Raw genomic sequence first — 461,373 nt, 5'->3', positions numbered from 1 at the left:
AATATCCGAACGCGAGCCTGACGCTTATGGACTTGAGCGACAAAATGCTGGAAGGCGCCCGCGAACGTTTTCGCGGCGCGGGCAACGTGAAATACGTCGTCGGAGATTATTCCGATTTTGCATTTTCCGAGACTTACGACATCGTGATCTCCTCTCTGTCGATCCATCATTTGACGCACCCGGCCAAAAGGCAGCTGTTTGCGACCATTTATAAGTTTCTGCGCGAAGGCGGCATTTTCGTTAATGCCGACCAGTGTCAGGGGAACAGCGCTTATACCGACCAAGTTTACCGGCGCCGCTGGCTTGCCGCCATCCATGAAAGCGGACTGTCTCAGCAGGCGATCGACGCGTCGATCGAAAGAAGAAAGGTCGACATCAACGCCAAGGTAAGCGATCAAATCGCATGGATGGAGGAAGCCGGCTTTTCGGATGTGGACTGCATGTACAAAAACCTCGATTTCGCCGTATTTTTCGGGAGAAAGCTGCCGCTCGCATAATAATCCGGGTAAAAAAAAGCCGCTCCCGGCCTTGGCCGGAAACCCGCGTTTCCCGGCCAAGCGCCGCAAAGCGGCTTTTTTCCGCGGGCAGTATCCCTTCTGCTCCCCGCTATAATTGAATCAAGCTGATGATATTGCCGGTGTTGTCCCAAAAATCGAACCGCACCGGCTCGCCCGGACGCCAATCCGACAGGCGCACCTTCTTCTCCTTCAGCTTTGCGCGCGCGGCTTCCGCATCACGTGTGGCAAAGTTCAGCGGCGTATACTGCTCGCTCGGCTCCCAATCGCGCACCTTCACGAGATGAAAGCCGCAATTGGGGCCTACGGCAAGCCCGGCCATCCGCTTGTTTTGCCAGCGCAGCTTGAAACCGAACACATCCCGATACCACGCGACCGACTCCTCCAAGTCCCGTACCGGCAAAAACACGGCATCGATCCGCTCCACCAGCGCTTCTCCCGGATTCGGCTTGATCGGGATTAAAATCTCGACCCGTTCTTCACTTTGCGCTGCCCCCTCTCCCTCCGATTCATCGATGTAAAACTTCTCGATGGAACACGCCCGATCGGCTTTCGAGTAACCCATCCTTTTCATCCAATCGTGCAGCTCGCGATAACCTTCGCCGATCGTCCGGTTCGTGCAAACGACCATCGCGTAAGTCCTCGCAGGCAGCGTAATGGTGTGCATTCCTTCGGGCAGCGGATGCGGATAACCGTTCCCGGTCTCCCCTTCGTCTTCGGGTGCGCTTTCCACCTCGCAGCACGCCCAATAGGTGACAAAGCTTTCATTCTGATCGTAATACGGGCTGATCAACACATCGGACCACACCGCTGGATAACGCTTCCAATTCATATATATTCGCTGGGAATATCGCGATTCCTTCAAAACCGCCTCCGCGAATATGCCGAAACGGACAGCCCGCACAGGAATTTCGCGGCGGCCAGGCATATATTATTCAGAATTATTTATTAAGACAAGGACGTGATTCCATGCCTGGTAAGGCCAAACGTATGATGGAAAAAGAAGCAGCCAAATGGACGGGGCATCCCGTTCTGGTGGTGCATCAGGACGGAACCTGCTATGCGGGGTATTTAAACGAGGTGAAAAACGGGGAAATTGTGCTGAGCAGCGCCTACCGGTCGGACCGAAAGCTGCCGGCTTCGTCGAACAAACGCCAAAAAGCCCGGGGCATGCAGGCGCAAGTATCCGGACTGCTCGGAGGTCTTTTGGGAGGATTAGGCGGCTTGGGCGGGGGTTTGGGCGGAGCTTTTGGAGGAGGCGGCGCCGCCCGCGGCGTTGGCGCTCCCGCAGCCGGAGCCGCTGCGGGAGGCGGGGGCGGCTTCTGGCAAAAATTATGGCCCGGCATCAAACTCGGCATCGGAGCTCTTCAATTCATCATGCCTTTGATCGGCAAATTCGCCTTTTAACGGTCAGCTGTCCGTAAACGGCTTGGTCAGCCCGGCCTGATTAAAGATGGTGGGCTGGCCGCAAAACCGGCAAAATGCCGCCTCCGGTGGATTTTCCTTAAAGCAGCCCTTGCTGAGCAGCCCTTTTTCATCCGAACAGCGGTTGATGAGCGGCGATCCGCACCGGATGCAAAACTGGTCCGTCTGCTCGTTCATCTGTTGGCAGCGTATGCATTGCCGGTATTCCTTTTTTTGAGGCTGGTTCATCCGGATCATAAACCTCCTTTACCAAGGATAATAAAGGCCCATTTTTATAAATATAAAGTACAACGGACAAGATCTCCTGAATAAATTAGGCATATGTCTGTATAAAACAGGAGGAATACGTATGGCTCTTGCGATCAATTTCGTAGCCATCAATGTGAATTCGATAAACCGGGACGCCACCCTTGCGGTGGGAGAAAACAACCAGCCCGGTTGGAGCACGCATGGCAAAACGATGTTCGGCAATATGCAGTCTTTCGGATTAAGCTTTGTGACCAACATCGTTAACAACATGATCGATTCGGATGTAGTCGATTCGCCGATCGTTGACAACGACAGCATTCCGTCCGCACAAAATCAGATAGCTTAACGGAAAAAGCCACTGCAGCCGCCTGATCTTGAGGAGGGATTTCCATGAGCTTGACGGACGGACAGATGAACGTTGTGTTTAACAAAATCTCCGTCATTTCGGTAGATACGGGAGCAGGCATCTTCATCGGCAACAATACGGCATACGGCTGGACGACGACCCGTAAGGATAACTACGGCTTCGGCAGCTCCCGCGGAGGAAATATTCATCACAATTGCAACCTGGTGTTTGACAACGATCACATCGATTTCCCGATCGACGACCACGATGTATACATTCACCACCAAACAGCCCCGGCCGCGCAACATATTCATTTTCAATCGGTCGAAGTCAATTCCGTATCCGCCAATTCCACGATTGCAGTCGGTGACAACAATCAACCCGGCTGGAACTCGACAGGGAAAAGCAACGCAGGTGCGGGAAGCTTTAAAGGACTGAACGTATCGAAAAACAATGTGAATACGATCCTCGACGACGACCTGATCGATTCGCCGGTTTTGCAAAACACCGCTTCTATCAGCCGCATGCAAAACATTTGAAGCCGGCTTACGATGCCGTGACGGAGGCGGAGGCCAACAAAGACGATTTGACCGTCTCCGCCACGCGGGCGTCGGACTGCTCCAGCACATCCAGCACATCGTTATCCTCGAGCACCGACCTGATCTCGCGCAAGCTGTTCCCGTCCCCGTGAACGGTGCCGAAGCCTTGATTTTGCTTTTTATGGCTTTGGAAGCCGCTCGGGTAATTGTTGCCAAGGTTGATGCAGGAAGCCCCCTCGACGGATCCGATTTGAATGTAGCCGATCACAAATGTCGGAGACAACAAAGAGTTCCCCATACGTTTGCCTCCTTTAGCCGCCGGCCTGCTTCGAGCGAATTTCGTACTTGAAGCCTGCCGGCGTTTTTTTGATTTCGTTTGGCACAGCCGGTTCTTTCCCGGCGCTCGGACGTTCCTCCGACTTTGTTCCGCTATCCTTCTTCCCCACCCGCGTGCCGAAATTATTGCCGAGATTCAAGGCACCGCTCAGCTCGTCGATATCCAGCCGGTCCAGCCGAAACATCAGCTGCTCCAGCGACGGATTATGGACGTGCAAGTTTTGGATCGTAATGGAGTGGCCGCCCGTTTTTTCGCTCAGCTTCTCCACCGCTTTTTCCAATCCGTGCAAACGTTCGTACAGCATCTTTTCCGCATTCCCGCGAGCCGCATGACGGCGGTCCAACCATCCCAGGAACCCCATCGTTACCCATCCTTCTTTTGAACGAATTCGAACAAGTCGTTGTCCAGCACCAAATGATAGTTAGACTCCAGCATATTGTCATTGCCGGCCACTTTCCCGAACCCTTCGTTTGTTTTGCTGAAATGCTTCCAGCCGGCCGTCTCGTTTTCACCCGAAAATACGCCGGACGATTGTGAGATCGATTGTATGCGCAAATCGCCAAAAATAATTTTCACCATGCGTCTTCCCTCCCGAAGCTTTATGTTTCCCAGGTTTCGCTGTTCAGCGGAATTTGCCGTGCGCCGGTCATCGGTTTTTTGCGGAAACGAACGGTCAGCAGCCCTTGCCGATAGCCGGTGGAAACCCCCTCGAGCTCGACATCGCTGGGAAGCAGCACTTTCCGCTGGAACTTCCCGTGGAAACGCTCATGCAGGATAAGCTCCTCCTCATCCACCGGATAATCGAAAGCAAGTTCTCCTTTCAGCAGCAGATGCCGCTCGCTCAAGCTCATTTTGATCGACTCGGGCGATCTCAGCCCAGGCAGCTCTATGACAACAACAACTTCCTCGGCCGTTTGGTAAACGTCCACGCGGGGTCCGGGGTTCGGAATAAGACGGGAGATCTCTTGCCAAAACTCTTCGCCGAGCGCCTTGCCCGCCTGATTTTGGATGGCGTTCCATAGCGCCTTGGGATGATCCATCGGTTGAACACCAACCTTTGTCTACAAGGTAGTATGCCCGCGGGCTTGAGGCGCTGACTTTTCGTTAAGCCATGCCTGTCTATTTATATGTATGCAGGCTGACCTTTTTTCAAGAACAGACAATGCTGAGAGGGGACGTTCTGTCCAAAACTTTATCCAGCCGCTCCACCATGTCGTCAATTTCCCCTTTTGCCACAATGAGCGGCGGCATCAAACGGATAGTTCCCGCATTAGGCGAATTGATCAGCAAACCTTCCTTCAGGCACTCCGAAACCAGATTAGGCCCTTGCCCCGCCGGAAGGTCGAATGCCAGCAGCAAGCCCATGCCGCGAATGTTCGCTATCGGGTGCTTTTTCGCCAGCCGCTGCAACTCCGCGACGATATATTTTCCCTGCGTATCCGCGTTTCGAGGAAGCTCTCTGCGAACAACCTCACGAATGACCGCACTGCCGACGGCCATGGCCAGAGGCTGCCCGGAATACGTCCCTCCCTGATCTCCGGGTTCGAAAATATTAAATTTCTCTTTAACGAGCAGCGCCGATAAAGGAAACCCTCCGCCGATGCCTTTTCCGAGCGTCATCACATCCGCCTGCACCCCGTAATGCTCGTACGCGAACATGTTCCCCGTTCTTCCGATCCCGGTCTGGATTTCGTCAAAAATGAGCATGATTCCGCGTTCGTCGCAAATTTGGCGAAGCCGGTGCAAAAACGCGGCGTCGGCCGGATGCACGCCGCCCTCCCCCTGAACCGGCTCCAGCATAACGGCGCAAGTTCGGTCGGTAATGGCCGCCGCGCATGCTTCGAAATCGTTTAACGGCACATGCCGAAATCCGGAAACTTTCGGGGCAAAAAGCGGCTCCCACTGTTTTTTCCCTGTCGCGGACATCGTGGCCAGCGTGCGTCCGTGGAAGCCGTTTTCAATGCATACGATTTCGTAGGCGCCGCCGAGGTTTTTAACCCCGTGCTTTCTCGCCAGCTTGATTGCGCCCTCATTCGCTTCCGCCCCACTGGAGGCGAAAAATACTTTATCGAAGCAGGAAATGTCCGTCAGCAGCCCTGCGAGCTCAATCATCGGCTTGTTGTAAAACGACGGGCTCGCATTCACCAAAACCGCCGCCTGGCGCTGCAGCGCTTCCCGAATTGCGGCAGGAGAGTGCCCGAGGCAGTTTACCGCCCAGCCGCCTATAAAATCGAGGTATCGATTGCCCTCCGTATCCCAAAGGTACATGCCTTCGCCGCGCTCCATCACAATATCCGGCCGCACCGCGACATCCATCACCGATTTCCTCGCTTGCCTTAGCAGTTCCGAAGCGGCAGCGCCGGTTTTTCCGTCAAAAAGCATACGCTCACCTCATTGGTTTTATATTTATACTTAAAAATGAATATATATACAATAACCGAAGTGAGCGCCCGATTCAATACGAAAAATTAACGCCTCTTTTTTAATCCGATTCGTCGTCGAATAATTCCTTTAACACGGCTTGCCTTTTTTCCAGAAACCGTCGGGTAACCAAATAATGCAGCGTATCTTCGTACCTGATTTCGCTGATCGGCGGACTATCGAAATTCAATATTTGCGCATCCGGGTATCCGAGCAAAATCGGCGAATGCGTAGCAATAATAAATTGTGCCTCAGCTTCAAGATTCTTGATAATTCGCAGCAGGGCCAACTGCCTTGCGGGCGACAGCGCAGCCTCCGGCTCGTCCAGCAAATAGATCGCTTTTTTACCGAAGCGGTTTTTAAAAAGGGAGAGGAACGCTTCTCCGTGCGATTGTTCGTGCAGCGATTTTCCGCCATAATATTGTAAGCTTGCCGGCATGCTGTCGATATGGGTTGCGAAATGATAGAAGGTTTCCGCCCTTAAGAAAAAGCCGTTCGTAATCTTGGGAAACCAGGAAAGGCGGATAGCATTCCCCAGTGCGGATTGCGAAGCTTCCACGTCAAAGTAGTTGTTTCTCCCGCCGCCCGCCGTGTTGAAGCCGCACTGGTAGGCGATAGCTTCCAGCAGCGTCGATTTCCCCGAGCCGTTTTCCCCAACAAAAAACGTAACGTTGCTTCGAAAAGTAATGGATTCCAGAGAACGCAAAGCCGGTATCGAAAAAGGATAACGGTTCGGGTCGCCGACAGCGGTTCGTAAAAGTTCGAGGGATCTTAAAAACATCGTCTTCATCCTCGCACAAATTGATTTTTCATGATCAGGATCTGTTCCCACATTGTGGATGCTCCTCTCAGGTTATTATAGAACTTATGTTCCTGTATGACAAATGTACAAATCCCCAAAAGTGACGCAAACCTTAGCGGCCTATTCCTGGTACATTTGGGGGAGTCCCCGGTTATCAACAAAATTAGCCATACATAATTTCCTGGCAATTAAAAACCAGCCCGGGAGAGGGCTGGCCCACACTGCTTTCGTTAGATTTTTCGGTAATGCTCCCTCTATCCGGCAACGCTGGAGTATCTTCTTAGCCCGAACCTCCAAAACGTATAAGACAGCAGCATGACGGCCGCGGCGCATAGGGGAACCGCCCACCCCGCCCAGGCGTACTGCTCCGGACGCAGCAAATATGCGGCAGGAAAGAAGCTCCCGACGGCATAAGGAACGACATAGGTCAGCAATCCGCGGATCAGCGGATGGAAAATCTCGAGCGGATATCGCGTAAAATCATAAAGCCAGTTGACCGGGTAGATGATCGACCTGACCTCAAGCACCCAAAACGACGTTACGCTGATCGCCAGCAGCACCGCGAATTGGATAACCGCGCTGCTGATCAGCGCAATGACGGCGTAGCTCACCGCCCAAGGCGTCCACTCCGTTTCAAGATGCCAAGCCGCATACAGCATGATAAAGATGCCGGTCACGAGCTGCCCGACCCCGTTCAGCTCCTGCGATTGACCTATCGTTTGAAAAAGCTCGCCGGCAGGCCGCACCATCATGACATCCATCTGGCCTCTGCGTATATAACCCGTAAGCGAAAACGGCGCATTAAAAAACGTCTGATTAAGCGCCTTGCCGGTCGCGGCAAGCCCAAAAATAAATACAAGCTCGTAAAAGTCCCAATCGGCCAGCTTCGGAATGCGCGCAAACAGCACTGACAAGAAGACAAGCGTGCTGCCCTGCGTCATGATTCCCGCAAAGACCGCGATCAGCGTATCCGCCCTGTATTCAACCAGCGTTTTGAAATATATTTTCAAATACTGGCCGTAAAGTCCGGCCAAAAAAAGCAGCTGCTGAAGCGCATTGCGTTTCGGTGCGAGCATACCGTTACCCCCCATTGATGGTCAGCCGTTTGGCCGCCTTCATCCACAGCAGCCGGCTGATCAGCAGCATGATGAGCGCCCAGACGCACTGCTCCAAAAGCGCCTCGATCATCGCCGTCCCGGTCAATTTTCCCGTATAAATCGACAAAGGAATGTACGCCATTGCCTGGAACGGCAAATATTCCACAATCCCTTTCAGCCATATCGGGAAAAAATCAAACGGAATAAGCGTTCCCGCAAAAATATCGACAATCGCTCTTTTGGCGAGTTGTACCCCGAACGTGTTCGTCGTCAAAAATGAAATCATCATCACGATCGAGTTCAGGCTGAAAGCGACCAAAAACGCGATGACAAGACTAGCGGCAAATCCGAGCAGCGCGGATAATCCGGCAGGCGGCGAAATGCCCAGAAAGAGAATCAGCAGCAGCATCGCCGGAACGTTGACCCACAGCAGCTCTACTACAAAAAAGCCGACCGCCTCCAGAAATCGCTGCGTCTGAAAATCGATCGGACGGATCAAGTCGAGCGCGATATCGCCGGAACGCACCCGCGATGCGGTCTCATAGGTCGGAGCGCGCTCGGCGGGAGACCAGCGGGCGAAGTTGACCGCCTGCCCCACCATCACATAAGTGATCAGCTGCTCCCAAGGCAGCGCCATATTCGCCGAATAATGGTAGATCGCTTTCCAAAGCATGTAGTACATGAGACTGAACATCAGCGTTGAAATAAGAGTCATTATAAAATCAAACCGGAAGTGCATCCGCTGGCGGACGGCAATGCGCGACATCCCGGCCATGCGAAGTATCGTCCGCCTCATCGGACCGCCTCCTCTGCCGCAGCCGCCGATTGCTTCCGCGCCAAACCTTCCCTGTAAATCCGGCTGATCAGCGTGTCAACGCTTTCATCCTGCATCGTCAAATCGCGCGGATTCGCTTTCTCCAAGAGGCGCCGCAGCAGCTCGGCGGTATCGACGGCATGCTGGTCGTACGAGATCCGAACGACCTGCTCCTCCGTACGGACGGTCACGTTTCCGAGTCCGGAGAAAACGGCGGCCGCCGCCTGCGCGGCCTGCACGTCCGCGAAAACTGCGCGAATTTGCCGTTCCGTCGCAAAATTTTCCTTGATGTACTGGAGGCTGCCGTCATAGATCAGATTGCCTTTGTCGATGATCATCGTCCTGTGGCAGAGCCGTTCGATATCGTTCATGTCGTGCGTCGTCAGAAGCAAAGTGACTCCTTTTTCACGGTTAATTTTTTCGATAAACGCCCGGATCCGTTCTTTGGCGACCACGTCGAGACCGATCGTAGGCTCGTCCAGAAAAAGTATTTCCGGCTCGTGAAGCAGCGCGGCCAGTATTTCGCAGCGCATTCGCTGCCCGAGAGAAAGCGTTCTCACAGGGCGCGTCAGCAAGTGCCCAACCTCCAGCACCTCGGCGAACTCCTCTAGATTGTGCCTGTAGCGTTCCGGAGGAATGCTGTACATATACCGCAGCAGTTCGTAGGAATCTTTGACCGGCAGGTCAAACAGCAGCTGCGAGCGCTGCCCGAATACGACGCCGACCTGGTAGCTGCTTAACTTGCGATTTTTGTGCGGAACGAGTCCTCCGATCCGGATCGACCCTCCGCTCGGTTCGAGTATGCCTGTCAGCATTTTGATCGTCGTGGATTTACCGGCGCCGTTCGGGCCGAGATAGGCAACGCTTTCACCTTTTTCAATCGAAAAGCTGATGTCCTCCACCGCCGTCACCTCTTTTTTCTCAGGACGAATCAGACTGACCAGCGTTCCGAACCGCCCCTCCCTGCGTACGGACGTTTGAAACACCTTGCGAACGTGCTGTACATCGATAAGCGGCAACTTCCACTCCCCCTTTTGCACTTTTCCGGCTCGAGTATTAAAATTAAATTATATGGAAAACGGAGGAAAATTTCTATAAGTATAAATATTTTTTTGAAACGATGCCCTACTAACAGCATAGCGCCAATTTCGGCAAAAAGTGATAAAATATTACCGTAATCGATAGAAAGGCGGAAACCATATGACACATTCGTTCGTCATCGAACCTGTTACGTATAACGCTTTCGAGAATGAGGCGGAACAGATCGAAAAATGCAGGGAATGGGGCCTGCTGTCGGAGAAAGCGTCCAAAACCAAAACGTTTTTCTACAAAGGAAGCGGCGTGAATCTGGCCTGCAGCATTGTCGGGTATGCCGATAAAATGACCGCAGTCATCGAGTTCGATAACGGGCAGAAGCACTGCATTCATCCTTCCTATTTGAAGGAAATGCAGGCGGCGAACTACGGTCAGAGGACTGCCGTGGCAGCAGAAGACGGAGCGTCGGAAGGTGAAGAAGCGGAAAACGCGCAGGAAGCGGCGCCGCCTGCCAAGGAAGCCGCCAAAAAGGACGAGCCCAAGTCGGAAACTCCTCCCAAGGAGAAGGCCAAGAAGGAAAAGACGCCGAAAATCGAGCTTCCCGAGGAAAAAGTGAAAATGACGGCGACCGTCAAGGAATTTACTACGGTGCCCAACCATTTCACCGAAACGGACGACGAAGTGATCATCTACGAAGCGGTTTCGATCACCGACCCGGAAACCGATATCGGCTCCGCCTGGTCCAGCCACAGCACCACGCTGAAAAAATTCGGGTTGGAAATCGGCGATACGATCACGTTCGAAGGCAAAATCGTCGCGAAGAAGCTCACCAAGCACCCTGTTCCTTACAAAATCAACAATCCGGCGAAGCTGCAAAAGGTGTGAGGCGTAGGAATGTTGGTGAATACACGCTGCGTGTCCCGGATCGTGCTTCCGATCGCTCTTGTCCCCTGATTTCTTAAATTAACCGCTTAGGCGGTTGGAATCAGGGGACAAAGGCGACCGCTTCGCTTCTCCAGCACGATTCCGTCCACTCCGCTTTTTCACCACATGAGAAGGAAGTAAGAAGGAGTATGCTGCGGCGTACTCCTTCTCGCTGCATTAAGGCTACTCGATCACATAATCATTCACGTGCTGATCTCGGACGAACACTTTTTTATCGTACGCAGCGGCGTCTTATAAAAAATAAAGCCCGGTCAGCGACATGTCCGTCACTTCAATTCCGATTTCCTCCCGGCATTCCCTTACCGCCGCTTCCCAAGCGGATTCGCCTCCCTCCGTTGCGCCGCCGGGCAGCGCCCATTTTTTGCGGCCGCACGTTTGATGCACAAGCAGAATCCTTCCCGACTCATCAAAAATCGTACATCCCGCGGCATCCGGCGTTCTGTCCATGGCATTCCCTCCGTGAATCGATTTCATCCATATAACTGGATGAAACCAGTGTAGCATCTCGCCATGCTACTTATAGCCGATGTTTTGCTGATATTCACCTTATCGTGTTATTATTAAAAGGCGTCCCGTCGGGGACGTGCCCGAAAACATTGTCCTCAGGAGTGAACATCCCCAATGATTATCCAATTCATTCGTTTAAGGTAATGTAAGGTACAGATCATCTGGGCCGGTCTCTTTTTTTTAAAACGAAGAGGCCAGGTTTATTTGACTGTGCCTTTTTTCATTCACCGAATACGAATGAATGGGGTGCTTTTTTGTGTTTGATTTTTTCGCTGAGAATGCAGACTTGTTTCGCTGTCCGATTTGCTGCGGTCTGATGAAGGTCCATGAACGGAAAAGCTTACGTTGTGCTCGGGGCCACTGCTTCGATATTTCCAAACATGGCTACGTAAATTTGCTGCCGCGCCCGGTAAAAACGAAATACGATAAAACGATGTTCGATTCGCGTAAAATCATAAGCCAAGCCGGCTTCTTCCAGCCGCTGGATGCACTTATCACCGAGCAAATTGTCCGTTACCTGGGGCGGGGGCGCGACAATATAAATATTCTGGACGCGGGCTGCGGGGAAGGATCTCATCTCGCCTTTCTGCAGGATGCGATACGTCGTGAAACCGGAGCGAGCGTCCTCGGGATGGGAATCGATATTTCCAAAGAAGCCGTCTCCCTCGCTGCCAGGCAATATCCGGGATCGCTGTGGAGCGTAGCCGATCTCGCGAAGTGCCCGCTGCAGGACCGCCGGTTTCCATGCATCGTCAATATCCTCTCGCCTTCAAATTATTCCGAATTCCTGAGAATGCTTGCGCGCGGCGGAATCGTCGTCAAGGTCGTGCCGGAAAGCGGCTATCTTAAGGAGCTGCGCGAGCTTTTTTACGAGCCGGACAAACAAACGTATTCGAGCAGCGGAACGCAGGAGCGGTTCGCTCACTTTTTTAAGATGATCGAGGCCCGCCGTTTAAATTACACATTTCGCTTGGAACGTTCGCTTATTCCTCACTTGTTTCGCATGACGCCGCTATCGTGGGGAGCCGGTGAAAATGCATTCCGAAAAGCGCCGGACGTGGACGATATGGAGGTTACGGTTGATCTGACCGTATTGATCGGTACGATGCCTGGATGATTCCATCCTTGCCTGATCACGGTGCCCGAAGACCTGCTCTTTCGGGCACTGCCCGTTTTCACGAATCTTCTTGTCATGGTATAATACTGCTAATGATAAGGAGATGATTCCAAAATGGGTGACCATCTGCTTGATCCGCACAACGATTTTGTATTTAAACGTATTTTCGGCAGTGAAGAGAACAAAGATATTTTGCTGGCCTTTTTGAACAGGACCTTTATGGAATCCAATGAGCCACCATTAACGGATATTATCCTGATGAACCCGTACACGGAAAAGGACTCTCCGCAAGACAAGCAGTCCATTCTGGACATCAAGGCCCGAACGATCGACGGGAAGCTCATCAACATCGAAATCCAGCTGTTTAATCGTTACGATATAGAGAAACGCACCTTGTATTACTGGAGCAAAATGTATTCGGATCAGCTTGTGGAAGGCCAGCCTTACCGTGAATTGAAAAAATGCGTTGCGATCAACATTCTCAATTTTCCATATTTGCCGAATGATCAGTATCATAATATCTTTCACTTACGAGAGCAACGTTCTTCCATTCCTCTTTCAGACGATTTGGAGATCCATTTCATGGAGCTGCCGAAGCTTGACGATTCGACGGTTCCGGTTGATGGGGGTTTGGCCAACTGGCTGTTATTCCTAAAGGGTGTAAATAAATCGGCTTGGGAGGTGCTGACCATGAATGAACCGATGTTAAAAAAAGCAATGACCGTGCTGGAGTTTCTCAGCTATGATGCAGAGACTCGCAGGCTCTATGAAGCGCGGCAAAAATATCTTCATGACGAAGCGTCGTTGATTGAAGGAGCTAAAACGGAAGGTCGGGCGGAAGGTCGGGCGGAAGGTCGAGCGGAAGGTCTTGCAGAAGGCATTGCTGAAGGCAGAGCCGAAGGAAAGGAAGAAATGGCCCGAAGGCTTCTAGCCCTGGGAGTCGATATTTCCGTCATTGCCGAGGCATCCGGTCTTACCGAGCCAGAAATCAAGAAACTCAAACCTCTTCAGTGATAGAAATAGGAATGACATGAAAACGCAAGCGGATGTTAAAGAACGAAGCAGATTTAGTTGCTTTATTCTCCAACATCCGCTTTACTGCGTTTATTACCGCTCAAATCTCCACGGGTAAACCGCTGTTATTTGCCCCTCCCTCCTCTTTACGATCCCGTAGAGCGGTAATGCCGAACCCCGAAATGCCAGACCAGCAAACACGGAAGCAGAAACAACGCACCCGCAAGCGGCATCAGTATGTACAGAATGTCGTTTCCGTGGGTTTTGCCCAAAATGTAAAGCAGAGGCAAGTAGCTGACGCATCCGAACGGGATGATGAAGGTGAAAAAGACCGTGACCCATTTTTGATATATATTCAGCGGGTATTTCGCCATCTCCCTGCCTCCGTCCGTGAAAATATTGGCGATCTCCAGCCCTTGCACCGTCCAGAAGCAGAGCGTCGCTGTCAGCATGAAGATGCCCGTAAAAATAAACGTGCCGCATACGATCATCAGCAGGAGTGTTACCGCCTTCGCGAAGCTCCATGCGATTGGCAAGTTCATCAAAGCCCACACGAGGACCATGACGCTTTGCAGCAATCGTCCGGCCCGGGTGAACTCAAACCGGGAGCCGAGCACCTGCAGGACCGTGCTCCGCGGACGAACGAGAAGGCGGTCGAAGCCGCCATCCGCCACCAGGCTGGAGAACAGGTCGAACCCGCGTGAAAAGCATTCGCTCAGCGAGTAAGCCATGCCGATCACCGCAAATAGCAGCACGGCTTCAAAAAAGCTCCAGCCGCGAAGCTGTCCGAACCTCTCGAACATAAAATAAAGCCCGGCAAAAGCCGTAAACGGGATAAAAAACTGGCCGAACGTCAGCAGCCAGAACGAGGCGCGGTATTGCATTTGCGACCTGAACAATATCGATAAGTATTTGAAATATAAGCTCATGGCCCGTCAACCTCCTTGTACCACAACTTGGCGCAGTGCTCTGCGCAGGCTCCACGCTCCGATGCCGGCCATGACGGCCAGCCAGAGCAGCTGTGCGAGGATACCCCACATCGCCTCCGCCTGCGGAATTTGTCCGGAGTAAACACGGAACGGAAAATCCGCCGTCCAGCGGAACGGCAGCGCGTAAGCGATATTTTGCAGCCATGTCGGCATAAGCGGGATCGGCAAAATCATTCCGGAAAAAAATTCGCCGGTCACCGCGATCATCAGCGTCGAGCCGGTGGGCGACATCGTCCAAAATACGGATATGTAGATCAGCATGGAGATCGCGACATTGACAAGCAGTCCGAGCAGCAGCGCGGATATAAATAATCCGAACGCAGCCGGAGAAGGCGGCGGGCTGAGACGGTACGGTTCCGGCAAAATGAGGACGACAAGCAAAATCGGGAAGCAGCGAAGAATGGCGCTCGAGAATCGCTGGGCCAGCAGCTTGGCGAACCAGAACCGGTAAATGCCGCAGGGGCGGCATAACTCATAAGCGATGTTGCCGCTTGTAATCAGCGAAAAAATTTCACCGTCCCGGTACCATAACGCGATAAAAGCGAGAAAGATCTGCTGCAGCCAAATGTACGCGACCAGCTCTTTTAACGTGATCGGCGGCTGCGCGGCGCTTTGGCTGTAAAACGCGACAAAAATCATAATGAAAATGAAGCCGAAAAACAGCTGCGTCAGAACGCCGGCCAAAGCGGCTGAACGGTACTGCAGTCCGTTGATGAAGCGCAGCTTCAAAACCGATATATAGGCGCTCATATTTGATGCTCCTTATACAATTGTACGATGATTTCTTCGACGGGCTTCGTTTCGACGGCAACATCGACAAGTTCGACCCGCTCCGATAATCTGGAGATGACGCTGGCGATCGGCACCCGTTCGGTATCGACACTGTAGACCGCCCGCTCCGGCGACCAAGACAGCCGGTTCGTACCGGGGATATCGACCGGCTCGGCATGTTCCCGGTAGTCAGCCGTAATGATCCGCTCCGTGCCGAACCTGCCGCGAAGTGACCCGATAGTGCCATCGTAGAGCAGTGTTCCTTTGCCGATCATCAGGATACGGTCGGCCAGCGCTTCGATATCTTGCATATCGTGAGTGGTCAGGATAACCGTCACGCCCTTCTCCTGGTTGATCGCCTTGATGAACTGGCGAACGGCGATTTTGCTCACCGCATCCAGCCCGATCGTCGGCTCATCCAAAAATAAAATCTTCGGGCCATGAAGGAGCGAAGCGGCAATTTCGCAGCGCATCCGCTGCCCCAGGCTCAGCTGCCTGACAGGGGTTTGCAGGATCCCGCCAAGTCCCAACCTCTCCGTAAGCAGATGCAGATTCGCACGATAAACCGCAGCCGGTATTTTGTAAATGTCGCGCAGCAGTTCGAACGAGTCGATTACGGGTACGTCCCACCACAGCTGCGAGCGCTGCCCGAACACGACGCCGATATTTCCGACGTAGGCCGTCCTATCCTCCCATGGCGTATAACCCATGATCGAACAGGCGCCCCGATCCGGCACCAAAATGCCGCTCATCACCTTGATCGTCGTCGATTTTCCTGCGCCGTTAGGTCCGATATAGCCGACGATTTCCCCTTCGCCAATCGTGAACGAAATGTTGTGAAGCGCTTCCACGACGGTGTGTTCACGGACAAACAGAGCCTTTACGGCCTGGCGAAGACCGGCCGAACGCTTCGCGACCTTAAACGATTTGCTGATGCCTTGCAGTGCGATCATTCATTTTTCCCTCCCTCAAGTTGTTCCTGAAAAAATATATCCAAAATCCCCAAAAAAATATAGACTTATAATTTTCTGTCGGTTATAATAATATTATAAGGGTCGAGGACACTTACGTTTAGTTAAAATCTGTCAAAAATAGCCAAACGACATCGCGTATGTCGTTTTTTTTATTTGCCGGATCGCGGTCAGCGATAAAAAAGCAATCGACCGGGACTCCATGTCATGAAGAAATCCTGGTCGGATTAGCCCCTTCCGTTACTATTACGTTATTACGGTCCTTACAGTTAATTCGCTATTAAGCACACGATGGCTCGGGTTCAGGTTACCGTCAGCGAGTTTGCCTATGACAAAAAACTGAACTTCGGAAAACGGCCCGTTTGTTTGCAGCACCAACTCGATTTCATAAACAATTATCGCTGCGGCAAGGGTAGTTACGAAGTTTCCTTCAGAAATGGGGGGAACAAAGAGCGGAAAGCTGGTGAGCAGCTTTTTTGCGGCAAGTCCCGCACTGGCATCGTAAACGTTAACGGCAACAAAAGCAGTTTCGGTGGTGTCGTTATTAAGCATTCTAAGCTGTACAGCAGCAGTTTTGGTAGCTGCAGGTGCAAGATTGTCCAGCGGTCCTGTTGTATAAAAAACTGTTGGCATGTTTAATGCCCTCCTCCTGATACACATGATGAACTACGCTATATAAAATGCGAGTCTCGTGAATCCGGGATGGACAAATTTTCCGGTCAAACTGTCTATTTTTGGCTTGCCTTTTCGGGTTTTCCGGATAGGATGACACTATAAGGAAGACATCGTCTATTTGCTGTAAACAAGCCTCCTGTCCGAACATCGGAACAGGAGGCTTTTTATGTGGAATAAATGGGAAAGGGATGGGACGGAATCGAAACGGACGGCTGATCTGTTGCGAGCGGTACGCCCTACCTTCCAATTAATAAGTACATTGGGTTATAATACATTTAGTAAGCTGATTTCAAAAAGGAGGATACTTTAATGAATCGTGCAACAATCAAAGCATCCGATTTCCGTCAACCCGCATTCGAAATAACTCCTCAATTTATCGATCGGTGGTCGCCAAGGTCTTTTCTGGAAAAAGAAGTTCCCGAGCAGGTGCTGTACAGTGTATTCGAAGCGGCGCGATGGGCACCGTCCGCCTCGAATCTGCAGCCTTGGAAATTTATTATCGCCCGTACCGAAGAAGACCGTGAACGATTTTATTCCTTTATCATGCCGGGAAATCTCATTTGGTGCAAAAAAGCACCCGTACTCGCTGTCATCGCTTCGCATACGACATCCGAAAGGGGATTCAACGCCGCACATGCTTTCGATACGGGAGCAGCCTGGGGTTATCTTGCCCTGGAAGCGACGCGTCAAGGTTTGATTACCCATGCGATGGGAGGATTTGAAAAAGATAAAGCCCGCGAAGTCCTGAATGTACCCGCGGATTATGAACTCCATGCTGTCGTCGCCATCGGATATCAAGGCGATAAAGAAGCTTTGCCGGAAAATCTTCAGGAGCGCGAACAGCCGAACCAGCGCCGTCCTTTAAAAGAATCTTTGTTTGAAGGTACTTTCGGAAAAGAAACGCTCTCCCGGGTTCGACAGTAACCCTCGAAAAGTAGGCACCCTTTTGGGTGCTGTGGACAACTGAAATCCAGATTTGACGCGGCTTTTCGGACTTTTCCACAGGCACTACGACGCGAAAAAATCCAAAAAACTGTAGGCACTAAATTTTTGTGGATAATTAGATATTTTTGTTGCATTTCTTGTAGTATATATTATATCCTGTAGATATGTATATACGAACAATCTCTCGTAAAAATAAAAACGGTTCGATCACCCGTTACGTACAGCTCGCCCATAATGAGCGAAATCCTGTGACCGGAACTCCACAAGCGAAAGTCCTGTACCATTTCGGCCGCGCTGACGAACTGGACATGGAGGGCTTGAAACGTCTTGCCGCCAGCATCCACCGTTTTATTGGCGAGCCGCAAGCGCCCTCTCCATCTTCAGCGCAACCCGCTTCGGTTACGCTCCTTAGCAGTCGTTCGCTGGGCGGCGTATGGCTGCTCGATCAACTTTGGAAGAAGCTTGGTATCGGCGAAGCGATTACACGACGACTTGCCGACCGGGAATACCGCATGCCGGTTGAACGCGCCATCTTTGCCATGGTGGCCAATCGGGCGCTGGCACCAAGCAGCAAGCTGGCGATTGAAGATTGGGTGGATCGTGAAGTGGTCATCCCGGACCTTCCGGCGTTTGACGTGCAGCATGGCTACCGGGCAATGGATTTTCTGCTCACGTCGGAAGAAAGCATCCAGCGTGAAGTGTTCCATACGGTAGCGGATTTGCTGAATCTGGAAGTCGATCTGCTGTTCTTCGACACGACCTCCACGTATTTTGAGACGGAAGAGGACGACGAAGACGATTTTCGCAAAACCGGTTATTCGAAAGACCATCGCCCCGACCTTCCGCAGGTGGTCATCGGTTTTGCTGTCACGCGTGAGGGCATCCCGATTCGTTGTTGGGTGTGGCCGGGCAATACGTCGGATATGAACGTTGTGCCGCAGGTGAAAAAGGATCTGATCGGGTGGAAACTCGGGCGTGTGATTACCGTCGTCGACCGCGGTTTCTCCTCCGAAGACAATCTGCGCGTACTGCAACAGAGCGGCGGCCACTACATTGCCGGGGAGAAGATGACGTCGGGCAAGCCGACCGTCGAAGCGGCACTCGCGCATCCGGGACGTTTCAAAACGATCCGAGACAACCTGGAGGTCAAGGAGATCGTCGTGGGGGATGGCGAAGCGCGCAAGCGATACGTGCTCGTTCGCAATCCGGAAGAAGCAAAGCGGGATGCCGCCCGGCGCGAAGCGCATCTGGAGCAGCTGCGCACGGAGCTTGCCCGGTTGAAGGAACTGGACGGCGAAGCGCATACCGGGGCACACTGCCGTCTACACAGCCATCCGACGTACAAACGGTATCTCAAGACCGACAAGCGCGGCAATCTGCGTATCGATCTGGCCGCCGTCAAAGCGATGGAGCATCTGGACGGCAAATACTTGCTGCGCACCTCTGACGACACCTTGTCCACGGAAGACGTGGCACTCGGGTACAAGCAATTGCTTCAGGTGGAAGCAGCGTTTCGGACACTCAAGCAATCGCTGGAACTGCGGCCGGTCTACCACCGGAAAGAAGAACGGATTCGCGCACATGTCCTGCTTTGCTGGCTGGCCTTGATGCTCATCCGGATTGCAGAAAACCAAACCGGTCAAACGTGGCGCGAGATTCGTTCGCTCATGCAGACGCTGCATCTGGTTGAGTACCGTTTGGATGGTGGAAAGCTGCGGCAACGGACGGAATTAACGGACGAACATCGGGCAATTGTTTCGGCCTTGCAAATCGCAGAACCCCAGCAAATATGGGATATTTCGCTCTCTTGACCCCCAAAAGATGTAGGCACCACACGTAGTTATCCACAACTGCCGCATCCCTTGTCCCGCTTGGGTTTGAGACGGATTGTGCATCTACCGACTGTCGAACCCGGGGCTCTAACAAGACGGGAAAGAAAAGCAGCCGATTCCGACAGCCTGATCTTATAGTAAAAAAAAGCCGGACAGATGCCCAGGCATCTGTCCGGCTTTATTCGCTTAGGCGATGGCGCCTTCGGAGAACTGGCTGTTGTACAGCTCGGCGTAGAAACCGCCGCGCGCAAGCAGCTCCTCGTGCGTCCCCTGCTCGACGACGCTGCCGTGGTTCATGACGAGGATCAGATCGGCATCCCGGATCGTCGACAGCCTGTGAGCAATAACGAAGCTTGTGCGTCCCCGCATCAGCGTGTGCATCGCTTTCTGGATCTGCATCTCGGTCCGCGTATCGACGCTGCTTGTCGCCTCATCGAGGATGAGAATGGCGGGATTCGCGAGGATCGCGCGGGCTATGGTGAGCAGCTGCTTTTGCCCTTGCGAGATGTTGGATGCTTCCTCATTCAGCACCGTGTCGTATCCGTCCGGCAACGTGCGGATGAAATGGTCGGCATGCGCTGCCTGCGCGGCTGCGACGATTTCCGCCTCGCTGGCGCCGGCCCGGCCGTAGCCGATGTTGTCGCGAATCGTGCCGTTAAACAGCCACGTATCCTGCAGCACCATACCGAAGAGCCGGCGCAGCTGCCCGCGTTCCATCGCGGTAATATTGACGCCGTCGACCGTAATCGCGCCGCTGTTTAATTCGTAGAAGCGCATGAGAAGATTGACGAGTGTCGTTTTGCCGGCTCCGGTCGGACCGACGATCGCAATTGTTTGTCCTTGCTTTACGTCGATGTTCATGTTTTCGATGAGCGAGGCGCCTTCCTTGTAACCGAAGCTGACGTTTTCAAAGCGTACATCGCCCTTCGGCTCGCGCAATACGATGCCGTTCTCCGTCTCCGCAACTTCTTCCGGCTCGTCGAGAATTTCGAATACCCGCTCCGAGGAAGCCAGCGTGGATTGGATGATGTTTGCGATGTTGGCGGTCTGTATAATCGGCATCGAGAACTGGCGCGCATATTGAATGAAAGCTTGAATATCGCCGATCTCAATCAGTTTTCGCGTCGCCAGAATGCCGCCGACGACGCAAATCAGCACGTAACCGATGTTATTGATAACCGTCATAAGCGGCATCATGATGCCGCTGACGAACTGCGCCCGCCAACCGGATTCGTACAAGCGGTCGTTAATCGCATCGAACTTCGCCACGGATTTTTTCTCGTACCCGAACGCCTTGACGATTTTATGGCCGGTATACATCTCCTCCACATGCCCGTTCAGCTCGCCGAGCGCCTTCTGCTGACCGATAAAATGAGCCTGCGACCGCGACGAGATCGCTTTGATCACAAGAAAGCTCAAAGGTAATGTCAGCACGAGAATCAAGGTTAAAAGCGGGCTGATCGTCAGCATCATCACGACGATACCAAGCAGCGTGATGGCGGATGTCATAACCTGGGTCAAGCTTTGCTGGAGCGTTCCGCTGATATTGTCCATATCGTTTACGGCCCGGCTCATGATTTCGCCGTGGGTTTGCGAATCGAAATATTTGAGCGGCAGGCGAGTCAGCTTTTCGTTTACGTCCCTGCGCAGCCGGTACACCATCTTCTGTGCGACCCCGGCCATCAAATATTGCTGGATATAGGCAAATAAAGAGCTGAATGCATACAAAACGATCAAAATCAGGATAATATTCATGATGTACGGAAAATCGATAGCGGCTCCGGGAACGTTTTGCATTTTGGCCATCAGGCCTTCGAACAGCCGGGTCGTCGCTTTCCCCATTATTTTCGGGCTTACGATGCCGAAAATGGTGCTGAGCACTGCGGTAATAATGACGGCGACGAGCTGCAAGCGAAAAGGCTTCAAATAACCGAGCAGCCGGCGGAATGTCCGTTTGGCGTCTTTGGCCTTTTGCCCGGGCATCGCCATCGGCATTCCGAAGCCGCCGCCCATCGGCCCCCGCCCGGGTCCGCCCATACCGGGGCCACGGCCCATTCCCGCCGCTCCGCCGGGAGGTTTTCCCGGACCGCCGCCGTATCCATTGTTTTGATTTTGCCCGCTCATGCAATCTCCTCCTCAGCCAGCTGCGAGGCCACGATTTCCCGGTACACTTCGCATGTTTCCATCAATTCACGGTGACTGCCGATTCCGGCGATCTCCCCGTCGTCGAGCACGATGATGCGGTCCGCATCGATGACCGTACTGACCCTTTGCGCTACGATGATGACGGAAGCTTCCGTCGTCTCCCGTTTCAGCGCAGCCCGCAGTTTGGCGTCGGTCTTGAAATCAAGCGCCGAAAAGCTGTCGTCGAACACATAGATGTCCGGCCTGCGCACGATCGCCCGCGCTATGGACAGCCGTTGTTTTTGCCCACCGGACAGATTGGATCCTCCCTGCGAGATAACCGCGTCATAACCTTCCTGCTTTTCGGAAATAAACGAGGCGGCCTGTGCGATTTCCGCGGCATGCCGAATCTCCTCGTCCGTTGCGTCCTCTTTGCCGTAGGCGATATTGTCGCGGATCGTCCCCGAGAAAAGCACCGCTTTTTGCGGAACGAAGCCGATTTTGGAGCGCAGGCTTTCCTGGGTCATATCCCGCACATCGACGCCGTCCACCGTTACGCTGCCGCTGTCCGCATCGTAGAAGCGCGCCAGCAAGCTGACGAGCGTCGATTTGCCCGACCCGGTGCCGCCGATAATCGCCGTCGTTTCCCCAGGCCTCGCTTCGAACGAAATGTTCGAGAGCGCCGGTTTTTCCGCGCCGGGGTAGCTGAACGTGACATGATCGAAAACGACATGACCGCCTTTGCCGGCCGCTGTTTTCGCCTCCGGATGGTCGACGATTTCCGGCTCGGTATCCAGCACCTGATTGATTCGAACCGCTGAAGCGGAAGCACGCGGCACCATGATGAACATCATCGATACCATGATCAGCGAAAACATAATCTGCATGGCATACTGCAGGAACGCCATCAGGTCGCCCACCTCCATGTGTCCGGCGCTGATGCGCAGGCCCCCGAACCAAATGATCGCGATGGAGGTTAGGTTCATGATCAGCATCATCATCGGCATCATCGCCGCCATGATTTTATTTGCCTTTACGGCGGTGTCGGTCAAGTCGAGATTCGCTTCATCGAAACGCTTCTTCTCGTCCTCGTTTCGGTTAAACGCGCGGATCACGCGAATTCCGGTCAAACTTTCCCGCAAGACGAGGTTCAGTTTGTCGATTTTCGGCTGCATGACCTTAAACAGCGGTATCCCTCTGCCCGCGATCAAATAAATCGTCAAAGCGAGCACCGGAATGACGCAAACGATGACCAGCGAAAGCCCGGGATCCTTGGAAATCGCCATGATCGTGCCGCCGATGCACATCATAGGAGCGGCGACCATCATCCGCATCATCATCAGCAGCACCTGCTGCACCTGCGTAATGTCGTTCGTCGTACGTGTAATGAGCGAAGCCGTGCCGAGCTTGTCGAACTCCTGCAGTGAAAAGCTCTCGACGCGGGCGAACGTGCGTCCGCGCACGATCCGTCCGAACCCGGCGGATATTTTGGACGAATAGAAGCTGGAGATCACCGAAAAAAGCCCGCTTACCACGGACACCAATAACATGATGCCGCCGATGCGCCATATATAACCGATGTCCCCCGGAACGATGCCGTGGTCGACAATGTCGGCCATCAAAGTCGGCAGGATCAGCTCGGACAGCGACTGTAGAAATATAAGAAGCAGTACGAAAGCAATCGTCCAGCGATATGGCTGTAAAAATTTAAATAACTTGATCATGATTTCACCCTTTCCTCTTCCATGTCAGCTTTCGTTCGAAGGCGAGGCGACAAGGGCTAAACAGCCGACAACCGCATCCCGGATATCTTGATCGACCGATTGCTCGATGTCCGCCTTGATCCTGTTTTTTTCCAGAAGCTCCTTATTCCGGTGCCGGAAAAACATCGTACTGTGCATCAGCGCTCCCCAAAATTGCAAAGCGAGCAGCTCCGGCGACATGTTCCGGATTTCCCCAAGCTGCATGCCTCTCTCAAGCGTTTGGCGGATGATCGCCATGTTCTCGTGGTGCCAATTCCAATTGGCCAGCTCCTCCGTTGAAAACAGCTCATGCAGATCGTGCCGCATTCTCATGAAAAACAGCACATGATCGGATTCTTCCAGCATATTGCTGCACATGGTGATGATAAACTTCTCGAGCATCGGCAGCACCGGACCGTCCCCTGCAAAATGCGATTGAACGTGCCTTTTCGACATCTCGAACATATGGGTGAACAATTCCCGGAACAACTCGCGTTTATCCTTGAAATAGTAATAAACGAGCCCTCTGGCTACCCCCGCCCGCTCCGCCACATCGCCGATCTCGGCGGCGGCGTAGCCTTTTTCCACATATACTTTCAAGGCACCCCGAATTATCGCTTCTTTGCGTTGTCTGCGGATTTCCTCATTTTGTTCCTTGTTGCGCGGCACCTGTTCATCACCTCTTTTTGATTGACTTTCATGTCAACCAAAATATAGCGTAAGACCGGGTTTGTTGTCAAGCAGCGTTTGCCCCCCACTAGGGCCCGTGCTTCCGTAGCCGACTAGCCCTTGAGGGCGCTCAGGCGTGTTGTTGTCAGGTTAGCGATCCGGTGATTACGTCCCACAAGCTTTATGGACTTCAAATCCGCTATTTTGACTAAATGGTTTTGTTTCCAATTTTGCCGGACAGCAGAGCCTTTATTTATCGAAAGAACGCCTCAAACGAGTCTCTTTTGCAGAAATAACGTACTCTGTGTCCCCGAACCTGCTAAAAGGCTTTATTTCTGTAAAATAACGGACGTTTAGTCCGGATGCAGTCACAGATGTGCCGGCTTTATCCGTTATCACCATCGCATCCATCGTTTCTTTTTGCTGAATGAAGGAGTACTTGCCCCAGGCTCGCGTTTTATACGTCCTTGCTTGCGTCGCAACGCTTCGGACGGACGTCCGAACTTTAAGCGCAAGCGCTGCACCCACGAAAAAAAGGCCAAGGAGATAGCCCTCTCCTTGACCTTTTCAGCATACGAAAACTTTTTATTCTCTGGAATCTTCGACCGGGAACCAGCCGGGAATGCTCAGCATCAGCTTCCACATCGGGTCGGGGATGGTCAGTGCCTGCCGGTCGTTTAATGAGAGGGTCGTCCGGATTTCGTCCTCGCGTCCTTGCCGGATCAGCTCACCCCATTCCGGCTCCATGATCAGCTCCCGCCCGACGGCGATCAGCGGGATGCCGGCTTGCAGAGCTTCCAGCGCATCCTCGGGAGTGTGAACGCTCCCCACGCCGATAACCGGCAGTTCGTGGCCGGCACGCTCCTGAATAATCTCCAGCCGGGAGCGGGTATCGGTAACCCCCCGTCTCGGAACGGAGCGAAAATCTTTTAACGAAATATGAAGATAATCGAGCCCGACAGTCGATAAGGCATCCACAAAAGCCAGCGTATCGCTCATCGTAATACCCGGAGTTTCCGGCTCCTCGGGGGAAAGCCGGTACCCGACGATAAACGGCTTTTTCGCACGGTCGCGAACCGTTTGCAGCACTTTCCTCGCAACCGCCAATGGGAAAGTCATTCGTTTTTCCAGGCTGCCACCGAACGAGTCGGAGCGTCTGTTGGTGTAAGGGGAATAGAACTGATGAAGAAGATTTCCATTGCCGCCATGAATCTCAACGCCGTCGAAGCCGGCTTCGACGGCCCGTCCGGCAGCATCCGCATAAGCTTGGACAAGACCGTGTATTTCCGGTTCGGTCAGCTCGCGCGGTATTGGAGCGCCTTCTCTTTCTTCCGGAATAGTCCCGCTGCTTACGACATCTCCCGTTTTGGAGCCTTGCCTGCCGGCATGGAAAATTTGCAGCACCGCCTTGGCCCCTTCGGCCTGAATGGCCGCAGCAAGCCTGCTTAATCCGGGGATAAGTTCATCCCGGTCCGCACCGGGGGCGCCGTTAATTCCGCCTTGTGCCGATACGTAAGTCGCTGCCGTTATAACCATGCCAACGCCCTTGGCACGGCGAGTGTAGTAGCGAATTTCTTCGTCGGAAATCGAGCCGTCCTCATTGGAGCTCAGATGTGTCATGGGCGCCATAACGATCCTGCTTTTTAGGTGTACGCCGCCAGGCTGAAAAGTAAACGGTTGGAAAATCGGTTGGTAAGCCGGTTTCATTAGTTACAGCTCCTTCGGTACTGGTTTTCCCTCCTGAACGAATCGCAGCTTTACCTATTTCGGATCAAGCTGCAGCGTAGGGGGAGTTGCTGTTACCGATTATAGCGAATAATGAAAAATGGCGTAAGAACGCAATTTACCAGGACCAAATCAGGATGAATGGACACACTTACTTTTGTATAGTTCAAAAGAGCTTAGCTTCTATACGCTCTCCAATCATGCATTTATCATTTTGATATCAGGAGGAATATGGAAAAGATCGGAGAATAGTAGGTTTAACTCCGCATAGGGTTGATGACGCGGCAAAAATTAAAAGGGGGCGGTTTGCATGTTTTTCGTGCAAATGGCCGGTTTTCCCGGCTCGGGAAAATCGACGGTAGCGAGAGAAATTGCCAAGCGGACAAGGGCGGTTATCATTGACCATGACATCGTAAAAACCGCATTGATGCAATTTTCCGAAGGAACGGCGAACGATAAGGCGACAGGTTCGATTGCCTACGGAATCGAGTGGTCGCTGATCGATGTTATTTTGTCTCAAGGGCACTCGGTTATCCATGACAGTCCCTGCTTTTACGTCGAAACCGTAGACAAGCGACTGGAGCTTTGCAACAAATACGATGCGATCTATAAATATGTCGAATGTTATCTTGACGATATGATTGAAATCAATCGCCGGCTCGGAGAGCGCGACCGAATGATCAGCCAAATCGGACAAATCGGCTCCGAGGAAAGGTTCAAGCGGTTAATCGCAGACAGCAAAAAACCGGCCGACCGCAAATGCCTTGTCGTCGATTCATCGCAGCCGCCGGAACGTTATATGGAACGGGTTTTGGAATATATACGCGAATAGCCTCACGTTCCATCGGACGCTATCGCATGAATGAATCAAGGAGCTGCCGCGGCAGCTCCTCACCCCTTTACCGCCCCGGCGGTAATGCCTTTGATAAACGTCTTGGACCCGAGCAAAAAGACGATCAGCACCGGCACGGTCGCCATCGCCAGAGCCGCCATGCGCGCCGCGTAATCGGTGCGGTGCACGATGCCGAGATTTGAGACGAATACCGGGATCGTGTACCATTTCGCATTGTTGATCGTAACGAGCGGCAGCAGGTAGTTGTTCCACGACCACAGAAACACGAGCGTGGCCAAAGTTGCGAGCCCCGGTACGATAAGCGGAAAAACGATGCGGAATAAAATGCCCGGCTCCGAGCAGCCGTCGATGCGCGCGCATTCGATAATTTCGCTCGGCACGGAATCTTTGATAAACTGCGTCATGAAAAAAGCCCCGAACGGAAATGCGGTCCAGATCAGAATGATCGGAAACAGCGTATTGCCGAGCCCCATGTGCTTCATTTGAATGATGTAGCCGATCAGACCGACCTGGGAAGGCACCATCAAGGTGATAATGATGAAATAATTCATCGCCCGCTTCAGCCGGAACCGGTATTTGGCGACCGCATAGCCGGCCAGCGCACTGATCAGCACCGAAAGCGCAACGGCGCATACCGAGACGATCAGACTGTTCGCATACACCCGGAAAAAGTTGGTGGCGAATACCGTTTTGAGATTTTCCGCCAAGTAGTCGCTCGGCCAAAGCGGCAGTCCTTTGAAAATATCTTCGTTGTAATACGTCGACATCGTCAGCATGACGTAAAACGGCAGCAGCGAGACGGCGGTTATCAGCAGCAGGAACGCCCATTTCAGCGCCTTCATGACGTCTCCTCCTTGCCCGACGTTAATTTATAGCTCAAAATCGAGAAAACGACGATAATGACGAACAGCGTGTAAGCGATCGAAGCGCCGTACCCGAACCTCGTATTCGAAATGAACGAATCGTCCACGAATTTCCAAATGACTGTCAGCGCCGCATTGTCCGGTCCGCCGACCGAGCTCGCTCCCGACCATCCGCCGTACAGCAGCTTGGGCTCGTCGAACAGCTGCAGCCCGCCGATGACGGACGTGACGACGAGAAATACCGTAATATTGCGGAGCAGCGGCAGCGTGATGCGGGTGAACGTGTGAAACCCGGTCGAGCCGTCCACCTTGGCCGCCTCGTAAATGTCCTGCGGAACCGCCGTCATCCCCGCCAAATAGATCGCCATAAAATAGCCCAAATAACGCCAAATGATCATAACTGCGATGATCGTACGCGACGACCACGGATTTTGCAGCCAGTAATACCCTTCCTCCATCACGCCGAGCCGAACGAGCACCTGATTGACCGTGCCTGTCTGCCAGTCGAATAAAAAAGAGAAAATAAAACCGATCGCCACCGGCGTCGTGATGTAAGGAAGCATGTTGACCGTTTGGAAAAAACGGCGGCCGCGCGTCAAATGAAAGGTCAAATAAGCAAGCAGCATGCCCAAAATCAGCGTCGCCGGCACGGACATCAGCATAATGACAAACGTATTGAACAGCGATTTGTAAAAAAGCGGGTCGTCCGTCAGCAGCTTGACGTAATTGTCGAGACCGATAAACGTCTTCGGTCCGACGCCGTTCCATTCGGTCAAGCTCAAATACAGAGAATAGGCGACCGGGTAAAAATGAAACAGCACATACAGCGCCACGAAAGGCAGTATGAACAAATACGGCCAAATGCGTATGCTGAGGCCGATCTTCCAGGCGGCGGACGCATTCCTGCGCGCGACAACCGCTTCCGTTTTCATATCCACTCCCATTCCTCCGTCCGCTTGCAAAATTCGGATGAAAAACGGCATACGCGCATACCGCGAGAGCGTCCGCTGCGCAGCGCCAAAGCGGGCCACCGGGCGGCCGCGATGCTGACCACCTGCCTGCGAACCGCCGCTTTTTGCGGAGCCGAATGCCGTTTTTCACCCGCCGGGTTTTAGTTTCGCATCATTTCACGGTGGCATCGGAAGCTTTGTTTTTCACTTCGGCCTTAAACTTCTCCAGCGCCTTATCCGCATCGATGCCCGTATCCTGCGTCCAGAGCGGGTACAGCGTTTTGAACGCGCTGTCCACGATCGACTCGTATTTCGTTTGCGCCTGGCCTTTCAAATCCGGCACAATTTTTTCCACGAAATATTTGGTCAAATTTTGACCGCCGAAGAAGGCGTCGAACTCCGACCCTTTATTGATCAAATCAGCGTTTTTCGCATAAAACGATTTGACGCCGGGAGTAAATCCGAATTTCTCCAAAGCGATTTTCGTGCCTTCGTCCGATACGTAGCAGAAGTTGATAAACGCCCATGCCGCCTGCTTCTGCTTGCTGTCCTTGTACACGCTGACGGCCGTGCCGCCGAGCGTAAATCCGCCGCCGGGCGCTTTGACGAGTCCCCAGCGTCCCTTGCCTTCCTTGTCGTTGGCGGAAATATTCCACTTCGGCCCCCACGGAGCCATGCCGTAGAAAATATTTTCGCCTTTCGCCAGCGAGCTCGACCATGCCGGAGAATTCATCTCCAGCTTGCCCAAAATTCCGGCATTCCGCATCTGGAACAGCGTTTCGAGCGGGCTTTTCATCCGTTTGGTCAAATCGATTTCCTTGCCTTTGATGTATTCCATCGCGTTTTGGCCGCGCAGCACGCCAAAGGCGTCGCCGAGTCCGGCAAACATCGTCACCTTGCCGCCGCTTTTTTCTTTCACCTCAACCCCTTTGGCGATAAACGCGTTCCAGTCCGGAAACATTTTCTCCAGCTGGGCGGGATCGTCGGTGCCCAAATACTGCTTCGCCAAATCGCGCCGGTACGCAAGGCCGGCCGGGGTAATTTGCTGGTCGACGCCGACAAGCTCGCCCTTGGAATTCGTAAGCAGCGGAATCAGATAGTCGAACAGCTCCGCTCTTTTGAAGTTGTACGGCGCTTTCTCGATGTTGTCGAGCACGTCCAGATCGAACAGCTTGCCGCGGTAAGCCATCTCGCTCAGGATGACGTCGGGCACGTCCGAACCGGAAGCGATGCCGCTTTGCAGCTTTTGCAAATAATCGTTCGGGTTCACGACGGTATACTCGACCTTGATGTTCGGGTACTTTTTGTTAAATTCGGGGATCATCGTTTTTTGAAACGTTTCGTCCCAGTCCCATACTTTGATCGTCGCCTTCATATTTTCCGGCGAGCCGGCCTCCTGCCCCTTGCTGTCGCCGGAAGCCGCTGCGCCGGACGGCTTCGTGTCCCCGCCGCTGCAGCCGGCCAGCACCGAGGCGGTCAGCATGAACGCGGCCAGCAATGTGATCCATACCCTGCTGTTTTGTTTTCGCATTCGTTCCCCTCCATTTCAATTCGGAAGCGTTTACATAAATAATAATACCGGGCCCGGCTGCGCAAGCCAATGCAACAATCCGGTCATTTTGTTTAAAATCCGGAAGCGTTTTCATCTTGTTCCCGGCTTGCTGCTGCCGAAGGGCTGCTTTCATGGAACGGCACCCGAATCGTCACTTTCGTGCCGGATTGCGGCTCGCTGCGGATGTCGGCCCGGAATGCCGGACCGTAATAATAGTGCAGCCTTTCCTTGATATTGGCCAGGCCGATGCCTCTCGTTTGGTTGGTGGGCCGCCCGTTTGAGGACGTCTGAAAAATTCCGTTCAGCGTACGCTCATCCATGCCGACGCCGTTATCCTCGACTTCGATGACAAGCTGGCCGTCTTCCTTGGCTGTCCGTATGCGGATGAGACCCGGCTTCTCGGACGGCTGCAATCCGTGAAAAAGCGCATTTTCCACGATCGGCTGAATGATCATGCGGGGTACGACGGCCGTCTCCGTTCCCTCTTCGAACCGCCATTCGACAGAGAAGCGGTCGGGGTAGCGGTAACGCTGGATGTCGATATATTTTTCGATGACGGCGACCTCCTCCCTTAACATGGAAAAATCGGCGCCGTCGCCGGTTTTGATCGTGTCCTGCAAAATTGCGATCAGCGCCTCGGTTATTTTCGCCACATCCCCGCCTCGCGCATCGTGGGACAAATAGATGACGGTATTCAGCGTATTGTATATAAAATGCGGATTGATCTGGGAGATGAGCAAATTCATCTGCATCCGCCGCTTTGTCTCCTCATCCTTCACCGATGTGGCGATCAGCTCCTTCAGCTCGCCGACCATCCGGTTGAAGCCGTTTCCGAGAATTTCCATTTCGTCGCCGCTGCGGATCGTAATGCTCGTGCCGAGATCGCCGACGGACACCCGCTTCATCGCCTGCGTCAGCCGCGAAATCGGATTCGTGATGCTCCAGATGATCGGCAGCATCATCGCCAGCGTAACGATAAGACCCGCTGCGATGATTATCAAATAAACGTACAAAATATTGTTGATTTTGGCGAAAAGCCGCTCTTTGGATATAACCGCCACCTGCACCCAATCTTTCATCGAATTGTCGGTCAACATGATCGTATTGCGGTCCTCCGCATACCCGCCTTTGCCCGGCGGCATTTTATCCGCGATGCCGAAGCTGCCGCTGCCGGTAAGCGGCTTGCCAGCGAACAGCAGATCCCCGTATTCGTTAAGCAGCAGCACCTGCTCGAAATCGGCCATTCCTTTTCCGAAAGCGCCGGCGATCTCCGAATACGCAATATCCAGCACGAGATCGTATTCCGCCGAAGACTTGTCCAGCATGTTTTTATAATGCGCGATATAGCTGATGACTTTCTGGTAGCCCGTTCCCATATTGGCCCGATTGAAATCGTGCGGCACGGAAAACCCGGTTCGCGCCGGCCGCCGCTTAAAATCGGTAAACCATGCTTCCTGCAAATAATCCGCAAAATACGAATCGAACCCGCTGTTGTTGGAAAACACCTGCCCGTCGCTGCGTACGATCATGATGTTATAGATGTTCGCGTTCAGCGACGTAAACCGCTTCAGCTTCTCGCCGATATCGTGTTTGATGAAATGCGCCTCCTCCAATGTCGGATTTTCCCTCGGAATAAGCAGCGCATTGATTTCTTCGTCGGAGATAACGTATTCCGCCGTCTTGATCGCCGTCTCCTGAAACCTGCGGATTTGCGCGGCGGTCTGCGACAGCTTCGTCTTCGTGTCGTTTACCGACTGCTCGCGTATAATGCCCGTCGCGTAGTGGTACGTGAAAAAACCGCTGAACAGCAGCGATACGCAAACGACGACGCCCGTGCTGGCGATAATTTTCGTCCTAATTTTCATGATCACCTGCGGCGGCTCCTTTCCCTTCGGCATATTCGAGCGGACCTACGCCGGTCGCTTTGCGGAATACTTGGCTGAAATATTGGCTGCTTTTATAGCCGGTTTTCTCCGCGATCTCATATATTTTATATTTGCCCGTCGCGAGCAGCCTTTTGGCCTGCTCGATCCGCAGCTGCGTCATATATTCCAGGACGGTTTGTCCCGTCTCTTCCTTGAACAAATGGCGAAGCCTGTCGCCGGTCACTCCCACCCTCTCCGCCAAATCTTCGGCGGTCAGGTCCTCGGCGAAATGGGCATGCATGTGCTCCAGCGTTTGCCGGATTTTGCGAGAAAACCGCGCTGGCGCAGGGCCGCTCGCTTCGCCGAGAGCGCCTTGAAAAACCGCGGCAAACCAATCGCGAATCGAGTCGGCGTGATGCCACTGCGACGGGTCGATCATCGCTGCGGCGGCGCCTTCGCCGAGCTGCGGAAGCCGATTGTCCGTCCTGAAGCGGTTCAACGCGTCCAGCAGCTCGCTGCAGACGGCGCGGAACAGCTCCGGCTGCCGCTGTTTTACCGCGCCGGCGAAGACGGCGTATATCGCCGCACGCAGCGCCTCCGCGTTACGCGAAGCGAGCGCTTCGCGCACCGGGGCGAGCGAAAGCGGGTGCCCGGGAGGATGCGAGCTTGCGGGCGGGTCCGGCTGTGCGAGCGAACGCCTCGGCGGCTCAGGGGCGGCTTCGCCGACTTCGTGCGGCAGTATCGGCTTGTTTTTCGCGAAAAAAACGGAAGCTTCCAGCAGCCGCAGCGTCTCCCGGTACGCTTTGCACAACCCGCCGGCGATATCGTCGAACGGACGCGATGCCGCCAAAACAATCGTCGTTCCGGTCTTCTCGTGGCAGTAGCGGTGGATCGTCTCCGAAATGCTTCGCACCTCCTCGATCCACTGCCGCTCGCTGTTCAGCCGCGTACCGGCCGCGAAAAGGAAGCCCTGTCGGCCTTCTTCGAGCGGAAGCGTTTCCAGTAATGTGAAAATGCCGTTTTCCATATGCATCGGCGGCACCGGGTCTTGTGCGGCGTTCACCGGCCTCTCCGAGAGATGCGGCATTACCGGATAAGGTCTTTTCGGCTGAACCGTCAGCCACACATATCCGTAGGCGGGAACCGTTCCGTTAAGCAGAGCGATTTGCTCGCCCGGAAGCTCCCGTCCGGCCAGCAAATCGCGGTACAGCTGGCGCCTGATGAGCAGCTCCTTCCGCTGCTCGCGCTCCAGCTCGTTTTTGATTTTGATCAGCTCTTTCGCCAATTGGTCGGCCTTCAGCTCATGCTTGACCCAGTAATCGTATACGCCGATTTTGACCGCTTCTTTCGCGTATTCGAATTCCTTGTACGAAGTGAGCAGTACGATTTTCAGATCGCGCGCAGCTTCCAGCGCCTTCCGGCTGAAAGCGAGCCCGTCCAGCGCCGGCATGCGGATATCGACGAAGATAACCTGCGGCTGAAGCTGCCGCACCATGGCCAGCGCTTTTTCGGGAAAGGTCGATTCCCCCGCCATTTCGAAACCGAGCGATTCCCAATCGATCAGCTGCTTGATATGGCGAATAGCCAGCACTTCGTCGTCAACGATCATCACCTTGATTCGTTTCACCCATATCCCTCCCGGCTGCGCATCGGCAAAATTCATTTTCGCATACATAGCGGAGCTCCAATATGAAAATATTATAGCAGTATTCCATAAAACGGAGGTCACGAACATGAATAAACAGCGGGCGCTTGAAATTGCGGCTTCACCCGTTATGGCCAATGTAACCTACGACGGTACGCCGGTCTACATCCAACACGTCGACGAGAAAGAAGAAATGGCGAGAATTTATCCGCTGAACGAGCCGGAAAACGAGCAGAGCGTTCCTTTGGACAGTCTGGTGGAGCACTAGTCATGTTGCCCCCCTGAATCCCCCGCCAACCCGGTCTGTGCAGATTTGGACCACGATCCGTGCGAAAGCATTAACCTGACGGCATTGGGTGCCCCAAGCGAACCGGACCCGTCCGAAGGAGGGAATGCTCGCTGCCAGGCCGCGGCTGTCAGGCATGGATTTAAGGCTGCGCCTCACAAATCCTATGCCCGGCACGCTTTACGATTGGCGCGACGCGCAGGAGGACTGTACGTGGGTACGTGCCTCGGATCCGCATTTGTCTGCGTGGATTTTGCTGGAGCAACATCGTATGCCGCCACACTTTCCCTTATCCATGGGAGACGACTTATCCGATTGCACGACTATCCACTGAAAATAAAACGAGGCAGGCCGCTTGTGCACCTGCCCCGTTTTATTTAGTTATGCTGCGGCTCACGCCACGGTTAAATGGGACCGGAAACCGCGCAGAAACTTCCGACTTCCACAATGTGGATATCCGGAGTCTCTTATGTTCGGAAGTCACTAATCGAATGATATCGCTTCGCGCACGCCAACCTATTCCCTGGGAAATTTGGCGAGCGTGATCCGCTCGTAAGGTCTCGCCTCGCCGCATTCGTACAAGATGAGCACCGCGCCGTCCCGTGTCACGGCAAGATCGGAGTAAGCCGCCGGCCCTTCGTGCAGAACGCGCTGCACCGTCCAGGTCCGGCAGCCGTCGACGCTCCGACGTACCGTCATCTTCTCCCGCAACGTGCTGGCCGGGTTCGAGAACAAAATGCCGCCCTGGCCGTCCTCGACCACGCTGCCCTGGCAGACCGGCTCGACCAGCTCGTCGTCGAACCGGATATCCGACCACGTCAGCCCACCGTCGCGGCTGAATGCATAAGCCCGGCGGTTCCTGCCGTGATAGCTGCGCATATTGATGTATACCGTGCCGTCCGGCAGCTCCGCAACGGCATCTTCATTCGTATAGTCGCCGACGATGCCGCCGATATGCCAGCTTGCTCCGTGATCGTCGCTGTAAATGACGTGCGCCCGGTACGGCCCCGACTCCCCTTTCTCGGCGTCCAGCACCGCATGATTGCACGCGACAAGCAGCCGCCCGCTGCGCAGCTGGATGGCGTGGCACGGCCCCGCCGCATACCACGTCCATTCCGGCCGCTTCACGTCCGCCGTAATATCGGTCAGCTCCGACCACGTTTCGCCGTCGTCGTCGCTGCGCATCACCAACACCTCCCGCGCCGCCCTGCCGGCAAGTATGTCCTTCTCATGTCCGTCCTCCGCATTGCGGCACAGGATCAGCCAAATCGTCCCGGTCTCCCGGTCCTGCACCGGGCATGGATTGCCGATCGTGTTCGTGCCGTCATCGGCAATGACGCGAAACGGTTCCCACGTCTCGCCGTTATCAAAGCTGCGGCGGAGCACGACGTCGATGTCGCCGGCGTCGCCTCCCCCGTTTTTGCGCGCTTCGCAAAACGCCAGCACCGTCCCTTTCATCGTGACGAGCAGTGCCGGAATGCGAAACGTATGATAACCGTCCCGGCCGGAAACAAACAGGTTTTGCTGCTGCAGCATGTCCATCTCTCCTTGTATGTTCTGTTTTTGCAGAGGTTACCCTTTGATCGAACCGACCATCATGCCTTTGACGAAAAACCGCTGAATGAACGGATACACGAATAAAATCGGCACCGTGCTGATGATGATAATCGCCGATTTCAGCGTCTGCGCGGGCGGCGGGTCGTTCACGTATTCGATCATCGTTTCGTTCTGCGCGACGCCGGCCAGCACGATGTTTCGCATCACGACCTGCACCGGCAGCAGGCTGCGGTCGTTGATATAAATCGACGCACCGAACCAATCGTTCCAATGATGCACCGCATAAAACAACCCGATCGTGGCGATCGCCGGCATCGAGAGCGGGATGACGATTTTCCACAGGATGACCGGAGGGGAAGCGCCGTCCATGATGGCCGACTCCTCCAGCTCCTCCGGCAGGCTCATGAAAAAGTTGCGCAAAATAAACAGGTTCCACGCGCTGACGAGACCCGGAAGGATCAGAGCAAGCAGCGTGTCCTTCACGCCCAGGTTATCCATCAGCATATACGTCGGGATAAGGCCGCCGTGAAAAATCATCGTCAGGAAGATGAAAAACACAAGCGCATTTCTTCCCGGCAGCTTTCTCCTGGATAAACCGTAAGCCAGCGTGGACGTGAATACCAGATTGAGAAACGTGCCGACCACCACTTTGAACAGCGTGATTTTATAAGCGGTCCAAATCAGCGTTCCTTTGTTCAGCAGCAAATCGTATGCGGCGAAATCGAGCTTCTCCGGAATAAGCACGAATGCCCCTCTGCGCATCGATTCCGCATTGCTGATAAACGAAGTGGACAGCACGGACAGGAACGGAATGAGAAACATGAGCGACAACGCGACAAGCAGTACGATGTTAATTACATCGAAGGCGCGTTCCCCCACCGTTGGTTTGATTGTTTTTGCCACCGTCACGCCCTCCTACCATATGCCCGTCTGGTTCATTTTTTTCGCCAAATAATTGGCTCCGAGAATAAGGAACATCGCCAGCACGTTTTTGAACAGGCCGACGGCCGTCGCAAACGAATAATTCAGCCGGAGCAGACCTTCCCTGTACACGTACGTGTCGATAATGTCGGCCACCTCGTATACGGAAGGGGAATAAAGCAGGAGCACCTTCTCAAAGCCCGCATTCAGCAATCCGCCGATTTGAAAAATGAGCAGGATGACGACCACGTGCGTGATGCCCGGAAGCGTAATGTGCCACATTTGTCGAAAACGTCCGGCGCCGTCCATGCGGGCCGCCTCATACAGCCCGGGATCTATCCCCGACATCGCCGCCAGGTACAAGATGCTGCCCCAGCCGATCGTCTGCCAGACGTGGGAGATGACGAGAATGGAACGAAAATACTCCGGGCTCCCGAGAAAATGTACCGGCTCCTTGCCGAAAAACACCAGGATCGCGTTCACCAATCCGCCGTCCGTCGACAATATCATCATCGCCAGACCGGCAACGACGACCGTCGAGATAAAATGCGGCAAATAGGAGATCGTCTGCACGATCCGTTTGAATACGACAAACCGCAGCTCGTTCAGCAGCAGCGCCAGCACGATCGAAGCCGGGAATCCGAACAGCAGCTTATACAGGCTGATGATCAGCGTGTTGGACATCACGTTCCAGAAATAATAGGAGTTCCAGAAGCGGACGAAATGCTTGAAGCCGACCCACTCGCCGGAAAAAATAGCCTGCACCCCTTCGAACGGGGAAATGTCCTTGAAGGCGATAATGACGCCGAACATCGGAATGTAATCGAAAATGAGAAAATAGAGCATGCCCGGTATGATCAAGTAATAGTAGAAACGGTTTATTTTTACAGCTGCCCAGTTCATACGCGTACATCCTCCTCTTCGCCGCCGAACCTACTTCTTCTTGAGCGCGTTATACTGTCTGGTGTACTCGGCAATCCACTTGTCCAGCCCCGCTTTATACAGCTGGTCGATAAATTTGTCGAATTCGCCTAGCGGTCTTGCACCGGTAACAAACTTCACGAGCTCCTCGCTGCGCAGCCGGTCCAGATCGCCGAGCGTCGGAATATTTTCCTGGAGCGCTTTCTTGTCATACAGCACCGTCGCGTCGACCGGCATTTTCGCTTCGTCCAGCTTGGTAATTTCTTTGTTCAGGTAGTCGGCGTGCAGTTTTTTGACCGGGTCTTTGAACGCATATTTGGTTTCCGTGGCGAGCCCCAGAGATAACATATATTCGCCGGCGTATTGGATTTCTTTGTTTTGCAGCTCGATTTCAAATTTCTTGTCGTCGAGGTATTTCCAGTTCGTTCCAAAAGCGGCATTCAGTGTGTTCGTCGGAAGATCCTGATATTGATAGTTGATGAACTTCATGACCGCCTCGGGATTTTTCGCTTTTTTCGTGATCACGATCGAGGTGGAGCTCGCCGGCGTGGCCGTCATGATTTTGCCTTTCGGCCCTTGAATGCCGCGCACCAGCTCATAATTCGCATCCGCCGGCAAGTTCGGTTTGATTTGCGGGAACAGGAGCGTAATCCGCGAATACCACATCGACGACGTGCCGACGCGGTTCGTTTTCAGCAGTTCGAGCGGGTCGAACTTGGCGAACGCTTCTTTGTAAATGTAGCCCTTCTGGTACCAATCGGCCATTTTCGCGACAAAATCCTTAAACCCGGGGGCCAGCTCCGCCGGCTTCACCTTTTGATCGGCCGGGTCGATCCAGTTGCTGTTGCCGTACTCCGTGAATCCGCCGAGAAACGCATTTCGTATTCCTGCGAGGTCGGTCATCATCGGAATCGTATCCGCCTTGCCGTTGCCGTCCGGATCCTGCTCCTTGAACGCTTTGAGCACCGCCTCCAGCTCGTCGATCGTTTGCGGCGTCTTCAGGTTCAGCTTCTTCATCCAGTCCGAACGTACCCAGACCGGATAATGGGTGGACGGAATGCCGCGCGGTATGCCCCAAATTTTCCCGTCCTTGTCCTTCATATAGTCCCAAGCTTCCTGCGGCCATGCCTTTTTGATGTCCTGACCGTATTTGTCGAGCAGATCGTTCAGCGGAATGATCGCGCCTTTGGACGCATATTCGTCCCAGTTGCCCTGGAACGTATCGATTTCGTCCTTGGAGCCGAGCAGCAGGTTCAGCTTTTCCGCCTCCGAGCCTTTGGGCGGGACAATGGCGATCGGCTCGATGCCGAGCTTTTCCATGTACATCTTTTTCATTTCTTCGAGTTTTTCCGGAATACTTCCCTCCGGCTTCTGATTGAGCGCCCCTGTGTTTTGGTAAATGTAGATTTTCGGCATGCTTTTCGGTTCGCCCGCTTTGGCGGTTTCCCCCGCCCCTTTGGTTTGCCCGCTGCCGGAAGAGCCGGAGCAGGCGGCAAGCGTGGTTGCGGCGAGCAGGGCGATCGCGGAAGTGCTGACCATTTTTTTCATTGCGCAAATTCCTCCTTGGTATCGCTTTCGGCACCGTTGAAAGGTCCCGTTCCACGCCTAACTTAGCACCAAAAGAAAGCGCTTTATATAATAACTTTTGCACATTCGCATTACGATTTTGACATATCAAAAAAGTAATATGCGCCAAACGCAGCGTGCACTCGATAAAAAATCAAAAAAATTTTAGTGCCCGAAGTCTAACATTCCGGCTTCTTCTTGTCGATATAAAGAGACGAATCAATCTTCCTAGAAGATGGTAAAAAAACAACAATCGAGGTGAAATTGCAATGGAATGGTATTTGAAGGTGATTAAAAATTATACGGGATTTCAAGGCAGAGCCCGGCGCAAGGAATATTGGATGTTTGCTCTGGTGAACGCCATTATCGGCATCGTGCTTTCGATCATCGATGCGATTTTCGGGATTACGCTGCTCGCCACGCTGTATTATCTGGCAGTCCTGCTGCCGTCTTTAGCGGTCGGAGCGCGCCGGCTGCACGATACCGGAAGAAGCGGCTGGTGGCTCCTCATATGCTTGATCCCTCTCATCGGCGCCATTATCCTGATTGTTTTTACGTGTCAGGACAGCCAAGAGAACGAAAACAGCTATGGGCCGAATCCTAAAGCTGCAGCATTCTGATTCGCCTTACGGCACACATAACGGCACCCCGGACGCGGTTTCAAATGGCCGCAGCCGGGGTGCATTTTTTTAAGAACCGACCAGCTTCTTATATTCCCCTGGGGTAAGCCCCATCGTTTCCTTGAATACCTTGATGAAATAATACGAATTGACGTACCCGACCCGCTTGCCGATTTCGCCGATTTTCAGATCGCTCCGCGCGAGCAGTTCCTTGCTTTTTTCGATGCGCACCCGCTTTAAATAATCGACGAACGGCTCCCCGGTCATCTGCTTGAACAGCCGGCTGATGTAGGCCGGGTTCAGACCCAGCCGCTCCGCCACCCAGCTGAGCGAAATGTCTTGGCCGTACTCCCGCTCGACGATATCGATGACCTTGGCGATGTGGTGGTTCCCCTTCGCATTCATCTCCCGCTCGATATAGCGGACGGTGGCGCCGATAAGACGGCGGAACCAACGGCTGATCTTATCGATCGAATCCTGCTCGAGCAGCTCGCGGTACGGGTTCGTTTCCTTTTCGAAAATCGCCTCCACATCGGCCCCGAGCTGCCGGTACATGCCCATAAAACCGGTCAGCAGCTGCATGAACATCGGCTGAATCTGATTGTAGTGCAGCTTGCTTTTATGCGCGTTCACCTCGGCGACGATATCGTCAAACGCCTCCAGCGCCTCCGCTTCGCGGGCCGTCTTGATAAGACCGAGCAGCTGCTCCTCTTTCAGCTTCGGATAGGTATATTCGCTCTCGCCGCCCACCTTCATGTCGTCGATCGAGATGACGTCGCCATTGCCGTAGATGATCCTGTACTTGAGCGCCTCCAGCGCCTCCTCGTAAGCCTGCGGCAGCTCCAGGACACTTGCGCATATGCGCCCGACGCCCATCGTAAAGCGGCTTTGCAGCTCGCGGTTCACGTCGTCCAGCAGCGTCTGGGCAAGCCGGAACAGCTGCTGCCGGTCCAGTCCGCCGCAGTTCATCACGATCGCGATTTCGTCTTTCCCGGAATCGACGAGAAAATGCGCCGCCGGAACGGCGAAGCGGCTTTTAATCAGTTCCATCACGCGAATTTTATACAGGTCGCTGGCAATCATATCGGGCTTGCCGTGCCCCTCTTCGTCCAAAGACAGCAGCAGCACGGCAAGATCGTGCAGCTCGAAATCAAGCCCCAAATAGCTCTTTTTCTCCTCAATCTCTTCCAAGGTCAAGGAATGGCGGTGCAGCAGCGAATATTTGAACCGTTCCCGGTAAAAAGGCAAACTCTCCTCCAGCTTCATCTTGTAAAAATCTCTTTCGATGATCGTCGACTGCACAAAGTGGCCGATGACGCGAATTTCATCTCCGTGCTCCGCCTTCCGTTCCGATCTCCCGGCCATAAGCGCGCTGAGACGGGAAATCGGCTTATACAGGTTTCGCGAGGACAAATAGGCGAGCGTCAGCGACAGCAAAACGAGGGCAACCGCGGATAACACAATCGTCCTGCGAATGACGGCCGTCCCCTTGGTAAGCGCTTGCATATCGGACGCGTTCACAAACGTCCAGCCGAGCAGCGGAGAAGTCGCGCAGCTGATCAGCATTTGCCGATCGCGCAGCTTGGCGACAAAAGTGCCGGTTTTGCCGATATACGCCTCGTCATCCGGCATTACCCGGCTGGCCGGCTGATGAATTTTGTCCGGATCGCTGTGGAACAAAATCCCGCCTGCCCGGGATACGACGAAAATATCGTCCTGCCGGTTTAATTTGTTGATGATTTCACTGTATACCTTGGAAGCGTCCAGGTTGATGATGACTGCATTTTTTCCGCTGTACGATTTGTAGATGATCGTCTGCACGTTTTTTTCCGTCTGATTGTACTGCTTTGCCGTACGCGTCTCCATGAACACCGTATTTTCTCTCGCTTCGGCAAGCGCGTCGCGCCAATCCGTATCGTAAAATGCTTGGAGCGGAAATTGCCGGTTGGAGCCGTCGCTTTCCGAAGTGATGACGAAATTTTCCCTGCTGTTGTAAAAGTAGACGGAGTCCACGAATTGGTTGGACATGCGGAACGAGTTGATCGTTTGCAGAGCGTTTTTTTCGTCGTCAAATATTCATACAGAAACGGCAGATCCTCCTTGGCGAACTCGCCCTGCATCCCTTCGTAATAGCTGCCGTTCGGAAACTGCTCGAAATCCTGCACCGACTGGTTCATGACAAGCAGGTTGGCATTTTCCTTGATCCGGCCGACGACAATTTCCATCGCGTTGATCGTTTGGTTCAAGTATTGCAGCTTCGTCTCGCCCGTCTCCTGCTCGAACGTTTTGGATACGTTGTAATAAGAAACGACGCCGGTCAGCAAATTCGGTATGATCGAGATGAACGCGGTTGCAAGCATCATTTTGATAAAAAAGGTTCTTTTCTTCAGTCTTGCCAGCCATGCCGGACCTCTTCCGAAGAACGCCATTTGTTGCCCCCCTTTCATAAAACCGATGTCGCCTTTCATGCGGTCACGACCTTTGCCGGCTCGGACGACGGCTATTATTACCCGTTCAGGTTGCGCGTGCTTTCCCTGACGATCAGCTCCGGTTGAAGCACCAGCGTCTGGCTGATCTGGGCGGCTCCGGCAAGCAGAATGCGCGCAGCTTCCGCTCCGGTCTCATAGGTTTGAAATTTGACCGACGTCAGCTTGGGAGACATCGTTTCGCAAATGTTCGTATTGTCGCAGCCGACGACGCCGATATCGGTACCTACCGCAAGCCCCAGCTCTGCGGCCGCATCGCCTGCTCCTTTGGCTATGCCGTCGTTAAAGCAGAAAACGCCGTCCGGACGGTCTTCTCCGCGCAGCATCCGCAAAGCGCTGAAATAGCCTTCCCCATCGGTTTCGAACGACGATTCGAAGACGACCCACTCCGGCCTCAGAGGGATGCCGGCTTCCGTCAGCGCGCATACGTACCCTTGGTATCTCTCCGATGAGGCCGAATAGACGGGCCGCGAAATGAAGCCGATCTTCGTGAACCCGGCCGCGAGCAGATGTTTGGTCGCGATATAACCTGCGTAAAAATTGTTGGAGATGACCCGGGGGGCCTGAATTCCTTCGATCATCCGGTGGCAAAAAACAAGCGGAATCCCCGACTCCTTCAGCCGGTAAAACGGCTGAAGATCAACGGTGCCGTAGATCGCCGGCACGACGATCAGACCATGGACGCCGCTGTCTATCAGTTTGTTGATGTGCCTTGTCTGCTTTTCATAGCTGTTGTCTGTATTGCAGATCATCAAATTGACATCATGATCGCTCGCCACGTCGCCGACTCCGCGAACGATGCCGGGATAGATGTAGTGCAAAATATCGGGGACGAGCAGCCCCCAATTGCATGTGCCGACGCGTTCCTGCCGGACGGTTCCGCGGACTCCCTCCGCGACGTAGGTGCCGCTTCCGTCCCGCGCATACAGCAGCCCTTCGCCGATCAGCTCGGAAATCGCTCTCTCGATCGTCGTCCGGGCGGCGTTATACGACTCGGACAGCGCCGTTCTGGACGGAAGCCGCTCGTGCGGCTTAAGTGCGGCGATATGCTCGATCAGCCGCTCCTTCACTTGCATGTATCGCAATGAGCTCGCGTTCATCTGTATGCCTCCCGATATAACCTGTCTTACTGATAAAATAATCTGTCATACTGCTTTTTCCATTATACCGCGAACAACCGCCCGATACCATTCATTTTTTACACAAGGCTCCGGGAAAATGGTAGGATAAGGGTGTTGCCCGCGAAAAAAAGGCAGTTTTTCACATCAGAAATCCGGAGGGGTTCAAAATGATTCAATCCATCGTCCATATTGCTCTGGTGGTAAGGGATTATGACGAGGCCATCGAGTTTTATACGAAGAAGCTGAATTTTACTTTGGTGGAGGATACGTATCAGCCCGAGCAGGATAAACGCTGGGTCGTCGTGTCGCCGCCCGGATCGGCCGGCACTACGCTGCTCCTTGCAAAGGCCTCGAAACCCGAACAAGAGCCGTTTATCGGCAATCAGGCAGGCGGCAGAGTGTTTTTGTTTTTAAACACCGACGATTTTTGGAGAGATTACAACGAAATGGTTTCAAGGGGAATCGAATTTGTCAGGGAGCCGAAGCGGCAGTCCTACGGGACGGTTGCGGTATTTAAGGATCTGTACGGGAATTTGTGGGACTTGCTGCAGTTGAACGAGGATCATCCGATTGCGAGGCGAATGAAGTAGACGGCGCTTAGGGCCCGATAGTTCGATATGACGGCGGCGGCTCATAGGCATAGAGGAACTGAGATTCGCTATGATCGAGTAAAAGGGCACATTCGGAGAAATAGAGGAACTGACGTTCGCTAAACCATTGAAAAATGGTGTCTTGTCCAGCAAAACATGCTAATAGCTAACCACAGTTCCTTTATTTTTGGCGCACCACTCGAAATGGCCGTTTTAGCGCATTACAGTTCCTCTATTGATCCGGAGTTTTAGAATTAACTTGACAGCATCGGTTGGCAGCGCCCATCTCCCTGTCCCGGGCTGCCTCCTCCGCAGTACGTTACGCTTCCGCACCGCCGGCTTCCTGCACCGCCGTGCAGTATTTGCAGCGGGTCGCCAGCTTCGGGATTTCCGACAAGCATTCCGGGCACTCCTTGACTTTCGCCTCGGGCTCCGCAGGCTTGTCCTCTTTTTTGCGCAGCCGGTTCAACTGCTTGAAAGTGATAAAAATGACGAAGGATACGATCAGAAAGTCCAGCATCGTATTGATAAACACGCCGTAGTTCAGCGTCGGCGCTCCAGCTGCCTTGGCGGCGGACAGCGATTCGTACGATTTTCCGTCCAGGGGCAGGAACAAATCGGTAAAGTTGACCTTGCCGAGCAGCAGCCCGATCGGCGGCATAACGACGTCGTTGACGACCGAGGTGACGACCTTGCCGAAAGCCCCGCCTACGATAACTCCGATCGCAAGTTCGATGATGTTTCCTTTCATGGCGAATTCCTTAAATTCTTTGAACAATTGGGAGGGCATGGCCATCTTCCTTTCCGCAGCAAATACATGCAGTCTCGTATTTGATTAAGTAATCCATTCGGATCGCTTTTTCTTTATCCTATTACTATATCAGCTTCGGCCCCGTTCCGGTAGATTTCTTTCGTGCTAGGATTCGGGATTCGGCGGCGTAGGAACGGCAGGATCGTTCATCCCGCCCATTCTGCGCCGCGATGTTTCATATTGGCCGACGGCGGGAACATGCTCCGTGACCTTTGCCAGACCGAACCTCGGCATATTGCCGTAAACGCATTCGTATTCGCCGGCGCGAATCTTGTACGTTTCATGATAAATCCCGACGCTCCCATCCGTTCCGACAGCCCGGTTGAATTGGCGCCAAGCCTTCAGATGCTGTCCGCCTCTCGCATAAGCCTCGAGCTGTTCGTAGGAGTCCCAATATTGCAGCAAATGCACGCTCCGCCACCCCACCATGAATTCGGTCCCGCGAAATCCCAAACTTCCGTTCGCGTATAACTCGCGGATCATCGGACCCATCGCCCGAAAAACCGGAAACCATTTATGAACAGCCCAAATGCGGTTCACCCTCATTCCGATCAAAAATACGACGAAATCCCCTTCCGTTTTGGCCGTGTACCTGCCTTTCACTACTGCCCCCAAGCCAATCCCTCCCCTTCTTGCCTATTACAAAATAGTTCTTCCCCGAAGCGGGAAATCCTTTTAAACAGTGCAGTGAAATAAAGCGAAGTGGGTGGAATCGTACTGGAGAAGCGCTAGCGGTCACCTTTGTGACCGGATTTCCACCGCTGAAAAACATTGCAATTAAAATCCCGGGGTCCCCGCAAAGTAATCGGAATTAGCTTCGAAGGATTTTCTTCACTTTATGGGGTAGAGGAGCAATCGGAAGTACGATCCAAGACACGCAGCGAACCGTTTTTTATCGCACTTATTAAAATTTTCCCGAAGCTGCGCGGGAATCAAACGCCCGAATCCACCTGAACCGGTTCACTTTGACAATAGCAACGAAGCATTTCAAAATTTGATCCGACTTGAGGCAAATAAACGTGATGAAAGGCGACAGGTCGAATACAAAGGCGCACAAAGTCGAAGCGGGCAGGACAATGAGCCACATGAAGATGGTATCGTTATACAAAACAAAACGCGTATCCCCGCCGCTTCGCACGATTCCCGTCAAACACGGCATTTGGTAGGCGGTTCCGCACACCGTCACGGACAGCACCGTCATAAATTGCAAAGCCAAATCTCTTGCTTCCGCAGAGATGGAATAAAAGTCCAGGACATGGTCTTTTGTAATAAAAAGAAGAGCTCCCGTGCATATTCCGATGAGAAGGTACAGCATCTGCAGCGTTTTGGCGTATGATTTGATTTTGTCCGCGCGCCCCTCGCCGATCGTTTTGCCGATGACGACGGTGGTCGCGCTGGCCGAGGCGAAAACGACGACCGATACGATCTGAAAGATCGTTGTCGCTATGCTGTTCGCGGCAATTGCGGCCGCTCCCATGTGTCCCAGTATCGATGTCTGCGTCCCCATGGCGATGCCCCAGATGAAGTTGGACATCAGTATGGGCGATCCGACGTTCACATAATGCTTGAACAGCCCCCGCTCGATGCTGAAAAAATCGCGCAGCTTAAGTCCGATTTTTTGATCGAAACGCTTTACGTACAGGCAAACGATGATCAGCTCGATGATTCTGGCCGACAGGGTGGCGACGGCGGCTCCCTGCACCCCCAGGCTCGGAAAGCCGAAATGTCCGTAGATGAGCAAATAATTCAGGCATATGTTGATAATCAGCGTGCTTGAAGATAACATAAAGCCGATTTTCACCGTCTCCACGCTTCGCAGAACGGCAAGCAGAATGCTGGTAATGGAAAAAAAGATATACGAGAAACAGATGGTCCGTATAAATTTTGTCCCCTCGGCAATCACATTCACGTCGCCGGTAAAAAGCGACAGGCAGCTTTGCGTGAAGAAAAAAACGACGGCCCACATGACGAGCCCTACCAAAATCGCCAGCCGCATCCCGATGCTGGAAATCTTCTTGATCGAGCCGATGTCCTTGGCCCCCCAGTATCTGGACGCCATGATGACCAAACCTTCGCCGACGCCCATCACAAGCATCTGCAGCACAAACTGGATCTGATTGGCTATCGCGACACCGGAAAGCGCCGCTTCGCTGTAACCGCCGATCAGCAAATTATCCGACAAGTTGACTCCGAACGAAATGATGTTTTGCAAGCCGATGATGACCGTCAGCGTAAAAAATGTTTTGTAAAATGACTTCTCTCGCACAAATAAACTCATGACCGGAACCTTTCTTTATGTTGGAGTGGGGAATAATAATAAGGCCGTCTTAAAACTTCTACATATGAGGGGTATTTCCTTTAAATTGAGGGCCCACCTCCCTCCTTAAATCGAGGGCCCACCCCCTAAATCCCCCTTCAAGGGGGACCCCAGGCGCCCCAAGCGCCCTGGACCCGCCCGCCGGGAGATGCTGCGTGCCTCTGGTTCACATTTGCCGGGCATGGATTTGGGGCTGCTCGCCCAAATCCTATGCCCGCCACGCTTTACTTTAGGCGCGATGCCGGGGGGAGGAGGTGTGTGCCTCGTACTCGCGTATGTCCGATATGGTTTTTGCCGAGGCAAAAACCTATATCGGACACGCTCTACAGTTGGGGTACAGCTACTACAAACAACGGGCAGCATGAGTCCTTTTGCACCCAAGCAACAAAAAGGACGCCCCCGCGGCTTGGCTTGGGCTGCGTCCTTTTGGGAAATTCGCCAGCTTTTCTATTGCTGCACGATCACGTGAGTAAAACCGTACGTTTAATCTTTAACCGCTCCTGCTGCGATATCGGAAATAAACTGGCGGCTGACGAACAGGAACAGGACGATGAGCGGCAGGACGACGAGGAACGTGCCCGCCATCACCATCGAATAATCGGTGTTGTAAATGCCGTTGAGCTGCGAGAGTGCGACCTGCAAAGTATACTTCGATTTGTCGTTCAAAATGACCAGAGGCCATAAGTAGTCGTTCCACACGTGAATAAACGTGAAGGCGCCGAGAAACGCCAGCGCCGGGCGCAGGATCGGCAGCGCCACGTTCCAGTACAGCCGGAAGAAGCTGCAGCCGTCGATCCGCCCCGCGCTGAGCAGCTCATCCGCGATGGCCCCCTGCGCGTACTGGCGTATCCAAAAGATGCCGAAGGCGTTGGCCATTCCGGGGACGATCAGCGCTTTGTACGAGCCCACCCATCCGAAATTCGCCATGATGACAAACGAAGGGACGAGCGACAGCTGGCCCGGCACCATCATCGTGGCGAGCAATGCGAGGAACAGCCACTTTTTCCCCGGAAATTCGTATTTGGCGAAAGCAAATCCCGCAAGTGAGTCGAAAAACAAGACGAGCACCGAGGTGACGACGGCGACGAACAACGTATTGGTCAGCGCCTGGAAAAAGTCGATGTTTTGCATGAGCCGCTGGATGTTGTCGATCAGATGGGTGCCGAACCAGATTTTCGGCGGAAATTTATACAGATCGCTGGTTGTGCTGGTGGACATGACGGCCAGCCAATAAAACGGGAACACGGACAAAATGACTCCGGCCACAAGCAGAAGGTGCAGTACAAATTTGTTCCATATCGAACGGCTTGTCATCGGCTATGTTCACCTCCCCGTTGAAACGTTTTCTTTTTCTTTGGTCAGCATCCAGTTGACGGCCGAGAACAGCACGATGATGACGAACATCCCCCACCCGACCGCCGACGCATACCCGAAATAGTTGCGCACGAACGCTTCCCGGTACAAATAAAGCACGATGGTCATCCCGTTGTTGCCGACGCCTCCGTCGTTGCCGACGAGCACCTGCGGCTCCGTAAACAGCTGCATGCCGCCGATCGTCGACGTGATCACCGTAAACAAAATGACCGGCCGCAGCAGCGGAATCGTGATCCGGAAAAAAATTTGCGCCGTGCTCGCCCCGTCGATCCGCGCGGCCTCGTACAGATGGGTCGGGATGCTTTGCAGCCCGGCCAAATAAATAATCGCGTTGTATCCGGTCCAACGCCAGATGACCATCGACGCGATCGCCAGATGAATGCCGAAGGCGTTGTTGAGCCATTGTACGGGCGAGAGGCCGAACGAAGTGAGCACGAAGTTGAGCAAGCCGTATTTGTTTGCAAACAGCGTGCTGAAAATAATCGCCACCGCCACTATCGATGTGACATTCGGCAGAAAATAGGCGATCCGGTAGGCTCCGCGGAAGCGGACGAAGGCCGAATTGAGCAGAAAGGCGATCACAAGCGCGAAGATCAGCATCGGGATCGTCGAATAAATCCAGATCAAAAACGTATTGCCCACCGATTTCCAGAACAAACGCTCCGTCAGCATGTAATGAAAGTTATTAAGCCCATTAAACTTCATCTCGCCGATGCCGTCCCACTTCTGGAAGGAGAGGTACAAGGAAAACAGGATCGGGAAAACGCCGAATACGGCAAAAAGCAAGTAAAACGGCGATATGGCAGCGTACACTGCGCGGTGCTTCCATATCTCCCGCCATTTCCCGGCATGGGGTCGTCCGGCGGCCGTGCGGGAATCCGGGGCTGCTGCTGATGGTTGCATCTTGGCGCACCTCCTCGTTTATCGTTTGAGTTCCCTTTGAATCTGCTTCATCGCATCCTGCCAGGCGGCGTCAGGCGATTTGTTCTGTTTGGCTACTTTGTCCATCTCCTGCTTCATGATGCCGTCGACCAGCGTAAACTTTTCTCCGAAATAGGCGACCTGCACGTTTTTGGCGGATTCGGCGAAAATCGCACCTGTTTTTTGTCCGCCGAAAAACGGTTCCTCGCTGTTCATTTTCGGATCGCTGAAAGCGCCCGGCGCCGACGGGAACAAATCGAGATCCTGGAAAGCGCGGAGCTGGTTCGATTCGCTTTGCAGCCATTTGATGACCTCGAACGCCTCCTTGGGGTGCTGACTCGTTTTCATGATCGCGAGAAACGAGCCGCCGTTGTTTCCGTCCCCTCCCGGCGCCCTGGCCACCCGCCACTTGCCGGACGTATCCGGAGCCGCATCCTTCAGCACCTTCTTCATCCACACCGCGCCGACGAACGATGCGATATCCCCTTTGTTCATGGCGGCATTCCATTCCGGCGTCCAGCGATCGACATTCGCGACGACCCCGTCTTTATACGCCTTGGCGGCCGCTGCCCACGCCTTCTGGACCTGTTCCGAACGCTCCCCGATAAACTGGCCGTCGGGAGTGAAGTACAAATCCTTGCCCTGGGCAAGCACCTGCCCGTATAGATCTTTCACATTGTCGGTCATCGATACTTTGCCGCCGAGCGCTTGCTTCAGCTTTTTTCCCGCCTCGAAATAGGCATCCCACGTGCGCAGCTGCTTGTTCACCTCGGCCGGATCCGTAGGGAGCCCGGCTTGACGGAACAAATCCTCGCGGTAAAACAGCGCCGTCGGGCCGGTATCCATCGGAAAAGCGATCATCGTGCCGTCCGGAGTGACGCCCTGCTTCCATTTCCATTCCAGGTATTTGCTTTGAACCTCCTTCGCTCCCAGGTCGTACAAATTCACGAAACGGGTCTTGTCCGGAAACAGAGCCGATACCCAATCGTTCAAGCCGACGATGTCGGGACCCCCGGAACGGGCGGCCAAGGTCGTCATTAACTTCGCCTTGAAATCGCCTCCAATTTTCTGGTAGTTCAAATGAATGTTCGGGAACTGCTGATCCACCTGCTTCAAAAGCTCATCGTCGATCGAACGGTTCCAATACCACAATGTAAGCGTTATCTTTTTGTCGCCGGATGATGGCGGACGCTGCCATAACCCGCAGCCGGACAAGACGACAATGAGCGCGAGCGCGGTAATCAAAGCCGATCGCTTCAAGCGGAATCCCTCCTCGGAAAAATTATTTATAGATGTATATTCCCTCCTTGGCAAAAACTTGCCTGCATATGGAAGCTCCGTCAGGGCGTGGCGGACCGGGCACGTCTGCCGAAAATCCTTTTTGTCCAAAGAACAAATCCCCCAAAACAATTAGCTGCCGCTTAATTTCCCAAACGGCAAAAAAACCTCAAGTCGCAGTGACTTGAGGCGGTTCGCCGGTCGGCTTCCATCGGGTTTGCCGGCGCATTTTTATCGTTTTCACGTTACGAGAGCAGCGCTTCGTCCCATTTTTTCAAAATGTCGTTTACGGTTTCGTCGGGGGTTTGTTCGGAGGAATCGAGCCATACGCCTACGCGCGGCGTTTCGCTTCGCAGCACATTGTCCAACTGCTCCACGGTCCAGGCGCCGTATCCTTTTTTCGAACGCCCGGCTTCCCTCCGTGTGACGGCATCCGTGTTCGGGCAAAGAACTACAACCCGGAATGGGCGGCTTTGCACGAAAGAGACGAATTCGCCCAGCATCGGACCGATGACCACATCCTGAACGATTACGGTAAATCCCGCGCGAAAGTAAGCGTCCGCGCAATGCGCTGCGAGCCGGTACCGCAGCCTTAGCTGCTCCAGCTCCTCGTCCCCGGCGGTTGGCTCCACCTCCTTGCGGTGATTTACGATCATTTTTCGGAAAATATCTCCCCGCACATGCACGGATTTCGCAAACCGCTGGGCAAGCAGCTGCGCCACGGTCGATTTTCCGCTGGCCATAATTCCGGTGACCAATATAATTCCGGCACTTTTCTCCGTCATAGAACCCGCTCCTTATTTCGTTTTCCTTATATTATAGAACGGGATTTAAGCGGACGCCCGGCCGAGTTTTGTTTTACGGAAACTATCCTTGACGCTGCGAGTCCGACGTTTATAAATATAACTGCCGCACCGATTCCGCTTTTTCCTTCATGTACGCAATCGCTTCCTCAGGCCCGCGTATTTTGACTTCCTTCCCCATCTGCCATACCAGGTCTGCGTAAAATTTCACATCTTCCGCTGTAATCCGAACGGCCGCCGTTCCGCTGCCATCCTCATTTCGCCTGATAAAAGGTGCAAACCGGGGATTGGATTCGAGCTGCCAAACTCCTTTTTTCGTCATCTCGAGCTCCAATGTCGTCTGTTCCAGATGGCCTTTCGCAGGCTTATCCGTTAAGTTCATCCGGTTTATATCTTCCCGGCAAGGGATCGACTCGTTCAGTTCCGCGGAGAGAATCCGGTCAGCCCTGAACTGCCTGATGTCTTCCCGAAGGAAGCAATACGCCGGGCAGTACCAGTAGCCTGAGCTTGCATACAGACCGATCGGCTGAATGTTCCGTTCCGATACTCCGCTCCCGGATTTATATTTTATGGCGACTGCACGGCGGGTCATGACAGCTTGAAGCAGGGTTTGCAAAACCCCGGGCGACATCCAGCGGTATGGACTCCAAAACATGACCTTGTTTTTTAAGCGGTCTATTTGACTTTTCACATCTTCGGGCAAGTAATGATAAAACTTGTGGAGCGCCGAATCGGCCCCCTCGGCAAACGGCAATGAACTGAAATACTCCAGGGATTGGCACGCAAAAAACATCGCAATAGCTTCGCCTTCGGTGAAGCTGATCGGCGGAAGCAGCCGTTCCTGCAGCAGCTTGTAACCGCCCCCTCTTCCCTGAATCGAGTAAACGGGGATACCGAGCTCGCTTAGTTCTTGTAAATCTCTTAAAATCGTTCGGCTGGATAACCCGAATTCGTCCGCCAACTCTTTGACGGTAAACGATTTTTTGGCATTGATCTTCATGATCATCTGGATTAGTCGCTGTGACTTCTGCAATCTGCGGCCCCATTTCGCTAGCATTTTTTTTAATTTTACCATTAAAATGTGACGAAAACTGTCACATTTTAATGATATGATCATTTTGCAAGCAAATGAACAGGTATGGAGGAAACGGATGAGTATGAAAGAACATACGCCTGAACAAACAGGTTTCTTATTTATTAACGGAGCGGGACTGGACAGCCGGATTTGGGGCAAAGTAACGGACCGGCTGAACTCCCCCTGCAAGGTGGTCGAATTTCCTTACAGGGAGGGCAGCGCAGATGCAAGAAAAGAGCTTTCATTGGCGGATTACGCGGCACACCTGAAAAAGCAGGCGGACGAATGGGAAATTCCGAGGTTTATTCTCGTAGCTCACTCTCTCGGGGGACTGTTTGCACTACGGCTTGCTCCCGAGCTGCGCGGACGACTTGCAGGAATTGCCGCTGTCGGGGCGATCATTCCGAAGGACGGCGGTTCTTTTCTATCCGCTATGCCTTTTCCCAAAAGACTCCTTCTGTCCGCTGTCCTGAGGAAAGTCGGGACAAGACCTCCCGATTCCGCGATCCGTTCCGGGTTATGCAGCGGCCTCACGCCGGAGGAAGCGGAAGAGATCGTACGGGGATTCGTTCCCGAAGCCGTCCGTGTGTATACGGACCCTGTAGAATCGCATGTTCCGGATATCCCGAAGTTGTATGTCAGGCTGACCGGGGATAAAGAGCTTCATCCGCCCATGCAAAATAAAATGATTGCGAACTTTTCCCCACATGTCATACGGGACCTGAATACCGGGCACTTGCCGATGATCAGCAATCCCGCCGGACTCAGCACCATATTGGCGGAGTTTGTCACCATCGCCGAAGGAACTTACCGGGAAAGCCTCGCAGGAAAATAATTTATAAAGAAAGGAAATTCGGGAACGATGTCGAAATTAAGCCAGTATGAATATACAAAAATATACAACCATTATCAAATATACTGCCGCTATCATCGTTTTTCTCACCATACTTTTCGGAGTAAGATGGATCTGGTCTCAGACTTTTGCGACCCCGGAGCATCGCGACGCCGTTCAGGGCGTGCTCGACATGCGCGGCTGGGATTTTGCGAATTCCCGCGCCATCAGCCTTAACGGCGAATGGGAATTTTACCCATCGACGTTTATCACGCATGAGGATAACGCCAGTCATTCCGCAGGCACTCCGCGTTACGTCAAAGTTCCGGGAGACTGGCGCAGCGCGTTTCCGGAAGGCGCCACTTCGTCGTACGGTTATGGGACATACCGGCTGCGCATTCTGGTCGATACTGCTGCCCGGGACCGGACTTACGCCTTCTGGATCCGGGACATTCAGGCTTCCTCCGCGCTGGAAATCAACGGCCAGAAAGAGCCCGAAATCGGCCATCCTGCGGAGACGGCGTCATCGTATTTACCGAGAAACGTCTCTTACACAGCGTCCTATACGGCCGAAGAAAATACGGAGCAAATCGAGCTGCTCATTCGCGTTGCCAATTTCGAGCATCCGTTTTACGGCGGCATCGCCAAACCGATCCGTTTCGGTTCGCAGGCGGCCGTCGATTTCGAGCGCTGGTATTCCATCGGCTTCGAGCTCGCCACATTTCTCATCCTGCTGCTGCACGGCATATATGCATGCATCTTGTACCTGTTCAACCCGCGGCAAAAAACGTTCCTTGCTTTCTTCATGTTCCTGTTGGCCGCAGGCCTCACGGTCGTATCCGATAACAACCATATTTTGCAAAACTGGTTTCCGCTCAGCTATATGTGGCTGCAAAAAATCAGGCTGCTTTCGTACATGTGGGTTTCCTTTTTCGTTTTGTACTTTACCAGATCTTTTTCCGGCAAAATGGAAGGACGCAGCTTGTTCCGGGCGTATACCGTGCTGCTCGTGCTTTATTCCGCATTCGCGCTGATCGTACCGCCGCCGTTCATTTATTATTCCAGGAAAGCGATGGTTTTCGGATTCCTGTATTTGTTCCCGCTCGCCTGGTTTGTTTATTTGGCCGTCAAAATGGTCATTCGCAAACATCATGACGCCATTTATTTGCTGCTGGCGATTATGAGCGTCGCTTCAAGCGTGCTTTGGGGAGCCTATAATTTCAGCGAAAAGATCAGCCCCGTTTTCTATCCGGTCGATATGATCGCGGCAATTGTGGCCTTCTCGGCTTATTGGTTCAAACGATACTTCCGCAATTCCGAGGAGAACGCGAAGCTGAACGAGCAGCTTAAGGAAGCCGACAGGCTGAAGGATCAGTTTCTCGCCAATACGTCGCATGAGCTGAGAACGCCGCTGCACGGCATTATGAATATCGCCCAAAATATCGTAGCCAAAGAGCGGCCTAAAATGGATAGCGCAAGTCTAGAAGATATGCAGCTGCTTATTACGATCAGCCGCAGAATGTCGCACATGGTTGACGATTTGCTCGACGTCGTCCGGCTGCGGGAGAAGCGGATCGTGCTGAAGAAGGAGCCGCTGGCCATCGGGCCGGTCGTTTCCGGTATTTTCGGGATGCTCGGTTTTATGACGGAAGGCAAGCCCGTGCGGTTGGAAATGAACGTCCCCGACTCGATGCCTCCGGTTCTCGCGGACGAGAAAAGGTTCGTGCAAATCGTCTTCAACCTCGTGCATAACGCGCTTAAATATACCGCCGAAGGGAAAGTCACCGTTTCCGCCAAAACCGATAACGGATTGGCCGTCATCGAGGTAGCGGACACCGGGGCAGGCATGGATGCGGAAACGCAATCGCGCATATTTTTGCGGTACGAGCAGGGCCTGCATGGAAAAAAAGACGGGCGGGGCTTGGGGCTTGGCTTAAGCATTTGCAAGGAGCTGGTGGAGCTGCACGGCGGTGAAATGACGCTCCGCTCCAAACTTGGCGAAGGATCCGTGTTCTGCATCTCGCTGCCGCTGACGGATTCTACGGATTTGACACACACGAAAAATCCGGCGTTTCCTCCATTGGTCGGCATCGCGGAAGCTGCGCCCACCCGGATCATAGAAGCTGCACCGGCGCAGGCTGCGACCTTCCTCCAGCTTGACACACCGTCTTTCGAAGACGGAAAAGCGAACATTTTGGCCGTCGACGATGACCCCGTCAACCTGAGAGTGCTCACCGGCATCCTGAGCTCCGAGCCGTACAACGTCAAGGCGGTCACGTCCGCGGAAGAAGCGTTGGAACTGCTTGGTTCGCAGCAGTGGGAACTGGTTGTCGCCGACGTTATGATGCCGGGTATGTCCGGCTATGAGCTGACGCGCAAAATCAGGGAGCACTTCTCCGTTTCGGAGCTTCCGGTTCTGCTGTTGACCGCGCGCAGCGAGCCCTCGGACATTTACGCGGGATTCATGTCCGGTGCGAACGATTACGTCGCCAAACCCGTCGATGCCCTCGAGCTGAAATACCGCATCCGTTCGCTCACCGCATTGAAGCAATCGGTAAGCGAACGGCTGAGCATGGAAGCCGCCTATTTACAGGCGCAAATCCAGCCTCATTTTCTGTTTAACACGCTGAACTCGATTATGGCGCTCAGCGAGCTGGATACGGAACGCATGCGCAAGCTCGGCGACGCCTTTACATCCTACTTGCGGATCAGCTTCGATTTTCTCAATTCGGGGAAGCTGGTCGCTTTGTCCCACGAGCTTGAGCTTGTCCAAGCCTATCTTTATATCGAGAAAGAGCGCTTCGAAGACAGGCTGCACATCGAATGGGAAGTGGATCGGAGCATGGGGCTGCTTCTTCCGCCGCTGACGATTCAGCCGCTCGTTGAAAATGCGGTCAAACACGGCATCCTCAGCCGTTCCAGGGGCGGCACGGTGCAGATCCGGATCGTCCGCAAGGAACGCTTCGCACTGGTTGAAATAAAAGACGACGGAAAAGGCATGAAACCGGAGCGCATCCGGCAGGTGCTGGATACGGCGAAGCAAAGAAGGGGCGGTATCGGGCTATCCAATACGAACCGAAGGCTGACTCAGCTGTATGGCAGGGGCCTCTCCATCCGCAGCGCCGAGGGTGAAGGTACGACGGTGTCGTTTGAAATCCCTTTGAGGGATGCCCCTTAAGTTGCCAGATTGCGATGCCTGCACGGCAAAATGGGAGATGGAAATGGCCTCCTCCGATTTTTCTCCCGGCAAATCCCCCTCTCAAAGAGGGGGACCCGGGCTTCGTACTGCTGGGGCAGAGCCTATGCCCTATTCTTCAACTTCTTCGAACCGAAATCCCGAAAGAACTCGCTTTTTTCTTCTTTTATTTTGCAGCTGTAACCGGCGTGCAATCGTATAACCGATAAGGAAGGCGGGAGCTGAAGTATTGCCGTCTACGGTAAACGGAATAACGGAGGCATCCGCCACAATTAAATTTTTTACGCCATGGACGTTCCCCCGCCGGTCGACGACCCCGCCTTTTTGTAACGGCGCCATCCGCAAAAAGCTTTGCTGATGATGATTATGGTCAAAGTTCTCCTTAATGTACTGCTCCAGTTTCGAGTCGTTATCGATAACGTCGATTCCGGGAGAAACCAGCTTATAGGACGGATCTATCACTTCCAATTCGGCAGCGATATTTTTCACGTAGATTTTAAAAATATTTTTGATCGCTTCCATATCCGCCGGATCCGAAAGAAATCCTTCGTCTGCCAGAACGATTTTAAGCGGATCGTTATTTTGTATGCGGATGCTCCCGCGGCTTTTCGGGCGAAGGTACAGAATAGCCAGCGTTAACATGCCCTCCGAACCGATGCCTACCAGCTGTACGGCGCGTCTGCCCGGCTCGGCTCCGGTGGGGTCGGGTAAGAAAGCCCCTCCTGTATATAGGGCGTTCGGGTCGTTCGCAGGAAGTGCCCGGTCATCGGGGTTGGCAGTAAATACGGCAAAGTTAAGCGAATGATTTCTTATCCTTTTACCGACGTTGGGATTATTAAAAACAACGGGGATGCCTGCCTTCTTAAGCAATACACCCGGACCGATACCGGATAACATTAATAACTGTGCGCTGTTGATTCCTGCGGAGATAATGACCTTCTTCGTAGCGTAAGCCGTTATGCATCTGCCTTCCCGCAAAAACTGCACGCCAACCGCCCTTTTATTGGAAAAAATAACACGCAGAACCGTCGATTTAAAAAGCACTTTAAGCCTGCGGCCCTTCACCCCTTGTCCGCCAGGGGTCATAATATCGGAGGAAAGGAACGCCGTGGACGAACTTTCCCTCCGGCCGTCCGGATTTTGATACAGCTGCCACCGGGTAAAGGGACCTAACGGTGTCTTCGGATCGTTGTAATCGAGAATCTCGGGCAGGCCTGTAGCTTGCTCGATGGCCGCAATCAATTTTCTCGCCATCCGCGTTGGCTCTTGAGGAGCCTGCCTGATGTCCAACCTTCCTTTAAATCCCCTTGCCATCTTGTCGGTTGTTTTGCCGTTATACTTCTCCAAGCGCTTAAACCGGCGAATTGCCCGTTTCGGCGACCATAGCGGTCCCAGGAGTTTTTCCCACTCCCTGAATACAGCGGAAGTAGGCCGAACATACTGTTCGCCGTTAATTGATGACCCGCCGCCCGATAACCTGCCTGTTGTCCATTCGAACGCACGATCGTCGAGACCTTTTTGGGGAACACCTTCCCCTTGCCAAAAATAGTTCGGAAAAAAACGCTCTTCAAGCTCCAGGGCGGCAGACGAATCCCTGATAGCTTTGTCGCGGTCGTTTTTTCCGCCAGCTTCCAACACAAGGACCGACGTTTTCTTATTATCGGTCAATGTTTTCGCTATAACCGCCCCGGCCGGCCCCGTACCTACGATAATGTAATCGAATTTTAGTTTCCTGTTCATTTCGATACCCCTTTAACATCGGCTAATGCAGGGTATTATCGTTGGGCTTCTCGCGTGACTGTGTTTTTCAAATATTGCAATTTGTAAAACGTTAAAGAAATAACCGATCGGCTAGCCGGGTAAAAAAGTCCTCATCCCCTGAAACGGGTTTGAGGAATTTCCTTTTGCGGCATGTATCCGCGCGTATAAAACCATAATCTTATGACAAAATAGACAGGAAGATACTTACAGCCCGAAGCAGGTGACCCGATGTATAAATTTTTTAGCAAGTTGATGAGAAATGCAATGAACGAAGCCGTCGATCAGGCGATTAAACGTATAGCGAAGGATCCGTATACGGAAAATTTGTTCGAATGGATACCGGTAACCAAAAAAGAAGGGCTCATCAATATGATCGAAAACGTGATGAGAGCAACCCACGGCAAACCTCCGGAACGCCCATGGGGAAGTCACTTGCATTTGTCCCCATGGGAAAAGCTGTTGTTTAACCCGGTGCATCTTCACCATTTTCCGACTCCGGAAGATGTGAAAATAGCTACAGCGGTCAACCGATCTGTGTGCGCTTGATCCGTTCCTGTCAAGGGCAGTTGGAGTTGAGCTCGGCTTTATTTCGTCCGAAGAGCTGCGTCAATATTTTGCAGGGTTTTCGCAGCTTCCCGCTTTTGGCGAGTTAACCGAACGGCTTGAACCGGATCAAGATCGGTATGAATATCACTAAAAAACTCAAAAAGCTTATGTCTTGCGCGACATAAGCTTTTCAAATTATTGATTCATTTCAAATTGAATTTTATGGCTGTTTTCAAGAACCTGAACTACTTGCTCTTGTTATAGCGGTCGTACGCCTGCTTGTATATCTTCATGTATTGATCGAGCCCCATCTTCTTGACGGTGGCGACATATTTGTCCCACTCGGTCATCGGCTCGGCGCCGGTGATGAACTTCGCTTCCATCTCCGTGATGTACGTATGGATGTCGGAGCCGACGGTCGACATGAATTCGGTCTCCTCCTCCGTGAAGTTAAAGCTGTTCCAAATCTCCTTGATCGCATGCGGCTGAGCTTTTTTGCCTGCGGCGAGCGATTCCGGCAGCGTTTCCGAGCCTTTGAAATATTTCTCCTGCACGTACCCCGGATAGCTGCCGCCGAGCCAGGTGATATATTTCGCGAGAGCCTGGTCCATCGTCAGACCGTTCGGATTTTTCGTAATTTCTTCGACGTATTCCAGCTTGCCGTCTGCGGCTTCCTTGTACGTCTGTCCCTTGAGGCCCATAAAATAAAACGTAGCCCCTTCGTCGCCGAAGAAATAATCCATCCAGCGGACCGTCGCTTCCGGATATTTGTTTTTGTCCGTAATCACGAACGCCCCCGGCCATACCATCGGCACTTTCAGATGCGCATACATCTGGTCGCCGTACGGCCCTTTCAGCGCGCCAAGCCCTATGTATCCCGGCTGGTTCATCTGCGTGAGCGGGTTCGGATTAATCGTTGCGCCGAAAATTCCCTTCTGCCCGTTGGCGTACAAAGCGCTCGTCTTGATCGTGAAAATCTCCTTGTCGATTAGCCCTTCCGCATACAGCTTGCGGACATATTCGATGACTTCCTTGTAGCGCGGGTCGGTGCGGAAGAAGCGCAGCTCGCCCGGCTTGCCGGGATCCATGTCGACGAATTTATGGCCGAGCCCGCGATTGCCGAAGCCCCATGCTCCTCTAAGCTGTTCGATCAGCGGCCCAATGCCGGTGCCGGCATAAGGGATTTCGTCCGCCTGGCCGTTGCCGTTCGGGTCCTTCTCTTTGACCGCCTTCAAATATTGGTAAAACTCTTCCGTCGTCGTCGGCTCCTTCATGCCCAGCTTGTCGAGAAACTCCTGCTTGACCCACAGCGGGGTGCCGATCAGCATCGGCAAAAAGTTCGGATCGTAGAAGGACGGGAACGAATAAATGCCGCCGTCCGGCATCGTCAGCCCTTTTCGCAAATCGGGATACTTGTCCAGCAGCTTCTTGAAATTGGGCGCGTATTTGTCGATCAAGTCGTTCAGCCTGACAAAAGTTCCCTGCGAGCCGTATTTCATCAGATCGGCGGCGCTCACCCTCGCGGAATAGAACGCGTCCGGATAATCGCCGCTGGCCAGCGCCAAATTGCGCTTCTCGGTCAAATTTTCGAAAGGCACAAGCTGGAAGTTGACCTTGATGTTCGTCATCTTCGCGTACTCTTTCCAGACGAGCGTTTCCTCGAAGTTATTGCCGTTCGTCGCCGCTTTCCCGGTAAAAAAAGTCAGCGTGATCGGTTCCTTGACGATCGGCATGCCGCTTGCGCCCGTATTCGCTTCGGCCGCGGAGCTGCCTTTCCCCTGCGGGCTGCTTCCGCCCCCTCCGGAGCATGCGGAAAGCATCCCCGCCGTTACCGCAACGGACAGCCCCAAGGCGGTCCAGCTTCGTTTGTTCATGCAAAAGTCCTCCCCCAATATATCGGTTTATGTGTAAACAGCAGCAGTTTCACGTAATTATCCTTTAACGGCGCCGATCATGACGCCTTTCACGAAATATTTTTGCAAAAACGGATACAGCATCAGCACCGGCAAATTGGCGACGATGACGGCCGCGTATTTGATCGCCTCGGCGTCGAGCATGTTTTTGGCGTTCGTATCGTCGCCGACCCCGAGCATTTCCGTCATTTCCCCCTGCACCAAAATTTCCCGCAAAAACAGCTGCAGCGGGTACTTGTCGCGGTCGGACAGATAGATCATCGCGCTGAAATATGCGTTCCAGTGGCCGACGCTGTAGAAGAGCAGCATCACCGCGATGATCGGCATCGAAAGCGGCAGCACGATGCGCAGCAAAATCGTCATGTTGGAGCAGCCGTCCATCGCCGCGGCCTCTTGCATTTCATAAGGAATGCCGTTTTGAAAAAACGTGCGCATGATCATTATATACCATACCGAGACGGCCCCGGGGATAATCATCGCCCAGGCGCTATTCAGCATGCCGAGCTGCTTGATGAGCAGATAGGTCGGAATCATTCCTCCGCTGAAGAACATCGTGAACACCATCATGGCGGTAATCGCGCCGCGGCCGACGAAATCTTTGCGCGACAGCGGATAAGCGGCGGCTATCGTCATGGCCAGATTGACGGCGGTGCCCGCCGCCGTATACAGCAGCGTGTTCCCGTAGCCGGTTAAAATTTCCCGGTTTTGCAGCAGCTTCGCGTAGCCGACCCCGGTCAGGTTTTTCGGCCACAGCCAAACCTCTCCTCTGAGCACCGCCTCGGGGCTGCTGATCGATGCGACAAGCACATACACAAGCGGATACAGCACGATAATCGAAAGAATCAGCAGCGAAATATGGACGATCGCATCGAATGTCTTATCCGCAGCAGTTACATTGTTCATCGGGGCCTCCCTCCTACCATAGGCTCGTTTCGCTTACCTTGCGGGCGATGCGGTTGACGGTGACGAGCAGGATGAAATTGATGACCGAGTTAAACAGGCCGACGGCGGCGGAGTAGCTGTACTGCGCCCCTAAAATGCCGCTGCGGTACACGTTCGTGGAAATGACGTCCGAAGCCGGCATATTCAGCGAGTTTTGCATCAAATACACCTTTTCGAAGCCGACGCCGACGATCGAACCGATTTGCAAAATGAGCAGCACGATGATGGTCGGCATAATGCCGGGCAAATTGATGTGCCAAATCCGCTGCAGCCGGCTCGCCCCGTCCACGCGGGCCGCCTCGTGCAGCTGCTGGTCGATCCCGGTCAGAGCCGCCAAGTAAATGATCGAGCTCCACCCCATCTGCTGCCATATGCCGGAGAATACATAGACCGTCTTGAACCAGGCCGGCTCCGTCAAAAAAGGAATCGGCTCGCCTCCGAAAAGAACGATCGCTTTGTTCAGCAGTCCGGTTTGCGGAGACAGGAAAATCATCAGCAAGCCGACCATCACGACGGTGGACAAAAAGTGCGGCGCATACGTTACCGTTTGCACAAAACGGCTGAACTTTTTCGAACGCACCTCGTTCACCGCGAGCGCCAGCAGAATCGGCACGGGAAACCCGACCAAGAGCTGGTACACGCCGATGCCGAGCGTATTTTTCATCAGCCGCCAAAAGTAATAACTTGCGAAAAACCGCTCGAAATGCTTGAATCCGGCCCATGGACTCCCCCATATTCCTTTTACCGCCACGAAATTTTTAAAAGCGATCTGCACCCCGTACATCGGCACGTATTCGAACAGGATAAAAAACGCGATGACCGGGGAGATCAGCACATAAAGCCCCCAGTTTTTTCTCACTCTCTTCGCGAGAAGGGCCATGCGGGAGCTTGCGGGTTTGGCCCTGACGCCCGCGCCGCCTGCGCTGTGAAGCTGCGCTTCGTTCAAATTAGGTTCACCTGCCTCGATTATGGTCTTCCCCGATCATACAAGCGCGCCCCCCTGCTGCATATTGACACTTCTTTCGATCCCTTACCGCAGCTCACTTTTTTAAAAAAAGATAAGGATATGAGAAACTGTCAATTCCTTTCGCGACGGGCTTTGTGTACAATTAGGACGATCGGAAGCGGAAGCTTTCTAATTTACGTTCAGGCAAGGAGTTAGTCCAACCAGATGTGGAACCCGTCGAAAAGCCAAACGTTGTTTGTGAAAATGTTTATCAGCTTTATGGCGATTATCGTGCTGTTCGCCGTCTTTCATATATTCACGTTCCGCTTTTTCAACGAAGGCATGCAGAACGAAATCGTGCAATATAACCGGCTTATTTTGAAAAATACGGCGGAGCGGTACCAGAACCATTTCACCCGGCTCAAAACGCTGCTGTTCACGATATACAACGACGAGAACGTCGTCGCCTTCAACCGCCAGCTCTCCCTTAAACCCGCGGACGAAATCAATTATTGGCAGGCGAACGACGCATTAAAAATGGTGCGCACCGAAGCGTTTAATCCGATGTTTTTCCTGGAAAATATCCTGATCTACTTCGAGAAGCCGTCCCTGGTCCTCGAGAAGGAAGGAACAAGCGAAGCGTCGATGATGTTTTCCCGCTTTTATGCGAGCAGCCGCTACCCGGCCGATTTCTGGAAGCGGCAAATAAGCCGCAACAGGAACTACACGCTGCATCCTACGGATGTTTTTACGTTATCGACGGTGAACGAAACGAAGAAGCTCGGGCTGATTCCGTTTTCGTTCCGCATGCCCGGAAGCCATTACATCGTCATCGCGATGCTGGACAGCGGCAAGCTGCTGGAGGCTTTTAACAGCTTGAGCCCGGGCAGCCGGTTCATGATTTTGCAGGAGGACGGCTCGCTTTTGTACCGTTCGGATGACGGCATCTCGCCGGATCGGCTCCCTTCTTTTGACGATGGAAAGGATTATAAGCTGTCCGGAGGGTTTTATTATTTCAGCGAAAAAGACAGCTCCGGCCTCACTTATGTTACGGCGGTTCCGTACGGCAACATTGCGTCCAAGGTGTCCAGGCTGAATGCAACGTCGTACATCATTTTGGCCGTTTCCATCGTCATCGGGGTGGCGGCGTCGCTGCTCTTCAGCAGACGCATCAACCGTCCGTTTAAGGAAATCGTAGCTTCGATCCTGCAGCGCAATCCGACAAACCTGCAAAGCACGATCAAGGAATTCGACCTGATCAACCGGGAAATGCGCGAGCTGATGAGGGAGAAGGAAGAGGTGCACAGCGAGCTCTTGACCAAGAAGTCGCTGCTGACGAGCTTCAGCTATATCAACAAGCTGAAGTCGATCAACTCCGACCTCAGCGACTGGAAGGACGTGCTGATCAGCGACCAACCGTTCGTGCTCGTCCTGTACCAGCTCCATTTTCGTGCCGCTCTGCTTGCGGACACTCTGATTAAACCGGAGAAGGCCGCTTATTACATCAGGGAATATATCAGCGTACTGATGACGGAGAGATTCCCTTCATCGCATACGTTTCAAATCGAAAACAATCAGATATTGACATTCGTGACGACCGGGGAAACGGAAGGAAGCATTGAGGAAGTGCTCGGCAAATTAAAAAAGATTCTCGACAGGGACAGCCGTTACGTGCTGGTCACGATCGCCGTCAGCCCGGTATTCGGCCGCTCATCGGAAATTAACGAGGCTTACCGGCTCGTACAGGATATGGCGCGCCAGGGGAAGCTTTGCGAGGAAACCCAATTCATTACCGAATACAAACCGGCGCGGGCTTATTTTTTCTTTACGCCGATGCAGGAGCAGGAGCTTTACGCCCACGTGCAGGCCGGCAATGAAGCCGCATGCGTGCAAATGATCGACAGGATGCTTGATCACATGTTCAAACATGAAGCCGGATTGCTGCAGTACAGGCATTTGGCGGAAAGCATCATCGCCAGGACCGGCAAAATTGCCGAAAGCGCGGGAATGGACGGAGAGATGTACGCCAGGATGACGATGGAGATGCAAAGCTGTTTGTCGCTGGAGGAGTTCAAACGTTTTTACCGCGGGCTGTTCGCTTATTCGACGGCCCTCATCCGGGCCAAAAAAGAAGAGACGGACCCGGCGATCGATTTTATTATGAATTACATTGAAACCCGCTACGCCGAAGACTTCTCCCTCGACATGCTCGCGGAGAAGCTGGGCATGTCCGCGACCTACTTGTCGATGTACATCAAGGAAAAAACCGGCGCGAACTTCAGCGACCACATCAACCGGGTGCGCATCCGCGAAGCGAAGCGGATGCTGGCCAGCGTGGAGCTCAGCATCCAGCATATCGGCGAGCGCATCGGCTACCGTAACGTCACGTCGTTCAACCGGATGTTCAAAAAGTTCACCGGCATGGCGCCGGGCGAATACCGCAAGTCGCTGCTGGAGCCCGCGCAGAGCGACTTCTGACAGCTTTGCTCCGCGGATTGCCGCGGCGAATGCTTCGCCGGAGCCCGGCGGGCGGCCTCGCCACTGCACCTGAATGCCCTCCGGCGGGGCATAAGCTACACGGTGATGACGTTTACGCCGCCGTCCTTGAACTGCTTGGCGTCGTACTCCGAGATGCCGCTGCCGGTGATCAGCGTGTGCACGGCGCTGTTCGGAGCGACGGAGTGCAGCGAAAGCTTGCCGATCTTGCTGTCGTCCGCGACGACGATGACCTGCTGGGCCGCATGGATCATATGCTGCTTGGCTACCACAAGCTGCGCCTCCGGATGCATCAGTCCGTGCTTCGGATGAAGCGCCGGGATGCCGATGAACGCTTTGTCCACATGGATCGACTTCAGCATATGATCCGTAAACATGCCGTTAAGCATATAGCTGGAGGGGTACAGCTCGCCGCCGGTGACCATCACTTTAATGCCCGGGGAATCGCGAAGTTCGGCGGCCACGTTCATGTCGTTGGTTACGACGGTAATGTTCGTGCGGTGCGTCAAATTGCGGGCGATATGCAGCGTCGTCGTGCCGGAATCGATAATGATGTGCTCGCCGTCTTCCACGAGGCCGGCCGCCATTTTGCCGATGCGCATTTTTTGCTCCAATTGATACGAGGACCGTTCGTTAAACGACGGCTCATCCCGCGTCCATTCCTCCACAATGACTCCGCCGTGCGTCCGCTTGATCAAACCTTCCCGCTCGATCTCCGCCAAATCGCGGCGAATCGTCGCTTCGTGCACGTTAAATTGTTTGGCCAGATCGGCTACGGACGCGGCCCGGTGCTGCCGGACATATTCGACAAGGCGTAATTTTCTTTCGGCTGCCAGCAAGGTCATTCCTCCATTCGCGCAAAAAAGTGCTCAAAAACGCTTATAACCGTTCATATACGCTCATTAGATTACATGCCTTGCCGAATTCGTGTCAATACAATTTCTCACTGATGTTGATACTTGCCGCGCCGCCGGTTTTTCCAAAGCATTGCCGCGAGCAGAATAGCCGGCAGCACCACCTGAAACAGCGGAAAAATTTTAACGCTGTATTCCAGACCGAGCCATATATGATACGTATAGTTCGGTTCGAGAAAAGACGTGATGTATACGACCGCTCCGGTGAACACGATGGCTTTGCCCGCGCTGCAGCGGACCGCCTGCTTGATACACAATGCTCCGCCGAGCAGAAAACAGGTGATTTTAAAGAAAAGTCCGAGAAACAGGATGATGGTAACGAGCAAATCGAGCCGCTCCAGCACCTCCTTGATCTGGATGAGCTGGACGCTGGCGAGCAGAGGAATTGTGCTGACTTTGGCAAGCTCGGGACCGAGCACAGCCATGTTGAGCGCGTTGAAGGAGACAAGCAGCACCGCCACGCCGGCGTAAGCCGCAAGCACGTGCTTATGGAGCTTCTCCCGATGACGGACGGCGCTCCAAAACATTAAAAACACCACCGTTTGTCCGAAAGGAAACGAAAGTATATCGGGAAAAGCCGCCCTCAGCACCGGCATGATGCCGCCGTGCAAAACCGGCTTGAGCCTGTCCGGCTCCGGCAATCCCCCCGAAAGCAGCAGGACGAACATGACCGCGTAGCTGCCTGCAAACAGCAGGAAAAACGTTTCCCCGACACGGAATAACACCTCGATCCCCGATACGGCGGCGTAGACGGACAAGATGACGACTATCCCCATAATGAGCGATTTCGGCGTGAGCGTCAGCATCGTCAGCGTGGTCAGCTCGCCGAAGTCCCTGACGTTCCGCATCGCTTCGTAAGCAAAATACAGCGCATAGCCGACCGTCAGCATCTTCCCCAAAAAACGGCCGCAGACGGATTCCAGCATTTCCGCGAGATTGCGGACGGGATCCTGCTTTTGAATGAAAAGAAACACCCAGGTCAGCAAAAATCCGGCTATCGCCGCTGCCAGCATCGCAAGCCAGGCGTCCTGCTCCGCTTTGATCCCGAGCTCGAACAAAGGCGTGCTGCCGATTTCGAACAAAACGACCATCGCGGCGATCTGGTATTTGCTAATCGTTTCCATATACGCAGCACCCCTTCAAGGAATTGTCAGCCCGGGCAAGCGATCCCGCATTTTTCTTCAAGCGGGAGGACCGCCCAACCACTCCACCAATTTTTCGCCCGGAGGAGTGAAGAGACGGTGAAATAAATCCAGGAGAGAAAGCCTCGGGAGTCCCCACGGTTCGCTCATTACCATATAAGCCGAATATCCGAGCAATGCCGCAAACACGGCGCAGTCCCGAAACTGCCGTTTGCGCAGCAAACCCGGCATAAACCATGCCGCAAACACGGCGTGAATCGCCAGAAGCACCGAACCGCCGTTCAAGCAAAAGCACCTCCTTATTTGTCGAGCAGCTTTTTGAACGAATCGTTGCTCATTCCGGTCCTCTCCACCTTCACCTCGACTTGCGGCGTGAGCTGCGCTTCTTTCCACGGGTCCTCCTTATCGGCCCACATCTTCCAAAGCTCCGGCTGATGCCGGTAAACCTCGTCCGAGATGCCGAAAATATCCGACCTAAGGTCAAGAGAAGCCTTCCATGCCGCACGGATAAGTCCGGACAGATGTTCCTTCAACGCTTGCTTGACCGGTTCGAGCGATTCCGGCTTGGAGAAATCGGTTTTGCAGCTGGACTCCGCAAGGACGCCGTAAGCTGTCACCTTGGCTGCAATGTTCGCCCGCCCATCCTCCGCCATCGTTTCAAGCTTCGCTTTGACTTTGTTCAGCTGGAAGCTGATCTTGCCTTTGCTTTCCTCCTTCGGGCAGCCGACCGTGATCATTCCCCCATTGGCTTCTCCCGTTGCCAGACGAAGACCCAGGCTTTCATCCTCAGACAACCAACCGGCAAGCCGGTCCTTGCGGAAAACTCCGTTCCGCTGAAACTTTAAAATGACGTCATGGCTGACCTCATTCATCGCATCGACGGATTGCTTCGGTTGTCCCCGCCCCGAAAAGGAAATTTCCGGAACGACCGCACTGGAGGAACGGCTCGTTATTTTGTATGCGATCTCGTAGATCCGCGTTCTCTTGACGGTCGAAGACTGTTTTTCCGCGACATTGGTCATTTTAAAAATGCCCGCTCCCTGGATTTTTTCGATCGGCATCAGCGTTTTCAAAATTTGCTTGGGGTCGTCCTGCGTCACGTAAAGGGACACCGTTTCGCGGCTTTCCTGGTTCCGGAAGTACAGGTCCAGCAGGCCGGAAATACCTTGTTTGGCGGCATTTTCCCCGATGACGATGACGCGGTTATGGGCGAAAAAAAGCGTACGCGGAAATTCCAGATTCGCTTTTTCCGCGGCTTCTTTCAGGGTGGCTCCCTGCGTGCTGAATACGGCGATCGGCGCCATCGACGGGCTCGCCTGGCCGGTCGCGCTGGATACCGCCTGGGGCACGACGATTTGGTAGCTGACGTTGTACATCCCTTTTTTGTAATCGATCGCGGTAGCCGATACGATACCAAGTTCATTCAACTCGACGCTGTTCCAGCATCCCGCCAAAAAGCTGCAAAGGAGCAAAACAGCACCCGCCGCAAAAGCTTTCACCCGAATTCACCCTCTCCGAACACGGCGCGCCACAGCTGCCGCGAGCATGATAAGACCGGGAAATGCCACATTAAAGAACTGCGAATACAGATTGTACAAGCTGAACACCTTATAGACGGCAATCGGCGTTTGCACGGAAATTTGGCAGGCGATGCAGGACAGCGGAAAATACAAAGTTCTCGGCCGCACAAGCCGCAAAGCTTCCTTCAGGCAGTACAGGCATCCGAAATAATGCATCGCCGTTTTCAAAAACATCGTTCCCGTCCAAAAGGAAATAAACAGCAGATCGACCCGCTGCATGAATTCTCCGATCTCGACAATGCCGACGATCGAGAAGCTGGGATAGTTCAGCAGCGGCGGAATGTCCGGGCCCATTATCATAACGGCTACGACCGTGATTGCGATCACGGTGAGCCCGCAAACGGCGGCGGCGATATACGCCACTTTTTTCGCTTTTTCCGGCTGCCGCAGCTCCGGCGCAATCAATAGAAGCAAAGCGATCTCCGACAGCCAGCCAAGCGGAGCGATGCCGCCCTGGACGATCCGGCTCGCGGGAGCCGCGACCAGGGGCAGCGACCAGGAGGGATGCATCAGGTTGGACAGCAGCAGCCAGCTAACGAACATGGCGATGAAGCTGGAGCAGATGAAAATCGTCGATACGTGGGAAATGACCGCAAGCCCGCGGTCCACCGCATATACGACAACCGCCATGATGATCAGGCAAACGACGGCATGCGGCGTCCGGTTTATCAGTTTATCGCCGACAAAGTCGATAAACTGGTGCAGGATGTCAACCAGGCTGACCATGTAATAAACGGCCAGCAGCACGCCGATCAGGCCGGTCACAACCGAACCCAGACGCTTCCTCAGCAGCTCGAACAACGTTAAGCCTTCATAGCCGTCGATCAGCCTGCCGATCAGCCATGCCGCCAGCATCGTGCACCCGGTGGAGAGCAGCAGCGACATCCAGGCAGACTCGCGGCTGTAGTGGATCACCCCGGACGGAATCGTCAAAATCGCGGTGGGCAAAATGCCTACGATCACCAGCATGCCCGCTTGAAATAACGACAGTTTAGGGGACGCCGGCTTCATCATGCGCTTACGCCCCCCTTGCCATGATCGGCGTCCGGGGGTTGTCTTTCCCGGTTTTGATGGGAAATGACATCCGGACGTTTCTTCATGCCCGGCCATGGAAAGCGGAAAAACAGATCTTTCCAATTGGAGGCGATAAAAGGGGCTATCGGCGTCAAATAAGGAACGCCAAACGACTTGAGTCCCGCCAAGTGAATGACGAGGACCACGATGCCCGCCATGATTCCGAACATCCCCAGCGTAGCGGCAAGCAGCATAAATCCGAAACGAATGATCCGCGAGGCGATCGCCATATTGATGGCCGGCGTAACAAAGTTGGATATCGCGGTGAACGAAACGACGATGACCATGGCCGCGGATACGAGGCCTGCCTCCACCGCCGCCTGCCCGAGCACCAGGGCGCCGACGATGGAAATGGCCGGGCCGATCACCTTGGGCATGCGGGTGCCGGCTTCCCGCAGCACCTCAAACGTCACTTCCATGATCAGCGCCTCGACAAACGCCGGAAACGGGATGCCTTCGCGCTGCGCGGCGAGGCTGATGAGCAGGGTGCTGGGCAGCATCTCCTGGTGAAACGTCGTGATCGCGATGTACAGCGAAGGCAGCAGCATGGAAACCCAAAACGAAACGTGCCGGATCACGCGCAGGAAAGAGGCCATCACATATTTCTGGTAATAATCCTCGGAGGATTGAAGAAACTTCGTGAACGTGACGGGAACGATCAGCGCAAACGGCGTGCCGTCCGTAAGGATCGCCACCTGGCCTTCCAGAAGAGCGCCGGCCACGGAATCCGGACGCTCCGTATTGAGGATCGTAGGGAAAGGCGTCCATGATTTGTCCTGAATAAACTCCTCGATATATCCGCTTTCCAAGATGCTGTCCATCTCGATGCGGTCCAGCCGCTCGCCCACTTCGCGAACGACGGAATCGTCCGCGATTCCGTTGATGTGCAAAACGGCAACCTGCGTATGCGTATACGTCCCGAACGTTCGCACCCGGATCCGGAGCTGCGGAGTGCGCAGCCTTTTGCGGACCAGGGAAAGATTCGTATGCAGATTTTCCGTCATGCTGTCCTTCGGTCCCCGAATGACAGGCTGCGTCTGGGACTCTTCCACCGCCCGCTCCGGACCGCCGGAGGTATGGATGGAAATCGCTTCGCTTTCGCCGTTCACCAGCAAAATCGTTGAGCCGCCCATCATATCCGCCAGCAGCTGCTGCAGCGAGCCGACATTCCGGACCGCGCCCGCCGCGGGCAGCATAAGCCTGATGGCCTCCAGCTTATGCCCGTACCCGGGCAAAGCTTTTTCCGCTGCAGACAAGAGGCCGCCGAGTAAAGGGCGCAGCACCGTATTTTCCAGCGAATGCTTGTCGACGAGTCCCTCCACATATACGGCTGACACCTGCTCCGCATCCAGCTGAAGCGGGCGAACGACGATATCCGCGCTGTCTCCGGTTTGGCGGCGTATTTGCCTCAGCGCCTCCCCCAGATCGGCGGGAATCGGGTAATCTTCGTGCTGCTGCGAGTCGTATGAGGCCTGCATAGGTTCACCAACATTACTATGATTTGGATATAGTATGGATGGAACTGGCAGACCGTATGCAGCAGGACCATGTTTAGACGCAAAAAGCCGGCACCGTTATAAAGACCGGTGCCGGCTTGCTGGAGCATATTCTGGATTAAACGGGATAAATGTACTTGGACCGACGTCAGCCTTCGACGAGCGATCGGTACTGCTCTGCGGTGAGAAGTCCATCCAGTTCGTCCTTGACGTTCTCGCCCGGCTTGATCTCGACGATCCATCCTCCGTCATACGGCTGCTCGTTGACGAGCTGCGGCGCGTCCAGCAGCGCTTCGTTCACCTTCACGACAGTGCCGGAGACGGGAGAATACAGATCGGATACCGTTTTGACGGATTCGATCGTCCCCATCGTATCGCCGCTCGCGATCGCCGACCCGACCTCGGGCAGCTCGACAAACACGATATCGCCCAGCTCGCTCTGCGCAAAATCGCTGATCCCTACGCGAATCGTGCCGGAGTCCAGCACCTCCGCCCACTCGTGTTCCTTGCTGTACTTTACGTTTTCTTTAACATCGCTCATCGTATGTATCCCTCGCTTATCGACTAAGGCGTGATTTTCCAATTTATAGCTGTAGGATAATGCATAGTGAATCACGATGTCAAGGATCTTGACGTAAAATACATGAAACGGGTAAAAATTCATTGACAACGGAAAACGATTCAGGAATAATTTAACTGTCAAGCAAGCATAATATCGGTGGATGAAGGCAATGGGAGAGATTACTTGCAGCTCAGGTAACGCCGAAGGAGTAAGCCGTCAGGTGAATCTCTCAGGCAAAAGGACCATTGCCGGACACGTCTCTGGAGAGAATCCGCCCGCGCGGATCACCCAAGGGGAAATTTGTGCCGTCGCACATGGCATAAGGTAACTCTCAGGTACAAAGGACAGAGGGAGAGATGAGGCAGGTTGTCGCAGGACAACCGTGCATCTTTCCATCTGTCTATTTTTTTGCGTATTTTTCCATTTTTGGAGCGAGGTGAACATGATGTCCGGTTTGAAAAAAACGCCGCTGTTCGATTGCTACGCCGCGCATGGCGCCCGCTGCATCGATTTCGGCGGCTGGGAGCTGCCCGTCCAGTTCAGCGGCATTACGAAGGAGCACGAAGCCGTGCGGACGCAGGCAGGTCTGTTCGATGTGTCTCATATGGGCGAAGTGAAGGTGACCGGCGCAAGCGCCGAAGCTTATGTGCAGCGTCTGACGACGAACGATGTGGCGAAGCTTGCTGACGGTCAGGCTCAATACAGCCTCATGTGCTACGAAAACGGCGGTGTCGTTGACGATTTGCTCGTGTACCGGCTCGGGGCCGGGCGCTACATGCTGGTTATCAATGCGGCCAACATCGACAAGGACCTCGAGTGGATGAGGCGGCACGCGCCCGAAGACGTTGCGATCGAGGATATTTCGCAGCAAACGGCGCTGCTGGCGCTGCAAGGCCCCAAGGCGGAAGCGATCCTTGCGAAGGTGACGGACGCGCCGCTAGCCGGGCTGCCCGCCTTCTCCTTTGTGGACGGCGCCTCGGTATGCGGAGTCAAGGCGCTTGTTTCCCGCACCGGCTACACGGGGGAAGACGGCTTCGAGATTTATCTGGACGCGATGGATGCGCCGAAGGTGTGGCGTGAGCTGCTTGCGGCGGGCGAAGAAGAAGGTCTCGTTCCGGCCGGGCTCGGCGCCCGGGACACCTTGCGGTTCGAGGCGAAACTGCCGCTTTACGGGCAGGAATTGTCGGCATCGATCAGCCCGCTCGAGGCGGGGCTCGGCTTTTTCGTCAAGCTGAACAAAGGTCCGTTTATCGGCCGGGAGGCGCTGCTGAAGCAAAAAGAAGAAGGCCCTGCGCGGAAGCTGGTCGGCATTGAAATGATCGACCGCGGCATCCCCCGCTCTCATTACGGGGTATATGCCGACGATACGCTCATCGGCGAGGTGACGACCGGTACCCAATCCCCGACGCTGAAGCGAAACCTCGGCCTCGCCTTGATCGATGCCAAGTACGGCGCGCCGGGCACGGAGGTTTGGGTGGATATTCGCGGCAAGCGGCTGAAAGCGCAGGTCGTTCCCGCCCCGTTTTACAAAAGGCAGAAAACAGATTGAAATAAGCTTAAAGAGGAGTTGAACGCTGTGAAGCACCGATATTTACCTATGACCGAGCAGGACCGCAGCGAAATGCTGCAGGCGGTCGGAGCGAGCTCAATCGATGAGTTGTTCGCCGACATTCCCGAGGCGGTGCGCTTTCGCGGAACTTTGAACGTGTCGCCTGCGCTGGACGAGCACGCGCTTTTGCGGCATACACGGCAGCTTGCGGAAAAAAACGCCGACACCGACCATCATGTCAGCTTCCTCGGCGCCGGCATTTACGATCATCATATTCCGGTCGTCATCGGCCACGTTATTTCCCGCTCCGAGTTTTATACGGCGTATACTCCCTATCAGCCGGAGATCAGCCAAGGCGAGCTGCAGGCGATCTTCGAGTTCCAGTCGTACATCTGCGAGCTGACCGGCATGGCGGCGGCCAACGCCAGCATGTACGACGGCGCGACCGCACTTGCGGAAGCGGGCGCTCTGGCGAGCGGCGCGGCGAAACGGAGGCAGCTCGTCGTCTCGCGGGCGGTGCATCCGGAGGCGAGGGACATTTTGCGCACGACGGCCAAAGGCTTGGGCCTCGAGATCGTCGAGATCGACGCCGCGAACGGGGTGACGGATCTGGACAAACTCGCGTCCGCCGTCTCCGAGCAAACCGCCGCCGTCATCGTGCAGTCGCCGAACTTCTTCGGCTGCATCGAGGATTTGCGAGCAATCGAGCCGATCATCCATAACGTAAAGGGGCTGCTTGTCGTCGGCGTGAACCCGCTTTCGCTCGGCCTGCTGGAGCCGCCGGGCGCGCTCGGGGCCGACATCGTCGTCGGCGACGCGCAGCCTTTCGGCATCCCCGCTTCGCTCGGCGGCCCGACGTGCGGTTTCTTCGCGGTCGCTGCGCCGTGGATTCGCCGCATGCCGGGTCGCATCGTCGGCCAAACGGTCGACCGGGACGGCAAGCGCGGCTTCGTGCTGACGCTGCAGGCGCGCGAGCAGCACATCCGCCGCGAGAAGGCGACGAGCAACATCTGCTCGAACCAGGCGCTGCTCGCTTTGTGCACGTCCGTTTATTTGTCCGTCATGGGCAAGGCCGGACTGCAGGAAGCGGCGCGGCACAACGTGCAGAAGGCGCATTACGCCGCCAAGGCGCTGACGGGCATTCCGGGAGCGTCGCTTGCGTTCAAATCGCCGTTCTTTAACGAGTTTGCCTTGAAGCTGCCGGACGGCGCCGATATCGGGCGCATCAACGAAACGCTGCTCTCCTCCGGCATCATCGGCGGCTACGACCTCGGCCGGGATTACCCGGAGCTGGCCGGGCATATGCTGATTGCCGTGACGGAGAAGCGGACGAAGGAAGAAATCGACGAATTCGCAAGCAGATTGGAGGCAGCGCTATGAGCACACCAAACACCCCGACGCCGGCTTCAAACGGCGGCGGCAAAGTCCAACACGACCAGCCGCTCATCTTCGAGATCAGCAAACCCGGACGGGTCGGCTATTCGCTGCCCGAATGCGATGTGCCGGAGCAGGACATCGCAGAGCTGATCCCTTCTCAGCTGCTTCGCACGACGCCGGCCCAGCTGCCCGAAGTGTACGAGGTGGACGTCATTCGCCATTATACGGCGCTGTCGCGGCGGAACTTCGGCATCGACAACGGCTTTTATCCGCTTGGCTCATGCACGATGAAATACAACCCGAAAATCAACGAAGACGTGGCCCGTTTCCCCGGCTTCGCGAAAATCCATCCATACCAGCCGGAATCGTCGATCCAGGGAGCGCTGGAGCTGATGTACACGCTGCAGAACGACCTTGCCGAAATTACCGGCATGGATAAAGTGACCCTGCAGCCGGCTGCAGGCGCTCATGGCGAATGGACCGGCCTGATGATGATCCGCGCCTATCACGAAAGCCGCGGCGAACGCCGGACGAAGGTGATCGTCCCGGACTCGTCGCACGGAACAAATCCGGCCAGCGCCACGGTCGCCGGGTTCGAGTCGATCACGATCAAGTCGAACGATAAAGGGCTTGTCGATCTCGATGCGCTGCGCGCCGCCGTCGGTCCTGACACGGCCGCGCTGATGCTGACCAACCCGAACACGCTCGGACTGTTCGAGGAGCAGATCGTCGAAATCGCGTCCATCGTTCATGAAGCAGGCGGCCTGCTGTATTATGACGGAGCCAACTCCAACGCGATTATGGGCATCACCCGCCCCGGCGACATGGGCTTCGACGTCGTGCACCTCAACCTGCACAAAACGATGAGCACACCGCACGGCGGCGGCGGTCCCGGAGCCGGTCCGGTCGGCGTGAAAAGCCGGCTTGTGCCTTTTCTCCCGAAACCTTCAGTAGAGAGGCGCGAGGACGGCACCTATTATTTCGACTACGACAGCCCGCAATCGATCGGCAGGGTCAAGGCGTTTTACGGCAACTTCGGCATTTTGGTACGGGCGTACACCTATATCCGCTCCTACGGGCCGGAGGGACTTCGCCAGGTTTCCGAAAACGCCGTGCTGAACGCGAATTACATGCTGAAGCGGCTCGCGCCGTATTTCGACGTTCCGTTCGAAAGAATATGCAAGCATGAATTCGTCATGTCCGGCAAAGGGCTGAAAAAATACGGCGTGCACACGCTTGATGTCGCGAAGCGGCTGCTCGACTTCGGCTACCACCCGCCGACGATATATTTTCCGCTTAACGTGGAGGAATGCATCATGATCGAGCCGACCGAAACGGAGAGCAAGGAGACGCTCGACGCCTTTATCGATACGATGATCCGCATTGCACAGGAAGCCGAGAGCGATCCCGAGCTGGTGAAAAATGCGCCGTATACAACTGTCGTCAAGCGGCTCGACGAAACGCTGGCCGCCCGCAAACCCGTGCTGAACTGCTCCTGCGGCTGAGCCGCGGGAGTCAATTCCGCCAAGCAAATCCCCCAAAAGATGACTTTTGGGGGAACCTTCGTATCATTCTATTGAGGTGATATAATGACTTATTCCGAAAAAGAATTTTTCTCTGATTTTGACAATTTTTTAGAGAAATACAAAAGTATTCTTTCAGTCTTTGAAGTCAATCAACACTTTGTCAATCAATTTTATGAAAATTTATCTTCATCAAAGAACCCGCATCCAAATAGACAAAAAATTAGTGCATTGGTGAAAGAAGAACTACTCGAAATTCAATCAATTCATAAAAATTTACAAGAAAAATACAAATTATTAGCAAATCTGCACTTAACTTTAAATTATAAGCCGAACTTCAAAGAAATTCAGGACAATTATAATTCAAATGAATTCCCCAAAAAAATTTAAGGGCGCGCACCGCTGCTTTCCTTCACAGCCCTTGAGAGGCTTGAGCGAGCAGAGCCGAGAGCTGGTTATAATCCGGAGCGTCCCCTTCTTTGAGTTTAACCCACTTCCGTTCCGGCGGACCTTCGAAGCCCTTCGGGACTTCCAGTCCCGTTGCGTTCATTATCATAAAGGAGATCGCATCCTTTGACGGTGAAATCACCGCAGCATAGTGGCCGTTTTTCAGAAAATGGGGCTTTTTATATTGAATACGTTCTTCAACGTCCGGAATGGTTTGATGTACCATCTCGCGCAGCCGGTTAGAGAGCTCAACCTGCCACGGCGCTCCCAGGTTCCCGATAAAATTCGTAACTTCCTCGTTCCTCATTATCCTTCGTCACCCTTTCAAAAAATTGCCTCAGGCACTGCCTGCCTCAATATTAGCATAACAATGAAACCTCTATTTCTTTTTAATTGCTGTTTTTCGCAGAGCGTTTCAAAGTCGCTCGTTTATAATGCTGGAACGAGCTTCCTTATTTTGTAATTTACTTGGCGCCGCTCTTGGCCCAGCCGTAAAATATGCTACAATATCCCATATTACATCTGCAGCAGACGGTGATTTCATGTGGAAACCTGATCGCAATGACAACACGCCGCTTTACCGGCAAATTTCCGAATATATCGGCCAAAGAATACGATACGGCGAATATCCGCCGGGCCATAAGCTGCCTTCCGAGCGCAAGCTCGCCGCCGAGCTTCAGGTCAACCGCAGCACGGTGGTGCAGGCCTACGAGGAGCTGCGGGCGGCAGGGCTGATCGAAAGCGCCGTCGGGTTCGGGACAAGGGTGGCCGCAGGCAAGTGGGGCATCGCACCGAAGCCGGCGCTTAACTGGCATGCTTATGAAAAAAGCGGCTCGTTCCTGCCGAACGTGCCATTGATCCGGCGCATCCGCGAGCAAATCCGCGCTAACCCCGGCCTCATCGATTTCGCCAGCGGCGAGCTGTCTCCGGATCTCTTTCCGAACGAATCGTTTCAAAGATTATGGCGCGGCAATCCGTACACGGGGCATCTCGGGTACGACGATCCGCAGGGCTATGAACCTTTAAGGGAAACGCTTGCTAATTTTTTGCGTGAATATCACGGCATACGCGCTACCGCATCTTCCATTCTGATTACGTCGGGATCGCAGCAATCGCTGTTTCTGATCACACAGTGCCTGCTCAGTCCGGGCGACGCGGTTGCGATCGAAGATCCTTCCTACTGCTATTCGCTGCCGATGTTCCAATCGGCGGGATTGCGGATTTTTCCGCTGCCTGTCGCGGACGAACACGGAATCGATCCCGGACATCTGATCAGCCTGCACCGCCAGCACCGCATCCGGATGATCTTCGTCAACCCGAACTTTCAAAACCCGACCGGCACCGTGCTCAGTCCGCCAAGGCGGGTCAAGCTGCTCGAGACCGCGGCGGAGCTCGGCATTCCGGTCGTCGAGGACGATCCGTTCAGCCTGACCGCGTTTAACGGCCATCCGCCGGCGCCATTGAAGGCGCTGGACACCGCCGGCAACGTCATTTATATCGGCTCCTTGTCCAAAATTGCCGCCTCGGGATTTCGCATCGGCTGGATGGCCGCGCCGCATTCGGTCGTTCGCCGTCTCGCCGACGCCCGGCAGCAGATGGATTTTGGCCTCAGCGCCATTCCTCAATGGATTGCGGCCAAACTGCTCGATTCGACGGCCGATTTTGAGGCGCATCTGGCCAGCCTCCGGCAGGCGCTGCTTCACAAGCGCAACCTGCTTGTCTCTGCGCTGAACGAGCAGTTCGAAGGCAGCGTGGAATTCGACATCCCGCAAGGGGGCTTAACGTTATGGTGCAAAATGACCGCTCCGGCCGGCGATGAGCAGCTGCTGGAAAAAGCGGTCCGGCGGGGCGTCGTTTATATGCCGGGCAGCGTTTACGGATCGGGCCGCGGGTATGTCCGCCTTTCGTTTGCTCGCCCATCTTCGGACAAGATTGCCGATGGCGTTTCGCGGCTTGCCGACGCGGTGCGCTCTCCGCATTGAACGATTCCCGGAATGTCGCGGTCGGATAAGGACCAAGTGGACGGCCAAAATGTTTCGCGATTGGCTGGTTACAATATTCGAAAATGCTGATACTATCAGGTAGAAGCTTGCACCGAGTTTGGCAGCGCGATGCGAGAATCGTTATGCTAAGGCAATTTCAGCAGGAAGGTGAACCACATGCCGCTATACACGTACTATTTGATATTTTTCCTCATCATGCTGTTCGGCGCCGTCGCTACGCTGATGATCGGCCACTCCAAGAAAAACAAGGAGGGCAACCCGAATTACGACAAGCAGACGAAAAGCATTTTCCGCGGTTTGTCGCTTTACTATATTATCGCCATCGGCCTAGGGTTTCTCGCCCTCGTGGTTTATATCATAGCAATCAGTTGATATGAACTGTCGTTTCAAGCTTCGATATTTCCCCAAATTTAGCCGGCCGGCTGCGGCCGGTTTTTCACATTTCGAGGAAATGATCCCAGAGTAGACGAAAAGCCGCTTTGCGGAGGAAAGGGAAAGACTGGATAAAAAGATACGATCTTTTAGAGTTGCCCGGTCCAGGCGTGATCCGCTTTAACGGTACCCGTCGGCATTGGCCGGTTTGCCGGCCTCCTGCACTTCGACGAGATACCTCCAGCAATCCGGCTGCGAGCCGTCCAGATCGCGGAACCCATACTCCTGCGCAAGTCGGCCGCTTGACAGCGACTGGCCGTTCCATCTGGACACCCTCTCATCCGCAGCAAGCGCAGCGACGGCCCGGCCTACGAAACGCGGCGTTTCCGAAATGACGAAGTGAGGCTCCTTTTGCGCCGCATCAAGCCAATTTTCTTCCTTGACGCCATAATGTTCCAGCATGATTTCCGAACGCATCCAGCCGGGAGTGACGGCTACCGCCGTACACCCGTAGGGCGAAAGCTCATGCGCCAAGGAGCGAGCCATGCGGATAACGGATGTTTTGGCCAAATCGTAAAACAGCGAAAGACGATAATGATTGCGGTTGTATTCCTCCGTGCCGTCGGTAATTTCCACAACCAACCCGTTCCCGCTGCGGATCAACAAGGGAAGCGCATAGTGGCTCGTAATGATATGCGTTTCCGTTGCCAGCCGCAGCATGCGCAGTCCTTGCTCAAGCGAGTGTTCCCAGACCGGAACGTTCCACTGTACTAAGTATTCGGCACCCCATATGTCGTTCACCAGGATGTCCATCCGCCCCTGTTCCCGCTCTATGCGCGCGATCAGCGCTTGTACCTGGGCCGGATCGAGGTGATCCGTCGGAACCGGAATGCCTGTCCCTCCCGCCAGGTTTACAAGCTCGGACGTTTCTTCGATCGTCTCGGGGCGGTTGTATTCGGAACGCTGCGCACGTGTCGTACGGCCCGTTGCATAAACGGTCGCCCCCGCCGCTCCCAATTCGACCGCAATTCCTCTCCCGGCGCCGCGCGTAGCCCCGGCCACCAACGCCACCTTTCCATGCAAAGGCTTCATTCGCATTTCCTCCTTGTTTGGCAATGTTCTTTATCATTTTATACGGTAAATATGCCACCCTTTGTCATATATAAAACGAACAACGGGGAATTGCGGAACGGCATTGATTCTCGTTTTTGCGGCGGCGTTTCGGAATGATATAATAGAGATATCGTTATCCATAAACTGTCACTGAGGTGATCCTTGTGTTAAAAATTGAATACCACGGACATTCCTGCGTGCAAATTTCCGACGGGGAGCATTCGCTGATCATCGATCCGTTCCTTGCCGGCAATCCGCTCGCCGCCGTAAAACCGGAAGAAGTGAAGGTGCAGCACGTGCTGCTCACCCACGCGCATGCCGATCACATCTCCAGCGCGGCCGATATCGCCAAATCGAACGACGCTACGCTTGTCGCCATCCACGAGCTCGCGACATACCTCGGCTGGCAGGGCGTCAAGACGAAGGATATGAACATCGGCGGCCGGCTTTCGCTCGGGTATTGCGAGCTTCAGATGGTGCCGGCGTTCCACAGCTCCGGCGTCGTTTTGCATGACAAGCAGCAGATCGTTTACGCAGGCATGCCGGCCGGCTTCCTGATCCGTTGGAACGGCAAAACGATTTTGCATGCCGGCGATACGAACCTGTTCTCGGACATGAAGCTGATCGGCGAGCGCAACCGGATCGATCTGGCTTTTTTGCCGATCGGCGATCTGTACACGATGGGTCCGGAGGATGCCGCCGACGCCGCGGAGTGGCTGCAGGCGAAGCTCGTCGTTCCGGTTCACTACAACACGTTCGAGCTGATCAAGCAGGACGGAGCGGCATTTGTCGATCTGCTGTCGCAGCGCGGCATTCAGGGCAAATCGCTGCGGCCGGGAGAGCACTTGACGCTGTAACCGGAATCGCATGACAGTCATTGCCAATCCTACAGCGAAAAATAACGCCCGGCCGGGCTTGCCGTCACCTTAAGCGGTCAAGCTTCCGGACGGGAGAGCCATTTATACGGCCGACTCTCCAGGGAGTCGGCATTTTCTTTATCCCTGCGGCGCACACCGTCGCCGGCACTCGGGAATAACCGGCGATGCGCTGCCGGCAGCGCGGGAATCCGTCGGCACGTCCTTGCTGCTTGCGATGGAACATCGGCAGGTGGTCCGTGTGCAGACGTCGAGCTTCACAAATTTGCCGAATTATCCGGTTTCGCCGAAATAACGGAAGAAACGCTTCCTCCCGGCCCCATTTTCCCCGCACTTCCGGCACTCCGCGTCGTTTTTGCAAATTCACGCCGGGCTCCCTCCCGGGTATATCGCCGCTTTAACTTCAGCAGCGTCCTCCGTAACCGTCTCCTGCAGCCTGTTACTCCCAATACCCGTATAACCGCTTACTGGCTGCTTCTGCTTTCATTTTGCATAATGAACAGGAACATAAGATTGCGTATAAAAGGAGGCGCTCATGATGCGCGCAATCGTTATTCCACAATTCGGAGGTTCCGAAGTATTATCCTTAACCGATATCGCGGTTCCCACTCCGGGTCCGCATGACGTCACCATCGATGTCGCTTATGCCGGCGTCAATTACGCCGAAATTTTGTTTCGCAAAGGCGTCGTGCCGGATCTGCCTCTTCCTTTCGTTCCGGGCATCGAAGTGTCCGGCACGATCCGCGAGATAGGGGAGCAGGTCACCGGACTGCGCGTCGGCCAGCCTGTGGCGGCACTGTCCATTGCCGGCGGAGGCGGTTATGCGGAGGTCGTTACAGTTCCCGGCCAGCTCGTTTTTCCGCTGGAAGGAGAAGATGCCCGGGACATCGGTCTCGACGTCGCCGCGGCATTCCCGTCCAACGTCACGACGGCATACATGCTCGTTTCGAACGTATCCCGCATGCAGCAGGGGGAAACCGTGCTCGTCCATGCGGCAGCCGGAGGCGTAGGCAGCGCGATCGGCCAAACGGCCAAAGCGCTTGGAGCCGGGCTCGTTATCGGCACCGTCGGCAGCGCGGACAAAATCGAATATGCGAAGTGCCTTGGGTATGACGAGGTTTTGCTCAGGGAAGGTTTCGAAAATGCGGTCATGGAGCTCACCGGAGGACGGGGCGTCGAAATTGCGATCGATCCGGTCGGCGGCGGGATGCGCGCCTCATCGCTTCGGCTGCTGAAGCCATTGGGGCGGCTTATTGCGATGGGCAACGCCAGCGATGCCGAAGACGTGAGTCAGTCCGTCAACGAGCTGTGGTTTACAAGCAAAGCGGTGCTGGGCTTCAATTTGCAGCAAATGAGCATGTACGCTCCCCATCTTGTGGCCGATGCCGCCCGCAAGGCGCTGGCGCTTGTCGCTGCAGGAAAAATAAAGGTGGACGTCACGGATGTGCTGCCGTTGGAGGAAGCCGCAGAAGCACATCGCCGTATAGAGGAAAGAAGATCGACGGGCAAAATGGTGCTGAAAGTGCGTCAGTAACGGACGACCGCCATGCCGAAGTTGGCTAGCGGGCGAGCAGCCTCTGCAAGTTGTCGCCGGTATTCGTTCCGTCGGCCGGAATATACACGCAGCAGTGCGCGTTCGTGCTGCCATTTATTTGCGAAAAGGAATTGACGTTGAACGTTAATAGCCCTGCTTCCGGATGGTTAAACCGTATCGTTTTCATCGTCTTTTCCATAATATCGTGGGTTGACCAAAACTCGCGAAATTCGCGGCTTGCGCCGCTCAAACGGTCGATCAGCTTGCGGAACGCAAGATCGTTCAAATTTTTCTCATACCGTCCGCGGAGCACTCCCGCCGTATACTGGGCATAGTCCTCCCAATCCGGCATAATCTTACGTAATTTGTCGCACGTAAAAGTAAGCCACGCCATGGACCGGTCCTCCGCGGCAAGCGACGAAAAATCGTAAATAACGCGGCACGCCGCCGCATTCCAGCTTAAAACCTCCGTGCGGTCCGTCGCGATAAACGCCGGATACGGAAGCTGATGCACGACTTTTTCGATATCCGGCGACAGCTGCTGCACCGAAGATCCCGCATTCGGCATATCCATATTGGCCAAATGAAGCACGTGCAGATGCTCGTTTTCGCTGAGCTTCAGCGCCTTGGCGATGCTGTCCAGCACCTGCCGCGAAGGCGTCGTCGCCCTGCCCTGTTCGAGCCACGTATACCAAGTGGTGCTGACATGGGCAAGCTGGGCCACTTCTTCCCTGCGCAGACCGGGTGTCCTTCTTTTGCCGTAACCCGGAGGAAGACCGGCCTCCGAAGGATTCAATTTCTCCCGGCGCGACTTCAGGAATTCTCCGAGCAGCCGGGCTTTTTGCCTGTCCATAGACATCGGAACGTCCCCTCTTACAACAAGATTTACTTATTATACTCCCTCCCCGGAGGTTGTTCCAATGGTTTATGCCGCCATGCCCCGACCGCTGCGATTCCCGTTACTGCTCGAAAACAAACCGGATATCGTATGAACCGGCATCCGCGGCGGCAAAGCGCAGCAGTTGCTCCCCTTCATCGGTCAAGGCGATTTGATCCTCATGCGAAATCGGCTCGAACGCTTCAATGACAAGAGTGGCCGGTTCCCGCTTCTTCCGTTCGATCGACCAGATCCCGCGGACAAACCCGTCGACGAGAACGGTTGACCGGACGATGCCGTTTTTCGTGAGAACGCGCGTCCGGTACTTGTCCGCAATAATTCGCGTCCTGTCCGCATGGGACAGCAGCAGGTTATCGTACTCGGCTATAAACCGCACCGGAGCCAGCATATCCGCGTCGGGGCGCGGAGCGTCCTCCAGATCGAACAGCTCATTGCCGTTCTCGTCATGAAAAACGAGGAGCTGCGGCCTAAGCCGCTCCACCGCCTCGCGCAAGCCGGTATGGCCGGACCAAATCTGCATATCCTTGACACCGGCCGGACCGAAAGCGGCCAAATACCGCAGCAGAAATTTCCCGCTATCGATATCCGAAGCAAGGGGGCGGCCCAACCACGTCTCTATCGGCGTATGCATCGCCTGGCCGCCGGCACCCCAAATGCCGCGCGGCGGCACCTGAACAAGCGGCACGTAGGTCCGCACCGTATATTCCAGGGCAGCGGGCTCGCGCTCCGGCCAACGTTCGCCGAGCCGCTTGCCGAGCTCGTCAAACGTCAGCGGCTGCTCCTCTGTGAGCGCCCGGCCGGCCGCGGCAACCGCGTCAAGATCAAGACCGGCCGTACGTTTGCCGTAGGCGCCGCTCAGGCCGCGCTCCAAAGCCGGCTGCAGCCACGGCCGCAGGGATAAGCCGTCGGATGCGGATACAAGATGAAGCGTTGAGCGCATCAGCGCGAGACGAACCGCACGTTTGCTCAGGATGAGTTCCGACAGTTCTTCGTGGCGGAAGCAGTCAAGACGTGTCCATAAACCGAAGTACGGAGCATACGGCGATTGGGCCTGCAGGCCGAGCAGATGTTCTATCGCCTCGAGAGCGGACAGCTTTGCACGGCTCAGAAGCAGCTGCCGTGCAAGCAAGGCCCGGTTCAAGGCGCGTGATTCAAGCACCGGCGCCGCGTTGCTGCCGCTTTGCACAGACTTGGCTGATTTCATCATATGAACCTCCTTTTGTTAAGGGGATATAACTCTTATTTTGAACGATAACGCTGACAACTGGTTGTCAGCGTTATCGTTATCGTTGTTGCCTTCTAAGGGCATTGTAATTTGTCAGGCGGCTCTACAATGAAAACGGTGCCAAATGATCAAGCAGGTTCGGCTTTTGATACGCTTTACGCCGTCGCCGTACTGCCAAATATGAATCCCCGTATCTCCGGTCGGAATCAACACCTGACCGTCATACGGCAGTCCCGAGCTGCAACCTCACATAATCAATCGTTGCTCCATCGGCGGCATACATAAATCTGTGATCGAACGGACTTTGCGAGTCATCCAGCATAAAGGGCAGAAACGTGTGGATTTTTTCCGCAATGCCTCGATTATCCGCATCAAGCACCCAAGTCGCTTCCTTCCCAAACAGGAATATACGTTCGTTAAAAAGAGAGGACTTTGGAGTTACTATTGCCCGCAATCCCCGCTTTCCAAAAACGGCTGATACATCATAAGCGCGTGGTTCTCCGTCACGTAGTGGTCACCGATCAGATCTTTGTCATGGTTGAAAATGCGCCGGTGTATCACATTGTGGCGGACATAGCCGCCCCAAATCTCCTGCGTAATCCTATGTTCCTTTTCATAGATTTCATAGCTGACCCGCGGTTCGCTTACTGTTCTCCATTCGCCGGCCAGATGGCCGTTTTCCAAAAAAACGCGAAGCTGATACGTCTGCTCCGTCGGGTTAAATATTCTTAAATCGAGGTAGTTATAGGCGCAGGTTGCTCCGCTTCCGAACGGCTGGCTTCGTCCGGCGTCCGGGAACACATCGTAGCTGTGGCGATGGCGCTCGGTCACGGTGAGCGGCGTGTGCAGCGTCAACCAATAAATGAGATTGGACAGCTGGCAAAGTCCCCCGCCCACACCCGGCTTGAATTTGCCGTAAAATAACACCATCCCGTCCACGTATCCTTTTTTATATGTAGGGCGGCCGATCAATCTCCAGTACGAGAACGTTTCTCCCGGACGAATCAAAATGCCGTCTATTTGACGTACGGCGATCTGCAGGTTGATAATTTTGTTATACTGCAGCCACATGTCTACATCTTTTAATTGTCTGAACAAAGGCGTCCGGTGCCTGATTACGACATAAGGCAGCGCTGCGGTTTGGATTTCCCGGGCGAACTTCGTTTTCCCGAAATACCACTCCATGTACCGCTTAAATTGGAAATAGGCGGTTCCGAGGAATAACCTCAGCCGGGATCTTTTCACGGGCTTCATTTGCATTTCCTCTCTATCGTCAACTGCATGTTCAAGCAGTGTCAACAGCTATTTTTTTGCGGCCGCCTCTTTTTCCTTCTGCGCATCCTCAGCCTGCTTCGCCTTCGTCAGTTCCTCCTGGCCCTTGTCCTGGATGACGGAAATCGCCTCGTCGAGCGATTTTTTCCCGTCCTTGACCGCCTGCAGCTCCTGCTCGGCGAGGGTGCTGAACGGCTGGTAAAATGCGCTCGGAATTTTGTCGAGGCCCAGGTTGTAAACCGTCGTATCGGCCTTCAGCTTGAAAAACGCCTCCAGCGAGCGGCCGTCTTTCGTTTTCATGTAAGCGGTCCGCGCCAGCAGCCCCTAAGTGCCTCCGGTCGCCTTGGCCTGAATTTTCGCATATTCGTCGCTGTTCATATATTTCAGCAGCTCCCAAGCCGCGCGCAAGTTGGGCGACTGCGCGTTGATCGCGAAAATTTGCTGCACGCTGAAAGCGCCGCTGACTTCGCGGTTTTGCGGATTGACGGGCACTGTGACAAGCTCCCAATTGACCGGCTTCATATCCTTGAGCACGCTTTGGGCCTGCGCGATGTTGTCGAGCAGGTAAGGACCGTCAATCGTCATCGCGGCAGTGCCGGCGACAAACAGGTTTTCTTTTAAATAGTCCTCATACGTTCTGTAGCTGGTCATCGGCGAACCGTTCGGATCCGGGGTGTAGACGGTTCCGGATTTGACCGCGTCGATTGCGGTTTGAAACACCTTCTTCCATGCGTCCGATTTCACCGTCACCTTTATGCTGCCGGAGTCGACGACGGATAAATTTTGCGTGCGCCCGATCATCGACGCCAAGCTGTACAAGCTGGACGAGCCGCGGTTTTGATACAGCCCGTAGACGCGTTTTTGCGGGTCGCCCGTTGCCGGGAACCTTTTGGAAAGTTCAAGCAGCTCCTCCCAGGACATCTGGTCTTTCGGATAAGGCACCCCGTATTGATCGAACAAATCTTTATTGAAAAATACGGCCGAGCTGTAGAACAGAGGAGCGAGCCCGTACAGCTTGCCGCCGCTTTTGGATTTGACCGTCTCCAGAATGGCGGGTTGGATGCCGGCGATGTCGTATTTGTCTTTCGCGATGAGCGGCTCCAGATCGTACAGCTTTCCTTCGCCGGCAAGCTGCTCGTATTGGTCCGGCTGGAGCATAAGCAGGTCGGGCTGCTGCTCCTCTACCAGCTTTTTGAACTCCTCCTTCGGATCGGCCCCTTGGCGGTACATACCCTGCGTAGAGATCACATTGATGTCCACGTTCGGAAATTTCGTCCAAAACAACGTGCCGTATTGCTGCAAAAACTGGCGATCGTTGTAGTACATCACCTTGATCGTCGCCTGCTCGTCTTTGCCGAATTCCTTCGGCTCCGCTTTCCCCGCTCCGAGGTTCAAATTGCAGCCGGCCAGCAAGCTGCCGGCCAGCACCAACGTCGCCGCACCCGCCGTATAACGGGCGCTCCATAAACCGCTTCGCATAATTTTCTCCACTCTCCACTCTCATATCGTTTCATAAAGGAACTGCAGTGCGCTAAAACGGGAATTTCGGGCGGTCAACGATGATTAGAGGAGCTGTGGTGCGTTATTTCCATGGTTTTCAGGCTCTTGAGCCATTTTTCACCGATTTAGCGCATATCAGTTCCGTTATTTTTTTCGATGTACCCATTTGGCCGATCACAGCGAACCTGAGTTCCGCTATGCTACGGAATTGCTTGTTTAGCGGGATAACAGTTCGTCTGACGTTCGCTCGTTCGTTCGGTCTTTCAGGTACAGCCCGCGACACGTATGTGCCCGTTAACCCCACAAGACTGATGGGGCTCCGCGAACCGCCGCGGCAGCGGGCTTACCGCTTGCGGCGGTTTTTCGCGGCGAGCAGGCGATCCATTCGCGCCTGCTCACCGGTCTCCGCCGGCTGGCCCGGCGCCGGTGCGGCCTGCGGCTGCGGCGCCTGCGGCTTCGCGGCGGTGCCGGCTCTGTCGCCGCCGTCGCCCGCTGCCGCAGGCGTGCCGCCGCCCGCGCGCGGCGCGGATGCCGCGGCGTCCGTGCGCGGCAGCTCGCGCCCGGCGGCGTCTTGGCCGCGCGCGAGCAAGGACGCGCTGCCCGCCTGTACGCCGCGGCGAGACGCGCCGGCTTCGCGCGTGCGGCGGCGAAGCCGCTCCATGGCCGCTGCCGCGGCCTGGTTGTCCGCCGCCGGGGCAGCCGGCCCGCGCCGGCCGCGGACATAAGCCGCCGCTGCGGCGGACAGGCGCGCCCACGGCACGGACAGCCGGCGCACGGCGATGTCCGCGAGCCAGACCAGCACGGCCAGCATCAGCAGCGGGAGCGTCAGATCGCGCACCGTCCGCTTCGGCTGGATCTTGCCCTGGAACACCGCCTCCGGATGCTCCAGGCTGAGCAGCCGGCCGCCGGTCAGCTCGGCGAGCTGCTTCAGCTTCGCCGCCCCGTCCCCGGGAGTCAGCCGGTACTCCGGCGAGTAAGGAAGCACAAAGCCCGCGGTGACGCTGCCGCCCGCCTGGTCTTTGTTTCCGGGCACGTCGATTTTAGCCAAATAGACGCCCGGCTTCGCCACACTCATCTTCGCCTCGTACTCGCCCGGAGCCGTCGGCGTTACCTGCACGTTTTCCGTCTGCAGCGCCTCGTCCGTGACCGATACCCGGATCTCCCCGGTCGGATCGGGGCTGCCGCTTTTTAACCCCAAAGTCACTTCGCTGCCGCCGAGCCGCGACGTCAGCTCGAAAGGCGCCGCCTGAAACTGCGGAAACGTCCATTTCAAAATATGGCTGAACACAGAGGAAAAGGCGTTCCATTCGACCCAATCCTTCGACCATTTCCCGGTCACGTCGCTCGTCCATGCCACCGCGCGGCCGGAACCGTACTGCCAGCGGGCAAGCAGCGGATCGGGCTCGGGGCTCGTGAGCGCAACCTCCGCCGCCTGCTTCGGGGTCGTCGCCACGTAAGCGTTGATTTTCGGCACGCCTTGGCGGAAAAGCTCGCCCCAGTCGCCGGGCTGCCCTAGCGCCGGCACAAACGGTTTGTCCACGATATACGTGCGGGCCATCATCACCGCCTCCCGGCTGAAAATCGCCGGAAGCGTGGTTTGGTCGTTCGTGTAATAAAACCGGCCCTTCGCCAGCTTCGCCAGCTTTTCGAGAAGCTGAACGTCCGCTCCTTCGCCGACGGCGACCGAAGAGAGCGTCATTTTGTTTTGCACCATGCTGCCGGCGAGCTGCTCGTAGCTTTGGTTCGTCGCCGACTGCCCGTCGGTTAGCAAAATGATATGCTTTCGCTGCGCATCGACCTTCAGCAGCCGCTGGTAAGCCTCCTCCACCGCCGTATAGATTTCCGTGCCTCCGTCCGGCTGAATGCCTTGAATCAGGCCGGTCACCTTTTTCTTGTCCGTCAGCTTTTGCGGCTCCACAACCCACCAGGGCGAAGAATCGAATGCGACGACGCCGACCGTATCCTTCTCGCGCATCAGCTCGACCGTCCGCATGGCGGCTTCTTTCGCGAGCTCGATTTTGTCCCCGGACATGCTGCCCGAGCGGTCGATCACCAAAATCAGCCCAAGCGACGGAATTTCCCGTTTCCCCTCCAGCTCCATCGACACCGGCAGCGCCCGTTCGATCGGCGTTTTAAAATAACCGCCCATGCCGAAGCTGTCTTCGCCGCCGGTCATGATCAGCCCGACCCCGTGGTCCTTGACCGCCTTTTCGATCATGTCCATCTGCGGGCCGGATATGCGGGTGGCCGGCACGTTGTTCAAAACGATGCTGTCATACCCGGTATAATCGGCCATTTCGCGCGGCAGCATCTCCGGAGGGATCGTATCGCAGCCGATCAGGCCCGATTTCAAAACCGCCTCGACATTCGTCGAGGACCCTGGGGTTCCTTCGACAACCAGCACTTTCGGCGGGCCGCTCACCCGGCTGAACGCGTAATCGGCATTGTTCGCCGCCTGCTCGTCGTTCGGAAAATAAATCTCCGCGCGGTAGCGGTGAAAGCCGGGTTCCCTGGCCAGACTTTGCAGCGCAAACCGATTGTCCCCGCGTTCCACCGTCACCGTTTGGCTGGAAATTTCCCGGTTATCTTCGTATACTCTTAGCTCGCCGGTGCCGGCATACGTGCTTTTGAGCTGCACCTCCAGCGTATATTTCTCCGCCTGATACAGCTTCTGGGGCAGCTTCAGGCTTTCGATCGCGACATCCCGGCGAACCGCCGCGGGAATCGGCAGCACGTCGACGGGGATGCCTTTATCCTTGAGCAGGCGCGCCTCCCTCAGCAAATCCCCGGTATTTTCCTGGCCGTCGGACATCAAAACGAGCCGCGGAGACGCATCCTGAGGCAGCAGCCCTGCGGCGAGCCCCAGCCCTTGCGCCAGATTCGTAAATTCCCGGTTCACCTGCCCGTTAAAAGCAAGCTTTCCGAGCCCGTCAGCCGTCAGGCTGCGTTCCACGATCGCGTTCCCGCCGGCGGTGACGACGCCGACGCGGTCGTCCTTCGCTTTGGCCGCCGCCGAAGCCTGAAGCCACGCGTCGTATGTTTTGCTGTCGGCCGGCATGCTGTAAGAGCGGTCGGCGACGTAGACGACCGCCCGCTGCTGCAGCGATTCAAACCACTGCATGCCGGCCAAGGCGGCGATGAGCAGCAAAAGCAGAAGCGCCCGGAGACCGACGGCCCACCGCCTGCGCAGGCTCGACCAGCTCAGCCTGGAGCGCCATGCCCATACGACAAATCCCGCCCACGGGATCAGCAGCAGAAGCAGATAAGGCTCACGAAACTGAATGCCCACGCCGGTACACCTCCCATTCCGCCAGCACGATGATGATGATCAGCGCGACGATCCACGGCAGGAGCGGATACCGCGTTCGATCCGCCGCTTCTTTGCCGGCATCCGCTCCGGAAGCCGGCGGCGAGCCGGCGGAAGACGGAGCGGAAGACGCTTTCCCGGCAGTATCGACGGAGGCGGCACCGGTCGGTGCCGAAGCAGGTACGCCGGAACCGGCTGCATCCGATTGGGCCCCTTGCCTGGCAAAAACAAGCTCCTTCCGCTCGTTGATCCGAGTTTCCTGCGGATCGACCGTCACCTCGAGCAGCGTTTTTTTCTCGCTGCCGTCCGCCTCGCGTTCCACGAATTGATACAGACCGGGCCGATTCGGCACGGTTTGTCCGCTCAGCACCGCTCCGGCCGCCTGCTCCGCCGTCAGCGCCGAGCCTCCCGGAACGTCGAGCGGCACCCATTCGGCGGATACCGCCTTCGGCGAAACCGGAATTTCCTTTTTCTCGCCGGCTACGGCGCGGCCCAAGCTTTTCGCCTGCGCACTGCCGAGCCAGTCCGCCGCGTTCTGCACCAGAACGGGAAACTCGGCGCGCAGCGGCAAATCGGATTGATGCAGGTCGAACGCGAACAGCAGCCTCGGCTGGCCTTTTTCCGAACCGGCATAAATGAAAGGCTGCGCTCCGAGACTGACGATCGGCTGCCCCCAGGGGACCGATTCCGGCTGCCACAGCTTGGCAAGATGCGTGTCCTGGAACGAAATATATTTCGTTACCGGATGGTCGGCGATGCGGAAATCGCCGGCCGGAGGGTTCGTTTCGTTTCCCGCAAATCCGCTCCGTATGTACCATACCGGCTTTTGCCCGAGCAGCCGCTGCCACGGCTCCCCGGCTACGGACGCGGCTTCCGTGCCGTCGAGCACGACCATATCGAACTCTCCTTGCGGAGGAGCGGCCATGCTGGCCGCGCGAACTTTCACGACCTCGACCCCGGCGAGCTGCAGCGCTTTTTCGAGAAACAGATTTCCTTCCGTCAAGAGCAGCGCCTTTTTCGCCCGGTTTTCGCTCAAAAAAGCGAACGCCCGATTATCCGCCGCAAATTCGTCTGCATTCCCTAGCTCAATTTTGTAAAAGTCCGCTATCGGCAAATCATCGAAGCTGATCGTCCGCTGCTCGCCCGGCTCCAAGGGCACCCGCCGCGAATCCGCGAGCGTGCCGCCCGCCTGCAGCGTAACCTCCGCTTCCTGGCCGATGTCCGCGTCGTTTTTCAGCACCGCGATGCCGCTTGCGGCGGTGCCCGACACCCCGGCTCCCTGCTTGACGCCAAACTGAACGATGCCGATGTTTCGTGCGGCGCCTCCGACAGGCTCGACGTGGACAGGTGCCGAAAAGGCAAGTCCCGCCGCGTTTTCCGTCCATTCCGCATCGGTGAACAGGCGAATTTCCGCATCGGTCTCGTTTTGCGTCAGCGCGGAAGCGAGCGACATCGTCTCCTTGTACGCCGTTTTCCCGTAAAAAGGCTCGATCCCCCGGATCGCCGCCAGCACCGCATCCGCCTTCGTTTCTCGCGATACGAGCACCTCCGGCTGCGCCCCCATGGCAAGCACGGTGACCGGGCTGCCTCCGGCCCCGTCCCGCACGTATTCGGCCGCCTGCCGCTTGGCCAGCTCCAGTCGGGTGAGCGGCGTATCGTCGCCCGCTGCGCTGCTTTTAACGGCGCCGGCTGCCTGCTTGCCGCCTCCTGCCGCTCCGGTGCTGCCTGCCGGCCCGGTTTCCGTGACGCCGCTTCCTCCGGTACCGCCTGCACGATTCTCCTTACCGTCCCCTGTCGCCCCGGGGTCCCCCGGTACGATCGCCGCCATGCTCGCGGAACGGTCGACGACAAGCACGACGTGGCTTTTCGCCCCGTGCGCAGTCCATACGAACGGCTGCATCAGCGCGAGAACGAGCAGGGACGCCGCAAGCAGCTGAAGAATGAGCAGCCAGTGGCGGCGCAGCTTTTGCCAGGGACGGTTCGCTTCGAGATTGTGCAGCACCCGGTTCCACAGCAGCGAGCTCGGCACCTCGGTATCGATATATTTTCGTTTCAAAATGTACATCAGCACGATGGCCGGCAGCGCAAGCCCGAACCATAAGCCGACGAGCGATTGAAATTGCATGCTTCGCGTTCACCTCGCTTTCTTCCGGACGCATCCTCTCCCGGCGATCGTAACGGCACTGCAAGGCGGGTGGTCATACACCCTCTCCTACAGCAGCAGGCCGTTTTCCCGCAGCGAACGCTGCACGGCATCCTCCACAGGCGTCCCGGTCGTCAGCAGCATATATGCCATGTTCCGTTCGTGGCAAAACCGTTTGAGCCCCTGCGAGTACTGATGAACCGCCGCACGGTAGTCGCGCAGTACCCGTCCGGTTACCGCCACTTCCTTTCCCGCACCCGACTCGCTGTCGATAAGCCGCAAATCGCCGGAGAGCTTCGGATTCATCTCCTCCTCGGACAATATGTGCACGACGACAACCTCCTGACCGGCGGCATGGAGAAATCCAAGCGACTCCTCCACCCCGGATTCGTACAAAAAATCGGAAAAAACCCACGACATGCCCGGCTGTCTCGGCACAGCTCCCGGCCGCATTACCGCTTGCGCCAGGTCGCCCCTCGGTACGGTTTCCGCTTCCGCCAAAAAGCCAAGCAGCCGCGGCATCGAGCCTTTCCCCCGCAGCAGCGGCAGCTCCCGTTCGATCCGCTCGCCGAACAGGCGCACGCCGACGCGGTCGTAGCCGGACAGCGCAATGTAGCCGATGCATGCCGCCAGTTGCCGGGCGTACAAAAACTTGCTCGCCCGAGCCTGTTCAGACCCGGCTCCTCCGCCGCCGAAATCCATCGACCGCGAGCAATCGACATACAAATGGACGCGAAGCTCCTGCTCGTCCATGAACTGCTTGATGAACGGTTTTCCCGTGCGGGCGTAGGCTCCCCAGTCAAACCGGCGTATATCGTCCCCGGGCGAGTACAGCCGGTAATCGGCAAATTCCAGCGAAGCGCCGAGCTGCTTCGAGCTGCGCTTTCCCTGCATGTTGCCGCGAATGCGCCGCTTCGCGGCGAGCGACATCCGCTCCAGCCGCAGCAGCAGTCCTGGATTCAATTCGAGCTGCCCCGCACTCATGCCCTTTTCTCCAGCCCGGCGATAATTTCCTCGACAATCGCGTCCGTCGCAACGCCCATCGCCTGACCCTCGAAGTTCAAAAAGATCCGGTGCCGCAGCGCCGGCAGCGCCACCTTGGCGATATCGCTTTTCGCCACGTGAACCCGCCCCTCCGTCAGCGCCCGAACCTTCGCCACCGAGACGATCGTTTGAAGTCCGCGCGGTCCGGAGCCGAAGCGGACGTACTTTTTGACCGAGTCCGGCACACCCGCCTCTGCCGGATGCGTCATCATGACCAGCTGTACGGCATAGTCGAGAACATCGTCGGCTACGAGCAGGTGCCTCGCCCCCTCCTGAATCGTTGACAACGTGTCCGCATCGGCGGTTTTATCCGCCGTCGCCGTATGTGCGGAGGTGGTGCGCCGGACGATTTCCTTCAATTCGTCCCGCGTCGGATAGGCGACGTTGATTTTGAGCAAAAAGCGGTCAAGCTGGGCTTCCGGCAGCGGGTACGTGCCTTCGTTTTCCAGCGGGTTTTGCGTCGCCAAAACGAAAAACGGCTTCGGCAGACGGTGCGTCTCGCTGCCGATCGTCACGGTTTTTTCCTGCATCGCCTCCAGCAAGGCGCTTTGCGTTTTCGGCGTCGCGCGGTTGATCTCGTCGGCCAGCACAAGGTTGCCGAAAATCGGTCCGGGCTGAAACCGGTAAGACGTGTCTCCTTTTACGCCGAACTGAATGACATTCGTCCCCGTAATGTCGGCCGGCATCAAATCGGGGGTAAACTGGATGCGCGAGAAGCTCATGTCGAGCGCATCGGCCACCGTGCGCACGAGCATCGTTTTGCCGAGACCGGGGATCCCTTCCAACAGCGCGTGGCCGCCGGCAAAAATGCACCACAGCATCTGCTCTACGACCTCCTGCTGCCCTACGATCACGCGGCCGATTTGCTCCTTCACCGCCGCGATCGTCTCGCGCCAACCCTGCACCTGCTCCTTCGTTTGTATCATGAAAGGTCCTCCTCCATAGTCGTTCGAAAAAAGCGCCGCTTCGACGAAGCACCTCGAAATTTTCCAACGCGTGCGAATCCGAGACGCGCGTTTCGGCGCTGCGCGGCGGCCGGTCGAACCTTACGCGGGCTCGCACCTCAAAATTTTCCAACGCTCGCGAATTCTAGACGCGCGTTTCGGCGCTGCGCGGCGGCCGGTCACCCCCCGTCCGCCTCATCGGATTCTCTCCCAGCCGCTGCCCAAGCTTTTTAGGCACTGTGCATAACAGCCCGTCTCTCTTGTCCCCCGGATTCATAAAGGAACTACAGTGCGCTAAAACGGCCATTTTGGGTGGTTCGCCGAGATTAAAGGAACTGCAGTTCGTTATTTGCAAGTTTTTGCCGTTCCATAAGCGATTTCTACCGATTTAGCGCATCACACTTCCTCTATTTTTTCGATGTGCCCATTCACCAGAGGATAACGAACGTCAGTTCCGCTATACCAACACAAGAACCAACGAAAAAACGAGAAACTCCTGTTATTCCGACTGGTTTATCTTCACCGAGTCCATCGGTGCTGCAGAGCGAGCGGTCGCCCCCTCAAGCAAGCGGGACAATCGCGGACCAACGGAAGTAAGAGTTTTACAAACCTTTCCAACCGGTTCGCCGGTTCTAGCGGTTCGGCTGAATTTCCGTAAAATAGTCGCGCACGAGATTTTGCATGCTTTGCGGCAACGGATGGCGATCCAGTGCGCTTTTCGCCTCGGTGGCATACTCGGAGTATACTTCCTCGTAAGGCCGCGTCGCTCCGTCGATCGTAGGCGACGGTCCGCCCTTCTGCACGTCTCCGCCGCCTTTGGTCGGACCGCCGTCTTTCTGCACGTTGCCGAAGCCTTCCATGCCGCGGGGCGTCGTCACCAGATTGCGCGCCCCGTTGCCGAAGCCGCCCTGCAGTCCGCCGGTGCCGCCGCCCTGCCCGGTACCGGAACCGGAGCCGGCTCCGGCGCCCGCTCCAGCGCCTTGCCCGACCCCGCCCGCACCTGCACCGGCTCCTTGGCCTGCGGCGCCGGTTGCACCGGCTCCCGCCGCGGAGCCGGCTGAGCTCGCACTCGCGAGCCCGTCGCTTGCGCCGTCAGCGCCGTCCGCCGCCGACAGCGAGTCGGCGAGGCCTCCCGGCGTCCACGCCGCGGACAGCGCCGCACCCTGCGACGCCAGGCGGCCGGCCATCGGCATGCCGAGCTGCGCGACCTGCGCCGCCTGCAGCGCCGCAGCCGCCAGCTGCGCGGCGTTTTGCTGCAGCTGCTTGACCGCCTCGGCGAGCTGCTTATCGAGCTCCTTCAGCTGCTCCTCGAGCGCTTTCGGATCGGCCTCGGCGCCGCCGTTTTCCGCTTTCGCCTGCGCCTTCAGCTCGGCTGCCGCCTTTTCCATCGCTTCGCGCAGCTTCCGCTCCGTCGCCGCATCCGGGTTCGCGGCGCCCGCCGCCAGCTTCTCAAGCGCCTTCGCCAGCGCCTCCTTCTGCTCCGGGGTCAGCTTCAGCACCTGCCGGCGCAAATCTTCGAACGATTGCCGCATCGCTTCGGCGTCCAGCTGCCGCAGGCTTTCGCCGAGCTGCTTCAGCATCGGCTGCTGTTTCATCTGCTCGGCGAACCGTTCGGCTCTGGCCTGCTGCTTTTCCAAAGTTTGCTCCTGCCCGGCCAGCTCCTTCATCGCTTTCTCCATTTCGTCCAGCGCTTTGGCTGCGTCCTTGCTTTTGTTCAGACCTTCCTCCAGCTCCTGAAGTGTTTGCTCCATCGGCTTTTTCGCTTCGGGAGGCAGCTTCTCCGCGGCGAGCTTTGCCTGCAGCTGCTCAACCTGCTGCTTCTGCTCTTCCACCCATTTCGCTTCCTCCTGGCGTTTTGCCACAACCGCATCCATCGGGCTCGGCAGCGCAAGCACGAGAGCAAGCGCAAGTACGCCTGTTCCGAGCAGCCACGAATTTCGCCGCAGCGCCGGGCTCCATTCCGCCTTCGGCATGCGGGCTACGTATTCCTCGGCCCGCCGAACCGCGTCCTCCCGCTGGATGACGGCGATCGGCGCATCCTCCCGCACATACTGCAGCGCCGTGCGGATCGCATCGTCCTCCCCGGACGCATCCATCCGCCTTGCGGCCTCCTCCGGCGTAACCCGGCGAATCAGCAGCGCGTAGGCGGCGCCCAGCATGCCCCCGGCAGCTACAAGCGCTGCCGCCGTCGGCCGGTAAGCCGCTACCGGCAGCAGCCGCGCCGCGAGCGCAAGCAGCAGACCGGCGCCTGCGCCGCAGACTCCGCCAAGCAGCGCGGTCTCTCCGACGCGCAGCCACTGCATGCGCCGGCGCACAGGCGCAAGCAGCTCCAGCAATCGCCGTCCTTCCATCGGGTTCGCCTCCTCACGGTTTTTAGTAGACCAGCTTTCTTTCTCAACGTATGTTTCAGCGATGTCCCGGCCTCTTCCGAGACAGAATAGTGCGATTGCGATATCTGGCAGCTCGCGTGTTTGCGCAGCATCCGGACCGTGCATCCGCTATTTGGCCATAATGAATCGTTCGGGACAGGTCCGTGGACACAAGTGTCGTTATCTCGGAAAACGAGCGCACGCGCGGCGTTCATTCGATAAATAGCGGCTCCTGTGTCCGCCCAAAATACAAACAACGTCTTTTCGCCCACATTACGGATTTGAGGTCCACAAAATGCATAGAGAGGAGCGTCAGCCACTCCCCGCTACATTATGCCGCCGCTCATAGCCCCCGCTAGCGCCGCTTCTTCAGCACCGGCCGGATATACCGAATGCTCACAAGCAGCGCCGCCACGGTCAGCACCGCATATACCGGAATAAACTCCTGCCACAGTTCGAGCGGCGGAGCCGGGTTACCACTGCTCGGCGACCATGTGCGGAACGCCGTACGGGATATGTCCGGCTCGAAGATACTCAGCAGCGCCGCCACCGGATTAAGACCGAGCACATAACCGACCCACGAGTACGTATTCGCCGCGCCAGCGCCCGCATAGTAACGGTTCACGACTCCTTGCAGAAAAATAAACAGCAGCCCGGTTGCCGCAAAGACGGACAACGTGAAGCCGTATGTGACGATAACCGACACCATCGTTCGTTTAAACAACGTGGAAAACATCACTCCGAACGCGCCGAGCACGATCATCACAAAAATATAAAACAAAAACACAAGCACAAGCTGCCCGGGCGAAATGCCCCCGAACAAAAACACGATGCTGTACACCGGCAGCGTCGCCAAAATAACCAGCAGCATAAAGCCGAGCGAGGAAACAAGCTTGCTGACGATGATCGTCGTCGAGCTCATCTGCGTCGTCAGCAGCATGCTCAGCGTCTGCTTCTCCCGCTCCCCGCTGACGATCGCCGCCGTAAGGCCCGGCGTCATGAAGGCGATCAGCACGAGCTGTGCGACGCTCAGGAAGTAAAACAATTCGCGGCTTTGGTTCGGATTGAACCCGCCGCCGCCGCCGCGAAACTCGCCGACGTACAAATAAATGAAGCCGAGCGCAAGCAGTCCGATCGTCAGCAAATAAAACATTAGCGCCCACGCCGAACGTACCGTTCTCATCCGCAGCCGGATTTCCTTGTCCAGCACCGGATTGATCAACTTTTGCCGCCATGTCATTTTGCCCGTCACGGCTGCTCGCCTCCCTTCGTGATTTCGAGGAATACGTCCTCGAGATTCGTCTGCGCTTCGCTGAACGAAACGATCCGGAAACCGCGCGCGATCAGCGCCTGGAGCAGCTCCGCCTGGGCTTCGTCCTGCCCGCTGAAATGCACGTGTACGCCCTGCTCGTCCTCAAGCACCATCGTCACGTCGGGCTGTCCCTGCAAAAAGGCGGCCGCTTCCTTTTCCCCGTCCAAGAGACGAATGTGCAGCACCCGGTTCACCCGCATCCGGTTTTGAATATCCTGCACCTTGCCTTTGGCGATCAGCTCGCCGTGCTCGATGACGCCGATTTCATCGACCATTTCCGCCAGCTCGGGCAAAATATGCGAGGAGATCAAAATCGTTTTGCCCATTGATTTGAGCTCCTTCAAAATCTCCCGCATCTCGATGCGCGCCCGCGGATCGAGCCCGGATGCCGGCTCATCCAGGATGAGCAGCTCCGGATCGTGCACGAGACAGCGAGCGAGACAAAGCCGCTGCTTCATACCCCGTGACAACGAGTCTACGTAAAAATCCGCCTTGTCCGTCAAGTTGACGAGCTCGAGCAGCTGAGGGATCATTTTTTCCCGCTCCGCCCGCGGAATACCGTAGCTGGCTCCATAAAAGTGCAGGTACTCCGTCGCCTTGAACTGGTCGTACACGCCGAAGAAATCCGGCATATAGCCGATCAGCCTGCGCACTTCCTTCGGATGCTCCGTAACCTCATAGCCTCCTACCTTGGCGCTGCCCGAAGTTGGAGCAAGCAGTGTGGCGAGGATCGACATCGTCGTCGACTTGCCGGCGCCGTTCGGCCCGACGAAGCCGAACACGGTGCCTTTGGCGATCGTCATGCTCATCGATTTGAGCGCGACGAATCTGCCGTACGTTTTGCGCAGGTCGGTTATTTCCACCATCGGAACCGAAGCGGCGGCTTGCTGCTCCGGGCCGTTTTCTGCAAGTGTCGTCGTCATTGTTTCACCTTTCCTTCCAAAGCGATATCCGGGTAGCGGAATCCGAAATCCTGCGTCGTCGTCGCTTTCACCCGGATCGCCGTGCCGTCAGCGAGGTATTGGTTCACATTGTCTTTAAATTCGGCGGTTTGCCGCAGATCGAGCGTTTCCCAGCCGTTTTTGCCCACGTTCCAAATTTCCAGCTTCAAAAACGCCGGCAAACCTCCGGTGCTTTGCATGCGCAGCGTGTGATACGATGCCCCCTCGATATCCGGAAGCCGGTATTCGAACGTAAAATCTCCTTGACCGACGTATACTTGACCCATCGGATCGGTTCCCATGTGCTGCACGTTGCTTTGCACGACGGCCGGGGCGATATAACCGTACGGGATCAAGATGTTATCCCCCTGCACGACATCGAGCTGCACTTCCTGCACCCACATGTTGAGCTGGTCCGATTTTGCCTCTTTTCCGTTCACCTTGTAGGCGAACTGTTCGTCCTTGCTCCAGCCGATCAGCCATGTTTTGCCGCTTAAATTGACTCCGTTAAAATTATTCCGATTGGCGTACATGTTGATCATCTGCCGTTCCCGGTTGCGGTCGTCCCCGTTTCTGCCTCCCTGATATGGATACAGCAGCTGGCCAATATCCGAGTATCCGATCCCCGCACCTGTCGAGGGCGCTCCGAGCGGCTTCGTTTCGCCTGCTTTTAGATCGCCGATCCTGTACAGCTGCCGGTTCGCAAAAAGCACGACATCCGTCAAATCGGATTTCGTCGCATTTTTCAACTCGCCCTTGACCGTTCCCGCATCGACTCCGGCCTTCACCTCGAACTTGCCGAGCGGCTCGCTGGAATCCTCTTGCAGCAGCGCCTTGCGCACCGACCAATACGGCACATCGGTCCACTGCAGCCTTGTTTTGCCTTCGTCCATGTATACGTATTGGTCGGTGGCTCCCGCCAGATTGCCGTTCCCGCCCGGACCGCGGCTGTTGTTGAAAGCGAGCGCATGCGCCGATTTCGGCAGCTCGATCTCATATTTCCCCCCGCTCGGCACAAACACCGCCGTCGCCGTCGTCCGCTTGCCTTGGCCGCTGCCGCTCAGCTCCATCGTGTTCAGCGTATGCGTCAGCACGGAACTTCTGTCCGACGCCCCGATCATAAAGATGCCGAAACTCGAAACAAGCGAGAGGGCCGGTATGATGACCCACGCCCACTCCCGTTTGTCGAGTTTTTTCAGAATCAAGTACAGCACCGGGGCCACCACCACCACGTACGCGATAAACAGCGAAAGCAGCATGTAAAAGGACGGCGGATTCAGCGACGGGAACAGGTCCAGCGCATTTTGCACTTCCCAAAATTGCTGCATAAGCGGGTATACTTGCCGGGCCATTTTCGTGTTGCTCATCGCCAAATGGTTTTGCAGCACCTTCTCCCACAGCATCGGATTGCCGGGCCAGGAAGCCAGAGGCTGAAGCGACAAATCGTAGGCGACGTACCAGACGGCGCCTTTTTCCTGCGGTTTCTTGACGAATAGTGGAATTTGCCCTTCCTGCGCAACTACGCTTCCCGCTTTGACATCGGCCCGGGATACCGTAAAAGGCGAAGCCAGCGGAAGCTCCTTGCCAGCTAATTTTTCCAGGGACGACAGCCCGTTTACCTGCACCGTATCTTTATAGGCGGCGGGAGCTATCGCTTCGAATGCCTTCGCCGTTTTCGCATACCCCGCTCCCCCTGCCAAAATGAGGGTGCCGCCGCGGTCGATCCAGCCGGATATCGCTTTGACCTGCTCTTCCTTGAGCTGATCGGACGCCACATCGTTCAAAGCGATCGCGTCGAGGCCGTCCAGCATCATCGATTCCGCCGGCATATCCGCCATATTCAGATATACGACGCTCACGTCATAATTGCGCGAATTTAACAATGTCAAAAAATTAAGCGTATCCGGGTCGCGGGCCAAAACCCCAACGGTCGTCGACTGCGTCAGGTACGTCTCGATATAAGCTTTGCCTTTGACGATCGGCACCTCGGCCCCTTTGTCGACCGAACCTTTGTACAGCTTGACCACGTTGTTGTTGCTGCCCAGCTGCATGCCGGTCCCCGGCAGCGTCATCCATACCGTTTTGGCGGTCATCTTCGGCAAATCGACGTGCTTTACGTAAGTCACATCTTTGCCGCCGGTCGGATTGACCATCTGCAGGACGAGATCGCCGCTCATATCCTCCATCGGGCTGGTGATCGTAAATTTCACCGGAAACCAGCGATTGTCTCTAATTTTGCCGTCAAACCCCGCCTGGATTTGCAGCTCCACCCCGGCCGGGTCCGCAGCGAACGCCTCCCGCGCCGCAAATCCTCCCCACAAGCTGCCGATCAGGGCCAGAAGCAGCGGCAGCGCGGCGATTTTTCTGATGATTGCCTTCATTTCCGGAATATCCCTCCACCATCCATATCGTCTGTCGTAATCTTTAAAATAGACGTCCCGGAATGGTTAAAAGTTTCATAGTTTGCTAAATTACACCAAGAAAGTCTTGATGTCGCTTTAAAATATTTCAAGCTGACCTGAAAAAATGGTTACAGCCTGGAAGAGACAGGTTTCATGTTATATGATGAAATTATAAAAAAACGGGGAGGGGATCGGATTCATGAGCAATCCCGGCGTCAACATAGAGCCCAAGGTTCGCGCGTATTTGGAGCGAATCGGGTACGACGGACCGCTCGAAGCGAATGCGGAAACACTGGCTGAACTGCAGGAACGGCATCTGCATGCCGTTCCTTACGAAAACCTCGATATTGTGCGGCGCATCCCGCTGTCGCTGGAAATTCCCGCTTTGCTGGATAAGATTGTCGTCCGCCGGAGAGGAGGCTACTGCTTTGAGCTGAATGCGCTGTTCGGCTGGCTGCTGCGGCAGCTTGGCTTCGAGGTGACGGATTGGTTCGCCCGGTTTTGGCGTGATGAGCCGAATCCGCCGCCGAAGCGGCGTCATCACGTGCTCAAGGTCCGCGTTCAGGACCGCTCCTATTTGTGCGACGTGGGGGTGGGCGGGATCGTGCCGCGCCGGCCGCTGGAGCTCATCGAAGGTCTGGAGCAGCCGCAGGGAGACGAAATGTACCGGCTCGATCGGGACGCCGATTTCGGCTGGATGCTGATGGAGCGCAGGCACGGCGAATGGAGCAGGCTGATCTCCTTTTCGGAGGAGCCGCAGCTGCCCAAAGATTATGTGATGGCGAGTTTTTGGTGCGAAAACGCTCCGGAGTCGATTTTTTTGAACCAAACGATGGCGGCTATACGGACAAAGGACGGGCGCAACACGATCGCCGGCAAGGAATTCCGGATTTTCACCGCGGACGGCGTAAATGCATTCGTGCCGGAGACGGAAGAGGATTATCGCGAGGCGCTGCGCAAATATTTCGGAATTGAACTCTAACTCCTTTGTAATAGGGTGTTCTCCTTTGGGCAAGGATTGGAATGTCGCCCACTGGGCGCATAATGATACTTGCTGTTTATGAGGAGGATTACCGGGTTGGTTGATGTTTTGACGGAAATTACAATAAAATGTCCCCGGGAAACGGTCGCGACTTATGCAGCTAACCCGGACAACGCTCCGGAATGGTACGAAAATATCGAATCGGCCGAATGGCTGACCCCCAAACCTTTGGCCGTCGGCTCCGAAATTGCGTTTAAAGCGCGGTTTCTCGGAAAGCAACTCTCGTACGTTTACCGGATTGAGGAATACGTGCCGGGAAAACTCCTGGTGATGAGCACGGCGCACGGACCTTTTCCGATGGAAACGACTTATACGTGGCAGTCCGTCAGCGGAGACTCCACGCGGATGACGCTGCGGAATTGCGGTACCCCGGCCGGGTTTTCCATCATCTTTAAGCCGCTCATGTCGTTTATGATGAAAAAGGCGAACAACAAGGATTTGCACAAAATCAAGCAAATCCTCGAACGGCGCAAGTGATTGGCACATGACATTGGTCATGTCGAAGGCGGTACGGCAGGAACGGCATATTGGACACAGCGAGTTTTGCAAAACAGCCTCCGCCACCTTTTGTACGCCGTCGATAACGCCCCGTAAGCCGGTTTTTCCGCCTCTCGGCTCTCTCTTCTCCCCGGCACGCCGCCCGACCCGGGCTGAGAGCCGGTTTTTCAGGCTCTCGGCACTTGGCGAGGCCCTCCGGCGGCGCTGTTAGCCGCTTTTTCCTCCTCTCGGCACTCTCTTCTCCCCGGCACGCCGCTCGACCCGGGCTGAGAGCCGCTTTTTCCGGCTCTCAGCACTCGGCGAGGCCCTCCGGCGGCGCTGAGAGCCGGTTTTTCCCCCTCTCGGCTCTCTCTTCTCCCCCGGCACGCCGCTCGACCCGGGCTGAGACCCGGTTTTTCAGGCTCTCAGCACTTGGCGAGGCCCTCCGGCGGGGCCGTAAGCTGGTTTTTCCGCCTCTCGGCTCTCCCTTCTCCCCGGCACGCCGCCTGACCCGGGCTGAGAGCCGGTTTTTCAGGCTCTCGTCACTCGTTGGGGTCCGCCGGCGACGCTGAGAGCCGCTTTTTCCGCCTCTCGGCTCTCCCTTCTCCCCGGCACGCCGCTCGACCCGGGCTGAGAGCCGGTTTTTCCGGCTCTCAACACTTGGCGAGGCCCTCCGGCGGCGCTGAGAGCCGGTTTTTCCGGCTCTCGGCACTCTCTTCACCCTGGCACGCCGCACGACCCGGGCTGAGAGCCGGTTTTTCAGGCTCTCAGCACTTGGCGAGGCCCTCCGGCGGCGCTGTTAGCCGCTTTTTCCGCCTCTCGGCTCTCCCTTCTCCCTGGCACGCCGCTCGACCCGAGCTGAGAGCCGGTTTTTCCGGCTCTCAGCACTCGGTGAGGCCCTCCGGCGGCGCTGTTAGCCGCTTTTTCCTCCTCTCGGCTCTCCCTTCTCCCTGGCACGCCGCTCGACCCGAGCTGAGAGCCGGTTTTTCCGGCTCTCAGCACTCGGCGGGGGCCTCCGGCGGCGCTGAGAGCCGCTTTTTCCTCCTCTCGGCTCTCTCTTCTCCCCGGCACGCCGCACGACCCGGGCTGAGAGCCGGTTTTTCAGGCTCTCGGCACTTGGCGAGGCCCTCCGGCGGCGCTGAGAGCCGCTTTTTCCTCCTCTCGGCTCTCTCTTCACCCCGGCACGCCGCTCGACCCGGGCTGAGAGCCGGTTTTTCAGGCTCTCGGCTCTCCCTTCACCCTGGCACGCCACCCGCCCCGGGCTGTTAGCCGCTTTTCCGCCTCTCGGCTCTCCCTCCCGCCCTGCTGCGGCAGAAAAAAAGCTCAACCCGGGCCGATACGGCCGGGCTGAGCTTTTTTAACATGCCGCTTACCGCAAGTATGTCCTGCGGGCGCTGCTTGCAAAATCCGGCGTTCCGTCCGGATGCCACTGCAGCTTGCTGACGAACGTATGCCGGTTCGGGTCGTAAAGCGGGTCGCCGACGATTTCCTTGTACGTCCGGGCGTGGAACACCAGCAGGTCGCAGGAGCCGTCCTCGGATACGGTAAAGCTGTTGTGCCCCGGTCCGTATAGGCCGGCTTCCTCATCGGTCGCCAGCACCGGCAGCTCCGACTTTTTCCACGAGGCCGGATTCAGCAGGTCCGCGTTTTCGTCCGCTTCCAGCAGCCCCATGCAGTAGTTGAAATCGGTCGCGCTCGCGGAGAAGGTGATAAAGATCCGACCGTTCCGCTTCAGCACGGCCGGACCTTCGTTGACCTTGAAGCCAATGATTTCCCAGCCGTATTCCGGCGTCGTGATCATCGCCTGCTCGCCGCGCAGCGTCCATGGGTTGCTCATTTCGGAAATGTACAGGTTCGAGTTGCCGGGAATCTCCGGATCTTTTTGCGCCCAAACCAGGTATCGGACGCCGCGGTGTTCGAAGGACGTGGCATCCAAGGAGAAGCTTTCCCATTTCGTGCGGATTTGGCCTTTCTCCGTCCATCCGCCTTCGAGAGGGTTGGCCGCATCCGTTTCCAGCACATACATGCGATGGTCGAACAAGCCGTCGTTCGTTTCCGTCGTACGGGCTGCGGCGAAATAAATGTACCATTTGCCGTCGACATGGTGAATCTCCGGCGCCCATATATTAGCGCTCAGCGGCCCGGTTTCGTGCTTTCGCCAAACGACGGCCGGCGTCGCTTCTTTCAAGCCTGCGATCGTGGGAGACCGGCGAATTTCGATACGATCGTATTCCGGCACCGAAGCGGTAAAGTAGTAATAACCGTCCGAGTGTTTATATATCCACGGATCGGCGCGCTGTTCGATCAGCGGAACGTTCACGTCCGTTTGTCCCTCTCTCATATCTCTCGTCTCTTTCATTGCTCTTCTCTCCTTCTCCTCCAATTGGTTGTTATATGAGCCTTACCCCTTCACTCCGCCGACGGTCAATCCCGAGACGAAATACCGCTGGAAAAAGACGAACACGAGCAATATCGGCAAAATGGCGAGCACCGAACCGGCGATCAAAATGTCGTAATTGTTGCCGTACGGCGTCACGAGGCTGGCAAGCCCGATCGGCAGCGTCATCTTGCTGCCCGTCTTGATGACGATCAGCGGCCAAACGAAGCTGTTCCAGCTGGCGAGCGCCTGCAGGATCGCCATCGCGCCGAACGCGGGGGCCATGAGCGGCACCATGATCCGGAAAAAGATGCCGTATTCCGAGCAGCCGTCGATCCTTCCCGCATCCAGAAAATCCTTCGGCAGCCCCGCCGCATATTGCCGGAAGAAAAAAATCGGCAGCGGGGATACGACAAAGGGCAAAATGACGCCGCTGAACGTATCGATCAGCCTGAAGGCGATCATCTGCTTGTATAAGGGCAGAATGATGATCTCCACCGGCACCATCATGACGAGCAGCACAAGCACGAATATAACGTTTCTGCCGAAAAACCGGTACATCGCGAGCCCGTAGCCGACCATCGACGACAGCAGAAGGCAGCAGACGGTGTATACGGCGGAAATCAGCAGGCTGTTTTGGTACCAGTCCAAATATTTTTTGGCCGAGGCGGAAAACAAAAACGCGTAATTGCGGAAAGACAGAAGCTCAGGCTGAAGTTTGACGTTAAGTCCGTACCGCAGCAGCTCCTTCGAAGGCTTCAGCGAAGCGAGCGCCAGACAGTAGAACGGAAACAGCGCCAGCGCGGCCAGGACGGCGAATAAAACGACAAGAAGAACGGTCGGAAGAAGCGGCTTTCGCTTGGCTATAATCACCCTCTACTCCTCCTTTTTAAACAAACCGAACGATTTCAGCTGGATCACATTGATGATCATAGTGATGACGAGCAGCGTAATGCCGACCGCCGAGCCGAAGCCGAGGTTGTTCTTCTCGATGCCTTCGCGGTACAGCAGCCCGACCACCGTCAGTCCGATATCGTTTGGCGAACGGTTGCCGTTCCACAAAATGAAGCTTTCGGTAAACATCGAATAACCGCCGTAAATGCTGATCGTGATAACGTAGATCGAAACCGGCTTCAGGAGCGGAAGCGTCACCTTCCAAAACTTGTGCCATACGCCGGCCCCGTCGATTTCCGCCGCTTCGTACAGCTCCTGCGGGATGCTTTGCAGCGCCGACAGGAAATAGATGATGTTGACGCCGATGTAACGCCAGCTCGCCAAAACGACAAGCACAAACATCGCGGTGCCCGAGCCGGCCAGCCAGTTGATCGTCGGCAAGCCGAACAGATGGCGGAATCCGTTCATCACCGATTCGTCGAGCGAGCCGAAAACGAGCCGGAAAACCGTTCCCGCCACGACGACCGACGTCAGCGAAGGAATAAACAAAGCCGAGCGGAAAAACGAGCTCCATTTCATCAGCGCCGAGTTCAGGAAAACGGCCAGCACGAGCGGCAGCGGAATGAGCACGACGAGTGTCCAGAACGTATATCTGCTGCTGTTCAGCAAAGCCGTATAAAACGATGCGCTCAGCAAATTTTTATAATTGTCCAGCCCGATAAAGCGGGTTTGCCCCGGAAGCACCTCCTGAAAGCTCATTTGGATCGTGCTGAATACCGGATAAGCGAAAAAAATAAGAAACGATAGAACGAACGGCAAAACGAATACATAAGGCGCAATCCGCGGAGAATACAGCAGCTTTTTCACCGCGCCGCCCTTCTCCAGCTTGCCCGCCGCCACAGCCGCCGTATCAGCTTTCACCTGGATACACGCTCCTTTCCGTTAAGCTGTTTCGCGCCGGCCTTGCGCAAATTTTTCCACGCTGCACAAAGCCGGTTGGCCTCAAGAAGCCATTGCTCTTACGCCCTTGCTTTATTTGATGCTTTTCGCAGCTTCGTCAAGCACCTGCTTCGGATCCTTCAGATCGTTGAGCACCTGGAACATCACTTTCGTCTTGACGGCGTCGGATACGGCGGGCGTCTTCTCCTTGATGTTGGTCGCCGCGATTTCGCTTTTCACCCCGGTTAAAATATCGAAAATATTTTTGCCGAAATAAGCCGTAAATTTGTTGTCTTCCTTCAGCGCCGGATCGTTCCATACGTCCGAACGGATCGGATCGAAGCCGAGCTGCTTCCAGATTTGAATGTTGCCTTCCTTGGAAATTTTCGCGTAGGCCAAAAACTTTTTGGCCAGAGCTTCGTTTTTCGATTGTTTCGTGATCACCGTACCCGTGCCGCCCATACCGGAAGAGCGCTTCTCCCCTTGCTTGAACACCGGCATCGGCTTGATGACGATTTTGTTTTTCAGGTCAGGCATGTAGTCGGTAAAGCGGCCCATGTACCACATCGGCATCCAGAGCGACGCGGCGCCGCCTTTGTTCATGAAACCGTAATATTCCTCGGCATGATGAAATCCTCCGGGCGCCACGACGGCGATTTTGTCCTTCACGAGCTTTTGCAGGAACGTCAGCACCTCCGAGTTGACCCCGTCGTTCATAATCACCTTGCCGTCCTTGTCGAGCAAATCGGAGCCGTGCTGCACGACGAGCGGCCAATACGACCATTGATCCGTTGTTTCAAGAGTCGTCATCGGCTTGCCGGTTTTCTCCACAACCTGCTTGCCGGCCTGCACATAATCGTCCCACGTCTTGATATTGTCGGGATTCACCCCGGCTTTGTCGAGAATTTCCTTGTTATAGTAAATCACTTCCGCGCCTACGTGATAATCGATGCCGTAATATTTGCCGTCCTTCGCGTAATTGTCGAGCCTCGACATGACAAGGTTCCCTTTTTCCGGGTCGACGATATCGTTCAGCGCCACAAGCTGCGGCTCGCCCTTCAGGAAATTGCCGATCTTGCTGATCTCGATGTCGGCCAAATCCGGGGCTCCCGTTCCCGACTGCAGCGCGACTAGCAGCTTGTTGTGGTTGTCGTCGTAGGGGAACGTCGTCGCTTCGAGCGAGATCTGTTCGTTCGGATTCGCTTTGTTCCACGACTCCGCCATGCTTTCGAAAAATTTCTGATGCAGCTCGTTAAACGTCCAGAACGTCAGCTTCGTGCCTGCGCCGTTTCCCGGTTTGGAGGCGCTGTCATTTGTACACGCAGACAATAAAAGCGAAGAAGCCAGAGCCAGGGATGTCGATAATTGAAGTGCTTTCTTCATCGTCAAATCCTCCCGTAACTTTTTTGGACAAGGTCTTGTAACCGCTTCCTAAACTGAATTATAATGTATATATAATATGTTTTATATAACCAATTGATTATAAAATTTATATTTTTAATTCAAATTTCGGTGAAAAATGCGAAGTGGACGGAATCGTGCTGGAGAAGCGTTAGCGGTCGCCTTTGTGAACGGATTTCAACCGCCGAATGGCTAAGCTATGAAATCCGTTCATAGGGGTCCCCGCAAAGTATTCGGACTAAACTGCGAAGGATTATCTTCACTTTGTGGGGTAGAGGAGCGATCGGAAGCACGAGCCGGGACACGAAGCGGGCTTTTTCACCGAACAACTTCCAGCGAGGTGCAGACCATGAACAAAACCGCTTTGTATAAGCAGATCCAGGAGGACATTAAAGCGAAGATCAAGAGCGGAGAGCTTCGCCCCAAAGACCGGGTGCCTTCGGAGCAGGAAATTATGGACGAGTATAAGGTGAGCAAAATCACGGTCAAAAACGCGCTCACCGCCTTGGCCGACGACGGACTCGTCGTACGGATTCAAGGAAAAGGCACGTTTGTCGCGGAGCAGGCCGGCTTGTCCGATACGCTGAAGATGACGGTTCGCAGAGGCGGCGCCGGCAACCTCGTCGGGTTTATCATTCCTACCTTGAAAACCAAAGTGATCCAGCGTCTGGTGGACCATGTCGAATATTACTTGAAGGAAGCCGGATTTCAAATGATTTTGTGGATTACGAGGGAGTCTTCGGCGGAGGAATCGCGGGCCATCAAGGAGTTGACCGAATCGGGAGTGAAGGGGCTTATCGTGTTTCCGACCGAGGATGAAAAATATAACGAATCGCTGCTGCGCTTGTCCCTGGACAAGTTTCCGTTCGTGTTCATCGACCGTTATTTAAGAAATATCGATACGTATACGATCACCTCCGACAATTTGGGCGGAGCGTACGAAACCGTATCTTATTTGCTGAACAAAGGGCACCGGCAGATCGCTTTGATCTCGCCCGAAAACGTAAACACCGCCATCGAGGATCGGACTGCCGGCTTCGAGAAAGCTTATATCGACCATGGCATTTCCATCGACAAAAACTTATGGTGCCACGTACCGCTGGACATATTGCGCAGCGACGATGCGCTCGGTTATATTACCGGCTTTTTGCAGAGCCGGCCGCAAATTACCGCTGCTTTTACGCTGACGGCCGAGATGGCCAACTTGACCGCCGGCTCCTTCAGGGTCGCCCTTCGGGACGAAACGCCGGTAGAGTTGATTTCCTTCGACGATCCCGGTATCCCGGGCGTTCCTTATGTAGCCCAGGACGAGAAGCAAATGGCCCACGACGCCGTAGAGCTGCTCCATATGCGGATGGGAAGCGAGCATGTGCCCCAGCATGTCGTCGTTCCGGTGAAGCTGGTGATGCCACCCACCGAAAGCGACGAAAATTTTCATGGGATAGGACATAAAGAAGCCCGCATATAGTCGGGGTAAAGAAGCTTTAATCCGCCTCCGGTTTGACAGGGCCGATGACGTACACCGTATAGCCGCGTTTCAAACCGAACCGTTTGGCGTACGAGTCGCTTTCGAAATACACATCGATCTTGTTCCCTTTGATCGCGCCGCCTGTGTCCTCGGCCCGGCGGAAGCCGATTCCGTCGATATACACCCACCAGCCCATCGGAATGATTCGGGGATCGACGGCAATGGTGCGCCCTTCCGCAGGACGGGTGCCCGAGGCGGTTTTCCCCGAGGAGCCGCCCGAGGAATAAGCGGACAACGTGACGCCCTCCAATATTTTTTTGGCCGGAATATCGGCTCTGCTCTTGACCGAAAATTCCACCGCCGGGGATAAATCCGCTGCCGCTGCGACCGGCTGCTTGGTGCCCACCGCAACGATCTGCTCGACGCTTTCTTTTTCCACGCGCTCTTCGATGATATTTTCCGCAACGAGCACGTTATCTTCGTATACCTTCTCCTTCCTCTTGACCAATGTGCCTTCCTTCCCTTTTTGAACGAGCTGCTGCTTGCCGGCGGGAAGCGTCGGATCGTTTCGTTTGACCACCTTGTAGTCGATCGTTTCGCTGGTTTCCTCGATGTTCTTGTTTACTCTGACGATCGTGATTTCCGTATTTTCCGCCACTTCCCGATCCAAGGCGGGAGAAATTTTATCATGTTCGCCAAGCGGGATATTCAGGTCCTTTAAGACGTTTTCCACCGTTTTTCCTATCGAATAATTCGTTTTTGTCGTCCCGCCCTCCGTGACCTGGACCGGGATTTCGCGGTTAATGATGATGCGGTGACCGTTCACGAGCCTCGCGTCCGGCGATACCGACAGGCGGTCGTGCTCTCCCGCAAAGATGCCTTGAGCCGCCAAAAACCGCGTCACGTCCGACTCGAACGTGCGGAACTTCTTTTCTTCCCCGTACAAAACGACGGTGACCTCTTTCATTGTCGTGCCGTAGAGCAGCACCAAAAAAATGATCGTGACAATGGAACATACAATACCTGAAGCGAAAATGACTCGTACATTATCTCGCTGCGAGCGTAACGCCAAGGACATGCCGGATGATCGCTTTACATGGGTTTTCGGAATGACGCCCATTTCATCGGTCCTCCTTCAAAGCCCCGCCATTTTTCCCGTGTACCGTATGACACACGACGCGACTTGTCAAAGTTTTGGTTAAAAAGTAAAAAGTCACGGGAAAGAGAACTTCCCGTGACTTTATTAGAACCAAAAAGACACGACAATTTGCTCTCATTGACGCTTGCGAGGTTAGCTGACGGATTCGGGCGGAGAGTCGCCCTACCCGGACATTCGACGAACGAATGCCGAGGATTCACCCCAAAACCGGCCGGACCGGCCGCCGCCCGGACGGTAAGTCCGGACGATGGTTCCCCCGCTTTCCTTAACGGAAATTCAGCGATTGATTACCACCGTATGTTGTTTTTTTATGAAGTATACGCGGACATCCGGAAAATAGAACTATTTTCCCCGGCTGACCCAGAACTTGACCCGGGTGCCCTTATCCACCTTCGTATGCGCGGCCGGGTCCTGCCTGAACACGGTGCCCTCGGCGGCCGCCGGGTTCGTTTCCAAAACATATTCGTAGCGCAGCCCTGCAGCCAGCGCCGCCTTCTCCGCTTCCGCCCGGGGAAGTCCGTTCAAATCCGGCGTTTCGACAATGGCGGTCTGCCCGGTGGTTTCGTTCCGGGGAGGCGGCGATTCCTTCGGTGCCGGCGTCGGGGAAGGTTTCTGCTGCTCCTGAGCGGCGACGGAAGCGGGCGGCTTCGAGCCGGCCTCCTTGTTTCCGCGCCAAGGCGAGAAGGACAACATCAGCATAAGACCGACGACGGCAATGATGCACGCAAGCGGAATGCCGAACCATAACATGCCTTTCGGGATTTCAATCCTCCCCCTTTCCCTTTCCGGTTGTTCGGCCTCCATCTCCTCTGCCGGCGCTTCCTCCCAGCGAGGTTCCATATGTTCTCTTGGCAAAACGATACGCGGAAGCTCTTTATTCTCTTCCTGACCTCCGTACAGGCGTCTGTGCACAACGTCCAGCTCCCGCACGAACGCGGCGAGAGCGGCTTTCCCATCCTCCCACGGCCTAAGCAGCCAGGCGATTTCCCGAGATTCGCGCGGAGTGAGGCCCGCGGCCCCGGATAATGCGGACGCCGTCCGCTCCTCTCCGGTCCATGCGGGGAGCGGCTCCGACCTGGTAAGGAGCTGGTGCAGCAGCATGCATAAGCCGCCGGCCCCCCGCCGGCTTACTTCCCCCTCCGACCAATGGTTCATCACCTTCAAGCCGTCGATATGACTGCACCATATATTTTCAGCGGTCACCGCAAAATGTATGTTGTGTTCCTCCGCTGCGCTCAGCATGCTTTGGCCTAATTGAAGCAGCATGGCGAGCAGCTCCTTCGGCGAAAAAGGGTGGCTGTGCAGCATATGAAGCAGCGGTTTACCGCCGGCGTTTTCCAAAACGACGAACAGATGCGGCGCCTGCACGCCCGCATCGAGAATGTGCAGGAAGTGGCGTCCGGACAAGTGCGCGCGGCTGCCGATATAAGCCAGTCCTCCTGCCCCCGACTTCAGCGGAGAAACGTACAGGACGGCTTCCCGCCGAAGCGAAAGGTCGGTTCCTCGCCAAACCGTCACATCGCCCGGAAGCTGAACGAGCTGCTCGTTCAACACATAACGATTGTTTATGACAGGCTCCATTTTTCAACCTCCCGATGAAACATCCTATGCTCATTCGAGACGATTCCATACGCCTACAAATTAAACTTTTCTCGAAAATGGCGTGTTTTCTGGGGGTGTCGGCAAAAAAAACTCTTCCCAAGGCCAACCCGGGAAGAGGCACTGTTCATTTATCGCTGCAGCGGTAACATGATATATATTGAAAGCCGAAAGCTGCGGAACAAATCCTCCAAGAGCGAAGTGAACCTTTGCAGCCTATACCTCGTACTTTTGTGAAAGCCCCCGGTGACCCACAAAAATTAGCCATGCATCATTTCCATAGCAACAAAAAAGCGGTCCCCCGCTGACAAGCAAGGGACCGCCGGCTTATACCCGCCGGGTTACTTCGATCTTGGCCAATTTCTCGTAATAGCGGATCAGGCTGCCATGGTCGCACTCGCCCATCCCGTCCGTTTTGAGCGCCTGCATCATTTCCATGACCGCAGCCGTCAGCGGCAGCGGCACGCCGACCTCATGCGACGTTTCCAGCACGTTGCCGAGGTCCTTGATATGCAAATTGATGCGGAAGCCCGGGTCGAATTTGCGGTCCAGCACAAGCGGCGCTTTCGCATCCAGCACCGTGCTGCCGGCAAGCCCGCCGCGAATCGCCTGGTACACCAGCTCCGGCTCGACGCCGGCTTTGCTGGCCAGCACAAGCGCCTCGGACATCGCGGCGATGTTGATCGCGACGATGATCTGGTTCGCCAGCTTCGTCACGTTGCCTGCGCCGATATCGCCGGTGCGCACGACGGAGGCCGCCATCGTCTTCATCACTGGATAACATCTGTCGAAGACATCCTGTCTTCCGCCGACCATGACGGATAACGTACCCTCGATGGCCTTAGGCTCGCCGCCGCTGACCGGGGCATCCAGCATGTCGATGCCTTTTTCCGCCAGCTCCCGGGCGATTTCCTGGCTTGTGAGCGGAGCGATCGAGCTCATATCGATGACGACGGTGCCCGGCTTCGCTCCTTCGATGATGCCGCCCGCTCCGAGGATGACCTCGCGCACCTGCGGCGAGTTGGGCAGCATCGTAATGATGACGTCGGTTTGCTCCGCCAATGCTTTCGGGTTTGCCGCCGTTTTGGCTCCTGCGGCGACCAGCTCCGCCGCCTGCTTGCTCGTTTCGAGCACGGTGACCTCGTAGCCCGCTTTGAGCACGTTTTTGCTCATCGGTTTTCCCATAATGCCAAGACCGATAAATCCGACTTTCATTGTAAAAATCCTCCTTCGTTTTACAATGTCCCAAGGGGAGTGAAATGGCCCTCCGAATCCTTTTTCGTTAGAGCGGTAAGAGCCGCTGTTAGCGAACCAGGCAAGGACGTTTGTTGTCGAACTTCCAACCGGGAATTAAATACTGCATCGCGATCGCATCGTCGCGGGCCCCGAGCCCGTGCTGCTTATAGAGCCGGTGCGCCTTTTCCAGCTGCTCCATATCGAGTTCCACGCCGAGCCCCGGCTTGTCCGGAACGGCCACCTTGCCGTTTACGATCTTGAGCGGCTCCTTGGTGATGCGCTGCCCGTCCTGCCAAATCCAATGCGTGTCGATCGCGGTGATTTTGCCCGGTGCCGCCGCAGCCACATGCGTAAACATCGCAAGCGAAATGTCCAGATGATTGTTCGAATGCGAGCCCCACGTCAGCCCCCATTCATGGCACATCTGGGCGACGCGGACCGATCCCTGCATCGTCCAGAAATGCGGGTCCGCGAGCGGAATGTCGACCGACTGCAGCTGGATCGCATGCCCCATCTGCCGCCAGTCGGTGGCGATCATGTTCGTCGCCGTCGGCAGACCGGTGGCCCGGCGGAATTCGGCCATCACCTCGCGGCCGGAGTAGCCGTTTTCGGCTCCGCACGGATCTTCGGCGTAAGCGAGCACATGATGCCGATCGCGGCAAAGACGTATCGCTTCGGCAAGCGACCATGCGCCGTTCGGATCGAGCGTAATGCGCGCCTCGGGGAACCGCTCGGCCAAAGCCGTAACCGCCTCGATCTCCTCGTCGCCGCGCAGCACGCCGCCCTTCAGCTTAAAGTCGCCAAAGCCGTATCGCTTGTAAGCCGCTTCGGCGAGCCGGACGATCGCTTCCGGAGTCATCGCCTCCTCGTGGCGCAGGCGCAGCCAATCGTCCTCCGCGCCCGGATCGCTGTGATACGGAAGATCGGTTTTGGTGCGGTCGCCGACATAGAACAAATAGCCGAGCATCTCGACCTCGTCCCGCTGCTGGCCTTCCCCGAGCAGCGCCGCCACCGGCACGTTCAAATATTGCCCGACCAGATCGAGCAGAGCCGCTTCCAAAGCGGTCACCGCATGAATCGTGATGCGCAGATCGAACGTTTGCAGGCCTCGGCCGCCGGCGTCCCGGTCGGCAAACCGGCCGCGCACGGCATTCAAAATGTTGTTGTAGCGGCCGATAGGCTGGCCGACAACAAGCTCGCGGGCATCCTCCAGCGTCTGCCGGATGTTCTCGCCGCCCGGCACTTCGCCGACACCGGTGTTCCCCGCGCTGTCGCGCAGGATGACGATATTGCGGGTAAAAAACGGAGCATGCGCGCCGCTTAAGTTCAGCAGCATGCTGTCGTGACCGGCGACAGGTACGACCGTCATCTCCGTGACGGCCGGGGTGCCGGTAAAGGTTTGAGCTTGCGGGTTTTGCGGCATCGTTTTTCACTCTCCCAGTTATGATGTCAAAACGTCAGGATTCGCTCAGCCGCTTCATCACCTTGTCCCTGACATGGCTGAGATGGCGGTACATGGCGGTATAAGCGGCTACCGGATCCCGGCTGCGCAGCGCCTCGAAGATCGCCCGGTGCTCTTCCAGCGTCGCCGCAAAACTGCGGTCGATCGGCGGAATCTGGCCCAAGGTGTCGTCGAACATGTCGAGCAGCGGGTCGACGCATCCTTCCAAAATGCGGTTGTTGGCGCTGAGCGCAATGATCCGGTGGAACTCCTTGTCGATCGGCGTGTAATCATCCTCGTTTTCCTCCATCGCCTTCAGCAGACCGCCAAGCTGCCCCAGCTGCGCATCGGTGATCTTCTCCGCAGCCATCGTAACCAAACCCAGCTCGAGCGCGATGCGCGCTTCCATGATGGAAGGAATATCCCCGGCCGACAAGGCGAGCATGATGGAAAAAGGCTTGCTGCCGATTTTGTCGGCGAAAAAAGTGCCTTCCCGCGTCTTCCGCCGCACGATTCCCATCGTCTCGAGCGAACTTAACGCCTCGCGGATAACCGGACGGCTCACCGCCAGCATGTCGCACAGTTCGTTTTCCGTCGGCAGCTTGTCTCCCGGATTGTAGCGGCGGCTCATCAGCAAATCGATCAGCCGGTCGACAACCTGCTTCGCCATCGGCTCGCGCGTAATCGTTTTCAACTGAAGACGCTTCGAATCGGATTCCACATCCGCCACCCCCTTTTTGTCTAATTGTAAGACAAATTGACCAATGCGTCAATACAGAGAGTTCGGGATCCTCCATTGATGCGCAAAAATTAGCCGTGCATTATTTTCTAAATAAAAACAAAGCGGCACGGAATCGATTGACGATTCCTGTGCCGCTTTCCGCTTCGCAAAATAAAGAACTTTGGTTCCGCTGCGGGTAAAACTTCCGACGAAGCCTTTTCGATGCAGATACATTCGTGTTTTATATGAGCTGAACAAAATATTGACATCCTTCTTCATATTACAGCAACATTATGCTAAGATTTATGAAAAACAGGTTCGTTTCTTGATTCTTTTTGATCATTCGTGCGTTCCGGCAAAGGAGTGTCTTCAGATGAACGAGCTGATCGGAAAAAAATATCATATCGGGGACTCCGCATTTTCCATTCAGCAAATGCGACGTTTCGGCTTTTCCGCCATGCCCCGGCCGCACTCGCATTCGTTTTACGAGCTGTATTACCTGCTGCGGGGGGAGCGGGTCTATTTTATGAACGGCAAAGTGTACACCGCGCAAAAAGGCGACATGGTGATCGTGATCCCTAACGATCTTCATTCCACCGCAAGCTCGCAGGTCGAAGAGTTCGAGCGCGTGCTCGTCCACGTGACTCCGGAATTTTTGCCTGCGGAGGACCGCTCCATTTTGCAGCTTCCGCCGTTTCGGGAATCGACCCTGCTGCGGGCCCCGCTCAAGGAGCAAGCCGAAATCGAGCACCTGCTGCTGCAAATGCTGGCCGAATGCAGGGAGGAGCAGCCGTTTTATCCGTCCTATGTCCGGCAGCTCGTGCTGAAGCTGCTCATCCGGCTTCACCGCATGAACGCGCACATCCCGAAGTCGGCGCATTCCGACCATCCGATGCACCAGAAGGTGTCCGACATCACCGCATATATTCATGAGCATTACAGGGAGCCTTTAACTTTGGAGCAGCTGGCGAAAATATTTTTCATCAGCCCCGCTTACTTAAGCCGCGTGTTCCTGAAGCTGACAGGCTTTCACCTCGGCGAATATATCAGAGTCGTGCGCATCCGGGAGGCGCAGAAGATGCTGAGATCGTCGCGGGAAAAAGTTCACCTTATCGCCGAGCAGGTCGGCTTCGAGCATATTTCGCATTTCAACAAAACGTTCAAAAAGCTGACCGGCTTCTCGCCGCTCCACTACCGGAAGCAGCATAAGGACAGGGGCTAGGCGCGCCGGTTCGCGTCCCGGTTTTGCGCGCCTGATCCGGCTCCTTTCCCGTTTACCTAACGCTCACCGCACCCGGCTTGCCGGCGACCTCCGGAGCGACGCTCACCTTCCGCTGCGTTGCTTCAATAAGCGCGTCCCTGCATACAATGCGATCGGACCGCTCGCCGCTGACCGCGAGCATAACTTCGTCCGCCGCCGCGGCGCCCGCCAGGCGCACGATGTCCACGTCGCTGCAATGGTGCAGCTTGACAAGCGGGCCCCGCTCCGTGTACAGACGCACGTCCTCGAGCGAAAGCCCTTTGGCGTTGCGGCAAATCGCCCCTTGCTTGGCGGTGGCCGTGAAGCCACGGACAGTCACGTCCTCCAGCGGCATTTCCTCCAGGCCGTTCACCAGCAGCGCCGTCTCCGCCCCGTCGCAGATGAGGTCGCGCATATCGATGCGCCGGAATACCGGCGTCTTCTCGGAAACCGGATGTTTCTCCTCGTTTGTTTCCTCCGAGCCTTCCTTTCCCTCGTAAAAAAGATGGAACGAGATCGCTTCCCCGGCAATGTCCGTCATGCGGATCCGTTCGATGGCAATATCCTCGACCGTGCCGCCGCGTCCGCGGGCGCTTTTGAAGCGCAGCCCGATATCCGTCCCCATAAACGTGCAGTCGCTGACCTCGATATGCCGGACGCCGCCGGACATCTCGCTGCCGATGACGAACCCGCCGTGGCCGTGGTACACCGTGCAGCCGCGGATGGCGACGTATTCAGTCGGCAGGCCGAGCGCCCGCCCAGCTTCGTCTTTGCCCGATTTCATGCAGATCGCATCATCGCCAACGTCGAACGAGCATTTTTCCACGACGGCATAACGGCACGAGTCAAGGTCAAGGCCGTCGCCGTTTTGCGCGAACCACGGGTTGCGAACGGTGACGCCGCGGATCGTCAAATGCTCGCACGCCCACGGATGCAGGTTCCAGGCAGCCGAGTTTTGGAACGTCGGCCCTTCAAGCAGGATGCGTCTGCATTTGCGGAAGCTGAGCAAATTCGGCCGCAAATAATCGCGGTACGGCGCATAGTCGTCCGGATTGAGGTTCCCTTCCCGCAGCAGCCGGGCAACCTGCACGGAGCCTTCCTTCGCGGCCTCTGTCGGCCACCACATCTCGCCGTCCACGACTCCGCCGGAGCCAATCAGGCGATTCCACTGCTTTTCGGTCATCTTCCAGTTTTTGACCGGCCTCCACGCTTCGCCTCCGCCGTCGAATACACCTCTGCCCGTTATCGCCAGATGCTCGGCATTTTCGGCGTCCAGCGGCGATTGGCAGCGTACCGCGGGCCTTCCCTCGAAATGGGACAACACAAGCGGATAATCCTCGCTGCGCCGGCTGAACCGAACGACCGCGCCCGCTTCCGCATGCAGCTCAAGCCGGCTCGTCAGCTTGAGCGGGCCTGTCAGCCACACTCCGGGAGGGATGATCACCCTGCCTCCTCCCGCCACGGAGCATGCCTCAATCGCCCGACGGAACGCTTCCGTATTATCCGTTCTGCCGTCCCCTGCCGTTCCGTAGTCGGTAAGCCGCACCGTGTAGTCCGGAATGTCCGGCAGCAGCACCTCGGGCATCGTTGCTCGCGGAAATGTCCGCATTCTATTCTCTTGTTTGCTCATCGCTACAGTTCCTTTCCAACTCCTTAAGGTCTGAGCAAATTATAAAGCAATCTTGATCTCATTTTCTCGATATATCGTTGTCATATTCCTTCAAACTTGAATATCGTTGATATCGGCAGTTGGATGCCGCGCCAGCCGCTTACCTCGCATTGGCCATATTCGTTATCACCCGCAGCAACCACCGTGCCGTCCGATTTAAGGCCGAGAGTATGGGCGCAACCCGCCGCAACCGCCACGATATCGCGCCAGCCGCTTACATTGCATTGGCCGTGCTCATTCCAACCCGCAGCCGCCACCGTGCCGTCCGATTTAAGCCCGACGGTATGATGACTGCCCGCCGCTATCGCCACAACACTGCGCCAGCCGTTTACCTCGCATTGATTGTGCTTATTCAAACCTACAGCCGCCACCGTGCCGTCCGATTTAAGACCGACAGTATGCCAGTCACCCGCCGCGACCGCCGCCATATCGCGCCAGCCGCCTACATTGCATTCGCCTTCATTATTTCGGCCCACAGCTACCACCGTGCCATCCTTTTTAAGCCCAACGGTGCGACACCAACCTGCCGCAACCGCTGCAATATCGCGCCAGCCGCTTACATTGCATTGGCCATGCTTATTCCAACCCGCAGCCGCCACAGTACCGTCCGATTTAAGACCGATTGTATGAGCGTTACCCGTGTTCGTCGCCATATGAACATTGCCGGCCGCAACCGCCACCATATCGCCCCAGCCGCTTACATCACATTGGCCATATTTATTATCGCCCACAGCTATCACCGTGCCGTCCGATTTAAGCCCTACGGTATGGCGACGACCCGCCGCTATGATATCCTTAGGCCACCGTTTCACCTTTAACGCCGCTTCTTTCGGTGAAATGTAATCCATGTTTTCCTCCTTGAAAACAAAACCTTTTTTATTTATAAAACGGCCCCTCTCCGAGCGGGTGCCGCAAAATTCGCTTCCGGACGATCCGCACCTCCACGCGGGTCCTTTTCCCGATCATAGCGATTCGGACACGGGATTTCAACACGGAGCAGCGCCCGACAGCGTGCCGCTTTCGGTACACAGCAAAAGGAGCCTGCCATCTTCCCGATGGCCGGCCCCCTTCCGCTATTTCCCCGTCTGTTCCTTCGCATCCGTAATCACGATTTCCCCATCATCGAAAAACACCTTCATCTTCATGCTTTCGCTGACGAAACGAACGGGCACCAGCGTGATGCCTTCGCGGATGACGGCCGGCGAATCCAATACGTGAAGCGCACCGTTCACGTAGGCATCCTTTTGATCGATGACCAGCTCAATTTTGATATCGTCCTTCGTCAGTGTTACGCGCCGGGCCTCCGCATTCCAGTCGACCTTAGCCCCAAGCGCTTCCCCGATAAACCGGATCGGCACCATGGTGCGGCCTTCCAGCGTAAAGGGAGCGACTTCGAGCGTATAAGCCTGCTCATCTACCGCGGCCGACGTCGAATCCAGCTTCAAGGCGATCGTTTTGAAAGATTATGCCTTATCGTTGACATAGTTCGAAGCCGGATCGCCGAATTGGATCGGTTTGGACATGACGGTGCCAAAGGACGTTTCGACTTCCACGACGTAATACTCCCCGTTTTTGATCGAACCGTTATTGTTCGCATACAAATCGAAGGTGACGTTTCCTCGGAAGCTGCCCACCGACTCCTTCACGTCCTTCTTAAATCCGGTGTTCACGGCCGTTTCTCCTTGCATGATGCCGAGGAGCCAACCGGTGCCCGCACGGTTCGTTCTCCATATGCCGTGGTAGCCGTCTTTGCCGTCCTTATCGGTGGAGCGCAAAATCACCGCAAGCACTTCCGTTTTTTGCGCAAAGCTGAGTTTAAGCCGGAAATGTCCGTCCTTCCGCTGATCGGGAACAAGCTCGGAGATGCCGGTAAGGTCGGAGTCAAGGTCCAGCCAGCTGAACTCGCGGATCGCTACGGGCGCATAAGACGTTTCATTTTCGGCAAAAGGTGTGGTGAATGATCTTAACGTGCCGCCCCCCGTCGCGATTTCCAAATAGTAATATTCGCCCGGCTTCATGCTGTTGTTATCCGAAGCATATAGCTCCAGCTGCACGACTCCTTTGAATGTGCCAAGCGTTTCCTGAAAGCCCGTGTTTATGATTTTGCCGTCCTGCACCACCGCGAGCAGATTGCCGATATCGCCGGTTCCGGCTTTCCATGTTTTCCAGATGCCGTGGTTCGTGTCTTTGCCGTTTGCATCGGCGGTTTTCATCGTAATGGTCTTGATCTCAAATCCATCTCCCGCATCGAGCAGCAAACTGAAATGACCATCCCGGGTGCCGTCCGGCGCCGAAGTTTTATCAAGAGATATGCGGTCCAATTCTTTGTCCAAAAAACGGAACTGTTCAATTTGTAAAACAGGTCCGGTTTGAACCGAAGCTGATGCAGGACTCCCGGCGACAAAAGAGGCACTGAGCAGCGCCGAGCATACTGCGGCTGACAAAATTCCCTTGCTAAGCATATTTTTTTTCATGGTAGCCTCCCAAAATAATATGAATTGGATGGAGTTCCCCCTCTGTGCAGCTTTCCCGCCCAGATGCAGTACCCCATTCCCACGTAGGCCAGTCCCCAAAAGGTGGCGAACCATTCCCCGGGAAGCAGAAAGCCGGAAAACGGCATAACCGCGTAAAGGGCCGCCACCCAGCGCGGAAATACGCCGGCCCGAAACGTAAGAAACGCGAAGACGAGTGTCCCCGCCATCCCTCCGACCAAGGAAATCATCCGCGTTACAGTCAGCACTGCACCCCCGGTTTCGGGGACGCTCCCCAGGACAAAAATCGTCCAAAGCATGCAGGTCGTCACGATATTGCTTAAAATAACGGTTACCGTAACGATAAAGCCAAGCACGCCCGTTTCCTTCGACTGCACCAAATAAGACGCGATCGTCCCTACACACATCAATAGACAAGCGATAAAACCGAACGTCAGCTCCTGAGCGCTGTCCGATCCCCAGATAAGCGCCATCGGCGTCATCCCTATCCGGGCGATCCCGCCCAGCAGACAAATCAAGCCGAGCCACCTCACAACCTGATCCATATTCATGAATAATCCCTCCATCCCCAATACACCCCGGCCAGGGGGCCGCCGAGGTTTAATTGTAATGCATGGGAATCTCCTTTCCATAGAGGAGCCGATTCCTTTAATCCGGGAAAAAATTCCGCAATTCACGGGAAATCGGTCGATGGGGGGGAACCCTTGGCTCCGGTCATACTCCGTATTTACTCGCGATGGTATAATGAAACTTAATCTGCCGGCAGGGCGGGAGGAGGTAAAACCGATCATGAACATAGTCATCGCCGACGACCATCCGCTGTTCCGGGGCGGAGTACGCAATCTGCTCATGACGACGGACGATTTGCAGGTGGTAGGGGAAGCATCGAGCGGTGAGGAAGCGCTTATCCTTGCGGAAAGTCTGCAGCCGGATTTGATGCTGATGGATATCCGCATGCCGGGGCTAAACGGTATCGAAGCGACTCGCCGAATCAAGGAACAGTTCCCGCGCATCGAGATATTGATTCTCACCATGTTCCGCGACGACCAGTCGGTATTTACGGCCATGCAGGCCGGTGCCAAGGGATACGTGCTCAAGGATGCGGAGGAAGACGAGCTGCTGCAGTCGATACGCATGGTCGGCAGCGGGGCCGCCGTGTTCAGCTCCGATATTGCGGCCCGCATGATGCATTATTTTTCCGAGACCAAGGAGCAGAAACCGGTCGATCCGGTTTTCTCGGAGCTGACCAAACGGGAGATGGAAGTGCTGGAGCGAATCGCCGAAGGCGACAGCAATGCGGAAATTGCCGTCCGCCTGAACTTGAGCGTCAAGACGGTCGCCAATAACGTAACGAACATCTTGAACAAGCTGCAGGTCGCGGACCGGACGGAGGCCAAGCGGCTTCTGAGGGAGCGGAGCAGGGACCCGGAAACGTTTAACGGCGAACAGTGGTAACCGAGGGCTTAAGGGGAAAGTCCTACTCCAATCTCCCCGCCTGCTGCCGGAATTTATTCGGAGACAGCTTGACGATATTGCGAAACGCCCGGTAAAAGGTGGGCAGGTTCTCGTACCCGACTTCGAAGCAGACGGTCACGATGTCTTTCTCCGTTTCGGCGAGCAGCTTGCGGGCTGCGCCGATTCTGACTTCCGTCATGTACTGGATCGGCGTCACGCCGTAGCACTCTTTGAAAATGTTGTTCAAATGCCTCGCGCTGATGTTCATCCTCGCGGACAAATCGGCAGCCGTGATCGGCTCGAAGTAATGATCCTCGATATATTTGCGGATCCGTTCCGCGCGAAGTCCGTTCGAGTCGACGGCTGCATTCGGCTGCCCGGACCGGGATAACAGCAGCAGCATCTCCTGCAAATAGATGCGCAGTGCCCACAAGCCGAGCTGATCGCGGTTGCCCTGCTCGAACATCAGCTTGCGCAGCAGCTGCCGAATGTCCGTCGCCAGAAACGGATTCATCCCGGTCGCGAACGACTCCTTCAGCCTCTTGCCCAAAATCTCCTGCTGAATGACCGCATCGAGCGCCTCGGCTTCGAAGGCCAGCACAAGCAGCGTGAGCTTTTTCTCGGAGACGATCGAATGGTCGGAATGCGGCACGATCATCGCCAAGGTGTCCGGTCCCAGCTCAAATCTGCGGCCGTTCATGATCATGTGGCCATGCCCGTCGATTGCGTATAAAATTTGATGGATCGCATGCCGGTGCTCGCCGACAACGTCCCCATCCTTATGTTTGCTCTCGTACAGCAGTATTCCGCTCGGCGGCAAATCAATCATTTTGATCCCCATGGACGAACTCCCGATAAGCAAAATGAACGTAATTCCATTGTACATCTTATCGGAATCCGCGCAACCTTTCATTGATTTTAGAAAAAAGACCCGGCGCGCTGCGATTCGGTCCGGCGGCCGGGTTAAGACGGGGTCAGCCCCGCTGATTTGTTACACGTGCTTCAGGAACCGTTCCTTCGTCAAAGCGAGCGCTTCATCTCCCTGCATATCCCAAATCGCTTGGTTAAAAATTTCCACCTCGATCGGCCCGCGGTAACCCGCGGCTTCCACCGCGCTGCGGATTTTGCGGATTTCGATTACTCCGTCGCCCATCATGCCGCGTCCGAGCAGCATGTCCGGCGTCGGCACGATCCAGTCCGACACGTGGAAGCCGAGAATGCGGCTGCCGGCCCGCTTGATTTCACCGTACAGCTCCGGGTCCCACCAGACGTGGAACACGTCGACGACAACGCCGACCTCGTCGGGCGAAAACCGCTCGGCCAGCGAGTTCGCCTGCGCCAGCGTGACGATGACCGAGCGCTCCGCCGCGTACATCGGGTGCAGCGGCTCGATCGCCAGCTTCACGCCGTGCTGCTTCGCGAACGGCGCCAGCTTCTCGATCCCTTCGCGCACCCACTCTCTCGCCTGCGCGATGTCGGGCGTCGGCGAAGGCCCGCAGACGAGCACGAGCACATCCGCGCCGAGCTCGGCGGCTTCCTCCACCGCGCGGCGGTTGTCGTCAAGCCGCGCCTCGCGCTCGCCAGCCGTCGCCGCCGGGAACATGCCGCCGCGGCATAAGCTGGATACGCGAAGTCCGTTGTCGCGAATGTATCGCTTGCTCTCGGCGAGGCCCGCCTCCTGCACCTTATGCCGCCACGGCGCGATCCAGCCGATGCCGGCCCGCGCGCAGCCCTCCGCGGCTTCCTTGAGACTCCACCGCTCCGTCGTAATCTGATTGAGGCTAAGCCGGCTCAGCAATTCCTGTTCAGACATGTGGACATCCCCTTCCTCAGTTCATCCCCGACAACGTCAGGATCAGATTCATCCGCTTCGCGGCGAGCTCCGGATCGGACAGCAGCCCGGCCTCGTCGGCCAGCACGAACAGCTCGGCCAAATGGATCGCGCTGCGTGCGCCCTCCGCGCCGCCGATCATCCGGAAATGCGGCTGGTAGCCGTTCAGGTATGCCATAAACACAACGCCGGTTTTGTACGCATACGTCGGCTTTTGGAAAATATGCCGCGATAACGGCAGCGTTTTGTTCATCAGCCCGAAATATTCGTCCGTCCGGCCTTCGTCAAGTGCTGTCAGCGCTTTCGAAGCAACCGGCGCGATCGCGTCGAAAATGCCGAGCAGCGCATGGCTGTAGCCCGCCTCGTCGCCTTTGATCAGCTCGGGATAGTTGAAATCGTCGCCGGTGTACATCCGCACGTTCGGCGGCAGCTGGCGTCGCATGACGATTTCCTTGTCCGCATCGAGCAGCGAAATTTTGATGCCGTCGATTTTATCCGCATTGCTGCGAATGATGTTCAGGCACACCTGCATTGCCGCATCGACGTCCTTGTGGCCCCAGTAGCCAGCGAGCGCCGGATCGAACATATCGCCGAGCCAGTGCAGGATAACCGGCCGCGACACCTGGCTTAAAATGCGGCCGTACACCCGCTCGTAATCGTCCGGCCCTTTGGCGACGGCGGCAAGCGCGCGGCTGGCCATCAGGATGATGTGCCCGCCTAGCCCCTCGATGTAAGACACCTGCTCCTCGTAAGCGGCTTCGACCTGCTCCAGGGTAAGACCCGGCCTTACCGCGAGATGATCGGTGCCTGCGCCGCTGGCGACATGGCCGCCCACGGCTTTCGCTTCCGCGATCGAATGGCGGATCAGCTCCTTGGCGCCGTCCCAGCCGAGCCCCATGCCGCGCTGTGCGGTATCCATCGCTTCGGCCACCGCGAAGCCAAGCGACCAAAGCCGGCGGCGGTAAGCGAGCGTCGCCTCCATGTCGATCTTCGCCTGGTTCAGCGGATCGCTGTCCGCCCACGGGTCACACACGACATGCGCCGCAGAAAAAGCGGTCCGGCTTTGGAACGAGCCTTGCGCAAGCCGCACCGGTTCATGACGGCCAAGCTCATAATCGTAAAGAGAACGGTCCGATCGGGGTAATTTGATGATCATATCAGCGCTCCTCCTTCTTACAAAGACAGCTCCGGAATGTCGATCCAGCGGCGTTCCTTCCACGACCGGATAGCCAGCTCCGCCAGCTGCGTCCCTTTCGCGCCCTCAAGCAGATCCCATTGGAACGGAGCATCCGCCGCGACATGCTTCAGGAACAGCTCCCACTGAACTTTAAACCCGTTGTCGAAAACCTGGTTGTCCGGCACCGGCTCCCACTGCTCGCGGAACTGGAACGGATTCGGGATGTCCGGATTCCATACCGGCTTCGGCGTGTTGACTCTGTGCTGGGTCTTGCACTCGCGCAGTCCGGCCACGGCGCTGCCGAGCGTACCGTCGACCTGAATATTGACCAGCTCGTCGCGGTCGACGCGAACCGCCCAGGACGAGTTGGCCTGCACCACGATATCGCCTTCGAGCAAAAACGTCGCGTATGCCGCATCGTCGGCCGTACAGGCATACGGCTTGCCCTGCTCGTCAATGCGCTCTGGAATGTGCGTCACGCCGAGGCAAGATACCGACTTGACATCGCCGAACAAATTGTCCAGCACGTAACGCCAGTGAGCGAACATATCGACGATGATGCCGCCGCCGTCCTCCTTGCGGTAGTTCCACGAAGGCCGCTGCCCCGGCTGCCAGTCTCCCTCGAACACCCAGTAGCCGAATTCCAGCCGCACCGACAAAATACGCCCGAAAAACCCGGAATCGATAAGCCGTTTCAGCTTGATCAGGCCCGGCAAAAACAGCTTATCCTGCACGACGCCGTTTTTCACCCCCGCTTCCTTCGCCAGTTTGGCCAGCTCGACCGACTCCTCGAAGCTCTCGGCGATCGGCTTTTCGGTATAAATATGCTTGCCCTTGGCAATAGCTTTTTTAAGGCTTTCCGCGCGCAGCTGCGTCGTTTGGGAGTCGAAGTAAATTTGGTTGTAATCATCGTTCAGGCATTCATCCAAATTGGTGCTCCAGCGGGAAATGCCGTGCGCTTCCGCCAATGCGCGAAGCTTGCTTTCCGACCGCCCGACAAGAATAGGGTCCGGCATAACAACATCTCCGTTCGGCAATGCGACGCCGCCCTGCTTGCGAATCGCCACGATGGAGCGGATCAAATGCTGGTTCGTCCCCATCCGCCCCGTCACGCCGTTCATAATGATTCCTAATTGTACCGTAGCCATATCTGCATCTCCCATCGTCATAATGTAACCTTCAACCGTATTATAAAGCGCTTGCAGCTTGGTCGTCTTATTACAAAAAGAACGGCTTTAACAATTTCGGAACCTTTCTTTTGCAAAATCTGTTATGATTAGGGTTAAATGTTTCGCATGAAAGGATCGTCCCCAATGAGCTTTACTCTGACCCACAAGGTCATCAAATCGTTGTGCGGGCAAACATCGTTTGAGAGAGGAAGAGATTACGTCAGCGCCAAAAAGGTCGTGTTCTCGCGGCAGGACGACGAAACCTCGCAATACGATGCCGCGGTTGAAGGAAAAGAAACTTACCGCGTCGCGGTGCGCATCGACGATCTCGGCGGCGTGCATGCGGCATGCAGCTGTCCCGCGCTTCCAACCTATGCCAAATTTTGCGGTCATATCGCCGCCGTGCTGCTGAGCATCCACGACAGCCGCCGCGGGGGTCAGCCGCCGCTCCGTTCGTACGCCTCTTCACTGCGATCGCCGGAAGAGGCCGGCCAACCTCTGCTTAGCCCGGCTCGTCCGGCGGATGACGCTTCGGGGATTTCGCCGGAAGACCGAAGGCTGGCCAGCGGCATGCTGGGATTGTTCGGCGCATTGCGGCAGCATCCGGCGGGAGCCCGCTCTTTTGCGGAAACGAGATCGGTTCTCGATGTCGAGTTTACTTTAAAGCCGTATGCCTGCGGACCCGGATACGGCAGGATGATGTTTGCCGTGGAGCTGAAGGTCGGACCCAAGCGGCTGTATATCGTACCGGGCGTGAAACAGTTTCTGGAACGGATCGACCGGCGGGAGCCTTTCTTTTTTTCCAGCCATTTCACTTACAATCCGGAACTTCACTGCTTTCGGCAGCAGGATGAGGCGATTCTTCAAGAGCTGATTCGCATCCACCGGAATGAAAAATTGTACCGCGAAACGCCGAATGCCGTTCCCGCTTACAGCGGCGGTGTGCGCAACGATCGCATACTGCTGATTCCTCCGTTTGCGTGGGAAAACATCTCATCGCTGCTCGCTGAAACGCCGGCGGCGAAATTGGAGCATAACGGCCGCATCTTCGAAGGCATCCGCTGGTCGGACGAGCCGCTGCCGCTGCATTTTGCATTAGACGCGTCGGATTCCGGCGGGTACCTGCTGGGCGTGCACGGTTTGGACAGCATAGCCGTATTGGAAGAATACGGGGTGGCGCTTGCCGAAGGAACGCTTAAGAAGCTGCATCCGGAGGAAGGCCGGCGCCTGGCGGAGCTGAAGCGGATGCTCGAAGCTTCCCGCAGGGACGAAGTCCGGATCCCGCCTGAGCAAATCGGGCCATTTGTGGAAAAGGTCGTTCCCGGGCTGATGAAGCTCGGCCAAGTGCGCATGGCCGACGCCGTTTCCGGCCGGCTCGTGCAAATCCCGCTGAAAGCGAGGCTGTATCTGGATCGGGTCAAGGACCGGCTGCTGGCCGGGCTTGAGTTTCAATACGGCGATATCGTCATCAATCCGCTGGAGGAAGCCGGGCAAAGGCGCGGCGAGGATCGCATTCTGGTGCGGGACGGGGAGCGGGAACGCGCCATTCTCGAGCTGATGGAGATGAGCCCTTTTGCGAAGACGGAAGCCGGATACTTTTTGGATGACGAGGACGGCGAATACGAGTTTTTGTACCACGTCGTCCCTCAGCTGGAGAAGCTCGTCCAAATTTACGCCACGTCCGCCGTCAAGGAGCGGATTTACATCGGGCGCACACCTGCCCAAGTCTCGGTCAATGTGGACGAACGCACCGATTGGCTGGAGTTCAAATTTGACATTGACGGTATTCCCGAATCGCAAATCCGGAATTTGCTTAAATCTCTCGAAGAGAAACGCAGATATTACAAACTGCCCGGCGGTGCGCTGATGCCGCTCGAAAGCGCCGAGTTTCAGGAAATTGTCCGTTTCCTGAATGAAGTGGGGATTCGGCACGGGGACGTGAAGGACGCGGAACTCCGTATTCCTGTTGTGCGCGGAATGGCTTTGCTCGACTCCGAAAAGCCGGGAGATGCAGTGAAGCTCGGAAAATCGTTCCGACGGCTGCTGGAGAATATGCGCAATCCCGATAATCTCGATTTCCCCGTGCCGGAAAGCCTCGCCTCCACCCTGCGGGATTACCAGAAATACGGCTTCGAATGGCTGAAAACGCTGGCCCACTACCGGTTCGGCGGCATTTTGGCGGACGACATGGGGCTCGGCAAAACGGTGCAAAGCATCGCCTACCTTGTCTCCGTCCTGCCGGAAATCCGCGAGCGCGGTATGCCGGTGCTGGTTGTCGCTCCCGCATCGCTTGTCTACAACTGGCGAAATGAGCTGAGCAGGTTCGCGCCGGAGATCGTCCCGGTCATTCCGGACGGGAGCAAAGCGGAACGCAGCCGCATGTTGAAGGACTTATCCGACTCCGGGGCCGACGTCGTCATCACCTCTTACCCGCTTTTGCGCAGAGATATCGAGCTGTATGCGGGGCGATCGTTCCATACGCTGATCCTGGATGAAGCGCAGATGTTCAAGAACTACGCGACCCAGACCGCGCAGGCGGTGAAATCCGTGCAGGCGCGGCATCGCTTCGCTCTTACCGGAACGCCGGTGGAAAACCGCCTGGAGGAGCTGTGGTCGATATTCGATGCCGTTTTCCCCGGCTTGTTCCCGGGCCGCAAGGCGTTCGGCGAATTGTCGCGGGAAGCGGTGGCGCGGCGGGCACGACCATTTTTGCTGCGCCGGGTCAAAAGCGACGTGCTGAAGGAGCTGCCGGAAAAAATCGAGACGCTGCAGGCGTCCGAGCTGCTGCCGGAGCAGAAAAAGCTGTACGTCGCCTATCTCGCCAAGCTGCGGCAGGAAACCGTGAAGCATCTGGACGCGGACACCTTCGACAAAAACCGCATCAAAATTTTGGCCGGCTTGACCCGGCTTCGTCAGCTATGCTGCCACCCCGCCTTGTTCGTGGAAGGTTATGCCGGCAGCTCGGCCAAATTCGAGCAGTTGCTGCAAATTGTGGACGATTGCCGGAGCGCGGGAAAACGAATGCTCGTCTTTTCGCAGTTTACGGAAATGCTCGGTTTGATCGGCAAGGAGCTCGGCTACCGGGGCGTGCCGTTTTTTTACCTGGACGGCCAAACTCCCGCCGAGGAGCGCGTCGGGCTGTGCAGCCGCTTTAATGCCGGGGAACGCGACCTGTTCCTCATCTCGCTCAGGGCCGGCGGCACCGGGCTTAACCTCACGGGCGCGGACACGGTCATTTTGTACGACCTGTGGTGGAATCCCGCCGTTGAGGAGCAGGCCGCCGACCGCGCGCACCGCATCGGCCAGAAAAGCGTCGTGCAGGTCATCCGCCTCGTCGCCAAAGGGACCGTGGAAGACAAGATGTATGAGCTTCAGCAGAGAAAGAAAAGCTTGATCGAGGAAGTTATCCGGCCCGGCCAAGAATCGTTGTCCGGACTCACCGAGCAGGAGATTCGGGAAATTTTGATGGTTTGAAGCGGGTGGGGGGGGGGACCTGGTCGGAAACACTGCTGCACACGGTCCGGACGGTGAAAGGGATCGCCGCTTTCCTGATCCGGGCCTTGGCGAGGCAGTGCGGGGAGATCGGCTTTTTCCCGATCCCGAGCCTTGGCGAAGCAGTGCAGGGAGATCGCCGCTTTCCCGATCACGGGCCTCGGCGAGGCAGTGCGGGGAGATCGGTTTTTTCCCGATCCCGAGCCTTGGCGAGGCAGTGCGGGGAGATCGCCGCTTTCCCGATCACGGGCGTCGACGTCGAGCTGCCTCGCTGCTTAGCGGAACTGTAGTGCCCTATTTGGCATTTTTATGACGACTGCGGAAAAATTGCGGAACTGAGGTGCTCTATTGTCACGAAATCATGGCTTTCGGCCTAATAAAAGCCGAAATAACGCACCTCAGTTCCGCTACTACGCAGAACGACCGGATAAAGGCCCGATTAACGAACGTCAGTTCCTCTATTTTCGACTCATCGACTCATGAATCATGCTTTTGGCGTCCAGTAATTTACAAATGCCCTACTGAAAGTACCGGTGAATATGTAAAAAAGAAAGGAATAAAAGTAGTTCCAGCCATAATACGCGATAGCTTCGATCCAAACGGAAAACGGTTCGCCGATAAATGCAAAGGTAATTGCCTGGAGAACCAAGGCAAGGAAAAAAGTTTTCCATGTTGAGAAATATTGAAAAATCAACATTTGTGCAACGGGAATAATGGAGAAATCAAAAGGAAAAGCAATGAGAGAGTAAGGAAGCAACTTAACAGGATAAACCCAAATACCAATTTCGGCACCGAGGTCGTCTATAAAAGAAGTGATAATCAGTACCACTAGACCGAAAAACCAAATAGAATGGGCTCTCTTACGATCAATAAGTATTACGGCGATGCACCATGGAATAACGAGAATACCAAGTACGAACCACCAAGTCCAAGTAAATATGCTATTATTTAGCCATCTTTGAACTTCAAAAAATGCATTATTTTGCTGCATTTCATGAAGTTGTTCATTACTCATTAATAAGTACCGTTCCAAAGAGCATTACCGCCTAATATGGAAAATTTAGCAGTATTATTTGAAGCACTTTCCGATTTTATCCATGAATACGCAATACTAGAGGGCCCTGAAACAATATGATTCTCCTTAGCAATACACCGGCACGCGTTTTCCCCCATTACAAGATCTGCCAATTGTGATATGATGAAAGCGTTCACGAAACTTGTAAAATATGGAACCAGTTCGCCCGACTGGACGGACTGCTTTCACGATTCAAGGAGGAATCGTATGTCTTATTTATCCGTAAGCACCTGGAGTCTGCACCGGCTGCTCGGACCGCTTCGCTGGACGGAGTGGGATGCCGCCGCCGGGACGCACAAGACAAACGAACAGGAGCAGCCGCAAATATTGACGCTGCTCGAGCTGCCCGCTGAGGCGGCGAAACGAGGCTACCGGGCGGTAGAGGTATGCCACTTCCATTTTCCGTCGACCGAGCCGGCTTATCTGGGGCAGCTTCGCGAGGCTTTTTCCGCTGCGGGGATTTCGTTTGACACGCTGCTGCTCGACTACGGCGACTTGACCGCCGCTGACGAAGCGCGGCGCGAAGCCGATCTGGAGCTTATCCGCCGCTGGATCGGCGTTGCCTCCGAAGCCGGCGCCAAGCAGATCCGCGTTATCGCCGGCGACGCGCCGCCATCGGATGAACAGGCCATCCGCCAATCGGCTGCGGCGCTGTGCGGGCTGGCCGATTACGCCTCGGAGCATGGCGTCCGCGTCGTTACGGAAAATTTCCGCCCCCTGACCTCCACGGGGGAAAGCTGCGCCCGCCTGTTGCAGGAAACCGCAGGCAAAGTCGGCATGATTACCGATTTCGGCAATTTCATGCCGCCATCCAAGTATGACGAGTTTGCCGCGACGCTGCCGGCCAGCGTGTCCGTCCACGCCAAAGCCCAGTACGATTCGGACGGCATGCCGGACGAGGCGGAATATCGCCGCTGCCTGGATGCGGTGAAGGCGTCCGGGTATGACGGCGCAGTCGTGCTCATTTACGACGGGCCGGGCGATATGTGGGAAGGGCTGGAGCGAATCCGCCGGATCGTTGAGCCGTATTTGTAAAATGCACCGCCAGCCTGAACGATGCTGAAAAAAAGCAGCGACAGACCGGGATTCCAAAAAAACTCCGGCGTCGCTGCTTTATTTTTTCACTGAATATCCGTCTTGTCGCCCGCCGCTCCTCCGCTATCCACGCTCTCAGCCGTACAGTATTCGTGAATGAGATGTTCCTTGATCTTCTCGACCGGAAAGCCTTCATGGTACATGGTCATCATCAGCATCGCGCCTTGCAGCGCGGAGGAGAAATACAGCGATCTCATTCTTGGCTCCTTCGCCCCGAGCTGTTCGAAAATCCGGCACTGCACTTCGAACTGCTTGCGCGATTCCTCGTTCAACTGCTCGCTGTAGGCGGCGAGCACGCGATCATCCTGCGGCTGCGTTTGCAAATTCAGGAAAAACCGGTATACGTCCGGCCGCCGGTATACATTTTCTATCGCACCCTCGACGATACGGCGAATCCGGTCGGCCGGCGTTTTCTGCGCGGCGGCGCTGTCCATCACTTCCGCCACTTCTTCGATCCGTACCCGGACTATGGCGGCCAGAAGCTCCTCTTTGCCTTTGTAATAATTGTAAAGCAGGCCTTTCGAGATTTGGGCCTGCTTTGCTACGTCGTCGATGGAGGTGGCATGGTAGCCTTTTTGAATGAAAAGCGTCATCGCCGCCGCTTGGATTTTCTCTTTGGCGGCTTGTCGTATACGTTCATTTTCTTCAGGAGTACGCGGCACGTCTTAAGTCAATCCTCCAAAAATTCGGTAATGTGGCGGCAGATCTCTTCCGGATGGGTAAGCGTCGGTTTATGATCGGCTCCTTCAATTTCGACAAAACGGATATCGGGAACCGCTCGAAAGCATTCGGCTATTCGATGCAGATCGGGCACATCTTCCTTGCCAAGAATAAAGCAAGTCGGAACGCTCAGTTCGCCGAGCCGCTCGAACGCCGGAGGTTTCGGCCATACCGACTCCCATGTCGCCCACTCGAACATTTTTCCGGTATTGTATTTCCACATCTCCGTCATAAGTTCTCTCTGCGGGCTGGCCATCACGACGCGGTACGATGCGGACGCCAGGGAAATCTCCATCATTCGCTCGATATCCGGGGCTGCCGATCGTATTGACTCCATCCATTCCATAAATTCCTTGCTGTAGGGAAAACCCGATAAGTCGGGAGCTATAAGCACAAGCTTAGATACCCGCTGCGGATAAGTCAAGGCAAATTCCGTAGCAATTTGCCCGCCTATCGAATGTCCGACGAGGACTGCTTCCTCCAGCTGCAGATGATCCATGAATGCACGCAAATCACCGATATAATCGGCCGTCTCCGTGGGGGACGGAGATTTCCCGCAGCCCCGGCCGTCCCATGCGATCGCCCGGTACCGCTCCGCCAAAACCGGAGCGACAAACGTCCAGTCGCGCCTATCTGCCCCTCCGCTATGCATCAGAATGACCGGTTTACCTTCGCCGGATATCTCATAATATAAATCCATCGAACAATCCCTCCATGAACGAAGAATTGGAATACACTCTCAGTTTATTGTTGAATGAACGTTTAGTCAATGAAAAAATAAAAATTTGCCGCTCGCAAATTTCTAATCAGCAAAAAAACGCCCCCGATCTCGAGGGCGCTGCCGTTACTTCTAACTTATTGTATCAAGCTCCGGAGAACTGCTTTTCCACGATCCACTCCAGCTTCTCCCTCAGGCGGACGACTTCTCCCACCACGATGATGGCCGGATTGGGCACCTTCTCTTCGGCCACCTTCCGCGCGATGTTCTCCAGCGTCCCGATCACGGTTCGCTGCAGGCTTGTCGTCCCCCACGAGACGACGGCCACCGGGGTCTGCGGCGCTCTTCCGTGCCTCACAAGCTGCCCGCACAAAAATTCGATGTTGCTCATGCCCATGTAAAAGGCGACGGTATCGATGCCGGTGGCGAGCGCGTTCCATTTTTCCTCGGGAATCGTATCGTCCTGGCATAAATGCCCGGTCACCATCGCGAACGTCGTCGCCACCTTGCGGTGCGTAACCGGAATGCCCGCATAGGCGGGAACCGCGATGCCCGCCGTTACGCCGGGCACGATCTCATAGGAGATGCCGTGCTCCACAAGCTCCAGCGCTTCTTCGCCGACGCGCCCGAATACGCACGGATCTCCTCCCTTCAGCCGGGTGACCGTTTTGCCTTCCAGCGCTTTGGCGACGATAATCTCGTTGATCTGTTCCTGCGGAATCGTATGATGGCTCGGGTGCTTGCCGACGTATATGATCTCCGCGTCCTTGCGCGCATGCTCCAGCAATGCCGGGTTGGCCAGCCGGTCGTATACGATCACGTCCGCGATCTGTATGCATTCCAATCCTTTCAAGGTGATAAGCTTGGGATCGCCCGGCCCGGCTCCTACAAAAAATACTGTTCCCTTCTCGATCCCCATGTTTGGTCACCCCTCCGGAATTATGATGTTCAACTTGACGGAAGCAAGCTTTTTACGCCGCTTTGGACTGCTTCTTTCCGGCGTCCGCTCCTTTTTTCAAATGAGTGAGGTATAGAAAAATACCTGTAAAAAGCACTCCGCCTACGAAGTTGCCGAGCAGCACCGGGATTTGGTTCCACAGCCACCAGCCGCTCAATGTCACGTTGGCTCCGTACATCATTCCAGCCGGAATGACGAACATGTTTACCACGGCATGCTCGAACCCTTGTGCGAAAAAGGTCAAGATCGGCAGCCACATGGCGGCGATTTTGCCGAGCGTCGATTGCGAGGTCATCGCCATAACGGCGCCCAGAGTCACCATCCAGTTGCACAGAATCGCCTTGGAAAACACGGCCACCATGCCGTCGAAGCCGATGCCGGAGTAACCGTTTGTTTTCGTCTCGGCCGCCTTGATGATCGTCTGTACGACCGCATTATCGCTCACATGGCCGAAATTGGTCGCCGCTGCGTAAAACAGCGCGGCATAAGCGATCGAACCGGCCACATGCCCGACGATGACCCACCAAAAATTGTTCAGCATCTGGCGGACCGTTACCCGTTTTTCCAATACCGCAAGAGGGATGAGGGCGAAGCTGCCGGTGACAAGCTCAAGCCCCAGCAGCACGATCATGACAAATCCTACTGGAAAAACGACGGCACCCACTAACCCAAGCTTCGTCTGAGCTGTAGCGGTGAACGCAAACGTGGTGGCAAAGGCGAGAATCGCTCCGCCCAAAAAACCGCGGATCAGCAAATCTTTGATCGACAGGTTCGCCTTGTTGGCACCGGCCTGCACCATCTGCTCCAACACTTGTTCCGGTTTTACAAAATCCATCCCGTTCTCATCCCTTCCTTGATTGGCAATCTTAGGAAGCCAAAATATCCGTGTCGCTCAGCACCAAAATCACATTGCCCGTTTGTTCGTCCATTTCCACCTGGAACGATTTGACGCAGCCTTCGTCCGGCGCTTGAACGAGCCCGTCGTTCAGGTCGATTTTCCAGTCGTGCAGCGGACAGAATACGTGATGATCGCACACGATGCCTTCGGACAGCTTTCCGTTCTTGTGCGGGCAGAGGTTTTCGATCGCCCGATAACCGCCGTCCGACAGCTTGAATATGGCAATTTCCGTGTTGCCGATATGCACTAGCCGGGCTCTTCTTTCCCGAAACTCCGATTGATGTCCGATAATTAGTCGCTTCATACGGTTCTCCCCCTCGTTTTTATAAAAAATCAGTTCTCAATCGCGCTAAGCTCAGGAGTAATGATCGATTCGTACGATTTCCGCAATTCCTCGTTGTTTACAATCTCAGCCCAAGGATCCTTCGTGAGGCTTGCCGCTTTCTCGAAACGTTCTTTTAACGCCAGCCGGTCTTCTTGTTTTTCCAGCGCTTTTTTGATGGATTCAAATCCGACGCGCTCCACCCATTTCGAGGTACGCTCGTTATAATTCGCATTTTCCCGATAGTATTGGAAGTAAGCGAGCGTCCACTCGATCACTTCATCCTCTTCTTTCACTTTCACAAGCAGCTCGGCAGGCCGCACGTCCGTTCCGCCGTTACCGCCGATATAAATTTCCCAGCCTCCGTCGATCGCGACGACGCCCAAATCTTTGATCGTCGCTTCGGCGCAGTTCCGCGGACAGCCGGATACCGCCACTTTCGTTTTTGCCGGGGTGTACAGACGCTCGAGGCGTTTTTCCAGCTCGATGCCCATCTTCATGGAGTCCTGAGTACCGAAACGGCACCATGTTTGACCTACGCATGTTTTGACTGCGCGCAGCGATTTGCCATATGCAAAACCGGAAGTCATATCGAGTTCTTCCCAAACGGAAGGGAGATCTTCCTTCTTGATTCCGTAAAGACCGATCCGCTGTGCTCCGGTAATTTTCACCGTTTCCACGTTGTATTTGACGGCAACATTGGCGATTTTCAGCAAATCCTTCGCCGTCGTAACTCCGCCGTGAATTCTCGGGATGACGGAGTACGTGCTGTCCTTCTGAATATTGCCGTGGTTCCGTTCGTTAACGAAGCGGGATTCCTTCTCGTCCTCATGCTCTTCCGGCCAAACCATGCCCAGATAGTAGTTCAGCGCCGGGCGGCATTTCGAGCAGCCCTCCGGATTTTTCCACTCCAGAACGTTCATGACTTCCTTGGATGTCGTCAGCTTCATCTTTCTGATCGCTTCGACAACTTCATCGCGCCCGAGTGTCGTACAGCCGCAAATGCCTTCTTTGACCGATTTCACCCCATCGGCACCGAGCACATGTGTCAGCAAATCTGCCACAAGAGGCTTACAGCCGCCGCAGCTTCCCGACGCCTTCGTGCAATATTTGACGTCGTTCACGCTTGTGCAGCCTTTTTCGTTGATCGCATTCACGATCGTTCCTTTGCTCACGCCGTTACAGCCGCAAATGATCTCGTCATTCGCCATCGAAGCGACATAGTCGACGCCGGACTTCGCCCCGCCGCCTGCGGAATCTCCGAGCAGCACCTGCTTCTCCTTGCCGGTTACGTCCTCGCCGCTGCGGATCATCGCAAACAGTCTCGAGCCGTCGCTCGTATCGCCGAACAGCACGGACCCGATCACTTTGCCGTCCTTGATGACCACCTTTTTATAGACACCGTCAAAATCGTCCTGGACCTTCACCGAACGCGTGCCCGGTTCATCCGTAAACTGACCAGCCGAGAACACGTTGACGCCGGACACCTTCAGCTTGGTCGATACGACCGATCCTTGGTAGCCTGCCGATTCCACTCCGGCAAGACGTTTCGCGAGCTCGCTGCCTTGCTCGTAGAGCGGCGCAACGAGACCGTACGCGATGCCGCGGTGCTCCGCACATTCGCCGACCGAGTACACATGTGGGATGTTCGTTTCCATATAATCGTTAACGACGATGCCGCGATTGATTTCAACGCCGCTTTCCTTCGCCAGGGCGATGTTCGGACGAATCCCGACCGCCATGACGACCAGATCCGCTTCGACCTCGGTGCCGTCTTTGAAGCGGACGCCGGTAACGCGTTTTTTGCCGAGGATCGAATCGGTGTTCTTCTCAAGCAGAAAGTTCATGCCTTGCGATTCCAATTCTTTTTGCAGGAGCCTCGATGCGGTCTCGTCGAGCTGCCGCTCCATCAAATATTTGAAAATGTGCACGACCGATACTTCCATGTTCAGGTTCAGCAGCCCGCGTGCCGCTTCCAATCCGAGCAAGCCGCCGCCGATGACGACCGCTTTCTTGTATTTCTTCGACGCTTCGATCATCGTCTCGCAATCTTTGATATCGCGGAAGGCGATGACGCCTTCTTTGTCCGCGCCCGGCAGCGGCAGCATAAACGGCAGTGAGCCGGTGGCGATGATTACGTCGTCGTAGGGAACGGTCAGCCCGGTATCGGTTTTGACGAGCTTCGCAGCCGTGTCAATTTTATTGACCGTATGTCCGGCATGAAGTGTGATTCCGTTTTCCTTATAGTAGTCCCAATCGTTAATGACGATATCTTTAATATCCGCATCGCCGGCAAGCACCGACGAGAGAAGGATCCGGTTGTAGTTCGGATGTGGCTCGCTGCCGAATACGGTAATTTCGTATTGGTTCGGCGCCAGCTTGAGCAGCTGCTCGATGGTGTTCATGCCCGCCATCCCGTTTCCGATTAACACTAATTTCTTTTTCATGCCACCCACTCCTCTAATGTCATGTAATGTTACATTTTTAACAATAAACGTTGGACAATCGGTTTGTGAATTTGCGACCACCAAGTTTATGTCATGTTTAATAACAATTCTTGTTTATTACATTAACTCAGAAATGCGAATATTTCAATAGATTTTTTTGAAATTTATTTTTATTCGACTTTATAAACCTCACTTATTTCGAACATTTCTCGGAAATTCCAATGTAAATGTTCGTTTTTGACTAAAATCAATCAAATGCATTTGGTTGCATTCAAACCTTCCACACGACGCTCCTCCGAAAAAATCTGTCACGTAATATGACATATAAAAAAACGAGTCAAATCGCTAACGTTCGTCAGAAACGTTATACTGTTCGTTCGTTTTTGATTGTTTTTTCAAATTGGACATTTTACCGCATAATTATTCAACGAAAATTATTTGCATTTTGCAAATTTATGGAGTATGATCGGGATATGAGGTGAACCTAGTGATGGAAAACAATTTGCGCGGCATGTTTCAGCTTATGGCCCGGCGGTTCGGACTGCTCAGCGAACGCTGCTGCGAGACCTGCTGCGGCGATCGTTTAACCGTAATGCAAAGCCATGTTTTGTTTGAAATCAAACGTCGGCACAATCCGTCGATTCAGGATGTCGCAAACGCGCTCGGAATGGATGTCACCACGTTCAGCAGGCAGGCCAAAACGCTTGCGGAAAAAGGGCTGATCAAGAAAACGCCGGCGCCAAGCGACAACCGGATCCAAATATTGTCCCTCACTCCCGAGGGCGCCGCTCTGGAACAAAGCGTCGACGAGCAGGTGAACGAGACGCTTCGGCAACTGCTTTCCCATCTGAGCGACTTTGAACGCGAATCCGTCATCCGCTCCATCGGCCTGCTCAACGATGCGATGCAAAAATCGAATTTGTGCTGCATTCCTCCGAAATAATGGAGGAATTGCTTTCGATTTTATTTGCATTTTGCAAATATATGCAATAACATTTGCGGTCATATTCTGTGAAGGAGGTGATTCCGATGATCCGATACAGCTGCTGCGACTGCGAATGTGATCAAGACCCGGTCCGGACAGAAGAGTGCTGCGCTTGCGCCTGCTGCAAGTAAAATGACATGCTAATTTCGATCACCGTCTGATCCGGCAATCGGCGCTTTCGCTGCTTCGGTGGTCGAGACGACGAGTGGTACTTTTCCAGCTTTGTCTGGGACCGGGCAGTAGCGACACCTCTGCAGCTTGACGGACTGTAAGGCCGTTATTCGATGAAATCGTAACGTTTGTACATGCAAAAGGACACAGAAGACGTTATTTGCCGTAAAAAAGCTAAACCTGGGCGTTTTTTCGACGAATAGCGCTTCTGGGGTCCGCCAGAATTCAAAACGAAGTCGTTTTCCCTAAATAGCGGCTCTGGGGTCCGGAAGATGCGAACCATTACGGAATGCGGGATAGAGCAGTGCGGGACAGGACGAGACTAGTTACGTGCCATCGAGCTGCTGTCTTTTACAAGCTACGCTGCCCCCTTCCCGGTTTCAGGGGACGGCTCCGCCTAGCAGCCCGCTACTCCGCAACGGCCGGCCGGCGCCTTAACCGGTCGTTTCCGACCGGGATTTTTTCCGGTATTGCGACGGGGTCACGCCTATTTGCCGCTTGAACACGCTCGTAAAATAACTGATGTTCTCGAACCCGGTGTCCATCGCGATTTCGGCCAGTTTCCGGTCCGTCCGCTCGATCAGCCTCGCCGCCTGCCGGGTGCGGTAATCGTTAATATATTCGACTGCGCTTCGCTTCATCATTTTTTTGAAAAACCGGCAAAAGTGCCCTTCGCTCATATTGGCCAGCTGAGACAGCTCATGCAGACGGATCGGCTCCCGGTAGCGCTCGTGAATATATTGAAGCACCGCTTTCATCTGCTCCGTTTTCCACTGCACCGCTTGAAATTGCGAACTCTCGAGATCGCGGGCCTGCCCGAACAGTTGAGCCAGGATCAAATACAAGTTCCCTTTCGTCGTTAGTTCGCAGGTTGGTGTAAGGTCTGTGTTAGATTGCACGATATGATGCAGAAGCGCCAGCACCTCCTTTTCCCACCACGCCTCTCCTCGAATGTGCACCGGCAGGCTGCATTTCCGCCGAATCAGCGGCTCCAGATACTTATCTTGAATCAAGTCGTACATCGGTCCCGCCAAAAAATCGCGACCGAATACAAGCGCGGAATAGCTGCATGCGGCATTTCCGAGCGGGTACCCTGCGTGAATGTCCCCGGAATTGACAAAGAGCGCCTGATTTTCAACCACTTCGTAGCTCACGGTCCCAACCTGGAATACCGCTTGGCCTTTTTTCACCAAAATGAATTCCATTTCGTCGTGCCAGTGGCAATCGAGCACATTCGCTCCCGCCGCGCAATCTATATGATAAACGCTGACCGGGTACATGGGATGCCCATGGATCCGGTTTTCTCTGAGCATGTCGAGATTCACGTAGCCCCTCCTCGCCCGAATATTATCAAAATCGTGTTAATTATCATCATAATATCAAAAGATTTTCCTTTGTAACATCAATATTATTAAAATTAAAGTCTACTTTAAAAGGAATGGTGACGCATGAAATTTACCGACGGTTACTGGCACTTCAGGGAAGGGCTTAACGTGCAATACGCCGTGGACATTCGAGACATCCAAACAGACCGGGACTCCGTCGCCGTTTTTGCGGCTTGCCGGAAAATCGCGCGAAAAGGCGATACGCTGAACGGCACGATGCTGACGGTAAAATACTCCTCCCCGCTTCCCGACGTCATTCGCGTACAAATCGTCCATCATAAAGGGAAAACGCCGAAAGGACCGGCCTTCCCGTTAAACGTGCAGCCGCCCGACGTGCAGATTGAAAACGACGAACAAGGAGCGAGGCTGGTCAGCGGCAAGCTGGAGCTGAGGGTAGATCGCGCCCAAGGCTGGAACGTCGACTTCTCTTATGCCGGTAAACGTCTGACGGGATGCGGCGTCAAAACGACCGCGTATATTCAGACGCAGGATAAAAAATCGTACGTAAGGGAACAGCTTGATCTCGGTGTCGGGGAATACATCTACGGCCTCGGCGAGCGGTTCACCCCGTTTGTCAAAAACGGCCAGGTCGTCGATATTTGGAACGAAGACGGCGGCACCTGCAGCGAGCAGGCGTACAAAAACGTTCCGTTTTACATATCGAACCGGGGTTACGGCGTTTTTGTCAATCATCCCGAAAATGTCTCCTATGAAATCGCTTCCGAGCACGTATCGAAAGTGCAGTTCAGTGTCGAAGGCGAATCGCTTGACTATTTCATCATCGGCGGCGACACGCTGAAGGATGTGCTCGACCGTTACACGACGCTGACCGGCAAACCGGCGCTGCCTCCCGCGTGGAGCTTCGGCCTGTGGCTGACCACGTCGTTTACGACGAGCTACGACGAGGAGACGGTGAACCATTTTGTCGGCGGCATGGCCGAACGCGACATTCCGCTGCACGTGTTCCATTTTGACTGCTTCTGGATGAAGGAATATCAATGGTGTGACTTCGAATGGGACAAGGACGTGTTCCCCGATCCGGAGGCGATGCTTCGCAGGCTGAAGGACAGGGGCCTGAAAATATGCGTATGGATCAATCCGTACATCGCGCAAAAATCGGGTTTGTTCGACGAAGGCATGGAGCGCGGGTACCTTGTCAAAACGAAGGACGGCGACGTTTGGCAGTGGGACCGCTGGCAGGCGGGCATGGGGCTCGTCGATTTTACGAATCCGGATGCGGTGAAATGGTATCAAAGCAAGCTGAAGCGGCTGATCGATATGGGCGTGGACAGCTTCAAGACGGACTTTGGCGAGCGTATCCCGACGGACGTCGTCTATTTCGACGGCTCCGATCCGTACAAAATGCACAATTATTACACGTTCCTGTACAATAAGGCCGTGTTCGAACTGCTGGAGCAGACGCTCGGCAAAGGCGAGGCTGCCGTATTCGCCCGCTCCGCCACGGCGGGCGGCCAGCAATTCCCGGTGCACTGGGGCGGCGACTGCTCAGCCAATTATTATTCGATGGCGGAAACGCTGCGCGGCGGATTGTCGCTCGGGCTGTGCGGCTTCGGCTTCTGGAGCCACGACATCAGCGGCTTCGAGCGAACCGCCCCGCCCGATGTGTACAAACGCTGGACGGCGTTCGGCCTGCTTTCGTCGCACAGCCGGCTGCACGGCAACGAGTCGTACCGGGTGCCGTGGCTTTTTGACGAGGAAGCGGTCGACGTGCTGCGCCATTTCACGAAGCTCAAATGCCGCCTGATGCCGTATTTGTTCGCCGCCTCGGTCGAGGCTTCGCAGAAAGGCATCCCCGTCATGCGCGCGATGGTGCTCGAGTTCGCGGACGATCCGGCCTGCCACACGCTCGATCTGCAGTACATGCTGGGCGAATCGCTGCTTGTCGCGCCGATCTTCAACGACCGCGGCGAAGCGAGCTACTACGTGCCGGAAGGCCGGTGGACGAATTTCCTGACCGGCGAAACCGTCGAAGGCGGCCGCTGGCGTCGGGACACGCACGATTATTTTCATCTGCCGCTGCTCGTTCGGCCGGGCAGCCTGATTGCTGTCGGGCAAGAGGACAGCCGGCCGGACTACGATTTCGCCGACCGTGTGACCTTGCACGCATTCGAGCTGCAGGACGGACGGGACGCGAGCGCCAGCGTGTACCGGACCTCCGGCGAACCGGACCTTGCCGTTCGCATTCAGCGCGGAGGGCAGAACATCCGGGTGCAGGTAGAGCAGGCCTCCAAGGCGTGGAGTTTGCTGCTGCGCGGCATTTTCGAGCTTGGCGCCGTGCCGAATTCGGCGGAAGCCGAATCGACTCCACAGGGGGTTAAGCTGCATTTTGCCGCGAATGTGAAAGAAGTGGAGATCGCTTTGAAAAATTAAGCGTCAACCGCCATAATCCCCCGGCGCGATGAAAGCCTTCCTGCCGCTCCCCTTGGGAGCCGGCCGGAAGGCTTGTTTACGTGCTGGTCCAATGATGCGCACTATATCGATCTGCTTGGACAAGACGGGAACGGATGGATGTCCCGAATATCGTTAAGCGGATAATGAAAGGTGGCAAACTGGGAGGCGTACAAATATTGCATCACAAACAGCTGACCGGATTGCACGCCGCAAAGCACTCCGGAGACGCCCTGACCGTTTTTCAACGATATGCCTGCCGGATGACCTATGAGCGCCAGCGCTTTTTGCTCTACCGACATTGCCGCTAAAGTGAGTGGACCGGGATACTGAGCCCTGTACATGCGAATGAATCGTCCCTTCCCAAGCTGAAATCAATTACGGTACAGCATATGCGGACATAACCGGGCCGGGTGAGACGCACTTGGCGGTTTGGGCGTTTCCGACGTTGAAAACTGTGTATTGCCCATGGTAATATTGGTAAAACGGTTGTGAAGCACACACCGCTATTTCGGAACTTTCTTACTTCCGAAATGGCGGTGTTTTTATTTGCCAAAGGAGAGTGAGAAGTATGGCATTTCAGTCCGCATACAACTTGTGGATGGAAGGGCACCTCCACAAAAGTAAAGGAGAGCGAAGGAGGAGGTTGATCGAAGGGCATGGACACGCGGAGAAGCTTTTTCTGGAGCAAGTGTGGTATCCTGCATACAGGCACTTTGAAAACCTGCATCCGGAATATGAAGTAGCTGATTTTCGGGATGGGACAAGATATCTCGATTTTGCTTTCCTGCAGTTCCCCGTGCGGTTAGCTGTCGAAATTGACGGATATGGACCGCATTCAGCCAAACAAAGCCGATGGCAGTTTGCCGATTCGTTAATGCGGCAAAACCATCTTGTCATCGACGGATGGCGCATATTGCGTTTTTCCTACGATGATGTAAATGAAAAACCGCGTACATGCCAGCAAGTGCTCCAGCAATTTATGGGCTCCCGGTTGGGGGCTGATCGCTTCGCTACTGAGTCCAATATTATCGAAGCCGAAGTGCTTCGCCTGGCACTGCGTTTAGACCGATTTTTGCGGCCCCGTGACGTTTGCGAGCTTTTGCAGATCAAAAAAGACAAAGCGCATCGCATTTTGCACAGCATGCTGAGGAAAAAAAGCTTACTCCCCGCAGGAGAAGGCGAGTTAAAAATTCGCTGCTATAAGGTAAATCGGGACCGGATAGACGAGAGGAGCTGGCAGCTGTAAGCGCAGGCAGCGCAAGCTGGCCCGAGAGCGCCCTTTTCCCGCTCTCGGGCCGACTCCCCGCGGGCGCGCCCGGCGGAGAGGCGGTTTTTCCGCCTCTCAGACTCTCCGCTCGCCCTCATTCCTCATAACCGTCAAACACTGCGCCGCCGTAAAGCTCCAGCTGAGCCTGCGCGAACGAAGCGAGCGGCTCCCGCCGGCCATCTTTGTAATAAACCTCCACCGCCTGCACCAGCTCATCCCGCACGTTCGCATCAAACTCGGCCAGGCAGCGGCTCATCCACTTCGCTTCACCCAGCCACCGCCGATTGGCGCGCAGGATGAATTCGGACAAAAGCAGCATCAGCCGCGACACGGCAAACGTATTTTCCTCCTCCTTGACGCTGCCGATAAAATCGGCCAACGTCTCGGTGATCTGGTACCGCAGCCGCACGGATTCTGCCGGGTCCAGGGGCGAAGGGCCCCTCGCCAAATCTTCCCTGGCCTCGCGAATAATGTCCGATGCCCCACCGTCGTCCAGCAGCACGATCCCTTCCGCACACATATTCAGCAGCGACGGGATTCCGCCGTAAATCGCCTCGTCGAAATAGAAACGGTAGCTGCTCCGCTGAAGGATAACCGCTTCCACCGGCCAGCCGTAGGCCGTGAACGATTTTCGAAAGAAGGTGTCAATCGATTCGTCAAATATGACGAGATCCAGATCGGAGGTGGAAGTCGGATGTTTAACGATACTTCCCGAAAGGATCGCGATGGTGCACGCCGGAAAATGATCGCGAACGATGAGACGGGCCGCCTGGATCGGGTCGGGTCTGCTCATGGTTTATGCGCCACCATAACCCCGAAGCCGAGCGATTCCTTATTGCTGACGATGATATCGTCGTGCTCATGCATAAACTGCCACACGCGGGCATCCAACAGCGTCCCGGCGTCGGGCGCTTCGAAACCGTCCGGAACATCGTCCGCCAAATGCTCCGGAAACGTGCTCGGCTTCCAAACCGAAGATTCCTTAAAGCCCACACTTGCCAAAAGATCAATCCAACCGTCCGGAGAATACGCCGATTCCATACCGAAAAATTGGTAAATTCGTGTCAACTGATCGTCCGGAAGCGGTTTAAGAATCATCATTTCTCTATCGTACAAAACGCCTCCGGACTTCAGTACCCGGTAATACTCGGAGAGCGCCTTGCCGGCGTCGGCAAAATTGGTGACTGATTCGCACATCACAACATCGAAGGTTTCCCCGTCAAAGGGCAGCGCGCACGCATCCCCCTGCACAAAAGCGACGTCAAGCTCCAACTTGCCGGCGCGATCCCTTGCTTTTTTCAACATATCTTCTCGAAGATCAAGCCCGATAATATCATATCCGAGACCGGCCAAATGACAAGTCGTCCTGCCGGTTCCGCACCCGACCTCCAAAATACGCGCCCCCTCCGGAATGGGGAAATGCCTCAGCTGATCCAGCGTTGCGGCGAATCCCCCGGGGTGCGCACTGCCTATCCCCAGCTTTGACAGCACATCCAAATAGTTCATGTCCCGATCCCCCTTTATTTAATGAACAACATACCTAAAGGTGTCCGTTTTTCATTAAATAAAGAAAGTGAACGGGAAGATGCCTCCCAAAGCGCCGAAAGGAAAGGCAAACGGTCTGAAGCCGGGAAAGAAGCCGAACCCGGGTCCAAAAGGACCTATGAATGCGCGGTGAGCCGGTGCCTCCTTGCCTTCCGGAATGGCCAAAATCACTTTGTCATGATCGACGTGCGCGATAATGCCTTCAAATACTTTACCGTCTGTCGTCTGCACCTTGACATACCGGTGCAAATATTGCATGCATACATGATAAGGGTATTGTTGAATCATGTGTAAACCTCCACGCGGTGTTTTGATTACGTCACCAGTCTATGGAGATTCGCCCAGTATGAACACGGCATTCGCCTATTTTTTTGTGCGATGGCCCGGATTTATTTTGGGCCCCGGTCATTCCAATTCGCGGGAAATATCATGCTGATGTTCGCGGTACGCCACTTCTTGGAATAAATTCGTTCGACTGTCTTCCTCAGGGGGGACGACATGAAGCCGCAACCCGGATAAAATGCGGTTTAACTCGCCCACCGTTACCGGTTTGGCTTCCGGCATCAGCTCGTACCCCAATCCGCCGTTCATTTCAATGGTAGCCATTTTCACATCGGAGAAAGAGACGATGCCTTTTTCTCTCAGCTTGGTTTCAAGCTGGTCCACGGACATCCGCAGCTTTCGCAGATTGCTCTCCAGCAGCTTTCCATCCTGAATGACGATGGTCGCCCGGCCCATAAACAGCTTTTCCACGAAATTGTATTTGATGGCCAAAAACTGCACGGTGACCAACAACGCGACGAAAATAATGAGCGTGACGGCCGTTTCCCAAATCCCTTCCATCGACACGGCATGTCCTATAACGGACGCGATGGATAGCAAAGTGATGATTTCAAGTCCGGTCATTTCCGCGACCGTTTTTTTGCCCGCCAGCCGAAGTAAGCAAAAGCCGATAAACAAGATCGTCAGCGCTTCCCAGATGTAACTCATGCGGATGTTTTCCTCCAAAAACAGCGATAAGATCCCTATTTTGTTCCCAATTGAGATGCACTTTATTTTTGCTTATATTTTCCTGAATTATTCGCGCAGCGCGAGCGTTATTTCCCTAAATGCTTCACAACCTTGCCGCATAAGGCGCCCGCCGGAAGCAGTCCGAAGTCCGGATCAGCATCAATTCGGATCGATTTTTGCCATTTTGTACCACTAGCTCTTCTGTCGTCCGCAAAACACCAAGCATACGTTCCCGTGCAAAGAACTGTTTGTTTGTTTTTACGATATGATGTATCATCTTCAAATAGGGAAAAGTGAGCGGAGACGGTTCCGAGGGTAGGGTCGAGGTTTTGGAGGGGACAATATTGAACGGCGATACGAAGCAATTGGAAACATTCGTCCGGCTCGTGAATGAAGATTTGCTGCCGCAGCTTGTCGTTGAAAGCGACGACCCGCACGAGCCTGTCGTGGTGAAGCGCAAGCCGAGGCCATGGAAGACGCTCGGTGCCGGCAATTATGCAGCCGTATTTTTACATCCGGATTATGACGAATGGGTTGTGAAGGTGTACGCCCCGGGGCGTCCGGGGCTTGAAGATGAAGTGGAGGTATACCGCAGGCTGGGCTCTCATCCGGCATATTCCCAGTGCCTGCACAGCGGAGAACGCTATTTGATCCTGAAGAGATTGACCGGCATCACGTTGTACAACTGCATTTTGCGCGGGATTCATATTCCGAAGCAGGTAATCCGGGATATCGACGAAGCGCTCGCTTATGCGGTATCCAAAGGTCTTAACCCGCACGATGTGCATGGGAAAAATATCATGGTCAAAGACGGACGGGGCGTCGTTGTCGACGTGTCCGATTTTTTGAAAAACGAACCGTGTTACATGTGGGACGATTTGAAAAAAGCTTACAACCGCTTCTACATTCGTCCGTTTCACAAGCTCCCCGTTCCCGAATTTGTGCTGAATTTCGTACGCAAAGCGTATCGCAGGCTGAAGAAAAGATAGAACCTACGAGGACTGATCCGATCTTATCCATACCCGCAGAGGCCCGATCGATTCCCAGCCTCGCAAAAGCGCCGATTTCAAATTATGGCCGGACTCGTATCCAACCAAGGTCAGCCCGGGAAATTCGCTCGAAACGATTGCGGCTATATCCGACCACATCTCACCTAAGGTGCCTTCTGCCGTAAAAACGTTGGAAATCCCGATGACCCCTGCACCCAAATTGGCTATAAACCCCGAAATATCTCCGTTTGAAATTTGTGCAATTCCATGGGTACCGCACACCGCTGCACACCAGCTTATATGATTTAAAACCGCTGCATCCGCCTGCATGCTCAATGCCTTACTTTCCTTCGATTTCAGACTTTGCTATGCTCCCCCGTTCGCATCAGCTCCTCCAGCCTTTCCCTGCAGTCCGTTCCCGCCTTCGGAATAAAGACGCTAAGAGCCGTCCCTTCATCCTCGCAGCGGTAAAATTCATGTACCTCCAGCTGCAGCAATCCGGCAAGCGGATGTTCGATTCGGACCGTCTTCAGGCTGGCGCACCGAACCTCATGACCCTCCCACCATTGCCGAAAAAGCGAACTTCGTTCGCTCAGCGCTGCCGCGAATCGTTCATACCAAGAATCATCCAAATTGCGTGCATAATAGCTGCGAAGCTGCGCCAGCAAAGTTTTGGCCACATGCTCCCAATCGACGAATAGACGCCTGTAATTTTTCTCGGCAAACATTCTCCAAACCATATTGCCGGCATACTCGCCGCCGCTTCCCAAATCCCCGAAAACGAGAGCAGCCATCCGGTTCCATATCCGTACGTTCCATCTTTGGTCCGAAAAAAAGGCCGGGCAGTCTGCAAACCGATCCGCGATATATTGAAGCGACGGCAATTCGGCGCTGTCGGTCCCAGTTACCTCAAGAAGTGGGGTTTGCTGATTCGCCAGTGCATACAAGTAAAGCCGTTCGTCCCTGCCGAGTTTAAACGTGCGTACTAGACTTTCAAGCACCTGCTCGGACACCCGTATATCGCGCCCCTGTTCGAGCGCCGTGTACCACGGCAATGAAATGCCGGACAAAACAGCCACCTCTTCCCGGCGCAGTCCGGACAACCGGCGGCCGGAGCCTCCGGCATATTTCAACCCGGCCTCCTCCGGAGAGACGCGAAGCCGGCGCGATTTGAGAAATTCGGCCAGCTCCTTTCGCCGCTGATCTTCGTTCATTCGGATCGAACCCCTTAACGAATAGAAATTATACTACTTTTCCAAATACCGCCATTTCTAACGATACTATAAATACGCGGCTATTTCATCGGGTTGGCTCGATTTATACTGAGCTCGTGAACGTTAATCATTATCGCTGAAAGGAATGAAGCGGCATATGACCACCGTACTTTATATTACCGCCCACCCGCTGAACGAGGAGCAATCCTGTTCCATGGCGGCCGGAAGAGCCTTTATCGAAACTTATCGCAGCATGAATCCCGGCCATGAGATCGTCCATCTCGATTTGTATAAGGCCGGTGTACCCGCAATAGATGCGGATATTTTGAACGGGTGGAACCAATTGCAGGAAGGAGCGGAGGAAGAGCAGCTGCACGAAACCAAGCGAAGCAAAATCGCGAAGCTGAGCGAGCTGGCCGACCAATTTGTACAAGCCGACAAATATGTATTCGCGAACCCGATGTGGAATTTCTCGTATCCCCCGGTAATGAAGGCGTACATCGATGCGATAACGGTCGCGGGAAAAACGTTTTCGTATACGAGGAACGGCCCCGTGGGGCTGCTGCAAAACAAAAAAGCGCTGCATATTCAGGCGAGCGGCTGGGTTTATTCGACCGGACCGGACGCCGAGGATGAAGCTGCCCACCGTCATCTGAAATCGATTTTGCGTTTTATCGGCGTCACGGATCTGCGGGCATTATTTATCGAAGGACATGATCAGTATCGCGACAGAGCTAATGCCATTAAGGAAGAAGGCCTGAAGCGGGCGCGCGAGCTTGCAGCCTCATTCTGATCCGGCCCGGTCTGCAAAAGCCCCCGAGGTATCGATCCCTCAGGGGCTTTCGTTATTTCCCGACATATTCCGCCAAAACGCCTTGCAGCTCATATACGTTAATGCTTTTGTTGAAATTTTTTTGAATGGGAGCGTGGGCGCCGGATATGTAAATTTTGAGTTCGGCCTCCAGATCAAAATGGCCGGCGGTCTCTACGCTGAAATGCGTTATCGATTTATACGGAATCGAATGATACTCGACTTTTTTGCCGGTCAACCCTTGTTTATCGATAAGAATCAACCGCCTGTTCGTAAAAATAAACATATCGCGTATGACTTTGTACGCTTTTTCGATTTTCTCCGAACCGGCGAGTAAATGCTCGAATTCCTTCTGCGCATCCGCGATACTAACCTCCGAAGAATTTCCCATCAGACCGTCCAAAAATCCCATGCCGATTCCTCCCGTTTGTCTTTTCTCCCATTGTAAAGCGACTCATTGGCAAATACAACCGAATCCCCCAAAAAGTGAAGTATACCTTGCAGCTTATTCCTGGTACTTTTTGGGGGAAGCCCGGTTATCGCTCTTCTACTTAGGAATGTTACTTATTCCCCGGCGCCGGCATATCGACGCCCGTGATCCGGTGGCGATGTCCATCGTCCTCCGTCGTATAAAAATCGTAATAGTGCACGTGCATTCCGTTTCCCACCGGGATGGCCGGTCCGGACTGTGCCCTGTAGTAATGCGTATGGCCGTTTTCAAAAACGACGTACCCTTCGGTGTAATGAATATGACTTCCGTCGGGGGTCGGCACGGCCGGCGAGGTGACGTCAAGGCATTGATGAACGTGTCCCTGATCCACGGATGTATAATCGACGGAACCGTGGGTATGATGCGGGACAAATCCTTGAACAAAGCTTTCTTTGGTGATTTTAGGCATAGGAAGGAACCATCCTTTCGCTTTCGCATGTGATGTTTCCAGCATATGCATCCGCCCATCATAATGTCAGCGATCTCTTTGAGCCTCTCCGCCGGATAGTCCATATCGCTTCGCCCCTGTGCTTTATCGGGATAAAACGGCCGCAAGCCAGTCGAGCGACCGCTCGCCGCTAATCTCGTGTTTGCCTTCGTACAAATGGCTGTCAAACTGCTCCGGGCATCCGAGTTCCCCGTAAAGTGCGGTCAAACGCCGGATCGCCTCCCGTGTCGTCTCCACCGGATAAATCGGGTCGTGAATGCCGGCTTCGACAAAGAGCGCCCGCGGGGCGATCAAGCCGAGCAGATCCGGCATTTCCGCGTGGCGCAAAATGCCCGGAATATAATTGCACAGACAGTGGCGCATCGCCAAAATGCTCCCCCTGTACGTGTTCGGGTACAGGCCGACGACCGACGCCTTGATGCGTTCGTCCAGCGCAGCCGATAAAGATGCGACCGTACCGCCCCCCGAATGCCCCATGTTGCCCATCCTTGCGGGGTCCGCCTCTTCCCTTCCGGCCAAATAGTCGGCGGCCCGGATCGCCTCGTAGGCACGAAGGCCTGCCGTCGTTTTGCCGGTCATAAACAAGGATACCGAAAGGTTGTAGCAGGAGTTTTTCAGCTCCGGATCCTGCACCATATCCCGCTCAAGCTTGCGGTCGCCCATCCCCGCCTCATCCGGAGCGAGCACGACGCATCCCCGCCGAACCAGCTCCAGCGCAAGGTTGTCGGACGGTTTGCCGGAAGCGAGTTTCGGCGTCCCGTCCTCTTGAAGGCCGACCATCGATTTGCTGCCGTAGCCGTGCCCATGCCAAAGCAGCACGGCCGGGCGCTTCTCGCCGGGCTGCAAATGCTTCGGCTTCATGAAATAAGCCGGCATTCTGAGGCCACCCAGCGTCGTGAATTCGACGCGCTCGCGGATGGCCTCGTCCAGCTCCACCCGCTCCAGCAGCACGTCTTCAAACGGCGTTTCCCGGGCAGGCAGCTCAAAGTCCCCGAGCGACGCCTTAAGGTCCTTCAGAAGCTTTACCCTTTTTTGCTCCCATGGTTCATTGACATTCTCCCGTTTCTCCTGCAGCTCGTCGTAAAGCCGGTTCAAATAACCGTCCGGCTGTCTCATCGCTATCCCTCCCGACATATTACCAATCTCCATACCGCTCGCCCAGCTCCCGCCAACAATCCGTCAGCCACCACGACGCGCGCTTGCGTCGAATGAGTCACCGGGATCACCTTTTTAACCGCTTACATGATGTGAAGAGGCTGTGCCGCTGTTTTTCATATAGATCAGCATGAGCAGACAGCTCAGCAAAAACGCGGCGACGACAAGCAGAAACGGCAGCCGCGGGTCAAGCGAATAAGCCCATCCTCCGACGATTCCGGCCGGCGAGACGAAAACAAGGATGATTACGGACAGGATGGAAAAAACACCGGCGCGGTTTTCGTCGTCGATCGCATTTTGCACTGCCGCTTCCAGGTTCGGGTACACGATAATGCCGCCGGCCGCCGCCAGCAAGGTGCTGAGCAGGATGGGCGCGACCTGTCCGGGCGGGGTCAAAACCTGGATGACAAACGAAGCCGTGCAGATGAGCAGCCCCGCCATCATCGACCGGTTTACGCGGTCTCTTTTCATTTTCGGAATATAAATGAGCATTAACAAAAGGGTCGCGACGGAAGTGACGGCCGGAAACCAGGCGATGAAATCGTCCTCAAAATGCAGCCACTGCACGAGATAAATCGACAAGTATGTATTTTTCATCGTCAATTGGAACTGATACAGCACATAAATGCCGAAAACGAGCTGCAAAGGCCGGTTAGCCGCAATCGCTTTGCACACGGCCGCATATTCCCGCAGCAGCTTCCTCCAGTCGAGGCTGTCGTTCTCCTTCATCTTGCGCAGGCCGATCTCCGTCTCGTAAGTCGCGAAATGGCGCAAAATAAACATCGACGTCATGCTGACAAAAGCGAGCCCGTACATGATTCTCTCCGCCGGAACGAGCGTGTAATGGCTGACCAGCAGCCCGCCGAGCGGCGCAAACAAGCCGCTGGCTATGCTCGTGAACTGCAGCGCCGAAAAGATGTACGACCGCTCCCGCGGATCGCTGTCCTCGACCAAAAGGCAGTACCATGCCGTGTTCGGCACCTTCTGAAAGCTGTTGACGATCGCCGCGGCGAAGAAAAACCAAAAGTTTTGCGCCGTCATCCACAGCAGCGTCGCCGCGCTCCAGCTGACGAAATCGAAGACGATCAGCGCCCATCTTCGCCCCATGCGGTCCGTCAAATATCCGCTGATCAGCGATGTGAAAATTTGCAGCACAAGACCAAGCGACGTCACAAGGCCGATCTGCGTTTCGGTGAGGCCGAGCTCCAGCATATAAACCGGCGCATACGTCAGATAAAGGCTGTAAGGCAAAATAAACATCGGCTCGTAAATCAAACAGCCCCGCGCATTTCCTCTCAGCTTCTGAAACAAGGCGGCTACCTCTTTTCACGTTGTTGTGGTTCGCAAACGATGCCCGTCGGTTTAATGTTATCACATGGGTCTGGAAATTTATAGTATAGTGATGAAAATACATTCCGGGCTTTGCTCCAAAAAATATTCCATCTCACAACGCAACGGGGCCGGTCTGAAGCCGGTATTTTCCGTACCTTAGCGGCTTTTATCGCGATTCCTCCCGTAACACGCCGAAATAACTGCGGATTTTCCTCAAACGCAGGCCGGGTGCGTTCGCGCGGCCGCTACCGTCACGACTGTGCGCCGAGGATCCGCTCCAGGCGCTCGTACAGCAGCTCGCGTTCGGCCTCCAGCAGCAGCTTCTCGCCGTGCAACGCCGCCAGCTTTTTCGCGTCTTCCTCACGCATCATGTCATCGTCAAGCACGGCGATTTTCCGCTCGACGGCGGCGATGTCCGCCTCCAGCTTCACCAGCTGCTTGGCCGTATCATCGCCCGCCGCCGGCCTCCGTCGCCCGCGATCCGCTTCCCGCCGGCCGCTGTCCCCCCGCGACGGTGCGACCGCATCGCCACCTCGCTGCGTGCCTGCAGCCGCCGAAACACCGGCTCCCCGAACGCCGCTCTCCTCCGCTTCGCGCTTTCGTTTCGCCTCGTCGTAACGACCTTCGTAGCGGGTCAGCGTGCCGCCTGCAAGCCAGTACGTCACGGGAAACAGCTTGTTCAGCAAATACCGGTCATGCGATACGCAGATGACGGTGCCGGGAAAAGCCGCCAGCGTATCCTCCAGCGCTTCGCGCGCATCGATATCCAGATGGTTCGTCGGCTCGTCAAGCACGAGCACGTTCAAATCCTGGTGCATCAGCTGCGCGAGCCGGAGCCGCATCCGCTCGCCGCCGCTCAAACTTTTTACTTTGCGGAACACGGACGCGCCGTAAAACAGAAATTTGGCAAGCAGGTGGCGCGCTTCCCCTTCCTCCACCATCACCGTGCCGCGGAACGCATCGATGACGGTTTTCTCCTCATCCGGGAACAAGTCATGCTGCGCCAAATAGCCGATGTTCACGCCGCTGCCGATCTTCACCGTTCCGGCATCCGGCGGCAGCCCCTCGGCGATCATACGCAAGAGCGTCGATTTCCCGCTCCCGTTCCCGCCGACGATCGCTACCGCCTCGGCATAACGCACGAGCAGGTTGACTCCGGCGAACAGCGTCCGAACGCCTTCGGCATCGCCGGAACCCCCGACGGGCTGTTCGCCGCCGCCGAACGATATGCTCACCCCTTCCATCACAACGACGTCTTTCCCGCTGCGCTCTCCCAGCTCAAACCGCAGCCCGATCTTTTTGCGCTCCAGCACGGGACGGTCCAGCTTCTCCATGCGGTCCAGCGCCTTCTGCATCGACGCCGCGCGCTTGAACATACTCGGATTGTCGGCCTGCGCCGCCCACATCCGCATCCGCTTGATCGCTTCCTCCATCTTCCGGATCTTTTTCTGCTGCTCCTGGTAAGCCGCAAACTCCGCCAGCAGCCGGCGCTCCTTCTCCTGAACGAAATACGAATAGTTGCCGTGATAAACGTCGGCCGCTCCGCCTTCCATATCGAAAATTTTATTCGCGACGCGGTCCAGAAAATAACGGTCGTGCGACACGACCAGAACGCTGCCGCGGTAATCCTGCAAATACGACTCCAGCCATTCCACCGCGCCCAGATCCAAATGATTCGTCGGTTCGTCGAGCAGCAGCAAATCCGGGCCCTGCAGCAAAATCCGCCCCAGACACACCTTCGTCCGCTCCCCGCCGCTCAGGCTGCCGAATGGCCGTTGGAGAAGCGGCGCAACGCCGAGCCCTTCCACGACCCGGGACAAGTTCGCCTCCATCTCGTAGCCGCCTCTCGCCGCAAAAGCATCCTGCAGCGTCCCGTATTCCTGAAGTGCCTTATCCATAACCTCCGGGTCCGCCATGCCCGCCTCCAGCTCCGCCATCCGCTCCCGCATCCGAAGCAGTTCGGCGTATGCCTCCTGCAGCACCTCAAGCGCCGTGACCTTCGGACCGAACTCGGGGATTTGCGCAAGCAGCGCGACGCGGCAGCCTTTTTTGAACCGGATCTCTCCCGCATCCGGGGGTTCCATGCCCGACAGCAGCTTCAGCACCGTCGTTTTCCCGCAGCCGTTAGGCCCGACCAGGCCGATCCGCTCCCCTTCGTGAATCTCCAGCGACAATTGTTCAAAAACGGGCGATGCGCCCCACATTTTTCCGATTTTCTCCACTGCACAAAGCAACATATCGATCAACTCGCATTCGGTAAATTTTTTTAAGCACGCAAAAAAGCCACAGGCAAAAGGCAACCTTTTACCCGTGGCTCATCAGCCGCATAAAATCAAACCCGGTCCGGCATCGGAGCCGTCCGTCGGTCATGATTTTTAAAGGGTCAAAACGTTGCAGTCGCCGTAAAAGGACAGACCTCTCCCGTTTGCGGAAAAACGGAATGTGATCGCAGTTTGATTGACCCACGTTTGGGCCCACTTGCTGCGTGCGGCGACTTGCAACATTTTGACACCTCCTTTACCGAATCGATTGGTTAAACAATTTTTACTATACCATACGGAAAATGTTAGCGCAATCCGGCATCATTCGGCAGCGTTTCATGCGGCTGCATTATCGGCACCTCCACTTGCACCGTATCCGGATATTTAATGCCTGAGCCCGTATTCAAAACGACGACCGTCTCCCCTTCTTTGATCCATCCGGTTCGTCTTAAATCCCGGGCCGCTGCAAAGGCAATCGCCCCTTCCGGGCAAACAAATGCCCCCTCCAGCTCGGCGATGGCTCTCAATTCCTCAAGCAGGGCACCGTCCTCAATTGCAACGGCACAGCCGTCCGTCTCATAGATGGCTTTCAGTACCAGAAAATCCCCCAATGCCTTCGGTACGTTAATGCCGAAAGCGATCGTCGAGGAATCCGTCCAAAATTCGGATTCCGCCCTCCTCTCTTTCCACGCCTTAACAATCGGGGCACACCCGGCAGATTGAACCGCCACGAGCCGCGGTAGCCTATTCTCGATCCATCCGAGCTGAATCAGTTCGCGCAGCGCTTTGTAAATGCCGATAAGCCCTACTCCGCCTCCCGTCGGATAAAGAATAACGTCGGGAACCTTCCAGCCGAACTGTTCCGCAATTTCAAGGCCCATCGTTTTTTTGCCTTCTATCCGGTATGGCTCCTTTAATGTCGATGCGTCGTACCATCCATGCCGCTTAACGGCTTCAGCTATGATTTTACCGGCATCGCTGATCAGACCTTCCACCAGATGAAGATTCGCTCCTGAAATCGCACACTCGTTTCTTGTAATGGAAGGTGCGAGGGCAGGCATCACGATCGTCGATGTCAAGCCGGCCCTTGCTGCATAAAGCGCCCATGCGGCACCGGCGTTCCCGTTCGTCGGCATAGCCAACCCCGTAACCCCAAGTTCCTTAGCCTTGGATACGCCGACTGCCGCACCTCGCGCCTTAAAGGAGCCGGTTGGAATAACGCCTTCATCTTTCATGTACAAACGTTCGATATCCATATTCGTCCCAATCCGCGGCATGGCAAGCAGCGGTGTCATCCCCTCGCCCAGCGATACGATATGGCCTGGCTCAGCGACCGGCAGAAGCTCGTGATAACGCCACAAATCGGGCTTCCTGCTTACAAGCGTCTCCGGACGAGTCTCTTTTTTTAATGTTTCAAGATCGTAGCCGGCCAGCAGCGGAGATCCGCACACACATAGCTGATGGATGTCGGCGGGATTATATTCAGCCTGACATTTTGGACAATACAAGTGGGTTAAATAACTGAATTTCATTGCAATCTGCTCCTTCTTGGACGCTGGGTTACTTCGCTGCCTTAAACTCCTGCAGCGCTTTCTCGATGTATCGGTTATCCACAACCTTGGAGGTATCCAGTTTTCCTTTCAGACCGCCGACAGATTCAAGCAAAGCGGCGGTTTCCTGTTGAGCTTTGATCACATCCGCCGTTATCGGGACGTTGGACGGCTCGGAGTTCTCCAGCACCCGGCGCATCGTTTCCTTGTCCTGCTTCCGTAAATTCGCGTACAATTCGATCGCTTCCTCGAGATGCTCCTTCTGCCACCTGGTCGCCTTTTCCGTCACCTTGAGGTACAAGACGACAAGCTCCGGATGCTCCTCCGCAAACTTGGTGCGCACGATTTGGAAGCCCGGGCTAAAAGAATTTACCGCAGCTCCGTTAGCAAGAGTCCTTGCACCGTTCTTCAAAACTTGAATCGATTGGAACGGCTCCCAAATTGCCCACGCGTCAACCTTGCCGGTTTCAAAGGCCGGCTGTGCTTCGTCCGGCTGCAGCTGAATGATTTTGACATCGCTCGGTTTCAACCCGCCGAACTCCAATGCTTTATACAATAATCCGTAAGCGCTGCTCGCTTTGGATACCGCAATTTGTTTCCCTTTCAGATCCTGAATCGTTTTAATCGGACTGTCCTTGGGCACGAGGATGACGTCGCCTTTCTCGCCCATACTCGCCGTAGCAATTTCCTTGAACGAAACGTCCGCCGCCTGTCCGGCCAATACGGGAATATTGCCTACCCTGCCGAAGTCGAGCCGATCCGACGCTATCGCTTCAAAATATGAGGGCCCGCTCTGAAACTCCACCCAGTTGACCTTCGCGCCGACTTTGCCGAATTCTTCCTCAAACCAGCCCTTTTCTTTGGCTGCGAGTATCGGCCAAATGCTCTGCTGAATGCCGATATTCACGACGATTTGATTTTTGCCGCCGTTAGCGGAACCTGTATCGCCCGAATTTGAAGTCGATGAGGTTTTGTTTGTTTGCCCTGCAGGTTGTGCCGCTCCGCAACCCGAAATAATGCTCAAAGCTGCTGCGAATATTGCTGCGAAAATAAAAGCCTTCAGATTTCTCATTGTCATGCTCTCTCCCTTTACTTTTCTATGGATCGAAAAACGGAAAAGCTCCTTACCCCCATACAAAAGTATAGGAGTAAGGAGCCTTCAGTTCGTCCGATCGGCTCATATTTTACTGCACTAAGTTTATTCCTATAATTCCGATGTGTCAATAATGATTTATGCAAAAAAACTATCCGAAGCACTCCCCTATGTTTTCGCGGAGAAAAAAAACAAGCCCAAATCTGGGCATTCGCCTCACCCACTGGGCATCAGGCCATATGATATAGTACATCACTTTAAGAAAAGGCGAGGGATTAAAGAATGTCTCAAAATTCGTATCAAGCTGCACGAGGGCAGCAGCAAGATCAGAAGCAAGATCCGGCTCAAGAGCAGGAGCTGCAGCAAGCAAGACCCGTTGGCCATGGACTGTCCGGTGCCGGCCACGGTTTTGGCCCCGGATTTACCGGCGCCGGTCACGGTTTTGGCCTTACCGGCGCCGGCCACGGGTACGGCCCCGGATTCGGCCATGCCTTCGGGCACGGTTTCGGCCATGTCGGTCCCGGTTTTCATGGATTCGGATATGGCTCGTATTTCCCTTTTGTCACCACGACCGCACTCACTTATCCATATTACGGCTACCCCTATTACAGCTATCCGTACTACGGCTATCCTTACAGCTATTCGTACAGCTATCCTTACTACGGTTTTCCTTATTTCTTGTGATGTCAAAAAAGCCTTCCTGCGCCGGTTCGCGGGAAGGCTTTTAACTATTCGGCTGCGCCAAGCCGTCCGGACGCCCAGCGCGCGCCGTTAAGCACCAGCCGACGGTACGCTTCAGGCCCAAAAGACGAAGCGCGGTGCCCCGGCTGCAAATAGACGACTCTGCCGAGGCCGTATGTATGCTCCCAGCCCGCGGGATAACGGTTCCCTTCAAATTCATACTCCAGGAACACTTTTTTTCGGGTAAAGGGGTCAAAATCGAACACGTACGGCTCTTCATCCACCGTAAACGGTGCAACGCCTTCAAGCAGCGGATGGCCTTCCGCCGCGGGATAGTAGCTCAGCCGCTGGAAAGGCGGATGCGTGACGAACTTGGCGCCGATCATCTGCAGCAGCTCGTGGCTGCGCTGCAGCGAAATGCCGTTGTGGATGACGAGAAGCCCCCCGCCGCCCGCCACATAACGGAGCAAACCGGCGGTTTGCTCCGGTTTTATATCACGATTCCAGCAGTCCGTATAGGAAATGCACAGCGGGTACGCAGCCTGATTCCGCCACAGCTCCGTCAACCGGTCGTAATCTTCCGTGGCTTCAAGCTCAAACTCGCCGCCGAGAATGCCGTTCAGTTCCTTATAGGCCGGCTCCAGCGGATGATATGGGGCATCGGTGCTGTCGCCGATGATTAAAACGTTCGTTCTGCCGCTCATAGAGCGTTCTCCTCCGTTTCTCTCTGTAACTTTTCTCCCGCTTTCCAGCTCCCGTTAATTATAGCGGAACTCACGTTCGCTATTCTCGGGTAAGAGGACATTTCGAAAAAATTAGAGGAACTGAGATGCGCTAAATTGGCGGAAAATGGTTTGGTGAAGGAAAAACATGCAAATAACGCATCGGAGTTCCTTTATTTTTGGCGAACCACCCGAAATAGCCGTTTTAGCGCACGATAGTTCCTTTATGTACCCGGGGTGGTGCTGGACGGCGAACATGTGCTGTGGGCCAGTTGATCTAAACCTGACAATGTCCCGGCAAACACCCCGTCCCGCGGACACAAGCTTAACGGCGATCAGTTCGCCGTACGCAGCAGCTTTTGCAGCTCCTCGGGGCGCATCGCCTTCAGCTGCTTCTCGTAGAGGTCGCGGTACAGGCCGCCCAGCTTCAGCAGCTCCTCATGGCTGCCGCGTTCGGCGATCCTTCCTCGATCCATCACGAGAATCTGATCCGCACGGGTGATCGTGGCGAGTCTGTGGGCGATGATGATCGTCGTTCGCCCCTTCATCAGCTTCTCCAGAGCTTCGGTGACGAGCGCTTCGGATTCGGCGTCGAGAGCAGATGTCGCCTCGTCGAGGATGAGAAAACGCGGATTTTTCAGCAGCGCCCTCGCGATGGCGATCCGCTGCTTCTGTCCGCCGGACAGCCGTATGCCTCGCTCGCCAAGCACCGTATCGTACTGCTGCTCCCAGCCCATCACGAAATCGTGGGCGTTTGCAGCCTTCGCCGCCGCGTATACCTGCTCGGGGGTCGCATCCGGATTGCCGTAGACGATGTTTTCGTACACCGTACCGGAAAACAAAACGTTATCCTGCAGCACAAGCGCGATATGCTTCCGCAGGTCGCGGACGTCGTAGTCGCGGATGTCGATGCCGTCGATCAGCACCGCACCTTCGTCGGGATCGTAAAACCGCGGCACTAAGTTGATCAGCGTCGATTTGCCGGCCCCGCTCGGCCCCACCAGCGCAATCACCTCGCCGGGCTTCGCGTGGAAGCTGATGTCGAGCAGCGCTTCGCGTTCTTCCACGACAATTTGCGGCGGATCCGTCGCCGTTTTCGGCGGGAGCAGATAAAACTTTTTCGCCGGACGAATGCGCTCGACGAGATCGGGGTCGCCGTTTTTGCTCACGATATTGGAAAGAGGCCGCTCCGACACGTAAGTAAACGAGACGCCCCGGAACTCGACGTCGCCTTTGCATTGTTTCAGCGGCAATGCGTTCTCCTTGTTTTTCACGTCCGGTTCGATATCGAACACTTCGAAAATCCGCTCGATGTTCGTCAGCGAGTTCTGGATCGTCACATTGACCTCGGAAAACCGCTGAATCGGATTATACATCTGCGACAAATACGCCTGGAAGGCGACGAGCTCGCCGGTCGACATGTGCCCCTCCATCACGAGCCGGCCGCCGACAAACCAGATGATCAGGCTGCCCGCATTGTTGAACGACTGGCTGATGCGGCCGAGCAGGTTGGACAATATTTGCGCGGACATCACGTAATCGTAGTGGTTTTTCGCCTGCTTTTCGAGTCGGGCCAGCTCGGTGTCCTCGCGGTTGAACGATTGAACGATTTTCATGCCGGCGACGCGTTCGACCAGCACCCCGGAGATGCGCTCCATCTGCCGGTGAACCGCCCTCCAGGCGAAGCGGATGCGCACGTTCATGTTGGTGAAGGTCAAATAATAAAGCGGCAGCAGCACGATGCCCCACAGCGCCAGCTCGCCATGCAAGTAAAACAGCATGTAACCTGCGAAAAAGACCGAAAACAGGTCGACGGCAAAGTTGATCACGCCGCCGTTCACGAGGTTTTGCGCGCCGTTCACGTCATTGATGACGCGGGAGACGATACTGCCGATTTGGCGGCTGTCGTAATACCGCTGCGACAGCGATTGCAGGTGGCGGTACAGCTCCGTACGCGTATCGTGCACCATCCGGTTGCCCATGACCGACGTCACCAGATTGCGGGTGAAATTGGCCGCCATGCCGAACAGCTGGATGCCCGCCAGCACGGCGATCACCTTGCCGAGCGTCCAGTAGCTTTCCTTGCGGGGAAGCACCTCGTCGATCATAATTTTGGTCATCCACGGTCCGGCGAGCGGAACAATAAACTGCAAAATGCCGAGCGAAATAATCGCGAGCAAATAATAGCGGTAAGGCTTTACAAAAACGAAATATCGTTTTAACAGCTTTCTTTTGTCTCTAGGCTCGGGCGCTGGTGCTGTAGCTGATGCTGAAGACATCAGGTTCCCTCCTTGAGAAATGCGGCGAAAACGTCCCGCTCGCGCCGCGGGTCATCTTCGCCGCTTAATGTTGGATAAAATGTGTGCATGCCCGTGGGCCGCATTCGGTCAGATTCAAGCGAACGGGCGGGTTACACCGCTCTTACCGCCGCTTTTCCTTGAGAGTGCCGGTACAGCTGCTCGTAGTAGCCTTTTCTCGCGAGAAGCTCCTGGTGGGTGCCTTCCTCGACGATCCGTCCCATCTTCATGACGAGAATCCGGTCCGCCTGCATGATCGTCGAAAGCCGGTGAGCGATGACGATCGTCGTTCTGCCTGCGGAAACGATCTGCAGCGCCGATTGAATCAGCTGCTCCGTGTGGGAGTCCAGGTTGGCCGTCGCCTCGTCGAGAATGAGAATTTTCGGTTGGAATACGACGATGCGGGCGAACGAGATGAGCTGCCGCTCCCCGGCCGAAAGACCGCTTCCCCTCTCGGACAGCATCGTGTCGTACCCGTCCGCGAGCCGGCTGATCAGTGCATCGGCCCCGACGAAGCGGCACGCTTCGATCACCTGCTCGCGGCCGATCTGCGGATCGAAAAGCCGGACGTTGTCGACGATGCTGCCGGAATACAAATACGGCTCCTGCTGGACGAGGCCGACCATTCGGTGCAGGGTCGCCTGCGGAATGTCGCGGATGTCCGTGCCGTCGATCTCGATGCTGCCCTTGCGCACATCGTAAAACCGGCAGAGCAGGCTCATCAGCGAGCTTTTGCCGGCGCCGGTCGCGCCGACGACGCCGATCATTTCGCCCGGGCGGATATGCAGATCCAAATCGGGAATGACCGTCGTGTCCTCCGAGTAGCCGAACTGGATATGGTTGTAATCGATCCGCCCCCTGACGGCATCCGGATCAACCTGCTTGCAAACGGGCGAGTCGGTTATTTCCGGTTTCGTCGTAAACAGCCGGTACAGCCGGTCCATCGAAACCGTCGCCGATTGCAGCGTGTTCCACTGCTGGGTGATGTTGTTGATCGGCTGGAAAAACTGCCGGATATAGGTGATGAATGCATACAACACGCCGAATTCGATCGACTTGTGGAACACGGCCATCCCGCCGACCCAAACCAGGAAAGCGACGGCGACGTTGCCGAGAATATCGAAGGAGCGGTTGAACAGCACGTTCGTCCGGATTTCCCGCAGGTTGGCGCGCAAATACCGGTTGTTTTGCTCCGCGAACAGCTTCTCCTGGTTTTTTTCCTGGTGAAACGCCTGAATCAGGTTCATGCCCGCCAAGTTTTCCGCGACAAAAGCGATCAGCCGCGACAATTGCGTCCGCGAAATTTGGTACGTCTTGCGCATATAGGAGCGAAAGGCGATGGCGATCGCAAAAATGATCGGGATCAAAATCAGGCTGTAGCACGCAAGCGTCCAGTCCAGCTGGAACATCATGACGACGATGAACAGCAGCGTCATCCCGTCCCGAATAAGGCTGAGAAATACCTGCGTGAAAAACTGGTTCAGCGATTCGGTGTCGCTCGACACGTGCGTCACGAGGCTGCCGCTCGGAAACCGGTCGAAAAACGCCATATGCAGCTTGCTGATATGCTCGAACAGGTCCTTGCGGATGCGCGAGACGATGCTTTGTCCCGCGTACTGCAGCAGGTTGTTTTGCAAATACGTAAATCCGAAGCTGAGCACCGTCAGCCCCAAATACGTGCCGCAGATGATCAGCAGCATGCGAAAATCGTTTTTTCCGATCAGCAGGTTGTCGTCGATCGCGATTTTCACGAGATACGGCTGCAGCAGATCGGCGGTGATGGCGATCAGCGTGCAGAAAAACACCGAAACAAAAGTCATGCGATGAGGTTTGGCGAAGGCGACGATCGCCCTGAATGCCGCCTTGCGTTCCTCCGGACTGACGTGATAGGAGCCGCTGATTTCTTCACCCGGCTTCGTGTTGTTATTCTCCTTCGGCATAACGCGTTCCCTCCTCTTGAATGGCATGAAGGGACGCATAAAGTCCGCCTTCGGCGAGCAGCTGCTCGTGGGTTCCCCGCTGCACGATGCGCCCTTCGTCCAGGACGATGATCTCGTCCGCATGCTTTAAAGCGCTGATCCGGTGCGCGATGATGATCGTCGTTTTGTTTTTGCGCGCCTGGCGCAGCTGGTGGATGATGTTCGTCTCGGTGACGGCATCCACCGCGCTGACGCTGTCGTCCAGGATGAGGATCGGAGCGTCCTTGATGAAACCGCGCGCCAGGCTGGTCCGCTGCCTCTGCCCGCCGGACAGCGTAATTCCGCGCTCGCCGAGCTTCGTCTCGAACCGGTCCGGGAACTCGATAATATTGTCATAGAGCTGCGCCTGCCGGGAAGCGTTCTCGACATCGGCGGCCGAGAGCTTCTCCCGGTCGGAAAAGGCGATGTTGTCGCGGATCGTCGTGCTGAACAAAAAGCCGTCCTGCGGCACGTAAGCGATATGATTCCGCAAGCTTTCGAGGGTGACGCGGCGTATATCCTGCCTGCCGATGCGCACCGTTCCTTCCGGCGGGTCGTAAATCCGCAGCAGCAGCTTGACGAGCGTCGTTTTGCCGCTGCCGGTTTTGCCGATGATGCCGAGCGTTTGGCCCGCCTTGACCGACAGGCTGATATCGTGCAAAGCTTCGCCGCCGGCGCCCGGGTAAGTGAAGGAGAGGCGGCTTATCGCAATGTCCGACGCTTCCTTGTTCAGCACCTCGGCGTGCTCGATCTCGCGGATATCCGGCTGCACGGCCAGCAGCTTGTTGATTCTTTCGAGCGAAGCCTTCGACCGCTGCATCGTGTTGATCACGTTCCCGATATTTTGCAGCGGGTTCACCATCATCCGCATATACAGCGTAAGTTCGACGAAATTCCCGAGCGATATGCGGTTCTGGATGGTCAAATAACCCCCGAAGATGATCGTAATGACCAGTGAAAGCGATCCCAAGAACGGCAATGCCGCCTGAAAAAGGGAAGACACCCGGACAAGCCGCAGCTGGTTATCGCGGATGGCGTCGACGGTTTTGCCGAAACGGCCGCGCATGATAGGTTCCACAGCGAACTTTTTCGTCACGCGGATCCCTCCGAACTGCTCCTCGGCCGATTCGGTCATTTTGGCCAGCGATTCCTGCACCTTAAGCGATCTTTTGCGGATGATCGGCCCCATGTAGACCACGATAAACGGGCTGATCAAGAGCGGCAGCGCACAGGCCAAAATCAGGTACAGCGGAATCGAGCTGAGCACCATCATCGCCATAGCGGATAAAATAAGGATGACCGCGTTCGTCGTCTGGTTGAATCCGATCGAAATCGACTCGCGGACCGCCGTAACGTCGTTCATCACATAGCTGAGCAGCTCCCCGACACCGTGCCTCGAATGATAGCTCTCGCTGAGTCCGGTAAAATGCGTGAACAGCCTTTTTCTCGTGAAAAACTCGAAATATCGTCCGAGCCGCATTACGGTATACTGTCCGCCCGCGAACAAAGTGCCGTAAATGACGCCGATCCCGAGCAGCAGCAGGCTGTAATGCGCAACGATGTCAGCCGTGACGCCCCCTGTTTGCACCTGGTCGGCAAAGCTGCCGAGCACTTTCGGGTAATACGACTGGGTGATGTTTGCAGTGCCGAGACAAACGACTCCCGCCGCATAGAAGTACCAGTATTTTTTCAAATAGTTCAGAAGCAGACGTTCGTTGTTCAAAGCTACCACACCCTGTTGTTTTTTCGTCCCGTTTCATTATACTTTGCTAAGCTAAATATTTCATCAGCACTATGCGAGCGGTACGCCTGAAATTTCTAAATTTTTCTTTGTTAACGTAAACAATTCGGCTTTTTGCTTCCTTGATCTCTTTATTATGAAAATAAGTTGCAGCCCTGCAAAACCGGGAGGCCTTCTCCGTTTGGAGAAGGCCTCCTGATTTCGCAGCATGGTTACTTGCTTTTCGACTTGCCGTTCGAACCGGGCACCTCGGAGTCCTGATTGTTGCCGGGCTGTACCTTCTTGCCGTTGTTGTTGGTCGTATCGCGGGACATTGGCCGTAGCCTCCTTTCACACTGGGCATTTGGCAATCCCTCAAAGTATACCCGGCCATGTTTTTTCATATTCGGGTGCTCAGCCGTCGTCATTTGATAAAAGGAGCTCCGCGGAATGCGTTCACATCCTCCACCACTTCCTTGTGATGGTCCGCCCAGTAGCCCGGCAACCCGCCAGGCAGACGGTCAAAAGGAAAAAATGAGGCACCCGCCGTTTCGTCCGTTTCCTTTTCAAGGTTCCCTGACCATTCTTCGACCCGGAACAAGAACTCGAATCCCTGATACTCGTCACCGAAGCTGTTTTTAATGGAATATTGCGGCCCCGTATAAATCGTTATCAAGGTGGACCGGTGCACGTCCAGCCCCGTCTCTTCCTTAACCTCCCGCTGCAGGCATTGGAAAATCGATTCGCCGAGCTCCATCGCCCCGGCCGGCAGCGCCCAGCTTCCGTCCCCTCTTCTCCGGATAAAAAGCGCCTCGCCCCGCTCGTTGAATATGACGGCGCGAACGGACGGTACGATCAGCTTCCGGTGACCGACCCATTGCCGAAGCTGCCCTACATAAGATTCGGACCATTTTCCCGACATCGGGCATTCCCCCGTTAAATTGGTTTAACTGCTTGCATCCATAATATGACAACGATTGCATATCAAAAAGTATCTATTTGATATGAAAATGTTCTCGTATCGAGATATGTTTCTGGGGATCGAATAATTTCGAAATTCGCCACAATCGGAGCTCGAAGCCGGAGGGAAATGCCGCGATCACTATAGAATATTCAAGAGAAATATCTCACAGATGGGGTGGTTTTGATGAAAAAGACTTCTGTCAACGTTTTGCGAGTCGTCGGTATAATTGAAGGAATTTCCTATTTGCTGCTGCTCTTTGTCGCCATGCCGCTCAAATATGCGGCAAACATGCCCGAACCGGTCCGGTTCGTCGGTATGGCCCACGGCATATTGTTCGTCCTGTTTGTACTTGCTCTGCTGTTCGTCTGGATCCGCCACGGTTGGTCGCTCCTGCGCGTGATCGGCGCGTTCGTCGCTTCGCTTCTGCCTTTCGGCACGTTCGTGCTCGATGCGAGGCTCCGAAAGGAAAGGTAAAGCCCCCTTCGCAAACATAAGCTGCGCTATACTTCCCTTAGACATAATAAAAGCCGCTTTCGCGGCTTCAATACTTTCTATTCGCCAGCTCTGCGGCAGGGGTGGCTTCGGTAAATACCGTTTCCGGGGTGAGGATCCGCTTGGGCAGGGTTCTCCCCCTCATCAATTCCTTCACTGCCTGCATCAAGTTGGGCCCGAGCAGCGGGTTGCACTCCACCACGTAGTTCAGCTTGCCTTTCTCCAGGTTGACAAGCGCCCTGCGCGTACCGTCCACCGATACGATGACGATGTCCTTGCCGGGACTCAAACCGTATTCCTCTATGGCTTCGATCGCTCCGAGAGCCATATCGTCGTTATGGCTGAAGAGAACGCGGACCTCGGCCCCGCGTGCTTTAAGGATGGAACGCATCGCTTCCTTGCCCTCTTCAAAAGTAAAGTTTCCGACCGCGCTTTCCAAAATCGCCAGGTCGCTGTGATTCCGAACGATTTCGCGGAAGCCGTCTCCCCGGCCGATGGAAGGCGCCGACCCCGCCGTTCCTTTTAATTCCGCAATGCCGACGGGACCCGGAACATTTTTCACTTTATCGACCACGAATTTTCCGGCTTTGCGGCCTTCCTCGTAAAAATCCGAACCGATCAGAGCCGTGTACAGGGAGGTGTCCGATACTTCCGCAAGCCGGTCCACCAAAATAACGGGGATACCCGCCTGCCTCGCTTCCCGCAGGATGGGCTCCCAGCCCTTCTCGACAACGGGCGCGATGGCAATCACATCGACCTTTTGCCGGATAAACGACCTTACCGCCTGAAACTGCTGCTCCTGCGATTGCTCGGCATTTTCGAATATCAGCCGGATCTCCGCCTCTTTCGCCGCGTCCTTGATCGAAGCGGTGTTCGCGTTGCGCCAATCGCTCTCCGTGCCGAGTTGGGAGAAGCCTAAAGTGATGGTCCGGTCCGCCGTCCGTGACGGTTCGGCTGCAAGGGACTCCCTCGTCCCGGCGCTTCCCTTGAATTCGTAATTGTTGCCGGCATCCTGGGTTACAGCCGCACATCCCGACAGCAGCACGGCAAATCCGATGAAGACGTTCAAGATGAAACGCTGCAGCAAGCCCATGCGATCACCAGCCTTGTCAACCTGTTTGTGTTCAACCAATCTTATTATACGGACAGTAAACGGTCTCCGGCAATCACTTTCGTGAGCCGCTACCCCTTCTGCTGGGCCCAGCGGCGTTCGCTCAGCAGTCTTTGCAGCAGGATGAACAGAAAGAGCAGCAGCCCGATGACGATTTTCGTCCACCAGGAGCTTAACGTTCCTTCAAAAGAGATGATCGTCTGAATGACGCCTTGAATCATAACGCCGAAGAATGAACCTATGATATACCCGACCCCGCCGGTGAGCAGCGTACCGCCGATCACAACGGCCGCAATCACGTCGAGCTCCATGCCGAGCGCGTGCAGCCCGTACCCCGACAGCATGTAGAACGTAAACACCACTCCGGCCAGCGAGGAACAAATACCGCTGATCGCATAGACCAAAATCTTGGTCCTTCCGATCGGCAGACCCATTAAATGGGCCGACTGCTCGCTGCCTCCCAGCGCATAAATATTCCTTCCCGTTCTCGTATAATGAGCGAGATAATACCCGGCCCCGACGACGGCAAGTGCGATCAGCACGCTGACGGAAATAAAGCTGCCTCCAGGCAAAGCAATTTTGGTTTGGGCCATGTTTTTGTAAAACACGTTATCGATTGTGATCGTATTGATATCGATGACGTAACACAACCCCCGGGCCATAAACATCCCCGCCAAGGTAACGATAAACGGCTGGATCCGAAAATAGTGAATGATCGCCCCCATCATGCTGCCGAAGCAAGCTCCCACGGCCAATACGAGCGGAATGACCAGGTAAGGAGGCCAGCCCAGCTTGAGCAGACTCGCCGATATCATGGTCGTCAAAGCAACCATGGACCCAACGGATAAGTCGATTCCGCCCGAAACGATCACAAACGTCATTCCCACCGCGGCTACCAAAAGAAAAGCATTGTCGATCAGCAGATTGAAGATAACCTGAAGCGAAAAGAACCCCGTATACCGGAAGGAGCCGACGCCGAACATCGCGATGAACAGCAAGGCGGTAACTGCGATCGGAATATACTGCCGCTTAAGCATGCGGATTCAGCTCCTTTCCCTTGATCCATTGGCGTTTGCTTCGGCGAAGCCGGACCGCTTGACGGAACGATTCCGATTGAATCAGGCAGACGGCCGTCACGACGAACGCTTTCACGACAAGCGTCGTCTCCGGGGGGACGCCTATCATATAAATGGTCGTCGTCAGCGTCTGGATAATAAGCGCGCCGACCAGCGTCCCGCCCAAATAAAATCTGCCGCCATTTAACGAAGTGCCCCCGATCACGACGGCCAAAATCGCATCCAGCTCGTACCATAACCCGGCATTGTTCCCGTCTGCGCTGGATACGTTGGAGCAAAGAATGAGCCCGGCAATGCCGGCGCACAAGCCGCAAAACATATATACCGCGAGGATGACCAGGCTCGAGCGCACTCCAGCGAGCCGACTGGCCGTCGGCTTGCAGCCGACCGCCTCGATGAAGAGTCCGAGCGCCGTTTTTCGCGTCAGCAGATAAGCCAGTATAAAGATGGCCGCAACGATAAAAATGCAAAACGGCAGCGTGAAGAGCGATCCCGCGCCGATATATTTATACGGCGTGCTGGACACGGTAATGATTTGCCCGTCCGTGATTAATTGCGCCACCCCGCGACCGGCCACCATCAGGATGAGTGTGGCGACAATCGGCTGAATGCCGGCTCCGGCTACGAGAAACCCGTTCCATACACCGGCGAAAAGAGAGAGCAGCACGGAGACGGCGACCGCCGTCAACACGAGTGCCAGCTCATTCTGATCGCTGCCCTTGCTGACGATAAGACAGGAGATCGCTCCGGCAATCGCCACAACCGAGCCGACGGACAAATCGATTCCTCCGGTGGCGATGACCAAGGTCATTCCCAGCGCGATCAAAATTAACGGGGAGCCGAAATTCAATATATCGATCAGGCTGCCGTACAAATGACCGTCCCGCATGTTGACGGTAAAAAAGTCCGGAGAATAGATCAAGTTAAAGAGCAGCAGCGCCCCCAGCATGGAGAGCGGCCAAAACAAGTGATGCTTCATCATTGCGCTTACCCTCCCGCGATCGCCTGCATAACGCTTTTTTGGCTCATTTCGTTTCTTGACATTTCCTTGACCTTCCGGCGGTCCCTCATCACGGCGATGCGGTCGCTGACGCGCAGCACCTCATCCAGCTCGGAAGAAATAAACAGCACCGACACCCCTTTTTTCGCCAGCGACAATACGAGCTTTTGAATTTCCGCCTTCGCGCCGATATCGATCCCCCGGGTAGGTTCGTCCAGGATCAGCAGCTTCGGCTCGGTGAGCAGCCACCGTGCGAGGAGCACCTTCTGCTGATTGCCTCCGCTTAAATGCTTAATGAGCTGCTCCGGATTCGGCGGATTGATGTTCAACGTGCGAATATATTCGTCAGCGATTTCCTCCTGCCGCTTGCGGGAAATCGTACGGGTCCAGCCACGGGACGCCTGAAGGGCAAGAATGATATTTTCGCGGACGGTCAGATCGTCGATAATTCCTTCCAGCTTGCGGTTTTCCGAGCAGAAGGCGATGCCGCGGTCAATTGCTTGGCGGGGGGAATTCAAGACGGTATTGCTGCCCGGGATGCGAACGGCCCCTGTATCCCTTCGGTCGGCGGCAAACAGCAAGCGGGCCAGCTCCGTTCTTCCCGAGCCGAGAAGACCGGCCAAGCCGACAATTTCCCCTTTGCGGATTTCCAAATCCACCGGCTCGATGGTCCCCTTTTTACCCAAGGAGACCGCTTCGAGCAGTATCTCGTCTTCACGCGAATGCTGCCCTGCCGTTTTAGGCAGCTCCTCGAGGAGGCGAAGATCTTTGCCGATCATTTTCGAGACCAGCTCTAGTTGGGGAAGATCCTTCGTGAGATGCTCCCCGACAAATTCCCCGCCCCGAAGAATCGTTATTCGATCCGACACCTCATACACCTGGTCCAGAAAATGCGTCACGAACAAAATCGCAAGCCCCTCGCTCCTCAGTTTCCGCATCACGGCGAAAAGCTTAACCACTTCGCCGTGGTCGAGGCTTGAGGTCGGCTCATCCAAAATCAATATTTTGGCCGATACGCTGACGGCCCGGGCAATGGCGACCAATTGCTGAACAGCTACGGAGTATGAATGCAAGGGAAGAGTAACGTCGATGTCCAGGTTCATCCTGGTTAGAAGCAATTCCCTGGCGCTTCGGTACATCTCCTTCCATATAATCCGCCCGAAGCTGCGCGGCTCGCGGCCGATAAATATATTTTCCGCAACGGATAAATTCGGGCAAAGGTTGACTTCCTGATACACCGTGCTGATCCCGGCCTTCTGCGCATCCTGCGGGCTGCCAATGGCGATGCGCTGCCCGTCCAATTCGACGGTTCCTCCGTCGATCGGGTACACTCCCGTCAAAACTTTAATGAGCGTCGATTTTCCTGCGCCGTTCTCCCCCATGAGTGCGTGGATCTCGCCGGGAAACATCCGGAAATTGACGCCGGAGAGCGCTTTAACCCCCGGAAACAGCTTATGGATTCCGGTCATCTGCAAAATAGGAGGCCGCTCGTTCATAGTCCGTTAATCTCCTTTCAAGGCCAAAGGCCGTTCCCGCCGAACAGCGGTATGGAACGGCCTTCTCCTACGGATTGCAATCCGTATGCCTTATTTATTCCGCCAATCTTTAATACTGGCGGTTAGGAAGCTCTTTCTTCGCTTCTTCGGAGGTGAATACGCCCTCCTTGGTGACGATTCGCTGGGCAAGCTGCTTGCCGTCGATGACATCGCGCACCGCCTGCATCAGCTGCGGCCCGAGCAGCGGATTGCACTCGACGATAAAGTTGATCTTGCCTTCGCTGGCTGCGACGAAGCCGTCCTTGACTCCGTCGATGGAGATGATCTTGATATCCTTGCCCGGCACAAGGCCTGCGGCTTCGATCGCCTGGATCGCTCCCAGCGCCATATCGTCGTTATGTGCGTACAAAACCTGAATGTTCTTGTTCGCCTTCAGAAACGCCTGCATGACTTCTTTTCCTTTGGCCCGCGTGAAATCGCCCGTTTGCGAGGCGATCACCTTCAGATTCGGATTCGATTTGATCACTTCCTCAAATCCGGATTTGCGGTCGTTGGCCGGAGCCGAGCCTGTCGTGCCTTCCAGCTGAACGATATTCACCGTTTCCTTGGCGTCTTTATATTGGTCGACCAGCCATTTGCCGGCGCGGCGGCCTTCCTCGACGAAGTCCGATCCGATGAACGTCCGGTAGAGCGAAGTGTCCTTGGAGTCGACCGCGCGGTCGGTCAGGATGACCGGAATCTTCGCGTCTTTCGCTTCTTTCAGCACGGTATCCCAACCGGATTCGACGACGGGCGAGAATGCAATCACATCCACCTTTTGCTGAATAAAGGTACGAATGGCTTTAATTTGGTTTTCCTGCTTTTGCTGGGCATCGGAGAATTTCAAGTCAATGCCGGCCTCCTTGGCCGAATCCTGAATCGACTTCGTATTCGCTGTCCGCCATCCGCTCTCCGCACCGACCTGCGAGAAACCGAGCGTGATCTTTTTGCCGCCTGCGGGTTTGTTATCAGCACCCGCCTTATTGTCCGCAGCCGCCGGTGCCGGCGCCGGTGTCGCAGATGCGTTCGTCGGCTTCTGGCCGCTGCTTCCGCAGGCCGCCGTGAACAGCAATATCAGCGAAGCCGCGACCGCCATGCCCGATTTTTTTAATTTCATGTTTCATTCCTCCCTTTGGATCACCATTTCGTTTGGTGTGACCTCATTATAGAGGGGGAGCAGCGCGGGATTATACGGAGTATGATCGGTTAAATTTATAATTTTTTAGGCGTTTGCAAACGCTTCCTCGGAAAAACTGGAATATTTTTTCGCGAAACTGTAATTTCTTTGCCGATGATTGCGTTTTCAAAAACGATGCTTCATAATTTAACTACTGAAATGCATGAAAAAAAGCGAAGTGGACGGAATCGTACTGGAGAAGCGTTAGCGGTCGCCTTTGTTCTCGGATTTCTACCGCCAACGGGCGGTTCTAATCAAGAAATCCGAGGACAAGAGCGATCGGAAGTACGATCCGGGACACGCAGCGGAAATTTCTCATATTCTCAGTAATTGAAGGATGAAGAAAGGTTTTGCATACGCATGAAGCTGATCCGAAGGATTTCCTCGAGTCTGCGTTCCAAGCTGCTCCTCATGTTTGTTTTCTTCACTTGCGTTCCTTTAATATCCGTCGGTTTAATTTCATATCAGAAATCGTTCAATATCGTGTTCAAAAACAGCAAAGCGTCCACGAAGCTGGTGGCCGACACGCAGGCCCGCGATATCGACCAGCTGTTCATCGATACGGGCAAGCTGCTGGAGCTGAGGAAAAACCCGCAGGTGCTGCAATTTCTGTTCTCCCAGAATGCGGCTACGTACGAAAATGCGAAAGATATTTTGAAAACGATCTCCTCCTATCGCCAAACCTACCGGTACGACAAGGTTCTCAATATTACGATGATCAATCTGTACGGCCGAGGCATCAGCGAAAGGAAAGGCGTTTTCCAAATCGACCGGAATCCGCTGAGGAACCCGCAGCTCGCGTATTTGGTCGACCATCCGGACGAGGTGCTGAACGTGCCTTTCGGAAATTCTTCCATGGAGCGCCTGGACGGGTTTCAGTACAACAACACGAACGTCATCTCGATGATTTCCACCGTGCAGCAGCGCATTACCCACGAGGTGATCGGCTTCATCATCATCGATATGGACGACAGCATCGTCAAGAAATTTTGCGATGAGGTGACCATCGGCCGCAACGGCTTCTTTTTTGTGGTCGATAAGGACGGCAATCCTATTTTCAGCCCGTCACAAACCGGCGGCCGCAGCGGACTGCCGAAGAAGGAAGATTTGAAGGAGCTGTTAAACGGCTCCGCCACAGAGCTTATCGACTCGTCGGAAGGAAAGCCGAAATTCATTTTCGCCTCGGCATCCTTAAGCACGGGGTGGAAAATTATCGGCTATGTCCCGCTGCAGGAAATCGTGGAGGAAGCCAATTCGATCCGGCAGCTGATCATCATCAGTGTCGGACTTTGCATCGCGTTCGCCTTGATCCTGCATTTCTTCGTGTCCTCCCGGCTGATCCGCCCCGTCCATGTGTTAAAAAACAAGATGCAGCTGGCGGCATCCGGTTTTCTCGAAGCGAAGGTCACCCCTGCCGGGACCGACGAGATCGCCGAGCTCGGCAACAGCTTCAATATCATGCTCGGGAAAATAAGAACGCTGCTCGACCAGATTATCAAGGAGCAGCAGGAAATCAAGAAAGCCGAGCAGCGCGCGCTCCAGGCCCAGATCAATCCGCACTTTCTGTACAACACCCTGGATTCGATTTTATGGATGGCCGAAGCGGGAAAGAAGGATCAGGTCGTCCAGCTGGTCATGTCGTTATCCCGGCTTTTCCGAATCAGCCTCAGCAAAGGAAAAGATTGGATCACGGTGGCCAAAGAGCTCGAGCATCTGCAAAGCTACTTAACCATACAACGCATGCGGTACCGGGACATCCTCGAATATGAAATCGACGTCGACGAGAGCTTGCACAGTTACCCGATCCTGAAAATGACGCTGCAGCCGATCGTGGAGAATGCCATATATCACGGCATCAAGAACAAAAGGGGAAAAGGGCTGATCCGCATCCGCGCCTTCGCCGAGGATGACAAGCATATCGTATTTGTGGTCGAAGACAACGGCATCGGGATGCCGCCGGAACGGCTCGAGAAGGTGCGAAGCGACCTATCCGAAGCGCAGCCTCCGGAGGAGACGGGCAATGAGGTATCCGGGGGATTCGGCCTTCATAACGTACAGCAGCGCATCCGGTTATATTACGGAGAAGCCTGCAAGGTACAGCTGGACAGCGAGCCGAACGAAGGTACGGTCGTAACGATTCGCCTGCCTGCGGCGTGGAGAGAAAGCGAGGTGAGCGCATGAAAAAGGTGATGCTCGTCGATGACGAAATTCTCATCAGGGAAACGATGCGGGACAGCATCGATTGGGAAAAAGAAGGATTTGTATATTGCGACGAAGCGCCGGACGGCGAAGTGGCGTTAACGTTAATCGAGCAGCTTCGTCCCGATATCCTCATAACCGATATCAAGATGCCGTTTATGAACGGTCTGGAATTGAGCGCCATCGTATGCCAGCGATACCCCGAGATCAAAATCGTGATTCTCAGCGGTTATGAAGATTTCGAATTTGCCAGAAGCGCTTTGCGGATGGGCGTCGTGGACTATTGTCTGAAGCCGATCAGCGCCAGCGAGCTGCTCCGGCTGCTTCACCGTGTGAGCGAGTCCATCGACAAGGAACGAGGCGAAAAGGCGAACGCCATGAGGCTGCAGGAGGTCACGCAGGAAAAGCTGCTTAACGACTTGTGCAGCGGTTTCATGACGACAACGGATGCCGTTCACCTCAGCTCCGCCTTGAGTTTAAGCCTGCTGGCCCGATTTTACATTGTCGCCATGGCGCACGTTCGTGACGCGGAGCTTGTCATGGCGGATGCCGCGGACGACGCTTCGGATGCCGCGGGGCCGGTACCGGCTCTGCGGAAGCTGACCGCCCGTACCGATGTGCTGCAATTTAAACGAAGCCGAAGCGAAACCGTCTGGCTCTTGAAAGCGAGCACCCTCGAGGAGCTTCACCGGGAGCTGCTGCCGTTCAAAGAGCTTCAAAGCCTTGCCGCGGATACGGATCGGCTGTCCGAACCGGCATGCCCGGTATCCGTCGGTATCGGCAGCATGCAGGATCGGCTGCAGGGCGTCCACCTGTCCTTCCTGGATGCGGCCCAGGACATGCATTGGCGCCGGCTTTCCGGCCAAAACAGGCTGACCATGCGGCAGCAAAGCGCAGAGGTGATGGAGCAATTCGTTCTACTGGACCGCAAAAAATTCGTCGATTTCATGAAAATCGGTTCTCCGCCGATGCTTTCGCCGTTTGTGAACGAATATGCCGCAGACTTGAAGCATATCGAGTGGACGTCGACACCGGTAGGATACTACATTATTAACGATTTGACGCTCGAAGTATTCCGTTCCGCCAAGGACATGTACCGTCACGTGGAGGATCCGGAGCGCTATCTCAGGCAGTTTCAAATGCGGATCGGGCAAATCCGTTCGCACGGGGAGCTGAAGGACTATTTGATCAAACTGATCGAGCAGTTTTGGAATTGGCGTTCCCGTTCCAACGACAAGTACGGTCCTATCATCCGGAAGGCGAAGGACTATATCCAGGCCCATTTTGGCAACGACGCGCTTTCGCTTCAAGAGGTCGCCGATCATGTCAACATGAATGCAAGCCATCTCAGCAAAGTATTCAGCCAGGAGACCGGGCAGACCTTCATCGAATTTTTAACGCAAACCCGCATACAATTCGCCATGGAGCTGCTGAAGAACAGTGCCGCGAAAACGTACGAGATCGCGTTTCAGGCAGGTTACAGCGACCCCCATTACTTTTCGAATTTGTTCAAAAGAATGACCGGCATGACGACCAAGGAGTTCCGAAAATCGGGAAGCGCCGATTGCATAGGGGCCGGCTCGGAGGAGGACCGCTAAATGCGCAGCAAATCAACGGTCCGTATTGCCGGAGGCATCGTCATCTTCATTTGTATCGCGGTATTGCTGCTTCGCACTCCCGTTTTATTTGTGCCGAAGACGGAGCTTCCATCCTCGGCGGATAAACCGAAGGCAACCGCAGAACCGGATTCGAACCGGTTGACCTTCGGCGTTTTGTATCCGACGGCGCATCCCTTTTACGAATCGATTACCGAATCGATCGAGGAAGCCGCCAAACCCCAGTCCATCCGCTTGGTCGTTAAAGCGCCGGACGAATACAACGTGGAGCGGCAGATTCAGATGATGGAGACGATGATCAAGCAAAAGGTGAACGGCATTGCGATCGACCCGATCGATCCGAACGCCCTGACTCCGCTCATCAACAAAGCCGTTCAGGAAGGCATTCCGGTCATCTGCTTCGAGTCCGACGCGCCCCAAAGCCGCCGCTTAGCATATCTAGGCAACGACCCCTTCGCGGAAGGAAATTTGATGGGCAAGCTGATTGACCGCGAACTGAAGGGCAAAGGAATGATTTTGGTCGAAGCCGGCCACAGAGATTCCGCCGGCCAAAGCCGCCGGCTGGAAGGCATGCTCGATTATTTATCCGGGCGGACCGACATCCAGGTGCTCGATACGCGTTACCATACCGGCCTCAGCGAACGCGCGATCAACAATCTGGAAGCGATGATAGACGACCATCCCCATTTCGATGCGCTCGTGGATGTCGACTGGATTTCCAGCTCTTCGTCGATTATCGTTTGGAAAGCGCAAGGTTTGCGCAGAAGGGCATTCGCCTTCGGCCTTACCCCCGAGGTGAAGGAAGCCGTCATCAATGGCCAAATCACCTCCGTCGTCTCTCAGAACGAGGACGGCTGGGGCACAAGGATCATCGAGCTCTTGAGAACCGCATCCGAAGGAAAGTCGCTCCCCCAGCAGGCAGAATTCGGCATGCAGGAAGTGACCGGCGAATCGCTGTCCAAGCTTAAGCCGTAACGTTTCGTCAGCCCGTCAAGCCTGTCAGGGCTCACCTGCCGTCGGCCGGCACCACCCGGTAATCCGTCTTTCGCGCCCGATTCCATTTTACGACGGTGGGGATGCGGCTGACACCGGTTACATCCGTCACTCCGTCTTTATTCCGGGTCAGCGTCAGACTTAATATCGTTCCCCGTACCGTTTTCGGGTTCCTGACCAGCTTCGTCGATACGAAGTTTCCAAGCGACGAAGCCGCCACCCGGGTCCTGACCCGGCCGTAAATGTCTTTCATCTTCGTGACCGCGACCGGGTGCAAAACGTGGGGATGTGCGCCCAGCACGACGTTTGCGCCTCGCTTGAACAGCCGGTGCATCAGCCGTTTTTCCTTTGAATTCGGGTAAGTCCGGTACTCCTGTCCGAAATGCAGGTAGACGATAATAAAATCGGCTTTGTTCTTCAATGCGCGGATATCCGCCGCGATCTTCCTTTCGCTCATGCGTCCCACGATCCACGAATTTGGAATCGGTATCGAATTCGTCCCTTTCGTGTAGGCCAAAAATCCGATGCGAATCCCTTTAACCGGCACGACCAGATGCCGCCTCGCCTCCCCCGCGGAGCGGTACGTTCCCGCATGCCTGAGACCGTGACGGTCGAGGACGCTCAGGGTGCGTTTTAACCCGGCTGTGCCTCCGTCCAGACAATGGTTATTGGCCGTCGCCAGCACGTGAAAGCCGGTTTTTCTCAGCGTCGCCGCGAGCTCGTCCGGGCAGTTGAACAGCGGAAAGCCTGTTCGCGGATGTCTTCGTTCTTCCGGACAGTTGCATTTTTTGCGCTTGCCGGGAACTCCCAAAACCTTTTTCCCGGAAAAGGTCGTCTCCAGATTGCCGATCGCCAGATCGTGTCTCTTCAAACAAGGCTTCACCTTCGCAAAAACGGGATCAAACCGGTACCCGCCGGCAGGCTGTTTGGCCGAAGCGATAATTCGGCTTTTTAATCAGCAGGTCTCCTACAGCGGCGATTTTGATTCGGGTCAACCGCCCCACTCCTCTCCCTTTCAAGTTCACCCTTTAACCTTATTCACGCGGGAGGGGCATTGCCTGCAAAATGGGCTAACCCCTGCAACCCAACCGCTGCGGGCCGAATAAGATATGGAAACACCGATGTGAGGAGACTATCCATGAAACCTGCAAAAGGAATCAAGTGGGAGCATTACCGGGAGTTATGGAAAAACCGTCATATCCGGGGGTACCTCCCTGAAACGATGAAGCTGAGCAAAGCCGCTTTCGTATCGATGCTATCCCGGCATAAAACGGTATACGCCAAGCCGAATCAAGGCGCTTTCGGCATTGGAGTGATGCAAATCAGCAGGCTCGGGCCGGAAAATCAGCCGTCCTACCGCGTTCGCTTCGGCACGCGGCAAAAAACGTTTCGCACTGTGGAAGAAACGTATGACTTCGTATTGTCCCGCAGGGTAAAAAGCGATTATGTGGTGCAACAGGGCATCGAGCTGCTCACCTGGAACCATCGGCCGTTCGATCTTCGCCTGATGATGACGAAGCAAAGCCGTTCCCCGTGGCAAAACGAAGGATTCGTCGGCCGGGCCGCCCATCCGCGGAAGATCGTCACGAACATCCGCAGCGGCGGCACCGCGATATCTATCGAAGACCTGCTCGCTCCATACGCCGATTCGGCGGGCAAACAGAAGATCATCGCCAGACTGAACGCGCTGGGAAGGCGCATATGCGAGCAGCTCGAAGGCGGCTATCCCGGCATTCGGCTTTTTGGCATCGACATGGGGCTCGATCGCCGCTTAAAGCCGTGGGTGATCGAGGTGAACACCCGCCCGGAGAAAATATGCTGGAAATGCATGAGAAAGCTGTACCGCAAAAACCGGCGCTCCGGCGAACGGGTGTCGATCAGCAGATAAGCCCGGAATAAGTTGATAAACGATGGAGCGGACCTTCTAAGAAGTCCGCTCTTTTCTCGTTTATCGGCTCATATAGCTGCACTATCCTCGTCGAATGAAGAACTTGCCCCGGTCCGTTTCCATGACCGGCGCCAACCCCGCGGCCACAACCGCCAGCACGTCCCGCGCCATGGCTTCCGCCTTGCGCCTTTGAGGACTTCGACTCCACTGCACGGCGGTCCCTAATATCCCCCAGCTTATGACGTGGGCCGTCGCGTCCACTATCTCTTGCGTGACGGAAGCACGCGCCTCTCCGCTTAACCATTTGAAAATAATCAGCTCCATAAAGGCTGTCATTAACAACTGCCACGTGCGTTTCACGCGGGGATCGTTGGCGTTAACCGGCATACTCCACCTCACCATAAATGAATTCTCATGAACTTAAAAAAACAACAATCGTTCACGAATGTTGTCTACACAACGACAACGGCCGTTTGCTGGTTGCCCGGAACTCTAAACGCGCTTATCATTCATTATACAGTGTAACATACACGACATTGACGCATAAACAACACTGTTGAATTTCTGCGTTGGCCATAAGGTCGAATCCTATTAGGCCAGGCGACAAAAAAGAAAGGATGTTGTTTGTGAAAGGAATGGAGAAAACACGTTTTGGAGGATCCGGTGTCATTTTATCCGCTTCTTGGAGGTGGTCTTTGTGATTGTCATCACCACTCCCACCGGACAAATCGGCCGCCAGGTTCTCGACCATATCCTCGACAGCACGGAGGCGATCCGCGTAATTGCGCGCGATCCTTCCCGCCTCTCTCCCCGCGTTCGCGAGCGTGTAGAGGTCGTGCAGGGTCAACACGACGACGTCGAGGTCGTCTCCAAAGCGCTGGAGGGAGCTGACTCCGTGCTTTGGGTTGTGCCCCCGAACCCCCAAGCCGAGAGCATCCAGGACCACGTCCTGAGCTTCGTCCGGCCGTTGTACACGGCGATCAACCGCCAAGGCGTAAGGCGCGTGATCGGGGTCTCGAGCCTGGGACGCGGAATAGCCAAAAATGCCGGACAGATCTCGGCGATATTCGCCATGGACGATTTGATCGAGAGCACGGGCGTAAGTTACCGCTCGCTCTGCATGCCGGGGTTTATGGATAATATGCTTTGGCAGATCGAGCCTATCAAAAATCAAGGAATGTTTTTCTATCCGATGTCCGGGGATCGTAAGACTCCGACCTGCAGCACCCGCGACATCGCCGCCACCGCCGCCAAACTGCTGCTCGACCGCAGCTGGGACGGGCAGGAAAACGTCCCGGTTCTCGGCCCTGAAAACCTATCCTTCAATGAAATGGCACGGATCATGTCCGAGGTGCTCGAGAGACCGGTTCGCTTTCAGCAGGTCTCCGGCGAGGACTACAAGTCCGCGCTGGTTCAGCACGGGATGAGCAAGGCGTGGGCGCAGGGGATCATCGACATGGCGGCCGCTGCCGAACGGGGCATTTACGATGCCGAACCGCGGACTCCGCAGTCCTCTAGTCCCACCAGTTTTCGCCAGTGGTGCGAGGAAGTGCTCAAGCCGGCGGTCCTGGCTTAAAGATGTTAAGAAAGCGGTCCCCCGCATATGCAAGGGGGACCGCTTTATACATGATTGAAGCCGGTTGTCCGCTGCTGCCACTCTATTCGCGGATAACCCGTATGGCGTCCGTCACAAATCGGTGCAGCCGCGCCACTCCTTCCGCAATCTGCTCCTCGCTCAGTCTGCCGTAGCCGAGCACGACTTTATGGCGGTTCCTTCCTTTAACGATCGCATAATCCTCAAGCGAACTGAGCCGTACGCCGAAGCGTTCGGCGTCGGCCCAATGGATGCGGCTGTGCGTTTCCTCGGGAAACGCGACTTGTGCGTGCATGCCGGCTTCATCCCCGCGCAGCTCCGCCTCGCTTCCGAAATGCCGCTTCAGTTCCGCCTCCAACTTCATGCGCCGTTTCATATATACGGCTTTCATCCGGTGAACGTGGCGGTCGAAATGCCCGTTTTCAATGAATCGGGCGAGCGCGGCCTGGGGAATCGAAGAGGTGTGCAGGTTCAGCTCCGTTTTCGCGCGCACCGCCTCGCCGATCAGCTGCGGCGGCACGACGAGAAAGCCGAGGCGCAGACCCGGCGACAGCGTTTTGCTGAATGTGCCCGCATAAATGACGCGGTTAGGCGACAACGCCTGCAGCGGCGGCACCGGGACGCCTTTATGGCGGAATTCGCTGTCGTAATCGTCTTCCAAAATATAGAAGCCGTTCGCTTCGGCCAGGCGAACGGCCATCTGCCGGCGCTGGATCGAAAGAATGCTGCCGGTCGGATACTGATGCGAAGGGGTGAGCACGATCAAACCTTCCCCCTCCGGGTCGATCCGGCCGATATCCATGCCGTGTCCGTCAACCTCTACCGGGCGGATGGCATACCCGAAGCGGCGAAACACATCGGGCACGAAATCAACCGTGGGATCCTCGATGAAAGCAGTTTGAAACCGGTCAGCGAGCGCAGAGGCGATGAGCAGAAAGCCTTCCGACGATCCGGAAACGACAATCACTTGGCCCGGATGGCAGCGGATGCCCTTGATCCGGAACAAGTAACGAACGAGAGCTTTTCTCAGCTCGAGCTCCCCGACAGGATCGCCGTAGCCGAGCAAATCGTCCGGCGCGTAGTCCGCGGCTTCGCGCAAATATTTCGCCCAAAGCTTGCGCGGAAACAGCTGCAAATCGGGAATGCCGCCATTGAAATCGATAATGTCGCCGCGCTCCTTGGCGGCGGGCGGCATAGCAGCAGGCTGGATAGGGGATGACGGCTCGTTTTTGCGCGGACGGACTTGTATGCCTTCGGCTATATAGGTTCCAGAGCCAATCCGGCTCTCGAGGTAGCCTTCGGCCGTCAATTGCTCGTACACGTCGATGGCGACGTTCCGCGCCACGCGCAGCTCCCGCGCCAACGTCCGCGTCGGAGGCAGGCGCGTCCCCGCCGGCAGCTCGCCGCCTTCGATCATGGAACGCAGGTGGGCGCACAGCTGCCGCGTGATAGGACCGGCGGAGACGTCAGGCTGAAATCCGAACATACGGCACCTCCAAATTGGTTCTTGGAAATCGACGAAAATCGGATCTGATCGCGACCTATTTTCCTTATTATACTAAATTTGAACCAAACGACGAAGAAGGAGATGGAATCCGGATGAAAAGAAAATTGGGAAGATCCGGCATCGAGGTCAGCGCGCTCGGCGTCGGATGCTGGGCGATCGGCGGGCCTTGGCACGATGCGGTGAGCGGTCAGCCGTACGGATGGGGAAAAGTCGACGACAACGAATCCGTTCGCGCTCTTCAATGCGCAATCGATAACGGCATCACATTGATCGACACCGCGGACAACTATGGCGCCGGGCACAGCGAGACCGTTGTCGGCAAGGCGATTTCCGGCAAGCGCAGCAAGCTCGTCGTTGCGACAAAATTCGGTTATGTCACGCGGGCGGAGACCAAGGAGGCATTCGGTTCGAACGCGTCCAAAGCCTATATCAAGCAAGCCTGCGAAGCCTCGTTAAGGCGGCTGAACACGGACTATATCGACTTGTACCAGCTTCATCTGAACGATTATCCGGCGGATTTGGCGGAGGATGTGATCCAGACGCTCGAAGAACTCGTCGCCGAGGGCAAAATCCGCCGTTACGGCTGGTCCACCGACTTCCCGAACCGCGCCGAGTTGTTCGCCCAGGCCGAGCATTGCGCAGCGATCCAACATGAGCTTAACGTGTTTCACGACAGTCCGGCGATTTTGGAAATATGCGAAGCCTACGGGCTGGCGAGCCTGAACCGCTGCCCGCTGGCGATGGGGCTGCTGACGGGCAAATATACAGCAGCAACGCCGATTACGGATCCCTGCGACATCCGAGGTCGACAAAACCCGGATTGGCTGACCTATTTTCACGAAGGATACCCGTCGCAAATGCTCACAGCCAAACTGAACGATCTGCGGGACGTGCTGACGTCCGGCGGCAGAACGCTTGCCCAAGGTGCACTAGCTTGGCTGTGGGCGAGAAGCAGAGCGGCGATCCCTATCCCGGGCTTCCGCACGGTGAAGCAGGTTATGGAAAACGTGAAAGCGATGGAGTACGGCCCTTTAACGGCCGAGCAGATGCTGCAGATCACGCGGATTTTATACGAGGAGCAGCAGGTCTAGCTCGGCAGGCCACACAGATGGGGATTACCCGTTCGTTAGCGTGCGGAGGCTGGGTTGTGTGGCTGAGACACCTCGTTCAGCCAGCAACCCATAGCTCATCAGACCCCGGCACGCTCGTACCCGGGAGCGCGGTATTCCCCCGGAAGCCGCGAGTTCCACCGATCCGTGGTCTCGCCGGAACTCGCCGGGTCTGAAGGGCAACCGCAATCCGGGCTAAAGACCTGCGATCACCGATCACCCGCGTAGAATAAGCTACCTCAATTGAATCCGCACAAACTTCCGCTTGCCAACCTGCAGCACGTCGCCATCCTGAACGGCAATCCGCTCCTGGGGATCCGCCATCTTGCGCTCATTCAGCCTCACGGCGCCTTGCGCGACGCTGCGTCTCGCCTCTCCGTTCGACGCTTGCAGTCCGGATACAACCAGAAGCTTGACAAGCGGGATGCCGCCTTCCTCCAGCTCGGATTTGTCGAGCCCGAATACTTCGATTTCGTCCGGAAGCGCGCGTTTTTGAAAGACGTCGATAAAATACTTTTCCGCCTCTTCCGCCGCCTCATCGCCGTGATACATGCTTACATAAAGCTTGGCCAGGCGGATTTTGGCGTCGCGCGGATGCACCGTACCGTCCTCCAAGCCCGTCTTTAGCCCGAGCAGCTCCTCGCCCGAAAGAGGTGTCGTCAGCTCGTAATATTTCAGCATCAGCTCATCGGGAATGGACATCGTTTTCCCGAACATTTCGTTCGGCGCCTCATCGATGCCGATGTAGTTGCCCAAGCTTTTGCTCATTTTTTGCTTGCCGTCCAGCCCCTCCAATAGCGGCATCAAAATGGCGACTTGGCTCTCCTTCTTGTCGTAGGCGCTCTGCAGCGTCCTGCCCATCAAGATGTTAAAGGTTTGGTCCGTACCTCCAAGCTCGATGTCGCTTTCCAGCTCGACCGAATCGAAGCCCTGCATCAGCGGGTAAAAGAACTCGTGAATATGGATGGGCCGGCCTCCGGCATATCTTTTGGCAAAATCGTCCCGTTCCAGCATCCTCGCCACCGTGAGTTTCCCTGCGAGCTGCAGCACATCCGCAAACTTCATCTCACCCAGCCAGGCGGAGTTAAAGAAAAACTTCGTCTTTTGCGGATCGAGTATTTTGTAGAGCTGCTTCCGGTACGTCTCCGCGTTGCGGTTCACGTCCTCCTCGGACAACTGCTTGCGCGTTTCCGATTTTCCCGTCGGATCGCCGATCCGACCGGTGAAATCGCCGATAATGAGCTGCACCTCGTGCCCCAGCTCCTGAAACTGTCTCAGCTTGTGCAAAACGACCGTATGCCCGATGTGAATGTCCGGCGCCGACGGATCGAGCCCCAGCTTGACCCGCAAAGGACGGCCGGAGACGGCGGAAGCGGCCAGCTTTTCCTTGAGCGCTTCGTCGGGAACAACTTCTACAGCGCCGCGGCGGATCGCCTCCAGCTGCCGTTCGATCTCCTGTTTCTGCTGCTCGGTGAGCTTTGCAAATTCGCTCATGCGTATCCCTCCATTTTTGTCGGTAAAAAAAAGAGACAACTTCCGCCCCCTAAGGGACGAGAAAGTTGTCTCGCGGTACCACCCTAATTAAAGAAGACCATCCGAACCGGCCTACCGGCGTTCAAATGCCTTCCTTCACTTATTTTCAAATAACGGCAGCGGATTGCCGGGAACAAGCTACTTGCGCCTGGCGCGCTTTCCCTTATTCCATCTCGGGGCTGTATTTCGGAAATAGGCCTGCACCGGTTCGCACCGAACCACCGGCTCTCTGCAGCTATGGACATGTTTCCTACTCAGGTCGATCGCAAATCTCGAACCATACCCGTCATCGCATTCATCGATATGAAGTTTAACCAAGATTAAATCATAATCCGAAGCCGCTGTCAAATCGCCGGCACAAACCGGATAAACCGCTCCAAAGTCCCGTCGAACGGATAAAGCCCCGCATTCACGCGGTGCTGCAGGTTCTTCAGCTCCTCCCGGGCCCGCCGGATCAACTCCTCGGGGTACCCGAATTTGACCGCATTCGCCGCAAATTCATCTTCGTCGACGACCTTCCATTCCCCGTTCCGATAAACCAGATCAAGATCCAAATCGACAAAAGAAACGTTCGTTCCGCGCAAAACGGCCGGCTCGTTAATGTTGCAGTAATATTGATAAAGAACGCCGTTCCTCACATCTGCGCTGACGGTAAACCACAAATCAAACGGAAAAAGCTCAATCGTCCAGTTTTCCGTCGTAAAAATTTTCCCCTTCGTGTGATGATGCAGCTCCCTGCCGTATTCCCCCAAAACGACGATGTGCGAATCGGTTGCCTCCAGCAGTTTGGTGTTCCACTCGTAATGCAGCCGGTTGCCGTATTTCAGGGCTTGAACGGTTATTCGCGTATCCATGGGACCATCCTTCATTCGCTTATTTTCGATTTGTCGAACCTCGCAATTCGTCAAAATAGAATGGCCGTCCGTCACCTGATGCTCAGCCGCAGCTCCATGTCTCCGATCGCAACGGTTTCCATTCCCGGTTCATCGGCAAATTCCATCTCGGATATCAGCACGTTGTCCCACAGCACATGGCGAAAACGCTCAAGCGCTAGCCTCAGCCGCGGATCCGCATCCAAAACTAGATGTACGCGCCGCTCGATCGGCAGTCCCAGCTTCTTGCGAAAGTCTTGTACGGCCCTTACGACTTCGCGGACAAAACCTTCCTCCACGAGCTCCCCGGTAAGCACCGTGTTTAATGCGACGGTCATTCCGTATCCGGAGGCGGCGGCGTATCCTTCCTTCGCCTGCTTCTCCACAAGCAGCTCGTCGAGTGCGACTCGCAGCGTCTCCCCGCCCGCGCTAACGTTCAGGAAGCCGTCTTCGATGGCTCTTTTCGCTTCGGAAGCGGACAGCTTCTTCAGATTATCCTGCAGAGGACCGACCAAGGGACCGTATTTTTTTCCCGCCGCCTTAAGGTTTAGCTTCAGGAGGTGCCTGACGATGCCGCTGTCGCCTTGTTCCACACGGATCGCCTTGACGTTGATCTCCTCTTTGACGATGCTTTCGTACCGGCCCAGGTCAAAGCTTCTGTCCGACGAAACGATCAGCTCCGACAGCGGCTGCCGGGTTTTGATGCCGGCTTCGCTGCGGACGCTGCGCGCCAGCTCCACAAGCTGCCGCACCGCAGCCATCTCCCGCTCCAGCGACTCATCGATGAGCTCCGGATCCGCCTGCGGATAGTCCGTCAAATGCACGCTTCCTTCGCCGCCAAGATTGCCGTAGATCTCCTCGGCGATGAACGGAGCATAAGGCGCCATCATCCGGGCTACCGTGAGCAGCACCTCGCGCAGCGTCCCATAGGCCGACAGCTTATCCGCCGTCATGCCGCTGCCCCAGAACCGGTCTCTGGAGCGGCGGATATACCAGTTGCTCAGCTCGTCGACAAACGTTTCCATGTGCTTCGCCGGATTCAGAAAATCGTTTGCCTCCAGCCCCTTCGCCATTTGAAGCAAGGTGCTGTTCAGCCTCGACAAAATCCACCGGTCCAGCTCGTTCGGGACGTCTTGGCGGGAACTCGGCCGCGATGCCGGCTGTGCGTGCGAGCTCTCCGGATCATAACGGTCGATCGACGCATAAAGCGCATAAAACGCATGGACGTTATGGAGCGTATCGATCACCTTCGACTTGGCTTCGGCAACGATCTGCTTGGAGAACCGCTTGCTGTTCCACGGGGCGCTGTCGGACAATAAAGCCCAACGGAGAGCGTCCGTACCGAACTCTTCGATGATGTCCCAAGGATCGATAACGTTGCCCTTGCTCTTGGACATCTTCTGTCCGTTCTCATCCAGCACGTGTCCGGTCGAAATGACGGCCTTGTATGGCGCTTTGCCGTTGTACAGCGTGGACACCGCCAGCAGCACATAAAACCAGCCGCGCGTCTGGTCGATGGCCTCGCAGATGATATCCGCGGGATATTGCTCCTCAAACAGCCGCTTATTCTCGAACGGATAATGGTACTGCGCAAACGGCATCGAACCGCTGTCGAACCAGACGTCGATCACTTCCGGCGTCCTTTCCATCGTACCTCCGCACGAGCAGCGCAGCTTTACTTCATCCACATACGGCTTGTGCAGCTCCAGGCTGTCCGGGAGCGGCCGCACGGATCTTTCCTTGAGCTGCGCCCGGCTTCCCGGCGCAAATTCGCTTCCGCAGCTGCCGCATGTCCATACGTTCAGCGGCGTACCCCAATAGCGGTTGCGGCTGATGTTCCAGTCGACGAGCTCCTCGAGAAACTTGCCGAACCTCCCTTCGCGCAGATGGGAAGGATACCAATCGATCTTGCCGTTGTTCCGGATGAGCTGCTCCTTGACCGCCGTCGTCCGGATGAACCAGCTTTCCATCGCATAGTAAAGCAGCGGCGACTTGCAGCGCCAGCAGAACGGATAGCTGTGCTCGTAGCGCTCCTTGGAAAACAGCAGGCCGCGCTCGGCCAAGCTTTTCACGATATCGACGTCGCAATCCTTGACGAAGCGCCCGGCAAAATCGGTGATCCGCTCCATATAACGCCCCGCCGGGTCCACGACGTTGACGAAATCGAGCCCGTGCTGCCGCGCCGTCCGGTAGTCGTCCTCCCCGTGGGCCGGGGCGATATGCACAATGCCGGTACCGCTCGCATCGCTGACGTAATCGGCATCGACGACGATATGCCCTTTGCTCGCACGGACGTAGCCGAAGGGCGGCTCATAGCCGGTGCCCACGAATTCGCGGCCCTTGTGCGCGGATATGATCTCGCAGCCTTCTCCGAACAGACGCTCCGCCAAGTTTTGCGCGACAATGTAATTTTCACCGTCATGCCGTACCTTGACATAATCGATGTCCGGGTTCACCGCCAGCGCCACGTTGGCCGGAAGCGTCCAAGGCGTTGTCGTCCAGGCGAGAAAGATGTCTTCGCCGGACTTGCTTCTGAACTTCACCGTCGCGCTCAAATCCTTGACATCCTCGTAGCCTTGCGCCACCTCGTGGGAGCTGAGCGTCGTCTGACAGCTCGGACAATACGGGGTGACGCGGTGGCCTTTGTACAGCAAATCTTTCTTATGGATTTCGGACAAAATGTGCCATACGCTTTCGATATAGTCGTTCGACAGCGTCACATACGGGCGCTCCATATCCGTCCAGTAACCGATGGCCTCCGTCAGTTCGCGCCACAGCTCCTCGTATTCGAACACGCTGGCCCGGCATTTCTCCACAAACTCGGCGACGCCGTACTCCTCGATTTGCTGCTTGCCGGAGATGCCGAGCTGCTTCTCCACGCCCAGTTCGACCGGCAAGCCATGCGTATCCCATCCGGCTTTGCGCACGACGCGGTAGCCCGACATCGTTTTGTAGCGGCAGATGAAATCTTTGATGACGCGCCCCAGCACATGCCCGATATGCGGTTTGCCGTTCGCGGTCGGGGGCCCTTCGTAAAAGACGAAGTTCGGCCGTCCTTCCCGAAGTTCAATCGATTTGCGGAACGTATCGTCCCGCCTCCACTGCTCCAGCACGCGCAGCTCCCGCGCTCTCGCTTTTTCTTTCACATCGACTTGGTTCATGCATTTCATCCTTCCTCGTTCAAGATTGAGAAAAACAAAAAAATCCCGCCCCGTAAGGGACGAGATTTCATCTCGCGATACCACCCTTGTTCCGCAATGGATCGTCCAAATAAGATCCTGCGGCACCTCATACTACGTACCATCATACGCGCCCCTTCTAACGGCGGGATCCCGGGTCAGCTTACTGCAAGCTTCAGCTTTCCTTCTCGGAGAGGATTTTCCGTCAAGTCTTGAACGTCGGCTTTCAGCTCTAGGCCGACTCTCTGGGGATCAAGAGGTTTGGCGTACTCTTTCTCGTCAACGAATTTATTCAGTCGATGAAGTTAACTCCATTTTTACACCAATTTCAAATTAATGTCAACCCCGGATATGTCATCCTGTGTAAATTATCCGTGCCTGTCATCCCATTTCGATCAGGAACGTCTTGATCTCGTAAGGAGCGATCGGGAAGCGAAGCGTCGGCACCGTATGCCGTTCCCCGACCGGCCGCTCCAATAAATCGCATTCCTGCCACGAACGTATCGGAAGGCCGCTTGCTATTTCCACCATACCGCGCCCTCCGGCAAATTCGTGCAGGCGGAGTACGACCCGATCGCCGTCCTCGGCTTTTTTTACGGCATCGATCAGCACATGTTCGTTGTCTGTGCCAAACAGACAAAGCTTCGCCAGCGCAGGTTTGCCCGCCGTACAGGTCAGCGGATTGTTCAGCTGCCATGCCTCGCGAACCGTGTTCCCCTCAAGCCAGCCGCCGGCGTGCGGCAGCAGGGCATAAGTAAAAGCATGCTCGCCCTGATCCTGCGTCGGATCGGGACGGATCGCCGATTTGATCAACGTCAGCCGCATCGTATTCCCTTTGATGTCGTAGCCGTATTTGCAGTCGTTGAGCAAACTGACGCCGTAACCGTGCTCCGACAAATCCGCCCACTGGTGGCCGGCCGTTTCGAACTTGGCGAGATCCCAGCTCGTGTTCCAGTGCGTCGGGCGCCTCACATTGCCGAATTGAATATCATAGGTCGCTTCGGTGGCGCGCACCTCGACCGGAAACGCCACCTTCAGCAGTTGCTGGCGCTCGCGCCAGACCACCTTCGTCTCAAAGTCGATTCTTCGGCTCTCGGCATAAAGAACCATATTTTGGAATATCGCGGATTTGCCAAATGTCCACTCAAACTGCACGACGGCCCGGAGCGGGCCGAGCTCCTTTACTTCAACGCGCCGAATCCCGTCGATTACGCGCATCTTCTCCTGATAAAACAAATCGATGTCCCAGGCGTCATGCATCAGCGGCTTATCCTCAAACACCTGCAGCACGTTGCCGCAAGCGCCCTGGGCCAGTACCTCCCGCCCGGCGCTCTTGTCGAATACGCGAGTCAGATGCCCATGGACGTTCCACTCCATAACATAATGCGGTGTCGATAATCCGGTCGCATGGGCGGTAAAAGGAACCGCCTGCGCTTGCCCGGACTGCGCCGATGCCGCGGCCGGCCTGAAGCGGATCTCCCCGCAGCCCATCGAAGGAAGCTCAGGCGTCTCCACCAGCCAAAAGCCGCTGCTGCGCTGCGCCGGCAGCTCATGACCGTTCCCGCCAACCCAAACGCCCTCTTCCCGTCCCTGAGTTAGGGGAACCTTAAGCAAATCTTTGCGCCGCCAGTTTGCCGAGTTGAATACGGTCAACGTTTCGGCCGTTCCTCCGGCCACAGCCTGGCTGCCCGGCCCACCGCTCGCTATCGCTTCGGCCGCTGCCTTCCAGACGCCGGCGCCGATGCTCTCCGCCTCCTCGTATTCCTTGCGGCTGTCCTCGTATACTTCCTTGATGGACGAACCCGGAATAATATCGTGGAATTGGTTTCTCAGCACGATTTTCCAGCCTTCCTCCAGCTTTCTCTGCGGGTAACTGCTCCAGCCCGCTCCAAGCAGGCAGTCCAGCGTGCACAGAAACTCCGCTTCGCGGTACAAAAGCTCCAGCTTGCGGTTCATCAGCTTGTTGTACGCCTGGCTCGTCAATGTTCCGCGGTGGTACTCCAGGTAAAGCTCCCCGTCCCACGTATGGACATACTCCTTGGTCTCGGCCACCGTCCGCTGTAATTTCTCAAAGAAACGGTCCGCTCTTGATATGACCATACGGGGCATTCCCGGCAGCTCGTCGAGACGGCGGCGGTGCTCCAGCATTTCCCGGTTCGCCCCTCCCCCGCCGTCGCCATAACCGTAGGACATGAGCAGCTCCTTGTTCAAGCCTTTGTCGCGGTAGCGGTCCCACAGCCCGAGGGCGGTCTCCGCCCTCAGCACGCCGTTGTAGCCATGGCGCTTCACATCCTTTTGCCCCGGCCGTGGCGTCGTTATAAAGTGGGCGAGCACCTCCGAGCCGTCGATGCCCTTCCAAATAAACGTATCGTGCGGCATCTGGTTGTACTGGTTCCAGCTGATCTTGGTCGTCATAAACGTCGGGATGCCGGATTTTTTCAAAATTTGCGGCAGCGCCCAGCTGTATCCGAACACGTCGGGCAGCCACAGGTATGTGCACTCTACCCCGAACTCTTCCTTCAAAAACCGGGTGCCGAGCAGGATTTGGCGGACGAGCGATTCGCCGGAAGGCACGTTGCAGTCCGCTTCCAGCCACATTCCTCCGGACGCTTCCCAGCGTCCTTCCTTGACTCTCGCCCGGATTTGCTCATAAATCTCCGGGTAATCCTTCTTGATGTAATCGTACAGCTGCGGTTGGGACTGCAAAAACATATATTCCGGGTACTTCTCCATCAGCCGCAGGACGGTGGAGAACGAGCGGGCCGCTTTTTCCCTCGTATGCTTGAGCTGCCAAAGCCATGCCACATCGATATGCGTATGGCCGACGCAGTGCAAGGTCACCGGATGATGCTTCTCCATCTTGCCCAGCTCCGCACGAAGCGCGGCCCGCGCCTCAAAGACCGATTCGTAAAAAGCAGAGGAGCCCGGATAAGACCAGTCCACCAGGTTCATAGCCTGATTCAAAGCCTGCAGCAGCGCATGGCGTTCCGCACTCCCGCCGTCCATTTCCTTGACCGTTTCCACGATCGCCCATCCGGTATAATACAGATCGTCCGCCGCTTCGTCCAGCCATGCGACCTCGGCCCGCTTCAGCTCGCACTCGCGGGGTTTGCCGGGGCCGCCTCCCATGCCGGACCAGGTGCGGAATTTAAGCGACAGCGCGGTCCCTGCGGCATCCTCCGGCAGAAACACCTCCTGATGGTTGGCATCCACTCCGTGGTAGGGCGAGCCGTTCACGTAAAGCAGCGACTCGAACGCCGTCCCTCCGCCCGTTCCGGCGCCCGGAGCGCTGAAATCGAACAAGCCGACGATCGGCCTCCCCTTCCACTCGACGGGAATCGGCACATCCGCCGTTAGCCACGCATATACGTCGTGACCCGTCCAGCGATCGCCGACGCGCATTTCCACCCACGTTCCGCCTTCAGGAGGATACGCCCCGATCTCGCCTTTCTCGTCAAGCTGAAACCGGAAAGCTTCGATTTTGACCGCATCCCTGTACCTGTAGCCGGCCAGCTCCCGAATCCGCAGCGCCAATTTTTCCTCCGTAAAAAAATACATCGTCCCGTCCTCCATGATTTAGTATTAGTGCCGAAGCCCAGCCGCCTTATTTCAAGCTGACCACGATCTCCGCGGATTTACCGTTAGGCGCCATGGCCGAAAGCGTGAATGCGGCAATATCGCCATTTGTACCCGTATAGGTAATCACGCCGGTCTGCGGATCCACGCTCACCGTATCCTGTCCCGTCGACTTGCCCTTATACTGCACGTTGCGGATGTAAAAGCCGACTTGCAGCACTGCGTTGTATTTCAAAATATCGCCGGCGGTGCCCTGCGTGTATTCCGAGCCGTAATGGTCGCGGAACAATATTTTTTGCATCAGCTTACCGTCCCACGCCGTTAAGCCGTTCAGTTCCTTGTAGCCGATCTCGGCGCGCGTTCTGTCCGCTTTCATGAGATCCGCCTGCGGAATTTCCGGTTTGACGGTAACGGGCATCTGCACCGATTTCATCCCCTTGGGCGTTTCAAAATATAAGGTCACGGTCGTCTTGCCCTCGTTATTGCCGACCAGGTAATATTTGTAGTTCGGTTTGGCGGCTGTCCCGATGTTGTAATACACGGCGGATACGACCGTGGTATTGGAGCTGATGAACCTTCCGGGAAGCGCGTTGATCATCGACTGGGGTACTTCGACTTCTTCGCCGCCCGCGTCTTTGCCCGTGATCCATATATCGTGGGCGATCAGGCGCCGGTCGGCCAAAATGCCTTCCGGCGTCGGCGTAACCGAGCTGTCTTTGATATCGCCATACTTGTACGCGCTGACGACACCGAACATCGTGTTGTTTTTCGAATAGCGTATTTTCACCTTGTAATCGATCGATTCGTCGCCGTCTATCACCTTGACGACCCGGCTCGTCTCGCCGACGATGCGCGCTTCGATAGCTCCGCCGGCACCGGTCGTCACTTTGGCGATTTGCAGGAGCAGCCTGTAAGTCCCCGTCTTCGCGCCGTCGGCCTCAAATTTCAGCTCGTAGTCGTTCACGTTTTCAAAATTGATGCCTTGAATGTTGTTTTTGGATGTGTCGGTGTAGTTTTGGTCGACCGTGATTTTCTCCCTCGTCCCCGGAGGTGTCGGATTCGCCGCTTTCACCGTATTGAACGGGTCTTTGAGCCCGCCGTTAACGCCTCCGCTGATCGGATACAGCGCCCCGTTGCCCGATACGTCCCCGATGTTTTCCAAAACGGCAAACAGCTTATAGCCCGCGTCCGCTCTCACTTTGCCCGGATCGTCGCGCTGCGCGAGGACGGAAATGTATCGGTCGTCCCTTTTGACGAGCGCCCCGTACTGGTCTTTGATAAGGAATTTGATGGTGCCTTGCGCCCCGTTCAAAAACTTGGGAGCAATATCGCCGCTGACATCGATGGTGGCGGGATACCGCTCTTCGCGTTCCGTAGTGATGTTCAGCTTGGCGGACTTCCCGGTTTCCCGAACGGTGATTTCGATAGTTCCGCTCGCTTTGCCGGTAACCGGACCGGAAATGAGCAGCATGCCGCGGTATTTGCCCAAGACGGCGATATCGACTTTGCCCAGGTTGCCGAGCGTTTCGCGCACGTGAAAGCCGTTGTGTTCGTCCGCATACCGGGCGATTTGATCCGTCGTCAGCTTGTTCCCTTGGGCATCCTTCACGATGATCGGAATCGCGACATCGGTATCTCCGGCGGCGATCGCATCGTTAAACGCATCGAATTCGACGGAATCGGGCACATCCGTTCCGGCAACCGGAACTTTGACCGCTGCGGTCTGTCCGGAGACAAGCGCAAACAACTTGAGCTCCACTTCCTTCGTGCCGCTTACGGAGGAATCGGCCGTCATTTTAAGCTCGGGCACGCCATCGTCGTCATAATCGAACCAAGGATTTTTGTCCAGCAAGACCGCCGAGGAATCGGACGACGCAGCATGAATGCCGTAGCCGGTATTCAGGCCGTAATCCATCGTTTCCCCGATTTCCGTCACCCGCATCCCGTACTGATCGAATGCGTTCACCTGCAAATAAGCCGTTTTGCCGCTTTGCAGTTGCTTGTCTTTCCCGCTGAATATAAGCTTGCCGGGCTCCAGTTTATAAACGTAAGGGATATCGCCGACCGTAAACGTTTTGTTGATGCTCATATTGCTCGCTTCATCGATAATCCATACCGAGAACCTGGTATATTTCGGCACTTCCCGCAAATCCAGCTTGACCGCCTGTTTGCCGGAAGCGGGCCGATAATTGACGTTGTCCGCTTTGATCGTAAAATAGCTTGCCGGCATCGGCATCGGCTCGCCATACTGATTCGCCGCCTTAAATTCGACCTCGACCCCGTTCGCCTGCGCAACCATGTCGGATTCCGTCGTAAACTCCAGGCTGGCCAGCTTCTCCTTCTCTACCGTCGTTTCCGCGGTGATCTTGTCCGTGATGCCCAGTCCAAGATATTCCAGCGATACGGAGATCTTGCCTTCGGGCAATGCGGAATCGAAGGTGACGGTCGCCGTCTTGCGGTCTTTGGACCATTTCACGGTTCCTTTCACCTCGGCCCCGCTCCGCTCGATCAAAAGCTCAGCCAACTCCGTGTCCGCCGGCTTGTTCAACTGCACGGTCAGCGTTCTGGCGCCGGTCGCCTTAAACTGCGCGATCGTGAAGCTGCCGCTGTCGGGCTCGGCAGCGAGTTTGCCGTCCACCGTATAGGACGCGGCAACTAGCTCCGCCCGCTTCGCCGGCACCCGGTAGTCCGGGAAGGCGCCGACCAGGCCCGCCTTGATGGCGGCGGCCGTATAGCTTTTGGCCCAGGAGGACACCTTGCCGGGTACGGCGATCTTCGATTCCGGCAACCGAAGCGCCCGCGCCATGATGACGGCAAGCTGCTCCAGCGTCACCTTGCCGTCCGGATCGAACGAATCCGGGTCTATACCTTCCATCAGCTTCGCCGCAGTGACAGCTTCGATGTAACCGAGCTCGTGCGCCCAATGATTGCGTGTGTCGGCGTATGAAGCTTCCCCGTTCTTTGTTTCCAGCTTCAGCAGCCGGACGAGCACGGCGGCGAACTCCGCCCGGGTCATTTCCCGGTCAAGGCCGCTCGTACCGTCCGCGTACCCTTCGAAGATGCCTTTCTGCTTCAGTACGGCGAACTGCTCCTCCAGGTCCGGCTTATCCGTCTCCTTCGCCAGGGCGGTGGCGGCCAGCAGCAAGGAAACGAGGGCGGCCAACATCCATACGACGATCATTTTTTTCATTCATTGCCCTCCTCTTGTCATCCCCTCCGCGCCGCTTTTCCGGCTTTACTGCGGTTCGCCGCTTCGCAGCGTTTCCAGGAAATCGCCGACCGCCTTGATATAAACGGATTGACCGGCGTTGTTCGGGTGAACCCCGTCCGTCGTAAATTTGCTCAGGTCAAAGTTGTCGCATTCCGCCCTGACGTCGGCGACGCCGACCTTCAGCTCTTCGCCGAGCTTGCGCATGACGCCGATATATTGGTCGAGCCAAGCCTGCGCGCCTTCCACATCCTCGTAAAACGCCGGATCGTGCCTTTTATAATACTTCTCTTCGTCGATATAGTTGGTGGTGATGAAGATAGGCTCCGCTCCGATCGCCCTTATTTTCTCCACCATCGTCGTCAAATTTGTTTCAAACTGTTCCAGTTTGACGGCGGGCTCATTCTTTTTTCTCATCACATGGTCGTTCATGCCGAAGCCGATCAGCACAATATCGGGTTTGTGGTCCAGTACGTCTTTTTGCAGCCTCTTGAGCCCATGGGTCGTCGTGCTGCCGTTGACGCCGGAATTGACGAGGTTCCAGCTGTACTTTTTCGCCAGCGTGTCGAGCCAATAGGTCTTTTTGGGAGAAGGCGTCTTCTCCTTCTCACTCTCCTTGAAAGAACCGAGGCGCGTGATGCTGTCGCCGAAAGCGACGACTTTGGCGTTTTCGATCCGCTTCATGACCGGATTGCTCCCTTCTGCCGCAATCTCCGCGGGCGTTTCCGCGGAAACGCCGTTTTCGTTCGCCGCTTGTTCCGCCGAAACGCCTCCGCCCATCATCATCAGGAAGGCCAGGCTCAATATGCACCATGCTTTAAGCAAAAATTTCATGACGATCATCCTTTCGGCTCCGGTATTTTAATAAATTCCACAACCTGTAACAGTCGCTTTACCATCAAGGTAGCCTCGGCGCGTGTCGCATTCGCCGCAGGCACGATCGTTTTGGCCGTTTGACCGGTAATTATGCCCGCTTCCACGGCCTCGGCCACCGAATCCCGCGCCCACGACTGGATCGATTGGCTGTCGTCGAACTTTGCCAGCAGCTGCTCCTGCTTCTCCGCCGCATGGCTTTGTTTTCCGGCGATGCGCAGCGCCCTGGAGATCATGGCGGCCATTTGTTCGCGCGTAATATTTTCGCCCGGGCCGAACTTTCCGCTGCCGAGGCCCGTGACGAGGCCCGATTTGACCGCTGCCCCGATCGCTCCGGCAAACCAGTCGCCTTCGGAGACATCGGAGAAGTTGCCTGCCGTCTCATCCGCCAAACCCAGCGAACGCACCAGCATGACCGCAAACTCGACGCGCGTAATCGGCTTGTCGGGAGAGAAGCTTTTCTCGCTCGTTCCTTTGACGAGAAGCTTGGAAGCAAGCAGATGAATATCGTCTTTCGCCCAATGCTTCGCCGTATCGTCGAACGTTTTGCTGTACGCGACAACGCCGTAAATGCTGTTGCCCGTGCGTTTTATCGTGACCTCGCTTTTGCTTTTCGACGTTTTAAAGGAAGCGGGTACGAAAGCCATTTCCCCGCTGTTCGGGTCGTAAACGATCGCGGTCGCCTTGCTTTCGTCGACTGCACCGCTCAAATAAAGCGTTCTCGACACATACGTGGTTCCGAAGCTATTCACGGATATACGCTTTTCGCCTGCAACCGCCGCAATGTCGAACTCCACAGCTTCGCCGAGCAGCTTGGCGCCCGCCTTTTTGACGTTTTTGGCGATATCCTCCGCAAGAGAACCGGCCGTTTTGGCAATCGTGATGGTGATCTTCATGTCGGCCGCAGCGGCACCGAGAGCTTTGGCCAGCGCTTCCGCGTCGATGAGCTTGAGCGGAAGTTCGTACGCCGCATCCGCCGTTTTCAGCGAAAATACGGCGTTCGGCGCCTTGCCGATCCCGCCGGCAAGCGCATCGGCCGGCAGCGTGACGATCACGCCGGCATCTTTTTTAATCACATCCAAACTTATTAGCGGTTTGCCGCCATCCGCATGTTTAAGCGCATCCAGTGCATTGCCGAGCGTGGACGAGTCGATGGATACTTTGGCATAATCCCTTTCGCCAATGCGTTCCATCACCGGGTCCGCTTCCAGCTTGACGACGCTTTTCTTCACATCGCTTTGCGGCGATACGATTGCGCCGCCGGAATACCCTCCGCCTCCCGCCGGCTTAGGCCGCGGAGGCAGCACAAGGACGCTCGCCTGGTTGGAATTGCCGCTTTCCCCGCTGCCGTTCCCGGCGGAGACGACATAATAATATGTCGTATCGTACTGAATGGCGGCATCCAGATAAGACGTACCGGCCACTTGGGCGATCGTCGCGTAGCCCGCTCCGCTGGCCGCGCTTCTTTTCACATTGTAGTAAGAGGCCCCGTCCGATGCGGACCACGTCAACGTTGCCTGTGCCGCCGATGTTCCCGCAGATGCATACAAGTTTGCCGGCGCGGCCGGAACGGCCACCGGAGTAACGCTCGCTTCGCCCGAATCGGCGCTTTCCTCATCCGAATTGACGGCGGAAACGACGTAATAATACGTTTTTCCGTTCGTCAAATTGGCATCCGTGTAGCCCGTCGTCGCGAGTCCCGCACCATCCGGAGTTACTTTGGCTACCGTCTTGTAAGATGCGCCCTGCGCGTCCTTTCGCTTCACGTTATAATAGGTGGCCCCCGTCACCGTACTCCACGTCAGCTTTGCCGACGAGCTGAGCGGACTTGCCGAAAGGCCCGCCGGGACCGGCAGCCTCTGCGGTACGACCTCTGCGATATTCGAATCCGCACTGCTGTCCGCTCCGCTCATTGCATGGACCTTGTAATAATATTTCATCCCGTTGGTCAGACCGATATCGGTATATGTGGTGGAAGTAACCGTCGCCACGCTGCGAAACGCCGTTTCTCCGCCGTCGCTTCGATTCACGCGGTAATACGTCGCTCCCGTTACCGAGCTCCAGGTAAGCACCGCCGACGCATTCATGGACCGTACGGTCAATTCGGGCGCTTTCAAATCCTGCGGAACAACCTCCACGCTGTTGGAATCCAGGCTGTCGCTCGCCCCGTCGGAGGCGATGACCTTGTAGACGTATTTCTTTCCGGCGACGACGGTATTGTCGGTATACCCGGTCTCCGCAACCGTCGCAACGGTTTGGTAGGACGCTCCTTTGTCGTCGCTTCGCTTCAGTATATATTGGGTGGCATCCTGAACCGCATTCCAGGATAACACCGCCTTGCGAATTCCGGCCGTTCCCGTCAATACCGGCGCAGCCACCGTATCCGGGGTCGCAGCGGCTTCCGCCGTGCTGCCGATTTCCTGGCCCGAGCCGCTCAAGGCAGTCACGATATAATAATAAGCAGTGCGGTTCACGAGCCCGGTGTGCACGTATTGCGTTGCGGTGCCGGGCAATACGGCCGCCTGGATGTACGGCCCTCCCGGGCTTGAGCCGACCTTGACAACAATCGAAGCCGCATTGCCCGCTGCCGACCAAGTCAATTTGACCTGCCCGTTTCCAGGTTCGGCCTGCAAATTGCCGGGTGGAGTTTCGATCACCTTCGGCGTCGCGCCGACCTCATTGGATGTATAAGGGGCCGAGGACGTATAGGCGACGGGATTCGGAATTTGGGCGGAAACCGGCGCCGTTTTGCTTGCCGCTTTGTAACCCGTAACCACGTAATAATAGGTTTGGTTGTTCGTAAGCCCCGAGTCCGTATAGGAATTGTCCGTCAAGTTTTCTGCGCCGGCTACTTTCTCATAGGGCCCCTGCGGGCTTGCGCTTCGGAACACCGTGTACGCGACCTGCTGCTCGTCCGTTACCCCCTGGCTGCCGGAGCGGTTCCACGTCAAGACGACTTTGCCGTCGTCGGGAGTCGCTTTTAACCCGAGCGGCATGCCCGAAACATCGTCCGCCTTCAAAATCAACTGCGGCGCCCACGTATCCCCGGCGGTGTTGAACCTCGGAGCGCTTGAGCCATCGACGTAATCCTTGTTGTAAAAATTGGCGCTCGACGTTCCGGCAACATCGTCGTTCAGGATAAAAGTAACCTGGCGATCTCCCGCAATGGAGCGGCCCTTCACAAATTCCGTCACGTCAACATAATAATCGTAAGTCGTTTTGCTCATCGCAAAGTCGGTAATTCGGATCTGATTGGCATTCGGCTGCTTTTTGGCTCCGTCGATATAATAGTTGTTGCCGCTGGAATTAAGAGCCTCGTCCATCAGAAAAGGCGCCGTTTCGCTCCAATCTCCGGTTTTCGCCACACCGCCGTACAGCGATAACTTCAATCCTTCCGTGCTGCTGTTTCCCGTAATCTTGAAAAAAATACTTTGCACACCCGCCACATCCGGAATTTTAAACTTGTAAAAACCGATTCTTTTTTCCGACGAACCGTTCTTCAGCGTGAATATTCCCGGAGTGCTGCCGATCGCGTGAACGACATCGCCATTGTGGCCTTTATTGGCCGTGGTCGACTCGATCACCGCGTCGTCCGACGGACTGAGCCAGATCGCCTGCGGATACGGGTTGGATTTCGCCACGGCGATATCCTTCGAAACCAACACCGCTTCGGCCGAAGCAAGAGGAGCGAACGGCGGCCATACACCCCCGACGATCCATACCGCAGCTAACGCCATGCTAATTTTACTTCGAAGATCCCATAACGACATTTTGCCGGCCTCCCCATAACACTATTGCTTCGCTAACGCCTCGATCTGCTTGTCGATGCTGAGCTCCGCTTCCCTTAAAGCCGTATTGGCGTCCTTACCTCCCTGAAAAACGTCGACGAACGCCTTGTTGTTCAGCTCCGATTTGGCGATGGCATCGTACTTTGTCGGCGCGACCGGTCCGGCGATCTTTTCCTTAAAAAAAGCCTGCAAATGCTTCCCTTCCATTCCCGGCAAATCAAGCGCATAAGCCTTGACCGCAGCGTCGCTGCTCACGACCGGCACCCGGCCTTGTCTGGACAGCAGGATTTGCGCATCTTCGGACAGCATGGCAGCGACGATTTGAAAAACCTCATCCCTATGCTTGCCGGCCGGAGGAATGGCGAAATAAGGGGCATTCAACTGCGAACCGATCCCTTCCGCTCCGGCAAACGTCGGCAGTGTCACGACATCCCAGTTCAACCCCTTCGCGGCGGCTGCCGGGATTTGGTCAAGGATATTAGGACCGGTGCGCATCGCCAGTGTTTGCGTTTTCAAAAAATTGTCCGTCTCGATTCCCGTCGGAGCGTTCCCGTCGATTTGGTACAAGCCGGACATCACCTCGAGCCATCGTTTCCATCCGTCGGAATTCACCGCAGCCTTGAGCGTTCGCGGATCGACAAACGGAAGCCCCAGCTGGTTTTTGTACACGATGTTCAGGCTGTTCATCTGAAACCCTTTGTACTGCACGCCGTCTTCCACCCGGGTCACTTGTTTCGCGACGTCGCGAAGCGCTTCCCATGTCATCCCGTCTCTCGGGTAGGGCACGCCAAACTTGTCGAAAATGTTCTTGTTGTAAAATAATGCGGTATTGTTCAGGAAAAAAGGCATGACGAGAAACTCGTTTCCGTTGTCGGAGTACGATTTGACCGATTCCGCAACGCCCGGGACGAACCGGCCCGCATCGAACTTGTGGGCTTGCATAAGCGGCGTCAGATCGGACACAAGCCGCAAATCCTTCAGCTTCCAGAGCAGCCCCAGTGAGCCGGAAATCAGATCGACGGATTCTCCGCTGTTCACGATGTCCTCGATGCTGCTCCCTTTCCCGCTTTGAATGATCTTCAATTGAATCTGAGGAAATTTTTCCTTTACCTGCTTCTGCACCGATTCCACGATGCCGGTTCCGCCGACTTCATTGAAATAAACGATCGTGACCGGCTCGGCCTTCCCGCCGGATGGCGGGGCCGCGTTTTCTCCGTTTCCGGGCTCCTGGCCCGAGCAGGCGGCGAGCGAGAAGACGCACGCCGCAAGAAGCGCGAAATATCGTTTACGCAAAGGGCTCACAGCCTTACTCCCTTCATTCGTCTTTAGCCTTTCTTAATCACAATGTTGTCGAGATAAATTTGCTCGCTATCCCCCTTGTCGCTGGCGACCTGCTCGAAATAAACTTCCACCCGCTGACCGGCAAAGCGGGATATGTCGACCGATCTTTTCACGTATGCGTTGCCTCTGTCGAGCGACCAGTCGCGCAGCACGTGCATCGTCCCCGCCGCATCTTTCACCCGAACCCGCAGCTTGCCCCCATGATTCTCGCTTCGCGTCCTGTCCTCGAACTCCAGCGTCTTCGCATCGCTCGGAAGCTCGAAGGCGCGGGACATCCAGGCGTTCGGCTTGCTTTCGTCCTTCCCCGGTCCGTTGATGAATATCCCGCCTCCGGGATGTCCGTTGAACACCCATTTGGCCGAGCCGCTTTTCGTCCCTCTCGCTCCGGCTGCCCAGCCTTCCATATCGTTCTCGAACGTAAACCGGAATAAATCGCCCGAAGTATCCTCCGGCACATATACTTCCCGTTTTACATTTTTCACGATAAGGTCCACGAATGTCTCCGGAGGCACCACCTGCACGTGAGCGTCCAGCTTGCCGACGAATTCCTTCACCTGGTCGACCGATTTGGTCCAGTTGTGGGCGACGATCAGCGTATATCCGTCCGGGCTGGCCGGATCGGCGGGCGACGCGTTGATGCGGGCGAGAACGTCCTCATCCAGGGCAAGGCCTTCCTTGAACATCTCCTTCGACGGGATGACCGGCTTGCCGTTCGACCATAATATTTTCCCGCCGGGCGTGCTGTAGCCCAAATAATCGAGGAAAAACACCGCCTTCAAATGCTCCATTTTCGTAAAATGATCCCACAGCTCCTTGTTGTTTTCCTGGCCGAAATCGATGATGCTCATGATGCCGAGATCCATCCTGTCCATGTATCCGTCGACCTTTTGAAGCAGTTCATCGAGATGTTCCTTCGGGTACTTTCCGGGATATATGTACCCGCCCGGCTGGGACAGAATAAACTGGTCCTTATGCTCTCCGTTCGAAGCCCGGTCATACAAGCTCTTTGTGCTCGTCGGCGCTATATCGATCATCGCGGGGTGCAATCCCCATCCCAGATCCACGCTTCCTCTGCCCGGGCTGTCAAATAGCCTGCCCTGGCTGGCCAGTCCGCCCATCGTATATCCGAGATTGCCGCCGTCGCTCATCATAATCGTCACATAATGTTTTGCCGGATCCGCTTCCGGTGCCGGTCGATGCGTTTGCTGCTGAAGTTTGTCGATGCGAAAACCGCTGAAAAAAGACATATTCAGGTTGGATGGAATCATAAACTTGCCCGATTGCGTCGTCGGCATCGCAAAGTTAGCTTCCCCGGTCCCCCCGCGGCCCCAGCCGAAAAGCGGCGAATTCGGCTCCAGCGAATCGACGATCCGCTTTCTCAAGCCGCCATCGTCCGTGAAAAACATCATGCCGTTCGTCATGACGGCGTAATCCCTCATTTTATACGCGTACGATTCGAGGTTCTCGACCTCGAAAGCCAGCTTCTTGTTAAGCTTCGGGAAATATTCGCTTTCCAGAAGCCAGCTCTCGTCTTTCCCGCTGACGTCAAGCACCTTGGTCAAGCCGTGGTCGATGGCCGTTTGCTCCAGCTGCGTATCCACAATGACCGCATTCAGCAGCCCGGCGAGGCTGGTCGCCACATGGATCGCCGTATTCGTAAGCTGGCCCGAGCGCTTATCGTTTTTGCCGACAGGTTCGAAATCGTACAAAATATATCCGTTGATTCTGTCCTTATACCGGTCGATCAGCTCCCACGCGTCTTTCGCCTCTTCAAACTTGACATTGTACTGTTCGGTCAATTCCTTCTGCCAATACTCGTCGATTTCTTTCGACTTCATGTATATTTCCGGCTTTTCCTTGGCCAACAGCCCCTGCAGCGTGGAAATCATCGCGGCTTCCGTCAGCGACATGTTCTTCGTCCTTATCGCATAAACATGGTCCGGAGTGCCGGGGGATTTCGGATAAAACGTCCCGTTTCCCTGCTCCATCCCCGCCGTTCCGCCAAATCCGAAGGTCGCGGCAATGAGCAGCAAAACCGTCATCCACTTCGCCTTGGTCCTCACATTTAACTTCATCTCTGTACCCCCGTGTCGGCTTAAGATAATAGACAGCGCTTACATTTGGATGAAAAAGACGTATCGAATCTCGTTAACCGGAAGGGATTTGCATTTTACCGGTTATATGCAGTCGTTTCAGCCGTCTTTATACATAAACTCTCACCACCCGACGTACATTTTAAATTTTTGTTAACTATAAATTTAACCTTTTCGATAATCATTATATTCCTGAAAGTTATTATATTCAACAATAAATTTAAACAAATTTCATTTTTTATTGCAAAAAAATATGGCCACATCAACAAATTAACGCTGGAAATGCTAGTTCATCGGGTGTATACTATGCTCAACAAACAAGTTAACATATGAGTTAACAAGTTTGCGCACTGATTATATCCTATTGCCGAAGGGAGTTTTTATGCCAATGAATCATGCAGACGTTGTCGTCTACGGCGCCACCCCGGGCGGTTTCGGGGCTGCCGTCGCTTCCGCAAGACGCGGAAGAAACACCGTGCTCATCGAACCGACGCCGTATCTCGGAGGATTGATGACGAGCGGGCTCGGCGTGACCGATATCCACTCGCTCGATGCGGCGGGCTGTGTTTTCCGCGAATTCGCCGGAAACGTTCTGGATTATTACGTCGCCGCCTACGGAGCGGAGTCCGAGCAGGTGCTGCACTGCCGTGGCGGCCTGCGGTTCGAACCCCATGTTGCGAAAAAAATTTTTTGGGAAATGGTGAACAAGGAATCCGCCCATTTGAAGCTGATTTTCTCCCATGAGCTTGTTTCCGCCGACGTCTCGGGAAGCGAGCTCCGCTCGGCGACCTTCCGGCCGGTTCAGGGCGGAGAGGAAATCACCTTCGCTGCGGAGGTATTTATCGACGCCACGTATGAGGGCGACCTCGCCGCGAAAGCCGGGGTTCCTTATTCGCTCGGCCGCGAATCCCGCGACGAATGGAACGAGGAGTATGCGGGCAAGCTGTACCAGGTGTTCCGTACGAAGGACATCCTGCCGGGCAGCACCGGAGAAGGAGACCATCGTCTCCAGGCGTACAACTTCCGTCTCTGCCTGACGAAAAACCCCGACAACCGGGTTCCGTTCCAAAAACCGGAGCGCTACAACCGCGACGAGTATGCCAGCCTTATAGAAGATGTAAGAGCCGGAAGGATTACCGCCATCAACGGAGCTATCAATATCGTGCAAATCCCGAACGGCAAGTCGGATACGAACAACCACCATTACTCGATGCTGTCGACGGATTTGCCTGAGGAAAATCTGGACTATCCGGAAGGAAGCCGGGAGGTCCGGGAACAAATCATCCGGCGACACCGGGAGTATATCCAGGGGCTGCTTTGGTTTTTGCAAAACGACGAGGAGCTTCCCGCCGAATTTCGCGAGGATGCCCGGCAGTGGGGATACGCCGCCGATGAATTCGAAGATACGGACCATTTTCCTCCGCAAATTTATGTCCGGGAAGCACGCCGCATCCACGGCGAGTACGTGTTTACGGAAAACGACGCCCGCCTTGCGCCGGGCTTGGATCGCTCGCCCATCCATTACGACAGCATAGCGTCCGGGGATTACGGCATCGATTCGCACGCCACCCGCAAGCGCGATTCGATCGGACAGCATATGAGTCTCGAAGGTTTTATGGCGATCGGGTTCTTAACGGAAATTTACCAAATCCCTTACGGCTGCATCGTGCCGAAAAAAATAGACCGCCTGCTCGTGCCCGTCGCCGTATCGGCCACGCATATGGGGCTCGGGACGATCCGGATGGAGCCATGCTGGATGCAGATCGGTTTCGCCGCCGGCGTGGCGGCCGATATCAGCATCTCCGCGCAGCGCAGCGTGCGCGGTATCCCGATCGATGCGCTGCATGACGAGCTGCTCGCGGAAAATGCCGTCATCACGCATTTCACCGACGTGCCGCTCGGCACCGACGAAAGCAAAGCCGCGCAGTATTTCGGAGCCAAAAGCTTTCTGACAAGCTACGAAGCCCGTCTGCAGGATACGGCGACGCTGGCGGAAACGGCCCAATGGATCTCCTGGTGCAGAACATTCGACGGAGGCAGACCGCTGCCCAGCCTGCCGGCTTCGGATCGCATCCTCCCCGCCGGCGTCGACATGGGCCCGCGTTCTCCGAAAACCGACGAACCGGCACCTCGCGATCATTGGAGGGAAAAGCCTTATCTCACCTCGGCAATGGCTCTGCGGTGGTTCGGCGTCGCCGCCAAAGCGCTGGGTGTCCGCGTCGATTCGCCGTTTTCGCAGGAAAGCGAACACGCTACCCGCGGACAAGTGCTGGTCGCGTTATACAAGCTGCTGCGCGAGGCAAGGAATAACCGTGCGGGCATTGGCGAAAGAGATGCCGCAGGCAGATCTCCCGCCGCCTTGCTGCGGGCATGATTTTTAAAATCCCCCCTGTTATCCGCAAAAAAATTAGCCATGCATAATTTCCTAATCAACAAAAGAAACCGTCAGGCCCTTGTTCGGGTCTGGCGGTTTCTTTAGAGCCGTTTTTCCTCAGCCGACCACTTGATATGCAAACTGCACCTCGAGCCCGCTCGCCGAAGAAGCGTTCTGCACCCTCACCTGCAGCTTTTTGGCTGTGCCGCTGCCGTCCACAATATAAGGAGAAGACAAAGCGGTCGTCTGCAGCGCCGAGGTGGCGGCGAGCATGGTGCCGCCGGCGCTTGCGCCGTCGGCGTCGAGCCGTACGTCGCACGTTCCGGAAGCGAGCTTGCGGGTCACTTTGACAATTCTGATCTTCGTCCCGTCCAGGTACAGGAGGTTCCTCAGATCGAACAGCCCGTTCGCTACCGCTCCGGAAACCTGCGCAGCCAGCCAACCGTCGATTTGCTCGACGCCCTTGTTTCCGATAAACCGCGTTTGCGCGTTTTGCGTCCCCAGTATTTGATATGGCCCGACCGTATTGCCGCTCAGCTCGTTATCGCAAACGAACACATCTGTCGCTTCGCAGACAATGCCGTAATCCTGCCGCTGGGTACCGTCGGCGAGCGATCCAATTGTGTTGCCGACCACAACGATTCGCGATGCGCCAGGTCTTATATGGATGCCGGCGCCGTAGCGCCAAGCCGTCCCTCCCGAGAGGTAAGCATTCGCGTATGCGACTCCCGGAAGATCGAATTGGGTCGCATTGATCACCGTAATTTTCCATTTCCCGTTCGCCTCCGTCGTACCGCTTACTCCTTGAATGCCGATCCGGTCGTCCGTCACCCAGCCGTGCGGCGATTGCGTTGTGACGCGAATGCCGCCCGAACCGTTGTTCGCAATGCCGGAAATGGTCCTTGCATAATCCGCATGCGCCGTATGCCCGTTGTTGCCGATCAGGCAGCCGGTGACCGTCACACGCGAAGAGGCGACATCGATGCCGTTTCGGCCGGCACCCCGGATGACGCATCCGGTAAACGTCGCATTGCCCGTGAAGCCGGCCGTGATCCTTACATTATCTTCGTCGCCGTCGCATCCGATATAGGCGTTGGCAAACTGTGCCTGGGATCCGGCCTCCAGCAGTACCGGCACACCCTTGCCGTTCTCGAACCCGCCGCCCTCGAAATACAGAAACTTGGGGATGGTTTGCCCCGTCGTATTTTTCAGCCAAATGCCGTGTCTGCCGTACAAGATGGCAGTTTCGACGAATTTGGCCGACCTGGCCATACCGTCAAAAACGACGTTATCCGTATTATCGTTTGCGGAGGAAATAGAGCACTGGATAAACTCAACCGGATCGGCATGGGAATCGTCATCCACTCCGTTCAGCAAAATCACCTGCTGGCCGTTAAAACCCGACCAAATGCAGTTTTGAAAGCGGATCGTATTGCAGCCTCTCAGTGAAATGCCGTTATAGCCGTTCTTGAATCGCGAATTTTGAAATGACATCATATAGTTGCCTGTCGCGCCGTTGCGTTCCACGGATACCAGGTTGCCGCCGGATAAATTCGATCCGCGTACGTTCACGCCAAAGAAACCTCCGCCCCGGACCCCGAGAAACCGAAACCCGTCATTTGTGCCCGTATCGACGACAAATTGCGTGGAAAAGCCGTCGTTATCCGTTCCGCCGGCCCCTTCGAAAACGATAGGCACGGTTGTGACGGTAACCGTGCTTGCCAGCTTGAACTTGCCGCTGCCCGCCTCGATCACGCCTCCGGAAGGGAGCGCGTTCACCGCCTTTTGCACACGATCGGAGTCATCCTCCGTGCCAAGCCCCTTGCACCCGAACCACTCCAGCTTGAGCCGGGTTGAATATTCCCGCCTCCATCGCCCGGTAGCAACTCCCGTAACAGCGAACACCGTACCCCCGTTGTCTGCGGCCGTGCTGGCCGCATCCCAGTATAAAATGCCGCCGCCTTTACCCGGGGTGGTATCGTAATAGCCCAGCAGTGTCACCAGCTCGCCGTTAGAAGAACCCGGTGTAGCCCGCAGCGTGACAACATCGGCAATAACCCCCGCTTGCGCGCCCGCTTCCTTCGGTATGAGCAAGCTGCCGCCGGCCAAAGCGACACCCGCCATGCCCAGCGAGGCGATGAGCTTGCGCCTGCTCATCCAATTAACCTGTTTTTCATCGTTCATCCCGATCGTTCCTCCATTCCATTTAACTGACGATCTGATAAGCGAACTGAACCTCCAATCCTTTGGCCGAAGAAGCATTCTGCACTCTAACCTGCAGTTTTTTCGGGGAGCTTATTCCGTCAATTGAAAAAGGAGACGGCATATTTACCGATTGCAAAGCGGAGGTGACCGGCAAAACGGAGCCTCCCGCGCTTGTTCCGTCGGCATCCAGCCGAATATCGCACGTTCCGGAAGACAGCTTGCACGTCGCTTTCACAATCCGTATCCGCTGCCCGTCCAAATAGAGAAAGCGGTTTTTCAGATCGTAGAGCCCGTTCGCCACGTCTCCGGGTATTTCTGCGGTAAGCCACCCATCGATCTGCTCCACGCCTTTATTTCCTAAAAACCGGGTCTGGCTCGTCTCATCTCCCAAAAGTTGATACGGTCCGGCGGCGTTTCCATTCAGATCGTTGTCGCAAACGAGCACGTCGGCCGCTTCGCACACGATGCCGTAATCCTGCCGCGAAACGCCTTCCGCCAGCGAGCCTATGGCATTGCCGACAATAACGACCCTTGACGCGGTCTTCCGAATATGAATGCCGGCACCATGGCGCCACGCCGTTCCGCCCGATATGTAACCGTTTACAAATTTGGAGCCCTGCAAATCGAACCGGTTCGGACTGACGACGGTAATTTTCCAGCTGCCGTTAGCCTCCGCCGCACCGCTCACGCCTTGGATGCTGATCCGGTCGTCCGTCTCCCATCCGTGCGGCGCACTTGTCGTTACGCGAATGCCGCCGGAGCCGTTGCCGGCAATTTGAGATATTGTTCTTGCGAACGCTTTGTGTGCAGTCCTGCCATTGTTGCCGATCAAACATCCGGTGACCGTCACACGCGACGAAGCGATATCGATGCCGTTCCGGCCGCAGCCCCGGATGACGCACCCGGTAAATATCGCATTGCCGATAAAGGAAGACATGATCTTCACGTTGTCGTCTTCCCCGTCGGACCCGATATAAGCATTGGAAAATTGGACCTGAGCTCCCGCTTCGAGCAGCACGGGTACCCCCATGCTGTTTTCAAAGCCGCCGCCTTCAAAGTATAAAAATTTCGGAGTCCCCTTCTGTCCGGTCGTATTCCGCAGCCAAATGCCGTGCCTGCCGTACAGGATAGCCACGGCAATAAATTTGATCGAGCCGCCCAAGCCATCGATCACCAAATTGTCCGTATTGGTGTTTTTCGTTCCGGCGGCGATTCCGCATTGCACAAATTCCACCGGATCGGCTCGCGAATCATCGCCGACTCCGTTAAGCAGAATGACCTGTTCGCCGTTAAACTCGTTCCAAACGCAGTTTTGAAAGCGGACGGTGTTGCACGCCCTGAGCGTGATGCCGTTGTATCCGCTCTTGAATCTCGCGTTGTAAAAGCTCAGCATGTAGTTACCCGTCTTGCCGCGGCGTTCGGTTGCGATCAGGCTGCCGCCGATCAATCCTTCTCCCCGCACCTGCAAACCGGTGATCCCTCCCCCGTGAACACCGGAAAACAAAAACCCGTCGGCGTCTCCCGTCGCTACAATAAACTGGGTCGAATGTCCTTCGATATCCGTAACGCCGGCGCCCTGAAACAGGATCGGGACTCCTTCCACTTTAATCGTCGTCTCGATTCTTATTTTGCCGCTGCCCGCTTCGATCGTACCTCCGCTCGGCAGCGCATCGACCGCGGCCTGCACGCGGGCGGAGTCATCCTCCGTGCCGAGGCCCTTGCACCCGAACCATTCGAGATACAGGCGGGTCGAATATTCCCGCTTCCACCGCCCGGCCGCCATTCCGGACACGGCAAACACCGTGCCGCCGTTGTCTTCGTCGGTGCCCGCGGCATCCCAGATCAGCAGGCCGCCTCCTTTTCCGGGAATGCCGTCGTAATATCCGAGAAGCCGGACCTGCTGTCCGTCATATTCCCCGGGCGTATTCCGCAATTGACTGACGCTGCTTACCACGCCTTCCTGCGCACTTCCTTCCGCAGGGCCGCCAAGCAGGCTGCCTCCCACCAGTGCGACTCCCGCCATGCCCAGGGAGGAAATCAGCTTGCGCCTGCTGATATTCCCGCTTCTCCCGCGTTCGGCCCCGGCGCTTGGCGAAGCTTGCGATGTTTCGTCGTTCCTCATCGTTCGTCGTCTCCTCCGTTCGTCATTTCTTCAGGTCGGCCTCAATCTGCTTGTTGATGTCTTCCTCCGCCTGCCGCAAAGCCGTGTTGATGTCTGCAATGTTAGCGCTTACCGAGTTAAAGGCGGAATTCAGCGCCGATTTGGCGATGGCGTCATATTTCGTAGGAGAAATCGGGGCGCCGATCGTATCTTTGAAAAATGCCGCGATGTTTTTCCCTTCCATCCCTTTCAAGCCTTTGGCGTATTCGCCGCGAATCGCTTCGTCCTTGACGATAGGGATTCGTCCTTGTCTCGCCATAAACTTCTGAACTTCGTCGGAAAGCATATACTGGATAACCTGGAATGCGGCATCTTTATGTTTGCTTGACGGGGGAATGACGTAATACGGCGCGTTCATCTGCGAGCCCTTGTCTTCCATTCCGGCAAAACGGGGCAGCGATACGACGTCCCAATTCAAGCCTTTATCCGCTGCATCCGGGATTTCCGTTAAAAAATTCGGGCCTGAAGCCATCGCCAGGTTTTGGTTTTTGAGGAAGTTGATTTTGTAATTGTCGGTAGGTTCTCCGCCGGAAATTTTGTAAAACGACGACATCGTCTCCAGCCATCGTTTCCACGAATCCGTGGTCACTTCGGCGCGCAGCGTTTGGGGATTGACGAAACGCTGCCCCATCTGATTTTTATAGACCAAATTGATGCCTTCGATCTGCATTCCTTTATACTGGACTCCGCTGTCCATCTGCGTTACTTTTTTCGCAACTTCATACAGCTGCTCCCAGGTCATCCCGTCTTTCGGATAAGGAACGCCGAATTTATCAAATATCCCTTTATTGTAAAACAATACGTTATTGTTGAGCTCAAACGGAATCAGCATGATTTTTCCGTCATCGCTGTAGGACTTGACGGTCTCAACGACTCCCGGAGCATACCGGTTCAGGTCGAAATCGTATTTTTGGATCAGGCCGGACAAATCGCTGAGCAGCTGGTATTCCTTCATTTTCCACAATCCGCCCAGCGAGTAGGAGATAAGATCGGGCGTGTTTCCGCTGTTCAGCAAATCCTCGATCGTCGAGCCTTTGCCCGACTTGATCGTTTTTAAGGTGATATGGGGAAATTTTTGAGCCACCAGCTGTTCGATCGTTTCCGCCAATATCGCAGAATTGCCTTCCGTGAAAAACGTTAGCGTCACCGGCTCGGCCAGGTTTTTTCCCGGATCCTGGGCCTCCTCCGAAGACGGTCCTCCGCCTCCGCTGCAGCCCGCCGCCATAACCGCGAGTAAAACGATGCACGATGCTGCTGCCGTCAGTTTCATATAATCCCCCCCATGTTTTTTAACTTGTGTTAACCTGTTTTGTTAAAATTATTATACATTCGGATTCACATCATATCAACAAAAAAATAATGGCCGGACCCATAAGGGCCAGGCCGCGGGGTTAACCGTTCAAAGGCGCGCAGGAGCTTCTCTCCTGAAGTTGTGTGGATATCAAGACTTGTCTTGGAGATTGATTCGGATTATCGAGAATGTCGACGAGCAGCTTGGCCGACAAGGTGCCTAGCGACTTTTTATCCTGCTGAATCACGGTTATCGGGGGATCTTCCATGGAAAAGGAGGGAAAATCGTCAAATACGATCAAAGAGATATCGTTTGGAATTTTTTTGCCCAAATGCCGCAGCGCATGCAGCATCGTAATGCCCACTCTCGCATTTACCGCGAATATCGCCGTACAATCCGATCGCTCAAGCTGCTGCCAGCACTCGTCCTCCGCTTTAAACGGGCTTTTGATCCGAATCACCTGCCGTTCGTCCGCCGCCAAGCCCGCATTGCGCAGCGCAGCGTGGTATCCGTCCACCCTTTCCAGCTCCCAGTGCGGAGCTTCGCGGTGGATCGCCAGGGCGATGCTGCGGTGGCCGAGACCGAGCAGGTATTCGGTTGCCATTCGCCCGCCGTTATAATGGTCCGACGATACGCAATGCAGCGGATTACCGTGCCCCGCAACCTTTCTGTTGCCCACGAAAACCATCGGAAATCGCATCGAGAGAAGCTTGTCGAATCCGGTTACCTTAGGGTTGTTCGTAATGACGATAATGCCGCCCACTCCGGATTTGATGACCTTGCTTGTAATTTGGTCCTCCATGTTTTCCTTGCTGGCCAAATGGATCCCGATGATCGCCACGTCGTGATCCGCGCGCGCCGCTTCTTCGCTGATGCCCATCAGCGTGTCGCGGAAAAAGCTTTTTTCGAAGTCCTGATTGTCGCTGATGTACACGATTCCGATCGAAATGTTTTGCCTCGCTTTTTCCGCCCCGGCGATTAACCCTTTCGTATATCCGATTTCCTTGGCAATATTGCGAATTTTTATTTTCGTTTCGGTCGAAATGCGCGGGTGATCCGTTAACGCCAGCGAAACCGTCGCTTTGGATACCCCGGCGATGTTGGCAATATCTTGTATGGTCGGCATCTGTATGCTCCTTCAGTCCTTTTTTATTTATTTTAACTAAAAATAGATTAACTTTTCAACAGGTAATTGACTCGGAACACTTTTACTTTCGGTGCTGTACCGTCAGGAAGGGAGTTGCAAAAAATTTTCCTGAATGTATTTACAAACCGTCGGTCGGTTTTTATAATAAGATTAAAACAAACCGTTGGTCGGTTTCAAAACAAATAAAGGAGAACTGAAAAAGATGAAACCATTTCAAATGGGATTAACCACATTGGAACAAGAGGTCAATCTTGAAGCTTTACCTGTCCGCGGACGAATCCCTTCATGGTTGTCCGGCGCATTATTCCGCAACGGCCCGGCTCATTTTCAAGGCGGTCATTGGTTCGACGGCTTGGCGATGATTCACAAATTTTCGTTCAAAGCTGGGGTTGTTTCCTACGCAAACCGGTTTCTTCGCACCGAAGCGTACCGCCGGGTAATGAGCGGCAGCGGCAGCAGCGGCTTCGGTACGGGAGGCGCCCGCGGCGGCAATAACGCGAATGTGAGTATTTTGAAGATAGATCATCATTTTTTGGCTTTAACCGAATCGCCGGGAGTGGTAGAATTTGATCCGGCGGATCTCTCAACGAAAGGATTGTTTCCCTTTGACGACGAGATACCCGCACACATGACGACCGCGCATCCGCACCTGGATATCCATACGGGGCAAATCATCAATTTTACCGTTCAATTCGGAAAAACGAATCAATATCATGTGTACACGATGGATCCCGTTACCGCAAAACGCCGCCTCATCGGATCCGTTGAAACGCATGAGCCCACGTATATGCACAGCTTTGCCGTTACGCAGCGATACGTCATCCTGGTTGAATTCCCACTGCTTATTCAAGCCGCTATGCTTGCGGGCGGCCATTCGTTTGCGGATAGCTTGGCGTGGAAAGCGGAACGCGGCACAAGGCTCGTCGTTATGAATAAAGCAACGGGGAACGTGGAGAGAATCGTTCAGGGCGAAGCGGGGTTCGGGTACCATGTCATTAACGCTTTTGAAAAAGGCTCCGATATTATTGTAGATGTTTGTATGTCCGGTAGTGCCGCAGCGATTACCAATTTGTATATCGATCAAATGACCTCGGAAGCGGAAGGGCAATCCCACCCGAAATTCAAACGGTTCATCTTGTCACCCGGACAGCCTGACGCCCGTTGCGAGGTATTGTCTCCCGAAACGATGGAGCTTCCCAGCATTTATTACAAACAGTGCAACGGGCGGGATTACCGGTACGCCTACGGGATCAGCACAAGCTCCGCACGTCCGGAAAACGTCAGCAACCAATTGATCAAAATCGATACGGCGACCGGTCAAGCCTGGATTTGGCATGAAGAGGACAACTACCCGGGCGAGCCCGTGTTTGTTCCCACCCCCGGAGCGATCGAAGAAGATGGGGGCGTATTGCTCTCGGTGGTGCTGGACGGTCTGCAGGGCAAGTCTTATTTGCTGGTGCTTGATGCGAAAAACCTCGAGGAAATCGGCCGCGCCGAGGTGCCTCACCATATCCCTTTCGGGTTTCATGGAATTTATACGGATGAAAGGATGATTTAAACATGGATCGCAAAAAAATTTTGAGAGGCATTGTCTTATCCTTATTGATCAACGGCGGGCTGCCTTTGCTCGTGTATAAGCTGCTGGAAGGCCGGATGACGGAAGTGGCGGCGCTGTCGATCGCCACCTTGATCCCGTTGGCGGATACGCTGTATCATCTGTCGAGGCATAAAAAACTGGACGTCTTTGCCGCATTTATGGCTATAGGGTTTATTTTAAGTATTCTGGCCGTTCTGCTCGGCGGGGATGAGAAGTTGATTTTGCTTCGGGAATCGTTTGTCACCGGGATTATGGGCCTTATTTTCCTCGGCTCGCTGTTGTTCCCCAAACCGCTCATTTATCACTTTGCCCTGCGGTTTGCCGTCGGAAATAGCGAAGAACGACAATCCGCCTTCGCGGAGAATTGGAAAATTCCGTACATGCGGAAAGTGATCCGCGTCATGACTGCCGGCTGGGGAATCGCCCTGGTCCTCGAAGCGGGCATTAAGTGCATTCTCGTGTACACCTTATCGACCACGGCGTTTTTGGCCGTTTCGAACGTCGTGACGTACGGGATCATCGGGCTTGCCATAATATGGACCGTTGCTTACCGCAGGTCATCCCGTCAACGATTGCTCAAGCTGAAAAATTCCATGTAAATGAAATGACTGGCCTCCATATGGTTTGGTTACTCCTATTTGACGCGCTATTGGTATAACGGGCCGATTTATTTTTTTGCTTTAACCGCTTCGATTCTGCCCTTCTACGTTGTACTCTATCGTTCTTTCAAACACTACATGGAAGCCGGTTGGTTCAGCAAAATACACATGATGCTGGTCTTTTTCATGTTTGTCTTGACATTGATACTGTTCAAAATGGTTGTAATGCCTTTAAGCGATATTGACATCGATTGATGTAATGAAGGAGCAGTTTGCCGCGGCAGCTGCTCCTTCGTTTTTGGTAACCAGGCAATCGTCACTAATACTGAACCGCAATCATCTGATGGCCGTTCAGCTTCGGCAGTACGAACTCGATGCGGCCGTCCGCATTCGAGAAAGACAGCGGTTGATTTTCCGGGACGCAGGTGACGGATTTGGCCTCGCGCGGCACCTTCACGCTGATCTTGACGTCGTAGAGCGGGATGACATCCTCGATAATGTCGATATCGGCGCTGCGGCGCTCGGGTATATAGTGAAGCAGATGAACGACCCAGCGGTTTTCGGCGGATTGTTCGTTAACCGTGGCCAGCATCGTGCTCGGCCCGTCGTGCTTCAGCACCTGCTGCGGCAGCAGCATCCCAAGCGCGTTCAGGAACAGCTGCTTGCACCAGCGCGGCGCGTTTTTCTGATATTGCGTAAAAATCGGATGCGCGAAATAGATGACGCCGCCGTTTTTCACCACGCCCGCATAATCGGCTTCCCCCGAAGACGGCGTCTGCCGGTGGGAGCAGAAATGCCTGTAGTCGCGGTTAAAATACGGTTTGACAACCGGAGCGAGCAGTTCGGTCCCCGGAGCCGCCTCGACCTCTACGCCTTTCAGATACATCGCATGCTCCGTCTCCGGCAAGCCGCGGCCGATCTCGCCCTGCGGCAAAATATAGTCGACGTAATCGCCTCTGACATAATGGACGCCCCGCACCAAGTTGCCGTCCAAATCGCGGGTTTGCCGCTCCTTCAGCTTAACGCCGAGCCGCCCCCACGCGACGCTGTCGCCCTTCTCATTCAGGCCCGACTCGAACGAAGCGATCACCGCGCCGCCGCCGGATACGTAATGGTCCAGCTTTTTCGCAAGCTCCGCGGATACCGGTATGTTGTCCGGCAGGATCAGCACCTTGTACCGGGAAAAATCGCTCCCGCTGTCGACGATATCGAACTGATGGGCGCTTTCCTGCAGCATGCGGCAGGCGCCCATCGCGGCCGGCGGCATTCTCAGCTCCTTCTCGCTGAACTCCTCCGGCGTCATGACGGCGATATCGCTGATCGCTTTGGCTCCTCGGCACCACGGCTCCTTTTTCTCCACCTGGCTGTACACCGCGCCGATCAGATCGTACACCGCAGCGGAGATGTTTCCGTTCGGGTCGAGCTGGTCGCCGATGCTGCATTTGGCGTTCAGCGAAAGCATGTTGAAGCATTCGAACTCGAGCGCCGCCTGGTTTTTGAACGAGTGGAAATCGCCCCAGGACGTGTGGAATTTGCCCGTCATGCCGAGGCAGTCGGGCCCGAGATTGCGCGCGTAGCGCATGGCGAGCGGGAAATGCATATATCCCCAGCCGCCGCTCGGCAGCGACTCCAGCTCGAAATGGCTGAACGCGTCAGCCGCAGCTTTGTCGGCAACGCCGACATGCCCTTTGTTGTAAAAAATCGTGCAATCCTTGTTGTACTCCCTGATAAACGAAGTCATATCGCGTTTGAAATCGTCCATCATCTCCGTCGCGTAAAGCAGCCGGTCGGACGCGCTGCGCGGGTCAAGCCCCTTTTCCACCATGCCGGCGCGGCAGTAATTGCAGGAGCACTCCTCGGTTTTCACGATATCGTAAAAAAGGCCGTCCACTTCGAACATGTCCAAAATTTCTTTCGTATGCTGTTTCAAAAAATCGCGGTACGGCGTATTCACGCAAAGGTGGCGGTAGAAGCCCGCCTCGTAAATCGGAGTGCCCTTCGGATGCCCCTGCTCGTCAAGTGCGATCCACTCCGGATGCTGCTGTGCCGTAAAATGGTCCCACTGCACCGTAATGTAAATCGGAACGCGGATGTTCCGTTTATGGCAAGCCTCGATCTGCTCCTTCAGCAGATTTTTATTCGCAAGATGGGGATGAACGCGTTCCGGATGCGCTTTCGAATCGTAATAAATCATGCCGTGGTGGCATCTTGCAAAACAGGTGATCGAATCGACCCTCGCTTTCTCCAGCGTCTCCGCGAACTGTTCCGCATCGAATGCGGAGCCGATCCCCGGAATATCCGGGCTTGTGTGGAAATCGAGATGCACTTGTCTGAACCTGAGTTCGGTCGTCATAGAGCCAAGGTCCTCCTTTTTTTGCTATCTGTAAAGATTATGGCAACCTTGGCCCCTTTTTGAAATGAACAATGCTAATATGATGTTGCCCAAAACTAAGGTATGGCTCTTCGCATGTCGCCCTCCGGCATGACGATTGCCTCGTCATAAAGTCCATTTCTCAATGATGGCGACAGCTGCATCCATGACCATCTCATCTTCGGTTGCATACGCCATGTCCTTCAGCCGCACCATGCCTCGGCTCGCCTCGGCTTCGCCGATCAGTATAACAAAACGCGTCCCCTTGGCTGCGGCACTTGCCAGCAGCTTTTTCAACTTGCGCCGGCTTCCGTCAAGCCGCGTGCGAATTCCCGCTTGTCTCAATTTGGCTGTCGCCGCAAGCGCTTCGGAGAGCGCATCTCCGATAGGAACAACCAGTACCGCGGCATCCGGTTCGGGAAGCCCGCGCGCTTTCAGCAGCTCCATGATCGATTCGATGCCAAACGAGATGCCGACCGCCGGGTAGTTTACGTCCTCCCTGCCGACGAGCTTGCCGATGATCGCATCGTAGCGTCCGCCGCTGCCGAGACTTGACGGATAAGCGCCTGAGGCGTCAAATATTTCATAAACCGTCCCCGTGTAAAAGGACAAGCCGCGGGACAGAAACGGATCGAACACGCATGTTCCGGCAAGTCCGGTTTTGTCCAGAATCGCTTGCAGCGCCTCTACCTCGACCGCTCCCCCGCTATCCGCGAGTCCGTATTTTCGCGCGATCGCTTCATAGGTCGGTTCGTCAAGGCCGATCAGTTCCAGCACCGCTTCACCTGCGGCGGCTCCGAGCCCTTTATCAAGCAGCTCGTTTGTCACTCCCGCGATTCCGATCTTGGCCAGTTTGTCCAGCGTCAGCATGACCGAGAGAAGCTCGTTTTCGGGTATGCCGATGCTCGATAAAATTTCGCCGAGAAATCGCCGATTGTTCCAACGGATGACGATGTCGATATCCAGCCTGCCGAATGCATCGGAAGCAAGCTGTATCAGTTCGGCTTCCGCCTCGGGTCCCGCAATGCCGACCACGTCCGCATCGCACTGGGTAAACTCGCGCAGACGTCCGTGTTTCACCGGACCGTCGCGGAATACTTTGCCGATTTCGTACCGTTTGAACGGCAGCTCCATCCCGGGATTCATCGCCGCCACCTTCGCAAACGGAATCGTCAAGTCATAACGCAAGGCCAGTTCTCTTTTTCCCTGATCGCTCAAGCTGTACATCTCCCGCAAAATCTCGTCTCCGCCCGCATACTTCGAGGCGAGCAGCGCTTTCTCATTTAACGCCGGAGTTTCCATGGAGTCGAAATCGTAAAGCTCAAACATCCGCTCAAGATCTCTTTGAACTTTTCTTCGGAGCGCCTGTTCCGCACCCCGGTAGTCGTACGTTCCTTTGACATTTTGCATGTAAATTCTCCTTTCGTTTATCCCATTGAGGGGGCACATCCCCTAAATCGTGGGTCCCCTCTAAATCGTGGGGTCCCCCCCTCAATCCCCTCAACGGGGGGACCCCAGGTATACCAAGCGCAATGCTGTCAGCTTAAGCGGGAACATAGCGGAACTATAGTTCGCTAAGTGGGGCGATTTCGGGCATTTTTGGAAATTAACGGAACTCAGGTGCGCTATTTGCCTGTTTCTCCACTCCTCAAGCCATTTTTCACCGATTTAGCGCATCTCAGTTCCTCTATTTTTTCGATGAGCCCATTTTTCTGAAATTAACGAACATGTGTTCCGCTATTTTTATTAACAATTAACTTTCGAGGAATAACAGTTCCAACTGTCCTTCACTATTGTGCGATGCAGCCGCATAAGCAACTGCATAGATCGGCACGATTCGGCTAAGGCCGAATTGGTGCCGGATCGCAGCTAAGTAACCACAACAAACATACACAAACACTCAACAAAGACGATAACCGGCAACCAACTTACAACATTAACTGGCAGTAACTATCAATCAAAAACTGAAAACAAATCGAGTAGGCCCATGAATGAATTCATGGGCCTCTCACAGAACCGGACGTGCGGGTCATCGCATCCGGCTCCTCCGCGCTTATCCCCGCTGGGGATGATGTTCATTATAGATGTCTACGAGAAAAACGAGACCTCTTTCTCTGAACCAATCGTTTGGCATTGCAACACTGGCTGGCTTGGATAGCGAGCTTCTCCATGCGAACATACGCATCTTGGGAAGCTCTCCCCTCCACTTATTCTTTCTTAGTGCCCTGTAGAAGTTCTTCGGCTTTTTCCAGCTCCGCAACTGTACCATCCGGAGCCTTCTCCTTATCCATGCATCGTACTCTCTCATCAGACTTCCTACGTTGCCCCAGCCAAAATAGCTACCCCATCCACGTAAATATGGATTCAACTTCTTTCGGATCAGCTGTTCCACATTCACCGTTTGGTTCCGCCGCGTAATTGCTTTCACGCGTTCTTTAAATTTCTGTTTGGCTTTCGAGGATGGAGTAACCCAAAATCCCGGTTTAAACTCATGACCTAGGAACATAAAGGACTGTTCCAAGTTGTTCACGATCTTGGTTTTCTCCGGGTGTACTTTGAGCCCAAGCTCTTGTTCCAGTAGACGAATAACACCTTGGAGTACCCTCTCTGCCCCCTTTTGGGATTTGCAGCAGATCACAAAATCATCGGCGTACCGTGTTATACGGTGCTTCCGTTCAGTCATGAGCTTATCCAGCGGGTTTAGGTAGATATTCGCCAAAAGCGGACTAATAACCCCACCCTGTGGACTTCCTTGCTCGTTCAGGTGAAAACTTCCGTTCTCCATGACTCCGGACTTTAAGAAGCTTTCTATGAGCTTTAGGACACTACCATCCACCACTTCTTCCTTGACGGCCTTAAGCAACTTGTCATGTGGAATGAGATCGAAATACGATTTCAGGTCGGCGTCGATCACATAAACGTATCCATCCATGAGATCTTTCCGAATGTTCTCCAGCGCCATGTGTGCACTGCGTCCCGGGCGAAACCCAAAACTACACTCCATAAATGTCGCCTCGTAAATCGGTTCGAGGATTCGGCGGGTCGCCGCCTGTACTACGCGATCGCGAATTGCGGGTATCCCGAGCGGCCTTTGACCCCCATTTTCCTTGGAAATGTACATGCGCCTGACCGGCATCGGCTTGTATGCCTTCGCCCGCAGCTCCTGCTGAAGCGTTCTTAAGTTACGCTCCAGTTCACTCTCGAATACCTTTATGGTCACTCCGTCTACTCCCGCTGCTCCCCGGTTGCGCTTGACCTCCCGGAATGCCTCCTCAAGGTTCGGCATCGCCCATATCTTGTCGATGAGGCTGTGCCATCTGCGTTTTCTCGGGACTTCTACTCCCTCACGAAAGCCTACCTCTCCTTTTCCTTCCTTCATGTCTCGTGTTCCTTCCCTTTCAGTTTCCGGACGTATAGCTAATCTTTCAGCCTTTCCGGTTCCCCTTCGGTACTCCGCCCCAGACGGCCTACCCTTTTGTTCAGCCCCGGCTCTTCGCTCTTCTTGGCTCCCCGGCTTCTGTCTGGCACATGACGGCTTCCTAGGTGGTTATGCTTTTCTTCCACGGTTCCGGGCTTCGCACCAAGTCTTTGCCTTTTGGGTCTAAGCTTGCACCGACAACGTTGGTGTCGGTTCACTTGCCATTGCGGCTTTTCCGGCAAGCTTTCTCACTACTATCCCTTCGTATGACTGCTCACCATCCATCATTCTGTCTTAGCCCTATAAGCCTTGAAAAGAGTTTACCGCTATGCGGAAGACGATAAGCCCTCCTTGGGTCACGTCATCGTCTTTCCCCCGAATCCAGTCCTCCTAACTTTCGAAGCCTATGGTGGTATAGGACGTCCCCTTCTCTTGCAGGGTTATCCGGCTTCGCCAGCCAACATGGTTCATGCCGCCTGTTCCGGGTTTTGCCTTCTGATCCTCCGCACCCTCCCTTACGGCCAGAGCACTACCAGTCGGCTATGCGCTTCCGCCACCCCGCGGTGCGCTCGGGACTTTCACCCGTTAGTACGATGCGCTGCCAAGCGCACAAAAGCGCAGGACCTCTTGGTCCTGCGCGCAGATTGTTGACAAAGCCCCGGTTTTTCGGGGCTTTTGTAGGATCATTTTTTGAATTTAGCCCTAAAAATAGAAGATCGCCTCTTATCCGGCCCTTTTAGCCAGGATATTGGCGATCTTTTTAATGTTTTGACATAGTGCAGTCAGTAATGCTTGCTGCTGCACTTTGTTTCGGCCGCGGAACCGGCAGTAGCGAAGCCCATGGAGCTCTTTGGCATCCGCGAAGCTTCGCTCAATCGTCTGGTATCGTAAGCGGTAGAGATATTTGCCGGACTTGCTTCTACCGTTTTGTTTTACCCACTCTTTACTATCCTGCCATACATGCCTGGTGATGACTTTTTGGTGATTCCGGGACCGGGTACATTCTTTGAGCATGGGGCAGTTCGCACAATGATTCGGATCCGACTTATACTGTCTGTAGCCTTCGCGATCCGTTGTCGTATATTTCAATTCGTGTTTTTGTGGACATATATACACATTGTTCTCCGCATCATACTTAAATCGCCACTTAGCCATTAATCCTTTAACTGGGGTAAAGGCTCTACCTCCGATGACCGCGTATATTTTCTTGTCTTGAAGCTTTTTGCAAATGTGCGACGTGAAGTAACCTGCATCCAGTGCGACGGCTTCCAGTGTTTTTTCGAATTTAAACTTCTTGATGATATGTTCCAAACGCTCTATGTAAGGGACAGAATCGTGAACATTGCCGGCAGTGACGTGGACATCCATGATGATGTTGTATTTGTGGTCGACGGTCCGATGATCGAGATAGAAAAAGCCTTCCGGCTTACCGTCCCGCACCATATAACCGCTCTCCGGATCGGTTGTGCTTACCTTCGTTAGTTTGGTTTCTTCCACCTCCTCTCGTGGCTTTAAAGCTTTTTTCCATGAGCCTCGCGATCGGCACGAATTGCTTCGTCCAGTTCTTCCATGTAGGCCTTCGTACTCTTGGTTACTTCCTCTTGAACAAACTTTCGTTTATTCGCATTGGCCTTAAGATGAGTTGAGTCGGTGATAAGTACCCGACCGGCAACGAGACGATGTTGAATAGCAAGCAGAACGACCCGGTCGAAGATTTGTTGAAGTACATCGCCTTCTTGAAGACGTTCACGAAAGTAGCTAAGGGTGCTATGATCCGGCACGCGATCCTTGAGCCCAAGCCCCAGAAACCATCGATAAGCATTATTAGAGAAAACCTCTCTTTCCAACCGTCGTTCGGAGCGAATGCCGTCAAGATACCCGATCAATAGCATCTTGAAAAGCATGATGGGATCTGCCGAGGGACGTCCATTATCCTCGCAGTAATAAGGACGGACTAAGTCGAGAATAAAGGAAAAGTCGATATGCTTATGTACTTTACGAAGAGGATGATCTGGATGAACCAGTTCCTCGATACACACCAATTCATATTCATTTTGGACATTCGGATTAGAGCGAAGCATAGGATCCACCGCCTTAAGAGTATATTTACATTATAACATATTAACGCGGTAATTTGTTAAAGATATTGAACGAAAAAGTAGCCTGTTGGGTTTTTCAACAGGCTGAGCGCAGGACCTCTTGGTCCTGCGCGCGTGGTATGCTGCAGGGAGGCCAGCGCGAAAAGCGTTAGCCCACCCTGGTAAATTCAGGCGTGCTAACGCTGCTTGTAATGATGAAGTTGTACGAACATCAAGTTAATCATATCGTTCGACCCCTTCGCAAGATTTAAGCTTGATTATATCCAACAGAACGGTGGATTGCAATAGCCGTTTATTTTTTATTACTCCGGATAGTTCGACAACCCTATGAAAAGAAATATTCGGCCTATAATGGCCGCAGCGGTTCCCCTGTATAATTTTTATTCACAGGGGGTTGTTTCTTTTTTAGGAAGCGGTTACATTTTCAGGAATATCCACAACTTGCCGGAAGAAGGGGGTGATTTGAAACGCGGGATAACGGACCGTGTACATGAAAACTGAACGAGAACATCCGATTCAAAGGAGGTATCGGTAATGAAACTGAAAAAGCTCATATGTTCGTCGCTCTTATCTGCCGCCCTGCTTGCAGCCGCCGTTCCGGTCCAGGCGAACGACACGCCGGCGACGCCCGATCCGCTTCCCGCTTTCCCGGGAGCCGAAGGCGGAGGCATGTACACCACCGGCGGGCGCGGCGGAGAAGTGTATGAGGTGACGAATCTGAACGACTCCGGCCCCGGTTCGCTCAGGGATGCGGTCAGTCAAGGCAACCGCACCGTCGTGTTCCGCGTATCCGGCACCGTTATGCTGGAATCGCCGCTTAATATTACCGGCTCGAACTTGACGATCGCCGGACAAACGGCGCCGGGAGACGGAATCGCGGTAGGCAATTATCCGACGTACCTGAAAGCGGACAATGTGATCATCCGCTATATGCGGTTTCGCATGGGCGACAAGTCCCCTTCCGATGCGGACGCCTTTACGATCGATAACCGGAAAAACATCATTCTCGACCACTGCTCGTTTTCATGGGCGATCGATGAGGTATTGTCTCCGCAAGGCGTCGACAATTTAACGGTGCAGTGGTCCATCGTCGGCGAAGCGCTGCACATGTCTCGCCACGAAAAAGGGCGCCACGGCTTCGGCGGCTTGTGGGGAGCCGGCAACAACACGTACCACCACAATATTTTGGTGCATAACAGCAGCCGGAACCCCCGTTTCAAAGGGAGAACGGAAGAGGACAAACGCAATCTCGACTACCGCAACAACGTCGTTTACAACTTGAATTATAAAACCGCATACGGCGGCAACAGCGCGAACATCAACATGATCAACAACTATAACAAATACGGCCCCGACACGGTGCTGGACAAAAGAGATCTCGTGCTCGACGAAGTCGGCGACATCGGCAACTGGTACATCAGCGGCAACTATATCGACGGTTCCCCGAGCGTGACAGCGGACAACTGGCTCGGCGTTCACGATTTTACTTCCGGCAACGTGAAGCTGGCCGAACCGGTGCCCGCAGCGCCGGTAACGACCCATACGCCGGAGGAAACGTATGACCTTGTGCTGGGCGGCGCCGGGGCGATTTTGCCGAAACGCGATTCCGTTGACGCCCGCATCGTCGCCGATATTCGCAACCGTACGGGGCGGCAAATCAATTCGCAGAGCGAAGTCGGCGGCTGGCCGGAGCTGAAGAGCGGCCCGGTGCCTGCGGATTCGGATCATGACGGCATGCCGGACGATTGGGAGACCCCCCATGGGCTGAATCCGGGAGATGCTGCAGATCGCAACGGGATTGCCGCGAACGGATACACGAATTTGGAAAATTACCTGAACTCCATAATCGGCAGCGGCTCGCAAAACCCGGAGGTGCGCATCACGTCCCCTGCGATCAATACGATAACGGATGCGGGCAGCGCAATAACGATCGAAGCGAATGCATCGGATCCGGACGGTACCGTCAGCAAGGTGGAGTTTTACAACGGTGACGTCAAGATGGGCGAGGACGATAACGCTCCGTTCCAATTCACGTGGGCCAACGTTCCGGAGGGCACCTATTACCTGATCGCCAAAGCGATCGATAACAGCGGAACGTCCACCGATTCTGCGGCGGTGCCGGTGCACGTCAACGGCTTCGGAGACATCGCGCCCTGGAACGCCACGGATGTAGGCCACCCGGGCTTGCCGGGTCATGCCAACCTGAACGACGGCGTGCTGACGCTGAAAAGCGCAGGCAACCTTTCCGGCCCAGGCGGGGACGAGTCGTTCCAATTCGTCTACCAAAAGCTGGCCGGCGACGGCGAGCTGAGCGCCCGGATCGATAAAATTACGCACACGACTCCGCTGGCCAAAGCCGGTGTGATGATCAGGGAGAAGCTGACGCCGGGCGCGCGTATGGCGATGATGGGCCTTGCCGTACGGGGCGACGGCCACGTGGCGGAATTTTACACGAGAGACACCGAAGGAGGCAGCATGGCGGAAACGCCGCCGCTCCCGTCGATCAATCCGCCGTATTACGTGAGAATCGTCAAATTCGGCCATACGGTGACCGGCTACATGTCGCTCACCGGAACGACGTGGACACCTGTTGCTTCCATGCAGCTGGATGCGGACGAAGTGTACATCGGGCTGATGGCGGATGCGGCCAAGGAAAACAACCTGATCGAAAACTACAACAAATCGCTGTTTTCTCAAATGAATTTCGCGAAATTCGATCCGATTCCTTACAAGGCGACGGGTGTCAGCGTGTCGAGAAGCGAAGCGGACTTGCAAATTACCTGGTCTCCGGCGGAAAGAGCGACCGCTTATCAGGTGAAGCGCAGCCTGACGCCAAGCGGACCGTACACGACGATAGCGACGGTTCCCGCTACGGAATATACGGATACGCAGGTCGAACCGGGTGTGAACTATTTTTACGTGATCAAATCCGTCAACTCCTATGGCGAAAGCATAGAAAACTCGGAGGAGCGCAATGGGGCGCTGCTCGGAACTCCGGCCGCGGTTTTCCTGATTAACGACGATTTCGAAAACGCGGTGAACGGCACGATTCCGGTAGGCTACGATACAAGGCCCACCCCGGGAACGGATATCAACAAGGTGATGGTCGATGCGGTACCGCCCGCCCCTGCGGGCAACAGTTCCGGCAAGCTGCTGAACCTTTACGACAACAATACCGGATCCACGCAAACAAGGGCGTCTAGGAAATTCCCGGAACAAACGGGCACCGTCATCGCCGAAGTCGACGTCATGCAGAAGGACGGGGCCGATTACCCGAGGGTGCTCCGGCTGCTCGATACGGCGTTCGGCAAGCAGTACGTCGAGATTTTCACGGGATATGGGGCGGGCTGTCCGACCGAATACTGCTTCTATTACCGCAATACGGACACAAGCAACGGGAAAGCGGTGCCGCTGCCGAAGAACAACGAGTTTAAGCCGAATACATGGTACCATGTGAAAGCGGTGGCCGATATTAAAACGCAAATGGTCGAAGTGTTCATAGACGGCGTTTCGACGGGCACCGTTCCGTTCCACAAGGACAGAGGCTGGCCCGACGCCGCCAAATTAAGCGCGATCGACTTCCTGTCGTCCGCCAAAAACGCGGTGAACGAGTACCTCGATAACATCCGGGTCGGCGTCCCGGCGCTGAGCGCGCCGGGCGGAGTGACCGCAGCGGTGTACGGCAATGCGGCGCAAATCAGCTGGAACGCGGTAACGGATGCGCTCTCGTATAACATTTACCGTAAAGACAGCGAAGCCGGACGCTTCAGGCTGATCGCTTCCGGTCAAACCGGACTCGTCTACACGGACAAAGGGTTGCCTTACGACCAAACTTACATTTATGCGGTAGCGGCGGCGAACAGCACGCTCGAAGGCGCTTATTCCGACCCGGTATCCGTCACGCCGGCCGGTCCGCTTGTCATCAAGCTGGACCAGCAAAGCGGCTCCGTCACCGAAGCGACTTATAAGGTAACCGGAAGCGTGAACAGAGCGGCGGCGGTAAAAGTAAACGGCAAGCCGGCAACAGTCGGAGCGAATTTGAAGTTCGCGGCCACGCTGCAGCTTGAGCAGGGCGACAATGCGATTAAAGTCGAAGCGGTCGACACAAACGGAATTTCCGCCGAGCCGGTGTCCATCACGTTGTTCGTCGACTCCATCCCGCCGGCGCTTCGCCTCGATCAGCGCAGCGTTTCGGTCAATACGGCGGTCTATTCCATCTCCGGTAAGGTCAGCGAGCCGTCCAACGTATGGATTAACGGCGCCGAAGTTCCTGTCGACGCGAACCTGCGGTTTGCGCGGACCGTCCGGCTGCTGGAAGGCGCGAACGAATTTACGGTGGAAGCCGCCGACCTGCTCGGCAACAAGGCGACCCCCGCTAAGCTGATCATCACCTATGACATCACTCCTCCGGCCGTCACCATCACAAATCCGCGGATCGGCAACCAAGGTATGGACGATCGGTCACCGGAAGGAGATTATACGATCAAAGGCAAGCTGAGCGAGCCGGGGACCGTAACGGCGAACGACATCGCCGCCGTCGTGAACCCGGATCTCACCTACTCCGTTGTCGTACCGCTGAAGCAAGGCCGCAACCGGATTACGGTGCAGGCGACCGACACGGCCGGCAACCTCTCGACGCCTGTCGTTTGGGAAGTCGTTGCGACACAGCACGGGCATAACAAGTAAAATCATCCGTGCAAAAACGAAGTCCCGATCGGCACAAATCCGTTCGGGACTTTGCTTATTATGGATACGTCTGCGAATCTCCGAGGCGACCCTGGCCGGAAAGTCTAAATCGAAATCAAACATGGATCATTTTACCAGCTGCCTGATCCCGGTATCCGCAGCCCGCTGAACGGCATCGATCAACCGGTGAACCTCCAAAGCGGTGCGAAAATCAGGTGCCGTATGCGAGTTGTCCTGAAGATCGGCTGATATTTGCCGATACAGACCGGCAACGTTGTAGGCCGGACCGGGAGCCAGTGCGGCGGGCAGCGCGATGTATTGCTCCGGAACGGGCAGAACTTCGAGGTTTTTGCTGCGCTGCGTCCCCTTTACCGTAAAGGAATCGATTTGAAACATAAAGTTATCGTTCGACTGCAGCACCAAGTCCCCTTCTTCCGGAAGCGCCAGCAGCGCTGGAACATGCGCAAGCCCTCCCCATGTGCCGTTCGTGCTTGCTCCGATGATGCCGACTCCTATTTTTTTCATGACATTAACACTCCTTAATTATCGTTTGATCTGGTATGATGATTACCATTACGATAAAACAAAGAACAAATTCATGTAAGCAGGCACTTTTTGGTTCGTAGGAAAGTGCCCGTTCCAGCAAGGGAGAGGGAGGGCATCCCGGATTGGCTCTCCGATTCCGGATTGGCTCTCCGAGGTTCCTTATCTGATCAGAAAATGATCGCGTGGGCGCATGGTTTGAAATGATCGCATCGAGGTGAATTCTATGATAATTCGGGAGCAGTGTACCTGCCCGTTAGAGGTTGTTCATGACATTATTAAAGGCAAATGGAAAACAATGATCATCTTTCAATTGAAGGATGGGAATACGTCCTTGGCTCAATTGGAGCGGGATATCGACCAAATCACCCAAAAGATGCTGCTGCAGCATTTAAGAGAACTGCAATCTTGCGGAATCGTGGATAAAATCAAAACCGAAGGATATCCGCTGCATGTAGAATACTTTCTTACCGAACGCGGGAGAAAGCTGTTGGACGCGGTACTGATCATGCAGGAGATAGGTATCGAGTACATGGTGGAATGGGGTCAAACCGAACTTCTAGACCGCAAAGGCATCAGCTACAAGATCTAAACTTATTACACCCATACCCACAAAAAAGTGGGTAATTCACGGCTCATTACATCGAGACTATAATACTTTTAGAAACTCACTAACTACAAGTAAAGGAGCCGTGTACCATGAATACAGCGTTAGTATTGGTAGACATTCAGAAAGATTATTTCCAGGGAGGCAGAAATGAATTAGCCAATACCGATCAAGCGGCAGCCCATGCTCAAGAAGCATTGGCGCTGTTCCGGGAAAAGCGGTTGCCGATCGTTCATATTCAGTGCATTCTATTGGAAAAAAATGCAACGTTTTTTCTTCCCGATACGGAAGGCATTGCAATTCATGAACGGGTAAGTCCCCAAGCTGGCGAAAAAGTGATCGTTAAACATACTCCGGATAGCTTTTTTCAAACGGAATTGCATCAGAATCTTGAATCAATGAAAGTATCCCGGCTGGTCATTGGCGGCATGATGAGCCACATATGCATCGATTCGACCGTGAGAGCCGCACATCGCTTGGGTTATGAAGTCATATTGCTCGACGATGCGTGCACCACCAGAGATTTGGTATGGAACGATACGGTGATTCCTGCAAAAACCGTTCATGATACTTTTATGGCATCATTGCAAGGTACCTTTGCCCAAGTAACGGACACTGGCAGCCTTCACAAGATGATTTAATTTTTTCATTGAAGTGAAGTAAACTTTGGCAGCAACTGATAAGAGCCGCCTCGTATGAACGGGTACCCACAGTCTGAACGCTTGAAAAGGTGCGGGTTATGGGTACCTTTTTGTATACCGGAGAAAGCAACGGAAGAATTATGCGAACATCGGGAGAAAATGAGCGGGTTGAAATTAACGACATCCCCTTTGTTCCGAAGTTGTAACGGATTTCACCCGCTGACGTTGTCCCGATTTCATCAAGAAGCTAAGCAGAACCGCATACATCGCGGACAAGACCAGGACAAACTCGAGCGCGACGGAAAAAGCGTATGCATAACGGGCATGAGCATCGGCTAAATCGGAATGATTATCCAAGGCCCGGTAGAAGAAGATCCCGACGAAACATACGCCAAGCGCCGTACTGAGCTGGGTCGTTCCCGCTTGGCCTGAAACAATTCAATCATCCTGCACTTGGCAAACTTAAGTTCGAGCACCAATCGCTTACGATAGCGGATCATCCCGACTTAAAAGCTACCGTGTATATTCCGGCATCGGATGACGAAACCAGGTAAAAGCAGCGGTACAGAAACCCGAAGCCGCCGCCGGATCGGTCGGGCGGCTTCGAGGACAAACAGGGCTGTCGTTGTTAACTTTACCCGTGTCTTCTTTGAAAATCCGCCATGAAATCGGCAAGCGCCCGGCATGCTTCGGCGGGCACCGCGTTATAAACGGAAGCGCGCAAACCTCCGACGCTCCGGTGTCCGGCCAGCCCCTCGAAGCCGTGCCGCTCCGATTCCTTGACGAACAGCCGCTCGAGCTCCCCGTCCGCCATTCTCCACGTCACATTCATGTGCGAACGGTCGGGGACATCGATGATTCCTTTGTAAAAACCTGCGCTGGCATCAATGACGCGGTACAGCAAATTCGCCTTGTCCGCGTTGAGCTGCTCCAGCCGCTCCAAGCCCCCTTGCCGCAACGTCCATTTCAGGACCAGGTTCATCATGTAAATGGTGTGTACCGGCGGAGTGTTATACAGCGACTTGTCTTTGACGAACGTCTCGTATCGCAGAATCAGCGGTATGCTTTTGGACAGGCGGGGCAGCAGGTCTTCCCGGATAATGACCGCCGTGACGCCGGCCGGTCCGAGATTTTTTTGCGCTCCGGCGTAGATCAGGGCGAACTTCCGGAAATCCATGCGCCGGCTGAGTAAATCGCTGGTCATATCCGCGATCAGCGGAATGTCCCCGGTTTCCGGCAGCTCGTTATACCGCGATCCTTCGATCGTGTTGTTGGTCGTGATGTGAAGATACGCCGCATTCGCCGCCGGACGAATCCCGCTCGCCTGCGGAACGCTGCGCCACCCCGCGTCCTTCGAGCTTGCCGCAATATGCGTCTCACCTACATAGGCGGCTTCGTTACAGGCTTTTTCCGCGAAGCTGCCGGTCAGCGCGTAGCTGCCGGCGGTACCTGGCGCGAGCAGGTTTAACGGCACGAGCGCAAACTGCGTGCTGGCTCCGCCGCCCATAAACAGCGCGCGGTACCCTTTTTCCAGGCCGAGCAGCTCAAGAAGGAGCGCCTGCGTCTCCTCATTAAGCTCCTCCACCTGCCGGCTCCTGTGGGACATTTCCATCAGGGACAATCCCGCCTCCCGGTATTCCACCAATTCCTTCTGAGCTTGCTCCAGCACCTCCAGCGGCAGCGCAGCCGGTCCCGGATTGAAGTTGTACAGCCTTTTGACCATGATCGTTTCCTCCTCGATTAACGTTTTTGAAAACACAAAGAGCGCCCTCGTCCGATTGGGACGAGGAGCGCTCTGCTCGCGGTGCCACCCAATTTGAGAAACGTCCCCGCAGGACGTCTCCCCTCTTTGGTTCCGCGATAACGGGCGGGCCCGGTTAACTTAGAATAGCTTGCTCCGGCCATTCTTGGCGAAAACGCCTCCGAGTTGGATGCTCTTCATAGGCATGATCACAATTTGATATTACGCTAATCATATTCCGTAAATGCCTGCGCGTCAATGCTTATTTTCGAAGATGGGCGGGTCGGACGCGAATATGTTGCCGCCGCTCTTAAAGCCGCCGCCGTCCTTCCGTACGGTCGGAGCAGCCGGTTATGTTTCCGATGCCGCGGCCGGTTTGGCCCGCGTCATCACCCCTCCGAACAGCAGCAGCAGACCGCTCGCCCAAAATATCGCGGTCACCCCCGCCACTCCGCCGATCGATCCGAACAGCAGCGGCACGACCAACTGCGATACGCGGTTGAACGTAATGCGCATGCCCAGCACCTCGCCCCGGCGTTCGAGCGGGCTGACCTGGATCGTGTACGACAAGCTGAGCGGCTGCCCAAGTCCGAGACCGGCCCCGAGGATGCAGATAAGTATCGTCAGCACGACCGCAAGCGGTATGGACGGGGTCAGCAGGTAAATAACTCCGCTGATGTACAGCGCCCAGGTCAGCACATTCATCCTGCCGAAGCGGCGAACAAGCACCGGCTGCGTCATGCGGATCGCCATCGAGGCGGCGCCCATCAGCGACAAGATGATCCCGATCTGCGTCGGGCTCAGGTTCAATTTCTCGCCGAGCAGTGGAAAATAAGCGGCGAATATTTCCCGGTTCGACAGCATCAGCCCGCTGATGATGACCGCATTGCGCAAATCGCGCTGCTTCAGCATGCTCCACACGCTGCCGCCTGCCGCGTCCGGGGAGCTGTGCGACTCCGCCGCTCCGCCGGCAAGCTCCCATTTTTCCAGCGATACGAGCCGGACGATCACCATGCCTATGAGCATCAAAACGCTGTTCACCGCATACGAAACCATAAAGCTGTAATGCTCGTACAAAAAGGTGCTCATCGCAGGACCCGCCATGGCTCCAAGCGAGGCGACAAGGCTGAACGTAGCGATTCTTTTCTCGATGTCGCCCGTGACTCCGATCCGCTTTTGCAGCGCGACGACCTGGAACGTAAAAGCCACACCCATAAGCGCCTGGGAAAATACAAAGGTGATGAAATGCGGATAAACGATCGGCGCGACAAGCGACAAAAAGAGACCCGCCCCGCCGAGCGAGACCAGTCTGCGGATGCCGTAGAGATCGATCCACCTGCCGATATGAATGGCCAGCAGCGCCGGCAAAAAAGCAAATACCGATACGATGATGCCGATTTCCGCAGGCGTCGCCCCAAGCTTCGTCGCGTACAGCGATACGACCGGCTTCGTCCCCGAGACGATCAGCTGGTTGATAGCGCTCACAACATAGATGATATAGACGATCATGTTTGAAGTCACCTGATTCCTGGTCGAATAAGCTAATTATAAAGCGGATCGCCGGGGTTGACCATACCCGGAGCCAAATTCGGCGGCTGCAAGCGATCCATTCCAAAAAGGGAACAAATCCCCCAAAAGTGGCGTGAACCTTTGCAGCCTATTCCTGGTACTTTTGGGGGAGCCCCCGGTTATCCGCAAAAATTAGCCCAGCATAATTTCCTAAGCTCCTAAGCAATAAAAAAACGGAGCGTTGGCGGAAAAACACTGTTCCGCTAACACTCCGTTCACTCATCTATATTGCGGACTTTCGAGAGCCATGCAACCTCTACGCCTTAAATCGCCCAGTTGCCTTGGCGGAACAGCGCTTCTTCTGTGCCGTCCGCCGTCACGCCGTCAATATCCATTTCGGCTGAGCCGATCATGAAATCGACGTGTACGATGCTCGAGTTGAGCCCTCGCTCTGCAAGCTCCTGCTGCGCCATTTCCTTGCCGCCTTCAAGGCAGAACGCGTAGGCGTTCCCGATCGCGAGGTGGCTGGACGCATTTTCGTCGAACAGCGTATTGAAGAAGACGATTTGCGTATCGGAGATCGGGGAACGGTGCGGAACGAGCGCCACCTCCCCGAGGTAAGCCGCCCCTTCATCCGTTCCGACCAGCCGCTGCAGCACCTCAAGCCCTTCGGCGGCGGAGATGTTCACGATTTTCCCTTTTTCAAACGTCAGCGAAAAATCCTGAATGAGCCGACCGCCGTAGCTCAGCGGCTTCGTGCTGCGCACGGTCCCGTTCACCCCGTCCTTCTGCGGAGCGGTGAACACTTCCTCCGTCGGCATATTTGCGACAAAGGCGGTTCCCTGCGCATTGACGCTGCCGCCGCTCACCCATATGTGCCCCTGCGGCAGCTCGACGGTCAGATCGGTGCCGGGGCCGCGGTAACGAAGCATGCGGTATTTTTTCGCGTTCAGGAAGTCCGCTTTGGCGTCGAGATTTTGCGTATGCTCCTTCCAGGCACGCACCGGATCTTCCATATTGATCCGCGTAGCTGCGAAGATCGCGTCCCACAAGGCGTTTTCCCTTTCGCTTTCCGCGACGTCGGGAAACACCTTGGCCGCCCAGGCGGGAGAAGGCACCGCGATCACCGACCAGCTGTTTTTGTCCGCCATCAGATAGCTGCGGTATTTTTGCAGCGCCTGGCCTGCGGTTTTATTCGCGTTCGCGATCCGCTGCGGGTCGATGCCGCTGAGCAAATCGGGGTTGGAAGCGATGATCGACAGAAACGCCGCTCCGTTTTCCGCCATGTCCTCCCAGCCCTTGGCCCGCCACTGCGGGTATTCGAGAAACGCTTCGTCCGGAGCCAGCTCGTATTTGATGCGGGTGATGTCGTCGTCGTTCCATTCGATATGTACGTTTTTGGCGCCGGCCTCATACGCTTTTCGGGTCACGATCCGCACAAATGGAGCTGCAGACAGCGGCGCGGTGACCACCAGGGTTTGGCCCTTCTGCACGTTCACCCCTACCTGGACGGCCAAGGCGGCGTATCGCTCCAGTTTTTCCATAAAATCGGTCATGTTACCGCTCCTTCCAAAAAGGCTGCATTCTGTGGATGCAAACGGGTTGGGGCATAAGCCCGGCCCCCGTCTATTCATCCACAGTTATATTGTACCATATTCAAGGATTAACCAAAGATGCCGGGTTCATCCGTTCCATTTGCCGAACCGGCCGTTCCGCTCACCCGGTCGTACTCAAGCCTCGCCTGCTCGACAAGCGGATAATAGCTGTTCGCCCACTCTTTCAGCTGGCGCATATGCGGAATCAGCGTTTCCCCAAGCGGGGTCAGCATGTAATCGACGACGGGAGGCACCGCCGGATGAACCTCGCGGCGGACGAGTCCGTCGCGCTCCAGTTGGCGAAGCGTATGGGTGAGCATTTTTTGCGAAATGCCTTCGATCCGCCTTCTTATTTCCCCGTAGCGTATGCTGCCGCTCTCAAGCGCATAAAGAACAAGCGCCGTCCACTTGCTGGAAATGATCTCAAGCACCTTACTGTAGCTGCAAACCGACAATGAGATGTCCGGCTTCGATTTATTTATCGTGTTCAGCATTTAATTTCCTCCTCCTAAAAGCCGAAATTCGGCGCTGGTCGCAATATTTACTTTTTCGTTCGCTGCGCACGAAAAAGTGCCTACTTACTAAATATTAGTTCATGCATTATTGTATGTCTATACCCCCAATTAAAGGAGAGATGGATCCAATGAAAATATTCGAAATTCAAAACGGCTTCGGCTTGGATAACCTCACGCTTACTGATCGTCCCGTACCCGTTCCCGGCCCGGGAGAAGTGCTTATTCGCATGCGCGCGGTATCGCTGAATGCCCGCGATCTCGGCGTCGTCTCCGGCTTTTACAACCCGGATGCCGCGCTCCCGTTCGTGCCGGTGTCCGATGGCGTCGGCGAAGTGGTTCAGCTCGGCGAGCAGGCCGGCCGTTTCAAGCCGGGGGACCGGGTCAGCGGCATTTTTACGCAGGACTGGATTTCCGGCCCGCTGCAAAAAAGCTACCTGCAGAGCATGCTCGGCGTTCCGAAAGCCGGGATGCTGGCGGAATATGTCGTGCTGCCCGAAGAAGGCCTCGTGCGCGTGCCCGACCATTTGACGGACGAAGAAGCCGCGGCGCTCCCGTGTGCCGGCGTCACGGCGTGGCATGCGATCGTAGAGGAAGGTAAAGTCAAAGCCGGCGATACCGTCGTCGTGCAGGGCACCGGCGGCGTCTCGCTGTTCGCGCTGCAGTTCGCCAAGCTCCAAGGGGCGGCGGTTATCGTCACGTCGAGCAGCAACGAGAAGCTTGAGCGGGCAAAGCGGCTCGGCGCCGATTTTACCGTCAACTATCGGCAAACCCCCGACTGGGACGAGGCGGTGCTCGAGTTCACGGACGGCCGCGGCGCCGATCATGTCGTCGAACTTGGCGGTGCCGCAACGCTCAACCGCTCGGTGGCAGCCGTTCGCCCCGAAGGGCAGGTGAGCCTGATCGGCCTCTTGTCGGGAATGAGCGTGGACGGCTTCAACCTGATTCCCGCTTTTCAGAAAAAAGTCCGGCTGCAAGGCATCAACGTCGGCAGCCGCACGATGTTCGAAGCGATGAACCGTGCCGTCGGCCAAAACAAGCTGCGCCCTGTCATCGACCGCATCTTCCCGTTTGAGCAATCGGCGGAAGCTCTGCGTTACATGGAAAAGGGCACCTATTTCGGTAAGGTTTGCATCCGCATCGCTCCATGACCTGGCCTGCCCTATGCGGAGTATATATTTGAATAAACCTGCCCTTCTCCAGGGCAGGTTTCCACTTTTTTTATGAGGCTAACACCTTCTTGATGCTTGCCAGCTGAACGCAGACGCACAATACGTCAATCGCGGTTTCAAGCTCCTCAGCCGAAGGAAACGTAGGCGCAATCCGGATATTCCGGTCCCGCGGATCGCTGCCGTACGGGTAAGTAGCGCCCGCCTTGGTCAAGGTGACGCCTGCTTCCGCCGCCAAACGGACAACTTCTTTGGCGCAGCCGTCCAATGTGTTCAGGCTTAAGAAGTAACCTCCGTTCGGCTTGATCCAGGAGGCGATGTTTTTTCCGCCTAACTCCGATTCGAGCTTATTCAAGACAATATCGAATTTCGGCTTGATAATCGCAGCGTGCTTTTCCATGTGCGCCTGCAAAACATCCATGTTCTGCAGAAAACGGACATGGCGCAGCTGGTTGATTTTATCCGGGCCGATCGTTTGCACGGACAGCTGCTTTCTAATGAAATTCAAGTTCGCTTCGCTGGATGCGAGCACCGCCACTCCGGCGCTGGGGAACGTAATCTTGGACGTCGAGGCGAAGATAAACGCGCGGTCGGGGTTCCCCGCTTTTTTGCAGGCTTCCAGTATATTTTTCAAACGGTCGGGCTTCGTCGTCAAATGATGCACCGTATAAGCATCGTCCCACATGATTCTAAAATCGCTTGCTTTCGTCTTCATGCCGGCCAGCCGATCAACCGTTTCATCCGAGTAGGTAATTCCCTCCGGGTTGCTGTATTTGGGAACGCACCATATGCCTTTGATGGAATCGTCTTCGCGGACCAGCCTCTCCACCGCATCCATGTCCGGACCGTCCGGCAGCATGTCTACCGCAATCATTTCGATGCCGAGCAGCTCGCATATCGCAAAATGCCGGTCATACCCCGGACTCGGGCATAACAACTTCACCTTCGGCAGTTTCCCCCACGGCGTCGCGCTGCCGTAAACCCCATGAAGCATCGCTCTCGACAAAGCGTCGTGCATCATCGTCAGGCTCGAGTTGCCGCCGACGAGGATCTCGCTCGCGCCGACCTCCAGCATCTGCGCAAACAATTGCTTCGCTTCGGGGATGCCGTCGATGCCTCCGTAGTTGAGGCAATCGGTGCCGTCCATCGCTTTCAGGCTGTCTTCGGATGACAATATGTCGAGCATCCCCCTGGAAAGCTCGAGTTGTTCCGGACACGGCTTACCTCTGGACATATCCAGGGACATGCCGCGGCTTTTGAATCCTTCGTATTTTTCCTGCAGCGCTTGATATTGCCTGTTCAGTTCGTCAATATCCATCCGGTTGTAATCCGTCCCGCGTTCCATTTTCCCACACTCCTGCCCCGTGATATGGACCAATTTATACCATATTCACGGAATCTGCAAGAAGTTTTTAACTGTGCGGCGGGGTCTGCTCTTCGATCGCAATAGGAGGGTTCAAGAAAGCCGCTTTCTTCTTTCTTCTGGAAATGACGGTCAACGCCACGATCAGCACAATAACCAAAACAATGATCAAAACGACAATGTTGGTCACGTTTAACACTTTTGTTTTCAGCACGATTTCGTTGTTCGAACCGGGCAGAAGATCCCACTGATAAGTCTTCTTGTCATCGAGCACTCTGGAGGCATTCTGCTCTTCGGCGGTTACCGGCAGCGTTAAGGTTACTTTGAGGTCCATCTGGTTGAGCATTGCTTTCTGGATCCCCATCGTATCGTTCGCATCAGGCTTCAATGTGCTGAGATCCAGAGCGCCCTTATAACTGTAAGTCGTGTAAAAAAGTCCGTTCTGAACATCAATATTCATGCTGTTCGCACCGCTGTTGTCCTTTTGATTGCCCAGATTCGGGTTTAGATTTCCGATCGATTTCAATTCCTTGATGTCGCTCTGGTGCTTCTTGGCATTGATGCCGATATAGTCCCCTTCCCGATACTGGATAACCGTAAAACCTTGCTGCTCAAATTGCTGTCTCATGTCCTGCAGCGGATCTTTGGCATCTTTGCCGGCAGCCATCAAACCTGCGACTTGGGCGCTTATCCCGATTTTATAATCGAGTTCCGCGGAACTGTCTTTGTTTACCGTGATATGAAAGTCCGCCTTCACACATCCGGTGAGCATAATAATCAGGAAACTCAACACGCTCAAAGTTAATATTTTTTGACGGTTCAATATAATTCCTCCTGCGTTCACGTCATGGCATGAACGTTATTTTAACAATCCGGCCGATACAAGGTCATCGACATTCAAGTAAATGCTAAATTCCCGTTTTTCACTGCTATCGGTTAAAATCTTGAGTCTCACCAAATCTTCAACGAAAAAGTAATAGGTATCGTTTTCTTTCTTTACACGAAGCCCGTTGACATTGATTGCGTCCTCTTTAGTGCTGGTGCTCCAGGATTTTGGAAATTTCATATCAAACAGCTTTGGAGATTTTCCCAATTTTTCATCATACGGTCCGTATAACGCCAAATCATCAACACTGTCGGTGATACTCATTGTAATTCCGGCCTTTTCTTTCAGAGCACCAAGGTCTATCCATTTTTCACTCGTGGCGTTTTGTTCCGGACTATATTTTTTGATTCGGATGTTATTTATTTTTGTCTCCTTAACATCGGCCCGATTCCAGTCAGCAGGAAGGGAAAGATGCATAATTTCTTCCTTCGCGTTTTTGAGAATCAAGGTTTGGCTGTCGACGCTGACCTCGGCTTCATAAATTTTCTGCAATACATTCAATGACATCCATTTATCCGATAATTTTGGAGGTTCCGTCCGGTTGTTCCGCAAGTATTCAACATAATTTCGATCATCCCGATCGATAAATTCTCCCCGGTAATTGCCATATTTATCGTAAGCGTAGAATACGACGGTGCCGTCCGCATATTTGTTATATCCCGCAGTCGGGGTAACTTCTTTTGTTTTTAAGTCGACGCCAGGCTTTAATATAACATTGCTGTCTATCGGCTTCATTTGACCTGTTTCTTTGAGATATTGGGTGACCAAGTTCTCTGGATGGATTACATAAGAATCCACATATTCCATGTACAAATCGCCGAATCGGCTCAATAACCAGTCATCGTCGGCAACCTTTCTCAACGTCCCCATCAATGTATAAAGTTGTTGTCTGGTACTCACCCTTGTTTGTCCAAACTCATCTACCCAGCTAAATTTCTCGTTCATATCGAGATTTCTTATGTCTTTCGAGGTAACTGATAACGACTTCCCATCGGTTGTGTAGTATATTTCATAATTGCCCTCATACGGGTGCCCTTTTAAAAGCATCCAACCTGCCATGTCACCTTCTGCCGGAACACTATACATTCCGCTTGCGGCCGGTTTGTTCGATGAATCCGACGTTGCAATCTCTCCATCGGGAATTTTTCCTATGTAGGCGGTGGATGTAGGCTCATCATAAGTAACGTCCAACCCCAAAATGTTGGAAACCGCTCTAAGAGGGACGTACGTTCGTCCGTTGTACAGCAAGTTGCTTGATTCCACTTTTTCGAGATTGACCATAATGGTAATAGCATCGAAAACTGCATCAATCGTCGCGTCTCTGCTCTCTTCTCTTGCATCGTCCTTGGTGCCATCCGACTGGGTGGCGGGGATTCCGGGTTCTTTTTTACCGGAAGGAACAGCTCCGATATTGACAATATTTTCGTTAGGGTAAAAGGTCACAGGCAAATTATCCATCATTTCCGCGATATTTCGCAGAGGAACATAAGTTGTGCCGTCATATAAAATATTGTTGCTTGCAGCGGGTTGACCGTTCACTTTGATGCTGATCTTGTTAAATGATACATGAATGTTTTTCGTAGTTGCGGCGAAAACGTTGCTTTGGGGAATAAGCATAAGTACGGTTACGAGGCCCGCCAGCCATTTTCTCAAGAAAGATCGTCTCCTTTTTAATAAAATGTAGAATCTACATAATTTTCCTGATTCTTTTGATGACATGGTGAGATTTTACCAAATATTTATAATAAATGGAACTGCAAACTATCAGATTTACGGTAAAATTTACAATAATATCGTCTCCGGCAAATAGACCTGCAGAGATTTGTATGCAAAAAAAGCTTGCCGGCTAATGGCAAGCTTTAGATGATGAAAATAGCAATCCGTTCAAATCGCTCCGGAAATTAAGTCATCTGCCGTTTTCTTTGAAAGTATTGTTCCGGGGCCATGCCGATGATCGATTTGAACGCTTTGATCAGGTGGGTCTGGTCGTGGTAACCCAGTTCCGCAGCCAGCTCGGACCAGTTCAGGTTCTCCTCTTCGGCCATTCGTTCGGCAATTTCGTGGAGACGGTATCTCTGGATGACCCATTTGGGACTGACGCCGACGTATTGGTTGAACAGACGCTGCAGGCTTCTCAGCGTCATTTGAAACCTGGCGGCAACCGCCTCGACCCGCTTCAGCTCCCGGTCCGATATGATCGTTTGATGGATACGGCCGATCAACTCGACGGCAGGGTCCCGTTCCGGGACTTTCTCCGACAGAAACGACTCCGCAAGCTTAACCATGAGCTCGGGAGATGGCTGCGACAATATTTTATTCTCAAGCTCCTGGCCATCCGCCTCAAAAAACTGCTCCAGCTTCGCCGATTTGTCCGTAATCCGCGAAACCGGAATGCGGGCAAACGGATAAAACGCTCCCGGCCTGAATTTAATGCCGAATACGGCACCGCGGTCTTCCAGCAAGTAGCCGAATTTACCCGTCACGACGCCGACAATCCGGGTGTTGTTTTTTTCAAATACCAAATGTACGCTCGGATGCGGGAGGTTTTCCGAGAAAAACGGCTCCTCCCCCCTTAAATCCCACTGAACGATCCAATAATGCTCGACGAAGTACGCAAGATGCTCTGCAGGCGGATGTAAAGTCAAATTAAATTTGGCAGTACCCGACTTGCCGTTCAATAACCCGATCGGTTTGATTTCCCCTGCCATCCTTCCGCCCCCTCGATGTTTTTTTTAAATATATCATTGCATCACTTTTTCCTCGCCGGCAAACAGGTCGTGCTCTCAAAGAAAGGAACATTTGTTCCTATATTATACCACCATTTTCCACGATTGTCATCCGGGAAAACTACCATCGAAATCGTTCCGGGACGAGAGGCCGCTATTCTTATGACCAACAATTCGGTACAATAATGCAAAAGACCGGGGCTCCTTATCCATAAAGGAATCCCGGTCATTTGTTGTAAGCCTCCTGTCCATCGTGAACAGGAGGTTTTGTTTGTCGTCGGTATGCTTACTGCTGCGGCTGCTCTCCCGGGACGTTCACTTGGAAAGTAACCCCGAATTTATCCTTTACAATCCCGTACAAGGGGCTCCAATCCGTCTTCTGAAGCGGCATGACGACTCGTCCGCCGTCTTCCAAAGCGGCGAAGATTTCTCTAGCTCTTGCCTCTTCTTTGGGATGGATGGCAATCTGAACCGTATCGCCCGGCTGAAACGGCATGCCCGGGAAAGTATCGGAGAACATGAGATCCGCGTCGCCGACTTTCAAGTGTGCATGCATAACGCGATCCTTCGCGCCTTCCGGCAGCGGGTGGTTCGGGTCCGCCGGCATATCTCCGAACGTCGTGATATTTATCAATTTCCCTCCCAGCGCTTTCTCGTAAAAATAGACCGCTTCTTTCGTGGTGCCGTCGAAATTCAAATACGGGTTCAAAGTAATTGACATCAATAACAGCTCCTTTGGAATCATTTGGACAACCTCATCTCAATTATACACCAAAAAGAACTGCATTATTTCTTTTCGATTGCCGGTTTTGACAGCACCATTTATGAATGTCATCTGTGTTACTTTGCGGGCAAAGCTCCGGGGCATGGAACAGCATTTGCTTCCCCGTATCGATATCGTCCGATTTTTACAATGAATCCCGCCTGCAAGATGCTACAATGAAGGAAGCAACTTTAATCTTAATTGTAAAAGGAGATGGCATGATGAGCGAAAACGGCGTTATGCAAATTCGCAATCATTTGCTGGACGAGCTGGAACTTTCCGTGAAAACCAGCGAAGCTTTAATCCGAAAAATTCGGGCGGAGGAATGGAGCTATCGGCCGAAAGAAAATATGCGGACGTTATTGGAGTTGGTCCGGCATCTGGCAAGTGTGCCCGCCTCCGATTTGGCCATTATGCAGGAACGGAGCCAGCCCGAGGTGGACGTTGTTGAAAAAAGCGCAGACTCCCTCACCGATCCGGATGAGCTTGCCCAAAGGCTGCGCTCCAATTATGAAGCGCTGCGGGCTTATATGGAGTCGCTGAGCGAAGACGAGCTGCTCAATAAATCGACCAAGGCGTTTTATGCGGATCACGGCATGGTGCAGATCAAATGGCTGATCGAAACGGTTACGCATACGTTCCATCACCGTGCCCAGCTTTATAATTATTTGAAGCAGCTGGGACATGAGCTTCATTTTGTTATGCTGTACGGGTGAAAATCCTGCGTACGCGAGTTATCCGCAAAGGAAGCGGTCGGTGAGCGGCATACGAACGATTTTTTACCTGTGGATCGGAACGGGTCCGAAAAGATTCAGCGAATTCGCCGTTTCCAGGCCGCTATTAACGATATCCTCGGCAAATGCCGCATGGATGGACTTACTTTGGCGTTAAACCACGGATATTTCGATCAGGCGCATATGATCCGCGATTTCAAGCGGTTTTATGGCGAATCGCCCGAGACCGCATTCCGGGAATTTCATGGCCTGTCCGACCAGGCGATGAAATAGCGGAGCCAGTCCGAACCGGATGACGTTGGAATAAGGTCTGCCTTCATTACTCATCCGGGAGAACTGGCCCCGCTGGTTAGCTCTGATGGCGGCCTGTTGCGGGCAACTGCAGAGTCTCTGTTTTGTGCTCTTTACACGGAATCCCTTAAATACGGAATGATCTCCGAGCATAATTTTTGCGCGAAAGCCGCATCCAGCTGCTTGCCGGACTGAGCCCGGATCTCGTTCTCAAAAGCGCCGAGTTCATTTAACCCCTCAATCGTGCCCGTATGACGCAGCATATTGTCAATTTTCTCCAGCAAGCTGTTCAACATGCCCTTGCTGCGAATCCATCCCTTTTCATGAGCAGACTGCAGCACAGATTTCAGCCCGGATACGTCCAATTTGACTTCCAGCAAAAATGAAGCCGACGCCGTGTTTCCCGCATGATCGGCTGCAGTGACATCGATCATGTGGCTGCCAGGGGACAGCTGAAACGGCTCCACCGTATACGTCGATTCGATCACAGTGCCGTCCAGCTTGACGACTCGGCTTTTTACGCCGCTAAGCGCATCGGAAACAGACACATGGATTTGAAGCCGATCGGAAAAGTAAACCGCCTGGCTTACCGTTCCCTCTGCAGTCGGTTCAACCGCCGCCGCGGTAACTTCAATGTGCGGCAGCGTCATATCGATCTCCACCTGCGAAGACTTGACGTTTTCCCGGTTGCCAGCGCGGTCCGCACTGTAAAACTGCAGCGTATGAGAGCCTTCGCTGCCGACGACGACCGTATTCCCTTCAGCAAACGGCATGCCGTCCAAGCTGTACCACGTTTGCGCAACGCCGCTCCGGTCGTCCGCTGCCGTAAGCGTAATCCGCTGCTCCTCGTTATGCCAACCCGTTTTCGCATCGCTCGTGGTTACAGGCGCCGCCGTATCGGCATGAACCGCACTGAATGTGATGTTCCCAGATTTGGCATACGCCCCAAAATACCCGGCTTCAGCAATCCGTCCGGTCCCGTCGTCTAAAAAATCGACAACCGGATATCCGTTGACATTCAGCTTCAGCCGTACGCCCGCCTCCTCGTTCACCGCCGATACCTGGATGAGCTGATTTTTCCCGAACCCGAAGTATTTGTTGGGGACCGCCTCGCCGCCGGTGCCGATTTGCCCGTCGATGTTGCCGAGCAGCACAGTGCGCTTTCCGCCGTTAAACCGCTGCACCTCAATCAGGTCGGGCTTGAATGTGATCAGATAGGCTTCGTTGCCGGCATCGAAAATACTTTTGTCCGGCAGGCGGTTGCGCAGACTGATCGAAGGCCAGCCCACAATGCTGTCGATATTCATGAAGAACGTAAGCCGATCATTCAAAAACGTCCTTCCTTGATATGCCGCAAACCCGTTCGGTGAAGCTCCGGGCGTAAATACGGTCAAGGATCCTTCTCCTTGCATCTTGTTCCCGTTTCCGTCAATATACCAAGAGGCATAATCTGCGATCGCATCGTCCAGAGGGGTGCCTTCGTAGGTGATGACCTCTACGGCAAACGATGCGTTCACGGTCATCCCTTGGTAAGTTCCGGTCACATCAACCGTAGTCGCACCGGGGGAACGGGCGGTTAAAACCCCGTTCTCGTCGACGGATACGATATCGGAATCACGGCTGCCGTATCGCATCGGTGCGTTTTTGACCGTCTGCCCGTAAACGGAAAGCGTGACCGTTTCCAAAGGTTTCGACGTGAACAAGGGGATATGGACCGGGACTTCTTCGGGATGCGCAAGCTCGATGCGGGATAAACGATCGTCGACATAGACTGCCGTTGCCGCTTCTGCCGTCACGTTTCCCGCAGTTACCGTCACCGTTACCGTTGCCTTCCCGGAGCCGGCCGCCGTCAGCCTTCCACGATCGTCCACTGCAACAACAGAGCTGTTGTCAGAGCTGTACTCGATGCGGGACGCCTGCTTCAAATCGAACGGCTCCTCCTTCGGGGTAAGCCCGCTGACAGGCAGATCATAGCTCTCTCCGCTATTCAGGTTGACCACATCCGGCGCCTTCACTTTCGCCAGTATCGTCTCGGCGATGTCCAGGTATTCCGGCTCCAACCCTGAACGTGCGATAATGTCCAGCGCCTCCTGCGGCCATTGCTTGTCGGGATGCACGTACGTATTGGCAATGCTGACGTTAATCCCGCTATTCTGCATGTTCGCCGTCGTCGTATAATTGCCGTCGACGGCCAAGTCATGAATCGATGTTGTCCAAATGTGAAGCCATCGCGGTACGAAGTTATTTTCCCAGACGGTTGATTCGCTTAAGTCGATAATGTTGCGTTCGATGCTCCAGAAGCTGGAGCCTTCGTCCGGATACAGCGCTCCCGATTGATTCTTCTGGTTCTTAATATAGTTCTCGGAAATCATGTTAAGGGAAGACGCAGTCCCCCCTGTCCCGCCAAGCGTGTAAATGGCGCCGCCGTCGTAAATGCCCTGCCCCATCAGATCATGGATAAAATTGTGCTCGATTTTCATGTTACGGATTGCGGACGTCGCCATCCATTGCCAGCCGTAGCCGATATGAATGCCGCTGTATGGAATGTTGAAAATTTCGTTGTGGCTGATGTCCATATCGACTGGGAATCCGGCCGAAATCGCCGCCGCCGAACGGTATTCGACTCCGATGTCGTGAATGTAGTTGTTGACAATGTCGTTGTTTTTCATCAGCAGCCGTCCGTCCGCCGGGTTGAAGATGGACGGATCGTTTTTGGTCGGTTCACCGATGTTAACCGCTCCTCCCGAGATGTCGTAGAAACGGTTTCCGCGAATCATGCTGTTCCGGACGCCTTCGACCATTTTTAACGCCGTGGAGCCCAGCTTGCTGAATTCGTTCCGCTCGAAAGTGATGTGATTCGCCCTCTTGACTGTGATCGCCGCATCGGGCAGCGTATCCATGCCACTCTCGCGGATGTGGTTATTTTGAGCGTCCGCATGGCCGCTCGTTCCATTCGGGCGCAGCCACGTCGAATAAGCGAACGTCAATCCTTCGAAAACAATATCCTTAACCGGCGTATCCAGATTGCTGCCCTCCACCTTCATCAGTTCCTCCGTCACAGGGGCGGTCACTTCGGCCGTGGCGAGGTTTTCCCCCGCTCTTGGTTTGTAGTAAAACGTATCGGCGGACCGATCCAGGTACCACTCCCCTTCCTGATCAAGCAGCTCGTAGGCGTTCTCATAATACCATGGCGTCTTCGCTGAATGGCTTCCCTTATGGGTGAGATAATACCAGCCCGGTTGCTTCATCTTGATCGTGGCGACCCCGTTTGAAACGGTGATGGCCTCAACCCCTCCCCGCGAGTTGGTCCATAGTGATTTGTACACCATTTCTATATCGCTTATGTTCCTCCACCCTGCCAGAAACGTATCGGTTGTCGTATGTCCTACGACACCGTCATCCGAAGTCGCGTTCGTTAAACTTCCGACGCTTCTCGCCCGTACGCCGCGGACGCCGTTCACATAAAGCTGGCGGGTTTCGATATGTCCGCCTGCATAGGCGCGGTATATATTTTTCTCCGCGTCATGCAGCGTCCAGCCGGTAATGCTTCTGCCTCCGCTTATCTCCGGTTTCTCTCCGGGGTAATTTTTATAAACGATTCGGTAGCCGTTGCTGCCCGAATCCCGCTCATCGAGGACAAACGTTCTGTCCAGCGTATATGTTCCCCCGCGAAGAAGCACCTGCACGTCGCCGGACATTTGCCGATTGACCGAGCGAACTATGTCGCGGGCTTTCTCCAACGTTCGAAAAGGGGCGGCTTCCGTTCCCGGGTTACTGTCGTCGCCATCCGGAGAGACGTAATAGATCGCCTGCACCGTTCTTGGAACAACCGTGACAAAACATTCCGCCCGGTACCCGCCGTCGCTCGTGACGGCAGTGATGACCGCAGTGCCCGTTCCTACGAAGAACAGCTCGCCGTCATCCTTCACTACTGTGACGGATTCGTCGCTGGAGTTCCAACGCACGGACGGATCCGTCGAGTCCGCCGGTGAAACGATCGCTTGAAGAACGGCTGTGGAGTCGACCGGATAGGTGAGGCGTTCGTCACTCAGCCGAATCCCGGATACCGGTTGACGAAAAACTTCGACATGGAAGGCAGCCTGAATTCCTCCATCCGTCGATACCGTAGTAATGGTCGCTTGACCTGTGCTCTTGCCCGCGATGACTCCGTTAGCATCGACCTCCGCCACCGAAGGATCGCTGGTGCTCCAGAGCAGCGTTCGAAACGTGCTGTTCTCCGGAACAATCGTGGCGGTCGCTTGCATGCGGTTTCCGATCGACAGCCTGAATGCCGCCGGTTCCAGAGCGACCGATTCGACGGCGCGATAAGAAAATGCATCGATGTTGTCGTAGTAGGCGGTCCCGCTGTCCGTGCGGTATATACCGAGATGCACCTGCCCGATTTGTGCCGCGTCATTCAAAAAAGCTAGCTGGGTTCTCACCGCTGCGCCATCCACTGACAAATTGTATGTTTGCGAGTCGGCGTCGAATTCGAGCCGGAACTCGTACCATCTGCCGGCCTCATACGGCATAATTTGCTGCCACTGCGTACCGATGAGAACCGCTATAAACCCGTCGTTATAAAAACCGACCTGCGCCACCGGCCGGCCGTTCGTTCCGATGACGGCCGGTGCGATCACCAGCGCATTCCTCTGCATGGCCATCGCTTTAACGACGACTGCGGTTTTCGCGGCAGGCGCGGTCAAACTTTTTTTGGCGTAAAAGCTTGTTTCCGTTGGGACCGGTTTGCTGATGCGCATGCCTTTGCCGACAGCCGGCGACGTTTCCGTTACGACGGCCGTAGCCCCTTCCGCCATCGCGAAAGACCATCCCGCGGGCGGTTGTCCCTCTGCCTGCCGATTGAAAGTCTCGTGCAGCAAATCTCCCGCAGGCGAGGATGGCGAAACGATTTGCACGCTGCTGACCGCCTCTATGCCGCCGTCCGCCGCCCTTGCCGTGATGACGGCGCTGCCGGGGCTTACGCCGGTTACCGTCCCGCTGTCATCTACGGTTGCCGCAAGCGGATCGTTGCTGCTCCAGTTGACGGCGCGGAACGTGGCGTCGGCCGGCTCGAACGATGCCGTCAGCTTTTGCTGTTCGCCGGCTTCGAGAAGGAGGGAGGCCGGCTTCACCTCCAGCTGCCGAAGGGAGCGATAGGAGCTGACGCTGAAGCTGTCGTAATAGGCGGTGCCGATGTCCGTACGAAATAAGCCGACGTGAATCTGGGCCAGCTCTGCCGACGAAACCAAAAATTCGGCCTGCGCTTTCGCGAGTACGCCGTCGATGTAAATGTCATACTTTTGCGACGCCGCATCGAGCGCAAGCGTGAAATCGTACCACCGCCCTGCCTCGTAAGCCTGGAGCGGCTTCCACTGCGTTCCGGCCAAGTACGCTATATATCCGTTGCTGTTGAAGCCGAACTGGACAATCGCCTGCCCGCCGCTTCCAAGGATCGTCGGCGCATAGGCCAGCGCGTTCGTCTGCATCGCCTTGGCACGCACATGAACGGATGCTTTCGTCAAGCCGGACGGCAATGTTTTCTTCGCATAGAAGCTTGCGCTGCCGGAGGATGTTTTGCTGATTTGCATGCTTTTATTCGTTTGATCCGGAACGTCCGCCACGGTCGCGGAAGCCCCGGAAACCGAGGTAAAAGACCATCCGGCCGGCGGCTGCCCGGTCGTCATCGCGTCGAACGTTTCGGCAAACACATCCCCTTCCTGCGCATTTGCGCGAATCGTCATCGCCGTCAAAAGCATAATGCAAGCCGTCATCGCGAGCAGGATCTTGCTTATCTGTCCTACCGACCAAAAACGTTTCAAAACCTATCCCTCCCGTCAAAATGGATGGCAATTCCACTTGGGGCAGACCGAATCGACACTCCCCGAAGAAGGGGAGATCCGAACGATCTGCCCTAAGAAAATTATTTGGAGGCTTTCCAGGCATCGATCTGCTTTTGTTTTTCGGCAATGATTTTATCGGCGCCGGCCGCTTTCAGCCGGTCCAAAAATTGCGGCAAGTATTTGTCGGGATCGACGGAGCCTGTCATAAGGCCCGGCGTATATTCGTCAATCACCGATTGGGCTTGCGCGATTTCCGCCTTCACCGGCTCGATGTTGAAGTTAAAACCGAGCAGCAACGAGCGGTCGGCCTTATTGTTCAGCTCTATCGTTTGCTGCCATACGTCATCGGGCTGTCCCGGCAGCAAATACGCATTAAACTGATTGCCGAACGCCCACGCTTTGTTCGGGAAATAACCGCTGCCAGCAATCGGCTCGATTCTGTTTTCGCCGACCTTCTTGTAATGTTTGTTCTCGATGCCAAAGCACAGCAGATTGTAAAGCTCCTTGTCCGTGTTCATCAGCTCGATCAGCATCATCGCTCTTTCCGGATTTTTCGAGGTTCTGCTGATCGTTTGCAAAGTTACGGAAATGTTTGCGGTGGAGACAAACGGCTTATCCAGTACGCGCTCCACCACGTCGTTGCCGCCGAGCAGCACTTTCACCTCCGCATTGCCCCCGGGCTTGATATTGTTCCATAAGCTGAGCGACAAGCTGCCGTCCCCGCTGCTGCCGACCTGGGCCGTCGCAACGTCCTTGTTTATGTAGCCCTTCTCGTACCAGCTTCTCATCAGCCGGATATGCTCTTTAAAGGACGGCTCGGCGTATTGGTTCACGACCTTGAGGCCGGTATCGCCCAATTTCACGGTTCCGGGCGACATCGGGGAAAGAATGGAATCGTACCCGTAGTACGTCAGCATATCTTTCCAGGCCCCCGATTTCGCCATGTAAAACGCCGTGTTGTCCTTGCTCTCGCCCGCTTTCATCTTGCCTAGCAGCGGCTCCAGATCCTCCAGTCTTTTCACGTCGTTCAGATTGAAGCCATATTTGTCCAGCATTCTTTTCTGAACGTCGATGCCGTTTTGTCTCGCGACTATCTGGTAATTCGGGACGCCGTAAATTTTCTTATCGATCGTAACCGCATCCCAGAAGTCTTTCGGAATTGACGCGTACGTTTTCGGCGCGTAAGATTGGATCAACTGATCGAGCGGAATGTATGCGCCCTTGGCAACGCTTCCGTAAAAATCTCCGCCCAAGGACGAAGAGGCAAAGGCGATATCGAACGGCTCGCCGGCCGCGATCATCGTTTTTAGTTTGGTGTCGTAAACGCCGCCGTCGATAAAATTGAATTCCACCTCGGCGTTAATTTTTTCCTTGACAATTTTGTTAAATGCCTCTTGAACTGCAGCCATATCCTTTTGCGGCGAGCTGCGCAGCAGCCATACCAGCTTCACCGGAGGCAGCGCACCGGCCCCGGCCTGCCCTGCGTTATTCGTCTTGGGTGCCTCCGCTCCCGCATCGCGTTCCGCCGTGCACCCCGCCAATGCGGAAACCGCTAATAAAAGGGCCGTACCTAGCGATAAAACTTGCTTCATGACCTTCACTTTCGTTCCCCCTCATGCAGTCTGTCATTTCGTTTTTTATTACAATCCGACCGAAAAATCCGACTAACCTTTGACCGCCCCGTCAGTCAGTCCCTTTACGAAATATTTTTGAAAAAAGGGAAATACTAGCAGCATCGGGCCTGCAACGATAAGCGCCATCGCCATTCTCGCCGACTCGGACGGAAAATCGGCAATTTCAAGAATCCCGGTGTCCGCCGCCGTCTTCAGCAGCTCTTGAATATTGGCCATCATTACGTATAGAAGCAGCTGAAGTGTATACAAATGCGTATCGTCGATGTAAAGCAATCCGAGAAACCAATCGTTCCAATAGCGCAGCACCGTAAGCAGGCCGACGGTAGCGAGCGCCGGCTTGCTCATCGGAATCACGAGCGTGAACAGAATGCGGAATTCGCTGCAGCCATCCACGGTAGCCGCTTCGATCACCTCGTGCGACAATTGCGCGAAATACGTCCGCAGCATCGCGATGAACCACGGCGCTGCCAAGTACGGAAGAATCAATGCCCAAACCGTATCTTTCAAATGAAGATATTTGGATACGAAAATGTAAGTGGGAACGAGCCCTCCGTTAAAGAGCATCGTAAACACGACATAAAACATCAGTTTGCCCCGATGCATATAATCCCTTCTCGAGAGCGGATAAGCGATCATGGAAACGACGAGCAGCGACAAGCATGTTCCCAGGAGCGTAACAAAAAGCGATACGCCGTAGGCCCGCACGATGCGCTCCGAAGCCGAGAGAACATAAGCATAAGCTTTCCCGTCTAGCGCATGGGGAAAAAACGAGTACCCGAACGCCGTAATGCTTTCCGCCGAGGAAAGCGAAATGGAAATCATCAGCGCGATAGGCGCTATGCAGATAAACGACAAGATCAGCAGCGGAATATGATTCAGCCACGCGGTCCCCCGGCGTTGCGTCTCAGTCATGCTGCGGCCTCCCTTACTTTTAACGTGTCAGAACAACGCGTTTTCCGCACTGTATTTTCGAATCAACAGATTGACCGACAAAATCAGCACGAAGCCGACGACGGCTTGATACAGGCCGACGGCCGATGCCATGCCGATATCCCCGATCACTCTTAACGAACGGTACACATACGTGTCGATGACATCTGTCGTCGAATACAAAACTCCGCTGTCCTGCGTAACCATATAAAACAGACCGAATTCGGCATGGAAAATATTACCCATATTGATCAGGAACAAAATGATGACCAGCGGAAATAACATGGGAACCGTTACATACAAACGCATCTGCCATGTCGTCGCGCCGTCCACGGCCGCCGCTTCATAGAAGGAACGGTCGAAGCTCATAATTCCGGCGTAATAAATAATCGCTCCGTGCCCGACATACTTCCAGAAATGCACCGCAAGCAATATATACGGCCATACTTCCGGCTCGGAATACCAAAAAACAGGCTCAAAACCAAACGCTTCCAACGCCTTGTTGACGATTCCCAAATCGACGTTCAGTAACGCATACACAATCAATGCGATAACCGGCCACGATAAAAAATACGGAAAAAACATCGTCGTTTGATAAAATTGCTTCAACCGTTTCCAATTGATCTCATGAAGCAAAATCGCAAAAAACACGGAGCCCGCCGTGCCGGCGACAATAAACATAAAATTCAGGCTGACCGTGTTTATCGTCACTCTCCACGCATCAGCGGAGGTAAAAAAAAACTTGAAGTTGTCCAGACCAACCCACTTGCTGCCCCATAGTCCGAGATCGTACCGGTAGTTTTTAAAAGCAAGCACGATGCCTCCCATGGGTACATATTGAAACAAAAACAACAACAGCACGGCAGGCAGCGCCAGAATAGTCAGATGTCTTGCTTGCCGCTTTCTAAAAGACGTTCCTTTCCCGAAGCTTCCGACCTTTATTCCGGCTTCCGCCGCCCTCATACCAACCTGTTCCTGCCCGATTTGTCCCTGCAACCTATAACACCACCCCACAGTATGTTTGCGCTACAAAAACACCATAGGACATTTCCCCTTTGTCCTGCCACTCTCATTTTCACGGATTTCTCGTTTTTAAACTGTCATTTCTCCGGATTTCCGCGCTTTTTCCGGATAAGAGCCCTTTACTCCCTCGACGGCCGTATGCAGACGGTATTCGTTTGGCGTAACGCCAAATTCCTTTTTGAACGCCTTGTAAAAGTTCGCTTCGTTGTAAAGACCTGCAGAGGCTGCAACTTCTTTTACGCTCTTGTCCGTTGTTCTCAGCAAATATTTGACCTTTTCCATACGAAGATCGAATATGTATTTGGAAATCGACGTCTCTACGACCTGCTTGAACAGATCCCCCAAATGTCCGACCGATAGCTTGAATTCAGCCGCGATCGCTTTCGGACTCAAATCCTCGTCGGCCAGATGAAGATGAATGTAATCGATCACAGACTGAACGATGACCTGATGTTTCATTTCGATCGGTTGGGACGAGTGCGCGGCGATCTTTTCAAACAGCTGAAAAAATTGGATCTCCATTTCCTCAAGCGTGTCGGACTGCAAAATGTCGCTTTGAAAACGTCCCGGATCAACGCTCATTTTCTCGAACCGGTTGCGGTTCGTTTCATGCAGCGTTTGGCCGATGGCCAGCGAAAGCTGCAGCAGCGAAAGCATCAGGCGGTGCTCGTCACAGCGTCCCAGAGCTGCGATAAACTGCACATATGCGTCCTTCATACCCTCCGGGTTTTTCGCCTTCACCGCTTCCACCAGCTTTTTTTCCATATTCGCGGGATAAAGCGGCTCTGCGGCTTGCGGCAGGACGGCGCCGCTCTCGATTACGCAAGCGCTTCCAAATGATAATCGATACTGCCGCAAACGCTGCGCTTCTTTGTATAAATCAGGCAGCTTTATATTCTCTTCGGACGGTTTGGCGATCATCGCCGACATCGTTATTGACTTGTGAACCCGGTTGAACAGCGACTGAAAGATCCGGATATTTTGATGCAATGTTTTCATCTGCGAATCTATGTCGGGCGAATTTGTCCCCAGCAAATATACGAATTCTCCGTCGCCCAAATACGTTTTTTCGCAGGCCTCCCATTCTCCGAACACTTCGCCGGCAATATTCAGCACGGTAAATTTGACCAACTGCTTCTCCGCGGTAGACATTCTTTCATAATGCTTCAATTGATCGAAAGTAAGCAGAACAAGGAAATAAAACCTTCCCGGCCGGAAAAAATCGGACAGCTCTCTTAAGCTTTCGATTCCCGCCGCAGACGCCGAATGGCTGTCCATCAAGAGCGATTTTATCGCGTTTTCCTTCATCAGATCCTGTGTCGACGTTTTATACGCCGTATATCGATCGATGCTGATCCGGAACGCTTTTTCAATATAGTCGGCTTCGTCCTTGGCATCTCCCATTTCACCTGCTACTGATTTTACCTTCTTCACCAAGTTGCCCATCGGAGAATAAAATATTCGCGAAAGCGCGACGGATACAAGCACGGCAAAAAACATCCCCAATACCGCGCATAACATGGTTTGCCGCTTCACTTCGAGGATAAAATGAAACACGCTGTCGGAAGGAGTATCGCTGATGAAAGCCCATTCCGTTCCCGGGATGTCGAGGAAAGAAACCAGTCGTCTTTCGTTATTCGTATAGGCAAACATGTGGCTGTCCGATTGCCTTGCTTCGTTCAACCCCTGGAAATCCTGCCAGCGGACCGTTTCGAACGGCTGAAACTTATTTTTCGCATCGATGATAACTTGTCCTTGATTATTGACTATCATGTAATTGGTATCGTCGTTAATGAATTTGTTCAATTCGTTGCGGAGCCAGTCCATTTTCACGTTGAGAACGAGAGCTCCGTTGTCGAAAATGTCCTTGTCCCCCTTTTCGTACATAAAATACGTAAAGACCGGCTCCTGATTCAAAATGCGCGGTATGGGCTTTAAGATCGGCAGGTCTCCGTTCTCCTTGAAACGGGCCATCAGTTCCCGGTCTTCGGCGGAATCGATAAAATGATAATCCCCGGTACGGTGGTTGTAGAGAATGGCGGAGTGAAGCAACGGGTTGTTGACGATGATGTTGTGAAACGCGTTGACGCTTTTAATCTTATCGAAAGTGTCCATATCTTTGGCCTGCATCAGCAAAGTGTTGCCGGGCGTGAAATATTGCGTGATCGATATGCTTCTCACCGTTTCATTCATATAATCCAGGTTATAGGCAAGCTGGGCAAGCAGCTTTTGGTTCACCTCATACGCGTTTTTTAATCCGATTTGTTCGAACTTGTCGTATAAAATTTTGGAAAGAAGAGTTACCATTAACAGCATCGTTAGTGTCATATACAGGATCATTTTCGTCAAAGCCCTGGAAATGTTCCATCGCTTCAGGCGGATCATGCTACGCTGCCTCCCTTAATCGCCGGAATTTGCAAAAGATAACAGTTACTATTCTATGCAAAATGACATAATCCTTCACCCGGCGGCACGGCAAGAAAAAACGAGCAGACTGTCGCGGCAGCTGCTCGTTTTACTGCAATTTCATGCCATCGCCTAAAGCATAATCAGCTTCTCCGGGACGGTGTCAAACAGCGGGCTTACCGATTCCCTCATATGGATGCGGCTGACCACTTCTCCGAAGAGAGGAGCGACGGAAACCACCTTGATTTTGTCCGAATGGACGAGGTGGGGATTTTCCACCGAATCGGTGCCGATGACGATTTCGATCGGGCTTGCGTCCAGCTTCTTCACGGCGGCTTCACTCAGCACCAGATGCGACAGGCAGGCGAGAATTCTCACGGCTCCTCTTTGCCGGAGCATGTTCGCCACTTCGATCAACGTTCCGCCCGATATGGAAAAATCGTCGACGATCAAAGCCGTTTTCCCGTCTACATCGCCGATGAGCTCAAGCAGCTCGGCCCGTTCGTTATGTTCCTTCCGGGTCTTGTCCCCGATGGCGAGCGGCGCTCCGAGATAGTCCGCAAATTTGCGGGCTTGCTTGGCGAAACCGGCATCCGGCGACACGACGACGAGATCGGACAAGCTCATCCGCATAATCGCTTCGCACAAAACAGGCTGGGCGAAAAGATGATCGACCGGCTTTTTGAAAAAGCCTTGAATCTGGTGGCTGTGCAGGTCCATCGCCACGATCCGGTCCGCTCCGGCCGTTTCCAAAGCATCGGCGCATACCCTCGCTCTGATCGATACCCTGGGCTCGTCCTTCTTATCCCCCTTGGCATAGCTGAAATAAGGCAAAATGACGGTAACCGAATTGGCGCTGGCTCTCTTGAAGGCATCGATCCAAAATAAAATTTCGACAAACTCGTCGTTGGGCTTCAGCCCGATCGGCTGTACGAGGTAGACGTCCCTATCCCGAACGGTCTCACCGACCCTAACGAACGTGTTTCCGTCGGAAAAAGTAAACACTTCGGATTTGCCCACCTCGGCCCCCAAATACCGGCACATTTTGTCCGCAAAGGTTTTGCCGGAGCTTCCTGCAAAAATCTTGATTTCACCGCTCATTCATAGGTACCTCCAGACTGTGAACATTCCGAATCGACTAACTGAGAAGTCGGCCCTTGGTCGAAATTAATGTGCCCATGGCGATGGATATTAATTCCATCGGTTTTATTATGGCACATACTCGAAAAAATGAATAGTCGCGGTTCGGAGTTACCCGAAATCTCAAATCACCTGTATGGCTGACTCGGCATGAAGCGAAGAAAGCCGGGCAGGAACGATCCCAGCCCGGCAAATTAAGGATGTTTTTACACGTAAAACGAATCAGTCAGGGATGTTGCCGCCCGCAATCCGGTCACCGGAGTTGCCGGAAGGATCCGTCTTGCCGTCATCCTCTTTGGCGTGAATGACGATCGAATGTCCGAGCAAAGAATTCGCGCCCCCCTTATCTAAAGAAGCGCCTTCCGCAATGATGTCAGCCTTCGCTGTCCCGTCTGCCCCGACTTCGAGGTTCGGCATATCCCCGAGGTGCATTCCATCGGGACTGTCATGACCGTGCTTCTTCCCGTTCGGGTTAAAATGGCCGCCGGCCGTGTTGAAGTCATTGTTCGTAATAGGGTTCTGATGGATATGGAAGCCGTGCTTGCCGGGGGTCAGACCGCTTGCTTCCAGGTGGATTTTGACGCCCTTATCTGTTGGGGTCAGCTCGGCATGACCGATCGCCTTGCCGCTTCCATCCGTAATCACCACGTAAGGATTGCCGATCGAGACGGCCTTCCGAGTCCCCTCCCAGTATACGGATACACCGAGCAATTCGCTGATCTTCCTAATCGGCACATATGTGGTGCCTTCGTAGATGAGCGACTCCGGCACTTTGGTGCCCTGATTGTCGTATTGGCCGTCGGAGGAAGTGCGGTCCGTGCCGTTCACGAACATGCTTACTTTGTCAAAAGACATCTGAGTCGGCCCGGCGGCTCCCGCCACACCGGCGAAGAAGATGGCGCCGCATAGGAAAGCTCCGGTAATATGCTTCATGGTAAAAGTCGTTTTCATTGATAATTCCTCCATTTGAAAAGTGATATTAATCGATTGAGCCGCCCGGCAAATCTTCGATCACACCGGCCTGCTGCAAGATTCGCAGCATGATCGTACCTGCCTGCGCCCTGGTCGACAGCCCTCTCGGTTCCAGTCGCGAGGCTGTCGATCCTTGAATCCATCCTGCCGCGATCGCCGTTTTCATGCTTTCGACGGCCCATTCGGAGACGGCACTAGCATCCGAGTAGGATTCCAGGCTGACCGTGCGCTTCGCCGGCGTCGCCCTCATGGCGCGCTGCAGCATGGCGACCAGCTCTTCGCGGGTAATCGGGTCTTCCGGCCGAAAGGATCCGTCATCTCCCTCGATGACGGAGGCTGCAGAAAGCGCAGCGACATCGGCTGCAAACCAATCATCCCGGCGAACGTCCCTGAACGTCGGATTTTCACCGCCTGACGGCGGCAGCTCCCTTCCCGACGCGCGAAGCAGCTGCATGATCAGCCTAGAAGCCTGAGCTCTCGTAATCGGCAAATCAGGGAGATAATGGCTATCGTCCACTCCGTCCAGCAGGTGCCGGGAAACCAAAATGTCCAGCGATTCCCGGCTCCAATGCCCCTGCAAATCGGAAAACTCACGGCTGTAAAGCATGACGGCATAGGTTCCCCACTCGCCGATTTCCGCCGTAATACGGCTTCCGGCGCTATTAACCGCACCGCCGATGTATTTCCACCCTTCCGGCAAAGACGGATCTTTTTTGTAAATCCCCAGCCTTCGCGGATCGGCGCCATGGAGCGACGCAGCGGAATAAGCGATCGAAAGGCGAGCCGGATGACTTAGAGGATGGTCGCCTTCCAGCGCATAAACGGGCGAACCGAGAAGATAGTTTGCAGGCGGCGTCAGCTCCATACCGCTTTCGGACGATGGAGTTGCCTTGATTTTGGTCCCGGCAGGAACCGCCTGGTCGGCCAGTTGAAGCTTCACTGCGCCCTCTTCCCATTCATAAATGGACCGCTCCGCGCTTACCGTCACCTCCGCTGCTGCCTGAGGCGCATTTCCCGAATGTTTCGCGCCGCCGCTGTGGCCCCCGTCCCCGGATGAGCTTCCTCCGTCATTTCCGTTATTTGAAGGGCTGGAGCCGGAATAATTCGTCTCCAGCGTGACGGGGGCCGATTCATTGTCCCGAATGTCCGACGACATGAGCTGAATCCGGTAAGTCCCGTAGACATTCAGCGGCAGCGAATCGTAGGTTTTCTGTCCTTTGGCGATATAAACCGGACTGCCGTACGCTTCCGCTCCGGGCGCTTTGACGCGAAGGACGATCCGGTCAAAATCGCTGTCGGCCGGATCGGTCCACGCGACATGGATGCGTCCGTTTTGGATCGCTGCCGAAGCGTCTGCCGGTATCGATGGCGGCGTCACATCCGCTGCCAGCTTGTCGGCCGGCAAAGTCTTCGCCGTCACCGTTACGCCGGCAGACTCGCTGCCGTCACGCGCCACGGAAACCAGCCGCAGCCGGTAGGCCTGATCGGCTTGCAGACCGGTGGCGACAGCGCTGCCGACGCCCGCGTCAATCGTCATCTCCCCTTCCGAGGAAGCGCCACCCTCCCTAGACCACTGCAATCGGTAATGATCCCGCATGCCGTTTGGTTCCTCCGACCACATCAGAACGATCGTATCGGAGGAAACGGCGGTTTGGACATTTTCGGCGATATCGGTAAAGGGAGGGAGATGATCCGTAACTTCGATCGTCACGTCATACCCGCCGCCCATCGGCACACCCGCATAGCTCTGCACGTACGGTTCCACGCGAACACGGTACTTCGTGTTCATCGCAAAGGGCTGCAGCGGCACGATGCGGAACGTTTTCGCCCACGTACGCCCCTGCGGATCCTGCTCGGCATCGGCCGGTTCGATCCGTACCGGAACGGAAGGGTCCTCCCCTTGCCCGTAGACGGCGCGCGACACAGTTACGGTCTGCGTTCCCAACGCAGTTGGATCCATGTACTTCGTAAACCGAAGCTGCAGCTTGGAGCCATCGCGCTCCTGCCATAATGCATTGACTTCCGGCGCCTGCTTCGACACGATGCCTACATTGACGTCGTAATGGGGCGGAAGCACCTGCAGCACCGGGCTGCTGGCGGGCTCGTAGCCGGTCTTCTCGTAGAGTACCTGCCAAGTCCCCTCCGGCACATCCCAGCCGTATTTTCCCTCGGAATCGGTCGTGAGCGGATTGCTTTGCAGATAGGATGCTGCGTCCCAGGGCAGCCAGCTCCCGTCTGAATTCAAGTAGTAAGCCGTAGCCTTAACGCCGCCGATTCGGTTGGAAGGCACTGCTTCATATACATATCCGCTAGGGTCATAGATCCAGGTCGGGTCGGCCACCCTTTGATGAGAACCTTTGCCGGAGGGCCTTTGCGCCCCGCCCCCGGGTCCTCTGCGGCTGCCGGTCACCTGTCCGCCGGAAGATCCGTCTCCGGAATTATTTTGGCGGTCATCCTTCTTCTTGCAGTCCGCATTCGCTTGGTCCGTTTGCAGCTCCTGCTGAAGATCGTTCCATTGATCCAGCCATAACGAATCCAGCCGGGCGTTTATGGCCATCGAGGCCGCCATGGTCGCCGCGCCCGCCAGAAATCCGACCCCGCTTGCGGCAAGCGCCATTCCTGCAACCTGCAGCGTATATCGCGTGACGAGATTTTCGATCAGCCGTTCCGACAAGTCGTTCAGCCTATCCGCATAATACTGGGAATAATGCGGAGGCAGACATTCCGAACCCATGACCTGGTCCAGCATCGCGTTCATGTCATCCATACGTTTCTTGTAGTCGTAACCGCTCTTCAGCACGCCGAAAATATCGGTCGCCGAGCCGGATCCCGGCGTCACTTTCCCCAGCTCGTACTTTATATCGGCTCCGACACGAATGACGGCAATCGGGTCCTGCGAAAGCGCACGTACCAGCTTGGCGGCTTCTTTGGTTGCCGGCAGCATGGACGCTGCCTGATCGACAGGCACGATCGCACTGACCGTAACCGTCTTTTTCTCGCGGTTAAAGTGATACTGCAGGTCATACACGGGCGGTGCCCCTTCAGGCAGAGGCGAAGGATGAAAATCGGCGACAGGCTCGGCAAAATAGTTCACCTCGATCTTTTCCCCCGGTGTTTGGGGTGAGGTCAGCGTCACTGCGGCGAGATTTTGCCTGGTGGAGCTTGCTGCGAGCGAATGCGGCACATCCGTTTCGGCTTGAGTGACGGCCCCCGTATAGCTGCGAATGCCTTCCGGCAGCTTCTGCAGCAGCTCCTGCTCGCTTAGATTCGCGGTATATGGAGCCGGCTTCGTCACATAGGTCAGCCATATGGAGCCTAGATTTGCCTGGCTGCTCAGCTTGAAGCCTTCAAACTGCTGCAGGAGCGGATTGTATGTGAGCGGAATATTTTCCCCTCCAAGATGCAGCTGAACCTTGTCGATTTGCTCCGGACGTTGAAACGATACCGAGAAGAACAGCGGCATCAGCGGGTCGATCGAAAACTGAAACTGAGCGACCCCATCCGTCAAATCCGCTTTGATCATCGCTGCGTTTCGATTGTGAAGGAGAGAGGATATCCGCAGTTCCTTAGGCTGAGCCGCGAGCGGATCCAGCTTTACCCAAGCCGGCTGCGAAGTCCGCATCCGTCCTGCGGACGACGCTTCAGCGCGCAGCTGATGCAGTCCGTCTTCTCCGCGGTCGCTAAGGCGAACTCGGGTACGCCAGGTTCCGTCCCCCGACGCCTGCGTTTGGCCGGCCACTTCACCTCCGTCCGTAATCGTTACCGTGCTGCCCGCCGGAGCTTTGCCGTCCACCATAAAGTCGCTCTTGACCACTGTCTCGGGAGCATGGAGACTGACATCATTCAGAGCCGCCGTCGCAACGCCGATCAGCTCTTCGGCTTGCCGGTTTTGGACGGAGTAGACGATTCTTAAAGACGGCTCCACGACATCCCCTGCTGCGTTCTCCGCACGAAGCTTATAAGTCAGGACGCCCGATTCCTCGGGTGCGATAGATCCGGGTATCGCAATTTCGTAACCCGCAGCTCCTGTCGTAAGGATCGCGTCCGCGGGGACCGGAACACCGTTTAAGGCCACACTGCCCGCAACCAGCGACGTCCCGCTCGGAACGGAGACGAGTAATGCGGCATGCTCCGCCGGCTTACTACCGCCATTCCGATATGTGCCCCGCAAGGAGATCACTCCGTCTCTAGAGACTTCAGCCCCCGCCTCAAGCCGGTTCGTCCGGCTGTCCCGGAAAACTCCATCATCTTGAAGGCGAATCGGATCGAGCTCCAGCGTTTCCCCGGACAGCACCCGGAAAGCAACGGATGCCCGATTTTTCCTGCCTGGAACCGCGCTGTCCGCCGTCAGTCTCAGCTCGTATTTGCCCGCTTTGGCAATGCCCAGACGGAAAGCTCCGGGACTTACGGAGAACCGGAAGCTGCCGCCGATCGAATTGCCCTTCTCGTCGACCGCCGAAAGGTCCGCCGTAATCATACCGGTTTGCGACGGGTCGGCCGGCTGTATGTTCCCCGCTATCGCGCCTTCTTCCCGCAAAACCAGCTCAAGCTCCCCGCTGTTGGAGTCGTCCAAAGCGACCTGGCCACAAGCGCTTAATTGGCCCATCCTTTCCTGAATGCACACGTTTAAGCTGCGATCCTGAATGCCTGTAAGCCTCAGGGTATTACCGGTTTCCACATAGCTGCCGATATCGTTCCCCAAGCCGTCCGATACCTTAAGCGAATATCTTGCGGAGCTGAAGTCCAGTTTTTGCCGCTGTTTTCCCAGCCGTTCTTCGAATAATTTCAATTGAACCAGGCCGGTTCCGACCGAATACACAACAGCGTCCAAAGAAACCTCCCGACCGTACCACACATAAGGAAATTGCCTGATCATGGAGCTGTATAGCGTGCCTTGGCCTTCCCGGGCAATGGAGAATACGGCGTAGCCTTCCGGCAATCTCATCGTGTAATGTCCGGAATTATCGGTTTTGGCGATTGCTTTTTTCCCTGCGGAGATCCCTTGAACCGTTAACCCGGGCTGAGCCATGCCATCAATATCTTTAATAATGCCTGTAACGGTGCCGTATTTGACCGCAACCTCTTTTTTTACGGTCAAACCCCGTTCCAACCGAATCGTCTCCGGTTCGGGAATCAAGTAAGGGCCTGTTATTTGAATTTGAAGCCGGCGCCGCTCGCCCACCTTGCCCGTCTTCAGTTTGGCTTTGCCCTGCTCGTCGGTATAAGAGGAGGCCAACGCGCGTCCGCTTTCGGGATCCTGCAGCACAACGACGGCGGATGCGATCGGATGACCCTCGTCGTCACTCACTTCAACGGTCAAATCGGCCGGGACGTCTACCTGAAGGTGCTGCCTGCCGGTGAGGCCGGATTGAACGACGACGGGAAATAATTCGGCCATGAGTGCGCCGTCCGTACCGATCAGAGACAGCCTGTAATCGTCGCCGGATGGCAGCGCCAACAATATATCCGGAGTTCCCGAGTAAAGAGCCGTAGCCCCGGTTCGCAAGGTAGGGCTCCAAGCCACCAGCTTCGCTCCTGCCAAATAGCTCATGTCCGGAGCTTGCAGCGTGACGCTTTCTGCACCGGCCACCTGCAGCGGCAGCCGCGCCGCATTTCGCACGTTCGGCTCTCCTTGCCCGCTTGTCAGTTCCACCTGAATGGAAGTAATCTCCGTCGCACCCGCCGGAACGGTGAAAACGCCCTGGTAAGAGCCAGCCTTGGCAGCAAGCTCTGACAGCAGCACATCCGTACGTCGCTTCTCCAGCGAACTGGAATCGGCAGCATAGACCATATACTCCACGTGTGCGATTACCGACTTTGCGTGGCTGCTGCCTTCGGCTTCAATGAGAATGGTCCCACTTAATCGAATCTGCCCATGAAGCAGCCCAGCAGCCTGCCAATCCACTATATCGAGCCGATTTTCTTGGGGAGGTGCTGCTGCACAGCCGTTCGGACAATCCGCGAAAGCCGCCGTGCGATTGTGTCCGTTAGGGTCCAGCTCTCCCATATATTCTCCCCGGTATCCGACGCGAGAGCCGTCCTCGCTGATCGATTCGTCGGCTGTGTAGGAGGCAGGATGGCCCACCCTTTTGACCGTATGGGTCGCAAGATCGTGCCAGATCGCCCCGGAACCGTTCAGCATGCCTGCCCCCGTTCCGGAATAATCCGTAAATTCGTAGACCAGCCGGTTCCCGTCGGCATCCAATACGGGCGATTGATAAATCATGCCCCCGGAGCTTCCCTCGACGATCATGGAAGAGACTGATGTTTGCCGGTCATACAAGTAAATGCTTCCCTGCTTTCCATAAGCCACATACCGGCCGTCCGCAGATTGACTGTACCCGCTGTAATACCCGTCGACGGCAGTTAACGCGCCTTGCTTCAGATCATATTGGAAAAGCCCCTGGACTCCGAAGCCGCCGAACGTAAGCCGCGGCTGCGGCTCAACAGCGAAGAGCACATGGAAGCCGTCGGCCGAAATGCGCGGTTCGGTGATGGGTCCAAATGCCAATTCCGGCCTGGGTATAAGGGTCGGTGGCCCCCCACCCGCCACATTCATTACATAAACGTCCTTCAGCTCATTCGTGTCCTCGCTCACCAGCGCTTCGTCCGTAATGAAAGCCACGCGGTCTCCCGCCGCCGTCAAGCTTGGAGCCCCTCCTCCATGCGTACCCTGCGTGATTCTCGTCAATTTGCCGCTGCCCGGCTCCGCCACGAACACATGCTCCACTTGATCGGCTTCTTTCGCCGAGAAAGCGATGAGGCTGCCGTCCCGGTTCAGGGACAAACTGCGAACACCCGTTAACGGTGAGTGGTTCTGCAGATTGTACCCGGCCGTCAACCGTCCTGTCGCCAGGTTGCGAATATACAATATCCCGTTTTCCGCATCGCCGATGCCTGGCAGCAAATTGGTCGCTCTTGAGACAAAAGCCGCCACCTGACCGTCACCGCTCATCGCCATCGTCATGACCGAGTCGTTGCCGGGAATATGCGTCTCGGATTCGCTCAGCAGAGTCTCCCCCTTCGTCGGGGTCCCGGCATAAATATGCAGAGGGGCTGATTCTGTGCCATCGTCCGCCACCGCCGTCACGGTATAATCGATGGCACTGCGCTCCGGAAGCGGTTGGTCCGTATATGCCATCTCATCGGTCTGAGCGATTTGCATGCCGTCCCGGTAAATGCGGTAATGGAACCCGCCGTTTCCTCCTTCCCAAGCGAGGTTAATCCGGTCGAACGAAGGGGACACCCAGCTGCCTCCCGTCGGGGCGGGCGGAGCGGCGGTCAACCCGCGGGCAGGCGCATATGTAGAGCCTGTAACCGACCCGGCGCCCGCTTTGGGGCTGCCGTACACGGTGCCGATAACGGACGCCGCTTCAGCGGGGACGGTTTGCAGCAGCCGCCAGCCGACCGTCCCTCCGGGCGCCCCCGCCTGTACGCTCGATGCGGTCAGTGCGGCTACCAGAAGAAGGCTGATTTTGGCTTTGAGCTTTTTCCCTATCATTTCCGGTCATCTCCATTGGCCTGGAACGTATTGCCGAGTCCGCTGCGAAAATCGGTATCGGTCTCGCTCTCATTCAAATGCTTGACGCCATTCTCCTTGTTGCTTCGGATGATGCTGTTCTTCACGACCGGACCGATATCTTCCCACAGCTCAATGCCTTGCTGCGCGTATTCGATGACGGCATGGTCAACTTTGACATTCCCGGCTTGCTGCCCGAAATAAATGCCCTGCCAGGAGCCCGGACGACCCAGCTCCGAAGAAAACGTAACCGGCTTAGCCGCCGTCCCGACCGCATTCAAACCGCCCCGATCCGCTTCTCCGACACGAAGCCCGTACCCCTTAGACCAATACGCTGTCACGCCGGGATTTATCGTAAGCAGCGGATTTCCCGTCCCCTCGACCACGACCGTAATATCGCTGTGATAAGGTACGCCAAGCTCGCGCCACTCTGTGTTTCTGGTGAGCGTATCTGTCGAGGTGTTTGCCGTAATGCGAATTTCATCCACCGCATTTCCTTTATAATCCCCTGCCGGAAGTTTATCCGTACCGTATACCCCAGACTCCAGGGGAGCTCCCCCTCCTTCCGAAGAGGCTTTCGTTCCGGTAATGCGAAGGCCCCCGCTTTGCTCCGACAGCTGGGACATGCCCTCGAGCTTCAGCCCCGCATACAAGCTGTTCTTGATTTCCGTATCCTTCACCGTTACAACGATCGGCTGCGTATCGCTATGCACACCTACCGCTCCCTCGCTGGAATCGCCGGCGTATTCGATCCGCGCATGCCCGAGCGAAGCGCGGCCTTTCAGCGTCTTGCCGTAGAATCGCACCCCTTTCCAGAAGCCCGGCTCCGCTCCCGCGCTGTCTGCCGTAAGCACGGCTGGCTGCTGTTCGGTTCCTTCGATCACAAGGCCTCCCGGTTCTTCTTGACCGACAACCAGCGAGGCGTCGGCTTCGAAGCGGACGACCGCTCCCTCTTCAATCACCAGCACGGGACTCGTCTTCCCCGCGACAAGGAAGCTGCCCTTCACGAAGTGCGGGCTTCCGCATACGCCCCAAGTCTCGCCGGCCGCGTTAATTTGCCCGGTATGCGTCTGTCCGCCGGACACCTGGCAGCCGCCGTTGGTCGAAACAACGGCCGTTCCCCGCTCCGAATCGAAGGATACGCCAGCACCCAGAGACTCGGAGACGAATCGCAGCGGCACGTAGGTGCTGCCGTTAATCAGCATCGGAGGCACGTCGAGCGTAACCGTCCGCTCTCCGGCTTTAGCCTCCGCTTTCCCGATCCACAGCTGCACCTTGGTCGTACCTTTCACTGCCGTCGCCGATTTCGCCGCATCGTCCCATTCGATGGTTGCGTTCAACCGCTCAAAAATCGCTCTCATCGGCACCATGGTGCGTCCATCCACCAAGTATGCGCTGACGGCCAAAGCACCGCCATCCACCTCCACCGATACAGCTTGATAGTCGTCTGCCAATGCGGGTGCCGCAGGCAGCAGAAGCATGACTGTCAGTACGGCGTATCTCATCCATTTCATCACTTGAAATCTACCTCCTACATATTTGCGAGTTATGCCAACCTTCATGCTATCGTCAGTGCAGTCATCCATCTAGTGACTTCGGTCACAGGATTGGTCACGAATCCCAAATAGCCGTATACCGGCCTGATGATCTGTCTTATAATGAAACCATTACGGAATAGACGAGTACGAATGCGGGGGAACAACGAATTGTCGAAGAAAATAAAAATTGTCGTTGCGGACGATCAAACACTGCTGCGGGACGCGCTGCAAACGATCATCAATATGGAGCACGATATGGATGTAGTGGGAACGGCGGAGAACGGAGAGCAAACCATCGAGCTGGTGCGCGAGCATCGTCCGGATTTGGTTCTGATGGATGTCCGCATGCCCGTACTGGACGGAATCGAAGCGACCAAAGCGATCTTGGCGGAATATCCGGACACATTTATTGTGGTGCTGACCACGTTCGCGGAGGATCAATATATCGTCGACAGTATTGTGCATGGAGCCAAGGGGTTTTTGCTAAAGGATATGCCCGGGGAGAGAATTATACAGTCGATCCGGGATGTGTACCTCGGTCAATTCATTATGCCTTCCGTTGTTGCCTCGAAGCTCGCGGCACGCATCTCCTTCCTGACCTCGGGCCCTCAGAAGCCGATTTCTTTAGGAAGGATGAACCTGCAGGGCATTACCTTCACCGAACGGGAGAAGCTGATCATTCAGTTGATGCTGGAAGGAAAAACCAACAAGGAAATCGCGCGTTCCCTTTACATGAGCGAAGGAACCGTGAAAAATTATGTCAGCATCGTGTATCACAAAATCGGGATCAACGACCGTGCCAAAGCGGTAATGTATCTCAAAGAACTTTTGACCTGAATGCGATACAGCAGATCCGACAAAGACGGCAAAGATAGTCAAACGCAGAGGTGGCTTCCATTTGAACGTACAGTTAATTAAACATACAATCCGCTATGTCGTTTTTCTCGGATGCCTGTTTTTGGCCGGCACCGTATTAACGTATTGGTTCAACGGCGGGGACTTGAACGAGAAAAGCCTGCCCTCGGGTGACTTGCTCGCGGAAGAAGCGGAATTTTACTTTGGGGATCTCCCCGTGGAGAACGGACAGTTCCGCGAAGATCCGGGGCTTTGGGTCCGTGATTTGAGCCCGCAGAATATGGAAAAAGCCCGGCGAACGCAGCCCGCCTTCTGGCTGAAGTCCGCGCCGCAGCTCCAGACGATGCGGGATCCGGTGCTACTCATTAGAGGTATAAAGCAATATGAGGTTTTCGTAAACGGCAAGTCGGTCTATCGGTACCAAATGGATGAGGATCAGCCCGAACGCCACCTTCTCTATCCTCTCGAGTTTCATATGATGGAACTGCCGAAAACGGCACCCGTTGCGTCCGTTGCAATTCGGATCTACAATGATATTCCCTATCAGCTCTTTACTACGAATCAACTGGTGATGATTGAGAAAGAAACCGCCATCCGCGAGATTTTCCTGGAAAGCGTTGTGAAGCTGCTCGTCGCCGTCATCTTTATATTCGCAGGCACCATTGGACTGGCCGCATATGTATCCAATCGCAAACAACCGGTTTATCTGTATTTTGCTATAATGAACTTCAGCTCCGCTTTCGGCGCCCTGGCAGCCTGCTTGCTGATTCACGCAAGTCACGTAGCTTCCGTAATTTCGTATTGGCGTTTTGTGACCTTTCCGTTGACCACCTTCGCCTTCATCGGCTTCATCGAGCAAATTTTCGGCTCGGGTTATCGGGGGCTTCACCGGATTCTCCGTTATGCGCTGGCACTCACGACATTAGCCGTGATCGTGATGGCGTGGTTCAAACCGGATTGGTATGGCACCGTCTTGCCCATCAACTATAAATTAGTAGAGCTCCCCGTTATGTGCCTGATCGGATTTTCTTTATTTAAGAGCAGCAGCCTCCGTCTGACCGGAACCTACGAATGGTCGATGTTCGGGATCGCCGTTATCATTGTCTTAACGCTGAAGCGGGTACTTGCGCAGCTTTACCCGCAGCTGGACTCCTACATATTCGATATTTCGCCTTTGTTCATTATGTACTGGAACCGGGATTTGATCTATGTCGGTCAGTTCGTCTTTATATTATGTATGGGCTTTGTACTCATTCGGCATCTGAATGACATACATACTCGCGTTAACGATTACGCCGACCGTCTTCAATCCCAAAACGTGCGTTTGCAGGAGCTTGACCGCCTGAAGGATGAATTTCTGGCCAACACGTCTCACGAGCTCAGAACTCCTCTCCACGGGATCATCGGAATTACGGAGTCGCTGCTTGACGGCGTTGCCGGATCGCTCCCCCAAGCCGCCCGTAACAATCTCGCGGTGGTGATGTCGAGCGGGCAAAGGCTGTCGCGGCTCATTGACGATATTTTGGATTTTTCCAAGCTGAAGCACCGCGATGTAATCCTTCGGCCCTCATCTCTTCACCTGTATCCGGCGGTCGCTCTCGCGCTTGCCGCATTAGAGCCGATCGCCCGTAAAAAAGGTCTGGCATTGATCAATGAGGTGGGGGAGCAGACGCCCCCGGTTATTGCCGATGAAAACAGGCTGCAGCAAATGCTTTATAACTTGATCGGCAATGCCGTCAAATTCACGGAAAAGGGCTTCATCCGTTTGGCCGCACATACGGAAGAATCGACGGGAGGAGCATGGGTTGTCCTCACGGTAGCCGATTCGGGAATCGGCCTGTCCCCCGAACAATTGGAGCTGATCTTCGAACCGTTCGAGCAGGCCGACTCCCCTTATTCCAGCGGCGGAACCGGGCTCGGCTTGTCGATTACCAGGAAGCTGGCGGAGCTTCACGGGGGCCGATTATCGGCAGTCAGCGAAGCGGGCGCAGGTTCCACCTTCAGCCTGGCGCTCCCTGCAGCCGCTGAAGCCGCCCCCGTACCGGATCCGGAAAGCGCGCCGCCAGTAAAGGAATCCGCTGCCGGAGCGGACCTGATTTGGATGCCCGATGATACGGAGTTCACCGACCACATGCCGGCTATGAGCTTGGAGAACGACGGCCCCCTTATCCTTGTCGTGGATGACGAGCCGATCAATCTTAGAGTAGTGGCCAATTTCCTGCTCTGGTCCCGTTTTCGGGTCGCCACCGCGTCCGGCGGCAAAGAGGCGATCCGCCTGATCGAGGAGCTGGGCCCCGATCTTGTCCTGCTGGACGTCATGATGGCGGATCTGAACGGCTATGACGTATGCAGGGAGGTTCGCCGCACCCGCAACGCAGGGGAACTCCCCATTGTTCTTCTGACCGCTAAACGGCAGCCCGCCGACGTCGTGCAGGGGTTCGATGCAGGAGCTAGCGACTATTTGTCGAAACCGATCACCCGCAGGGAGCTGCTGGCACGGGTCCACGTTCACCTGGAGCTGACACGGCTCAACCATTCCTTGGAAGAGCTGGTGCTGCAGCGTACGACGGAGCTGGAGGAAACGCACCGGCAGCTGCAGGCTTCGATGCGCGAAACGTTCGAGGCTCTAGGGGAGGTGGCAATCTACGAAGAACGCAACCGGATCGCCCATGACATTCACGACATTCTCGGCCATCGTCTGACGGGAGCCGCCCTGCAGCTGGAAGCCGTCAAGCGGCTGATCCGGCACGATCCGGACAATGCGCTCAGCAAGCTGGAAAGTGCCCTTCATTCCGTCCGAGGCGGCCTTGAGGATGTCCGGAGCGCCGTCCGCATGATGAAAGACGATATCCGCAACGGCGATCTGGAGCAATCGATCCGGGAGCTTGCGGAGGATACGGAGGAACTGACCGGAGCGACCGTCGATATGCAGTTTGGTACGATCCCGACTCTCGACGCCATGCAAAAAAAAGTGCTTTATCACGCTTTTCAGGAAGGATTGACGAACGGACTAAAGCATGGCAGCGGGAAGCAATTCCGCTTTCGTCTTGCCTCCGATAACCGCATGCTGACTTTCCGCCTATGGAACGACGGCGCACCTTATATGTCGGCCCCATACGGCTTTGGCCTTACCGCAATGAAGGAAAGAATTCTTCATCTGGGGGGCTCGATCAAGCTGGACTCCTCGGTAGAAAGTGGAGGCACCGAGCTCCTCATCGAAATTCCCATTAAGGACGAGTAGCTGAACGAAAGAAAACAAATACCGGCCCCAACCGATGATAAGGCAGGGGCCGGTATTAGTTATGGTTACCGCGGGAAATTCAACTTTACTGCACAGGCATAACAATCGGATTTTGCGGCGGCAGCACGTAGGAGTCCGGAATGACCGGGGACTGCTGCGCGTGCCCGCTGACTTGGGTGTTGGCGTTCCACGCATCGGAAGGCAGCACTCGGCGCACCGAGTTTAAAGTGCCTCCCCACGTATAGCGGAAGTCGTTGATGATGCCGATGGCCGTCGGATTTTTGCCGGTGTCTTGATCCACCGTGCCGATCACCGCAGGCTGTCCGTTAAGCATCCCGATATAAATGGCAACGTGGGAGATATATTTATTCCCCGCCGCGTCCGTCTTGTACCAGGTCAAAATGTCGCCGATCTTAAGGTTTTCCGTACCGGCGAGCGCGTTATACGTTTTGCCGTTCGGATACACCTTTGTCGTCGAATAGACGCCGTTTACTTTTTGCCCCACCGTGTCGTAATCCTTCGCCACTTCCGTCACCGAGTAGCCGAAATCCCCATACACGAGGGAAACGAACTCGGAGCAGTCGGCAATCCCGTGCTGCTTGTAGGAATCGTTCCCGTGGCCGTAAACGATATAGCCGTTTTGCATATACCAAAAGGCTCTTTCCACCAGGCGGTCCGCCGTGCTCTTTTTGATCGCAGCGTTAGCGGTGCGGTACTGGCCGACTAACGAAAGCTCATCCGCCGTATAGTCGGTATAATATTTTTCATAATACTGTTCCGCTTGCTCCGTGGTTTCCGCGTAAGAGGCCCACGCAGCCCCGGGGTGCAGCGCGGCTGCGAGCACCGCCGACAACAAAATCCATTTTTTCCCGTTCAACACTTGTTTCATGTTATGTTCTCCTCCTCTAAAATGAACTCGCTCAGCGAGCATTCAATGTGTATAGTCATATCATACACACGAGGAGATTTTGTTTATATACTCGAAAATCGGAGTAGTTTCCGGCCAATCTACTCTTCCGCCGTATATCCCGGAAGCAGCGCGAGCGGGCCGAGCACGCCGTCCACGAGAAGGCCTCCGCCTCGCCTCTTTCCGTTCGCCAAAGAACACTCCGGCATGTTCAGCCGCAGCGAAGCAAGTTGTACCGACACATGCTCGCCCGGCACCTCCCCATCGATCTGCTCCCATGTCCACAGCTCCGGACGGTTCAGGTACGGCAGCACGAACCGAATGGCTCCCTCCAGGCTCCTCCCGTCCGCTGTCCGGAATCCCCACAGATCGCCCCCCGTACGGCATGCAATTTCGCACAGCAAGGAGGCTGCGTCCAAATGGAACATCGTATAGTGAAACGAGCGGGTTCTCTCCAGCTCCTTCGGCAGGCTGCCGTCCGGCTCGATCTGCTGCGGAACGATCGTCTCGCGGTAATGGTCGAACGCCATGTGCAGCTTCTCCATATCACCGGTATAAGCGGCAAAGGCCGCGACATGAGTCGTCCACCACATCGCGTGATTGCCTGAGGACCGGCTTTCCTGCGCCCGATTTTACTCGTGGTGAGCCTTTCGAGCATTTGCGACAACCAGCCGCGCATTCCGGCTATGATCTCCGGCCAATCCGGATGCTGCTCCAAAAACCCGAGCGCGTGCACGATTTTGTCCACCTGGCGCAGAACGATGACGCCGGCCGCCCGGCCGTCGCATATCCCGCGGATCGCTTCGCCGTATTCAATATGCGGATTCATCCGCGTATCCGGGTCGATAAACCAGATGCGCAGCAGCTCGGCGGCGCGGGCCAGGTAACGTTTTTCGTGCAGATAATACCCGGCCAGACAGAGCACCAAAGCCGTTTCGGCCAAGTCGTCGATCGATTGTCGGTGCCCCATGAACCGGTCGTGCCGGGTGATGCCGTCCTTGCGAATATACGGACCTTCGGGATCATCGGGGTTCGGCCACCAGTAAGGCGCTTCGCTGTAATAATCGTGCGGATCTCCGCTTGGCGCTGCAGCTCCGAAATAGGTTACGCTCCACGGGCCTTTAAGCATCGCTTCCTCCGCCTTCTCCCGCAGCCCTTGCCGCACCTGCCGCCAAACTCCCTGCCCTTCGGCTGTTTTCCGGCTTACTCCATCCACAAATTCCGGGGAAACGAAAACAAATCCCATGCGGTCAGCCTCCTCCGTCTTAATCGGCACAGAAGGGAGGGGTTCCATCACCGCTGGCCCCCTCGGGCCAAATTCGCAAAGATCTTCTTCCACTGCTCGGAGTCCGCCATCTTGTCGGCTTTCGCGTCGATGTATGGAACCGACAGCTGGTTATCCCGCAGCACGGCGCTGATGAACGAGCTGAAGCCGCGGATCGCCTCGTCGGTTCTCGTCATCTTTTTCGCGAGGTCGTATACCTCGTCCCACGTCATGCCGTCCTTCGGGTAAGGCACACCCCAAACGGTCAAAAATCGCTTTGTTGTAATACATCACCTGCGCGCCGGCCCAAGGCATCGGCAGCCCGTACAACGTGCCCGGAGGCGTGACGTTGCGCAAATTGTCCATCAACGCCGGCTCGAAACGGCTTATGTCGTAGTTATCTTCTTGACCAGCTCCGTCATGTCGTAAGCGAGGCCGGTGCCGACCAGAAACTGGTCGATCTGCGACGTGTTGCCGTACATAATATCCGGGTAAGTGCCTGCCGCTACCAGGTCCAAAATGTCGATATCCTTCTCGCGCGGAATGAACTTCACGGTGACGTTCGGAAACTTCTCGGCAATCCTTTTGCCGTAGCGCTCGTTGAATTTGTCCATGCTGTCGTCGAACTGCGATTTAAAAACGAGCGTAACCGGCTTCTTCAAGTAATCCCGATTGTCCGCCGGTTTGGCTTCCGGCGCTCCTCCCCGCTGCAGCCGGTGAGCGCGGTCCCGAGCATAACGGCGGCGGTAAGCGGCAAAATCACTTGGCGTGCTTTCATGCGAACCCCTCCAGTGTTATGTATGTAGATGACAGCTAGGAATGCGAAGCGTCCAGCTTGTAAATCTTGACGCGGCCTCCCTCGTCGGCACTTCCCTCGTTATCCTGCACATATACGCCCGCTTTGAAGTAAAACTTGAGCTCCTTCCAGCCCGGGTCCTGCTCCGCAAAAGGGGCGGTCTTCGTTTCGCCGCCGAATGTCATCGCAAGGAGCCCGTCCGTCACCTTGAGCTGTCCTTCAAAGGCGGCGTTCCGGCCGTAGCCCGGGAACACGTAATGAACATCCTTATCCCCCGGCTTTACGGAGCTTTTGACATAGCAGTCGATCGCTTTCTTCTTGTCGTCGTACACCACTTTCACAAGCGGATTCGCGTTCCCTCCGGACGGCGTAATCCCGTGGATTTGCATGACGACGACCTTGCCCGAGGAAGGAACCTGCGTCACCATCTCCCTCGCATTCAGCACATGAGTACCCTGCCAGATCCAGTTGACCTTCGTGCTGGACGGGTCGATCAGCTCGCGCAGCTCGGAGCGGGGATAGTCGGTGTTGGCCGTTTTGCCGCCGGTGACCGGCGACCAGAACGTCATCGCCCCATCCTGCTTGTCGGTGTAAAAATAATCCGACGTGTAGCCTTGGCTCAGGCTTGCCGGGGGGATGTCCGTGCTGTCTGCATCCGGAAGCGTCAATTTCCAGTGCGTCAAGTCGAAATTGCTTCCCGGCGGCTTGCCGGGATCGAGCCCCGCCGTCACCGCGGCTGGAGCAGGGGCCGCTGCGCCCGAAGACGCTGCGGGTTTGCCGGGCGGAGATGCAGCTTGCTTCACGGCGGCGTCCGGCTCTCGGGAGCAGCCGGCGGCGGCAAACAGCAGCGGCAACAGCAGCAGTGCCGGAATCCATCGAAATTCGAGTTTCATGCGATCCTCCCGACGAATAGTTAAAGATCAGGATGCCGTTACCTCTCCGTCATCCGGTAAAACTTCTCCTCCGTAATCCGGCGAAGAAGCGGCTCGCCGGCGGCGAATCTCGCCAGATCCTCGGCGAGCATTTGTCCGAGCTGCGGCTTCCAGTATCGCGAGAAGGCGCCGATATGCGGCACGCAGAGCACATTCGGCAGGTGCAGCAGCGGAAAATTTTCGCCCGGCGGCTCCTCGTAATAAACGTCAATCGCCGCGTTGATGCGGCCGGCAGACAGCTCCTCAATCAGCGCGGCTTCGTCGATCAGCGCCGCCCTGGCCGTATTGACGAGCAGGGCGCCGTCTTTCATGAGGCGCAGCTGCTCGCGGCCCAGCATGCCCCGGGTGGCTCTGGTCAACGTATCGTGCAGCGATACGACATCGCACGTTGCAAGTACCTCGTCCAAGGAGGCGAGCGTTACGCCTGATCGTTCCGCTTCTTCCTCGGAGCAATACGGCGAGCATAGCAAAATATCCGGATCGAACGGCTGCAGCAGCCGGATTACCTCCCGGGCTACTTCTCCGTAGCCGATCAGCCCGATACGCCGGCCGTACAGACCCGCCACCGTATCGCTGTTCGATCTCCATATGCCGGCTGCGAGGTTCCTGCTGTAGCCCATCAGATTCCACGAGCCGGCGAGCATCAGGCTGACCGTCAGCTCGGCGGTCGAGCGGGCCAATGCCAAATTCGCGTTCACAACAACAATGCCTTTGGCGAACGCGGCCGGGCCCACATAGGACACCATCGTACCGGCGGCGTGGCCGATAAATTTCAGACGGTCCGCCTTCCGCAGCACATCCGCATCGAGCTTGGGCGAGCCCCAGGAGGTGATGCACGCATCATACGGGCCGATGTCCCTCAGTAAATCTTCCTGCCCGTAGGGGATTCCCTCCGGCACCCAATGCACTTCCGAAACCGCTTCGAGCTTGCGGCGCGTCTCCGGAGAGAAGATGATATTCCGCAGCTCCGGATTCCAAACGGTGATTAATGTTTTCATAATGCCAGCTCCTTCCGCGTATTTCGCCGCCTAGAACAAACCGCCTCCCCGCAGCTCGCGGGAAGGCGATTGTTTCATAGAACGGGCTTCAGTCAGCCGCTTATTTCCATTTTTGCGCTTCGGGACCTCTCAGCTTGTAGCCGCTTTTGCTTTGGAAACGTTCGTTCGCTTCCTTCAGCACGTCGTTTCCGCCCTTCGATTTCCACTCTTCGATCGCCCTCGGCCAATCGGAAATCGGCTCCTTGCCGTACACCATCTTGACCATATGCGCGATCAGCACAGGCGGCGCGGTATCCGACAAGGGAGCGATGTCCGTATTTTTCTGCATTGCCGCCAGCACCGGATCGAATTCGATGCCCCCGCGGCCCTCATTCGGCAAAATCGTTTCGAACGTCTTCACCAGCTCTTTGCCCGGCTCGGTCGCATTCAAAATTTGCTTGCGGTACGCGTCGTCTTTCACCATATGCAGGAACCCGCTCAAATAACGCTGCTCCGACACTTCGGCGTCGGTTTTCGGCTCGATCGGCAAGGTCAGATCGAACCACTTGTCGGCTTCCTCCGTCACCTGCCAATCGAAAAACTTCAAAATGCCCGGAATTTTGCTTTTGTCGATCTTCGAGTTGATGAAATATGCCCGCGCTCCGGACGAATACAAGTAACCGCCGCCTTTGCCGTCGGGTCCGACCGGGGACGGGATAATTTTGATTTTCGCGTCAGGCACCGATTGCTTAAGCTGGGTTTCCCACTGCAGCAGCTCCTGAGCGTTCATCTCCCACATGCCGGCTTTTCCCGACAAAATGATGTTCTTGAAGTTGGTCGGGTTGATCGTCGCAAACTCCTTGTTGATAAGGCCCTCGTCAAACATCGTTTTGTACGTTTGCAGCGCCTTCTGCATATTTTCGCTGTCGAAAAACTTCGGCTGTACCTTGCCGTCCACCACTTCAAACTGGCTGAGGTAAGGATAAACGTCATAAGCGCCGAAGAAAATATCCGCGTATTTGAAGTCCTGGCGCCCCATAAACGGATGCTCGACGCCGATCTTTTTGAACGCGCGCAGCATATCGAGATATTCATCGACCGTTTTCGGATCCTTCGTGATGCCGGCCTTTTTCATTAAATCCTCGCGCACCCATGTCGCCCGGCGGGAAGGCTGCGAGATAAACTCCGGGATCGCGTAGATTTTGCCGTTCAGCGTCACCTCATCCCAAGCCGCCTGCGGGATCGCCTTGAGCAAATTCGGCGCATACTGCTTCAGCAGATCGTTAAGCTCGAGAAAAATCCCCGCCTGCACCGAGCCGGCCAGCTCCTTGCCGCTTGTGCCCGCACCGGCCTGCACCACATCGGGAATGTCGCCGGTCGCGAACATTTGCACCATTTTTTTCTCAAAATCGGCATGGGGAACAAGACGGATATCGAGGTCCGTGTTCGTCTTCTTCTCCAGCTCTTTGACCCATTTGTCGTCGTTCAAATTGGCGGCTTTTTCCACATAATCGAAGTTGAGCGTGCGCATGGAGATGCTGAATTTCGTGGGACCCTGCTGCGTATTCGGTGCATCGCTTCCCGCTTTCGGCGCTTCTGCGGATTTGCCTCCGTCCCCCGAGCCGCAGCCTGCCGCCCCTACGGCGAGCGCAGCGGCGATTGTACAAGCCATCCACTTTTTCATAGTACCCCTCATTCCTTGTGTCAAAGTTTTTATAGTACGAAAGCGATTGCAATAATTCGCTTCCCGTTCTATCTTTCTGTCACCGGAATCAAGCCCTATACATGTAAGCGCTGTCAAATGTCCTGTCTTTTATACTAGGGGAATCTGCGCCTGCGTACTATGGAGTCTTTTTAGATGCAGTCGTGTTTTTTTTAGGAGATGGGGGGAATAAACCAAACATGAAAGGACGTCCCCTATGGCGGAGACGTCCCCGTTTATTTATTTCCTTTGGTACCGGTCCGATTGGAATGTCCGCTTACTTGTTCATCCACCGGTGGTATTTCAATATCATCCACATAAAGATCGTATAGCCCAAAAAAGAATAAAAATGACTCCATTTTGCTCCGTGAGCGAACCATCCCATTTGTTCGGATAACTGTTCCACTACAGCCATTGCCAAGGAAATAAAAAGCATAAGGCAGAATCGTTGTAAGGGACGCAAGTTTTCTACGGCATAAAGAAAGAGAAACGTACCGAGAGGAAGTATGAATAAAGTAAATAAAACGTTAAATTTAAAAAGATCCGGGAAAAGTCTGAACGGAAAGCTGTAAAATTGTTTTTCCACCAGCAGGAGATCCAAATATGTTCCCACCCAGGAGGCAAATATCATTGTTGAGACATATCCCTTTATCGGATGAGCTTTTGCTGCCGGTTTATCAGCTAAAAATGGATGTTTTGGCCATGACCGCAAGTTCGACTTTCTCCAATGTTTCGCAGTAGGCATGATGAATCTCTCCATTTACTTGTTCATTGTTTTCCACGAAATAGCGGATGATTTTCCAATCCTTAAACCAATCGCCTCTCTCGGCTTGCTCGTGCTGCACGTGGCCCCATGCATAACGTAAAGACGGGCTGAAGATGCGTGCCGCGGTTTCTCTTAAACGGCAATGATCCGTTCGCCGCTGATAAGGCGCGCCCGGCAACGATTCGTTCACATCGTTAAACAGATGCGGCCAGTAATCTTTGCGGGAACCCGTATGAGGGTGATCCGAGGCCCAGCTCACAATCCGCCGTAATGTATCCGGGTCTTTGAACATAATGGAATATAAACGTTTCCCGAGTTCGATGCGATCCTGAATCGAGGCGAAATGACGAAGCGTTTGTCCTATAATGTCGGTAGCTTGTGGAGAAGTTGCTTCCATATGCCGGTAGTGGGGGAATATGATTTGATTAAGGCTTAAAACATCCTGAAGTTTAAATTCGATGGTTTGCAGCACGTTTTTTTGGTAATAAGGATTCTGAATCACTCTTTGCTCCAGGTAGCTCTGTTCGTTAATGATAAGGGCAACGGCCAGAAGATAGCGGTTTCCAACCTTCCAGAAATGATTCCATATCGTCTCCATAAACGTGGAAACATGAAAATAAGGCAGAAGATAGAAAAGGCTCGTCTTTCTTTTTAAACTTTCTTCATACAGCATAAATTGCGGATATACATCCTGAAAAATCAACCAGTTGCCGCGCTCCAAAAAATGAAAAAATTCCTTTTGATCCTGATCGGACAATAATCGGGAAATCAAATCGCCCTTTAAATCCGTCATATTCCAGCCGCCGTTTCTGGATACCATATGCCCGAGCAAGGCCCAATGAATTTCCGGATGGCGGAGATAGAAGCTCAAATACGCACTTGTTCTTGTCACATTGTTCAAGTTCAGCCGATGCGTTGTTTCTTGAATTTGTTCAACGAGTTTGCGGTCTTTCAGGGCCAGCGAGGAAGGATGTATCTGATCGGAAATTGCATGTTCGCTTTTCTTCTTAAGTTCTTTTTTGATGTCCCTTAAATGGACGAACCGGCTCCGCTTGAATGCGAATATTTTCTCCTTGATAAAATCAATCATTTCCGCCTCCCCAACCTTATATGATTATTCATATTACGTGCCTTACCGATTGATGACGAAGAGTGTGCAAAAGCGCCTGACAAGGTCATCTCGACCCCTTAACCACGGCAACGTACGGGCGGTCTGGCCGCACAAGAAAAGGGCCGGACCACCGGGCCCGGCCATAATTCCATACTTACCGGAGCAATCGCCCCGTCTTACCCGAGAAAATCTTCCCGCCACACCGTCTCGGGCCGGCTCGTCTCCGCCAAAACCGTACCGCCGCTGACGACAAACCGGCACGGCGGCTGCACGCTGAGCAGCTCGGCGGTGTCGGCGGCCGGCAGCAAAACGAAGCTGGCCGGCTTGCCCGTTTCGAGTCCGTAGCGGGATTCGATTTGCAGCACCTTCGCGGCCCGCACCGTTACCATCCGCACCGCCTCCTCGAGCTCCTCCGCGCCCGTCATGTGCGCGAGGTGCACGGCCATGTGCGCGGCCTGGAGCATGCTGCCGCTGCCGAGCGGGTAAAACGGCGTGCGGATGTCGTCGTGCGCGACGCTGACGTTCACGCCCGCCTGCCACAGCTCTTTGATCCGTGCGATGCCGCGGCCTTTCGGATAGCCGTCGAAGCGCCCCTGCATCGCGCTGCCTATCAGCGGACAGCAGACGATGTGAATGCCGGAGGCGGAGAGCTGTCCAAGCAGCTTCTGAAAATAAGCCTCGCCATAGTAGCCCGTCGCGCTCGCGTGGGCGGCCGTCACCCGTTCCCGCAGGCCGGAGGCCAGCGCCATTGCCGCAACGGCCTCCAAGTACCGCGAGTGCGGGTCGTCCAGCTCGTCGCAAAAAACATGGATAAAGCTGCCGTACTTCTCCGCAAGCTCAAAAGCAAACCGCAGCGAGGCGATGCCGTCCTCCCGCGTATGCTCGCAGTGCGGGATCGCGCCGATCCCGTCGGCGCCGAGCCGCAGCGCTTCCTCCAGGCGGTGCCGGTTGTCCGGGCAGCTGACGATGCCGTCCTGCGGGAACGCGATTACCTGCAGGTTCACTTGCGGCTTCACCCGCTCCCGCAGCTCAAGCAGCGCCCGCAGCGCCGTGAGCTGAGGGTCGGAAATATCCGCCTGCGAGCGGATGTGCAGCACCCCGCCGGCCGCCAGGCGGCGGATCACCTTTTCGGCCCGCTGCAGCACATCCTCGCGGGTCAGCCTGCGCTTCCGCTGCTGCCACAGCCGAATGCCTTCGAACAGCGTGCCGCTCGCATTCGGGGAAGGGTCGCCCGCCGTAAGCACCGTATCCAGATGGATATGGGATTCGACGAACGGCGGCAGCGCCATAAGTCCGGACGCGTCGATCTCGCGCAAGCCGGCACCCTCCGGGACGGAGCCTACCGCGACAATCGTGCCGCCACTGACGGCGATATCGGCGGCAGGCAGGCCGGGGGCCCCGTGCAGCCTGGCGTTTCTGAATACAAGATCGTACATCTTCCCATCGCTCCCCGTCCGTTTGGCCGATTACTTTTTGGGCAGAAAATCCGTCGTAAACACCTTGCTCACATCGATAGCGGTTTTGAGCAAGCCGAGGTCGGTGAGCTGCTTGTTCAGCGTCTCCCAGCGCTCCTTGGTCATGACGCCGACTCCACCCGCTGCCGCATCGTCGCCGTAGACGAGAGGCTGCAGCGCCTTGGCGCTGAAGTCGAGCTTCTCGATCGGCGTATCCGGGTTTTTCTCCTTGATCGCCGGGTTGATTTCCTTGTAATTGTCCTTGTAATAATTCCAGCCCTTCACCGTCGCCTGGACGAACGCTTTGACCGCCTCCGGATTTTCTTTCAGGAAGCTTTCCGTCGTGTACATGATGTTGCCGTAAGGATTGTAGCCGAAATCGGCGTTGAGCAGCACATCGATATCGACCTTCTGCTCCTGCATGGAAAACGGCTCCGACGTGATGTACACCTGGGTGGCCGAATCGTTGTCGTTCACGAAGTTGACCAGCTGGCCGGTATATTTGAGCTCCTCGACCTTGTCGAGCTTATATGCCTTCTTCATGTACTCCCAGTAAGCAACACCGCTTCCGACGTACACCTTTTTCCCGTTCAGATCGGCCATCGATTTCGCCTTGCCTTTGTGCACCATAATGCCCTGCGGATTTTTTTGGAAAATCGCCATGACCGCCACGAGCGGCAGGCCGTTTTGCCGAGCGAACAGCACCTCATCCGCCTGTCCCATGCCGAACTGCGCTTTTCCCGAAGCGACGATTTGCGTTGCCGATATGCCCGGCCCGCCGGACTGGATCGTCATATCGAGGCCCGCTTCCTTGTAAAAGCCTTTGATCTGGGCGGCATAATTGCCCCCATGCTCCGATTGGGCGAACCAGTTCGTCACCTGGGTGACGGCGACCGGCTTTTTCTCGGGAGCGGCCGCTGCCGGCGCGTCGGATTTCGCCCCCGAGGCGGCGGGCTTGGTATCGGTCTGCGTGCCGCAGCCGCCGAGCACCGCCGCAATCGCCAAAAGTGATGCCAATATCGTCACAGACGGTCGTTTGCCGCGTAATCCCGCAAGTATCTTCATAAGAATGCACTCCTCATAGTGGTGATGGCTGATTTTAATAATCAAAACCGCTGCGCTGCAGCAAAGAAACGTGAAGCCAGCGTCCGTGCTTGTAGACGAGTCGGTCGGCCGGCGGTTCGGCGAACAGTTCGTCTACGCTGCGCGAGCCCAAGACGACGAAGTCGGCCGGGTTGCCGGCAGCAATCCCGTATCGCTCCAATCCGAGGATACGGGCGGGAATGTCCGTGAGCATCCGCAAAATATGCCGCAGCTCCGCCGGGCTGCCCATATGGGCGGCGTATGCGGTGATCAGCCCGATCTGCAGCAGGTCGCCGCAGCCGAACGGATGAAACGGGTCCTGGATATTGTCCGACGCAGACGCCAGCGGCACGCCGGCGGCGATCAGCTCGCGGACGCGGGTCGTTCCCCGGCGGATCAGACCGCGGTCGCCCCGCCCCTGCAGGTACATGTTGACCGGCGGCAGCGTAACGGCAAACAGCCCGGCGTCCGCCATTTTGCGGATCAGCCCGTCGGCCTCGCGGTCTTCCATCGCCGACAAGGCGCACAGATGATCGACCGTCACTTTGCCCTGGTAGCCGTACTCCACCGTCTTATCCGCGATATAAGAAACGGTGCGTTTTCCCGGATCGTCGCTTTCGTCGGTGTGCAGATCGATCGGCACCCCGTACCGGGCGGCGAGCTCGAAAATCCGGTCGATGTCCCGCTCCGGCGTCTCCGACAAATGCGGAGCCCCGCCGATGCCGGTCATCCCGAGCTTCAAAGCCTCCTCGACCTCCCCTCTGTCCGGTACCGCACCGTTATACGGGCACATCGGAAACAGCTGCAAATCGACGATACCCTTCAGCTCTTCCTTCGCTTCCAGCGCCGCATGGACGGTATCGAAGGCGATCTTGGCGCCCGCACCGAGATTGAAATCGAGATGGGTGCGTATCGCCGTCGTTCCGTACGACACGGCCTTGAGCGCAGCTTTGCGGATCCTCGCCTTGATTTCTTCTTTGGTAAAGCCGGGAGCGGCTTCCTTGTAATTGCGGATCGCCTCCAGCAGCGTTCCCGAACGGTTGCCCACCTTCGGCAGCGAATAAGCTTTGTCGAGATGCATGTGGGCATCAACCAAACCGGGAAGCATCTGCCTCCCTTCCAAATCAAGCGCAAAACGTTTATCCTCCCGAAACGAATCGGCAGCGGCTTGCGAAACGGCCGCGTAATCCGGTCCGGCTTCCAAATAACCTGTCTGCGGCCGGATCTGCGTCCACCGCCCGTCCTCGGCGATCAATTCGAATAAGGTGCGTTCGTCCGTCAGCGGAAGCGCCGCGTTGATCAAATGCAATTTGCCGCAGCCCATGCTCATGGTCAATTCTCCGTTCTCATTTCCGATTCGTGCCACGAGCTGAGCATCCATTTGGAGAAGCCGTTCACGAGCAGGAAAAAGGCGATGCCCAAAGCGGATGCGGATAACCCGCAGGCGAACAGGTACGGCGTCTGCAGCCTCGCTGCAGCGACGGTGATCGCGTAGCCGAGACCGCCCTTGCCGCCGCCGATGCCGGCGATGTACTCTCCGACGATGGCCCCGATAACGGCCAGCGTACAGGAAATTTTCAGCCCGGCGACGATATACGGAAGCGCGGCGGGAATGCGCAGTTTCCACATCGTTTGCAGCGGCGATGCGTTATACAGGTAAAATAAATTTTTCATGTTATGGTCCGTCGAGTTAAGACCGATCAGCGTATTGGACAGCATCGGGAAAAAGCCGATCAAAAAAGCGATGATCACGATCGCGTTCATGCCCGCCCCGAACCAGATGACGATGATCGGCGCCACCGCGACGATCGGGATCGTCTGCAGGATGATAGCGTACGGATACACGCTTTTTTCGATCATTTTCGAGCTGGCCAGCAAAATCGCTCCCGATACCCCTGCCGCAATGCTGAGCAAAAAGCCGAGCACCGCTTCGGATATGGTCGTATAGACGGAAACCCATAGCCCCCCGGCGTTTTCGACACCGGCCTTCCATATGTCCGAAGGCTTCGGCAGCAGGTACGGCGGCACATTCAGCAGTTTGACGATAATCTCCCACCCGCCGATAAACACGACAAAAGCGGCAAGCGGAGGAAGCATCCGCCAAAAAGCATCTTTCAATGCAGCCGTCCCCCGGCCGCCCGGGCCATCCAGCTTATATGTCCATGCCGCACGTGGTCTCGCCGGATAGATTTCGTCGGCCAAACGTTGCAAGTGACTGTTTTCCATGGCCATAGTTGATCTCCTTTCCAGCCCTTCAGGTTATGATTTTGCCGGGATTGAGCAGGCCGAGCGGATCGTTCTCCGCTTTCTTTCTCTGCATGCCGGCGATATCGCCGCGCCCTCCGTGATCGAGCACCCAGGTGTGCGGGTCGAACACCCTGACCCCGATCGATTCGAAAAACCGCACGATTTCGTACAGCCTCTCCTCGCTGCGGTACCGGATAATCGGCAGCGATGACGGAGTCAGCCGGCCCCCTCCCCTCATCCATTCGAAATGCAGCAGCACCTCGTCGCCGAATTCGTTTTTGATTTGCGCGATTTGATCGAGGTACTTCTCCGGCGAAAACCCGGCCTGCAGGTAAGTAATCGTCGGATCGGTTTTCAGCGCCCACAAGGTCGTATGGTTCCATGTAAAATCGGACAAACCGATCGATTTGCGGTACTGCGCCGCTTCAATGACATGGCCGATCCGGCCGCCGAAGCGTCCGGCAATGGCCGCCACCCGCTCCAGCGTACCGTCCTCGATTTCCATCAGGACGGCCGCGGCGCCGGGCTCGAGCACTTTGACAAACGGGATGAAATATGACGGAATCGGCCATTCCACCGGACTGATCAGCCGTTTGCCGACCGTCTCGTCTTTGGCCAGCGCCTCGCCGAACTGGGCCGCCTGGTCGAACCGGTCGAATTGGGCGATCGCCTGAGTCCATTCTTTCCTTGGCGCAAGCGGCACGGTCACTTCCGTCATCACGCCGGTCGTGCCGTAGTTGTGGATGTAATCGTACAGCTCCTTGCCGCGCACGACGAGACGCCGGGGTATCAGCTCCATCGTGTAGATAACCGCTTCGAGCACATTGCCGTCCCACAGGTTGCCCCACGTGATCGAGCCGATGCCGCCTGAGCCGCCGCTGACGAATCCGCCCACCGTCGCCTTAACGAAGGTGCTCGGATAGATGCGCAGCTCCTGCCCCACCTCCCGCGCCCGCTTCTCCAGCGTGCCGAGGCGCACGCCGCAGCCGACGCGGGCGTAGCCGTCGCCGATCTCGACGATCTGATCGAGCCGGCTCAAATCGAGCACAATGCCTCCCATCAACGGAACGGCCTGCCCGTAATTGCCCGTACCCGCCCCCCGAACCGTCACCGGGATTTGATGCCGGTACGCGAACGACAGCGCGAGCGCCACCTCCTTCTCGTCCTTCGGGACAACGATGCCGTCCGCAGATTTATCCTTCAGCTTCCGGTTCAGCACCGGCGAATACCAGAAATAATCTTTGGACAACCGCTCCCGCGAATCCGAATCGAGCAAGAGCCCCTCTTCCCCGAGCAGATCCCTCATTTCTTTTTCCCAGCCTACAGCCAATGTTTGCCCACTCCTCTCTCCTTGTCGCCATGCATAAAATAAAAGCTAATGCTTCAAAGCGCCCGATACCTTGCGCACCCACTCGCCGAACTCCGGAGCGGTCCGGAACGCTTCATCCCTTGGGAACGGCACCGGTATATCGATGGCGGCCGATACTTTGCCCGGCCTCGGCGTCATGACGATAACCCGGGTGGACAAATATACCGCCTCAAACACGTTATGCGTCACGAAAAGCACCGTCATTTTGTTGTCCTGCCGCCAGATGCCGAGCAGCTCATCCTGCAGCGTCTGACGGGTGATTTCGTCGAGCGCGCCGAACGGTTCATCCATGAGAAGCAGCTTGGGCCTAGCAATAAGCGCCCGGGCGATAGACACGCGCATTTTCATGCCGCCGGACAGCTGCCTCGGCAGCACCTTCATATAGTCCTTCAGGCCGACCAGCTCGAGCACCCGCTCCGCCTCTTCCTTCTGCCGCTTTTTCGGGATGCCTTTCAGCGCCATCGGCAAAACGACGTTGTCTTGAACCGTGCACCATGGCAGCAGCGTATGATCCTGGAACACAAACGCGATTTCGCTTTGCTTGCGCGCCTCCTTCGGCGTCATGCCGAGGATGTCCAGCGTGCCTCCGGTCGGTTCGCCGAGCCCGGCGATCATTTTGAAAATCGTCGATTTGCCGCAGCCGGACGGACCGACAAAGCTGAGAAATTCGCCCTCCTTGATCGTCAAATTGACATCCTGAAGGGCCACCGTGCCGTTGGCGTACGTTTTGGATAAATGGTCCATGCGGACGAGCGTTTTTCCATCGGTACCCGGGAAAAAGGGGAACGTTTCGATGGAGGAATCGGCGGGAAGTTCTGCGGCACGTACTTCCATTAAATCACCCCCGATGTTGTCAGACCGGCCGGATCAGCTTCTGCGGCTTTTAGCGAGGACATTTCAAAGCGGGAGATTTCCAGCAGCGCTTCGGCAAGCAGCTTTCCGCCGAGCGCCAGCATCGCCTCTCCTTTTTCCGCGGTCGCCTGCGTCGCGTCCCCGGAGATGCCGGATTCGGACAAATCGTCCATGACCCAGGCGAACGCTTTGCCGCGAAACTGCAAATAGCGCGATTCGGGGAAGCGGGGCAGCTCGCATGGGGCGAGGCTCATATCGACCCACTCCCGTTTGACGGCGAGCACGATCGATGTTTCCACGTCGCCGGCATGGATGCCGACTTGTTTTTCCGCGGAGGAAATCAGCCCCTCCCCGAGTCCGAGCGAGCCGGGGTCAAGCCGGAACACCGCCATTCCGGTATCGATCCGGATCTCCCTGGCCATCATGTTGAGCAAATCCGTATTGCCGCCATGGGTGTTCAGCAGCAGCAGCTTTTGAAACCCGCTGCGTGCGAGGCTTCGCGCAATATCGAGCAGCACCTGCATGAGCGTCGTCGCCGACAGCGTGATCGTGCCGGGATGCGAGCCGTGCTCGGTGCTTTTGCCGAACGCGAGCGGAGGCAGCAGCCACACCTGCGCATGATCGGGCAGCTCTTCGAATGCACGTGTCAGGAAAGCTTCCGCGATCAACGTGTCCGTGAACACCGGCATATGCGGCCCATGCTGCTCCGTCGCGCCTACCGGCAGCACGACAAGCGCCTCGTCCTTCGGAATTTGCGCGACTTTCACCTTGCTTAAACCAGGCAAAAACTTGTCGTTCCAAGCTTTCCCATCATATCTCGAACCCACCTTCATGCACCTCCGTTTTTTCTTCATTGTAACGGAGCGCAAAGCGGCGGGTAAATGTCATGTCAGACTATTTGTCATAAAACATAACATGAACATATCATTTTGTGCGTGGTGCACTTGAGTTGCGCCGTTGCGCCCCCCTAAATCCCCCCGCCGGGGGGACCCCAGGCGCTTGCGCCCTGGACCCGCCCGGTTTGAGGGAGTGCTCGCTGCTAGTTCGCGTTTGTCGGGGAGCGGCTTTTTACCTTCGTGTAAAAAGCCTGCTCCCCAACACGCTTTACTTTGGGCGGGTGTCGGAGGAGAAAGTATGTGCCTCGGGCCCGCGTTTTGTCCGCCATGGTTTTGCTTATGCAAAACTTGTGGCGGACACGCTTTACGTTTTTGCGATGCAGAACATGTGGGATCGGCACGATTCGGCTGACGCCGAATTGGTGCCCGCTCGCAGCAGAAAAACAAACAAGCACCTGGCTTCCTTAATTCTATGCAACAAAAAAAGCAAGGCGCTTCCCTTCGGAGAATGTTCCCCTTGGAGAAAGGCTTTGCTTTTTCTTGTTGCGGATCGATTGAAATGGTCCGCTTATTTTCCTCTGAAGCCTTGCTGATTCGAAATTTGTCCGGTCGTTTCGACCACGTGCCGGATAAATGAATCCAGATGAGGCTGCACGCGGTCCGTGGGGCCGATGATGCTGACCGCGGCGTTGACCGAACCGTCCGCATCATAGATGGGGGCGGCAATCCCGGTCACGCCGACATTGCGCATGTTGGAGCTGACTTCATAGCCGTTCTCGCGGATAAGAGCCAATCTCTCCCTGATCTCAACCGGTTGGGTGAGAGAATACGGGGTAAAGGTGCGAATGTCCTCCGACAGCACGCGGTCGATGAAGCTTTCGTCGCGGAAAGCCAGGATGGACCTTGCGGCGGAGGTGGCGTACATCGGGAAGCGCCGGTACACGTCGACGTTGAAGCGGATCGGGTACTTGGATTCGATTTTGTCGACGTAAATCGCATCGAACTGGTCTCTGACGCACAGACAGATGCACTCCTGCGTCAAATCCGCCAGCTTGAGCAGAAAAGGCTTGGCGAATTCCACGAGATTATGATTCATCAAAACTTTGTTGCCGAGCTCTAGCAACGTGTAGCCGAGGGCATACTGCTTATTGGCGGGGTTTTGCTTAATAAACCCTTCGCTCTCCAGCGTCATCAGCAGTTTGTGCACAGCTCCCTTGGAGAGCTGCAGCTGGCGGCTCAGCTCGCTGACCCCTAGCTCCTTACCGGAATCGAGAAACAATTTCAACAACTTGCAGCTGTTTTTGACAGAGGATAAATGATTGTCCATGCAGATGATGCTCCTTACAATTGGGCACCGAGGCCGAATGACGTAATCAAAGGCATAATAAACGAGTGTACCACAAATGGTGTTTTTTTCCTAGAATCACTTGTGTAAACAAATGTGACATCACACAAAAAAAATGATTGCACTGCGGTACGATCCCGTGCTAAGATTTTAGCATATTCACATATAGAAAACAACGTTCACATATAGTGAACAAACTTCCAACATCTACGAGGAGGAACTTCTTATGAAAAAATGGGGTACAATTCTTTCCGTCGCCGCCTTGTGCGGTACCGTGCTGGCAGGCTGCGGCTCGCCTGCGCCGAAAGCGGATCAAGCCGGAACGGGAACAGGGGCGGCTGCAGGCACGGCTCCGGCTAATACGGCACCCGAGAAGCAGCTTGTTGTCGCGGGCAACGGGGCAACGGTCGAGCAGCTGATGAAAGATGAAATTTTCAAAAAGTTCAATGCGAAATATCCCGATGTGAAGCTGACTTACGTTTCCGGCGTATCCACGGAAATCGTCGCCAAGGTGAAGGCGCAGAAGGCCTCGCCGCAAATCGACGTCACGGTGATCGAAGGCGGGGAGCAGGAAGGCGGCCGCGTCGAAGGACTGTGGGAAACGCTCTCGGACAAAGATATTCCGAATATGAAAAAAGTCGCCCCCGAGCTGAAGGTCAAAGATAACAGCGGGGTGGCGGTCAATTTTACGCCGATGGGCATTTCGTACAACGCAGAGATTGTGAAAGCGAAGGGGCTGCCGGTCCCCCAATCGTGGAACGATCTGGCGAAACCGGAAATGAAGGGCAACCTGAGCATCGCCGAAATTTCCAGCAACTTCGGACGCTCCGCGCTGATCATGCTCGCTTATGCGAACGGCGGCTCCGAGAAAAATATGGACCCCGGCTTCGAGAAGCTGAAGACGATCGCAGGTTACATGCCGACGTTCGCCAAATCTTCCGCGCAGCTGCAGCAGGATATGCAAAACAAGACGGCGGCCTACACGACCTGGACGATGGCGAGAAGCCTCGTACAGAAGGACGCGGGCCTGAACCTGGAATTCGTCATTCCGAAGGAAGGCTCCAACCTCGTTCCGAACGTAGCGACCATCGTCAAAGGCGCGAAAAACCCGAATGCGAAGCTGTTCATCGACTTTTTGTTATCGGATGAAATCCAAACGCTGTACGGCAGCAAGCTGTATTATAACCCTGCCGTCGATGTCAAGCTTCCGGACGATTTGGCCAAAAAGCTGAGCTTCGACCGCGGCAAAGTCGTTAATTTCGATCTCGAGGTCGTCGGACAAAAAACGCCGGAGTGGCTTGACCGTTTCAATAAGGAAGTAGCTCCCAAAGTCGGAAAATAAGGTGATGCCACGTGAGCAAACACATTGACGTCGAACTGAAAAACATCCAGAAGAAATTTGGCTCCAATGTGGTTGTCGACGATTTCAGCATCCAGATCGAGAAAGGCGAATGCATCTCCTTTCTCGGTCCGTCCGGATGCGGAAAAACGACGACGCTGAATATGATAGCCGGCTTCCTCGAGCCGGATCAGGGAGAGCTGTTTATCAAAGGGAAGCGGATGAACGGCGTCCCTTCCAATAAACGCGAGCTCGGCATGGTGTTCCAGACGTATTCGCTGTTCCCGCACATGACCATTTTCGAAAATGTCGCGTACGGACTGAAGCTGCGGAAGGTGCCCAAGACGGAAATCGCCTCACGGGTAAGCAAAGTGCTTGAGCTGGTCAAGCTTCCGCATGTCGCGGACCGGTACCCGAAGCAGCTGTCCGGCGGCCAACGGCAGCGGATCGCGATCGCGCGGGCGCTCGTCACCGAGCCGTCGCTGCTGCTGCTCGACGAGCCGCTCAGCAACCTTGACGCCAAGCTGCGCGAGGAGCTGCGCGACGAGATGAAGCGGCTGCAGCAGGAGATCGGGGTCACGACGATTTTTGTCACTCACGATCAGGAGGAAGCGCTTTATATGTCGAGCCGCATCGTCGTGCTCGATCACGGGAAGGTTGAGCAGATCGGCACGCCATGGGATATATACAACCGCCCGGCTTCCGAATTTGTCCATACGTTTATAGGCAAGTCCAACAAGATGCCGGGTGTCGTGGAGCAGGCGGTCGGGAACAAGCTTTCGCTGAGAACCGATGAAGGTCTGACTTTGATCGCGGAATCCAAGAGCTCACAGGTCAAAGCCGGCGACAATGTATCGATCTATGTCAGGCCGGAAAAAATCGCGATTTACTCCGATAACCGAGGAACCCTCGATACGAATCGGGTCATGGGAACCGTAAAGCTGACCTCATTCCTCGGCGCTTATACGGAGTGCGAAGTCCGGGTCGGACGGTACGCGATGACCGTGCGCATACAAAGCGGCCATCAGGAAGCCGCCTTTGCCCAGGGACAAACGGTGTATTTGGAGTGGAAGCCTGAAGACGTTTTCGTCTTCCCCGGAAAGGGGCACGGACAATGAAGCAGGAACGCAGCCGCATGAAGCTCACCGCCTTTTACCTGCTCGTTCCCGCGCTTGTCGTGCTGCTCGGCGTGTTTTTGCTGCCGATGCTGTACATTTTGCTGCTCAGCTTTCAAGACAAACACGAACAGTTTTCATTCGAAAATTATTTGCTGCTGGTCCAGGATCCTTATTATTTGCAAATTTTATGGCGTACGGTGAAGCTCAGCTTGTATACGGTCGTCGCCTGCTTTATTTTCGGCTATCCGGTTGCGATGTTCATGGCTCAGACGACAAGCAAGATGCGCGGCTTTATTACGTTTCTGATCATCGCGCCGCACCTGGTGAGCGTGGTCATCCGCAACTTCGGCTGGGTTATCATTCTCGGCGAAAAAGGGCTCATCAACAACGCGCTGCTGAAGCTGAGCATCGTAGAGCGGCCGCTCAAGCTGATGTACAACGAGCTGGGCGTCGTGATCGGCCTGACCGATTCGCTGATCGTTTACATGATTTTGGCGATCGCCACGAGCCTATACCAGATCGACGGCTCTTTGTTTAAAGCGGCGGGGATTTTGGGCGCAGGCAAGCTGCGCACGTTTTTCACCGTCGTGCTGCCGCTGACGCTGCCGGGCATGCTGGCCGGCTCGACGCTCGTCTTCAGCCTGTCCATGAGCTCGTTTGTCACACCGGCCTTGATGGGCGGCACATCGGTGAAGGTGCTTCCGGTCATCGCTTACGAGAAAATCATGACCCAATTGAATTGGCAAATGGGCGCCGCGCTTTCCTTCCTGCTGCTGGCGTCGACGGTCGTTCTGGTCAGCCTGTTTACCCGGCTCGTGGAAACGAAGCGTTATAAGGAGGTGTTCTCCTCATGACGAAAAGAAACTGGCCGCTCGGCATCGTTACGTTCATCGTCTTGCTGTTTGTCGTCTCTCCGCTGCTGGTCGTCATCCCGACTTCGTTCACGTCGGTCAAATATTTGTCGTTTCCGCCCGTCGGGTTCTCCGGCATGTGGTACGTCAAAATTTTCGACCGGCCCGAGTTTACGGAATCGTTTCTGTTCAGTCTCGAGCTCGCGGCATTGACCGCCGTTTTCGCTACGATCATCGGCACGCTGGCGGGACTGGCGCTGCATAAATACAAGTTTCGCGGCAGCGGATTTTTGAACGGTTTGATGCTTTCGCCTCTGACGGTACCTGCGCTGATCATCGGGATCGCGGCGCTGCTGTTTTTTACGCGGATCGGAATTGCCGGAACGTTTATCGGCCTGCTGCTTGCGCACGTGCTGATTTCCATTCCTTACGTCGTCCGCCTCGTTCTGACGGGACTCAGCTCTTTCGATTACACGCTCGAACGTGCGGCTTATATTATGGGAGCGAAGCCGTTTCACGTATTCCGGGACATTACGCTGCCGCTGCTTAAACCGGCGATTATGTCGGGAATGATCTTTGCGTTTCTGACCTCGTTCGATAACGTGACAGTTTCGCTGTTCCTGATATCCCCGTCGACGACGACGCTGCCGCTGGCGATTTTCAGCCACATGCAGGAATCTCTCGATCCGCTGGTCGCTTCGATTTCGTCGGTAGTTATTTTGCTGAGCCTTATCTTTATCATCATCTTGGAGCGCGTGTACGGTTTGGACCGATTGTTCGGCTCCAATTCGCAATCCCACTAACGGAGATGCATTACAGCTATGTCATTAACACTAACCGAACATATCGAATCCGGCCTTCCCGAGCTGCTTAGGCTCCTTGAAATAAGCGTCAATATGGATTCGCCTTCCAAAAGCAAGGAAGCGGGCGACGCGATGGCGGACTGGTACGCGGCGCTCTTCCCCCGCCTTACCGGCGGGCGCGTCACCCGCATCCCTCATCCTGCCGCCGGGGACCGGCTGCTGTGCGAAGTCGGCGAAGGCGCGAGGCAAATTTTGCTCGTCGGCCATTACGATACCGTATGGCCGCCCGGGGAAGCCGGCCGCCGCCCGTTCCGCATCGAGAACGGCAACGCCTACGGCCCCGGCGTCTACGATATGAAGGCCGGTCTGCTGCAGGCGATGTTTGCGCTGAAGGCGCTGCGGGATACCGGCCGGTTTCCCGCAGACAAAAAAGTCCTGCTGCTGATCAACAGCGACGAAGAAATCGGCAGCCCGACATCGCGCGGCCTGATTGAAGAAGCGGCGCGGCAGTCCGCCGCCGCTTTCGTGCTGGAGCCGCCGATGGAGCCGAGCGGCGCGCTGAAGACGTCCCGCAAAGGCAGCGGCCGCTTCAAGCTGACCGTCAAGGGCATATCCGCGCATGCCGGAGTGAACCCGCAGAACGGCGTATCGGCGATTCAGGAGCTCGCCTGCCAAATTCAGCGGCTGCACGCCATGACCGATTACGAGCGGGGAACGACCGTAAATGTCGGCGTGATCCGCGGAGGGATCGGCAGCAACGTGGTGGCCGACCACGCGGAAGCGGACATCGACGTACGCGTCGCCACCATGGAGGAAGCGATGCGGATCGAAGCCGCCATTGCCGGGCTGACGCCGCTTCTGCCCGGCGCCGAAATCAGCGTGAGCGGCGGCATGACGCGGCCTCCGATGGAGCGCAGCGAAGCGATCGCTTCGCTGTATGAGCTGGCCCGCGGCATCGCGGCAGCCGAGCTGGCGCTGACGCTGGAGGAGACCGCCACGGGCGGCGTCAGCGACGGCAATTTCACGGCGGCCGTCGGCACCCCGACGCTGGACGGTCTCGGCGCGCGCGGCGACCATGCGCATTCGCCGCTGGAATATGTGCGCATCGCGGAAATTCCGGCGCGCACCGTGCTGCTGGCGCGGCTGATCGAAAGCTGCTGACCGGCTTGCCGGCTAGCGGCCGCGGCAGCAAAAACGGGCTTCCCATGGAACCGAACCATGAGAAGCCCGTTTTCCTTTCATAAGCCGAAAACGGCCGAACGGCGACCGGTCAGGAGCGCCACAGCAGACTGCGCTCCGGCCAAACCTGCCGCAGCCACCAATCCCATATCGGGGTTTTAATTTTCAAAATCAAGTCGTCTCAAAACAGAGCTTACAAAATCGGTTTTGGCATCTGCGTAAGCCAATTTGTCGGCGCTGTAAGCTTTGGACAACTTTTCTTTAAGTTCCTGGTACTCGGAACGAACGGTCTCATTTTGATTCAAATAATCTCTGAAAGCCAGCTGTTTTTTCAAATGTTCGTTTCCTTTTTGGAACATATGTATTTGGTGGGTTCTAGGTTCGCCTTTATTGAAATAATGCCGCTCCGGTAGTACATTCGTTCCCTTGTAGGAGTATCCCAGCTTCTCCAAGCCGGGAACGCATTCGATTCCTTCCTCGAACCGCTCAATCTCAATCGCGATATCAATAATCGGCTTGGCGCTCAACCCTCGAATAGCGGTGCTTCCAATATGATGAATCTCCGAAACGCGCTCGCCAATTTCAGATTGTATCCTTTGTTTCTCCGTCCAAAATTCCGTTTCCCATTGCGACGTCCAAGGCACAAGAAATACTTTCCCTTTAGGTAATCCGAGCATGCTTCTTTCCAACTCCTTACAAATTCAAACTGAAAACCATTATGCAAAATCTTGATGCTATGGATATAAATTGAACGAACTAAACATGCTACTGTATGGAGCATGATTAGGAGGGGGACTGACCGCATGGAGCGATTGATCCTGGCCGGTATGTGGCTGCTCGGCTTTGTTGGTTTTATTTTATTTATTCCGCGCCAAAATCGGCGAGAGGGATTACTCGCGTTAATGATATTTCAAACCATCATATGGAACTGTGATATACCGGCCTTTACATACAATTTGTTAAGCGCCCCCGTCCGGGAGTTCCCTAAAGCGTCAGATCTCGCGATAACGATCAATTATTTTTTTTATCCGGTCTTGTTTTCCATATTTTATTTTCACAGGAGAGTGAAGGGAAAATGGTGGTCCAGATTAACGTATTTTTTAATTTGGATCACTGCGATCACGTCGTTGGATGTTACCCTCGAGAAATATACGGATTTACTGGAATATGGGCTCTTAACATGGTATAGGATGTGGATTTACATCGGGTTTCTTTTCTACGCCAGCCAAGTCTGCTGTAACTGGTTTTTCAAGAACAACGCCTTATTTCAAGCGGAGCGTGAGAAAATCCGATGAGAATGGAATGGTGGATCTTATTATCCGTGTACGTGGTGGCTACAGGAATCCTTTTTTTCATTCCGAAAAATAAAATTCGACTGGCGGTCGTCGCTTTTTTGTTCACTCAGGTGATTACTTTTCTTACGGGACTAGCGGTTGTAGAGACGGGGCTGCTTGAATATCCTGTTCGGTTATTTGCTTCCGTTAACCGGACGAGCTTCACGTATGAGCATTATGCGTATCCGGTCATTTGCGCCGCCTTTAATGTTTGGTATCCCAATAAACGCGGCGCTCTGATTCAGCTTGGTTATTATGTCGGATTCAGCTCCGTTTTGTCCGGCGTTGAAGTTATTATCGAAAAATACACCGATCTAATCAAGTATGTATACTGGGAATGGTATATTACTTGGATTACAATATGTGTTTCTTTATTTTTAGCGCGTTTATTTTGCGTTTGGTTTTTCTCCAAACCGGCGCTTGACAATAAACCGAATGCTCCCGATCGTTCATAATGAAGCTTACGGCAGCCCTCCATCCCCTGCACTCAGGGCTTATTTTTTATTATCAACGGCTTTTTGGCGTCCACATCAGCCAACAGCGCATCAATACTCTCCGGTTGAAATGTTCCAGCTTTCCAACGATAGTAAATTCAATTGATCCTCTTGAGTACTGAGCCAACCATCATAGCTTGTTCTTCCTGCACCGATTATAACTTTCATCCAAATCCCCCCTCCCAGACTTATGTTTGTTACGTTTAGTATTCGATAGCAATTCCACTGCTTTCTCTTATTTAACAAGCGGCGATGCCATCAGCCACTTATCATTTACATATCCAATGCTTATGGTCAATTTTTCAGGCGGCAGGTCAAGTGTTGTTTTGTCTAACTCAATTTCCGCAACATTGCCTTTTTGTCCTTTGAGCTTGGCGGTATCAATGAGAAATTTTTCTGCCCATCCATGTCCTCCATTTTGTGTGTTTACATAAAGCTGCCCTTCATAATCTTTATATAGAGGAAGACCCGTTCTGTCCTGTTATAAGACAATACTCTTCTTCACCTGGAATCGTTTTTGCCGCATCGCTTGTGAAAGCTCCGTTTCCGTTAAATATTCCGTAAATATTTACTGCCTTCGGAATAAGCCCGTTGAGAATATCCTTTACTTCATCGTCAGTGAGATTTATAGAACTGCTTGCTTTAGTATTCGTGGCGACTTCAGTGTTACTTACCTTTGCAGCTTCACAACCAACGACCAATCCAAATAGCGCCAAATACAAAAAAAGCGTACCTGCTATCCTCTTCAAATCGGTCACCTCATGGACAGTAATAAATGGGTTTTAACATCCACCCTTTCCACCTGCTATGTATAAAGACGAACTTTGGGAAATATTGTTTCAATTTCCGTCGGCAACAGCCATGTCAAACTTATGGGTCTTCCGATTCGTCTTAAGGCATCTTCATAGTTCTCCATGGCGAACCGGATTTATACTCTGTAATAAGCCAACCGTTCTCTTTCTTTTCAATAATAACCTCATCATAATAAGTTTGTTCTTTTCCGTATCCATCCAGTGCTATTACAGCAACTGTCGCACTCCTTTTATTTATCCCTCTCCAAACAATGCTTTTTATAGTCTGTCTCTTTATTTCTCCATACCAATGCCGATCATTATTTAATAATCCGTGTGCCAAGTTTGCCTTACCTTCATCTGTTAAATTTGAATTTTGCGCATATTTACTAAAATTGGTGTATTTAGGCATATTTAAATAGTCTTTACTAATAAAAACGCTGTAGAAACTATTTATTACCGGAACGACATACTTATTATCGTTACTTCTAGTCCAAAAAGTAAAAGCAATAAATGTAATTATTAGTAAAATCAATAATGAGTAACGTATTTTTTTCTGCATATTACCTAACCTCATTGTTAATTGGTATAAATATGAATCCTGAGCAACCGTATCCGTTCAATTTAATGTTGTCGTTACGCTAATAGTCCACATGGTTAAAGCAAAAAATGTACAGCTCCAAAACAACTCAGTGTTATATCCCTGCTTATTAACGATTTTCTCTATTGCTTTCAGCAAAGTATATACAAATAAAAAGCTAAAGAGCGGAACCAGATATATAGCGCCGAAAGCAAAAATAATCACAGTTCTTCCTCCTTCAGCAAGGAATTCCTTTTTTAAGGAAAAATCCCCATCCGAATACGGTCTCCTTACTTGTAACCTCTGCTCGAATAGTATTTACACCCGGTCTCCAAGTAACGGGTACGGGTACGGATATGTGATCCGGACGAATCCGGCCGTCGTGTTCCGGAGGATTCCACATCCAGACTCCTTGGTTTATGCAACCCCAAACTCCAATACAATCATACCACAATTTGTAAAGTTCTTATTCCACTTTAAATTTTTAACAAACTTTAATTTTCTTGAACGTCGACTATTGGCTGTAAAGTGAATGGGATGCGAAAATTATAACGGTTGCCACAGAGGTTATTGCAGGAAAATTGCGGATTTTAAAAATTGTAATGGTTCTGGTTGAGGTTATTTGGGCAATATGGCAATCTCTGTTCGGTTAATCCTTCAAATAAGCTCGCTGGCAACCGTCAGAATTTGAAAACGAGCATTTTGAGCCAAATAAGCTCTACCACAACCGTCACAGATGATGACAAGCTACGTTCAGGGCCGGGACTTAACCCGAGTCTCCGAGAACAGCCGGGGAAACTTGATTTTCACCTTCGGACAAAGCCTATGACCAGGACTCGGAATTAAAAAGAACCCCATAACGGGGTTCTCAAGACAAGACAAATGATGCGGCCGCTTGCTATTACATGAGGTATTCGTGCTCGTACACCTTGCGCTGCCCGCTTGCTTTCGCCGGCGCCGGCTCGATGACGGGCGCCACTTCGCCGCTTTCGGTCATCCGCCGGATGAGCCGCTCACGCAGCTTTTCGGCTACGGCGGCATGGGATTCCATCCCGATCAAATTCGTCAGCTCGTAAGGGTCGGCGTGCAGGTCGTACAAATACTGCTCGACGTACCGCTCCGAGCCCGGATCCTTGATCGGGTCGCGATCCGGCGCGGTCACCCCGTATTTCCAGCGGCGGGTGCGGATCGCCCTTCCGACCTCGGATTCGCTGATCTGGACGAATACCTCCTGCGGCCAGTCCGCTTTGTCGCCTCTCAGCAGCGGCACGACCGAGCGGCCCTGCATATGCGACGGAACGGCGATATCCGCCGCTTCGAGCAGGGTCGGCGGCATGTCGACCAGGCTGACCAGCTCCCTCACCGTGCCGCCGCCGGTAAAGCAGCCGCCGTACAGGGCGGCCGGAATGCGGATCGAGCTCTCGTGGCACGAACGCTTGTATTCGCTGTTGCGCGTCTTGAAGTGCGAGCCGTGATCGGACGTGAACAGGATGATCGTGTCTTCCGTAAGGTCCAGGCTGTGGAGCGCGTCCATGATGCGCCCGAGCGCTTCATCGAGCCGCTTCACCATGCCGTAGTAGCCCCCGAGCTGCTGATGCGCGTTTCCGCCGAGCGCCGCCAAATCCGGCGGGATGTAGCGGCCCGTATAGGTATCGCGGTATACGAGCGGAGCCGGATAATCGTCGCGGTGGTTTTGATGATGCGGCTCCAGGTAGGACAAGAACAGGAAAAACGGCTTGTCCTTGCGCTCGTCGATAAAGCGGATCGCCGCATCCGTCATGGCGTCGACCCGGTAGCCCGGCAGCTTGACGGTGCGGTTCTCGTTGTCGTACATCACGGTGTTGTAAGCGTCCGACGTATGCTCCAGCGAATCGGCGGCCAGCCAGTAGCCGTAGCCTCCGCGCAAATGCTTCGGCACCGGCTCGGTTCGGGTCGCCGCCAAATGCCATTTTCCGATATAACCGGTTTCATAGCCGTGTTCGTTAAAATAATGCGCGAGCGTAGGGAGTTTTTCTCTAAGCGGTATTCCGTTTGTGTAACAACCGGTCGTCGTTGCATACATCCCCGTCTGAAGGCACGATCTGGCGGGACCGCACACAGGCTGGCAAGTAAATGTGTATTCGAGGTGGGTACCGTATTTCGCCATCAGGTCGAAATGGGGAGTCAGCCCCAGCGGATTCCCGTGAACACCTGTCGTATCCCAGCGCTGCTGATCGGTAAAAAACACAATGACGTTCGGTTTCATGCCAACAATCCTTTCCGTCAGCCTTTAAGGCCCGTTGTCGAAATGCCTTCCACAAAATATTTTTGCGCCATGAAAAAGACCGCGACGCAAGGAAGAATCGTGACGACCGACATGGCCATCACCTGGTTCCAGTTGACCGCTCCTTCGTTGTCAAGCACCATGCGCAGGCCGAGCGCCACCGGAAACTTCGATACGCTGTTGATGTAAATGAGCGCGTTGAAAAATTCGTTCCAGGTCCATATAAACTGGAAAATGCAAACCGAAATGACCGCCGGCATCGATAAAGGCAGCAGCACGCGCACCAGCGTGCCGAAGCTGCCGCAGCCGTCCATTTCCGCCGCCTCGTCCAAATCCCTCGGAATTCCCCGGAAAAACTGGATCAGCAAATAGACGAAAAACGCATTGACCGCGAGCAACGCGGGTACATAAAACGGCCAGTACGTGTTGAGCCACCCGAAGTTTTTGAACAAAATATACCTCGGGATCATAATGACCGCATCCGGAAGCATCAGCGTCGAGATCATCAGGATAAACAAAACCCGCTTGAAAGGAAACCGAAAGCGGGCGAAGCCGTACGCCACGACGATCCCGGAGAGTGCGGTCAGCACAACGACAGGAATGACAAGCTTGAACGTGTTGGCGAAAAACACGCTGAAATTGTTTCTTCCGATCCCGACCCAGCCCTTCACGTAAGATTCCCACACGATTTTTGACGGGATAAGGCCGATGGTCGTAAAGATTTCCGCGTTGGGCTTGAGCGAAGCCGAGATGAGCCATAACAGCGGGTAAATGAACAGCACGCCGAACAGGGATAACAAAACGATGGTGATCATGCTGCGTCCGGTGCTCATTTGCCGTCACCTCCGTCTTCATAGTGGGTCCAGCGGTTGGAGGTGGTGAACAGCACAAACGTAAATACAAGGATGATCAGAAACAGCACCCAGGATAACGCGGACGCGTATCCCATTTTGAAAAAGCGGAACGCATTTTCGTACAGCATGAGCCCGTACAGATTGGTCGACTTGACCGGTCCTCCGTTCGTAATGACGAAGGCCGCGGTAAACTGCTGAAACGCGTTGATCATCTGCATGATCAGGTTGAACAGGATGACCGGCGTCAGCATCGGCAGTGTTACGCTGAAGAAGGTGCGGATCCGAGATGCCCCGTCCACCTTGGACGCTTCATACAGCTCCTTGGGAATCTGCTTCAGACCCGCAAGGAACAGCACCATGGACGAGCCGAACTCCCAAACCGGCAGCAGCGTGATCGTAAACAGCGCCAAATTCGGGCTGCCCAGCCAGTCGAAAGGTCCGACCGAGATGTAGGAAAGCAGCTTGTTCACAAGCCCATCCCGCATAAACAGGAACCGCCATAACACGGAGACGGCGATGCTGCCCCCGAGAATCGAGGGCAGATAATAGACTGTTCGAAAGAAACCAATGCCTTTCAGGGGGACACTCAAAATCAAGGCGACGATCAGCGCAAATATCAATTTGCCGGGCACCGCCATAAGCACATACAGAAAAGTCACCTTCAACGAATGGTAAAAGTCCGGATCTTTCGTAAAAATCGTCACATAGTTGGCCAGACCGATAAAGTTCGGCTGCTTCACCATGCTGTAATCCGTGAAGGAATAATAAAGCGAGGCGATAAACGGATACAGCGTCAGCACAACGAAGCCGATCAACCAAGGGCTGATGTATAACAAACCCACGTACCGCTTGGCCGACCGTTTGACCAGCACTCTCTCGCCTGCCGCAGGGGTAATTGCCGCCGTTTGTCTGCTCATTAATGATCCCCTTACCTTTCTGTGGGCTCAGACTGCCGCTGCTATTTACTTGATCGTTTTCAGCTTATCCGTTACCCGATCCACCAGCTCTTTGGCACCCTTATCCGGCGTGAGCTGACCGAAAGCAACCTGCTGCATGTAATCGTTCGTCAGCTTGGCGATTTCCTGGTTGTTGCTGATGCCGTTGACCGGATCTCCGGGCTTCTCGAGCGCGATCTTCACCGCCTTGGCTACGGTCGGATCGATGAGCTGCTTGTCCGCCAAAGCTTGGGCATTGGCTGCGCTCGGCGGCACGCTGTAATTATCCTTCAGAACCATCGCCGATTCGACGTCCGTCAGCAGCCAACTGGCGAATTTGGCCGCTTCCTCGGGATGCTTCGTTTCCTTGTTGATCGCCAGCGGATTGCTTGGAATAACGAGCACGCCAGACGCTTTCGCGTCATCCGGAATCGGAAACATCGCCGCGTCGAGGCTCGGAACAAAAGCTTTCAGGCTGGGAATGCTGGAAGCCAGCGCAAACGTCCCGCCGATATTTCCTTTCTGGAAGGCGACGTTTTTCGCAAAGTCCGTGTACAGGCTGCTTTCCGCGACAGGCTGGACGACGCCGTCGTCGAGCAGCTTTTTGTAAAAGGCAAAAGCCTCCGTAAGCACAGCGGCGTCGAAGCCGAGCGTCCGGTCGTCGCCGATCCACTGTTTGCCGGTCTTCTGCGCGATATAAGGCTGCAGGAACGTGCGGAACTCGAGCGGGCCGAGCAGGTAGGCGTTCGCATCCTGCTGATGCACGCGTTTGCCGATCTCGTTAATGTTGTTCCAGTTCCATTTCGTGTCCTCCGGAATGTTGAACTTTTTAAAGAAATCCTTGTTGTAGGAGAAGACGAGACCGTTGACGCCCATCGGCAGGCCGACGATTTTGCCTCCGATATTGACATATTTCGATATGAACTGCTGGTCGAAAGCCTGGAAATTGATATTGTCCTTTTGCTTGTTCAAGTCGAGCACCAGATCGCCCTTCACCGCAATATCGTCAATCCAGTCGGCGGAAAGCGGCGTAAGGTCCGGAGCGGTCCGGCCTGCAAATTGGGTCACCAGTTTCTGGTAATATCCGTCGAAACCGCTGTACTCGGCTTCGATTTTCACATGGGGATTTTTGCTCATATACAGATCGATCGCCTGAAGCAGTGCCTTATGCCGCCCCTCCGATCCCCACCACGAGAAGCGCAGCGTCACCTCATCTTTTTTCCCCTTGCCTCCGTCCGCTCCCTGAGCCGGACCTGTTGCAGTAGCGCAGCCGACGGTGGCGACACCGACCAATGACGCAATGCATAAAAGCGAAATCCATTTGTTGCGTCTTCTCATAAAAATCCCCCTATATTCAATTGAATTTCTGGTGTAAATTGGATACAGTCTTACTATATAAGGAAATCCTTCCTTAAAAAAGTCTTCTCGCATCAGTTTTAGTATCCGTTTTTGACGAAATTCGACCAAAAGGTATCTTTTTTTGCGTTTTCTACTCTATTTATTAGAAAAAGATTGGAAATATTGTGAGAAGCGGTCCATATCTTATATGCTATTTTACAGAAGATGGATGGGAGGTTTCAGTGGGTGTACAAACTCGTACTGGTAGACGATGAAATTGAGATTCGCAGCGGACTATCCCAATACTTCCCCTGGCATGAGATCGGCTTCGAACTCGTCGCGGAGTTCGATAACGGCCGTAAAGCGCTCGATTACTTGCTGGCGAACCCGGCGGATGTGCTGCTCTGCGATATCATAATGCCGGTCATGTCGGGGCTGGAGCTTGCCCGCGAGCTGCGCCAGGCGTCGCTGCCGACGAAAATTATCTTTTTGAGTGGGCATAAGGATTTTGAGTTTGCCAAGCAAGCCTTGGCCTACGACGTAAAGGGCTATATCGTGAAGCCTACCAACTACAACGAGCTGCTGAGCACGTTTTCCTCCCTGAAGCTGGAGCTCGACAAATCGAAGCCGATGCCCGCAAACGAGGAGAAGACCGAACCCGCAGCCACCTTCGACGGAAAAGTCGTCGCCGCCATCAAAGCTTATGTCGAGGAGCATTACGCGACGGCTACGCTGGAGGAAGCCGCCGCGCTCGTCCATATGAACCCGTTTTACGTCAGCAAATATTTTAAGGATAAAACGGGGCAGTATTTCTCCGACTTTCTCGTCGAAATCAAGATGAAGAAAGCGGCCGAGCTGCTGATGGACATCCGGTACAAAACCTATGAGGTCAGCGAACTGATCGGTTACAGCCAGGCGAAAAATTTTACCCGCACGTTCAAACGGTTTTACGGAGTCAGTCCGCGCGAATTTCGCAACAACCGGCTGCCGGGGCAGGAGCCGGTATGAAAAGCAAATTATTTGTTCAGAACCTGCTGCAGTTTCTGGTGCCGCTTCTCATCCCCATCATCATTTTGGGCACGCTGTGCAGCCTGATCACGAAGCAGTACATCCAGGGAGAATTAAATCGGAGCAATGCCCAGCTGTTCGGCCAAATCGACCGGAATGTGGAGATGATATTCAACGATATGAACGGGCTGAAGCTGAAATTCGGCAGCCCGGAAATCATGTACCGGCTGGAGCAGCTGCTGCGCGCCCAAAGGCTGACGCTGGACAATTTGCGCCTGCTGGAAACCGTGCAAAACGACATCAACGTCGCGGTGAACTCCAAGCCTTACATCGAATCGGTTTATGTGTATGTGCGCAACGATACCGGTCAATTTCTGGCCAGCGGCGAAGGACTTGCCAAGTTCGACCGTTTTCATGACGTCGAATGGATGGACAACTTCGTGCAAAATCAGGACAACCGCGGCGTTTGGACCGAGCAGAGGCAAATCCGCCAATATTCGTTCCAGAAGCCGGTCGCGGTGACGACGTTTTATAAAAATTTATACTCGGTGCTGGAAGCGAAGCCGGTCGGCGTGATCGTGCTTAACGTATATTCGGATTACATCGAGAAGCTGCTTCATGCAATCGAAACGTATCCGGGACAAGCCATATTGATCGCGGACGAGCGAAAGCGGATTATTTTGAAAAGCCGGCCTTTGGACAGCTTTCGCGATATCGATTGGAACGAGGTCGTGCAAGCCAAGGAATCGTTTACGCTGCAAAAGGGCGGGGAATCCTACTATGTCTCGACACCGGCGGACTATTCCAACCAGTACGGATGGACGTATTACTCGGTCGCCGCGCAGCGTTCGCTCAATCAAATTCCGTTCAGGCTCGGTACCTTCACCTTGATTTGCGTGCTGCTCTCCTTTCTGCTCGGGCTTGCCCTCACATACTGGCTGACCAAACAAAATCTGAGGCATGTCCGCAACATGGTGTCCATCATCCAGTCTGCGGAGAACGGGCTTCCTTTGCCGGAGCTGAAAGAAAGCAAGGGAACGAACGAATACGATTTTATCACCCAGAAGCTGATCAAAAACTTCATTGAGCAAAGCTATTTGCAAATACAGTTGTCGGAAAAAAAATACCGGCTGCAGGCATTGGAGCTGTCCGCCCTGCAGTCCCAGATGAACCCCCACTTCCTGTTCAATACGCTGGAAACGATCTATTGGGTCGTTTTGGGGCTTACAGGCAAACCGAACAAAGCGAATCACATGCTGGAGCATTTGTCCAATCTGCTGAAATATTCGCTCGGCGCCACCGGCAAAATCGTTACTTTGGAGCAGGAAATCAGCTACACGAAAAGCTACCTGGAAATTCAAAAAATCCGCTATCGCGATTTGTTCGATATCGTCTGGGAATACGATCCCCGCGACATTCAGCATTATAAAATGCTGAAGCTGACTCTCCAGCCTTTGGTGGAAAACAGCATTTATCACGGAATTAAGGAGAGGGGAGGGAAAAGCTGGATCAAGATCAAAATCATAACGTCCGATACCGGCCTTCGCATCACCGTGGTCGACAACGGCCTGGGCATGAAGCGGGAGCGGCTCATCCAGGTGCGCGGCTTGCTGCAGGCCGATATCGAGCCGAGCGAGCATATCGGCCTTGTCAATACGAATCGCAGGCTGAAGCTGGCGTACGGCCAGGACGGGGGGCTGGTCGTCCGCAGCAAACGGAATTGGGGAACCTCCGTTTCATTCTCCGTCCCGCTTCAGCGGGAAACGGACGGCGGCAAGCTGGCGGGCGTTTCTTAAGATGGCGGCCAGAACAAATCCCCCAAAAATGAAGTGAACCATTGCAGCCTATTCCGAGTACTTTTGGGGGAGCCCCCGGTGATCTGCAAAAATTAGCCATGCATCATTTCCTAAGCAATAATAAAAACGGCAGGGATTCCTTATCCACCAAGGAATCCCTGCCGTTTGTTATTCGGAAGCCGCAGCGCCGCCTCCCGCGCTTACAGCTCCAGCTCGAGAGACCAGCATACGATTCGTTCCCGTCTCCATGTATATGTCACGTATATCCGATTGCCGTCGCTGATGACGGCCGGATACGAATACTCACCATATTCGTAAGGCAGCGTATACGAAACGTATTCTCCTTCGAGCACCTTCAGCTCCTCCCACGTCTCCCCGTTGTCGCGCGACGCGCTGAGCAGAAGCGGCATCCGCGGGCCCCGGTACATGCCGACGGGATTGTAGGCCAGCACGAGCGTGCCGTCGTCCATCCGGGCCAGATCGATGCCGCTGTTGTTGTTGGGCAAATACGTTCTGTAGGCCGGACACCAGGTGCGCCCCGCGTCGGTCGAGTCGCTGCGGTAGATGAACCCGGCCGTGCTTCGCGTCAGCATATGCACGTGCCCCGGCTCCGACTCCCACAAGGTCGGCTGAATGAGCCCTTTGCCCCGCACCGTATGCGGTCCCGGCAAGCGGCTTTCGCGATCGACCGGCACCGGCGCGCTGGCCGTCCACGTCTTCCCCTCGTCGTGAGAAATATCGACGAACGCGTCCCATACGTCGCCCTCGAGGGAAGCGGGGGCGAGCCACGTTCCGTCATGAAGCCGGATGAGCTTGTTTTTCACCGGCCCCCGTCCTCCGACATCGCCCGGCACGAGCTCGGACGGCTCGCTCCACGTAAGACCTCCGTCATCCGAGACGACGACGCGCGTGCGCCATTTCGGGATCGGGTGCCCGACCTTGTAATGCAGCACGATTTGCCCGTCGTCTTTGCGAAACAGCACCGGATTCCAATGAACGAGCCCTTCCTCGTCCGCGGCGACATAAGGCTTCGACCATATGCCGTTCGTTCTTCGCGAACACCATATCGCCACATCCGGAGCTCCTTCCTTCGATCCGGCAAAATAAGCGACGAGCAGGTCGCCGTTCGGAAACGCCACAATGGTGGAAGCGTGGCAGTTTCGAAACGGCCGGTCGTCTTCGAACAGAAATTGTTTGGCAGCTTGGATCAGCTTCATATTTGGCGGCTCCTCCAGGTAAAGTCGTTTTCAAAAAGGTACGTCGCTTTTTGAACACACCTCAAAGTATAAATTGTTCCCGGTACAACCCGGTCATCGCATACAGCTGCTCCACTTCGCGCCGGCTTGCGTAGGTCAGCCGGTCCGCCCCTATGCTGCGGGTATGCAGCTTGATCGGAATGCCCTCAAGGGCCAAGGCGTATTTGGCGCTCACCGGATAATGCCGGCATTCGATGACGGACGACAGACCGAGGAACGCCTGCAGCTTTTCCGCCTTTTCCGGCTGGTCCCGCCAATGGCGAAGCAGCCATACGTATAGGTCGGGATGAAAATTCGCCATCACCCCGCTGTACCCGTGCGCGCCGAGGCGAACGCTTTCCAGCAGCGTGGCCGAGTTGGCGTTGTACAGGTTCAGCCGGCTGCGGCCCGCCGCTTCCAGCTTGCGGCCGATTTGTTCGGTATCGCAGCACGTATCCTTCAGAAATAAAAAGCGGCCTGTGTCCGCGCACCATCTGAGAAGCTCCGGGCTCATAAGCCTTTTGTACGGATACGGACATTCGTATATGCCAAACGCGGTATCCGGAACGGAGCTTAGCAGCCGCTCGGCGTTTCGCTTCCAGACATCGTCCGGTTCGTCCTGCGCGGCCAGCCGGTTGCTGACGAGCACGACGGCCCGGACTCCTGTCCCGGCCATCTCGTTAAGCTCGGCGATCTGTTCCTCGATCGTTTCGGAAATATGCCCCGAAGCTATGACCTGCACGCGCCCGGCCGATTGCCGCTGCACGAACCGGGCGAGGTCCACCCTCTCCCGCAGGGAGAGGGTAAACATCTCGCTGGATTGGCAGACGGCAAACAAACCCGCCACGCCGTGCCCGATGTACCACTCGATCATTTGCTCCAATGCGGCGTAGTCGATTTCATTGTTGCCGGTAAACGGAGTGACCATCGTCGGCCAAACCCCTTGGGCGATCGTACCCGTAGTCATGCGAACAACCTCCTGTGCGGTTAATCGGTTTTCGGAAGACGAAGCAGTCGCACCTGATCCATCAACCCGTAAGGGTGAACGATGTATCCGCGAGTATGCTCCGTCCCTTCCCTCCGGAAAGAATGCCATTCGGTGACGGGGGTCCTGCCCCGCGCCTGGTGAAAAGGTCCGAACACGTTGCGCGGGCTGCCCATGACCTCAAGCTCGAAAACGTTGTGCCCTTTCTCAAGGTATCCGGTCACGTCAAGTCCGTCGGCCGCCTTCCACGGAATGTGTCCGGCCGTCCGCCCGTTCACCCGGACCAGGGCCGTCACTGCCGAGAAGCTCCCCAGCGTCAGCACGGCCCGGTACCCTTCCTCCGGCTCATGCTCGTAATCCGCTTCATAAATCATGCTGCCGCAGTAATGAAAATATCCTTGCAGGCACCAATCGCCCGAATGCATCCGCTGCGGCTCGGCGGTTACCACCCGCTCCGCGCTCACTCCGAAATCGCCGATCAGGTATATGTCCTCCAGCTCGATGTCCTGGGTATAAGCGCCGGATAAAACGATCGAGTTCGGCCCTTGACGAAGCCCCGGTAACGGAATCCGGTCAAACGCCCGGTCGATGTACCAGCCGTCGGCCGCCGCATCCACCTCTTCCCCGTTAAGCCGGATGCGGAAGCGCTCCGCGTTTTCCACAACGAGCGCCGTAACCCCGGCCGGAACCTCGCTGACATGGAAATCGAACTGCAGCTCCACGTATGTGCCGTCCTTCGGATGGGCATGGCCGATCCATTTGTAGCGCTGCACGCCGCCGTTGTAGTAAACCTGATTCATCCCGAGCCGCTGCCGGATTTCGCGCTGTGCCTGCCAAACCTCCATCCCCGCGGACCACGCTTCGTCTCCGATCCGATAGGAGCATACATCGAGCGTCAGCACATTGGGCATCGTCCGCCTGAAACGAAAGGATGGGCCGAATGCGGCGTATATATCGCGGTCATGGAATAGGATCGGCTCCGCAGGCGGAGCCTCAGGCAGCGTGCCCGGCCGGATCACGTACAGCTTGGAGCCGGCGGGGCCGAACGCCGCGCGGAAGCGCAGCTTGCCCTGGGCGAGCCAGGCCCGGACCGGCTTTACCTCTCCCGTCAGCGCGTCCCATTCCTCCACCTGCCCGACGGCAGCGGTCTCAATGAGCACATCGCGGCTTTGTTCCCTGTCGTTGTTCACGACAAACAACGTATGGCAGTCGTCCGCGCGCCGCAGCAAGTACAACAGTTCCGGCTGCTCCGCGCCGTGCTTTCCGCGGATCGATACGCGCCGCGGAGCGAGCCGGTCCAGCTCGCGGACGGCCTCCTCCTCCTCGCGGACGATTGCGGTGCCGGGATGCTGCAGCAGCCGGCTCAGCTCCTCCGCAGCGCCGCGCCCTTCGATCAGCGCCGGAAGCGGGGACACGGCGATGATCCGCCCGCCGGCATCCGCAAACTGCAGGAGCAGCTCGAACGTGCTGCGCAGCATCGTCTTCACCGGCGGCAGCACGACGACCTTGTATGCGGCCAGGTTCACATGCAGCCTGTCTTCGCGCACGGCCCCGACCTCGGCCAAAATCGTCTCGTCGCCGAGATCGAAATCGTGATGCGCTCCGAGCAGCATGCGCAGAAACCGGTTGAACTCGTCGCCGTACCGGTTAATCCCGGGAATATCGCGGTCGCGGCCGCGATTCGGGATGCCGTAAGGGTTCGCTCCGAGCATCGACCAGGCGGTTGAAGCCGGATGCAGCACAAGCACGTCCCGCACCGCTTCTCCTTCGGACAGGACCGCGCCGAGCCGGGCGAAGTAATCCTCCACCACGCGGCTGTATTTCCACCACGACGTGTTGTAATTGAATACCGGCGGGTAGTCCCGCTTCCTGCAGCCTTTGATCGAATACAAAGCCAAATGCTGGGAGCGGAAGTTGACGCCAAGCACGTACTGCCAGTCGCCGATCCATTTTTGGCCCTCGAACGTGAACTCCCAGCCCGCGCAGCCGTACGTTTCGCTGATCACGCGCTTTCGGCCGTATTGATTGGCGACGCTCGTGCACTGTTTGACCGTCATATGCTCGTCGGTCCGCTCACATAAGATGTCGATGCCGGGCACATGCTGATACCGGTAATGGGGCATGATCGCCCCGCACACGCGGGTGCCGAGCCCCAGCTTATCCTCTTGCAAATAATGGCCCGTGAATGCGAGCCCGTTTTGCCCGCACCAGTCGTACAGCTGCTTCGTGAACGCCTCCGTAAATTTCTCGGAAACGGTCCGCCAATAATCGTGCCGCGCCATCGACGACAGCTCGCCGTTGAAAAAGATATACGGCAGCACATCCCAAACCGCATATCCCCGGCGCGCTTCGAAAAATTCCGGGAACGTGTACGTCCATGGAATCCAGCCTCTGCCGTCCGTAAATTTGCAGTGGCGGTCGTTCACGCTCGGCTCGTCGGTGAAAATGCCTTCGATAGCCCGACCGAAATGATGGCCGACGCGCCGTTTGTACACCTCATGCGTCCGCCGGATAAACTCGCGGACCGTATTTTCGTTCAAGCTGTCCGGCGGCGCCTGGCCGTTGAACCACTCGCTCGGAGCGGATACCTCGACGCGGAAAACAAGCAGCGCCTCGTCCTCCTGCAGCTGCGGCTCCGCGTTCAGCGGAAGCCGCTCGCAGCCGGATATGTCCATTCCATCGATGCGGGCTTTGAACAGGGCGACCGTCTGCCCGTCCGGCGCGGCCGCCTCCCGCGTGACCTCGATCGTAAGCCCCTTCGAGCGGTATTCGTCGCCAAGCGAAGGAACGACGCCACCTACGGAACCCGAAGGCCAGCGGTCCTCGTCGTACATCCACGCCTTCATGCCGAGCCTCTCCGCCGTCTGTGCGGAGATGTCCACCGCCTCCATCCACTCTTCGCCCATGTACTCCGTTTCCAGGCCGTCGCGGGCGTGCATGAAAAAGCCGCCGATGCCCATCTCCTTCATATCCTCGATTTGCCTCACCAATTCGTCCTTTTGCAAATTATCGTTCCACGCCCAAAACGGCGCGGACCGGGCCTCCACAGGCGGATTTTCAAAGCTCGTCTTCAACCGCTGCCATGCGCCGGATTCTCTCATTCCTCCACCTCCGGAGATCGGCATGCAATGCGCCCCTTTTATTCACGCATACGCTGCCCGTTATTTTCGACCTGCTACTTTTTCAGCCGCGCCAACGCATCGTTGTAAATTTTCTCCAGCTCGCCCGCGCCCATATCTCTCGCTTTTTTGATGACCGCGTCATATTCGTCGATTTTTTTGACGCCCATAATAAACTTGTCGTATTCCTGATCGAGCATCGTATTGAGAGTAACGTTCAGCTCTTTGACGCGGGACGCTTCCTGCTTGGTGAGCGGCGGATCCATGACCGGTTCGACGTAAGCCTTGTCGCCCGCGATAATGTTCCAGTACTCCTCGTTTAAAGCATCCCAGTTTCCGGACAGCTTTTCAATCTGAAATTGCGTCATTGTATTGGTGTAATGCGGCGTAAAGCTGAGCTGGCAGCATCCGAGATCGGAATAGATCGCATAGTACGGCGTCGGCGTCGCGTTTTTGAATTTCGCCACGTAATCCTCCTTGAACTTCGGCTGCCCTTTCTCATCCTTCGTATAATGGACGCCTTCGATCCCGAAGTTCATCAGGTTCGACGCCTCCTCCGAGTACATCCAGTCGATCAGCTTGACGAGCAGCTCGGGGTCCTTCGCCTTCGCGCTGATCGCAAACGCCTTGCCTGTGAACACAGTGGCGTAGAAATTGGCACGCGCCTTGCCCGGCGCATATTCGGGAATCGGCAGCACCTGGAACTTGGCGTCCGGCTGCGTTTTCCGCAAATCCCGCGTGTAGTTGAGCCCGAAGCCGCTGTTGTCGAGCATGAAAAACGACTTGCCGCTGGTCAGCTTCTCCACCCACTGCTGCTGGGTAGCCACCGCATAGTCCGGGTCGAGCACGCCCATTTTGTACGCTTTGTTAAAATAGGCGAGCACGTTTTTGAAAGCCGGCGTCGCCGGGCCGTACACATATTTGCCGCCGTCCGCGTCCTTGTCGAAATACATCCCGTTTCCTTTGCTGTAGCCGCTGCCGAGCATGTAGCTGCCCGTCGCCAGCAGCTGCTGGGTACCGTTGCGCGTCGACCATGGCCGCGATTCCGGGTACAGCTCCTTCAGCTTGCCGAGCACGGTAAGAAGCTCATCGAACGTTTTCGGGGCGGCGAGCTGGTGTTTCTTCAGCAGGTCCTCGCGGATAACCGGCCCGAAGCCGTTTTTCGCTTCGTTTCGGGCGACGGCGGGAAAGGCGTACAGCTCGCCGTCCACGGTCATTTTGACCATATCGGGGTTCGCGTCCCAAATCTTTTTGAAATTGGGCATCAGCCCTTTCTTCATGTAATCCGTAAGCGGCAGGAATACCCCGGTCGAGCCGAAATCGTTCAGATCCTGTTTCTCCACCTGGATAATGTCCGGCAGGTTATTGGTCGCGATCAGCGTTTTCTTCTTATCGTTGTAATTGCTCCCCGGCACCGTCTCGAATTCGAGCTTGATGCCCGTGCGCTTCAAAATTTCCTGCTGAATCGGCGAGTTGTTTTTCACCGGCTGGTTCGCCGCTTCGGAAAACACCACCTTCACCGTACGCTCTTTGTCGGACAGCTTTCCTCCCGCAGGGGCGGCCGCTTGTCCGCCGGTTCCTTCCGTTTTGCTCCCAGGCGCCGGGGACGAGCCGTTTCCGCCTCCGCAGGCGGCAAGGCCCGCGGCCAAAATCACGCTTGCTGCCGATAAGCCCGCCGCTTTTTTCCATTTTTTCGCCATGCCAGTTCCTCCTCCATATTGAAATTTTCAGCCCTTCAGAGCGCCGATCATAACCCCTTTGGCAAAATACTTTTGCAAATAAGGGTATACCGCCAATATCGGCACGACGGAGATGATGATCACCGCGTATTTGTAGTTGGCCGCGACGACCCGGAAGCCCGAGCCGACGCTGCCGATCTCCCCCTGCTGGTCGGCGAATTCGCCGGCGATGACGATATTCCGCAGCAGCACCTGCACCGGATACATGTCCTTGCTGTTCAAATAAAGCAGCGACGGGAAAAAGCTGTTCCAGTGATGGACCGCGTAAAACAGCACCATTGTGGCGATGATCGGCATCGACAGTGGCATGATGATCCGGGCCAAAATCTGGATATCGTTCGCCCCGTCCAAAAACGCCGATTCCTGCAGCGAAACCGGGATGCCTTCGAAGAACGTTTTCATGATGATCATGTTGAACGTGTTGATTGCCGGAGGCAGCACGATCGCCCACATCGTATCGATCAGCCCCAGCTTCTGCACGACCAGATACGTCGGAATGAGCCCTCCGCTCAGAAACATCGTGAAGGCGATGATGAAGATAAAGAAACTCCGCCCGTACATGTCCTTGCGCGATAGCGAAAAGGCGCACATCGCCGACAGCACGACGTTGATGGCCGTGCCGACCGTCGTGTAGAGCAGCGTATTGCGGTAGGCGTTCCAAATGTCCTTGTTTTTAAAAATGATTTTGTACGCTTCCAGCGTCACATCGTGCGGGATGAATTTGACCAGCCCGCGGTTGACCGCGCTGCCGTCGCTGATCGACACGATGAAAATGTAATACATCGGATACAGCGTAACGAAAACGAGCGCGATCAGCGCTGCGATAATGACGCCGTCGAATAATCTGGAGCCGAAGGAAACGCGTCGTTTGCTCATAAGCGGTCACCCTTTACCAAAGCCCGGTTTGGCTGATTTTTTTCGAAGCCCGGTTCGCACCGTACAGCAGCACGAGCCCGACCGCCGCCTGGAACAGCTCGACCGCCGTCGCGTAGCTGAAATCGCTGCCCAGCAGCCCTCTGCGGTACACGAAGGTGGAGATGACATCCGCCGTTTCGTAGGTGGAGCCGTTGTACAGCAGGATGATTTTCTCGAAGCCGATCGACATCAGCCTGCCCAGGTTCAGAATGAGCATGATCGAGATCGTCGGCGCGATGCCGGGCAGCGTGATGCTGAGCAGCTGCTGCCAGCGGTTGGCGCCGTCGATTTTCGCCGCGTCGTACAATTCCACGTCCACCGCCGTAAGCGCTGCCAAATAAATGATCGAACCCCAGCCGACGTTTTGCCAAATGCCCGAAGCGACAAAGATCGTCCGGAACCATTCCGGCATCATCAAAAATTTGACCGGCTCATGGCCGAACCACTGCACCACTTGATTGATGAGCCCGTCCGTGGACAAAAAGTTGACGATCATGCCGCAAACGACCACCGTCGAAATAAAATGCGGCAAATAGCTGATGCTTTGAACGACGCGCCGGAACAGCTGATTTTTCACCTCATTCAGCATCAGCGCCAGCACGATCGGAGCCGGAAACGCCCAGATCAGCTCGTAGACGTTGATGAGCAGCGTATTGCGAACCAGCTTCCAGAAATACGGATCTTTCAAAAACTTCTCGAAATGCTGCAGGCCGACCCAGGGGCTGCCCGAAATGCCTTTGACGATGTTGTAATCCTTGAAAGCGATGCTGATCCCGTACATCGGCCAGTAATGAAAAATAACGTAGTAGCAAAACGGAACAAAAAAAATCATGTACAAATATTTGCTTCTCGTTATCCCGCGGATGACCGGATGGCTCGCTCCGGTCCGGCCGACGGCCGTGAGCGGCCTGACTCCCTGCTCTCGAATAACAATCCCCCCTGTTCCCTGCGGCCGGATATTCGGTGCATGCCCCGTCGTCCGGCCGCCGGGCGGAATCGCATCCGCCCGCTGAGCCTTATTATAGGGAGCGGCCGTCCGGCGTGAAAAGCACCGATGTAGGGCGTGGGTGATGCAATTTTCTCACTCGCCGCGGTTTGATTCAGATTTCTCCCGCTGTCCGAATTTCCCACATGCCGCGCAATCGAGTAGGCCCATGAATGAATTCATGGGCCTCTCACAGAACCGGACGTGCGGGTCATCGCATCCGGCTCCTCCGCGCTTATCCCCGCTGGGGATGATGTTCATTATAGATGTCTACGAGAAAAACGAGACCTCTTTCTCTGAACCAATCGTTTGGCATTGCAACACTGGCTGGCTTGGATAGCGAGCTTCTCCATGCGAACATACGCATCTTGGGAAGCTCTCCCCTCCACTTATTCTTTCTTAGTGCCCTGTAGAAGTTCTTCGGCTTTTTTCCAGCTCCGCAACTGTACCATCCGGAGCCTTCTCCTTATCCATGCATCGTACTCTCTCATCAGACTTCCTACGTTGCCCCAGCCAAAATAGCTACCCCATCCACGTAAATATGGATTCAACTTCTTTCGGATCAGCTGTTCCACATTCACCGTTTGGTTCCGCCGCGTAATTGCTTTCACGCGTTCTTTAAATTTCTGTTTGGCTTTCGAGGATGGAGTAACCCAAAATCCCGGTTTAAACTCATGACCTAGGAACATAAAGGACTGTTCCAAGTTGTTCACGATCTTGGTTTTCTCCGGGTGTACTTTGAGCCCAAGCTCTTGTTCCAGTAGACGAATAACACCTTGGAGTACCCTCTCTGCCCCCTTTTGGGATTTGCAGCAGATCACAAAATCATCGGCGTACCGTGTTATACGGTGCTTCCGTTCAGTCATGAGCTTATCCAGCGGGTTTAGGTAGATATTCGCCAAAAGCGGACTAATAACCCCACCCTGTGGACTTCCTTGCTCGTTCAGGTGAAAACTTCCGTTCTCCATGACTCCGGACTTTAAGAAGCTTTCTATGAGCTTTAGGACACTACCATCCACCACTTCTTCCTTGACGGCCTTAAGCAACTTGTCATGTGGAATGAGATCGAAATACGATTTCAGGTCGGCGTCGATCACATAAACGTATCCATCCATGAGATCTTTCCGAATGTTCTCCAGCGCCATGTGTGCACTGCGTCCCGGGCGAAACCCAAAACTACACTCCATAAATGTCGCCTCGTAAATCGGTTCGAGGATTCGGCGGGTCGCCGCCTGTACTACGCGATCGCGAATTGCGGGTATCCCGAGCGGCCTTTGACCCCCATTTTCCTTGGAAATGTACATGCGCCTGACCGGCATCGGCTTGTATGCCTTCGCCCGCAGCTCCTGCTGAAGCGTTCTTAAGTTACGCTCCAGTTCACTCTCGAATACCTTTATGGTCACTCCGTCTACTCCCGCTGCTCCCCGGTTGCGCTTGACCTCCCGGAATGCCTCCTCAAGGTTCGGCATCGCCCATATCTTGTCGATGAGGCTGTGCCATCTGCGTTTTCTCGGGACTTCTACTCCCTCACGAAAGCCTACCTCTCCTTTTCCTTCCTTCATGTCTCGTGTTCCTTCCCTTTCAGTTTCCGGACGTATAGCTAATCTTTCAGCCTTTCCGGTTCCCCTTCGGTACTCCGCCCCAGACGGCCTACCCTTTTGTTCAGCCCCGGCTCTTCGCTCTTCTTGGCTCCCCGGCTTCTGTCTGGCACATGACGGCTTCCTAGGTGGTTATGCTTTTCTTCCACGGTTCCGGGCTTCGCACCAAGTCTTTGCCTTTTGGGTCTAAGCTTGCACCGACAACGTTGGTGTCGGTTCACTTGCCATTGCGGCTTTTCCGGCAAGCTTTCTCACTACTATCCCTTCGTATGACTGCTCACCATCCATCATTCTGTCTTAGCCCTATAAGCCTTGAAAAGAGTTTACCGCTATGCGGAAGACGATAAGCCCTCCTTGGGTCACGTCATCGTCTTTCCCCCGAATCCAGTCCTCCTAACTTTCGAAGCCTATGGTGGTATAGGACGTCCCCTTCTCTTGCAGGGTTATCCGGCTTCGCCAGCCAACATGGTTCATGCCGCCTGTTCCGGGTTTTGCCTTCTGATCCTCCGCACCCTCCCTTACGGCCAGAGCACTACCAGTCGGCTATGCGCTTCCGCCACCCCGCGGTGCGCTCGGGACTTTCACCCGTTAGTACGATGCGCTGCCAAGCGCACAAAAGCCGCGGACTTCGCAGTCCGCGGCTTACCGATTAAGACGTCATATGGTTTCGATGAATCGTGCGGTATTCGTTGGGGGAAACGCCTTCCATTTTTTTGAACACGCGCAAAAAGGTCGTCCGGCTCGGAATGCCGATCGCCTCCGCGATGTCGTTCACCCGCATATCCGTTTCGGCCAGCAGTCCTTTCGCTTTTTCCATGCGCACCTGGTTGATGAAATCTGTCAAATTGACGCCGGTTTTCTCCTTGAACACCCGGGACACATATTTGACGGAAACCCCCATCTCCCCGGCGATCTGCTCCAACCCCAAATCCTTCGTATAGTTTTCCTCGATATATTTCTCGATCAGCGTCACGAGGCTGCCCGATTTCGGGCTGTTTTCCTGCTTCGTCGCCTCGATGATTTGGCGGTAAAACGATAAAATTTCCCCCTGAAGCTCTTTCGCCGCCGCGAACGGCTCCGTACGGTCCGACGCCGCGGAAAACCCCGGCAGGCTGCCGAGCGGCAGCTTCCGGATGTCCACACCCCGTTCGGCCAAATAGCGAATGCCGGTTGTTTGCAGCTCCTTGAACAGAAGCTGAAGATACTCGTACGAAATGCCCTCCCTCATGTTCGAAGCCACGATATCTTCGATGATCGCAGGCAGGCTTTCGGCATTTCCCAGCTTGAGATGGTTCAATATTTTTTGTTCGTCGAAAAAGGAATACAAAAAACGGTGCTCAATCCGGAGCTGTTCCGAGTCGACGATTTGGAATCGCTCCCCGGCGCTCCTTTTCCCGATCGCCGTCATCGCTTCGTTGTAGGAAACGCCGATCTCGTTGATGCCCTCGTAAAACGTTCCGATGCCGACCGTCAAATCGTAATACATGTGGATGTCGTAGCGGAATATGTCCAGCAAATCCCGGAACGCCCGGTGCAGCAGCTTCGTATCCGCAGGCGCGTCCGCATTGACGATGCCGACGAACAGATTTTGCCGGTATTCCAGCACATAAGCCGGGGCCTGCCGCCCGAGCAGCGTCCAGACGATTTTCTTGACTCCATTCATCACGTTGATCCGGTCGGTATCGGGAATGCTCTCGTAAAAAGCCTCCTTCAGATCGAAATGTACGGCGCAGCAAACGAAGCCCTTGCGGTCGAAGCCGAAATCGGCGCGGAGCGTTTCCCGCAAAATCTCCTCCTGATTAAGCGTATGACCCTTCAGCAGAAAAAGAAAGGACGACTCGACATAGTCGCTCGTATTGCGGTCGTATTTCATTTTATAATTCAAATGACGGTCGGCCAGCCCGCGGATGCCCAGCTGGATCTGCTCAAATTCGTTGGAAGGAGCGCCGGAATAGCCTTTTCCGCTGTCGTTCCACAGCTCGCTTTGGTCCAGTAAAATGTTGCGGATGTTGCGGATCGGGTTATATATGCGGTAACTGAAAATAAAGGCAAATGCCGCCCCCATCACGACCAGCACCAGACAAAGAATCAGCGTCATCTGCAAAATGCCGCGCGTATGGCGGGCAAACTCTTCCGCCGGTGTGAGCGAGTAGTATTCCCAGCCGTAAAGTCCCGATTCCGCCCGGGCAACCTCGTATTTATTCCCCATCAGCTCCATTTCCGCGGCGGGAAGCTTCCGTTCGCGAAGCATCCCGGAAAATAGAGGGTCGTTCGTGTAGCCCTGCGGATCGTAAATCGGCTGCCCGTTTCCGTCCACGACGACGTATTGCGTCGAACCGAATACCGCGCTGCCCTTCAGCACGTTCTCGATGGCTTCCACCGCCACGTTCAAAACCATGACCGCGGTATGGTCCTGAATGCGGTCCATGATGACGATGGGGACTACCTGCTTGTCATGAATGCCTTCCCGTTTGACTGCCGCAGCCGGGAGCAGCTCGATATATTTGTCCGATTTCAGCTTCTCCGCCCAATAGGCCGCGTCGTACTTATCGTATTTGTACATTTTGCCGAAAAACGATTGAAACTGGTTGACCCCGCCGCTGACATACACGTCCTTGTCGTCGATGAATACAAACATGCGGTCGGTGAAATCGCTTATAATATTTTCGTTGCGCTGAATGATGCGGGGCAGACGCCAGATCTCCGTTCTTACCTCGAGGCTCATCTGCTCCTTCGGCATGAGCAGCATATGCACCATATCGTCGTTGAAAAAATCGAGGCTCGTTTCCTGAATCGACTCCAGGTTGGCGTCCATCGTGCCGGCCGCGTTTTGCAGATTCGTTTTGATCCGCTCGTTAAAATCTTTTTTCATAATTTGCACGGAGTACATATACGTAGACACTCCGGTGATGATAATCGGAATCAGCAAGGAAAGAAAATAAAACAATATTTTAACGAACAGCCGGTTCTCCTTGCCGGCGGCCAGCGGGTTATTCCGCATGCTCATCGGTGCGATCCCTACTTTCCGAAAAACTCAAACCCTTATTTCTTATGCAGGCGGTTCAGCGCTTGGTTGTATATGTCTTCAAGCTCGCCGCCCCCCAGCTCGCGGGCTTTTTGCATCACCTTGTCGTATTCGTCCAAAGGCTTCAGCCCCATGATGAATTTGTCGAACTCCCGGTTCAGCATCGTGTTCAGGCGGATGTTCAGCTCCTTCACGCGGGCGGCCTCGGCCTTCGTCAGAGGCGGGTCGATGACCGGCTCGCGGTACGCTTTATCGCTGCCCACGATACGCCAATACTCATCGTTCAGCCCGTCCCAGCTGCCGGTCAGCTTCTCGATTTGAAACTGCGACATCGTGTTCGAGTAATACGGCGTAAAGCTGAGCTGGCAGCACCCGAGCTCGGAAAACACCGCATAATACGGAGTCGGTCCGGCGCCGGCAAACCGGCTGACGAATTCCTTCCGGTACTCCGGCCGCCCTTTGTCATCCAGCGTATAATGCACGCCCTCGACCCCAAAATTCATCAGCCTGAAAGCCTCCTCGGAATACATCCAATCGATCAGCTTGACGAGCTCCTCCGGCTCCTTCGCTTTGGCGCTGACGGCGAACATCTTGCCTGAAACCGCTGACGGATAATACAGCGCCCGGGCTTTGCCGTCCTCATATTCGGGAACGGGAATGACCTGAAACGTACCTTCCGGTTCCAGCCTTCGCAAATCCCGCGTAAAATTCAAGCCGAACCCGCTGTTGTCGAGGAAAAAAAACGATTTCCCGCCCGTCAGCTTCTCCGTCCACATCTGCTGCGTAGACACCGCATAATCCGGATCAAGCACGCCCATCCGGTATGCTTTGTTCAGGTAACCCAGCACCTTCTTGAAGGCCGGAGTCGCCGGCCCGTACACGTAAGCACCGCCGGCCGCATCGTGATCGAAATAAATGCCGCCGCCCGCCCTGAATCCGCTTCCAAGCATATACGCCGTAGTTTCCAGCAGCTGCGCCGTCCCCTTGCGGATCGACCAGGGGACGGAGCCCGGATAAATTTCTTTCAGCCGGGCAAGCACATCCAGAAGCTCGTCAAATGTTCGAGGCTCCGGCAAGTTATGCTTTAGCAGCAGATCCTTCCGGATCACCGGACCGAAGCCGTTTTTGGCTTCCCCTCGCGCCAGCGCCGGAAAGCCGTACAGCTCGCCGTCGACCGTCAGCCTGTCCAGCCCGGGAGTCGCCTCCCACAGCGTCTGAAAGTGGGGCAGCTTCCCCTGCCGCATGTAGTCCATCAAGGGCAGGAAAACGCCCGCCGAGGCAAAATCGTTCGCATCCTGCTTGTCGATTTGCAGTATATCCGGCAAATTTTGCGTGGCGAGAACCGTTCTTTTCTTTTCGTTAAAGTTGCTGGCCGGAACCGCTTCATAGACCAGGTTCATCCGCGTCCTGCCGGCAATTTCCCTTTGAATCGGCGTTTCGTTATTGACTTTTTGATTGGCCGATTCGGCGAACATCACTTTCACCTGCCGCTCGCGTCCGGAACCATCGGCTTCGTCCTCCGCCTTCCGTCCCGCACCGCCGGAATCCGCTGCGAAACAGCCGGATGTGAACGCCGCGGCCAAGGCCAATGCAACAAATCCCCTTTTGCTCACGATGCACCGCTCCCCTGCCTTCTCCGGAAAAACGCTTTCATATATCATAGTATACCATTAAGAAGCGGGAACTCTACTGAAAATTCGCACTGGATCGAAACAGCCGCCGCGTCGCATCGTGCACGAAATTCCCGCAAAAAAGCAAAAAGCCGCTTCCCTCCATAATGCTGGGGAAACAGCCCGTTTCGGAGGCCGCAGCCGGGACGATAGCGCATACACCCCGGATTACCTGGGCGTCCACTCGTTCCACATTTCTTTTACCGTCTGCAGCTTCCCGACCTCATACAGCCCGATTACTTCCGTGTATCGCATGTCGGTCCACCCGGAACTGATCGTCCCGTCTTTCAGCCGGGCCACGTATGCAAGCGATTCAATCTGATCTTCCTCCCGGATATAAGAAAGCAGGTGTTCGAGCAAAAAAGCCGGTGAGATGGGGGCGTCTTTTTCCGCACCGTTCACGGCGTCTCCCCCTTCAGCTGCGAAACGACCCGCATGACGGTATCGAGCGGTTGTTCCTCCGTAAGGGGACCTAGCTCCGTATTTTGCAGAGCCATGCCGATCTGGGTAAAAACCTTCGTCCATAAAGCTCTCGTTTCGCTTCCGTCTTCTTCCCTTTCCCGGTTCTTCGCTCTAAGCACCATGTCCGCAAGCACCGCCTCCAATGCCGCCAGATCGAATTCAAGCTCTTCCATCGGCTCCCGTTCCGACATCATGCGCATGGAAAACCAGTCGTTGTAATTTAATTCGTAAATCGTCTTCTCCAAAATGCAATTACCTCCATTCATAACCATTAATTTGGTTTCCCAGGAGGTAATTTATTCGCTATTTGGTTTTTATTTGCATTTACTGTTGACGACTTCGCGGCAGACGCACAAACTTGTTTTGTTGCGGTTTTCAAGCGTTTTTCCACATCCATAAGCGCAACGACTTGGCCCAATGCTTTCAGGTTAAGCGGGACCATAGAGGAACTATGGTTCGCTAAACGGGGCAATTTCGGATATTTTCGAAAATTAGCGGAACTGAGATGATCTATTTGTCTGTTCGCTCGGTACTCGCGCCATTTTCCGGCAATTTGGCGCATCTCAGTTCCTTTATTTTTTTGATGTATCCATTTATCCGAAGATAACGCACGCGGGATCCGCTATTATAATAAATTTCGGCCCACGAGCCATACGAACGCGTTAACCTGGCAACATTGCGCATAGCAGCACCCAAGAGTCCGTCCGACGGAACGCTTCGTCGGCCGGACTCCCAGGTATCGGCGGCGGCTCATTGTTCAGGACCGGCGCTTGCGCAGCCGGATGCGGATTAGCCCGCCGGGTGCTTATGGCCAGCGCCGCTCCCGTGGTTTTACGGCTCGTAAACCGTAACGAAGACCGGTCCAACAAGTCCGGACGGCAGCTTCACGCGGTCGATCCGGCATGCCAGGCTGTTCGTCACGGCGGCGCGCAGCTCGTTGCGGCCAGGCTTTACGAACGGGCGGATATCAAACGTATACGGATGCCACATCTTCACCCCGACATGCCGGCCGTTGACCGACAGTTCAACCATTTCGTGAACTTCGCCCAAGTCGAGTACGATGCGGTCCGCTGCTTCGGGGGCATCCAAAACGAACGTGTTCGTATACTCGACGGTCCCGGAAAAATGCTCCAGCCCTTCCCGTTCCGTCCACGATCCGAGGGCGAACGATTTCCCGGGCAATGAAATCGCTGTCCCGGTCCATCCGTCCGGCAGATCAATCGTACCTTTAATGGTGGAACCTGCCGCCGCATCCGGCAGCTCCGCAAGCGGCTCCGACGGATCGACCCGGTATACGAGGCTTTGCCTGCGTTCCAGCTTCACCGCCACATTCACGCCGTTTTCCGCCCGCTTCGCACCCGCTTGGCGAATCGCCCCTACCCACGGGTCCCAAAGCTCTATGTGCCCTTCAGCACTCCAGACCGCGCTTCCTTCGTACGTCTGCTCGCCTTCGTTCACCAGCACGTAGAAATGGCTGCCATCCTTAACGACGTGGCTCATCCGAATGTCCCGGCACGGCGGCTCCAGCACGAGGTCGCGGGGCACAAGCTTATCCAGCAGCGGAACAAGCCGCTCCGCATCGGCTGCGCGCTCCGTTGCCGGCAATCCGGCTGTCCCGAAGCTTCCGCCGAGCGCAATGACGATCCCGCCGCCTGCGATAAACCGCCGGAGAGCTTGATGCGTTTCCTCCGGCCAATAACCGCCGTCTTCCACGATCAAGACGGTGTAGGCTTGGGCGGCGATACGGATCGTGCCGCCCTCAATGATCGCTTTGGAAACAAGCAGCTTCTCTTCCAAATAATTGAATTCCCGCTGGTTTTGAAACAGCGGCTTCGCCGCCTGCCAGGATAAGCCGTCTTCGCGGCTGAGTACGGCGATCGGCGTCACATTGGCGCTGTCCGTCATGAGCCAGCTCATTCTTTTGATGTAGTCGGCAAAAAGACGGTAATGCGGCCACCAGATGTTGTTCGGCCCGACGTCCGGCGGGCGTTCGTTCACCCGGCGCGGACCGTCGATCGAATAATAAAATGCATGCGGACATATCAAATTGACGCCGCGCACGAACAGCCAGTCGAAGTACCACTTCATGTCGCCGCCGCTGAGCGCCCAGCCGCCCCCGGGCGAGCAAACGCCCAGCACCTCGTTCAGGTTGCGGCGTCTTCCCCGGTGCCTTGCCGCATCCGCGGAGCATTTGCCGGCTGTGCTGTGCACACCCTCCAAAGCCAATCCATCCTCCGGAGCAACCCAGCGCCACACGACGTCCTGTCCCGGGATCTGAAAATGCTCCAGCAGCCCGATCTCGTCGCTGCCCGCCGGATGCCCGGTCAGCGCTATGCCGTGCTGCGCGCACCAGTCGCTGAGCGGCTTATAGTAGGCGGCGATCAGCCGGTTATGAACCGCCTTGCGGTATAAGGCACGGACCGTTTCCGCCTGTTCCGCCTCCAGCCAAAGCGCGGGCAAATCGCTCTCCTTGCCGCCTTCCCGCATAAACGCTCCGAGAAAACCGTTCGTCCAGGGGTGAAGCCCCTTCGCATGCCGTCTGCCGAGTATGTCCGGCTCATCGGTGAACATGGCGATGACGGTGCTGCCGAAATACGGCTTGAGCCTTTCGTAGTAACGGTCGTGCGTTAACCTGATGAACGTTGCGGTCGCCTCCGGATTAAGCAAATCCGCGGACGGCGGCGCGTTCGGCTCGCGATCGTCCTCCCCGAAATGGATGCCGCGGATCGTGCCTTTGGAAAACGTTTCGATAAACAGCGCGATCGACCATTCGCCATCCCCGGCAGGCGGCTCGAAACGGACGGCACCGCCTTTCGGCTCCAGCACGACCGTCGCCGTGCCGTCGATTCGCTGCGCGCCCAGCTTCTTCACCGCCTGCGCGGAAACGAGCACGTCGCCGCCGCCGAGGACGGCCGCCAGCTGCACCGGCTCTCCGCAGGGCAGCTCGGCCATTTTCAGGCCGCGGCTTGCGTACGCGGGGTTTTCCCGCACGACGAACCCTTTGGCCGAGCCGGACGGATACATCGCCTCGTCGTACAAAATTACGGTCATCCCGCGACGAGCCGCTTCCTTGACGGCCGTTTCCACCAGATCCATGTAAATATCCGACAAGTACGGAATCGACTCGGGAATTCCGATCCGCGGATGGACGACGAACCCCATCACGCCTTTTTCCGCAAAATCGGCAATCTGCCGTAAAATTTCCTCCGGCGTGAGGGTATCGTTCCAAAACCAGAACGGGATCGGCGTATTTTCGTCCGAAGGCTCAAGAAACTGCTGCTGCAGCGAATGATTCATATCGTCCGTCACTCCTCCGATTCAATCATGTACCGTACAGTCGTTCGAGCCGATGCAGGAGCGGGTTTCCCGCTACTCCTCTTCCACCCGCGTCACAACCGGCGGATGGATGTAGTCCTGGTATTTGTGCGCCACCTTGCCCGCGGCGGCATCGCCTTCATGAAAATAAACCCGGTGCTTGTACCGGACCGATTGTCCTTTCTTGTACAGCTTCCCGCCGGCAAAATAAAAATTGTTCGCGGCGAGCAGCCCGTAATCGCGAACGTGCCAGTAAGTCGGGAAACCGTCGTTGTCCGGATGGTCGAACGCGGCGATGCCGAGCGTATGTCCGCCGACATTGCCGGAATAATCGCACCATACGGCGCGCTGGCCCCAGCACTCCGCTTCCCCGATCGAGCCGTGGGAGTTTGTGATCGTGCCGCCGTTTTCGGCTTTCATCGATTCCGCGACGCGAATGCCGAGCGGACCCGCTTCCTTCGTCGCGCCGAACTCGACCCGGTCCCGGTTAAAGACGAACTCGAAATCGAGGTCGATGATGCGCCCTCCGGCCGGCGTATTGTAAAACGTTACCGTGCGCTTTTCCGCAAGCTGCGGTTTTTCCGAATACGTGCACCAGTCCAGCGACATCTTCAGCCTTCCGAATACAGGTCCGGACGTCTTTTCCGCAAAGCCGGCCAGCCTTTGCTTGCCGTGCTTGTCCTTCGGCTCGTTCCACATGTCGATGCCGTTCACATCGCCGATCGCAAGCCAAAGCGAGCGGTGATGGGGATGCTCTTTCGTTTCGAAATCGAGCCGGGTAAAGCTGTCCCCGTACGGCCCCATGACCGGACCGATGTACGGCTTGGCGAGGTCCGGGTCGAATACGCAGGATGTAAAGTATGTACCTCCGATCAAGACGTCGATTTGCCGTTCCTTTTCGTCCAGACGGACGCCCGCCGCCGCCTCGGAAGCCGGGTTCTCCCCGGAGTAGACGTCATAACGGCGCGATTCGCCGGGAAGCAGACGCTCGACGATCCAATGAAACACCAGATCGTCATGGGTTTCCTCGCATTGGAGAGGGACCGTTTCGCCGCCGGGTCCCTGCAAATAAAAAAGGCCGGCCGGGTTTCCCCGCAGCACGGGATTGCCCGTCGGGATCGTAAACGACACCGGGCAAAATTCGCGAAGGTGATTGCCTGCATGGACGACTAAACTGAACAAGAAGGACATGCTCATTGCTCCCCGCTTTCGTAGATTCGGTTCATCAGCCGCTTGATGTGGACCAACGATTCCGCGCTGTCCGCCGGCAAATCGGCGGACGTGCATTCGGCCGATACCCTTCCATCATACCCGCTGTCCCGCAGTCTGCCAAGCAGGGCGGCAATATCGACGCCTCCCGCCGCTTCGCCTTTCGGGAAGCTCCGGTCAAACTCCGCATAATGCACATGCGCGAGCATGTCTTTCGACACGGCCGCCCCGATAATGTCCTGTCCTTCCTCCTCGAGATGCATATGGTAAGCGTCAGCCAGCACGCGGATGCGGGGCAGCCGGAGCGTTTCGGCAAGCTCCAGCGCCTCGGCCACCTTGTTGATCGCGTTGCTTTCGCTCCGGTTCAGCGGCTCGATCGCAATCGTGATGCCGTAGGTTTCGGCCAATTCCCCGCACATGACGAGGAACTGACGGATTTGCTCCATGCCCTGCTCCGTCGTGTACGGCGCCGGCACCGTCCGAGCTGCTCCGCTGCCGAACACGATCACTTCGCCGCCGGCGGCGCGAACCCGCTGCATCGCCAGCTCCACGTAAGCCCTCACTGCGGACGGCTCCGCCGCCTCCGGCCCGGTCAGCTTCAGCGATGCGGGAATGAAGCTGTTGAACACCGGAATGACGATGCCGCGCTGCCGCAGCAGACGGACGAATCGCTCGAAGTCCGCTTCGGACAGCTGCACGACCGCGCCGACGGTCAGCTCCGCAAAGTCGTAGCCCGCATCCAGCAGCCCGCTTACGCCTTCGAGCAGCGAAGAGACCGGGTCCTGCTGCGCGGCGCTGCGGTCTCCGCTTTGCGGCATAAACGAGCCCGCCGTTAGGCAGCAGCCGATGAGAGGTTTGGGACGACTCATGCCGCTCACCCCTCTGCCGGCGGAACGAAGGGCAGAAACACTTCCTTGCCCGTTCGCGCCGATTCGTAAATCGCCTGTACGATTTCCACGGAAGCCCTGCCTTCGATGCCCTGGATCATCGGCGGTCGGTTCTCGATCACGGCTTCGATCATATCCTGCACCTGGCCGGCATGCCCGACCTTCGGCAAGGCGGACGGATCGGCCGCCGCGGGAGCGGATCCGCCCGCTCCGAACTGCTCCAGCACGCTCGCCTCTTCGGCAAAACCTTCGTCGTCCGCCATTTTGAACAGCTCGAGCTTGTTGTTTTTGCCGTACATCGAACCTTTGGCGCCGTGAATTTGAATCGAAACCTCGAGGCCCGGATAAGCGCACGTCGTGCCGATCAACGTCCCGATAGCTCCGTTTTCGAACGTGATGACGGCGACCGCCGTATCCTCCACCTCGATCGGATGGGTGTAAGTGCCGGTTTTGGCGAACACGCTTTTGACCGGCCCCATCAGCCACTGCATCAAGTCGACGGTATGGATCGTCTGGTTCATCACGACGCCGCCGCCGTTCATCGCCCAGGTGGCCCGCCAGCCGCCGTTTTTGCCGTAATACGCTTCGTCGCGGTACCATTTGAGATGAAAGTTGCCGGTAATGAGCTTGCCGAGCCTTCCGCAGTCGATCGTCTCCTTCATTTTGCGGTTGGCGGGAGCAAGCCGGTTTTGGAACACGCAGCCAAGAAACTTTTTCTCCTCTTCGGCGACCCGCAGCATTTCGTCGATGCGGTCCAGCCGGATTTCAAGCGGCTTCTCGGTCAGCACATGCTTGCCTGCGCGCAGCGCCATCACCGTATGGTCGCGGTGCATGCCGCTCGGCGTGCAGACGCTGACGGCTTCGATATCCGGCCGCCGCAAAAGCTCTTCGTAGCTCGTGTACCGGTTCTCCGGTGCGATGCCGAATTCGTCGCCGAGCTTGTGCAGCAGCTCCTCGTTTCTGTCGCAAATCGCTACAAACTTGCAGCCTTTCGCTTTAACGGCGCTTGCGACGTGGCTTCTGCCGACGCCGAGGCCGGATACCGCATACCCGATTTCCCTTGTCATCCTTGTCTCCCCCTCGGTTTATGGTCATCGAATCATCCGCTTCCTTCATTCATTCCGCAGCTTTACAGCCAAGGCTTGATCCCTTCGCAGCGAACCGTCCAGCTGCCGTCGTCCGGAAAGCCGGGCGCGTGTTTGTCCGGCCCGCCCTGCCAGCCGCCCGCCATCATCGCGATTGCGGCGAGCAGCCCGCCGTTGCCGGGCAAATAAGCGAGCAGCCCCGGACGCTGATAGTTGTGCCCGTTCGGCAGATAGGTATTTTTGGTCACGTCCATCATCAAAAAATCGACGGCGAGAGCACCTTCCCCGAGCCTTGCGGCCGTCATCGCCGCCATCGGATAGTCCCAGCCCCAGGTCGTCTCCCAACGCCAGCTTTCCTTGACCTTCAGCAGCGTGCGCCGCATCGTTTCGCGGTCGACCATTTGGCCCGGCAGCATGCCGAGCGCGCCGAGCATCGACGGATGATCCGTATTCGCTTCGGTATATGTGTTCGGACAGTTTTCGTGCGCAAGATAGACGCCATCCGCCTGCGGAAGCGGCGACAGCCGCCCGGCGACCTGCTTCCACAGCGGATTCGCGGCTTGGCCCATCCTTTCCGCCCACAGCGCCGCAAGCTCCAGCCCGTGACGCCAATATTCGAGCTCGTACGTCGGGTTCCATGTATCCTCGGGTTTATGCAGCTCCTGCGCCGGAATCAGCGGAGGACCGAGCACGTACCGGCCCCCGGGTTCGTCCCATTCCGCGAAGGAGGCCATGAATTCCGCCGACTCCAGCACGATGTCGCCGTACCGCCGCAGCGTCTCTTCCGTCGGCTCCGCCAAATAGAGCAGCTCGGCCAGCACGATCGGATGCGGCTGCTGCCAGATGAGCAGCGGCGCGATCGGCGAGGGGCTCTGCTCCCCGTCCGGCCCGATCATCTTCGGCCAGCGCGCGCCGGCGTAGCCCTGCGACCGTGCCAGCTCGCGGGCATACGGCAATATGCCGCGGTACCAGTCCATGCTGCGGGCAAGCAGCGAGCCCCGGCCCCACAGCGGAAAATGCACCGCATGCCACCAGTGCATTTCGAGGTGGGGCTTGCCGAACCAGCTGTTGTACAGCAGCCCCGTCTCCTGCGGCGGCAGCGAGCCGGCGCTGTGGATCGCCGTCAAAAACTGCGAAAGCACAATGCGCCGCTCCAGCTCATTTGCGCGCGGGTCACGGCTGTCCGCCAGCTCGACCGCCCCCCCTTCGCTCCAAAACCGTTCCCAATGGGACCGGCTAAGCTCCGTTATTTCCTTAATATCTGAAGGCGATTGCGACTTGGCTGCCTGCGAAAATCCGACGGCCAATTCGAGGCGATCCGACGTCCCATTGCCGCGCAGCATAAAGGCGTGGGCCCCTTCCCGAGCCAGCTCGCCTTGCGACCATTTCAGCGCAACGAAATACGAGTCCTCGTCCATCGACCGTTCGATCAATGCTTCCGTAGGCGCTTTCGGAATAAACCGCGTCTTGTGCGAATCGGGGTCCGCCCAGTTCAGCCGGATCGACTTGTCCCAGCTGCGGCTCGTCATGCCCGGCGCCGGGAAGCGGATCGCGATCTGAAGCCGCCCTTCGGCCAGCAGCGGGCTTTCCACCGTGACTCCGAGCTGCTCCATCTCCGGATGGCACGCCGTCCGCACATGTACGGGAACCCCGCCGATCCGGAAACGGCTGGTCAATATGCCGCTCCACAAATCGAGCGTTTGCTCCGCATCCGTAAGCGCGCGGGTCGTCTCCTCTTCGCCGGACGGGGAAATAAAACGAAAGCCGATTTGTCCGAGCTGCAGCCGGTGCGGGTTTTGCCGAAGCCAGTGGTACGCTTCTTCGCGATCTTCCGCATGTACCGGATAACCTCCCTTCCCGCTCTCCTCGCTGCGGTACTGCATCCTTACATCGCTTAGGCTCCAAACGTTCCTGCCGCCGGAGCTGTGCCAAGCCCACTGCGTTTGCGTGCCGAGCGGAACCTCGTACTCTTCGGGAAACGTTTGCAGTCCGGTAATATCCGCGGTAAAAGCAAATTCTCCGTTGCCGACAGACAGCGGAGCGAGCGGTGCGATTTCTTTCATGATCGGATTGTGTCTCGTGACCAAAGCTTTGCGATCGATCGACAAATGGGCCCCTCCTATCCTAGGAACAAATCCCCCAGTTATTCACAAAAATTAGCCATGCATAATTTTCCTAAGCAAATAAAAAACCAATCAATTCCATTATACCAGCCTCCCGATTTGACGTATGGGGCTTATATAGGAAGTTTATAGGGGAGCCACATCATTTTCTGCACGATTCGCCATTTAACAGGAATGCAGACGGATTGCCTGCCTTGTACAACTGCGTTTATAATGAACAGTACGATCGGCTAACTTTGTCGGAGGTGGGGGTTTATGCCAGCAGGCCTACTCGAAGTGTTCAAGTCGGACGAGCGATTCCGCAGCGGTATGAACATCTTCGTCAACCGCGCCTATGAAGCGTTCGACATCCCGCAGCATACGCACGACGCGATCGAAATCAGCTACGTAACGGAAGGCACCGGCTTCCAGTTTATCAACGACTCCGTCGTATCGGTAAGGCGGGGCGACATCTTCCTGCTGCCGATCGGCACCTCTCACGTGTACAGGCCCCCCTCTCCGGAAAAAACCCGCACCTTGGGCGTCATCAACTGCGTATTCCGACTGGAAGCGCTCGCAAATACACCTGACTTCCCGCCGCCGGGCTCGGTGCTGCACGACGCGATTTTTTCCCCGCATCAAATGCAGCTGCCGTATTTTCATCATTACGACAAAGACAGCCTGTTCACCGAGCTGTTCCATTCGATTTTGACGGAATACCGGCAAAGGCAGGCTTGCTACGAGGTTGTCGTGCAGGGGCTGTTTATGCAGATCATCGCCGCGCTGCACCGGAGCACCTTGACGCCTTCCGCCGCCGAACGCGGCAACGACAAAATTCTCGACGCGATTCATTTCATCAAGCGCCATTTTCACGAGGACATTACGCTGAAGCAGGTCGCCGAGCATGCTTATCTGAGCGTCAGCCATCTGCAAAGACTGCTCAAGCAAACGACCGGCGTCTCCTTCACCTCGTACGTTCAGCATTTGCGCGTCCAGAAGTGCTGCGAGTTGCTTAAATCCTCCACGATGACCGTACAGCAAATCGCCGGTGCGGTCGGATACCAGGACATGAAATTTTTTCATTCCCTGTTTCGGGAACGAACCGGGATGACGCCGCAGGAATACCGGAAAAACGGGGAGGCCGAGCTGCTTCGGGCCGTCCCGAATCCTTAAACGGACGGATGAAGGGAGGAACCATTCGTGGGCAAATCGTTGGTCATCAGAAGCGAAGCATCGTATTCGCTCAATTTTTTGGTATATATCCAGAATATATTTCTTAACCGGCATCGCCCGAATAAACAGGAATGCAGGTTTCCTTATATTTTATCCAAAGAGACCGATTTTGCGGAATCGTTCGAGGATGCTTTCCGCCGGCTGTGGAACGAAATTTTGCACAACCTGTGCGAGCACCCTGCGCACGATTTGAAGCTGTTTTACGAGCGGAAGCTCCTGTTTTACGAAAAGCTTTTCGCAAGCAATGCGGAGCAATTGCATACGTATAACGAAATTTATCAATCGTTTAAAGTTTGGTGGGACAGCTTTGCAGGACGGTTTGCGCTGGAGCGGTCCGTCTCGGACCAAAACCGCGTGCTGTACAGGGAATTATCCGGCGCCGCCATTCAAGCGGGAATCGAACTTCGCAAGGAATTCAGCATCAGCCTCGTCTATGACGAATTTCCGCTCGGAGACGCGGAAGGAGATTCCTATTTCGCCGTCGTACCGATAGGCGATTATTTTGTGAAAGATAAACAGCTGGTGTCCCATTTGCTGAAATATATGTACTGACCGCCTCGGCTTCCGCCGGTTATTTGGCGATGGCGCGTTTGATCGCATCGACGAGCCGGCCGGGATCAAACGGCTTGACGACAAAATCCAGAGCTCCCGCCTGAATGGCTGAAACGACGTTATGCTGGTTCCCCATCGACGAACACATGATCACCTTGGCATTCGGATCGATTTCTCTGATGTGGCGCAGCGCTTCGATCCCGTACATCTCCGGCATGACGATATTCATGACGGTCAGATCGGGACGCTGTTCCTTGTATTTTTCCACGGCCGCGGAACCGTTTTCGGCTTCAACGACGTGGTGTCCCATCTGCACGATGATGTCCCTGAGAATGATTCTCATAAAAGCGGAATCATCGGCAATCATGATTTTATTGGCCATCGCGTTTTCCTCCCCGTGCCTAAGCAGCAAAAAAGTCATCTCACATTAGAAAATGAGATGACTTCGCGAAATATCGCTCCGTTTGTCCGAATTGCGGCTCAATTTACAAACATTATTCCTCACAGCAGCATGCCGTATATCCAGTACCCGACGTAACCTATACCCCCCATGGCTATATTGATCCATCCCAAAAAACGGGCCGCCTTCTCTTCTTTGTTCATCCCCTTATGGCGGTACCCCTGCACATCGAACCATAAAAGGGCCCCGCCCGTAAGCAGGAACAAGATGACCGTGAAGTTCATATAACCGATCGTAAATCCAGTCTGCATTCGGGTCGCCTCCTTAGCGCCGCTTCTACGTTGCTTTCATGCCGATGCGCCGGATATTCATCTGCACGGACAGATCGACGGACAGCTCCTTGTACATATTTTGCCAATTTTCCTTCGTTTTGATTTCCCGGTTCCAAAATCGAGGCTGCTTCGCCCGGATCTGTTCACCGAAACCGAAAATGTCGGATCCTTTTTCCTGCGTCTTCTTGATTAAATTTTGGTAAGCGGTTTTCGTCCTTGCTTCAAGCTCCTTCTCAATTTCCATGATCACATCGTTCGAAAGCGTAACCTGTTCGCTCGTTTTCTCCAAAATGTTGCCTTCTATAATGATGTTAACCTCAATGTGCGGTTTTCCTTCCTTGATTGTCGCCTTGATGGTCGACTTCCGGTTTCTCGCACCAAACAGCATGTTTTCCTTCGTTCCCGGCACTTCGACGAACCCTTCTCCTCCGGCGGGATTTTCCCCGATGATTCCCATGTACATGGCCACTTCCAGCGGCTTGGTGGTGCCGACCATCTTATCGTTTTTGAAAAACGCCATCCCGCTCACCTGTACCATTCCTTTCTCCTTCAGCAAAACGTAAGGCAGAAAACCTTCCCTGCCCTTCGCCGAAGATGAGCTCCAGAAAATGCCGAGAAAGTCGTCGGGAAAACGTCCCATCTTGACGGACATATCCATCGCGTCCATCAAATAAAAGGTCGGCACCCGCTCGAGTTGGGGCGATACTTTCATGATGTCCGCCGCTTGCCCCCGGCAAACGACCATCCAGGCCATCCGGCGAATTTCCGGATTTCGGCGGAACGTATCGTTCAAGCTTTGGATGCCTTTTTTACTGACGGCCTCCGAAATGACAATGACCCGCAAATGGCCGTAAAACAGCGGAGGAGCGATCCGCTGCTGCAGGTTGTTCAGCGCGTCGTCGATCGTTTTTCCGATTCCGTCGACGACCCACACCGTATTTTGCCCGCCGCCGCCACCCATTTGGCCCCCGCCGCCACCTCCTCCGGGACCGAGCGGGATTCTCCCCGGGACGGCGATCTGCAGTGTCACGCGTACCGAACCTCTTGCCGGGGCCGGAATGGAGCCTTTCAAATGGGAAATTTCCCCTTCCCTCTCTTCGACGTTTTCTCCGGATTCATCGACGCCGATGCCGAGCACGACGGCGCGCTGCTCGATTTCCTGCCGGTCCCAGCATCCGGTAAGCAGGGGGACGGTTAGGGTAAAGGCGACAAGCAGCTTAACCGGACTGCCCCACTTGGTTGTCCCCACCGGAATTCCCCCTTTTCTTGCGGATTGCAGCAACCGTAAACAAGATCAGCGGATAACCGATCGTGATGATGAGCCCAAGCTGCCCTACGATCGTAATGATTTTGTACATGTGCAGAACGTTTTGCGGAAGCATCGCCATGCCGAACAGAAACGGCAATATGAATGACGACAGCATCTTATGGTCGCGCAGCCGAAACAATTTGCTCGAAGCGTGAATCGTAAAATAGTAGCTGGAAAATAACGTGGTGAATACGGCGGTTACCCAAACGGCCAGGAAAGCTCCGTCGAGCCGCTCCAAAATGTTGCCGGGAAGCGATGTCGTTTTGGCCAGCTCGAGGGTCGGCCACAGCAATTTTTTCGTCTCCTCGGGACCGAATACGCCGACGGCCGCCGTTACGGCGGACAAATACAATCCCCCGGCGATGAATAACCCCCAAAATGCCCCTTTCATGGCCCGATCCGGCCGGCGCATAAACGGAATGACGATTGTGTACACGAAGCCGCCTTGAAATAAAGCCGCCACGGTTAAAACGCCGTACAGCATTCCGGACGGTTCGTTTCCCCAGAGCGGCAGCAAGTAAATGGCCTGCGCGTTTTTTAAGGACAATGCGACGATCAGCACGGCGGGAAATACGATTGCCGGCAAATAAAAGTGATGGATGTAAGCAAATGTTGTGACATCGTTGCGGCAGGAGACCGTCGCCAGCAGCAGCATGACGATGACGGTCACTTCAAGCGGCGTTTTTTTCAATACTGCGGTAATGACCACTTCGCCGAACTCCCGCGCGGCGAGCGAAGTTAATACCGCGAAGAAAGCGATGATCAATACGTTTCCGCTCCAAGCCAGCCATTTGCCGACGATCGTTTCCCCGTATTCGATGATCGATTGATTCGGAAAACGCATGCCCAGCTTGGTGATGAGCCATAAACCCGAAGCGGCGACCAATATGGCCAGAAAAGTAACGAGCGGCGCCCCGGTATCTGCTGCACGCACGCCAAAAAGGGGCAATGGAAGCACGCCGACACCAATGATGGTGCTAATGAGCACCGCCGCTGCCTGGATTACCGTGACTTGGCGGGGATATTCCATCTTGTATGTCCTCCTTTTCGTTGCCGACATCAATTGGATCGAGCGTATTCGTCGACGGCTGCTTCAATTGATTGACAACATCGTTACCCACACGATAAATGTTAGGCGTATGCAAGGACGCAGGTCTTTTTAACATCGACCACAAAGGCCAGCGGAAGACCGTATCCTTCATCCCTTGGAAATTGCCGGGTACCACAGGACTTAAGTAAGGAACTCCGAACGATTTCAAGGAGAGCAGGTGATTGGCAATAAGAATGAGCCCGACCATCACGCCGTAAAGCCCGAACATTCCGGCCAGAATGACGAGCGGAAAGCGAAGCAGCCGCAAAGCCAACGCGGCGTTGTAAGCCGGGGTGGCGAACGACCCGATCGTCGTCAAGGCGATGACGACAACCGTGATCGGGCTCACAAATCCGGCGGAAACCGCCGCCTGGCCGATAACCAGGACGCCGACGATCGACAACGCGCCGCCGACCTGCTGCGGCAGGCGAAGCGTCGCTTCGCGCAGCACTTCCATCGAAGCCTCCATGACAAGCACCTCGACGACGGAAGGGAACGGTACGCCCGCACGTCCGCCGGATACCGCAACGGCGAATTTGGTCGGGATGAGCTCCGGATTAAACGAAATGATCGCCACATACAAGGACGGCGTGATGAGCGAGAAGACGAGAGCCAGCAAGCGGGCCAAGCGGACGAAGCTGACCATCAAAAACCGTTCGGAGTAGTCTTCCGTCGTCTGGTAAAATTGGCTGAATACCGTCGGAACGATCAGAGCGAAAGGCGAGCCGTCGACCATGATGATGACTCTTCCTTCCAGCATGCTGGCGACGGCCTTGTCCGTCCGCTCCGTGTTCTGCACCTGCGGGAAAGGCGAAAAGTTATTGTCCTCGATAAATTGCTCCAGGTAACCGACATCCATAATGCCGTCGATTTCGATGGCGGAAAGCCGGTTTTCCACCTCTTTCACCAATGCCTCGTTCACGATGCCTTTCAAATAACAAATGGCTACCTTGGATTTGGTGTAGCGTCCGATTTTCATCGTCTTCACGTGAAAGTCCGTGCTGGGAAGCCGGTAGCGAAGAAGGGAAATGTTCGTCGCGAGCTGCTCGATGAATCCTTCGCGCGGCCCGCGAATGACTTGCTCCGTTTCCGGTTGAGTGACCGACCGTTTCTCCACCTGCGTCGTTGTGACCATGATGGCTTCGTCGATTCCGTCCACCACGACAACGGTCGTGCCGCGCAGCAGCGCTTCGATAATGGGCGGCAGCCGGTATTCGAGCGTCGCTTTGCTGTGGTATATCACATCGTTCAAAATGAAGTCTTTGAGCTGCTGCCGCTCCGGCAGCTTCCCGATCATATGCGGCGGCAAATACATCAGCGGCTTTAAAATATCCGTATTGATGATGGAAATATCGGACATATTCGAGAAATAAAACATGACTGCGCGATATTCGCCGAATACATGAAAACGATGCATCGTGAAATCTTCGTTTTCCCCCAGCAAATCGGTAATGTAACGGACCGTATCCTCCAATGACCCGGTGACGCGATCGTCGGATTGCTGCTGCATATATCGGTCGGGTATATTCGCTTGTTCCGTTTGCGGCCGTTTCGTTTTCTTATGTTTGACAAGCCGCCGCCAGTCCCAGTTGGTCATAGAGGCACACCTCGCTTTACCTTTGCCTGATTAGCAAATATTGCTTAGTATGCGCTGGATTTTTGTGGATTATGCTGGGGGGCCGCCCCCTAAATCAGCAGATCACCCCCTAATCAGCAGACCACCCCCTAAATTAGCAGATCACCCCCTAATCAGCAGACCACCCCCTAAATCCCCCTAAAGGGGGACCCCAGGCGCTCAGGCGCCCTGGACCCGCCCGCAGAGAGAAGCTGCTCGCTTCTAGGTCGCGTATGTCTTTCCATGGATTTTTGCTTCTTGCAAAAATCCGATGTCGGACACGCTTTACTTTTGGCGCGAGACCGATTTAGTAACTGTGTGCCTCGTACCCGCGATTGTCCGGCATTCTTCGGCTAACGCCGAATTTAGTGCTGGACACGCTTTACTTCACCTTTTTGAGACGCTTAAAGCTCTTGACAAACGCAAAAGCGTCCGGTCCCCGGGAGGTTGGGTCAGGGGCCGGACGCTTCTTTTTGTTGCAGCTAACTTTTGTGAGTGACCATGGGCTTTATTCCACGCTTATTTTCTTGCGTTGAACCGGTCGTAGGCGGATTGGTAAATTTTTTGCGCCTCGTCGATGCCCATGCTTTTCAGCCGTTTTTGGAACTCGTCGATTTTGCTTACGGGATCGGCTCCCATCAGGATGCGCAGCACGGTTTCCTGCTTGTACGTGTTGATGTCGCTCATGATCGATCCGAGCTTGGAGCTTTCGTCCGACGTCAAGCTGAGCGTCGTCGGCGTGTTCAGCGAAAAATCGGCGCCCGCAAACGTTTTGATCGACTCCTTTTGCTCCGGGAACGGCAGCGAAACCTGGCTCCACGCCTCGTATTCCATCACCTTCGTATGGCCGAACACCGGCGTCGCGTAGCGGTAAATCGCCTGCTGCGGAGCTTTTCCGTCCGGGCTTTTCATAATCTCGTCGGTGAAAGTTTTCTTGCCGTCCTTCACGGTGTAGCTCTTGCCTTCAATGCCCCAGTTGAGCAGCGCCTGCCCTTCCTCCGAGTACATGTAGTCGATCAGCCTGACAATTTCCTTCGGATATTTCGAGCTTTTGGTAATGATGGCCGACAAGCCGACCTTTTGAACGGCCTGCGAAGCGTAGTTATACGGTTTGCCGCCCGGCCCGACCGGGGGTTTGACGCCGATTAACGAGAAGTTCGGATTTTTCGTTCTCGCCGCCGTCGTCGTATTGCCGATGATCGACCCGAGCGAACCGAAGGTCGTGCCGACGATCTCGTTTTGCAGCTTGGTGGTCAGGCCCTTCGTGTCCGTCGAGGCGAATTCGGAATCGATCAGCCCTTCCTTGTACCAGCCGGCCATCGTCGTCAGGAAATCTTTATACTGCGGCTGGAGCGGACCGTACAATAGCTTGCCGGTGGCCGGATCTTTGTAAAATCCGTCCAATATGCCCCAGGCCGCGGTAAATTCGCTCATCCCGCCGCCGATCCCGCCGAGCGCGGTGCCGCTTGGGCTTTTCGCGATGCTGTACGGAATTTCGTCGGCTTTGCCGTTGCCGTTCGGGTCTTTTTCCTTAAAAGCTTTCAAAACGGTGTGCCATTCGTCGACCGTGGCGGGCGGTTTGAGGCCCAGCTTATCGAGCCAATCCTTGCGGATAATAAGGCCGTTGTAGCTCGTTCTCAGCGGATCTGGATCGAGCTGGAAAAATCCGGGGTACGTTCCGTCATCCAGCGTCACGAACTTTTTCAAATCCGGATATTTGTGCAGCGTTTTCTTGTAATTCGGAGCGTATTTGTCCAAATAATCGTTCAGCTTGATGGCGACTCCATCGTTGATCAGTCCGGTCAATCCCCGCGGTACGCCGCTCCAGTCCCAAAAAATGACGTCCGGGTAGTCGCCGGAGGCGAGCATGACGTTCAGCGCATCGGGCGTATTGGGCGGATGGACGAATTCGATATGGATGCCCGTCCGTTTCTCCAGCTCCTTGAACGCTTCGATTTCCCCCATACTCTTCAGTTCGGTTTCCACGTAATTCCGCTGGTACCACTTGATCGTAATCGGCGATTTTACAATGGGCAGCGACAGCGATTCGGGCGCGCCCGAGTCCGCGGCGGACGGCGGGTTCGCGGCTTCCTTGCCGGAGCAGCCGGCGACGATGCCGCCAAGCAGCAGACAGCTGAGCAGCGAATGAACGATTTTTTTCATGTGCATGAGATTTACTCCCCCTAAACATGTAATGGTATATCGCCTGACATCAAGAACGGTGCGGCTTAGCCCTTGATAGCTCCGATCATGACGCCTTTGGCAAAATATTTTTGCAAAAAAGGGTACACGATAAGCACCGGAACGGTGGCGACCATGATGGTCGTATATTTGATGACCTCGCTCATGTCCTGACCTTTCTGGTTCACGCCGAGCGTCACCATCATGTCATCGGTGCTGTTCGCGATCAAAATGTTGCGCAGCACGAGCTGAAGCGGAAACAGCTCCGATTTGTTCAGGTAAATCGACGCGTTGAACCAGGCGTTCCAATGCCCGACGCCGTAATACAAAATCATGACGGAGATGACCGGCATCGACAGCGGCAGTATGATGCGGAATAAAATGACCCAGTCGCCCGCGCCGTCCAGCCTCGCCGACTCCTCCAGCGCTTCCGGTATCCCCTGGAAATAAGTTCGCATGATGATCAAATTCATCGTACCGATCAGCCCCGGCAGCACCATCGCCCCGATCGAATTGAGCATGCCCATTCCTTTGACGAGCAGGTAAGTCGGAATCAGGCCCCCGCCGAAAAACATCGTAAACACGATGAACATCATGATGTGGTTTCTCAGCAGCACCCCTTTGCGCGACAAGGCGTAAGCCATTAAAGCGGTTACAATCACGTTAAGCGTCGTCCCGACCGAGACGTAGATCAGCGTGTTTTTATAACCTGACAATATAAGCGGATTTTGCAGCACCAGCTTGTACGCTTCCCATTGAATGCCGATCGGCGCCAGCAGCAGGCCATGGTGACCGGACAGCTCCGTCGGACTGCTGACGGAAGCGAACGCGACGTACAAGAACGGGTACAGCGTTGCGACCGTCAGCGCGCAGAGGATGATCGCGTTCGCCGTATCGAAAACGATCTCGCCCACACTTCGTTTCATGTCTCGCCCCTCCTACCAAAGACTCGAATCGGAAAATTTTTTGCTTAATTTGTTCGCGCCGATGAGCAGCACGAAATTGATCAGCGAGTTGAACAACCCGATGGCGGAGCTGTAGCTGTAATTGGCATCGACGATCCCTTTGCGGTACACGAAGGAAGAGATGACGTCCGCGGTTTCGTAAGTTGACGGATTGTACAGCAAAATGATTTTCTCGAAGCCGACATCCATCATATGGCCGATTCGCAGGATCAGCAAAATAATGATGGTCGGCATGATCCCCGGCAGCGTGACGCTCAATATTTGCCGGAACCGGCCGGCGCCGTCAATATTCGCGGCATCGTACAGCTCCTGGTCGATGCCGGACAAGGCCGCCAAATAAATGATCGACCCCCACCCGATCTCCTGCCAAATGCCAGAGCTGACGAAAATCGTGCGGAACAGCTCCGCCTTCATCAGCAAGTTGTCCCTCGTGCCGCCGAACCAGACGATGATGTCGTTGATCAACCCGTTTTTCGACGTAAAGTCGACGATGAGCCCGCAGATGATCATTACCGATACGAAGTGCGGCAAGTAAGTCAACGTTTGCACCGTTTTTTTGAACCACATCTTCCGCACCTCATTGAGGAGCAGAGCGAGCAGGATCGGGGCGGGAAAACCGAACAGCAGCGAGTACAAATTGATCAGCAGCGTGTTTTTGATGATCCGCCAAAAATAATAGCTTTTGAAAAAATCCTGAAAGTGCTTGAACCCGACCCAGGGGCTGTCCCATATGCCGGCCGCCGGAGTGAACTGCTTGAATGCGATGGTCGCGCCGTACATCGGAATGTAATGAAACACGATGTAATACAAAAACCCGGGCAGCATCATCAGGTAAATGTACTTGTTCCTCAGCAAATCCTTGCGCAGGATATCGATCCCCGCGGCCAAGGAACTTCGGCTGCCCGGCGCTTCCGCACTCGCATCCTTTCGGGTTATTTCCATCGTTTTTTTGCCTCCCTCATGACTGTCGCATGACGTCGCCGTCTCGAGGCTTATCATAAGAAAACCGGCGGCATCCGGTCTACCGCCGATACTTCAAAACGTTGATTTTATTTGCGAATTCCGGTTATATAATTTTCATTATCATTTTTTAAGCTTGGCCGGAATGTTTTTCCCGGTATTCTCCGGGCGTCATTCCTTCCAGCTTTTTGAAATTGCGGATCAGGACGACGTTGCCCGAATAACCGACCTTCTCCGCAATCTCCTGAAGCGAAATCGACCGCTCGACGAGCAGCTTTTTCGCCGCCTCCACCCTTATCTTGCTAACATAATTCAAAAAATTTTCCCCGGCCTGTTCCTTGAAAAACCCCGACAAATAAGTCGGACTTATGTTGAACTCGGCGGCAACTTTCGTCAGGCTGAGCTCGGGATCGGCGAAGTTTTCCCGGATATAAGCGGCTATCCGATCCTCCAGCTGGTGGCTGTGCCTTTTTTTATCTTCGCGGATATGCTCGCATATCCGCTCGTAAATCCACAGCAGCTTCTCCCGCATTTCCTGAATCGTCCTGCTTGAGGTGAGCAGCTCGTACGGCCGCGGTCCGCCGGCAAACATGGAGTCGTAATCGAGCGCCGAAGAGCCGAGCACCTTGATCGCCGTCCCCATCATGTCGAAAAACAGACAGCGGGCCATTTCGAGCGGCAGGTTGCCCGGGGCAAAATTCATTTCATACACCTCGTTCATGATAACGCGTACTTTTGCAAAGTCGCCCTGCTTGATGCTGCCGATGAGAAGCTCCTCCGTCTGCATCGGATATACGTACGTACGCGGCTGCTGAAGCGCTTCCATTTCTTCGAAGCGGATGACGCTGCTGTACCCTCTGACGATTTGATATTCCATCGCCCGGAATGCTTCCTGATATGCGCGGTGTATGCCGTCCAGCTTATCGTGGATGCCCCCGATGCTGACCGTGATCGTATTGTCGAACTTGGCGCCGATAAACTCAAGCGCTTTCGCAGCCGCGTCGTGAAGTTTTTTCCTTTCTGCGTCGTTATTTTCCGGCAGGTTGATCAGCACCCCTACCCGGTCGATATCTATGTCCGCCGCAAACGAAGGACCGATTTCGCGGCCCAGATGCTCAAGCACGTTGCCGATGACGAATTTGGACAAATTGCGTTCCTTCAGCTTGCTCTCCCGGTATTGATCGATATGCACCAAAATAACGCTGAAAAACGGATATGCCGCTTCGATGCCGATATCTTCGAGCGCGCGTTCGTCATCGTCAAGCGTGCTCCCCCTCATCAGAGAGAGCAGCGTGTTGGATCTGATGATCGGCATTTGCCTGTGCATGGCCTGGGCAAACTGCTCTTTCTCTTTGAACGCCGTATCGGCCATCCATTCGATCAGCTCCAGCTCGTTCGCTGCGCCTTCCGGCGCGCTTTTCACTTTCGTCCGGAACAGATCGGCCAGCTTTTTGATCGGTCTGTACCTCAGTTTGGCAAGAACAACGGCAAGAACAATTCCCGCGGCAAACAGGCATAACGTGACAAGGATGACCCGGCTCGTAATCCGGCTTAAATCGTTTTTGACGAGCTGGGTGGACGTGATCGACACATACTGCCTGTCGCGGTACGACGAACGGATGCCGGAAACGAGGTACTCCTCCCCGTTCACCTCGATTTCGAAGCTTTGCCGGTGAGCCAGCCTGTCCATCGGCACCGCTGTCAGCAGCGATCTGTCCCCGATGCCGAAGATGCTGCGGCCGAAGCGGTCCAGCACATGCAAATTGCGGAACGAAGACGCCTCGTCCGAAAGAAGCTGCTCCACCTTCTTGGCATCGATCGTGACGACGATGGCCGCGACCGGCTGCTTGATCGAACCTTGAAACACCGATTGCAGCAAGCAGATGACATCGCTCGGGGCGGAGGCGTCGCTCAGCGTCAGCTTCGCGGCTCTGTACTCGAGATTATGGATTTGATGCAGCGCGTATTTCCAGTCTTCAAACGGCCAGTCCGCATACCGGTAAACGTTTTTATAAAAGTCATCGACCGTCGTTTTCGCCGTCTCCGTAACGACCGAACCCGATTTGGGGAAATAAATATAAATGCCGCGAATAAAGCTGTTCGTCTTCTTGTACCGGTCGAGATTTTCGATCAGCTTGCTCATATTGTATTTATCAACCGCATCCATATTTTCGGACACGTTAATGAACCGCTGAACCTGGCTGTCCAGCGACAGATTGATCGTCATTTCCTCGATGCTTTGCAGCCGGTCGTCCAGCACCCGCTCCGATTGCTTGAGCAGCGACAAATTGTACTCTTCCGTTTCTTTCGCGATCATTCCGGAATACTGCCAGTAGCTGAACAGCTCGATGCATAAAGGGATGAGCAGCATCAGCAAATACGAGTACAATAAACTCGCGTACAAAGTGCGCCGGCTTAGCCATCTGTTCAATATGTCCATGTGATTCTCCCCGCTGGCTGAAATGGTTTACGTACTTTAAAGACCAACCCCGCGCGGAGGTTGGTCTTTATACTTGTCATATAACGGCTCTTGTCTCAAGAACCCGTACTTTTTGATCGTAAACGGTTATGCCGGCCCGGGCAATGAACAATATTCGGAAAGATTTATCTGAAATTCACATGTTTGTGAAAAGGGCATGATTACCAGGGGATAATCGTCAATTGAGGCCAAATCTGCGCCCAGCGGGCCGTTTTCCGTTCGTAAATTTCCTTGGTGATTTGCGTTTTGTTAGGCCTGACGATCAGGCCGAACAGGTCGTTTAACCCGTAAGGGGCGTAAACGTGCCATTCGCCGTCCGCATGGCGGCGTATGCCGACAGCCGTAGCGGTGGTGGGCCATGTATTGATGGCCGCTTCCACGGAGCCGTAGGGCTCGATCGGATAGCCGAAATGCCGCTCATACCACAAATGGACGCGCGCCTGGTTTTTGACGTCCATTTGGATCGGAATGCCTCTGTATAACGCTTGAACCCGTACGATGACCTCGTTTTCCTTGTCATACGACAGGTTGGGGTCGTAGTAAACAAAGTCGATGTCGCTGATTCCCCGGTCTGCCGGAAACCCGGACACGTAGTTCCAGACGCTCTGAGCAATGCAGCCGGCTCCCACGTAATAGGATTCCAGGCCAAGATCAGGCGCTTGATCGAACACTTTCTTCAGTACGGGGTTTAATTGTACGATCTCCGTCAGGCAAGCCATCTGGCGGGCGACATTTTGGTTGTATGCGTGGTACGGCAAACGGGTCGTCGTCAATGCATTCACCTTTTTCGTCCAGTCTGAAAATAACTTTTTATAACGGTTCGTCGGAAAACTCCGTCTTTAGAAAACGGTACAGTTTTGCTCCGGCCTGCTTGAAAGGGTAGTCGGAGGTTTTGCATAGGAGGCCGCAGACCATCGCCAGCGCATTGCCGTGCAGGGGGCGCACAGCGGTACCCGCGGGAACCGGGTTCAGTACCGTCTGCGGCACCAAAGCGATCCCGAGCCCGCTCGCGACGTAATATTTCAAGGCGGCCATGCTTCCGATTTCCATCGTATCGAGCGGCGTTCCGCCCGATTCCTGCAAGGCGATCTCGAGTTTTTTGCGGTACGGGCAGCCGGTCTGCGTAATCAGCAGACGGTGGCCGCGGAGGTCGTCCGGCACGACGGACACCTTTTCCGCGAGCGGGTGTCCTTCCGGCAGCAGCAGCACGAACTTCTCCGTAAACAACGGCTCGAAATAAAGCTCGGTGCCGATTTCCGGCGCCGAGCATACCGCCAAATCCAGCTCCCCGCGAACGAGCCGTTCGCCCAAAACGGAGGAGCTGGCAATATCCACGGACACGCGGATTGCGGGAAACTGCGATATGAACCTGCCCAGAATCGCAGGCATACGGTAACTCGCCGCCGGCTCATGGACTCCGAGACGGATGTGCCCCGCTTCGCCCGATTGCAAATCTTTAAGCCGCGCCTGCAGCTGCTCCATGTCCTTGACGATTTGCGCGCTTTGCTCGTGAAACAGCCTTCCCGCTTCGGTGAGCCGGAATTTTTTCCCGCGCTCGAGGAGCCGGACACCCAGATCCGCCTCCAGTTTCTGGATTTGCATCGTGACGGTCGACTGCGCGTAATTCATTTCCTCCGCCGCCCGGTTAAAGCTCTCGTAAGCGACTATCGCCTGGAACGTTTTTAATGTTTTCAGATCCATTGCGCCACCCCGGTTGCATTGATTCAAAAATTTTGAACCATTCGATTGGATAATTCAATTATACAGAATTTGTGCCGTGTTTTAAAATAGGTGGCAGAGCTACCCCTGAGTCCCCCACCGGGGAAGCCCACCTTCCGAAGCCGGCTTAGCTCCTTATGACGCTTCGAGAGTGATGTGGTCAGGTTAAGCAGGACCATAGCGGAACTATAGTTCACTAAGTGGCCGGATTCGGATCATTTTGGAAATTAGCGGAACTCAGGTGCTCTATCTGCCTCTTTGACCGATACTCATGCCATTTTCCAACGAATTAGCGCATCTCAGTTCCTCTATTTTTTCCGATATGCCCATTTATCCGAAAATAGCGAATGTGAGTTCCGCTATGTTTGGCAAGCTGCTTTTGGGCGGGATAACAGTTCTATGTCGTTCGGCTTGCATCTTGTTCTGTAGCGCTGCGTGTCATTCAAGCGGACATCAGATTCGTTATTTCGGAGAAAAGCGCCTTATTTCAAATTTTTCGGACACCGGGTCCGTTATTCGCCGAAAAAACACCTCAACCTCGGCGCTTTCGAGCAACTAACGTATTCTGTGTCCGGACAAACGTTCGATCGTTTCATATTCTGCAAATAACGTACCTGTTGTCCGTTTCCAAACTAGACTAAGGAGTGATTACCATGGATCTAAAAAACAAAGTGGCATTGGTTACCGGAGGAGGTACGGGAATCGGCAGGGCGGTAAGTCTCTTGCTCGCGGAGCGGGGTGCGGCTGTTGCGGTGAATTACTCGCGTTCCGAGGTTGAGGCGGAGGAGACGGTGCGATTGATCGAAAGCGCCGGCGGACGCGCGATTGCGATACAAGCCGACGTGTCGAACGACGGGGCAGTAAGGGAAATGGTTGGAGCCGTTGCAAAGCAATTCGGAGAGATCGATGTGCTCGTCAATAACGCGAGCATCACGCGGCATATTCCGCTCGACGACCTGGAAGCCGCAACGGAGGAATTATGGGACGAGCTGTACGCGGTCAACGTGAAGGGAATGTTTTTCTGCGCGAGAGCGGTTGCTCCCGGGATGAAGCGAAAAAAACAAGGAGCCGTCGTCAACGTAGGAAGCATAGCCGGATTAACGGGTTCCGGCTCCTCGCTTCCGTATGCCGTATCCAAAGCGGCGGTGCACGGCCTTACCAAATCGCTGGCCCGCGCCCTGGCTCCGCACATCCGGGTGAGCAGCGTCGTTCCCGGAGCCGTCGCCACCAGATGGTGGGAAGGCCGCGAGGACACCATGAACCGTCTCAGCACGAATCTGCTGCTGCAGCGCATCTCGACTCCGGAAGATATTGCGCATATGATTTGCGCCGTTTTGGAGCAGGATTCGATGACGGGGCAAATCGTGACCGTAGACGGCGGACAAACGCTGTAACCTGCGGCGAAAAACGCATCTTCCAAATCAGCACCTCAATGCACGCCTTTTCCGGCACGCACTGCGGCTCCGCAAGACCAAGAAGGCCGCATGCGTGAAACAATCAGTCTGACGGCTTTAAGTGCACTGCCGGGAGGGCGGACGGAAGCCGCCCTCCTCCGTGCATTCCGTCACGGTGTGCTTGCTTCAAGCATTAGTCCTCCGGAGTTCGGTCGACATACAGCCGCGTGACGGAAGTAAAGTCACCCTGCTCCACTTCCGCTTCGGTTGCCTTTTCTTCCAAATCATCGCTTCCGTTCATACCGGGGGCGATGGTAGGTTCGTTTTGTTCATGATGTTTATTCATCTTGTCATCCATGCGATCACCTCACCGGTTATGTTTGGCAATGAGGCCGCAATACATACATTAAGTCCCGCGAGCCGCGACGAACACTCCCTTCGCTTCACTTCGCATTATGATCCTGCGATATCGTAATAATATTGCCTTCCTCGTCGCGGATATTAAAGAAAGACACCCGAGGGTATCGAACGATCCCGTAGACAACCTCAAACCCTAGCTCCAGCGCGTGCCGGTGAGCGTCGTCAATGTTCATCGTGGAAAACTTGCAAATGACCGGACCCTGCTCCGGTACCGGAATGTTGTCCATGCCGTTCGAATCGAGCAAAATGGCCGATCCGTCATGAAGACGGAACATATGCAGCTTACCGTAACGCTGCTCCGGTTTGACCTCGAGACCGAGCAGCTTGCCGTAACGGTCAACGGCGCGGTCCAAATCGCGCACCCAAAGGAAGACGGCATCGATCTTCGGATGAATCGGGCTCATCGCATTTCGGCCATCCGTTCCGCCGAACGCCAGATGGTACCCATCCGGGTCCTCGACCACGAATTCCTTCCAAGGCCCGCCTCCCGGATAAATCGTCGGCTCGACGGAAATACGGGCCCCTTTGCTGCGAAACTCCTCGTAAAGCGCATCGAGCTGCGCCCACGTTTCCGTATATACTTGAACGTCGACGGCATAGGCATGACCCGCAGCCGGCGGGTTCGGCCTTACTGCCGAAACGTCCGGCGCCTGATACAACTTCAGCGCCACACCATGCAGGCCGCCGCGCTCCGCCCACCAATCCGTCACGTCAAACCCGAGAACGTCGCGGTAAAATGACTGCGATCCGGCCAAATCCGACACCATCAGGACGGTCAGCGAACTGAATGTTTCTGCCATAGGGTTCACTTCCCTTCTATTATGATTGAATGATGGCGCAGTACAGATCGAGCTCGATCTCGCCTTCCTCACGCCGGCCCCAATTTCTTTGCATTTCGATGTGCCACGCCTGCGGATCCGGCCGCAGCCCCGCCTCGCGCATAAGGCCGTGCAGCTTGCTGTAGGTGCCGCTCACGCCGCTTCGCAAACCGTAGTGCCACTTAACCGCATAGGTTTGAGCCGGTATATGGAGCGCTGTCATCCCCTCGGGAATGTTGTCGATCCGTTCGACCCTAACGCCAACCCAGTAGCCGTCTTCCTCGGCAACCGTTTCGCCCGGTTTATAGACGCCCACCATTTGACGCTCGTTAACGATCCCGGAGATTTCCCCCAAGCGCTGTCTTAACTGGAATGCGGCCTTGGGGATAGCCGCAGCGTATTGCTCCCCGTCCGAACAAATGACGCGGATGCCGAGCAACTGCATCTCTTCCAAATCCCTGATCCGCATCTCGAAGCTTTGCGTCACCGCAATCGCATTGCCATCCACATCGCGCAGCGTGAAGGACGAATAATCCGGGTACCAGCTCATCCGGCCTACCTCCACCCCTGCGGATTTCAGCACGGAGTACGTCGCCTCGATATCCCGCGAAGTCAACGTGATGACCGGCTGTGCATGGGGAATTGTCCCTTCCTGGGCACGGGCAAGATGAAACATGTACTGCCCCTGCATAAACAACTCGACAAACGAGCCGTATTCATGCGGCCCTATTTCAAAACCAAGGATGTCCCTGTACCACTGCGCCGCCTGCTTTAAATCGTTCACGTAATGCACGACTCCGGGTTTTTTACTTTCAAGGAATGCGTTCATGACACCGACTCCCGTTCCTGCAAAATTCGAATGCGCCGATCACACCGGAACGCGCTCGCCGCCGCGGACTCTCAGGACCAACCCTTCCGGCGACGCCACATCGAAACAGCCTTCCGCATCGGAAAACCGGCCGGGGACGGCACATCTATCCGAAAGCGCGTCGTAAGCGCGGTGAATATCGGTCGTTTGGAGCGAAAAATACGGCAGCTTCTCCGTCATCCGGACTGCATTCCGGTGAACGTGCTCGTCCATGAGGATCATGGTCACGATCGTCTCGCCGCGTCCTACCTTAAGGTCCGCTCCTTGCCCCCAATGATGGCAAAGCTCGAAGCCGAGCATCCCCGTGTACCAGCGAATCGAAGCCTCCAGATCGCGTACCGGAATAAATGCGGCGAGCACCCGATGAACGATCGGCGGCACCGCTTCTTCCTGCGGAGTGTAGTAGAGGGAGCCCGCCTTCTCGTGGCAAAGTCCAACCACGTTCCCGTCGCCGTCGAAAAATTCATTCACGTTCATATGCGGCGTCGTCATGATCTCCGTCGTTTCCACGCCCCGCAAAGTGAGCCACGCCCGGTGCAAATGATCCCAATGCGTATAAAAATTAAACCCCGGCACATGCCCCTCGCGATGCAAATGCCCCAAGGTATGCCCGGATTCGCTTCGCTCCAGGGAAAGCAGCGTCTCCCCGCGGCCAACGGCAAGCAGCGCCTCATTCCCGCTCCGCGAAATCACCCGCAAGCCAAACATTTGTTCATACCATTGAGCAGCCCGGTCCACATCCCGTACCGGCACCATCACCCGGTCGATTCGGTCGAACATGTTCATCGCCCCCTTCCGTCCGCCGCTCGCCTGTACCGTTTACGCGCGGCAAACCATCAGCAAATTGCCGTCCGGATCGCGAAAAGCAAACCAGTGGCCGTTTTCGATCTCCGTGACCAGCTCGCCGCCCTGCTCTTTCATGAATGCGTAAGCCGCAGGCAAATCGTCGGTCAAAAACATAAACGCAGGCGTCTTGAACGTCGGAGCGCCGCCGGCTTCCTTTCCGCCCCACATCGGCATCGTATCCAAAATAACGCCGGGTCCTTCCAACGGCAGCGGGCACAAGTGGCCGTTCATAATGTTCACGGAATCGGCGGAAAGCCCCAGAATGCGGCAGTACCACTCCCGCGCCTTCTCTATATCGCGAACCGGAATAAAGGCGGCACCCGTCCGGCGCAGCAGAGGCGTCAGTTTCGGAGTCTTCCGCTCCGGCTCCTCTCCCTGGCCGTTCTCCGAGCGGTAGCGTGCGATCAGCTTGGCGATGTCGATGCCGTCGATCGTAAGCCCTTCGATGCTGCACCCCTCAATTCTCACTCCGCTCAGGTCGCTCGAGGTAATCGAACTGCCGGCCAAATCGCACATCTCAAAGCGCAGCGGCCTCTGCCGCCCCTGATCTTCACGGTAGCCCGGGTGCCCCTGCGGCGGCAATCCGATGTTGTGAATGTACGCGCCGCCGAGCTGCGCCCCGTCGATTTCCAAATCGGACAGGTTGGCGTCGTTAATGAGCGTGCCGGCCAAGCAGACGTCCCTGAACCTCGCATTGCCGAGATCCGCACACTCAAAGCTCATCTTCGGCATCGACACGTTCTTGAACGTGACGTTTTCCGCTCTGCAATTGTTGAACTCGGCTCCCGACACGTTCGAATTTTTGACCGTCAGCTTTTGCGGCGTTTCCTTCTGATCGATAATTTCCATGATAAACTTCCTCCTCCATCGCTTTCTTATCACCTGCGGCGAAACACATCGTTCCTTTGGCCGGTTCCGCCATACTTAAACAACGATCCGCGGTATCAAAACCATACACACCCGCACTCAAATTTTTATGTGCTGACCATGATCAAATTACCGTCGGGATCCTGAAACGTGAAAAACAGCCGTCCGCCTACGCTGCGCAACTGGCGGATGCGGATACCGCCTCCGCTCAGGCGCAAATACGCCTCGTAAATGATCCGCGGGTTGCGTCTGCGAAACCCGTCCAATATCGCTTCAAACCATACCGGATCGGGGGCGGATCCGAAATTCCGCTTCGGCGGCCCGTCCGCATCCGCCTTAACGGTCCCGGCCACCGCGCGCAGCTTGCTGCGGGCGCGGGAAAGCGCAACCTGTACGGCGCCATCGGTGGAATCGATCATGGAAGCGGTTTCTTTCGCCGTAAAATCGAATATATCCATCAGCAGCAAAACGACGACGGATCTCGGGGCAAGCAGGCGGGCAATCGCATCCAACGTTTCGCGCGTATCGAACGCGTTGTCCCGATCCGACATCGTCTCGTGAAAAGATTCGTCCGGAAGCGGGAACGCATCTCTGCCCCGCTTGCGGACATGATCGATCCATAAATTACGGGCAATGCGGAACGCATAAGACTTCGATAGCCGCTTGTCCGGCTCGCGGTCCGCCACGCGCAGCAGCCGCAGCAGCGTGTCCTGAACGAGGTCGTCCGCCTCCCATACATCGCGGGCCAGCGACAAGCAATACGCGCGCAGCTCGGGGCGGATGCTTTCCATCCAGTCGATGGATTGTGTCAAATGATGCGGCTCGGGGCGAAACAAACAGGCACCTCCTTCGGCAAGCGGCAGCGCTTCTCACCAATATGCGAATGTATATTCGCCTATTTATTCTACATGCGGCCAGTATTTTCCTTCCAGCTGCTTAAAATAATTTCCAGCGGCGGCATGCCGGTTTCTCCGTTCGAATCGAGAGACGCAGGCAATTGGTTTTACGCAGCAAAAATGCTATAATGTTAGTCAAGCTTCTAACGTCTTGATTTCCGCAATAATCTTCAGAAAAGGAAGTTGTACGATGTCCAGAATATTTGTTATTTCAGGAGCTTCCGGGGTAGGAAAAAACACCGTTATCAAGGAAGTTCTCAAATCGCTTGATAATATTTGCTACATTCCCTCCTTTACGACAAGAGAGATGAGGGAAGGCGAATCGCAAGGCAAACCTTATCATTTTATAAGCAACGAAGAATTTTTGCGGAAAATTGAGGAAGGGGACTTCCTTGAATATAACGAAGTTCACGGTTCGGGGAAATATTACGGAACCTGCAAAAAATCGTACGAAAACGCGCTGGGCGAAAACAAATTCATCATCAAAGATATCGATGTCGAAGGTGCGCTCAATTTTAAGAAACAGTTCGGAAACAGAGCGGTTTTGATTTACCTCGATTTTCCTTCCAAAGAGGAGCTCATCAACAGATTGACCAATCGGGGCGACACTTCTCAAGAGGACATCGAAAACCGTCTGAAAAGAATTGAGTACGAAAACTCTTTAGGCGAAAAATTCGATTTTAAAATCGTGAACCACGTGCTGCGCGATACCGTCGTTCAAGTTTTAAACATCATCAACCTTTTCAAGATCGGCTCCGTTGAAATCGATAAATTGAAATTTACCCAGAGCATAAGAAATATCAATATGGACAAAGTGGGAAAACTGGCGCAAAGCATGTCCGCCAAAGGATTCGACGAGCATTTCCCGATCAAGGTGATTATGGTGGACGGCGTTCCTTATGTGGAAGACGGTCACCACAGAGTGATCGCCGCTTATAAAGCCGGACTCGCAAAGGTGCCTTATGTCGTAAAAATCTCCGATTGGACTCCGGACGAAGCGATAAAATCGTCGTGGCAGTACGATTATGAAGATTTGCTTAGCAATTTGGTGAAAGTATAAGATCGGCAAAGTTTGAAGGAGATGTCCCAAAAGGTCACGCATTGACCCGAAGGACATCTCCTTTTTTGTTATTCAGGACTTTAATTAGAAACGTTTGGCTACTTCCTTGGCATGTGCAATTGCTTTTTCTTTAATAGCCGGAGCCTGCTTTAATGATGCCGTTCCTTCAATAAAAATAGCCTCAAAAGATTGAATCCCGTAGAACTGTAAAATCTTTTTCAGATAGCTGTAGCCCATTTCAACCGGAGCAAGAGGACCTTCCGAATAAACGGAACCGCTCGCTTGAATGTGTAAGGCTTTCTTGCCGGGCAACAGACCTATAGGACCATTTTCGGTATATTTGAAAGTTTTGCCCGGAACTGAAGTCGCATCCGTGTATGCTTTCAAAACCGGCGGGATTGAGAAATTCCACATGGGGGAAACATACACGTACTTATCGGCAGCCACGTATTGATCAACAATCGCCTCAAGACGAGCCACTTTTGATTTCTCAGCATCAGTCAGTTGATCGAAAGACGAACCCGACCGAAGCTTTCCCCAACCACGTAAAACATCGGCGTCGAATTGCGGAATATTCTCTTTGTACAGATCCAAATGAACAACTTCATCCGTTGGATTTGCTGCACGATACGCTTCAATAAATTCTTTGCCCACCGCGAGGCTGAAAGATTCCTGAGGGTCAAGAGGATGTGCGGTGATGTACAGTACGGTTGCCATGATTTAAAACTTCCCTTCTGTAATTAAATTAAATACAGTTTCCAGGTTGATCATATAATATATACTTTTTTATGTGAAGTAGGCACAATAATGTGGTATAGTATTAAAAAAGGTACTGTCTAGGAGGCCAACGTATGCAAAAGAACCCTGTCCAATGTCAATTCGTTGCGGCTCTGGATTCGATCGTCGGCAAATGGAAGCCGATTATCCTTTATTATTTGCTTCAAGGTAAACCTTTGCGGTTCAATGAGCTAAGAAGATTGCTGCCCGATATCACGCAAAGGATGCTTACGCTCCATCTGCGCGAATTGGAGGAGGAAGAGCTCGTTAAACGAGTCATTTATCCGCAAATCCCGCCGAAAGTGGAATACTCCATCACGGAATACGGCATGAGCCTGTCTCCGGTTCTGGAAACCTTGCATCAATGGGGAGTGGCCCATGCCGAGCGAAAGCGGCTTAAAAAGGCGAAAAATGAACAAACGGAAACGGACTAGCGTTCGAATTACGCTAGTCCGTTTTCATTTTCGTTCGAGAGATCCAAGAGCAAAAGCCCCAAAAAAAGAGGCTTCGTCGGCAGGCCGAAATTCATGAATAGCGGCGAATTTGCGAATCCTTTTCCCTCCGGCGACTTTTGCCACTATAATACAAATAAGCAGCAATACCTTCCACATACAAAGGAGAGAACAACATTGTTCAAGAAATTATCGATCCTGTTCATGCTGATCATCAGTTCCGCCGTTCCCCAAACCATTTATGCGGAGAGCACCGGCGGCCAGCCTCCAAAAACGGCGGGTCCGAATCCGACGCAGCTTCTGTGGGTATACGACACGGATGCCCGGTTCCATTACGGGAGGACGAAAGAGCAGATCGTCAAAGACGCTTCGGCCTTGCAGTGGGATCTGCACGGCAATATCGTCTATGCCGCCCGTGTGAGCGACGAATACGTGTCCGTACGCTCCCTTTCCCGGGATGGCGCCTTAAATTGGCAGAATGATATTTACACGCCGACCTATACGCAGGGGAGCTCCGGTTCCAAGAGAGCGACGGGCTACGGTTTAACCGTCAATCAGGACGGCCACGCGTACTTTTATAGCAACGATTACGGCGAGGAGCGCGGCGAAGCGTTCGCTAATCTGTATGCAATCGATACACAGACGGGCGATATCGCCTGGAAGCTCGAGGAACGGGAGCCGAGTTGCCGTTTTGTTGGACGCAGCCGCGCCGGCGTTATAAAGCTGTGCTCTCAAATAAAACCCGGGCAGCTTCTCGCAACGAAAAATTTACTTACGTTTGTCGGCTCCGACGGAACCGAAGAGAAGAAGCTTGAGCTGACCGGCTGGATCGATCTAAGCGTAGGACCTTACGGGAACATTCCTGCTCTCCGCCCTTCCGAAACGATCGAAACGGACAATATCGTGCATAGGCAAGACGGCAGCATCACTCTTTATGATAGCGACGGAAACCTCCTCTACACCTTAAATGCCGACAACCTATCCTACATAAGTACTGTGAGCGCAGACCACCAAATGATCGTGCGGCAATCGAAACGAAGCGACGGGGAAAAAGGTTACCACGACATCTATTATGACGAAACCGGGGCTTTTATCTGGGAGAAGGATTCCGAACGGGTCCCGAGTTATTCCTTTATCGGCCCGACGCTTATCTATAAGCCTTGGGCCCAGTCGACCTCTGCATACAAATATTACGCAATCGATAAAAAAACCGGAACAGAACGCGAAGTCCCGCTTCAAATCGGTTTTTCCCAGCTGTATGACCGTGCTGCAAACAATTTCGTCCTCTTGACCGGCAAGCCGAAAGCGTACCAGCTGTCTTTTTACGATCCGCTCTCCTTGGAGACGGTACGGCAGCTCCCTTATCGCTTCGACAACGAAAACCTTAAGATGACGTGGGCGCCGCATTGCGCCGCATTTGCCGGCGGCTGCCCCAATTTTAACGAGATTGTTCCACTTCCGAGCCCTGTTCTGATCGATACCGCGGATCGTTTTATCGCAGGGGTATACGAATCGTTTGACGGCGAGCCCGAGCAAAGAAAATGGATGATATGGGCCGCGCGCCTGCCCTCGTCCGATTGAATAAGAACTAAGGGGTCCTGATCCTCCCTTTCAGCCAAACCAGCGGATGTGGCGGATCTGCTTGTTCCACATAATCATGCGAGCATGCAAAAAACGGAGCGTTAACGGAACACATGGTTCCGCCGACACTCCGTTTTTGTATTCCATTATGGCGCCATCCGTCTCACCAGCGTCTTCCCGTAAACTCCGCAAGCGCCGTCAGCATGGCGCGAATGTAGCCGATCGAATAAGCGCAGCAAATGCCTGAAGAAGCCCAGCCTATCGCGGAATGCTTCCATTTGTCGTCCAGCTGTACGGTATCCCCTTCCATTTGCAGGTAGTGGTCGGGATTGAGGCAGCCGTCATAGCCGACTTTGTGCAGTTCGAGCAGCAGCTTGAACATATTCAGATCGCCGTCGTCGAGCATCGCCTCCTCGAACGCTCCGGCCGTCGCCAGGCTGCCGCGGACATTGCGGAAATGGACGAGGAAAATGCGGCCCTTGCGGCCGTAATGGTTGATTTCGTCAAGGACGAGCGAGCTGCCGCCTTCTTCCGCCCGGGTTCCGATGCAGTAGACAAATCCGACATTTTTGCTCGGGAACGTATCGATCACCCGGTGCATGCCGAGACCGTTAAAAGCCGTTTCATGGTTGGGCGTATCGGACGGATGGATGGTGAGCTTCACGTTGTAATCCTCGGCGATCGGAAGAAGCGCCTTAAACGCCTCGTTAAAGCGGGCCCACCAGCGCTCTTTTTCCTCGAACGTCGGATAAGCCGGTTTGTTCGAGGTTAAACCGAGGCTTTCCCCACGGGCGATCGCACCTCCGCGATGGTAAGCCGGGTATCCTGTCGTCAGGACGGGATCGACGTCGCCGGCGAACCGCTGCCGGACGATAGGGATGCCCGCTTCGCCGAATACTTTGACGGCGTTGCGCGCATTTTCCAGCTCCTTCTCGGCGCCCGGCAAATCTCTGATGAACGTATCCGTCAAGTCGGGCAGTGTAACCCGGTTAATATCGAGCCCCCATGACCGCACTTTCTTTTTCAGCTTGAGAACCCGGTCCAAATCCGGGTACCCCTGCTCCTTGACCCCGGGGAAAGAGGAGCCGATGCCGAAATCGATGCAGTCGACCCCGAGCTGGCTCATCTGCTTCAAATCCGTATCCGTCAAATCGCACGAGATGCTTGTTACGGAAATTTTCATCATGACCGAACGCCTCCAATGGCTTGTAAAATTGGGTTTTGACTTGCTCATGCAGCTTTCCGCGCGGTCCGCGACCGGCCGACCAGCCGTTCATCAACCCCGCATATAAAACCGGTGTCCATAGGTTCGCCCCTTTCCTCGTCACTTGACGCCTCCTGCCGCAAGTCCGGTTTTCAAAAACTTTTGCGCGAGGAAGTACAGGAAAACCGCCGGAACCGAGGCAAGCACGGACGAGCTCATCAACAGCCCCCAAATCGCCTGGTCGGAAAACTTGAAGCTCGCGATGCCAATCGTCGCTGTCTGCTGGCTCGGGCTCGTCGTCAGCACCAGGGCGTACAAATATTCGTTCCAGTCCATCGTGAAAGCAAACGTCGATACGACGGCAATGCCCGGCGAAGCGATCGGCAGCACGACCCTGAACAGCGCCTGAAGGCTGGTGCACCCGTCGATCATCGCCGCTTCCTCCAGCTCTTTCGGGATCGCCCGGAAATAACTCATCAGCATGTAGCAGCAGTACGGCACGATGATGGTCGGGTAGACGATGAGCAGCGCGTTTTTATTATCGTTGAAGCCGAGCCGGCTGACCGCCACATACATCGGAATAAACAGCACCGCCGCCGGCAGCAGGTACGTATAAATGATCGCCCGCGACATGAAGGTCCGTCCGCGGTAACGCAGCCGCGTCAAGCTGTAGGAGCCGACGATGCTGATCGAAACGCAGAGCAGCATCGAAAGCAAAGAAACGTACAGACTGTTGTAGATGTACTTCAAAAACGTCGTTTTCTGGAACAAATCCTTGTAATGACCCGTCGTCCAACTTTGCGGAATGAGCGCCGGCTTCGCCGTGTACATGAGCTCATTCGGCGTAAAGGAAGATTTGACCATCCAGTATACCGGGAACAATGTCCAGACGAGCGCGACGATGACGATGGCGTACAAAATGATATATTTTTGCGCTTTCCTACGGGTATTTCGATTCAATCTGCTCGCCTCCTCATTGGTCCGTTCCGACTTTGCGGGAATAGATGACGATCATCAGAATCAAAATCGGAATGACCGAGCCGGCCGCAGCCAGCGCTTGGCCCATTTTGTTTTGCTGGAAAGCGATTTCGTACGTATAGGTGGAGACGACCGCCGAAGCATGCAGAGGCCCCCCGCCCGTAATCAGCCAAATGCTTTCGAAATTGTTGAACGTCCAGATCGTGGACAAAAGCACGGTGATCGAAATAATCGGCATGATCGACGGAACTGTAATGTAAAAAAACTGCCTCAGCCAACCGGCCCCGTCGATCGTCGCCGCCTCGTACATCTGCTGGTCGATCGTCTGCAGCCCGCCCAGCAAGCTGAAAATAAAAAACGGCAGCCCCTTCCATACGTTTACGATAATGACGGAGATTAAAGCAATGCTCATCCCCGATGTCCACGGAATCGGCAAATCGATCAAATTCCAGCGCATGAGCAGCGAATTGATGATGCCGTACGTATCGTCGTACATCCACCGCCAGGTGATCGATACGACCATGCCCGACAATGCCCACGGAATGAGCAGCGCCATCCGCACAAACCCGCGCCCGAAAAACGGCTCGTTCACGACGACCGCTAAAATAATGCCGATCACCAGCTTGAAACCGACGCTCGACACCGTGTAGATGAACGTGTTTTTCAGCACTTTCCAGTATTCCTTATCCGTAAAAATATGGATGTAGTTATCGAGGCCGACGAATTTCGGGTCCATGCCGACCACTTTGTTCGTGAAGCTCAAGTAAACCGCATTGACGAACGGAACTCCAATCACGACGAAGATGACGAAAGCTACCGGCAATATGAGCGCATACCCTAATGCCCTGTCGTATTTTCTGGTCGTTTCCGCGTGCAAACGTCCTCCTCCTTTCTTAGTCCCTCATTAGCGCCGTTATTTTTTGCCGTAAAGCTGCTTTAGCTCCTGCTCGAGCTGGTCGATCGATTTTTGCGGGTCCATCTTTTCGATGACGATACGCGCAAGCGCTTTCGTAACGAGCTTCATCGAATACGCCTTGGAGCCTAAGTCGTCCTCCGGTCCCGGGAAATTCGTCGATCCGACGACATTTTGCGTCATCGCGAGCCATCCCGCCGGCTTGTTGTTCGGGTCTTTCCAGAACGGAGTGTCGCTTAGCCCGTTAAGCACCGGCTGGTATTTCCCGCCTACTTTTTCAATCAGCTTGTTGTAGAAATCTTTGTCATAAAATTCGGTGACGAACTTCTTCGCCCATTTCGTTCCCTTGGCATTTTTGAAGATGGCGAATACATTGCCGCTGCCGATCAGTCTCGTCCCTTGCGGCCCCCCGATCATCGGAACCATGGCCGTCGCTTTCTCCAGCTCGGGTTTGTCCTTCTTCAGCGAGTCGTAGATGCTCGCCGAGTTGATAACGAAACCTACCGTCCCCGCCAAATAGGCGTTATTGTTGCCGTTGTCGTCCCAAGTGACGGAAGATGGCGGGGTCAGGCCTTCCTGCCAAAACTTGGCAAGAAATTTGAACGTTTCGAGCGTTTCCTTCGAATTTACCGTAATATTGTTGTTTTTGTCGACGATGGATGCCCCGAACGAAAGCAGCGCATTGCGGATCATCCCTTCGGCATCGCCGCCGCCGGATTGGCCGAGCGGCAGCCCCGTCGCGTAAAAACCGTTTTTCGGATCGTTGACAATTTTCGCTTGCTCGTACAGCTCCTGCCACGTCTTCGGAACCGGCAAATTGTGCTTATCCCACACATCTTTCCGCAAAAACCCTCCGCCGAGCTGCAAGGAATGAGGCACCATCAAATATTTGTTCTCGGTGACGCTGATGCTTTTGGCGCCGTTGTTAAAATCGATTTTATTGATGATGTCCGATACGTCGACGAGCTGGTCGGAAGCGACAAATTGCTTGGCCACGGGGTCGTTGGCCACGATGAGATCAGGCGGGTTTTTCGCTTCGATGGCGGCGAGCAGCTTGGACTGCAAATCGTTCTGGGCAATCACGACGTACTCGACGTCGATGTTGTTGTCCTTGCCGAACTTCTCCACGCGCTCCTTCATCATGTTATTGTAATCCTGAACGTATTCCCCTTTGTCCCAAAAAACGAATTTTTCTTTGGGCCCGGACGCCGTTTGGGCGCCGCTCTTGCCGTCCGTGGAAGACGAGCCCGTCTTGGTTTCGTTCGCCGTAGAGCAGCCGCTGAGCGCGGCGGCAAGCCCCATCGATAAAGCGGCGATGATCGATACGGTTTTTTTCATATTCCACCTCATTGTCATAACGTATTTGTGAAACCGTATTCATATTTAACCATGAGTTCCCGCGCTTTAAAAGGGACCTTATTAAACATATCGTGCGTTATATTGGCTTGTTTGTCCGCCGGAAAGGGACGAAATATTGCGGTTTGCACCCTATTTTTTAACTTCATGTCCACGAATGAAAGCGTTTTATGTTATTATATAAACACTTTATAGTCTGGAGAATAATTAGCGGAGAGGGGCGGAATCGTTCCGAAGAAGCGTCAGCGTTCGCCTTTGTCCCCTGATTTCTACAGCCGCCAAGCGGCATCAATTCAAGGAAATCAGGGGGCAAGAGCGATCGGAGGAATGATCTGCACCCGTAGCGGTCTCTTATTCTCCAGACTCTTCCCCACCTCCCCGAAAGGAGCAGACGATGTATAAGCTATTGATTGCCGACGACGAGCCTGAAATCAGAAACAGCCTCAGCAATTACTTCCCTTGGAACGAAGTGGGCTTTAAAGTGGCGGGCATGGCCGAAAACGGAAAAAAGGCGCTTCAATGTATCGAGCAGACACCTTGCGACGTGCTGCTCTGCGACATCAAAATGCCGCTCATGAACGGCATCGAGGTGGCCAAGGAGCTGTACGAACGCTCCTCCCCGGTCAAAATCGTTTTCCTCAGCGGGTTCAAGGACTTCCATTATGCGCAGCAGGCAATCATTTACGGGGTCAAAAATTACATCGTCAAGCCGACGAAATATTATGAGCTGCTGGAAGTGTTTCAGCGGCTGAAAACGGAGCTCGACCGTGAGCGGCAGACGAGTGCCCCGGGACGCGGTGCCGCTTCGCCGGAGCCCGAGATGGGCATCTCCGACAAGGTGATCGCCACGATCAAGGAGCATATCGAGGTTCATTTCAAAGACGCGACGCTGGAAAGCTCGGCCGAGCTCGTTCACATGAACCCGTATTACGTCAGCAAATTTTTCAAAAACAAAACCGGGGAAAACTTCTCCGATTATTTGACGCGCATCCGCATGAACAAAGCGGCCGAGCTGCTGCAGGATTACAATTACAAAATTTACGAGGTCAGCGACAGGGTCGGTTACAGCTCCACCAAGCATTTCACCCGCACGTTCAAGAAAACCTTCGGCAAAAGCCCGAAGGAATACCGCAATCCGGAGTGTCAGGACAACAAGCCATGACCAAAACCATACACCGTTTTTTCATTAAACACCTGACCATGTTTCTGATTCCTACGCTGATCCCCACGATTTTGCTCGGCATGCTGGCCTTCGTCATCATTCAGGGTTACGTCAAGGAAGAAATCAATCACAGCAACATGAATATGCTTAAGCAGTCCAAGGAAAACGTCGAGCTGATTTTTAACGAGCTGGACTCCCTGGGCCTGTATTTTATGGTGAACGCCATCGAATTTGCCAGCTTGAAGCGGTTGATTTTGAAACCGGCGCTTGATTTGGATGATTACAAGTCGCTCGCCACGCTGAAAAATTTCATCGATGCCCCCGCCACAGCCAGACCGTATATCGACTCGATTTACGTGTATTTGACGAACAAGGATAATCGTTTTATAACGACGGTTACCGGCGGATTGCAGGATTTGGACCATTTTTACGATACGCAGTGGTATGACAGCTACAGGCGGCATAACAACGGTGTGCTGTGGGTGGAGACGCGCAGCATTCGGAAATATCAGTTCAACACCGTGACCGAGCTCATTTCCGTATATAAAAAGCTGTCCGCCACCGGCGAAGGCGATGGAGTCATCGTCCTGAACATCGACGCCAAATACGTGAGGGCGCAGTTGAGCAATTTGGCGATGATGGACGATCAGTCCCTGCTTATTCTGGACCGCAGCGGCGCCGTCATCATGAAGGATAAAAACCTGCCTTACATCGATTCGCTGGACCTGCGGCACGTCGCCGAAATGCCCTCCTCTACGTTCGAGCTGACATCGGGAAAACAGACCTTCATCGTATCCAAGCTGGAATCGGACAAATACGGCTGGACGTTCCTTTCGGTTTCGCCGCGCGAATCGTTTTACAGCATACCGATCAAACTGATCATGTATTCGCTTCTGCTGCTGCTCCTGTCGTTTCTGCTGGGTACGGCAGTCACCTATTATTTGACGCGCAGAAATTATCTCGACCTGAAAATGATCGTAGGCATTCTCGACTCCGCGGAGCATGGCAAACCGCTGCCGGCGCTGCCGAGTAAAGTTTCCGACGTGTACAGCTACATCGTGCAAAATCTGCTGAAGCGGTTTATCGAATACAACTATTTGAGCATGCAGCTTTCCGAACGCAAATACCGGGCGCAGGCGATGGAGCTGATGGCGCTGCAGTCGCAGCTCAATCCGCATTTTCTGTTCAATACGCTGGAAACGATCAACTGGCGGGTGCTGAAGCTGAGCGGCATGCCAAACGAGGTCAACGGCATGATCGAGCATCTCGGCGATATTTTGCGTTATTCGCTCGACGACCCGAACAAAAAGGTGATTTTGCAAAAGGAAATTTTGCATACGGAGCGGTATATCGACATTCAAAAAATACGCTACGAGGATACGTTCGACGTCATATGGGAATACGAGGATCATCTGCAAACGTACAATGTGATCAAGATGATCCTACAGCCGCTCGTCGAAAACAGCCTCTATCACGGGATTAAGGAGGCCGAGCGGAAGGGGCTGATCAAAATCAAAATCCGCCTCGATGCCGGAGGCATCCTGCACATAGCGGTCATCGACAACGGCATCGGCATGGATCGCCGGAAACTGCAGCTTCTGCGGGAAGACATGGACAGGGAGACGGAGCAGGCGGAGCATATCGGCCTGTACAATACGCACAAGCGGCTGAAGCTTACGTACGGGGAGACATACGGAGTGACGGCGCGCAGTAAGGCGGGATGGGGGACAGCGGTTTATTTGCGGATTCCGGTGCTGGACTGATGAGTCGATGCGACGAGTCCATGTGTCAGATGTAAGATCAACCCTTCGGGTTCATAAAGGAACTACCGTGCGCTAAAATGGCCATTTCAATTGGTTCGCCAATAATAAAGGAACTGTGGTGCTTTATTGGCATGTTTTGCCGGTCCACTCGCCATTTTTGAGCGATTTAGTAAACGTCAGTTCCTCTATTTTTTGGGATATGCTCATTTTTCCGAATATAACGAACGTCAATTCCTCTATAATTGCCCTCGTCCGTGCGACTTATCAACATCGGGTCATGGGCGGGGGTATCCCCTCCGGCCGCCGGAGGCGTGCAATCTGTTCGGGTATACCCTCAACCCTGCCATAGGATTCATCGGTCACTCACATCAGCAAATTGGGCAGCACCGTCACGATCCAGGGCACATATGTAATGAGCAGCAGGACCGCAATAACGGCCGCCAAAAACGGCCAGATTTCCCGCGTATATTGCCCTACGGACACTTTGTTCAGCGAACAAACGGTAAACATCATCGCCCCGAACGGAGGATGTATGCCGCCGATCGTAATATTGAGTACCATCACGATGCCGAAAGCGATCGGATCGATGCCGAGAGCCAATATCGTCGGCATCAAAATGGGCGTCATTACGATCAAAATCGCACTTCCGTCCGCCAAGCAGCCGATAACGAGCAAAGCGATGTTGATAATAAACAAAATCACGTAAGGATTATCCGATAAAGACGTCAGAAACTCTGCAGCCATATGCGGAATCCGTTCGAAGGTAAGCATCCGGCCGAGCCCGTTCGACGCCGCCAAAATGAGCATGATGATCGCGGTGATGCGCACTGTTTCCGCGAGCACCGGGATAACGTCCTTTAATTTAAAGGATTTGTAAACGAAGCAGCCTACCGCCCAAGTACCGACGACCGCCATAGCCGCCGCCTCCGTCTCGGTAAACATCCCGATCCGGATGCCGCCGATAATGACAACCGGAATAATCAGCGCCCAGGAAGCGTCCAGAAAGGAAGACCACAATTCGCGAGGATTGGCCATTTTCTCGCGGGTCGGTTTATATCCGCGCCGTTTGGCTACGATATGAACCGTAACCATCAAGGCGATGCATATAAGAATGCCGGGAATGATGCCGCCGATAAACAGCTTGCCGATCGAGACGTTGGCGAGGTACCCGAACAATACAAGGGCGATGCCGGGAGGAAGAATCGGCCCCATGATGGAACCCGCCGCCGTCAGCGCGGAGGACCAGGCCCGGTCGTAGCCGCGCTTCTCCATTTCCGGGACGAGCGTTTTCGAGATCGCCGCCGCATCGGCATTGGCCGAACCTGACAATCCGCCGATAAATGCGTTGGACAGAACGTTGACCTGAGCCAGGCCGCCCGTCAAGTGACCGACAAAATTTTCGCTGAACACCAATATTCTGGAGGTCATGCCGGAAGCGTTCATGATTTCCCCTACCAGAATGAAAAAAGGAATCGCCAGCAGCGGAAAAGATTCCATTCCGCTGACAAAGGCTTGAAACACCAGCACGGGAGGCATCGTATCGCTTGTAAAAAAGTAGATCGACGTGCAAAACAATATGGCCAGCGCCACAGGCAACCCGACAAAAACGCTAATCCCCAAAAATCCGAGCGCAGAGCCGATCATCTACAACACCTCTTTCGCAATGGAAACCTCTTGGTTCATCAATGGTTTTTTAGCAATAATGCTCTTGATATTTAAAATGAACTGCGTACCTACCCGCAAAAGCAGGAATGTGAAGCCGATGGGCATGGACAGGTATATCACCGTATAACGCTGCCTTAAAATGCCGGTAAACTTCTGCATCCCCAAATCCCAGGAAAAATTCCAGCTCAGAACGATCAGCACGAGCAAAAATCCGATGACGACCAACTGGACGGCCACGTCCATATAAATTCGTTTTCTTTCCGGCAAAAACCAATGGATCGCTTCGATTTTCGGATGCAGGTTGCGCCGGGCCGCCGCGCCGATGCCGAACATGATCATCCACACGAAAAGGATAAGCGTGATCTCGCTTGCCCACAGGATCGGGGCGTTGAAAATATACCGCAGCACGACATTGGCAAAGACGAGCAGCACCATAAGCGCAAGGCAGATCCCGCCAATAAACTCCTCAAAACAGTTCCAAAACCAGGTCAGGAATTTCATCTTATCTCCCCTTCACGAATCATGATGTCGGAAACGCTTACAGGAACCGCCGCCTAAGGGGCTCGGCTCAAACGGACAGCGGTTCCGTACGGCTACTGTTTAACGATGCTTTGAATTTTATCGTACAGGCCGGGAGTCCAGTTGCTGAACTTGGTGTACGTGGATTTGCTGGCTTCTTTAAACGCGGCAACGTCTACATCCGTAACAAACTTCGCTCCCGCCGCTTCCAGCTTCTTTTTCCATTCGGCATCCTGCTCGATTGCAAATTTGCTTTCCTCCGCCCCGAATTTCTCGAATTCTTCGACGAGAATTTGTTGAATGTCGGCTGGCAGGCTGTCGAAATATTTTTTCCCGATAACCATGCCGGTCAATGCCTTAAAGTGTCCGGTCATCGAAATGACTTTGGCGCTTTCGTAAAACTTGAGGCCGTAAATCGACGATAACGGAGCTTCCGCCGCGTCGATGACGCCGCTGGACAGGCCGGTAAACACTTCCGAGAACTGCAGCTCGGTCGGCGTCGCCCCCAAAGAGCTGAACGTTTCTTTCCACATTTGGCTCGGCGGAATGCGGAACTTGACGCCTTTCAAATCCGACGGCTTGCGGATTTCCTTTTTGCTCACGACATGGCGGTCCCCGTAATACCAGTTGAAGGCAAGCACCTTCAGTCCTTTTTTCTCCAGATCGGAGCTTACGCCCTTGAACCAGTCGCTTTTTAAAATCTTGTTGTAATCCTCCGCTTTATCGACGATATACGGGCCGTTCAGAACGCCGAAGTCCGGCACGTAGTCTTGCATGTAGCTCGGATCCGCGCTGCCTACGACGGGTGCGCCGGCGAGCGCCTGCTCGAACGTTTCCTTGTTGTTGCCCAAGGAGGAGTTCGGGTATACCTGAATTTCCACCTTCCCGTTCGTGCGCTGCTTGACGCTGTCGGCCAATTTTTTCGCGTACACGTTGATCGGCTCGTTGTCCGCCTGCACCGTGCCGATCTTGATGACGATCTTGTCCGTGCTCCCTGCGGCGCCGCCGCCGGAGGCGTTCTTGGTAGCGGACGTTCCGCCGCAGCCTGCAGTTACCAGAGCCAGTGCCGTAATCGCGATCGCAGAAATCCAGCTTGCTTTTTTCAGCTTCATTTACTTAGTCCCCCTCGATTTAGTGATGATCAGTCATTCGACGGTTTGCCGTTCGGATATACGATGACTTTCATGCTGCCTTTTTTGTTCGTTCTCGCCCGCTCCAGCGCAAGTGCCGTATCCTCCAGCGAATAAAAGTCGGTGATCAGCTTTTTCGTGTCGAACCGGCCCGAGGCGAGCAGTTCGATTCCGAGCGGATACGTATTGGTATAACGGAACGTGCCGTACATAGCGATTTCTTTTTGCAGAAGCAGCGTCAGGTTCAGCGGTACTTTCTCTGCAGCGGGAAATCCGATGAGCACCAGCTTGCCTCCGCGCTTCAGCCATTCGATGGAAGAATCGATGACCCCCGCATGTCCCGACGTGTCGATGACCATGTCAACCCCACGACCGCCGGTCCACTGCGCGATCGCCTCCGCCGTATCCCGCTCCAGCACGTTGACGCACAGCTTCGCTCCCATCTCCGCGGCAAGCCCGAGGCGAAACGGCTCCACATCGGTTACGGCGATGTTTTCGGCGCCGAGCGCTCTGGCGGCAATAATCGCGGTCAGGCCGACCGGCCCCATTCCCGCAATCAGCACCGTGGAACCGGCCTCAAGCCCCGCCCTCCGGCAGGCATGAATGCCGACGGACAGCGGCTCGACAAGCGTCGCTTCCTCGTAGGAGAGGTGGTCCGGAATCGGAAACAGCAGATGGTCGGGATGGACGATGTATTCCGCAAAAGCCCCGTCTACAGGCGGCGACGACAGAAACCTTACCGAAGGGCACAAATTGTACTTCCCGGCCTTGCAGTACTCGCAGCGGAAGCATGACATACCCGGTTCGATCGCGACGCGGTCGCCGATCTTCACCTGTGTAACCTCCGCACCGGCCTGCACGACCAGCCCCGCGCATTCATGGCCCTGAATGAGCGGGTTCTCCACCGCCTTCCGGCCGATTCTGCCATGCTCGTAGTAATGCACATCCGAGCCGCATACCCCGACGGCCATCACCTTCACCAGCACGTCGTGCGGCCCGAGCCCGGCGAGCGCTCTCTCTTCCATCGCGACCTGCATCGGCTTCATGAGGACAGCCGCCTTCGTCTTCTGCGGAAGCTCGCTTGTAAGTGCTTTCAATTGATCCACCGCCTTTTAGTCGTAATAAAGCAGCACCTTGCCGCCCAGCTTGTTTTCGCAAAGCTCGAATGCTTCGTGCCACCGGCTGAGCGGCAGCTTGTGCGTGATGCAATCCCTGAAGCGAATTCGGTCCTGCTCGAATATGTGCATGACCCGGTCCCAGGTCGATAACGAATGGCCGACCGAGCCGAACAGCTGCACCTGCTTGAACAAAATCAGATCGTAATCGATCGCGGCTTCTTTCCCGACGATGCCCACCTGGATGAGCTTGCCCATTTTTTTGAGCGAGCGCAGGCATGTGTTGATGGAGGCCGCAGCACCCGCACATTCCACTGCGACGTCGACGCCGCCTCCGCGCGTTTCCTCGGCAATGACGGAGCCGATGTCTTCCTGAATGACGTCCACGACCCGGGCGGCGCCCAATTTGCGGGCAAGCCGCAGCCGTTCGCGGTCGGCGGTCGTCCCCGCGACGATGACCTTCAGTCCGCGTCCCGCAAGCAAAGCGAGGCACAGCAGCCCGATCGGGCCGGGGCCCGAGACGAGCACCAGATCGCCGGCCTGGAGCTGGGTCAGCTCCTCCAGCGCGTTGACCGCGCAGGCGAGCGGCTCTGACAAAGCGGCCACCTCGAGCGATACGTGATCGGGAATCTTATACACCATATCTTCCCGGACGACGACATACTTCGTAAAGCTTCCGTTTACGCCATACCCCATCCCCCGGCGAGCCGGACAAAACATGTAGTGCCCCTGCCGGCAATACGAGCATTCGCCGCACGTTACCGCGGTGGACGGGAGCACGGTGACCCGGTCCCCCGCCTTCAGCCGTTTGATGTTTCTCCCCGTTTCGGAGACGATGCCGGAGAATTCATGTCCGAGCACGACCGGCGGGTAATTCATAAACGTGTTGTGCAAAATATGCAAATCCGTTCCGCAAATCCCGGTGTAGCTCACCTCGATTTTCACCGTATCGTCGGTGCAAACAGGCTCTTCGATCCGCTCGAGCCGGACGTGTCCGTAGCCCGGCTCCATTTTCATCAACGCCTTCATCGCCGCACCGCCTTTACATCTTGATGACGACGATGCGCTCGTCGGTCATCTCTTCGATTGTATAACGCGGCCCTTCCTTGCCGATGCCGCTGTTTTTGATGCCGCCGTACGGCATCACGTCGGAGCGGAACGTCGAAACGTCGTTGATGAGCACGCCGCCGAACTCCAGCTCGTATACGGCTCTCATGGCGAGCTGCAGGTTCGAGGTGAACAAGCCGGCCTGCAGGCCGAATTTCGAATCGTTCGCCTGGGCAAACACCCAATCGATGTCGTCGTAAGGGATGACATTCACGACCGGCCCGAACAGCTCCTGGCACATCACCTTCATGTCCGGCTTTACATCCGTGATGATCGTGGGCTGATAGAAGGTGCCGTCCCGCTTTCCTCCGCACAGCACTTTGGCCCCGGCCGCCACTGCCTCGTTCACCCACGCTTCGACCCGCATAGCTTCCTTCTCGGAGATGAGCGGTCCGATGTCGGTGTCCTCTTCCTCCGGATTGCCGACCTTCATCCGCTCGGCGGTCCGCACCAGCATAGCGACGAACTCGTCGTGGATGTCCTTATGCACGTACAGCCGCTGCACCGAAATGCACGCCTGGCCGTTGGTGGCGGAAAGCCCGCGGAGCGCGCACAGCTCGGCGATTTCGCCGATGTTCAAAGCGTCGCGGTGCACGATCGTCGGCGAGTTGCTGCCGAGCTCCAAGGTCACCTTGCGGATGCCCGTCGTGCTTTTGATGTGCCGCCCTACGCCGACGCTGCCGGTGAACGTAAACATGGCGATGCGTTCGTCCTCGAGCAAATACTGTCCTGTCTCCTGCCCGAGCCCGTGTACGACGTTCAGAAATCCGGGAGGAAGTCCCGCCTCCTGCAAAATGCTTACCATCGCCATGACCGTGACGGGAGTGACCTCGGCCGGCTTCAGCACGACCGCGTTGCCCGCCGCAATCGCCGGGGCGATCTTGTGCGCGGTCAGATTGATCGGGTTGTTGAATGGCGTGATCGCACAAACGACGCCGACCGGCACGCGCACCGTAAAAGCCAGCTTGTTTTCATTGCCCTGCTGTGCGGCGATCGGCACGCAGTGGCCGGCGATCCGCTTCGCTTCTTCGGCGCTGATCGTGAAGGTCGCTACCGCGCGGTCGATTTCGACCCGGCAATCCTTGATCGTCCGGCCGACTTCCCGCACGAGCGACATGGCGAGCTGCTCCTTGCGCTCCTTCAGCAGCTGCGCCGCCTTCAGCAAAATGCCGCTGCGCTCGACCGGCGACAGCTTGACGGTCCTGAACGTATGCAGGGCGTTTGCGACCGCACGGCCGACGACTTCGCGGCTTGCTTTATGAATTTCCGCTATCCGTTCGCCGGAAAATTTGTTGTAAACGGGAATCGTATCGCCGGTAAAATCCGTTTCGCCTCCGATAATGCTTCCAAAAACGGGAATAGTCACTGTCGCTTCAGCCTCCGATCCGCTTTTTGAGCAGGCATTGTTTGACGCGGTCCGCCACATGCGCCGCGGACAGCTCGTATTTGTCCAGCAGGGCGCTGTTGGAGCCGGACTGAATGTTTTTGTCCTGCACCCCGACCCGGAGCATCGGCACCGGGCAATGCTCGACGAGCACTTCCGCCACCGCGCCGCCGAGACCCCCGAGAACGCTGTGATCCTCCGCAGTCACGATCGCTCCCGTCTCCCTCGCTGCCCTGACAATCGCCTCGACGTCCAGAGGTTTGATCGAAGGCATGTGCAGCACCGCCGCGGAAATGCCTTCCGCCTCCAGGTCGCGGGCGGCCTGCAGCGAACGGCCCGTCTGCGAGCCGGTGGAAATAATCGTGATGTCTTTGCCTTCCTTGACCTTGGCGGCCTCGCCCAGTCGGAAGCGGTATCCGTCCGTAAACACCGGCGCCACCGGGTCGCGGGTCAGGCGAATGTAGACCGGCCCTTTATATTCGTTCGCAAATTCGATCATTTGTCCGACCTCGTACGTATCCGCCGGAGCAAGCACGACCATGTTCGGCAAGCTTCTCATGATCGCGATGTCCTCGACGGCCTGGTGCGTTTTGCCGGCACAGCCGTTCAGCACCCCGGCGTACGCTCCAAGCAGCTTCACATCCAGCTTCGGCTGCGCGACGACGACGGACACCTGATCCAGGCAGCGCTTGGTGAGAAAAGCGGCGAACGTCGAAACCCACGGCTGAAGGCCGATGGTGGCGAGGCCTGCGGCGACGCCGATCATGTTTTGCTCCGCGATGCCCATTTGCAAAAATTTGTGCGGCAAATTTTCCGCAACGGTATTGATTTTCGTGGAGTTGGCCAGATCGCCGTCCAGCACATACACTTTCGGATCCGTCTTGGCGAGCTCGAGAATGACGTCGCCTAACATATCGCGCATCGATTTTTGTTCCATCATAAGTTCGGGCATGTTACCGGTCACCTCCCGCTGTGATCTCTGTGATCGCTTGCTCCAGCTCCTGTCGGGTAGGCACTTTGGAATGCCACAAATAAGCGTTCTCCATAAAGCTGACCCCTTTGCCTTTCACGGTGTTCGCAATGATGATCGTCGGGCGGCCCTTATGCGACTTGGCCCGATCGCAGGCTTCCACGATTTCTTCGAACCGGTGGCCGTCGATCGTCACGACGTTCCAGCCGAATGCCGACCATTTCGTCTCCGGCGATTGAATCGGGACTTCGCGGCTTTGGTTCGGCGCTTCCCAGCCGTACTGCTGCAGCTTGTTGTAGTCCAGAAAGACGACCAAATTGTCAAGAGCATAGCGGACGGCAACATCGGCCGCCTCCCACACCTGCCCTTCCTGGGCTTCGCCGTCTCCGAGCACGCAGAAGGTGGTGAACGATTTGCCGGTCAGCTTGGCGCCGAGCGCCATGCCGACGGCCGCCGAAATCCCTTGGCCGAGTGAGCCGGTCGACATGTCCAGCCCCGGCAGGGCACCCATGTCCGGATGAGCCTGGAGCCGGGAATCGATTTTATCGAACGTTTTCAGTTCCTCCACCGGCAAGTAGCCGCGCAGCGCCATCACGGTATACAAAGCGATGGCGGAGTGCCCTTTGGATAACACGAAGCGGTCTCTCTCTTCCCAGTCCGGCTGATCCGGCCTGATGTTCATCACTTCGAAATAAAGCGCCACGAGCAAATCGGTCACGGACATTGGCCCCCCCATATGTCCGGCGTTTGCGTAATGCACCGTTTCCACGATCAGCTTCCTTGTCGATGCCGCCAAAGCTTTCAGCGTTTTCAGCTGCTCCTGCGTCATTTCCATGTACCTCGGCCCCCTTATTTGTCTAACCGGTGTTTATTGATAACGTTCCAGTCGAGTTTCACCCCGAAGCCCGGATCGCTTGGGATTTCATAATATCCGCCGCGGAACGGATTGCGGTCCGCGATAAGGCTGTAGAACATCGGATCGCGGTCCGGATGGAAAACTTCGAGGAAAGTTCCCGTCGGCGCCGAACCGAGCAAATGGGCGGAAATTTGCGGCTCCTCGTGATGCGCCATCTCGAAGCCGAGCGCCGCAGCCGCGCCCGCGACCTGCCGCCACACCGTAGGCCCGCCGCTCCAGCTCGCATCGTAATTGCACACGTCGATCGATCCGTTCATCATGAACTCGATGCATTTGGCCGGAGACACCTCGCTTTGTCCGGCGGCGACCGGAATGCCCGACATCATGCGGATATCGCGCATCGCGTCCTTGTCGTAGCTCCACCGGCACGGCTCCTCGAACCAGCGGATATTGTAATCCCTGATGCCGAGCGCAAACTTCAAAGCGTCCTTGCGGGACCAGCCCTGATTGGCGTCGACGGCGAGGATGAAATCGTCGCCGGCCGCCTTGCGGGCGATTTCGACGCGTTTGATATCGACCTCCGGCGATCTGCCGCCGACTTTGAATTTGCAGGCGGCGACGCCCATTTCTTTGTAATTTTCGATATCCTGCCGAATCGCCTTCTCGTCGCAATCGACGCCCTCGGTGTAGTAGCCACCGATCAGCATGACCGGAAGCGATGTTTTGTCACCGCCCCAAAGCTTCACCAAAGGTGCCTGCAGCGTTTTGCCTATCGCATCGTGAACCGCGCTGTCCACACATGAGAGCGCATTCAAGGCGATTTTGCGATCGGCCAAAATGTTATATGTAAGCGGATAAATTTTTTGCCAGATGAGGTTCGAGTCGAACACATTCTCTCCGACGATACGCGGAGCGATATCCTCGCGGATCATCTTGACGATCGCATCCAGATGATCGAGCTCGTCGCCGTTATAAATTTCGCCGGCGATGCCATCCTCCGTTTCGATCCGCGTCACGACCGTAACCCGATGGCTCATAAAATAATTGCTGCCTTTATAAACTTTGTTCAAAGGCATTTTAACCGGAATCGCTTCCACATGTTTGATTCGAGATTTCATTGCTCTCTCCCCCTGAGAATGATGATCGATATATGATTTTTCTGAAAATGGGAAACGTTTCCGATTTGCTTTAAAAAAAATTGCCGTGTCCCGCATCCGTTTCAAACCGGCCGGCACGATTCCCTGACGATAAATTCCGTCGGCACGATAACCGGCTTCAAAGTACCGTACAGATCAGGCTCATCCAGATACTTCAGCAGCACTCTGGCCACGCTGGCCCCCATTTCCAAAAGCGGCCTTCTGATCACCGTCACGGGAGGATTCAGCAGCTTCGTCAGCTCGTAATCTTCGACCGTGATGATCGACAAATCCTTCGGATACTCGAGTCCGTTATCCCTCATCGTCTGCAGGATGCCGTGAAACATCTGGTTGTTCAGCGAGATGAGCGCGGTAATATGGCCCCGCTGTATTTCAGGCAGCAGATCGAGCATGATGAGCCGGCCGGATTCGTCGGAAAAGCGCCCCTCGCGGATCAGGCCGTCGCCTGCCGTTTTGCCGAAGCTTGCAAACGCTTCTTTATACGCCTGAATGCTGACCTTGGTCGGCCGGATTTTCCGGCTGCCTCCGACCAGCGCGATCCCTTCGTGCCCCAGGGAAAGCAAATAACTTACCGCTTTTTTCACCGAAGAGTAGTAATCCGTCATAATGCCGGACGCGAGGCCCGGAATGTCGCGGTCCAAAGTGACGATAGGGATTTTCACGCCTTCGAAAAGCTTCTGCAGCTCTTCGTCATCTTCGCGCGGAACGGAAAGAATGATCCCGTCAAAATTGCGCCCGGACAAAAACGATGCGATTTTATCCACGACATTGGTATGGCCGATATCGCACAAGGATAACGTGTAGCCCGAGTCTTCCAGCTCGTTTTGAATGCCTTTGGCAATTTGCGTAAACGATACGTTGGAAATATCGATAAAGAAGGCGATGCTTTTGTACTTGTTGGAACGCATGCTTTGCGCCGTCTGGTCGGGAATGTAGCCGAGCTGCTGAATGCTTTCGAATATTTTCTTCTTCGTCTTCAAGCTGATTCCGGGCGCCCCGTTAATCGCGCGGGATACGGTCCCCAGCCCGACGCCGGCGTGAAGGGCGACATCCTTGATGGTCACTTTCGGCTTATTGTTCATTCCATGCACCATTCCTTACGTTTTGGAAACGTTTCCTGTTTTTATTATGGCACCGCCCTTTTACTTTTGTCAATACATAATTCGTAAATATTTATACATAAACATTCATTGTTTTAAACATACTACCGGACATACGGATTCTAACTTTTTCCATCGCCGTTCGGAGAACTTTATGCAGAGACTTGCGAAAATAACCGCTTTCCAAATGTACTGCGCGCTGACACTTTCGATCGGCCTCAACAATCACGTGCTGCAGATCCCCGTTTTATTACAGCTCGCAAAAAGGGACGCCTGGGCGGGCGTCGCCTGCTCCTTTTTGCCTGCCATCGTTTGGACCTGCATGCTGTATGCGGTCGTGAAAAGGACCGGAAACCGCAAGCTGACGGAAATGTTAAAGCAGCGCTTCGGCAAGGCCGTCGGCACGGGAGCCGTGCTTATGATCGGCTGCTACTGTCTGGTACATACCTTCGTCACTCTTCATGATATGGTGAACTGGACAAAAGTGTCTTATTTGCCGCAAACGCCGAAATCGGTTATCGGCATCACGTTTGCCGCACTTTGTTTTTTTGCCGCGAAAGCCGGAATAAGAGCGATTGCCATTACGTCCGGCCTGCTGCTGCCTGGGGTTGTTTTGCTCGGCTTGTTCGTAATGAGCGCCAATTTTCAATACAAGGACTATACCCTGCTGCTTCCTCTTTTTACCCACGGTTATATGCCGGCAATCAAGGCCGGGTTTTATTCGCTCGGAGGGTCGCTGGAGCTTGTTCTTATTCTTGCTATGCAGCAGCACCTGTCTTCGGCGGTGCGGATTTCATCGCTGCTGGGGTTATCCGCATTCCTGATCGTACTGACGCTCGGACCGCTCATTGGCGCCATCGCCATTTTCGGTCTGTTCGAAGCGGCCAGCATGCGTTACCCGGCTTTCGAACAGAGGCGAATGGTGCAGATCGGGAAATATTTGTCCCATCTGGACTTTTTCTCTATTTATCAGTGGATATCGGGGGCTTTCATCCGGGTTTCGCTGCTGCTGTTTCTGGCCGTCGACGTGACCGGATTCGAAAAACGAAGCCGCACGAAGCTGCTCGCCGCCCTTTGTGCCGTTATTCTCGCGTTGACACTGTTTCCGTGGGACGACATGACGCTGCTGCGGTGGGTGAGGCATGCGCTGTTCCCGGTTTCGTTCGGAATGAACCTGGTTCTGTTTTTGTTCCTGTTCGCGGCAATCGTCATATTCAATAAACGAAAGGAGGAAACGGGTGATGCCGGCTGTTGACGAACGCCAGCTTCGCGATTCGTTTGCCCGGGCGGAAGATGTCGCCATCGCTGAATTTCGCTTCGAGTCGCCTTCTGCTCCGGTTCGCGTACTTTTGCTGTATAGCGAAGGACTCGCCGATACGAAACAAATCGACCAGTCGGTGCTTCCGCATCTGAAAACGATGCTGCGAGAGACGGAGCGAATCGACGAATCGGCCTTGCTTACCGGAATGACGCTGCAGCTTCAGCCGGTTTCCGGCCCGGACGAGCTCGGTACGGTCACGAAACGCGTCTTCTCCGGAGAACTGGTGCTGTTTTTCGAAGAAGCGGGACTTCTGTACTCCGTTGATATTTCGAACCCGCCGAACCGGCAGCCGGAGGAATCGAGCTCCGAATCGTCGATCAAAGGACCGCGCGACTCTTTTACGGAAAACGTAGCTACGAACGTTGCCTTGATCCGCAAGCGGATGAAGACGCGTTCCCTTTGCTGCGAAAAGTTCGAGATCGGCGAAAGGAGCCGGACATCGGTTGCCCTGCTGTATTTGGCGGATGTGGCGCGGCCTGACGTCATAGAGGAAGCGAGAGGGAGGCTGCGGAGCTTGAAAGTGGACGGCCTGCTCAGCAGCGGCCAGCTGGAAGAGGGCTTGTCAGGCAAAAAGATCAGCTTGTTCCCGCTGCTCGACTATACCGGCCGTCCCGAATATGTGGCGGACTGTCTGCTCAGAGGCCGTTTCGCCGTGCTTGTCGACGGTTCCCCGATGGCGGTCATCGCGCCGGCCAACCTGATGCTGACTTTGAAATCGGCGGAGGATGTGCATTTTCCGTTTTATTATGTGTCGATGGAGCGCTTGCTGCGGTTTGCCGGGCTGATCGTTTCGACCTTTCTCCCCGGATTTTGGCTTGCCTTGATCGCTTACAATGTGGATCAACTTCCGTTTCCGCTTGTCGCGACGATCTCTTCCTCGAGGCTGGGACTTCCGTTATCCGGACCGATGGATTTCATTCTCATGCTGCTGCTGTTCGAGCTGTTCCGCGAAGCCGGCATGCGGCTGCCCAAGGCGGTCGGACAAACCGTTACCGTCGTCGGCGGACTCATCGTCGGAGATGCGGCGATTCGGGCCGGCATTACGAGCCCGACGACGCTCGTTATAACTTCGATTTCAACGATTTCGATGTTTACCGTCGTCAATCAGACGCTCGCCGGAACGGTTTCCGTGCTGCGGGTCGCCATTCTTCTCGTATCCGGCTTCCTGGGCATATACGGCTTTATGCTGTGCATGATAGGGCTTGCTTTGTATTTATCGACGCTGGAGTCGTTCGGGGTTCCGTATATGGCCCCGCTTTCCCCGCCCAAATTCAGGGAAATCCCCGGTGCCTTGCTGGCAAAACCTTGGAAGACCGCCAAACGGCGGCCGTTCTTTTTGAAAACCAGGGACAAAACCCGCCGGGGAGGCGGTTCCGCATGATCCGTAAAATATTGCGGCTCGCCGCCGTCACTGCGCTTTTGTCGCTGCTGGCGGGGTGCTGGGATATCAAGACGATCCAGGATATGAACTATTTTACGGCGCTCGGCATCGATTTCAAGGACGGGCGTTATATCGTTTACGCTCAGATGCTCGACTTCTCGAGCGTCGCCAAGCAGGAAGGCGCCAAGATGAGCGGGTCCCCCTCCATCTGGTCCGGCCATGAGGAAGGAATCAGCGTCGGGGACGCCACAGCCAAGCTTTACAAAACGTCCCAGCAGCGGGTATTTTGGGGGCATGTCACCAGCATCGTCATGACGGAAAACGCGCTCAGGCAAGGAATCATCCCTAATCTCGACAGTCTGCTGCGCTATAACGAAACCCGCTACATCCAGTGGGTATACGCCACCCGGGAACCGATCGACCGACTGTTCACCGTCGAACCATTCTTCAGCTTGTCTCCGCTCGCCTCCATTTTGGCGCAGCCGCTGGAAAATTTCCAGCAGTTTTCTTATATACGGCCCATTCGTCTGAACAGGGCGTTTGTCCGGCTGCGTGAGCCGGGCTACACCCTGCTGCTGCCCTCGTTAAGCATCAATACGACGACATGGAAAAAAAATAACGAGCCCGACCCGAAGCTGGCGGTGAACGGCGTTTACGCCATAGGAAGCGGAAATACTGTCAAGTGGTTCGGCGAAGACAAGCTTCCCGGACTGCGCTGGTTGGAGGAAAAAACAAACCGCACCATGTTTATGCTGTACGAGGAAGGGGAAGCTGCGGCCAAAATTACGGCGGAAAAACCGCAGGCTAAAATCATCCCGCACGCCGGCGGGGATTCGCCCTCTTTTACAATCCGCCTCCAATGCAGGGCTTTCCTCTCCGAGCAGCTGCGCCCGATGAAAGAATCCACGATCGAAAAGAAAGCGGCCGGCGCCATTCGTTCCGAAATCGAGCGCACGTTCGCGGAGGGCAAAAAAAGCTCTGTCGATTTGTACAGTCTTGAGCACAGGTTGTACCGCGACGCTTTTCCGCTCTGGAGCAAGCTCACCCAAAACGGCGCCGCCCCTCTGAGCGATTACTCGCTGGACCGCATCGATATCGATGTTAAACTTATCCATTCGGGCATGTATAAAGAGAACAAGCAGCAGCAGCAGCAGTATTGATGGCTCCTTTAGCCCAAATCTTCTAGTACCGCGCGACGATCATTTTTTTGCGCGTATAAAACTCGACTCCGTCTCTGCCGTTGGCATGCAGATCCCCGTAAAACGACTTTTTGTAGCCGGAAAAAGGGAAAAAGGCCATCGGCGCGGGAACGCCGACATTGACGCCGAGCATTCCGGCGTCGATCCGCTCGCGGTAATGGCGGACCGCTTTGGCGCTGTCCGTGTAAATGCAGCCGCCGTTGGCGAATTCGGAACGGTTTGCGATGTCAATCGCTTCGTCCAAGGTTTGCGCCCTGACGACGGACAGCACCGGAGCGAAAATTTCGTCCCGCCAAATTTTCATGCCCGTCTGCACGCGGTCGAAAATGGTCGGCCCGACGAAGAAGCCGTTTCCTCCGAGCTTCTCCGGCAGCTCGCGGCCGTCCAGCACAAGCGAGGCGCCTTCGGCAACCCCCGATTCGATATACTGCAAGGTGCGCGCCTTATGGGACTCGCGGATAACCGGCCCGAGGAATACGCCCTGCTCGAGCCCGTTGCCGATCACGATCCGGCCGGCGGCCTCCTTAAGCCGTGCAACCAGTGCGTCGGCCACTTCGCCGACCGCCACGACTACGGAAGCCGCCATGCAGCGCTCTCCCGCGGAGCCGAACGCCGCGTTAATAATCTCTTTGACCGCCAGGTCCAGGTTGGCGTCCGGCATGACGATGGAATGGTTTTTCGCCCCGGCCAGCGCCTGCACCCTCTTGCCGTGCGCCGCCGCCGTTTTATACACGTATTCGGCCACCGGCTGCGAGCCGACGAAGGAAATGGCGCTCACCTGTTCATTTTCCAGGAGGCCGTTCACCACATCGTGCGCCCCGTGCACCACGTTCAGCACGCCGTCCGGCAGCCCGGCCTCGGCAAACAGCTCGGCAAGCCTGTTTGCCAGCAGCGGCGTCCTCTCCGACGGCTTGAGCACAAACGTATTGCCGCAGGCGATCGCCAGCGGGAACATCCAGCACGGCACCATCATCGGAAAGTTGAACGGCGTGATGCCTCCGACGACGCCGAGCGGATAGCGGTACATGCCCGACTCCAGGCCTGTGGCGATATCCGGAAGCACGCTGCCCATCATCAGCGTCGGAGCACCTGCGGCGAATTCCACGCATTCGATGCCCCGCTGCACCTCGCCGTACGCTTCGCTGTAGCTTTTGCCGTTCTCCTTCGTCACGAGCTGCGCCAGCTCTTCCCAATGCGCGACGAGCAGCTGCTGGTATTTGAACAGCACTTTCGCTCTGCGGGGCACCGGCACCCGGCTCCATTCGCGGAACGCTTCCCTTGCTGCCGCCACCGCCTGATCGAGCTCCGCCCGCGATGACAGCGGAACCATGGCGAGTATTTCCCCGGTAGCCGGATTCGGCACCGGCTCGGTTTTGCCGGAGGTGGAATCCGTCCATTTCCCTCCGATCCAGTTTGGCAATACGGATACGGCATCGGTCATCTCTCTTCACTCCTCTTTATTTTTAATCAGGCTAACGCTTTGCCGTATTTGTCGATGACGGCCCGGATGTCTTCTACGGTCGGCATCGCCTCGGAGCTGCTGTGGCTCGACACGACGATCGATGCGGACGCCGCCCCGAACTGCTGGCTTTTCTCGACGCTCCATCCGTTCATCAGGCCGTAAATAAAGGCGCCTGCAAACGAGTCCCCTGCCCCGAACGTTTTGACGACATTCGCGGGGAACGTTGTCCCTTGATAGCAGCCGTCGTCCCGAACGTAGGCGCGCGAGCCGTCCCCGCCGTGCTTCACGAGGACGATTTGCGCGCGGTGGCGGAACCACTCCTCCGCCGTGGCCTGGTCGTCGCGCCGCAGCGGCCCCATGACGGCCTCCAGCAGATCGAACTCCTCGCGCCCGCCGAGGATGACGTCGCTTTTTTCCGCGACAAGCCTGCAATAAATGCCGGTTTCCTCCTTGGATTTCCATGTCCATGGCCGGTAATCGATGTCGAAAATGACGACGACGTTATGTTTTCTCGCCAAGTCGACGGCCAGAAACACCGCTTCGCGCGAAGGGCTTTGCGCCAACGCCGTGCCGGAGATGAGCACCGCTTTCGCCTGCCGGATGTAATCCTCCTTGATGTCGCCCGGCTCCAGCTTCAGATCGGCGACGTTGTCGCGGTACATAAGGATGCTGCACTCCTCCGGCGATTTGATTTCCGTGAAGGCAAGCCCCGTCACGCTGCCCGACTTGTCTGTGATGACGTGGGAAGTGTCGATGCCGCGCTCCCGCAAATAATTCGTGATGAACCGGCCGTGCTGATCGTCCGCCACCCTGCCGATGAAGCCGGCTTTCAGGCCGAGGCGCGCCAGCGCAATCGCAATATTGGCCGGCGATCCTCCGACATACTTGGTGAACGTTCTCGTCTCCTCCATCGGCCTGTGAATTTCGTTGGCATTCAGATCGATGCACAGCCGGCCCACACCGATCACATCGATCGGTCTGTTTGAATCGAAACGGATCATTTTGATGTTGCCTCCCCTTCCGCCGGCTGTTTTTTCCACTGTTCGAAAATCCATTCGTGGTCCTTGTCGTTCTTGAACTTCCACGTCCGCACAGGTCCCGCCATCACGTTCAAATAATACAGATCATATCCCGGCGGGGCTGAGACCGGATGGTATCCCTTAGGGACAAGCACCGCGTCGCCGTCCCGCACGATCATCGTCTCGTCAAGCGTGAGGTCGTCCGTATACACCCGCTGGACGGCAAAGCCGTGCTCCGGCTTCACCTTGTGGTAGTAGGTCTCCTCCAAAAACGATTCTTCCGGCAGATTGAGCTGATCGTGCTTATGCGGAGGGTAGCTGGACCAATGCCCGTTCGGCGTATAAACCTCGACGACGAGCAGGCTGTCCGCAGGCGACGATTCGGGCAATATGTTGTGAATCCAGCGTTCCGTATTGCCTTGCCCTCTTGGCTCCGCTCCGACTTCCGCCGGAGGGATGAGCCGCGCAGGGTATGTGCCTTTCCCCGGCGCGGAGCATACCGCGAGCTCCAGATCCGTTACAGCTTCGACCGTGAAGTTGTCTCCGGAAGGAACATACACGGAGTAAGGCGGAACGCGATCAAAGACGCTCGCACGCTCACCGATGCCCTCCCATCGCTTTTCCTGCGTCGCTACATTCGCCTTGCCGCCGAGCAGGACAAGGCACACCTCCTTGCTTTCGGTCGCGCGCTGCATCGTCTGCCCGCGAAGCAGGCGGACGACTTCAAAGCCGACGTATTCCCAGCCGGCCGATTCCGGGGTGACGGACAGCACGGTGCCGCCACCCGGCGCGTCCGTCGATTTGACGATCAATCGGGATGCATTCATGGTTTCTCTCTCTCCTTATTCACGTTATTTCACACTGCCTGCGGTTAAGCCCTGCAGGAAATATTTTTGCAGGAATAAAAACACTAAGATGAGCGGTACGCTGGCCATAAAGGAAAGCGCCATCAGCTGGTTCCATTCCGTCGTATACTCTCCGATCAGCATGCCGATCCCGATCGTCAGCGGTCTCACATTGACCGTATTGGTCAGCACCACCGCAAACAGGAATTCGTTCCACGCGAGGATGAACGTATACACTCCCGTTGCGATGAGACCCGGCAGGCTGGGCGGGATGATGATCGAGAAGAAGGTGCGCAGCGCGCCGCAGCCGTCGATCGTCGCCGCCTCGTCCAGCTCGCGGGGGATCGTGCCGATAAAATCGCGCATCATCATGATCGAAAACGGCAGCGCAAACGAGGTATACGCCAAAATCATCGCAAAATACGTGTTGTACAGTCCCACCCGCGTGATGAACAGGAAATACGGTATGCTGAGCAGCACCATCGGAAACATTTGCGTCAGCAGCACGTAGAGCAGCATCGCCCTTTTGCCTTTGAACGAAAATCGGGAAAATCCGTATCCCGCCAGCGAAGCGAACAGGATGCACAGAAACGTCACGGCGATGGCGATGATATAGCTGTTCACGAACAGCCGCACCAGATTCGGATTTTTGAGCACGGAGCGGAACGCATCCAGCGTCGGATGCTCCGGAATCCACCTGAGCGGCATCGCAAACACTTCCTGGTTCGCGCGTAGCGAAATGCTGACCATCCAGGCGATCGGCAGCATGACGATGCTGGCCAGAACGATCAGAGACAAATACGTGAAAAATGCGTGCCTTCTCTTCATCGTTCAATTCGACTCCTTTCCGAGCGACGCTTTTAAGTAGAAAGCGGAAGCCAGCACCATCACGAGCAGCATGAAAATCGCCGTCGCCGAAGCGTATCCGAAGTTCAGCGTGCGGAAAGCGAACTGGTACACGTAGGTGGATAGCACCTCCGTCGCGTTCATCGGACCGCCGCCGGTCATCAGGAAGATCAGGTCGAACGAGCGGAAGTTCCAGATGATCTCGAGGATCGTCAGCGTCAGCAAAATGTTTCTCAGCTGCGGCAGGGTGACGTAGAACAGACGCTGGAAAAATCCCGCCCCGTCGATGTCCGACGCTTCGTACAAATCTTTGGAGATCGTCTGCAGCCCGGCTAGCAGCATCAGCATCATGAATGGGAACCCTCTCCAAACATTGGCGAAAATGACGCCGACGATAGCAAGCTGCTCGTGGCTGAGCCATGCCGTTTGTCCGAGTTGCTCCAGTCCGACGGACTTCAGCATCCAGTTCAGCAGGCCGAACGGATTCAGGATCAGCATCCATGCCGCAGCGACGACCGTGGAGGAAAACAGCCACGGAAACATCAGGATCGATCGGAACACGCCCCGCACTTTCGAGTTGATCGATTGATTGAGCAGCAGCGCGAGCGTTAAACCGGCTATTAACCCTCCGGCCACGCTGGCAAACGTAAAGATGAGCGTATTTTTCAAGGCGTTCCAAAATAAAGGATCGTGAAGGAACGCGCTGTAGTTGGCGGTTCCCGAAAATACGGGCCGCGATTTCACCGAATAATCGTAAAAGCTCATCTGGATAACCTGGAACAACGGGTATCCGGTCAACAGGACGAGCATGACCATCGCGGGCAGCACAAACGAGACTTTTCTAAAAAAATCGATGGCTGTATTCGTGGAGCGGTTCCATGTCGTTCGCTGCATACCCGTCATACTCCTTGCTTCAGATTGGTGTGCTCTCATGCCCTCACCTCCGGGGGGAAGAAGCCCATCCGCTTCGTTATTTTTTTTCTATTTTTTGAAAAGCTTCGTTCCATTTCGCTGCCGCGTCGTCGAGCGCTTGCTGCGCCGTCTTTTTGCCGGTCAGGAAGTTCTGCACTTCGACGGTAAACAGCTTTCTCAAATCGTTCGCCTGCGGCAGGAAATTGTCGATCACCTCGACGCGGTCCGCTTTTTCGAACTGATCGACGAACACTTTCAAATAAGGATCTTTCTGGAAAAAGTCGTCCTTCATCGTCACCTTGTTGTACGGGAAGAAGTTGGTCGCTTTATCCCAGAGCAGCTGACCTTCGGCGCTTCCCATAAACTCGATGAATTTCCACGCGGCGTCCTTGTTTTTCCCTTTGGCGGCAAGCCCGAGCACCGAGCCCTGGGCGACCGTGCCCGACACTTTGCCTTTGGGCAGCGGAGCGACGCCGAAATCGAGATTCGGGTTCGCCTTCTTCTGAATCGCCACGCCCCACGGTCCTTCGAACATGAAGGCGACGTTGCCCGCGCTGAAGTTGGCCCGCTTCTCCTTCTCACCGGCGCTCAGCTCGCCCGGCGTCGTCACCTTATGGTCCTTGATCAGGCTCTTGTAAAAATTAAGCGCCTCCACGCCTTCCTTCGTGTTGAAGGCCGCCTTGTTGTTGTCGATAATTTTGCCGCCGGCCTGCAAAATGAAAGGAAACACCTCGTACGAAATGACGGTCGGCGGCTCGGCGACGATGTTGCCGGTCAGCGCGTACCGGTTTTTGGACGGGTCCGTCAGCTTCTTGGACGCTTCGACGAATTCGTCCCACGTGGTCGGCACCTTGACGTTCGCTTCCTGCAGCAGCTTCTTGTTGTAAAACAGCGCGATATTGCCGTTCGTAATCGGGATGCCGTAACGTTTGCCTTTGTATGGGAGCGACATCGGCCCTTGAATCGCATCCTGATAGTCCTTGGGCAGCTTGTTGATGTAATCGTCGAGCGGAGCGATGATGCCGGCTTCCGCAAATTCCGACAGCCATGCGCCCGAAACGGTAATAATATCCGGCGGCATGCCCGCGAGATCGAGCGAGACGATTTTGTCGTGCTCCTGGGCAAACGGCAGGTCGTCGATGATCAGCTCGATGTCCGGATTTTTTTGCTCGAACGCTTTCTTTACTTCGTTGATTTTGTCCGGCCCTTGCTCGTTGACCCAATGCTGCAGCCAATGAATTTGTGTCTTGCCGCCGGTTTTGGCCTCCTGAGTCCCGGGTGCCGGCTTCGTTCCGCCGGCATCCGGGGCGGTTGTCGCCGGAGGGGAACAAGCGGCGAGCAGCAGTGCGAGTGACGATACGGATGTAATAACGCGAAGTGCTTTCATACGTGTTGCCTCCCTTTTTGTTGTTGGTGCTGCTTATAGTATGACAGGGCGAATGATTTGCCCATCAACTAACGGAAGAATGTAATCGATAAACGCCGGGGTCGGCATCTGTCTTTGCGCATCCCAGTAATGTGCCGGGAGCGGCCTCTCCTTGCCGGCAATATGTTCGAGGTCCGCCCAATCGATGCGGCACTCATACGGCGAATCGGAGACGCGGTCCAAGGTGACCATGCCGCCGGAGTATCCTTCGGCCGCGAAGCGGACCGCTTCTGCGCCGAGCCTGTATGCCTCCGACAAATCGCACTCGGAAGCCATGCAGCTCGCGGTGCGGTATAACGTGCCGGGCGACGTCACTCTCGTTTTCAGACCGAGACGCTGCTTCACTTCGCCGGCCAGCTTGTAGCTGATCCCGCCGTTGTAGCCGCTTCTCGGGTGGCCGAGCGCCGCATCCGAGCGCAAACCGGGGATTTTCAAATGGTCGGGAACGATCATCATGACGCTTCCCGTTTTGCTGTATACGGTTTCAATTTGCGCCAGCATCTCCTCCAGACGCACTTCCTGCTCCGGCATATAGACGATCTGCGGATAGTCCGCCTCGTCCCTCTTGGCAATCGCAGTCGCTGCGGCAAGCCACCCGGAGTTGCCGCCCATCACCTCGACGATTTCCACCTTGTCGTACGATTTCATGGAAGCCATGTCCATGCCGATCCATTGAACCATATGCGAAACGAATTTGGCAGCGCTTCCAAACCCCGGCGTATGGTCGATGCCGTACAGATCGTTGTCGATCGTTTTCGGAATATGTACGAATTGAATGTTTATCCCGTTTTGCACGGCATGCCGGTGCAACTCTTTTACGGTCCGTGACGAGCCGTTGCCGCCGATGTAGCAAAAGATGCCGACGTTTAGCTCCTTCAGCTTCTCCGCGATGGCGGCCACCTCGTTTTCCGTCAGCGAATGCCTGGAGCCTCCGAGGATGGCTCCAGGCTGCTGCGACGCTCGCCGGATATCTTCCGCTTTCTCGTGAAGGTGTACCAAATCATCGTGCAAAATGCCCTCCACTCCGTTGCGGGAGCCGTATATTTTGTCGACGGCCTCCATACCGAGAGCTTTCTCAACCGCCCCCCGCAAGGACATATTGATGACCGGGGTGGGCCCGCCGGACTGCGCGATCATAACGTTCATCGTTCATGTCATCCCCTTTCGGCAACCAGGATGCGGCACTTTTGCTCAAATTGACGTTTGATTTCCGGATCGACGGTCCAATCCGTAATGATGGTATGGGATTCGTCAAGCGGGGCAAACTGAATCGAACCGATGTAGTTCAGCTTCGACGCGTCCGCCAGCCAGTATATCTCCCTCCCCGATTTCATCAAAATCTTCTTTACGTCCGCCTCCAAAAAATCGTGACCCGAAAAACCGTGCGTGATCGATACCCCGGTGACCCCGATGAATACCTTGTCGGCATAGACGTTCATCAGGCTTTGCTCGATAAACGGGTTCAGCAGCGTCGTCGTCCGCGAACGGAACACTCCGCCTGTAATTACCGTCGTGATGCCGTCCTTCTCCTCAAGCTCCTCCGCGATGTTGACCGCCGTGACGATGGCGGTTACGCCTTTCTTTCCGTCCATATGCTTCGCGACATGAAGCCCTGTGGAGCCCGCATCGATAATGATCGTTTCGTCATCTTGGACGAGTGAAGCCGCCAGCCTGCCGATCGCCTGCTTTTCTTCTCTGTTTTTCGCAAGCTGCTTGGAAAAGCGGTCGTTCAGATAGGTCGTATTCGCCTCAAGCTGGTTTTCGATTAGCTTCGCGCCGCCCCGGATCCGCAAAATCAGGTTGGTGCTGCTTTCGATATGCTCCAGATCGCGGCGTGCGGTAATCTCCGAAATATTAAGTTCCTTGACGATTTCAGCGATGCTGATCGTTTTCTTTTCCTTGAGCAGTTCAAGAATCGCGTTATGGCGTTTTTCAGGAATCATTGGGTTATCCTCATTTCAAGATCCGATTGATAACGATCACAAATGATAATTTTTGATCGCAAAGCCATTATACTATGAACATTTTTGGTTTGTAAACCGTTTCCTCGGAAATATTTTGATTGATTTAACGTTTTTATTTGATTATTATTGATACGAAATGATAATTTTTGATCGTTACGCGATCGAAATTGATGGGAGGAGTTCAGAAATGGAGGCAGTCGCAAAAAATATCGATCAATTGGCGGTGGATGCAATCCGCATGCTTTCGATCGACGCCGTTGAGAAGGCGAATTCGGGCCATCCCGGCATGCCGATGGGGGCCGCTCCGATGGCTTACACGCTGTGGACCCGCATTTTGAATCAAAACGGCGCCAACCCCCGCTGGTTTAACCGGGACCGGTTCGTGCTTTCCGCCGGCCACGGCTCCATGCTGCTGTACAGCCTGCTGCACCTCGGCGGCTTCGGCCTGACGATGGACGACATCAAAAGCTTCCGGCAATGGGGGAGCAAAACGCCGGGCCACCCCGAATACGGCCATACTCCCGGCGTGGAGGCGACGACAGGCCCTCTCGGCCAGGGCGTGGCTATGGCGGTGGGGATGGCGATGGCTGAGCGGTATTTGGCGGCGGCGTACAACCGCGACGGCTACGAAGTCGTCGATCATTATACGTATTCGCTTTGCGGAGACGGGGACTTGATGGAGGGCGTCGGCCAGGAGGCCGCCTCCTTGGCGGGGCATTTGAAGCTCGGCCGGCTCATCGTGCTTTATGACGCCAATAACATCTCGCTGGACGGCGACATCGGCTTCACGTTTACCGAAGATGTGCAGAAGCGGTTTGAAGCGTACGGCTGGCAGACGCTGCATGTTCGGGACGGCAACGATCTCGACGCGATCGAGCAGGCGGTGCTTGAAGCGAAGCAGGAACGCGGGAAGCCGTCGCTTATCGTCGTGCAAACGACGATCGGCTACGGGAGCCCCAACAAAGGAGGGAAATCCGCCTCCCATGGCGCTCCGCTCGGCGCGAGCGAGGTCGAACTCGTCAGAAAAAACTATGGCTGGCCGCATGAGCCATTTCATATTCCACAGGAAGTAAGAGAGCATTTCGCCCGCCTGAACGAAAAAGGTGCCGGAGCCGAGGCGAAATGGAACGAGCTTTGGCAGCGTTACCAATCGGCGTTTCCCGAGCTGGCGGAGGAGCTGGAGCAAGCCATCAACCATGAGCTGCCCGCAGGCTGGGATGCGGAGCTGCCGGTCTACTCGCCGGGGCAAGGGCTGCGCTCCACCCGCCAAGCCTCCGAGGATGTGCTGAACGCGATTGCGAAAAAAATCCGCTTTCTGCTCGGCGGATCGGCCGACCTGGCGTCGTCCAACAAAACGCTGATCAGGGGCTCCGCCGCTTTCGGCCCGGACGATTACAAAGGCCGCAACATCTGGTACGGCGTTCGCGAATTTGCGATGGGCGCGATCATGAACGGCCTGTCGCTGCATGGCGGCATCAAGACGTATGGCGGAACGTTTCTCGTGTTCTCGGATTACATGCGTCCGGCGATGAGGCTCTCCGCGCTGATGAATCAGCCCGTCGTTTACGTATTCACGCACGACAGCATCGCTTACGGCGAGGACGGCCCTACGCATCAGCCGATCGAACATATCCCTTCGCTTAGGCTCATGCCGAACATGCTGGTGATCCGGCCGGCCGACGCGAACGAAACGGCTGCGGCTTATCGCTATGCGTTCGGCCAGCATCGGCGCCCGGTTTCGATGATCCTGTCGAGGCAGGATCTGCCGATCCTCGAAGGCACGGCCGAGTCGGCGGCACTGCTGGCCCGAGGAGCCTACGTGCTGTACGACGCGGATAACGGAAACCCGGACATCGTGCTGATGGCATCCGGTTCGGAAGTCAGCCTGATCCGCGAAGCGTATCTCGCGCTCCAAGCCAGAGGGCTGTCCGTGCGCGTCGTCAGCATGCCGTGTCTGGAGCTGTTCGAGGAGCAGCCGCGGGCTTACAGGAATTCGGTCATCCCCCCTTCGGCCAAGCTGCGGGTAGCCGTCGAGATGGCCCACCCTTCCGGCTGGGAACGTTACGTCGGGGAAAACGGCTTCGTCCTGGGCATCGACCGTTTCGGCGCATCGGCTCCGGGCGACAAAATGATGCAGGAATACGGCTTTACGGCCGAACATCTGGTTGAGAGAGTGGAATCGTTTTTGGGCAAATAGGCAAAAAAATCGTACTGGAGGTTATGGCATATGCAACTCGTTCCGTTGACATCGATGCTGACAAAAGCCAAAGAGGAAAAATACGCGGTAGGCCATTTTAATTTGATCAATCTGGAGTTTACCCAGGCGATTGCCGAAGTCGCCCACGAGGAAAGGTCCCCCGTCATTTTCGGCGTTGGTGAGGCGACGATCCGCTATATGGGGCTCGATTATGTGTCGGCCATCGCCAAAACGGCCGCCCGCAGAATCGACGTGCCCGTCGCTCTTCATCTGGATCACGGCAGCAGCTTCGAAGTTGTGATCCAGTGCATTCGCGCCGGCTTTTCCTCCGTCATGTTCGACGGCTCCCATTATCCGCTGGAGGAAAATATACGGCTTACCCGCAAAGTGGTGGAAGCCGCCCATGCGGCAGGCGTTTCCGTAGAAGGCGAACTCGGCACGATCGGCGGCACCGAAGATGACCGGACGGTCGAGGAAAGCGCACTTGTGAGCCCCGAGGAGGCCATTTCATTCTGGAACGAGACCAAGGTGGACGCGCTCGCCATAGCGGTGGGCACCGCCCACGGCTTGTACAAGAGCGAACCCCGCATCCGCTGCGACATCATTTCCAAAGTGTCCGCAGCCATCAAAGCGCCGATCGTGCTGCATGGCGGCTCCGGCGTGCCGGACTCCGCCATACAAGAAGCCATCCGGGCTGGGGTCGGCAAAATCAACGTCAACACCGAAAACCAGGTCGCCTTCACCGGACAAGTCCGCACGCTGCTGAACGAAAACAGCGAGCTGTTCGACGCGCGCGGATATTTGGGACCGGCACGGGCGGCTGTCAAAGATGTGGTCAGGGAAAAAATAAGATTGTTCGGGAGCAATGGGAAATATTGATTCCGCACATGAGAACCCCCCCCCCGGAAGACATTTCCGGGGGTTTTGAACATAGCGAGCATTATCTTTTATTTTTCCGTTTGATTTATTTAGATGAATCCGCATCATTGCCGAGGAACGAAGACGGCTCCCCGGAATAAGTGACATTCAGCTTGTGGGTCGCCCGCGTGCAGGCGATATACAGCAAACTTCTGTCCAGTTCGGTCCGGTAATTCGCTTGATCGGCAAACGGCACGATGACCTGGTCAAACTCAAGCCCTTTCGCCAAATGCGCGCAAGCGACGATAATGCCGCTGCGGAACTGCTCGCTGTGGAAATCAAGCAAATCTATATCCGGATAGAGCTGGTTCATTTCCGCGTATACCCGCTCCGCTTCCTTCTGCGTTTTGCAAATGATGCCGAGGGACTGGTACCCCGACGTCGCGACAAGGCCGACCAGCCTGCTGATTTCCGCAAGTTCGCCCGCTCTGCCGCCGCATCTCGCAATAACCGGAGGTTCTCCGTGCCGCTCGATCGGGATGAGCTTGTCGTTTTTCTTGATGCTTTGGGCAAAATTCGTGATCTCGACGGTGGAACGGTAGCTTCTGCACAGCTCGATCGTGTCCGCATGGGGAAAAACTTTCTTGATGATCGTCAGCGAGGAAGAGGAATACGGGTTTACCGATTGGCCGCTGTCGCCTAATATCGTTTTCTTGCAGGGGAACCATTTGGCCAAAACCGCATATTGGACGGGCGTATAGTCTTGCATTTCGTCGACCAGCAGATGTTTGACCTGATCGTAGGCGGCGGCGCCTTCGTAATAAAACTTCACGTATACGAGCGGGAACACATCCGCATATTCCAGCGTTTTCGGCCCTTTCCATTGGAACAGCTCCGGCTTGCCGATATGTTCGTAAAAGTGCTTGTATAATGAGAGAGCGTCCTGGAACCTGTACATTTTTTTGACGGCCGTTTTTATTTTTTTGACCGACGAGTTATTCAGCTTATTTCCTTCCTTGTCTCTGCGGCCGGCGGCAAGCGACGCTGCCAGCTTGTCCCACCGCTGCGCTGCGGGCAATCTTTTCAAGGAATTGTAGCCGTTCAATATGTCACCCCGGGAAAAAACGGTGCCGTTTAATTCAAAGTCCTTCGCCTCGAAAAAATGTTCATCCGCGTATTGCAGATAAGCTTCCAGCTCATCCGTGAAACGGACGGTCGCTTTATAGCCGATGCGCTCGGCGAAGCGGTCGTCTCCTTGCTCGATCAGCTCCGCGACCTGCTCGTAAAACGTTTGGAACTTGCAAATGCCCGCAAGCTCGCGAGCGGCCAGCTCCTCGAAACCGACTTCCATGATTTTTTCCTCGCCCAGCTCCGGCAGCACTCCCGAGATATAATCGGAAAACACCTTGTTCGGCGAAATGATCAGCACGTTCCGCGAGGTCAGCGTTTCTTTGTTCCGGTACAGCAAAAAGGCTACCCGGTGCAGGGCGATCGACGTTTTTCCGGAACCGGCGACTCCCTGGATGATCAGCTCGGACGATGTTTCGTTGCGAATGATGACGTTTTGCTCCTTTTGAATCGTGGCGACGATGTTTTTCATTTTTTCGTCCGTCGTCTGGCTAAGTTCCTTTTGCAGCACATCGTCGCTGATGTTCATGGAGCTTTCCAGCATATACTCCATTTCGCCGTTTTTGATTTTGTACTGCCGCTTCAGCTTGATTTCGCCTTCCACCGTTCCCATCGGCGCCTCGTAAAAAGCTTTTCCCGCCTCGAAATCGTAAAACATGCTGGACACGGGAGAGCGCCAATCGTAGATCAGATCGGCGTCGTTATCATCTGCAAAAGAATGAATGCCGATGTAAAACTGTTCCGTTTTCGCTTTATCCCCCGGTGCAAAGTCCACGCGACCGAAGTATGGGGATTGCAGCAGCTTTTGAATTTTCGTCCGCTGGGCTATCGCTCTGTTTCCGGAGTCGATCGCCAGCGAAATGTCCACCCGGTTTGCGGCCCTTTCGGCCGGGTCCAGTTGGCTCATGTTCTGCCATACGTATTTTTTTGCTTCGATCACTTCCCTGTATGACGAAGATACTTGCCGCTCCAGCTCATCCAGCGCACGCTGAAGTTTTGCGAGCACGGCGTTCAAATATTGTCTTTCTTCGGTTTCCGTTCGATTAAGCATCGGTATACCTCCTCATCGATTTGGAATACCTATAAGTATAAAAAAATCACGAAAAAAATATAGACTTTTTCTTACGGCTGTAGTATTATATTTTGATCGTGGGTCCAACGGAAATTTTACATTATTTGGCAAGTGATACGCCCTAATCTTAGGGACACCTCCTAAATCTGGGTGACACCCCCTAAATCCCCCTAAAGGGGGACCCCAGGCGCTTGGGCGCCCTGGACCCGCCCTGTTTGCGTAACTGCTCGCTGCTAGTTCGCGTTTGTCCGGCATGGATTTTTTGCTTTCAGGCAAAAAATCCTATGCCGGACACGCTGTACTTTTGCGCGGTGCCTTGGGTGCTGCAAAGTGCCTCGTGCTCGCGGTTGTCTGCCATGGTTTGCTGGTGCAAACCTACGTCAGACACGCTCTACTTCACTTCAATGTGGTGCGATAGTTGGAGTGAACTATTTGCCGGCACAAACCTATGTCGGACACGTCCTACTTCGGGGCATCTTTAAATTCACTTTAACTGATATCGGAGCTGTACATCGGTCTATGAAACGAACCGAATGTACACTCCGTTTTTACTTCTAGGGTCGGACACAGTTCGTCCGCTTCGGAAACAGGAGCTCCCCGGCAAAATCGCGCCTTAATATCGATCACTGACTCCGACGTGGATGCCAATTTCAGCCGCCTATCCATTCGTTATTTTTATATGATTTTTCAGATACAATCGTTGGGCTTGACGCAAAAAGAAAATTTATATCTGATTTTTCATACATATTGTTCGGTTTTATTGTCCCGGCGGAAATATGTATATGATTTTTCATACACATTGGTCTGTTTTACGATCTTGGCGTAACTTCTATACGATATTTCATACAGAATCCACACGTAGAAACCGGCGCCCCCCTCCTCTACTCGATTTATAAAATTCGCAAAGTATAGGAAAGATAGTAAAAGACGAATGGAGGGAATCCGGATGAATTGGTTTGAGGTCATTAAGGATGCGATCGAGCCGTTTCTGGACGGAGAAAAACAGCCGCTGCATGTCGGCGAAGTGATGAATTTGTGGTATTATTTGGCCGGGACGCAGCATGCCATGCGGGGCGAGCAGGTTGCTTTGAACACCGTTAAAAACGAAGAATTAAAAAAGCATTTTCAGGATTTGCAAAAAATTCACAAGAGCGTCAGGGACGATATTATCGCTTTGTTTCAAAAGGAAGGGATACCTCAGCCGAGGGTAACTCCCCCCAAAAACCAAGCTGTCTTCGCAAATATCCCCGACGATGCAAAGTTTTCCGACGAGGAAGCCGCCCAGCTTGTTTCGGAAAACCTCGTTTTGGCCATCACCTTTGCGGCACGGGGCATAACAGAGGCTGGCCGCTCCGATGTGGCCGCCATGTTTGCGAAATTTATGTCGCTGAAAACAGCCTTTGCCATTACCTTTAAAGATTTTCTTAAAAGACAGGGCTGGCTGATTCTCCCGCCGGCATACCATAGTGAACTGATCGGGTCCAAGTAAAAAGCGATCGCAAGAAAATCATTAAAAAAAGAGCTTATCACAGTCGGGCGACTGGCAATAAGCTCCTTTTTTACACGCCGCGTCTATTTATTGACTACATTCTTCATAGTCCCAGAAATAAAGGCCCGAATATTATCCACCGCAGTGTTCAGCAATCTGGACCTTGCTTCTTTAGTCGCCCAAGCGATGTGCGGGGTGATGATGCAATTGTTTGCTTTGAATAACGGGTTCGAGCCGTGAGGCGGCTCGACGGACAAAACATCCAGCCCCGCACCGGCGATGACTCCCCGGTTCAAGGCATCGGCCAAATCTTCGTCCACGAGCAGCTTGCCCCGTGCGGTATTAATAAGAAACGCAGTGCTCTTCATGCCCGCTAAGCTGGCTTTGTTGATCATCCCTTCCGTTTCGGGCGTTAGCGGACAATGAAGGCTGACTACGTCCGACACTTCGAGCAGTTCGGAAAGCCGGGCCCAACGAAAGTTTGGAAAAGGGGTGCTTTCCGCCATCGTCCTTTTGAAAGCCACAATTTTCATGCCGAAGGCCAAACCTATCCGCGCAACTTGTTCCCCAATCTGCCCGTAGCCGACAATTCCTAAGGTTTTGCCGGCAAGCTCAACGAGAGGCGTCTTCCAGAAGCACCAATCCTTACCGGCCGCCCATTCGCCGCTGCGCACGGCATCGCTGTGAAGCTTAACATTTTGGCACAGCTCGAGCAGCAGGGCAAATACCATTTGGGCTACGGAATCCGTTCCATATCCCGGTACGTTGGTGACGACGACATTGCGTTGTTTGGCAAAATTGACATCCACTACATCGTAACCGGTTGCCAGCACCCCGATATACTGTAAGTCGGATAGTTTCGCTAAAATTTCGGCATGCAGAGGCGTTTTGTTAGTCAGCAGAATATCGGCCCCCGATGCCCTTTCCAAAACCAAATCCGGCGGTGTTCTTTCGTAGATGCTGACATTGCCGAGCTTTTCGAGCCCCTGCCAGCTTAAATCTCCGGGATTAAGAGTATACCCGTCAAGAATGACAATGTTCACGCATACCTTCCTTTCATTCTGTGCAACTTATTTTTGAACGGCTTCTTCCAAAGTCAAGATCAGCATGAAACCGAGCATCAACAAGGCCGCAAAAAATCCGAAGGCCAAGTTATAACTGTTGGTTGCGTCAAGAAGGGCGCCGACAATCATCGGGGAGAAAAATCCGCCGAGATTGCCCCCGCTATTGACAATAGCGATGGCAACAGGATACGTCTCTCTTGTCGTTAACCCCATGGGATACGCCGTGAACGCCGGCCAACCGATATTCAGGAAGAAACCCGCCAGAAGCAAGCTCGCACTGATCACCGTCACGTTATCCGGCACGTTGATCACGACAATCATCATAATCGCCGTGGCCAGAGCGGTCAGAAGCATGGTCGGTTTGCGTCTTTTCAGAAATACTTTATCGGATAACCATCCGCCCAGTAGCGCTCCGCACAAACCGCCGATTGCCGGGGTGGAAGAAACGAAACCCATCTTCATAAACGAGTACCCTTTTGCGTTAACCAAATACGAAGGCACCCAAGTTAACATTCCATAAACGACGCTGTTCATTAAGAAATAAGTAACGGTATTGCCCAAAATGTTCCACGATTTAAACAAATTTTTGACATTCGAAATGCGTTCGACTTGCTTATACCGGATCAATTTATCCAGCCAGCCAAATGATTTTTGATCGACGGACTGTGTGTCGGCCGCTTCGCTTTGACGGATATATTCCAATTCGCCCTGCGAAACACGAGAGCTTTCCTCGGGTTTCGTTCTTACCAGCAAATACCATACCGCAGCCAGAATGATTCCCGGAACGGCAAACCAATAGAAAACGCTGCGCCAGCCGTAAGCGATTGCAATCCATGTGGCAACAATCGGTACAATAATGGGAGCCAGTTGTGTAGATGCGATATAAACGCCGGTGGCGGTCGCTTTTTCTTTTGCAGGGAACCATTGGTTGATCGTAGACGTCATACTTACCGGCGCAGGACCTTCCGTCACGCCAAGAGCGAGGCGCAGCCACTTCAAGCTGGCCGCATTGCCGATGGTTCCCATCAGAAAGGTTACAGCGGAAAATCCAAGCACGGCCAAAGAAACGATGCCGCGCGACCCTTTCTTGCCTAACCAAAAGCCCGCCGGTATTTGAGTAATCGCGTACCCCAGGAAGAAAAAACTTGCGATGGCGCCGGACTCGAAGTTGTTTAAGGTGAACTCCTTTTTTAAGAACGGCAGCACGACGCCAATGTTGGTTCGGTCCGCCATACAGACGGTATATACGCAAAAAATAACGGCAAGCACTACCCAACGGTAACCCGATCTCTTCTTCACTCCAGGAATAATATTAGCTTGAGATTCCGGCATTGCCATATTTCTCATCATCCCCATTTTTAATTTTTGCGAGCGCTTTCATAAATCGAATGATTTACTGCACCTTATTTCTCAATAAAGAAGATTTGGCAAAAAAGTTCCGCAGGGAAGGATACAATTCGTTGAATAATTGGTACCGCTGTTCGTAAAATTCGCTCAAACGCTCATCCGGCTCCGCTTTATACAAGACCTTCCCGATTGAAGGAACCGCCTCCTGAAGACTGCTGCTGAATCCGACGGCATTTCCGGCCAGCCGGGCCGCGCCGCAAACTGCCGACTCGGATACCTCCTGTACATAAATGCCTTTGCCGAGCACCGTCGATTTGATCTGCGTCCAATGGCGGTTTTTGGCGCCTCCGCCGATCGATTTGAATTCGCTGCAAGGGAGTGCGTAGACCTGGTCCAGGATTTCATAGATTTGTCTTAGGCCGTATGCGCACCCTTCGTAAATCGCCTGCAGCATGTCGGCCTTCGTCGAGGTCAGATCGAGTCCTGCAAAGGTACCCCGCGCATGAATATCCCAAATCGGGGTCCGTTCCCCGAACATGTAGGGAAGGAAATACAAGCCGTTGGCCCCGGGCCGCGAACTTAGGGCGAGTTCGTCCAAGATGGAACGGCTCCGCTGTTCGGCAGCGGTCAGGAAAGTTTCCTTGAACCAGCGGATGGTGGAGCCGGGAGTGGACATGGCGCCATGCGACAACCAGCGATTTTTCAAGATGTGGCACCGGTTCATGAAACGCGGATCGAACCGGTCCGGCTGATCGCTGCATACAGTTAACACATTCGACGTTCCGACCGATTCGAAAAGCTCGCCGGGCTGCAGTCCCAGCGCCAGGGAGGAACATGCCGTATCGGCCCCCCCGGCGACGACGGGGACGGGCCCGAGGGGGAGATCGCTTGAGGCCAGAAGCCTGCCTACGATCTCGCTCGGAGCTACTACCTCGGGGAGCAGACGTTCGTCGATTCCATACCGGTCCGTCAGCTCGGACGACCATTGATATCGCGCCACATCGTATAAAGACGTATAAGAAGCCTGCGTCCAATCGAGCACGAAAGCGCCTGTAAGCTTATACAGGATGAATGACGACAAATGCCCCCATTTGTGCGTTTTGCGATATAATTCGGGACGATGGTTCCTCACCCATAACAAAGTTGTTGCAGAAAACATTCCCGGCTCGATCCGATTTTTGGTAATGGCAAAGCGCATTTCTTCGGGTACGTTCTGCCGTATCCAATCGGCTTCCTCCGAACTCCGTTGATCCATGTACATGATGCCGTTGCACAGCGGTCTACCCGTCTCATCCATAAATACGGAGGCGTTGCAGAAGCAGGATATGGAAATAGCCTCTATTTCTCCGCCATGATCTCTCGCTTGCCTGCATACTTTGGCTGCAAGCTTATGAACGAGCTCCCAAATCAGCTCCAGATCAATTTCCACCCATCCCGGTTGGGGAAATAGGAGAGAGTACGGCTCATATTCCAACCATGCAAGATGCCCTTCCCGATCAAACGCTCCCACTTTAATTCCGCTGGAACCGATATCTATTCCTATTACGTGAGACATATGCTCCCCTCGCTTCCCCTCATTGCTCAAAGCAGCACTATCGTTGATTAAGTTCGTCATATAATTCGACAGCTTCCTTGACCGAACCGTTCTTATGGATTACATGATCCAATGCCTTGACTATCGCCGTCGGGTTGCTGTTGCTCCATACAAAACGTCCAAACGTAATGCCGATGCCCCCCGCTTCGATGACATCCTTGGCCATCCGGAAATAGTCTTCAATTCGACTTCCGCTCTCCCCGCCCGCGACCACTACCTTGCATGGAGTTGCTTCGACTACTTTCCGGAACGTCTCCGGATCGCCGGTGTATTTCGTCTTAACGATATCCACGCCCAGCTCCGCGCCTGCTCTAACGGCATAAGCCACATGCTTCCAATGGTCCTTCTCCTCGGGCGGAATCAGATTGCCTCTCGGATAAATATGAGCAATCATCGGCATACCGTATTTCGCCGCTTTCCCCGAAATGAGCCCCAAATTTCGAAGCTGTTCCGGCTGATCGTCTCCCCCTACGATACAACCCATCGATATCGCATCGGCGCCTAGCCGGATTCCTTCCTCCACGTCCGTTACCCAAGCGTCATAATTGGGCTGCCAAGGCGAGAATGTGGAACATTTCAGAATTAGAGCCGTCTTGCCGGCATGCTGTGGAAAGCACATTTCGGCTATGCCTTTGTGCATGGTCATCGCATCCGGCCCGCCGGAGACGATCTCCGAGATTTTCCGGCCTATCGGCATTAATTCTTCATATATCCCTCTTGCCGTTGCCTGATCGACGGCGACCGCCAGCAGTCGGCCCGATTCTTTATTCAGCAGCCGTTGCAAACGAATTTCTTTCCCTAATAGTGCCATAAAACATCCTCCTTGGTTTAAAAAGTTTCGAAATTTTTATGAAACGTCGATTCACATATGAATGATGGATTTCATGCCTTTTCCCGACTTGACATCCAGTATGGCTTCCCGGATTTGATCCAGCGTGTAACCCGGCGTAGTCAGAACTCCGGTGTTTATTTTTCCGCTTGCGATAAGGGACAAGGCCGTCAAGTAATCGCTGCGGGTCAGGGCTGTAGTTCCGTTAACCTGCACTTCCTGATAATGAATGAAATTCGGGTCAATTTCGCATCCTGCCTCTTTGGGGAAACCCGCGAACAGGTTGATAGTACCCCCTTTGCGCAGCAGCTCGATACACTCCTGTACGATGGACGGCACGCCGATCGCCATAATCACCGCATCGGCGCCAAGCCCTTCCGTTTCCTGCATGACGACGTCACGAAGCGATTGCCGCTGCGGGTTTACGACGATGTCGGCTCCTGCAGTCAAGGCCCGGCCTAACCGATGCTCAAGCAGTTCGCTGACGATTACCTTGCGCGCCCCCGAAATTTTAGCCAGTTGAACGTGCATCAGGCCGATGGGGCCTCCGCCAATGACAACGACAGTGTCGTTCATGCGAATGTTGGCCTTTCTATTTCCGTTGATGCAGCAGGCCAAGGGCTCGGCTATGACGGCCTGCTCAAAGGGAACATGGTTGGGAAGCTTCACAAGATTGCCGGCTTCAAGCGCAATCTGCGGAATTTTCACATATTCTGCAAAACCCCCGTCAAATTCATACCCGATCGCTTTTCGGTTGGCGCATGCGTTTTCCCTCCCATTCAAGCAATAATGACACTTCAGGCAAGGAATCACGGGCATAATGCCCACCCGGTCTCCTTTGGCAAATCCGGAAACCCGGCTTCCTGCTTGTTCAACGATGCCCACCATCTCATGACCGATGACGGAATCAGGCCGAATGCCTTTCGTTTTCTCACCGACGAAAATACGTACATCAGTACCGCAAACTCCGCTGACCCGAATGCGAACCAGCACCTCAAACTCGTTAATTTGCGGTACGGCGATGTTCTGTACGGAGATTTTCTCCGGTCCGTGAAAAATAGCTGCCTTCATATGGAACTTTCTCTCCCTCGTCTTCGAAAATATTTTTTTTAGCACGGCAGTCACTTAATTGTTGGCGGAGCAAGCCCGATAGGAAGCGTTTGCATATCGGGCGGATGACCTTATCTCAACCGATCCGCAATCAAATGCACTTTTAAAGGTGCAATAATTGGATGAAGCCTCCTTTCGCCTTGATTATAATCATTCAGAAGAATAACTTCAAGATATTTTTTATTTTTTTGAAGTATATCTTCAATATTTTTTTAAAACTCTAACCAAAAATAAAAGAAGATTGATAGTTTCAATTTAAGCGTGTAATATGGATTTATGTAATGTTTATCCCTAGAAAAGTCTAGTTTTTTTGGGACTGGAGAAGGAGTTTGTATGATTACTCAAAGAGCATCTTACGTGGCGAGAATTGACGCGACGCAGCAATTCTTCACTGACACGGAGAAGAAAATTGCCGAATTTTTGCTATCCAAACCTGACGAAATTATTCGGTTATCCATTACGGAACTGTCCGAAAAAACAAAAAGCAGCGATTCTTCCATCATTCGATTTTGCCGCAAAATCGGTTACAAAGGGTATCAGGAAATGAAAATCGATGTTGCGCAAAGTCTGTCGAGTCCGGCCAAGCAGTTGCACGAGGACATTAATGACGAGGATTCCATTGGCCATATCAAAGAAAAAATATTTACCGCCGCCTCTTCCACCATTCTTGATACTCTTCATATATTGGATGACCTGCAGCTCCAAGGGGCCATTGACGCATTAAAGAAAGCAAAACGGATTATGATACTGGGAAACGGCGCCTCGGGTATGGTGGCACTGGATGCCCAACATAAATTTTTGAAAATCGGCATTCCCGTCATTACTTACCTGGACAATCACATGCAGCTGATGGGGACGAGCATGCTTTCAAGCGAAGATGCAGTCATTGCCATATCGCATTCCGGAGCAAATAAAGATATCCTCTCCGCCATCGCGCTTTGCAAAGAGAATCATGCAGCCGTGATTGCAATCACAAACTTTTCAAAATCGCCCTTGACCAAGCAAGCGGATTTCAGTTTATTCACTTTTTCGAAAGAGACCCGGTTTCGTACGGACGCAACCGCTTCCCGAATCGCCCAATTGACAATTATCGACGTACTCGTGACCGGACTCGCCTTAACGAATCCAAGCTATTACTTAAATAATTTCCAACGCACCCGCGAAGCTACAACAAATAAACGATTCTAACGCATGACGGTATCGTTATTTGACGAAGGACCGTCCTCCGCAGGACGGTCCTTTACGTTATTGCTGCTGCTGATTATCCGAGGATTGCTGCAAAGCCTGCTGTGCTTGCTGAAGCTGCTGGGACGATTGGTCGATTTGCTGCTGGGCCTGCTGCAGCTTCACCTCCTGCGCGACTTGCTTCGTCTGCTGGGCAATTTGCTGCGCTTGCTGGGCCGCCTGATTTACCGCCTGCTCGAGCTGCTGTGCGGAGCCCTGCCCGTTTTGCTGGTTTTGCCCGGATTGTTGGTTTTGCCCGGATTGTTGGTCTTGCCCGGATTGTTGCGCCACGGAAAATTCACCTCCTCGATCATCGCTTCCCTAAGGTTTTGTAAAAGATGGCAAGTCTATACGGACATGTGCGACCGGACGTTTATTGAATTCGTCGACCGGCAAGGATATAATTTCCTTAATAATTATCATTGTTGAGGAGCGGTCCGTATGCCCAGAAAAAAAATCCCCCGTTAATCCCGTGGTCCGCCCGCTCTCCTTTCATTTTCGAATCGTCCATGAATGAAAAGAGAGGGGCAATGATCGAATGTGGCCAAAAACGGTTGATTGGAAAAGTCTTAAATTTGGCGTGGAAATCGAATTTATCGGCGGCAAGCCGCAAGAGGTGGAGCTTCTGCCCGGCTGGATCATGTCTCTGGATGAAATGCAAATCGACGAAACCGGCATGGAATCGGGAAGCGAGCTGAAGCCGCCGCCTCTTTCGTGGAGTGAACGGGGACAAATCGAGGTCATGCTGACCCGTTTGCGGGAAAACGGCGCCACCGTCAATTGGAGCTGCGGCCTGCACGTGCACGTCGGGCTGGAGCCGTGGGGAGAGGATATTGTGCAGCCTCTGCTGGACGCCGCTTTGCGGTACCAGGATTCGATCCGGGCGCTTGTTGATACCGCAGATCACCGCTTGATCTTTTGCCCTCCGGTTACGGAGGAGATGCGCAGACGGGCTGCATCCGAGCCTTGCGAGAACGCGCTTCTCCGCCGCGGCCGGCCCCAATCCCACCGATGCGGAATCAATCTGGCCGCGTGGTATGATATCGGCACGGTGGAAATCCGTTACGCCAACGGTTCTTTGGATTACGACGAAATTTTGAATACGGTCGAATTGTATTTGCGGTTTATTGCCGCCATCGGGGCAGGCCGAACGCTTCCCCGCCTCCCTGAAGAAATGGCTGCCGAGCTGGATGCGCCGGCCGGAGGATTTCCGAAGCCGATTGCGCCGCCGAAGTGGTTTCTCGAAAGAATGTGGCTCGAGGAGCTGCTTCGGCCGGGCTTTGCTTCCATTGCAGCCGACCTTGTGCCGGATGGGGAGGTTCACAGCATCATCCCGGTGCCGGAAGGCTTGCTCGTTTCGATCGAACAAACAGGCGACGGGACGCTCCGCAAGTTTGTTTTCGGACCGCCTTCCACGGGTTGGGAGCTTTTGCGGGAGATATAATAAATCGGCAAAATATTGGCATCCTAAACGTAAATAATCGCAGCAGGGAGCCAAGCAATGCCGAAAAAATGGATAACGATAGCCGTTTTATGCGGAGCAGTTCTACTTACCGGATGTTTGAAAAAGGAGCAGGCCGCCAAGGAACTTGTAACGGACGGCAGAATGGCGGATCCGGCGGTTACCGAACGCGACGAAGATCTGCTCGTTGGCGACCTGGGCGTGGAGCGGATTGTTTTGCCGCAGCTGCTGCGGTCCCTGGAGCAAGGAAGAGCGCAAACCGCCACCTTGCTGGACCCTCACGGCTTCCCGCTTATCCATAGATTTCCGGATCCGACTGTAAAACCGCTGCGGGGAGGCTACGCGGAAAACGTCATCGAGACCGCCAAAAGTTACCTGCACACTCCTTACGAATACGGCTCGGACCGCACAAATCCGTTGACTTTTGACTGTTCGGATTTTACCCGTTGGGTGTATCTGGATGCTCTCGGCATGGATTTGCCGTGGGATTCACGAAGCCAGGCCGCTTACGTCAGGGCGTTTTCCAAGCGCATTTACACCGATTTTAGCAAAGCCCGCCGGGGGGATCTGCTCTTTTTCACCCGCTATCTCGGCAACAAACCTGAGGATTATCAAGGTTTGACCGAAGCGGAAAAGCCGATCTCCCATATGGGCATTTATTTGGGGAACGGCAAACTGATTCATTGCGCCTCCAAGGAAACGGGCGGAGTCCGGATCGATCAGATCCGCTGGAAGCATCTGCAGTACCGGTTCCTGTTCGGCGGCGGAATACTTTGAATAAAAGCTTTCCGATCGAAGCCTTCCCGATGAACGCTCCCTAAATTCCCCAAACTGGGGGGACCCCTGGTAATCATGCAAAAATAGGATAACGCGTCCGTACAGAATCATGGTTTTTGCCTCAACGGGAAACGCCGAACGACCCGCACTTGATACTTGATAAGCATAGAGGAACTGACGTTCGCTATTCTCGAATAATTGGGCATACCCGAAAAAATAGAGGAACTGAGATTCGCTAAATCGGTAAAAATGGCCTATGGTTTGACAAAAACATGCCAATAACGCACCGCAGTTCCGTTATTTCCAGGCGAACCGGTCGAATGGCCATTTTAGCGCACTGCAGTTCCTTTATGAACCCGGAACCGGAGACAACGGAGGCGGGCTGACTGGAGTTAGCGCGACACCATTGGCTATGGGCATCCCAGTTCCACCCTTAAAACCGGAATAAACATAAACGAAAAGAGACGGCATCTTATTCAAAACGAAAAGATGCCGTCTTTTTCCTAGATAAGGAACGATCTGAAGTTACGTCCGGAGCGGACCGGTTTTGCGGTTTTCCCCTTGGGTGCGCGCAATGACAAGCATCGTAATCATCGCCCCGGCAAGACCGAGCCCCATATCTTTTTGCGTGTCGAAAACATCTCCCTGCAGCCCGATATATTCCTGCCCCGCCTCCCCGGCTGCGTAAGCGACCGCCATTTCGGCGATCTCAAACAGCGCGCTTGCCGAGAAAATCAGCACCGCCGGTGCGAAATACGACCAGAACCCTTTCTGCCCGGTCAAACGGACAAACAGTTCGCCGAGCGGATAAGTCATAAGCAGACCGAAAGCGAAATGCACAACCCGGTCAAAGTAGCTGCGGTGGACGGGCAGCACCGTTTTGAGCCATACATCGAACGGGGTATTTTGATAAGTATAATGGGCCGCATAAGTATGCAGGCAAAAAAACAAAAACATCAGCAAGTAAGACAGATTGGAAAACCGAAACTTCCGGTAAGTCGCGGCAAGCACAATAACGATACTGACCAACAAAATGTTCTCGATGCTCCATTGAATCCGATCGGTCGGAGAAATCGCCATGATCGCCCAAAAGACGGCGAAGATGGCGATGATCGCCTGAAGCAAACGGTTTTTGGAGAAACGCAAATTCCTATCCATCAGCCAATGGGTCATCCCTGCACGCCCCGCTTTCGTGAATGATGCGGGCATAGTATCCCCAAAATTCCCCATTTTATGCGGATCATACCTCGATTTTCCCCACGCATCCGCTAAAAAGCCGCCTCATCTTCGATAAAACGCAGCGCGGCCCTGTAGTTGGATTCCATGATGAACCGGGCTAAGCTTTGATCCGGAAAACCTCTTTGCAGCAGCTTCAGGCCTCCGGAAGCGCAGGAGATATGATGGTCATTGATTGTTACCCGTCCGAGGGTTTATTTGCGTGCGTTCATATGGACTAAGATATTTTGGAAACAAACTGCTCATACTAACATATCGAGGCACAAGAATCCGGGAGGAACCCGCCATGAGCCGGTATTTTCATGATTTGCGCCGCCATCCGACCCTGAAAGGCGCGTTCCTGCTCGGCATCGGAGCGGTCGGCATGCTTGACGGCATCGTATTCCATCAAATTTTGCAGTGGCACAGCACCTACATGCATACGGACCGGCATTACCAAATCGTCAGCGACGGACTGTTCCATCTGGCCGTAACGGCGATTATTTTATGGGGCGCCATCGTGCTGTGGAACGGCGGGAGGAATCGAGAGAGCGGCAGCCGGCGGCTCTTCGTCTCCGGACTGCTGAGCGGCGCCGGATGTTTCAACTTTGCGGAGGGGATCGTCAGCCACCATCTGCTGCAAATTCATCATGTGAAGCCGGGGGAATTTCAAACGGCATACGATCTCGCCTTTGACGCATGCGGCTTGGTTATGCTGCTGGCGGGAATTGCCTTATACCGCAGTTTGCGGCAGTCTTGAACGCTATATCGTTCAAGACTGCTTTTTTTTATGGAAATTAAAGAATCTATCGGACTTTAACAAAACACTGGTAGATTTTCCCTGATGCATGTATCATGAATCTATAACCCTAGTATAGTTTTTCCGCTCTTCTTCAAACAATCTTAACATGGACATTATCTGGAGCAGACATACGAAAACTATACTTAGTTGGTTCTTATACTATTTTCATAGAGGAGGCATATGATGTTCAAGCGCAAAACAGCATGGAAAAAAATGTCCTGGATCGCACTCGCCATCATGATCGTTCTGTCCGGCACCGTTCCTTCGTTTCCGGCCGCCGTCCATGCGGCGAATCCGGACGGTTCGCTGACGGTGGCCGAGGCCATCGCGAACAATACCGGGACAGGCACGGTGGAAGGGTATATCGTCGGGCATGCCACAGGTTCGCTGTCGGCTAATTTTCAGGCGCCCTTTTCCAACGATTTTAACTTCCTGATCGCCGATTCGCCGACCGAACGCGACAAGACGAAGCTGCTTGACGTGCAGCTGACAACCGCATACCGCAGTCAGTTCGGGCTGCAAAGCAATCCGGGCATTATCGGCAAAAAAGTGAAAGCAACCGGCACGTTCGGCGCGTACAATACGTTCCCCGGCCTGAAGTCGCCGACCGCGCTGACGTTCTTAAGCGATTCGCCCCCGGGTGATCCGCAGCTCGTATCTATCGCCGACGCGAAAAAAGCGACCGGTCCTGTCAAAATCGAAGGCGTCGTCACGGCAGACAATGCCGCCATCGGCGGAGGCAAGCTGTCGACGTACGTGCAGGACGCCAGCGGCGGCATCAATATTTTCAGTAATTCCGCAAGCGGTTTCCCCGACCTTAAGGAAGGCGACAAGGTTCAGGTGACGGGAACCGTAACGTCCTACAAGGACTTGACGGAAATCGCCCCGACGGCCATTTCTGTCATCGCGCAAAACCAACCGCTTCCCGCACCCGTGACCGTCTCCATCGCGGATTTGCAGGATCCGGCGAAGGCCGAGCCACTCGAAGGCCAGCTCGTGCACATCAACGGCTATTTCAAGGTCGTTCCCGCAACGCCGGCCGGCGGCGGTTACAATGTGCAAACCGTCGATGCCGCATTTAACGGCACGACCGTCCGCATCATCGAAGGATCCGTCGACATGGCGGCCGTTCAGCAGGACAAATGGTATGAGGTAACCGGAATTCTCAGCCAGTATACCTCCTACCAGATCATCCCGCGCAAATCGGCGGACATCGCGCTCGCGGCCAATCAGCCGCCGCTGTATCCGAATGTGCCCGGCGATTTCGAAGCGACCGTCGCACGCGTCGTCGACGGCGACACGATCGCGCTGCAAAGCCCGGTGCTCGGTGCGACCAACGTGCGCTTCCTGAACATCGATACGCCGGAATCCGACAGCTATATCAACCTGAACGGCGGCGTCAAAACGCCCGCCGATCAAAACCAGCTCGACTTCGGGCTGAAAGCGAAGCATTATATGGAAACCTTGCTTCAGCCGGGCGATCAGGTCATCCTGAAGGTCGGCGAGGAAGCTACCGACCACTACGGCCGACTGCTGGCCCAAGTTGTCCGCAAATCCGACAACCTGAATGCGAACCTCGAAATGGTGAAGCAAGGTTATGCCGTCACCTACTTCATCTGGCCGATCGGCTCTGCAGATGAATACAACCAGTATCAAGCTGCGGTCAAAACGGCAAAAGATCAAGGTCTTGTCATCTGGAATCCGGCAGACCCGCTTACCGAGCTTCCGTTTGTATTTCGGGCGCGTTTCTCGGGCGAAGGTTTGACGCGGCCCGTAGGCAACTCCGACACGAAGATCTATGTAGCCAAAGAAGACTGGGCGAAAGTCCCGGTGGAAAAACGGATTTTCTTCAATACCGAAGCCGACGCCATCGCTAACGGCTATAAGAAGGAAGGCCAGGTGCAGGTTCCGCCACTGCCGGACGGCACAGGCAAAAAGGTGCTGTTCGATCATTCCCACGGCCAAACGGCCGGTGCGGCCGACTGGGTTATCGACGGCGGATTTTCCGATTTCGCCGACGGGCTCAGAGCGGCGAATTTCACCGTCGAATCGCTCGACCGTTCGGTTCCGTTTACGTTCGGGGAGGCGACCGTCACCTACGACAAGCTGAAAAATTACGACGTATTCGTTATCGGCGAAGCGAACATTCCGTATAAAAAGTCCGAGCAGGACGCCATGCTGCAATACGTGCAAAACGGCGGCGCCATTTTCTTCATCGCCGACCATTATAACGCCGACCGCAACAAAAACCGCTGGGACGCTTCGGAGGTTATGAACGGCTACCGCCGCGGCGCATGGGATAATCCGGCCAAGGGCATGTCGGCCGAAGAAGCCGCTTCGCCTGCGATGCAGAACGTCGTCAGCTCGGACTGGCTCGCCCAAAACTTCGGCGTGCGCTTCCGTTACAACGCGCTCGGCGACGTCGACAACATGACCGATCTCGTGCCGTCGGAGCAGTCGTTCGGCATTAACTCCGGAGTCGGTTCGGTATCGATGCATGCCGGATCAACGCTCGCCATTCTCGATCCGACCAAGGCCAAAGGCCTCGTATATCCGCCGGCGAACGTTCCCGCTTGGGCGAACGCCGTCGACAGCGGCGTGTATGAAGGCGGAGGCCGCGACGAAGGCCCTTACGCCGCCGTCGCCAAAGTAGGCACCGGAAAGGCGGCATTTATCGGCGACTCGTCCCCTGTGGAAGATAAGACGCCGAAATATTTGCGTGAAGACAATGGCGGGAAGAAGACAACCTATGACGGCTTTAAGGGCGAAGCGAACAACGCAACGTTCCTCGTTCAAACGGTAAAATGGCTGGCGAATCACGAGAGCTACACCTCGCTCACACAGGTAGCCGGGCTGCAGCTCGATCAGCCGACGACGCTGCTCCCGTTCGAAGAGCCGGCGCAATCGACCGAACCTAAGCCCGAACCTTGGTCCGCTCCCGATCCGGGATATAAATGGTACGATCCAACGACCTTCAAATCCGGCTCCTACGGCTCGACTCAGCAGCCGCCGGTTCAAGCGCAGTATTCGTTTGTGCGTCAAAGCACGCTGCCGAATGCGCAGCAGTTCCAGATCCGAGTTACGGCGGACAATATGCTTCCGGGACAGTCGGTTTCGAACTTGTCGGTCGGCATCTACCTTTCGGGCGGCACGCAGGTCGCCAAGTTCCAAAATGCCGACGGCACGTGGCCGAGCAGCTACGGCTACAGCACGGCCTTCTCCATGACCGCAAACGCATCGGGCCATGCCTCCAAGGAGCTGACGGTACAGATCAAGCCGGGCACAACCGGACAAGCCAGCCTGCGGCTGAAGGTAGACGGCAACAACGAAATCACGGAAGCCGTTTCGATCGCCGACGTGCCTGCCGAGCCGCTCCCGCCGGATCATCCGAAGGTGCCGGACCGCATCGCGATCGCGGACGCGCGCCAGAAGGCGGACGGCACCCTCGTCACGATCGAGGGCGTCATCACGTCGGAGCCGGGAGCGTTCGGCAGCCAAGGTTTCTACATGCAGGACGATTCCGCCGGAATCTACATCTTCCAAAGCGCGACCGGCTATCATGCCGGAGATGTCGTATCGGTCAGCGCCAAGAAAGCAGTCTTCAACACCGAGCTGGAGCTCACCGATCCGGTATGGATCGAGAAAAAGGGGACATCCCCGCTGCCGGCTCCGCTGGAGCAAACCTCGCTTTCCGAGGTAAATCAGGGCAAGCTCGTCAAACTATCGAACGTCAAGGTTTCCGGCTACAAAACGGCAACGCCGTCCGGTTCCTTCGAATTTGACGTTACCGGCGGCGGAACGACAACCCACGTGCGGGTCGACGGCCGCACCGGCATCGACATGAACGCGTTTGTCGCCAAGTTCCCGGAAGGCAGTCTCGTCCATATTGCCGGAATCTCGTCGATTTTCAAAGGCGTGTACCAACTGAAGCCGCTATCCATGGAGGCCGTTCAGCTTGCGGATGCGACTCCGCCGACGACTTCCGTGCAGACGGACGGCGTCACCGGAGAACAATACAACAGTAAAGACGTAACGCTCACATTTACCGCTGTCGATCCGGACAACGGCTCGGGCGTACAGAAAACCGAATACCGTTTGGACGGCGGACCTTGGACCGCAATCAGCGGACCGGTAACCGTTTCGACGGAAGGAAAACATATGATCGAGTATTACTCGACAGATAACGCGGGCAATAGCGAAGCCGTGAAGAGCATCGTCATCTGGATCGACAAATCGGCGCCGGTCATCACCTACTCCGGCAGTTTGACGGTGTACCAGACGGATGTTTCCGTCAGCTTGTCGGTTTATGCCGCAGACACTCTGAGCGGCGTGAAGACCGTCAGCTACACACTGGATGGGAAGTCTATCCTGTCGCCCGAGTTCATCAAGCCGATCAATCTGGCTGCAGGCAGCCACGAGCTTGTCGTGACCGCCGAAGATATGGCCGGCAACCGTTCGCAAACTTCGCTGACTCTAACTGTGGTGATGGACATCGCACATTTGGACGAGCTGATTGCGTACGGCGAAAATAACGGCTTTTTCAAGAACCACGGAGCGGCGCAAAGCCTGCTCGCGAAAGTGAAAAACTTGCAGAAAGCGGCAAGCGAAAATGATAAAGACCTCAGCAAGAAGCTGGATCAACTGGTGAAGGACATCGCCAAGGATAAAGGGAAGCTGATCGACAGCGGCTTTGCCCAGCTCCTGCTCGATGATCTGGCGCAGCTGCAGTTGAAATAAGAACCGGATTTAGGCGATGAAGCTAATAGGCTTCATCGCTTTTTTTTGTGCCGCCGGCAGATCCCCGGGTTTTATTGTATTTTCACAAGCGATCTAACAATCATATCTCCAATATGGTCAATTTCTTTTTCCATTTTAAAATTATTAATGGGCACAACAACGAAACGATTGTAAAAAACGTTTAAATCATCAGGGATGGGATTGATTGTGAGTTGCACCGCAAAATGAATGGGTTTATGGAGAACCACACCTACTCTATCCAATTTTTTCGTAATTTTTTCAAAAAGTGGAGAAATCATTTCGTCGGTTAAACCATCTAAGATGCTTTTTCCACCAAAAGGCTGATTCCACCACCACGAGTAAAATGAGTCCCATATGTCATTTAAGGCACAAATTCCATTCTCGCTATCCTCAAATAGTTGAGAATAAATCGTCTTATCCTGCACTTGAGAAACGTCCCATTGAACGAAGGAAATCGCAGAATGATCTAGCTCAATCAGTTTGTGTTCCCAAAGCCGATGAAGTTGCTTTCGAAACTGTTCGTATGTCAGAAATCCATCTCCGGTATATTTATAAAAAGGGAATACCCGTTTATTATCCGATTTATTATGATAAAGACCGTAAATATATAATAATAAATTGATAAAAAATGAACTTTGATTCGAAAGAATAAGGTTTTTCCGCATAAAACACAACCTCCGCATTTAAAAAGAACATTCCTTTAGGAATGTTCTTTTCATACTGTTGTTACGTTTGAATAAATGAAATTTCACATCCATCTTCAATAACCCATTTATTCCCGCAACATATTTTCCTGTTTCGTTATCATAAATAACTATTTCTCCACTAAAAGTATAATAGAGATTCCAACTGGGAACAACATCCCACGTAAGAAATTTTCCGCTACTCGCATAATTTAACCTAACAACATCACCATCACCTTTGCATGTTGTATTAATATGAATTTCACCAGTATCGGTGCATTGGCTAGTCTCTGACAGGACTGCCCCAGAAGCTTATACTTGGTAATAGTCAAACAAAAATAGTAGAAACTGTAGATAATCTTAATGGGCACAACAACGAAACGATTAAAAATGCCAGCCCGCCGGTAAACTTCGGCGAACTGGCATTGGATTTACTCGCTTCTCAGCAATCTTCTTCTCAGAACGACTCCCAGTAAAATCAAGACACAGCCGATAATTTCAACATACAAGCTGCTGGCTTCCCCTGTCTGAGGAAGAGTCTCTTGTTGTTCTATCTCTTCGACAGGTACAGTTCCAAGCGGAACTTCCGGCACATCGACGTCAATAAGGGTTTCCGTTTCGCTGCCCGGTTGTGTGCCGGCGGGTGGAGCGCCTTCCGGCGGCAATTCCGTGTCGACTTCAATAAAAGTATCCTGTCCCGGTTCCGGGGCCGGCGACGGCTTCGGTGCTTCACCCGCTGCCGGTGCGGCCGGCGGAATCGGTGTCCCCCCGCCCCCCGTCGGCGTTGTGCCGGACGGCGATGTCGATGGCGTCGACGTGTCGCCGCCATCCGACGACGAGTCCGGCGCCGTTGACGGCGGCGTCACCGGCGGCGTCACTGGCGGCGTTACCGGCGGCGTCACCGGCGGCGTTACCGGCGGTGTCACCGGCGGTGTCACTGGCGGCGTCACCGGCGGTGTCACTGGCGGTGTTACCGGCGGCGTTACCGGCGGTGTCACCGGCGGTGTTACCGGCGGCGTTACCGGCGGCGTTACCGGCGGTGTCACTGGCGGCGTTACCGGCGGCGTTACCGGCGGTGTCACCGGCGGCGTTGCTATCCTGGTGTTCGGTACGGACAAAGTAAATCCGGCTGTAGAATCGATCTTGACCGAATGCTCGGTTGGGTCAGGCAAATAACCGTCCGGAGCTGCCGTTTCTTTTATGACGTAATCTCCAAGAGGCAGTTGTTTAAATACCGCGATTCCGGTTGAATCAGTTGTAAGGGTGCTTATCAACAAATCCGACGAACCGGACTTTCGGTACAACTCGAAGGTCGCCCCGCTTAGCAGAAGGCTGCTGTCGGCCGAGTCCACTTTTTTCACCGTGAGCGAGCCTCTTATGCCGCTGCCCGTGCCGGAACCGCTTGATACGCCGACCACGATGTTTTTCGTCGTTTCCTTGGTCACCGCGATAACATTGTTACCGCTAAAGCCGACTTTATTCGAGACGGATTCTTTGTCGTTCGCAACAATCAGAGACTGGTACTGCAAAATATAAGCGGACCTGATCTCGCTTGCAAAACGCAACTCGAAGCTCGTCTTCCCATCATCGTCCGTCTTGAACTCGACCGTATAGTCCGTCCCTTTAACCAGTTCCGTTCCCCGGGTCACATTTCCGTTCGCGGCCACCGCCGCGGCAAACAAATGAAAGGAATCCGGCAGCAAAAGCTGGTTTTGAGAAGGCGTGTCGATGAGTTTGGCATCGGCTACCGTGGATTGTCCGCGGTTGATATAGACGGTCCAATCGATTTTGTCGCCGTTTTGCGCACCGTTTTTGTTAACATACTCTCCCCCGTTGGGGATGTTAACCGAACCTGTCAGGTTCTTGGAAACGGGTCGCGTTCCGTCAAACAGCTTGGCCGTATTGCTGATCTTGCTGTCAATCAACCGCCCGTCCAGGCTCGCTTTAAATTCGATTAAATACGGGTCGGAAATTGGCTTCAGGAACGTCACGACCAGCTTGTTGTCGCCGTTCACCGTGTAGCTGTAGTAAGTGCTGTCCACGACCGTACCTTGGGACGGATTTCCGTTCGCCGGGATAATCATGTTGTACAGTACGAGGGAGCCGCCGACAAACGTTTGCCCCGCTTCCAGCGAATCCTCCACAACGGCGTTATCCAGAGATTTGCCGTTGTAGTTCACTCCGATCGTCCAAGTCAGCTGCTTCGCAGCGGCATTGTAGGTGCCGTGTTTGAACCCGTTATTTTTCTCTTCATCCCTAGGGATAAACTTGGACGTTACCGTTTTGGTGCGTTTTACAGATGAACTGTCGGTCCAATCGACAACGGCTTCGTTGACGAAATCCGTCGTGCTGCCCTCCGGTCTGATCCAATCCTGGTTAAATTCCGTTTTGTAGCTGATCGACACCGGTCCGGAAAGATCATTGTTAAATGCAATCGTAAAACCTTCCTCCACCGGAACGCTGCTATCCGGAATGTAATCTGCCGGACTGCTCAATTTCCCCGTCCCATCCGTAATCACCAAAGTGTCGGGAAGCCATTTCATCCCTCCGTTAGGGAACCTGTCCGTAAGCGTAACGCCGCTCATCGGCTGGCTGTCGCCGTTTAACACAATGTTCCAGGTTACCGTTTTGGCTTTGTAATCAACTCCGTAGACGCTTTTGACGACAACCGCCTGAGTGATATCACGGGTGGCGGTACCGCTTCCTCCACTTGCGGAGGTAACCTTGTTCGTAATTTTTGCGTCATCGATGACCCGGCCGACCGCGCGGGTTTGGTAAATGATTTCGTACGCAGAGGTTACGGCATGGTTGAATTGCAGCTTGAAGCCGTCCTTGCCCGCAGCGTTTTCCGGAGTCACCGTGTATTGGCCGGCGGGACCCTCGGTCAGCTCGCCGCCCCGCGTCTCTTTGCCGGACGCGTCCAGCGTAATCGGATAAACATGAAGCGAACCCGCAACCAATTGCTGCGTATCGTTGAACAAATCGGTTAAGACCGCATCCGTTTGCGCTATCGTCTTTTCGTTGTAATTGTATTTGACGGACCAACCGACGGTTTGCGTCTTCGAATCATAATCGGTTGTTGACTTGGCCAACGCGCTTCCGTACTGAACGTTAACGGTAGCCGTTGCACTCGCCGGCGTTTTGTTACTGCCTGCGAATGTTGCCGTATTGATAAACGAGACTTTATCCATATCGTTGATCGGCGTCGTAAACCGGATGCGGTATGCATTCTGCATAGGGTCGTCCTTAAAGCTGACTTTCAGCAAATTTCCGGTCGTATCCACCGTATAACGATCGGGTGTCACAGGCGCGCCTTGGCTTACCGTTCCGTCCAGATTCACATTCAATTGATAAACGGCCACTGTGACCGGCGCCGAAAGCCCGGCCGGAATCGGATCCGTTACCACCGCGTTTTGCACGGAATCCAGCATCTTGTTCACGTCGACGGACCAATTGATATTTTTGGCATTAAAGCCATCGGGTGCGCCGCTTTTATCTATCGTCGATACCGCGTTTGGCTTGAATCGAAGCGTAAACACCTGATCGCCGCCGTGGACCGGAATGACGATTGTCTGGGTGGTGCTTCCCGTTATTTGCTTAACGTCGAATTGCGTGTTGAAAGTGAGAATGCCATGAACGTAGGAATGCGATTCGATGTAGTCGTTAAAAGTCATCGCGACCCGATGATCGGCTGCAGTTACCTGAAACGTTCCGACATCGTCGTCATCGATTTTCAACAGACCTCCAAAATCGTTAAACAATAAAAATTGCTGCGGCAGCGAAAACGTAAATGTATCCCCCGCACGGTAGCCATGACCGTTTGGCAGCGACCACGCGTAGTCGAGCCGTACCTTGGAGCCCTGCTCGTAAACGTTGTCCGTTACTACCTGACCTTGGCTGTCGTAGACCGCCATCGTCACGCTGGTCAAAATGTTTTCCGGAATAGCCGAAGCTCGGGCCACAGCCAAGCCGAATCCGTTCAAAACTTGCATTAAAATCATAAGTGCGACCAGCATTGTGCTGATCTTTCTCTTTAGCATTTGCTTCTCAACGCCTCTCCTTCTCCTCTTCGTCCCATTTTTTTCTCGGTCTAGTTGCCTTATTTAAGATACCGATTGTTCCGGTCATGTCCGTTTTTCCATCCGTCCCCCTCCTTCTGCATAAAATTGGATTTTTAAGGCCCCTGTAGCATTCTAAAATATGGATCTGAACTTTTTCTAAACAACGCAAAAAAACCGCCTCGAAACAAAGGCGGGTATCGGTATTCGGGATGTTTGACAAGCGGCGTATCAATATATTTTGCTGACGGTATAATCCTTCGCATCTTTTACCAACGGAGTCTCTTGTCCGTTTTGCAGTCGGACGGCGTCATATGTAGTATCGATGGTGATCCACTCGCCGCTCTCTTTCAAAAAAACTTGATTCCAAGCGTGGTATGTATCGGGCGCTTCGTTGGCATACCCCATAACGAGACGGGTCGGAATGTCGACACTTCTCGCCATTGCGGCAAAAGTTGCCGCAAAATCGTAACAAATACCTTTCGAAGCATCGTAAATTTCGTCGAGCTGAGGGAGATAACCGGCATCCACGCCGCTCGCTTTCTCGTAATCATATGTAAAATGCTTGGTAATATAAGCATAGATTGCGGCAACTTTGTCTTTGTCCGACCCGCCGCCGGCAGTTAATGCCTTGGCTTCGACGACCGGTTTCGATTCCGGCTTCCAATCGATCATCGGGATAGATTGTAAAAATACGGCATTTTCGTTATCCAGCTTTAAATCCAAGCTTTCCTGCGCGATGACTTTATATTTGCTGCCTTCCGCCGCCTCCGCAATCAGAACGCTGTAGCTGCCGTTTCCAAGCTGCAGCGGATAACGTCCGCCTTTGACCAGCGCATAATCATATTTAACGCTCCCTTTGGCAATGCGGACTATCGCTTTCGCGTCTTTATTGTCGGGATAGTTCACCGTAATGATTCCTTGACCCAGAGAGCTTTTGTCGATGACCGCCGAAGCGGCTTCTATGCCTTGCGGCGCAGCGATCAGTAAGAACAACGCCGACAACACGGTTACGAGAGCCCTGGAAAGCATAAAAAAACTCTCCTTTCGGTAACTGGCTGCCATCACAGCACGAATGCTGCGGAAGGCCCTGTAGCTTTGCGTCTTTGGCTTTCGCCAAATTTGCCTTTATCGGTGGAAAGAACCGAAATCATATATGAATGATGAAGAAACTTGTCTTATTTTGTAATGTACCACATATTCAAAGCTTTGACCAGAAAAAAATTATTTCCCGTCTTCAATCAATTTTCCTTTGACCGCAATTCGGTGGGTCGGGTTTTCCATAGGGTGGCAGGTGATCAAGGTAATCTCCCGGTCTTTGCCGTTTCCTTTCAACACCCAAACCTCCTTCGGCAAAACGTACAGTTTTTCTTCAACTTTGTAACGGTAATTGCGGCCGCCTGCGTCCACCTCGACGATATCTCCCGCCTCGACCTCGTCCAATCTGTTGAAGTTTTTTCCGTAGGTCAGATTCCTGTGCCCGGCGATCGCATAGTTGCCGACAGCTCCCGGTCTTCCGGTATTCTCGATGCTGGCAACGGAGATTTTCATATTTTTTGCCGTCGCCCCTTTGAGGATCGGCAGCTTCAAATTAATCTTGTCTATGACCAGAACGCCCTCCACGTTTTCGTCCGCAACCGGGGTTTGAACCGGAATCGGAGCTGCAGGTTGTTCCGCGCGCAAAGGCATAAGCGGAGCGCCGGAGAGCAAGCGTTCTTCGGGCACGGGCGCAGCGGAGACATCGGGCGCCGGCCCCGTCTCCGGCTCCGTTCGATCGAGAAGCAGCAGGTTACTTTCCCACTGCGCCAAAATTTTTTGCTGCAGGTAGCTCTCATAGCGGTCGTTCACCGTAGGATAAGCGAGCAGACCGATGCCAAGGATCATGCATGCGGCCGGAATCATTTTCTTTATCGTTGCACGCAACCTGCCTCTACCTCTCATGCTCTAATTTGTTTCGGTATTATTCGTTCCATTCCCTTTTGCGGGCCGGACCTCCGTTTTCTACCGGAAGCGAAAAACCCGGGATCTTCACTTTTTTCATAGTGTCGTCTCCCGGGTCCAAAAATAAGCATTCAATTCCGTCTTGTTGCGAACAGGTTTAATAAGCGAGCGAGAACAGCCCGTTGATGTGCGACAAATACCGCACGTTGCTCGCTTCCTTCATCAGCGATGCCGGCGTGCCTTTCAGGCGCAGCTGGCTCCCGCCGATCGTGCCGATCGCGTCCTTGCGTCCAAGGCTGGCGAGCGTTCCCGAGAATACCGGCTTAAACTCCTTCAAAGGCAGCCCTTTGAATTCGGCGTACAGGTTGTAGCCGACGGTTTCGCCCATCTGCCATGCGATCTGCGCGCTTGGCGGATACGGGCGGCCTTCCGGACTCATCACGACGGCGCTGTCGCCGGCCAGGAAAACATCCGGATGCGAGGTCGACTTCAGGCCTGCCGTCACGGTGGCGCGGCCGCGGTTGTTCTCGATGCCGGAAGCGGCTACCACGCTGTTGCCCGTGACGCCGCCGGTCCATACGAGCGTGTTCGTCTCGATCGACGTGCCGTCCTTCAAAATGACATTGCGGCCCTGCACTTCCGTTACGGCCACGCCGGTCAAAATTTTGACGCCGCGTTTTGTAAGCGATGCATGTGCGCGCTCCACAAGCTCCGGCGCAAAACCCGGAAGAATGGCAGGGCCCGCTTCCACGCAGTAAAGCGAAATGTCATCAAAGTTAACACCTTTTTGAATGCACAGCTCCGGAAGCGTATCGACCATTTCCCCGATCAGCTCGATGCCGGTCAAACCGCCTCCGCCGATCACGAAGGTTGCATCCGCTTTGTTGCCGGATTCGCGGTACGCGTCGAGACGTGCGGCCACATGGGCGCGCACGCGGTTTGCTTCCTCCACCGACTTCAGCGTCATGCTGCTTTCCTGAAGACCGGGAATGCCGAAAAACGCCGTTTCGCTGCCGAGCGCGATGACGAGCTTGTCATACGCCGTAGTCAAACCGCTGGCAAGACGCACCTGCTTGCCGTTCAGATCGATGCTCTCTACAGAATCCACCATCAGCTCAACCTGCTTGCCCTTGAGCAGCTTGCCGAGCGGCAGCGCGACATTGCCTTCGCTCACGCCGCCGACCGCGAGCCGGTGCAGCTCGGTAACAATTTGGTGGGAAGGCGTCTTATTGATCAAGGTGATCGCCGCATCCTCGGATTTGATGTATTTCCGTGCCGTCAGGGCGGTAAGCAATCCGCCGTAGCCGCCTCCCAAAATGACAATGTGCTTCGCCATGAGTAATGTCCCCCTTATCTCTTTTTCTCCGCCAAAACATCAAGGAATGCCTGGGTGAAACGCAGCGTCTTCTGCATCTGCGGATCCTTCAGCATTTTAAGCAATCCGAAAACGCCGATCGTCGGCGCGTTTTCCGCCTCGGCGCGGTCGTTCGCTTCGATTGCGGCGACGGCAATGCCCTTCGCCTTGTCCTGTATCGGCTTAACGAACTCTTCGAAGCCGTGCTTCAAATCGTCGATGAAGACGCGGTCGTTTGCCACCGTTTTAACCAGATCGTACGCCTGCGTCAGCGTATTCACCATCTCCGTGATTTTGGGTAAATTGTTGACAAGCTCGGTCAGCGATTGCTGAACCTCGGGCTTCAGCAATTGGTCCATAATGGCCATATCAAGCTTCTGGGTCGTGGTTGCCGCCGTCTCTGCGACCGCAGTCTGTACTTCTTGCACTTGTCCTTCAGTTGGGGACATGACTTGACTCCTCCTTTTTCCTGTGAGCATTCCTGACTCTGGTTGTGATTTATTTCACATATCAAACCTTAACTTAGCTAGTTTATACCGATTTTCTCCATCTTGCAAGTAACTTTTTTGTGAAAATTGCAACCGCAGAATAGGGAAATTATGGTAATGAGGAAAGTGAAAAAAACAATGCAACACGAAGTCGCATTGTTAAAAAGCACTCCCTTTACGAAAGTCCCAGCCGCTCGTACTGCTCCTTTGGCGCGTCGTGCTCCATAAGCGCCTCACGCAGCAGCGCCGTCATTCGGCGTTCGGCTTCTTCATCCCGAAGGGGACGGCTCTGCCCGGCATCCTCGCGAATGTCGAAGAGCAGATGCTGCCGGATATATTCGCCGTTCACATGAAAGGATTGCGTCCGATCCTTCATCTTCACGTTATCTCCGGGTATTTTATATACGGGGAAACCGGTCCACGAAAGGAACGGGCCCATCTCGATCCGTCCCGGGTCCGCAATATGGTCGGTCCCGTAATAATGACCGATCGTTGTCGGCATCGCGGTGTACAAATAGATCGGCGAATTGTCTTCGTGAACCGAAGCGCGGAAGTATGTATACTCCCCATCCGTCACGTTGACGTTTTTGCCGAAGTATCCGTATAGGGCGCATTCCCGGATGGAGAATACCTCCTCGCGGATGAGCGGCAGCCACGACTTGCCGTGCAGCTTGTTTCGGCAGCGGCTTACGTCCACCCCGTAATGGTCAAGCAAGGTCGGGAACAGGTCGACGTTTTGCGTCAATGCGTCCAGCCGCTTGCCGGCATGCAGATCTCCCGGCATGTGAACCATTAGCGGAATGCGAACGATCTCGTTGTAAGCGGGCATCACATTTTTCGCCATAAAGCGGTGTTCGCCCAGCATATATCCGTGGTCGGAGGTGAACACGATCATCGTATCTTCCCACAGCCCGTACCGGTCCAACGCATCGAGCAGCCTGCCCACCCAGCGGTCGGTCATGGTCAGAAGCGCCGCATACCGCTTGCGGATATGCTTCAAGGCGCCGTCCGGCACATTGACCCGCCCGTATTCAGGCCAGTAGTAGGAAGGGCCGTCGTAGTCGTCCCCATACTCCTGCAAATAACTGTCCGGCAGATCGAACGGCTCATGCGGATCGAAAGCTTCCACCCACAGAAGAAAGTCGTCCGCGTCGCGGTTGTTGTCCAGCCAGCGGATCGCCGATTGGATCGTCAAAGGCGAGGAGTAGTCCTCTTCCGACCGAAACTGCGTCCTGTTCAGCTCATATTGCGGAACGAATTTGCCGAGATGATGCTCGGGACGTTCCCCCTGCTTCACCCGCGACACCCAGGGATCGCTTTCCTGCCCGCGGATAAAGTCCCACGTGTCAAATTGCTGGCAATAGTTTTCTCCACCGACCCGAAAATAATGATAATGATCCGTTGAAATATGGGAGTAAATCCCATGGTTTCTTAACACCTCGGGCAGCGTCTGGTCAAACGGTTCGATTGGTCCCCAGTTTCGCTCCAAAAATCCCAAGCGGCCCGTAAGCATATCCCGGCGGGCGGGCATGCAGGGGAGCGAGCCTGCCCAATGGTTTGTGAAGACGACCGAACGGGCCGCGAGCCGGTCTATATTCGGGGTTGATATGCCGGACGCTCCATAAGCGCTTAAATAATGGCGGTTCACCGAGTCGAGCAGAAGCACGATCGCTTTCATGCCGTTCCTCCTCTCCGCAGCGGCACGGCCCCGTTCAGCAAAGGATCTTCCGTGTCGCGCATCCACTTCTCCAACACGTCGGCTAGCTCCCTCATCGTTTCCCGATAGGCCTCATTGTGAGCCAGATTCACCCGCTCGGCCGGATCCAGATACAGATCGAACAGCATCTCCTGCGGTTTTTCCGTACGAAGAAACCCGTTGTCCAGCAAAAAAGAACGATAGCCGCTCGTATCGAGATTCGGCGTCAAATACGCCGTTTCTCCGTAATTGCGGATATATTTATATCTGTCGCTGCGAACGCAGCGCATCGGCTCGTACTCCACATGGTGGTTGATTTCCGCAAACGCGTACGGGCGGACGGATTCCGCCCTCCCCTCCAGCAGCGGCAGCAAGGAGCAGCCCTGCAGCCACTGCGGCGCCGCCAATCCGGTCATCTCGCAGATCGTCGGGAACAGGTCCAGATGCGATACCATCGCATCGACCGCCTCGCCTTTCCGGTGCCGCTGCGGGGTTCTCATGATCAACGATACACCGATGCCGGCATCAAACAGACTGCATTTCATCTGCGGGAACGGCAACCCGTGGTCGGTTGTAAAAATAACGAGCGTCTCATCGGCAATCCCCGCATCTTCGATCGCCTGCAAAACGATGCCCGCGCACCGGTCGGCCGCTTCCGCGGAGGTCAAATATTCGGCCCACAGCCGGCGGTTGGCCTCATTGTCGTGCATCAAGGACGGCGGCATCAAATAAGCCGTCTCCAACGAAGGCGCAGCCTTCGGAAAGTTCAAATGCGTATTAAACATGCCGAACGATAAAAAGAAAGGATTGCCGCGGCCCCCTCTCCCCCGGATATACTCCGCCGCCGCTTCCGCGTTGTAAACATCCCAGCTTACGGAGTCGAAATCGAACACGCTCATATCGAAATCCGGGTTGCCGAGAATGCGGTCATATCCGATCATTTCCGCCTCTGGCGCCTCATGCTGAATGCCGCACAAAGCTGTTTCGTACCCGTTTCCGCCTAAAAACGGAACCAGATGCTTGCTGTAATCGTCGAGCTGCGCCCCCAGATGGGCAAGGCCGAACATCCCCGCGGAGTGGGCCGCCATTCCCGTGAGCAGCGCCGCTCTGCTCGGGGAGCAGGTCGGACCCGCGCAATACGCATGGCGAAACACTACTCCTTCCCTGGCCAGCCGCATCAGATTCGGCGTCGGCACGGCATAGCCGTAGGGCTGGATATACCGGCCCGTATCGTGCGTGTGCATGTATACTATGTTCATACGTGAGTCCCCTTTCGCCTGCAAACTCCGTTATCCTTTGATCCCGGTTGTGACGATGCCTTCAATGAAATACTTTTGGGCGAGCAGGAAAATAATCGTCAGCGGCAGTACGATCAGCGTGGTAGCCGACATCAGCAGGTTCCACTGCACCTGGGTCTCGTCCCGGAACAATGTCAATGCCAGTTGAACCGTCTTCATGGCGTCGCTGTTTGTTACAATAAGCGGCCAGGTGTATTCGTTCCACGATTGTGTCGCCTTCAGCGCGACAAGCGTGGCAAAGATCGGTTTGCTCAAGGGCACATAAATCTGCCAATATGTCTTCACCGTGCTGAGTCCGTCCATCTTCGCAGCATCGTCCAGATCCTTCGGAAAATTGAGATAAAACTGGCGGAACAGAAAGACACCGAACGACCCCGCCACGTAAGGAGCGATCAGCCCCATGTACGAATTGATCCAGCCGAGCCCGCCCTGGCCGGTCCAATCGTTGCCCCCGGCAAAAGGAATATGCTTCAGGATGAGAAAAACCGGAATCATCGTAACTTGAGGCGGAATCATAAGTCCGATCAGGGAGATGAGAAACAACAGGTCCCTGCCCTTAAACCGGAGCCGGGCAAAGCTGTAACCGGCAACCGAGTTGATCAGCAGGCTGACAACGACCGTCACCGCGGTTATGAAAAGCGAATTGCCGAAATATTGCGCCCAGTTGCCCCTCTGCATGGCTTGAAAATAGTTGTCCAGCGACAGATGCTGCGGAATGAACACAAACTGCGGAGCTTGAATTTCGCCCATCGTCTTAAGGGACGTCAGCACCATGAGTCCGAACGGAATCAGCATAACCAGCGATAAAATGAGCATCACGGCCGATACAGCGCTGCGGTATTTCGTAGTTTCCATGATGGCTCCTTTCCGGCCGCCAAATTATTCATGGCTTTGGCTGCCATATTTGAAATTGACGATGGTGATAAACGCGATGATCGCCAGCAAAACCATGGACAGCGCAGCCGCATAGCCCATTTGAAAATCGTTGAACGCCCGGTTGTATATTTGATGCACAAGCGTCGTCGTCGAGTTCATCGGGCCGCCGCCCGTAAGAATTTGAATTTGCTCAAATACGTTGAAATTGTTGATCAGCCCGGTAATGAACAGAAAAAATGTGACCGGCGTCAGCAGCGGAAGCGTGACGTTGAAAAACTGTCTTCCCGCACCCGCTCCGTCCACGGATGCCGCTTCGTACAAATGCCTCGGGATGCTCTGCAGCCCGGCCAAATAAATGACCATGTTATATCCGACGAATTTCCATACGCTCATCAAGATAACCGCCGGCATAGCCCATGTTTCGTCGAAAAGCCACTGAATTTTTCGGATGCCGAGCAGATCCAGAAACGAATTGGCAAGCCCGTGGGAAGGCTCGTAAATCCACAGCCAGATCATCGACACCGCGACCATCGACGTGATGTGCGGCATAAAAAATGCGGTCCGCAGAAACGGCAGCCCCGCCAGCTTCCGATTCAGCACAAGCGCCAGCATGAGCCCCAGGCCTAAGGTGAACAGCAGCGTGAAGAAGGTATAGACGAACGTGTTTTTTAGCGCGACGTGAAAGAACGAGTCCGAGAACAAAATCCGGTAATTTTTCAAGCCGACCCAATCGGCATTCGTTAAATCGTAATTCGTAAAGCTGAGGTACAAATTGACCGCAATCGGGATCAACACAAATACGAGCAAGAAAATGTAAAAGGGGGCGATCAGCATATAGCCGATTCTGTCCTCGTCCAGCCTGACCGCCTTTTTTCTCCGGCCCGCCGCCATTTTTGCCACTGCCAACGATTCAGACATGGGCCTTGGAACCTCCCTGTAATTATTTCGTTAACGTTTTGATTTCTTTCTCGAGACCATCCTGCGCGTCCTTCAATGCCTGGGCCGACGGTTTTTTCCCGCTGATCGCTTCCTCGTAAGCCAATTGAATGTACTTGTCGTACAGGGAAGCCCAGGAAATGATCGGTTTGCCTTTGCCGTTCTTGACATAATCAAGCAGGACGCCGTTAAATTTCGGATCTTCGCCCATAAACTGCTGCTCGAGCGATTTTCGGACAACCGGTATTTTCATATCCTTGTAACGCTTCCACATCTGGTCTTTGGACATCATGAACTTGATGAATTCCCAAGCTTCGTTTTTATGCTTGCTGCCGGCTCCGATCGTAAACAAGCGGTATCCGTTGAAAGCCACCTTGTTTTCGCGTTTCAAGACCGGCACGAACCCCAGCTTGTCTTTCAGATCCGGATTGTTCGCAATCATGTTGCTGATCATCGTCGTCTGCAGGAAGGACATCGCGGATTTTCCGTTGATGAAAGGAAACTCATCTTTTTTCTGATAGTTGAAAGGAATGTTTATTTTCTTGTTCGCCAGCCCTACCAAATAATCGAAAGCCTCCACAGACTTCGCATCGCTGAATGCCGGCGCCTCCTTATCCTCGTCGATAATCTTCGATCCGTTCTGGCGCATGAAGGGCTCGAAGAATACGCTTGCATTCGTTCCCGGGATGTCAAGTCCCGCGCGGGTCACATTGCCGCTTCCATCGCGTTTGGTCAGCTTTTCGGCGTACTGCGCGAGCTCCTCCCAGGTCGCCGGCGGCTTCTCCGGATCAAGCCCCGCTTCGGCGAAGAAGTCTTTCCGGTAAGTTAAAATTTCCGGAGCCGGGTAAAAGCCGAGCCCGTACGTTTTGTTTTTCACTTTGCCGATGTTTAAGGCGCTTTCAAACAAGTCGTCCTTTTCGTTCCAATTGCCGATGTAATCGTCCAGCGGGGCGAATTCCCCTTTGGTAGCCCGGGTTCCCATAAAGATGAGATAGGCGGAGAATACGTCGGGGAACGTCCCGCTCAGCTTCGCCGCATTCAGCTTCGTGTCCACATCCGCCGAGTTTGCCGGGAGCACCGTCGTTTCGATTTTGACATTCGGATTCAGCTTCTCGAATTCCTTCGCTACGTTGGTGAAATATTCGTCGTTGACTTTGTCCGCACCGGGAAACCAGAAGGTGAGCGTAACCGGCTCCTTTTGCGAAGAAGCTTTGTCGCCGGACTGCGTATTGGCCGGAGAAGCGGACTGGGAGCAGCCGGCAACCACCCCCGCCAACATCGATGCCGCGAGGAACGTTGACACCGTTTTTAATTTGCGCATTGAATGACCCCCTTGTTTGTGGATGTAATATGTGCCCGCGCTGCTTATCGCAATCGCTTTCATTAACAATTATATAGAGCGCATGGCGGTGAGTGCATTCAATCCATTTGGCAATATTGTTCATTCATTTAGGAAATGCAGCCGCATTTTCCGCAGCCGTCTTTATATTTTTTTAGGTTTTATTAAAATATTCAGGTTGTTCAGTCCGTTCCGCGCTCCCTCGCATAATCGCTCGGTGAAACGCCGGCCCACCGTTTGAACAGCTGGCTGAAATAGCTGATATTATCGATACCTACGGCCGCGCACACCTCGCTGACCGGTTCGTTTTGTTTCAGAAGCTCCTTCGCTTTGTCGATGCGGATCCGCGTTACATAATTTTGAAAATTGACTCCCGTCTGCTGTTTGAATAACTGGCTCAAATAGCTTTTGTTGAGATGGAACTTCTTCGCGGTCTCGCCGAGGGACAACTCCGGATCGGCATAGTTTTGGTGCAGATGGCTCACGACCGCCTTGACCGTCGGACTGTATGCGCTTGCCAGGTAGCCGCTGGCCGTAAGAAATTCGGCGATCTCGTTCAGAGCTTTCCGGAACGCCTCCATACACTCGTCGAAATGCCCCGCCGTCTCCATTTTCCGAAAATGCGCAAGCTTGCTTCTCTGCAATTCGTCCGGATTCCAGCCGGCCTCGTCCAGCTTGTGAATGATCATGTAGACCAGTTCCACCAAATTTTTTTGCAAATGATAAGGCTCGGGAGCGTTTCCCTGGCTGATTTGCCGAACGGCCGCTCCATAAACCGATTCGTACAAAGCGTCCAAATCGCCGATGTCGACGTAGGGCCGAATGTCTTTCCAGTTCCAAGAGGCGCTCGGCAAGGGCGGTCGGGCCTGAACGGACGATGCGCGGTTTAAGCGATCCGCACCGGGCACTTTTTCGTAAAAGGCAGCGGACGAATCGGCGGCGGTGCCGCTTGCTTCCGCTCCTTTATTATGCAGCTGCGGGGCATGGCCCGAATCCGGGGCATTCCGTTTGCCCGTCGCTTTGTCCAGCGCCTGCAGCACCTCATCAAAGCTCATGCTCGCTTTCAAAATATAATCCGCCGCCCCTAATTGCAGCGACTCTTTCACATAAGGAAAATCGCTGTAGCTGCTCAAAACGATCACTTCGATCTGCGGATAAGCCGACTTGATTTCCCGGATCAGCTGCACGCCGTCCATTCCGGGCATCCTGATGTCGGTAACGACAACATCCGGTCCAAGCGCCTTCACCAGCTGCAGAGCTTCCTCTCCGTTGCCCGCCTCACCCACGATCTTATACCCGTGACTCAGCCAATCGGTCATATGGATAAATCCTTTTCGCAGCAGCTTTTCGTCGTCAACGATAATAATGCTGGTCATCCGTGTTTCCCTCCCGCTCCTGCCCGGCGAATCGCGCCGGCAGCATTAAGATTACGGTCGTACCCTGCCCCGGAGTCGATTGAACCGACAGCCCGTAATGGTCCCCGTAGTTCATTTGCAGCCGTTCATGCACATTCATCATGCCGATTCCGCTAAAACGATGCTTCGTCCTCTCTGCATCCTCCGTGTCCTTCTTATCCGGCTGATTTACATCCATGCCTACCCCGTTGTCCGAAATTTCGATCCGGACATCGCTCAGATAAGGGGCCGCATACAGCGTAATCATCGCTTCCCCCTCCTCCTCCGGCTTCCTTTCGATACCGTGAAAGATCGCGTTTTCCACGATCGGCTGCAGCAGCAGCTTGGGAAGACGGCACGACCACAACCCCTCGTCCACGTAAACTCGGAAAATAATTTTTCTTGACAAGCGGATCTCCTGAATATACACGTAATATTCCAGACAGGCCAATTCTTCGCGCAAGGTGATTTCATTCTCGCTGCGCTGCACCGTCATCTGCAGCAGTTTCACCAGCGCGTTGATCGTCGGTTCGATCAGCTCCGTTTTGTCGATCCAAACGAGGCATTTGATCGAATTTAACGTATTGTACAAAAAATGCGGATTAATCTGCGCCTGCAGCGCATTCCATTCCGCCGCCTGCTTGGCCTCCTGATTGCGGACAAGCTCATGGATCGTATGCTCCAGCTTCATGATCATTTGTTCGTATTCCGTCGTCAGCAAAGCGAGCTCGTTGACATCGGGCTGCTCCCGTCTTGCTTGTACCAGCCCCCCGTTCAGCTTGTAGGACTGGATTCTTTGGTTCAGCCGGATGAGCGGCATCGCAATTCTGCGCGATATCCATACTGCGGCAAGTATGGATACGGCCGCCAAAATCAGCGTCATCAGCAATATACTGCGGGAAAGTCCCCTCACGTCTTTAAACAACGACTGCACCGAAACGTTCATCACCAGCGTCCAGCCGGGCACTTCCAAATATTTGACGGAAGTTAACGTATTTTTTCCATAGATCGTCGAAATGCCCTGCGTTTCTTTGCTTGAAGCCAGCTCGTGGACAAGTTCCGGATCCGCCTGCATTCCGACCGTTTCCCTCCGGCTGCTCGTCACGTAACGACCATCTTTGTCCAAAATGAAAAACGTCGCATCCGCCCCGATGCTGTCCCGGTAGATGCGGTATAAACTGTCCTCCTTCACGCTCAGGATGAACAGCCCGTATTCCAGATGAGTATACGGATTGTACAGCAGCTTAACGGCGTTAAACACCTTCTGGTGCTCCTGGTTTTTCAAAAAGCTATCCTGCGCTCCGCTCCATACGATCTGATCGGGAGAAGCTTCGACCGCGGTTTGCTGCCTAACCTGCAAAAGCCTCGCCGCGTCGATTCCGCCGCTTGAGTCGTTCTGGGAATAAATCTGGCCGTTTTTGCCGATCATATAAGATTCAAACTGCATCCAGTCGAAGGCCAGCGAAGCCTGAAGCATGTTTTTTTCCACAACCGCCTTGTCGATGAGCTCGTCATACGGATTGGCGTACCCTTTCGACAAATAAGTCTCCAGACTTTGATTCAGATTGTTCATATTGACCACCGCAGTGACCTGATCCAGAAGCGTCCGGATATTCCGGTCGATCTGATTCATCGTTTTTCCGTTCGATTCGCTGATCTTGGTCATCAATATATTCTCGGAAGCTTTGAAGGACATCCAGCCGATCAAAGCGACCGGAACGATAATGAGCCATAAATAGGAGGCGACCAGCCTGCCGAAAAGACTGCCGATTCTTAGCGCTTTTAACCTATTTTTCAGATTGGATTCCCCCGTCTTCGAGCGAATGATAAAACCGCTTTCCATTTCCGCATGTAAATCATACGGGATCAAAGCGGAAGTGTACAAGCTGTTTTTTATCCCATAGAAATCGTTAAAAAGCGGCAGCCCGCCGGCTGCCGCTTCGCAAAGATCGATTTTCGGTTATCGCTTAAAGACTCTTCAGCCGGCTGCAAATTTCCGCCGTCACTTGAGCCGTCTTCGAGCTTCCGCCGATGTCCGGCGTTTTGATGCCCCGCGCCGTGACATCTTGGGTCGCCTCGAGCAGCTTGGCGGCCAGCTCCGATTCGCCCAAATGATCGAGCATCATTTTCGCTGTCCATATTTGTCCGATCGGGTTGGCAATCCCTTTGCCGTAAATATCGGGAGCGGAGCCGTGAACGGGCTCGAACATCGAAGGATATTTTCCGCTCGGGTTAATGTTGGCCGCCGGCGCTATTCCGATGCTGCCCATAATCGCCCCGCCGAGATCGGTTAAAATATCGCCGAACAGATTGCTGGCGACAATCACATCGAAAATATGCGGTTTCGTCACAAAGAAAGCGGACAAAGCATCGATATGGTAAGCGGACGTCGCCACTTCCGGGTAATCTTGGCTAACATCCCTGAACACCTCGTCCCAAAAAGGCATCGTATGGACGATGCCGTTGGACTTCGTCGCGCTGGTCACATGGCCTCTGCGCTTGCGGGCCAGCTCGAAAGCGTAACGCATCGCTCTTTCCGTAGCTTTTCGCGAAAATACCGCGTTTTGCACGGCGATTTGATCTTCCCCTTTATGGATGCGCCCGCCGATTTCGCTGTATTCGCCTTCGCTGTTCTCCCTGACGACGATGAGATCGAAATCCTTCGGATTTTTCAACGGGGATTCCATGCCTTCGAATAACATCGCCGGACGAACGTTGATCGACTGCTCGAATTCCCGGCGAATTTTGATCAAGAGGCCCCAGAGCGAAATATGATCCGGAACCCGCGCCGGGTCCCCGACAGCCCCAAGAAAAATCGCTTCATAATTGCGCAAAATATCCATTCCGTCGTCAGGCATCATTTTACCGTGCTCCATAAAATAATCGCAGCTCCATGGAAACTCGGTAAAGGCAAAGCGTATCCCGCCATGCGCTTCCGCGGCCGTTCTCAAAACGTCCAGCGAAGCCGGAACGACCTCTTTGCCGATGCCGTCTCCCGGAATTACGGCGATCTCATACGTCTTCATCTCTTGCATCCTCCTCACAAACTATATACTGTCGACAGTATAATCATATCATGGGCGGACGATTAAAATATATAGCGTTTTCACAAATATTCCGCGACGTTTTTTGAGCCGAATAAGCTCAGCGGCAACCTTACTCTAATTCAAAAGACATCAGATCGCGCCCGACGGTGATCGGTCCCTTATATATGGCTTCCATCCCCCGGATGTACTCCCGCTCCGCCGTCTCATTCGCCTCCGGTGCGGGGATGTGATGGGTGAGAACGAGATGCTTCACGCCGGCCTGCCTCGCGATTTCGGCCGCCTCCAGCGTCGTCGTGTGATATTTGGCCGGGTTGGAAAGCGCTTTTTCGTGGTTCGGATATTTGCGGATCAACGCGTCCAGCCAGTCTTTGTTATAAGCTTCGTGCACGAGCAGATCGGCGCCCTGACTGTACTTCATCATATTCGGAACGGGAATGGTATCGCCGGAAATGACGACCGATTTGCCGTTGTATTCGAACTTATACGCAATGGCTGGATAAACGGGGCGGTGGTCCACCTCGAATGCCGTAATTCGGATGCCGTCCCGATCATACACGACGCCTTCGTTTTGCTCCGTGTATTCGATAAGAGCCCCGGCTTCATCGGAAAGATTATAGCTTACGCGAAGTTTGACGTCGAACTCGAACGACTCCCGCATTTTGCCGATAATGTCCCGGGTCGTTTCCGGGCCGTACACATGCATGGGCACCGAACGTCCTTCGAATACCCGTTCCGCGGTAATATGCGTTCTCCAGCTGGTGATAAAAAGGTCGAAGAAACCGCCGTTGTGATCGTAATGATGGTGGGTCAACAGCACGTCGGACACCCGCTGCGGCATGACGCCGGCCTTGATCAATTGATCCACCACGCCTCCGCCGCAGTCGACCACAAACGTCTTATGTCCGGCTAGCACGGCTACTCCTGACTTGGCCCTTCCGTAAAAAGCCCGCGGCGAGCCGGTGCCGAGCAAAATCACCTTGAGGTGCTCATGAAACGCGGGCTGCAGATGAAGCTGCGGTTGAATATACATCGAAGTCCCTCCCGGATTGGGCGACGGTTCCTTGAACCCAAGGCACCGTCACCGATTGTGTTGTTTACTTGCCGCTCTTCACTTCCTGCAGCAAGGACAGATCGAGCATGCCGCTCAAATCGAGGCTGTTTTTCTCCAAACCTTTGATATATCCGGCATCGATTGCGACTTTGGCCATCGACTCCAAAGCCCCCTTATCCACGTCGGTGGTCAAGCTGAGATGGTTCAGGGCCGCTTTGATCAAATCCGGTGCCAAGCCTTTTCCCGTAAGTTCCTTTAATTCGTCGCCGACCAGCTTATACGTGTCCTCCGGCTTTTTCTGAATAAAATCGATCGCCTGGATATTCGCCCGAATCGCCGCTTTCGCCAAATCGCGGTGCTCCTTCAAAAACTTGTCGCTCGCCACGAGGATCGTCAGCGGATAATTTCCGTTGTTCGGCGGCACCTGATTCCAATCAACGAGGATATCGCCGATGCCTTCGCCGGCAATTTGCGTGCCCCACGGCTCAGGCAGGAGCGACACGTCGACCTGCTTTTGCCTCATCGCGACCAGCGTATCCGCCGGCGCCATCGTAACGAGCTGCACTCCCGAATTGTCCGTCGTCACTTGAAGCCCGTTCTGCTGCAGCAGCAGGCGAAGCGAAATTTCATTCGTGCTGCCTTTGGTCGGAACCGCCGCCACTTTGCCCGCCAAGTCTTTGACGCTGGAGATGCCGGCATTTTTCCGTGCGACCAGAACGGCTCCCCCGTTGTTCGAACCGGAGATGATCTTGATGTTTTTGCTGCGGACATACTGGTTGGTCACCGGGCTCGGACCGACGAAGCCGAGATCGATTTGTCCGGTAGCAAGCGCCGTGGAAAAGTCCGAACCGTTGTCGAATCCGATGACCTCATATTTGACGTTGGCGCCGAATTCCTTCTGGAAATAACCCTCTTTGATGGCGACAAATGCCGGTGCGTGGGTGACGTTTTTCAGCAAGCCGAGCTTTAGAGTCACCGGCGCCGCCGGGGCGGATGCGGATGTAGAAGCTGCGGGCGTTTTGTCCGAGCTTGGCGAGGCTTGGCCGCAGGCCGCTATCAGGGCGGCAACAAAAACGATCAAGGTTAATGCGAACGATGTTTTTTTCATACAAACCAATCTCCTTTGCTTCTAACAGATAAATTAGGCCGATAAATCAGATGTTCGTGCCGTTCAAGCCGTATTTGACCAAAACCCGGTCTTCCAGCCGTTTAAACACCAAATGGTCGGAAATCGTCCCGATCACGGCGATCAGCAGGACGATACACAGCATTAACGAGGTGTCGCCTATGTTGCGCCCTTCTTCGAGCATCTGTCCAAGTCCGATGCCGCGTGCGATCAACTCGCCGGAGACGAGCGCCCGCCACGCGAACGCCCATGCCATTCGCATGCCGGTGATGAAATGGGGAATCGCTGCCGGGAGCATCACCTGGTAAAACAGCTTGATCCCCCGGCCCGTACCGAACATTTGCGCGGCCTTCAAATAGATGGCGGGAATGTTTTTGATGCCGCTGCGGCTTGCGATCGTCATCGTCCAAGTTGCCCCGATCGTCGTAATAAAGATAACGGAAAAATCGTTCAGCCCGAACCAGATGATCGCAAACGGCAGCCAGGCGATGCTGGGAACCGTCTGCAGGGCGACGACGAGAAAACCGAACGTTTCGTCCAGCAGGCGGTTGCGGGCAAAGAGCACGCCGAGAGCCGTCCCGATAAGGCAGGACAAAACAAATGCGGTTAAAATGCGCCTCAGGCTGCCCGCCACCGCTCCCAGCAACTGACCGTCGACGATGCCGTCGTAAAAAGCGCGAAACGTCTGCAAAGCCGAAGGGAACATCCACCCCCAATCGAATACCCTATATGCTGTCTCCCATAAAAGAACCAGAAGCAGCAGAAAGATTGCTTTTCTGTATCCCATATTCTTCTCCGCGCTCCTCCCGCGCCACTTTTTCCAATTCGTCGGCGAGCGTCTCCAATATCCGCTCCTCGATATGATGCAGCACCGTATCGGACGGATTTCGCGGTCTCGCCGCCTGGATGACGAATTCTTTTTTGATTTTCCCGGGACGGGTCGACATCACCAGCACGCGGTCCGACAAAACGACCGCCTCGCGGATGTTGTGCGTAATGAACAGCACCGTCTTGCGCGTCCTCATCCATATCTCTTCCAGCTCCTTGTGCAGCAGCAGCCTCGTCTGTTCATCCAGTGCGGCGAAAGGCTCATCCATCAGCAAAACCTCCGGGTCCATCACCAGCGCTCTGGCGATGGCCACCCGCTGCTTCATGCCGCCGGACAGTTCGTGAGGATAACGATCCGCGAATTTGCCCAGATGCACGAGGCGAATTTGCTCCATGGCGAGCTCATGGCGCTCTTTTTTTCGTATGCCCCGCTGCTTGAGGCCGAACGCCACGTTTTCCAGTACGGTCAGCCAAGGGAACAGAGCGTGCTCCTGAAAGACGACGATGCGGTCCGGACCGGGCGCCGTAACGGGCCGGCCGAGCACTTCGACGCCGCCCCGCTCCGCCCGTTCCAGCCCCGCCACCAAATTCAGCAGCGTCGACTTGCCGCAGCCCGACGGGCCTAGAACCGAGACAAACTCCCCTTGCTTGATGCTGAACGAAACGTCTTCGACGGCGGTAAATATGCTGCCGTCCCGCTGCTTAAATGTTTTGCTGACCTGCCGAATGTCGATCATGCCGATCCCCCCCCTTTTGCGGCTATAGATTTAGATGTTCCCGGAAAGCCTCACAATCGTAAATCCATATGCGCTTTTTCTCATAACGGATGATGCCGAGCTCATTCCACTCGTTTAACGTTTCCGTCACCGTCTGCCGGCTGCACCCGATGATATACGAAATTTCCTCGTGGCTCAGCGGCAGGCCGACATACAGCTCGTTTGGCTTGCGCTCGCCGAGCTGCATCAGAAAATGTCCGAGCCTCCAGGCAACCGGCCGGGAAATCAGCGTTTCCACATACCGCTGCGTGTGCAGCAGCCGTCTTGCGTTGGATACGGTCAGCGCGTACAGAACGTCCGGGCGGCTCAGCAGCAGGCCGCGGAATTGATCCGCGGACAAGAGCAGCACTTCGCTGTCCAAAATGCAGCGGGCGTACCTTTGCCGCCGCTGGCCGGTCAACACTTCGGCTGCGCCGAACACCTCGCCCGCATGGCGCAAAAACAACGTGATGCCCTGCCCCTCCTTGGCCGATTGCGAGATTTTGACGAGTCCGCTCCGCACCCAGTAGATGTCCTGGCTGTCCTCGTCCTCTCGGAAAATAAACTCATTTTTCTTAAAATGGCGCACGCTCCCGTATTGCTCGAAAAGCCCGGTTAATACGCGCTCTTCCCGGAAGATTTCCTCCCCGCCGACGCTGCCCGCTTGCTCGTCGTATTCCGTTTTTGCCATAGCCCGCTCACCTCGAGTCATCCTGTCGGTTTAATTCATAGTTTTCTTATAGGTATTATAATAAATAAAGCGAAATAAAACAGTCGGCTAGCCGACAAAAATAAAAAAATCTACTCACTAGATCACAGGGACCACCTCTCCCCCCTCGGAAGGGGGACCCCAGGATTCCGTAGCCGGCTTTGCGGAGCAAGGCCCTTAAGGTGCTTGCGTAATGTTGTCGGGTTAACAGGCACGGACGAAATCAAGGGTTGAAAACCATAGAAGACCGAATGACATTAGAAACAGTTAAGTTGTTTATAAAAATAACGGAACTCACGTTCGCTATTCCCGAAAAAATGGGCGCGTCGAAAAAATAGAGGAACTGAGATGCGCTAAATCGGTGAAAAATGGCTTGAGGAGTAGAGAAACAGACAAATAGCGCACCTGAGTTCCGCTAATTTCCAAAAATATCCGAAATCGATCCACTTAGCGAATCATAGTTCCGCTATGTTCCCGCTTCACCTGAAAACATTTGCCGCTTGCGCCCTGGACCCTCCCCGTAAGAGGTGGTGCTCGCTTCTAGTTCGCGTTTGTCCGACATCGATTTTTTGCTTTCAGGCAAAAAATCCGATGCCGGACACGCTGTACTTTTGCGCAGTACTTTAGGGGATACTGCGTGCCTCTTGCTCGCGTGTGTCCGCCATATTTTTGCTGAAGCAAAACCTATGTCGGACACGCTTCACGGCTGCGCGATATAGTTGCTAAAGTTATGAGCAACCACTCGTATTCGGCCTGGTTTGGCTAACAGACGTAACATTTTTATCAACAAAAAAACGGTCGGGCCCCAAAATCGCATGGTCCAACCGTTTTCTTTTTTTGGCTAATCCGATATGGATTGGTCTGCCGCAACTGTTATACCTCCGAAGCTGCGGTGGATGCCAATGCCGTATATGCCGCCTGATAGCGGACATTTTGCGGGCGCGACAGCCCGAGATTTTCGCGCAGCGTCGTTCCTTCGTATGCGGTGCGGAACAAACCGCGATTTTGCAGTTCGGGGATGACTTTGTCTACGATTTGCGTCAGTCCGCCGGGATAAATTTGCGGCATCAGGTTAAAGCCGTCCGCAGCGCCGCTCACGAACCATTTCTCGATAAAATCGGCGAACTGCAGCGGAGTTCCCGTAAACGTGGCATGGCCTCTGGCGCCGGCAATGCGGCGGGCGAGCTGGCGGATCGTCAGGTTTTCTCTGCGTGCCAGATCGACCATCACCTCGTAGCGCGCCTTGTGCCCGTTGATGTTCTCAACGCCGGGCAAGTCGTCATACGGCAGCGGGCCGTCGTACGGATAACGCGAGAGGTCGATGCCGAGCCAGGAGGACAAGGACCGGGCGCCCTGCTCCGGCGGCGTCAAGTCGTGCAGCTCGGCCTCGATATCCCGCGCCTCCGCCTCCGTATCGGCAAGCACGGGGCTGAGCCCCGGCAAAATGTGCAGCTGCTCCGGCGTCCGGCCGTATTTCGCGAGCCGCGATTTCACATCGCGGTAGAACGACTGTGCGTCCTCCAGCGTCTGCTGCGCCGTGAAAATAACCTCCGCCGTTTTGGCGGCAAATTCGCGGCCGGTGTCCGAGGAGCCGGCCTGCACGAGCACAGGGTAACCTTGCGGAGGACGCGGAATATTAAGCGGCCCCTGCACGGAATAGACGTTTCCTTTAAAGTTAATTTCATGCACCTTGCCCTGCTGAATCTGAATGCCGGCTTGCTTGTCGTACACCAGCGCGTCATCCTCCCAGCTGTCCCAAAGCTGCTTGACGACCTCGACGAATTCGTCCGCATTCTCGTAGCGCACCGAGTGTGCCGGGTGCTCCGCCCGGCCGAAATTGAAGGCGGCCGATCCCGCCCCGGTCACGATATTCCAGCCCGCTCTGCCGCTGCTGATGTAATCAAGCGAGGCAAATTTCCGCGCCACATGGAACGGCTCGTTATACGTGGTGCCGACCGTCGCGATCAAGCCGATGCGCTCCGTCACCATGGCAAGAGCCGACAGCATCGTAAACGGCTCCAGCTTGCCGAACCGGCCGGCATAGCCGTCCGCCAAAAATAACGAATCAAGCAGGCCGCGTTCGGCGGTTTGCGCCAGCTCCTGGTAATAGCGGATATCCAGACCGCGTTCAGGCTGCGTCTGCGGATGGCGCCACGACGATTCGTGGTGACCTGTCGCGGATAAGAAAGCGTTCAAATGCAGTTGACGTTTCGGTTTGCTCATATACGATACACCTCGTTAATAGGATTATTAAACCGTTATTGATTTTTTCTCAGCCTCTCGACTTCTTTGTCGATGTTCTCCGAAGCTTTGCGGATAGCCGTATTGATATCGGTATTGTTCAGCACCATGTCCTTGTAAGCATCCGTTACGAATTTGGTAATGTCGTTCTCGTATTCGTTTGTTTCGTGTGTCTTGAGCGGCTGGCCGACAAACACATTTTGCACCTTTTTCCCTTTCAGCACAGGGATGTCGGCGCCAAACTCCCGCTCGAGCTCCGGTTTGACGATTGCCGGCACCCGGCCGTTGCGGGAAAGAATGCGCTGCGTTTCGTCCGATAAAATGTGGGCGATCGCTTGGAACGCCTCATCCTTGTGTTTGCTTCCGCTGGATACCGACAAGGAGTGCACCTGCGCTTCCCGCGTTTCCCCCAAACGATCGGCGAATTGCGGGATGGGAGCGATGTCCCAGTTCACCTCAATGCCCATCTGCCGCAGCTCCTCCATCGGACCGACCATATTGGCCAGCCACGCCGGACGCATGGCCAATATGCGGTCCTTCATGAACTGGTCCCGATCGTAGTTGTACGTGTTGTTTTTTCCGACGAATCCGGGAATTTCGGCATTTTTCTTCGAGTAGTTGAATGTGCGCACCCAGTCCGGCGAATCGAGCAGCGATTTGCCCGTCTTCGGGTCGATGACGGAGAGCGCGAGGCTGCGGGCGAAGCCAAGCGGACCTTGCACGTCAATGCCGATGTAGCTGACTCCGCCGTCAGTGCGGGTCAGCCGGCGAGCGAGGTCAAGCGTTTCATCCCATGTCATCTGCCGGTCGGGCGGATATGGGACGCCGAATTTATCGAAAATATCTTTGTTGTAATACAGGATGTGCTGGTTGGAGTTGAACGGTATTCCGTAAATGGCCCCATTATCCGCAATTTGCCTGACCGCATCGTACAGGAACGGCTTTAACCGGCTTTCGTCGAAACGGTATTTTTGAATCCAGGGGCGCAGATCTTCAATCGCTCCCATACGGATGAACCGGTAGTACGATGTGGAGGTGGAGAAAATCAAATCCGGCACCGTTCCCGAGGAAAAAAGCTCCTCCGGCGTCGCCGTTGCGGGAGGCTCGATCCGTTCGATCGTGATGTGCGGATATTTTTTATTGACCGGATCCGCAATAAGCGTTTTAAATTCGGTGTTGGTGAAGGTAGCTCCGTACGAATATATCAGCAGCTTGACCGGCTGCGCGGAAGCCGCCGTCTCTCCGGCAGCGTCGTTGTCGAGCCCGTTCTGTTTCGCGCAAGCTCCGAGCGGGAGAAGCAGGAGCAGGGAAGCAAGAGCGTATGCCGCTTTTGAAGTCATGGTTTCACCGCCTTTTTGCTATGAATGGATGCCGCCTCCAAACGCATTAAAAACCGGAGCTGCGGCTGAAATGCTGTAGCTCCGGTTTTCCGGTAGTGAGTTAATCTGTTATTTCCGCCAACGTCCAAGGGCTGAAGGTTTATGCCAGCGCTTTTTTCCTCCTATTCATGATTCATGTACAAAAAAGAGACGCGGCGGGTCGAGACAAATTTCCTCTCGAAGGCCGGTCTCCAGTTATCCGGTAGACAGCAAACTTATACCGAGTATTATACTGGGTTTAATAAGAATTTCAATACCTTTTTTATTTTTTTTGAATTGCCCGTTTTTTCATTGACGTTGGCGAATGCCGGTGGTATATTTAAAACAAATTATTCCACTTGGCATACTTGTATAAATTTCAGCTACCGGATAACCGGAGACCCGCTTTCAGGCGTGGTCTTCGGTTTTTTCGTTTTTGAACAACCTTTATTTTCCAAGGAAAGGTGATCCAGAATATGAACAGCACCATCAACCAGCTGCTGCAGCATCGGTCGATCCGGAAATACAAACCGGAGCCGGTGAGCGCGGAGCAGCTTCGGGCAATCGTCGAAGCGGCGCAAAAAGCTCCCACATCAAGCAATATGCAGGCATACAGCGTCGTGGCCGTAACCGATCCGGAGGTGAAGCGCCGGATTGCCCATTTGGCGGCGGATCAGCAGTACATCGAGGAATGTCCGGTCTTCTTGCTTTGGTGCGCCGACTTGCTGAGGCTGAAATATGCCAGTGCCCCAATCGAAGAGGTGGAGATTCCGGGAACCGCGGAAATCTTCATCATCGCTACGGTCGATGCCGCGCTGGCTGCGCAAAACGCCGTTGTCGCCGCCGAATCGTTAGGCCTTGGCACCGTCTTTATCGGTGGAATCCGCAACAATCCGCAGGACATATCGGATCTGGTCGGCCTGCCGGACCTGGTATATCCCGTCTTCGGCATGTGCCTCGGTTACCCCGATCAAGAGCCGACTCAGCGACCCCGGCTGCCTCTGGAGGCGGTGCTGCACCGCGAGCGTTACTCCACGGAGGCTTATCCTGAAAGCATCGAGCGGTATAACCGGGAGCTCAACGAATGGATGCTCACCCGGGCGGGCGGTACAAGGGACTCCAACTGGTCGAAGGAAATGGCGGGCCGCCTGAAATCGAGGCAGCGCACGCATATGCGCAGCTTTTTGGAAAATCGCGGCTTCAAGCTGGAATAATCCGCAGGGAGAGGTGCCTTTTGTTAGATCTGCTCATCGTCGGCGCCGGGCCGTACGGCATTTCGCTGGCCGCTCACGCGGCAGCAAGCGGCTTGTCGTACGCGCTGCTCGGGTACCCGATGCATTTTTGGCAACATCAGATGCCGCAAAATATGTTTATACGTACCCAGCCGGAGGTCATCGCGCTGTCCGATGAGCGTGACGTATTTACGCTGCAGCGCTTCTCCCGGGAGACACGGACGGAAATCACCGTCCCGCTGCCGCGCCCCGTGTTTGTGGACTATGCGTTTTGGTTTGCCGCCAAAACAGGCGTGGAGTTTACGCCCGAGCTAGTCGTCAGACTTTCCGCCGTTTCCGGCGGGTTTCAGGCTTTGACCGAGTCAGGACGAGCGGTTAGGGCCCGGCATGCGGTTGTCGCCACCGGTTTGCAGCATTACGCGTACATCCCGGACGCGCTCGCCGGCATTCCCGGCGACCTCGTATCCCATACGTTCCGCTATACCGACTTCAGCCCGTTCGCCGGGCGCAAGGTCGCGGTGCTCGGCAGCGGGCAAAGCGCCTGGGAAGCGGCCGCGCTGCTGCATATGTGCGGCAGCGACGTAGAGCTGATCTACCGCCGGGAGGCGCCGAATTACAGCCCCGGCAACGGCTCGGGCATCGAGCTCGTGCAGCTGGCCGAAGCCTTCTATGACCTGCCGCTTGAGGACAAGCTGGAAAAATGGGCGAGCCGGTCGGCCAGCATTGCCGCCTTTCTGCGCCCGTACGTGGACGGCAAAGTGCCGGAAACGGCGCAGGTCACGGTGGAACAGGCCGAGCCGACTTGCGGCGGCAAGCTGAGGCTGCTGCTGTCAAACGGCGCGGAAAGGGAGCTGGACCACCTGATCGCAGCCACCGGCTACCGCATTGATCTAAGCCGGGTCCCTTTCCTCGACCGGGAGCTGCTGGACGCGGTGGAAAGGGAAACGCACGGCGGCAGCGGGTTCCCCCGCCTGAACGCCCATTTCGAAAGCAGCGTTCCGGGGCTGTATTTCGCCGGACCGCTCGCTTCGCACAGCCATGGGCCGGCGTTTCGGTTTATCGCCGGGCTCGGGAAAACGTGCCGCAGGATCATCCCGCATATTTGCCGATTCGTTACGGAGTGCCGCTAACGTCAAACACCTCAATTCAAGCCGCGAGGCGAATTGAGGTGTTTTTTTCATTGAGCTTTACGGACGCTCACGAGTGTGAACCGCTTGACGCTTACTGATTCTTCTGCAGCCGCTCCACCGCTTTATCGACTTCCTCCGACGCTTTGCGCAGCGCCGTGTTGACGTCGACCTTGTCGATGGCGATGCTTTTGGCCGCATCGTTGACGTACTTCTGCACATCGACCTCGAACTGATGGAAGTTATGCTCCTGAAGCGGCTGGCCGACGAAAACGTTCTGCACCTTTTTCCCCTTCAAAACCGGGATATCCGCGCCGAACTCCTCTTCCAGCTGCGGATTCACGATGGCGGGAACTCTGCCGTTGCGGGACAGCGTGCGCTGCACCTCGTCGGACAAAATGTACGCGATCGCCTGGAACGCCTCGTCTTTATGCTTGCTTTTGTTCGAGACCGACAGCGTATGCACCTGCGCCTCCCGCGTTTGCCCCAAATGGTCGCTGAAGGTCGGAACCGGCGCGATGTCCCAGTTCACCTCGAGCCCCTGCTGGCGCAGCTCCTCCAGAGGGCCGACCATATTGGCGAGCCAGGTCGGGCGCATGGCGAGATTGCGCTCCTTCATAAAATCGTCGCGTCCGTACACGTATTTATCGCCTTTGCCGACATAACCGGGAATATCGTAATTCAGCTTGGCGATGTTGAACACGCGCACCCAATCCGGCGAATTTAAGACCGACTTGTTCGTCTTCAGATCGATGATCGGCAGAGCCAGGCTTTTCGCGAGGCCGATCGGCCCCTCGGCGTCGATCCCGACGTAGCTTACGCCGTTCTCCGTGCGCGTCAGCTTTTGCCCGAGTTCGATCGCCTGCTCCCACGTCATCTGCTGGTCGGAAGGGTACGGCACGCCGAATTTATCGAAAATATCCTTGTTGTAGTATAAAATGTGCTGGTTCGAGTTGAACGGAATGGCCAGCACTTCCCCCTTGCCGGACAGCCCCTTCGCGTAGTTGTAGAGAAACGGCTTGATCCGGCTTTCGTCAAAGTTATACTTCTTGATATAATCGCGCAGGTCCTGCAGCACGCCGAGAGCGATCAGCTTGCTGTGCGTCGTCGAGCTGGAGTAGATGAGATCCGGATCGGCCCCGGAGGTGAAAAAGTCTTCCGGCGTCGTGCCTGTCGGAGGTTCGATCCGCTCCACGGTAATGTTCGGAAACCGCTTATGTACCGGCTCGGCGATGAACGTTTTGAATTCGGTGTTCGTAAACGTGCCGCTGCTGTTGTAAAACTTCAGCGTGACCGGCTCGCCGCTTGCGCCGGCATCCTTCGCGCCCGCTTCCGAAGCGGGGACCGACGCCCCCGGATCGCTCTGCCCCGCGCAGGCGGACAGAACCGCAATCATAAAACCTAATGTTGTGAGAAAGATCGGTTTTTTCATCGTTGTCAAGATCTCCTTAGTCGATTTTATCAAAAGTTATTCCACGAGTCCCGTCCGTTCGATGCCTTCCACGAACCAGCGCTGGGCGATCGCGTAGACGACGAGCACCGGGGCGATGATCAGGAAGGATGCGGCCATCTTCACCGGCTCGGCGAAAATGCTGATCCCTCCCTGCGCCTCGTCGGCGGATAAGCTGGCCGCCAGCTTCGCCAGGCTGATCGAGAGCGGAACCTCCTTGGAGCCGGACATATACATCGACGGCAAATAAAAGTCGTTCCAGTTCCATACGAACGAAAACAAAAACACGACGATCATCGCCGACTTGGAAAGCGGCAGCATCACCTTAAAGAAGAAGCGAAACGCATTCGCCCCGTCTATCCTCGCGGCTTCCTCCAGCTCCTTCGGCAGCGTCTGGAAAAACTGGCGGAAGATGATGACGAACAGCGCACCCTTCAGCCCGTGGCCGAACAGCGCCGGAACGATCATCGGCAAATACGTGTTGGCCCAGCCGATCTGCTTGAACATCAAAATCGACGGCAGTATCGTGAGCTGGGGCGGCAATATAAAGGTGAACACCAAAGCGGTAAACCAGAACTTTTTGAATGGAAATTCGAGTCTGGCAAAAGCGTAACCGGCAGCGGCGCACGAAACGATCTGCAGCACGGCCACCGACAGCGAAATCGTCAGGCTGTAAAGAAAGCCGGTTTTAAATTTGAGCAAGCGAAACGCTTCCTCCAGATGGCCGATAAAAATCGAGCGCGGCACCCATACGACGGAAGGATCAAGCATATTCGAGGAATCCTTCAGCATCGTGATGACCATGTACAATATCGGCTTCAAGTAAATAAACGCCGTGTCGATCAATATCAAATACAGAAACAGGCGAAACAGCAAGCCTTGATCGGCTTCCTTCCCAAGCAGCACGTATTTGACGGAATCCGCCCGGCCTGCGGCGGCTTCACGAGTCCATCCCCGGCGGCTTTCGGGTGCATGAGCGATGCGTTCCAACGTTTACCCCCTCCTTGTTTTCGCACTCCTGCCAATTCATCCACACCGATTCGGGCGGCCGTTAGCGGCGTTTCCCGCCGAACGCCTTGTCGACCCGGCTGTACATGAGCAGCGCCAGCCCGATAAAGGCGAGCACGATGACGAAATAAATCCACGCCAACGCGCTGGACAACCCGTAATTGGCCGTCGACACCTTGCTGATGATCGGGTTGCTTGGAAACGTAAACAGATCGACGACCGTAAAAATCAAATTGAGAAAAATAAACGGGATGAGTCCCGGCAGCGTAATTTTCCAAAACGTATTCCACGGGTCCGCCCCGTCGATGCGGGCCGCCTCGTACACCGAAGAGGAAATCGTCTGCCGGCCCGCGAGAAAAATCAAAATTTGTACGCCCGAATACCAAAGCACCAGAACAAAAGAGCTGATGACGTGGTTGATCGGCTCCACCCAAGCTTTTGGAACATACTCGGCCACGTACGCATTGATGCGCAGCGACTCGACGAAAGCGAGCGAACCTTCGCCCTGCTTCATAAACTCCAGCACGATTTGACCGGAAGAGAAAATAACTGGGAGAAAGAAAACAACCCGGAAAAACGTCCTTCCCCAAAACCTCTGATTAAGCAAAATCGCGATCAGCATGGAAAAAATAATAATGACCGGAATCATGACGGCCGCTTCCCGCAAAAAAGGTATCAGGTCGTTGTACAGCAGTCCGCCGTCGGCGAATAATATTTCCCGGTAATAGTCGATGCCGTTCGGAACCGTTTCAATACCGCTTACCGTCACCTTCACCCGATGGAAACTCATATAGAGAGAGAATCCGAGCGGGAAGGCGACAAATGCGAAAAATCCGAAAATCCACGGCGCGATGAACAAACTGCCTTCCCATTTGCGGAGGGTTTGTGCGTGCAGCTTCAATCCGTTCACGGGGCGCTCCCTCCCTTCAGCACGATAAAGTCCTGCGCCGGCACGCGGACATCGCCGTGGACGAACGGCTCCGCGTTGTAGTTGACGACGATTTTCTTGCCCCCGGCATATTCCGTTTCCTTGACGCCCGGAGCCAAGGTGCGGTGCCCGACGATCGCCCGATCCTGCACGTCTCCAAGCGCTTCGTTAAACCGCTTGTATTCGGCCGCCGCCTGGGACAGCCAATCCCTGTAATCCATGCTGTAATACCAGATGGAAAAAGCGCCTTTCATGCTGCCGGACGGCGCGTTCGTAAGCACATACGCCGGATACGCTCCGAGCTCGATGCTGCGCAGGAAGCCTGCGCGGTTTTGCTCGCGCAGGTTGGACCATTCCGTCGAATACGTAAGCAGCCCGTGAAGCACGATGGGCAGGAACGGAACCGGCTCGTCAACAAAAATATCGTGCGAATACGAATCCGCCAGCCGGTGAATATGGCCTGTCTGGTCCCACGTGTACGCGTTCGCGTCTTCCGCCATCACACCACCGAGCGCGTCGCGGACAGTCTTCAGCACGCTGCGCTGGCTTTGCAGCACCTCGCTGCGGTTCGCTTTATACCGCTCGTTGAAATCGCTGTTCAGAAATTGCCCGACGCCTTCATTGAAATAAATGCCGTCGGCCCCAAGCGCTTTAAACTCGCTTAAGTCTTTGGCGACCGTCTTCTCCGCGAGTCGCGGGCTGACCATGGTCGTCATCTCGCGGTTGGCCGGGTTTTCGAATTCCACGACCGTCCCCGACAGATCGCGCATCCCGTCAAACGTCGGCCAAAATCCGTCCCGCCCCGTGTTGTTCAGCGTATAATTTGCCGTCAAATAAACCGGGACGTTCCGGGAATGAGCGAACCGGATGAACTGGCGCATGCCGTCGTTGCCGCCGAGCCGGGAATCGACCGGAAACAGCCCGCCGAACGAACTGTAACCTCCGCTTTGCCAGCCGGCGTAGCGCACCGTCAAATTCCGTATGCCTTGATCCAGCAGCGCGCCGACGATAGCTGCCGCTTCCGATGTCGTCGTCCCCGGCAAATATTTGTCCCAGACAAGCCCCTGCTTGATGTCGGCGCCAACGATATCCGCATAAAACGGCACCTCGCCGTTTTTCGGCTGCAGCGGCTTAAGCCCTTTTTCCGCGATGAGGAACTGGCGGTATTTCCCGGCCATGCCGACGTAGTCGCTTTGATCCGGTTCAAGCAAATAATAACGCGTCGCCCGCTCGGGGGTGTTAAACCGCTCCTTATTGTAAGTGAAGAAACCGTTCGGGCCCTTCTTGCTTGTGCTCTGAAAATATTTCAGCCGGTACGTCCATTCCGGGGTCGCCCAGTTGTACTGGCCGTAAGCCCCGGCCGGTGCGGCGAACAGCTTGGCATATTCCTCGCCCGATACCATCACGGCGACAAAAGCCTGCGGCCCCGACTTGATGCCGAATACCGGCAGCCGGATTGCGCTTCGGCCCGTCCGCTCGCTATAAAACGCGCTGTCGTTGCCGTAGACGTTCTCACGATAGACCGACTTGTCGTTAGCCTGATTCGGCTTGAACCGGATCAGCGCTCCCGCTCCGTCGGGCAGCAGCGTATAACCTTCTTCGTTTTCCTTATACGGTTCGGCACCGAAGAGCGGGAACAGCTTGACATGGAGCAGGCTGAGCTTGCCCTCCCGAATGTCCCGATCGTTGATCGCCGTTTCCACATAATCTTCGCGAAGCCGCACCTCAACCGGAATTTTGAAGCCCGTTCCGGTAAAATTGTAGGTCATCTTGAAGCCGTCCGGCGTCGTTTGAAACTTTTCCAATACGCCCTTATCCTCGAGCCAACTGATCGTTTTCGCCTGCGATTTGGAGTTGGACGCATCGATGTACTCCAGCATGACCGGCGACATCAGATTGTTCCGCCACGTTCCTGTAATCGTCTCCCGGGACCACTGGTCGGGATCCGGGTATGAACGCCAGACGTGTCCCGTTTTCTTCTGCTCTACCTTGAAGTGGCCGGTTTTGTCGTCGACCCACAGCTTTAGGCCCGCCGACTCCGCCGCCGGCCGGAAGCTTGCTTCGTCAGGGAGCGCCGGCTTGGGCGCGCCGACGGCTGAAGCCGGCTGCGACGCCCCCGCTGCGGCGGACGTGGCCTTGGATGCCGCCGTTCCAGTCCGCGTTCCTTCGGCGAGACGCATGTAAAGCAGGACGGCTGCAGCCACGATGACCAGCCCAACCGCCGAAGAAAATATAATGCGGCTTCGCCTCATCGGACCGACACCTCCTGGTACACGGAATAAAAGAAATCGGCAAGCTCCTTCGTCAGCCCGACCGTAATAAAGACGAGCACGCCGCAAACGGTCATCGTAAATACGGACAAAGCGACATTGACGGCCGTTTCGCCGACGGTGTAATTTTGCATGCTCTGCACCTGCCAAAACAGCAGCAGAGCGATCCACACAAATAAACCGTAATACAGAAAATGAAAAATCGACGTCTCGTTTAACGTCATCGCGTTCGAAAGCAGCGTCAGCGGCAGGCCGATCAGCACGAGCGGAAACGCCGCATAAGAGCTGCCGTATACGACGTCGCGAAACCTGCCTTCCCCACGGTAGATCGAGCTGATTAAATAGTTGGCGACGACCCACCCGATCCAGACGGCGAGAAACTGCACCGCTGCCGCCAGCAGATTCACATCAAGGATAACCTCCGGGTTAAAAATAAAGCTGATCCCCGCCCGCATGACGCAATACGACACGAGCGCAAGCAAAAGCAGGATGAAGCTGCTGAGCCAGCTGGCCTTATGCTCATAGCGAAGCGCTGCGAAGCCGTCGATCGGATGCCGCAGGATGTGCAGCGCCTGCGCGAGCTGACCGGCGAGCGGATTCCGGATGCGCGCAGAGGCCTGCAGACGCGTTCTCCAGCCGCTTCGCCGGCTCCATCGGCCCGCCGGCACTAACACCGCTGTGGCCAGCAGCACCGCATTCGCCAGCGTCCCGAAATTTTGCTGAAACCAGATCAGCCGGTTTTGCCAAAACGCATCCGAATACCCTTGCGCGTGACCGGCTTTCAGAAACAGCTCCTGCGCCCTTGGGTAGTCGCCCCGTTTATAGGCCGCCTTGGCCATACCGGCGATGGCCGGCGTGTAATACGCGTTAAGCCGGTGCGCCTCGGCCCAGGGGGCTTCGCTTTCCTCATATTGGCCGGCCTGCGTCAAATGGTTGGCCTGATGCACCAGGGCGCCGAACTCGGACAGCCGGAACGACTGTACGAGGTTGTTTTCCCCGTCCAGGATGAACAGCTCGTTTCGCGAGTTATTCGCAATCGCCGTCGGTGTTTTGACCAATCCGAGCCGGGTGGTCACCTCGCTGTCGTCCCCCCACCAGAAAAACAGCAAATTGCCGCTGCTGTCGTACTGATTGACGACCTTGCGCTTCGAATCGATCGCCGTGATATTGCCGTCCCCGTCCACCGTCAAATCCGAAAGCACGGGAATCCGGTTATTGAAATCGCGGAAGGCGATTTCGCCGAATTTCGGCTTTTCATTGCCGGTGGAGAAATCCCCCTTGCTCGTCAGCTGGTCCAGTCCGGCGATGTTCAGCTTCTTGATCTGCTGCGCCTCCAACTCGGTGGAAGCGGTGTAGATCAATCCTTCCTTGTCGATAGCCACGCTGGCAATCGATCCCGGCAGCTTGCTGATCTCCTTCTGGTACATCTCGCGGGAGTAAATGAGCCTCTTGAACATGTCGAGCACGGAAAAGCTGGTCGCATTGGCGCCGAAAAAGCCTTGAAACTCGCCTTCCGGATCGAGCTGCACGAGCCCTTGATAGCCGCCGAGCACGACGATGTACAAAAATCCGCGCTTGTCGACGACAAGCTTGACCGGATCGTATTTGAACGAAGCGGGCAAAAACTTCGAATCGGGCCGCTTGTATTCGCGAAGCAGCCGGCCGTCCTTGCCGAGCAGCACAACCCTTTTGTTCCCGGTATCGGCGATATAGATTTGTCCTTCGCCGTCGACAAACAGCCCTTGCGGCTTGTTCAGCGGGCTTTCCTTGACGTTGAGAATGCGGACCAGGTTTCCTTGTTCATCCAGATGGACGATCCGGTTGTTCCCCGTGTCTGCGATATAGAACTGATCCCGCTCGTCGATAAACAGATCCTGCGGCTGCTTAAGCGGCGAAAGCATCAGCTGCCCGGGCTTGTTCGGATCGGGGACGTAAAGCTCGCGTCCGATCGCCCCTGCCGGATTATAGGCCGGCTGGGTCCACACCAGCTGCTCGTAACCGTCTTTATAATTCGTGTTGTACGGAGTGTAGGCGGCAGCCTCCTTCGGCAGCAGCAGCGCCGCGATGAGCGAGGGCAGCAGCAGCGTCAGGCGGAGCCTGCCTCTTAGAAACGAGCGCAAAAGGTCCGTCCTCCTCTCTTTACTTGATCCCCGAATGAGCCATCGTGGCGATCACTTTTCCCTGCAAAAACAAAAAAATGACGAGGTTCGGTACGAACATGATGAGCGCCGCCGCCGCTGCCGCCCCTTGCCGCGCCACGAGATTGGCCTGGTTGCTGGTCAATGTGGTCAGAAAAAACGGGAAATTTTTCATATCGTCGTCCTGCATGAACAAGGAGGACGTTTCCACGTTGCCCCAGGCGTTCTGGAACGTCAAAATCGCTACCGTGGCGACGGCCGGCATGCAGACCGGAATCACCACCCGCAAAAACACGACGAGTTCGCCGGCCCCGTCCATACGGGCGGCCTCGAGCAAATCGTTCGGCAGCTGGTCGATGAACTGCTTAAGCAAAAACACGCCGACCGGCATCGCGAGCAGCGGTAAAATATGCGCCCAGTACGTGTTCATGATCCCGAGACGGCTGACGACCAAATACCGCGGAATCTGCATGACTTCAGGCGCAAACATGAGCGTCAGCAAAACAAGCGCAAACACCTGTTTATGCCCGGGAAATTTGAGCTTGGAAATCGGGTACGCGCACATCGCGCTGACGATCGTCACCCCTGCGACCCCGGCAATCGTAATGATCGCGCTGTTGAACAAATACCGCGACATCGGGACGGTGGAATTCGCCGCAACGAGAAACAGCTCGGTGAAGTTTTGCAGCGTCGGCTCCCGAACGAAAAAGTTCGGCGGATATACGAACAGCTCGTGATAAGGCTTGAAAGCGTGACCCACGATATAAACGATGGGCAGCAGCATAAAGGCGGCGAGCAGCAGCATAAGCAGCGTGAGCGCCTTCTGAAAGCCGTCAAGCCGGTTTTCGCGGGCCAGCCGCTTCGCTTGTTTCCAAACGTTCTGAAGACCCGGCGTGAATCCGTTTCGTTTCATCACTCATCCTCCCTGGAGCCGAACAGCCCCCAGCTCAGTTTGTTGGACAAATACATCAGGATGAGCAGAAACACGGAAATCGCCGCCGCATACCCCATTTCGAACCGGATAAAGCCGTAATCGTCGATATGGTTGATAATCAGATGCCCGGCATATTCGGGCGTCGGGTTCGTTCCCGACAGCTCGACGCCGATGGCCCCGGCTTTAAACGTCGAGACGATCGCCATCACCGCTCCGAACAGCATCTGCGGTTTCATCGACGGAATCGTGATGTACCATATTTCCTGCAGCCTGCTGCCGATGCCGTCCAGCTTGCCCGCCTCGTACAGCTCCTTGTTGACGTTTAATATGCCGGCCAGCATTGCGAGAAACCCGACGCCCATGCTCGACCAAAGCGTGACGACGATCATCGAGTTCATCAAATAATCTTTGTCCGTCACCCACAGCTTCGGCACGTCGATGAGACCGAGCTGCAGCAGGAGGCTGTTCAAATAACCGATTCGATCACCGGTCAGCATCGGCAGCCAGACGATCGACATGGCGATGCCGGCGGTAAGCGACGGCGTATACATCGCCAAGGCGAACCATCGGCGCAGCGTGCCGGGCAGCTGCGAAATGAGCCAGGCCAGCAGAAAGGCGGCGGCGTATCCGCACGGGCCGACCAGCAGCGCGAACTGAAACGTATTCGGCAGCGCATATTTCAGAAACAGCAGATCCTGTGACAGCAGGTACTGGTAGTTTTGCCAGCCGATGAAGCGGGGCGGCTGGATCGCGTTGAAATACGTGAAGCTCAGCCCGACGGCGGCCAGCACGGGAATCAAAATAAATGCGGTAAAGCTGAGCATAAACGGCGCGATGAACAGGTAGGAGAAGCGATGAGCCCAAAGGACCGCGAGCAGGCCGCGGGCCTTGCTCCGCGCCCTGGACCGCGCTTCGGTTCGCAGCTTTCCGGCTGCGCCCGACGTAGCTGCATCCAGCGCCATTTGCGATGTTTTATCGAACATAGGCGTCGACTCCTTCCCACGGTTTGCTTACTTCCGGCAGACGGAGCGTTTTGACGACGGCTCCGCCGGCATCGACGAACCCGAACTCCTGCTGCTTGCGACGCAGCTCGCGGTTGACGTCGAGCACCGCCGTCTCCAGCGAAGAGCGGTAGTTCATCCCGTCGACGACGGAGCGCAGCCAGGCGTTTTTCAGCTCCCTCTCGAGAAAATAACCGCCGGGCAAATTCGGCACGTCCTTATACCAGCGCCACTGCTCGAGGATTACACGCGCGTCCTCCGGCCTCCACGGCAGCTTGACGAACGCTTCGACATTCGACGTGTTCCAGCGGAAGGCCGGTCCGTTCACGGCTTCGATATCGTTGCCGTAGCGCGCCTGCACATCGGCCGAAACCCACCACTTCAGGAAAGCCCACGCCTGGTCTTTTTTCTTCGACGCTTCGAAAATAACGCCCGTTCGCTGCCCGCCGCCGGCCCAGCGTTCGATCGTACCGTCCGGCTGCTTCACGCCCGGAATTTCCGCGATGCCCCACCGCCCGGTCAGCTCCGGAGCAGCTGCGGCCAGCTGCACGTACATGTTGTAATCGGAGACGCCGATCGGCATCGTACCTCTGCGGAAGTGCTGGTAGAAGCTCGGCACCTCCCGCTCCACCGCGTAAGTGGTGAACAGGTCGGTCCACAGTTTGAACGATTTGAAGCTTTGCGGCGAATCGAGCGACGTCTTGAGCCCGGACGGCTCGAAAAAGTCCGCGCGGTTTTGATAAAAAAACGGCGTATAATCGTTCCGGTTCAGATAAAAATTAAGCGAACGCCGCTGCAGCGCCGGCAGCATCTCCTTGACGTCGTCCCACGTTTGCGGCACCTTCAGGCCGAGCTGCTGCAATATGTCTTTGCGGTAAAACAGAACGAGAAACGACTGCGTTTCGGGAACCGCGTAGTACCCGCCGTTGTAATAAAACGGCAGCCAGGAGCCCGGGCTGAACCGCTTCTGCACCTCCTCAAAGCCCGGGAATTTCGACAGATCGGCGACGCTTCCGCGGATCGCATAATCGACCGGCAAATCCTGCGTCAGTCCGAGTGCCACGTCCGGCTGCACTCCGGCCGCGTTGGACATGACGAGCAGCTGCGGCGTCGGCAGCAGATTGACCTTGACCTTGATGCCCGTCTCCGGTGTAAACTGCTCATCCGCCAGCTGCTGCAGCTGGTCCACGTAGTCGCGCCCCCGCTGCACCCAGACGTTCAGCACGCGGTCGTTCAGCTTGCTCAAGCTGTCGCGCGCCTCAAAGGAGTAGAAGAAATTTTTCACCGTGCCCACCGCTTCAGAGATCCATGAAGCTTCCATGCTCGGGAACTTTTTTTCGGCCGGAGCGATGTAAATTTCATCCAGCTGGAGCGGCTGCTGCAGCAGCGTATCGATAAAATTGCTGATTTTCTGGTTCATGCTCGTGATTTGATCGGCGTAATAAGGAACGTCGTCGAGTTTCTCCAGCAGCGTTCGAATGTCCTGGGCCGATGTGGCGAGCCCCTGGCTGACGCTGTCCTTCCCGCCGTTGATCCGCTGCAGCTCTGCGGAAAGCGATGACATCGTTCCCGCCGCCTTCTCCAGCCGCTCCCGCAAATCCGGCAGCTCCTGCGCGACCTTCCACGTCCGGTTGCGGTCGACCAGTCCCCCGGTGAGCGAACGCAAATCCTGCTCGATCCGGCGAAGCTGGCCGGACAGGTCGTCGATCCCGATTAACACCGGCTTGATCGGCGCATGGTTCACGGCGATCGACAGCTCATGCCGGCCTTTTTTTAAGTAAAATTCGTACGGTTTTCCGTCGGCCGATTGAAGAACCGTACCCTTCCAGTCCGAGGAGTACGGAAACCGGTAGTCGAGCAGCTCGCGGAACGGCGTTTTTCCGTCGATGCTGATGCGGCGGAACGACGCTTTTTGCGCAATCGCGTTTTGCAGCGTCCGCAGCGCCAGCTTGTATTTGCCGGTTTCCGGGACATCAAACGTCCAGGTGATTTCCTGATTTTGATACAGCCACCGCCGGCCTCCGACGGTGTTATATGTAATTCTTCCTTTCGCCACCGGCACGGTGCGCGGATCGGTGTCGGAAAACAGCTTGATCGACGTATCGTTTTTGAACGACAAATCTTCGGCCTGCAGCGTAAACCCGTTTGCCTGAACGGGAGCGGATGACGGGTAAGCGCCAGATACCTCCGCGTAGGTGCCGATTTTTTGCGGGGGCACGAGCCGAAGCTCCTCCAATGCCACCGGCTCCCGCCCGCTTAAACGGATCGTATGGGCGCCTGCGGCGAGGTACCATTTCAGCGGCTCGGCATAGGCGCCCTCGGAGTCGATGAACGGCTTCGCGCGCCATGCGGCAAGCTCCAAGGAACGCGGGCGCACCTCGTCCCCGTCGTCGTTTTTCACAATGGGCCGGGCGTCCGTCCATTCGCGGTACAGCGTAATGGAGGAAGCCTCGCGAAACGGCCGTTTGCCGTCGAGCGCAACATCCCATACGATCGGATTCCCGATGCCGCTGCCCGGGAGCGGACGGTAGGAGGCATGAATCTCATACAGTCCAGCCGCAGGCACGTCGAACCGGTACTCGATCCAGCCCGCTTCCGCACCCTTCCAGAGCAGCACGTCCGGCTTGCCGTCCATACTGCCCGGGGCAGCTGACACGGCATCCGAGCGGGCGGAAGGCACTGCGGCCCGAATGGTGACGGCGCCCGTCGCATCGGGAACCCCTTGATCTTGCCACGCCTTCAGCGCCGACGCATAATACGGCTCAATCGCCGAAGGGTCGCCGGCCGCTTGCCGGCCCGCCGGCGGCCCTGTCTTCGGCTCGGCCGCAATGGCCGGGGATTCGCCCGCCGGCAGCGGAACCGGCATGACGGAGGCCGCCAGAAGAGACACCAGCAGCAGGAGTATCCGCCGTTTGCGGGACATGCCGCTGCGCGTTGTGAAAACCATAGGCACACTCCTTTCTCAGGCCGGTTCCCTAATCTTTGAATCTTTCGCCGGTATCGATGTGAAAAAACAACGCTTTGGTCATATCCGGCGCAATCCGCACTTTTTCGTTGTCCTCGTATTGGAAATGCGGGTTCACCCGGACAACGAGCAGCCGGTCCTGCCCGATATCGAGATGCAGGAAGCGGTCCGCCCCCATCAGCTCGCTCAGCTTGCACTCGCCGGTCAGCAGCGTGTCGGAGTACAGCCCCTCCAGGCTGATATACTCCGGCCGCAGCCCCATCGTCACCGTCCGGTTCAGCTGCTTATGTTTGAGCAGCATTCCGGCTGTATCCGCAGGAATTTCCAGCGAAAACCGCGAGGTGGAAAATTCCAGCTTGCCCGGAACGTTTTCGACGATGCGTCCCTCGATAAAATTCATCTGCGGCGAGCCGATAAAGCCGGCGACGAACGTATTGCTCGGATAGCGGTAAATCACCTCCGGCTTGTCGACCTGCTGGATGATGCCGTCCTTCATGACGACAATCCGGTCGCCCATTGTCATCGCTTCAACCTGATCGTGCGTCACGTAGATGAAGGTCACACCCAGCGACTTGTGAAGCTTGATAATTTCCGTGCGCATTTGCGCGCGCAGCTTGGCGTCCAGATTGGACAGCGGCTCATCCATCAGGAACACCTTCGGACTTCGGACGATCGCCCGGCCAAGCGCGACGCGCTGCCGCTGTCCGCCGGACAGCTCCTTCGGCTTGCGCTCCAAATATGGCTCGATTTCCAGCACTCTGGCCGCCTTTTTCACCGCCTGATCGATTTCGTGCTTCGGCAGCTTCCGCATGCGGAGACCGAAGGCGATGTTCTCGTACACCGTGAGATTCGGGTAGAGCGCATAGTTTTGAAACACCATCGCGATGTCCCGGTCTTTCGGCGGCAGATGGTTCACGAGCGTATCCCCGATATAAATTTCCCCTTCGGACACGTCCTCCAGCCCGGCGATCATCCGCAGCGTCGTCGATTTGCCGCAGCCGGACGGGCCGACAAACACGAGAAATTCCTTATCCTCAATCTCGAGATGAAAATCTTTCACGACATCGTGTTTGTCTTTGCCGTATCGTTTGTACAAATGATTGATCCATATTCCTGCCATCTTGTCAGCGCTCCTCGGCTCCAATGGGCGGCTCTAAAACAAACTATGCTCATGAAAATAGTCGGATTAAATGCTGCAGCACGCGTATATGGGACGTCCCTAGCGGTACCTTTCTCCATTCACAGCTTTCCTGCCCTCTCAACGCTGCAAGGCGACATCGGGATGTGCACCGCTCGTAATCTCATCGATTTCGGCAAGCTCCTTCTCACTCAGCTTGTCACCGACATACTGAACCGATTCGAGCACCTGTCTCGGATTCGAAGCGCCTAATATGGCGGACGTGACATGCGGCCTGCTGACGACCCACGTGAGTGCGAGCTGCGCCAGACTCCAGCCTTTACGGGCCGCGATGCTCCTTAAACGCACCACGATTTGGAAATTCCGCTCTTCCTCGAGCAGCGCCTGCAGCCGTTTTTCTCCGGCCGCCCCGCGCGTCCCCGGAGGAGGAGCCTGTTCGAAGGCGTATTTGCCGGTCAAAAGTCCGCGTCCGAGCGGGCTGTATACGATGACCCCGACCTGCTCCGAAGCGGCGAAGGGCAGCAGCTCCCGCTCTATTCCCCGGGCAATAATGCTGTATTCGGGCTGTACACTTTCGTACCGGTGCAAATTCAACTGCGCCGAAATCCCGTGCGCTTTTGCGATTTGCCAAGCGGCGTAGTTGGAGCAGCCTATGTACCGGACTTTGCCTTGGCGGACCAAATCGTCGAGCGCTCTGAGCGTTTCTTCGAGCGGAGTATGCTCATCGAAACGGTGCACCTGATACAAGTCGATATAATCCGTTTGCAGCCTCCGCAGGCTATTTTCGACCGCGCGAAAAATATGATAGCGGCTTTGCCCTGCGTCGTTGGCCCCGGCTCCCACCCGTCCGTGCACCTTCGTGGCCAAGATGATCTGCTGCCTGCGGGAGCCGAGCAGGTTGCCCAAAATCGTTTCCGACTGCCCCGACTCCAGCGGATTGCCGGTGTCCGATCCCTTTCCATACACGTCGGCGGTGTCGATCAGTGTAATCCCCGCATCCAGCGCCACATCCAGCACCTCGGCCGATTGCTTCTGATCGATCCATCGCCCGAACGCCATCGTCCCGAGGCTTACTTCCGACACCTTCAAGCCGGTTCTTCCCAATTTTCTCAGTCCAATAGTCACAACAAAAATCTCCTTATTTGTTAATTTCTTGATCCACAGTTTCGGTTACGATACTGAAATCTTTTGCCCGGATGCCGCCCGTTCCCGCAGCTTTCTCCGAACCGCCGGAATGAGCGGCCCCGATAACGTCGCTTCCTCCAGATTCGGATATCCGGACAAAATAAACGAAGAGACGCCAATGTCGATATATTCGATGAGCCGGTCCGCTACCTGGTCCGGCGTGCCGACGAAGGCCATCGCTCCCCCGCCGCGAATGGCGGACAACCCGGCCCAGAAATTCGGCCCGATCACGTAGTCGTCTTTCGCCGCAAGCTGGCGCACCCGGTTTTGCCTTTGCTGGCCTTCCGATTCGGCATGCAAAAAACGCGTTTCCGTTTCATGCAGTGTGGCGGGATCGACCTTGCTAACGATCCGCTTGGCCGCAGCCCATGCCTCCTCTTCGGTGTCGCGGATCACCACCTGCGCGCGCATGCCGTAGCGGATCGTCCGGCCGATGCCCTGCGAAACCCGCAGCCGCTCGCGGTGATATTCCACCTCTTCGATCTGCTCCCGGATCCAGTCGAGCGGCTCCGCCCACATCAGGTAAACGTCGGCGATTTCCGCCGCCGTCCGTTTGGCCGCCACCGAGCTGCCGCCGAAATAAAACGGAGGGTGCGGCCTCTGAACCGGGGCCGGATAACTTACTCCGCCTTCGAGCGAAAAATATTTGCCGGAAAAATCAAGTCTTTCGATCTCCTTCTCCTTGCTGCGGTTGGCCAGCAGCGTATTGCCTTCGACGTTATGCGAATTGATCCACAATTGGCGGACGATCTTGATATATTCCGCCGTCCGTTCATAACGCGCCTCCTTGTCGAACGCCAGCGGATCGCCCATCGCCTTCATATCCTCCGCCGAGCTGCCGGTCACGATGTTAAACAAGGCACGGCCTCCGGTCACCTCGTCAAGCGTCGCACCCATCCTGGCGGCGAGCGCCGGAGCGATCAAGCCGGGGCGCATCGCGATCAGCGGCTTGAACACCTTCGTATGGGCGGCCAGCGTAGCTCCCATAATCCACGCGTCCGTGCATGCGCCTCCGGTCGGAATGAGCGCAAACGTATAACCGGCTTCCTCCACCGCTTGAGCGACCCGGATCATGTACGCCGTGTCGACCACCCGCTCCGGCTTGACGCCGATATACGGCCCGTCGCCTCTTGTCGGCATATACCAGCCGAATTCCGGTTCGATGAGATCAATCGTTCGGAATGTCATATGAGCCACGCTCCTTCTTTTGCATAAATTTGATAACATCCGTAAGCGAAAAAAACTGCCATGCCGGTCTTCCTCACCCGCCGACCCGACAAACAGACCGAACCAGCCGGGTGTTCGCAAAGATCGCAAACATAGAGGAACTGACATTCGCTATTCTCGGGAAAAGGAGCGCATCTCAAAAATAGAGGAACTGAAGTGCGCTAAACTGATGGAAAATCACTTAAACATTGGAAAAAAAGGGAAATAACGCATCCGAGTTCCTTTATTTTCGGCTAATCACTCAAAATGGCCATTATAGCGCACTGTAGTTCCTTTATGCCCCGGGGAGCAAGCACGGCGAGCTGTTAGGGCTTAACTGACAACATTCCCCGTCAACCGGGAAGTTCCCGGAAAAACTGCCTTTGGGCGTTGGACGGACAACACGTCGCTTCACCAACTGCACAGCGCCGAAAAAACCACCTTCTCCCGTGCTGTTACAGAGAATTAACCCCGTCACCCACGTCGGACAGACGGAGTCACCCGAAAAACCCCGTCACCTCCACATCGACCGGTCGGCCCTCCGGACAAACCGCCGTCACCCCCAGCCTGCGTCGCCCGACGCCGCAAGGCTTTGCCCGCTTGCCGCCCACACTTTGTTGTGGCGGTTTTCGGGGCGGGCCAGCCCGTAATTTTCCCGCAGCGTCGCGCCTTCGTAGGCCGTGCGGAAAATGCCGCGGTTTTGCAGCTCGGGGATCACTTTGTCGACGAAATCTTCCAGCCCCTTCGGAAAAATCGGCGGCAGTATATTGAAGCCGTCCGAACCGCCCTCCCGAAACCACTTCTCGATAAAGTCGGCGACCTGCAGGACGGAGCCGGTGAACGTGATATGCCCGTGCCCTCCGGCACTCCGGCTCACAAATTGCTTGATCGTGAATCTCTCCCTGAACGCCGCGTCGATAATGACGTCCCGGCGCGACGTGATGCCTACCCGGAACTGCTCCGCCGGTCTTAGCTTGTCAAGCGGCACAGGAGCATCCAGCAGGTAGTCGGCAAGATCCACGGTAAAGTAACGCGACAAGTTCGCAAGAGATTTCCGGAGATCGAGCAGCGAAAAAAGCTCCTCCTCCAAATCTCTCGCCTCCGCTTCCGTATCCCCGATGATCGGGCACAATCCGGGCAAAATAAGCAGTTGGTTCGGCGTTCTGCCGAATTTGGCCAATCTTCCCTTCACGTCGCGGTAAAATTCCTGCGCCGCACCAAGCGTCTGCTGGGCCGTGAACACCGCATCGGCCGTTCTCGCCGCCAGCTCCTTACCGCCTTCGGAGGAGCCGGCCTGCACGAGCACCGGATGCCCTTGAGGCGGGCGCGCGATGTTCAGCGGACCTTTCACCTTGTAATACTCGCCCGCAAAGTTGATGTTGTACACCTTGTTCAAATCAATCCGCTTGTCGTTGGCCTTGTCGTATACGAGCGCATCTTCCTCCCAGCTGTCCCACAGCTGTTTGACCACCTCGACAAATTCTTCGCCGACCTTATACCGCTGCTCCACGTCCGGATGCTCGTCGCGTCCGAAGTTATGCGCCGCCGATTGGGCGGTCGTCACGACATTCCATGCGGCGCGACCTTTGCTGATATGATCCAGCGAAGCGAACTGGCGGGCAACGTGATACGGGTCGTTATATGTAGTGCCAACCGTGGCGATGAAACCGATATGCTTCGTCCGCAGCGCCAGCGCCGAGAACAGCGTGAACGGCTCCAGCCGGCGGGATACGCCGGAATAGCCGTCCGCCACGAACAGCGCATCCAGCAGGCCGCGCTCGGCGATGTTCGCCTGATTCGCGAAATGCTCCAAATCCAGGCTTCCATGCGGATTGACCGACGGATGCCGCGAGGATGCGGCATGGTGCCCGGTTCCGCGTATAAATACGTTAAAATGGGCTTTTCTGCCGGAAATCGTCAATGCAATCACCTCATATCGACTACGTTTAATGTGCGGCTTCGGCTACGCTGCTTTGCGGGAATTGATGACGTGCCGACCAAATTCCTTTATTTTTATTCTCAGGGCGAGCCAGCCCCAAATTTTCCCGCAAGGTGGAGCCTTCGTAAGCCGTCCGGTAAATGCCGCGGTTTTGCAGCTCGGGGATCACTTTGTTAATGAACACTTCGAGGTTGTTCGGCACCACCTGCGGCAGCAAATTAAATCCGTCCGCCCCCCGTTCGCGCAGCCAGGTCTCGATAAAATCGGCCACCTGCATATAGGAGCCGGTGAAGGTAACATGCCCGTGGCCTCCGGCGCTGCGGTTGATAAATTGCCGGATCGTCGTTTTCTCCCTCCGCACGGCGTCCAGCACAACCTCCCGGCGGCTCGTAATCCCGCCAAGCTTGCTTTTGTCTTCCGGTTTGACCTTGTCGATCGGCACCGGATCGTCCAGCGAATATGCGGACAAATCAACGGCGAAAAACCGCGACGCCATCTTCAAGGCATGCTCCAGATTCAGCAAAGAGAACAGCTCGTTTTCGATATCCCGCGCTTCCGCTTCAGTTTCGCCGACAATGGCCCCGAGCCCCGGCATAATGACCAGCTCATCCGGATGTCTCCCGTATTTGGCGAGCCGGGATTTGACGTCGGTATAAAACTCCCGAGCCGCTCCTAGCGTCTGCTGTGCGGTAAATATCACCTCGGCGTGCTTCGCCGCCAGCTCTTTGCCGTTCTCGGAGGAGCCGGCCTGCACCAATACCGGATAACCTTGCGGCGGACGCGGAATGTTAAGCGGTCCTTTCACCTTATAGTATTGGCCGGAAAAATCGATCTCGTGAATATTACGGTGATTGACGCGCAGATCGTATTCGTCCCCGGCACCGATGCCGCCGTCCTCATCCCAGCTGTCCCACAGCTGTTTGGTCACTTCGACGAATTCGTCGCCGATTTCGTATCGTTTTTCCGGCTCCGGGTAACCTCCCCACCGGGTAATATTATCCCCGTCGCCGGGAGAATGCCCCGTCACGATGTTCCAACCGGCGCGACCTTTGCTTATAAAATCCAGCGAAGAAAACTTGCGCGCCACATGAAACGGATCGTTATATGTAGTGCTCACCGTCCCGATCAAGCCGATATGCTTAGTGACGGCGGCAAGCGCGGAAAGCAGCGTGAACGGCTCCAGCCTTCTGCCCGTCCCCGAGTAATTGTCCGCCGTAAACAGCGAGTCGAGCAGTCCGCGTTCGGCAAGCTGCGCCAGCTCCACGTACTTGTCGATATCCAGATCGCGATGCGGCTCGGCATCGGGGTGCTTCCATCCCGCCGCATGGTGGCCCGCAATGCGTACAAACACATTGAGATGCACGTTTCTTTCCCTTTTGCTCAATATCCCCACGCTCCGTTCCTGTTTGGTTTCACCGGAAAAACGCAACAAGCTCCCGGTTACAAAATTAACTTCGCGTACTTCTCCAAGCAGAATAAATCCCCCAAAAGTGAAATGAACCTTTGCAGCATATTCCCGGTACTTTTAGGGGAGCCCCCATTTACCCGCAAAAATTAGCTCCGCATAATTTCCCGGCAGCAAAAAAAACCGGAAACAAGCCGCAGCTGCGCAGCCAGTTTCCGGTCGTCCGGTCCACTTGGGTGTAATACCCTATATGAATACTCGGATTTAGGTTAGCACGATTATTCGTTTTTGTAAAGCGATTTTTCAAAACTTGTAAACCGGCTCGAGCCCTCCACGGATTTCCGCCGTAACCGGCTCCGGCATCGAGGTCTCCTCAGACTGAAGCAGACGGACCAGCCTGTCGCGAATTTGCACGAATTCGGCGGCGGTTCTTAAACGCGGGCGTGGAAGCGACACCGGCACGATCTCCTTGATCCTCCCCGGACCGGGCGTCATCACCACAATGCGGTCCGCCAAAAAAATCGCTTCCTCCACGTCGTGCGTCACCAAGATAAACGGTTTTCTCTCCTTATGCCATATGCGCACCATCTCCTCCTGCAGCTTTTGCCGGAGAATCGCATCGAGGGCGGCAAACGCCCGATGCCCCGATTCAAGGGCAGTGGTCTGCGGAGGTGGTGTATTGAATCGGTTACGATCAAAAGACGCTGCGGGAAATCCGCGAGCGCCTCTCGTCGGGGACTGAGCTTAAGCCGGGTTTTATCCCGATATGACCGAGACGGTGTTCCCGACCTGTTTCACCATGTAAACGCGGTTATTCCTCCGGTCAACCACACCTGCGGCGGTTCCGAGCCCGACCCGCACATTGGCGATGATCCGGTTGTTCGCTCCGTTAATGACCGCCACTCTGCTCTGGGCCGTGTCCCCTCCCGCGGTAGCGACATAAATCCGGTTCTGCATATGCAGCGAAGACCCGGATGCCCCGGATTCCACAAACAAATTAAGCCCTCCGGGCTACTCTTCGGCAGGCGTACTTACGGCGCCGCAGCTGCCGTTTGCGCCTTTTCCCGCTTGGGCAGGCGCGCCTTGCCCAAGCATAGCCCGGCTATCAATCCGATGACGGCAGCCGCAAACCCGGCGAGAAACACGCCATGCAGCGCATTCGCAAGAAGATGCTGCAGCGCCGTCAGAACGTCCTGGGGTAAAGAGACCCGTTTTTCAGGATTAAGCAAAATCTGCAGATCGGCCAGACTCTTGAGCTGGGCAGGGGCGGCCGAGGCGAGTCGATCTCCCGGAGTGGAAAGGCCTTTTGCCATTCCAAGGGACAGTACTCCACCCATGACGTTCACGCCGATCGTTCCGCCCATCGAGCGGAAAAATTGGACATTGGACGTGGCGATCCCCCGCATGGAGGCTCCCACGGCACTTTGCACGGCAACGGTAACGGACGGCATCAACGGTCCGATACCGAGTCCGGTTAAGATCATGTACGCCGTCATTTCCCAGCTTCCGGTATGCACGTCCACCCGGGACATCAGCAGCAGTCCCGCGGACATCAGCAGCATCCCCGGCACAATGAGGGTTCGGAACGCCACCTTCCGGACAAGTCTCCCGGCGATGATCGAGCTGGCGCTCACCGACAGCATCATCGGCATAAGGATGTAACCGGCAGCGGACGGCCTCACGCCGATAACTCCTTGAACAAAAAGAGGAATATATGCAATCATGCAGTACATTCCCGCGCTCATAAAGAAAATGGCCGTATTGCTCATCACAAAGACGCGGTTTCGCGCAAGCTGCAGCGGAACGATCGGTTCCTCCGCTTTCGTCTCGATCCACAGAAACAACGCGAGCAGAACCGCAGCCAGTACGAGCAAGCCGACGACCGGGAGCGAATTCCAGGCGTAATGCATGGCCGCTCCTCCTTTTTCCCCGCCGCCGGCCAGAACGAGGCCAAGCAGGAACGATACGATCGAGCCGCTCATCGTGATCGCGCCAAGCCAGTCGATCGGCCTTTTGATGCGGTTCGCCGTCCCTTCAAGCGCCAAGGCGATAATCGCAAATGCAGCGATGCCTAGCGGCAGGTTGATATAAAAGATCCACTCCCAGCGCCAATGCTCCGTAATAAATCCCCCGACGGCCGGCCCCACAATGCTGGACAAAGCGAAGACGCCGCTGAAGATTCCGGAAAATTTGCCGCGCTCCTCCACTGTAAACACATCTCCGATAATCGTAAGCGCCAGCGGAAACAACGCTCCTCCTCCGATCCCCTGCAGCCCGCGGAATACGATAAGCTCCGTCATATTCGACGCCAGCCCGCATAAGGCTGATCCGGCGATAAAAAATCCCATGCCGATCAAATACATCCGGCGGCGGCCATATAGATCGGACAGCTTGCCGAAAATCGGCATGACCGTCGTCGAAGCGAGCATGTAGATGGAGAACACCCAGCTGTAAAGCGCAAGTCCTCCCAAATCTTTCACGACCGTCGGCATCGCCGTGGAAACGATCGTTTGATCCAATGCCGACAGCAGCAGCCCAAGCAGCAGCCCGGTCAAAATAAGCCACTTTTTCTTCGGTTCAATTGGCATTTCCCACTTTCCTCTCCGGATAGATTTTCAATTTGCTTTCCTCAAACAATAAGGTAAAATGAAAATACAGAGTTTGTATATAGTGAGTATACTCACTATGAATATAATCACCTTAATCTCGCGTTGTCAAGGGGGATTTCTATGAGCGCGCCAAAAAAGCCCGCTGAAGGGGCTGTCCCTACATCGGGCGAACTGCTGCATCATTTATTCAAAACGTCGCATCTCCTCCACCGCCAGTTCGAAACGATGCTTGCCGAGCTTGACGTTCCTTCCCACATAACCGGACCGCGGCTGCGCTTTCTCGCAGCGGTGAATAATGCAGGCAAAATCCGCATGAACGAAATGGCCGCGAAGCTCGGCATCCAGGCCCGCACCGTCACCCAATTCGTCGATGCGCTGGAGCAGGAAAAGCTGCTCGTCCGGCTTCCCGATCCGAACGATCGCCGCGCCACGCTGCTGCAGGTCACGGATATTGCGCCGCCGTTGATTGAAAAGGCAAGCGCGGCAATGCGCCAGGTCGCCGATAAGCTGATGGCGCCTTTAACTGCGGAGATGCGGGTGCAATTTATTGAAGCGCTTCACATATTGGCCGATACGGACAGCATGTACGCGACGGATAACAAGGAAGGATAAGTCTGCACCGTATTGGGAGGGCAAAAAAAGCAGCCCACTCCTTCAGGAGTCGGGCTGCTTTTACATGTCCAATAAAATCACCCCGGACGCCTCGCAGGCATCCGTGAGCGCCGGCAAACCGTAACAACGCCGTCGCGTATCGAAACAATCTCGGCTCCCCCGGCAGCCGATATATTTTGCGGCACCGTCCCGGGACGAAGCTCCGCGCGAATATACGGCTGTCCTTGAATCGACACCGACAGATCCTCCCGATGCAGCGTCCAGCACGCGGTTGCCCGCGACATCGACGAAAAGAGCGGATGCCCGCCGCAGCGCAAAAAGCTGCCGTGCGAAATAAAGCATCTCTCCACAGCGGACAAGCCGGCCTCCCACGCATCCGCGCTGCGGGTGAAAGCGAGCAAATAAGCATCCGTCTCCCACCCGTCAAAGGTGCCGATGCAGTTGCGGTGCATGATGCGTCCGTCCGCGCGAAGATTGAGGTAAATCTCCGTCACCTTGCCGCCCCGTTC

373 protein-coding genes, 3 pseudogenes, 3 riboswitches and 2 other annotated features (2 of these 381 cut by a window edge) are annotated in these 461,373 nt (G+C 55.0%); of the genes and pseudogenes, 89 read left to right on the top strand and 287 right to left on the bottom strand.

Annotation, left to right across the window (positions count from 1 at the left end):
* On the top strand, positions 1–497 hold the 3' portion of the coding sequence (locus MYS68_RS04205; protein WP_248924623.1) for a class I SAM-dependent methyltransferase. Its footprint begins 190 nt before the window's first position; only the last 497 of its 687 coding nucleotides appear in the window; its start codon lies beyond the left edge, outside the window; it ends in the stop codon at positions 495–497.
* Positions 498–606: 109 nt separating this feature from the next.
* Here the strand turns inward: MYS68_RS04205 and MYS68_RS04200 are convergent, their stop codons facing one another.
* A complete protein-coding gene (locus MYS68_RS04200; protein WP_248924622.1) occupies positions 607–1,380 on the bottom strand; it encodes a GyrI-like domain-containing protein in 774 nt (257 codons plus the stop codon).
* Between the two features lie 104 nt (positions 1,381–1,484).
* On the opposite strand from MYS68_RS04200, the gene MYS68_RS04195 reads away from it, so the two are divergent.
* Positions 1,485–1,922 (top strand): hypothetical protein, encoded by a 438-nt coding sequence (locus MYS68_RS04195; RefSeq protein WP_248924621.1) that lies wholly within the window; start codon positions 1,485–1,487, stop codon positions 1,920–1,922.
* A gap of 3 nt (positions 1,923–1,925) precedes the next feature.
* Here the strand turns inward: MYS68_RS04195 and MYS68_RS04190 are convergent, their stop codons facing one another.
* Entirely contained in the window at positions 1,926–2,168 is a 243-nt protein-coding gene (locus MYS68_RS04190; protein WP_248924620.1) for a hypothetical protein, read from the bottom strand.
* A 121-nt stretch (positions 2,169–2,289) separates the two neighbouring features.
* Between MYS68_RS04190 and MYS68_RS04185 the strand changes: the two genes are divergently transcribed.
* Both MYS68_RS04185 and MYS68_RS04180 read left to right on the top strand, forming a co-directional pair.
* Positions 2,290–2,535, top strand: a complete 246-nt coding sequence (locus MYS68_RS04185; RefSeq protein ID WP_248924619.1) for a hypothetical protein — start codon at positions 2,290–2,292, stop codon at positions 2,533–2,535.
* Between the two features lie 44 nt (positions 2,536–2,579).
* Positions 2,580–3,074 carry a spore germination protein gene (locus MYS68_RS04180; RefSeq protein ID WP_248924618.1) on the top strand — a complete coding sequence of 165 codons (495 nt, stop codon included), beginning with the start codon at positions 2,580–2,582 and terminating at the stop codon, positions 3,072–3,074.
* Positions 3,075–3,081: 7 nt separating this feature from the next.
* Here MYS68_RS04180 and MYS68_RS04175 read toward each other — a convergent pair whose 3' ends face one another.
* From MYS68_RS04175 to MYS68_RS04135, 9 genes are all read right to left on the bottom strand, one after another.
* A complete protein-coding gene (locus tag MYS68_RS04175) occupies positions 3,082–3,372 on the bottom strand; it encodes a hypothetical protein (protein ID WP_248924617.1) in 291 nt (96 codons plus the stop codon).
* 13 nt (positions 3,373–3,385) lie between these two features.
* Positions 3,386–3,772: a hypothetical protein gene (locus MYS68_RS04170; protein WP_248924616.1), complete on the bottom strand. Its 387-nt coding sequence runs from the start codon at positions 3,770–3,772 to the stop codon at positions 3,386–3,388.
* A 2-nt stretch (positions 3,773–3,774) separates the two neighbouring features.
* Positions 3,775–3,990, bottom strand: coding sequence for a hypothetical protein (locus tag MYS68_RS04165; RefSeq protein ID WP_248924615.1), 216 nt, complete (start codon positions 3,988–3,990; stop codon positions 3,775–3,777).
* Positions 3,991–4,010: 20 nt separating this feature from the next.
* Positions 4,011–4,451, bottom strand: coding sequence for an Hsp20/alpha crystallin family protein (locus tag MYS68_RS04160; RefSeq protein WP_248924614.1), 441 nt, complete (start codon positions 4,449–4,451; stop codon positions 4,011–4,013).
* A gap of 109 nt (positions 4,452–4,560) precedes the next feature.
* The gene (locus MYS68_RS04155) at positions 4,561–5,793 is read right to left on the bottom strand and encodes an aspartate aminotransferase family protein (protein WP_248924613.1); all 1,233 of its coding nucleotides are present in this window, start codon (positions 5,791–5,793) and stop codon (positions 4,561–4,563) included.
* Between the two features lie 100 nt (positions 5,794–5,893).
* Entirely contained in the window at positions 5,894–6,613 is a 720-nt protein-coding gene (locus MYS68_RS04150) for an AAA family ATPase (RefSeq protein WP_248924612.1), read from the bottom strand.
* A 275-nt stretch (positions 6,614–6,888) separates the two neighbouring features.
* Positions 6,889–7,710 (bottom strand): ABC transporter permease, encoded by an 822-nt coding sequence (locus tag MYS68_RS04145; protein WP_248924611.1) that lies wholly within the window; start codon positions 7,708–7,710, stop codon positions 6,889–6,891.
* Positions 7,711–7,714: 4 nt separating this feature from the next.
* On the bottom strand, positions 7,715–8,527 hold the full coding sequence (locus MYS68_RS04140) for an ABC transporter permease (RefSeq protein WP_248924610.1): 813 nt from the start codon (positions 8,525–8,527) through the stop codon (positions 7,715–7,717).
* A complete protein-coding gene (locus MYS68_RS04135) occupies positions 8,524–9,564 on the bottom strand; it encodes an ABC transporter ATP-binding protein (RefSeq protein ID WP_248924609.1) in 1,041 nt (346 codons plus the stop codon). Before MYS68_RS04135 ends, MYS68_RS04140 begins: the two co-directional genes overlap by 4 nt.
* Positions 9,565–9,745: 181 nt before the next feature.
* Here MYS68_RS04135 and MYS68_RS04130 point away from each other — a divergent pair, with 181 nt between their 5' ends.
* Positions 9,746–10,465 carry a hypothetical protein gene (locus MYS68_RS04130; protein ID WP_248924608.1) on the top strand — a complete coding sequence of 240 codons (720 nt, stop codon included), beginning with the start codon at positions 9,746–9,748 and terminating at the stop codon, positions 10,463–10,465.
* A gap of 291 nt (positions 10,466–10,756) precedes the next feature.
* On the opposite strand, the gene MYS68_RS04125 is transcribed toward MYS68_RS04130, so the two are convergent.
* Positions 10,757–10,972, bottom strand: a complete 216-nt coding sequence (locus MYS68_RS04125) for an NUDIX hydrolase (RefSeq protein ID WP_248924607.1) — start codon at positions 10,970–10,972, stop codon at positions 10,757–10,759.
* Positions 10,973–11,288: 316 nt separating this feature from the next.
* Between MYS68_RS04125 and MYS68_RS04120 the strand changes: the two genes are divergently transcribed.
* Positions 11,289–12,149 (top strand): putative RNA methyltransferase, encoded by an 861-nt coding sequence (locus MYS68_RS04120; protein WP_248924606.1) that lies wholly within the window; start codon positions 11,289–11,291, stop codon positions 12,147–12,149.
* 114 nt (positions 12,150–12,263) lie between these two features.
* A complete protein-coding gene (locus MYS68_RS04115; RefSeq protein WP_248924605.1) occupies positions 12,264–13,163 on the top strand; it encodes an Rpn family recombination-promoting nuclease/putative transposase in 900 nt (299 codons plus the stop codon).
* Between the two features lie 146 nt (positions 13,164–13,309).
* On the opposite strand, the gene MYS68_RS04110 is transcribed toward MYS68_RS04115, so the two are convergent.
* From MYS68_RS04110 to MYS68_RS04095, 4 genes are all read right to left on the bottom strand, one after another.
* Complete coding sequence (locus MYS68_RS04110; RefSeq protein WP_248924604.1) at positions 13,310–14,092, bottom strand: ABC transporter permease; 783 nt, start codon at positions 14,090–14,092, stop codon at positions 13,310–13,312.
* A gap of 6 nt (positions 14,093–14,098) precedes the next feature.
* The gene (locus MYS68_RS04105) at positions 14,099–14,902 is read right to left on the bottom strand and encodes an ABC transporter permease (protein WP_248924603.1); all 804 of its coding nucleotides are present in this window, start codon (positions 14,900–14,902) and stop codon (positions 14,099–14,101) included.
* Positions 14,899–15,876 carry an ABC transporter ATP-binding protein gene (locus MYS68_RS04100; protein WP_248924602.1) on the bottom strand — a complete coding sequence of 326 codons (978 nt, stop codon included), beginning with the start codon at positions 15,874–15,876 and terminating at the stop codon, positions 14,899–14,901. Before MYS68_RS04100 ends, MYS68_RS04105 begins: the two co-directional genes overlap by 4 nt.
* 264 nt (positions 15,877–16,140) lie before the next feature.
* Complete coding sequence (locus MYS68_RS04095; RefSeq protein ID WP_248924601.1) at positions 16,141–16,527, bottom strand: hypothetical protein; 387 nt, start codon at positions 16,525–16,527, stop codon at positions 16,141–16,143.
* A 351-nt stretch (positions 16,528–16,878) separates the two neighbouring features.
* Between MYS68_RS04095 and MYS68_RS04090 the strand changes: the two genes are divergently transcribed.
* Both MYS68_RS04090 and MYS68_RS04085 read left to right on the top strand, forming a co-directional pair.
* Entirely contained in the window at positions 16,879–17,493 is a 615-nt protein-coding gene (locus tag MYS68_RS04090; RefSeq protein ID WP_248924600.1) for a nitroreductase family protein, read from the top strand.
* Between the two features lie 185 nt (positions 17,494–17,678).
* Entirely contained in the window at positions 17,679–19,325 is a 1,647-nt protein-coding gene (locus MYS68_RS04085; protein ID WP_248924599.1) for an IS1634 family transposase, read from the top strand.
* Between the two features lie 207 nt (positions 19,326–19,532).
* On the opposite strand, the gene MYS68_RS04080 is transcribed toward MYS68_RS04085, so the two are convergent.
* The 4 genes from MYS68_RS04080 to MYS68_RS04065 form a co-directional block, all read right to left on the bottom strand.
* The gene (locus MYS68_RS04080) at positions 19,533–21,401 is read right to left on the bottom strand and encodes an ABC transporter ATP-binding protein (protein ID WP_420852204.1); all 1,869 of its coding nucleotides are present in this window, start codon (positions 21,399–21,401) and stop codon (positions 19,533–19,535) included.
* A gap of 65 nt (positions 21,402–21,466) precedes the next feature.
* The gene (locus MYS68_RS04075) at positions 21,467–23,194 is read right to left on the bottom strand and encodes an ABC transporter ATP-binding protein (RefSeq protein WP_248924598.1); all 1,728 of its coding nucleotides are present in this window, start codon (positions 23,192–23,194) and stop codon (positions 21,467–21,469) included.
* Positions 23,195–23,218: 24 nt separating this feature from the next.
* Positions 23,219–23,881, bottom strand: coding sequence for a TetR/AcrR family transcriptional regulator (locus MYS68_RS04070; RefSeq protein WP_248924597.1), 663 nt, complete (start codon positions 23,879–23,881; stop codon positions 23,219–23,221).
* Between the two features lie 585 nt (positions 23,882–24,466).
* Positions 24,467–25,588: an NADH-dependent flavin oxidoreductase gene (locus MYS68_RS04065; protein WP_248924596.1), complete on the bottom strand. Its 1,122-nt coding sequence runs from the start codon at positions 25,586–25,588 to the stop codon at positions 24,467–24,469.
* 328 nt (positions 25,589–25,916) lie between these two features.
* Between MYS68_RS04065 and MYS68_RS04060 the strand changes: the two genes are divergently transcribed.
* Positions 25,917–26,438, top strand: a complete 522-nt coding sequence (locus MYS68_RS04060; RefSeq protein WP_248924595.1) for a P-loop nucleotide/nucleoside kinase family protein — start codon at positions 25,917–25,919, stop codon at positions 26,436–26,438.
* 59 nt (positions 26,439–26,497) lie between these two features.
* Here MYS68_RS04060 and MYS68_RS04055 read toward each other — a convergent pair whose 3' ends face one another.
* The 5 genes from MYS68_RS04055 to MYS68_RS04035 all read right to left on the bottom strand — a co-directional run bounded on the left by MYS68_RS04055 (position 26,498) and on the right by MYS68_RS04035 (position 33,316).
* The gene (locus MYS68_RS04055) at positions 26,498–27,301 is read right to left on the bottom strand and encodes a carbohydrate ABC transporter permease (RefSeq protein ID WP_248924594.1); all 804 of its coding nucleotides are present in this window, start codon (positions 27,299–27,301) and stop codon (positions 26,498–26,500) included.
* Positions 27,298–28,254, bottom strand: coding sequence for a carbohydrate ABC transporter permease (locus MYS68_RS04050; RefSeq protein WP_248930812.1), 957 nt, complete (start codon positions 28,252–28,254; stop codon positions 27,298–27,300). Before MYS68_RS04050 ends, MYS68_RS04055 begins: the two co-directional genes overlap by 4 nt.
* Positions 28,255–28,444: 190 nt before the next feature.
* Positions 28,445–29,803 carry an ABC transporter substrate-binding protein gene (locus MYS68_RS04045; protein ID WP_248924593.1) on the bottom strand — a complete coding sequence of 453 codons (1,359 nt, stop codon included), beginning with the start codon at positions 29,801–29,803 and terminating at the stop codon, positions 28,445–28,447.
* Positions 29,804–29,895: 92 nt separating this feature from the next.
* Entirely contained in the window at positions 29,896–31,689 is a 1,794-nt protein-coding gene (locus MYS68_RS04040) for a sensor histidine kinase (protein WP_248930811.1), read from the bottom strand.
* Entirely contained in the window at positions 31,679–33,316 is a 1,638-nt protein-coding gene (locus MYS68_RS04035; RefSeq protein WP_248924592.1) for a response regulator transcription factor, read from the bottom strand. Before MYS68_RS04035 ends, MYS68_RS04040 begins: the two co-directional genes overlap by 11 nt.
* A 106-nt stretch (positions 33,317–33,422) precedes the next feature.
* On the opposite strand from MYS68_RS04035, the gene MYS68_RS04030 reads away from it, so the two are divergent.
* Complete coding sequence (locus tag MYS68_RS04030) at positions 33,423–33,602, top strand: small acid-soluble spore protein H (RefSeq protein ID WP_248924591.1); 180 nt, start codon at positions 33,423–33,425, stop codon at positions 33,600–33,602.
* 534 nt (positions 33,603–34,136) lie between these two features.
* Here MYS68_RS04030 and MYS68_RS04025 read toward each other — a convergent pair.
* From MYS68_RS04025 to MYS68_RS04010, 4 genes are read right to left on the bottom strand one after another with little or no spacing between them, the layout of a single operon-like run.
* Complete coding sequence (locus MYS68_RS04025; protein ID WP_248924590.1) at positions 34,137–35,156, bottom strand: sialidase family protein; 1,020 nt, start codon at positions 35,154–35,156, stop codon at positions 34,137–34,139.
* A gap of 36 nt (positions 35,157–35,192) precedes the next feature.
* Positions 35,193–36,080 carry a carbohydrate ABC transporter permease gene (locus tag MYS68_RS04020; protein ID WP_248924589.1) on the bottom strand — a complete coding sequence of 296 codons (888 nt, stop codon included), beginning with the start codon at positions 36,078–36,080 and terminating at the stop codon, positions 35,193–35,195.
* A 12-nt stretch (positions 36,081–36,092) separates the two neighbouring features.
* A complete protein-coding gene (locus MYS68_RS04015; RefSeq protein ID WP_248924588.1) occupies positions 36,093–37,001 on the bottom strand; it encodes an ABC transporter permease in 909 nt (302 codons plus the stop codon).
* Positions 37,002–37,031: 30 nt separating this feature from the next.
* A complete protein-coding gene (locus MYS68_RS04010) occupies positions 37,032–38,567 on the bottom strand; it encodes an extracellular solute-binding protein (RefSeq protein ID WP_248924587.1) in 1,536 nt (511 codons plus the stop codon).
* 287 nt (positions 38,568–38,854) lie between these two features.
* Here MYS68_RS04010 and MYS68_RS04005 point away from each other — a divergent pair, with 287 nt between their 5' ends.
* Positions 38,855–39,205, top strand: coding sequence for a DUF805 domain-containing protein (locus MYS68_RS04005; RefSeq protein WP_248924586.1), 351 nt, complete (start codon positions 38,855–38,857; stop codon positions 39,203–39,205).
* Between the two features lie 69 nt (positions 39,206–39,274).
* Here the strand turns inward: MYS68_RS04005 and MYS68_RS39035 are convergent, their stop codons facing one another.
* From MYS68_RS39035 to MYS68_RS03990, 4 genes and pseudogenes are all read right to left on the bottom strand, one after another.
* Positions 39,275–39,472, bottom strand: a complete 198-nt coding sequence (locus tag MYS68_RS39035) for a helix-turn-helix domain-containing protein (protein ID WP_420852203.1) — start codon at positions 39,470–39,472, stop codon at positions 39,275–39,277.
* 594 nt (positions 39,473–40,066) lie between these two features.
* Positions 40,067–40,471, bottom strand: a pseudogene (locus tag MYS68_RS39030) (helix-turn-helix domain-containing protein); the annotation flags it as partial.
* Positions 40,472–40,929: 458 nt separating this feature from the next.
* A complete protein-coding gene (locus MYS68_RS03995; protein ID WP_248924585.1) occupies positions 40,930–41,634 on the bottom strand; it encodes a hypothetical protein in 705 nt (234 codons plus the stop codon).
* 77 nt (positions 41,635–41,711) lie between these two features.
* A complete protein-coding gene (locus tag MYS68_RS03990; protein WP_248924584.1) occupies positions 41,712–42,791 on the bottom strand; it encodes a GntR family transcriptional regulator in 1,080 nt (359 codons plus the stop codon).
* Between the two features lie 188 nt (positions 42,792–42,979).
* Between MYS68_RS03990 and MYS68_RS03985 the strand changes: the two genes are divergently transcribed.
* On the top strand, positions 42,980–43,402 hold the full coding sequence (locus tag MYS68_RS03985) for a VOC family protein (protein WP_248924583.1): 423 nt from the start codon (positions 42,980–42,982) through the stop codon (positions 43,400–43,402).
* A gap of 319 nt (positions 43,403–43,721) precedes the next feature.
* On the opposite strand, the gene mscL is transcribed toward MYS68_RS03985, so the two are convergent.
* From mscL to MYS68_RS03945, 8 genes are all read right to left on the bottom strand, one after another.
* On the bottom strand, positions 43,722–44,180 hold the full coding sequence (mscL, locus tag MYS68_RS03980; protein WP_248930809.1) for a large-conductance mechanosensitive channel protein MscL: 459 nt from the start codon (positions 44,178–44,180) through the stop codon (positions 43,722–43,724).
* A gap of 138 nt (positions 44,181–44,318) precedes the next feature.
* Positions 44,319–44,828, bottom strand: a complete 510-nt coding sequence (locus MYS68_RS03975; RefSeq protein ID WP_248924582.1) for a DUF4188 domain-containing protein — start codon at positions 44,826–44,828, stop codon at positions 44,319–44,321.
* A 289-nt stretch (positions 44,829–45,117) separates the two neighbouring features.
* Positions 45,118–46,491 carry an MATE family efflux transporter gene (locus MYS68_RS03970; protein WP_248924581.1) on the bottom strand — a complete coding sequence of 458 codons (1,374 nt, stop codon included), beginning with the start codon at positions 46,489–46,491 and terminating at the stop codon, positions 45,118–45,120.
* A gap of 522 nt (positions 46,492–47,013) precedes the next feature.
* Positions 47,014–47,844 carry a carbohydrate ABC transporter permease gene (locus tag MYS68_RS03965; protein WP_248924580.1) on the bottom strand — a complete coding sequence of 277 codons (831 nt, stop codon included), beginning with the start codon at positions 47,842–47,844 and terminating at the stop codon, positions 47,014–47,016.
* Between the two features lie 9 nt (positions 47,845–47,853).
* A complete protein-coding gene (locus MYS68_RS03960; protein ID WP_248924579.1) occupies positions 47,854–48,807 on the bottom strand; it encodes a carbohydrate ABC transporter permease in 954 nt (317 codons plus the stop codon).
* 18 nt (positions 48,808–48,825) lie between these two features.
* Complete coding sequence (locus tag MYS68_RS03955) at positions 48,826–50,085, bottom strand: ABC transporter substrate-binding protein (RefSeq protein WP_248924578.1); 1,260 nt, start codon at positions 50,083–50,085, stop codon at positions 48,826–48,828.
* A 263-nt stretch (positions 50,086–50,348) separates the two neighbouring features.
* Positions 50,349–50,888, bottom strand: coding sequence for an AAA family ATPase (locus MYS68_RS03950; RefSeq protein WP_248924577.1), 540 nt, complete (start codon positions 50,886–50,888; stop codon positions 50,349–50,351).
* 109 nt (positions 50,889–50,997) lie between these two features.
* Complete coding sequence (locus MYS68_RS03945; RefSeq protein WP_248924576.1) at positions 50,998–51,939, bottom strand: helix-turn-helix transcriptional regulator; 942 nt, start codon at positions 51,937–51,939, stop codon at positions 50,998–51,000.
* Positions 51,940–52,057: 118 nt separating this feature from the next.
* Between MYS68_RS03945 and MYS68_RS03940 the strand changes: the two genes are divergently transcribed.
* Positions 52,058–52,816 carry an alpha/beta fold hydrolase gene (locus MYS68_RS03940; RefSeq protein ID WP_248924575.1) on the top strand — a complete coding sequence of 253 codons (759 nt, stop codon included), beginning with the start codon at positions 52,058–52,060 and terminating at the stop codon, positions 52,814–52,816.
* A 46-nt stretch (positions 52,817–52,862) separates the two neighbouring features.
* Positions 52,863–55,991, top strand: a complete 3,129-nt coding sequence (locus tag MYS68_RS03935; protein ID WP_248924574.1) for a hybrid sensor histidine kinase/response regulator — start codon at positions 52,863–52,865, stop codon at positions 55,989–55,991.
* Between the two features lie 129 nt (positions 55,992–56,120).
* Here MYS68_RS03935 and MYS68_RS03930 read toward each other — a convergent pair whose 3' ends face one another.
* Positions 56,121–57,749: a GMC family oxidoreductase gene (locus tag MYS68_RS03930; protein ID WP_248924573.1), complete on the bottom strand. Its 1,629-nt coding sequence runs from the start codon at positions 57,747–57,749 to the stop codon at positions 56,121–56,123.
* A 249-nt stretch (positions 57,750–57,998) separates the two neighbouring features.
* On the opposite strand from MYS68_RS03930, the gene MYS68_RS03925 reads away from it, so the two are divergent.
* Positions 57,999–58,316 (top strand): hypothetical protein, encoded by a 318-nt coding sequence (locus MYS68_RS03925; RefSeq protein ID WP_248924572.1) that lies wholly within the window; start codon positions 57,999–58,001, stop codon positions 58,314–58,316.
* A gap of 245 nt (positions 58,317–58,561) precedes the next feature.
* Here the strand turns inward: MYS68_RS03925 and MYS68_RS03920 are convergent, their stop codons facing one another.
* Genes MYS68_RS03920 through MYS68_RS03910 form a run of 3 tightly spaced genes read right to left on the bottom strand, consistent with a single transcriptional unit; the run spans position 58,562 to position 62,051 of the window.
* Positions 58,562–60,190, bottom strand: a complete 1,629-nt coding sequence (locus tag MYS68_RS03920; RefSeq protein WP_248924571.1) for an extracellular solute-binding protein — start codon at positions 60,188–60,190, stop codon at positions 58,562–58,564.
* Between the two features lie 57 nt (positions 60,191–60,247).
* Complete coding sequence (locus MYS68_RS03915) at positions 60,248–61,132, bottom strand: carbohydrate ABC transporter permease (protein WP_248924570.1); 885 nt, start codon at positions 61,130–61,132, stop codon at positions 60,248–60,250.
* A 13-nt stretch (positions 61,133–61,145) separates the two neighbouring features.
* Entirely contained in the window at positions 61,146–62,051 is a 906-nt protein-coding gene (locus MYS68_RS03910; RefSeq protein WP_248930808.1) for an ABC transporter permease, read from the bottom strand.
* Positions 62,052–62,342: 291 nt separating this feature from the next.
* On the opposite strand from MYS68_RS03910, the gene MYS68_RS03905 reads away from it, so the two are divergent.
* Positions 62,343–64,595, top strand: a complete 2,253-nt coding sequence (locus MYS68_RS03905; protein ID WP_248924569.1) for a helix-turn-helix domain-containing protein — start codon at positions 62,343–62,345, stop codon at positions 64,593–64,595.
* A gap of 95 nt (positions 64,596–64,690) precedes the next feature.
* On the opposite strand, the gene MYS68_RS03900 is transcribed toward MYS68_RS03905, so the two are convergent.
* The 7 genes from MYS68_RS03900 to gcvH form a co-directional block, all read right to left on the bottom strand.
* Complete coding sequence (locus tag MYS68_RS03900) at positions 64,691–65,452, bottom strand: DeoR/GlpR family DNA-binding transcription regulator (RefSeq protein WP_420852091.1); 762 nt, start codon at positions 65,450–65,452, stop codon at positions 64,691–64,693.
* Positions 65,453–65,556: 104 nt separating this feature from the next.
* The gene (locus tag MYS68_RS03895; protein ID WP_248924567.1) at positions 65,557–66,651 is read right to left on the bottom strand and encodes a GerAB/ArcD/ProY family transporter; all 1,095 of its coding nucleotides are present in this window, start codon (positions 66,649–66,651) and stop codon (positions 65,557–65,559) included.
* Positions 66,652–66,708: 57 nt separating this feature from the next.
* Positions 66,709–66,954, bottom strand: a complete 246-nt coding sequence (locus MYS68_RS03890; RefSeq protein ID WP_248924566.1) for a hypothetical protein — start codon at positions 66,952–66,954, stop codon at positions 66,709–66,711.
* A gap of 14 nt (positions 66,955–66,968) precedes the next feature.
* Positions 66,969–68,168, bottom strand: coding sequence for a Ger(x)C family spore germination protein (locus MYS68_RS03885; RefSeq protein WP_248924565.1), 1,200 nt, complete (start codon positions 68,166–68,168; stop codon positions 66,969–66,971).
* A 6-nt stretch (positions 68,169–68,174) separates the two neighbouring features.
* Positions 68,175–69,263 carry a GerAB/ArcD/ProY family transporter gene (locus MYS68_RS03880; RefSeq protein WP_248924564.1) on the bottom strand — a complete coding sequence of 363 codons (1,089 nt, stop codon included), beginning with the start codon at positions 69,261–69,263 and terminating at the stop codon, positions 68,175–68,177.
* Positions 69,260–70,801 (bottom strand): spore germination protein, encoded by a 1,542-nt coding sequence (locus MYS68_RS03875; RefSeq protein WP_248924563.1) that lies wholly within the window; start codon positions 70,799–70,801, stop codon positions 69,260–69,262. Before MYS68_RS03875 ends, MYS68_RS03880 begins: the two co-directional genes overlap by 4 nt.
* A 166-nt stretch (positions 70,802–70,967) precedes the next feature.
* Entirely contained in the window at positions 70,968–71,360 is a 393-nt protein-coding gene (gene gcvH, locus MYS68_RS03870) for a glycine cleavage system protein GcvH (protein ID WP_248924562.1), read from the bottom strand.
* A gap of 181 nt (positions 71,361–71,541) precedes the next feature.
* Positions 71,542–71,636: riboswitch (glycine riboswitch) on the top strand.
* A gap of 190 nt (positions 71,637–71,826) precedes the next feature.
* On the opposite strand from gcvH, the gene gcvT reads away from it, so the two are divergent.
* The 4 genes from gcvT (at position 71,827) to MYS68_RS03850 (ending at position 76,220) form a co-directional block, all read left to right on the top strand.
* Complete coding sequence (gene gcvT, locus MYS68_RS03865; protein WP_248930807.1) at positions 71,827–72,930, top strand: glycine cleavage system aminomethyltransferase GcvT; 1,104 nt, start codon at positions 71,827–71,829, stop codon at positions 72,928–72,930.
* Positions 72,931–72,957: 27 nt separating this feature from the next.
* On the top strand, positions 72,958–74,310 hold the full coding sequence (gene gcvPA, locus MYS68_RS03860) for an aminomethyl-transferring glycine dehydrogenase subunit GcvPA (protein WP_248924561.1): 1,353 nt from the start codon (positions 72,958–72,960) through the stop codon (positions 74,308–74,310).
* Entirely contained in the window at positions 74,307–75,812 is a 1,506-nt protein-coding gene (gcvPB, locus tag MYS68_RS03855; RefSeq protein WP_248924560.1) for an aminomethyl-transferring glycine dehydrogenase subunit GcvPB, read from the top strand. The genes gcvPA and gcvPB overlap by 4 nt, the downstream gene beginning before the upstream one ends.
* Before the next feature lie 84 nt (positions 75,813–75,896).
* Positions 75,897–76,220, top strand: coding sequence for a hypothetical protein (locus tag MYS68_RS03850; RefSeq protein ID WP_248924559.1), 324 nt, complete (start codon positions 75,897–75,899; stop codon positions 76,218–76,220).
* A 22-nt stretch (positions 76,221–76,242) separates the two neighbouring features.
* Here MYS68_RS03850 and MYS68_RS03845 read toward each other — a convergent pair whose 3' ends face one another.
* Positions 76,243–76,584, bottom strand: a complete 342-nt coding sequence (locus MYS68_RS03845) for a DUF1801 domain-containing protein (protein WP_248924558.1) — start codon at positions 76,582–76,584, stop codon at positions 76,243–76,245.
* A 235-nt stretch (positions 76,585–76,819) separates the two neighbouring features.
* On the opposite strand from MYS68_RS03845, the gene pdxR (MYS68_RS03840) reads away from it, so the two are divergent.
* A complete protein-coding gene (pdxR, locus tag MYS68_RS03840; RefSeq protein ID WP_248924557.1) occupies positions 76,820–78,259 on the top strand; it encodes a MocR-like pyridoxine biosynthesis transcription factor PdxR in 1,440 nt (479 codons plus the stop codon).
* Positions 78,260–78,436: 177 nt separating this feature from the next.
* A complete protein-coding gene (locus MYS68_RS03835) occupies positions 78,437–78,652 on the top strand; it encodes a hypothetical protein (protein WP_248924556.1) in 216 nt (71 codons plus the stop codon).
* Positions 78,653–78,832: 180 nt separating this feature from the next.
* On the opposite strand, the gene MYS68_RS03830 is transcribed toward MYS68_RS03835, so the two are convergent.
* Complete coding sequence (locus MYS68_RS03830; protein ID WP_248924555.1) at positions 78,833–79,744, bottom strand: SDR family oxidoreductase; 912 nt, start codon at positions 79,742–79,744, stop codon at positions 78,833–78,835.
* Positions 79,745–79,929: 185 nt separating this feature from the next.
* Between MYS68_RS03830 and MYS68_RS03825 the strand changes: the two genes are divergently transcribed.
* Entirely contained in the window at positions 79,930–80,622 is a 693-nt protein-coding gene (locus MYS68_RS03825) for a metal-dependent hydrolase (RefSeq protein WP_248924554.1), read from the top strand.
* 64 nt (positions 80,623–80,686) lie between these two features.
* On the opposite strand, the gene MYS68_RS03820 is transcribed toward MYS68_RS03825, so the two are convergent.
* Positions 80,687–81,007, bottom strand: coding sequence for a hypothetical protein (locus tag MYS68_RS03820; RefSeq protein WP_248924553.1), 321 nt, complete (start codon positions 81,005–81,007; stop codon positions 80,687–80,689).
* Positions 81,008–81,175: 168 nt separating this feature from the next.
* On the opposite strand from MYS68_RS03820, the gene MYS68_RS03815 reads away from it, so the two are divergent.
* Positions 81,176–82,174, top strand: coding sequence for a quinone oxidoreductase family protein (locus MYS68_RS03815; RefSeq protein ID WP_248924552.1), 999 nt, complete (start codon positions 81,176–81,178; stop codon positions 82,172–82,174).
* A gap of 25 nt (positions 82,175–82,199) precedes the next feature.
* Here the strand turns inward: MYS68_RS03815 and MYS68_RS03810 are convergent, their stop codons facing one another.
* From MYS68_RS03810 to MYS68_RS03745, 14 genes are all read right to left on the bottom strand, one after another.
* On the bottom strand, positions 82,200–83,033 hold the full coding sequence (locus tag MYS68_RS03810) for a helix-turn-helix transcriptional regulator (RefSeq protein ID WP_248924551.1): 834 nt from the start codon (positions 83,031–83,033) through the stop codon (positions 82,200–82,202).
* 100 nt (positions 83,034–83,133) lie between these two features.
* Positions 83,134–84,279, bottom strand: a complete 1,146-nt coding sequence (locus MYS68_RS03805; RefSeq protein WP_248924550.1) for a winged helix DNA-binding domain-containing protein — start codon at positions 84,277–84,279, stop codon at positions 83,134–83,136.
* Positions 84,280–84,517: 238 nt separating this feature from the next.
* Positions 84,518–84,676: a hypothetical protein gene (locus tag MYS68_RS03800; protein ID WP_248924549.1), complete on the bottom strand. Its 159-nt coding sequence runs from the start codon at positions 84,674–84,676 to the stop codon at positions 84,518–84,520.
* A 62-nt stretch (positions 84,677–84,738) separates the two neighbouring features.
* Positions 84,739–85,551 (bottom strand): VanW family protein, encoded by an 813-nt coding sequence (locus MYS68_RS03795; RefSeq protein ID WP_248924548.1) that lies wholly within the window; start codon positions 85,549–85,551, stop codon positions 84,739–84,741.
* Positions 85,552–85,599: 48 nt separating this feature from the next.
* Positions 85,600–85,869: a hypothetical protein gene (locus MYS68_RS03790; RefSeq protein WP_248924547.1), complete on the bottom strand. Its 270-nt coding sequence runs from the start codon at positions 85,867–85,869 to the stop codon at positions 85,600–85,602.
* Between the two features lie 24 nt (positions 85,870–85,893).
* On the bottom strand, positions 85,894–87,060 hold the full coding sequence (locus MYS68_RS03785; RefSeq protein WP_248924546.1) for an ABC transporter substrate-binding protein: 1,167 nt from the start codon (positions 87,058–87,060) through the stop codon (positions 85,894–85,896).
* A 352-nt stretch (positions 87,061–87,412) separates the two neighbouring features.
* Positions 87,413–90,358, bottom strand: coding sequence for a VWA domain-containing protein (locus MYS68_RS03780; RefSeq protein ID WP_248924545.1), 2,946 nt, complete (start codon positions 90,356–90,358; stop codon positions 87,413–87,415).
* Complete coding sequence (locus MYS68_RS03775) at positions 90,339–92,501, bottom strand: vWA domain-containing protein (protein WP_248924544.1); 2,163 nt, start codon at positions 92,499–92,501, stop codon at positions 90,339–90,341. The genes MYS68_RS03780 and MYS68_RS03775 overlap by 20 nt, the downstream gene beginning before the upstream one ends.
* Positions 92,502–92,588: 87 nt before the next feature.
* Entirely contained in the window at positions 92,589–93,503 is a 915-nt protein-coding gene (locus tag MYS68_RS03770) for a DUF58 domain-containing protein (RefSeq protein WP_248924543.1), read from the bottom strand.
* The gene (locus tag MYS68_RS03765) at positions 93,500–94,489 is read right to left on the bottom strand and encodes an AAA family ATPase (protein ID WP_248924542.1); all 990 of its coding nucleotides are present in this window, start codon (positions 94,487–94,489) and stop codon (positions 93,500–93,502) included. The genes MYS68_RS03770 and MYS68_RS03765 overlap by 4 nt, the downstream gene beginning before the upstream one ends.
* Positions 94,490–95,139: 650 nt before the next feature.
* Entirely contained in the window at positions 95,140–96,858 is a 1,719-nt protein-coding gene (locus MYS68_RS03760) for a hypothetical protein (protein WP_248924541.1), read from the bottom strand.
* 373 nt (positions 96,859–97,231) lie between these two features.
* A complete protein-coding gene (locus tag MYS68_RS03755; protein ID WP_338043545.1) occupies positions 97,232–98,128 on the bottom strand; it encodes an ABC transporter permease in 897 nt (298 codons plus the stop codon).
* A complete protein-coding gene (locus MYS68_RS03750) occupies positions 98,125–99,054 on the bottom strand; it encodes an ABC transporter ATP-binding protein (RefSeq protein ID WP_248930805.1) in 930 nt (309 codons plus the stop codon). Before MYS68_RS03750 ends, MYS68_RS03755 begins: the two co-directional genes overlap by 4 nt.
* Before the next feature lie 53 nt (positions 99,055–99,107).
* Positions 99,108–101,510 (bottom strand): hypothetical protein, encoded by a 2,403-nt coding sequence (locus MYS68_RS03745; RefSeq protein ID WP_248924540.1) that lies wholly within the window; start codon positions 101,508–101,510, stop codon positions 99,108–99,110.
* Positions 101,511–101,730: 220 nt separating this feature from the next.
* Between MYS68_RS03745 and MYS68_RS03740 the strand changes: the two genes are divergently transcribed.
* Both MYS68_RS03740 and MYS68_RS03735 read left to right on the top strand, forming a co-directional pair.
* Complete coding sequence (locus MYS68_RS03740) at positions 101,731–102,513, top strand: arylamine N-acetyltransferase family protein (RefSeq protein WP_248924539.1); 783 nt, start codon at positions 101,731–101,733, stop codon at positions 102,511–102,513.
* Positions 102,514–102,609: 96 nt separating this feature from the next.
* Complete coding sequence (locus tag MYS68_RS03735; RefSeq protein ID WP_248924538.1) at positions 102,610–103,050, top strand: SRPBCC family protein; 441 nt, start codon at positions 102,610–102,612, stop codon at positions 103,048–103,050.
* A gap of 759 nt (positions 103,051–103,809) precedes the next feature.
* On the opposite strand, the gene MYS68_RS03730 is transcribed toward MYS68_RS03735, so the two are convergent.
* The 5 genes from MYS68_RS03730 to MYS68_RS03710 all read right to left on the bottom strand — a co-directional run bounded on the left by MYS68_RS03730 (position 103,810) and on the right by MYS68_RS03710 (position 108,643).
* Positions 103,810–104,052, bottom strand: coding sequence for a hypothetical protein (locus MYS68_RS03730; protein ID WP_248924537.1), 243 nt, complete (start codon positions 104,050–104,052; stop codon positions 103,810–103,812).
* A gap of 367 nt (positions 104,053–104,419) precedes the next feature.
* A complete protein-coding gene (locus tag MYS68_RS03725) occupies positions 104,420–105,409 on the bottom strand; it encodes a glycoside hydrolase family 43 protein (RefSeq protein WP_248924536.1) in 990 nt (329 codons plus the stop codon).
* 42 nt (positions 105,410–105,451) lie between these two features.
* Positions 105,452–106,297: a carbohydrate ABC transporter permease gene (locus MYS68_RS03720; RefSeq protein ID WP_420852202.1), complete on the bottom strand. Its 846-nt coding sequence runs from the start codon at positions 106,295–106,297 to the stop codon at positions 105,452–105,454.
* 6 nt (positions 106,298–106,303) lie between these two features.
* Positions 106,304–107,242, bottom strand: coding sequence for a carbohydrate ABC transporter permease (locus MYS68_RS03715; RefSeq protein ID WP_248924535.1), 939 nt, complete (start codon positions 107,240–107,242; stop codon positions 106,304–106,306).
* Between the two features lie 111 nt (positions 107,243–107,353).
* Positions 107,354–108,643, bottom strand: a complete 1,290-nt coding sequence (locus tag MYS68_RS03710; protein WP_248924534.1) for an ABC transporter substrate-binding protein — start codon at positions 108,641–108,643, stop codon at positions 107,354–107,356.
* A gap of 367 nt (positions 108,644–109,010) precedes the next feature.
* Between MYS68_RS03710 and MYS68_RS03705 the strand changes: the two genes are divergently transcribed.
* Positions 109,011–110,129, top strand: a complete 1,119-nt coding sequence (locus MYS68_RS03705) for a GntR family transcriptional regulator (protein WP_248924533.1) — start codon at positions 109,011–109,013, stop codon at positions 110,127–110,129.
* A gap of 16 nt (positions 110,130–110,145) precedes the next feature.
* Here MYS68_RS03705 and MYS68_RS03700 read toward each other — a convergent pair whose 3' ends face one another.
* The 5 genes from MYS68_RS03700 to MYS68_RS03680 form a co-directional block, all read right to left on the bottom strand.
* Positions 110,146–111,249 carry a 3D domain-containing protein gene (locus MYS68_RS03700; RefSeq protein ID WP_248924532.1) on the bottom strand — a complete coding sequence of 368 codons (1,104 nt, stop codon included), beginning with the start codon at positions 111,247–111,249 and terminating at the stop codon, positions 110,146–110,148.
* A gap of 145 nt (positions 111,250–111,394) precedes the next feature.
* A riboswitch (cyclic di-AMP (ydaO/yuaA leader) is annotated at positions 111,395–111,580 on the bottom strand.
* A gap of 50 nt (positions 111,581–111,630) precedes the next feature.
* Entirely contained in the window at positions 111,631–112,869 is a 1,239-nt protein-coding gene (locus tag MYS68_RS03695) for a PASTA domain-containing protein (RefSeq protein WP_248924531.1), read from the bottom strand.
* 345 nt (positions 112,870–113,214) lie between these two features.
* Positions 113,215–114,129 carry a 2-hydroxy-3-oxopropionate reductase gene (gene garR / locus MYS68_RS03690; RefSeq protein ID WP_338043663.1) on the bottom strand — a complete coding sequence of 305 codons (915 nt, stop codon included), beginning with the start codon at positions 114,127–114,129 and terminating at the stop codon, positions 113,215–113,217.
* Between the two features lie 61 nt (positions 114,130–114,190).
* The gene (gene gudD, locus MYS68_RS03685; RefSeq protein ID WP_248924529.1) at positions 114,191–115,546 is read right to left on the bottom strand and encodes a glucarate dehydratase; all 1,356 of its coding nucleotides are present in this window, start codon (positions 115,544–115,546) and stop codon (positions 114,191–114,193) included.
* A 34-nt stretch (positions 115,547–115,580) separates the two neighbouring features.
* Complete coding sequence (locus MYS68_RS03680) at positions 115,581–116,234, bottom strand: FadR/GntR family transcriptional regulator (protein ID WP_248930803.1); 654 nt, start codon at positions 116,232–116,234, stop codon at positions 115,581–115,583.
* A 424-nt stretch (positions 116,235–116,658) separates the two neighbouring features.
* On the opposite strand from MYS68_RS03680, the gene MYS68_RS03675 reads away from it, so the two are divergent.
* Positions 116,659–117,507 (top strand): helix-turn-helix transcriptional regulator, encoded by an 849-nt coding sequence (locus tag MYS68_RS03675; RefSeq protein WP_248924528.1) that lies wholly within the window; start codon positions 116,659–116,661, stop codon positions 117,505–117,507.
* Positions 117,508–117,559: 52 nt separating this feature from the next.
* On the opposite strand, the gene MYS68_RS03670 is transcribed toward MYS68_RS03675, so the two are convergent.
* From MYS68_RS03670 to MYS68_RS03650, 5 genes are all read right to left on the bottom strand, one after another.
* Positions 117,560–119,155, bottom strand: coding sequence for a glycoside hydrolase family 28 protein (locus MYS68_RS03670; RefSeq protein ID WP_248924527.1), 1,596 nt, complete (start codon positions 119,153–119,155; stop codon positions 117,560–117,562).
* 80 nt (positions 119,156–119,235) lie between these two features.
* A complete protein-coding gene (locus tag MYS68_RS03665; protein ID WP_248924526.1) occupies positions 119,236–120,042 on the bottom strand; it encodes an RCC1 domain-containing protein in 807 nt (268 codons plus the stop codon).
* A gap of 225 nt (positions 120,043–120,267) precedes the next feature.
* Entirely contained in the window at positions 120,268–120,639 is a 372-nt protein-coding gene (locus tag MYS68_RS03660) for a copper amine oxidase N-terminal domain-containing protein (protein WP_248924525.1), read from the bottom strand.
* Between the two features lie 18 nt (positions 120,640–120,657).
* The gene (locus MYS68_RS03655; protein ID WP_248924524.1) at positions 120,658–121,668 is read right to left on the bottom strand and encodes a copper amine oxidase N-terminal domain-containing protein; all 1,011 of its coding nucleotides are present in this window, start codon (positions 121,666–121,668) and stop codon (positions 120,658–120,660) included.
* Positions 121,665–122,237, bottom strand: a complete 573-nt coding sequence (locus tag MYS68_RS03650) for a hypothetical protein (RefSeq protein WP_248924523.1) — start codon at positions 122,235–122,237, stop codon at positions 121,665–121,667. The genes MYS68_RS03655 and MYS68_RS03650 overlap by 4 nt, the downstream gene beginning before the upstream one ends.
* A gap of 238 nt (positions 122,238–122,475) precedes the next feature.
* Between MYS68_RS03650 and MYS68_RS03645 the strand changes: the two genes are divergently transcribed.
* Entirely contained in the window at positions 122,476–123,141 is a 666-nt protein-coding gene (locus MYS68_RS03645) for a response regulator transcription factor (RefSeq protein ID WP_248924522.1), read from the top strand.
* 22 nt (positions 123,142–123,163) lie between these two features.
* Here the strand turns inward: MYS68_RS03645 and MYS68_RS03640 are convergent, their stop codons facing one another.
* The 4 genes from MYS68_RS03640 to MYS68_RS03625 form a co-directional block, all read right to left on the bottom strand.
* Complete coding sequence (locus tag MYS68_RS03640; protein WP_248924521.1) at positions 123,164–123,982, bottom strand: AraC family transcriptional regulator; 819 nt, start codon at positions 123,980–123,982, stop codon at positions 123,164–123,166.
* A 150-nt stretch (positions 123,983–124,132) separates the two neighbouring features.
* A complete protein-coding gene (locus tag MYS68_RS03635) occupies positions 124,133–124,954 on the bottom strand; it encodes a sugar phosphate isomerase/epimerase family protein (RefSeq protein WP_248924520.1) in 822 nt (273 codons plus the stop codon).
* Between the two features lie 16 nt (positions 124,955–124,970).
* On the bottom strand, positions 124,971–126,128 hold the full coding sequence (locus MYS68_RS03630; RefSeq protein ID WP_248924519.1) for a dihydrodipicolinate synthase family protein: 1,158 nt from the start codon (positions 126,126–126,128) through the stop codon (positions 124,971–124,973).
* Between the two features lie 17 nt (positions 126,129–126,145).
* On the bottom strand, positions 126,146–127,297 hold the full coding sequence (locus MYS68_RS03625) for a Gfo/Idh/MocA family protein (protein ID WP_248924518.1): 1,152 nt from the start codon (positions 127,295–127,297) through the stop codon (positions 126,146–126,148).
* A gap of 165 nt (positions 127,298–127,462) precedes the next feature.
* Between MYS68_RS03625 and MYS68_RS03620 the strand changes: the two genes are divergently transcribed.
* On the top strand, positions 127,463–130,792 hold the full coding sequence (locus tag MYS68_RS03620; RefSeq protein ID WP_248924517.1) for a DEAD/DEAH box helicase: 3,330 nt from the start codon (positions 127,463–127,465) through the stop codon (positions 130,790–130,792).
* On the top strand, positions 130,789–131,100 hold the full coding sequence (locus tag MYS68_RS03615) for a hypothetical protein (protein WP_248924516.1): 312 nt from the start codon (positions 130,789–130,791) through the stop codon (positions 131,098–131,100). The genes MYS68_RS03620 and MYS68_RS03615 overlap by 4 nt, the downstream gene beginning before the upstream one ends.
* A gap of 194 nt (positions 131,101–131,294) precedes the next feature.
* On the opposite strand, the gene MYS68_RS03610 is transcribed toward MYS68_RS03615, so the two are convergent.
* On the bottom strand, positions 131,295–131,843 hold the full coding sequence (locus MYS68_RS03610; RefSeq protein WP_248924515.1) for a CBO0543 family protein: 549 nt from the start codon (positions 131,841–131,843) through the stop codon (positions 131,295–131,297).
* Positions 131,844–132,092: 249 nt separating this feature from the next.
* Between MYS68_RS03610 and MYS68_RS03605 the strand changes: the two genes are divergently transcribed.
* A complete protein-coding gene (locus tag MYS68_RS03605) occupies positions 132,093–132,920 on the top strand; it encodes a sugar phosphate isomerase/epimerase family protein (RefSeq protein ID WP_248924514.1) in 828 nt (275 codons plus the stop codon).
* A gap of 86 nt (positions 132,921–133,006) precedes the next feature.
* Here MYS68_RS03605 and MYS68_RS03600 read toward each other — a convergent pair whose 3' ends face one another.
* The 6 genes from MYS68_RS03600 to nirB form a co-directional block, all read right to left on the bottom strand.
* Positions 133,007–133,642 carry a TetR/AcrR family transcriptional regulator gene (locus MYS68_RS03600; RefSeq protein WP_248924513.1) on the bottom strand — a complete coding sequence of 212 codons (636 nt, stop codon included), beginning with the start codon at positions 133,640–133,642 and terminating at the stop codon, positions 133,007–133,009.
* Between the two features lie 8 nt (positions 133,643–133,650).
* Positions 133,651–134,400 carry an alpha/beta fold hydrolase gene (locus tag MYS68_RS03595; RefSeq protein ID WP_248924512.1) on the bottom strand — a complete coding sequence of 250 codons (750 nt, stop codon included), beginning with the start codon at positions 134,398–134,400 and terminating at the stop codon, positions 133,651–133,653.
* A gap of 163 nt (positions 134,401–134,563) precedes the next feature.
* Positions 134,564–135,337 carry a uroporphyrinogen-III C-methyltransferase gene (cobA, locus tag MYS68_RS03590; protein ID WP_248924511.1) on the bottom strand — a complete coding sequence of 258 codons (774 nt, stop codon included), beginning with the start codon at positions 135,335–135,337 and terminating at the stop codon, positions 134,564–134,566.
* A gap of 52 nt (positions 135,338–135,389) precedes the next feature.
* Positions 135,390–136,211, bottom strand: coding sequence for a formate/nitrite transporter family protein (locus MYS68_RS03585; protein ID WP_248924510.1), 822 nt, complete (start codon positions 136,209–136,211; stop codon positions 135,390–135,392).
* Between the two features lie 31 nt (positions 136,212–136,242).
* The gene (gene nirD, locus MYS68_RS03580; RefSeq protein ID WP_248924509.1) at positions 136,243–136,578 is read right to left on the bottom strand and encodes a nitrite reductase small subunit NirD; all 336 of its coding nucleotides are present in this window, start codon (positions 136,576–136,578) and stop codon (positions 136,243–136,245) included.
* A 29-nt stretch (positions 136,579–136,607) separates the two neighbouring features.
* Positions 136,608–139,043 carry a nitrite reductase large subunit NirB gene (gene nirB / locus MYS68_RS03575; protein ID WP_275983422.1) on the bottom strand — a complete coding sequence of 812 codons (2,436 nt, stop codon included), beginning with the start codon at positions 139,041–139,043 and terminating at the stop codon, positions 136,608–136,610.
* Between the two features lie 490 nt (positions 139,044–139,533).
* On the opposite strand from nirB, the gene MYS68_RS03570 reads away from it, so the two are divergent.
* Complete coding sequence (locus tag MYS68_RS03570) at positions 139,534–139,986, top strand: MarR family winged helix-turn-helix transcriptional regulator (protein WP_248924507.1); 453 nt, start codon at positions 139,534–139,536, stop codon at positions 139,984–139,986.
* Between the two features lie 647 nt (positions 139,987–140,633).
* Here MYS68_RS03570 and MYS68_RS03565 read toward each other — a convergent pair.
* Positions 140,634–141,524 (bottom strand): AraC family transcriptional regulator, encoded by an 891-nt coding sequence (locus MYS68_RS03565; RefSeq protein WP_248924506.1) that lies wholly within the window; start codon positions 141,522–141,524, stop codon positions 140,634–140,636.
* Between the two features lie 123 nt (positions 141,525–141,647).
* Here MYS68_RS03565 and yicI point away from each other — a divergent pair, with 123 nt between their 5' ends.
* Positions 141,648–143,975, top strand: coding sequence for an alpha-xylosidase (gene yicI / locus MYS68_RS03560; protein WP_248924505.1), 2,328 nt, complete (start codon positions 141,648–141,650; stop codon positions 143,973–143,975).
* 101 nt (positions 143,976–144,076) lie between these two features.
* Here the strand turns inward: yicI and MYS68_RS03555 are convergent, their stop codons facing one another.
* A complete protein-coding gene (locus MYS68_RS03555) occupies positions 144,077–144,337 on the bottom strand; it encodes a hypothetical protein (protein ID WP_420852090.1) in 261 nt (86 codons plus the stop codon).
* 227 nt (positions 144,338–144,564) lie between these two features.
* Between MYS68_RS03555 and MYS68_RS03550 the strand changes: the two genes are divergently transcribed.
* On the top strand, positions 144,565–145,242 hold the full coding sequence (locus tag MYS68_RS03550; protein ID WP_248924504.1) for an endonuclease domain-containing protein: 678 nt from the start codon (positions 144,565–144,567) through the stop codon (positions 145,240–145,242).
* Positions 145,243–145,357: 115 nt separating this feature from the next.
* Here MYS68_RS03550 and MYS68_RS03545 read toward each other — a convergent pair whose 3' ends face one another.
* The 4 genes from MYS68_RS03545 to MYS68_RS03530 all read right to left on the bottom strand — a co-directional run bounded on the left by MYS68_RS03545 (position 145,358) and on the right by MYS68_RS03530 (position 147,798).
* Complete coding sequence (locus MYS68_RS03545) at positions 145,358–146,056, bottom strand: nucleotidyltransferase domain-containing protein (RefSeq protein WP_248924503.1); 699 nt, start codon at positions 146,054–146,056, stop codon at positions 145,358–145,360.
* Positions 146,053–146,769, bottom strand: a complete 717-nt coding sequence (locus MYS68_RS03540) for a class I SAM-dependent methyltransferase (RefSeq protein ID WP_248924502.1) — start codon at positions 146,767–146,769, stop codon at positions 146,053–146,055. Before MYS68_RS03540 ends, MYS68_RS03545 begins: the two co-directional genes overlap by 4 nt.
* Positions 146,770–146,823: 54 nt before the next feature.
* The gene (locus MYS68_RS03535; protein WP_248924501.1) at positions 146,824–147,096 is read right to left on the bottom strand and encodes an LSm family protein; all 273 of its coding nucleotides are present in this window, start codon (positions 147,094–147,096) and stop codon (positions 146,824–146,826) included.
* 117 nt (positions 147,097–147,213) lie between these two features.
* The gene (locus MYS68_RS03530; protein WP_248924500.1) at positions 147,214–147,798 is read right to left on the bottom strand and encodes a DUF421 domain-containing protein; all 585 of its coding nucleotides are present in this window, start codon (positions 147,796–147,798) and stop codon (positions 147,214–147,216) included.
* Positions 147,799–148,163: 365 nt separating this feature from the next.
* On the opposite strand from MYS68_RS03530, the gene MYS68_RS03525 reads away from it, so the two are divergent.
* A complete protein-coding gene (locus MYS68_RS03525) occupies positions 148,164–148,808 on the top strand; it encodes a protein kinase family protein (RefSeq protein WP_248924499.1) in 645 nt (214 codons plus the stop codon).
* Between the two features lie 3 nt (positions 148,809–148,811).
* On the opposite strand, the gene MYS68_RS03520 is transcribed toward MYS68_RS03525, so the two are convergent.
* Both MYS68_RS03520 and MYS68_RS03515 read right to left on the bottom strand, forming a co-directional pair.
* On the bottom strand, positions 148,812–149,144 hold the full coding sequence (locus MYS68_RS03520) for a hypothetical protein (protein WP_248924498.1): 333 nt from the start codon (positions 149,142–149,144) through the stop codon (positions 148,812–148,814).
* Positions 149,145–149,164: 20 nt separating this feature from the next.
* Positions 149,165–150,022, bottom strand: a complete 858-nt coding sequence (locus tag MYS68_RS03515; protein ID WP_248924497.1) for a helix-turn-helix transcriptional regulator — start codon at positions 150,020–150,022, stop codon at positions 149,165–149,167.
* Between the two features lie 157 nt (positions 150,023–150,179).
* On the opposite strand from MYS68_RS03515, the gene MYS68_RS03510 reads away from it, so the two are divergent.
* On the top strand, positions 150,180–150,815 hold the full coding sequence (locus tag MYS68_RS03510) for an FMN-dependent NADH-azoreductase (protein WP_248924496.1): 636 nt from the start codon (positions 150,180–150,182) through the stop codon (positions 150,813–150,815).
* 52 nt (positions 150,816–150,867) lie between these two features.
* Here the strand turns inward: MYS68_RS03510 and MYS68_RS03505 are convergent, their stop codons facing one another.
* The 8 genes from MYS68_RS03505 to MYS68_RS03475 form a co-directional block, all read right to left on the bottom strand.
* Entirely contained in the window at positions 150,868–151,245 is a 378-nt protein-coding gene (locus MYS68_RS03505; RefSeq protein ID WP_248924495.1) for a PH domain-containing protein, read from the bottom strand.
* A 148-nt stretch (positions 151,246–151,393) separates the two neighbouring features.
* Positions 151,394–151,732, bottom strand: a complete 339-nt coding sequence (locus tag MYS68_RS03500) for a YmaF family protein (RefSeq protein ID WP_248924494.1) — start codon at positions 151,730–151,732, stop codon at positions 151,394–151,396.
* 123 nt (positions 151,733–151,855) lie between these two features.
* Positions 151,856–152,887: a dienelactone hydrolase family protein gene (locus MYS68_RS03495; protein WP_248924493.1), complete on the bottom strand. Its 1,032-nt coding sequence runs from the start codon at positions 152,885–152,887 to the stop codon at positions 151,856–151,858.
* A gap of 114 nt (positions 152,888–153,001) precedes the next feature.
* Positions 153,002–154,237: an MFS transporter gene (locus tag MYS68_RS03490; RefSeq protein ID WP_248924492.1), complete on the bottom strand. Its 1,236-nt coding sequence runs from the start codon at positions 154,235–154,237 to the stop codon at positions 153,002–153,004.
* Positions 154,238–154,509: 272 nt separating this feature from the next.
* Positions 154,510–156,495: a ribosomal protection-like ABC-F family protein gene (gene abc-f, locus MYS68_RS03485; protein WP_248924491.1), complete on the bottom strand. Its 1,986-nt coding sequence runs from the start codon at positions 156,493–156,495 to the stop codon at positions 154,510–154,512.
* A gap of 138 nt (positions 156,496–156,633) precedes the next feature.
* Complete coding sequence (locus MYS68_RS38460) at positions 156,634–156,762, bottom strand: hypothetical protein (protein WP_275983421.1); 129 nt, start codon at positions 156,760–156,762, stop codon at positions 156,634–156,636.
* A gap of 62 nt (positions 156,763–156,824) precedes the next feature.
* The gene (locus MYS68_RS03480) at positions 156,825–158,051 is read right to left on the bottom strand and encodes a threonine synthase (RefSeq protein ID WP_248924490.1); all 1,227 of its coding nucleotides are present in this window, start codon (positions 158,049–158,051) and stop codon (positions 156,825–156,827) included.
* Positions 158,052–158,079: 28 nt separating this feature from the next.
* The gene (locus tag MYS68_RS03475) at positions 158,080–159,141 is read right to left on the bottom strand and encodes an aliphatic sulfonate ABC transporter substrate-binding protein (RefSeq protein WP_248924489.1); all 1,062 of its coding nucleotides are present in this window, start codon (positions 159,139–159,141) and stop codon (positions 158,080–158,082) included.
* A 303-nt stretch (positions 159,142–159,444) separates the two neighbouring features.
* Here MYS68_RS03475 and MYS68_RS03470 point away from each other — a divergent pair, with 303 nt between their 5' ends.
* Entirely contained in the window at positions 159,445–159,846 is a 402-nt protein-coding gene (locus MYS68_RS03470; RefSeq protein ID WP_248924488.1) for a hypothetical protein, read from the top strand.
* Between the two features lie 44 nt (positions 159,847–159,890).
* On the opposite strand, the gene MYS68_RS03465 is transcribed toward MYS68_RS03470, so the two are convergent.
* The 5 genes from MYS68_RS03465 to MYS68_RS03440 all read right to left on the bottom strand — a co-directional run bounded on the left by MYS68_RS03465 (position 159,891) and on the right by MYS68_RS03440 (position 167,462).
* Complete coding sequence (locus MYS68_RS03465; RefSeq protein ID WP_248924487.1) at positions 159,891–160,547, bottom strand: ThuA domain-containing protein; 657 nt, start codon at positions 160,545–160,547, stop codon at positions 159,891–159,893.
* A 353-nt stretch (positions 160,548–160,900) separates the two neighbouring features.
* Entirely contained in the window at positions 160,901–162,844 is a 1,944-nt protein-coding gene (locus MYS68_RS38455; RefSeq protein ID WP_275983420.1) for an ABC transporter ATP-binding protein, read from the bottom strand.
* Between the two features lie 131 nt (positions 162,845–162,975).
* Positions 162,976–164,802, bottom strand: a complete 1,827-nt coding sequence (locus MYS68_RS03450; protein ID WP_248924486.1) for an ABC transporter ATP-binding protein — start codon at positions 164,800–164,802, stop codon at positions 162,976–162,978.
* Entirely contained in the window at positions 164,786–166,543 is a 1,758-nt protein-coding gene (locus MYS68_RS03445) for an ABC transporter ATP-binding protein (RefSeq protein ID WP_248924485.1), read from the bottom strand. Before MYS68_RS03445 ends, MYS68_RS03450 begins: the two co-directional genes overlap by 17 nt.
* 421 nt (positions 166,544–166,964) lie before the next feature.
* A complete protein-coding gene (locus MYS68_RS03440) occupies positions 166,965–167,462 on the bottom strand; it encodes an NUDIX domain-containing protein (RefSeq protein WP_248924484.1) in 498 nt (165 codons plus the stop codon).
* Between the two features lie 225 nt (positions 167,463–167,687).
* Here MYS68_RS03440 and MYS68_RS03435 point away from each other — a divergent pair, with 225 nt between their 5' ends.
* Positions 167,688–167,978 (top strand): DUF3817 domain-containing protein, encoded by a 291-nt coding sequence (locus MYS68_RS03435; RefSeq protein ID WP_248924483.1) that lies wholly within the window; start codon positions 167,688–167,690, stop codon positions 167,976–167,978.
* 67 nt (positions 167,979–168,045) lie between these two features.
* Here MYS68_RS03435 and MYS68_RS03430 read toward each other — a convergent pair whose 3' ends face one another.
* From MYS68_RS03430 to MYS68_RS03410, 5 genes are all read right to left on the bottom strand, one after another.
* The gene (locus MYS68_RS03430; RefSeq protein ID WP_248924482.1) at positions 168,046–169,089 is read right to left on the bottom strand and encodes an ABC transporter substrate-binding protein; all 1,044 of its coding nucleotides are present in this window, start codon (positions 169,087–169,089) and stop codon (positions 168,046–168,048) included.
* Between the two features lie 89 nt (positions 169,090–169,178).
* A complete protein-coding gene (gene yjfF / locus MYS68_RS03425; RefSeq protein ID WP_248924481.1) occupies positions 169,179–170,144 on the bottom strand; it encodes a galactofuranose ABC transporter, permease protein YjfF in 966 nt (321 codons plus the stop codon).
* Complete coding sequence (locus tag MYS68_RS03420) at positions 170,137–171,165, bottom strand: ABC transporter permease (RefSeq protein WP_248924480.1); 1,029 nt, start codon at positions 171,163–171,165, stop codon at positions 170,137–170,139. Before MYS68_RS03420 ends, yjfF begins: the two co-directional genes overlap by 8 nt.
* Before the next feature lie 5 nt (positions 171,166–171,170).
* Complete coding sequence (locus tag MYS68_RS03415; protein WP_248924479.1) at positions 171,171–172,679, bottom strand: sugar ABC transporter ATP-binding protein; 1,509 nt, start codon at positions 172,677–172,679, stop codon at positions 171,171–171,173.
* 109 nt (positions 172,680–172,788) lie between these two features.
* On the bottom strand, positions 172,789–173,835 hold the full coding sequence (locus MYS68_RS03410) for an ABC transporter substrate-binding protein (RefSeq protein WP_248924478.1): 1,047 nt from the start codon (positions 173,833–173,835) through the stop codon (positions 172,789–172,791).
* Between the two features lie 420 nt (positions 173,836–174,255).
* On the opposite strand from MYS68_RS03410, the gene MYS68_RS03405 reads away from it, so the two are divergent.
* Genes MYS68_RS03405 through MYS68_RS03395 form a run of 3 tightly spaced genes read left to right on the top strand, consistent with a single transcriptional unit; the run spans position 174,256 to position 178,685 of the window.
* A complete protein-coding gene (locus MYS68_RS03405) occupies positions 174,256–176,076 on the top strand; it encodes a sensor histidine kinase (RefSeq protein WP_248924477.1) in 1,821 nt (606 codons plus the stop codon).
* A complete protein-coding gene (locus MYS68_RS03400) occupies positions 176,073–177,692 on the top strand; it encodes a response regulator transcription factor (RefSeq protein WP_248924476.1) in 1,620 nt (539 codons plus the stop codon). The genes MYS68_RS03405 and MYS68_RS03400 overlap by 4 nt, the downstream gene beginning before the upstream one ends.
* The gene (locus MYS68_RS03395; protein WP_248924475.1) at positions 177,693–178,685 is read left to right on the top strand and encodes a sugar ABC transporter substrate-binding protein; all 993 of its coding nucleotides are present in this window, start codon (positions 177,693–177,695) and stop codon (positions 178,683–178,685) included.
* Positions 178,686–178,716: 31 nt separating this feature from the next.
* Here MYS68_RS03395 and MYS68_RS03390 read toward each other — a convergent pair whose 3' ends face one another.
* The gene (locus MYS68_RS03390) at positions 178,717–179,643 is read right to left on the bottom strand and encodes a CapA family protein (RefSeq protein WP_338043662.1); all 927 of its coding nucleotides are present in this window, start codon (positions 179,641–179,643) and stop codon (positions 178,717–178,719) included.
* 198 nt (positions 179,644–179,841) lie between these two features.
* Between MYS68_RS03390 and MYS68_RS03385 the strand changes: the two genes are divergently transcribed.
* Positions 179,842–180,591, top strand: coding sequence for a YheC/YheD family protein (locus tag MYS68_RS03385; RefSeq protein ID WP_248924473.1), 750 nt, complete (start codon positions 179,842–179,844; stop codon positions 180,589–180,591).
* A gap of 81 nt (positions 180,592–180,672) precedes the next feature.
* Here MYS68_RS03385 and MYS68_RS03380 read toward each other — a convergent pair whose 3' ends face one another.
* Complete coding sequence (locus MYS68_RS03380; protein WP_248924472.1) at positions 180,673–180,993, bottom strand: hypothetical protein; 321 nt, start codon at positions 180,991–180,993, stop codon at positions 180,673–180,675.
* Between the two features lie 286 nt (positions 180,994–181,279).
* Here MYS68_RS03380 and MYS68_RS03375 point away from each other — a divergent pair, with 286 nt between their 5' ends.
* On the top strand, positions 181,280–182,167 hold the full coding sequence (locus tag MYS68_RS03375; RefSeq protein WP_338043661.1) for an NmrA family NAD(P)-binding protein: 888 nt from the start codon (positions 181,280–181,282) through the stop codon (positions 182,165–182,167).
* 82 nt (positions 182,168–182,249) lie between these two features.
* On the opposite strand, the gene pdxR (MYS68_RS03370) is transcribed toward MYS68_RS03375, so the two are convergent.
* Positions 182,250–183,671: a MocR-like pyridoxine biosynthesis transcription factor PdxR gene (pdxR, locus tag MYS68_RS03370; protein WP_248924470.1), complete on the bottom strand. Its 1,422-nt coding sequence runs from the start codon at positions 183,669–183,671 to the stop codon at positions 182,250–182,252.
* Positions 183,672–183,784: 113 nt separating this feature from the next.
* Here pdxR (MYS68_RS03370) and MYS68_RS03365 point away from each other — a divergent pair, with 113 nt between their 5' ends.
* The gene (locus MYS68_RS03365; protein WP_248924469.1) at positions 183,785–184,783 is read left to right on the top strand and encodes an aldo/keto reductase; all 999 of its coding nucleotides are present in this window, start codon (positions 183,785–183,787) and stop codon (positions 184,781–184,783) included.
* Between the two features lie 252 nt (positions 184,784–185,035).
* Here the strand turns inward: MYS68_RS03365 and tyrS are convergent, their stop codons facing one another.
* The 9 genes from tyrS to MYS68_RS03320 form a co-directional block, all read right to left on the bottom strand.
* Positions 185,036–186,295 (bottom strand): tyrosine--tRNA ligase, encoded by a 1,260-nt coding sequence (gene tyrS, locus MYS68_RS03360; RefSeq protein ID WP_248924468.1) that lies wholly within the window; start codon positions 186,293–186,295, stop codon positions 185,036–185,038.
* A 49-nt stretch (positions 186,296–186,344) separates the two neighbouring features.
* Positions 186,345–186,610 (bottom strand) — a binding site (T-box leader).
* Positions 186,611–186,678: 68 nt separating this feature from the next.
* Positions 186,679–187,188, bottom strand: a complete 510-nt coding sequence (locus tag MYS68_RS03355; protein WP_248924467.1) for a DUF402 domain-containing protein — start codon at positions 187,186–187,188, stop codon at positions 186,679–186,681.
* A gap of 71 nt (positions 187,189–187,259) precedes the next feature.
* Positions 187,260–190,367 carry an isoleucine--tRNA ligase gene (gene ileS, locus MYS68_RS03350; RefSeq protein ID WP_248924466.1) on the bottom strand — a complete coding sequence of 1,036 codons (3,108 nt, stop codon included), beginning with the start codon at positions 190,365–190,367 and terminating at the stop codon, positions 187,260–187,262.
* 52 nt (positions 190,368–190,419) lie between these two features.
* Positions 190,420–190,677, bottom strand: a binding site (T-box leader).
* 89 nt (positions 190,678–190,766) lie between these two features.
* A complete protein-coding gene (locus MYS68_RS03345; RefSeq protein WP_248924465.1) occupies positions 190,767–193,943 on the bottom strand; it encodes an alpha-mannosidase in 3,177 nt (1,058 codons plus the stop codon).
* A gap of 46 nt (positions 193,944–193,989) precedes the next feature.
* Positions 193,990–197,151, bottom strand: coding sequence for an S-layer homology domain-containing protein (locus MYS68_RS03340; protein ID WP_248924464.1), 3,162 nt, complete (start codon positions 197,149–197,151; stop codon positions 193,990–193,992).
* A 45-nt stretch (positions 197,152–197,196) separates the two neighbouring features.
* Entirely contained in the window at positions 197,197–198,003 is an 807-nt protein-coding gene (locus tag MYS68_RS03335; protein ID WP_248924463.1) for an SGNH/GDSL hydrolase family protein, read from the bottom strand.
* A gap of 5 nt (positions 198,004–198,008) precedes the next feature.
* A complete protein-coding gene (locus MYS68_RS03330; RefSeq protein WP_248924462.1) occupies positions 198,009–201,812 on the bottom strand; it encodes an S-layer homology domain-containing protein in 3,804 nt (1,267 codons plus the stop codon).
* Between the two features lie 21 nt (positions 201,813–201,833).
* Positions 201,834–203,132, bottom strand: coding sequence for an ABC transporter substrate-binding protein (locus MYS68_RS03325; RefSeq protein WP_248924461.1), 1,299 nt, complete (start codon positions 203,130–203,132; stop codon positions 201,834–201,836).
* Between the two features lie 23 nt (positions 203,133–203,155).
* Positions 203,156–205,246 carry a GxGYxYP domain-containing protein gene (locus tag MYS68_RS03320; RefSeq protein ID WP_248924460.1) on the bottom strand — a complete coding sequence of 697 codons (2,091 nt, stop codon included), beginning with the start codon at positions 205,244–205,246 and terminating at the stop codon, positions 203,156–203,158.
* 406 nt (positions 205,247–205,652) lie between these two features.
* Here MYS68_RS03320 and MYS68_RS03315 point away from each other — a divergent pair, with 406 nt between their 5' ends.
* On the top strand, positions 205,653–207,638 hold the full coding sequence (locus tag MYS68_RS03315) for an FAD-dependent oxidoreductase (protein ID WP_248924459.1): 1,986 nt from the start codon (positions 205,653–205,655) through the stop codon (positions 207,636–207,638).
* A 117-nt stretch (positions 207,639–207,755) separates the two neighbouring features.
* Here MYS68_RS03315 and MYS68_RS03310 read toward each other — a convergent pair whose 3' ends face one another.
* From MYS68_RS03310 to MYS68_RS03295, 4 genes are all read right to left on the bottom strand, one after another.
* A complete protein-coding gene (locus MYS68_RS03310; RefSeq protein WP_248924458.1) occupies positions 207,756–209,822 on the bottom strand; it encodes a hypothetical protein in 2,067 nt (688 codons plus the stop codon).
* 22 nt (positions 209,823–209,844) lie between these two features.
* Positions 209,845–211,965 carry a ubiquitin-activating E1 FCCH domain-containing protein gene (locus MYS68_RS03305; protein ID WP_248924457.1) on the bottom strand — a complete coding sequence of 707 codons (2,121 nt, stop codon included), beginning with the start codon at positions 211,963–211,965 and terminating at the stop codon, positions 209,845–209,847.
* Between the two features lie 22 nt (positions 211,966–211,987).
* Positions 211,988–213,274 (bottom strand): ABC transporter substrate-binding protein, encoded by a 1,287-nt coding sequence (locus tag MYS68_RS03300; protein WP_248924456.1) that lies wholly within the window; start codon positions 213,272–213,274, stop codon positions 211,988–211,990.
* Positions 213,275–213,395: 121 nt separating this feature from the next.
* The gene (locus MYS68_RS03295; protein WP_248924455.1) at positions 213,396–214,421 is read right to left on the bottom strand and encodes a LacI family DNA-binding transcriptional regulator; all 1,026 of its coding nucleotides are present in this window, start codon (positions 214,419–214,421) and stop codon (positions 213,396–213,398) included.
* 223 nt (positions 214,422–214,644) lie between these two features.
* Between MYS68_RS03295 and MYS68_RS03290 the strand changes: the two genes are divergently transcribed.
* Positions 214,645–216,000: a carotenoid oxygenase family protein gene (locus MYS68_RS03290; RefSeq protein WP_248924454.1), complete on the top strand. Its 1,356-nt coding sequence runs from the start codon at positions 214,645–214,647 to the stop codon at positions 215,998–216,000.
* 2 nt (positions 216,001–216,002) lie between these two features.
* Entirely contained in the window at positions 216,003–216,638 is a 636-nt protein-coding gene (locus MYS68_RS03285) for a VC0807 family protein (protein ID WP_248924453.1), read from the top strand.
* Between the two features lie 319 nt (positions 216,639–216,957).
* Here the strand turns inward: MYS68_RS03285 and MYS68_RS03280 are convergent, their stop codons facing one another.
* From MYS68_RS03280 to MYS68_RS03265, 4 genes are all read right to left on the bottom strand, one after another.
* Positions 216,958–218,991 (bottom strand): alpha-amylase family protein, encoded by a 2,034-nt coding sequence (locus MYS68_RS03280; protein ID WP_248924452.1) that lies wholly within the window; start codon positions 218,989–218,991, stop codon positions 216,958–216,960.
* 144 nt (positions 218,992–219,135) lie between these two features.
* A complete protein-coding gene (locus MYS68_RS03275) occupies positions 219,136–220,419 on the bottom strand; it encodes a histidine--tRNA ligase (protein WP_248924451.1) in 1,284 nt (427 codons plus the stop codon).
* Positions 220,420–221,062: 643 nt separating this feature from the next.
* Positions 221,063–222,388 (bottom strand): group II intron reverse transcriptase/maturase, encoded by a 1,326-nt coding sequence (gene ltrA / locus MYS68_RS03270; protein WP_248924450.1) that lies wholly within the window; start codon positions 222,386–222,388, stop codon positions 221,063–221,065.
* Between the two features lie 762 nt (positions 222,389–223,150).
* Positions 223,151–224,508, bottom strand: a protein-coding gene (locus tag MYS68_RS03265; protein WP_248924449.1) for an IS1182 family transposase whose coding sequence is annotated in 2 segments (ribosomal slippage) — positions 223,151–223,944 and positions 223,944–224,508 — 1,359 coding nt in all. Because the reading frame shifts where the segments join, the coding sequence is not laid out codon by codon here.
* A gap of 552 nt (positions 224,509–225,060) precedes the next feature.
* Between MYS68_RS03265 and MYS68_RS03260 the strand changes: the two genes are divergently transcribed.
* A complete protein-coding gene (locus tag MYS68_RS03260) occupies positions 225,061–229,212 on the top strand; it encodes an Ig-like domain-containing protein (protein WP_248924448.1) in 4,152 nt (1,383 codons plus the stop codon).
* A 126-nt stretch (positions 229,213–229,338) separates the two neighbouring features.
* Here the strand turns inward: MYS68_RS03260 and MYS68_RS03255 are convergent, their stop codons facing one another.
* Positions 229,339–229,737, bottom strand: a complete 399-nt coding sequence (locus tag MYS68_RS03255) for a hypothetical protein (RefSeq protein WP_248924447.1) — start codon at positions 229,735–229,737, stop codon at positions 229,339–229,341.
* A gap of 244 nt (positions 229,738–229,981) precedes the next feature.
* On the opposite strand from MYS68_RS03255, the gene MYS68_RS03250 reads away from it, so the two are divergent.
* From MYS68_RS03250 to MYS68_RS39025, 3 genes are all read left to right on the top strand, one after another.
* Positions 229,982–230,347, top strand: coding sequence for a winged helix-turn-helix transcriptional regulator (locus MYS68_RS03250; protein ID WP_248924446.1), 366 nt, complete (start codon positions 229,982–229,984; stop codon positions 230,345–230,347).
* A 107-nt stretch (positions 230,348–230,454) separates the two neighbouring features.
* Positions 230,455–231,003, top strand: a complete 549-nt coding sequence (locus MYS68_RS03245; RefSeq protein WP_248924445.1) for a cysteine hydrolase family protein — start codon at positions 230,455–230,457, stop codon at positions 231,001–231,003.
* Positions 231,004–231,431: 428 nt separating this feature from the next.
* The gene (locus MYS68_RS39025; protein WP_420852201.1) at positions 231,432–231,557 is read left to right on the top strand and encodes an MmyB family transcriptional regulator; all 126 of its coding nucleotides are present in this window, start codon (positions 231,432–231,434) and stop codon (positions 231,555–231,557) included.
* A gap of 80 nt (positions 231,558–231,637) precedes the next feature.
* Here the strand turns inward: MYS68_RS39025 and serC are convergent, their stop codons facing one another.
* The 4 genes from serC to MYS68_RS03225 all read right to left on the bottom strand — a co-directional run bounded on the left by serC (position 231,638) and on the right by MYS68_RS03225 (position 236,342).
* Positions 231,638–232,726, bottom strand: a complete 1,089-nt coding sequence (gene serC / locus MYS68_RS03240) for a 3-phosphoserine/phosphohydroxythreonine transaminase (protein ID WP_248924444.1) — start codon at positions 232,724–232,726, stop codon at positions 231,638–231,640.
* 369 nt (positions 232,727–233,095) lie between these two features.
* The gene (locus tag MYS68_RS03235) at positions 233,096–234,253 is read right to left on the bottom strand and encodes an MFS transporter (RefSeq protein WP_248924443.1); all 1,158 of its coding nucleotides are present in this window, start codon (positions 234,251–234,253) and stop codon (positions 233,096–233,098) included.
* A 323-nt stretch (positions 234,254–234,576) separates the two neighbouring features.
* Complete coding sequence (locus MYS68_RS03230) at positions 234,577–235,809, bottom strand: aminopeptidase (protein WP_248924442.1); 1,233 nt, start codon at positions 235,807–235,809, stop codon at positions 234,577–234,579.
* Between the two features lie 107 nt (positions 235,810–235,916).
* Positions 235,917–236,342, bottom strand: coding sequence for a winged helix-turn-helix transcriptional regulator (locus MYS68_RS03225; protein WP_248924441.1), 426 nt, complete (start codon positions 236,340–236,342; stop codon positions 235,917–235,919).
* Between the two features lie 149 nt (positions 236,343–236,491).
* Here MYS68_RS03225 and MYS68_RS03220 point away from each other — a divergent pair, with 149 nt between their 5' ends.
* On the top strand, positions 236,492–237,511 hold the full coding sequence (locus tag MYS68_RS03220) for a zinc-dependent alcohol dehydrogenase family protein (protein WP_248924440.1): 1,020 nt from the start codon (positions 236,492–236,494) through the stop codon (positions 237,509–237,511).
* A 70-nt stretch (positions 237,512–237,581) separates the two neighbouring features.
* Here the strand turns inward: MYS68_RS03220 and MYS68_RS03215 are convergent, their stop codons facing one another.
* The 5 genes from MYS68_RS03215 to MYS68_RS03195 form a co-directional block, all read right to left on the bottom strand.
* Positions 237,582–238,874, bottom strand: a complete 1,293-nt coding sequence (locus MYS68_RS03215) for an aspartate aminotransferase type Ic (RefSeq protein WP_248924439.1) — start codon at positions 238,872–238,874, stop codon at positions 237,582–237,584.
* Positions 238,875–238,941: 67 nt separating this feature from the next.
* On the bottom strand, positions 238,942–239,715 hold the full coding sequence (locus MYS68_RS03210; RefSeq protein ID WP_248924438.1) for an LppM family (lipo)protein: 774 nt from the start codon (positions 239,713–239,715) through the stop codon (positions 238,942–238,944).
* A 36-nt stretch (positions 239,716–239,751) separates the two neighbouring features.
* Positions 239,752–241,431, bottom strand: coding sequence for a copper amine oxidase N-terminal domain-containing protein (locus tag MYS68_RS03205; protein WP_248924437.1), 1,680 nt, complete (start codon positions 241,429–241,431; stop codon positions 239,752–239,754).
* 248 nt (positions 241,432–241,679) lie between these two features.
* Positions 241,680–242,486 (bottom strand): helix-turn-helix domain-containing protein, encoded by an 807-nt coding sequence (locus tag MYS68_RS03200; protein WP_248924436.1) that lies wholly within the window; start codon positions 242,484–242,486, stop codon positions 241,680–241,682.
* Positions 242,487–242,790: 304 nt separating this feature from the next.
* On the bottom strand, positions 242,791–243,225 hold the full coding sequence (locus tag MYS68_RS03195) for a VOC family protein (protein ID WP_248924435.1): 435 nt from the start codon (positions 243,223–243,225) through the stop codon (positions 242,791–242,793).
* A 260-nt stretch (positions 243,226–243,485) separates the two neighbouring features.
* Here MYS68_RS03195 and MYS68_RS03190 point away from each other — a divergent pair, with 260 nt between their 5' ends.
* Positions 243,486–243,983: a DinB family protein gene (locus tag MYS68_RS03190; RefSeq protein WP_248924434.1), complete on the top strand. Its 498-nt coding sequence runs from the start codon at positions 243,486–243,488 to the stop codon at positions 243,981–243,983.
* A gap of 69 nt (positions 243,984–244,052) precedes the next feature.
* Positions 244,053–244,274 (top strand): helix-turn-helix domain-containing protein, encoded by a 222-nt coding sequence (locus MYS68_RS03185; protein ID WP_248924433.1) that lies wholly within the window; start codon positions 244,053–244,055, stop codon positions 244,272–244,274.
* A 131-nt stretch (positions 244,275–244,405) separates the two neighbouring features.
* Here MYS68_RS03185 and MYS68_RS03180 read toward each other — a convergent pair whose 3' ends face one another.
* From MYS68_RS03180 to MYS68_RS03140, 9 genes are all read right to left on the bottom strand, one after another.
* Positions 244,406–250,111: an Ig-like domain-containing protein gene (locus tag MYS68_RS03180; RefSeq protein WP_248924432.1), complete on the bottom strand. Its 5,706-nt coding sequence runs from the start codon at positions 250,109–250,111 to the stop codon at positions 244,406–244,408.
* Between the two features lie 101 nt (positions 250,112–250,212).
* Positions 250,213–251,724, bottom strand: a complete 1,512-nt coding sequence (locus MYS68_RS03175) for an ABC transporter substrate-binding protein (RefSeq protein WP_248930801.1) — start codon at positions 251,722–251,724, stop codon at positions 250,213–250,215.
* A 72-nt stretch (positions 251,725–251,796) separates the two neighbouring features.
* Positions 251,797–252,678 carry a carbohydrate ABC transporter permease gene (locus tag MYS68_RS03170; RefSeq protein WP_248924431.1) on the bottom strand — a complete coding sequence of 294 codons (882 nt, stop codon included), beginning with the start codon at positions 252,676–252,678 and terminating at the stop codon, positions 251,797–251,799.
* A gap of 27 nt (positions 252,679–252,705) precedes the next feature.
* Positions 252,706–253,692: an ABC transporter permease gene (locus tag MYS68_RS03165; RefSeq protein WP_248924430.1), complete on the bottom strand. Its 987-nt coding sequence runs from the start codon at positions 253,690–253,692 to the stop codon at positions 252,706–252,708.
* 96 nt (positions 253,693–253,788) lie between these two features.
* Positions 253,789–256,104 (bottom strand): AraC family transcriptional regulator, encoded by a 2,316-nt coding sequence (locus MYS68_RS03160; RefSeq protein ID WP_248924429.1) that lies wholly within the window; start codon positions 256,102–256,104, stop codon positions 253,789–253,791.
* Positions 256,105–256,257: 153 nt separating this feature from the next.
* On the bottom strand, positions 256,258–257,226 hold the full coding sequence (locus MYS68_RS03155; protein ID WP_248924428.1) for a ribose-phosphate diphosphokinase: 969 nt from the start codon (positions 257,224–257,226) through the stop codon (positions 256,258–256,260).
* Between the two features lie 261 nt (positions 257,227–257,487).
* Positions 257,488–258,216: a superoxide dismutase family protein gene (locus MYS68_RS03150; protein ID WP_248924427.1), complete on the bottom strand. Its 729-nt coding sequence runs from the start codon at positions 258,214–258,216 to the stop codon at positions 257,488–257,490.
* Positions 258,217–258,244: 28 nt separating this feature from the next.
* Positions 258,245–265,738, bottom strand: coding sequence for an S-layer homology domain-containing protein (locus MYS68_RS03145; protein ID WP_248924426.1), 7,494 nt, complete (start codon positions 265,736–265,738; stop codon positions 258,245–258,247).
* The gene (locus MYS68_RS03140; protein ID WP_248930800.1) at positions 265,735–267,270 is read right to left on the bottom strand and encodes a copper amine oxidase N-terminal domain-containing protein; all 1,536 of its coding nucleotides are present in this window, start codon (positions 267,268–267,270) and stop codon (positions 265,735–265,737) included. Before MYS68_RS03140 ends, MYS68_RS03145 begins: the two co-directional genes overlap by 4 nt.
* A 192-nt stretch (positions 267,271–267,462) precedes the next feature.
* Here MYS68_RS03140 and MYS68_RS03135 point away from each other — a divergent pair, with 192 nt between their 5' ends.
* Both MYS68_RS03135 and MYS68_RS03130 read left to right on the top strand, forming a co-directional pair.
* Entirely contained in the window at positions 267,463–268,131 is a 669-nt protein-coding gene (locus MYS68_RS03135) for a response regulator transcription factor (protein WP_248924425.1), read from the top strand.
* Positions 268,132–268,192: 61 nt separating this feature from the next.
* Positions 268,193–271,390: an ATP-binding protein gene (locus MYS68_RS03130; RefSeq protein WP_248924424.1), complete on the top strand. Its 3,198-nt coding sequence runs from the start codon at positions 268,193–268,195 to the stop codon at positions 271,388–271,390.
* Positions 271,391–271,475: 85 nt separating this feature from the next.
* On the opposite strand, the gene MYS68_RS03125 is transcribed toward MYS68_RS03130, so the two are convergent.
* The 18 genes and pseudogenes from MYS68_RS03125 to MYS68_RS03040 form a co-directional block, all read right to left on the bottom strand.
* A complete protein-coding gene (locus MYS68_RS03125) occupies positions 271,476–272,279 on the bottom strand; it encodes an NlpC/P60 family protein (protein ID WP_248924423.1) in 804 nt (267 codons plus the stop codon).
* A gap of 119 nt (positions 272,280–272,398) precedes the next feature.
* Entirely contained in the window at positions 272,399–272,611 is a 213-nt protein-coding gene (locus tag MYS68_RS03120) for a hypothetical protein (RefSeq protein WP_248924422.1), read from the bottom strand.
* A 27-nt stretch (positions 272,612–272,638) separates the two neighbouring features.
* Positions 272,639–273,426 (bottom strand): annotated as a pseudogene (locus MYS68_RS03115) (alginate lyase family protein); the annotation flags it as partial.
* A 164-nt stretch (positions 273,427–273,590) separates the two neighbouring features.
* Entirely contained in the window at positions 273,591–273,830 is a 240-nt protein-coding gene (locus MYS68_RS03110) for a hypothetical protein (RefSeq protein ID WP_248924420.1), read from the bottom strand.
* Positions 273,831–273,947: 117 nt separating this feature from the next.
* Positions 273,948–274,223, bottom strand: a complete 276-nt coding sequence (locus MYS68_RS03105) for a type 2 periplasmic-binding domain-containing protein (protein WP_248924419.1) — start codon at positions 274,221–274,223, stop codon at positions 273,948–273,950.
* 151 nt (positions 274,224–274,374) lie between these two features.
* Complete coding sequence (locus MYS68_RS03100) at positions 274,375–275,250, bottom strand: polysaccharide lyase family 7 protein (protein ID WP_248924418.1); 876 nt, start codon at positions 275,248–275,250, stop codon at positions 274,375–274,377.
* A 38-nt stretch (positions 275,251–275,288) separates the two neighbouring features.
* Positions 275,289–276,287: a hydroxyacid dehydrogenase gene (locus MYS68_RS03095; protein ID WP_248924417.1), complete on the bottom strand. Its 999-nt coding sequence runs from the start codon at positions 276,285–276,287 to the stop codon at positions 275,289–275,291.
* Positions 276,288–276,387: 100 nt separating this feature from the next.
* On the bottom strand, positions 276,388–277,950 hold the full coding sequence (locus MYS68_RS03090) for an extracellular solute-binding protein (protein WP_248924416.1): 1,563 nt from the start codon (positions 277,948–277,950) through the stop codon (positions 276,388–276,390).
* Positions 277,951–278,245: 295 nt separating this feature from the next.
* Entirely contained in the window at positions 278,246–278,680 is a 435-nt protein-coding gene (locus MYS68_RS03085) for a CBO0543 family protein (RefSeq protein WP_248924415.1), read from the bottom strand.
* Positions 278,646–279,824 carry a DUF2515 domain-containing protein gene (locus MYS68_RS03080; protein ID WP_248924414.1) on the bottom strand — a complete coding sequence of 393 codons (1,179 nt, stop codon included), beginning with the start codon at positions 279,822–279,824 and terminating at the stop codon, positions 278,646–278,648. Before MYS68_RS03080 ends, MYS68_RS03085 begins: the two co-directional genes overlap by 35 nt.
* 197 nt (positions 279,825–280,021) lie before the next feature.
* Complete coding sequence (locus tag MYS68_RS03075) at positions 280,022–281,281, bottom strand: amidohydrolase family protein (RefSeq protein WP_248924413.1); 1,260 nt, start codon at positions 281,279–281,281, stop codon at positions 280,022–280,024.
* A gap of 30 nt (positions 281,282–281,311) precedes the next feature.
* Positions 281,312–282,364 carry an ABC transporter substrate-binding protein gene (locus MYS68_RS03070; protein WP_275983418.1) on the bottom strand — a complete coding sequence of 351 codons (1,053 nt, stop codon included), beginning with the start codon at positions 282,362–282,364 and terminating at the stop codon, positions 281,312–281,314.
* Positions 282,365–282,398: 34 nt separating this feature from the next.
* Positions 282,399–283,748: an amidohydrolase family protein gene (locus tag MYS68_RS03065; protein ID WP_248924412.1), complete on the bottom strand. Its 1,350-nt coding sequence runs from the start codon at positions 283,746–283,748 to the stop codon at positions 282,399–282,401.
* A complete protein-coding gene (locus MYS68_RS03060; RefSeq protein ID WP_248924411.1) occupies positions 283,715–284,614 on the bottom strand; it encodes an ABC transporter permease in 900 nt (299 codons plus the stop codon). Before MYS68_RS03060 ends, MYS68_RS03065 begins: the two co-directional genes overlap by 34 nt.
* Before the next feature lie 22 nt (positions 284,615–284,636).
* Positions 284,637–285,959, bottom strand: coding sequence for an FAD-binding oxidoreductase (locus MYS68_RS03055; protein ID WP_248924410.1), 1,323 nt, complete (start codon positions 285,957–285,959; stop codon positions 284,637–284,639).
* Positions 285,960–286,004: 45 nt separating this feature from the next.
* Complete coding sequence (locus MYS68_RS03050) at positions 286,005–286,742, bottom strand: ABC transporter ATP-binding protein (protein WP_248930798.1); 738 nt, start codon at positions 286,740–286,742, stop codon at positions 286,005–286,007.
* A gap of 89 nt (positions 286,743–286,831) precedes the next feature.
* A complete protein-coding gene (locus tag MYS68_RS03045; RefSeq protein ID WP_248924409.1) occupies positions 286,832–287,683 on the bottom strand; it encodes a creatininase family protein in 852 nt (283 codons plus the stop codon).
* A 571-nt stretch (positions 287,684–288,254) separates the two neighbouring features.
* A complete protein-coding gene (locus MYS68_RS03040; RefSeq protein ID WP_248924408.1) occupies positions 288,255–289,013 on the bottom strand; it encodes an IclR family transcriptional regulator in 759 nt (252 codons plus the stop codon).
* 244 nt (positions 289,014–289,257) lie between these two features.
* On the opposite strand from MYS68_RS03040, the gene MYS68_RS03035 reads away from it, so the two are divergent.
* From MYS68_RS03035 to MYS68_RS03015, 5 genes are read left to right on the top strand one after another with little or no spacing between them, the layout of a single operon-like run.
* Positions 289,258–290,373: an ABC transporter substrate-binding protein gene (locus MYS68_RS03035; protein ID WP_248924407.1), complete on the top strand. Its 1,116-nt coding sequence runs from the start codon at positions 289,258–289,260 to the stop codon at positions 290,371–290,373.
* Positions 290,374–290,384: 11 nt separating this feature from the next.
* Entirely contained in the window at positions 290,385–291,488 is a 1,104-nt protein-coding gene (locus tag MYS68_RS03030) for an ABC transporter ATP-binding protein (RefSeq protein WP_248924406.1), read from the top strand.
* Positions 291,485–292,342: an ABC transporter permease gene (locus tag MYS68_RS03025; protein ID WP_248924405.1), complete on the top strand. Its 858-nt coding sequence runs from the start codon at positions 291,485–291,487 to the stop codon at positions 292,340–292,342. The genes MYS68_RS03030 and MYS68_RS03025 overlap by 4 nt, the downstream gene beginning before the upstream one ends.
* The gene (locus MYS68_RS03020) at positions 292,339–293,142 is read left to right on the top strand and encodes an ABC transporter permease (protein WP_248924404.1); all 804 of its coding nucleotides are present in this window, start codon (positions 292,339–292,341) and stop codon (positions 293,140–293,142) included. The genes MYS68_RS03025 and MYS68_RS03020 overlap by 4 nt, the downstream gene beginning before the upstream one ends.
* 18 nt (positions 293,143–293,160) lie before the next feature.
* Positions 293,161–294,303: a M20 family metallopeptidase gene (locus MYS68_RS03015; RefSeq protein ID WP_248924403.1), complete on the top strand. Its 1,143-nt coding sequence runs from the start codon at positions 293,161–293,163 to the stop codon at positions 294,301–294,303.
* A 176-nt stretch (positions 294,304–294,479) separates the two neighbouring features.
* On the opposite strand, the gene MYS68_RS03010 is transcribed toward MYS68_RS03015, so the two are convergent.
* Positions 294,480–294,998, bottom strand: a complete 519-nt coding sequence (locus MYS68_RS03010; RefSeq protein WP_248930797.1) for a GrpB family protein — start codon at positions 294,996–294,998, stop codon at positions 294,480–294,482.
* Positions 294,999–295,124: 126 nt separating this feature from the next.
* Between MYS68_RS03010 and MYS68_RS03005 the strand changes: the two genes are divergently transcribed.
* Together MYS68_RS03005 and MYS68_RS03000 are read left to right on the top strand one after the other, a co-directional pair.
* Entirely contained in the window at positions 295,125–295,616 is a 492-nt protein-coding gene (locus MYS68_RS03005) for a CBO0543 family protein (protein ID WP_248924402.1), read from the top strand.
* The gene (locus MYS68_RS03000; protein ID WP_338043542.1) at positions 295,613–296,110 is read left to right on the top strand and encodes a CBO0543 family protein; all 498 of its coding nucleotides are present in this window, start codon (positions 295,613–295,615) and stop codon (positions 296,108–296,110) included. Before MYS68_RS03005 ends, MYS68_RS03000 begins: the two co-directional genes overlap by 4 nt.
* A gap of 491 nt (positions 296,111–296,601) precedes the next feature.
* On the opposite strand, the gene MYS68_RS02995 is transcribed toward MYS68_RS03000, so the two are convergent.
* The 6 genes from MYS68_RS02995 to MYS68_RS02970 form a co-directional block, all read right to left on the bottom strand.
* Positions 296,602–296,898: a hypothetical protein gene (locus MYS68_RS02995; RefSeq protein ID WP_248924400.1), complete on the bottom strand. Its 297-nt coding sequence runs from the start codon at positions 296,896–296,898 to the stop codon at positions 296,602–296,604.
* Positions 296,899–297,040: 142 nt separating this feature from the next.
* Positions 297,041–297,502 carry a hypothetical protein gene (locus tag MYS68_RS02990; RefSeq protein ID WP_248924399.1) on the bottom strand — a complete coding sequence of 154 codons (462 nt, stop codon included), beginning with the start codon at positions 297,500–297,502 and terminating at the stop codon, positions 297,041–297,043.
* Positions 297,503–298,421: 919 nt separating this feature from the next.
* Positions 298,422–299,765, bottom strand: coding sequence for a sulfatase family protein (locus MYS68_RS02985; RefSeq protein ID WP_248924398.1), 1,344 nt, complete (start codon positions 299,763–299,765; stop codon positions 298,422–298,424).
* 17 nt (positions 299,766–299,782) lie between these two features.
* The gene (locus MYS68_RS02980; RefSeq protein WP_248924397.1) at positions 299,783–300,616 is read right to left on the bottom strand and encodes a carbohydrate ABC transporter permease; all 834 of its coding nucleotides are present in this window, start codon (positions 300,614–300,616) and stop codon (positions 299,783–299,785) included.
* On the bottom strand, positions 300,613–301,554 hold the full coding sequence (locus MYS68_RS02975; protein WP_248924396.1) for a carbohydrate ABC transporter permease: 942 nt from the start codon (positions 301,552–301,554) through the stop codon (positions 300,613–300,615). The genes MYS68_RS02980 and MYS68_RS02975 overlap by 4 nt, the downstream gene beginning before the upstream one ends.
* Before the next feature lie 45 nt (positions 301,555–301,599).
* Entirely contained in the window at positions 301,600–302,910 is a 1,311-nt protein-coding gene (locus tag MYS68_RS02970) for an ABC transporter substrate-binding protein (RefSeq protein ID WP_248924395.1), read from the bottom strand.
* Positions 302,911–303,156: 246 nt separating this feature from the next.
* On the opposite strand from MYS68_RS02970, the gene MYS68_RS02965 reads away from it, so the two are divergent.
* Complete coding sequence (locus MYS68_RS02965) at positions 303,157–303,918, top strand: response regulator transcription factor (protein WP_248924394.1); 762 nt, start codon at positions 303,157–303,159, stop codon at positions 303,916–303,918.
* Positions 303,915–305,714, top strand: coding sequence for a cache domain-containing sensor histidine kinase (locus tag MYS68_RS02960; protein ID WP_248924393.1), 1,800 nt, complete (start codon positions 303,915–303,917; stop codon positions 305,712–305,714). The genes MYS68_RS02965 and MYS68_RS02960 overlap by 4 nt, the downstream gene beginning before the upstream one ends.
* A 200-nt stretch (positions 305,715–305,914) precedes the next feature.
* Here MYS68_RS02960 and MYS68_RS02955 read toward each other — a convergent pair whose 3' ends face one another.
* The 16 genes from MYS68_RS02955 to MYS68_RS02880 form a co-directional block, all read right to left on the bottom strand.
* Complete coding sequence (locus MYS68_RS02955; RefSeq protein WP_248924392.1) at positions 305,915–306,931, bottom strand: sialidase family protein; 1,017 nt, start codon at positions 306,929–306,931, stop codon at positions 305,915–305,917.
* A gap of 61 nt (positions 306,932–306,992) precedes the next feature.
* On the bottom strand, positions 306,993–307,916 hold the full coding sequence (locus tag MYS68_RS02950; RefSeq protein WP_248924391.1) for a dihydrodipicolinate synthase family protein: 924 nt from the start codon (positions 307,914–307,916) through the stop codon (positions 306,993–306,995).
* Between the two features lie 20 nt (positions 307,917–307,936).
* On the bottom strand, positions 307,937–311,035 hold the full coding sequence (locus MYS68_RS02945; RefSeq protein WP_248924390.1) for a glycosyl hydrolase: 3,099 nt from the start codon (positions 311,033–311,035) through the stop codon (positions 307,937–307,939).
* 74 nt (positions 311,036–311,109) lie between these two features.
* On the bottom strand, positions 311,110–312,753 hold the full coding sequence (locus tag MYS68_RS02940; RefSeq protein WP_248924389.1) for an extracellular solute-binding protein: 1,644 nt from the start codon (positions 312,751–312,753) through the stop codon (positions 311,110–311,112).
* 27 nt (positions 312,754–312,780) lie between these two features.
* On the bottom strand, positions 312,781–313,668 hold the full coding sequence (locus tag MYS68_RS02935; protein WP_248924388.1) for a carbohydrate ABC transporter permease: 888 nt from the start codon (positions 313,666–313,668) through the stop codon (positions 312,781–312,783).
* Between the two features lie 13 nt (positions 313,669–313,681).
* Complete coding sequence (locus MYS68_RS02930) at positions 313,682–314,539, bottom strand: ABC transporter permease (RefSeq protein ID WP_248924387.1); 858 nt, start codon at positions 314,537–314,539, stop codon at positions 313,682–313,684.
* A gap of 542 nt (positions 314,540–315,081) precedes the next feature.
* Positions 315,082–316,254: a group II intron reverse transcriptase/maturase gene (ltrA, locus tag MYS68_RS02925; RefSeq protein WP_248924386.1), complete on the bottom strand. Its 1,173-nt coding sequence runs from the start codon at positions 316,252–316,254 to the stop codon at positions 315,082–315,084.
* A gap of 685 nt (positions 316,255–316,939) precedes the next feature.
* A complete protein-coding gene (locus MYS68_RS02920; protein WP_248924385.1) occupies positions 316,940–319,297 on the bottom strand; it encodes a helix-turn-helix domain-containing protein in 2,358 nt (785 codons plus the stop codon).
* Positions 319,298–319,332: 35 nt separating this feature from the next.
* On the bottom strand, positions 319,333–320,928 hold the full coding sequence (locus tag MYS68_RS02915; protein ID WP_248924384.1) for an extracellular solute-binding protein: 1,596 nt from the start codon (positions 320,926–320,928) through the stop codon (positions 319,333–319,335).
* 225 nt (positions 320,929–321,153) lie between these two features.
* The gene (locus MYS68_RS02910) at positions 321,154–321,387 is read right to left on the bottom strand and encodes a hypothetical protein (protein ID WP_248924383.1); all 234 of its coding nucleotides are present in this window, start codon (positions 321,385–321,387) and stop codon (positions 321,154–321,156) included.
* Positions 321,384–321,692: a hypothetical protein gene (locus MYS68_RS02905; protein ID WP_248924382.1), complete on the bottom strand. Its 309-nt coding sequence runs from the start codon at positions 321,690–321,692 to the stop codon at positions 321,384–321,386. The genes MYS68_RS02910 and MYS68_RS02905 overlap by 4 nt, the downstream gene beginning before the upstream one ends.
* Positions 321,693–322,278: 586 nt before the next feature.
* Complete coding sequence (locus tag MYS68_RS02900) at positions 322,279–324,744, bottom strand: glycosylhydrolase-like jelly roll fold domain-containing protein (protein ID WP_248924381.1); 2,466 nt, start codon at positions 324,742–324,744, stop codon at positions 322,279–322,281.
* A gap of 72 nt (positions 324,745–324,816) precedes the next feature.
* A complete protein-coding gene (locus MYS68_RS02895; RefSeq protein ID WP_248924380.1) occupies positions 324,817–325,953 on the bottom strand; it encodes a DUF6807 domain-containing protein in 1,137 nt (378 codons plus the stop codon).
* Positions 325,954–325,955: 2 nt separating this feature from the next.
* Entirely contained in the window at positions 325,956–326,840 is an 885-nt protein-coding gene (locus tag MYS68_RS02890; RefSeq protein WP_248924379.1) for a sugar phosphate isomerase/epimerase family protein, read from the bottom strand.
* A 5-nt stretch (positions 326,841–326,845) separates the two neighbouring features.
* Positions 326,846–327,925 carry a Gfo/Idh/MocA family protein gene (locus MYS68_RS02885; protein ID WP_248924378.1) on the bottom strand — a complete coding sequence of 360 codons (1,080 nt, stop codon included), beginning with the start codon at positions 327,923–327,925 and terminating at the stop codon, positions 326,846–326,848.
* Positions 327,926–327,987: 62 nt separating this feature from the next.
* Positions 327,988–330,051: a glycoside hydrolase family 65 gene (locus MYS68_RS02880; RefSeq protein ID WP_248924377.1), complete on the bottom strand. Its 2,064-nt coding sequence runs from the start codon at positions 330,049–330,051 to the stop codon at positions 327,988–327,990.
* A gap of 270 nt (positions 330,052–330,321) precedes the next feature.
* On the opposite strand from MYS68_RS02880, the gene MYS68_RS02875 reads away from it, so the two are divergent.
* Together MYS68_RS02875 and MYS68_RS02870 are read left to right on the top strand one after the other, a co-directional pair.
* Entirely contained in the window at positions 330,322–331,218 is an 897-nt protein-coding gene (locus tag MYS68_RS02875; protein ID WP_248924376.1) for a helix-turn-helix domain-containing protein, read from the top strand.
* A gap of 27 nt (positions 331,219–331,245) precedes the next feature.
* On the top strand, positions 331,246–331,830 hold the full coding sequence (locus tag MYS68_RS02870) for a hypothetical protein (RefSeq protein ID WP_248924375.1): 585 nt from the start codon (positions 331,246–331,248) through the stop codon (positions 331,828–331,830).
* A gap of 19 nt (positions 331,831–331,849) precedes the next feature.
* Here the strand turns inward: MYS68_RS02870 and MYS68_RS02865 are convergent, their stop codons facing one another.
* From MYS68_RS02865 to MYS68_RS02815, 11 genes are all read right to left on the bottom strand, one after another.
* A complete protein-coding gene (locus MYS68_RS02865) occupies positions 331,850–332,212 on the bottom strand; it encodes a response regulator (RefSeq protein WP_248924374.1) in 363 nt (120 codons plus the stop codon).
* Positions 332,213–332,331: 119 nt separating this feature from the next.
* Positions 332,332–332,541: a CLC_0170 family protein gene (locus MYS68_RS02860; protein ID WP_248924373.1), complete on the bottom strand. Its 210-nt coding sequence runs from the start codon at positions 332,539–332,541 to the stop codon at positions 332,332–332,334.
* A 25-nt stretch (positions 332,542–332,566) separates the two neighbouring features.
* A complete protein-coding gene (locus tag MYS68_RS02855) occupies positions 332,567–333,811 on the bottom strand; it encodes a Ger(x)C family spore germination protein (RefSeq protein WP_248924372.1) in 1,245 nt (414 codons plus the stop codon).
* Positions 333,780–334,901, bottom strand: a complete 1,122-nt coding sequence (locus MYS68_RS02850) for a GerAB/ArcD/ProY family transporter (RefSeq protein WP_248924371.1) — start codon at positions 334,899–334,901, stop codon at positions 333,780–333,782. Before MYS68_RS02850 ends, MYS68_RS02855 begins: the two co-directional genes overlap by 32 nt.
* On the bottom strand, positions 334,849–336,558 hold the full coding sequence (locus MYS68_RS02845) for a spore germination protein (RefSeq protein WP_420852089.1): 1,710 nt from the start codon (positions 336,556–336,558) through the stop codon (positions 334,849–334,851). The genes MYS68_RS02850 and MYS68_RS02845 overlap by 53 nt, the downstream gene beginning before the upstream one ends.
* A 537-nt stretch (positions 336,559–337,095) precedes the next feature.
* Entirely contained in the window at positions 337,096–338,745 is a 1,650-nt protein-coding gene (locus MYS68_RS02840) for an extracellular solute-binding protein (RefSeq protein WP_248924370.1), read from the bottom strand.
* Positions 338,746–338,804: 59 nt separating this feature from the next.
* Positions 338,805–339,683 carry a carbohydrate ABC transporter permease gene (locus tag MYS68_RS02835; RefSeq protein ID WP_248924369.1) on the bottom strand — a complete coding sequence of 293 codons (879 nt, stop codon included), beginning with the start codon at positions 339,681–339,683 and terminating at the stop codon, positions 338,805–338,807.
* A gap of 12 nt (positions 339,684–339,695) precedes the next feature.
* A complete protein-coding gene (locus MYS68_RS02830) occupies positions 339,696–340,664 on the bottom strand; it encodes an ABC transporter permease (RefSeq protein ID WP_420852088.1) in 969 nt (322 codons plus the stop codon).
* Positions 340,665–340,812: 148 nt separating this feature from the next.
* Positions 340,813–343,122, bottom strand: a complete 2,310-nt coding sequence (locus MYS68_RS02825) for a helix-turn-helix domain-containing protein (RefSeq protein ID WP_248924368.1) — start codon at positions 343,120–343,122, stop codon at positions 340,813–340,815.
* 200 nt (positions 343,123–343,322) lie between these two features.
* The gene (locus MYS68_RS02820) at positions 343,323–343,943 is read right to left on the bottom strand and encodes a nucleotidyltransferase family protein (protein ID WP_248924367.1); all 621 of its coding nucleotides are present in this window, start codon (positions 343,941–343,943) and stop codon (positions 343,323–343,325) included.
* Between the two features lie 28 nt (positions 343,944–343,971).
* Positions 343,972–344,862, bottom strand: coding sequence for a LysR family transcriptional regulator (locus MYS68_RS02815; protein WP_248924366.1), 891 nt, complete (start codon positions 344,860–344,862; stop codon positions 343,972–343,974).
* Between the two features lie 671 nt (positions 344,863–345,533).
* Between MYS68_RS02815 and MYS68_RS02810 the strand changes: the two genes are divergently transcribed.
* Positions 345,534–346,274, top strand: coding sequence for an SDR family NAD(P)-dependent oxidoreductase (locus MYS68_RS02810; RefSeq protein ID WP_248924365.1), 741 nt, complete (start codon positions 345,534–345,536; stop codon positions 346,272–346,274).
* A gap of 193 nt (positions 346,275–346,467) precedes the next feature.
* On the opposite strand, the gene MYS68_RS02805 is transcribed toward MYS68_RS02810, so the two are convergent.
* The 6 genes from MYS68_RS02805 to MYS68_RS02780 all read right to left on the bottom strand — a co-directional run bounded on the left by MYS68_RS02805 (position 346,468) and on the right by MYS68_RS02780 (position 350,929).
* A complete protein-coding gene (locus MYS68_RS02805; RefSeq protein ID WP_248924364.1) occupies positions 346,468–346,632 on the bottom strand; it encodes a hypothetical protein in 165 nt (54 codons plus the stop codon).
* Positions 346,633–346,717: 85 nt separating this feature from the next.
* Positions 346,718–347,494 carry a VOC family protein gene (locus MYS68_RS02800; RefSeq protein ID WP_248924363.1) on the bottom strand — a complete coding sequence of 259 codons (777 nt, stop codon included), beginning with the start codon at positions 347,492–347,494 and terminating at the stop codon, positions 346,718–346,720.
* A gap of 19 nt (positions 347,495–347,513) precedes the next feature.
* Positions 347,514–348,341 (bottom strand): GyrI-like domain-containing protein, encoded by an 828-nt coding sequence (locus tag MYS68_RS02795; protein ID WP_248924362.1) that lies wholly within the window; start codon positions 348,339–348,341, stop codon positions 347,514–347,516.
* 39 nt (positions 348,342–348,380) lie between these two features.
* Complete coding sequence (locus MYS68_RS02790; protein WP_248924361.1) at positions 348,381–349,160, bottom strand: VOC family protein; 780 nt, start codon at positions 349,158–349,160, stop codon at positions 348,381–348,383.
* A gap of 39 nt (positions 349,161–349,199) precedes the next feature.
* Positions 349,200–350,075: a VOC family protein gene (locus MYS68_RS38805; protein ID WP_338043541.1), complete on the bottom strand. Its 876-nt coding sequence runs from the start codon at positions 350,073–350,075 to the stop codon at positions 349,200–349,202.
* Between the two features lie 125 nt (positions 350,076–350,200).
* Positions 350,201–350,929 (bottom strand): RNA polymerase sigma factor, encoded by a 729-nt coding sequence (locus MYS68_RS02780; protein ID WP_248924360.1) that lies wholly within the window; start codon positions 350,927–350,929, stop codon positions 350,201–350,203.
* A gap of 250 nt (positions 350,930–351,179) precedes the next feature.
* Here MYS68_RS02780 and gmk point away from each other — a divergent pair, with 250 nt between their 5' ends.
* Positions 351,180–352,049 (top strand): guanylate kinase, encoded by an 870-nt coding sequence (gene gmk / locus MYS68_RS02775; RefSeq protein ID WP_248924359.1) that lies wholly within the window; start codon positions 351,180–351,182, stop codon positions 352,047–352,049.
* Between the two features lie 84 nt (positions 352,050–352,133).
* Here the strand turns inward: gmk and MYS68_RS02770 are convergent, their stop codons facing one another.
* Positions 352,134–352,766: an NAD(P)H-dependent oxidoreductase gene (locus MYS68_RS02770; protein WP_248924358.1), complete on the bottom strand. Its 633-nt coding sequence runs from the start codon at positions 352,764–352,766 to the stop codon at positions 352,134–352,136.
* Positions 352,767–352,900: 134 nt separating this feature from the next.
* On the opposite strand from MYS68_RS02770, the gene MYS68_RS02765 reads away from it, so the two are divergent.
* Together MYS68_RS02765 and MYS68_RS02760 are read left to right on the top strand one after the other, a co-directional pair.
* Positions 352,901–353,260 carry a winged helix-turn-helix transcriptional regulator gene (locus MYS68_RS02765; protein ID WP_248924357.1) on the top strand — a complete coding sequence of 120 codons (360 nt, stop codon included), beginning with the start codon at positions 352,901–352,903 and terminating at the stop codon, positions 353,258–353,260.
* A gap of 195 nt (positions 353,261–353,455) precedes the next feature.
* Complete coding sequence (locus MYS68_RS02760) at positions 353,456–354,859, top strand: hypothetical protein (protein WP_248924356.1); 1,404 nt, start codon at positions 353,456–353,458, stop codon at positions 354,857–354,859.
* A 163-nt stretch (positions 354,860–355,022) separates the two neighbouring features.
* On the opposite strand, the gene MYS68_RS02755 is transcribed toward MYS68_RS02760, so the two are convergent.
* From MYS68_RS02755 to MYS68_RS02740, 4 genes are all read right to left on the bottom strand, one after another.
* Entirely contained in the window at positions 355,023–356,045 is a 1,023-nt protein-coding gene (locus tag MYS68_RS02755; protein ID WP_248924355.1) for a mannonate dehydratase, read from the bottom strand.
* A 138-nt stretch (positions 356,046–356,183) separates the two neighbouring features.
* Positions 356,184–357,023: a carbohydrate ABC transporter permease gene (locus tag MYS68_RS02750; protein ID WP_248924354.1), complete on the bottom strand. Its 840-nt coding sequence runs from the start codon at positions 357,021–357,023 to the stop codon at positions 356,184–356,186.
* A gap of 13 nt (positions 357,024–357,036) precedes the next feature.
* A complete protein-coding gene (locus MYS68_RS02745; protein ID WP_248924353.1) occupies positions 357,037–357,918 on the bottom strand; it encodes a carbohydrate ABC transporter permease in 882 nt (293 codons plus the stop codon).
* A 36-nt stretch (positions 357,919–357,954) separates the two neighbouring features.
* Positions 357,955–359,292 (bottom strand): ABC transporter substrate-binding protein, encoded by a 1,338-nt coding sequence (locus MYS68_RS02740; protein WP_248924352.1) that lies wholly within the window; start codon positions 359,290–359,292, stop codon positions 357,955–357,957.
* A gap of 412 nt (positions 359,293–359,704) precedes the next feature.
* Here MYS68_RS02740 and MYS68_RS02735 point away from each other — a divergent pair, with 412 nt between their 5' ends.
* Both MYS68_RS02735 and MYS68_RS02730 read left to right on the top strand, forming a co-directional pair.
* Complete coding sequence (locus tag MYS68_RS02735) at positions 359,705–360,472, top strand: response regulator transcription factor (RefSeq protein ID WP_248924351.1); 768 nt, start codon at positions 359,705–359,707, stop codon at positions 360,470–360,472.
* Positions 360,469–362,235, top strand: coding sequence for a sensor histidine kinase (locus MYS68_RS02730; RefSeq protein ID WP_248924350.1), 1,767 nt, complete (start codon positions 360,469–360,471; stop codon positions 362,233–362,235). The genes MYS68_RS02735 and MYS68_RS02730 overlap by 4 nt, the downstream gene beginning before the upstream one ends.
* Before the next feature lie 363 nt (positions 362,236–362,598).
* Here MYS68_RS02730 and MYS68_RS02725 read toward each other — a convergent pair whose 3' ends face one another.
* The 10 genes from MYS68_RS02725 to MYS68_RS02680 all read right to left on the bottom strand — a co-directional run bounded on the left by MYS68_RS02725 (position 362,599) and on the right by MYS68_RS02680 (position 373,220).
* Positions 362,599–363,879 (bottom strand): TRAP transporter large permease, encoded by a 1,281-nt coding sequence (locus MYS68_RS02725; protein ID WP_248924349.1) that lies wholly within the window; start codon positions 363,877–363,879, stop codon positions 362,599–362,601.
* Positions 363,880–364,401: a TRAP transporter small permease gene (locus tag MYS68_RS02720; RefSeq protein WP_248924348.1), complete on the bottom strand. Its 522-nt coding sequence runs from the start codon at positions 364,399–364,401 to the stop codon at positions 363,880–363,882.
* Positions 364,402–364,493: 92 nt separating this feature from the next.
* Complete coding sequence (locus MYS68_RS02715) at positions 364,494–365,531, bottom strand: C4-dicarboxylate TRAP transporter substrate-binding protein (RefSeq protein WP_248924347.1); 1,038 nt, start codon at positions 365,529–365,531, stop codon at positions 364,494–364,496.
* A gap of 29 nt (positions 365,532–365,560) precedes the next feature.
* Positions 365,561–366,646 (bottom strand): NAD(P)-dependent alcohol dehydrogenase, encoded by a 1,086-nt coding sequence (locus MYS68_RS02710; RefSeq protein ID WP_420852087.1) that lies wholly within the window; start codon positions 366,644–366,646, stop codon positions 365,561–365,563.
* Between the two features lie 15 nt (positions 366,647–366,661).
* A complete protein-coding gene (locus MYS68_RS02705) occupies positions 366,662–367,693 on the bottom strand; it encodes a zinc-dependent alcohol dehydrogenase (protein ID WP_248924346.1) in 1,032 nt (343 codons plus the stop codon).
* Between the two features lie 13 nt (positions 367,694–367,706).
* Complete coding sequence (locus MYS68_RS02700; protein WP_420852086.1) at positions 367,707–369,137, bottom strand: aldehyde dehydrogenase family protein; 1,431 nt, start codon at positions 369,135–369,137, stop codon at positions 367,707–367,709.
* Between the two features lie 7 nt (positions 369,138–369,144).
* The gene (locus tag MYS68_RS02695; protein ID WP_248924345.1) at positions 369,145–370,107 is read right to left on the bottom strand and encodes a transketolase family protein; all 963 of its coding nucleotides are present in this window, start codon (positions 370,105–370,107) and stop codon (positions 369,145–369,147) included.
* 1 nt (position 370,108) lies between these two features.
* Complete coding sequence (locus MYS68_RS02690; protein WP_248924344.1) at positions 370,109–370,960, bottom strand: transketolase; 852 nt, start codon at positions 370,958–370,960, stop codon at positions 370,109–370,111.
* Positions 370,961–370,974: 14 nt separating this feature from the next.
* The gene (locus tag MYS68_RS02685) at positions 370,975–372,099 is read right to left on the bottom strand and encodes a mandelate racemase/muconate lactonizing enzyme family protein (RefSeq protein ID WP_248924343.1); all 1,125 of its coding nucleotides are present in this window, start codon (positions 372,097–372,099) and stop codon (positions 370,975–370,977) included.
* A 101-nt stretch (positions 372,100–372,200) separates the two neighbouring features.
* Positions 372,201–373,220, bottom strand: coding sequence for a LacI family DNA-binding transcriptional regulator (locus tag MYS68_RS02680; RefSeq protein ID WP_248924342.1), 1,020 nt, complete (start codon positions 373,218–373,220; stop codon positions 372,201–372,203).
* A 172-nt stretch (positions 373,221–373,392) separates the two neighbouring features.
* On the opposite strand from MYS68_RS02680, the gene MYS68_RS02675 reads away from it, so the two are divergent.
* From MYS68_RS02675 to MYS68_RS02665, 3 genes are read left to right on the top strand one after another with little or no spacing between them, the layout of a single operon-like run.
* On the top strand, positions 373,393–374,493 hold the full coding sequence (locus tag MYS68_RS02675) for a GerAB/ArcD/ProY family transporter (protein WP_248924341.1): 1,101 nt from the start codon (positions 373,393–373,395) through the stop codon (positions 374,491–374,493).
* Positions 374,480–375,940 (top strand): spore germination protein, encoded by a 1,461-nt coding sequence (locus tag MYS68_RS02670; protein WP_248924340.1) that lies wholly within the window; start codon positions 374,480–374,482, stop codon positions 375,938–375,940. Before MYS68_RS02675 ends, MYS68_RS02670 begins: the two co-directional genes overlap by 14 nt.
* Positions 375,937–377,100 carry a Ger(x)C family spore germination protein gene (locus tag MYS68_RS02665; protein WP_248924339.1) on the top strand — a complete coding sequence of 388 codons (1,164 nt, stop codon included), beginning with the start codon at positions 375,937–375,939 and terminating at the stop codon, positions 377,098–377,100. The genes MYS68_RS02670 and MYS68_RS02665 overlap by 4 nt, the downstream gene beginning before the upstream one ends.
* 22 nt (positions 377,101–377,122) lie before the next feature.
* Here the strand turns inward: MYS68_RS02665 and MYS68_RS02660 are convergent, their stop codons facing one another.
* The 8 genes from MYS68_RS02660 to MYS68_RS02625 all read right to left on the bottom strand — a co-directional run bounded on the left by MYS68_RS02660 (position 377,123) and on the right by MYS68_RS02625 (position 385,592).
* On the bottom strand, positions 377,123–378,580 hold the full coding sequence (locus MYS68_RS02660) for a CoA-acylating methylmalonate-semialdehyde dehydrogenase (protein WP_248924338.1): 1,458 nt from the start codon (positions 378,578–378,580) through the stop codon (positions 377,123–377,125).
* Between the two features lie 26 nt (positions 378,581–378,606).
* A complete protein-coding gene (gene iolC / locus MYS68_RS02655; protein WP_275983417.1) occupies positions 378,607–379,602 on the bottom strand; it encodes a 5-dehydro-2-deoxygluconokinase in 996 nt (331 codons plus the stop codon).
* The gene (gene iolB / locus MYS68_RS02650) at positions 379,599–380,447 is read right to left on the bottom strand and encodes a 5-deoxy-glucuronate isomerase (RefSeq protein WP_248924337.1); all 849 of its coding nucleotides are present in this window, start codon (positions 380,445–380,447) and stop codon (positions 379,599–379,601) included. Before iolB ends, iolC begins: the two co-directional genes overlap by 4 nt.
* A gap of 24 nt (positions 380,448–380,471) precedes the next feature.
* Complete coding sequence (locus MYS68_RS02645; protein WP_248924336.1) at positions 380,472–381,293, bottom strand: carbohydrate ABC transporter permease; 822 nt, start codon at positions 381,291–381,293, stop codon at positions 380,472–380,474.
* A gap of 3 nt (positions 381,294–381,296) precedes the next feature.
* Complete coding sequence (locus tag MYS68_RS02640; protein WP_248924335.1) at positions 381,297–382,205, bottom strand: carbohydrate ABC transporter permease; 909 nt, start codon at positions 382,203–382,205, stop codon at positions 381,297–381,299.
* Positions 382,206–382,281: 76 nt separating this feature from the next.
* Positions 382,282–383,610, bottom strand: coding sequence for an ABC transporter substrate-binding protein (locus MYS68_RS02635; RefSeq protein WP_248924334.1), 1,329 nt, complete (start codon positions 383,608–383,610; stop codon positions 382,282–382,284).
* 33 nt (positions 383,611–383,643) lie between these two features.
* The gene (locus tag MYS68_RS02630) at positions 383,644–384,795 is read right to left on the bottom strand and encodes a diphosphate--fructose-6-phosphate 1-phosphotransferase (RefSeq protein WP_248924333.1); all 1,152 of its coding nucleotides are present in this window, start codon (positions 384,793–384,795) and stop codon (positions 383,644–383,646) included.
* An 8-nt stretch (positions 384,796–384,803) separates the two neighbouring features.
* A complete protein-coding gene (locus MYS68_RS02625; RefSeq protein WP_248924332.1) occupies positions 384,804–385,592 on the bottom strand; it encodes a DeoR/GlpR family DNA-binding transcription regulator in 789 nt (262 codons plus the stop codon).
* A 208-nt stretch (positions 385,593–385,800) separates the two neighbouring features.
* On the opposite strand from MYS68_RS02625, the gene tkt reads away from it, so the two are divergent.
* Together tkt and fba are read left to right on the top strand one after the other, a co-directional pair.
* Positions 385,801–387,810: a transketolase gene (tkt, locus tag MYS68_RS02620; protein ID WP_248924331.1), complete on the top strand. Its 2,010-nt coding sequence runs from the start codon at positions 385,801–385,803 to the stop codon at positions 387,808–387,810.
* 30 nt (positions 387,811–387,840) lie between these two features.
* Complete coding sequence (fba, locus tag MYS68_RS02615; protein ID WP_248924330.1) at positions 387,841–388,689, top strand: class II fructose-1,6-bisphosphate aldolase; 849 nt, start codon at positions 387,841–387,843, stop codon at positions 388,687–388,689.
* A gap of 85 nt (positions 388,690–388,774) precedes the next feature.
* Here fba and MYS68_RS02610 read toward each other — a convergent pair whose 3' ends face one another.
* A complete protein-coding gene (locus MYS68_RS02610) occupies positions 388,775–390,847 on the bottom strand; it encodes a HelD family protein (RefSeq protein WP_248924329.1) in 2,073 nt (690 codons plus the stop codon).
* 967 nt (positions 390,848–391,814) lie between these two features.
* Between MYS68_RS02610 and MYS68_RS02605 the strand changes: the two genes are divergently transcribed.
* Positions 391,815–392,357 (top strand): DUF3231 family protein, encoded by a 543-nt coding sequence (locus MYS68_RS02605; protein ID WP_248924328.1) that lies wholly within the window; start codon positions 391,815–391,817, stop codon positions 392,355–392,357.
* An 83-nt stretch (positions 392,358–392,440) separates the two neighbouring features.
* Here MYS68_RS02605 and MYS68_RS02600 read toward each other — a convergent pair whose 3' ends face one another.
* The 5 genes from MYS68_RS02600 to MYS68_RS02580 are packed head-to-tail and all read right to left on the bottom strand — an operon-like array spanning position 392,441 to position 398,262.
* Entirely contained in the window at positions 392,441–393,400 is a 960-nt protein-coding gene (locus MYS68_RS02600) for a D-2-hydroxyacid dehydrogenase (RefSeq protein ID WP_248924327.1), read from the bottom strand.
* A 27-nt stretch (positions 393,401–393,427) separates the two neighbouring features.
* A complete protein-coding gene (locus MYS68_RS02595) occupies positions 393,428–394,759 on the bottom strand; it encodes an MFS transporter (RefSeq protein WP_248924326.1) in 1,332 nt (443 codons plus the stop codon).
* A 55-nt stretch (positions 394,760–394,814) separates the two neighbouring features.
* On the bottom strand, positions 394,815–396,323 hold the full coding sequence (locus tag MYS68_RS02590) for a xylulokinase (protein WP_248924325.1): 1,509 nt from the start codon (positions 396,321–396,323) through the stop codon (positions 394,815–394,817).
* A 37-nt stretch (positions 396,324–396,360) separates the two neighbouring features.
* Complete coding sequence (locus MYS68_RS02585; protein ID WP_248924324.1) at positions 396,361–397,173, bottom strand: class I fructose-bisphosphate aldolase; 813 nt, start codon at positions 397,171–397,173, stop codon at positions 396,361–396,363.
* 51 nt (positions 397,174–397,224) lie between these two features.
* Positions 397,225–398,262 carry a zinc-dependent dehydrogenase gene (locus tag MYS68_RS02580; RefSeq protein WP_248924323.1) on the bottom strand — a complete coding sequence of 346 codons (1,038 nt, stop codon included), beginning with the start codon at positions 398,260–398,262 and terminating at the stop codon, positions 397,225–397,227.
* 372 nt (positions 398,263–398,634) lie between these two features.
* On the opposite strand from MYS68_RS02580, the gene MYS68_RS02575 reads away from it, so the two are divergent.
* Positions 398,635–399,489: a MurR/RpiR family transcriptional regulator gene (locus MYS68_RS02575; RefSeq protein WP_248924322.1), complete on the top strand. Its 855-nt coding sequence runs from the start codon at positions 398,635–398,637 to the stop codon at positions 399,487–399,489.
* A gap of 57 nt (positions 399,490–399,546) precedes the next feature.
* Here MYS68_RS02575 and MYS68_RS02570 read toward each other — a convergent pair whose 3' ends face one another.
* Positions 399,547–399,816: a hypothetical protein gene (locus tag MYS68_RS02570; RefSeq protein ID WP_248924321.1), complete on the bottom strand. Its 270-nt coding sequence runs from the start codon at positions 399,814–399,816 to the stop codon at positions 399,547–399,549.
* A 247-nt stretch (positions 399,817–400,063) separates the two neighbouring features.
* Between MYS68_RS02570 and MYS68_RS02565 the strand changes: the two genes are divergently transcribed.
* Both MYS68_RS02565 and MYS68_RS02560 read left to right on the top strand, forming a co-directional pair.
* On the top strand, positions 400,064–400,969 hold the full coding sequence (locus MYS68_RS02565; protein ID WP_248924320.1) for an amidoligase family protein: 906 nt from the start codon (positions 400,064–400,066) through the stop codon (positions 400,967–400,969).
* Positions 400,970–401,026: 57 nt separating this feature from the next.
* Positions 401,027–401,764 (top strand): C40 family peptidase, encoded by a 738-nt coding sequence (locus MYS68_RS02560; RefSeq protein ID WP_248924319.1) that lies wholly within the window; start codon positions 401,027–401,029, stop codon positions 401,762–401,764.
* Between the two features lie 525 nt (positions 401,765–402,289).
* On the opposite strand, the gene MYS68_RS02555 is transcribed toward MYS68_RS02560, so the two are convergent.
* Entirely contained in the window at positions 402,290–402,937 is a 648-nt protein-coding gene (locus tag MYS68_RS02555) for a DUF2238 domain-containing protein (RefSeq protein ID WP_248924318.1), read from the bottom strand.
* A gap of 349 nt (positions 402,938–403,286) precedes the next feature.
* On the opposite strand from MYS68_RS02555, the gene MYS68_RS02550 reads away from it, so the two are divergent.
* Positions 403,287–403,739, top strand: coding sequence for a DUF2243 domain-containing protein (locus MYS68_RS02550; RefSeq protein WP_248924317.1), 453 nt, complete (start codon positions 403,287–403,289; stop codon positions 403,737–403,739).
* Positions 403,740–404,087: 348 nt separating this feature from the next.
* Positions 404,088–408,518 (top strand): annotated as a pseudogene (locus MYS68_RS02545) (DUF6359 domain-containing protein); the annotation flags it as partial.
* A gap of 71 nt (positions 408,519–408,589) precedes the next feature.
* On the opposite strand, the gene MYS68_RS02540 reads toward MYS68_RS02545, so the two are convergent.
* The 21 genes from MYS68_RS02540 to MYS68_RS02430 form a co-directional block, all read right to left on the bottom strand.
* Positions 408,590–409,204 carry a hypothetical protein gene (locus MYS68_RS02540; protein WP_248924316.1) on the bottom strand — a complete coding sequence of 205 codons (615 nt, stop codon included), beginning with the start codon at positions 409,202–409,204 and terminating at the stop codon, positions 408,590–408,592.
* 449 nt (positions 409,205–409,653) lie between these two features.
* On the bottom strand, positions 409,654–413,262 hold the full coding sequence (locus tag MYS68_RS02525) for a collagen binding domain-containing protein (protein ID WP_275983416.1): 3,609 nt from the start codon (positions 413,260–413,262) through the stop codon (positions 409,654–409,656).
* Positions 413,263–413,511: 249 nt separating this feature from the next.
* Complete coding sequence (locus MYS68_RS02520; protein ID WP_248924315.1) at positions 413,512–414,312, bottom strand: transglutaminase-like domain-containing protein; 801 nt, start codon at positions 414,310–414,312, stop codon at positions 413,512–413,514.
* A 14-nt stretch (positions 414,313–414,326) separates the two neighbouring features.
* Positions 414,327–414,417, bottom strand: a riboswitch (cyclic di-GMP riboswitch).
* A gap of 87 nt (positions 414,418–414,504) precedes the next feature.
* Entirely contained in the window at positions 414,505–415,203 is a 699-nt protein-coding gene (locus MYS68_RS02515) for a class D sortase (protein ID WP_248924314.1), read from the bottom strand.
* A gap of 175 nt (positions 415,204–415,378) precedes the next feature.
* Positions 415,379–416,557, bottom strand: coding sequence for an NAD(P)/FAD-dependent oxidoreductase (locus tag MYS68_RS02510; RefSeq protein ID WP_248924313.1), 1,179 nt, complete (start codon positions 416,555–416,557; stop codon positions 415,379–415,381).
* Positions 416,558–416,571: 14 nt separating this feature from the next.
* Positions 416,572–417,024: a helical membrane plugin domain-containing protein gene (locus MYS68_RS02505; RefSeq protein WP_420852085.1), complete on the bottom strand. Its 453-nt coding sequence runs from the start codon at positions 417,022–417,024 to the stop codon at positions 416,572–416,574.
* Between the two features lie 214 nt (positions 417,025–417,238).
* On the bottom strand, positions 417,239–418,741 hold the full coding sequence (locus MYS68_RS02500) for a sulfatase (protein ID WP_248924312.1): 1,503 nt from the start codon (positions 418,739–418,741) through the stop codon (positions 417,239–417,241).
* Positions 418,738–420,018 carry a sulfatase family protein gene (locus tag MYS68_RS02495; protein ID WP_248924311.1) on the bottom strand — a complete coding sequence of 427 codons (1,281 nt, stop codon included), beginning with the start codon at positions 420,016–420,018 and terminating at the stop codon, positions 418,738–418,740. Before MYS68_RS02495 ends, MYS68_RS02500 begins: the two co-directional genes overlap by 4 nt.
* A 30-nt stretch (positions 420,019–420,048) precedes the next feature.
* Complete coding sequence (locus MYS68_RS02490) at positions 420,049–420,912, bottom strand: carbohydrate ABC transporter permease (protein WP_248924310.1); 864 nt, start codon at positions 420,910–420,912, stop codon at positions 420,049–420,051.
* 24 nt (positions 420,913–420,936) lie between these two features.
* Positions 420,937–421,851, bottom strand: a complete 915-nt coding sequence (locus MYS68_RS02485) for a carbohydrate ABC transporter permease (RefSeq protein ID WP_248924309.1) — start codon at positions 421,849–421,851, stop codon at positions 420,937–420,939.
* Between the two features lie 22 nt (positions 421,852–421,873).
* Positions 421,874–423,190 carry an ABC transporter substrate-binding protein gene (locus MYS68_RS02480; protein ID WP_248924308.1) on the bottom strand — a complete coding sequence of 439 codons (1,317 nt, stop codon included), beginning with the start codon at positions 423,188–423,190 and terminating at the stop codon, positions 421,874–421,876.
* 200 nt (positions 423,191–423,390) lie between these two features.
* Positions 423,391–424,584: a response regulator transcription factor gene (locus MYS68_RS02475; protein WP_248924307.1), complete on the bottom strand. Its 1,194-nt coding sequence runs from the start codon at positions 424,582–424,584 to the stop codon at positions 423,391–423,393.
* A complete protein-coding gene (locus MYS68_RS02470) occupies positions 424,562–426,487 on the bottom strand; it encodes a cache domain-containing sensor histidine kinase (RefSeq protein WP_248924306.1) in 1,926 nt (641 codons plus the stop codon). Before MYS68_RS02470 ends, MYS68_RS02475 begins: the two co-directional genes overlap by 23 nt.
* Positions 426,488–426,569: 82 nt before the next feature.
* On the bottom strand, positions 426,570–427,628 hold the full coding sequence (locus MYS68_RS02465) for a tartrate dehydrogenase (RefSeq protein ID WP_248924305.1): 1,059 nt from the start codon (positions 427,626–427,628) through the stop codon (positions 426,570–426,572).
* Between the two features lie 130 nt (positions 427,629–427,758).
* A complete protein-coding gene (locus MYS68_RS02460; protein ID WP_248924304.1) occupies positions 427,759–428,679 on the bottom strand; it encodes an MBL fold metallo-hydrolase in 921 nt (306 codons plus the stop codon).
* A gap of 64 nt (positions 428,680–428,743) precedes the next feature.
* Positions 428,744–429,808 (bottom strand): ABC transporter substrate-binding protein, encoded by a 1,065-nt coding sequence (locus MYS68_RS02455; protein ID WP_248924303.1) that lies wholly within the window; start codon positions 429,806–429,808, stop codon positions 428,744–428,746.
* 46 nt (positions 429,809–429,854) lie between these two features.
* On the bottom strand, positions 429,855–430,613 hold the full coding sequence (locus MYS68_RS02450) for an ABC transporter permease (protein ID WP_248924302.1): 759 nt from the start codon (positions 430,611–430,613) through the stop codon (positions 429,855–429,857).
* Positions 430,552–431,391 carry an ABC transporter ATP-binding protein gene (locus MYS68_RS02445; protein ID WP_248924301.1) on the bottom strand — a complete coding sequence of 280 codons (840 nt, stop codon included), beginning with the start codon at positions 431,389–431,391 and terminating at the stop codon, positions 430,552–430,554. Before MYS68_RS02445 ends, MYS68_RS02450 begins: the two co-directional genes overlap by 62 nt.
* Positions 431,392–431,413: 22 nt before the next feature.
* Complete coding sequence (locus MYS68_RS02440) at positions 431,414–432,100, bottom strand: Crp/Fnr family transcriptional regulator (protein ID WP_248924300.1); 687 nt, start codon at positions 432,098–432,100, stop codon at positions 431,414–431,416.
* 891 nt (positions 432,101–432,991) lie between these two features.
* On the bottom strand, positions 432,992–434,341 hold the full coding sequence (locus MYS68_RS02435) for an LLM class flavin-dependent oxidoreductase (RefSeq protein WP_248924299.1): 1,350 nt from the start codon (positions 434,339–434,341) through the stop codon (positions 432,992–432,994).
* Between the two features lie 35 nt (positions 434,342–434,376).
* Positions 434,377–435,699: an ABC transporter substrate-binding protein gene (locus MYS68_RS02430; RefSeq protein WP_248924298.1), complete on the bottom strand. Its 1,323-nt coding sequence runs from the start codon at positions 435,697–435,699 to the stop codon at positions 434,377–434,379.
* A 494-nt stretch (positions 435,700–436,193) separates the two neighbouring features.
* Here MYS68_RS02430 and nfsA point away from each other — a divergent pair, with 494 nt between their 5' ends.
* The gene (nfsA, locus tag MYS68_RS02425; RefSeq protein WP_248924297.1) at positions 436,194–436,931 is read left to right on the top strand and encodes an oxygen-insensitive NADPH nitroreductase; all 738 of its coding nucleotides are present in this window, start codon (positions 436,194–436,196) and stop codon (positions 436,929–436,931) included.
* 20 nt (positions 436,932–436,951) lie between these two features.
* Complete coding sequence (locus tag MYS68_RS02420; protein ID WP_248924296.1) at positions 436,952–438,079, top strand: NAD(P)-binding domain-containing protein; 1,128 nt, start codon at positions 436,952–436,954, stop codon at positions 438,077–438,079.
* A 91-nt stretch (positions 438,080–438,170) separates the two neighbouring features.
* Here the strand turns inward: MYS68_RS02420 and MYS68_RS02415 are convergent, their stop codons facing one another.
* The 16 genes from MYS68_RS02415 to MYS68_RS02340 form a co-directional block, all read right to left on the bottom strand.
* On the bottom strand, positions 438,171–439,508 hold the full coding sequence (locus tag MYS68_RS02415) for an ABC transporter substrate-binding protein (RefSeq protein WP_248924295.1): 1,338 nt from the start codon (positions 439,506–439,508) through the stop codon (positions 438,171–438,173).
* 36 nt (positions 439,509–439,544) lie between these two features.
* A complete protein-coding gene (locus tag MYS68_RS02410) occupies positions 439,545–440,516 on the bottom strand; it encodes a carbohydrate ABC transporter permease (protein ID WP_248924294.1) in 972 nt (323 codons plus the stop codon).
* 61 nt (positions 440,517–440,577) lie between these two features.
* Complete coding sequence (locus MYS68_RS02405; RefSeq protein ID WP_248924293.1) at positions 440,578–441,444, bottom strand: carbohydrate ABC transporter permease; 867 nt, start codon at positions 441,442–441,444, stop codon at positions 440,578–440,580.
* The gene (locus MYS68_RS02400; RefSeq protein ID WP_248924292.1) at positions 441,441–443,714 is read right to left on the bottom strand and encodes a DUF5696 domain-containing protein; all 2,274 of its coding nucleotides are present in this window, start codon (positions 443,712–443,714) and stop codon (positions 441,441–441,443) included. The genes MYS68_RS02405 and MYS68_RS02400 overlap by 4 nt, the downstream gene beginning before the upstream one ends.
* Positions 443,711–445,852, bottom strand: a complete 2,142-nt coding sequence (locus MYS68_RS02395; protein WP_248924291.1) for a YIP1 family protein — start codon at positions 445,850–445,852, stop codon at positions 443,711–443,713. Before MYS68_RS02395 ends, MYS68_RS02400 begins: the two co-directional genes overlap by 4 nt.
* Before the next feature lie 19 nt (positions 445,853–445,871).
* Positions 445,872–446,783, bottom strand: coding sequence for a carbohydrate ABC transporter permease (locus MYS68_RS02390; RefSeq protein WP_248924290.1), 912 nt, complete (start codon positions 446,781–446,783; stop codon positions 445,872–445,874).
* Positions 446,783–447,787: a carbohydrate ABC transporter permease gene (locus MYS68_RS02385; protein ID WP_248924289.1), complete on the bottom strand. Its 1,005-nt coding sequence runs from the start codon at positions 447,785–447,787 to the stop codon at positions 446,783–446,785. The genes MYS68_RS02390 and MYS68_RS02385 overlap by 1 nt, the downstream gene beginning before the upstream one ends.
* Positions 447,777–450,752: an extracellular solute-binding protein gene (locus tag MYS68_RS02380; protein WP_248924288.1), complete on the bottom strand. Its 2,976-nt coding sequence runs from the start codon at positions 450,750–450,752 to the stop codon at positions 447,777–447,779. The genes MYS68_RS02385 and MYS68_RS02380 overlap by 11 nt, the downstream gene beginning before the upstream one ends.
* A gap of 28 nt (positions 450,753–450,780) precedes the next feature.
* On the bottom strand, positions 450,781–451,890 hold the full coding sequence (locus MYS68_RS02375) for an ABC transporter ATP-binding protein (protein WP_248924287.1): 1,110 nt from the start codon (positions 451,888–451,890) through the stop codon (positions 450,781–450,783).
* Between the two features lie 138 nt (positions 451,891–452,028).
* A complete protein-coding gene (locus tag MYS68_RS02370; protein ID WP_420852200.1) occupies positions 452,029–453,027 on the bottom strand; it encodes an aldo/keto reductase in 999 nt (332 codons plus the stop codon).
* A gap of 51 nt (positions 453,028–453,078) precedes the next feature.
* Positions 453,079–454,281, bottom strand: a complete 1,203-nt coding sequence (locus MYS68_RS02365; protein ID WP_248924285.1) for an LLM class flavin-dependent oxidoreductase — start codon at positions 454,279–454,281, stop codon at positions 453,079–453,081.
* 574 nt (positions 454,282–454,855) lie between these two features.
* The gene (locus MYS68_RS02360) at positions 454,856–456,220 is read right to left on the bottom strand and encodes an LLM class flavin-dependent oxidoreductase (protein ID WP_248924284.1); all 1,365 of its coding nucleotides are present in this window, start codon (positions 456,218–456,220) and stop codon (positions 454,856–454,858) included.
* A 25-nt stretch (positions 456,221–456,245) separates the two neighbouring features.
* A complete protein-coding gene (locus tag MYS68_RS02355) occupies positions 456,246–457,622 on the bottom strand; it encodes an LLM class flavin-dependent oxidoreductase (protein ID WP_248924283.1) in 1,377 nt (458 codons plus the stop codon).
* Positions 457,623–457,946: 324 nt separating this feature from the next.
* Entirely contained in the window at positions 457,947–458,231 is a 285-nt protein-coding gene (locus tag MYS68_RS02350) for a hypothetical protein (RefSeq protein ID WP_248924282.1), read from the bottom strand.
* 168 nt (positions 458,232–458,399) lie between these two features.
* Positions 458,400–458,639 (bottom strand): YncE family protein, encoded by a 240-nt coding sequence (locus MYS68_RS02345; RefSeq protein WP_248924281.1) that lies wholly within the window; start codon positions 458,637–458,639, stop codon positions 458,400–458,402.
* A 35-nt stretch (positions 458,640–458,674) separates the two neighbouring features.
* Positions 458,675–460,231 (bottom strand): MDR family MFS transporter, encoded by a 1,557-nt coding sequence (locus tag MYS68_RS02340; RefSeq protein ID WP_248924280.1) that lies wholly within the window; start codon positions 460,229–460,231, stop codon positions 458,675–458,677.
* Positions 460,232–460,372: 141 nt separating this feature from the next.
* Here MYS68_RS02340 and MYS68_RS02335 point away from each other — a divergent pair, with 141 nt between their 5' ends.
* A complete protein-coding gene (locus MYS68_RS02335; protein ID WP_248924279.1) occupies positions 460,373–460,864 on the top strand; it encodes a MarR family winged helix-turn-helix transcriptional regulator in 492 nt (163 codons plus the stop codon).
* 77 nt (positions 460,865–460,941) lie between these two features.
* On the opposite strand, the gene MYS68_RS02330 is transcribed toward MYS68_RS02335, so the two are convergent.
* Positions 460,942–461,373 carry the 3' portion of a heparinase II/III domain-containing protein gene (locus tag MYS68_RS02330; RefSeq protein WP_248924278.1) on the bottom strand. 1,851 nt of this gene lie beyond the right edge of the window, so 432 of the gene's 2,283 nt are visible here — the last part of the coding sequence; its start codon lies off the right edge, out of view; the stop codon is at positions 460,942–460,944.

The organism is Paenibacillus hamazuiensis (genome assembly GCF_023276405.1).
Taxonomy (GTDB): Bacteria; Bacillota; Bacilli; order Paenibacillales; family NBRC-103111; genus Paenibacillus_AF; species Paenibacillus_AF hamazuiensis.
Note: the sequence above shows the minus strand (reverse complement) of the source record. Positions and strands in the feature narration are given on the sequence as shown.

Bases quoted from the DNA above. Each gene is read 5' to 3' on its own strand.
- MYS68_RS04195 (WP_248924621.1), top strand. From the start codon at position 1,485: ATGCCTGGTAAGGCCAAACGTATGATGGAAAAAGAAGCAGCCAAATGG.
- MYS68_RS04190 (WP_248924620.1), bottom strand. From the start codon at position 2,168: ATGAACCAGCCTCAAAAAAAGGAATACCGGCAATGCATACGCTGCCAA.
- MYS68_RS04185 (WP_248924619.1), top strand. From the start codon at position 2,290: ATGGCTCTTGCGATCAATTTCGTAGCCATCAATGTGAATTCGATAAAC.
- MYS68_RS04180 (WP_248924618.1), top strand. From the start codon at position 2,580: ATGAGCTTGACGGACGGACAGATGAACGTTGTGTTTAACAAAATCTCC.
- MYS68_RS04175 (WP_248924617.1), bottom strand. From the start codon at position 3,372: ATGGGGAACTCTTTGTTGTCTCCGACATTTGTGATCGGCTACATTCAA.
- MYS68_RS04170 (WP_248924616.1), bottom strand. From the start codon at position 3,772: ATGGGGTTCCTGGGATGGTTGGACCGCCGTCATGCGGCTCGCGGGAAT.
- MYS68_RS04165 (WP_248924615.1), bottom strand. From the start codon at position 3,990: ATGGTGAAAATTATTTTTGGCGATTTGCGCATACAATCGATCTCACAA.
- MYS68_RS04160 (WP_248924614.1), bottom strand. From the start codon at position 4,451: ATGGATCATCCCAAGGCGCTATGGAACGCCATCCAAAATCAGGCGGGC.
- MYS68_RS04155 (WP_248924613.1), bottom strand. From the start codon at position 5,793: ATGCTTTTTGACGGAAAAACCGGCGCTGCCGCTTCGGAACTGCTAAGG.
- MYS68_RS04150 (WP_248924612.1), bottom strand. From the start codon at position 6,613: ATGTTTTTAAGATCCCTCGAACTTTTACGAACCGCTGTCGGCGACCCG.
- MYS68_RS04145 (WP_248924611.1), bottom strand. From the start codon at position 7,710: ATGCTCGCACCGAAACGCAATGCGCTTCAGCAGCTGCTTTTTTTGGCC.
- MYS68_RS04140 (WP_248924610.1), bottom strand. From the start codon at position 8,527: ATGAGGCGGACGATACTTCGCATGGCCGGGATGTCGCGCATTGCCGTC.
- MYS68_RS04130 (WP_248924608.1), top strand. From the start codon at position 9,746: ATGACACATTCGTTCGTCATCGAACCTGTTACGTATAACGCTTTCGAG.
- MYS68_RS04125 (WP_248924607.1), bottom strand. From the start codon at position 10,972: ATGGACAGAACGCCGGATGCCGCGGGATGTACGATTTTTGATGAGTCG.
- MYS68_RS04115 (WP_248924605.1), top strand. From the start codon at position 12,264: ATGGGTGACCATCTGCTTGATCCGCACAACGATTTTGTATTTAAACGT.
- MYS68_RS04110 (WP_248924604.1), bottom strand. From the start codon at position 14,092: ATGAGCTTATATTTCAAATACTTATCGATATTGTTCAGGTCGCAAATG.
- MYS68_RS04105 (WP_248924603.1), bottom strand. From the start codon at position 14,902: ATGAGCGCCTATATATCGGTTTTGAAGCTGCGCTTCATCAACGGACTG.
- MYS68_RS04100 (WP_248924602.1), bottom strand. From the start codon at position 15,876: ATGATCGCACTGCAAGGCATCAGCAAATCGTTTAAGGTCGCGAAGCGT.
- MYS68_RS04095 (WP_248924601.1), bottom strand. From the start codon at position 16,527: ATGCCAACAGTTTTTTATACAACAGGACCGCTGGACAATCTTGCACCT.
- MYS68_RS04090 (WP_248924600.1), top strand. From the start codon at position 16,879: ATGAATCGTGCAACAATCAAAGCATCCGATTTCCGTCAACCCGCATTC.
- MYS68_RS04085 (WP_248924599.1), top strand. From the start codon at position 17,679: ATGTATATACGAACAATCTCTCGTAAAAATAAAAACGGTTCGATCACC.
- MYS68_RS04080 (WP_420852204.1), bottom strand. From the start codon at position 21,401: ATGGGCCGTGGCCCCGGTATGGGCGGACCCGGGCGGGGGCCGATGGGC.
- MYS68_RS04075 (WP_248924598.1), bottom strand. From the start codon at position 23,194: ATGATCAAGTTATTTAAATTTTTACAGCCATATCGCTGGACGATTGCT.
- MYS68_RS04065 (WP_248924596.1), bottom strand. From the start codon at position 25,588: ATGAAACCGGCTTACCAACCGATTTTCCAACCGTTTACTTTTCAGCCT.
- MYS68_RS04060 (WP_248924595.1), top strand. From the start codon at position 25,917: ATGTTTTTCGTGCAAATGGCCGGTTTTCCCGGCTCGGGAAAATCGACG.
- MYS68_RS04055 (WP_248924594.1), bottom strand. From the start codon at position 27,301: ATGAAGGCGCTGAAATGGGCGTTCCTGCTGCTGATAACCGCCGTCTCG.
- MYS68_RS04050 (WP_248930812.1), bottom strand. From the start codon at position 28,254: ATGAAAACGGAAGCGGTTGTCGCGCGCAGGAATGCGTCCGCCGCCTGG.
- MYS68_RS04045 (WP_248924593.1), bottom strand. From the start codon at position 29,803: ATGCGAAAACAAAACAGCAGGGTATGGATCACATTGCTGGCCGCGTTC.
- MYS68_RS04040 (WP_248930811.1), bottom strand. From the start codon at position 31,689: ATGAAAATTAGGACGAAAATTATCGCCAGCACGGGCGTCGTCGTTTGC.
- MYS68_RS04030 (WP_248924591.1), top strand. From the start codon at position 33,423: ATGAATAAACAGCGGGCGCTTGAAATTGCGGCTTCACCCGTTATGGCC.
- MYS68_RS04025 (WP_248924590.1), bottom strand. From the start codon at position 35,156: ATGCTGCAGCAGCAAAACCTGTTTGTTTCCGGCCGGGACGGTTATCAT.
- MYS68_RS04015 (WP_248924588.1), bottom strand. From the start codon at position 37,001: ATGAACTGGGCAGCTGTAAAAATAAACCGTTTCTACTATTACTTGATC.
- MYS68_RS04010 (WP_248924587.1), bottom strand. From the start codon at position 38,567: ATGAAAAAAATGGTCAGCACTTCCGCGATCGCCCTGCTCGCCGCAACC.
- MYS68_RS04005 (WP_248924586.1), top strand. From the start codon at position 38,855: ATGGAATGGTATTTGAAGGTGATTAAAAATTATACGGGATTTCAAGGC.
- MYS68_RS39035 (WP_420852203.1), bottom strand. From the start codon at position 39,472: ATGACCGGGGAGCCGTTCGTCGATTATTTAAAGCGGGTGCGCATCGAA.
- MYS68_RS03995 (WP_248924585.1), bottom strand. From the start codon at position 41,634: ATGGCGTTCTTCGGAAGAGGTCCGGCATGGCTGGCAAGACTGAAGAAA.
- MYS68_RS03990 (WP_248924584.1), bottom strand. From the start codon at position 42,791: ATGAACGCGAGCTCATTGCGATACATGCAAGTGAAGGAGCGGCTGATC.
- MYS68_RS03985 (WP_248924583.1), top strand. From the start codon at position 42,980: ATGATTCAATCCATCGTCCATATTGCTCTGGTGGTAAGGGATTATGAC.
- MYS68_RS03970 (WP_248924581.1), bottom strand. From the start codon at position 46,491: ATGAGTTTATTTGTGCGAGAGAAGTCATTTTACAAAACATTTTTTACG.
- MYS68_RS03965 (WP_248924580.1), bottom strand. From the start codon at position 47,844: ATGACAAGCCGTTCGATATGGAACAAATTTGTACTGCACCTTCTGCTT.
- MYS68_RS03960 (WP_248924579.1), bottom strand. From the start codon at position 48,807: ATGCAACCATCAGCAGCAGCCCCGGATTCCCGCACGGCCGCCGGACGA.
- MYS68_RS03950 (WP_248924577.1), bottom strand. From the start codon at position 50,888: ATGACGGAGAAAAGTGCCGGAATTATATTGGTCACCGGAATTATGGCC.
- MYS68_RS03940 (WP_248924575.1), top strand. From the start codon at position 52,058: ATGAGTATGAAAGAACATACGCCTGAACAAACAGGTTTCTTATTTATT.
- MYS68_RS03935 (WP_248924574.1), top strand. From the start codon at position 52,863: ATGAATATACAAAAATATACAACCATTATCAAATATACTGCCGCTATC.
- MYS68_RS03930 (WP_248924573.1), bottom strand. From the start codon at position 57,749: ATGAACAGGAAACTAAAATTCGATTACATTATCGTAGGTACGGGGCCG.
- MYS68_RS03925 (WP_248924572.1), top strand. From the start codon at position 57,999: ATGTATAAATTTTTTAGCAAGTTGATGAGAAATGCAATGAACGAAGCC.
- MYS68_RS03920 (WP_248924571.1), bottom strand. From the start codon at position 60,190: ATGAACAAACGAAGCTGGACCGCCTTGGGGCTGTCCGTTGCGGTAACG.
- MYS68_RS03915 (WP_248924570.1), bottom strand. From the start codon at position 61,132: ATGAACAATGTAACTGCTGCGGATAAGACATTCGATGCGATCGTCCAT.
- MYS68_RS03910 (WP_248930808.1), bottom strand. From the start codon at position 62,051: ATGGCCCTTCTCGCGAAGAGAGTGAGAAAAAACTGGGGGCTTTATGTG.
- MYS68_RS03905 (WP_248924569.1), top strand. From the start codon at position 62,343: ATGTGGAACCCGTCGAAAAGCCAAACGTTGTTTGTGAAAATGTTTATC.
- MYS68_RS03895 (WP_248924567.1), bottom strand. From the start codon at position 66,651: ATGGAAACGATTAGCAAATACCAGATCGCCGCGATGGTCGTTTTGTTC.
- MYS68_RS03880 (WP_248924564.1), bottom strand. From the start codon at position 69,263: ATGATGAAGCCGGCGTCCCCTAAACTGTCGTTATTTCAAGCGGGCATG.
- MYS68_RS03875 (WP_248924563.1), bottom strand. From the start codon at position 70,801: ATGCAGGCCTCATACGACTCGCAGCAGCACGAAGATTACCCGATTCCC.
- gcvH (WP_248924562.1), bottom strand. From the start codon at position 71,360: ATGAGCGATGTTAAAGAAAACGTAAAGTACAGCAAGGAACACGAGTGG.
- gcvT (WP_248930807.1), top strand. From the start codon at position 71,827: ATGTCCGGTTTGAAAAAAACGCCGCTGTTCGATTGCTACGCCGCGCAT.
- gcvPB (WP_248924560.1), top strand. From the start codon at position 74,307: ATGAGCACACCAAACACCCCGACGCCGGCTTCAAACGGCGGCGGCAAA.
- MYS68_RS03850 (WP_248924559.1), top strand. From the start codon at position 75,897: ATGACTTATTCCGAAAAAGAATTTTTCTCTGATTTTGACAATTTTTTA.
- MYS68_RS03845 (WP_248924558.1), bottom strand. From the start codon at position 76,584: ATGAGGAACGAGGAAGTTACGAATTTTATCGGGAACCTGGGAGCGCCG.
- pdxR (WP_248924557.1), top strand. From the start codon at position 76,820: ATGTGGAAACCTGATCGCAATGACAACACGCCGCTTTACCGGCAAATT.
- MYS68_RS03835 (WP_248924556.1), top strand. From the start codon at position 78,437: ATGCCGCTATACACGTACTATTTGATATTTTTCCTCATCATGCTGTTC.
- MYS68_RS03830 (WP_248924555.1), bottom strand. From the start codon at position 79,744: ATGAAGCCTTTGCATGGAAAGGTGGCGTTGGTGGCCGGGGCTACGCGC.
- MYS68_RS03815 (WP_248924552.1), top strand. From the start codon at position 81,176: ATGATGCGCGCAATCGTTATTCCACAATTCGGAGGTTCCGAAGTATTA.
- MYS68_RS03810 (WP_248924551.1), bottom strand. From the start codon at position 83,033: ATGTCTATGGACAGGCAAAAAGCCCGGCTGCTCGGAGAATTCCTGAAG.
- MYS68_RS03805 (WP_248924550.1), bottom strand. From the start codon at position 84,279: ATGATGAAATCAGCCAAGTCTGTGCAAAGCGGCAGCAACGCGGCGCCG.
- MYS68_RS03795 (WP_248924548.1), bottom strand. From the start codon at position 85,551: ATGAAGCCCGTGAAAAGATCCCGGCTGAGGTTATTCCTCGGAACCGCC.
- MYS68_RS03790 (WP_248924547.1), bottom strand. From the start codon at position 85,869: ATGAAAACGAAAGACGGCCGCTCGCTGGAGGCGTTTTTCAAGCTGAAG.
- MYS68_RS03775 (WP_248924544.1), bottom strand. From the start codon at position 92,501: ATGCAATTTCAATCGCTCGTCGGCTTATGGTTCGGGCTTGCGCTGCCG.
- MYS68_RS03770 (WP_248924543.1), bottom strand. From the start codon at position 93,503: ATGAGTGCGGGGCAGCTCGAATTGAATCCAGGACTGCTGCTGCGGCTG.
- MYS68_RS03765 (WP_248924542.1), bottom strand. From the start codon at position 94,489: ATGATACAAACGAAGGAGCAGGTGCAGGGTTGGCGCGAGACGATCGCG.
- MYS68_RS03760 (WP_248924541.1), bottom strand. From the start codon at position 96,858: ATGGAAGGACGGCGATTGCTGGAGCTGCTTGCGCCTGTGCGCCGGCGC.
- MYS68_RS03750 (WP_248930805.1), bottom strand. From the start codon at position 99,054: ATGGTGGAAATAACCGACCTGCGCAAAACGTACGGCAGATTCGTCGCG.
- MYS68_RS03745 (WP_248924540.1), bottom strand. From the start codon at position 101,510: ATGAAGGCAATCATCAGAAAAATCGCCGCGCTGCCGCTGCTTCTGGCC.
- MYS68_RS03740 (WP_248924539.1), top strand. From the start codon at position 101,731: ATGAGCAATCCCGGCGTCAACATAGAGCCCAAGGTTCGCGCGTATTTG.
- MYS68_RS03725 (WP_248924536.1), bottom strand. From the start codon at position 105,409: ATGAAAGAGACGAGAGATATGAGAGAGGGACAAACGGACGTGAACGTT.
- MYS68_RS03710 (WP_248924534.1), bottom strand. From the start codon at position 108,643: ATGAAGAAAGCACTTCAATTATCGACATCCCTGGCTCTGGCTTCTTCG.
- MYS68_RS03705 (WP_248924533.1), top strand. From the start codon at position 109,011: ATGAACAAAACCGCTTTGTATAAGCAGATCCAGGAGGACATTAAAGCG.
- MYS68_RS03700 (WP_248924532.1), bottom strand. From the start codon at position 111,249: ATGGGCGTCATTCCGAAAACCCATGTAAAGCGATCATCCGGCATGTCC.
- MYS68_RS03695 (WP_248924531.1), bottom strand. From the start codon at position 112,869: ATGGAGCCTGTCATAAACAATCGTTATGTGTTGAACGAGCAGCTCGTT.
- gudD (WP_248924529.1), bottom strand. From the start codon at position 115,546: ATGCCGCAAAACCCGCAAGCTCAAACCTTTACCGGCACCCCGGCCGTC.
- MYS68_RS03680 (WP_248930803.1), bottom strand. From the start codon at position 116,234: ATGGCGAAGCAGGTTGTCGACCGGCTGATCGATTTGCTGATGAGCCGC.
- MYS68_RS03675 (WP_248924528.1), top strand. From the start codon at position 116,659: ATGAACGAGCTGATCGGAAAAAAATATCATATCGGGGACTCCGCATTT.
- MYS68_RS03670 (WP_248924527.1), bottom strand. From the start codon at position 119,155: ATGAGCAAACAAGAGAATAGAATGCGGACATTTCCGCGAGCAACGATG.
- MYS68_RS03665 (WP_248924526.1), bottom strand. From the start codon at position 120,042: ATGGATTACATTTCACCGAAAGAAGCGGCGTTAAAGGTGAAACGGTGG.
- MYS68_RS03655 (WP_248924524.1), bottom strand. From the start codon at position 121,668: ATGAAAAAAAATATGCTTAGCAAGGGAATTTTGTCAGCCGCAGTATGC.
- MYS68_RS03650 (WP_248924523.1), bottom strand. From the start codon at position 122,237: ATGAATATGGATCAGGTTGTGAGGTGGCTCGGCTTGATTTGTCTGCTG.
- MYS68_RS03645 (WP_248924522.1), top strand. From the start codon at position 122,476: ATGAACATAGTCATCGCCGACGACCATCCGCTGTTCCGGGGCGGAGTA.
- MYS68_RS03640 (WP_248924521.1), bottom strand. From the start codon at position 123,982: ATGGGGATCAAAATGATTGATTTGCCGCCGAGCGGAATACTGCTGTAC.
- MYS68_RS03635 (WP_248924520.1), bottom strand. From the start codon at position 124,954: ATGTCTGAACAGGAATTGCTGAGCCGGCTTAGCCTCAATCAGATTACG.
- MYS68_RS03630 (WP_248924519.1), bottom strand. From the start codon at position 126,128: ATGATCATCAAATTACCCCGATCGGACCGTTCTCTTTACGATTATGAG.
- MYS68_RS03625 (WP_248924518.1), bottom strand. From the start codon at position 127,297: ATGGCTACGGTACAATTAGGAATCATTATGAACGGCGTGACGGGGCGG.
- MYS68_RS03620 (WP_248924517.1), top strand. From the start codon at position 127,463: ATGAGCTTTACTCTGACCCACAAGGTCATCAAATCGTTGTGCGGGCAA.
- MYS68_RS03605 (WP_248924514.1), top strand. From the start codon at position 132,093: ATGTCTTATTTATCCGTAAGCACCTGGAGTCTGCACCGGCTGCTCGGA.
- MYS68_RS03595 (WP_248924512.1), bottom strand. From the start codon at position 134,400: ATGGATTTATATTATGAGATATCCGGCGAAGGTAAACCGGTCATTCTG.
- cobA (WP_248924511.1), bottom strand. From the start codon at position 135,337: ATGGGGATCGAGAAGGGAACAGTATTTTTTGTAGGAGCCGGGCCGGGC.
- MYS68_RS03585 (WP_248924510.1), bottom strand. From the start codon at position 136,211: ATGGATTTTGTAAAACCGGAACAAGTGTTGGAGCAGATGGTGCAGGCC.
- nirD (WP_248924509.1), bottom strand. From the start codon at position 136,578: ATGAAGCGACTAATTATCGGACATCAATCGGAGTTTCGGGAAAGAAGA.
- nirB (WP_275983422.1), bottom strand. From the start codon at position 139,043: ATGAAAAAGAAATTAGTGTTAATCGGAAACGGGATGGCGGGCATGAAC.
- MYS68_RS03570 (WP_248924507.1), top strand. From the start codon at position 139,534: ATGGAAAACAATTTGCGCGGCATGTTTCAGCTTATGGCCCGGCGGTTC.
- yicI (WP_248924505.1), top strand. From the start codon at position 141,648: ATGAAATTTACCGACGGTTACTGGCACTTCAGGGAAGGGCTTAACGTG.
- MYS68_RS03555 (WP_420852090.1), bottom strand. From the start codon at position 144,337: ATGTACAGGGCTCAGTATCCCGGTCCACTCACTTTAGCGGCAATGTCG.
- MYS68_RS03550 (WP_248924504.1), top strand. From the start codon at position 144,565: ATGGCATTTCAGTCCGCATACAACTTGTGGATGGAAGGGCACCTCCAC.
- MYS68_RS03545 (WP_248924503.1), bottom strand. From the start codon at position 146,056: ATGAGCAGACCCGACCCGATCCAGGCGGCCCGTCTCATCGTTCGCGAT.
- MYS68_RS03540 (WP_248924502.1), bottom strand. From the start codon at position 146,769: ATGAACTATTTGGATGTGCTGTCAAAGCTGGGGATAGGCAGTGCGCAC.
- MYS68_RS03535 (WP_248924501.1), bottom strand. From the start codon at position 147,096: ATGATTCAACAATACCCTTATCATGTATGCATGCAATATTTGCACCGG.
- MYS68_RS03530 (WP_248924500.1), bottom strand. From the start codon at position 147,798: ATGAGTTACATCTGGGAAGCGCTGACGATCTTGTTTATCGGCTTTTGC.
- MYS68_RS03515 (WP_248924497.1), bottom strand. From the start codon at position 150,022: ATGAACGAAGATCAGCGGCGAAAGGAGCTGGCCGAATTTCTCAAATCG.
- MYS68_RS03510 (WP_248924496.1), top strand. From the start codon at position 150,180: ATGACCACCGTACTTTATATTACCGCCCACCCGCTGAACGAGGAGCAA.
- MYS68_RS03505 (WP_248924495.1), bottom strand. From the start codon at position 151,245: ATGGGATTTTTGGACGGTCTGATGGGAAATTCTTCGGAGGTTAGTATC.
- MYS68_RS03500 (WP_248924494.1), bottom strand. From the start codon at position 151,732: ATGCCTAAAATCACCAAAGAAAGCTTTGTTCAAGGATTTGTCCCGCAT.
- MYS68_RS03495 (WP_248924493.1), bottom strand. From the start codon at position 152,887: ATGAGACAGCCGGACGGTTATTTGAACCGGCTTTACGACGAGCTGCAG.
- abc-f (WP_248924491.1), bottom strand. From the start codon at position 156,495: ATGTTGCTTTGTGCAGTGGAGAAAATCGGAAAAATGTGGGGCGCATCG.
- MYS68_RS38460 (WP_275983421.1), bottom strand. From the start codon at position 156,762: ATGTTGCAAGTCGCCGCACGCAGCAAGTGGGCCCAAACGTGGGTCAAT.
- MYS68_RS03480 (WP_248924490.1), bottom strand. From the start codon at position 158,051: ATGAAATTCAGTTATTTAACCCACTTGTATTGTCCAAAATGTCAGGCT.
- MYS68_RS03475 (WP_248924489.1), bottom strand. From the start codon at position 159,141: ATGAGAAATCTGAAGGCTTTTATTTTCGCAGCAATATTCGCAGCAGCT.
- MYS68_RS03470 (WP_248924488.1), top strand. From the start codon at position 159,445: ATGTCTCAAAATTCGTATCAAGCTGCACGAGGGCAGCAGCAAGATCAG.
- MYS68_RS03465 (WP_248924487.1), bottom strand. From the start codon at position 160,547: ATGAGCGGCAGAACGAACGTTTTAATCATCGGCGACAGCACCGATGCC.
- MYS68_RS38455 (WP_275983420.1), bottom strand. From the start codon at position 162,844: ATGTCTTCAGCATCAGCTACAGCACCAGCGCCCGAGCCTAGAGACAAA.
- MYS68_RS03450 (WP_248924486.1), bottom strand. From the start codon at position 164,802: ATGCCGAAGGAGAATAACAACACGAAGCCGGGTGAAGAAATCAGCGGC.
- MYS68_RS03440 (WP_248924484.1), bottom strand. From the start codon at position 167,462: ATGTCGGGAAAATGGTCCGAATCTTATGTAGGGCAGCTTCGGCAATGG.
- MYS68_RS03435 (WP_248924483.1), top strand. From the start codon at position 167,688: ATGAAAAAGACTTCTGTCAACGTTTTGCGAGTCGTCGGTATAATTGAA.
- MYS68_RS03430 (WP_248924482.1), bottom strand. From the start codon at position 169,089: ATGGGCTTGCTGCAGCGTTTCATCTTGAACGTCTTCATCGGATTTGCC.
- yjfF (WP_248924481.1), bottom strand. From the start codon at position 170,144: ATGCTTAAGCGGCAGTATATTCCGATCGCAGTTACCGCCTTGCTGTTC.
- MYS68_RS03420 (WP_248924480.1), bottom strand. From the start codon at position 171,165: ATGATGAAGCATCACTTGTTTTGGCCGCTCTCCATGCTGGGGGCGCTG.
- MYS68_RS03415 (WP_248924479.1), bottom strand. From the start codon at position 172,679: ATGAACGAGCGGCCTCCTATTTTGCAGATGACCGGAATCCATAAGCTG.
- MYS68_RS03410 (WP_248924478.1), bottom strand. From the start codon at position 173,835: ATGAAATTAAAAAAATCGGGCATGGCGGTCGCGGCTTCGCTGATATTG.
- MYS68_RS03405 (WP_248924477.1), top strand. From the start codon at position 174,256: ATGAAGCTGATCCGAAGGATTTCCTCGAGTCTGCGTTCCAAGCTGCTC.
- MYS68_RS03400 (WP_248924476.1), top strand. From the start codon at position 176,073: ATGAAAAAGGTGATGCTCGTCGATGACGAAATTCTCATCAGGGAAACG.
- MYS68_RS03395 (WP_248924475.1), top strand. From the start codon at position 177,693: ATGCGCAGCAAATCAACGGTCCGTATTGCCGGAGGCATCGTCATCTTC.
- MYS68_RS03385 (WP_248924473.1), top strand. From the start codon at position 179,842: ATGAAACCTGCAAAAGGAATCAAGTGGGAGCATTACCGGGAGTTATGG.
- MYS68_RS03380 (WP_248924472.1), bottom strand. From the start codon at position 180,993: ATGGTGAGGTGGAGTATGCCGGTTAACGCCAACGATCCCCGCGTGAAA.
- pdxR (WP_248924470.1), bottom strand. From the start codon at position 183,671: ATGTTCGGATTTCAGCCTGACGTCTCCGCCGGTCCTATCACGCGGCAG.
- MYS68_RS03365 (WP_248924469.1), top strand. From the start codon at position 183,785: ATGAAAAGAAAATTGGGAAGATCCGGCATCGAGGTCAGCGCGCTCGGC.
- tyrS (WP_248924468.1), bottom strand. From the start codon at position 186,295: ATGAGCGAATTTGCAAAGCTCACCGAGCAGCAGAAACAGGAGATCGAA.
- MYS68_RS03355 (WP_248924467.1), bottom strand. From the start codon at position 187,188: ATGGATACGCGAATAACCGTTCAAGCCCTGAAATACGGCAACCGGCTG.
- ileS (WP_248924466.1), bottom strand. From the start codon at position 190,367: ATGAACCAAGTCGATGTGAAAGAAAAAGCGAGAGCGCGGGAGCTGCGC.
- MYS68_RS03345 (WP_248924465.1), bottom strand. From the start codon at position 193,943: ATGTATTTTTTTACGGAGGAAAAATTGGCGCTGCGGATTCGGGAGCTG.
- MYS68_RS03340 (WP_248924464.1), bottom strand. From the start codon at position 197,151: ATGAAAAAAATGATCGTCGTATGGATGTTGGCCGCCCTCGTTTCCTTG.
- MYS68_RS03335 (WP_248924463.1), bottom strand. From the start codon at position 198,003: ATGAAATTTTTGCTTAAAGCATGGTGCATATTGAGCCTGGCCTTCCTG.
- MYS68_RS03330 (WP_248924462.1), bottom strand. From the start codon at position 201,812: ATGTCGTTATGGGATCTTCGAAGTAAAATTAGCATGGCGTTAGCTGCG.
- MYS68_RS03320 (WP_248924460.1), bottom strand. From the start codon at position 205,246: ATGAAGTTAAATGTGAGGACCAAGGCGAAGTGGATGACGGTTTTGCTG.
- MYS68_RS03315 (WP_248924459.1), top strand. From the start codon at position 205,653: ATGAATCATGCAGACGTTGTCGTCTACGGCGCCACCCCGGGCGGTTTC.
- MYS68_RS03310 (WP_248924458.1), bottom strand. From the start codon at position 209,822: ATGAACGATGAAAAACAGGTTAATTGGATGAGCAGGCGCAAGCTCATC.
- MYS68_RS03305 (WP_248924457.1), bottom strand. From the start codon at position 211,965: ATGAGGAACGACGAAACATCGCAAGCTTCGCCAAGCGCCGGGGCCGAA.
- MYS68_RS03300 (WP_248924456.1), bottom strand. From the start codon at position 213,274: ATGAAACTGACGGCAGCAGCATCGTGCATCGTTTTACTCGCGGTTATG.
- MYS68_RS03295 (WP_248924455.1), bottom strand. From the start codon at position 214,421: ATGCCGACCATACAAGATATTGCCAACATCGCCGGGGTATCCAAAGCG.
- MYS68_RS03290 (WP_248924454.1), top strand. From the start codon at position 214,645: ATGAAACCATTTCAAATGGGATTAACCACATTGGAACAAGAGGTCAAT.
- MYS68_RS03285 (WP_248924453.1), top strand. From the start codon at position 216,003: ATGGATCGCAAAAAAATTTTGAGAGGCATTGTCTTATCCTTATTGATC.
- MYS68_RS03280 (WP_248924452.1), bottom strand. From the start codon at position 218,991: ATGACGACCGAACTCAGGTTCAGACAAGTGCATCTCGATTTCCACACA.
- MYS68_RS03275 (WP_248924451.1), bottom strand. From the start codon at position 220,419: ATGCAAAATGTCAAAGGAACGTACGACTACCGGGGTGCGGAACAGGCG.
- ltrA (WP_248924450.1), bottom strand. From the start codon at position 222,388: ATGAAGGAAGGAAAAGGAGAGGTAGGCTTTCGTGAGGGAGTAGAAGTC.
- MYS68_RS03260 (WP_248924448.1), top strand. From the start codon at position 225,061: ATGAAACTGAAAAAGCTCATATGTTCGTCGCTCTTATCTGCCGCCCTG.
- MYS68_RS03255 (WP_248924447.1), bottom strand. From the start codon at position 229,737: ATGAAAAAAATAGGAGTCGGCATCATCGGAGCAAGCACGAACGGCACA.
- MYS68_RS03250 (WP_248924446.1), top strand. From the start codon at position 229,982: ATGATAATTCGGGAGCAGTGTACCTGCCCGTTAGAGGTTGTTCATGAC.
- MYS68_RS03245 (WP_248924445.1), top strand. From the start codon at position 230,455: ATGAATACAGCGTTAGTATTGGTAGACATTCAGAAAGATTATTTCCAG.
- serC (WP_248924444.1), bottom strand. From the start codon at position 232,726: ATGGTCAAAAGGCTGTACAACTTCAATCCGGGACCGGCTGCGCTGCCG.
- MYS68_RS03235 (WP_248924443.1), bottom strand. From the start codon at position 234,253: ATGATCGTCTATATCATCTATGTTGTGAGCGCTATCAACCAGCTGATC.
- MYS68_RS03230 (WP_248924442.1), bottom strand. From the start codon at position 235,809: ATGACCGATTTTATGGAAAAACTGGAGCGATACGCCGCCTTGGCCGTC.
- MYS68_RS03225 (WP_248924441.1), bottom strand. From the start codon at position 236,342: ATGCTGAACACGATAAATAAATCGAAGCCGGACATCTCATTGTCGGTT.
- MYS68_RS03220 (WP_248924440.1), top strand. From the start codon at position 236,492: ATGAAAATATTCGAAATTCAAAACGGCTTCGGCTTGGATAACCTCACG.
- MYS68_RS03215 (WP_248924439.1), bottom strand. From the start codon at position 238,874: ATGGAACGCGGGACGGATTACAACCGGATGGATATTGACGAACTGAAC.
- MYS68_RS03200 (WP_248924436.1), bottom strand. From the start codon at position 242,486: ATGGCAGGGGAAATCAAACCGATCGGGTTATTGAACGGCAAGTCGGGT.
- MYS68_RS03195 (WP_248924435.1), bottom strand. From the start codon at position 243,225: ATGTCAATTACTTTGAACCCGTATTTGAATTTCGACGGCACCACGAAA.
- MYS68_RS03190 (WP_248924434.1), top strand. From the start codon at position 243,486: ATGATGAGCGAAAACGGCGTTATGCAAATTCGCAATCATTTGCTGGAC.
- MYS68_RS03175 (WP_248930801.1), bottom strand. From the start codon at position 251,724: ATGAAGCAAGTTTTATCGCTAGGTACGGCCCTTTTATTAGCGGTTTCC.
- MYS68_RS03170 (WP_248924431.1), bottom strand. From the start codon at position 252,678: ATGACTGAGACGCAACGCCGGGGGACCGCGTGGCTGAATCATATTCCG.
- MYS68_RS03160 (WP_248924429.1), bottom strand. From the start codon at position 256,104: ATGATCCGCCTGAAGCGATGGAACATTTCCAGGGCTTTGACGAAAATG.
- MYS68_RS03155 (WP_248924428.1), bottom strand. From the start codon at position 257,226: ATGAGCGGTGAAATCAAGATTTTTGCAGGAAGCTCCGGCAAAACCTTT.
- MYS68_RS03150 (WP_248924427.1), bottom strand. From the start codon at position 258,216: ATGAAAACGACTTTTACCATGAAGCATATTACCGGAGCTTTCCTATGC.
- MYS68_RS03145 (WP_248924426.1), bottom strand. From the start codon at position 265,738: ATGATAGGGAAAAAGCTCAAAGCCAAAATCAGCCTTCTTCTGGTAGCC.
- MYS68_RS03140 (WP_248930800.1), bottom strand. From the start codon at position 267,270: ATGAAATGGATGAGATACGCCGTACTGACAGTCATGCTTCTGCTGCCT.
- MYS68_RS03125 (WP_248924423.1), bottom strand. From the start codon at position 272,279: ATGAAACAAGTGTTGAACGGGAAAAAATGGATTTTGTTGTCGGCGGTG.
- MYS68_RS03100 (WP_248924418.1), bottom strand. From the start codon at position 275,250: ATGAAACTCGAATTTCGATGGATTCCGGCACTGCTGCTGTTGCCGCTG.
- MYS68_RS03095 (WP_248924417.1), bottom strand. From the start codon at position 276,287: ATGAAAACATTAATCACCGTTTGGAATCCGGAGCTGCGGAATATCATC.
- MYS68_RS03090 (WP_248924416.1), bottom strand. From the start codon at position 277,950: ATGAAAAAGTGGATGGCTTGTACAATCGCCGCTGCGCTCGCCGTAGGG.
- MYS68_RS03080 (WP_248924414.1), bottom strand. From the start codon at position 279,824: ATGATTGATTTTATCAAGGAGAAAATATTCGCATTCAAGCGGAGCCGG.
- MYS68_RS03075 (WP_248924413.1), bottom strand. From the start codon at position 281,281: ATGTACGATCTTGTATTCAGAAACGCCAGGCTGCACGGGGCCCCCGGC.
- MYS68_RS03070 (WP_275983418.1), bottom strand. From the start codon at position 282,364: ATGAAGATACTTGCGGGATTACGCGGCAAACGACCGTCTGTGACGATA.
- MYS68_RS03060 (WP_248924411.1), bottom strand. From the start codon at position 284,614: ATGGCCATGGAAAACAGTCACTTGCAACGTTTGGCCGACGAAATCTAT.
- MYS68_RS03050 (WP_248930798.1), bottom strand. From the start codon at position 286,742: ATGGACCATTTATCCAAAACGTACGCCAACGGCACGGTGGCCCTTCAG.
- MYS68_RS03045 (WP_248924409.1), bottom strand. From the start codon at position 287,683: ATGAAGGTGGGTTCGAGATATGATGGGAAAGCTTGGAACGACAAGTTT.
- MYS68_RS03040 (WP_248924408.1), bottom strand. From the start codon at position 289,013: ATGGACAATCATTTATCCTCTGTCAAAAACAGCTGCAAGTTGTTGAAA.
- MYS68_RS03035 (WP_248924407.1), top strand. From the start codon at position 289,258: ATGAAAAAATGGGGTACAATTCTTTCCGTCGCCGCCTTGTGCGGTACC.
- MYS68_RS03025 (WP_248924405.1), top strand. From the start codon at position 291,485: ATGAAGCAGGAACGCAGCCGCATGAAGCTCACCGCCTTTTACCTGCTC.
- MYS68_RS03020 (WP_248924404.1), top strand. From the start codon at position 292,339: ATGACGAAAAGAAACTGGCCGCTCGGCATCGTTACGTTCATCGTCTTG.
- MYS68_RS03015 (WP_248924403.1), top strand. From the start codon at position 293,161: ATGTCATTAACACTAACCGAACATATCGAATCCGGCCTTCCCGAGCTG.
- MYS68_RS03010 (WP_248930797.1), bottom strand. From the start codon at position 294,998: ATGCTCGGATTACCTAAAGGGAAAGTATTTCTTGTGCCTTGGACGTCG.
- MYS68_RS03005 (WP_248924402.1), top strand. From the start codon at position 295,125: ATGGAGCGATTGATCCTGGCCGGTATGTGGCTGCTCGGCTTTGTTGGT.
- MYS68_RS03000 (WP_338043542.1), top strand. From the start codon at position 295,613: ATGAGAATGGAATGGTGGATCTTATTATCCGTGTACGTGGTGGCTACA.
- MYS68_RS02990 (WP_248924399.1), bottom strand. From the start codon at position 297,502: ATGCAGAAAAAAATACGTTACTCATTATTGATTTTACTAATAATTACA.
- MYS68_RS02985 (WP_248924398.1), bottom strand. From the start codon at position 299,765: ATGAAACCGAACGTCATTGTGTTTTTTACCGATCAGCAGCGCTGGGAT.
- MYS68_RS02980 (WP_248924397.1), bottom strand. From the start codon at position 300,616: ATGAGCACCGGACGCAGCATGATCACCATCGTTTTGTTATCCCTGTTC.
- MYS68_RS02975 (WP_248924396.1), bottom strand. From the start codon at position 301,554: ATGAGCAGACAAACGGCGGCAATTACCCCTGCGGCAGGCGAGAGAGTG.
- MYS68_RS02970 (WP_248924395.1), bottom strand. From the start codon at position 302,910: ATGAGAAGACGCAACAAATGGATTTCGCTTTTATGCATTGCGTCATTG.
- MYS68_RS02960 (WP_248924393.1), top strand. From the start codon at position 303,915: ATGAAAAGCAAATTATTTGTTCAGAACCTGCTGCAGTTTCTGGTGCCG.
- MYS68_RS02955 (WP_248924392.1), bottom strand. From the start codon at position 306,931: ATGAAGCTGATCCAAGCTGCCAAACAATTTCTGTTCGAAGACGACCGG.
- MYS68_RS02950 (WP_248924391.1), bottom strand. From the start codon at position 307,916: ATGACTACGGGTACGATCGCCCAAGGGGTTTGGCCGACGATGGTCACT.
- MYS68_RS02945 (WP_248924390.1), bottom strand. From the start codon at position 311,035: ATGAGAGAATCCGGCGCATGGCAGCGGTTGAAGACGAGCTTTGAAAAT.
- MYS68_RS02940 (WP_248924389.1), bottom strand. From the start codon at position 312,753: ATGGCGAAAAAATGGAAAAAAGCGGCGGGCTTATCGGCAGCAAGCGTG.
- MYS68_RS02935 (WP_248924388.1), bottom strand. From the start codon at position 313,668: ATGAGCAAACGACGCGTTTCCTTCGGCTCCAGATTATTCGACGGCGTC.
- MYS68_RS02930 (WP_248924387.1), bottom strand. From the start codon at position 314,539: ATGATTTTTTTTGTTCCGTTTTGCTACTACGTTATTTTTCATTACTGG.
- ltrA (WP_248924386.1), bottom strand. From the start codon at position 316,254: ATGAAGGAAGGAAAAGGAGAGGTAGGCTTTCGTGAGGGAGTAGAAGTC.
- MYS68_RS02920 (WP_248924385.1), bottom strand. From the start codon at position 319,297: ATGAGCATGCGGAATAACCCGCTGGCCGCCGGCAAGGAGAACCGGCTG.
- MYS68_RS02900 (WP_248924381.1), bottom strand. From the start codon at position 324,744: ATGAATCATTCGCTGCAGCAGCAGTTTCTTGAGCCTTCGGACGAAAAT.
- MYS68_RS02895 (WP_248924380.1), bottom strand. From the start codon at position 325,953: ATGTCCTTCTTGTTCAGTTTAGTCGTCCATGCAGGCAATCACCTTCGC.
- MYS68_RS02890 (WP_248924379.1), bottom strand. From the start codon at position 326,840: ATGAGTCGTCCCAAACCTCTCATCGGCTGCTGCCTAACGGCGGGCTCG.
- MYS68_RS02885 (WP_248924378.1), bottom strand. From the start codon at position 327,925: ATGACAAGGGAAATCGGGTATGCGGTATCCGGCCTCGGCGTCGGCAGA.
- MYS68_RS02875 (WP_248924376.1), top strand. From the start codon at position 330,322: ATGCCAGCAGGCCTACTCGAAGTGTTCAAGTCGGACGAGCGATTCCGC.
- MYS68_RS02865 (WP_248924374.1), bottom strand. From the start codon at position 332,212: ATGGCCAATAAAATCATGATTGCCGATGATTCCGCTTTTATGAGAATC.
- MYS68_RS02860 (WP_248924373.1), bottom strand. From the start codon at position 332,541: ATGCAGACTGGATTTACGATCGGTTATATGAACTTCACGGTCATCTTG.
- MYS68_RS02850 (WP_248924371.1), bottom strand. From the start codon at position 334,901: ATGGAATATCCCCGCCAAGTCACGGTAATCCAGGCAGCGGCGGTGCTC.
- MYS68_RS02845 (WP_420852089.1), bottom strand. From the start codon at position 336,558: ATGACCAACTGGGACTGGCGGCGGCTTGTCAAACATAAGAAAACGAAA.
- MYS68_RS02840 (WP_248924370.1), bottom strand. From the start codon at position 338,745: ATGCACATGAAAAAAATCGTTCATTCGCTGCTCAGCTGTCTGCTGCTT.
- MYS68_RS02835 (WP_248924369.1), bottom strand. From the start codon at position 339,683: ATGAAACGAAGTGTGGGCGAGATCGTTTTCGATACGGCGAACGCGATC.
- MYS68_RS02830 (WP_420852088.1), bottom strand. From the start codon at position 340,664: ATGGAAATAACCCGAAAGGATGCGAGTGCGGAAGCGCCGGGCAGCCGA.
- MYS68_RS02825 (WP_248924368.1), bottom strand. From the start codon at position 343,122: ATGGACATATTGAACAGATGGCTAAGCCGGCGCACTTTGTACGCGAGT.
- MYS68_RS02815 (WP_248924366.1), bottom strand. From the start codon at position 344,862: ATGGATCTGAAAACATTAAAAACGTTCCAGGCGATAGTCGCTTACGAG.
- MYS68_RS02810 (WP_248924365.1), top strand. From the start codon at position 345,534: ATGGATCTAAAAAACAAAGTGGCATTGGTTACCGGAGGAGGTACGGGA.
- MYS68_RS02805 (WP_248924364.1), bottom strand. From the start codon at position 346,632: ATGGATGACAAGATGAATAAACATCATGAACAAAACGAACCTACCATC.
- MYS68_RS02800 (WP_248924363.1), bottom strand. From the start codon at position 347,494: ATGGCAGAAACATTCAGTTCGCTGACCGTCCTGATGGTGTCGGATTTG.
- MYS68_RS02795 (WP_248924362.1), bottom strand. From the start codon at position 348,341: ATGAACGCATTCCTTGAAAGTAAAAAACCCGGAGTCGTGCATTACGTG.
- MYS68_RS02790 (WP_248924361.1), bottom strand. From the start codon at position 349,160: ATGTTCGACCGAATCGACCGGGTGATGGTGCCGGTACGGGATGTGGAC.
- MYS68_RS38805 (WP_338043541.1), bottom strand. From the start codon at position 350,075: ATGGAAATTATCGATCAGAAGGAAACGCCGCAAAAGCTGACGGTCAAA.
- gmk (WP_248924359.1), top strand. From the start codon at position 351,180: ATGTCCAGAATATTTGTTATTTCAGGAGCTTCCGGGGTAGGAAAAAAC.
- MYS68_RS02770 (WP_248924358.1), bottom strand. From the start codon at position 352,766: ATGGCAACCGTACTGTACATCACCGCACATCCTCTTGACCCTCAGGAA.
- MYS68_RS02765 (WP_248924357.1), top strand. From the start codon at position 352,901: ATGCAAAAGAACCCTGTCCAATGTCAATTCGTTGCGGCTCTGGATTCG.
- MYS68_RS02755 (WP_248924355.1), bottom strand. From the start codon at position 356,045: ATGATGAAAATTTCCGTAACAAGCATCTCGTGCGATTTGACGGATACG.
- MYS68_RS02740 (WP_248924352.1), bottom strand. From the start codon at position 359,292: ATGAAAAAAACCGTATCGATCATCGCCGCTTTATCGATGGGGCTTGCC.
- MYS68_RS02735 (WP_248924351.1), top strand. From the start codon at position 359,705: ATGTATAAGCTATTGATTGCCGACGACGAGCCTGAAATCAGAAACAGC.
- MYS68_RS02730 (WP_248924350.1), top strand. From the start codon at position 360,469: ATGACCAAAACCATACACCGTTTTTTCATTAAACACCTGACCATGTTT.
- MYS68_RS02725 (WP_248924349.1), bottom strand. From the start codon at position 363,879: ATGATCGGCTCTGCGCTCGGATTTTTGGGGATTAGCGTTTTTGTCGGG.
- MYS68_RS02720 (WP_248924348.1), bottom strand. From the start codon at position 364,401: ATGAAATTCCTGACCTGGTTTTGGAACTGTTTTGAGGAGTTTATTGGC.
- MYS68_RS02715 (WP_248924347.1), bottom strand. From the start codon at position 365,531: ATGAAGCTGAAAAAAGCAAGCTGGATTTCTGCGATCGCGATTACGGCA.
- MYS68_RS02705 (WP_248924346.1), bottom strand. From the start codon at position 367,693: ATGAAGGCGTTGATGAAAATGGAGCCGGGCTACGGACACGTCCGGCTC.
- MYS68_RS02695 (WP_248924345.1), bottom strand. From the start codon at position 370,107: ATGCCCGAACTTATGATGGAACAAAAATCGATGCGCGATATGTTAGGC.
- MYS68_RS02690 (WP_248924344.1), bottom strand. From the start codon at position 370,960: ATGGAAATGACGCAGGAGCAGCTGAAAACGCTGAAAGCTTTGGCGGCA.
- MYS68_RS02685 (WP_248924343.1), bottom strand. From the start codon at position 372,099: ATGAAATCTCGAATCAAACATGTGGAAGCGATTCCGGTTAAAATGCCT.
- MYS68_RS02680 (WP_248924342.1), bottom strand. From the start codon at position 373,220: ATGAACAATAAGCCGAAAGTGACCATCAAGGATGTCGCCCTTCACGCC.
- MYS68_RS02675 (WP_248924341.1), top strand. From the start codon at position 373,393: ATGCAGAGACTTGCGAAAATAACCGCTTTCCAAATGTACTGCGCGCTG.
- MYS68_RS02670 (WP_248924340.1), top strand. From the start codon at position 374,480: ATGCCGGCTGTTGACGAACGCCAGCTTCGCGATTCGTTTGCCCGGGCG.
- MYS68_RS02665 (WP_248924339.1), top strand. From the start codon at position 375,937: ATGATCCGTAAAATATTGCGGCTCGCCGCCGTCACTGCGCTTTTGTCG.
- MYS68_RS02660 (WP_248924338.1), bottom strand. From the start codon at position 378,580: ATGACCGATGCCGTATCCGTATTGCCAAACTGGATCGGAGGGAAATGG.
- iolC (WP_275983417.1), bottom strand. From the start codon at position 379,602: ATGATCCGTTTCGATTCAAACAGACCGATCGATGTGATCGGTGTGGGC.
- iolB (WP_248924337.1), bottom strand. From the start codon at position 380,447: ATGAATGCATCCCGATTGATCGTCAAATCGACGGACGCGCCGGGTGGC.
- MYS68_RS02645 (WP_248924336.1), bottom strand. From the start codon at position 381,293: ATGAAGAGAAGGCACGCATTTTTCACGTATTTGTCTCTGATCGTTCTG.
- MYS68_RS02640 (WP_248924335.1), bottom strand. From the start codon at position 382,205: ATGCAGCGAACGACATGGAACCGCTCCACGAATACAGCCATCGATTTT.
- MYS68_RS02635 (WP_248924334.1), bottom strand. From the start codon at position 383,610: ATGAAAGCACTTCGCGTTATTACATCCGTATCGTCACTCGCACTGCTG.
- MYS68_RS02630 (WP_248924333.1), bottom strand. From the start codon at position 384,795: ATGAACGTTATGATCGCGCAGTCCGGCGGGCCCACCCCGGTCATCAAT.
- MYS68_RS02625 (WP_248924332.1), bottom strand. From the start codon at position 385,592: ATGATTCCTGAAAAACGCCATAACGCGATTCTTGAACTGCTCAAGGAA.
- tkt (WP_248924331.1), top strand. From the start codon at position 385,801: ATGGAGGCAGTCGCAAAAAATATCGATCAATTGGCGGTGGATGCAATC.
- fba (WP_248924330.1), top strand. From the start codon at position 387,841: ATGCAACTCGTTCCGTTGACATCGATGCTGACAAAAGCCAAAGAGGAA.
- MYS68_RS02610 (WP_248924329.1), bottom strand. From the start codon at position 390,847: ATGCTTAATCGAACGGAAACCGAAGAAAGACAATATTTGAACGCCGTG.
- MYS68_RS02605 (WP_248924328.1), top strand. From the start codon at position 391,815: ATGAATTGGTTTGAGGTCATTAAGGATGCGATCGAGCCGTTTCTGGAC.
- MYS68_RS02595 (WP_248924326.1), bottom strand. From the start codon at position 394,759: ATGGCAATGCCGGAATCTCAAGCTAATATTATTCCTGGAGTGAAGAAG.
- MYS68_RS02590 (WP_248924325.1), bottom strand. From the start codon at position 396,323: ATGTCTCACGTAATAGGAATAGATATCGGTTCCAGCGGAATTAAAGTG.
- MYS68_RS02585 (WP_248924324.1), bottom strand. From the start codon at position 397,173: ATGGCACTATTAGGGAAAGAAATTCGTTTGCAACGGCTGCTGAATAAA.
- MYS68_RS02580 (WP_248924323.1), bottom strand. From the start codon at position 398,262: ATGAAGGCAGCTATTTTTCACGGACCGGAGAAAATCTCCGTACAGAAC.
- MYS68_RS02575 (WP_248924322.1), top strand. From the start codon at position 398,635: ATGATTACTCAAAGAGCATCTTACGTGGCGAGAATTGACGCGACGCAG.
- MYS68_RS02565 (WP_248924320.1), top strand. From the start codon at position 400,064: ATGTGGCCAAAAACGGTTGATTGGAAAAGTCTTAAATTTGGCGTGGAA.
- MYS68_RS02560 (WP_248924319.1), top strand. From the start codon at position 401,027: ATGCCGAAAAAATGGATAACGATAGCCGTTTTATGCGGAGCAGTTCTA.
- MYS68_RS02555 (WP_248924318.1), bottom strand. From the start codon at position 402,937: ATGACCCATTGGCTGATGGATAGGAATTTGCGTTTCTCCAAAAACCGT.
- MYS68_RS02550 (WP_248924317.1), top strand. From the start codon at position 403,287: ATGAGCCGGTATTTTCATGATTTGCGCCGCCATCCGACCCTGAAAGGC.
- MYS68_RS02540 (WP_248924316.1), bottom strand. From the start codon at position 409,204: ATGCGGAAAAACCTTATTCTTTCGAATCAAAGTTCATTTTTTATCAAT.
- MYS68_RS02525 (WP_275983416.1), bottom strand. From the start codon at position 413,262: ATGCTAAAGAGAAAGATCAGCACAATGCTGGTCGCACTTATGATTTTA.
- MYS68_RS02520 (WP_248924315.1), bottom strand. From the start codon at position 414,312: ATGCTTTCCAGGGCTCTCGTAACCGTGTTGTCGGCGTTGTTCTTACTG.
- MYS68_RS02510 (WP_248924313.1), bottom strand. From the start codon at position 416,557: ATGGCGAAGCACATTGTCATTTTGGGAGGCGGCTACGGCGGATTGCTT.
- MYS68_RS02505 (WP_420852085.1), bottom strand. From the start codon at position 417,024: ATGTCCCCAACTGAAGGACAAGTGCAAGAAGTACAGACTGCGGTCGCA.
- MYS68_RS02500 (WP_248924312.1), bottom strand. From the start codon at position 418,741: ATGAAAGCGATCGTGCTTCTGCTCGACTCGGTGAACCGCCATTATTTA.
- MYS68_RS02495 (WP_248924311.1), bottom strand. From the start codon at position 420,018: ATGAACATAGTATACATGCACACGCACGATACGGGCCGGTATATCCAG.
- MYS68_RS02490 (WP_248924310.1), bottom strand. From the start codon at position 420,912: ATGGAAACTACGAAATACCGCAGCGCTGTATCGGCCGTGATGCTCATT.
- MYS68_RS02485 (WP_248924309.1), bottom strand. From the start codon at position 421,851: ATGTCTGAATCGTTGGCAGTGGCAAAAATGGCGGCGGGCCGGAGAAAA.
- MYS68_RS02480 (WP_248924308.1), bottom strand. From the start codon at position 423,190: ATGCGCAAATTAAAAACGGTGTCAACGTTCCTCGCGGCATCGATGTTG.
- MYS68_RS02475 (WP_248924307.1), bottom strand. From the start codon at position 424,584: ATGACCAGCATTATTATCGTTGACGACGAAAAGCTGCTGCGAAAAGGA.
- MYS68_RS02465 (WP_248924305.1), bottom strand. From the start codon at position 427,628: ATGAAGACGTATGAGATCGCCGTAATTCCGGGAGACGGCATCGGCAAA.
- MYS68_RS02460 (WP_248924304.1), bottom strand. From the start codon at position 428,679: ATGTATATTCAACCGCAGCTTCATCTGCAGCCCGCGTTTCATGAGCAC.
- MYS68_RS02455 (WP_248924303.1), bottom strand. From the start codon at position 429,808: ATGAAAAAAACATCGTTCGCATTAACCTTGATCGTTTTTGTTGCCGCC.
- MYS68_RS02450 (WP_248924302.1), bottom strand. From the start codon at position 430,613: ATGGGATACAGAAAAGCAATCTTTCTGCTGCTTCTGGTTCTTTTATGG.
- MYS68_RS02445 (WP_248924301.1), bottom strand. From the start codon at position 431,391: ATGATCGACATTCGGCAGGTCAGCAAAACATTTAAGCAGCGGGACGGC.
- MYS68_RS02440 (WP_248924300.1), bottom strand. From the start codon at position 432,100: ATGGCAAAAACGGAATACGACGAGCAAGCGGGCAGCGTCGGCGGGGAG.
- MYS68_RS02435 (WP_248924299.1), bottom strand. From the start codon at position 434,341: ATGAGCAAACCGAAACGTCAACTGCATTTGAACGCTTTCTTATCCGCG.
- MYS68_RS02430 (WP_248924298.1), bottom strand. From the start codon at position 435,699: ATGACTTCAAAAGCGGCATACGCTCTTGCTTCCCTGCTCCTGCTTCTC.
- nfsA (WP_248924297.1), top strand. From the start codon at position 436,194: ATGAACAGCACCATCAACCAGCTGCTGCAGCATCGGTCGATCCGGAAA.
- MYS68_RS02415 (WP_248924295.1), bottom strand. From the start codon at position 439,508: ATGAAAAAACCGATCTTTCTCACAACATTAGGTTTTATGATTGCGGTT.
- MYS68_RS02400 (WP_248924292.1), bottom strand. From the start codon at position 443,714: ATGAGGCGAAGCCGCATTATATTTTCTTCGGCGGTTGGGCTGGTCATC.
- MYS68_RS02390 (WP_248924290.1), bottom strand. From the start codon at position 446,783: ATGAAACGAAACGGATTCACGCCGGGTCTTCAGAACGTTTGGAAACAA.
- MYS68_RS02385 (WP_248924289.1), bottom strand. From the start codon at position 447,787: ATGTTCGATAAAACATCGCAAATGGCGCTGGATGCAGCTACGTCGGGC.
- MYS68_RS02380 (WP_248924288.1), bottom strand. From the start codon at position 450,752: ATGGTTTTCACAACGCGCAGCGGCATGTCCCGCAAACGGCGGATACTC.
- MYS68_RS02375 (WP_248924287.1), bottom strand. From the start codon at position 451,890: ATGGCAGGAATATGGATCAATCATTTGTACAAACGATACGGCAAAGAC.
- MYS68_RS02365 (WP_248924285.1), bottom strand. From the start codon at position 454,281: ATGACATTCCGAACGATTGATCTCATCGAACCGGAATTCGGCTGGTAT.
- MYS68_RS02350 (WP_248924282.1), bottom strand. From the start codon at position 458,231: ATGGTGCGCATATGGCATAAGGAGAGAAAACCGTTTATCTTGGTGACG.
- MYS68_RS02340 (WP_248924280.1), bottom strand. From the start codon at position 460,231: ATGCCAATTGAACCGAAGAAAAAGTGGCTTATTTTGACCGGGCTGCTG.
- MYS68_RS02335 (WP_248924279.1), top strand. From the start codon at position 460,373: ATGAGCGCGCCAAAAAAGCCCGCTGAAGGGGCTGTCCCTACATCGGGC.